Consider the following 456619-nt stretch of genomic DNA (forward strand, 5'->3'; position numbering starts at 1 on the left):
TGCTTGTCAACGAGTTCGGCAGCGAGGGCGTCGATGGCGAGATTCTGAAATCCTGCGCCGATGCGAATTGCCCGGAAGAGAACATCATCGAGCTCGCCAATGGTTGCATCTGCTGCACCGTCGCCGACGATTTCATTCCGACCATGGAGAAGCTGCTGTCGCGGCCGGTGCGGCCCGATCATATCCTGATCGAGACCTCGGGCCTGGCGCTGCCCAAGCCGCTGCTGAAGGCGTTCGACTGGCCGGAGATCCGTTCGCGCATCACGGTCGACGGCGTGATCGCGCTGGCCGACGCCGAAGCTGTCGCCGCCGGCCGTTTTGCGCCCGACCCCGACGCCGTCGAAGCGCAGCGCGCGGCGGACGGCAATCTCGACCATGAGACGCCACTGTCGGAAGTGTTTGAGGACCAGATCGCCTGCGCCGACATCGTGCTGCTGACCAAGGCCGATCTTGCGGGCGCGGCAGGCCTCGGAGCAGCCAAGGCGGCGATCACCGCCGAGATGTCGCGCCGCGTGCCGATGCTGGCGATCACCGACGGCGCGATCGACGCGCGCCTCATCCTCGGCCTCGGTGCTGCCGCCGAAAACGATCTCGCCGCGCGTCCCTCGCATCACGACGGCGAGGAGGATCATGAGCACGACGATTTTGCGTCCGTCGTGATCGATCTTCCTGAGGTCACCGACATCGACGCGCTGGTCGCATCCGTTCAGCGTCTGGCGCGCGAGCAGAATGTGCTGCGCGTCAAGGGTTACATCGCGGTGCAAGGCAAGCCGATGCGCCTCTTGCTGCAAGCGGTCGGCGAGCGCGTGCGCCACCAGTTCGACAAGCCCTGGGGCGCGGGTGCGAGGCAGTCAAAGCTGGTCGTGATCGGCGAGCACGGCGATATCGACGAGGCCGCGATCAAGGCGGGACTCGGTCTTTCAGGATCCGGTATCTGATGCACGTCGTCTTCCGCGAGAGCCGCGGTCTCGAGGAGACCGCGATACCAAGGGACATTGGCCAGGACCCGGCCGATCTCGTGGTGCTCTCGTATTCGGATTCCGATCTTGCCGCGTTCGCTGCCGGCTGGCGCCGTGGCCGCGACAGCCTGCCGTCGCTGCGGCTCGTCAATCTCGCAGAACTTCGTCATCCGCTCTCGGTCGACACCTATGTCGAACGCACGCTTGCGCACGCGCGCGGCATTCTCGTGCGTTTGATCGGCGGGGAATCCTATTGGCCGTATGGGCTCGCGGCCCTGCAGCAGCTGGCGAAGGAGCGCGGCATCGTGCTGGCCGTGCTGCCGGCCGACGGCCGCGACGATACGCGGCTGGACGCGTATTCGACCCTGCCGGTCTCGACGTTGCGGCGGCTCAAGGTGCTCTGCGACACCGGCGGCCCCGTCCCATCGCAAGCCGCGATCGCGCAGCTTGCGCTGGCCTCCGGACTCTATGCGGGGCCAGTTATCGGCGAGATGACCGTGCCCGAGATGGGCTTTTACGACCCCGCGCGCGGCGTCGTCGCCGCGCCGACGTCGGGCGAGGGCAGGCCGCGCGCGCTCGTGACCTTCTATCGCTCCTATCTCACCGCTGCCGACACCGGCCCGGTTGATGCCCTGATCGCCGCATTGCGCGAGAAGGGATTCGACATGTTTGGTGTGTTCGTCACCTCGCTGAAAGCCGCGGGGGTCGCGGATTGGTTGCGGGTGCATCTTGCGCAAAATCCTCCGGCCGCGATCGTCAATGCGACGGCGTTCTCGGCGATGGCCGACGACGGCACGACGCCGTTCGATGCCGCATCCTGCCCCGTGTTCCAGGTCGCGCTCTCCACGGCCCGCCGCGAGGACTGGGCGAGCTCGCTCCGCGGCCTGTCGCCCGGCGACCTCGCGATGCATGTGGTGCTGCCCGAGGTCGACGGCCGCCTGTTCGCGGGCGTGGTGAGCTTCAAGTCTGCCGCGATGCGCGATCCCGATTTGCAATTTTCGCATCTGGCACACAAGCCCGACGAGGAGCGCGTGAAGGCCGTGGCCGCGCGCGTTGCGGCCTGGCGGCGTCTTGCGGAGACGCCGGCCGCTGACAAGCGGATGGCACTCGTGCTCTCCAACTATCCGGGCCGTCCGCATCAGATCGCGCACGCGGTGGGTCTCGATGCGCTGGCGTCGGTCGAGGCCCTGGTGTCCGATCTCGCGGAGGCCGGCTTCGATCTCGATCCGGTCCATGCGCTCGGTGAGACGCTGCTCAAGCAGACCTTGAGCTGGAGCGTCGCCGATTACCGTGCTGCACTGTCGCGCCTTCCGCAAGTGTTGCAGGATGATCTCGCGCAAGCCTGGGGCGCGCTGGAGACCGATCCGGGTTGTCGCGACGGCGCGTTCCATTTCGCTGCGATTCAATGCGGCCGGTCGATCATCGCGGTTCAGCCGGAGCGTGGCGATGCGACCGCGCGCGATGCCGACTATCACGATCTCGCCCGCACGCCGCGCCATGCCTATGTCGCGTTCTATCTCTGGCTCCGCGAGCAGGGCTGTGATGCCGTCGTGCACATGGGCGCGCACGGCACGCTGGAATGGCTGCCCGGAAAATCCGTGGCGCTGTCGCAGGCGTGCTGGCCGGAAGCCCTGATCGGCGATTTGCCCGTCATCTATCCCTTCATCGTCAACGACCCCGGCGAGGCTGCGCAGGCCAAGCGGCGCCTGGGGGCCGTCACCATCGGCCATCTGCCGCCGCAGCTCGCAATATCAGCGGTGCCGGACGGATTGCGCAGGCTTGAACACCTCCTCGACGAGTACTCGACGGCCGATGGTCTCGATCCCGCCCGCCGCCAGCGTCTGATCGCCGCGATCCGCGATGAGGCAGGAGCGGCTGGCCTCGAAGACGATCTTGGCCTCGATGCAGCGGCCGCTCCGGCCGAAGCGATCCCGCGGATCGACCGCTTCGTCTGCGATCTCAAGGAAAGCCAGTTCGGCGACGGCCTGCACGTGTTCGGCCGCGGCGCCTGCGGTGAAGCAGAGCGCGACGCTTTGCGGGCCGCGCTTGCAGGCCGGCGCGTCGCGCCGGGGCCGTCAGGTTCGCCCTATCGCGGCCGCCAGGACGTGCTGCCCACGGGACGCAACCTTTTCGCCGTCGATCCGCGCGCGGTGCCGACGCCGTCGGCGCACGCGCAAGGCATCAAGCTCGCCGAAGAATTGCTACGTCGTCATCTGCAGGATCACGGCGACTGGCCAAAGGGCCTTGTCGTCGATCTCTGGGGCTCGGCGACGATGCGCACCGCCGGCGAAGAGTTCGCCATGGCGCTGCATCTGGCCGGCCTTGCACCGCGCTGGGATCACGCGTCCGGCCGTGTGACCGGCTACGACATCATCGCGCCTGCGGAGCTTGGCCGGCCCCGCATCGACGTCACGCTGCGTGTCTCGGGCCTGTTTCGCGACGTCTTCTCAGGCCTTGCGCAATTGTTCGAGGCGGCAGCCGAGGCGCTGTCGGCCCGCGAGGACGAGGGCGACGAAAATCCCTATCGCCATCGCACATCGCGCGTGTTCGCGCCGCGTCCCGGGCAATACGGCGTGAGCCTCTCGGCAATCCCGGACGCCTTCACGCCCGAGACGCGCGAAGCCGCCGGCGAAGCGTGGCTCTCGGCATCGTCATGGGCGTTCTCGGCCGATGGCGAGATCAAGCTCGATCGTGCCGGTATCGAGAAGCGGCTCGCATCTGCCGATGCTTTCGTGCACGTGCAGGATTTGCCGGAAACCGATCTTCTCCTCGCGGCCGACTATGCCGCGCATGAGGCCGGCATTGCGGCCGCCGCGGCCCATCTCGGCGCGGCAGGGCCATCGCTCTATCATCTCGACGCGACGCGCCCCGAGCAGCCGCATGCGCGTACGCTGACCGAGGAAATCTCCCGTGTCGTCCGCGCGCGCGCGGCCAACCCGGCCTGGATCGGGGGCATGATGCGCCACGGTTTTCGCGGGGCGGCCGAGATCACCGCGACGCTCGAGCACATGGCCGCCTTCGCGCATCTGGCCGGCGCCGTGCCGCCGCATCTGTTCGACCTCTACTACGATGCGACGCTCGGCCATGACGACGTCCGCGCCTTCATGGCCCGCGAAAATCCGGCGGCACTCGCCGCGATGGAAACGTGTTTCACGCGCCTGCATGAAGCCTCGCTCTGGCGAACGCGCCGCAACTCGATTGCGGCTGCGCTGCGGGAGGCCTCATGAGTGCTTCCGTGGTCAAGGGCTGGTGTCCCGGCGCGCTGCGCCCGATGCAATCGGGCGACGGGCTGGTGATCCGCGTGCGTCCGTTCGGCGGACGGCTCGACGCGGCGCAGATCTCCGGACTGGCTCATCTCGCCGAACGCCATGGCAATGGCCTGATCGACGTGACCAGCCGGGCCAATCTCCAGATCAGGGGCGTCAACGAGACCAGCCACAGGCTGCTGCTCGATGGCCTTTCCCAACTGGCGCTGCTCGACCCGGATGCGGAGACCGAATCCCGTCGCAACATCCTCGTGACGCCGTTCTGGCGTAGCGGCGACGCGACCCAATCGCTCGCCGCCGAACTCGAGGAGGCGCTTGCCGACAGCCGGCTCGAACTTCCAACCAAGTTCGGCTTCGCCATCGATGACGGCACCTCACGCGTGCTGGCGGGCGCTTCCGCGGACGTGCGGATCGAGCGCGATCGTTCCGGCGGACTGCTGGTGCGGGCTGATGGCGACAAACTCGGCCGCTCCGTCGCCCGTGGCGAGGCCGTGACCACCGCGCTCGCATTCGCCGGCTGGTTCGTGACCTCAGGCGGCGCGAGAGGCGGGCGAGGGCGGATGGCGGCGCATCTTGCGGCCGGTGCAATCCTGCCGGCGGAATTGCGCGGCGAGGCCGAGCCGGCGCCGATCATGGCCGCGGCGCGTCCCGGCCTCTATGCGCAAGGTGCGATGGTCGGGGTCGCCTTCGGACAGATGGCGCATGCAACGCTCAACCAGTTCGCCGGTTGCGGACATGCGCTGCGCATGACGCCGTGGCGAATGGTTTTGAGCGAAGGCAAGCGCGTGATGCCGAACGCGACCGGCCTGATCACCGAGGCCTACGACCCTGCGCTGCGCGTCATCGCCTGTAGCGGTGCGCCACGCTGTCGCGAGGCGCATGCCGATACCCATGGCCTTGCCGCGGCCCTGGCGCCGAACATCGGCGCGGCCGCACGGCTACACGTCTCCGGCTGTGCCAAGGGCTGCGCCCATTCTGGTCCCGCCGCCATCACTCTGGTCGCGACCGGCGCAGGCTTCGATCTCGTGCGCGCCGGGTCGACGCGCGATGAGCCCATCCTGCGCGGGCTGAATCGCGACGACATCGTCAAGGATCCCTCCATCCTGATGGGAGGGCACTGATGCCGCACACGTACGAGACCGACGGCGCGGCGATCTACCGGCAGTCCTTTGCCACCATCCGGGCCGAAGCCGATCTTGCGCGCTTCACGCCGGACGAGGAGCAGGTGGTGGTGCGGATGATCCATGCCGCCGGCATGGTGGGCCTCGAAGCGCATATCCGCTTCACATCAGGCATGGCGGTCGCCGCACGCGCGGCCTTGCAGAAGGGCGCACCGATCCTGTGCGACGCGCGCATGGTCTCTGAAGGAATTACGCGGGCGCGGCTTCCCGCCGCCAACGCCGTCATCTGCACGCTGGGCGACGAGACCGTTCCCGCGCTCGCGCAGTCCATGCGCAACACCCGTTCGGCCGCGGCCCTGGAGCTGTGGCGGCCGCATCTCGACGGCGCGATCGTGGCGATCGGCAATGCGCCGACCGCGCTGTTCCATCTCCTCAACATGCTGGAGGACCGGGACTGCCCACGGCCCGCGGCAATCATCGGCTGTCCGGTCGGCTTCGTCGGCGCGGCCGAATCCAAGGCTGCGCTGATGGCCAATCCCCCGGTGCCGGCGCTCACGGTCGAAGGCCGCCTTGGCGGTTCCGCGATCGCGGTCGCCGCCGTGAACGCGCTCGCGAGCCGGAGCGAATAGCGATGGGACGCATCATCTGCTGCGGCCTCGGCCCTGGTGACCCCGACATGATGAGCGTGCGCGCCGATCGCACGGTGCGCGGCGCGAGGCATGTCGCCTATTTCCGCAAGAAGGGCCGGCCCGGCCAGGCGCGCCGCATCGTCGAGGGCATGCTGGCTGCCGACGTCACCGAATATCCGATGGAATATCCTGTTACGACCGAGATCGCCTTCGACACGCCTGAATACGTCCAGCTGTTGGCCGGCTTCTACGACGAATGGGCGGAACGGTTGGCGCGGCTGGCGCGCGCGGTCGACGTCGTTGTGCTCTGCGAGGGCGATCCTTACTTCTACGGCTCCTTCATGCATCTGCACACGCGCCTGCAGGGCCGCGTCGAGATCGAGGTGATCGCCGGCATTCCCGGCATGGTCGGCTGCTGGAATGGCGTGGGACAGCCGATTGCGCTCGGCGACGACGTGACGACGGTGCTCATGGGCACGCTCGCCGAGGACGAACTCGAACGCCGCATGCGCGATTCCGATGCGCTCGTGATCATGAAGACTGGGCGCAATCTCGCGAAAGTGCGCCGCGCGCTCGCTGCCGCCGGACGGCTGGACGATGCGTGGCTGGTCGAGCGCGGCACCATGCCGGGCGAGCGCGTGGTGCGGCTTGCGGAGATCGACGCCGCCGACTGCCCCTATTTTGCGATCGTGCTCGTGCACGGCAAGGGCCGGCATCCGGACGCCGCCGAATGACGGGCACGCTGACCATCGCTGGCCTCGGCCCGGGCAGCGCTGCGCTGGTGACGCCCGAGGTCTCCGCCGCGCTTGCCGCCGCGACCGACATTCTGGGCTACGCGCCCTATGTCGCGCGCGTGCCAGCGCGGGCAGGGCTCACTTTGCATCCTTCCGACAATCGCGAAGAGCTGCAGCGCGCGAGCGAGGCGCTGCGGCTCGCGGCCGAAGGCGGCCAAGTCGTCATCGTGTCCTCCGGCGACCCCGGCGTCTTCGCGATGGCGTCCGCCGTGTTCGAGGCGCTCGAACAGGCGCCGCAATGGCAGGAGCTGCCGATCCGCGTGCTGCCCGGCGTCACTGCGATGCTGGCGGCTGCCGCGCGCGCCGGCGCACCGCTCGGCCATGATTTCTGCGCGATCAATCTCTCCGATAATCTCAAGCCGTGGGCGGTGATCGAGAAGCGCCTGCGGCTCGCCGCGGAAGCCGATTTTGCCATCGCGATGTACAATCCGCGCTCGGCGAGCCGGCCGGAAGGATTTGGCCGTGCGCTCGCGGTGCTGAACGAGGCCGGCTGTGGCGACCGTCTTGTGATTTTCGCGCGCGCGATCAGCGCCGCCGACGAAAAGATCGAGACCGTCAGGCTGAACGAAGCCCGGCCCGAGATGGCCGACATGCGCACGCTGGTGATCGTCGGCAACTCGCAGACACGCCGCGTCGGCCGCTGGGTCTATGCGCCGAGGCAGGCCCGATGACCGAGCCACTGCATGATCTCGGCCACGCTCTCGACCCGCAAGCGTTCCGGCAGTTGCGGTCGCGAGATCATGATCACGGGCAGGCCGAGCCTGCGGGCGGCGTCGATCTTGGCGCGCGCGCCGTCGCCGCCGGAATTGCGGGCGACGATCCGGGTGATGCCTCGCGCGCGCAGCATCTCCAGTTCGCCCTCAAGCGTAAACGGCCCACGCGACACGATGACGTCCGCGGCGAAGGGCAGCGGCGCATCGGGCGGATCGACGAATCTCAGCGTGTAGGCGTGCTGCGGCTTGGTCGCGAACGGCGCGATGTGCTGGCGGCCGATGGCGAGGAACACATTTGCCGGCACTTCAGGCAGTGCGGTGACCGCGGCGTCGACATCAGGTATTTCGATCCAGTTGTCGCCGGGCGCTTTGGTCCACGGCGCTCGCTCGAGAGCGATCAGCGGCGTGCCGGTTTCCGCACATGCCGCGACCGCATTGCGGCTCATCTCGGTGGCAAAGGGATGCGTCGCGTCGATTACATGCGTGATGTGTTCCCGACCAATGTAATCGACAAGTCCGCTTGCGCCGCCAAAACCGCCGATCCGCGTCGGCAACGGCTGACCGGCGGGCGCGCGGGTGCGGCCGCCATAGGAATACACGGCATCGACGCCGGCGCGCGCGATCTCCGCCGCGAGCAGGCTCGCGTCGGCCGTTCCGCCCAGAATGAGGGCGCTCGTCATGGCTGATCCCTGGCTGACCATCATCGGTATCGGCGAAGATGGCCTTGCCGGGCTGTCCGAGGCAAGCCGAAAGGCGCTCGATGATGCCGAAACTGTCTTTGGCGGTGAACGGCATCTTGCACTCGCCGGCATAACCGGGCGCGGCCGTCCATGGCCGGTGCCGTTCGATGCAGAAATCGTGTTGAGCTGCCGTGGTCGCCCGACGGCGGTGCTCGCCTCCGGCGATCCGTTCTGGCACGGGGCCGGCGCGAGCCTCGCCGAGAAGCTCCATGGCGACGAATGGATCGCGTATCCGGCTCCCTCGACATTCTCGCTCGTTGCTGCGCGGCTTGGCTGGCGTCTGGAATCCGTTGCCTGTCTCGGTCTCCACGCCGCGCCATTCGAGCGTCTCGTGCCACACCTGGCGCGAGGGGCACGCATCATTTGTCTCGTGCGCGACGCAAAGGCGGCAGGCGATCTCGCGAAACAGCTGACGGCGCGCGGATGGGGTGCCTCGGCATTCTGGACACTCGCTGCGCTTGGCGGGCCGCGCGAAAGGATCAACGCGCATCGCGCCGACAGCTTCGCAGGCGATCTTGCCGGAAATCTGGTCGCGGTAGCCGTTGAGGCGGCGGGCGCGCAGGGCATCCCCCACAGCTCGGGACTATCGGACGAACTCTTCGTCCATGACGGCCAGATCACCAAGCGTCCGGTCCGTGCGCTCGCGCTTTCGGCGCTGGCGCCGCGTCCCGGTGAACGGCTATGGGACATCGGTGCGGGCTCGGGCTCGATCTCGGTCGAGTGGACGCTGTGCGGGGGCACCGCGATCGCCGTCGAGGCGCGCGAGGATCGCGCAGCGAACATTCGCAGCAATGCGACGGCGTTCGGGTTGGCACATCGGATCACAGTCATCGCGGGAAAAGCGCCTGAAGCCCTTGCTACGCTGGACGGGCCTGACGCCGTGTTCATCGGCGGCGGTCTCGACATCGCGATGTTCGACGCCATCTGGCCGCGGCTCTCGCCCGGTACGCGGCTGGTCGCGCATTCAGTAACGTTGGAGACGGAAGCGTTGCTCGGTGAGCTGCACCAGCGCCACGGCGGCGAATTGATGCGGGTCGAGATTGCGCATGCCGCTTCGCTCGGCCGCTACCGGTCCTGGGAGGCCGTGCGGCCCGTGGTGCAATGGAGCGCGGTCCGATGAAGGTCGCCGGGCTCGGATTCAAGCGGGACGTCACGCTGGCCTCGCTGCGTGAGGCGCTTCTGGCGGCCGGTGGTCCCGAAGGCCTTGCAGCAGTGGCGACGGTCAGCGATAAGGCCGACGAGGAGGTGTTGAAGCAGCTCGCGCGCGAATGCGGCTTGCCGATCAAGGCGGTTGCCGCCGAAATGCTTGTTGGCATCGACACGCCGACGCAGTCAAAGCTCGTCGTGGAAAAGTTCGGGACGGGATCGGTTGCCGAGGCGGCGGCGCTCGCAGCGGCCGGACCTCGCGCGCGATTGATTGCGACGCGGGTGGTCTCGCAGGATCGCACCGCGACCGCGGCGATCGCGGAAGGAGACGGCGCATGACGGTGCATTTCATCGGGGCAGGGCCAGGCGCTCCTGACTTGCTGACGTTGCGCGGCCGCGATCTCATCGCCGCCTGTCCGGTCTGCCTCTATGCTGGCTCACTTGTGCCCGAGGGCGTCTTGGCGCATTGCCCGCCCGGGGCGCGGATCGTCAACACCGCGCCGCTGTCGCTCGATGAGATCGTCGCGGAGATCGCCGCCGCCCATGCCGATGGCAAGGACGTTGCGCGGCTGCATTCCGGTGATCTCTCGATCTGGTCGGCGATGGGCGAACAGCTCCGCCGCCTGCGCACGCTCGACATTCCCTACACGGTCACGCCCGGCGTTCCCTCTTTCTCGGCCGCCGCGGCTGCGCTGGAGGCCGAGCTGACGCTGCCCGGCCTTGCCCAGACCGTGGTGCTGACGCGCACGCCGGGCCGCGCCAGCGCGATGCCCGAAGGCGAGAAGCTTGCCGCCTTCGCCGCCACCGGCGCGGTGCTCGCCATCCATCTGTCGATTCATCTGCTCGACAAGGTCGTCGCTGAGCTGACGCCGCATTATGGCGCGGATTGCCCGGTCGCGATCGTCTGGCGTGCGAGCTGGCCCGAGCAGCGCATCATCCGCGCCACGCTCGCAACACTCGACGCTGCTGTCGGGGGCGAGATGGAGCGCACCGCGTTGATCCTGGTCGGCAAGACGCTGGGCTCGGCGGATTTTTCCGAGAGCCGTCTCTATGCTGCCGACTATGACCGCCGCTATCGGCCGGTCGGCGCCGAGCCGCGCTTTCCGGAGGTGTCGTGATGGCGGCAGGGCTCGTTATCTCCGCGCCGGCCTCCGGCGTCGGCAAGACCACACTGACGCTGGCGCTTGCCCGCGCCTGGCGCAACAGCGGATTGCGGGTGCAGTGCTTCAAGAGCGGCCCCGATTACATCGATCCCGCGTTTCATGCCGCCGCGACGGGACGCGCCTCGGTCAACGTGGACAGCTGGGCGATGGATCGCGGGACAATCTCGCATCTCGTCAGTCGTGGCATTGACGCCGATGTCGTGCTGGCCGAAGGCTCAATGGGCCTGTTCGACGGCGTTGCCGCGCGCGGCGTCTGCGGCACCGGAGCGACCGCCGATATCGCAGAGATGCTGGACTGGCCGGTGCTGCTGGTGATCGATCCCTCGGGCCAGGCACAAACGGCGGCCGCGATTGCGGGGGGCCTTCGCGACTACCGCCCCGGTGTGCGCCTTGCAGGCGTCGTGCTCAATCGCGTTGCCAGCCCGCGCCACGAAGCCCTCGTGCGGCGCGCGCTGCTGGATGCCGGCATCGCCGTGTTCGGCGCGTTGCCGCGCCATGCGGAGATCAGCCTGCCGAAACGGCATCTCGGACTGGTCCAGGCCGAGGAGCAGGCGGAGATCGGCAAGCTGATCGACGAGGCCGCGCGCTTCGTTGCCGAGCATGTCGATCTCGACGCGGTGCTGCGTTCGGCGGCCACCTGGTCGCCGCAACCTGCCGCAAGCGGCGTCAACGTGACGCCGCCCGGCCAGCGCATTGCGCTTGCCCGTGATGCCGCGTTCTCCTTCGTCTATCCGCACATGCTGGAAGCGTGGCGCGCGGCGGGTGCGGAGATCTCGACATTCTCGCCGCTCGCCGATGAAGCCCCTGATCCGGTCGCCGATGTGTGCTGGCTGCCTGGCGGCTATCCCGAGCTGCAGGCCGGCAGGATCGCTGCCAATGCGCGCTTCCGCAGCGGATTGCGCGCCTTCGCCGAGACGCGCCCGGTGCACGGCGAATGCGGGGGCTATATGGTGCTGGGCACCGCTTTGACCGACGCCGATGGCATCAGCCACGAGATGACGGGCCTGCTCGGCCTGGAGACGAGCTTTGCCAAGCGCCGCATGCATCTGGGCTATCGTCTGGCCGAGCTCGCCGCGCCGATGCCGGGTCATCAGGCGGGTGCACGCCTGCGTGGCCATGAATTCCACTATTCGACCATAGTCGCGCAGCCCGACACGGCGCTGGCGGTCGTGCACGACGCGACAGGTGCGGTCATTGCCGAGACCGGCTCGCGGCGGGGACAAGCTACCGGCACGTTCTTCCATCTGATCGCGGAGGACCGGTGAGCGGTTTTGTCTCCTTTGTCTCCGCCGGGCCCGGCGATCCCGAGCTGCTCACGCTCAAGGGTGCAGCGCGGCTGCGCGAGGCCGACGTTGTGCTCTATGACGATCTTGCTTCAGGCGCGATCCTCGATCTGGCCCGGCCCGGCGCCAATCTCGTCGCGGTGGGAAAGCGGGCAGGGCGGGCCTCGACCAAGCAGCACCATGTCAACCGCCTGCTGGTCGACTATGCCGTGACAGGCGCGCGCGTGGTCCGGTTGAAGTCGGGCGATGCCGGCATCTTTGGCCGGCTTGAGGAGGAGCTCGAGACGCTGCGCGAAGCGGGCATCGGCTACGAGATCATTCCCGGCGTCACCTCGGCCTGTGTCGCCGCCGCGCAAGCCGGCATTCCGCTGACCCGGCGTCACACCTCGCGCCGCGTGCAGTTCGTGACCGGGGCGGACGTCACCGGCGAGCTGCCGCCAGATCTCAATTGGGTGGCGCTGGCCGATCCGGAGGCGACAACCGTGGTCTATATGGGCCGGCGGACGTTTCCGGCGTTGGTCGTCAAATTGATCGAGCACGGGCTCGCCCCAACCACGCCGGCGTTGTTTGCCGAATCGCTCGGCCGTCCCGATGAGCGGCTGGTCCGCACCACAATTTCGGAACTTGCAGAGCAGCTTGCGCGGGGCGGAGCGGCCTCCACGGCGGCCGTCATCCTGTTCGGCGCGCTGGCGGGGAATTATCCGTCATGACCGCCTCGTCCGCCCGTCGCCCCTTGACGCCCGGCCGGCGAAAGAGGCACACAGGAGACGCATGGTGCTCGACGCGGCGCAAAGCGCCGGAGCATAATCGGGAATGGGGATGGGCGGACCCTGTTGCGGCGCCCAAAACCCCAGCCGCCCCCGCGACTGTAAGCGGTGAGGGACTTCGATCAGCCACTGGGCCGCGAGGCCCGGGAAGGCCGGAGACTCCCAGTGAACCGCGAGCCAGGAGACCGGCCGTGCATGTTTTGAGGCCAAGGCCGTCGGGTGTGACGGCAAGAAGGATCTGAGCCATGCATATCGAACCCGGACTAGTCTCGGACGCCAAGCTCGTATTGAGTTACGCAACCGGCATCGCTGTCGGCGGTGTTGCCCTGAAGCTCGCGGTTGAGACCGTGCGCGAGCAGGGCATCACGTCGTTCGCGGCGCGGACGCTCGCCACCACGGGGCTTGTGTTTATCTTCTTCGAGATCCTGCCGCACTTCCCGGTCGGCGTCTCCGAAGTGCACTTCATCCTCGGCTCGACCTTGTTCCTGCTGTTTGGCGCGGCGCCTGCGGCCTTCGGCCTCGCGTTTGGCCTGCTGTTCCAGGGCATCTTCTTCGAGCCGCCCGACCTGCCGCAATATGGCATGAACGTCACCACGCTATTGGTGCCGCTGTTCGGAATCCAGGCGATCGCCACGCGGATCATTTCGAGCAACACGGCCTATGTCGATCTGAAGTACCGCCAGGCGCTGGCGCTTTCGACGACCTATCAGGCGGGCGTCATCGCCTGGGTGGCGTTCTGGGCGATTTATGGCTCCGGCTTCGGCGCGACCAACCTCGCCAACATCGCGACCTTCGCGGCGTCCTATGCGCTGGTCATCGTGATTGAGCCGCTCGCCGATCTCGGCGTGCTGGCGCTGGCAAAGTCGCTGCGCCGCGTCACCGCGCCCGGCCTCGTCACGCCGCGTTTGCACAACGCGGCCTAGAGACAAGCGAACGGGCGGCCCCATGTGCGGCCGCCTTTCGCAGGCACGATGCTCACGCTCTCTCTGATAGGCATCGGTTGCGGCGATCCCGAGCAGCTCACGCGTGCCGCGATTACTGCCATCAACGCGGCCGATCTCGTCCTGATCCCCCGCAAGGGGACGGCCAAGTCCGACCTCGCCGATCTCAGGCGGACGATCTGCGCCGATGTGCTCACCAGCGACACGACCCGCATTGCCGAGTTCGATCTGCCCGTGCGGGACGCCGCTGAAGCGGACTATCGCAAGGGCGTGGACGATTGGCATGATGCCGTGGCCGCCGTCTGGTCGCAGACGATCGGGGATCATCTCGAAGGAGAGGGCAAGGTCGCGCTGTTGATCTGGGGCGATCCCTCGCTTTACGATTCCTCGCTGCGTATCGCGCGGCGGCTCGATCCCTTGCCGACAATCGAAGTCGTGCCCGGCATCACCTCGATCCAGACGCTGTGTGCGGCGCATGCGTTGCCGCTCAACGACATCGGCGAGCCCTTTCTAGTTTCGACCGGACGCCGCTTGCGCGATGGCGGCTGGCCGCAAGGTGTCGATACCGTGGTGGTGATGCTCGACGGCGGCACGGCATTCGAGTCGCTTGATCCGGCGGGCCTGCACATCTGGTGGGGGGCCTATCTCGGCATGCCCGATCAGATCGTCATGTCCGGCGCGCTGGCCGAGATCGGCCCGCGCATCGTCGCCGTGCGGCAAGAGGCGCGCGAACGGCACGGCTGGATCATGGACAGTTACATCCTCAAGCGCAGGCTGTGAGGCAAGCGAGGCAGCATGCTCCCCGAATGGGTCACCCAACAATGCCCCGACATCTCCGCAGTCCACCGCGAGGCGGCGGTGGCGCGGCAGGCGCAACTGACGAAACCGACCGGCGCGCTCGGCCGGCTCGAGCAGCTCGCGATCGAGCTTGCGGGCCTGCAAGCAACCGAGCAGCCGCGCGCGGCGCGGGTGCCGATCATCATCTTCGCCGGCGATCACGGCATCGTCGCGCAGGGCGTCTCGGCCTATCCGCAGGAAGTGACGATCGCGATGCTGGCGAACTTCGCCTCCGGCGGTGCCGCAATCTCGGTGCTGGCGCGTGAGCTGGGCTCCAGCCTGGAGGTCGTCGACGCCGGCACGCTGGCGCAGGAGGAGATGGCTGGAATCGTGACCGACAAGCCGCGCAGCGGTACGCGCGATTTCAGCGTCGAAGCTGCGCTCACCCCCACGGAGCTGGCATTTGCGTTCGAAGCCGGCCGACGTGCGGTGACGCGCGCACAGGCCGGGCAGCCCGATCTTCTGATCTTCGGCGAGATGGGCATCGGCAACACCACGACATCGGCGGCGATCGCGGCCGGCTTGCTCGGCGTGAGCGCCGCGGAGATCGCGGGCAGCGGTACCGGCATCGACGCGGCCGGCCGTGCGCACAAGGCGGGGGTGATCGACGCTGCAATCGCACGCCATGACATTGTGGGCGCTGCGCCCGAAAAGATCCTGTGCGCCGTCGGCGGTCTCGAGATCGCCGCCATCTGCGGTGCCGTTATCGCGGCTGCACAGCACCGCATCCCCGTGTTGATCGACGGCTTCATCGTGTCGGTCGCGGCGCTGGCGGCGGTGCGGCTCAACCCTTCGTGCCAGCTGTTCCTGCTGGCCTCGCACCAGTCGGCGGAGCAGGGGCATCGGCTGGTGCTGCGCGCGCTGAACGTGCAGCCGCTGATCAGCCTGGATCTCAGGCTCGGCGAAGGATCGGGCGCGGCCATCGCGCTGCCGCTGGTGCGGTCGGCCTGCGCGCTCCACAACGGCATGGCGACCTTTGCGCAGGCCAATGTGCCTGATCGTCCGGCCTGATCAAATCGTCCGCTGATTGACGGAGACGACGCGCCAGCCGGTCGCGAGCCGGTCAATCCTGGTCAGCGACAGCGGATCGATCATGAAGCGCAGGGCCGCTTGTGGCGTCAGGTCGAGCGCGATGCACAGCGCCGCCCGGATCGTGCCGGAATGCACGACGAGCGTTGCGGCCCCGGTGCCGATCTTCGACAAACCCAGGCGGACCCGCGCGACCTGTTCCTCAAAGCTTTCGCCGCCGGGCGGCCGTCCGCGCGCCAGATCGCTCCAGAACCGTGCATAGGCCTCGCCACCGGTCGCGGCGAGTTCGTCATGCCGACGGCCGGTCCAGTCGCCAAAGTCTTGCTCGCTGAATTCGTCCAGCTGCAGCGGCTCGAGCCCCAGCGCGCGGGCCGTTTCGACGGTGCGCCGCGACGGGCTCGCATAGCTCGCGGCGTCCCGCGGCAGGCGCTGCCGCAGTGCCTCCAGCTGCGCCCGAGCGCCGAGATCGGCCGGTGCGTCGGCCGCATGGATCGTCCCCGCGACGCCATCGACGGGCGCGTGCCGTATCAGCCAGAGGAAGGTCTCGCCTCCCATGCTTATCTCCAAGGAAACTGGTCGTTGTGGCAATAACGCCGCAACTGGCACATTGACTCTGTCTGGATCGTAATCCTAGATGCTCGCGACGGTTTCCCCGAGAGGGGATGAAAAGGGAATGCGGTGCGGGGAGTTTGTCCCCAATGCCGTGGCTGCCCCCGCAACTGTAAGCGGCGAATCTTGCGTCACGAGCCACTGGGTATCTCGGTCCCGGGAAGGCGATGCAAGGTACTGACCCGCGAGCCAGGAGACCTGCCGTCAGCCGTGGTCACACGCGAAGATGTCGGTCGGGGAGTACAGACATTCGGCTTCATCGGAAGGCTGCAAGCCGGACGATGGGACCCTGGTTCGCGGTGACGTGCCACTGACGTCACTCCGAGGTCCAAGACCGTGTATTCCCTTCGTATCGTACGACCACGCCGTTTCCTACTGGCATCCGCCGCTCTCACATCTTTCGTCGCCATCGACATGCCAGCGGCCTTGGCGCAGCAGGCCCGCGAGCCACTGCCGCCCGTCGAGGTGTCGGCGCCACAATCCCGCAGGCAGTCCAGCCCGGCCGGACGGGACGCGCAGAGCTCACGCCGCGCAGCAGCGCGCCGGCCGGGGACTGCATCCGCAGTGCCCAAGCCCGTCGTGCCGACCACGGCGGCACAGACGCCGCTCAACACCAATGCCGTCGCCGAAAGCGCTTCGCGCCTCGGCCTGACCGTGCGAGAAACACCCGCGACCGTGGAGGTGATCTCGGCCGCAACCATGCGCGAGCAGGGCTACCGCACAGTCTCCGACGTCGCGCAGGGAGCGGTGGGCGTCACAGCCGGCGACAATCCGGCCGAGCCTTCGGCTTTCTCCATGCGCGGCTTCACCAACAGCCAGATCAACACGCTCTACAACGGCATCAAGATCGGTCCGCAGAACATGACCTCGCGGATCATGGACACGGCCAATCTGGAGGCTGTCGAATTCCTGAAGGGTCCGGCATCACTGATGTCAGGCGAGGGCGCCGCCGGCGGCGCGATCAACTTCGTCACCAAGCAGCCGCACACCGGTCCGATCCGGAACGAGGCGGATTTCTCCTGGGACTCGCTGAACTCGTTCCGGGCGCATTACGGCTCGGGCGGCAGCACCAATGTGCAGGGGCTGGACTACCGCTTCGACGTCAGCCGTTCCTCGCTCAACGGCTTTGCCGACGACACCAACACCAAGACGCTCGATGTCTCCGGCCAGCTCAACTACCGCATCTCCGACAGCCTCAAGGTCTGGGGCGCGATCGAGTATCGGGAAGATCGCTCGAAAGCCTATTGGGGTGCGCCGCTGGTGCCGATTGCCTTCAGCGGCTCGCATGCGACGACGGGGATCGTTTCCGGCAATTACGTCTCGAACTACAACAAAACCGATCTCGGTGCCGTCACGATCGACGACCGCACCTTCAATACTAACTACAACGTCCTCGACAACAGGAACGTAGCGAAGGAGGTGTGGCTGCGCGGCGGTTTCGAGCTGAATCTGGCGCCCGACCTGACGCTGAAAAGTCAAGCCTATGCTTACGGAGCTGAGCGCACATGGTTCAACAATGAGATCGAGGCGTTCAATTCCGGGACCAACATGGTCGATCGTGAGCGCTTCTATGTCGCGCACAGCCAACGCTTGGTCGGCAACGTCACCGATTTGATCTGGGATGCGAATATCGCCGGCTTTGACAACCGTTTGGTCACGACGCTTTCCTCAAGCTACCTTGATTTCGTGAGGCCGGGCGCCGCAAATTTCCCCGGCGATTCCGTTCCGCTGGTCGATCCGCCTCGCGGCTATTACGGCCTGCTCACCATTCAGCAGCAGACCGCGCGCATCGACAATGAGGCGCTGTCGTTCGAGGACCGGTTGAAGTTGACACGGACCTTTGCGCTGGTCGGCGGCCTGCGCGTCGAGCATATCGGGCTCGACCGCAATTCGACCGACAAGCTCGGTCTGGAGAAGGCGAACTTCCCGTTCTCGCAATCCTGGGTCCCGACCACGGGCCGTATCGGCTACACCTGGGAAGCCGTACCGGGCCTGACCTTTTTCAGCCAATACGCCACCGGCGCAGACATCTCGGCCAACAACATCTTCCTGCTCAATCCGACCGATCCGCTGAACCTGACCACCGCGCGCACCTACGAGACCGGCGTCAAGCACCTGTTCTGGGACAACCGGGCGGAGTGGTCGTTCTCGGCCTACGACATCCTGCGCAAGAACGTCTATGCCGCGGCCGGCGGCATGCAGCTCAACCTTGCCGGACGGCAGGAATCGAAGGGCGTCGAGCTTGCCGCGTCCGTGCGTCCGATCGGTCCCCTGCGTCTCTGGGGCAACATCGCCTATGTCGATGCGCGCTACGCCGACTTTAATTTTGTCGGCGGCTCGTTCTCCGGCAACACGCCGCCGAACGTGCCGCGCGTCGTGGCGAATGCCGGAGCGTCGTATCGGTTCTTCACGCCGTGGCCCGTGGAAGTCGGCGTCACCGGCCGTCACGTCGGCGACCGCTACAACACCGATGCGAATGTCGTGACGATGAAGGCCTACACTGTCGCGGACGTCTATGCCTTCGTCGACATCCCGAAGACGGTGTTCAACGCGGTCGACCAGGCTCGCCTGACTTTCCGGGTGCGCAACATCGCCGACAAGCGCTATGCGATCTGGGGCGATCCGTTCTATCCCGACCAGATCCTCTTGGGTGCACCGCGCACCTATGAACTCTCGGCCGCATTCAAATGGTAGGATGCTGATCGATGATGCGCGCGATCGTCCTGCTGCATCGATGGCTCGGGATCGCGTTCTGCCTGCTGTTCGCGATGTGGTTCGCGACGGGAATCGTGATGCACTTCGTTCCGTTTCCGTCTCTGACGGAAGCGGAACGCTTCGCCGGGCTTGGGCCGCTGGCGAGTGCTGGGACGAGGATTGCAGTCGCCGATGCCGTTGCCGCGAGCGGCATCGCGGATGCGACGCGCGTTCGCCTGATCCAGCGCAGCGACGGCCCGGTCTATGTCGTCTCGGGGCCATCGCGCGCAGGCGCAATCCGCGCCTCCGATGGGGGCGACGCGTCGGTCGCGTCTTCCGACGTCGCATTGGCCATCGCGCGAGATCACGCCCGCAGCCGCGGGCTGGATGCCGGACCAACCGAGATCGTTGCGCGCTCGGACTACGACCAATGGAGCGTGCCGAACGGCTTTGACCGCCATCGGCCCTTGTTTCGGGTTGCCCTCGGTGATGCCGACGGGAGGGAAGTCTATGTCTCCTCGCTCACCGGCGAGATCGTCCTGGATACGACGCGCAACGAGCGGACCTGGAATCTGGTCGGGAGTGTGCTGCACTGGATCTATCCAACGGTCCTGCGAAGCAACTGGTCGCTGTGGGATCGCGTGGTCTGGACCTTGTCGCTGCTGGCCCTGATCGCGGCTTTGCTTGGCTCTGTGCTCGGGCTTGCGCGGATCAAACCTCGCAGCGGTCTGATCGGCTCGCCCTATCGCGGCTGGCATGCGCTGCATCATCTCATCGGCCTCGTTGCGATGGTGTTCGTGCTGAGCTGGATTTTCAGCGGCTGGCTCTCCATGGATCACGGGCGGCTGTTCTCGCGCGGGCAATGGGCCTCCGCTGAATCCAGCGTGATGAACGCTTCACCGAACTGGACGGCGGCCCCATCGCTCGATCGGCAGCCTGTATCGCCATCGACCCGTGAAATCGAATGGTTTGCCTTCAACGGCACTCTCTATCGGCGGGATCGAACGGCCCTTGCCGGTCAGACCTTGATCAAGGCAGGGGACGCGCCCCGCGATGGACCGACGAGATCTCTGGATGTGCACGAGGTCCAGGGGTTGACCGCGCGCCTGGCGGCCGGCTGCGGCGGTCCGTCTGTACTTGCCGAGGACGACAACTATCCCGCGCGGTCCACTGTCCCGGGCGCCCCGGTCTACCGCTCGTATTGCGGTGACCTCTGGTTCGACATCGACGGCGCCGACGGCAATTTGCTGCAAAGGCTGGATCCATCGCGGCGGGCCTATCGCTGGTTCTACGGCGCGCTGCACACGCTGGATTTTCCGGTTCTCGTCGCGCACGCGTTACTGCGCGACGGCTTGGTCGTCGGGCTCTGCTCCCTTGGCTTTCTGTTCTCCATCACGGGCATCATCATCGGCTGGCGCCGCCTGCGTCCGTCCTTCGCGGCCTGAGAGCCGGAGCGGGCAAAACCACCGCTTACTGATCGTACAATAAAGAGAGGCTGAGCCGACTGCCATGCATAGCTCATAAGCAATCGCATGGTCCGTAGGGCCGGTCGATCGCCTGCAAATTAGACAGTGCGTGCGGGGCGCGTGGATTGCGCTGCAGCGGATGTGGTGTTTCGTCCGGAAAAATTCGTGGTGCGCCGCACTTATGTCGCGTCGAACGATCCACACCGACGTGCTCTCCATGCGGGCAGGGCTGCACTAAAATGTGCCTCGCCGCGCCGCGCCGGTCGCGGGCTGGTCCAGTGCATTGCGACAACTCTGGCCCTATCCCGAGGCCATCGCTCTGTCCCACGCTCGCAAGCGGTGGCATGACAGGGGATGATGATGAGCGCTCTCGGTTTGCGATTGAACCTCGCGAAGGACGGGAACCACCCGGCGTCCGGTTCGAATGTCGTCCGCAGCTGACCCACACATGAGCACTGACGAAAATCACTGGGAAGTTGGCACCGATATCGGCGGCACCTTCACCGACATCATCGCGATCCGACACTCCCCCGCGGAGGCACGGATCGCGAAGGTGCCGTCGCGACCTCAAGCTCCGGTTCAGGCGATGCTGGAGGCGATCGAGGCGGTCGGCCTGCGCAAGAGCGAGGTCAAGCGCTTCGTCCACGGCACCACGCGCGTGACCAACGCCATCGTCGAAGGACGGCTGCCGAAAGTGGCACTGGTGGCGACCGAAGGCTTTGCCGACGTGCTGGAGATCGCGCGCTATCGCCGCCGCGATCTCTATCGTCTCGACGTCCCGCCAAAATCGCTGCCGCTGGTGCCGCCGGAACGATGCTTCGGGCTTGCTGAGCGCCTCGATCACGAGGGCCGGGTGCTGAAGGCGCTGGATGACGCGGAGATCGAGCGTCTGGTGGCCTGGCTGAAGGGGACCGGCGTGCAGAGTGTCGCGGTCGCGCTGCTGCATGCCTATGCCAATCCGGTGCACGAGAAGATGCTCGGCGAGCGGCTCAAGGGCGTCGTTGCCCACGTCTCGCTGTCGCACGAGATCAATCCCGAGGCGCGCGAATACGAGCGGACTTCGGCGACCGTGTTCAACGCCGCGGCGATGCCGATTGCGGTGGAATATCTCAGCGAACTGGAGCTGCGGCTGCCGATCGGCCCGGCCTGCAGGTGTTTCATTCGGCCGGCGCCATGGTGCCGATCTCGGCCGTGAAGCGGCGGCCGCTGGTGATGGCGATGTCGGGCCCCGCGGCCGGCGTCTCCGCATCGGTCAGCATCGCGCGCCAGCTCGGCACGTCCCGGATGCTGACGTTCGATATGGGCGGCACCACGACCGACGTGTGCCTGATCGTCGACGGTCAGGCCGAGATGACCGACGGCCGCATGCTCGGCGACAAGCCGCTGCGCCAGCCGATGCTCGCGGTGCACTCGATCGGGGCGGGCGGCGGCTCGATCGTGCGCAACGGCTCCGGTGGCCTGACGGTCGGACCGGAAAGCGCCGGCTCCGAGCCTGGACCGGCCTGCTACGGCCGCGGCGGTACCGAGCCGACCATCACCGATGCCAACGCCGTGCTCGGCTATCTCATCCGGACGCCAAACTCGGCGACCGGATCGGAATTGACATCAAGGCAGCCAGTGATGTCATCGCGCCGATCGCGCGCACTCTGGGGCTGAGCCTGACCGAAACCGTGCTCGGCATCATCAAGGTCGCGAACGCGACAATGGCGCGCGCGCTCCGCCGCGTCACCTTCGAGCGCGGCATCGACGGGCGCGACTGCACGCTGCTCGCCTTTGGCGGTGGTGGCCCGATGCATGCCGCGGGCCTTGCAGATCTCTACGGGATTGCCGAGGTCGTCGTTCCCAGCGCGTCGAGTGCGTTTTCGGCACTGGGCTGTCTCACTGCCGATTTCAGCTTCCTCCAGCAGCAAACTCTGCGCGCTGCGCTCGATGGCATCGACCTCGCCCGTGTGTCGGAGCGGATCGGGGTGCTGATCGACGATGCCTCGGCGCCGCTGATCGCCAACGGGGTTGCCGCGACCGAGATTCAGATCGAGCTGGTGGCCTTGATGCGCTACGCGGCGCAGAACGACGCCATTCCGGTGCCGTTCGCGCGACCGCTCGACGTCATCACGCTGAAGAAGGATTTTCTGGCCCGGCACCACGAGCTGTTCGGCTATGCGACGGGCGAGAGCTGCGTCATCGAGTCCGTGCGGGTGCAGGCGCGCCGTCCATCGACGACCGTCGTGAGCCGGCCGGCCATCGCGGTCAGAACGGTCTCCAAAGGCGAGCGCATCTGCTCGTTCGATGGCTTTCACGACATCGCCACAAGCATCATCAACCGTGCCTCGCTGACCGAAATCGTCAGCGGCCCGGCCATCATTGAAGACGCATGGTCGACCGTGGTGGTCCCGCCCGGCTGGCAGGCGAGGCCTGATGTTTCAGGCAATCTGTTCCTGACGCGGGGGGCCGCATGAAGCTCGATCCGTTCGTCGTCGAAGTCATCCGGCACGGGCTTTCGGCCGCCGCCGAGGAAATGAGCCTGGTGATGACGCGCTCGGCGCGCTCGCCGCTGCTGCGCGAGGCCGGCGACCTGTCGTCGGCGATCACGGACGCCCGCGGCGACCTGGTCGGGCAGGGCCGCGACATCCCGATCCATCTCGGCGCGATGGCCTACACGGTCCTCGAATTGCTGAAAGTGGTGCCGCGCGACAGCCTGAACGACGGCGACGCATTGATCTACAATGTCGGCCCGCTCGGCGGCAATCATCTCAACGACGTCAAGGTCGTGCGGCCCGTCTTCGTCGATGGCGAGATCGTCGCGTTCGCGGTCAGCCTCGCACACTGGCCCGATATCGGCGGCACCTGGCCCGGCAGCTATTTTGCGAAAGCCATCGACACCTTCCAGGAGGCGATGCGCATTCCGCCGGTTCTGATCGCCACGGCAAGCGGCGTCAATACGTCGATCGTGCAGCTGCTCAAGGCCAATGTTCGCGATCCCGAATCCTGCGAGGGCGATCTTCTCGCACAGATCGCCGCAACGAAAGCCGGCGAGAAGCGCATCGTCGAGCTCTGCCGCGAGCACGGCAAGGCGGTCTTCACGGCGGCGCAGTCGCGCCTGCACGATCTCTCCGAAATCGAGATGCGCGAGGCGTTGCGCGATCTGCCTGATGGCGTCTACGAGGGTGAGGACTATCTGGACGACGGCGGCGTCGACGACGCGCCCGCGCTCATTCATGTCAAGATCACCATCGCCGGCGACGAAGCGACCTTCGATCTTTCAGGAAGCTGCGACCGCGTCTCGAATTTCTGCAACACGACGCCGTTCATGGCGCGCTCGGCGGTGGCCTATGCCGCGCGCATCATGAGCGGGCGCGACATGAACCAGAACGCGGGCGCGTTGCGGCCGCTGACCATCATCACGCGCCCTGGCTCGATCCTGGAGCCGGGCTGGAATGCCTCGGTTGCTGCCGGCAATCATGAGACCTCGATGCGCATCGTCGATGCGATTTTTCGGGCAATGCAGGACACTATTCCGGAGCGCCTGTCTGCGGGCGGGGCGACCACGGCGGGCGTCCTCTTCTTCGCCGAACCGCGGCAGAACGGTTCGTGGAAGATGCTTTACGAGGTGCACGGCGGTGGCGAGGGCGCGCGGCATGATCGCGACGGCATCTCGGCGACGCGGGTGCATCTGTCCAACACCTCAAACACGCCGGTCGAGGTGATCGAGGCGAATTACGCGATCCAAATCGAGCAGCAGGCCATTCGCTGGCAGTCCGGCGGCGCGGGCGCCCATCGCGGCGGGGACGGCGTCATTCGTAGCTATCGCATCCTGGCACCCTCAATGCATCTGACCACCTGCATCGAGCGCATGGTGATGGCGCCGTTCGGCATGCAGGGCGGTAAGCCCGGCAAGGCCTGCCGCATCTCGCTGATCCGGCAGGGCGCGAACGTCGCGATCGACGGCAAGTCGAACCTGGTGCTGCAGCAAGGCGATCTCGTCACGATCGAGACCTGTGGTGGCGGTGGCTACGGCGCCGAGGCTGCGGAATGAGGGGATTGCAATGAGCAGATTGTTGCGAACCGGGCTGAATGCCGGCGACAGCGCGCCCATGGACGTGGTCGGCGGCGAGGGCGTCTATTTTCATCTCTCGGATGGTCGCAAGCTCATCGACGGCAGCAACACCGGCGGCGGTCTCGGACATCGTCATCCCGCGATGGTGGAGGCGATCCGCCGCGCCGCGGATACGCCCGTCGTGAACGAGGGCTGGACCTGGGTCGGCCGCGAGCAGGCGGCTGACGACTTGATGGCCACCGCGTTCAAGGGCGAAGACGATTGGGTCGGTGCGGTGCGCTTCTGCATCAGCGGCAGCGAGGCCAATGACATGGCGCTGTCGCTCTGTCAGGCCCTGACGCAGCGGTCCGCGCTGGCGACGCGCGAACGCGCCTATCACGGCATTACGGGCCTGTCGCGCAGCATGACCGTGCAGCCGCAATGGCATGGCGGCCTCGCGGTGCACTCAGGCGGCTCGAAGCTGCCGGCGCCGATGGCGCCGGTGCGGATATTGCCGGCGCCGCAGGGCGCGATCTACGGCGCGCCGGCCAACAATGTTCCCCCCAGCGAATATCTGGCCGATGCCACGCGCCTGCTTTCGGATACGGCAGCGACGATCATCGACTACACGCAAGGCGGCATCTACTACGATGGCGCCTATCAGGACGAGGTGGCGCGGTGCGCGCGGCAGGCCGGCTCCTACTGGATCGCCGACGAAGTGGTGACTGGTGCGGGCCGTGCCGGGCGCTGGTTCGCGTTCCAGGGAGCCGAAAGTCGTCCCGATATCGTGACGCTCGGAAAATCGCTCGGCGGTGGCGCGGCGGCGGTTGCCGCGGTCGTGGTGTCGAAAGACATCGTCGAGCGGCTCAAGGGCACGAGCTGGCAGAATTACGGCACGTTGCGCGGGCATCCCATCAGCATGGCTGCCGTCAGCGCCTATCTGAAAGTCATCAGCGATGACGAGATTTTGGAGCACGTCAGGGGTCTCGAAAAGCTGTTCACCCGCCGCCTTCTGGCCATCGCGCAGAAACATCCAAGCGTGCAGCGCCTGGCGGGGCAGGGGCTGCACTGGACCGTGGAGTTGCACGGGCCGGACTGGCGCTCCTGGCATGCCGACACCACCGAGGTGCCGATTGCCTCGCGCGTCGCGGAGCGGGCGCTGGAGGCGGACGCCGTGATCGGGACCAGCGGCGAGCAGACTTCCCTGTTCCTCGCGCCGCCACTCGTGATTTCCGAGCATGAGGCCGGGCAGCTTCTGGACGCGCTGGACCACGGTCTCGATATTGCGGATGAGGAGCAGACATGAGGATGGAGCGTGCAGCGCACACGATGCCGATGTGCAGGCGCCGGCTGGCAAGTCCGGGCGATGCTGCGTTATGCTGCGCGCGCCGGCACGTGCTTGAAACTGTAGCTTAGCTCAAAGACATCACCAGGAAATCGCTGATGCGTATCGTCAATGTTGCCGCCGCCCAGATGGGCCCGATCCAGAAAGCGGACAGCCGCGAGGCCGTGGTCAAGCGCATGATCGCGCTGATGGATGAGGCCAAGAGCAAGGGCGCCGACCTAATCGTCTATCCGGAACTGGCGCTCACGACCTTCTTTCCGCGTTGGTACGTGGAGGACCGGGCCGAGTTCGACAATTGGTTCGAGCGCGAGATGCCGAACGCGGCGACGAAACCGTTGTTCGAGCGCGCGGCGCAGCACCAGATGGCGATGAATTTCGGCTATGCGGAGCTGACGCCGGACGGGCATCATTTCAACACTGCTGTTCTCACCGACAAATCCGGCAAGATCGTCGGAAAATATCGCAAGATCCATCTGCCGGGCCATGTGGAATACGACACCAAGCGCTCGCACCAGCATCTGGAGAAGCGCTATTTCGAGCCGGGCGATCTCGGCTTCAATGTCTGGCGCGAGCTGGGCGGCATCATCGGCATGGCCATCTGCAACGACCGGCGCTGGCCCGAGACCTATCGCGTGATGGGCCTGCAGGGCGTCGAGATGGTGCTGATCGGCTACAACACGCCGTCGGTGAATGCGGAGAGGAGCGATGAAGGCGTCGAGAAACGGTTGTTCCATAACCGCCTCTCGGCGCAGGCCGGCGCCTATCAGAACGCGACCTGGGTTGTCGCGGTGGCCAAGGCCGGTAACGAGGACGGACACCCGCTGTTCGGCGGCAGCCTGATCGTCGATCCCAACGGCGAGATCGTCGCCGAAGCGAAGACGGAGGAGGACGAACTGCTGGTCCATCCTTGCGACCTCGATGCCACCACCTTCGGCAAGACCACGATCTTCAATTTCGCGCAGCACCGCCGCATCGAGCATTACGGCCTGATCACCAGCCGTACCGGCGCGGTGCCGCCGCCGGAGACGTGACGTCGATGACTGGCCAGAGCACATCCGGCATATCCTTGCGCGAGCTCGATCCGCGCGACCGCTACAAGCTGCTCTGCGGCGTGGTGGTGCCGCGGCCGATTGCGCTGGTGACGACGCTCGATGCCAACGGGGCGGTCAACGCCGCGCCGTTCAGCTTCTTCAACGTGTTTTCGGAGACTCCGGCGCTGATCGTGCTGGGGCTTCAGCACAAGCCGGATCACAGCCCGAAGGACACCACCCGCAACATCCATCGCGACGGCGAGTTCGTCGTTCACATGGTTGATGAGGCGCTCTCCGCGGCGATGAATGACTGCGCGGTCGATTTCCCGTCCGGTGACAGCGAGGTCGCCGCGGCAGGGCTGGCGACGCTTCCCTCTGTAGACGTGAAGGTGCCGCGCCTCGCCGCGGCACCCTTTGCGCTCGAATGCCGGCGCCATGTCGCCCTAAATTTTTCGCCCGATCGCGAACTGCTGGTCGGCGAGGTGCTCCGGGTTCACGCCCGCGAGGGCCTCGTCGACGAGGCCAACATGTATGTCGATCTCGACGCCTACCGGCCGATCGGCCGCATGTTCGGCAATCTCTACACGACGCAGCGGGATACGTTCGCGCTTGTCCGGGAGAGCCACGCGCAATGGCTCGCGCGGCAGGACGCCAAAGAGCTGAAGGACGCCTAGTGGTTCGAGAACTGCACCGTACCCAGCGCCATGGTGACGGCCGCCTGTGTCGGGTCGATCACGGCAATGCCGAGCGCCTCTTCCAGCGGGCGGCGGTGCCGTGCCATGCCGGCGCAGCCCATCACGATGGCACGGGCGCCGTCCTCGTCGCGCAGCGCGCGGCCGATTTCGATCATTTTGGCCAGCGTGCCTTCGCCCGAGGCGGTTTCCGCGACGCTCATGTTGAGCGGCCGCTCGCCGGCAAGACGTTCGGTCAGTCCCATCTGCCTGAGATAGCGCATGTGACGCGGGATCGAGCGCTGGGCGATCGCGATGACGCCAAAGGTCTCGGCGCGGGCCATCGCGGTCAGCACGCCGCACTCGGCGATGCCGAACACGGGGCGGTCGGTGCCTTCGCGACAGACCTGAAGCCCGGGATCGCTGTAACAGGCGATGACAAAGGCCGCCGAGCTGTTGTCGCCCTCGACCAGCCGGCGCAGCGGCATGGCGACGCCATCGACATCGGCCTGGCTTTCGATGCCGAAGGGACCCTCGGCCAGCGTCTGGCAGACCAGTTCCGGCCCGCCCTCGAAACCGAGCGGCTTCAGCGCGTCCTCCAGCCCTCGCGTGACCGCAGGGTTGGAATTTGGATTGATGACGAGAATGCGCGGTCGGGACATGCTGGTCTTCCTGCAAAATTTCGATCACTTGGCTTGAGCCTATCATGGAGTGCCTCATGACTGAACCCGCTTACGACCTGATCATTCGCGGTGGGCGCGTCGCGACGACGACCGACGTCTTTGAAGCCGATGTCGCCATCTCCGGTGAGACCATCGCCGCTATCGGCCGCGGGCTTCCGGCTGCGCAGCGCGAGATCGACGCGCGCGGGAAACTCGTTCTACCCGGCGGCGTCGACAGCCACGCCCATATCGAGCAATTGTCCGCTGCCGGCATCATGAACGCCGACACCTTCGAGAGCGCGACCGTCTCGGCGGCCTTCGGCGGCACGACCACGGTGATCCCGTTTGCGGCCCAGCATGTCGGCATGAAGCTGCCGCAGGTGGTGGAGGATTACCACGCGCTGGCGAAGAAGGGCGCCGTGATTGACTACGCCTTTCACATGATCATTGCGGATGCGACCAAGGAAACGGTCGAGGAGCATATTCCGGCGCTGGTGAAGCAGGGCCACGCCTCGATCAAGATTTTCATGACGTACGACCGGCTCAAGGTCGACGACGAGCCGCTGCTGGACATCCTTCTTGCCGCACGCCAGTCCGGCGCGATGTTGTGCGCCCACGCCGAAAATCACGGCATCATCGCCTGGATGGTGAAGCGCCTGCTCGCGCGCGGCTACACGATGCCGAAATACCACGCCGTCAGCCACGCCCGCGTGTCGGAGGCGGAAGCCTTCACCCGGCTGATCGGCATGGCAGCGCTGATCGACCAGCCCATCATGATCTTCCATGTCTCGACCGCCGAGGGCGCCAAGGTGATCCGCGATTCGCGCGGGCAGGGGTTGAAGGTGTTTGCCGAGACCTGTCCGCAATACCTGTTCCTCACCGCAGCCGATCTCGACAAGCCCGGGGTGGAAGGGGCCAAGTGGATGTGCAGCCCGCCGCCGCGGACGCATTCAGACCAGGAGGCGCTGTGGCAGGCGCTGTCGCTCGGCGATCTCCAGACCATCTCGTCGGATCACGCGCCGTATCGCTATGACGAGACCGGCAAGCTGCGCGCCGGCTCCAATCCGAACTTCAAGCAGGTCGCGAATGGCCTGCCGGGATTGGAGCTGCGCCTGCCGCTGCTGTTCGACGCGATGGTGTCGAACGGGCGGCTGGGCCTGGAAAAGTTCGTCGAACTGACGTCGACGGCGCCGGCCAAGATTTACAATCTGCATCCGCGCAAGGGCTCGATCGCGGTCGGCGCCGATGCCGATATTGCAATCTGGGACCCCGATCGCGAGACCGTGATCGCCGACGAGATGATGCACGACCTTGCCGGCTACACGCCGTTTGCAGGCCGCAAGCTGAAGGGCTGGCCGGTGTCGGTGCTGTCGCGTGGTCGGGTGATCATCGACGGAAACAAGTGCCTCGCGAGCGCCGGCAGCGGCCAGTTCCTGGCACGCAGCGGCGGCGAGGCGGCCATGCCCACCGGCCGGCTCGTGGCCGACATGGATCCCGAGCGCAATTTCGGAGCGAAGCTACTGTGACGGTGGATCGCGCGCGATGAAGATCGTCATCTTCGGCGGCACGGGGTTTGTCGGCCTCAATGTTGCGGAGGCGCTGCTCGCGCGCGGGCATGACGTCACGCTGTATGACCGTGCAGAGTTGCCGCCAGCCGCGCGGCGGTCTCTTGCCAAATACGGCGCACGGCTCCAAGCCGTACAGGGCGATATCACCGACGCAGAGGCCATCGATGCCCTCATCGCCGAAGGCGTTGATGCGATCATGCTCGGCGCGGCCATCACCGCCGGTGATGAACTGGAGAGGGCATCGACCGCGCGCGTTCTCGAAATTAATGTGATGGCGCAGATCCCGATCCTGCTCTCCGCGATCCGGCATGGCGTGCGCCGGGTCGTCAATCTCTCCTCGGCATCGGCCTATGGCGCCGCGGGCGCGCGGGTCGAGATTCTGGACGAGGACACGCCTTGCGATCCGGTCTCGTTCTACGCGATCAGCAAGTTCACATCGGAGCGATCGGTTGCGCGTCACGCCGAGCTCTTCGGCGGTGATTTCCTAAATGTGCGGCTGAGCGCGCTATTCGGACCGTGGGAGCGACCGAGTTCCGTGCGCGACACGCCAAGCCTCCAGTTCCAGATCTTGGCCGCGTTCGCGCGCGGCGAGCCGGCGATCATGCCTGAAGCGGGCATGCGGGATTGGATCTACGCGCCGGATGCGGCCGAGGCCGTCGCACTGCTGATCGAAGCCGAGCGGCCGCGCCACCGGCTCTACAACATCTCCCGCGGAGAACTTTGGCCTGCGCTGCAATGGGGCGAGGCCTTTGCGGCGTTGCATCCCGGCCTGGAGTGCCGGGTCGCGGCGCCCGGCGAGAAAACCGTCATCAAGCTGCATGGGCCCTATCGCGCGCCGCTGTCGGTGAACCGGATGGCGGATGAATTCGGCTGGCGCGCGCAGTTCGGCTGCGCCGAGTCGGGGGCCGCGATGAGTGCCTGGTTGACGCAGCACAAGGAGTGGATCTGACATGCGGCTGCAGGGGCGCACGGCCATCATCACGGGCGCAGGCTCCGGCATCGGCCGCGCCAGTGCAAAGCTGTTCGCGGAAGAGGGCGCACGTCTTGCTCTGGTCGATCGCGATCCAGCCGGACTTCAGGAAACGTTGAGCTTGGTCGGCGAGGCAACGACGCATATTGGCGACGTCGGCGATGCCGATTTCGCCGAGGCGGTGGCAAATGATGTGGTAGCACGGCACGGCCAGCTCGATATCCTGATGACTGCCGCTGGCTTCTCCTGTGGCGGCACCGTGTTGACAACGGACCCCGCCGATTGGGATGCGGTGTTCCGCACCAATGTCGGCGGCACCTGGCTGTGGGCGAGGGCAGCCGTGCCGCAGATGCAGCGGCAGAACAGCGGTTCGATCATCACGCTGACGTCGCAGCTTGCGATTGCCGGCGGCAAGGGCAACAGTGCCTATATCGCCGCCAAGGGCGCGATTGTCAGCCTGACCCGGACGATGGCGGTGGATTTCGCGGCGGACGGCATTCGCGTCAACGCGATCGCGCCCGGTGCGATCGACACGCCGATGCTTCGCCGCAGCTTTGCGCGCCACGCCAATGCGGACGAGGTGCGCGAAGCCTCCCGCGACCGCCATGCCATGAAGCGGTTCGGCCAGGCCGATGAGATCGCGCAGGCCGCGCTCCACCTCGCAAGCGATGCCTCCTCGTTTACGACCGGGACCGTGATGGTGGTCGACGGAGGCTGGCTCGCGGCATGAGTGATGCGCTGACAGAGCTGGAAGCGAACGTTCGCGCCGATCTCGCGCGGATCGCGCATCCCGGTGCCGCCTGGCTCGAACCGAAGACGGGACCGGATGGCAAGCCGGCGCTGGATGTGCTCGTGATCGGCGCCGGCCAATCCGGCATCGCCATCGGCTTCGGCCTGCTGCGCTCCCGCGTCAGCAACATCCTGCTGCTGGACAAGGCCGAGGAGGGGAAGGAGGGGCCATGGCTCACCTATGCCCGCATGCCGACGCTGCGCAGCCCGAAGGACTATACGGGACCTGACCTCGACATCCCCAGCCTGACCTATCAATCCTGGCATGAGGCCCGCTTCGGCACGGAGAGCTGGCAGACACTCGACCTGATCCCGCGCGGCCACTGGGCTGAGTATCTGCTCTGGCTGCGGCGCACAGTCGGCTTGCCGGTGCGCAACGGGAGCGAGCTTCTGGAAATCCGGCCGGCGCGGGATGGTTTGCTGGCCGCACGCGTGAAACGTGGCGATGGCGTCGAGACACTCCATGCGCGCAAGATCGTGCTTGCGACGGGGCAGGAGGGGATGGGGAACTGGATGATCCCCGAGCCGCTGAGCCATCTGCCCATGAGCTCGGTCGCAACCGTCGCCGACGACATCGACTTCGAAAACCTTCGCGGCAAGCGCGTCGCCGTGATCGGTGCCGGCGCATCTGCCTTCGACAACGCAGCAACCGCGCTGGAAGCGGGCGCGGCGGAGGTGCACCTGCTGTGTCGTCGTGCGCAGATCCAGCTGATCCAGCCCTATCGCTGGCTGACTTTCCGCGGCTTCCTCCGCCATCTCAGCGATCTCGACGACGCCTGGCGGTGGCGCTTCATGCGCACCATCCTCGACATGCGCGAAGGCTTTCCGCAGGCAACTTACGATCGCTGCGCAAATCACGCCAATTTCACATTGCACGAGGGCGCCCCGATCGAGGCGGCCCGCGAGACCGATCGTGGTGTGGAATTGCAGACGCCGCGCGGCGCCATACCTGCGGATTTCGTCATCTGCGGCACCGGCATCGACATGGATTTTTCCGGCCGTGGCGAGTTGCGCGCATTTGCCGGCAATATCGCAACCTGGGCCGACCGCTACCAGCCCCCGGAGAGCGAGCGCAGCGCGCGGCTCGGTCGCTTTCCCTATCTCGCCGACGATTATGCCTTCACCGAGCGTGTCGCGGGCGATACGCCGTGGATCTCGAATATCCATCTCTTCGCCATCGCCTCCACCATGAGTTTCGGTCCGTCGGGATCGTCGATCAACGCGATGACGACCGCGGCGCCGAAGCTGGTGAATGGCCTGACGCGCGGCCTGTTTCGTGCCGATGTCGAACGGCATTGGGCCTCGCTTCGCGCCTATGACGTGCCGCAGGCCGTGGTGACGCGGCCAGCGCGAAACTTGGAGGAATCGCGATGATCGTCCATGCGCCGCCGCGACAAAGCGTCCACAAGAGCGCATCAAGAGACTGGCGCGCAACTTGCTTCTTTCTTAACCTGTCCTGTCGGCGTTCTTGTCGAAAATTTTGGGGAAAACGAATGCGTTTTGTGTCTTTCAGGATGGCATCCTCCGTGCTCGCCACCACTGCGCTTCTGCTTGTCGCCGCTGCGCCTGCGCAAGCGCAAACCAGGGCGGAGACGCTGCGCTATGTCACCGGTGCATCGGTCAACACGCTCGATCCCAACATCCCGGGCTCGACGCGGGAATCCTTCGCACTGAGCATGAGCACTTACGACCGCCTTGTGGCGTTCGGCCGCAAGCAGCTCAACGGCAAATGGGTGTTCGATCTCGACAAGATCACCGGCGAGCTCGCCGAATCCTATGACGTCAGTCCGGACGGACTGAAGCTGACGTTCCGTCTGCGCAAGGATGCCAAGTTCCAGGACGGCTCGCCCGTGACCGCCGAGGACGTCAAATGGTCGCTGGATCGCTGCGTCACCGCGCCGATCCTCGGCAAGGCACAATTGCTGACGGGATCATTGACGTCGGCTGACCAGTTCAAGGTGATTGACCCCCTCACGATCGAAGTGACGCTGCCGAAACCCGACAAGCTCGCACTGCCCAATCTCGCCACGGTCTACCCGCTGATCATCAACTCGAAGGTCGCCAAGGAGCATGCGACCCCGGAAGACCCCTGGGCCACGGCGTGGCTGAAGGAGCACACCGCCGGCAGCGGTGCCTATGTCATCGAGAGCTTCAAGCCCGGCGAGCAAGTGATCATCAAGCGCAACGAGGATTGGAACCGCGGCTCGCCCGACAAGCCGGCGTTCTTCAAGCGCGTAATCGTGCAGTCCGTGCCGGAGCCCGCGACCCGCGCCAATCTTGTCGAGCGTGGCGATGCCGATCTCGTCGTTGATCTCCAGGCCAGCGACGTGCAATCGCTCGAAGCCAAGGGCAAGCTCAAGGTGATCTCGACGCCGCAATACAATTCGATCACCTTCGTCTCGATGAACAACCAGATCCCGCCTTTCGACAACGTCAACGTCCGCCGCGCCGTCGCCTTCGCGCTGCCCTATGAGGACATGTTCAAGGCTGCCCTGTTCGGTCGCGGAGCCCCGCTGTTCGGTGCGACTTGGCCGGATGGCAAGCCGTTGAACGGCATCTATCCGTTCCAGGCGCCGGTGAAGACCGATCTCGACAAGGCGAGGGAGTATCTGAAAGCTGCTGGACTCCCGGAGGGTTTTTCGACCACCTTCAGCTTCAACGTCGGCCAGGCCTCGACCGCCGAGCCGATGGCGGCCCTCGTGAAGGAATCGCTTGCCAAGATCGGGATCAAGGTCGACATCCAGAAGCTGCCGGACGCGCAGATGTCGACGCAGATCAACGAGAAGAAGCTGCCCTTGTTCACGGAAGGCATCGTCGCCTGGCTGCCCTCGACCGATTACTTCTACCGCAACTTCTACACGGGCAATCAGCGCTGGAATTACAGCTCGATCAACAATCCGGAGCTGGCGACGATCGCGCAGGAAGCGCGCTTCGAGCCCGACAAGGCCAAGTACGAGGAGGATGGCCGCAAGCTCAACGCGATCCATTTCAGCGAGATGCCGCAGATCCCGCTGTGGCAGCCGAACCAGGACGCCGTGATGGCCTCGTCGATCGAGGGCTATACCTACGAGTTCCATCGCCAAGTGGATTATCGGGACGTCAGCCGCAAGTGATCTCGACATGCAAGGGCTCTGAATGGTGATGACAGGTCTTGGTGCGACGGTGGCGCGGGCGGGGAGGCGGCTTCTGTCGTCGCTGCCGGCGTTGTTCGGCGTGCTGGTCTTCACCTTTCTACTGATGCGGGTCCTCCCCGGAGATCCCGCGGTGTTCTTCGCCTCGGGGCCCAATGCCGGCAAGGAAGAGATCGAGCAGATCCGCAAGCAGATGGGGCTCGACAAGTCGGTGCCGGAGCAGCTCGTGTTCTATCTGTCCGATATCGGGCACGGCAATCTCGGCCGCTCCATGATGACCGGCCAGCCGGTCCTGAAGGACCTTCGCGAACGGCTGCCGGCCTCGCTGGAGCTCACCTTCACGGCGCTGCTGATCGCGCTGATCGCGGCGGTCCCGCTCGGCGTGGTCGCAGCCTTGAAACCGGGATCGCTGGTCGATCACGGCGTGCGGCTGTTCTGTGCGCTCGGCGTCTGCGTGCCGACCTTCGTCTCGGGCCTGCTGCTGATCTATGTGTTCTACTATCTGCTCGGTCTTGCGCCTGATCCGACCGGGCGGATCGACGTCTTCACCTCACTGCCGCCGCAGCGCACTGGGTTCCTGTCGATCGATTTCCTGCTCGCGGGGGACATCGAAGGCTGGTGGGCGGCCTGCAAGCAGTTGATCCTGCCGGCGCTGAGCATGGCCCTGTTCGTCATCGCGCCGCTGGCGCGGATCACACGTGCCTCGATGCTGGTCTCACTCGGTAGCGATTTCGTGCGCACCGCGCGCTCCGTCGGATTGTCCTGGCAGAAAGTCGTCGTCACCTATGCGCTGCGCAATGCGATCCTTCCCGTCATCACCATTGCAGGCATCGTGTTCTCGACCATGCTTGGCGCGAATGTCCTGGTGGAGAAGGTGTTCTCCTGGCCGGGCGTCGCCTCCTACGCGCTCGATGCGCTGCTGTCGTCCGACTATGCGCCGGTGCAGGGTTTTGTGCTGCTGATGGCTGGCATCTTCGTGCTGGTCAATCTGGTCGTCGATATCTGCTACGGCATCGCCGATCCCAGGGTGTCGATCGGATGACCAGCGCAACCTTCCGCCATTCGGTCTGGATTTTGCGCGGCAACCCGCTGACCGGCGTCGCCGCGGCCGGTGTCCTGCTGTTCGTCCTGGTCGCGATCTTCGGACCGTGGCTCGTGCCCTATGATCCCATCGTCTCCAATGTCTCGGAGGCCTTGCAGCCGCCGAGCGCGGCGCACCTTGCCGGCACCGACCAGCTCGGGCGCGACGTGTTCAGCCGCCTCGTCGTTGCGGCACGGCTCGACCTCGCCATCGCGGTCTCGGCGGTCGGCATCTCCTTCGTGATCGGCGCCGTCGTGGGCTCGTTCTGCGGCTATGCCGGCGGCAGGCTCGACCGCTCGGTCGGCCGCTTCGTCGATGTCATGATGGCCTTTCCGCTGTTTGTGCTGGCGATGGCGATGGTTGCGGCGCTCGGCAACCGGATCGAGAACATCGTGATTGCGACCGCGATCATCAATCTGCCCTTCTACATCCGCTTCGCCCGTGCCGAGGTCAACGTCCGGCGCAATGTCGGCTGGGTGGAGGCGGCGCGTTCCTCCGGCGAGAGCCATTTCTCGGTGGTGCTGCGCTTCCTGTTGCCGAACATCCTGCCGGCGATGGCGGTGCAAATCTCACTCAACCTCGGCTGGGCGATCCTGAACGCCGCCGGTCTTTCCTTCATCGGCCTTGGCGTCAAGCCGCCGACCCCGGAATGGGGCATCATGGTCGCGGAGGGGGCGCGCTTCATCTCGACGGGGCGGTGGTGGCTGGTGGCCTTTCCGGGCCTCGCGTTGATGATGGCCGTGCTGTGCTTCAACCTCCTCGGTGACGGGATGCGGGACATTCTCGATCCGCGCATGCGCACATGAGCGAGGAATTGCTCAGGATCGACGACCTCCACGTCGAATTCTCGACGCGACGAGGGATGGTCGAGGCTGTGCGCGGTGTGACGCTCACGGTCGAAGCCGGCGAGATGCTTGGCCTCGTCGGAGAAAGCGGCTCTGGCAAGTCGGTCACCGGTTTTGCCACGACGCGGCTGCTCGATGCGGCCGGCCGCGTCACCGCAGGCAAGATACTGTTTCGCGGGCAGGACGTCACAAAACTCAGGGGTGACGATCTCCGGCAGCTCCAGGGCGCCGCGATGTCGATGATCTTCCAGAACCCGCGGGCGGCGCTCAATCCGATCCGCGCGATCGGTTTGCAGATCGCGGACGCGATCCTCACGCACAAGCGGATATCGAAGGATGCCGCCCGCGCCGAAGCGCTGGAGCTGTTGCGCGCCGTCCAGATCCGCGACCCCGAGACGCGGATGAACGCCTATCCGCACGAACTCTCGGGCGGCATGTGCCAGCGTGTCATGATCGCGATCGCGATTTCCTGCAATCCCGCGCTGTTGATCGCCGATGAGCCGACGACCGGACTCGATGTCACCACGCAGAAAGTGGTGATGGACCTCCTGGCGGAGATTGCCGCCGCGCGCGGCATGGCGACGATCCTGATCACGCACGATCTCGGGTTAGCGGCGCGATATTGCCGCCGTATCGCGGTGATGGAACGCGGCCGCATCGTCGAAGAGGCAAGCCCCAGGACGCTCTTCGGCGCGCCGCAGCACGCCTATACCAGGCGTCTGGTGGCGGCGTCGCCAACCGCGACCTCCCGGATTGAGGATCTCGTGACGGAAGAGGAGCGGGAAGGCTACGCGGCTGTCATCGGCAGGCCCAGACGGGAGCCCGTCCACGGGACTCCGCCGCTGCTGGAAGTGCGCAAGCTCGCAAAACGCTTCGACGAGGGCGCTGCGGCGGTGGCGGACTTCTCGATGACGATGGCCGGCGGCGAGAGCGTCGGCCTCGTCGGTGAATCCGGCTCCGGCAAGAGCACGACGTCGCGCATGATCTGCCGCCTGATCGACCCGAGCGAGGGCGAGATCGTGTTCGACGGCCAGGCGATCGGCCATGTGGCGTCGCGCGACTTTCACCGCTCGCAGTTCCGCAAAGATATCCAGATGGTGTTCCAGGACCCGAACGAGAGCCTCAATCCGCGCTTCACCGCCTTCGACTGCATCGCCCATCCCCTGATGCGGCTCGATCGTATGCGTGGGGGCGATGCGCTGCGCAAGCGGGTGGAAGACTGCGCCGATCGCGTGGGGCTGCCGCTGGATCTGTTGCCGCGCTTTCCGCATCAGCTCTCCGGCGGCCAGAAGGCGCGCGTCGGCATCGCCCGCGCCATCGCCTGCCGGCCGCGCCTTCTGGTGCTGGACGAGCCGACCGCTGCGCTCGACGTCTCCGTTCAGGCCGTGGTGCTGCAACTGCTCGACCGCCTGCGGCGCGAGAACGACATCGCGCTGCTGTTCGTCAGCCACGATCTCAACGTGGTGCGGATGCTCTGCGACCGCACCATCGTGCTGCGCAATGGCGGCATCGTGGAGCAGGGCGAGAGCCGGGCGTTGTTCGACAATCCCAAGACCGACTACACGCGCAAGCTGGTCGAGGCGATCCCGCATATCGAGACCGGCCCGGTGCTGGCGGCCGCGCTTTGAGGTCTCGACTGGCCCAGCTAGTGCGGATATCGCGCTGGCGAAGGTCTGGTTAGTGGCATACCATTTGCACGCCAATGAGCTCTGGTTTCACCTGTTCTTGGCCAACGATGGCCGGCATCACGGCACTATTGGGAGGATTTCATGGATCGCAGGACCGTATTGAAGGGACTGGCCGGCGCGGGCGGTCTGGCATTGAGCGGCCTCTCGGCCCCTGCGATCGCACAAGGCGCCTCCGCGCGCACCCTGCGCTTCGTGCCGCAAGCAAATCTCGCCAATTTCGACCCGATCTGGGGCACGCAATATGTCGTGCGCAATGCCGCCGCGCTGGTCTGGGATACGCTCTACGGCGTCGATTCCGCGCTGCAGCCGCAGCGGCAGATGGTCGAGTCCGAGGAAGTGACCGACGACGGCACCACCTGGACGTTCAAATTGCGGCCGGGGCTCAAATTCCACGACGGCGAGCCGGTGCTGAGCAAGGACGTCGTTGCGAGTCTCACTCGCTGGGCGGCACGCGATCCGATGGGGCTGATGCTCAAGGCGCTGCAGCAGGAACTCACCGCTGTCGACGACCGCACCTTCAAATGGGTGCTGAAGCAGCCGTTCCCGAAGATGCTCTACGCGCTTGGCAAGAACAATTCGCCTTGCGCCTTCATCATGCCGGAGCGCATTGCGCAGACCGACCCGTTCAAGCAGATCGGCGATTATGTCGGCTCGGGGCCGATGAAGTTCGCCAAGGCTGAGTGGGTCCCGGGCGCCAAAGCCGTGTTCGAAAAATTCGCCGACTATGTGCCGCGGCAGGAGAAGGCATCGTGGCTCGCCGGCGGCAAGCAGATGCTGCTCGACCGCGTCGAATGGATCGTGATGCCGGATCCGGCGACCGCCGCGGCCGCGTTGCAAAACGGCGAGATCGACTGGTGGGAGAACCCCATCGCGGACCTCGTCCCGGTCCTGAAGAAGAACAAGAACATCAGCGTCGACATCGGCGATCCCCTCGGCAATGTCGGCTCGTTCCGCATGAACTTCCTGTATCCGCCCTTCAACGACGTGCGGGCGCGGCGCGCAGTGCTGATGGCGATGAGCCAGGAAGACTATATGCGTGCGCTCGTCGGCGACGACAATTCGCTGTGGAAGTCGCTGCCGGGCTTCTTCACGCCCGATACGCCGCTCTACACCGAGGCGGGCGGCGAAGTCTTGAAGGGCAAGCGCGATCTCGACGCCGCCAAGAAGCTGCTCGCGGAGAGCGGCTATTCCGGCCAACCGGTGACGTGCCTGGTGGCGCAGGATCAGCCGATCACCAAGGCGTTCGGCGATGTGACCGCCGATCTCCTGAAGAAGCTCGGCATGAATGTCGACTTCGTCGCGACCGATTGGGGCACCGTCGGCTCCCGCCGCGCGCAGAAGACACCGCCCGGGCAGGGCGGCTGGAACATGTTCCACACCTGGCATGCAGGTTCGGACTGCATCAATCCGGCGCCCTACTCCGCCATTCGCGCCAACGGCGACAAGGCGTGGTTCGGCTGGCCGAGCAGCCCCGGCACCGAGAAGGAGGTCACGTCCTGGTTCGAGGCCAAGAACCTCGACGAGGAGAAGGCCGCGGTCGCTCGCCTCAACAAGGTCGCGCTCGAGGACGTCGTCTACGCGCCGACCGGCTTCTTCCTCAGCTACACGGCCTGGCGCAAGAACGTCTCCGGCATCACGAAAGGGCCGCTGCCGTTCTTCTGGGGCGTGTCGAAATCCGCATGACCCTGCGCTGAAGCCAGATGCTCTCCTACATCCTCCGGCGTATCGCCTCGACCTTGCCCGTGATGGCGATCGTCGCGCTGTTCGTGTTCAGCCTGCTCTACATCGCGCCGGGGGATCCCGCCGTGGTGATCGCGGGCGATCAGGCAAGTCCGGAGGATGTGGAGCGCATCCGTCAGAGCCTCGGCCTCGATCGGCCCTTCCTGATCCAGTTCGGCAGCTGGGTCTGGCGCATTCTGCACGGCGATCTCGGCACCTCGATCTTCACCAATCTGCCGGTCTCGACCATGATCGGCCAGCGTCTCGGGCCGACGCTGTCGCTGATGATGGTCACGCTCCTGCTCACGATCGTGGTCGCGGTGCCGCTCGGCGTGCTGGCGGCCTGGAAGGCGGGAAGCCTGATCGACCGGGCCATCATGGCCTTTGCCGTGTTCGGCTTCTCCCTGCCGGTCTTCGTCGTCGGCTATGTCCTCGCCTACGTCTTTGCGCTGGAGCTCGAATGGCTTCCCGTGCAGGGCTATACGCCGCTCGCCCAGGGCCTCTGGCCCTGGCTGCAAAACCTGATCCTGCCGTCGATCGCACTCGGCTGTGTCTACATCGCGCTGATCGCGCGTATCACGCGCGCCACCATGCTCGAAGTGCTGCAACAGGATTATATCCGCACCGCGCGCGCCAAGGGCCTCGGGCAGGGCGGCATCCTGTTCGTCCACGCGCTGAAGAACGCGGCAGTGCCGATCGTCACGGTGATCGGGATCGGCATTGCGCTTCTGATCGGCGGCGCGGTCGTCACGGAAAGCGTGTTCGCGATTCCCGGCCTCGGCCGGCTCACGATCGACGCGATCCTGCGCCGCGATTATCCCGTCATCCAGGGCATCGTGCTGCTGTTCAGCTTCGTCTACGTCCTCGTCAATCTGATGATCGACGTCGTTTATACGCTCGTTGACCCGAGGATCCGCTATTGACCGACACGACCGTCAATCCGCAAGCGCTGCCGGCGGGCTTCGTCCTCGCGCCGCAACTGCCGGAGATTCTTCGGCCCGTCGTGATCCGGCGCGGCTTCATCGGCCTGCTGCGGGGCCATCCCACCGTCGCCATCGGTGGCACGTTGCTGCTGATACTCGTCCTGATCGCGATTTTTGCGCCTTATCTTGGCACGGTGGATCCGACCGCACTTGCGCCGGCCAAGCGCACCCGCGCGCCGTCGGCGCTTTACTGGTTTGGCTCCGACGTGCTCGGTCGCGACATCTATTCACGCGTGCTGTTCGGCGCGCGCGTCTCGCTCACGGTCGGCTTGTCCGTTGCGATCTTCGCCTCCGCGGCCGGTCTCGCCATCGGCATCGTCTCCGGCTTCATCCGCTGGGCCGACGGCATCTTGATGCGCTTCATGGACGGCCTGATGTCGATCCCGCCGATCCTGCTGGCGATCGCGCTGATGGCGCTGACACGCGGCAGCGTCGGCAACGTCATTCTGGCGATTACGGTTGCCGAAATCCCGCGGGTTTCCCGTCTTGTCCGTAGTGTGGTGCTGTCGCTGCGCGAGCAGCCTTACGTGGATGCAGCGGTAGCCTGCGGCACGCGCACACCGATGATCATCCTGCGCCACATCCTGCCGAACACGCTGGCGCCGATGCTGATCCAGGCGACTTACATTTGCGCCAGTGCGATGATCACGGAAGCGATCCTGTCCTTCATCGGCGCGGGAACGCCGCCGACCATTCCGTCCTGGGGCAACATCATGGCCGAGGGGCGGGCGCTGTGGCAGGTCAAGCCCTACATCGTGTTCTTTCCGGCGGCGTTCCTGTCGGTCACCGTGCTCGCCGTCAATCTGCTCGGCGATGGCCTTCGCGATGCGCTCGATCCGCGCATGGCCAAGAGCCTCTGATGGCGAGGGGCTGATCGCGATGGCACTGCTTGAAGTCGAAAACCTCCAGACCCACTTCCGCACGCCCAGCGGCATCAACCGCGCGGTGGAAGGCGTGTCGTTCCATGTCAACGAGGGCGAGACGCTCGCCATCGTCGGTGAGTCCGGTTGCGGCAAGTCGGTGACCTCGATGTCGCTGATGCGGCTGATCCCGGAACCGTCCGGCAGGATCGCCGGCAGCATCCGCTTCGCGGGCAAGGACCTGCTGCAAATGTCGGATCGCGAGATGCGCGCGATCCGCGGCAACGACATCTCGATGATCTTCCAGGAACCGATGACCAGCCTCAACCCGGTCCTGACCGTCGGCCGTCAGATCCGCGAAACGCTGATGATTCACCAGGGGCTGGACAAGCAGGCCGCCGAGGCACACGCGATCGAGATGCTGATTCTGGTCGGCATTCCCGAGCCGAAGCGGCGCGTGCGGGAATATCCGCATCAGCTCTCCGGCGGCATGCGCCAGCGCGTCATGATCGCCATTGCACTCGCCTGCAATCCAAAGCTTCTCATTGCCGACGAGCCGACCACAGCCCTCGACGTGACGATCCAGGCGCAGATCCTGAAATTGATGCTGGATCTCAAGCACCGGGTCGGCGCAGCGATCATCCTGATCACCCACGATCTCGGCGTGGTCGCCGACATCGCCGAGCGCGTCATGGTCATGTATGCCGGGCGCAAGGTCGAGGAGGCGCCGGTGGCGGAACTGTTCCGTTCGCCGCGTCATCCGTATACGCAAGGCCTGCTCGGCGCAGTGCCGCGGCTCGGCTCGTCGCTGACCGGCACGGCGAGACGGCTGGCGGAGATCCCCGGGCAGGTGCCTGATCTGCGCAAGCCCATCGTCGGCTGCGTCTTCGCCGGACGTTGCGCGCTCGCGACCGATCTCTGCCGGCAGTATGCGCCGGGGCTCGAAGAGAAGGGCCCACGTCACGTCGCGGCCTGCCATTATGCGGCCAAGGGAGCGGTCGCGGCATGAGTCCTCCGCTGCTCCAGGTCAACGACCTCAAGAAGCACTTCCCGGTCAAAAAAGGCCTGTTCAGCCGCAAGTCCGAATGGGTCTATGCGGTGGACGGTGTGTCGTTCGAGATCGCGCGCGGCGAGACGCTCTCGCTGGTCGGCGAGTCCGGCTGCGGCAAATCGACGGTCGGCCGTGCGATCCTGCGCCTGTTCGACATCACGGCAGGGCAGGTCATCCTCGACGGCCAGCGTATCGACGACGCTCATCCGAGCACGATGCGTCAGATGCGCCGCCGCGTGCAGGTGGTGTTCCAGGACCCGTTCTCGAGCCTCAATCCGCGCATGCGCGTGCGCGACATCCTGGCCGAGCCGATCCGCAATTTCGGCCTCGCCAAATCCGCGATCGATCTCGAGACACGCGTGGCGGCGCTGATGGACACCGTGCGCCTGCCGCGCGAGGCGCTGAACCGCAGGCCGCACGAATTCTCCGGGGGCCAGCGCCAGCGCATCGGCATCGCGCGTGCGCTCGCCGCCGAGCCCGATCTGATCGTCTGCGACGAGGCGGTGTCGGCGCTCGACGTCTCGGTAAAGGCCCAGATCGTCAATCTGCTGCAGGATCTGCAGCGCGAGTTCGGCCTGGCGCTGCTGTTCATCAGCCATGACCTCGCGATCGTCGAGCACATGACCCATCGCGTCGCGGTGATGTATCTCGGCAAGATCGTCGAGGTGGCGCCGCGCTACGAGATCTTCGCCGCGCCAAAGCATCCTTACACCAAGGCGCTGCTCTCGGCGGTGCCGCTGCCCGAGCCTGGCGCTCAGCGCAATCCCATCATCCTCAAGGGAGACGTGCCGAGTCCGATCAACCCGCCAAGCGGGTGCCGCTTCCACACCCGTTGCCCGCTCGTATTCGATCGCTGCCGGACCGAGGAGCCGACATTGCGCGCGGCTGGACCCGAGCAGTGGGTGGCCTGTCATCTCGAAGAAGGTGCGACGGTGACGAGCGGCTAGCCGTCTGGGCGGTCGCAAAGCTCTGGATCGAGGCGCAGGGGCGTCAATCGGGCGAGGATGACACTCTGCTCCTGTTTTGCCCGACGAGTCAAAAACGTTTGCGACGAAAATTCATGTGTAAAAACAACCTCATTCTACTGTGCATGGGGTTGTTTTCGCGTTTTTTGTTTTAGCCGCCTTCAACCCTGGCGGCGCAGGAAGCCCGTGATCGTGACCTTTTCCCAGATGTCGGCCGCGGCAAACGGATCGGCTTGGTTGAAAGCCTCGACCTCGCTGCGGCCGGGCGCCTCGATCAGGAACAGGCTGCCAATCATCCTCTCGCCGTCGTCGGAGACCAGCGGCCCTGACATCACGATCTTGACGCCGAAGCGCGAGGTGTCGCTCAGGAAAGCCTTGTGGGCGTCGTAATTGGCGAGCCGGATCGGCTGCGCGCCGGCGCGGTCGAGGGCGTGAATGGCGAACAGCATGATGGTCTCCGTTTATATCGCGTTTTCTTGGGACGGCCGCGGCTGCGGCCGTCCGGGCTTGTCGTGATGGCGGCGGTTGGTTACTTGCCGCCGAGCTTGCTGGCTTCTTCGAAAGTCGGGCAGCTCCGTTGCTCCAGCGGCACGTCGAACGGCTGGTAATTGTCCTTGGTGATCACGGTCGGCTTCAGCACGATCTCAGCAATGACGGGCTGGTTGCGCAAAGAGCGGATCGCCATCATGGTGCCGAGGCAGCCTTGAAAGAATCCGTTGTAATCGCCGCTCGCGAGCAGCTTGCCGGACTTGATCGCGTCGATCGCTTCCTTGGTGCCGTTGATGCCGATCACCTGCGCCTTGCGGTTGGCGCCGTCGAGGGCCTCGATCGCGCCGACCGCCATGGCGTCGTTGGCGGCGAGCACGCCGTCGATCTGCGCGTTCGACTGCATCAGATTCTCCATCACCTGGAGCGCCTGGAGCCGCTGGTAATTGCCGGGCTGCGAGGCCAGCAGTTTCGCACCGGCGTTTTCCTTCAGCGCGTAGTTGAAGCCGCGGACGCGGTCGACATTGGTCAGCGAGCCCTTGACGCCCTCGATGATGACGATGTTGCCCTTACCGCCGAGCGTCTTGAGCAGGAAGCGCGCGGTCTCGAGCCCGAGGCTGTAATCGTCGGCGCCGACGAAGGACAGGAACTTGCCGCCGGCCGAGCGATCGGTGATGTTGACGACGGGGATCTTGGCCTCGTTGATCTTCTCCACGCCCGGCACCATCGCCTTGTAGTCGACCGGCGTGAAGACGATGGCGCTAGGCTTCTTCACCACGACGTCCTCGATCTGGCTGAGCTGCTCGGGAATGCTGTCGGGCTTGGTCGGGATGTATTGCAGCGTCTTCGCGTTCAGCGTCTTCGCCATGTTGTCCGCGCCGACCCGCACCGTCTGGAAGAACGGATTGGTCTGGTTCTTGGTAAAGACGGCGATGGTCTCGCCATCGGCTCGCGCTTGCGTGGTGAGCGCGGCCGCCATCAGCAGCGGCAGCGCCAAATAACCCAGTGTCTGTTTCATGTTGCCTCCATCCCTCATTTTGCTTGTTGGTCGTTCAAGAGCTCATTGCGCGCGGCGGCGGGTCTTCATGTCGAGCCAGACCGCGAGAATGACGATGATGCCTGTCACCAGCGGCTGCCAGTTGGCGCTGACCGACAAGAGGTTCATGCCGTTCAGCACCAGCGTCAGGATCAGCGCACCGATGAAAGTGCCGAACACGGTGCCGACGCCGCCGAACAGGGAGGTGCCGCCGATCAGCACCGCGGCGATCGCGGGCAGCGTCAGGCTTTCGCCGATGTCGGCCTCGGCCGAATTGAGCCGCGACAGGAAGATGATCGAGGCGAGCCCCGCCATGGTGCCGGAGACGGCGTAGACCAGCAGCAGGCGTCGGGCGACCGGAATGCCGGAGAGCCGCGCCGCGACCGGATTGGCGCCGATCGCGTAGATCTCCTGGCCCCAGATCGTTCGCTGCGCAAACAGCGTTCCGATCCCGAGGAACACCAGCAGCAGATAGACCGGGATCGGCAGGCCGAATAGATAGCCGCTGCCGATCTGGCGGAACCCGGCCGGGAAGCCGTGAAGGGTTTCACCCGCCATGTACCAATAGGTGAGGCCGTTCAGCACCCAGAGCATGCCGTAAGTGGCGATGAAGGAGGGGATGCGCAGCGCGGTGACCATGACGCCGTTGAGGAGCCCAACGATGCCGCCGCAGGCAAGTCCGGTGAGGATGCCGAGCGCCGGCGAGCCGGTCTTGTGGATCACGGTCCCGGCGATGCAGGCGGACAGCGCGACATTGGCGCCGACGGAGAGATCGAGGCCCGCGGTCAGCACCACCAGGGTCAGGCCGGAGGCGATGAAGAAGGTCAGGCTCGCCTGCCTGAGCACATTGAGAATGTTGCCGAGGCTCAGGAAGGAATCGCTGAGCACGGCGAGCACCGCACAAATCAGCAGCGCCGCAAGCAGGCGATAGAACATTTGGATCGCGTCCTGCGACAGGAACGAGCGGGGCGGCGCGATGGCGTCTTTGCTGATGTCGGTCATGCGCGGCTCCGCAGGCCGTCAAGGAAGAGGGCAACGATGACGAGGACGCCGACGCTTGCGACCTGCACCGAGGACGGCAGCGAGATCAGGTTCAGCCCGTTGCGCAGCACGCCGACCGAGAGCACCCCGAGCAGCGTGCCGAGCAGCCAGCCATTGCCGCGCTCGAACGACGTGCCGCCGACGGCGACGGCCGCGATCGCATCGAATTCGAGACCGAGGCCCGCGGTTGGATGCCCGGAATTCATCCGCGCAGTCATCAAGAGGCCGGCGATGCCGGCCATGGCGCCGCCGATCGCATAGACCGCGATCAGCAGCTTGTTCGGTGAGAGGCCGGCGTAGCGCAGCGCCTCGCGGTTGCCGCCGAGCGCGAAGATGTAGGTGCCGAAGCGGGTGTGATAGAGCAGGCCGTGGAAGACCGCGTAGGTCACGAGTGCCATCACGATCGGCACGGGAATTCCCAAAAGCGTCGCCGAATAGATGTCGCGCACGCTGTGGGGGATGCCGACCACGCTCTGGCCGTCGCTGACGATCAGCGATAGGCCCTGCGCCATGCCGAGCGTGCCCAAGGTCGCAACGAAGGGCGGGATGCCCACGATGGCGACCAGCCAGCCATTGGCGAAGCCGAAGGCCGCGCCGACGAGGAGCCCGGCACCGAGGCCGAGCAACATCGAGTGGGTGGTGAGCGAGACGATGGCGACGCAGAGCGAGGTCAGCGTCAGCACCGCGCCCATCGACAGGTCCAGCCCCTCGGTCATGATGATCAAGGTCATCGGCAGCGCGAGCATGGTCAGGATCGTCGACTGCACCAGCACGTTGGAGAGGTTGGCGACCGACAGGAAGCCGGGCGCGATCGTGCTGAACAGCGCGATCAGCAGCACCAGCACGATGGCAACGCCGGGAACCCGTTGCAGCGGATTCGGTTGAGAGACGACCGCGGCCTCACGCATGATGCATCCCCAGTCGCACGATGTTCTCCTCGGTCAGCTCGCTACGCGCGAGATGCCCGGCGATGCGCCCTTCGCGCATCACATAGGCGCGGTCGCAGACGTGGCAGATCTCGACCTGTTCGGACGAGATCATCAGCGCGGCCGCGCCTTCCGCGACAAGGCGGTCGATCAGGGCGAAGATTTCGGCCTTGGCGCCGATGTCGATGCCCCGGGTCGGCTCGTCGAAGATGAAAAGTTTCGAGCCGGCGGCGAGCCACTTGCCGATCACGACCTTCTGCTGATTGCCGCCTGAAAGCAGGCCGACGGTCTGCCGTGCGCTAGGCGTCGCAATGCGTAGCTGACGGATCAGGCCGTCGGCAGTGCGCTGCGCACTGCGCTGGTCGAACAACCCGCTCGGGAACAGTTTTCGCAGCGCCGACACTACCAGATTGTCGCTCACCGATCGCAGCAGCGCGAGACCTTCGCTCTTGCGGCTCTCCGGGATCAGCGCAATGCCGCGGCGGGCGGCGAGGTCGGGCTCACCGGAAATGACTTTGCCGTCGAACACGATCTCGCCTGATGTCACGGGATCGGCACCGAAGATCGCGCGCGCGACTTCGCTGCGACCGGAGCCGACCAGGCCACACAGGCCGACAATCTCACCGCGGCGCACCTCGATGTTGATGTCGGCGATCCCCGTCGATGAACTCAAGGCCTTGACCTCGAGCAGCAGCTCGCCGGGCTTGTCGGCAAAATTGCGCGGGTAGGTCATGTCGACGTTGCGACCGACCATCATGCGGACGAGCTGGTCCGGCGTGACGTCAGCAGGTTTGACGCCGTCGATGCGGCGGCCGTCACGCAGCACGGTGATGCGGTCGCCGAGCGCGAACACCTCCGCCATGCGGTGCGAGATGTAGACGATCGAGACGCCGTCGGCCTTCAGCCGCGCGATCAGCGCGAACAGCAGCTCGGTCTCGCGATCGGATAGCGCCGCAGTCGGCTCGTCCATCACCAGGATGCGGGCGTTCTGGCTGATCGCCTTCGCGATCTCGACCATCTGCTGCTGCGCCACCCCCAGCTTGTCAACGATGGTGGAGGGATCGATGTCAAAGCCGATCGTGCCGAGCACGCGCGCCGCGTCGGCCAAAATCTTGCGGCGATCGATCGTGCCGGGGATGCGGCCCTTCGGCTCGCGGCCGAGAAAAATGTTCTGGGCGATATCGAGATGGGGGACGAGGGAGAATTCCTGGAAGATCACGGCAATGCCGAGCTTCTGCGCGTCCGCGGCCGAGTGGATCGCGACCGGCTCGCCTCTGTAGTAGAACTCGCCGGCATCGGCGCGATAGGCGCCGCACAGCACCTTCATCAGGCTCGACTTGCCGGCGCCGTTCTCGCCCAGCAGCATGTGGACTTCGCCGGGGAAGACGGCAAAGGAGACGTCGTCCAGCGCCTTGACGCCGGGAAACTCCTTACTGATGTCGCGCAGCTCAAGGAGCGGGACAGGTGAGGCGGGCTCGACGGCTAATGCGGCGGTGCTCATGCCTGCGCTCCGCCTGCAAAGATCTTTCCGGGGTTCATCAGTCCGTCAGGGTCGAGCGCGGTCTTGATCGACCGCATCGCATCGACGGCCTCGCCGAGCTCGTCGGTGAGATAATCGATCTTGCCGAGCCCAATGCCGTGCTCGCCGGTGCAGGTGCCGTCCATGGCAATCGCGCGGGCGACCATGCGGGCCTGCAGCGCCTTGGCGCCTTCGGCTTCCTCGGGCCTGGCCGGATCGATCAGAATCAGCATGTGGAAATTGCCGTCGCCGACATGCCCGACGATCGGCGCCGTAAAACCGTGCTCGTCCGCGTCGCGCCGGGTATCCGTGAGGCATTCCGCCAGTCGCGAGATCGGCACGCAGACGTCGGTGATCACGGCACGCGCGCCGGGGCGCAGGCCCAGGCCCGCATAGAGCGTGTTGTCGCGGGCGTGCCAGAGCCGGCTGCGATCCTCCGGTGCCTTGGACCAGGCAAAGCCGTGGCCGCCATGGTCGGCGGCGATGGCCTGTGCGGCCTCGGCCTGCTCGGCGACGGAAGTCTCGGAACCATGGAATTCAAAGAACAGCGTCGGGGCTTCGCGATAGCCGAGCTTCGCGTAGGCGTTGATGCCGCGCATCATGACGTCGTCGAGCAACTCGATACGCGCGATGGGGATCGCGGACTGGATCACGGAGATCGCGGTGTCCACGGCGTTGTGCAGGGTGTCGAAGCTGCAAACCGCGGCCGAGATCGCCTGCGGCACGGGATGCACCTTCAGCGTGATTTCGGTGATGAGTCCGAGCGTGCCCTCGGCGCCGACGAACATGCGCGTCAGGTCGTAACCGGCGGCTGACTTGCGCGCGCGTCTGGCGGTCCGGATCACGCGGCCGTCGGCCAGAACCACCTCCAGCGCCATGACGTTGTCCTTCATGGTGCCGTAGCGCACCGCCATCGTGCCGGAAGCTCGCGTGGACGTCATGCCGCCGATCGAGGCGTCGGCGCCGGGATCGATCGGAAAGAAAAGCCCAGTGCCGCGCAGCTCCGCATTGAGCTGCTTTCGGGTGATGCCGGGCTGCACGACGACGTCCATGTCGCTATCGTGCACCGTCAGCACCTTGTTCATGCGTGCGAAGTCGAAGCAGACGCCGCCCGCGACCGCGGCCGCATTGCCTTCGAGCGAGGTCCCGGCGCCGAACGGTACGATGGGCATATTCGCGCCAGCGCACAGCTTGACGATCTCCGCGACTTCCTGCGTGGTTTCAGGGAAGACGACGATGTCGGGCGGCAGGTTGCGATAATGCGACTCGCTCTGCCCATGCTGATCGAGCACGCCACGCGCGACGCTCGCGCGCGGGCCGATCATGCCTGTGAGGCGATCGGCCAATATGCTCGTGCTGACTCGCGGTCCCATTCTTACTCCCTGTCTGGCCCTGTTGTCGGACTCTTGTCTGGTCCGCCGTCGTTCAGCTTAAGCGGCTCTTGCGCTGCTAGCGACCTGCTTCAGGCCGAAATCATAGTTGAGGTGAAAATACTCGATGTCTACCATGCGACCATCGGGCGCACGGCCGGGCGGGCACTGCACAAATTCGCGGATCAGGCTGTCCTTGACGCCGAACACCACGTCGCTGTCGAGATACTGGTCGCCGGCCACGAACACATGGGTCACGAGTTGCTCGAAGCCGGGCGCCGAGATCATGAAATGCACGTGCGCCGGGCGCCAGGGATGGCGGCCCTGGACCGCCAGCATGTCCCCAACTGTGCCGTCATGTGGGATCGGATAGGCAGCCGGCTTGATCGACCAGAAATTGAAGCGGCCGTTCTGGTCGGTGTGGAAGCGCGCCCGCATCGCAAGATCGCCGATCTTGTCGAGCTGCTGCACGTCGTAATAGCCATCATCGTCGGAATGCCAGACATCCACGACGGCGCCGGCAAGCGGCCGTCCGTCGACGGTCGACACCGAGCCGGTGACGAGCATCGGATCGCCTTCCATCGGGCCGGAGATGTCAGCGCCGTTGTCTTTCTCGGGCGACGCCTGCACGAAGAACGGACCGAGCACCGTGGTTTCGGTGGCGCCTTCCGGCACGGGATGATTGATCGCGTCGACCAGCATGGAGACGCCGAGCGCGTCCGACAGCAGGATGAACTCCTGGCGCTTGTCGTCGCACATGTGGCCGGTGCGGGTCAGGAACTCGATGCCGTATTCCCATTCCTTCTGGGTCGGTCGCACCTCGCGGACGAAGGCATGAAGGTGGCGCACCAGCGCTTCGCTGACCTGCTTGATCCGCGGATCGGTCGCGCCTGCGATCCGATCCAGCACCGCGTCCGTGATCGTGTTCTCGTTGAAATTTCGCATAGGTGCCTCCGTGAATCAGAGTTTGGGCTCGCCAAGGCCGGACAGCCGCTCGAGGTGCTTGACGGTCGCGATGAAGTCGGCGTCGCCGTCGCCCTGCGCGACCAGCGAGCCATAGGTCTCGCGCACCTGGGCCGCGAGCTGAAGCGGCACGCCGACGGCGTGGCCGGCACCGAGGATCAGATCGAGATCCTTGGCCATCTGCCTGCAGGAGAAAGTCGAGTCGAAATCGCGGCTGCGCAGCGGCGCGGTCTTGTATTTCACCATCGGCGAGGCGACCGCGCTGTCGTCGAGGACTTTCAGAATGTCCTGCCAGCCGATGCCGCCCTTGCGCGCCAGCGCCAGACTCTCCGCCATCATCGCGGCCGACACCGCGATCATCAGATTGACCGCAAGCTTCGCATATCGCGCTTCCTCGCCGGGCCCAAGATAGGTCTGGGCGCGGGTGAAGGCGGCAAGCAGCGGCTTTGCGTTTTCGTAGGCGTCCTCCGGGCCCGAGACGAAGCAGCTCAGCGCGCCGGTGTGGACGATACTGGCATTGCCCGAGACCGGCGCCCGCAGGTAGAAGACACCGCGCGCCTGGGCGGCGGCGTCGACCTCTGCGGACGCCTCGACGCTCACGGTGCTGGTCTCGATCACAACAGATCCAGCCGCCATCGCGGCGATGAGGCCGGTTGGGCCGAGCAATGCGCCGCGCAAGGCAGCGTCATCGGGCAAGGACGTGACGATCGCGGCCTTGCCGTCCACGGCCTCGGCCGGTGAAGCGGCAATCGAAATGCCTTGCGTGCGAGCCTCCGCGAGCCGTGCGGCGCTCCGGTCGAACGCGGTCACCGCATAACCGGCCTTGGCGACGAGCACCGACATCGGCAAGCCCATCTTGCCGATCCCGATGAAAGCGATGTGTTTCGAAGCGTCCGTCATTGTTGTTGTCCTTGACGCCCTCAGGCGGCGTGTCCCTGTCGTTCGATGTCGTGCACCAGTCGCCGGCCGGATTGCACGAGCAGTTCCTTCTTCGCCCCCAGGCCCTCGGCCAGCAGCCGACCATTCCGCTTCTTCCACACGCCGCCGATCATCACGGCCTCGATATTGGCAAGGCTCGTCTGCATCACCACGGTGGAAACGGGATCGTGCACCGGGACGAGGTTGAGATCGGAGCAATTGATGATGACGAGGTCGGCGAGCTTGCCCGGTGTCAGCGAGCCGATCTGGTCCTCGCGGCCGAGCATGCGGGCGCCTTCCGTCGTGATCCAGCGCAGCGCCTCGCGGACGGGGATCGTGGTCGTCGCCGGAATGGTGCCGCTGGCCTTGCGCGACTCGGCGTTGTCGAGCGCCCGCTGCATCGAGAGCGCAACGCGCGCGGCGGAGAAGAGGTCGCCCGCCAGTACGGATTCCAGATCGATGCCGATGGTCGGCCGCACGCCGCGCTTGAGCAGCCGTCCGGTGATCGGAAAGCCGTGGCCCTGGATCATTTCGTTCTCCGGCGTCACCGAGAAGGAGACGCCGAGATCGACCATCCGGTCCAGCAGTTCGTCAGGCAGGTCATTGCCATGGACGATGTTGATGCCGGGGCCGACTAGACCCGCCCCGATCAGCTTCTCCCAGCCACCGGGCGTCTTCGCGGGACCACCGCCCTGATGCATGGATGCGATCAGCTTGAGCTCGTGCGCCATGCGGAAATCGTGCATGGCGACGTCGAGCGTCGAGTAATGTGGCCCCAGGATCGCAAGGCCGAGCGTGACGAGGCCGTCGCGGTCGGCGAGGGGCCCCGCCAGCAGTCGTTCGACCTCATTGCGTGGATGCGGCACTTCCGAGAAGTGCGGCTCGCCCGGTTTCGGTTCGGGCTTGGGCGAGCCGTGGAAGAAGGCCGCACGGATACCGCTCTCGATCAGGCCGCGCACGGCGGCGTCGGTATGATCGGGCGTCGGATTGTTGTGGCACCAGTCGGCCAGCGTGGTGGTGCCCTGGTTCATCTGGTTCAGCGCGCCCACCAAGGTCGCGATATAAATGTCCTCGGGCCTGAAGACCGTAGCGAGACCCGCATGCATGCGGCGGAAATATTCCAGCAGCGTCCAGTTGGCGGCATAGCCGCGTAAGCCCGTCTGCCAGGTGTGCATATGGGCGTTGATCAGGCCGGGGATGACGATGCGCCCGGTGCCGTCGACGATCTCGATCTCGGCCGCGCCGCCGACGTCGATCGATGGACGCACGTCAACGATGCGGCTGCCCTCGATCAGCACGTCGCCGCGAGGTAAATCGCCGATCGTGTCATCCATGCTGATGATGACAGCGGATTTGATGAGCGTGCGCCGCATCGAATCAAACTGCCGTTTTGATGGCGCCGGGCGGCTCGCCGGCCCAGGCGCGCGCGATCAGGTCGCGAATGGCGTTGCGATCAAGCGGGCGCGGGTTCCAGTAGGCGTTGGTGACGGCGAGATCCGCAGCCTTGTCGATGCCGCCTTCGGGCATGCCGATGTCGCGCAATGCGACCTTCGCACCCAGCCGCTTCGCGAGCTCGAAAAGTCCTTGCGGTGCATCGGCGGCGCCGATTGCGCGTGAGATCCGCGCCATCGCATCGGGCACGGCCGGCGCGTTATAGGCCAGCGCGTGCGGCAGCACGATGGTATGGGTCTCGGCATGCGGCAGGTCGAAGGTGCCGCCGAGCGTGTGGCAGAGCTTGTGATGCAGCGCCATGCCGACGGTACCAAGGCAGACGCCGCACAGCCAAGCGCCATAGAGCGCCTCGCTGCGAGCCTCGCGATCGTCGCCCTTGGCGGCGATGGCGAGCAGGGCACATGCCAACGCGCGAATGCCCTCTTCTGCCATCAGCGACGTGACAGGATTGGTGTCGCGCGCGTAGAGCGCTTCGGCCGCATGCGCGATCGCATTGATGCCCGATGTCGCGGCCAGGCTCGCCGGCAGCGTCAGGGTCAAATCGACATCGTAGATCACCGTTTCCGGCAGGATGGCGGCGTCGCGTACCGTGGTCTTCAACCCGTTCTCGGTCTGTCCAACGATCGGCGTCATCTCCGAGCCGGCATAGGTGGTGGGAATGCAGAGCTGGTTGACGCCTGTACGCAAGGCGAGCGCTTTGCCGAGCCCGGTCGTGGATCCGCCACCAAGGGAAATGACGCAGTCGGCCTCGCACGCCTTCATCGCCGCGAGCGCCCGCTCCGTGACCTCGACCGGCGTGTGCATGGTCGCGCCCGGAAAGATGCCGGCGTAGAGCGGACCGAGCGCCGCGCCCAGGCTTTTGCCTTGCGCCTCCTGCTGCGGCGTCGTCAGCACCAGCGCGCGCTTGCCACCGAGCCGCTCGACCTCGGCCTTGGCTTCAGCCAGTGTTCCGCTGCCGAACACGACGCGGCAGGGCAGGTTTTCAAAGGTGAACGTACCGATCATGCGCCGGTCTCTTTGATGGGATAATCGACCTGGAAGCGTCCGATCCGCAAGTCGCCCAGCGCCTCGCGCACGCGCAAATGTTCCGGGTGGGTGGCGTAGGCCTGGAGCGCAGCGTGGTCGGTGAATTCGGAGAACAGAACGACGTCGCAAGCGTAGTCGACATCGCTGACATCGAGTCCGACTTCGATGTGGGTGAGGCCGTCGATCCGGCCGCGTAGCCCCTCGAACAGGGTCTTGACCTTGACCCGGGCGGCGGAACGCTCCGCTGGCGTCTCGCCGCGCAGCCGCCACATCACGATGTGCCTGATCGGGCCCGACATTTCCCTGTTTCCTCGCCTGCTATCTTACTTGTGTTTGGGCCATTTTGACTTGCGGGATACGGAAATAAAGCTCAATAATCGTAAGTCTCTTTTCCTGTTTGCGAAAAAATGGACCGCCTGCTCCAGTTGGAAGTATTCGCCAAGACGGCCGAGCTCGGCAGCATGTCCAAAGCTGCCGAAGCCCTACGGATGTCGAATGCTGCCGCGAGCCGCCATCTCAGCGCTCTCGAGGAGCGCCTTGCAGTCCGGCTGATCGAGCGCAACACCCGTCGGCTGTGGTTGACTGAGGCGGGGCAGGAGCTGCTGGAGCGCTCGAGCCGGGTTTTGAGCGAGTTGGCCGAGGCCGAGGACATCGTCAGCGATCGGGCGCTGTCGCCGCAAGGCATGCTACGGGTCACGAGCTCGCTGTCCTTTGCGGTGATCTATCTGGCGCCGATGCTGCCAGCCTTCCGCGCCCGCTATCCGAAGCTCAACATGCAGATCACCACCGCCAACCGGTACTCCGATTTCATCGAGGCCGGCATCGACGTGGCGATCAGGACGCGCGAGCAGGAGCCGGATTCCAACATCATCGTCCGCCGCATCGGCCAGATGCGGCGGGTGCTCGCTGCTGCGCCGTCCTACCTCGCAAGCTGCGGCGAGCCGGAGCAGCCCGCCGATCTCGCGCGCCACAACATGCTGATCTACAATCTCGCCAACGATCCCTATTCGCTGCGCCTGCGCAAGGGCAATGGCGCGCAGACTGTTCGCATCACGTCGACGCTCGACAGCAATGACGGCCAGGTCATCCGCGGCGCCGCGCTGGCGGGGCTCGGCATCCTCATCCAGCCGCTCTATATCGTGCAAAGCGACATCGCGGCGGGCCGCCTCGTCCCCGTTCTGATGGACTGGGAGCTGCCGCTGCTGACGATGAACATCGCCTACCAGAACCGTGCCGGACTGCCTGCCAAGATCAGGGTCTTTTCCGACTTCCTGGTCACCCACATCCGCGAGCATTCGCAGCCGGGGATCTGGATCGACGCGGCGAAGTGAGCGACATTTTCGAATTCAGGCGGCTTTGTAGAAGGCACATCCATTGAAAGCCAGGACATCCGGCACCGCATGGCGGCATGCCAACATCGGTCGGCTGCTCAACAACGCGGTGCGGCGCTTCGAAGGTCGTGTGCTCGAACTGATGAGCGAGAAGGGGCATGGCGAAACGAGGATCGCGCATGTCGGCCTCACACGTAATCTCGACGTGGAGGGGACCAGACTGACGGAGCTCGCCCGCCGCGCCTCCATGAGCAAGCAGGCGATGGGCGAGCTGGTCGATCAATGCGCCGAGCTCGGCCTGGTCGATCGGATCGCCGATCCGACCGATCGGCGCGCGCGCATCGTCATGTTCACGCCGGCCGGGCGCAAATGGCTCGATGCGTTCCGCGACGCCGTCGACGTTGCCGAGCAGGAGATGCGCGCCGAGCTCGGCAAGGCCACGATGGACGCGATCCTGAAGGGACTGGCGGTCTATGGCGCGACGTTCGATACGCTCGATACGCTCGACGACGCCAAGTAGTCAGGCTACTTGACGATATCGTCAGGCGACCTTACCATGCGGAATAATGCTGGTAGGGAGAAGCGCCTTGGAAACATGTCTGACGGCCTCGGTGCTCATCGTGGGTGGGGGGCCCTGCGGCCTGATGCTCGCCAACGAGCTCGGCCGGCGCGGCGTGTCCGCGATCCTGGTCGATGAAAAGCCGGGCACAGCATTCAATCCGCAAGCCAATGCGACGCAAGCGCGCTCGATGGAGCACTATCGGCGGCTGGGTTTTGCCGACGAGATCCGACGCGAAGGTCTGCCTGCGGATTACCCGACCGACGTTGCGTATTTCACGCGCTACACCGGTTACGAGCTGGCCCGATTTCAGTTGCCGTCATCGTCACGCGCGGGCGAGCTCGTCAAGGGCATGTCGGGCTCCTGGAGCGCCGCCGAGCTGCCGCATCGGGTCTCGCAAAAATACGTCGAGGCGGTGCTGCGCCGCCACGCCGAACGGCTTCCCGGAATACGGCTCAGCTACGGTCATCGTCTGATCAGCTACGTCGAGAGCGATGACGGCGTTATCGCCGAGATCGAATGTCTCGATGACAACAGCCGTTTCAGGTCCGGGCCGACTTCCTGGTCGGAGCCGACGGGCCGCGCTCGATGGTCCGGCAATCGCTCGGGATCGTCTACGGCGGCGAAACCGGAACGCAGCGCGATTTCATGGGCGGCCGCATGCTGGCGGTCTATCTCCGTTCGCCTGGCTTCTACGCGAGCATCCCGCATGCCAAGGCGTGGATGTACAATTGCTTCAACGGCGACCGCCGCGCCTTCATGGCATCGGTGAATGGGCGCGACGAATTTGCGTTTCACACGCAGCTTCGGCCCGGCGAAGACGAGAGTGCGATCACAATCAACGAGGCCAAAGCAGCGTTCCAGCGTAAGCGGGGCTGCGAGGCCCACCAGATTGTTTGTGCGTAGACCTGTGAGCGCCGTTAGAAGAGTCATCTTCTGCAAGGGTGCTCACAATGGACGACCATTCGGACGACATAAGACGACCGTTGTCACCGCGCATAGAAGTGTACGCCGGCGGCGGCCGGAAACAGTGGCCAGATGATTTGAAGGCGCAGATTGTCGCGGACAGTCTCGAGCCGGGCGCGATCGTAACAGATGTCGCACGTCGCCATGGCTGCCGGCCCCAGCAGGTGCATGACTGGCGGCGCCGGGCGCGTTTGGGTCAACTGGTGCTGCCAGCTGCGGCGGGTGCACTGTCGTTTGTGCCGTTAGTGTCGGAATCGTCGCCATCGGCGGCTGCAGCTCCCTCCGGGGCGCCGGAAGCAGCCGTTGTGACGGTTGAGCTCCATGGGGCACGAGTTGAGGTGCGAGGGACGCCTGGACTTGCCGTGCTGAGTGATGTGTTTGTTGCGTTGCGCCGGACACGTTCATGCTGACGGCTCCCGCTAACCTCATGATTTACGTTGCGAGCCGACCTGTAGACTTCAGGAAGGGCGCGGATGGTCTGGCGCTGTTGGCGAAGGAGACGCTGGGCCACGATCCGATGAAGGGCGTGGCGGTGGTCTTCCGTGCGAAGCGCGCTGATCGGGTGAAGATCGTGGTCTGGGATGGTAGTGGCCTCGTGCTGTATTGGAAGCGGCTTGAGGGCAGCGCCTTCAAGTGGCCGCCGGTCGTTGACGGCGTCATGCGAATGAACGCCGCGCAGTTGTCCGCGCTTCTGGCCGGCATGGATTGGACACGCATGCATGCGCCTCGAATCCCGCAGCCGAAAGCGCTTGCGTAGGACATAAAATCTTCGCTGCATCGGGGCGCGAAGCATGGCAGACTCGGGCCAATGAGTGATTTGCCTGATGAACTGCCGAGCGATCCAGCCGAGTTGCGTGCCTTTGCCGCGGCTCTGCTGGATCGCTGCGCCAGGCTCGAGCGGTTGCTCAAGCTTGCAAAAGACGCGCAGTTCGGTCGATCGTCGGAAAAGCTTGACGCTGATCAGCTCCAGCTTATTCTGGAGGATATTGATCAGGCTGTCGCGGCTCTCGAAGCAGCCGAGGACCGCGCCAATCCCAAAACACGCGAGAAGAGAGCTGCCGAGCGCAGGGCCAATCGTGGCAAGCTGCCGGAGCATTTGCCGCGCATCATCGAGACCCTGATGCCCGCTGCAACCTGCTGCCCATGCTGCGCAGGCGACCTTTTTGAGATCGGTCACGATGAGAGCCAGAGGCTGGACGTCGTACCGGCGCAGTATCGCGTTATCGTCACCCGCCGCCCCAAACTGGCCTGCCGCGCCTGTCACGGCGTCGTCCTCCAGCATGCTGCTCCCGAGCGATTGATCAGGGGAGGACTGCCGACCGAGCGGCTCGTCGCGCATGTGATCGATGCCAAGTATCATTGGCATTTGCCGCTTTACCGCCAGACGCAGATGCTGGCGACGCACGGTATTGCCATCGACCGTTCCACGCTCGCCTTCTGGGTCGGCTATGCGGCCCAGGAATTGAAGCCCTTGTGGCATCGTCTGCGCCAGCTTCTGCTCGCCTCTCCGAAGCTCTGTGTCGATGAGACCCCGGCGCCGGTGCTGGATCCCGGGCGCGGCAGGACCAAAACCGGCTACTTCTGGGCGCTGTCGCGCGATGACAGGCCTTGGGCCGGGCCTGATCCGCCCGGCGTGGTCTATGCCTATGCACCAGGCCGCGGCGCCGTTCATGGCTTGCGACTGCTCGAAGGCTATCGCGGCATCATCCACTGCGACGGCTATCAGGCTTACAAGACCATGATGCGAGAGACGCGTGCGGACGCCTTGTCCGGGACGCTCGCATTCTGCTGGTCGCATCTCCGGCGCCAGTTTGTGAAGATCGAGCGCGAGGCTTCGCCGGCGCCGGCGCCGGTTGCCCGCGAGGCCCTCGAGCGCATCGCCCAGCTCTACGCGGTCGAGAAAGTCCTCCGTGGCCGATCTGACGCCGAGCGCCGCGCGGGCCGGCAGGCGCATGCCCGGCCGTTGGCTGCAGCCTTGAAGCAGTGGTTTGAGGCGAAGCTTGGTCACCTCGCGCAGAAGAGTGAGACGGCGAAAGCTTTACGCTATGCACTGCGTCATTGGGACGGCTTGACGCTCTACCTTGATGACGGGCGCATCGAAATGGACACCAACGCAGTCGAGCGTGCGATGCGGCCGATCAAGCTCAATGCCAAGAACGCCCTGTTCGCCGGGTGTGACGAGGGTGCTGAGAATTGGGCATTGCTGGCGTCGCTCATTGAGACCTGTAAGCTCAACGGCGTCAGCGCCGAGTATTGGCTTGCCGACGTTCTCGCAAAGCTCGTCAATGGCTGGCCGGCGGCACGGCTGGACGAACTGCTTCCCTGGGCATCCACCTATACGATGCATGCACAAGATCCGAGGCTTGCGGCATGAGCCTCAGCACGACCGCGGTCCGGATCAAGGTGACTCTCAAGGACGTGAAACCGGAGGTGATGCGATGCCTTGTCGTGCCGCTCACGCTGCGCCTTGATCGGCTGCATCTGACGCTTCAGGCGGCGTTTGGCTGGACGAATAGCCATCTCTTCGAGTTCTTCGCTGGTGAGGCACATTGGGGGATTCCCGACCCCGACAATGATTACGGCCACCAGCCCATGGATGCCCGTAAAGCGCGGCTTTGCGATATCGTTCGAGAGACTGGCGCCAAGACGATCCACTATCTCTATGACTTCGGCGACAGCTGGGACCATGTGATCAAGCTCGAAAAATGGTTCGACAACACCACGACGGAGGGCATGCCCTTCCTGCTCGAGGCCGCCGGTCGTTGTCCTCCGGAAGACGTCGGCGGTGCGCCAGGCTATGCCGAATACCTCGACGCCATCAGCGACCCTGCTCATCCGGAGCACGAACATATGCGCCGCTGGGGCCCAGAGCGGTTCGATCCCAACGTAATCGACCGGAAGGCCCTCGAGGCCGCCGTCGACGCGTTGTCCGACACATGGAAACCGCGGCGACGCGCCACGCGAACAAAATAGACGTCAAGCGCCATTCAAAAGGGCCGCAGAGCTACGCTTACGTTCCAGCGTGCTTGCGGCGCGCCGATCGACTGCGAAGTGCTGTCATTCGTGACCTGGACCGCCGGCCACGCGCTGGTCGCAAACGGAATGCAGCGGGGCAGAGTGTTCCTCGGCGGCGACGCGGCGCATCTGTTCACGCCGACCGGAGGCCTTGGCTACAACACCGCGATCGAGGATGCGGTCAACCTCGGCTGGAAGCTCGCAAGCGTCATCAATGGTGTGAGCCCGGCGGAGCTGCTCGACAGCTACGAGGTCGAGCGGCGTCCGGTGGCGCTGCGCAACACCGATTATGCGCGTCGCTTTGCCGACTCGCTCGGTCTGTTCGCGCCTGCGCCTGACATCGAGGACGCCACCGAGGCCGGCGACGAGGCGCGGCGGACGGCGGGCGTCTATCTCGAACAGCACGCCCGCGCGGAATTCAACATTCCCGGCGTCACCTTCGGTGGGCGCTACGACGGCTCGCCGATCATCGTCTCCGACGGCAGCCAGCCGCCGCCCGATGCCGCGAACGTCTACGTTCCGAGCGCCTGTCCCGGCGGCCGCGCCCCGCATACGTGGTTGGAGGACGGCGTCTCGCTGTACGACCTGTTCGGGTTCGAGTGGACGCTGCTCCAGTTCGGCGAGGTCATGACCTCTCATGCGTCAGTCGTCGAGACCATCCGTGCGATCGGGGTCGATGTGAAACTCGTCACGCTGCCGAAATCCCTGCGCGATCTCTATGAGGCGGATGTGGCTTTGATACGCCCCGACCAGATCGTGGCTTGGCGCGGCAGCGCGTCACAGGCTGGTACGATCGGGCGCGTCCTTGCCCGAGCACTCGGACACAACGCGAGCGACGGCGCACGGCTGGCAAGCTGATCGACTCTCGCCGTTGCATCCGACCAGCGGCTGCGGCGGCCAATAACAACAAGACAACAAAACGACAAATGACACCGGAGGAGGAAACCGTGACGACAAGAGCATTGGAGCACTACGACGACCATGCCGCCGCCGGCGCCACTGCCGAGCAGACGGCGAGCAGCCGCCGGCGTATCCTGATCGCCGGCACCATCGGCACCGCGATCGAATGGTACGACTTCTTCATCTACGGCCTGATCGCGCCGCTGGTGTTCGATCAATTGTTCTTTCCGAAGTTCGACCAGCTCACGGCGACGATTGCGGTGTTCGCGACGTTTGCCGTCGGATTTTTGGCGCGTCCGCTCGGCGGGCTTGTATTCGGCCATTTCGGTGACCGTCTCGGCCGAAAGTCCGTCTTGCTGTGTACGCTGCTCATGATGGGACTTGCGACCATGTCGATCGGGCTGTTGCCGACCTACGCCAGTGCAGGCGTGGCTGCGACCGTCGCGCTCGTGGCGTTGCGCTTCGTTCAGGGGTTTGCGCTCGGCGGCGAGTCGACCGCGGCGATCCTTATGGCGATCGAGACGGCGCCCGGGCACCGGCGCGGCTTCTCGGCCGCGGTGATCCAGGCCGCAGGACCCGTCGGTGTCGTGCTCGCCTCGTTTGCGGCGCTCACGATCGCGCGGCTGCCGGAAGCGGACCTGCTGTCATGGGGCTGGCGCGTGCCGTTCCTGATCAGCGCGGTTCTGGTCGCGCTCGGCGTCTATATGCGCCTGCGCATCGAGGAGAGCGCGACATTCCGAAAGGCGAAGGTGACGGAAGCAGCGCCTGTGGTCGAAGCGCTGCGGGAACATTGGCGGCCGATCCTCATCGTATTCTTCGCCGAGATGGCGCAGACGTCCTATTTCTATCTGACAGCCATCTTCACCATCTCCTTCGCGACCCGTCAGCTCGGCGTCCAGAAAGACGTCATCACGCAGGCCGTGCTGTTCGCCAATCTCGTCGGGCTCGTTGCGATGCCACTCATCGGAGCCTGGTCCGACCGTATCGGACGAAAGCGTCTGTTCTTGGCCGGCGTGGTGCTTGCAGCCATCTCGATGTTTGCATTCTACGGTGTGGTCGCGAGCCGCGACACGGTGCTGGTGACGGGCGCGGTGATCCTCGCCGCGGGGGTGATCCATCCGCTGATGTTCGGCAGCGAAGGAAGCTATTTTCCGGAATTGTTTCCGACCCGCATTCGCTTCACCGGCGTGTCGATCGGAAAGCAGCTCGGGACGGTGCTCGGCGGCGGCATTGCGCCGCTGGTCGCCACCAGCCTGTTTGCGCAGACGGGCTCCACCTACGCGATCACAGGATACTACGTTGCGCTCGCGCTCGCGGCGATGATTGCGCTCGGCTTTGCGCGTGAAACCGGAAAATCGCGGCTGCTCGGCTAGAGCGAGCGCCATTATCAACCCCAGGGAGGTTTTTCATGGACGTCAGTCTTCTCATCAACGGGCAGGATCAGGCCGCTTCCAGCGGCAAGGTGTTCGAGCGGCGCAATCCGCTGTCGCAGGAGGTCGCAAGCCGCGCGGCCGCCGCGACCGCTTCCGATGCCGACGCCGCGGTGGCGGCGGCCTCCGCCGCGTTTGCCGCATGGTCGGCGCTCGGCCCGAATGCGAGGCGAGCCCTGTTGCTGAAGGCCGCAGATGCGCTTGAGGCCAAGCGCCACGCCTTCGTCCGGATCATGATGGCCGAGATCGGCACGACGGAGATCTGGTCGGCCTTCAACGTCAAGCTCGCGACCGGCATGCTGCGCGAAGCGGCGTCGCTCACCACGCAGATCGCCGGCGAGGTGATCCCGTCGGACAAGCCGGGATGCCTCGCGATGTCCATTCGACAGCCCGCCGGCGTGTGCCTCGGCATCGCCCCGTGGAATGCGCCGATCATTCTCGGCGTTCGCGCCGTGGCGACGGCGCTCGCCTGCGGCAATTCCGTCGTGCTCAAGGCCTCCGAGATATGCCCGGGGACGCACCGGTTGATCGGCGAGGTCTTCAAGGACGCAGGCTTTCCGCCCGGTGTCGTAAATGTTCTGACCAACGCACCGGCCGATGCGCCCGCTCTGGTCGAGCGCCTGATCGCCAATCCGGCCGTGCGGCGGATCAATTTCACCGGCTCGACCCGCGTCGGGCGCGTCATCGCCGAGCTCGCCGGGCGCCACCTCAAACCGGTGCTGCTCGAGCTTGGCGGCAAGGCGCCTCTTGTCGTGCTCGACGATGCCGACCTCGATGCCGCCGTCGCGGCGGTCGCATTCGGCGCCTTCATCAATCAGGGCCAGGTCTGCATGTCGACCGAGCGGGTGATCGTCGACGAGGCGGTAGCGGCGTCCTTTGTCGACAAGCTCGCGAAGAAGACAGCTGCGCTTCCGGCCGGCGACCCGCGCTCCGGTCCGGTCGTCATCGGCTCGATGATCGACGAAGCGCCGGCCAAGCATGTCGTTGCACTGATCGACGACGCGATCGCCAAAGGCGCCGTCAAGCTCGCGGGCGGCGACCGGGTTGGCACGGTCGTTCCGGCCACCGTGCTCGACCGCGTGGTGCCCGGCATGCGCATCTATACCGAGGAGAGCTTTGGTCCCGTCGTCTCGGTGATCCGGGCAAGTGGCGTGGATGACGCGGTGCGGCTCGCCAACGATACCGAGTACGGCCTCTCGGCCGCCGTGTTCGGCCGCGACGTCGCGCGCGCGCTGACGGTGGCGCAGCGGATCGAAAGCGGCATCTGCCACGTCAACGGCCCGACCGTGCATGACGAGGCGCAGATGCCGTTCGGCGGCATGAAGGGATCGGGCTACGGCCGCTTCGGAGGTCAGGCCGGGATCGCCGAGTTCACCGATCTGCGCTGGATCACCATCGAGACCCAGCCGCAGCACTATCCCTTCTGACCGCGCAACAAGCGAAGCCCATCAGGACGCTATTCATGAATTCGAAAGTTCTCACGGTTCGGGAAGCGACCCTCGGTGTGCTTCGCTCCTTTGGCGTCGATCGCGTTTTCGGCAACCCCGGCTCGACCGAGCTTGCCTTCCTTGGCGACTGGCCCGACGACATCGACTACGTGCTCGGATTGCAGGAAGCCTGCGTCGTCGGTATGGCAGACGGCTATGCGCAGGCCACGGGACGAGCGGCGTTCGTCAATCTGCACTCGGCGGCCGGGCTCGGTCATGCCCTCGGCAATCTCTTCACCGCATTCCGCAACAAGACACCGATGGTCGTGACAGCCGGGCAGCAGGCGCGCAGCCTATTGCGGATGCGACCCTATCTCTTCTCCGAGGACGCCGCACAGTTTCCAAAGCCCTATGTGAAATGGAGCGCCGAACCGGCGCGCGCCGAAGATGTTCCAGCGGCGATCGCGCAGGCCTTCCTCACCGCCATGCAGCATCCCCGCGGTCCGACATTCGTGTCGGTCCCGTCGGATGATTGGGCGCGGCCCGCAACCGCTCCACCGGTCCGCTGCATCGCGACGGAGTTTGCGCCCGATCCGGCGGCGATCGTTCGGCTCGGCGCGGCGATCCGAGCCGCCAAAAAACCTATCTTCGTTGTCGGACCCGAGATCGATCGCAGCGGCTGCGTCGACGCGATGGTCGCTGTGGCCGAGCAGGCGAGCGCGGCCGTTTGGGCAAGCCCGATGTCGAGCCGTTCGAGCTTTCCGGAATTGCATCCGCTGTTCGCCGGCTTCCTTCCGGCAGCACCGGGAGGGCTCGCCCGCGCATTGCGCGGCGCCGATCTGATCGTCGTGGTCGGCGCGCCGGTGTTTACTTTCCATGTCGAAGGACAATGTGAATTGCTCGACGACGGAACGCCGGTCTGGCAGATCACGGATGATCCGACGGAAGCCGCATCCGCTTCTGTCGGTGACACCATCATCAGCACGCTCCCAAAGGCGCTGGCTGGGCTGCTGTCGGCGATGCCAGGGATCGCGGAGCGCGAGGTGCCGGCCGCGCGGATGCGGCCTGCCGTTCCTGCCGCGCAAAATCCGCTTCCGCCCGCTTATGCGCTCGCCCGGCTCTCCGCGTTGATGCCGGCCGATGCGATCGTGGTCGAGGAGGCGCCGTCGCATCGTCCCGCCATCCAACAATTCCTACCACGGCCTGGCGCGGACAGCTTCTACACGATGGCGAGCGGCGGACTTGGTTATAGCCTGCCGGCCTCGGTCGGCGTGGCGCTGGCGCGGCCAGGCCGCCGCATCGTCGCCCTGATCGGTGACGGATCGGCGATGTATTGCATCCAGGCAATCTGGACCGCGGTGCAACGCCGCCTGCCGATCACTTTCGTGATCATGAACAATTCAGGCTCTGGCGCGATGCGCGCCTTCAGCCAGCTGATGCAGGCGCATCGCCCGCCCGGGATCGACCTGCCCGGGCTCGACTTCGTGGCGCTCGCAAGGGGAATGGGTTGTGCGGGGCAGCGCGTGACCGATGTCGGCGACGTCGACGCCATCTTGACCGAAGCGTTGGCATCAAGCGGTCCCGCGCTGGTCGATATCGCCGTCGACGACGCCACGACGGACCTGTTCAGCCATCCGCGCTAGCTGGCGGCAGAGGGGCTGGTCCGCGGCGACAAGACAGCCGATGGAAATTTGCCTCCGAAGGCACGGGTCTTGGGTTGGACACGCGACCCGTCGATCACCTCGAGTTGTCCGCAGCGATTCAAGGTATGCAACTTCCTGCCGGGCCATGCTGGCCCTGGCCGCAGAGAGTGGCGGATAATCTGCTTGAACGTCGTCGGCGACAGTTCGACGATTTCCGCCAGGGCGAGCGCTGCCCCATATCCGCCGGCACAATCCTGGACCGGGCGCCACAATTTGTCATTGATGGTGACGAAATTCCCCGCAGGCCGCGTGCTCGCGCGGTCGATCAGGACCGGGTTGCTGGCATGCGGCAACCACGGGCCCATGAGGTGCTCGGCGTGATAGATCGCCAACGAATCCGAATACCCGCCAGTGCCATCGCGCCAGGCTCCGAACAGATAGTGCAGGCCGTTGTGCCGCGTGATCGTCACATCGGCGAGTTCAAGTCCTGAAAGCAGCGTCGCGTGGCGCTCCCATTTGTCCGGGAACCGAACGCATTTATAGATGGCGACGTCCCCATTGGTCGAGCTCTCCGGGATCATCCACAATGCGCCATCGTCCTCGATCAGGAACGGATAGGAGAGGTGCCAGGGCTCGTCCAATACGGGCACGACCGCTCCGACCGGGCCCTTATCGTCGAACTCGATCGCGGAAATGATTCCTTTTCCAATCCGGTGATCGAGATCCTCAAAGAAGACGAATGTTCTTCCCTGCCATGTGATGGGGAAAGGATCGGCGTAGAAGTGGTTTCCGGGATCGGCAAGGACGTTCCAGCGAGGCCCTGACAGGTCTCCGGTCTGCCAGACGCCTGCGCCCTTGTTGATGCGCCATCCGACATGCCAATGCGGGGCATAGCAGCAGAGGCGATAGATCTCCTTGGCGATCGATATGGTGAGGCCGCGCGCGACATAAGCCGTTGGCGGGCGGCCGTTGTCCGCTCGGGCCGGTCGTGCCAGCTGCGGCACGATGCGCGGTCGTCCCGACAGGATGGCGGCCACCATGGTCAGGGTTCGCGCCATGACCGTTTCCAGGCCCCCGCTCAGACCGGCCGCGATTTCGGCGGAGGGATGGCCACGATCGAGGACTGCACCGTCGACCTCGTCGACGATTTCGATCACCGGCAGATCGCCGGCGAGAATGGCGGCAAGAGCTGCGTTTTCGCCTGCCACTCCATTGAACAGCGGGCGGAGATACTGCCGGGCGGAGCAGTTCGGATCCCGCGCGCCACCGGTGAAATCGACGATGACGTCTGCCGTGCCGGCGCGAGCCTGCATCCGGTCCGGACTGATCTTCAGCCTTTCGGTGCCGCTGTGTTTGCCCTTGTGCAACACCAAACGTTCGAGTTCGAACAGCATGTCGAGACCCGCCGGCCGCGGCTCCGCCGTTGCCGTCCACGCGATCTGGACCGGTACATCCCGCCCGTCGATCGACAGCGTCTCGCGGCCCATCCACCGCCGCGCATTCTCAATTTCACAGCGAAACTCGATGGTCATGTCGAGCCGATCCGTTTCCATGCGCCCCGATCAAATGACCTGGCCGAGAATTCGAACGTATTCCTCCACCATGGCGTCCACTGAATAGCGCAGCTTCAGGCCTTTGGCGTTTTGCCGCAGTTCGTCGCTCAGTTTTTGGTCCGTCAGGAGCCTGGAGACGGCGGCCGACAGCTTGGTATGATCGGAGGCATCGACGAACAGCGCTGTCGGCTTCCCTTCGACGGACAACACTTCGCGCAAGACCGGAAGATCGGTGACGACCGAGGGAACGCCGGCGTTTGCAGCCTCCACAGCGGCGAGGCCGAAGGTCTCCGCCTGCGTCGGAAATACGAACACGTCGAGAGCGGCGAGAAACTCCGCCATCTGGCGTGGGGTGATTTCGCCGAGCAGATGCAGCCTGTCCGATACTTTCAAGTCATCCGCCAACTGCCGCAGCCGGGCCTCGTCGGCTCCCTGCCCGGCCAGTGCGAGGTGCCAGGAGGGTTGATCCGGCAACAGACATATCGCCGCGTCGAGCCGCTTGTGCGGGTGTAATCTTGCTGCGCAGCCGAGCAGGGGGCTATCCGGCGGGAGATTGAACTTCTGTCGCGCAGCTTGCTTCGACAGGGTGAGCGCCTTGTCGTCGAAGCCGTGCGGGACATGCACCATGCGCGCGCGATAAGCCCTGGGGTAGCGCGAATACTCGCGCTGCATGTCCAGCGAGTTGAGCGTGATGCGGTCGAAGAAGCCGAGGCTGCCCATGACGATGTCGGCCGTACGGACCGGCCAGCTCATCGACAGCGCGGATGAAACCTGATTGGCGATGACAGGTGCGCGGCAGATCAGGCGCGCCACACCGGCGCCGATGACATTGCCGAAGTGCTGAAAGGTCAGAACGGCGTCAGGCCTGGTGGCCCTGATATGGCGGCCGAGCGTCCACAGCATTTGCAGCAGCGCCAGCGGATTTCCCGGCCGGCTCGACGCGCAATAGACCGTGTGGGGCGGCTCATCGAACGAATCCGACTTGCGGAAGAAGAAAAGATTGGTGACGCGATAGCCGCGGGCGGTCAGCCCGGCGCCAAGCAGGCGCGAGATCTCCTGCGCACCGGCGTTCTCAGCCTGGGTCTGTACGAGCAGCACGTGCGGCTTGCGTCCGCCACCGTTGGGCGACGGGAGTGCTGTCGCAGTCGTCTCGCCCAACGCCTTGTTTGGCTGGTAATGCAGCACGGATCCCGACCCATTAGAGAAGCGAATTTTTCACCTTCTTAACTCCGTATCTACCATGCGGGCATCGCGCGGACACCGACTAGCAATAAACGGAGTTAATGCGCCCTGCCAAGGGCATGAGGGAATTCCGCTGGTTCCCGACGAAGTGCAGAGGACGCGGGCAACCGCCGATTAACCATCGATATTTGGGTTGGAGCGGGCCCACTAAAGCATATGAAAACGACGCACATTCCGCCGGTGCGCCGACGGCTGCTGGTGCGCTCTCCTTCATGCGGGACACGCGCGACATATGCTGACGCTCTATTCGCCGGAGTCCGCGCCACGGACCGCGTAGGCGCTGGGCTTCGATGCGGAGAAGCGCAGAAGCCCTAGAATCGAAGGATCGACGCCGGTTCGCCGGCGACAGAGGATGTTGAGGACGATGGTCGCTAACGCGAGCGACACAGTGGCCGAGATCGCTGCGCCAAGAACGCCGAGCCAGGGAATGAGGACGAGAAATCCAACCAGCCGTAGCGCTACGTTCCCGGCAATCACGGGGACATACTCGCGCTCATGGCCGGTCAGTTGCAATATCGCCGCAGACGGACCGCCCGCCGCCTGGACCGCCGTTCCGATCGCGAGCACGATCAGGACCCAGTGCTGCGCAGCGAAATGTGGCCCGAACAAGTTGAGTAGATGGGGACCTCCAACCCAGATCAGGAGGAGTCCGCTGACCACGCACACCGCGGTCACTTCCGCCATGAGCCGCAACGTTCGCTCGAATTCCTGATGGTTCTTGCTGAAGTACAGCGAGGGGAGCCGACGTGCGCCAAAGCTGTACAATGCGGCCGACAGCATGGCGAAGATGTTGGCCAGGCGCGAAGCGGCAAAATAAATTCCGGCGGTTGCCGGGTCCAGCATCCAGTAGACCAGAATGACGTCGAAATACTGGTTCGCGGCTTCGAGAATGGATGCGACCCAGAAATGAAGCGCGCTCGATCTCCAGCGCGACGGCTCGGAACGCACCGCCGTGCCGCGGAAATCCGGTAGAACTCGCGCAATCGCGATGATCTGTGCGACCAGTCCGACCGACATGGCAATCGTCATCACGGCGATCAATTCGGCGGGATCAAGCTGCCGATGGCCGAACATGATTGCGAGCAGAAACAGCACCACGCTGACTCGCCAGAAGAACTCCCTGTTTCCTTCCCCCATGAGAATGCTGACCAGCGAGCGTGCGATCTGGCTGCCAAGCATCAGTCCGGCATTCACGGCTGTGTAGGCCGACACCGCGACAACCAGCAGCCACGAGGCGCCTTTGATGTTCGCGCCGATCGCGATTGCGCCGATCGCAATCAGCATCGCGACGGAGGAAATCTTGAAGCTCGATAGCAGCACGCCCTTGGTGAGATCAGGCTGATTTCCCACCCGATACTCGTTCAGAAATCGCACCAGCAGCGATTCCTGGCCCACCAGACCGACGACCGCTGCCATCTGGGCGACCGAAAGCCAGGTCGCAAAGATGCCAAACCCATCGGGCGACATCGTTCGTGCCGCAAGCGAGAACAACGCGAACGCAAGCGCGCCGCTACCAACCTTGAGAAGGATGGTTCCGGCAACACCGCGCGTCACGTCGCGCCGCATGAATTGGACGATGGATTCGATCATGGAGATTTAAGGGGCAACTTCCCCTGAAGAGACATTTTCCGATTACCTGCGACAGCCTAGCATGCCGAAAAACCGCGAGTGTTAATGGACGGCCTCCATGATCCCGCCCTCCGCGGCGACGTCGCGGCCATGCCTGTTGCTTCACTATGGAACATCGCTGACCCCATTGTCCCAGATAGAGCAAAGTGCGGCCCGGTCGCGTGGCGGCAGAGCGCCGCATCGACGGCCGATGAGGCGAGATGAGCCATTGGAATGCGGACCGGCTCAACGGGAATGGCCATCCCGAGCAAGGCGCGTGCCGGATCTCATCGGGCCGGGCAGGTCTCCGCTGCGTTAACCGAGATATCGAGAAATGATCGCGTTTGGTCCTACGATGCGACATCAGGCGAGAGAATTGCACGGGCAACCATCGTTGACCGTGGGAGCCTGAACCATGACGGCGGATAGCAACGTGACCGAGCCGAGCGCTGGATCTCCGACCGCGGCGATCGTCGTCGACATCGCGATCGTCGGCGGCGGCCTTGCGGGCTCGCTCGCGGCGGCCGTGCTCGCGCGGGCAGGGCATCGTGTCGCTCTCGTCGACAAGCGCGCGGTCCATCCGGACGAGTTTCGGGTCGAAAAAATAGGCGGCCGTCAGCTGGAGATGTTGCGCAAGCTGGGCTTCCTCGATGCGCTCGACAACGTGGCCTGTCGATATGATCAGGTGCTCAACATCAGGGAAGGCAAGGTGGTCGATGTCAGCGTCGGCCGGGCTTACGGGCTTCCATATGCCGATCTCGTCGCCATGGCGCGCAGCCAGCTGCCTGATCCGTCCAGCCTCATTGTCGATGAGGTCACTGCGGTCAATTGTCGCGACGATCTCCAACATGTCGAGCTCGCGTCAGGGGGGCGCATAACTGCGCGCCTCGTCGTGCTGGCCACGGGCATGGCGGGCGTGCTCGGCTACAAGCTCGCCATCAAGCGGCGCGTGCTGGCCGAGCGCCATTCGGTTTCGTTCGGCTTCACGATCGCCCGCCGCGACCACGCGCCGTTCGATTTCGAGGCGTTGACCTGTTATGGGGAGCGCACAGCGGACGGCATCGATTATCTCAGCCTGTTTCCCGTGCGTGCCGGCATGCGGGCAAATCTCTTCATGTTCCGAGACCCGACCGATCCGATCATGCGCGAGCTGCGCCGTGAACCGGAGGCGACGGTCTTGCGCCTGCTTCCGGGATTGCGGCCCTACCTTGGCGATTTCCACGTGATCGACCGGGTGCAGAATTGGGTGATGGACCTGTCCGTCGTGGAAGGACATCTCCAGCCCGGAGTCGTGCTCATCGGTGATGCGTTCCAAACGAATTGTCCGGCCGCCGGCACGGGCGTCGCCCGTCTGCTGGTCGACGTCGAGCGCCTCTGCACCGAATATGCGCCGCGTTGGCTCGGGACCGAGGGCATGGGCCGGGAGAAGATTTCTGAATTCTATTCCGATCCCGACAAGGTCGCGGCGGACCAGCAGTCACTGAAGATGGCGCGCTTCCGGCAGGCCCTGACGTCCCGCAACGATATTGGCTGGGACGTGCGGCGGCGGCTGCACTTCCTGCGACGCAGTATCACCCACCGGCTCGATCAGATGCGGCCCGGCTGGCTCGCCCAGGTTCGAAGCGCGCTACGCGCCTGAGAGCGGCACCCGGTCGGCCCCTCGCACCGGTCAGCGCGTCGGCGTTGAGGTCCGGGTCGGCAGGAACCTGAACTCCGACATCCGCTTGGCGGCCAGCTTGAGCCAAGGCGCCTGTTTCAGTGCGAACAAGGAGATGGCGCCCGTGGTGCTGCCCGCCTGCGTGACCGTCCACATCGGTGAAGGCTGAGCGCCGAACTGCTTCTTGTAGGGCTCGTCGCCGATGGTGAAATCGAGCATCTGATCCCCGCGCTCGATGCAATCCTTCGCCACCTGCTCGAACATCAGCGCGCCCAAGGACTGGCTTTTGTATCCGGCAATGTCGAAGGCGCCCATGATCACGAGGAAGCTGCCGTGATGGCTGAGTCCGAGCACGGCTGCGATGACCTCGCCGTTCATCTTCATCGCATAGAGCCGGACAAAGGAGCCGAGGCCGCGCTGCGCCACGTCGGAATAGAAGCCGTAATATTCGGGGCGCTGGAGCAGATCTCCGTCGCCGTGTGCCTGAAAGCGCGGCCCGCGAAATTTCTTCATCACGTCCAGCACCTCCAAGACAGCGGCACTGTCGCGGCAGCATGAAAAACTCAAGTCCCCCTTCTTCTGGAGCTGCCGGGCTTTCTTTGCGAGCTCCTTCTGGTAGGAACGGTCCAGCGCACTGGCGCGCCATTGCTCGAACGGCGCGACCAGAACGGTCGCATAGGCATTGGTGTCCATCGCTATGCGGCGGGGCGCAGCCAGCAGGTTCTCGATCGGAAGCCGTCCATCCGGCAGCTTGGTCATCCGGAGCAGATCGAACGGGCGGACGAGGCACCGGATTTCTGCGCAGGCACTCTCGTCCTTGAGCAGCTCGGAAAATACCTGCGGGCTGCATACGGGCGCGAGGTAGTCGGAAACGCGGAGGTCGGCGAATTCGACGGTCCGTATCGGGCCGCGCCGGATCCGCAGCAAGGGCAACACCATCGCAAGGGCGCCCGTCGCGCGGTGGCGGACCACGACAACCAGAGGAGTTGCGCCCACATGAGACGCGAGCCTGGTGTAGAGGGTGTCGAGCCAGAGCGGATGCTGGAACGCGGTGGCGGCCGAGTTGTCGAACAGCTCCGCGTAGTCCGGCGACAGGAAGTCGAATCCCTGCTCGATGGCGATGTCGAATGTGTTGCTAGGTCTGTTCATACGCAACCAAGAAAGCAGATGGCTCGGGACGAATTGATGGAGCCGGATCTACGCTCTATAGCAGGGTCGTTACGGGGGAGACACCGGCGGCGTATGATTTGCATTAATCCTTCGAGCGAGGCGCGTATGGTTACCAAACCGTTAATTCCTCATCGAGCGGCCTCGCAGCCGAAACAGCCACGACCGCGTCAACCCCCCTCGTCAAATATATTCCGCTTTACCGAAATTCGGAAACGGCGTATGTGTCGTCCATCCCGGCTCATCCTTGAGGGGCGATCTTGTGGTCGTCATGTTCGCGAGCCGGGCTTGCGGTGGACGCGGCAGCGTTCGGGTGCGAGAGGCCAAGGGCAGGGCGGATTGCTCTCCGTGAGAAGGCTGCGTTCCGACGAGCGGCGCTGCTAGGCTTCGTCTCGTCTGTAAGTTTCCGGCTCCGTCGACAGGGCTGGAAAAACTGCGGCGAAATGGCGAGCCGTGCGTACGGCAAAACCGTGTGGTCCTGGCCGTCGTTGCTACGGTCAAGCCCTGGCGAATGCGGCATCCGCGTCAACCGGCGCGGTGCCGGTGACTTTCGCAGGGGTGAGGGAGGCCAGCAGGAACTCGGCTCCCGGGAGAGCACGGCATAAGCCGTCCAACCATCGCGCAGGGAAGGCCGAGTGATTGGCTACACCTGTATGCTGCTGTGCGGTTCTCTCTGCGTGTGCTTTTCGCGCAGCGGACCGCGGGTGCCAGCCGGCACCCGGCCTTCCCTGCGCCCTCTTGGACAAGAGGGTGGAGCGATCAAGCAAAGCTCGGGCGAAATCAGCCGCGAGAACGCGACGGCGTGTCGGCCTACCTCGAGATTCCGGTTCGAGCACCGATGTCTTGTCCCTAACGCTAGGGACAGACACGTTGCCGCGATCCGCTTAGCATGATCCGCCCGCTTGCTCGGGACCGCAGGAGGGAACGCGTATGTCGGACGACATGCCTTCTGGGCAGCGTCGGTGCGTCCCGGAGAGCAGTGCAAGCTCGAGCCGGGGCGCCCGATGCAGCCGGCGGAGTCATCAAAGCGGACAGGGAGGATCGGGACATGAAGATCGGTTTCGCGCGAGCCTCGCTTCTTGTGGCATGCGTCCTTTTTGGAAATGCTGCTCACGCGGACATCAAAATTGGAATTGTGATTTCGGCAAGCGGCCCGGGATCCGCTCTGGGACAGCCGCAGCTCAAGACGGTTGCAGCTCTTCCGAAAGAGATCGGTGGAGAGAAGGTGACCTATATCGTCCTGGACGACGAGTCGGATTCGACCAAAGGGGTCCAGAACGCACGCCGGCTGGTGATCCAGGATAAGGTCGACGTGCTGGTCGGCTCCTCTCTGACCCCGGTGACCATGCCGATGCTGGATGTTGCACTCGAATCGAAGACGCCGCTGCTGTCGCTCGCTGCCGCTACCGCCATCGTTCAACCGATGGATGAGAAGCGCGTCTGGGCTTTCAAGGTCGTTCCCAATGACGACCTCATGGCGGCCGCCATCCTCAAGCATATCGCGACATCAGGCGTGAAGACGCTCGGCTATATCGGCGTTTCGGATGGCTACGGCGAGGGCTACTACAAGGAGGTGAGCCGCCTCGCGCCTGCGTTGGGGCTGACCGTAACCACACATGAGGTCTACGCGCGCGCCGACACCAGCGTCACCGGTCAGGCGCTGAAGGTGATGTCGACCAATCCCGATGCCGTCTTCATCGCGTCCGCAGGAACTCCGGCCGTCCTGCCGCAGCAGGCGCTCCGCGAGCGCGGATACGCCGGGAAGATATTTCAGACACACGGCGTGGCCAGTGAGGAGTTCATCAAGCTCGGCGGCGCGAACGTCGAAGGTGCGGTATTCGCGGGCGAAGCTTTTACCATTGCCGCCGATCTTCCCGCAGGAGATCCGTTCCGTCGTTCGACGGAGGAGTTCGTGACCGCGTATGAAGCGGCGAACGGACAAAAGCCCAACATGTTCGCTGCTCACCTCTGGGATGTCGTGGCACTGATCGGAAAAGCTGCACCGGATGCGCTGAAGACGGCAAAGCCTGGCACAATCGAATTTCGCGCGGCGCTGCGGGACGCACTCGAGCGTGGGCAGAACATCTATCTCAACAATGGGCTGTCGAACATGAGCAAGGCCGATCACAACGGCTATGATGAGCGCTCGGCCTTTCTCATCAAGGTCGAAGGCGGGAAGTTCCGCCTGGCAAAGTAGCGGCGCGCCGATGCACGATCTGGTCTGGTCCGCCTCAGACCCAGCCGCCATCGACGATGTAGTGCTGGGCTGTGCAGGCAGAAGCCTCGTCGGAAGCGAGGAAGATGGTGAACTTCGCGACCTCGTCGGGCATGAGCTTGCGCTTCAGGCATTGTCGTTGCATGAGCTCGACCTCGCCCTGGGGTGTCATCCATTTATCGAGCTGGCGCTCAGTCATGATCCATCCAGGCGCTATCGCGTTCACGCGGATATTGTAGGCGCCGTAATCGCGCGCCAGAGAGCGTGTGAGACCGATCACACCCGATTTGCTGGCGGTGTAGGCGGCCATGCCGCCTTGTCCGGCGATCCACGATACCGAGCCGAAATTGATGATAGCGCCGGCGTTCGCCGCCTTCATGTCCGGCAACACGGCCTGCGCAGCAAAGAACTGGTGCTTCAAGTTGACCCCGATGCGGTCGTCCCAATATTCCGGTGTCATTTCCTCGGTGCTGTGCCGCTCGTCATGCGCGGCATTGTTGACGAGGATGTTGATCGCGCCGCGCACATTGCGCGCCTCCGCGACACCGGCACGTAACGCGGCAATATCGGTCAAGTCGACACGCATGAAACGCGCGCTAAGACCTTGATCCGAGAGCTCGCGTGCCAGCGATTGGCCCGCGTCGACATTGATGTCGAAGAACGCGACATTGGATTTCTGCTGTGCGAAGCGCCGCACGATCGCAGCGCCAATTCCCGATGCGCCTCCGGTGACGAGAACGACCTTGCCGGCGAGGTCGGAATAAACGGCAGCCATGGATATCCCTCGATTTGCGTTGGGGGCAGCGCGACGCGGCCCGACTCTCCCGCTCACCTTAGCGACCTCCCTCGTGAGGTGCATAGGTCAGAATTTCAGTTGCGTACCTCAAAAATCGAAGGCAGGATTGCATCAAAGAATAAGAGCCCTTGGGAGGAATGTGATGAGACTGCTCGGGAAACTGGGACTAGCCGTTGTCGCATGCCTGTTCGGAGCGAAACTCGCTGCGGCCGAAACGACGGTCAAGTGGCTGCACATCGAGGCCAACCCGGCCCAGGTCAAAATCTGGGAGGAGGTTGCGCGCGCCTATGAGGGGTCGCATCCCGGCGTCAAGGTCGAGATGCAGTTCCTCGAGAACGAGGCCTACAAGGCCAAGCTGCCGACCATCCTGCAATCCAAAGACCGGCCCAACATCATCTACAGCTGGGCCGGCGGTGTCCTGAAGACGCAGATCGAGGCCGGTGTGCTCGACGACATCACCGATTCTGTGAAGGGCTACAGCGACAGTCTCACACCGGCGGCGCTCGCCGCCTTCACCAGCAACGGCCGTGTTTATGGTCTGCCCACGGCGCTCTCGCAGGTCGGCTTCCTCTGCAACAAGGAGCTGATGGCCAAGGCGAAGGTCGACCCTGCCGGGATCAAGAGCTGGGACGATCTGCTTGCTGCCGTGAAGACGTTGAAATCCGCCGGCGTGACCCCGATCGTGGTCGGCGGCGCCGATAAGTGGCCACTGCACTTCTACTGGACGCATCTTGCTGTGCGCATCGGCGGCAAGGCGGCGTTCGATGCGGCGCTGCGTGGCGAGAACGGCGGCTTTGCCGGGGAAACCTTCCAGAAATCCGGCGAGCTGTTCAAGCAACTCGTGGATCTCCAACCGTTCCAGAATGGCTTCCTGGGTTTCAAGAACCCGCAGGCGGTCGGCTATTTCGGCGACGGCAAGGCGGCGATGACGCTCGCGATCAGCACGGTCTATCATCTGCAGCGCGCTCTCGCCGCCGACAAGATCGGATTGACCGAGGACAAGATGTGCTGGTTCGACTTCCCGGTCGTGACCGGCGGTAAGGGCGCGCCGACCGATACGCTCGGGGGCATCACCGGTTGGCTGATTACGAAAGGCTCGCCGAAGGAGGCTGTCGATTTCCTGAAGTACTTCGTCTCCAAAGAGGTGCAGACGCGGCTTGCCGCCGGCAACTTCATCATCCCGGTGGTGCAGGGCGCGGATGTCGGCCTCAACAACGGCTTCATGAAGCTGATCGCCGCCAATCTGGCGAAGTCGAACTACCACCAGAACTTCTATGACCAGAGCCTGGGTCCGTCCGTCGGCCGCGTCGTCAACGACGTCACGGCCGAGATCGCCGGCGGCAGCATGAGCCCGCAAGAGGCTGCCAAGGCGATTGAGGCGGCGTGGAAACAGGGCAACTGACGGTGACGCGGCGGACCGCGAGCGTGTCGGCGATCGGCGCTGCTGGCGAGATGGTCCCGCAGGTCACGGTCCGTGGCCCGAGTTGGGACGGCAGGCTGACGGTGCTCATCCTGTTCCTGCCGCCGGCGCTGCTGTTGTTCACGTTGTTCGTTGTGCTGCCGATCGGCGAAGCAGCTTGGTACTCGGGCTTCAATTGGAACGGATTCGGCAGGCCGACCAACTGGATTGGCCTGGACAATTACCGCTTTGTGCTGGAGACCCGCGCCTTCTGGCTCGCTCTGCGCAACAACGGCCTGATCATCGCTGTTTCGCTCGCCATCCAGCTGCCGCTTGCGCTCACCCTGGCCTTGATGCTCGCCGAACGCTTTCGAGGGGCGGTGGCGCTGCGCATGCTGTTCTTCATGCCCTATATCCTGGCGGAGATCGCGACCGGGCTGATCTTCAGCTTCGTCTATGATGGCGACTACGGCCTTGTGGCCTCGATCTGGCGCAGCTTCGGCGCCGAGCCGCCGCATCTGCTTGCATCGACGGATACGGCCATGCTGGCGGTGCTGATCGTGGTCGTCTGGAAGTACTTTGGCTTCCACATGATGCTATTCATCGCAGCGCTCCAGGGCCTCGACAAGAGCCTGGTCGAGGCGGCGCGTATCGACGGCGCGACCCGATCGCAAGCCTTGCGACATGTGGTCATCCCCTTGCTCTATCCGACGATAAGGCTCTCCGTGTTCTTCGCCATCGTCGGCTCGCTGCAGCTGTTCGACCTCGTCATGCCGCTGACGCGCGGGGGGCCAGCGGACTCCTCGAACACGATGGTGAGCTTTCTCTACAACAACGGCATCTCGCGCATGCGGGTCGGCTACGGCAGTGCCATCGGCGTCATTTTGTTTGCGATCTGCGTGACCTTTGCCTTCACGTACAAGCGATGGTTCATGCGCGATGAGTAACGCCAGGACCATCCGCGCGCCGTTCGATCCCTCAGTATTGTTCAAGCTGGTGTTCCTCGCCGTCGTTGCCATCATCGTAGTGGTGCCGCTGCTCGCGACCTTGTTCGGTGGCTTCAAATCGCTCGGCGAACTGCGCGTCAATCCGTTCGGCCTGCCACGCCACTGGGAGTGGCAGAACTATGCCGACATCCTGTTCTCGGCACGCTACTGGCAGCTCTTGCGCAACTCGCTGATCATCTCGACCCTCACGGTGGCCCTGACCCTGATCGTCGCCTCGATGGCGGCGTTCACCTTCGCCCATATCAGGTTCTATGGCAGCTCGATGCTGCTGAGCTACCTGACGCTGGGCCTGCTGTTTCCGGCCGCGACGGCGGTGCTGCCGCTCTTCATCAAGGTCCGCGATCTCGGGCTGCTCGATACATATTTTGGCGTTGCCCTGCCGCAGACGGCCTTCAGTCTTGCGATGAGCGTGTTGCTGCTGCGGCGCTTCTTCAAGGACATCCCGTACGAATTGCTGGAGGCCGCGCTGGTCGACGGGTGCAGCTATATCAAATTCTTCCGCTATGTGACGTTGCCGTTATCGCGGCCGATCCTGGCGACCGTCGGTACCATCACCTTCGTCAACAGCTGGAACGCCTATCTGCTGCCGCTGGTGATGCTCAACACCGACGCGCTCTATCCCTGGCCGCTCGGTATCATGATTTATCAGGGCGAGTATTCGTCCGAGTGGCATCTGATCCTGGCCTTCATCACGTTGACCATCCTGCCGACGATCATTCTCTTCCTCCTGGCGCAGAAGCACATCGTCGCAGGCCTCACCGCCGGCGCGGTCAAGGGATGAACGGTACCTCACGGAGATCACAATGAGAAAAGTCGGCATCGGCATCATCGGCTGCGGCAATATCAGCACCGCTTATCTGAAGGCGGCCCAGCGCTTCGCGGTCATGGAAATCAAGGCGCTCGCCGATATGCGCAGCGATGCGGCAGAGCGGCAGGGCGCCGCCTTCGGGTTGCCGGCGATGCGGGTTGATCAGCTGCTCAAGCGAGACGACGTCGAGATCGTCATCAATCTCACCGTGCCACTCGCCCACACCGACGTCAGTCTCGCAGTGCTGAACGCCGGCAAGCACGTTCATTCCGAGAAGCCGCTCGGCATCAACGTCACGGAAGCGCGCAAGGTGATGGAGCTCGCTGCGCAGAAGAGTCTTCGCGTCGGTTGCGCACCCGATACGTTCCTTGGCGGTGGGCACCAGACCGCGCGCAAGCTGATCGACGATGGCGCGATCGGCACGCCCGTGGCCGGCAGCGCCTTCTTCGGCTGCCCCGGCCACGAGCGCTGGCATCCGGCGCCGGGTTTCTATTATTTGCGCGGCGGCGGGCCTATGCTTGACATGGGCCCGTACTACATCACCGATCTCGTGCAGCTGCTCGGCCCCGTGGCGAGCGTGATGGGTTCGACCGCGCGCCCGAAATCCGAACGGCTGGTCACCAGCCAGCCGATGAACGGAACGCTGATCCCGGTCGAAGTTGCGACCCATGTCGCCGGCACGCTCGAATTCGAGAGCGGGGCGATCGTCTCGATCGCGATGAGCTTTGACGTGCCCAAGCACCGGCACGCGCCAATCGAGATTTATGGCGACAAGGGCAGCATGCTGGTGCCGGACCCGAACCGCTTCGGCGGCGAGGTGCAGGTCGCCAAGGCTGGCGGCGACTGGGAGCCGGTCCCGCTGACCCACGGTCATGTCGATGGCGAGTTCCGTTCCATTGGCGCCGCCGATATGGCCTCCGCGATACTGAACAACCGGCCGCATCGTGCGAGCGGCGCGCTCGCTTTCCACGTGCTGGAGGTGATGGAGGCGTTCCAGATCTCTGCCGACGAAGGCCGGCGCGTCAAGATCGAGAGCCGCGTCGAGCGGCCGGCGATGCTGCCGGCCGGGCGCGAAACCGGACAGATCGACTGAGGGAATGACCATGCGCAAGGCATTAATTGTATGGGGCGGCTGGCCGGGACACGATCCCGATCTCTGCGCTTCGATGATCCGCGGCTGGCTGAAGGCTGAAGGCTTCGAGGTGCGGATCGAAACCACCACCGCCGCGTTCGCCGATCCCGCGATTCACGACCTGTCACTGATCATCCCGATCTACACCATGTCGAAGATCGAGAAGGCGGAAGTGCTCAATCTCTGCGCTGCGGTCCGAAGCGGCGTCGGGCTCGCCGGCCATCATGGCGGCATGGGCGACGCGTTCCGCGATTCCGTCGACTACCAGTTCCTGTGCGGCGGGCAGTGGGTTGCGCATCCCGGCAACATCATCGACTACAAGGTCGACTTGACGAAACCGGATGATCCCATCATGAAGGGCGTGAAGAGTTTCGAGCATCGTTCCGAGCAGTACTACATGCATGTCGACCCCGCCAACGAGGTGTTGGCGACGACGACCTTCACCGGCGAGCACGCGCCCTGGATCGAGGGCGTGGTAATGCCCGTGGTCTGGAAGAAGCGATACGGCGCGGGCAGGGTGTTCTATTCCTCGCTCGGCCACCGCGCTTACGAACTCGACGTACCGGAAATCCGAACGTTGATGACCCGCGGCATGCTGTGGGCGGCGCGCGAATGAATGCTGGTGCGAGCCAGCCGGTGATTCGTGCCACGCTTGAGGACGTTGCGCGCACGGCGGGTGTTTCGCTCGCCACGGTCGACCGCGTCGTCAACCGGCGCGAGGGCGTGCGCGCCAAGACCGTCGCGCGGGTCGAGGCCGCGGTGGCAAAACTCGGCTATCGAGCCGACGTCGCGGCCGCGCGGCTTGCCCGCGGGCAGACGTTCCGCTTTGCCTTTGTGCTGCCGACGGGCAGCAACAGCTTCATGACCAACCTGACCGAGCAGGTCCAGCGCACCGCAGACTGGCTCGCCGGCCAGCGCGGCTTCATTGATATCCTGCGTGTCGACGTGTTCGATCCGGACGTACTCGCCGCCGCGCTGGAAAATCTCTCGCCTGCCTATCAGGGCGTCGCCGTGATCGCGCTCGACCATCCCAGGGTGCGCGCCGCGATCGACGAACTCACTGCGCGCGGGGTCGCTGTGGTGACCCTCGTGTCGGACGCGCCGAGCTCGCGCCGGCTGCACTATGTCGGCATCGACAACCCGGCGGCAGGCCGCACCGCTGCAACGCTGATGGGACGGTTCCTCACTGGTCGCAAGGGGACGGTGGCCGTCATCGCGGGATCGTTGTCGCTGCGCGATCACACCGAGCGGCAGTTCGGCTTCCACCAGATCCTGTCCAGCGAGTATCCGAACCTGCACGCGCTGCCCGTGATCGAGGGCCGCGACGACAGCGAGCGCACCCGGGAGCTCACTGCGGCACTGCTCGCGCGCCAGCCCGATCTGCGCGGCATATACTGCTGCGGCGCCGGGAACCGTGGCATCGCCGACGCGCTCGAGGCCTCGGGACGGGCGCGCGAGGTGGTCTGGATTGCCCATGAGCTGACCCAATACACGCGGCGTTTCCTGGTCCGCGGCACGCTCGATGCCATCATCAACCAGGATCCCGGCCACGAGGCACGGTCTGCGGCGCGAGTCCTGCTCGCGCATTGTTCGGGTGAGCCGATCAGCCCCGACCAGGAGCGCATCCGCATCGACATTTTTCTGCGGGACAATCTGCCGTAGCCTCGACTGACCTGCGGGGCGCATCAGAAGCTCTCGGCCATTGCGGCCAGGCGTCGATGGGCTCGTTCGCGAGCCACCTCAATGGGCTGTTGCGGTCCGGTGGTTGGTCCGATCGGAATGAAACGGACATTGTTGATACCGACAAAACGCAAAATTTCGCGCAGGTAAGGCGCTGCCATGTCGATGCGCCCGCGATTCATTCCGGTGGCGAAATCGCTGCCACTGGCAATGATGACGATGGTCGGCCGGTCCTTCAGCAAAGGGATATACCCCAGCGACGGATCGAACCGAAAGGTGAGCCCGGGCTGGACGATGATGTCGAACCATTGCTTGAGCTTATAGGGAATGCCGAAGTTCCACATCGGCGTCGAAATCAGCACCCGCTCGGCGAGCGCTAAGCGCACCGCCATCCGCTCGGCTTCCGCGAAGCTGTCCCGCTGCGCGTCGTTGAAGGCCTGCGCCTTCATCCGTGCATATTTGGCTTCGACAATGGGGCCTGAAAATTCCGGCAAGCGCTCGCGCCAGAGATCCATAACGTCCACGTCCCAGTCGGGCCGAGCTCGGCGAAAGCCGTCGAGGAAAACGCGTGCGCCGGCGCCTGACCAGGAGTCGCCGCGGGGCGAGCAAGACAGGTGCAGGAGCTTCGCCACCGCTCATCCCAGCGCTTTGATGACCGCATCGGCCTTGGTCACGACGGCGACGTTCTGCATGGCGAAATCGATCGACGCGGCGTGCCAATCGGCGTTCATGGTCGAGCAGCAATCCTCGGGAACGATCATGAAGTAGCCCTTGTCGGCACCGGTCCGCGCCGTGTGCTCGACCGACATGTTGGTCCAGGCGCCGGTGTTGATGATCATGTCGCGGCCGGTGGCTTTCAGGATCGTTTCGAGCCTCGTGCCTTCCCAGGCGCTCATTCGTACCTTCTCGACCACGAAATCGCCGGGCCGTGGTTCGAGACCTGACACCGGTGCCGCCCCCCAGCTTCCGCGCACCATCGCCTTGCTGTCGACGAGACCCTCGAACAGCGGCGCATTCAGCGTCACGCCGGGCGCGCCGGGCTCGACGACGAACCAGACATGAATGATGGCGACGCCGCGCACCCGTGCCGTTTCGGCCAGGCGGCGGACATTCTCGACGACGCGCTGCTGCTTCGCGTGACCTGGCGCGCCGGAATCGGCAAAGGCGCCGCCGTCCATGATGACGTCGTTCTGGAGATCCTGGATGATCATGGCGCAGCGTCGCGGGTCGAGCTGCATTTCGCCGTCGGCAAGGATGGGGGCAGCGGAAGCAGAGCCCGCGGCCGCCGTGCCGCTGCCTCGCTTGCCGCTCATATAGGGCTCGTGGCGCGGTCCGACCCTGGTGGGAATGGCATAGACCGAGTGCGTCGAAGTCAGATACAGCGTGCGGAAATCCGGCCCGCCCCAGGTAAGGTTGGCGACGAGTTCGGGCAAGCGGAGCTTGCCGAGCAGCTCGCTCCGCGGCGAATAGACCCAGACCCCGCCGGGTGCCGTAACCCAGATGTTGCCGTGCTGGTCGCACTTCATGCCGTCGGGCAAGCCGGGCTCGAGCTCGGAGCGGATACCGCTCGCGAACACACGCGCACTCGACAGCGAGCCGTCACCGTTGACGTCGAATACATGGATGAGTGCCTGCACGGTGTCGTTGACATAGAGCAATTGCTCGTCGGGCGAGAAGCACAGCCCATTCGGCTGGTCGAACAGATTGCGATCCACGACCAGCTTCGGCTCGGCGCCGGGCACGACGCGATAGACGCCCTGGAAACCGAGCTGCCTCGGCCGCTCGACGCCATAGACCGGCATGCGGCCATACCAGGGGTCCGAGAAATAGATCGCGCCGGAGGAGTGCACGCAGACGTCGTTGGGGCTGTTGAGCTCCTGTCCCCCAAAGTGCGAGGCCAGCACCTCGCGCCGCCCGTCCGGCCGCTCGCGGATCAACGACGATGTCGCGTGCTCGCAAACGACCAAATTAAGTTCGGCGTCATAGGTCATGCCGTTGCATTTGTTCGACGGGCGTTTGACCTCGGCAATGCCGTGCCGCGAATCCCAGCGCCGGCGCACGTCGCCCGGCATGTCTGAGAACAGCAGATAATGATCGACCGGATGCCAGATCGGTCCCTCCGTGAAGTCAAAACCGGTGCCGATTTGCGCGACTGGTGCGTAGGGATCGATCAGGGTCTCGAATTCGGAGCGCAAGGTGACGTGGGTCATCGGTCGATCCTCTGGCGTCTAGGCCGGAAACCAGTTGCGCTGGGGCAGAGACTGCACGACCGGCCCAGGCACCTGGTCGTGCAGCCGGCCGACGACGTTGCCGCCTTCGATCTTGGCGGGGCGGTCGTGGACCGGCAGCAGATAGCGCGAATTGCTGAGCAGCTTTTTGATGGCGGCCTTCTCGGCCCGCTTGGTGGTGCCGTGGTTGCCAGTGGTGCGCGGCTCCCAGTCGTGGATCTCGTTGAAGGGCGTCACGATCTGGTCGTTGAAATCATAGATGACGTCGCCGCAGATGGTGGCGATGCCGTCGGCCGTTTCGACGATGATATTCATCGATCCCTCGGTATGCGCATTCGCGGCGTCGCAGTAGACACCCGGCATCAACTCGATGGGACCTGTGATCTCGAGGTCGAGAAAGCGCAGCGCACTCTTGGTGTGCAGACGGTCGATCAGATGCTTGATATCCGGCGCCGGATATTGCGGATGCATCAGGCCGGACACAGAATATTCAAGCTCCCGACGGTTGAGGACGACGGTCGTGTTCATCGGAAACAGATCGTCCTTGCCGGCGTGGTCGATGTGCAGATGGGTGTGGCAGACGAAACGCACATCGCCCATCCGCACGCCGTGCCGCGCAAGCTGGTTCTCGATCATGTGCTCGTGATACTGCAGGCCGCGCATCCCCAGCGTTTCCATGATCTGGTTGGAACGGTAACCGGTGTCTACCACGACCGGATACTTGCCGCCGAGGATCAGGAAACCGAGGGTGAGGACGCGGCGGGTGCGGCCGCAATCGCGGCCGAGAACCAAAAAGCTCGATTCCAGCTCAATATCGCCATAGTCCAAAATCTTGATCTCCAGCGGCATTCCGTCCCTCCCTGTGTCCGTTCTCGTTGTTTCCTCGGCGCTCAGAGCCGATAGACGCGCATAGCGGTGGTCTTGAAAATGGCTTCGCGCTGATCATCGCGTAGCGGCGCCGCGGCGGCACGGAATGCATCGATCAACGCGCGATAGCTGGTCCACAATTTCTCGATCGGAAAATTCGAGCCGAACAGGCAGCGTTCGGCGCCGAAGATTGCAATCGTATCGGTCAGGACGGATGCGATATGCGCGGGGTCGTTGCGGTGGATGAAGGTTCCGAGCCCCGATAGTTTCGACACGACGTTCGGGCATGCGGCGAGGCGGGCCATCCCGGCGCGCCACGCGGCGCGGCCTGCCGGTGAAAGGTCCTCCAGCATGCCGGCGTGCTGGAGGATAAAGATCACCTTAGGGCAGGATTCCGCAAGGCGCGCAGCGTCAGGCATCTGTGGCGTGAACACCTGAAGCTCAAAGCTCCAGCCATAATCCGCAAGGCGGGCGATATTGCGCTGGATCACGGGATCGGTGCAAAGGTCCGGCCGCGCGGCAAAGCGATAAAGCGGGTTCTCGTGCCAATGCAGTTGCATGCGAACGCCGCGTACGAGGGCATAGCGCTTCAGGCGGTCGAGCTGTGGACGCACGTCGTCCACCGAAAAGTCGGCGTAAGCTACGATGGCATGCGGCCAGCCGTGCTCCTCGGCGGTCTGCTGCACCCAAGCGGCCTCGTCCTCGAAGCGGTCATTGGCCCAGTTGGTCTGGACATAGACCGAGCGGGTAACGCCGCTGCCCTCGATGTCGCCGAGATATTCCTCGATCGGGTAATCGCGCCGGATCGGCTCGTATGGACCGAAGATGCGCGGCCGCATCGGACCCACCAGCCAGGGCAGGTCGGTCTGGCGCCAGATATGATGGTGTCCATCGACGACGTCGGTCACGCAACTCTCCTTTGTCCCAGCGCCAGCACATGCGCGACGATCGACGCGCTCGAGCCACCATCGACGAGGTCGTCGACGAAGCGTTCGATCGCGACCAGCGCTTCGGTCTGCGGGCGAAAGTCGGGACCAGCCGCGAGCGGTGTCAGCCAGCTCACGCGCCACGCGCGGCGCGATAGTTTCGCGACCGCATCGCGCAGTGCATCGGGTTCGCCCCGTTCCAGGCCGTCGGAAACGATGATCACGGCAGCGCCCCGCGCGTATCCGCCGAAGCGGGGCACGGCGAGAAAGGCCTGAAGGGCGTCGCCGATTCGGGTGCCGCCGTCCCAGTCGCTGACCGCATGGGCCGCCGCCCTGAGCGCCTGCTCTCGGCGTTTGAGTCGCAACGGGCGGGTGATGCGGGTCAGCCGCGTGCCGAAGGTGAAGACCTCGACGTTGGGTGCCGCCTGCACCAGCGTGTGCGCGAACTTCATATTCTCTTCGGTGCGGGTCTTCATCGAGCCGGAGACGTCAATCAGAAGCAACACCTTGCGCGGGCGTTGCCGCCGCTTCAAACGTCCCAGCCGGAGGATTTCGCCATCGCTGCGAACGGAGTCGCGCAGGGTGCGGCGCAAATCCGCGTAGGGTCCGCTGCGAGCCCGCATGCGGCGATGGCCGCGCCGCTTCGGCAGGCGCCTCGGCGCCTCGCGGGACAGCCGGCGCAGCGCATCGGTGGTCGAGAGCTGCGCAAAGCGGCGCTCGACCAGGGCTCCGGCGCGCGCAGCTGCGAGACCGGACTCGTTGGCCTCGTCCGACAACAGCGGCTCGTCGTTTCCACGGCCCTCCTCTTGCAGCCGAACAGTCTCGTCGTCCTCACCGTCATTGACGCGGTCGATTGCCTCGTTCCCGCGAAAATGCAGATCGAACAGCCGGTCGAACGTTGCGCGACGCTCCGGTGGAGGAGCCAGTGTTGCGAGGGCTGCCTGCCGAATGTCCTCCAGGCTGCGGGGACCGAGCAACTGGATTGCGGCCAGGAACGACGTCGTCTGTTCCGGTGCGACGGCAAATCCGTTCGTTCGCAACAAGCCGACGAACGAGATGAATACACGCGCAGCGCGCGGCAGTTCGGGTTCGGCGCTCATGCAGAGGCCTCCGCCAGCAGGGCATCGAGGCGCGGCGAAATGAAGTGCAGATCCTCCTCGTCTTTCAAGGCAACGCCGATCGAGCGCCTGAAGGCATCAGGCCACCGTGCGCCGCCCTTGTGCAGCAGCGTGGCGGCCTCGGCCCAGTCGACGGCCTCGGCGATCCCGGGCGCCTTGCTGAGTGGTTCGCGTCGCAGCTTCTCGACGGCGGCGACGACGGCCCGCGCGGTCCCCTCGGCGACGCTGGAGGCCCGCATCATCACGATGCGCGCTTCGCGCTCGGCGGAGGGATAGTCAATCCAGTGATAGACGCATCGCCTCCGCAACGCTTCATGAAGATCCCGCGTGCGGTTCGAGGTCAGGACGACAACCGGGCGCTCAGAGGCGCGAACCGTACCGCGCTCCGGAATCGAGATCTGGAAGTCGGACAGGAACTCGAGCAGGAAGGCTTCGAATTCTTGGTCGGCGCGGTCGATTTCGTCGATCAGCAGCACAGTTGAGTCAGGTGCGCGCAGCGTCGCCAGCATCGGTCGCTCGATTAAAAACGTTTCGCCGTAGATGTCGACGCTCTCATCGCCGGCCTGGCGGATTGCGAGCATCTGGCGCGGATAGTTCCATTCGTAGAGTGCGGCAGATGCGTCGATGCCTTCGTAGCATTGCAGGCGGATCAGGCGGCGGCCGAGGACCGCGGCAATGGCTTTGGCGGCCTCGGTCTTGCCGACGCCCGGCGCGCCCTCGAGCAGCAATGGCTTGCCGAGTGCCAGCCCGAGATAGGCTGCGGTCGCCAGCCCCTCGTCGGCAAGGTAATAGGCTGCCCGAAGCGCTTTCTCCAGTGCCTCTGGGCTGTCGATGCCGACGATGTTGCTGCGGACGGCCATCGAGACCTCAGCGCCGCGCCTGAGGGCGCGCGCCGCCCTCGGCCTTGATCGCGCGCAGCACCTTCTCCGGCGTAATCGGCAGATCGTCGATGCGCACGCCGACGGCGTTGAAGATGGCGTTCGCAACGGCCGGCAATACGGGATTCGCGCACATTTCGCCGGGCCCCTTGGCGCCGAAGGGGCCATCGGGAGCGGGGCGTTCCAATACGGCGATGTCGTGCGGGCAGATATCGCCAGGACCGGGCATGACATATTCGACGAAGTCGCGAGGGCCGTGGACCGGGTCGGGATAATAGGGTTCTGGCGTCTCGTAGAGCGCGTGACTGACGCCCATCCAGGCGCCGCCGACGAGCTGTTGCTCGACCAGGCGCGGGTTGAGCGCACGGCCGAGCTCATAGGCAGAATCCATGCGGATCATCGTGACCTCGCCGGTCTCGTCGTCAACCTCGACCTCGGCGACGAGACAGGCATGGGCGTAACAGGTCGCCGGCGACATCTCGCCGGTTTCCGGATCGACATTGGACAGAGGAACCAGGAAGATGCCGCGGCCGGCGATGGTCTTGCCCTGCTTGAACTGCGCGGCGACGGCGACGTCCTTGGTGGAGATCGAGCGGTGCGGCGCGCCCTTGACGTGGATGTTGCCACGTCCGTCGGTTTCGAGATCGGCGGCGTTGACCTCGAGTTCTTCTGCGGCCGCCTCCATCATCACGCCGCGCGCCTCGCGCGCCGCCGCCATCACTGCATTGCCGACGCGATGGGTGCCGCGCGAGGCGAACGAGCCCATGCAATGCGGGCCAGTATCGGAATCGGCGGTATCGACATAGACGTCCTCGACGGGTACGCCGAGCGTCTCTGCGCAAATCTGCCGCGTGACCGACTTCATGCCTTGGCCGAGGTCGATCGAGGACAGCGCTACGGTGAACTTGCCGCTTGGATTGGAATGAACCAGGGCTTGGCTGGGATCGCCGCCGAGGTTCATGCCGATGGGATAGTTGACCGACGCGATGCCGCGTCCGCGATGTCGCGTCATCTCAACGCCTCCTGGTGCCGAACACGGATGAGAATCGGCCCGCCCCATGCGAGGGCGATGTTGGTCGCGGTGGCGACGGCGATGGCGGTGGCGGCGCGGGCGGTGGGGGCTCGCGCGGGGGTTCGCGCGACGCGGCCGTTGGCAGGCGATCATAGCTCGTGCGCTGCTGCGCCGGCGCGGTCGTCCGTGCGTGGATGTCGGCAGGCGTCCGCGGGATGGCAGCGCGGCTGCCGCCTCCGTCTTTGCGGGAGGAGGCGCGCTTGAACTCGTCGCGGATCGGCCATTTGGCTTTCTCGGCCGCGACCTGGACGCACTCGATCAGCGCCGTGTTCTTGGCCTCGCGCCGATGCGCCTTCATGTCGCCGTCGCGATAGGCATTGAGGATGCGGAACTCCATCGGATCCATGCCGACGAGGTTCGCGAGCTTGTCCATCTGGCATTCGATCGCAAAGTCCATGGCGGTGACGCCGAAGCCGCGCATCGCGGTTGCAGGCGTACGGTTGGTGAAGACGCAGTAGACGTCGCCATAGACGTTCGGGATGGTGTAGGGTCCTGGCAGATGGGCTGCGCATTTCACCGCTGCATAACTGGAGAGCCGCGTATATGCGCCGCTGTCGAAATATGCGCGGATCTTTCTCGCGACGACGCGGCCATCGCGCATCACGCCGTCCTTGATGTAGATGCGCTCGGCGCCGCGCGGCGGGCCGTATTGCATCTCTTCTTCGCGTCCGAACACGTAGCGCACGGGACGTCCCGTCAGCATCGCACCCAGGATGCATAACGGTTCGGTCAGCGTGTCGACCTTGCCGCCAAAGCCGCCGCCGACGGTGCCGCCAATGAAATGGAAGGTGTTGGAAGGGACGTCGAGGATCTTGGCGCAGGTGTCGACCGAGAAGAACAGCGCCTGCGTCGACGTATAGACGACATAGCGCCCGTTGGTGTCGGGCGCCGCGATCGACCCGTTGGTTTCAGTCGGCGCGTGCTCGATTGGTGACATCTGGTAGCGTTGTTCGAGCACGTGATCGGCAGTCGCGAGTGCGGCATCGGCATCGCCGAAGCGGAGCTTTTGGTGGTCGTATCTGTCGTGATAAATGAAGGCATTCTTCGGATAGGTATCGTTGACGACGGGCGCGCCCGCCTTCAGCGCATCTTCCACGTCGAACACGGCCGGCAGCGGCTCATAGTCGATCCGTACCTTCGCAATGGCCTCAAAAGCCTCGCGCTCGCTGTCGGCGACGATGGCTAGGATCGGCTCACCCTTGTAGCGGACCTTGTCGACGGCCAGCGACGGCTCGTCGTCCTTGCCGAAATTGATCAGGCTCAAAAGTGTGTTGAGGTTGCGGGGCACGTCCGAGCCGCGGATGATCCGGCGCACGCCGGCTGAGCGTTCAGCGTCGGTTGTGTCGATCCGCCGGATCCTTGCGTGCGAATGGGTCGAGCGAACGACTTTCAGGTGCAGCATGCCCTGGAGCTTGTGGTCGTTGAAATAGCTCGATGTGCCCGTGACATGGCCGAGCATGTCCTGGCGCTGTGTGCCCTTGCCGATCTCCTTGAGATCGTCGTCGCGCTCGTCGGCGAAAATGTCTTTGCGCAGTTCCAGCATGATCTGGTCCTTCAGGCGCTCACCCGGCCGCCGGAGGCAGCGAGGATGGCGTTGATGATCGGCTCGTAGCCGGTGCACCGGCAGATGTTGCCGGAGATCGCCTCGACGACTTCAGCGCGGCTCGGGGAGGGATTGCGATCGAGCAATGCCTTGGCAGCCATCAGCATGCCCGGCGTGCAATATCCGCACTGGGCAGCAAAATTCTCGGCAAAGGCGCGTTGCAGCGGATGGAGGTTCGGTCCCTGCTTCAGGCTATCCAGCGTCTCGACGGAGCGGCCCGCGACCGTCTCGGCCAGCGTCAGACAGGAGAGATGAAGCTCGCCATCGATCAGAACGCTGCACGTGCCGCAGCCGCCCTGGCCGCAACCGAATTTCGGCGTCATGTCGCCGATCAATTCGCGGAGCGCGACGAGCAGGTTGGTGCCGCCATCGACGAAAATGGCGACCTCGCTGCCGTTGTGACGAAATTGCAGGGCAGTCTTGGCCATACGATCTATTCCTGACCCAAGAGAAGACGACGCAGATGTACGCCGACGATCTCGCGGCGATACCAGGCGCTGCCGAGCGCGTTGTCGGATGGCGATGTTCCTTCCGCGGCTGCGGAGGCTGCGGCCGCAACGGTCGCGGCATCGAGCGATCGGCCTTCCAAAGCGCGTTCGGCCGCCCGCGCACGTATTTGCGTCGGCGCCATCGATCCCAATGCAATTCGTGCCCCGGCGATCCGTCCGCCACTGATTGGTAGATGTGCGGCGAGCGTGATGACCGAGCCGCCTTTGGGCTTGATCCGCGCGATCTTGCGGTAGCGGAAAGCCTCCGGGCTTGTCGGTCGCGTGCAGGACACCGACAGCACGAGCATGCCCGCCTGCCTTTCACGCGACTGCAAAAACTCCTCAATTGGAATGTCGCGCGATCCAAAGCCGCCTTGCAGGGCCACCGTGGCATCGAGCGCAAGCAGGGCGACGGTGAAATCGCCATAGGGATTAGGCGCAAACAGATTGCCGCCCACCGTACCCATGTTGCGCACCGCCGGGCCGCCAATCGAGCGGGCAGGGGCGTGCAGGAAAGCGAGGTCACGCTCGCCCAGAATCCGGGCGAAAGTTACGCCAGCACCCAAGGTGATCCGCGGACCAGATGGGTCGATGCGCGTCAAGGCTTGGTCATTGGCGCGCACGATGGTCGAGAGCGAGATATCGCCTTCGTTCAGAGCGCGCATCACGAGCGTGCCGCCACCGAGATAGCGAGCGGTGCGATCGGACGACAGCGCGGCGGCGGCCTCGCTCGAGCTTGTGAAGGTCTTCACCGTCACAGTCATGTTGACACAGCCTCCTTGAGGTGTCGGCGGATCGCTACGAATCCCGCTTGGTAGATATCTTCCGCGACCATGTGGGTGATACGATCCTTGTCCTCCGGCCGCGTCGAGAAGCGCGATTCCCAGTGCCAGAAGGTACGGTCGCCGTCCGTCACGGGCAGCAGGCGGACGTGGGCTACGTAGTTGAACATCGGGACCGGCGTATCGAGCAGGCAGTAGCTGAAGGTCTGCTCCAGATCCGACAGCGTCAGCAATTGCTCGCGCAGCTCCGAGCCGTCCTGCAGCTTGAACCGCCTGACGCAGCCGATCTTGTCCGAGGCCTGCGCCCGCTCGATGGTGGAGGCCGCGACCGCCGGATGCCAGCGATCGTGCCCGTTGAAATCGCGCAGCACCGCCCACACGGACCCGGTCGGCGCATCCAGGATCGTGCTCTTGACGATATGCGGCACTGCGCTCAGCCTCCGAACTGGCGTTTGAGGGCGTCGAAGCCGCCCTGGAACACGCCGCCGCCGATATTCGCGACAAGCTCCGCCTCCCGCTCGGGTGCGCATTCGAACTCAGCGGTCCATTCCATGAAGGTCTGGTCGCCATCCGTGACCGGCGTCAGCCGAAGCGTCGCGACGTAGTCCTCGACCCCCATCGGGGATTCGAGGATCGAGTAGGTGCAGAACATGTCGTAATCGGACAGGCCAAGCAGCTTTTCCCGGATGCGATCGCCGTTGCGGAGGCGAAAATCCCTGACGCAGCCGATCTTGTCGGAGGGCTCGCCACCCTCGATGCGGCTTTCCGCAATCGCGGGATGCCAGTTCGGCAGACCGTTGAAGTCGCGCACTCGCGCCCAGACGCGATCGTTGCGCGCCTTGACGACGGTCGAGACGTAGACGCGGGCCATGGTGCGACCTCAGCTCTTCTTTCGGGGGCTGCGCTCGGCGGGCGGCTCGCCGTCGGCTGCAGGCGAGGGTGCAGCGGCTGGCTTCTCGCCACCGCCGCCCTTGCGCGCGGAGTCCTTGATGCCCTGCATGTCGCGAGCCTCCCGGATCAGGCCCGGCATCCTGGCGAGGTTGCCGCCTTCGACGCCGATGTCCGCCAGAAGCGAGTCGATCAGCGGCGCCTGGACGCGGTAGCGCAGTGCCGAGTCGATCACCTCGTCGGTGGCACTGCGGCTGCCATTGCCGCCATGGCCGTTACCATTGAGGCCATCGACCTGAAGGATGCGGATGCCCTCGATCTTCTCCATCGGTTTGACGCTCTCACGGACAATGCCCTCGATGCGGTCGAGCAGCTTTCTACGGAACAGCGAGTAGCGCGCCTGGTCGGTCAGCACGTTCTCGGCCTCGTTGAGCATACGCTGCGCCTCGGCCTCGACTGCAGCGCGGATCCGTTCGGCTTCCGCAGCAATTCGCGTCTCCTCGGCCTGCTTCTCCGCGATCAGGATCTCCACCGTCTTCCGGCGCTTCGCGATCTCGCTCTCGCGCGCGGTAATGACGCGCTCGGTGGCCTCAGTGGCATGCACCCGCGCTTCCTCGGCTGAGGCCTTGGCCGCGGATTCCTCCAACGACTTCAGATGGATGGCAATCGCCTTCTCCATCAGAACGGTCTCGACTTCCTTCTCGCGATTGATTTCAAGCTTGCGCAGCTCGCGCTCGCGGCCGATGCGCGCCTCGTCGAGGCCGCGGTCGGAGGCAATGCGGGCGCGGTCGACCTCTTCGCGCGCGGCAATCTCGGCTTCCTGGAGCGACTGGACGCGGGCGACTTCGAGTTGTTCGACCGAGCGGCGTCGTTCGATCCGCGCCGCCTCCAGCGCTTGCTCGCGCGAGACGTCCGTGGTCTCGACCTCCTTGCGCGCGACAATCTCGGCCTGCTTTACCAGGCGGTCGGCGTCGATGCGCTCGGACTTCTTTGTCGAGAGCGCAATGACGCGGTCCTCATCCGCGATTTCGATCGCCTTCTTGTGCTCGATGTTGAGTACTTCGCGCTTCCTGGAGGAAGTGATGCGCTCCGATTCGAGCGCGAGATCGACGCCGATGCGCTGGCGTTCGATGGTGTCGCGCCGGTTCAACTCGGCGGCCTCGATCACGGCAGTACGCTCGATCTCGAGCGCGCGCGTGTCACGCTCGGCCTGGATACGCTCGGCTGCAACGGACTTCTCCTGCGCGATCCGGGCGGCTTCGATGGCTTCGCGTGAGGCAATGTCGGCTTCCTCGACAGCCCGGTTGCGGGCGATTTCCAGCGACCGCACGCGCTCTTGCTGGGTGATGCGGGCAGCTTCGGTGGCTTCGCGCGCCGCGACCTCTGCGACTTCCAGCGTCTGATTTCGCTCGATTTCCAACTGCCGGGTATTCTGCTCGACCGCGATGCGCTCGACGGCGAGCCTGTGCTCCCGGTCGATGCGCGCCGCCTCGACCGCGCGCTGCGCCTCAATCTCGGCTTCCTGGATGTTACGCACCTGCTGGATCTCCAGCGCACGGGTGCGCTCATCGGATGCGATGCGCTCGACATTGACAATCATGGTCTGGGCGATGCGGGCCTTTTCGGTCGTCTCGCGGGCAGCAATCTCGGCTTCGTCCACGGCGCGGGTCCGGTCGATCTCGCGGCGCCGGGTCTCCTCTTCGTTAGCGATGCGGGCGTCGGTCACGACGCGGTCCTGCTGGATACGCGCTTTCTCGATCGCTTCGCGGGCGGTGATCTCGGCTTCCTCGACGGTCCGCATCCGCTCGATTTCGCGCTGGCGCACCTCGCGCTCGGAAGCGATGCGGCTGGTATCGATCGAGCGCTGGTTGGCGATCCGGGCTTTTTCGATTTCCTCCCGTGCGAGCAGTTCCTTCTCCTCGATGGTGCGGGTGCGCTCGATCTCCCGCTGGCGGGTCTCACGCTCCGAGGCGATACGGGCTTCGGCGATCGCCTGGTCGTTGGCGATTCGCGCCTTCTCGATGGTTTCACGGGCGGAAATCTGCGCCTGCTCAGCTTCGGTCTCGCGCAGGGCCCGTTCGCGTGCGACCTCGGTGCGTTGCAGGGCGCGGCGCATATCGATGTCACGCTCCTGTTCGAGGCGCGCCGTCTCGCTTTCGCGTTCGATCTCGAGAGCCTGCCGCTCGGCCTCCAGGTTGCGGGAGCGGATCTTGATCATCGAATCCTGCTCGATGTCGTTGCGCAGTTTGCGCTTGGCCTCGATGTCCTCCATCAGGCGGGTCAGACCTTCGGCGTCGAAGCGGTTCGAGGGGTTGAAGAATTCGAGATCGGTCTGGTCGAGATCGGTGATCGCGACTGATTCCAGCTCGAGCCCGTTCTGGGCGAGGGCCTCTGCGGCGTTCGCCTTGAGGCGGGCGACGTACTCACCGCGCTGCTCGTGCATTTGCTCGAGGGTCATCTCCGAGGCAACGGAACGAATGGCCGAGATGAATTTGCCGGCGAGGAGGGCGTGGAGCTGTTCGGGCTCCATGGTGCGGCGGCCGAGTGTGGCGGCCGCGATAGACACGGCTTCGCGGGTCGCCTGCACGCGGACATAGAAATCGGCCTCGATGTCGACGCGCATGCGGTCACGGGTGATCACGGCGTCCTGGCGGGAGCGCACGATGCCCATCGGCTGCACGTTCATGTTGACGGGCGTGTAGTCGTGGATGAACGGCAGCACGAAGGCGCCGCCGTTGATCACAACGCGCTCGCCGAGCAGGCCGGTCCGGACGAATGAGGTCTCCTTGGACGAGCGGTGATAGAGCCAGTTCACGATGTAGACGCCGACCACGATCACCACGACGGCGACGATCAGCCAGAGGATCAATTCACCGACCAGAGTCCCTGACATGTTTCTCTCCCTCGACCTTTCGGCGTTATCGCGCGCCGATCGCCTTGAATTTGCGAACCTGATCCGTCAGCGCCCGCTCGACCGGCAGCCGTTCCATTGAGGAGGCGCCGTAGAAGCCGTGGCAGTTGCGTGTGTTCCTCATGATGAAATCGGCATCGTCCGGATCGGAGATTGGTCCGCCGTGAGCGAGCACCAGAATGTCCGGATTGACGCCGAGCGCGGCGGAGGCCCAGGTATCGATGTGCGCTGGGCAATCCGTCAGCTTGAGTGCGGTCTGCGCGCCGATGCTGCCCCCGGTCGTCAGGCCCAGATGACAGACGATGATATCCGCGCCTGCGATCGCCATCGCGGCAGCTTCCTTCTCGCTAAAGACGTAGGGCGTCGTCAGCAGGTCCTTCTCGCGCGCCTTTGCGATCATGTCGATCTCGAGGGCATAGGACATACCGGTCTCTTCGAGATTGGCGCGGAACACGCCGTCGATAAGGCCGACGGTCGGAAAGTTTTGTACGCCAGCGAATCCGAGCGCTTTCAATTGGTCCAGGAAAAGATCCATGTCGCGGAACGGATCCGTGCCATTGACGCCGGCGAGCACTGGCGTCCTGGTCACCACGGGCAGCACTTCGCCGGCCATCTCCAGCACGATGGCGTTGGCGTCGCCGTAAGCCATCAATCCCGCGAGCGAGCCTCGGCCGGCCATGCGGTAGCGGCCGGAATTGTAGACGACGATGAGGTCGACACCGCCGGCCTCCTCGCACTTGGCCGACAGGCCGGTGCCGGCGCCGCCGCCGACGATGGGCTCGCCGCGCCTTGCCATCTCGCGGAAGCGATTCAACAGTGCAGCGCGTTCAAACCGGGCCATCGGTCACCTCGCTAGTCTCCGGCGCGCCCCAATGCGGCCGAACAATGTTCGGAACGCGCTGACGATGGTGGAGGCGAACTCGGGGTCATTGATATTCTTGGGAATGCGGATGAGCTGACGGTTGGCGGTCTGCCGCACGTTGCGCTCCAGCGTGCGGAACAGCGCCGCATCGGCGTCCGGATCCCAGAATGGCTGTCCTCGCGCGTCGAGCGCGGAGACACCGCCCTCAGGCAGGAAGAAGCGCACCGGGCCGTCCATCCGGTTGAGCCGGTCGGCGATCCAGTGCCCCATGCGCTCGTTCTCCTCTGCAGTGGTGCGCATCAGCGTGACCTGCGGGTTGTGGACGTGGAATTTCCTGCCGCGGTAGCGCTCCGGGATGGTCTCGGGGGCGCCGAAATTCACCATGTCCAGAGCGCCCACCGAGCCGACATAAGGCACTCGGCTGCGGATGATGGCGCCAAAGCGGTCGTCGATGGCCGGGAACACGCCGCCCATCAGGAGATCGCCGACCTCCGTGGTCGTGAGGTCGATGACGCCTGCGAGCTGTCCGGAATCGACGAGCTTCTCCATTGAGCGTCCTCCGACGCCGGTGGCGTGGAAGACCAGGCACTCGAAATCCTCGCGCAAGTCGGCCGCGATCTTCTGCCCCGCCGGCGTGGTGACACCAAACATGGTGATGCCGACCGACGGCAATCCGCTGTCGCCGCGATCCTTCCGCGCATGCTGATCAAGGCGCGCTTTGACCATGCCGGCCAGCGCGTTGGCGCCGTTGGCCAGCACGGCGCGCGAGATCGAGTTGAGGCCCTGAACGTCGGTAACCGAATGCATCATGGTGATGTCGGTGGGGCCGACATAGGGCCCGACGTCGCCAGAGGCCACGGACGAGACGATGAGCTTCGGCACCCCGACAGGAAGCATCCGCATACCGGGCGCGACCAGCGACGCTGCGCCCGAGCCGCCCGCCGAAATCACGCCGGCAACATTGCTCTGGCGCCGCAGCCAGCTGGCGAAGGCCTCGGCCATCGCAGTGACGGCGGCGCCGCGGTCGGGTCCGAACACAGCCGATCCGCCGCGACCATGATTCAAGGCGATCTCCTGGGCGGAGACGTCGCTGGCCGCCTGCCTGCCGCTGGTGGAGACATCGACCAATCGGGTTCGCAGGCCTGTCCCGGCGATGATGTCGCGGATGAAACGGAGCTCCGTGCCCTTGGTGTCGAGCGTACCGACGACGAGCACGACCGGGGAGCCCTGCGTTTGCGCCGCGACTGGTTCGTGCCGGCGTCGTGCCGTCTCGTCGAGACGCATCACCTGTGTCGAGAGCGTGCGAGCCGCGGCCTCGATGCGGGCGATCGGCACCGGTTGCGACCAGCGTGTCGGCGGCGTCGGATTGGACATGTAGATGCGGATCGCGCCGCCTGGCCGCGTTTGCGGCGGAGAAGGCTTCGCTTCCGTATCCACCGGCGGCACGTCGAGGTCGAGCTCGAGTCCGGCGTGCATTCCGACACCGAGCAGGCGCTGCTGCAGTTCGCGATCGGCGGCAAGCCGCACCGAATCGATGATGCGGTTGACGCGGCCGTTGACCATGATCGCGACATTGGGCGACACGGCGGTCGCCACGCCGATATTCTGCTCGATCACGAGCACGGACATGTCGCCGTCCTCGCCAAGTCGTAGCAGCATCTCCTCGACCTGGGCCACGATGACGGGCGCGAGCCCCTCAGTGGGCTCGTCCATGATCAGGAGCCGCGGGTTGGTGAGCAACGCGCGCGAGATCGCAAGCATCTGTTGCTCGCCGCCGGAGAGCTGGCCGCCGCCGTGATCCTTGCGCTCGGCCAACCGCGGAAACGTCTTGTAGATGCGCTCGACCGTCCAGGCGCCGCGGCGCAAGCCGGCGGCAAGCCGCAGATGCTCATCGACGCTGAGTGAACGCCACAGCCGCCGTCCCTGCGGAACGTAGCCGACGCCGAGTCGGGCTATGTGGGCAGGCGGCTGTCGGGTGATCTCATCCCCGCGGATGCGGATCGAGCCGCCGCTGACCGGCACCAGCCCCATGATGGCCTTGCATAGCGTGGTCTTGCCCATGCCGTTGCGGCCAACGACCGAGAACACGCCGGCCTCGAGCGTCAGATCCACGCCCTGCAGCGCATGCGAATGGCCGTAATAGACGTCCAGGCCGCGGACTTCGAGCGCGGCGGCGGTACGGCGGACCTCATTCATGGCCGCCTCCGAGGTAAAGCTCCTGCACTTCGGGATCGGACTCGATCTCCTGCGGACGGCCTTCCTTGAAGATCCGCCCGTTGTGCATCATCGTGACGCTCTCGACGACGCGCAGGGCGACGTCCATGTCGTGCTCGATGATGATGTAGCCGATATGCGCGGGCAGGGAGATCAATATCTCGATCAGCTCGGCACGCTCGGTCGGCGACAGCCCCGCGGCGGGTTCATCGAACAGGACGAATCGCGGCGCGCCGGCAAGCGCAAGTGCGATCTCGAGCTGGCGCTGCTGGCCATGCGCGAGCTCGGCAACGCGCTGATCCTTCACGCCCGAGAGATGGACGGCCTGCACGAGATTTTCGGCCGCGTGCATCAACGCATCGTTCTGACCGGGGCGGAGAAACGAGAAGCGTCCCCGTGAGACGCCACGGCAGGCGAGGTAGACATTGTCCTGGACGGTAAGGCCCGGAAACAGCGCGGAGATCTGGTAAGTCCGGCGCAGGCCACGGCGGATGCGCTCATAGGGCGGGAAGTGCGTGACGTCCTCGCCGAAGAAGCGGATGGTGCCGGAAGAAGGTGGGAAGTCGCCGGTGATGCAGTTGAACAGCGTGGTCTTGCCGGCGCCGTTAGAGCCAAGCACGGCGCGCCGTTCGCCGGGGCGGACGGTAATGGTGATGTCGGTGAGTGCCGCCAGCGCGCCGAACAGACGTGTCACGCCGCGCAGCTCCAGCGCCGCGCCGGCGCCCACGACAGAGAGGCGTTGCGCGACGCTATCCATGGTGGGATCCTTGGCTGGATCCTTGGTCAGATTCTCGGCCACGTCGTCCGCTTGAACTTGCCGCGCCGGAGCGTTGGCGGCGCCGCCAGCTCTGCCAGAGTCCGATGACGCCGTCCGAGGACCAGAACACGATAGCGAGGAAGCCGAGGCCGATCAGGAGCCGAAAGCGGTTGCCGTCGAGCCCCAGCTTGACCAGGAAGTCGAGTGCGAAGGTCCGCAGCAGTACGAAGATCAGCGCGCCGATAAAGGGTCCGATGGGACGCGTGATGCCGCCGACGACTGCGATGATGAGGATATCGATGCAGGCCCCAACGCTCACGGATCCCGGCGAAATCTGCCGGTAATTCCAGACCTGGAGTACCCCTGCCAGCGCCGCGACGAAGGACGCGAAGACGTAGGCCGCGACGCGATGCGCATTGACGTTGAAGCCGAGTGCCGCCATGCGGCGGGGATTGTCGCGGACACCTTGCAACGCGAGGCCGAACGGTGCGCGGGAGATGTAGTCGACGGCGAAGTAGCACAGCGCGGCTACTGCGAGGACGATATAGTAGAATGGAATGTCGGCGCGCCAGTTGACGCCCCAGAAATGCGGTGTGGCAACGGTATTGATGCCGGTATGACCGTTGAAGATCGCCCAGTTCTGGTTAGTGAAATAATAGAACGCCGCGCCGATCGCGAGCGTGATCATGATGGTGTAGATGCCCTCGGTGCGCACCGCCAGCGCGCCGCCGAGCGTGCCGAATATGGTCGCGAGCGCGAGCGCCATTGGGACCGCAAGCCACCACGGCCAGCCCAGGCTGATATTGGCGTTGCCGCTGACGCCAAACACCGCGACCATATAGGCGGAGAAACCCGCGATGGTGAGCTGCATCAGGCTGACCATGCCGCCATAGCCGGCAAGAAACATCAGACTCAGCGCCATGGTTCCGAGGATCAGCGTGGTCGCAAAGATCTCGATCAGGAAGAAGCCGTTGGCGATCAGGGGCATGATTAGGAGAATGGCCGCGACGGCCCAGGCCGCCGGATTGTCGATCTCCGGCCATCCGCGCAATTTCGAGCGCTGCACCGCAGTGGCGGGACGAACCGGGACGCGGGCGTCGTGGGCGAGGGACATGTCAGCGCCTCGCCAACAGGCCCTGCGGCCGAATTGCCAACACCAAAACCATGATCAGGAAGGTCACGACGATGGCGTAGGTCGGGATGTAGACCGAGCCGAGCTGTTCGGCGAGGCCGATGATGAGCGCGCCCAGCGCAGCCCCTGGGATCGAGCCCATGCCACCGACGATCACAACGACGAGGGAGGCGAGCAGGAAGCGGATATCCTCGCCGGGTGAGAGCGACTGGAACGTTCCGCCGACAACGCCCGCAACGCCAGCGAGGCCGGCGCCGAGCGCAAACACCACCACGAAAACGAGTTGGATCCGTACTCCGGTCGCAGCCAGGATGTCGCGATCGTCGACCCCGGCGCGGATGATCATGCCGATGCGCGTGCGGTTGAGCGCCAGCCACATCGCCACGCCGATCACGACGGAGGCGACGAAGATCACGAGTCGGACCAGGGGATAGCGGAGATAGACCGGCTCACCTGAGGACTTGACCGCAGTGACCAGCGGCAGCTCCACAGGTCCGATCAGCCAGTTCGGGGTCTGGATCTGATAGAAATCGCCACCGCATGCCCACAGCATCAAATCGGCGAACACGATCGAGAGTCCGATCGTCACCATGGTCTGGCGCAGGTCCTGGCCTTCCATGCGGCGGAAGACGAGGACCTGGAGCAGGACGCCGACCAGTGCCGTCAGGATGAAAGCGACGATGAAGCTGAGGACCCATGAACCGGTCGCGACGCTGATGGCGTAGCCGACATAGCCGCCGAACAAATAGAGCGAGCCGTGCGCGAGGTTGACGTTACGCATTAAGCCGAAGATCAGCGTAAAGCCGCTGGCGACAAGGAAATAGAGACCGCCGAGCGTGATGCCGTTGAAGAGCGCGTTGAGGAAGACCCGCTTGCGGCCGAACGCATCTTCGACGCTCTGCGGCCACACTGCGAAAATCAGCCAGAGTGCTACCGCGATTGCGATGATGACAATCAGTGCCCAGGCGGGATGGCGTTCGACAAAGCGGGTCATTATCGCCGCTCCGTCTTCGCGTCACCCCATCTCTCACCCCGCAAGCGGGGCGGAGGGGCACGCAGACCGTCGCCGGCCGCAAGCCCTGCCATGAACGTGCGCTCCCTATCGCGCGCGATCCTCGTTTCGGGATCGCGTTTGTCGCATCCTAATGCGGCTGTAACGGAGGCGCTTGATCGTGAGTATCTTTTCGCGTGACCTCAGGCGCGCAAAACCTTGGCCGCGCGGCGATAATCGGTCGGCGCCATGCCGACATTGGCAGCGAAGAAGCGGGTGAATCCGCTCTGCGACGAGAAGCCGAGATCGAAGCCGATATCGGCGATCGGCGCTTCGCTCGCCACCAGCGCCTCCAGCGCCTGCTCCATCATCAGCGTGTTGAGATAGAGGTGTGGCGTGACGCCGGTCTGGGTGCGGAAGAGCCGGTAGAAATGCGGCCGGGAAAGGCCAGATTCGCGCGCGATGGTATCGAGCTCGATCTCGGCGCCAGGACTCTCCGACATCATCTTGATGCACTTGCGCACGCGAAAATCCGTGACGGAACCGTTTGCGCGCGGATCGCGCGCGGTCGCCGCCTGTTGCCAGCTTTCGTCATAACAGATGTCGATCAGGCTTCTCAGCTCGCCATCGAGGCTGTTGAGCGAGGGAGCGCCGCACACGAGGGCGGCTGCGTGCCTGATGTGCTTGTCCAGCGCAACGGACCGCGTGAACTGGGTGCGGCCGAAGCGCAGGCGGTCGGCGCCGGGCGCGTCGGGCGCAAACCACTCCGCATTGACGTAGAGCACGAAGAAAACGGCGCCGCCTTCGAGATCGGACGGCAGGAAATTATGCGGCTCCCACGGATTGACCGCGACGACGGAACCTTCGGTGAGCTCGTAACGTCCGTCACTGACATCGATGCATGCGGAACGCCCGCCGACATGGAAGATCAAATGACCTTCGCGATGTGCGTGGATGTTGAAAGGGCGGTTCAACTGATAGACCGTCGCCCGACCAAAGCGGCCGTGGAAGACGGCGAGCGCCCGGCTCATGCCTCTCCTCCCAAAAGCTCTTGGTATTTTTTGGTAGCGTTCAACAACCGAGGAGAGAATGCAAGGGCGCACGTGTCGCGCTTCTGGCAAATCTCTCCCCGGCCGGTCATCGCTCGCGAATGAGACTAGGTCAGTATTTCTTACATTCCGGTACTGTGCGGCTCGGCAAACCGATCTTGGCGAACACCGCGGGATCGTAGCCCAGCGTTTGGTTGACGTCCGGGATCACCTTCACGACCTTTGAGAACAGCGCGCCCTTGCCGTCGTCGACGACCTCGGTGACAAAGTTGGTGCCGATCGCCTGGCGGTTGGAGTCCAGCTTGATCTTGCCGTTGGGTGCGTCGATCTCGATCTTGGCAAGGGCCTCCTTGTACTTGGCCTGATTGTTGGAGAGATCGCCATTGACTTGGCGGAGCGCCTGGATCAGCGCCATGGTCGAGCCGTAATAGTTGGTGGCGAGCAGCGATGGGCTCGGGAAGCGCTTGTTGGGCGGGAAGGCGTCCTGATAGTCCTTCACGAACTTCTGCCAACTTGGGTTCTCCCAAGTGTCGGCCTGGCCGCTCGCGGCCAGCGTGCCGATCAGGGCATTCTTGGCGTTTCCCTTGGACGACAGGATGGTCTGGTCGATCATGATCGAGCCGCCCATCAGATGCGCCTTGCCGCCGGCCTGCTGGTACTGATTCAGGAAGTTGACGGCGTCGGCGCCGCCGAGGCCGAGATAGATTGCGTCGACGTCGTCGGGCAGTGCGGCGATGACCGAGGCAAAGTCCTTGGTGCCGAGCGGCACCCATTGCCGGTTGGTGACCTGTCCGCCGGCACCGCAGAACTCGAGCACGAGGCCGAACACCTGCGTATAGATGAAGGAGTAGTCTTCGCCGACGGTCGCGATCTTGCGATACTTCTTTTCGTCATAAGCATATTTGCCGAGGCCCACCTGCCACTGCGCACCGTCCATGTTGTAGCGGAAAAAGTTCGGAGCCGGATCGACATAGGTCGTTTCCTGGGCCCCGGAGGCGGCGTTGATGAAGGTCAGTTCGGGATGGGTCTTTGCAAAATTTTTGACCGCGATGCCTTCGTCACCAGAGAGCGGCGACAGCAGGATCTGTACCTTGTCCTGCTCGATCAGCTTGCGCACGGCTCGTACGGCGGAGTCCGGCGTCGCGTCGGTCGAGGCGATGACAAATTCGAGTTCCTTGTCGCCGACCTTCTTGCCGAGGACGTTGAGGGCCGTCTGGAAGCCGCGGATGCCGTCCTCGCCGAGTACGGTGTAGGTGCCTTCGAGCGTCGCGGTGACGCCGACCTTGATCTTCTCCTGTGCGAAGGCGGTGCCCGAAAGTAACAGGCTGCTCAACGCGATCAGTCCTAGACTGCCTTTCAACATTGCTCTCCTCCCTGGGCGTTCTTGTCACTGTTTTTCACCGCGCCTTGACGCGCCCGCCGCGCGGTGCGGCGTTCGGACAAGGCTAACGGTTCTTGAAACGGAGGCTAACCGAACTCCGATGCAGCGCACGTGCTGGAGCCGTGCGCGGCTTAACGGGCAGTCTCATTTTGAATGTTGCGTCGCGATTAACATCGCGGTGCAACAGGCGTCAGGCTTCCCGATTTGCACCCGCCAGCCGCATGGCGGCCGCGGACTGCCGCCGCTTGAATTGGATCGCTCGAATAGAGGAGAAATCAATCGTAGGCGTTGCGTCATTTCGCGGCGCGCGGCACTCGCTGGTTATACGTTGTGGCAGGCGATCGTCCGACCGTCCGCACCGACAGATCGAAGTTGTGGCACATCGACGAGACAGCGATCGCTGGCCATAGGGCAGCGGGGCGCATATGCACAGCCGTGCGGTCGCGTGAAGAGGCTTGGCGGTTCACCCATTTCGATCGCGCCCTGGATCCGTTTCGATGGATCGGGCTTCGGAATTGCCGCCACCAACGCGCGCGTATAGGGATGGAGCGGATGATCCAGGACCGTCCGCGTCCCGGCCTGCTCCACGATGCGGCCCATATACATGACAGCAACGCGGCTGCTGATCTGCCCGATCACGCCAAAGTCGTGCGAGATGAAGAGCATCGACAGTCTCAATTGGTCACGCAGATCCATCATCAGATTGAGCACTTGGGCCTGCACGGACACGTCGAGGGCCGAGACCGGCTCGTCGGCGACGATGATGCACGGCGTGGGAAGAATGGCGCGTGCGATTCCGACCCGTTGCCGTTGCCCGCCACTCAGTTCGTAGGGGTAGCGAGCGGCGAAAGACGGGTTCAACCCGACGGCCGTCAAGGTGGCAGCTATGGCCGCGCTGCGCTCGGCGCGGTTCTTGAAGAAGCCGCTGATGTCGGCCGCCTCCGCCACCGAATCTCCAATTGCGCGCCGCGGGTTGAGCGATGCATTGGGGTCCTGGAAAACCATCCGGACGCTCAGACGCATCTCGCGGAGGCCGGAGCCGCGGGCTCCGATCATTTCGGTTCCCTTCAAATTGAAGTTGCCGCTGTCGGGCTGGACCAGCCCGACGAGGGCTCGGCCCAGCGTGGTCTTGCCGCAGCCGGACTCGCCCACGATCCCGAGGACCTCGCCTTCGGCCAGCGACAGCGATACACCATCCACCGCCTGCACCCGGTATTTCCGACCGGCCCGCCTGGCACTGAACGAGACCATCATGTCCCGGACCTCGAGGATTACATTGCCGCTCATGGCAGCTCTCCGCCGGCCAGCGGAAACGCGCAGAGCACCTCGTGCCCTTGGGAAGCCTCCAGGCGGGGCGGGGTCGCCACGCGGCACTCATCGCGCACCGCTGCGCAACGCAAGGCAAACACGCAGCCAGCGGCGACCGAACCTGGCAGCGGCGGCTGACCAGAAATGGTCGGCAGCCGGCGCGCGCCGGAATTTCGCGACGGCATGCAATCCATCAGTCCGCGGGTGTAATGATGACGGGGTGCGCCGAACAGCGCATCGACTGAAGCGGTTTCCACGATCTGGCCGGCGTACATGACAGCGACACGATCGGCGAGCTGCGCAATGACTCCCATGTCGTGAGTGATGAACAATATCGCCATATCGAGCCGATTGCAGAGCTCGCGCAAGAGCCCGAGAATCTGAACCTGTATGGTGACATCCAGCGCAGTGGTCGGTTCGTCGGCGACCAGCACCTGTGGCCTGCAGGCCAGCGCAATCGCGATCATGACCCGCTGGCGTTGGCCTCCGGACAACTGATGCGGATACGCGGACAGCTGCATCTTGGGGTCGGGCATACGTACCAGTTCGAGCAGTTCGCGCGCACGGACCAGCGCCGCTGCGCCCGAAATTCCCTCATGCACGCGTACGGCTTCGGCGATCTGATCGCCGATCCGACGAACAGGGTTCAGTGAGGTCATCGGCTCCTGAAAGATCATTGCCATGCGGCCGTGGCCCGCTTCGACACGTTGCCAGGGCTGCAGCTGCGTTACGTCGCAGCCCTCCAACAGGACGCGCCCGGCCCGGACTCGGGGACCGGGCTGCGGCAGCAATCCCATGACCGCAAGCGAGGTCATGCTCTTTCCGCAGCCGGACTCGCCGACGAGGCCGAGGATTTCGCCCTTGGCCAAGCCGAAGGACACGCCCGCGACGATGTCGACCGGCGCGGTTTCCGGCCCCACTGACACCGTAAGGTCGCAAACTGTCAGCACGGCCTAACCCTTCTCACCAAAGACTTGACGGAACCGCGGATCGAGTCGATCGCGCAATGCATCGCCGACCAGGTTCAGAGAAAATGCCGTCGCCACGATCATCATGCCCGGGAAGAAGAGCAGCCACGGCGCGCGGGTGATGAAGGTCCGTGACTCCGCCAGCATATTGCCCCAGCTCGGAATGTCCGGAGGGGCGCCGAGGCCCAGGAAATCGAGTGAAGCCGCGCCGAGCTGCGCGAACGCGAAGACGAAGCTGGCCTGCACGAGAAGTGGCGAGACCAGGTTCGGCAAGATGTGCCGACTGATGAGCCATGCCGCTCCGGCGCCCATGCTGCGGGACGCCTCGACATAGGTTTCCGCGCGCAAGCGCAGCGTCAGTCCGTAGACGATGCGGGTCGTCGTCGTCATGTAGCCGATCCCAATGGCCAGAATGACGGTGGCCACACTCGGGCTCAAGATGACAATCAGGCCAAGTGCGAGAAGCAGAGTCGGGAAGGCCATCAGCACGTCGACCATGCGCATCAGCAGGTGACCCAGCCGCGGGAACAGTGCGGAAAGTACGCCGGCCGGAACGCCTGTCGCGAGAGCGAAGACGACCACGCCCGAGCCGATCAAAAGTGCCATGCGTGCTGAATGAATGGTGCGCGACAGGGTATCCCGGCCGAATTGGTCGGTGCCGAACCAGTGGGTCATGTTCGGGGGCGTCAGGCGGATCAGGGGATCGATGGCATACGGATCGTAAGGCGACAGCCAGGGTGCGAAGACCGCGGCGAGCACAGTCGCCAGAAGGACGCCGAGCCCGGCCAGCGCGATCGGGCGGGCGATGAACGGCTTGAGCCACAATGTCACGCTGTTGCTGCTCATTGAAGTTCAACCCGCGGATCGAGCAGACGATAGCTCAGATCGACGATCAGATTGATCAGGAGATAAACCACCACGATGACCAGGATGACGCCCTGGATCACAGGGTAGTCTCGGCGAAGGATCGACTGAACGACGAGGCGGCCGATGCCGGGCAGGGCAAACACGGTTTCGGTCACCACCGCCTCGGACAGCAGCGCGGCGAAGGTGAAGCCGAAGGCCGAGACGACCGCCAGGAGTGCATTGCGCCAGATGTGGCGGCGCACGACCTGCCACGGCCGGATTCCCTTTGCCCGCGCCGTGCGCACGTAGTCCTCCCGGGAGACGTCGAGCATGCTGGCGCGCGTCAGCCGCAGGATCAAAGCAGCATTCGGAGCCGCAAGCGCCAGGCTGGGGAGGACGAGATAGCGGAGATTGACGACACCGCCTTCGAAGATCGACGGATAGCCGGAGCTCGGAAACCAGCCGAGCCACGCGGCGAAGATCAGGATCAGATAGAGCCCGACCCAGAACGTGGGTATCGAGGCCATCAGCATCGCCCCACCGGACAATCCCTGATCGAGCCACGTGCCGTGCCGGACCGCCGCAATCATTCCGATCGGCACGCCGATGACGGCAACCCAGATCATCGTCATGGTGGCGAGCAAGGTGCTGGTCTCGGCGCCATCGGCAATCACCGACAGCACGGGCGCCTGGAAGAAGATCGACCGCCCGAGGTCGCCCTCGAGCACATGGCCGGCCCAAGTGAGATATTGCAGGATGATCGGCTGGTCGAGACCGAGCTGGTGTCGCAAGGCGTCGATCTGGTCGGGAGTCGCGGTATCACCGAGCAAAACATAGATCGGGTCACCCGGCACGATATGGATGAACGCGAAGATGATGATGGACGCTGCCAGCAGCGTCACCGCCGTCGTTCCTGCGCGCTTGAATGCGTAAGACCACATGTAATTGGGCGCCTGTCAGCGGCAACGATGCGCGCCGGCGCCGGCGCTCGACAGTCCTCGCGGCCTCATTGCCCGTCCTTATTTCGTGGACACATTCCAGAACACCGGACCGTTTGGGTTGAGCCCCTTGAGCTTGGGAGAAGCAATGTCGTAGGTGTAGGCATCGCCTACTTTCATCACCGGTACCTGCTCATAGATCAGCGACTGGATCTTGTCCCATGTCGACTTGCGCGCGGCTGGATCGGTCGTGTTGATCAACTCGGCCCGAAGCGAGCCGATCTCGGGGCTGTCCCACCAGCCGGGATAGCTCGCATTCAGGAACGTGAGCAGCAGCGGGTCCGGCGCGAAGGAATGGTGCGTGACGAAGATGTCCCACTGTTCCGGCTGGCCGCGCATCTTCAGAAGGGTCGCCCAATCGACGACCATCATCTGAACATTGATTCCGGCGTCGGCCAGCTGACGGGTGAAGACGGAGGCTTCGTCATAGTGTGCCTGATAGTTCGTCGAGACCAGCAGGCGGATCGGCGTCCCCGTGTAGTCCGCCTCCTTTGCGAGCTCCTTGGCCTTCTTCGGATCGTGCGCACTATAATTTGAGGCGCCTTCCGTCGAGTACCAGGGGGTGCCATTGGGAAAGATCGATCCTTCGGCATTCCACAGGTCTTTGGGACCGAAGGCGACGCGCAGCGCCTGCGACTTGTCCAGCGCGGTCTGGATGGCGCGGCGGAGCTTGTAATTGTCCTTCAGGATTCCCTGCTTCGAGTTCATGAAGAAAAGGCCGAAGATCGGCGCGTTGGTACGCTGCACCTGGACCGATGGATCTTTGCTCAGGGACTCGTACAGATCGCCGGAGATCATTTCCGCATAGTCGTAGTCACCCGCCTGCACGCCGCTCACGCGCGTGCCGACGTCAGGCACCGGAATGAACCGGATCTTGTCGAAGCTCGCAACGCGGGCGCCGGCGAAGCCGTCACCCTTTTCCTTCACCGGCTTGTAGCCCTCGAACCTCTCCACCTCGACATAGCGGTTCGGCCGCCACTCCACGAACTTGTAGGGCCCGGTGCCGATATAGTCCTTCTGCTCGATCGGCCGGTTCCCCGCTTTGGCGGCTATGTCTTCCGGATAGATCGCAAGACCGCCATTGACGTCCGCAATGAGAGCCTTCCAGGCGCCGTTCGGCGCGGACAATTTCAGCGTGACTTCATACTTTCCGGTCGCCTCGACCGACGTAGCCGCCGCCATCAGGAGCTTGCCGCGTGCACCGAAACTGCCCCATCGCGTCATCGAGGCGACTACGTCCTTGGCGGTCATCTCCTTGCCGTTGTGGAAGAGGACTCCTTCGCGGAGCTTGATGACGATGGTCCGACCGCCGTCTTCCGTGCGATCGCTCTCGGCCAGCATCGGACGCGGCGTATAGGTCGAGTCTAGCGCATACAGGGTCTCGAAGATGTGGCGGCCGATGACCGATGCGACGTCGGCGGTCGTCAGCATGACATCGAGCGGCGGCGGTTCTCCGATGGTGGCTTCGCGTAGCAGGGTGGCGGCATTGGCCTGCGCAATCAAAAATGACGCGGTGGCCAGCCCCACGACGCCACGCATCAAGACACTTGGACCGTATCTCATGATCGCCCTCCCGCCTTGTTGAGCCGCCTGCTTCCCGGTGCAGGGATGTGCCTTTCAGCTGTTGGGCTGACGGCACGCTATTGCTTGTTTGAAAGTTACATACACAATTTGGCAATTATCAAGCAGAAAATGCTGTTATTGATGTGGCATGCCGATATACGTTTGGTCGATGCTGAAGGTTTCTTACGGCAGCTTCTTGCCAAGGGCGCAGGTTGATCTGACCTGGGAAAGGGCGGGCAATGGCGCGTGCAAAGCGAAATCACCCGGCGAGAGCCGTTGGTGCAGCAATCTCGAAGCCGCCCGGCGACGACAATGTCGTGGCCGGCGACATCATCTCCCTCATCAGGCAGAGCGCTCTAAGCCTCAGCCCGTCCGAGCAACGCGTTGCCACGGTGCTGCTGGCCGATATGGAGTTTGCCGTTCACGCCAGCAATTCCGAGTTGGCCCGTCGGGCGCGCGTCAGCGAGCCGACGGTAACCCGGTTCAGCCGCTCCGTCGGCTGCCGGGGCGTCCGCGACCTCAAGGTGAGGCTGGCTCAAGCAATGGCGGTCGGGCGGATTTACGTTGAGCTTCCCCCGCATGTCGGGACCGATCTGGCGCGCCCCGCGCTCTGGCGGTCGGTGTTTCAGGAAATTCGCCGTGCAATTGCCGCTGCCGAGGAGGGACTTCGCAAGGAGGACATCGAGCGGGCTGCCGAAGCTATCTCCCGCTGTTCGAAGCTTGCAGCGTTCGGGGTGGGGGGCGGTTCCACTCTTGCGGCGGCGGAGGTTCAGAACCGGTTCTTTCGTCTTGGGATTGCCGTCTCGCATGCCTCCGATCCGAGCTTGATGCGCATGATTGCCGCGACCTTCGGACGGGATGATGTCGTCGTTGCCATCTCGACCACCGGTGCAGCCAACGAGGTGATCGAGGCAGCCAGTATCGCCAAGCAATACGGCGCCTTGGTCATCGCAATTACCAAGCCGCAAAGCAGGCTGGCCTCGATCGCCGATATTGCGCTTGGCGTACACGTGCCCGAGGCGCCCGACGCGCTCAAGCCGACGGCGTCGCGCTATGCATTTCTCGCCACCATCGATCTGCTTGCGGCGTCAACTGCCTATTGCAAACCGCTCGAAGCCCAGGCGCGCATGCGGCGGATCAAATACGAGTTGCTGAAGGGGAGCGACGGGGACGCCAAAGGGCCGCTGGGAGACTGAGCGGGCAATTAGCCCACCGCCCGCCTCTCGGGATTATGTTCGCAATATGGCCTCGATCTCTTGCGCTGCTTCAAGCAGCGTGCGGTCTTGTCCGCGCGCGGCGATGACCTGAAGGCCGAATGGAAGTTCGCACCGATCCGTTCCGCACGGCAGCGAAATCGCCGGCAGACGAGCATGATTGACAAAGGGCGTTAACGCCGCGTGCGCGCGCGGGCTCGCCGCGCGGCCACCGATCATGTCGGGTCCGAGCTGGGTGAATGGCCAGGCGACACAGGGAACGGTTGGCGCCAGCAGCAGATCAACCTCGGTGAAGAATGCCGCGAAAGCATTGGCGATTGCGGCGCTTGCCAGCAGCGCACCGGCAACGTCGGCGCCCGACCACGACAGCCCTCGCTCGATCTGTCTGGCGATGTCAGGATCGAACACGGTCGGATCCTCGCGGAAGGCATCTCGATAGAGTGCGGCGAGGCCGGCCTGCTGAAGCGGCATGATAGCCTCTTCCGTCGCGCCCGCTGGCCAGACGGGATCGCGCTGCGCGATGCTGAGGCCAGCGGCGGAGAGACGCGCGATGGCGAAAGCGAGCCCTTCAGCGACAACATCGTCGACGGCGACGTCGAGCCCAAGGCGCGGCGAGAACGCGATGCGCAGACCGGCGATGTTTTTGGCCTCTTGAGCGATGCCGGCTGAATCCGGATCGCGCGGATCGACGCCGGCCATGGCCTCGAACGCCAGCGCGATATCGGCAACGTCAGTGGCGATCGGCGCGATGACGGAGAGGCCGAAAAACGGTTCGGCGAAGCCTGGCCCATAGGGGATCGCGCCATAGGACGGTTTGAACCCCGCGACGCCGACATGGGCCGGCGGCCTGCGGCTCGAGCCGCCCGCATCGGTGCCGATCGCTAGCGGCACGAGGCCGGCCGCAACCGCCGTGGCAGGGCCGCCCGACGAGCCGCCGGGCGTCAACGTGGGATCCAGCGGATGCCGCGTTGGCCCATACAGCGGCGAGGTGGTCACGCCCTTGCAGGCGAATTCCGACGTTGCGCCGATGCCGACGACGACGGCGCCGGCCTTGCGCAGCTGCTCGATCGCAATCGCATCCTGCGGCGCGACGAATTCGGCGAACAGGCGCGAGCCCTGTGTCACACGCCAGTCACGGACCCAGATGTTGTCCTTGACGACGACGGGGACACCGGCGAGCGGCATCGTCTCGCCGGCACGCAGGCGATCATCGACCGCTGCGGCGTCGGCAAGCGTACGCGCAGGAGCGGTCGTCACCACTGCGTTCAGCGCCTTGGCGGCCTCGATGCGCTCAAGCGCGGCCTTGGCGGTCTCGACCGCACTCGTTCGTCCGGCGGAGACGTCGGCCGCAATCTCGCACGCGCTACTTCTTCCCTTTGTCATGGCCTCCCCAGACCAGTGCCAATGTGCCGCAGAGGGCGAGGCAAGCCAAGGCGAAGAAGGCGGCACCGAGACTGGCTGCGCTGTCCAGGAAGGACACCAGCGCCGGTGCTGCCAAGAGGCCGGCGTAGGATGCGGTCAGCACCGCGCCGGTGGTTTCGCCAATCCTGTCCTGCGGGGCGAGGCGTGCGATCTCGGCGACGAAGACACCGTTCCACCCGGAGGCCGTCAGGCCGAACAGAGTTGCAATCGCGAACTGGCCGGTCCGCCCGAGCGATACGCCATCGAGACCCAGCAGCGCGGCGCAGAACGTCATACCGAGGCCGATGACGACGAGAACTCCGCGCGAGGCATTGAGGCGCGTTGCGACGAAGCCCCAGCCGAGCCGGCCGATCAGGCCGCCGGCCTGGGCGCAGGCAAGCGCCATGCCGGCCTCGACATGGCTGAGGCCGAGCTCGCGGTGCCGAGCGTGACGAAGACCGTATTGAGCGACACCTGCATCGCGCTGAAGGGCATCGAGGCCAGCGCCAGCATTGCGATGCGCCGGTCCGCGATCACCAGTGCCAGCCGCGTGCGAAGGCTAAGCTCCGGCAGTGGCACGACCTTGACGGCGTAGGCGGGCCGCAGGCGCTCGAACCACGCTATCGCCAGCAGCGCACAGGCGCCCACGGCGGCATAGCACCAGGCGGGCCCGAGCGAGATTGCGATCGCGGGCAGAACCAGCGAGCCGCAGACGGCGCCGATCTGGTTTCCGGTCTGGCGAACCGAGAACACGAACGCGCGCCGCTCGGCCGTCACGAGCCGCGCCAGCAGCACCGCGCTTGCGGGCGTCTCCGGTCCGAAGGCGAGGCCAAGACAGAGGCCGGCTGCGAGCAGGGCCGCCGTCGAGCCGAGCGAAGCCAGCGCCATGCTGGCGATGATCGCCGCCGCGCAGAGGCTCGCGATCCGCATCGAGCCCAGGCGGGCGATGAAGCCGCCGCCCCAGAACGAGCGGGAATGCCGACCGCGAACACGGCGCAGGAGAACATCGAGAGCTGCCAGACCTCGATATGGGCGCGCGGTGCCACCATGCCCGGCGCGAACAGAGCCAGAGCCACCAGCGCCTGCAATGAGGTCATGGCGCCAAGCGCGGGCAGCAATGCGGGCGCTGGTCGAACGGCCGTGTTTGCGTCTACCATGGTGCAGCGCTCTCGGGGGGAACATTGTGGCAGGTGGCATTTCCATTCACGCGGTCGATGTGGCGAGCGGACGCCCGGCGCAGGGTCTGCGCGTCGAGATCTGGCGGATCGATCCGGACTCGCTGCGCGTCGCCGACGGACGGCTTGGTGTCAACGGCGTGCTCGATCATCCCGTTGCGCAGGGGGCGGGCGTGACGGCGGGCGAGTATGAGGTCCTGTTTCATCTCGGCGAGTTCTTTGGCGAGCGCGACGGGTTTCTCACGGTGACGCCGTTCCGCTTTCGCATCAAGAATGTTGACGAGCATTTTCACCTGCCGCTGAAATTCACGCGCTGGGGCTATTCGCTGTTCCGCGGCGCCTGATCAGTTGGTCAGCCGCCGCGATAACCCCGTGACGCGCTCCATAATCGCGACCAACGCGACGGTTGCAATGATCAGCACGCCCGACAGCGCGGCGATGGTGACGTCGAGCTTGCCCTCGAGGTCCTGCCACATCCGGATCGGCAGCATGTCGGTGGCGGCATCACGCAGGAACAGCGACACCGGCACGTTGTCGAAGGACGACATGAAGGCGATGAAGGCGCCCGCGATGATGCCCGGCCGGATCAGCGGCAGCACGATGCGCCGGAACGTGTAGATGCGGCCGGCGCCCAGCACGGCCGAGCTCTCCAGCAGGGTCGGCTCCAGCTGGGCAAGCGCCGCAATCGTATTGCGCACGACATAGGGCACGCAGACCACGGTGTGGCCGATTACCAGCGTCAACGGCGACACCGGCAGGCCGACCAGCGAGAACAGCATCAACGCGGCAAGGCCAAAGGCCAGCGCCGGCAGAACCAGCGGCGACATGAAGAGGGAATCGAGCAGCCGCGCCGACAGCGTCGGTGAGCGCGAGATCGCGAGCGCGGCGGCAACGCCGAGCACCACGGACAGGCCCGTCGCCCACAGTGCCACGATGAGGCTGTTCTTGGCTGCGAAGTGCAGCTGCCAGGCGTTCCACAATTCGGCGTACCAGCGCAGCGAATAGCCCGGCGGCGGAAAACGCAGCGAGAAGCCGCTGGTGAACGAGACGATCAGCACCACCAGCGACGGCGCGATGATGATGATCAGCGCAATCGCGGCGATCAGGCTCATGACCAGCTCGAAACCGAACGCCTCCAGGGTGCGCTTGCGCCCGCTCATCACGCACCTCCATAGCCGCGCGACAGGCGGCCGAGCGTGGTGAAGACGGAGACGACCGCGAGCACCGCGAGCAAAAAGATGATCGAGATTGCGGAGGCAAACGGCCAGTTCTGCAGGGTCGAAGCCTGCTGGTAAAGATACATCGGCATGAACAGCATCTGTCCGCCGCCGATCAGCGACTGGGTGATGAAGGCCGTGATCGCGGCGGCATAGGTCAGCGTGCAGCCGGCGATCACGCCGGGCAGCGACAGCGGCAGCACGATCCGGAAGAACGTGCGCCAGCTTCCAGCGCCGAGCGAGCAGGAGGCGTCGTCGAGATTGGAATCGATCCGGCCGAGCGCGGTGATCAGCGGCAGCGTCATCAGCGGCATCTGCACCTGCGTCAGCGCGAGGACGACGCCGAACTGGGTGTAGAGCAGTTTCAGGGGCGTCTCGATGATGCCGAGCGATTGCAGCGTCGCGTTGATGATGCCCTGGCGGCCCAGGATGACGATCCAGGCGAAGGTACGGACCACGACGCTGGTCAAAAGCGGCAGCAGCACGATCAGGATGATGATGGTCTGAAGCCGCGGCCCGACCCGCTGGTAAAGCCAGGCGATGGGAAAGCCGAGCACGAGGCAGACGGCCGTCACCTCGGCCCCAAGCAGCAGCGTCGAGCCGAGCACGCTGAGGCTGAAGGGATCGGTGAGGAAGTGCAGATACTGGCCGAGTCCCCAATGGAGCGCGGCCGTGTCGTTGTGCAACGAGAGCCACAGTAATTGCAGCAGCGGCGCCACGAAGAACACTAGGAAGAACAGCGCCAGCGGCGCTGCCAATCCCATCCCGTAGGACGTGACGTCTCGTGATGCCGGTGCTGTGCCCATCATGAGTCCTTGAAGCTCTAGATCTTGATCTCGCGGTTGAAACGCTCGATCCAGGCCGAGCGCTGCTCGTTGATCTTCTTCCAGTCCTGGAACACGAATTTCTGCTTCAGCTCGGCCGTGTCCTTGGCGAGCACGCGCGCGATCTCGCCGCCCATCGCCACCTTGGAATTGGTCGGCACGATCAGGTAGGGCGGGTTCATCAGCGTGGTCTGCACTTCCGGGGTCAACGACGCCTCGATCAGCTTGAAGGCGAGCTCGCGGTTGGGCGAGTTCTTGACGATGTGGATCGTGGTCTTGAAGGCGATGGCACCTTCCTTCGGGGCCACGAACTCGACCGGCACGCCGCGCGCTTTCAGGATCTGGATGGCGTTGAAATTGCCGGGCGAGATATCGATCTGGCCCTGCTGGAAAAGGGTGGCGAGCGCGCCGGGATTGGCGGCGACCGCGGCGAGGTTGGGCTTCAGCTCCTCGATCGCCTTGAAGCCGGGATCGACATTGGCTTCCGAACCGCCGCGCATCTTGGCGATCTCGACCAGCCAGCCGGTGCCGAGCGTCGAGTTAAGGTTGGTGATGCCAACGCGGCCCTTGAACTCGGGCTTCCACAGATCGGCCCAGGAGGTCGGCGGCGTCTTGACGGCTTCCGGATTGTAGGTGAGGCCGACGACCTGAAAGAAGGGGGCAGGGCCCATCGGCTCCTGGGCCTCGGCGATCAGGTCCTTGTAATAGGCGCTCTTCTCGACGGGGTATGGCTCGACCAGATCCTGGCCGATTGCGACCAGGGCCGGGCCGGGATCGTGCAGCATGACGTCAATCGGCGGATTGGCCTTGGCGGCGTTCACCTTGGCGATCTGGTCGACCGAGAGCATGGGGTCGAGCACCATCGCGGCATCGGCGTTCGCCTTGCGAAAGGCCGGCACCAGCACGGCCTTGTGCGCCTCCTCCCAGCTTCCGGTGAAGGTCGCAAACACCAGCGGGCGGGCCTGGGCGTAGCTCAGTCCGGGAAACGCCTTCATGGCGCCGAGTGTGAGTGCGGTCGTCATCAGGCTTCGGCGGTTCATGATCATGGTCGAACTCCCTCTGGACAAAAACTGAATTCAAAGCGTTGCAGGAAAAGCGTTTGCGAGCGACGGGGCGAGCGGCGCGAGGCGCACCGCGGCGCCGCTCTCCAGGGTGCGCGTCTCGCCGATGCGCGCCTGGGAGATCTTGACGCCGGAGCCGTCCGCGGTGGTGACCTCGTGGACGACGGTGGCTCCTAACGGCAGCGACATGCCGACCACGCCGGCAAAGCCGGTCTCGTCGCCAACGAATTGCAGATGCTCGGGGCGTATGCACACGGTGACGCGGCCGCCCTCGGTGAGAGCGCCGCCGGCGGGACGCGCAATGATTTCCGCGCCGGCATCGAGGCGGACTTTTGCGGCCGTGCGGTCTGCCGAGACGACCACGCCGGGCATGCGGTTGCTGGCGCCGACGAACGTGTTGACGAACAGGGTCTGCGGCCGGTCGTAGACGTCCGACGGCGACCCGAACTGCTCGAGCTTGCCGTGGCTCAGGACGGCGACGCGGTCGGCCATCGACAGCGCTTCTTCCTGGTCGTGGGTCACGATCAGCGTGGTGATGCCGGAGACGCGCTGGAGCCGCTTGACCTCGATCTGCATGTCGAGCCGCAGATTCTTGTCGAGCGCGGCAAAGGGCTCGTCGAGCAACAGGATTGACGGCTTGATCGCGAGCGCGCGGGCCAGCGCGACGCGCTGCTGCTGGCCGCCGGAGAGCTGCCGTGGCAACCGTTCCGACATGGTCGGCAGCTGCACCAGATCCAGCAAGCGCTGTGCTTCGCGCTGGCGGGTCGCCTTGTCGATCCCGCGCGCGGCAAGCCCATAAGCGACGTTCTCGCTGATGCTGAGATGGGGGAATAGTGCGTAGTTCTGGAACACGATGCCGACCGCGCGGCGGTTCGGCGGTAGCGCGTCGACGATGTCGTCGCCGATGATGATCCGCCCCTGCGTCTGCGCGATGAAGCCGGCGATGATGCGCAGCAGGGTAGTCTTGCCGCAGCCGGAGGGGCCGAGCAGGGCGATGATCTCGCCCCCTTTGATGTTGAGATTGATGTTCTCGACCGCGAGCGCGCCGCTCGGATAGCGGTGGGTGACGGCGTCGACCACGAGCGATCGGCCGCCTTGCGCTTCAGCCATGGTGTTGCCTCCCGTTGCCCCGGAGTAGAAAGCAAGTCTCATGCCCGCACCGGTCGCTTTTCGCCGCGAGGTTTGGCATGGTGGGGTGATGACGTCGGATCGATCGGTTTGCGACCTCACTGCCACGGCCCTCGCACGCGCCCTCGCGAAGGGCGAACTCTCCTCGCGCGACGCGGTCGAGGCGCATCTGGCGCGGATCGCGAGTCTTGATAGCCAATTGGCGGCCTTCGTGACTGTCGATGCGGAGGGGGCCCGCCGTGCCGCTGATATCTGCGACGCCGCGCCAACGCGGGTCGGCCCGCTGCATGGGGTGCCCATAGGGATCAAGGACCTCACCGACACTGCGGGGGTTGCGACCACGTACGGATCGGCTCTGTTCCGCGATCATATTCCGGCCGAAGACGATCTCGTGGTCGCGCGATTGCGGCGCGCTGGCGCGATCATTCTGGGAAAGACCAACACACCCGAATTCGGCTTCGGCGCGGTCTGTACCAACAAATTGTGCGGGCCGACGCGCAATCCGTTCGATCCGGTACTGACTTCGGGTGGATCCTCCGGTGGCTCCGCGGTTGCGGTCGCGGCCGGCATGGTGCCGTTGGCCCATGGCACCGATTTCGGTGGCTCCGTGCGCACGCCCGCAAGTTTTTGCGACGTCGCCTCGATCCGGCCGACGCCCGGTCGCATCCCGGCGCCGCATCGCCCCCTCGGCTGGGACATGCTCGCCACCCACGGTTTTCTCGCCCGCGGCGTCGACGATCTCGAGCTTGCGCTGTCGATCTGTGGGGGAGGCGATGTGCACGACCCACTCTCGATCGGTGTCGTCAATGAGGATCGGCCGGTTGCAGTGCGTCCCCGGATCGCAGCGACGCCCGATTTCGGGATCGCGGCCGTCGCGCGCGATGTCCGTGCACGTTTCGCCGCGGCCTGCGAGGCGCTCGGAGCCGTGGCCGATGTGGTGCCGTCCGCGCCCGATTGCGGCGGTGCGATCGAGGCATTTCGGACGCTGCGCGCCGCGCACATCGCCAACGGCTATGGCGAGCTGCTGAAGTCGCGCCGCGCCGAGCTGACGCCCACCGTGATCTGGAATATCGAGGCGGGCGCAAAGCTCTCCGCGGAGGACTATCTCAATGCCGAGCGTCGCCGCACTGCGATCTATCGCAGCTTTCGCGAGCTGTTCAGCCGCGCCGATTCCCTCGTGGCGCCGGCGGCGTCCGTTTTGCCCTGGCCGAATGAGATCAGCGACGTCACCACGATGGATGGCGCGGCGCTGGAGACGCCGATCGATTATCTCGCCGTCACCTTAATCGTGTCGCTGGTCGGTTTCCCGGTGCTGACCCTGCCGGCCCCCCGAGCCGAGAACGAGCTGCCGTTCGGTATCCAGATCATTGCACCTCCGGGATGCGAATCCCGCCTGTTTGCCTTCGGCCGTGCGATTGAGAACAAGCTTGGTTTTTCGCATCGCTGGCCGCAGCTCCCCTAGTTATCGCGATGCTCGAGCCGGGCGGCGAGCGCATCGGCAAGACCAAGGGTGGGTTTGGCGGCGGGCCGGCGGTACGTGCCTGCGGTTGCCTTGCGCAGGCGAAGCGCGACCAGGGCTTCGGCCTGCTTCACCGACGCGATGACTTGATCGACGACTGGGACGGGGATCCGGTCGGCCACGCGCTCGGCGAGGCCCGAGAGCGGCGCACCTGCAAAAATCAAGATGTCCGCGTCGTCCTCCACGATCGCGCGCCGGGCGAGATCGACCAGCACATCCTCCTTCTCGGTGCCGACCTCGGAGATCGCCTGGAACGGCGTATCGAGCATGCGGATGCTGGCGCAGCGCTCCCACAGCCCGTGGGCGCGGACGCATTCCTCGTACCAGGGGCCGAGCGCCTGGGCGAAGGTGACGATGGCGAAACGCCGTCCGGCCATGCAGGCGGTCAGCATCGCCGCTTCCGCCATGCCGACCACGGGAATGTCGAAGGTTTCGCGCGCGGCGAACAGGCCGGGGTCGCCGAAGGCGGCGATGATCGCGGCGTCGACCTTGCGATGCTGCCCGGCCAGCATCTCCAGCGCAATGGCACCGCCGATCTGTGCCTCGGTGCGTGTCGAGATATAGGGCACGCCGCGGGTCGCGGTGCAGGGGATCAGCTCGGTCCCGGGCGCAGCCGCGCGCTGCCCGACATCCGTCATCAACTGGGTGACTGCGGTGCTGGTGTTCGGGTTGAGCAGCAGCAGCTTCATGATTGCGCCGCCGTCTGCTTGGCTTGAGAGGCCGCGATGACTTCGAGCAGCGCCGTGCCGGTGCGCCGAACATGGGCGCCGAGCAGGCGTCCTGCGGTTTCGCTATCGCGCGCCTCGAGCGCGGCAAGGACGCCGGCGTGCTCGTCGACCGAATTGCTCCAGCACCGGTCGGCGCCGAGCGCGAGGTAACGCGCGCGCTCGGCGCGGGAGATCAGCGTCACGTGCGCCTCGCGCAGCGGCGTGTTGCGCGCCATGCGGACGATGGTGTCGTGGATCTCGCCGTTGATGGCGAAGTACTCGTCGAGCTTGCCGTTGCGATGATGACCTTCCATGCGGGTCTGAAGCGTGCGCAGGCGGGCGAGATCGCGCTCGGTGGCGCGCTCGGCGGCGAGCTCGGCGGCGAGCCGCTCGATGCCGGCCAGCGCCTCGAACAATTCCGAGATGCCGTCGACGGCGAGGTCGGCGATGCGCGGGCTGCGGTTGGGGCGGAGCTCAATCAATCCCTCGGCCGCGAGCACTTTCATCGCCTCGCGCAGCGGAGTGCGCGATACGCCCAGCTCCTTCGACAGCCTGGTTTCCTGGGTCTGCGATCCCGGCGGCAGCTCGCCGCGAATGATCATCGTCCGCATCCGCGCGGCGGCGCGCTCATGGAGGCCCATCCGTTTGAGTTTGGGCGACTTTCGGCCCGGGTTCGGTTCGGATTTTTGCGGCACGCCGGCCTTCCTGCTGACGTGCGATCGTAGCTAATTTCCTTCACGTGAGGTGCCCAAATAGAAGACGTATGTGGCTCAAAACACGTGCATATCGAATAAATTGTATGCAGCATGCAGATTGCGGGTTGCGTGGACCGATGCGGACGCGGATGATCCTTTTGAGGAAGCGGAGGAGCGCTTTCGCCGCAACGGAGCGACTGCGATCGATGTCAATTGTGCGCAAACGCCTCGGCATGATCACGCCGTCCTCCAATTCGGTGCTGGAGCCCGTCACCAGTGCGATGCTCGCCGGCGTGGCCGATGTCACCGCGCATTTCTCGCGTTTCCGCGTCACCGAGATCGCACTCGACGCCGCCGCGCTGAACCAGTTCGACGCCTCGGTGATGCTGCCTGCGGCGGACCTGCTGGCCGATGCGAAGGTCGATGCCATCGCCTGGAACGGTACGTCCGCAAGCTGGCTCGGCATCGGCAGAGACCGGAGCCTTTGCGAGGCAATCACGGTGCGCACCGGCGTGCCGGCGACGACCTCCACGCTCGCCTGCATCGATGCCGCTCGCGCGCTCGGCGCCAAACGTGTCGGCCTGGTCTCGCCCTATACCGACGACGTGCAGCGGCGGATCGGTCACGTCTGGGCCGAGGAGGGGATCGCCCCGCACGCGGAGCGGCACCTCGGACTGCGCGACAATTTCTCTTTCGGCGAGGTCGCGCCTGCGACGATTGCTGGCATGATCCGCGCTGTGGCGGCTGACGGCGCCGATGCTGTCGTCATCCTCTGCACCAACCTCGACGGCGCCGCGCTGGCGGCTTCGCTCGAACGGGAATTGAATGTCGCGGTGGTCGATTCGGTAGCGGTCACGCTGTGGCGAACCCTGGAGCTCGCCGGCGGCGATGCCGGGGCTCTTGCCGACTGGGGGCGGATCTTCCAGACATCGACGGTCATCAAGTCATGGAGACTCCTGTGACGCAGCTCGATCTTGCTATTCGCGGCAGTACCATCGTGACGGCCAGCGACGAGTTCCGCGCCGATATCGGCATTCGCGACGGCCGCATCGTCAGCATTGCCGATCATCTCGAAGGCGCAGCGCGCGAGATCGACGCGACCGGGCAGCTGGCCCTGCCGGGCGGGATCGACAGCCATGTCCACATCTCGCAGGCCTCCGGCCCCGACGTGGTGATGGCCGACGACTTCGCCTCAGCGACCCGTTCGGCAGCCGCCGGCGGCAACACCATGGTGCTGCCGTTCGCACTGCAGGAGAAGGGCACGTCGCTGCGGACCTGCGTCGAGAACTACCGCAAGCTTGCCGAAGGCGAGTGCTATATCGACACGGCGTTCCATCTCATCATCTCCGATCGGACCGCGGTCGTGCTCGGGCAGGAGCTGCCGGCTCTGGTCAAGGACGGCTACACCTCGTTCAAGGTGTTCATGACCTATGACGACCTCGTGCTCAGTGACAAGCAGCTGCTCGAGGTCTTCGAGGGTTACGACGCCATCCGTTTCTTGACCTCCAAGCTGGAACGCGAGGGCCATATCGCGCCCTATTATCACGGCGTGTCGCGGCCACAGGCGGTCGAGCGCGAAGCCACGCATCGCGCCATCAGTCATGCCGAGGTGATCGGCGTTCCCATCATGATCGTGCACGTCTCCGGGCGCGAGGCGATGGAGCAGGTGCGCTGGGCTCAGCAGCGCGGATTGCCTGTTCATGCCGAGACCTGCCCGCAATACATTACGCTGACGGCTGACGACATGAAGGGTCTGAACATGGACATGTCAGGCGCGAAATATGTCTGCTCGCCGCCGCCGCGCGACGCGGAAAGCCAGCAGGCGATCTGGGAAGGCATCACCACGGGCGTGTTCCAGACTTTCTCGTCCGATCACTGCCCGTTCCGTTACGACGATCCCAGGGGCAAGCTGACGCCGAACGGCCGCACCTCGTTCCGCTGGGTGCCGAACGGCATTCCAGGTGTCGAGACCCGGCTGCCGATTCTGTTCTCCGAAGGCGTGTCGAAGGGACGGATCAGCCTGCAAAAATTCGTCGAGCTGACCGCGACCAACCATGCGCGCATCTACGGCCTCTATCCGCGCAAGGGCTCGATCGGCGTCGGCTTCGATGCGGATATCGTGCTCTGGGATCCCAAATTGAAGAAGCCTATTCGGCAGGCCGATCTGCATCACGGTTCGGACTACACGCCATGGGAAGGGTTCGACGTCACCGGATGGCCGGTAACGACGATCGCCCGTGGCCGGGTGGTGTACGAACACGGCAGGATCGTCGGCGACAAAGGCGCAGGCGACATTCTCAGCCGCGGCAGGTCGAGCCTGATCTGATCGGACTCAACGCGTTGCTGCTCAACTATGGCGCCCGTGCGCGCGGCGCGACGGCCGTCTCAAGTCCACAGATCATGCCGGTCATATGTTCGTATCCAGCCTTCGCATGCGGCAAAACGAATCTAATCAATTCGGACAAGGTTGTCAGGCCGTCCCCCATAAGGCGACGTCCTTGACACGATTCTCGAAGCTGCCTGGTGGCGTCGTCCGACCTGTGCCGGGCGCTCAGCCGCGCGGAATGAAGCCGTTCAACGAAGCGTCATGGCGCAGATGTTCGACCAGCCCGGCGGCATCGCGGCCGCCATTGCGCTTGGGATCCTTCATTTGCGCGCAGATCTCGGCGCCGCTTTTTCCGAACCGGATGAAGTCAACGGGAGCGAGTTGCCAGTCGATGCCGGCGCGGGGCGGAGCGGGAGCCGGTTCGTTTACTTGCGTCCAAGTCATGTGACAGGTTGAGCAAGGGATCGCCTCCTTGTCTTTACGGCTTTCTCCGCCTGGATGTTCATGCCAGCGGGCAGCATCCGCGCTCTCCTGCATGAACAGTTGATAGACGGTTGCCGGCGCGTCGCCGGCCCTACTTGCCGGCGTGGGCGCGGAGCTGATGTCATGGCTGGATTCTCCCGCACGTCAATTTGGGCAAGTATCAGTTCATTCGGATTTGGCTAGGCGGCCATTCGCAACAGATCGACGATGTCGGCTTCGCTTTTAAAAGGCCGCGGATTGGCCTGCACGAAGCGATGATTGATCGCAATCTTGCTGATCTGCTCGAACTTGTCTTCGCCGATCCCGACGTCGGCAAGGCGACCGGGTAGTCCAAGTCTCCTGGTGAATTCTGCGAAGGCGGCTGCCGCTTCCATGCCCGGCTCGCCAAGAGCCGCTGCTAAGCGCGTTTGCGCATCCTCTGTGAACGCCTTGTTGTAGCGAAGTAGGCTCGGCATGATGACCGGTGTGCAATAATAGTGTGGTACGCCGAAGGTCCCGCCAAGCACGTGGCCGATGCCGTGACTGGCTCCCATCGGGACCCGCGCCTGGAGGCCGAAAGCGGCGAGCCACGCGCCATATTGAGACAGTCGACGCGCCTCCAGATCATCGGGTTGCTGCAAGGTCCGTTGCATTCCCTCCCGAAGCGTGCGGATGCCGGCCAGGACCACCTCGTCGCTAAGCGGCGTGCCGGCGGGTGAGCACAATGCTTCGATGCCGTGGTCCATCGAGCGCGTTCCCGATCCCATCCAGAGCTTCGAGGGCGTATGGACGGTAAGGGCAGGGTCGAGAATGATCGCCACCGGCATCATCAGAGAATGGAAGAAGATCTGCTTCAGCCTGCTGCGTTCATCGGTGACGAGCGCTGCTGCATTGTATTCGCCGCCGTTCAGCGTGGATGGCACCGCGATCTGTCGAACCTTTGGCGATCGGAACGGAGAGACGGTGACGCCCGGGCCCATGGGAAATGGATCGAAACCCGCTTCGTCACGGATGTCATGTTCCATCGCCATGATGACGATCTTGGCGAGATCGATCGCCGAGCCTCCCCCGACGGCGACCACCAGGTCGGCTCCGGCGTCTTTGGCTTGACGGGCAACCTCGGCAGCTTGCTTGCGCGTGGTGTGCTCTGCAATTCCATCGAAGGTCGCGACATGTCTTTCGCCGAGCGCACGCCGGATCTTCTCGATCTCGTCGGTCTTGGTATTCAAGGTGCGGCTGACGATCAGGAAGACGCGCTTGGCATCCAGCCGCACCGCTTCATCGTTCAAGGCCTCAGACGCAGCTTTGCCGTAAACGACACGGTCGATCGCCGGAAAATTGTGTATCCCTGCTTTGCGCATTTGCGTTCTCCCTGTGAGTTATCAAGCACCGATCTTCAAGCGGCGACAGTGTCGCGAATCTGTCGCGACGCCGTTTCCAGAAAGGCCTGAGCGAGATCGGGATCGTTGACGACGCGTGAGAGTGTCAACGCTCCGACCATCGTCGAAAGAATGGCCATGGCTTTGCTCCTGGATTCCTCGTCGCTCGTTTCGGCAATCAGGCGGCTGAGGATTTCGATATGCGCTTTGATCCCGCCTTCGAACGACGCTTTCACCTCGCTGCTCTGTCTGGCCACATCCGAGCCGAGCGCCACGATCGGGCAACCGTCCATCTTTTCGTCGCGATGATCCGTGCTGAGATAGAACCCCATCACCGCCCCGAGGGGATCCTCAGGGGCCGCGGCGATGGCGGTCGACCATCGCAGCGTGGCGCTCTCCAGCGCGCGCGTCGACGCCTGCGCGGCCAGGTCCTCCTTTGACTCAAACTGCTTGTAGAATGCGCCTTGGGTCAGCCCGGCAGCTTCCATCAGGTCCTTGAGGCCGATGCCGTCAAATCCCCGCGACCGAAACAGGCGGCTTGCGACATTGATGACGTTTTGCCGGTTTTCCTCAGCCTGAATGCGACTCACTCGCATCATTGGTCTCCCCATTTTAGATTGCGTTCGACATCTATTATCCGGTATAGAGCTCGAACGCAATCTATCTGGCATGAGGCCACGTTATGAAAAAGCGACAGATGATCGTGCTGGGGAGCGTCCTGGTCGCGGGATGCGCGGTGGCCGCATTCGTTACGCTTCGCGCGCCGGCGGCCTCGGCCGTGAGCGATCCGAGGCAAGAAGCCCCGATCGTCAGGATCGCGGCCGCGGCGCGGGTGACCGGATCGGAGCGTGGCTTCACCGGCATCATCGGGGCGCGGGTGCAGAGCAGCCTCGGTTTTCGCGTTCCCGGCAAGATCGTGGAGCGGCTTGTGAATACCGGTGAGCAGGTCAAAGCCGGTCAGCCGCTGATGCGGATCGACGAAACCGACCTTCGTCTTGCGGTCACGGCGAAGCGCAACGCCGTTGCTGCCGCGCGCGCGTCCGTCGTGCAGACCGAAGCGGACGAACCGCGATACGCCAAGTTGGTGAGCAACGGCTGGGCTTCCCGACAGCGCTACGAGCAAGCCAAGGCCGCGCTGGATACGGCCGAGGCGCAGCTTGCGAGCGCTGAAGCCGATGCACGGGTTGCCGAGAACGAGGCGACGTACTCGATCCTGGTCGCGGACGCGGACGGAACGGTGGTCGAAACGCTTGGCGAGCCCGGGCAGGTCGTTTCGGCCGGCCAGACGGTTGTTCGGATTGCCAAGGCCGGTCCTCGCGAGGCGGTGGTCGCGCTCCCTGAAACGATCCGGCCGGCAATCGACTCCGTGGCCGAGGCCAGCGTGTACGGAGCAGCCGAAGGGTGGCGCTATACGGCGCGTTTGCGGCAATTGTCCGACGCCGCCGATGCCCAGACCCGAACCTATGAAGCCCGGTATGTCCTGGACGGTGAAGCCGCGGCCGCACCACTTGGCGCGACGGTGACCATTCGGCTACCGAGCCAAACGAGCGAGCCGCAAGTTCAGGTGCCGCTCCGAGCAGTGCTCGATGATGGCCGCAAGACCGGAGTTTGGATCCTCGACAGCGCCACCTCAACCGTACGCTTTCGGCCGATCAAGCTTGTTCGGGTGACCGACGAAACCCCCGTGATCTCCGGCTTGAATTCTGGTGATCCAATTGTTTCGCTCGGCGCTCACCTCCTGCAGGAGGGCGCTCGTGTCAGGACCGCCGCTGAAAGCCGGAGCAACTGAAGAGTCTCAATCGTTCCGCCCCAGCCGCTGGAGAAGCACATGTACAGCTACATCGTCGAGCAGGAAATCCGAAAGACCTTCGACCATGTCAACAACCATCGCTGGGATGAAGCGGTGAAGGCGGTCGCGCCGCACATCCATCACCGTGTTTCCGGCCATCACGCGTTGGGCGGGGAGCGCCACGACAAAGCGGCCCTGCGCCGCTGGTTCGAGCGGCTCGGACGCGTCCTGCCCACGCTCCATATCAGGGTCAACAACGTCTGGGTGAAGGGCTGGCCCTGGAACACCACCGTGTTTGTCGAATGGGACGGCACCGCAACGCTGCTCGATGGCGACGGCTCGTACGTCAACCGCGGTCTCCACGTGTTCACCCTGCGGTGGGGCAGAGTCCATGCCCTCGAGGAATTTCAAGATTCACAGGAAGCCGCGCGCGGGCTTGCCGCCCAAGCGGCAGCTGGCCTCAAGGAAGCTGCCGCCCAGCCAATTGTAAGTTAGCAGATGAACCTTAATCTTTCCGCGATCGCCGTTCGCGAACGGGCCGTTACCCTGTCTTCATCATCCTGCGTTCGGGTTCAACGCCATTCTTGGCCTGATCGGACTGGCAGGCATCCTGATGCGCAATACCCTGATCCTGACCGAACAGATCAAGGAGAATCGTGCTGCCGGCCTCGATGACTATCACGCCGTCATCGAAGCCACCGTGCAACGCACCAGGCCGGTGATCCTGACCGCACTTGCCGCCGTGCTGGCCTTCATTCCTCTGACGCATTCCGTGTTCTGGGGATCGATGGCCTATACGCTGATTGGCGGCACGGCAGTTGGCAAGGTCCTGATCCTGCTGTTCCTTCCTGCGCTTTATGTGGCCTGGTTTCGCATCAAGCCAGCCCCGGACGAGCTCTATGAGCGTTCGGCGAAGGATGCAGAATTGCGAACAGCAATCGCCGCCGAGTAGGGCTCGGCGAAATCTATCCCTGCTGCGCCGTGGGTGCCTGGCTAGATAAGCCAGGCACTGCGTGGTCTCGCGGCGGCCTTATAGTTCAAAAAAAGAATGTGTGCAGCAGCATGGAAATGCGCCAGCGATCCTGTCCTAGAACAGCCGAAAACGCGGCCTTATACGCAGGATTTAGACCAAATTATTTCCAAGTACGAGGACGGGGCCTGTCGTCCAAGTCACGGCACGTGAGCATCTAATCGCTTGACGAGTTCAAAAAAAGAACTGTAGGCTGCGCACGAGATGGCCGAACGCAACGGCCGCGACGTGCCGGATTTACGGCTGGACCTGTTCTGCGCGATGCCTCTTCGCAAAGGGCGCGACGAGCCGCCACCGGCGCAACAAAACAAAGCCGCACACTCGAGAAGGGGTGCAAGTTTGGGAGGACGCAATGCTGGTGAGATGGAAGATCGTCGCGGCTCTGGCTCTATTCCTGAGTGGTCCCGCATTCGCCGCCGACGAGCCGGGAATCTCTGCTACCGAAATCAAGATTGGCGGGGTTTTTCCCTTCAGCGGACCGGCATCATCGATCGGTCTCGTGGGCAAGGCGCTCATGGCCTACGTTCAGGCGTTGAACGACCGCGGCGGCGTCAAAGGACGCAAGATCAACTACATCGCCTATGACGACGGATATAGTCCTCCCAAAGCGGTGGAGCACGTCCGCAAGCTCGTTGAGAGCGACGAAGTGTCGTTCATGTTCGGCCAGCTCGGAACCCCCGGCATCTCAGCCACTGCAAAATACCTGAGGGCCAAAGGGGTACCGAGTGTCGCCATCGTCAGCGGCTCGTCCAAGTTCACGGACGTCGCCAATTATCCGCTGATCACCACGGGTCTTGTCAGCTACGACACCGAAGGAAAAATCTACGCCAAATACCTGACGAGAACGCTACCGAACGCCAAGTATGCCATCCTCTATCAGAACGACGATCTCGGCAAAGATTACCTCGCTGCCTTCAAGGCGTTTCTCGGCAAGGATTTCGACCGCAAGGTCGTCAGTGCTTCCTACGAGGTCACTGAACCGACGATTGATTCGCAGATTACCAATCTGAAGAGCTCGGGTGCCGAGGCCTTGGTGATCGCCGGGACGCCGAAGTTCGCGGCGCAGGCCATCCGGCAAGCTTCGGTGATCGGCTGGAAGGCGACCGTGATCATCAATTTCCCGTCCGGATCGGTCGGAGGCACGCTTGCACCGGCCGGGCTCGACAAATCGGTCGGCGTGATGGTCGGCACGACCAACAAGGATGTCCTGGACGAGACATGGAAGGACGATCCGGGCATGCGGGCTTACCGGGCATTTTTCGACAAGTATCTGCAGGGCGCCGATATCACCAACGGCAGCTATCTGACCGGCTATCAGCAAGGCGTCCTGCTCGAGCAAATCCTCAAGCAATGCGGTGATGATCTGTCGCGGAAGAATATCCTGGCGCAGGCGAAGAACCTGAAAGACGTCGTCGTTCCGACTGTGCTGCCCGGGATCAAAGTCAACACCAGCGAGACCGAGAACATGATCTGGACGCAGATGCGGCTGCAGCGCTGGACCGGCACGACGTGGCAAGCGTTCGGAGACGTCCTGGACGCCAGGTCCGAGTGACGCTTGGCGCAGCCCGTTCTATCCATCCGCGGCAATTCAGGAGATCGTTTTCGATGTCGACGAAGCCATTGACGTTTGCGCCAAGGGAGCTCTCCGTCGAGCGCCGGACCGACGGCACGCTCATATTGAGGTCGCCGCTCGAATTGGGGCCATGTGACTGGCGCGTCACCGATTTTCTGCCGCGCTGGGCAGCCGCGGCTCCGCAGCGAATATTCCTCGCACAGCGCAATGCCAAAGGGGGATGGGACGAGATCACCTATGGCGAAGCATGGTCGCAGGTCCAGGCGGTCGGCCAGAGTCTGATGGACATGGGCGCAAAGCCGGCTGACAGGCTGGCCGTGCTTTCGGGCAACTCCATCGAGAACGCGGTGATCTCCTTTGCGGCGATGTCGATAGGTGTCATTCTGGCGCCTATATCGCCGAACTACACGCTGATGCCCGGCGGCCTTGCGCGCCTCAAGGACATCGCGCAGGTGCTGCGTCCGAACTTCGTTTTCGTTCAGAGTGGACGCGACTTTTCCGCGGCCCGTTCCATTCCCGAATTGGCAGACTCGACCTGGATCAGCGTCGATGGCGCGCCGGAGACGACGCCCTTCCGGGTCCTGACGGATCGAACGGACCGTGAAGGATTCACGCGTGCGTCGGGTGCAATTCCCAGCGACGCCGTTGCAAAAATTCTCTTCACCTCCGGTTCGACCGGCCTGCCAAAGGGCGTGCTGAACACGCATCGCATGATGGCGAGCTCGCTGCAAATGGGGAGCCTGCTGGTGTCGCCTCCGGAGGCGCCGGTTCAGGTCGAATGGCTGCCGTGGCACCATACGATGGGCAGCAACGTCATTCTTCACGGCATTCTCAGGAACGGCGGGACGCTCTACATCGATGACGGTCGGCCGCTGCCTCAGCTCTTTCACAAATCGGTGGCGAACCTCAAGGAGATCTCGCCGACGGCGATGTTCAACGTTCCCGCCGGCTATAACCTGTTGTGCGATGCCATCGAGAACGACTTCGCCCTCGGCGCCAGCATCTGCAAACGGCTGGATCGATTGAGCTACGCGGGGGCTGCCATTTCGCAAGGAACGCTCGAAAAACTCTATCGGCTGACTTCATCGGTCACGGGCCGGCGGATTCCGGTGATGTCGGGGTACGGGACGACCGAAACGGCGCCGACAATCAGCACGACGCATTGGGCAACGGATCGGCCGGGCGAGATTGGCCTTCCCGCGCCGGGCGTGCAGCTGAAACTGATCCCTGTTTCCGACACGTACGAGGCCAGGGTCAAGGGCCCCAACGTCACCCCCGGTTATCTCGGCAGAGCCGATCTGACGGAGAAGGCTTTCGACGAGGAGGGGTTCTACCGCATCGGCGACACCGTGTCGTTTATCGATCCCGAGAAGCCGGAGTTCGGTCTGCGTTTCACCGGCAGAATTTCGGAGAACTTCAAGCTCGCGAACGGCACCTGGGTTGCGATCGGCAATATGCGTGCCGCCATCCTGGCCGCAACGCGCGGCGTCCTACTGGACATTGTCGTTGCCGGAGAAAACCGTGATGCCTGCGCGCTGCTATGCTGGCTGAATCCAACCGAGGCGGCGCGGATTTCGAACGCGCCGGCTGCGGATTTGACCTGCGACCCCAAGGTGATCGAATTCCTGAGACATCGTTTGCAGGAATACAATGAGGCCGTCGGAAGCAGCGAAAAAATCTGCACGTTCACCCTGCTGAAGGATCCGCCCTCATTGGCCGCGGGAGAAATCACCGACAAGGCCTATGTCAATCAACGTGCTGTGCTCAAGCACCGGGCTGAACAAGCGGACCGTCTCCACTGCAACGAACCCGACGCAGCCGTGATTCGAGTCTGATTCAGTGCCTGACGCCGGTGGCCGGCTCAAGCGGCGCTGCGGCGCGCCTTTGCCTTCGGCTTGTCAGGTGCGGCTGTCGTCAGCGGGCTTTGGGCGCCGGGGCCTGGATGGGTATGAACCTCCTTGGCCGAGAGCGGCTCGCCGCATTCAGAGCACACCATGACCGGGTCGAAGTCCTTTCCGCACTTGCGGTGCTGGTGCAGCAGCGGCCGGCCGCGCTCGTCGACCATGTGAGTGTCGCCCCAGTGCACGAGCGCCATCATGATCGGATAAAGATCGAGACCCTTCTGGGTCAGGATATATTCGTGCCGCTTTGGCGCCTCCTGGTAGGGAATGCGGCGCAGAATGCCCTGCCGGACCAGCTTCTTCAGCCGTTCGGCGAGGAGATGACGTGTAATTCCGAGCGCCGACTGGAATCCTTCGAAGCGCCGCGTGCGCAAAAAACATTCGCGCAGGATCAGAAGGGTCCAGCGGTCACCGATCACGCCGATGGTTCGGGCCATCGAACACGGCTCTTCCTCCAGTTCTTTCCACTTCATCCGTATTCTCCAGTCATCCCAGCGAGACCCGCTCGAATCGCTGCCGAGGCCGCCATGTTTGCCTTGCATTCTAGATAGGTACTGAATTCCAAACAATACCCGATGAAACGGTCAAACCAGCATAAATCTAGCCGAATTTGACAGTTCGTTTTTAGAACTGTAGAAGTGAGAACAGGCAAGCCATGCGATTGGATCGCCGGTCCCTGACCATCCAATACGCTCTGCGGGAGAAAGCGGTCATGACCCTCAAGGTTGAATTCCAGTTCGATTTCGGCAGCCCAAACGCGTATCTGGCGGAGGTCGCCATCCCCGGGATCGAGCTGCGGACCGGGGTAAAATTCGAGTACGTCCCGGTCCTGCTCGGCGGGATCTACAAGGCGACCGGCAACATGTCCCCGTTCGACTCGCTTCGCGGGATCAAGAACAAGCCGGAATACCAGGCGCTCGAGACCCAGCGGTTTATCCGCCGCCACAACATCACGAAATTTCGTCAGAATACCTTCTTTCCAGTCAACACTTTGATGCTGATGCGCGGCGCCGTCGCGGCCCAGTTCGAAGGCGTATTCGAACCCTATTTCCGCGCCGCCTATCATCACATGTGGGAGGAGCCCAAGAAGATGGATGATCCCGAAGTGTTCCGGACCGCATTTGCCTCCTCGGGGATCGACATCGACAGGCTGGTTACGCGCGCGCAGCAGGATGACGTCAAAAAGAAGCTGATTGACCTGACCAATGACGCGGTCGCCCGCGGTGCCTTCGGCTCGCCGACATTCTTCGTCGGTAAGGAGATGTTTTTCGGCAAGGATCAACTCCGGGACGTCGAGGAATCGATCGTCGAACAGACCCGGCAGCCCGTTTCCAAGACCGGCTAGTTACCGACTTGCGGTCCGTGCGGGTTGAGGCGAAGGGCTGACGGTAAGCCGGAGTTTATCCTCAGCCCGTCGGCAGAAAAACAATCCAGGAGAGTGAAATGGCTGGTCCGCTTAGCGGCGTTCGTGTCCTCGATCTGACCGGCGTGGTGTCGGGCCCGTTTGCGACCATGTTTCTGGCGGACCAGGGCGCCGACGTGCTCAAGATCGAGCCGATCGGTGGCGATATCACCCGTCGCAGCCGGGCCACCATCGACAAGGACGGCGAGTTCTCCGCGCTGTTCATCTCGTCCAACCGCGGCAAGCGTTCGCTCTCGATCGACGTCAAGAGCCCCGCCGGGCACGAGGTGCTGGCCAAGCTGGTCGCGCAGGCCGATGTTCTGGTGCAGAACTTCCGGCCCGGCACCATGGAGCGCCTCGGCCTCGGCGTCGAAGAACTGCGCCAGCGTCATCCGCGCTTGATCTATGTCTCGATCAGCGGCGTCGGCGACACCGGGCCCTATGTGAAGAAGCGCGTCTACGATCCAATCATTCAGGGCCTGTCGGGCTTTGCCGATATCCAGTCGCAGCCGGTCACCAATCGCCCGCAGATGATCCGCACCATCGTGTGCGACAAGACCACCGCCGTGTTCACCGCGCAGGCGGTGGCGGCGGCGCTCTACGCGCGTGAGAAGACGGGGCAGGGGGATCATATCCAGGTCGCGATGCTGGACGCGATGATTTCCTACCTCTGGCCGGAAGGCATGATGCAGTACACGGTGGTCGGAGCCGAGGCCGCTGCCGCCGATCCCAACGACCGCCCGGATCTCGTGTTCAAGACCAGCGATGGTTACATCACGGCCGGCACCATCTCAGATTCCGAATGGCAGGGCTTCTGCCGCGCGTCCGGCGATCCCGAGCTCGCCAACGATGCCCGGTTTGCGACCCCGTCCGCGCGTTCGGTGAACGCCACGGCGCGCATCAACAAGATGGCGGAGTATATCGGCCGGCACACGACCGCCGAATGGCTGGAGCGGTTGGACGCTGCGGATGTCCCTTGCGCGCCGATCCTGCGGCGCGGCGAGATCATCCACAATGAGCAGGTCGTGGCGCGAGGAATCATCGCGGAGTTCGACCAACCGAAGGTCGGTCGTGTGCGCCAGCCCAAACCCGCGGCCCGCTTCGAGGTCAACCAGGCTGCCATCGGCGGACCGGCCCCGCGCGTCGGGGAGCACTCGCGCGAGGTGCTGCGCGAACTGGGCTACGATGATGGCGCGATCGACGATATGGTCGCTGCACGGAGGCTACGCGTGGCCATGTAGGTCGAAGCGCTTCGCGCGTCCGGCGAACGGTTCTCAGGCCTTGGCAGGCGTCGGTTTAATTGGTGCGCGCGGAGCATTCGCGGCAACCGCTCGCTGGTAAGCCTCCCGGCTTCGCATGCGCTCGAGATAGGGCCGCGCATTGTCGCAGATGCCTACCCCGTAGGCGACCGCCCAGTCCAGGCACGTCGTCAGCAGGATGTCGGCGCTGCTGAATCGCTCGCCCATGATAAAATGTCGGCCGTCGGCCAGCGCGACCTCGACATGGCGCAGCTGCGCCCGAAAGTATTCTGCGGCTTGAGCTACGACCTCCGGCGCGACGCCGTAAATTGGGCCGAGCGCATCGGCGCTGTGACGGCGCATCACATACAGGCTAGTCGAGTCGAGCTCGGTGACGATAAAGAAGCACCATTCCAGCCACGCGGCATAGTCGCGGGTGGATTCAGGGATCAATGCACGCTCCGGCGTTGAGTACATCCGCGACAGATAAGCGACGATCGCGGCGCTCTCGCCGATGCGGAAATCACCGTCCTGCAGCAGCGGAATCTTCTGGCGCGGATTGAGCCTGGTATATTCGGCGGTCTTGGTCTCGCCGGTCCGTGGGCCGATCGGTTTGATCTCGTAGGCCAGCCCCAGCTCGTGCATCGCCCAGTGCGGCCGAACGGTGCGGCTTGTCCCGACGCCCCACAAAGTGAGGTCTGGATTGTCGCTCATGTCACCATTTCTCTACGGCGGGGCGAAGATCGAGTTCATGGGTCCAGCCGTCGCGGCTTTGCTGATGGGCAAACCAATACGCTTCGGCAATTGAGGAGGTCTTGGTCAGGCTGTCGGGCGGGATCTCACTGGCCTCGATCCCCCTGGCCGCTTTCATGCGCTGATGAATAGCCTCGCTATCGACGCCAGCGTCGATGATGAGATGGACGACGTGAATGTTCTTGGGCCCGAGCTCGCGCGCCATCGCCTGGGCCAGCGCGCGAAGGCCGAATTTTGCCGACGAGAACGCGACAAATCCCTTGCTGCCCCGGATGCTTGCGGTCGCACCGGTAAAAAGAATGGTGCCGCATCGGCGCGGCAGCATGACGCGCGCGGCTTCGCGTCCGACCAGGAAGCCGGCGTAACAGGCCAGCTCCCAGGCCTTGAAGAAGAGCTTTTCGGTAGTCTCCAGCAGGGGCTTGTTGACGTTCGAACCGGCATTGAACAGGCAGATCTCGATCGGACCGATGTCGCGCTCGACGCCCGCGAATAGCTTCTGGACTTCTGCTTCCTGACGGGCGTCGACGCTGAAGGCGTGGATGTTGTGGCCTTTCGCCCTGAGCTCGTCGACAAGCGCCTGAGATTTGGTCGGATCGCGTCTGCAGATGCAAATAGTGTAGCCGCCGCTGGCAAACCGCCGCGCAACGGCAGCGCCGATGGCATCACCCGCGCCGACCAGCATCGCGACCCCGCGACTTTCTCCCATGCTGCCTCTCCCATAAGTTCTTATTTGATACGCTAGGGGTATCGGTTGGAAGTCCGGTTGTAAACGGTGTTCTCAAGAGCGCTGGAACAGGGCAGTAAGCTTGCCGTTTTCTGATCCGATCGTGACAACAAAATAGCGATTGACGAGTTCTAAAAAAGAACGCATGTTTCGCTTCGAGGCGCAATGCTGAAAAAGGCGCCGATGTTTTTCAGTCGGGAGGCGGTTAGTCGTGGCGAAGCTGTCGCAAGCACTCGGTCTCGATCAAACCGCTTTTCGGTTTGCTGGCCGCATCGACCAATCGACAGATCGCCATCTTGCCAAAGCGGTGGACCAGATCGGGCCGATCGAGGACTGCGCCACGACCATGGTAGCCTCGATCGGCGCGATGGCGAATCCCGATCGTTCTGGTCTCGCTCAAAAAATGTGGTCCACCAGGGCCGATAGAACTGCTTCGCACACAGCGCGCCTAACCTAACTGGGAGAAGTTCCTTGAAAAAGAGAAATGCAACCGTCGCCGTGATCGGCGCGGGCGATTTCATCGGCGGCGAGATCGCCAAGAAATTTGCCTCCGAGGGCTTTACTGTCTTCGCGGGTCGCCGCAACGGCGACAAGCTGGCGCCGCTGGTCAAGGAGATCGAGGCTGCCGGCGGCGAGATCCACGCACGTTCGCTCGACGCGCGCAAGGAGGAGGAGATCGTCTCCTTTCTGAGCGACGCCGACAAGCACGCACCATTGGATGTCTGCATCTTCAATATCGGTGCCAACGTCAACTTCCCGATCCTCGAGACGACCGAGCGCGTGTTCCGCAAGGTCTGGGAGATGGCCTGCTACTCCGGCTTCCTCGCCGGGCGCGAGGCGGCCCGGCTGATGCTGCCGCGCGGCCAGGGCAACATCTTCTTCACCGGTGCGACCGCTTCATTGCGCGGTGGCAGCGGCTATGCCGCCTTTGCCAGCGCCAAATTCGGACTGCGCGCTGTGGCGCAGGCAATGGCGCGCGAACTCGGCCCGAAGAATATCCACGTCGCGCACCTCGTTATCGATTCCGGCGTCGACACCGAATGGGTCCGCCAGCGGCGCCTGGAAGCGCTCGGGCCTAATGCGCTCGACGATCCGGATCTGCTGATGCCGCCGGCCTCGGTCGCGGCGTCCTATTGGCAGCTGTATCAGCAGCCGAAGAGCGCCTGGACCTTTGAGCTGGAAATCCGCCCCTTCGGTGAGAAGTGGTAGGAAGCGCAGATGGAACTCGCACTGTCTCCCGAAGATGCGGCCTTCCGTGATGAGGTGCGCGCTTTCATCGCCGAAAACTATCCGAAGGAAATGCGGGTCCCTAATCCGGAGACCGACCTGACCAAAGAGCAATCGTTGCTCTGGCACCAAATTCTCTACGAGAAGGGCTGGATCGCGCCGCTTTGGCCCAAGGAATTTGGCGGCCCCGGCTGGTCGATCACCCGGCGTTTCATCTTCGAGCAGGAGACCAGCCGGGCCGGGACGCTGCCGCCGTTGGCGTTCAGCGTCACCATGGTTGGTCCGGTCATTTACACCTTCGGCAATGATGCCCAGAAGCAGAAGTTCTTGCCGCGGATACTGTCGGGTGAAGACTGGTGGTGCCAAGGCTATTCCGAGCCGGGCTCAGGCTCAGACCTCGCCACCGTCCGGACCAAGGCTGTGCGCGACGGCGACCATTACATCGTCAACGGTCACAAGACCTGGACAACGTTGGCGCAGCACGCCGACTGGATCTTCTGCCTGGTGCGTACTGATTCGAGCGCCAAGCCTCAGGCGGGCATCTCGTTCCTCCTGATCGACATGAAGTCGCCAGGCGTGACCGTGCGTCCGATCATCACGATCGACGGTTCGCACGAGGTCAATGACGTCTTCCTCGAGGATGTCCGCGTTCCCGTCGAGAACCTGATCGGCGAGGAGAACAAGGGCTGGACCTACGCAAAATTCCTGCTGGGCAACGAGCGCACCAGCATGGCCGGGATCGGCCGGTCGACGCGCTACCTCGACCGGTTGAAGAAGATCGTGAAAGCGGAGATCGCAGCGGACGATCCGGCGCATCTCGAATTTCGCAAGGAGATCGGCCGGCTCGAGCTCGATGTGCTCGCGCTCGAGGCCACCGAGCTGCGGGTCGTTGCCCAGATGGCGCGCGGCATCGATCCGGGGCCCGCGGCCTCGCTGTTCAAGATCCGCGGCACCGAGATCTTCCAGGGCATTACCGAGCTCACACATCGTGCCATCGGCAACTATGGCCTGGCGCTTCGCGAGCAACCGTCGGGCGCAAACCAGTTCATGCCGGGTGCCGATTACGGCCACACAGCGTCGGAGAAATACCTGAACGCGCGCAAGCTCAGCATCTACGGTGGATCAAACGAGATCCAGCGCAACATCATCGCCAAAGCGGTGCTCGGTCTCTAGCAACAGCGCAACAAGAGGATCGGATGGATATCCAGTTCACGGAAGAGCAGGAACTGTTGCGCTCCAGCGTACAGCGTATGCTACGCGACCAATACAGCTTCGAGGCGCGCCGCAAGATCGTGGCCAGCGAAGAGGGCTGGAGCCGCAAGCAGTGGGGCGCTTTTGCGGAGCTCGGCCTGCTCGCCGCGCCATTCTCCGAGGAGAGCGGCGGACTTGGTGGCGGCCCGCTCTCTACTATGATCGTTGCCCAGGAGTTCGGCCGCCACCTTGTCGTGGAGCCGTACGTGGAGACGGTCGTGCTGGTCGGCGGCTTGATCGAGCAGGCAGGGACGAAAGAGCAGAAGCAGGCCTTCATTCCCGATATCATCGCCGGACACAAGATCTGGGCGCTGGCCTGGACCGAAAAAAACTCGCGCTTCGATCTCGCGAATGTCGCGGCCACGGCGCGGCGAGAGGGAAAGGACTACACGCTTAGTGGTGAGAAGACCGCCGTCATAGCGGCGCCTTGGGCCGATTATCTCATCGTCTCCGCCCGGACTGCCGGCAAGCGCGACGATTGTGGCGGCGTCAGCCTGTTCGTCGTCGACGCCCGGGCGGCGAATCTCGAATTGCGGAGCTTCAAGACCATCGACGGCCGCCGTGCCGCGGAGATCACTTTCCGCGATGTGCGCGGCGAGTTGCTCGGCAGCGAGGGCGAAGGCGTCGCCCTGCTGGAAGGCTGCCGCGACAGGGCCATCGGCGCGCTCTGCGCCGAGGCGGTCGGCGCGATGGCCGAACTGAACTCTGCGACGCTGGAATACGCCAAGGCCCGAAAGCAGTTCGGCGTCACCATCGGCAGCTTCCAGGTGTTGCAGCACCGGATGGTCGACATGTTCATCGCGCATCAGGAGGCGCTTTCCCTGATGCAGCATCTCAGTCTCAGCCTCGGTGCCGGCGAAAGTGGCATCTCGCGCCTCGCCTCCGGCGCCAAGTCGAGGGTCGGCTATGCCGGCAAGTTCATCGCCGACCAGGCGGTGCAGCTCCACGGCGGCATGGGCATGACCGACGAATTGAACGTCGGTCACTACTTTAAGCGAATCTCCTCGATCAATATCCAGTTCGGCGATCCCGCTCACCACTTGCTGCGTTATGTGCAGCTCGACGCGGCAGCGTAACCAAAGAGGCAGCCATGACGACAGAGGCAGTTATCGTTTCCACCGCCCGCACCGGCGTCGGCAAGGCCTATCGCGGTGCGCTGAACAACACCGAGGGGCCGACCATGGCTGGCCATGTGATGGCCGAAGCGGTGAGGCGCGCGGGCGTTGAGCCGGACGAGGTCGAAGACGTGGTGATGGGTTGCGCGATGCAGCAGGGCACCATGGTGATGAACGTCGCACGCAAGGGGGCGGTTCGTGCCGGCCTGCCGGTCACCGTCGCCGGCACCACGATCGATCGGCAGTGCGCCTCCGGCCTGCAGGCGATCGCGGTCGCGGCCCGCTCGATCATGCTGGATGGCGTCGAGATCGCGATCGGAGGCGGCATCGAATCGATCAGCCTGGTGCAGAACGACCACATGAACAGGTTCCACGCCGTCGACGACGAGCTGATGGCGATGAAGCCCGAGATGTACATGTCGATGCTCGACACTGCCGAGATTGTCGCCGAGCGCTACAAGATCGGTCGCGACCGGCAGGACGAATACAGCCTCGAATGTCAGCGCCGCATTGGTGCCGCGATGCAGGCCGGTCGCTTCAATGACGAGATCGTCCCGATCACAACGACGATGGCCGTCGTCAACAAGGACACCAGGGAGGTCTCCTATCAGCAGGTGACGCTGTCGAAGGACGAAGGGCCGCGCCCCGAGACCACGGCGGAAGGACTGGCGAAGATCAAGCCGGTATTCGAAGGCAAGACCATCACGGCCGGCAATGCCAGCCAGCTCTCCGACGGAGCATCGGCCTGCGTGCTCATGAGCGACAAGACCGCCACCAAGAAGGGCCTTAAGCCGCTCGGCATCTTCCGCGGCTTCGTCGCCGCCGGAGTCGAGCCGGACGAAATGGGCATCGGTCCGGTCGCGGCGATCCCGCGCCTTCTCAAGCGCCACGGCCTGAGGATCGATGACATCGATCTTTGGGAGCTGAACGAAGCCTATGCTGTCCAGGTGATCTACTGCCGCGACAAGCTCGGCATCGATCCGGACAAGCTGAACGTCAATGGCGGCTCGATCGCGATCGGCCATCCCTACGGCATGACGGGCAGCCGGCTTGCGGGCCATATCCTGATCGAGGGGCGGCGGCGCAAGGCGAAGTACGGCGTGGTGACCATGTGCATCGGCGGCGGCATGGGCGCGGCCGGCCTATTTGAACTCGTCAACTGATCGGAAAGCGGAGAAAGCGCACGTGAAGACAGCAATCACTGAACTGTTCGGCATCCAGCATCCGATCATCCAGGGCGGCATGCATTATGTCGGCTTTGCCGAGCTTGCCGCCGCGGTCTCGAATGCCGGCGGTCTCGGCATCATCACCGGCCTGACCCAGCGGACGCCGGAGCTGCTGGCGAAGGAAATCGCGCGCTGTCGCGACATGACCGACAAGCCGTTCGGTGTGAACCTGACCTTCCTGCCGAGCTTCACTGCACCGCCTTATCCGGAATATATCGCCGCCATCAAGGAAGGTGGCGTCAAGGCGGTGGAGACCGCCGGCCGCAGCCCGGAAGCGTACATGCCCGCGCTGAAGGCTGCCGGCATTAAGGTGATCCACAAATGCACTTCGGTGCGGCATTCGCTGAAAGCCGAGAAGATCGGATGCGACGCCGTCAGCGTCGACGGCTTCGAATGCGGCGGCCATCCCGGCGAGGACGATATCCCGAACATGATCCTGCTGCCGCGCGCGGCGGATGAACTGAAGATTCCGTTCGTGGCCTCGGGTGGCATGGCGGATGCGCGCAGCCTCGTTGCTGCGCTGTCGATGGGCGCCGCCGGCATGAACATGGGTACCCGCTTCGTCGCAACCAGGGAAGCTCCCGTCCACGCCAACGTCAAGCAGGCCCTCGTCAAAGCCACCGAACTCGATACCGTGCTGGTCATGCGCGCGCTGCGTAACACCGAGCGCGTGCTGAAGAACAAGGGTGTCGATCAATTGCTCGAGGTCGAGCGCGAGAAGGGGGCGAGCCTCAAGATCGAGGACATCCATGAGCAGGTCGCGGGTGTCTACCCCAGGGTGATGGTCGATGGTGACATGGATGCCGGTGCTTGGAGCTGCGGCATGGTGGTCGGACTGATCCACGATATCCCGACGGTGAAGGAGCTGATCGACCGCATCATGAGGGAAGCCGAGCAGATCATCCGGCAGCGGCTGACTGGATTTCTTAACGGTACTGTCGCCGATCTGGCCACGCGCGCCGTTGCTTGACAAAGGTTTGCATGCGAGCGCTTCAGTGCCGAGATCAATGCTCGCTGATCGCATTGAGCAGCGGATCGGCGTGACCGATTGATCTCTCAAGTCGGGGGGGGCGGGCTAGGCTGACAAGCAAGCTGAAATGTCGTTTTCACCGAGGAGCGGCCAATGAAGTACTATCTCTGCAAGTACATTCCGCCCCGGGCGGATTTCCTGGCGACCATGAGCGCCGCTGAGAAACAATGGATGAAGCAGCACGGTGCGTTCCTGGATGATCTGCTCGCAAAGGGGCAGATCGTCGCGCACGGTCCCGTCACGGACCCGCGTGGCGGTTATGGCGTGTCGCTCTATCAGATCCCGGACGATCTCGACATCGAGGCGGTCACCTCGGAAGATCCTGTCGTGAAGAACGGCGCCGGCCACTATGAGCATTACCCGATGATGCATTTGAAGGCGCGCGGCTGAGATCCTCCCCTGGACCAATTTGGCAGCGTGGGTGGCATGACCTTTGATCTGTGCCAGCACGGGTAGGCCATTGCGATCGGCGAGACAGCGTTTTGCAAGGATGGGAGCTGCGGCGCCGTCGGCATTGGCGGGGAGGCGGCCGGCGTAATAGTGCCGTTGGTGCGGAACGCTGCCTTCAATCCGGGAACTTGGCCGGACGGCGTGCTGCACGTCAAAAAAGTATCAGTTCACATCTGAAATGGTGGTGGCGTGCCTAGGTACTGGTCGCTACTCTGCCAGCGAGAGGAAGCGCTGAACCAATCAGCCGATAAGGGAGCGGAGGCGGATCATTACAAGCCGCACCGGCCTGAAGGGAGGGGACATGGAACCGGACCTGGAAGTTGTCCAGATACGGCGCGGCGAGTCATTCAAGGCGTGGTCGCACGGCTACCCATTCCACACCGTCCGCTGGCATTTCCATCCCGAGTACGAGCTCCATCAGGTCGTGGCCACCAGCGGACGCTATTTCGTCGGTGACTTCATCGGCGACTTCGAACCAGGTAATCTCGTGCTCACCGGCCCCAATTTGCCGCACAATTGGGTGAGCGATCTGCCGGCAGAGTGCGCCATCCCGCTACGCGGACGCATCCTTCAATTCAGCGAAGAATTCATCGGCGACCTGATCAAGGTCATGCCTGAGCTTTCGGGCCTTGCCGCACTGCTGGATTTTTCCCGGCGTGGTGCGCTGTTCACCCGCAGCACGAGCGATGCGCTCGTCCCACTCATGGAGGAGATCGTCACGGCGAACGGCGTGCGCCGGATCGAGCTGTTCTTGATGATCTTGGGGATACTCTGTCGCGCCGCCCGACAGGCGCGTCCGCTGTCCAGCCCAAACTATCTGCCCGATCCGTCCGGCTACATGTCGGCGGGAATGAACAAGGCACTCGCATTCATCCGGAAGAATCTGACGCAACCTTTCGGCGAAGCGGAGCTCGCTGCGATCGCCGGTCAATCGCAAAGTGCATTTTCGCGCTCGTTCCGCCGGCACACGGGCATGTCATTGGTGCAATATGTCAAGCGGCTGCGTATCAATCTCGCGTGTCAGATATTGATGAGCGACGAGCAGGCTTCCATCACCGACATCTGCTTCGAGGTCGGCTTCAACAATCTCTCCAATTTTAACCGGCAGTTTCTGGCCGAGAAAGGCATGCCCCCTTCGCGCTTCAGACGATTGTTGGCGCACAACATCGATGCGGCGCACGCGGCCTAGCCGCATAGGAGCAAAGAAGGAGGATCGTTACGGAAGAATGACGCGGACACGCCGACGGCGGTCCGCGACAGCGATCGTTCGACCAGAATTCTGCGCGGCTCCGAGCACCGGCGCTCATCGTGCCGTCGGAAACGGAAGCAGCGGGGCCTGACTTCGAAGGATCAACGACGACACCCTGACACCCAGTCCGGAAAGGAAGTCTGAAATGAGAAAGTTCTCTGCTAAATATGCGGGCACAATTGGCATAGCCCTCTCGCTGCTCGGCACAACAGCCATTTCTTCGCGGGCCGCAGAGGTGAAGAACGCGACCGTCGCCTTCCTGATGCCGGACCAGGCCTCCACCCGCTATGAACAACATGATTATCCGGGCTTCGTCGCAGAGATGAAGAAGCTGTGCGACAGTTGCAAGGTGATCTACCAGAACGCCAGCGCGGATGCCGCGCGGCAGCAACAGCAATTCAACTCGGTGATTTCGCAGGGCGCCAAGGTAATCGTGCTCGACCCCGTCGACTCCACTGCCGCGGCATCCCTGGTCAAGATGGCACAATCGCAAGGCAGCAAGGTCATTGCCTATGACCGGCCGGTCCCCGACGCCAAGGTCGATTTTTACGTGTCCTTCGACAATCAAGCCATCGGCAAGGCTATCTCCGAATCGCTCGTCAAGCATCTTAAGGCCGCCAACGCGACGGCGAAGGAGGGCGAAGGCGTACTCGAAATCAATGGATCGCCGACCGATGCCGCTGCGGGACTCATCAAGAAGGGGATCCACGAGGGGCTTGATAAGAGCGGCTATCCAATTCTGGCCGAATACGACACGCCGGACTGGGCGCCGCCGAAGGCGCAGCAATGGGCGAGTGGCCAGATCACCCGCTTCGGCAAGAAGATCCTCGGCGTCGTGGCTGCCAATGACGGCACGGGCGGTGGCGCAATTGCCGCCTTCAAGGCCGCAGGTATCGAGCCGGTGCCGCCGGTGACGGGCAACGATGCGACGATTGCCGCGCTTCAGCTCGTCATCGCCGGCGATCAGTACAACACGATCTCCAAACCCAGTGAGATCGTGGCAGCTGCGGCGGCGCAAGCGGCAGTGAAATTCCTCTCCGGAGAGATGCCCAAGGCGGAAGCTACGCTATTCAATGCGCCATCGAAGTTGTTCGTGCCGGCCGTCGTCACTCAGGAGAACCTGAAGGCGGAGATTATCGATAAGAAGATCCAGACGGCCGATCAGCTCTGCACGGGCCGATATGCCGCGGGTTGCAAGAAGCTTGGCATCACGCAGTGACGACGCCGGTCCCGGCCGCTTCCGGCGGTCGGGACGAACGATGAGAGGGCGAATTGGGACATGGCCACGATCTCGGACGTCGATGACGCGCAGGGCGGACCGCGCGAGCCGGTCTTGAGTCTTCGCGGAATTTCCAAGCATTTCGGCGCCGTGTCCGCCCTGACCGATGTTGATCTCGATGTGCATGCCGGCGAAGTCGTGGCACTTGTGGGTGATAACGGTGCAGGAAAATCCACGCTGGTGAAGATCCTTGCCGGCGTGCACCAACCCACCTCCGGAACGATCACGTTCGGCGGTGAACATGTTGTCCTGTCCGACCCATCCATGGCACTCGGCCTCGGCATCGCCACCGTTTTCCAGGATTTGGCCCTCTGCGAGAATCTCGACGTGGTCGCAAACATCTTCCTCGGCCGCGAGCTCAACCCGCTGCGGCTCGACGAGGTCTCCATGGAGCTTCGCGCCTGGACCTTGCTCAACGAGCTGTCAGCGCGGATCCCGAGCGTGCGAGAGCCCGTGGCGTCGCTCTCCGGCGGACAGCGCCAGACCGTGGCGATCGCGCGCTCGCTGCTGACTGAGCCGAAACTCATTCTGCTCGACGAGCCGACTGCGGCGCTCGGCGTTGCCCAAACCGCTGAGGTGCTAGACCTCGTCGAACGCGTTCGCGCACGCGGTCTCGGCGTCATCATGATCAGTCACAACATGGAGGACGTCCGCGCGGTTGCCGATCGGATCGTGGTGCTGCGCCTCGGTCGCAACAACGGCGAGTTCGATCCCGACGTGTCCAATCAGGATCTCGTTACGGCGATTACCGGAGCGGACGAAAATTCTGTCTCGCGCCGCGCCAGGCGGCGCCGCGCCCCTCAGTCGCCGGAGCTTGGGCGATGACCGACGACACGCAACCGGTTTCGACGGCGCGGTTGCTCGACCGCAGTGACGAACGAGTCAAGCACGCGGACACGCTTGGAAACATGATCGGCGCCTTTGTGGACCGTGTGCGGTCGGGTGATCTCGGAGCGCTGCCGGTGGTCGTCGGGCTCATCGTCATCTGCGCGGCGTTCGAGACTCTCAACCCTGTTTTTCTCGCGCCGAACAATCTGGTCAATTTGCTTTTCGATTGCGCGACAGTGGGTGTGATCTCGCTGGGCATCGTCTGTATCCTGATGGTCGGCGAGATCGATCTGTCGGTCGGATCGGTGAGCGGGTTCTCTTCGGCGCTCGTCGGCGTGCTTTGGGTCGCTCAGGATTGGCCGGTCGCCGTGGCGATCGTCACGGCGTTGGTGCTGGGCGCTGCCATCGGCGCGCTCTATGCATTTTTGTTCAATCGTCTGGGTATGCCGAGCTTCGTCTCGACGCTGGCCGGCCTGCTGACGTGGCTCGGCCTGCAGCTGTATCTGCTCGGCTCCTCCGGCTCGATCAACCTTCCGTATGGATCGACGCTGGTCAATTTCGGACAGATGCTCGTCATGCCGTCGATCGTATCCTACGTGCTGGCGGCGGTCGCGAGCGTGGTTATGTTCGTGACCGGCTACCGAACGGCCGCGCGCCGGCGGGCGGCGGGGCTATCGGCCAGTTCGCTTGGCCGCATGGTGCTGAAGGCGCTGCTGGTCACCATCGTGCTCGAATTCGTTGTCTATTATCTCAATCTCGGGCGCGGCATTCCCTGGATGTTTGGTCTGTTCGTCGGCTTGTGCGTGATCATGAATTACGCATTGACGAGAACCAAATGGGGCCGCTCGATGTCTGCCGTCGGCGGCAATCGCGAGGCGGCCCGTCGGGCTGGCATCAACGTTCGCCGGGTCTATTCGACCGCATTCATGTTGTGCTCCACGCTGGCCGCTGCCGGCGGCATTCTGGCCGCAGCGCGGCTGGCATCTTCCAGCCAGCAGGCCGGGACCGGGGATGTGAACCTCAACGCGATCGCCGCCGCGGTCATCGGTGGCACGAGCCTGTTTGGCGGCCGCGGGAGCGCCTATTCCGCGCTCCTCGGCGTCATCGTCATCCAGTCCATCGCGAGCGGCCTCACGCTGCTCGATCTCTCCTCGTCGCTGCGGTACATGATTACGGGCGCAGTCCTTGCCATTGCAGTCATCGTCGATTCGCTGGCACGGCGCTCGCGCCTTTCCCACGGCCGAGCTTGAACAACTCTCATAGGAAAAGGACAAGCCTTGGCCCAGGAACTTGCAGAAAAAGTCGCGGCGATCACCGGCGCCGCATCGGGCATCGGTCTCGAATGCGCTAGAACATTGATCGGGGCCGGCGCGCGGGTAGTGCTGATCGATCGGGCGGAGGAGGCGCTGAGCAGCGCCTGCGTTGCGCTGGGCGATCAGGCGATTCCTTTACGTATCGACCTCACCGATCCCCTGAGCATGGAAGAGATGATGCCGCAGGTGCTGGAGAAAGCGGGTCAACTGGACATCTTCCATGCGAATGCTGGTGCCTATGTCGGCGGCGAGGTGCTTGGCGGCGATCCCGACGCGTGGGACCGCATGCTCAATTTGAACGTCAATGCGCTGTTCCGGTCGATCCATGCGGTGCTGCCGCACATGGTTGAGCGCAAGAGCGGCGACATCATCGTCACCAGTTCGATCGCAGGTCTCGTGCCTGTCGTCTGGGAACCGATCTATACCGCGTCCAAGCACGCCGTGCAGGCTTTTGTGCATACTCTGCGCCGGCAGGTCGCGAAACACGGTTTGCGCGTCGGCGCCGTTGCGCCCGGTCCAGTCGTGACCGCGCTCATCAAGGATTGGCCCAAAGAGAAGATCGAGGAGGAAATGGCGGCCGGTGGCTTGATGCAGCCCGTGGAAGTCGCGCAGGCAGTGCTCTTCATGTTGACGCGCCCGAGAAACGTCACCATCCGCGACCTCGTCATTCTGCCGCAGAGCAACGATCTGTAACATCTTCCGATCGGCGATCCTGAGATGAACAAGCAACCCGATAACCGCCATTTCCTTGGCATCGATGTCGGCACCGGCAGCGCACGGGCCGGACTCTTCGACCGCTCCGGCAGGCTCCTGGCGAGTGACAGCGCCCCTGTTGCACTTTGGCGGGAGCCTGGCGACGTGGTCGAGCAGTCGAGCGAGGATATCTGGCGTGCCGTATGCCGCAGCGTGCGTAGCGCGGTGGTGCAGGCGGGTATCGCGGCGGACAGTATCGCTGGCATCGGCTTTGACGCGACCTGCTCGCTGGTGGTGCTTGGCGAGGCGGGTGTGCCGCTGCCCGTCGGGCCGTCCGGCGATCCTGCTCGCAACGTCGTTGTATGGATGGATCACCGCGCTGCGGATCAGGCGCGCCGTATCAACCAGTCGGGCGAGAAAGTTCTCGACTATGTCGGCGGAACGATCTCTCCCGAGATGGAGACGCCGAAACTGTTGTGGCTCGCCGAAAACATGCCCGAGACGTTCTCCCATGCGTGGCAGTTTATGGACTTGACTGATTTTCTCACTTGGCGTGCAACAGGGAGTTTGTCCCGCTCCATTTGTACCGTGACGTGCAAGTGGACCTATCTGGGCCACGAAGACCGCTGGGACGATCAATTCTTCCGCAGGATTGGCCTCGGCGTGCTGCCGGATGAGCAGTTCCGCAGGATCGGCACCGAGATCGTGCCCGGCGGGACCAGGCTGGCAGCGGGCCTGACGGCGAAGGCCGCGGCCGATCTCGGACTCGCGACGGGTACGCCGGTCGCCGCCGGCCTCATCGATGCACATGCCGGCGGGGTTGGTACGGTGGGGGCGCGCGGAGCGGCGGGTACGGTGCTCACGCGCATGGCCTATGTATTCGGAACGTCCGCCTGCACCATGTCGACCACACCGGACCCATCCTTCGTCCCTGGCGTTTGGGGACCTTATTTCTCCGCCATGGTGCCTGGGCTTTGGCTCAATGAAGGCGGACAGTCGGCCGCCCGCGCTGCGATCGAGCATCTGTTGCAGATGCATCCGAATTCCGCGCAAGCGACACAGGCTGCGGGCCAGAAGCAGCAGACGCTTGCCGATTGGCTTGCCTCGGAAATCGAATCACGCGGCGGTGCCGAAATGCTCCCGGATTTGGTCGGCCAGCTTCATGTCGTCCCCGAATTCCTCGGCAATCGAGCGCCGTTCGCCGATCCCGGCGCGCGCGCACTGATTGCGGGCCTTGATATGCGCTCGGATCTGGAGAGTCTGCTCGCGCTTTATCTTGCAGGGCTTTGCGGCCTCGGCTGCGGGGCCCGGCAGATCGTTCGCGCTCAGCAAGACAAGGGCATTGCGGTCGATACGATCGTGGTCAGCGGCGGTGCCGCAAAGAGCCGCCTCGTGCGGCAGGTCCTCGCCGATATGACGGGTTTGACGGTCGCTGCGCCAGCCTCTCCGGAGGCCGTCCTGCTCGGCTCCGCGATGCTTGGATCAGTTGCCTCGGGCGACCATTCCGACCTCAGTGAGGCGATGCAGGCGATGTCGGTCTTGGGAGACATCCATCAACCCCAGGCCGCTTTGGCAGGCTGGGTTGATCAGCGCATGGGAGCCTTCGAGGCTCTGCAGAAGGTCGGCCGGGCAATTAGAAGAGCTTCTTAGCTCTTGCCAACTGGACCCGGCACCAAGCACGGCATCTGACCCGGGCCGAGCCGCGATCCTAGACTATCCGCGGTTCGGAGAGCCCATGGGGCAAGTTCGTGAACGGTGACCGCCAATGAGGCAGGACCGCTACATCCCGGCACGACGCATCTGGTCGCGGACCTGACGGAGAAGTTCGACGACATCAACTCGCTCGTCGCGGCCAAAGGCGGGTCGCCAGCGTCAGGGGGCGGCTGAAGGGATCCTGTGGGCGGGGAGGAACCCGGGTCTCGCCCCGCTGTAGGCGGGGCGAGATGCCTGCTTTTCTCAGATGAGGAAGTCGGTCGGGTGCAGGCTCGCGGCGTGGACACCGTCGAGTGTAATGGTGTCGCTCGCCGATACATGAATCACGGCATCGCCGTCGGCATTGTCGCTGATCAGCTTCGACAGCGCCGTCCAGTCCGTAAAGCCGTAATCGTGCAGGTTGATCAGATCGTGCTCGGTCACGGTGCTGCAGGCCGCCTTGTTTCCTTGATCGAAGTCGGTGATGAGGTCGTTGCCGGACCCGGTGTTGAAGACGAAGGTGTCGCTGTTTCCGCCGCCCGAAAGCTGGTCATTTCCGGCGCCCCCGTTGAGCATATCCTTGCCGCCGGTGATCGAGCCCGGTGTTGCGGGATCATAGACCTTCGCATCGCCATACAGAAAGTCGGTGGCCGCTCCGCCGGTGAGGATATCGTTGCCGCCATGGGCATTGCCGGACATGGTCGGAGCGTCGCCGAACAGCAGATCGCGCGCATCGTCGGTGTACTCGGTGCTGATCTTGACCTTGAGGATGTCGTCGCCACCCTGTGCGTTGTCGGTCAGGGACGTGGAGGAATCTCCCGACAGCGACGCACCGGCCCAGACGTTTTCGCCGCTCATGGTCAAGATGATGTTGTCGTTGCCGCCATGCGCATCGCCGCTGATGGAGCCGATGGCATCGCCGCTGGCTCTCGCTGAACCCTCCCGGGTGTTCAAGCTGATGTCGAGCGTGTCGTTGCCGCCCTGCGCCGTGCCGCTCATGGAGCCACCGGCATCGCCGGCGTACACATTGTCGAAGCCTCGCCAGCCCACAGCGCCCGTGATGGTGTCACTGCCGCCGTGCGAATTGCCGGACATGTCGCCGGCGACATCGCCGAAAGCATGCACGTTGGTGTACATCGAGTGGTCTTGGGTATCGATCGTGTCGTTGCCGCCCCTGGCGTCGTCGGTCATCGCCTGGGCATCGCCGACCACGAGGGCGGCGTTCCAGCCGTAATTGACGTTGACCGTGAGCGTGTCGTTGCCGCCGTGGGACTGGCCATGCAGCGTCGTGTTGTCGTCGCTCTGCTTCGGGCTGAGTGATGGTTGCGGTCACGGTGTCGTTGCCGCCCCAGGCGTCCGTGGTGGTCGGAAAGTTCGGATCTCCGATGACGGTTTCGATTTGGCCAAATTGGTCGAGCAGGATGTCGATGGTGTCGTTCGGCAGATGCTGCATGGCGTAACTCCCATTTCATTGTCGGAGGCGGGCCTGACATCGGCAAAACTCTTGCGCGACGTGCTGTGACCACGCTTCACGGAGACGAATCTAGTTTTGGTCGATGGCGGAGATTTGCTGGAATTCGGGACGGAGTTTGTTCGCGACAGGTTTCGCTGCGCCGTGCGGCGAAACTGGTCGTTGCGCACTCGCGATTGCGATGTCGCCCCGCGCGTCGGGGTACGACATCGCCGCTTTGATTTATTCCCTCAGATGATGAAGTCGGTCGGATGCAGGTTGGCCGCGTGAATCCCGTCCAGCGTGATCGAGTCGTTGCCGGAGAGATGAATCACGGCATCGCCGGAAGCATTGTCGCTGATCAGACTCGACAGCGCCGCCCAGTCCGCGAAGCCGTAATCCTGCACATCGATCAGATCGTGTTCCGCTGCGGTGCTGCCGACGGCCTTGTTGCCCTGATCGAAGTCGGCGATCGTGTCGTTGCCGGAGCCGGTGCTGAAGGCGAAGAAGTCGCTGTTTCCTCCGCCCCACATCCAGTCGTCGCCCGCTCCGCCGTTCAGCGTGTCGCTGCCGCCGGTGATCGAGCCTGGCGTCGCCGGTTCATAGATTCCTGCATCGCCATATATGAAATCCCGGCCGACGCCGCCATTGAGGATATCGTTGCCACCATGAGAATGACCGGCCATGATCGGCGCGTCGCCGTACACTGACGAGACCGCATCCGCGTACTGGCCTTCCATCTTGACGGTCAGGACATCGTCGCCGCCCTCGGTAAGATCCATCAGGGACGTCGACGAGTCCCCCGACAAGGTCGCGCCGGCTATGGCGCTGTCGCCGTTCAAGGTGACCGTCATATTGTCATTGCCGCCTTGCGCAAGGCCGCGCAGGGCGCCGATGGCGTCGCCACTGACGGTCGCCACGCCGTCCGTGGTGAGCACGCTGACATCGAGCGTGTCGTTGCCGCCGTGCGAGGTGTCATCATGGAACCGCCGGCATCGCCGGCGAACAGGTTGGCGCCACCGCGCCACGCGATCGAGCCGGTTATCTCGTCATGGCCGCCCTGCGCGTTGCCCGACATGTCCCCCGCGACGTCGCCGAAGGCCGAGACAGTGGTATAGACCGTGCCATGGGCATCCGCGACGATGGTGTCATTGCCGCCCTTGGCGTCGTCGATCATCGATTTGGCATCGCCCACCACGAGAGCGGTGTTCCAGCCGCCGCCGATATCGGCGAACAATGTGTCGTTTCCGCCTTGCGAGTGACCAAGCAGCATCGACTGGTCATCGCCGAAGATCGTGAGCCTCGTATTGAGCTCGGTGACGTTGCCGTCACGGTGTCGTTGCCGCCCGAGACGTCCTTGGCTGCGGGAAATCCGAGATTTCCGTACCCAAACTGGTCAAGGATGACGTCGAAGGTATCGTTCGGCAGATGCTGCATGGCGTAACTCCCATTTCATGTCGGTAGCGGGCCGGACGTGTGCACCAGTCTTGCGACACGCTTGATCGACACGGTTCACCGGAAGCAAATCTGCCCTTGGTAAATGGCAGAGATTTGCAAGAATTCAGGAGAGAGTTTGATTGCTCGCATCGATCTGCGGTCGCGGCCGCGAGAAAGAGAATGTTGATGGAACTGTCGGCGAGGATCTACCGCCGATTGGCGCGTTCGAGTGCGAGCTTACTTCTCCTCTGGTTGGGATGAAGTGCCGCTTTCGCCGTCGTCATTTCCTCGATCAAGTCGGCGATACCGTCTCTCGCGATCTTGTCAGTGACAAGAGACAACAACCGACTATGGCGCGCGATCTTGTTGTCGATCTCATCGCATTTGCCGCACGTGAGCATACCCTGCGCTATTGCAGGCGGAGCGAACGAGGCAACTGAGACTAAAAAATGTTCATTGCCGAGCTTCGTTCCTGCCGCCATGGACGGTTGGGACGCTGGCTTGCTGTGCGAGCCAGTGACGGCGGCGGTTTTTACTTGTGCGTCGGTGGGACCTCATTGAGGAGCTTCGAGACCGCAGTGACAAGCTGGGCCGGTGCAAACGGCTTCTGCAACAGGATGCTATTTGGGACGCCCTGCGAACCCCAATCGTTCGCTGCAGCGCCCGTCATGTAGACCACGGGAAACGTCGGCTCTCGTTGTCTGAGCTGTCTGGCCAATTCCCAGCCGCTGAGCGTGCCCTTGAGGAGGTTCACATCCGCGACGACCGCCCGGTACTCCTTCATTCCGCTTCTGAAGAGAGTCAGGGCTTCCTCGGCAGACGAGAGGATGTCAGTCGCGAAGCCTGCCTCCAGCAGGGCTTCCTCGACACCGCCTGCAATGGGTATTCATCCTCCACCACCAAGATGAGAGGCGACGGCGCTGTCATGTTCACTCCGTCTCGGAACGCTGAACCTACTATGTTGCGGCGCTTTGTTCCCTGAAAATGTGTCCAAAAGTGAACATAGGCCGATCCGAGGGCCCCAGGGAGCTGGCCGGCTGCATGGCGGATATCAAGGCCGACGAGACGGAGCATGGGCGCACTCTCAATCTTCCGTGGTGGAGGACGTAGCGCCGATCCGCATGATGGTCTGCGACATGCTGGAGGAGTTGGGCGACAAGGTCATCGCCGAAGCAGGCACCCTGAAGGAAGCGATCGAAGTCGCGCGGGTGGCTGACTTCGATCTGGCCATTCTCGACCTGAGGCTTGCCGATGAAACAACTGAACTGGTGGCGGAGATCACTCGTGGTCGCGGGTTGCAATTTTTCTCCTGACCGGCCACACATCCGATGGATTGCCGGGCGGCTTCCGCAATGCTCCCCGATTGGAGAAGCCCGTCCTCTGCTCCGCGCTCGCGGAGATGATCGAAAACTGCGCCAGGTCTTGACCAGCGAACAGGCCGCTCGCGGGGAGTTTCACGCTGCCAACTTGCCCTTCGCCAAGCTTTCAAGATGTTTCCACGCCAAAGCGGCCCTCAACCACTTCAAACGCTCGGCAGCACAGGTCGCGGCGACCGCTTTGCGCATTGCGGCGATGGCCTCTGCTTGATGGTCAAGGTCTCCGGTCATCGCAGCGATCATTCGCTCGAATTATTAAAGCCGACGAAAATTTGCGGCCCGGAAAACTACCGGCTTGCCCCGCCGTGGAGCCTCCATCCAAGCCCTGTGCTCGCTCAGTCCGGCGCCATCCGCTCGCCTCGTCCTGCGAGATAGGCATCATATGTTAAAGCGCGACTCAGCAATTGCAGCCCGATAACCTGGCAACAGGCTGGGGACGCGGGACGATGGCACAGTCACGCTATCCGTTGATCCGGAGGTGGACACCGGAAGAGCATCAACAGCTGCTGGTGATGGCGGCGGCTGGGCGCCGACCCGACGAGATCGCCCAGGCGCTCGGCAGGACAGAGCCGGCCGTGCGAGGCCGCGCCAACCTGCATAACATCCCGCTGCGACTGGTGATGCAAAAGCGAAACGGCCCATGATCAAGGGCGCGTTTGGACCAATGCCGATGGACTATTTCGTGTGGCTGGCGAGGGGAGGCGGCCGCATCTTCGTCATCGACACCGGGTTCAATGCCGAGGTCGCGAAGCAGCGCAGGCGAAATTACCTGCGCTGCCCGGTAGAGACGCTTGCCGCGTTCGATATCGACGCTGCCCACGTCAAGGACGTGATTCTCACGCATCTGCACTACGACCACGCCGGCAATTTCGACCGATTTGCGCATGCGCGGTTTCACCTTCAGGAGCGCGAGCTTGCCTGTGCGACCGGGCGCTACATGCTTTATCCTCGGCTGTCGCATTCGTTCGAAGTCGAGGATGCCGGGAAGCGTAGCTGTGCACGTTACATCGGTGCGGTCGCTGCTCGCCGACGAGACCTCGACCAAATGGCTCGATGCTGCCGTGAATACCAGGCTGCCTTGGGCCGCAGGGTACCGGACCCGCTGCCGGGCGCCAGGGCGCCGCCATTCGTGCCGGTGCTGCCGATGATGCCTGTACCGCCGAGTATACCGCACCGTCTGGCTGCTGGCTGCGAGGGCCAATGAAAGGATCGGGTAGGTCCGACGACCTTTCGCACTGCCCGGTCGCTCCCTTCGGAAGGCGGCGCCAAATGTCGGTTCGTAGACGAGGACCGAGGTTTGCAACGCAGCGCCAAGCCGACGCGACTGGCTCATCCTCAATGGAAGTTGGCGCTCGGTCGGCGTGTTTGCTCACGGAGGCCGATGACCGAGGAACTCCAGAACTCTATTTGGCGTGCCACAAGATCCTTTATTGCCAATCAGCCCGGCGCTAGTCTCGAGCCCATTGATGAGGCGCCTTAAACTTATTCCAGCCGCGAGTTGAGGGGCGTTCGATTGCATCGGAAGGAAGATGGATGAGGGCAGTGATCGTCGGTGCGGGAATGGGCGGGTTGATGACGGCCTTGGCGCTGCGTTAGTCGGGAGTGTTCGCATCGGTCGATGTCTACGAGCAAACGAAGGTGCCTAGCACCGCAGGCGCCGGGTTGAACATCCCGCCCAACGGGGCGCGAATATGTCGTTGGCTAGGCGTCGACCTGGATGGGGGAGATTCCAAAGGCCCCGACGGGGTCATTGACGGCGGCCGCGCGGCAATCCTGGAGTCGACACGACAGTTCAACGCAGATGGGAGCGTGACAAAGAGGCCATTCGATCATGTCACCGCCGCAGGCGACGGCGCCGGCTTTCATCACATGCACAGGCTGGACCTTTTGATGTGCCTGTACAAGCGAGTGTCCGACTTCGGTATCGACAGCGGCGCGCCATGCCCGATCGCGGTGCACATGGACTGCAGACTGACGCAGCTGCGTCAGACCGCAGGCGAGGTAATAGCGACCTTTTCGAATGGTCGAACCGCCACGGGAGAGCTTCTCGTAGGTGCGGACGGGATCAACTCTGCGACGTTACAGCTGGCGTGGCCGAATTCGCGTCCCAAGCGTTGGACGGAGGTAACCTGCTTTCGAGGACTCATTCCGCGGACGGGGGTTGCGTCCCTCCGCAAAGCGAACGGTAACCCGCTGGACCACAATCCCATCAACTCCTTCAGCATGGACCGCCATCGGGCGGATAGGAGCGGCGCGACCACGTACTGGGTACGCGGCGGCGAGTTGTTGAACGTGTGGATCGCGCATTATGAGCCTGAGTCCGCCGCGTTCGAGCAGGAGGAGGGCGACTGGTTTCCCGTCAGTCAGCAGGAGATCGTTCGCGAGGTCGGCGAGGCATTCGCGGGCCATCCCAGCAGAGACGACCTCATCGCTCTGTCGGGGGCGATCGTTCGTCCTACCAAGTGGGGTCTCTACGATCGCGATGCGCTCGAAACCTGGGTGCAGGGCCGCATCTGCCTGCTCGGTGACGCGGCGCACCCGATGCTTCCCACATTCGGTCAAGGAGCTGCTCAGTCCTTCGAAGACGCCGCCGCCCTTGCCAGCGCCTTTGCGCTTCAGCAGCGCGATGTGCCTACAGCCTTGTTGCACTACGAACGCGTGCGGCATTACCGCGCTACCCGCTTTCAATTGGGATCCAAATTCGCCTTCGACCATTTGCGAGCGAAGGACACCGCTGAGCAGAAGGCGCTACTGGAGAGACTCGATGAGCGTGTGAGTCCTGCCTTTGCCCACGATAAGCGCGGCGGCGAGGACGATTCCTGGATCTACGCCTACGACGCCCGCAAGATCGGCAGCGAGTTGCCTGCCAAGAGGCTAGGTCCGTGGGACTTCCGCCGAACCGCCAAGGTAAGGTACGGTGGGATCAAGCTCTGGATGCCCGCCAATCCGGCGAAGGGTACGCGCCGCGTCACGCGCGAAGAGGTCGCTCTGCACAACACACAGAACGACTGCTGGATCATCATCTCGGGAAAAGTTTATGACATCACCGAGTGGGCCCCTCATCACCCTGGCGGCGCTGGAATCGCACGAATGTACGCTGGCAAGGAGGCCACTGCCGAATTCGGTGACTATCACAGCACCGAGGCCGTCGCGCACATGGCAAATTTTTGCGTGGGCGCTCTCGTCGAGAATTGAACCACCTCGTCGTAGCCGGGCACCTGGCGGCACTGCCGTAGGCCGCATCCGAGCCGCGCCGTCGACCCGCCTCGCACATCGCGAAGAGCATTCCGACAACCGGTAGACTTCCAAATAACGGCTCGCGACGGCTGATGCGCACGACATTCGCGGGCCAACGCACTTACCGTCACGCGAGACGACCGCATCGGTCGCCGAGGCGAGTAATGCCATTCGAGTTCTGGTCGTGGAGGATGAAGCTCGGATCTGCAGCTTGATCGAGGACGCCTTTTCGACGGCGGTTTCGAGGTCCTACTTGATCAATTCGGGGGACGGTCGCGCGGACGACGAACCGGCCGCGCGAGTAGCCGGGGGAAACCGAGGCTCGCAATCCTCGACCTGCGCCTCGAGGAAGCCGTTCGCGACAATGAGCGCCTTGACCGCCTCCCGGGTGTCTCGACCGCAGGCAGCGATGGCCTGGTCGGCGGCAGCCTCCAATTCGAACGGTGCCGGTCGGGATGGCTCCCGATCCCGATTCACTAACCCACGTCTACCTAAGTATGGTCACTTCATACCTGCGCGCGATGGCGCCGACCGAGGGCTAATGTTACTGATACATCCAGACTGAAAAGTAACGGAACCGGCCCTGCGAGCCGGCAGTTGCGGGACGAGACCGGCGGCGTAGCGCCCGCCGGCCCTTCTCCCGATCTAGCGGCGCTTCGCCGCTCAACTGACGCTTACGGCCGTAGTTTGTGCAGAGAGTCCGCCATGAGAAACATCGCCGACCTCCTGATGTGGTTCAGACGGGGAAGCCAACGCGTGTCCAATACTCAGGTTGCAGCTATGGCTGAAGATCGATCCAGCATGGCTGATTTTGTCCGGATCCTGCAGGCCTGCGATCAAGCCCAGTAAGACAGGGGTTTGGTGCGAGCGCGTCAGTCCGTGATGCGGACGTCCGAGCAAACCAAAGCCAAGACCTCACACCACGCCGCGTCCAGCTGTTTATGCCTAGCACGTCCGTTCAGGGTCAAACGGCGACAAGAGCAGAGGACTCTGATTTGCAGCTTCGGGCAAACTGCGGAAGTCACTCGGCTCCAGCCTTGGTTCAGTTCGGCGCTGATGTCAGTCAGCCCCAACGGTTCGCGCGCCGCATACAATGAAGCTAGCGCGGGATTCTGCTAGGTCCGGGCCGGGCCCAGCAACTGCCTGCTGAGACCTCCAATGACTTCGCACTGTTGCATTGGCCCCCGCGCCACGCTGCCAGCAGCATGAACCGCCTGCATGTCCCGTTCCTGCAGGGCACCCGCCGCATTGACAACGACATCAACGCCGGCAAGAGCGTCCTTCCATTTCGAAGCGTCGGTGGTCCGACCATATCGAGGGTGATGTGGTGCGTATCAGGTGCGGTGGGTGGCGCGACACCAATACGCATTCGGGCCCTTCGGCGGACAGTCTGGCCTGGATTGCCGATCGAACAAGCCCCGTGCCACCAACGAGACGGATGCGCATTGACTGGTCCTTCGATCGGCGGCGGCTTTCGCAAACTGCTGATCGAACAATTAAAGGTGCGGACGGTTAAAGCACGGCTGATGCAATCGTTCCTCGCGGCGGAACAGGTGAGTTGGCCGCAAGCAGCGCCTTACCGTTGGCAAGCATCGCTTTTCGAGCGCACGACGATCGCCACCGACGTTGCGGCGTCATCGATATCGACGGCAGGTCATTCAAAGGGCCAGATCCGGCATTACGGCTTCCACTTCGTGCCGCTTAGTCGAAGATCTCTTGAATCGGTGACATGTCGGCTTTCGGCGGCCAACCTCAAGTAAGTTCAGCCTAGCATCTACCGCTGCTGTTGACTCCAAGCAGATGAAGCCTTGGGATGGGTATACGACTGCCGAACCCGTCGAACTGGGCCAGGGACTTGCGGGAGCACAACCACATTCTTGGTGAGCTCTTAGCCAGTGTTTCTGACCGCCTCTGCCAGCATGGAGTAGAGCTGCTGCTTGCTGAATTCCTTGGGCGGCTGCCTCTGCACTGCGTTCCGCGACACCTTCCGTGCGACTGGACGGGCGCAGGCAGCCGACGAGGTCGGCCTCAGCTTCGGGCGCGGCCTTATCTTGGGCGTTGCTGTGGGCGGCTTGTGGCCGCGCTTCAAGCCCAGACGGGTCAGCATGCCGCAGACCGCGTTACGACTGCACCCGAGACGACGCGCAATCTGCGCCGCGCTCTGTCCTGCGGACCAGAGCCTGTTGAGGAGCGCTATGTCTTTCGCATCCCAGCCCATGAGAGATATTATAGCGCCGGCTGCCGAACACGCCAGTCTAGTCTTCGTCCGGCTCGCGCACGACCGGCGGTTCGTCGGCGTCATCTTCCTCTTCGTCGTCCTCGTCGTCTTCATCGGGATCTCTTGGCGGCATCGCGGTGCCCATAAGCACAAGCGGTGTCCAGTAGATCGCGGCGGTGGAAAATGCTTCGAAGGTATGTTGCTTCATGTGGCTGCTACTCCTCGAGAATACGCGTAGTCGCATATTCATGGCGGACGGCACGCGCGTCCAGGGCGCGATCGGTGCAAACGAGATGGAAACATCAAGTCGACGACATGAGCAAAGGAGGGCAACCGGCACGCAAATGGCGGCGTTTTCAGCTACTTTATGCCCGAGAACTCATTCGGCTCTATGTTCACCAAAACCTCGCCGGTGGTGATTTCGGGAACTCCAAGATCGAGGTCATGTAGACTTGCTTGAACAAACGCGAGTATCTTGTCGTTCGCTGCATTGGCGCTTTCGCGATCGTCAAATATCATCACGGCGATACCAACGCCGTCGCCCGCATCCAGAACTTGGTAAGATCTGAAGCCGTGCGATTGCCTTAGGATCTGGCCGACGCCGCTCTTGGCGCGGCGAGCGGCGTCCGCTACCGAACGAACCTTGGTGTACTTGCGAATGACCATGTACATGAGGCCACCATGCACCACACGCCTCGACGCATCAAAGCATATCGGTCCCGGTCGGACTAGGGCCAACTTCCGAGACCGGGCCACAGTGTCCGGCTAGGCGAACCGGGCAACGCGCCTTTTCCAATGAGTCCTCCTCGCCCTGCGCATGGGGCGAGGTGCTGAGGCTCAGGAGCCCTCGAACTTGAAACGATACGTTGAGCTTGGCGCGATAGGCCTCGACCTTTCCCTTGTCATCGAGCTGCATATCCAGCTTGACGACCTCTGCAATGCGAAGATCTCGGAGAGATTTTGCAGCTTGCTCGACCGCATTTGCGGCGGCCTTCTCCCACGAGTCGTCGCTGGTACCGACCAGTTCAATGACCTTGTAGACGCTATCAGGCGTGTCGTCCTCCTGTCCGGGATGACGAAGGAAATCTAGCATCAGGATCTCGACCCCGATACGGGGATGCCGTCCGGAGCCGGAAAGGGACAAAATTGCATTTGGCGGGGGCAGCTTTTGGCCGGAGCCAATCTGCCGGGCCAGCGCCATCATGTCCGCTCCTAGCGAGCAGACGGAAAAACGTCCGATTGCCTGTCACTTTCCTGTTTGACCCGGTGCCGACCATTTCAGTCTCGGGTCACTCGATCGCGGCTGCTAAGACTAACCAAAAATACGGACCGGCTAAGCCGTCCAAGCCCCTGGCTCCGGCGCTTGCTACGAGGCAGGATTCGCATCCGCGCAGGCTTGCCCTTGTCCACCTGCTTTAGCGACGGTCTGTAGATAGCTATCGGTCAGATCTCATGACTTGCCGCGGAAGCACGAGCACTACATTGATCTGGCGATCGAGGATCGTCGTGGCGATGATCGTCGTCTTCGACCTCATCGTGGCGGAGCATTTAACTTAGTGCTAGAGACAACCCTCGCTCAGGCCCGCAGACCGGCATCATATCCACAATCTTGCCTCCCGACCGGTTGCGCTTTCACATTGCCATGCCAGCGTGGAGACCGGCCCAAATCTTACCGCAGCGTCGCCCATCAACCGGGTGGTTGCGTCGCGGACCGGGGACAGGATCGTCGCCCGGCGATACGTGGACGGCTCGATTAATTGAGCGCGCTGCCGCGTATTGCCGCCAAAGTGAGCTTATGAATCCGGAGGCCAGGCCCGCAATTAATCCATCACGCTGCCAGATTTAAGCCGCATGGGGCCCATATCGCCGCGAAGGCTTTGCCGGTGGGGACGCATTGGCGCGAATATCGGTGTTCGCAGTGCAATAGATCTTGCTCGCTGTCCATTCGGTCTTGAACGAGGAGCAGAAGCCCTCCGTGGCCGCGTCGTTCCTTCTTGCTTGCGATTTGCGTTCGACCTTTATGGATCACTCGGCCTCGAGCTTCATGCCTTTCGGCTCGGCCAGAGATCAAAGAGCGTCAAGATGTTCTGCCGATCCCCGCCGCCCTGGAGCAGGACAACGCTAAGGCGCGCAAAACGCACAACCTGTTTTGCCCAGTCGCCTCGTGATCCCTCAACCGTTCTCCGACAGCTTGGTGATTTAATCCCCGCCGCGGCGGCCGGGATCGGCAGGGCTGTGATCGACTTGATCTTCTCGATCGCAAAGCGCGAGGTGCGTGCTCGAAGTTGGAACCAGCAATCCGGCCATAATCAAGAAGCGTCGGCAGGGTGGGCCGGTACGGTGAAGTGAAAAATTGCGCCGTGGGGCTGGTTGCGCGTCACCCACAAGCGTCCGGCATGCGCTTCGATAATCGAACGACAGATCGACAGTCCCACCCCCAAACCGCTGGGCTTCGTCGTGTAGAAGGGGGCGAAGGCGTGCTCGAAGGTTTCAGAGCTCATCCCCGGTCCCGAGTCCTTCACCTCGACGAGAACACCGTTCGGTGCACCCTGCGCGGTGGTGATCAGCACTTTGTTGGCTCCATTCGCGACCGTGCCGATTGCCTGGACAGCGTTGATAATCAGGTTGAGAACCACTTGTTGCAATTGGACGCGGTCGCCCTCGACAAGCGGTAAGCTGTCTGCAAATTCCGTCTGCACCGAGATGCCGTTCTTCATCGCTTCGCCGCGGGTAAGCTCAATAACGTCCCTGATCGCCTCATTGATGTCCAAGCGATCCTTCCGGGGCGGTGCTTTTTTGATGAGATCGCGAATTCGTTGGATGATGTCGCTGGCCCGAGCGGTATCGTTCATAAGCCAGTCCAGTGATTCCCTGACCCTCTCAAGATCCGGCGGATTTCTGTCCAGGAATCGCGCGGCCGCACCAGCATTCATGGATGCCGCGGCAATCGGCTGGCTCACTTCATGCGCGATCGAGGCCGTGAGTTCGCCCATGGTGGCGAGGCGGTTAGCGTGCGCAAGCTCCTTCTGTATCTCGCGCAGCGCCTCTGCGGCCCGCTTCTGTTCGGTGATGTGCCGTCCAACGCCGCGATAACCGATGAAGTGCCCGGACTTGTCGAGCACCGGTAGCCCGGAGACGGACACGTAGCGCTTGCCGCCATCGGGCGTAGGGCGCGCGAGCTCGAAATCGCGGAACGGCAGGTGGGCATCGAGCGTCTCCCGATGCTTGCGCCAAGCCTCCTCGTCGGGCTCCAAGTAGGGCACTTCCCAGCGCGTCTTACCAAGTTCAGAGCCCGACGCGGGTGCGTCGACCATGCCTTCGGCGAATTCCTGGCGAATGAAACGATGCCGCGCATCGGATTCCCAGTACACGTCGAAAGAGAACTGTACGAGAGTCCGGAAACGCTCCTCGCTCTCCTGCAGAGCCACTTCCGATCGTTTGCGCTCCGTCAGGTCAACGACAAAGGAGACACCCTGGTCTCGTTGTTCGTCGAACGCAGCCATGCCGATCAACACCGACACGCGGCTTCCGTCCTTGCGGAAATACTCTTTCTCGAACGGCTGCACGCTACCCATCTTTTTTAGTTCCGGGATCCACCATCGCTCGTGGCGGTCGAGCCATTCAGGCGGCGTCAGGTCAGTCCAGCGCAGGCGGCCCGAGACGAGATCCTCACGGTCGTATCCCACGATGCTGAGAAACGCATCGTTGGCCTCCAGAATCGAACCTTCAAGCTCCCAGATGATGATTCCGATGATGTTGGCATCGACAAGGCGTCGGATTCTCGCTTCCCGTTCTCCGAGATCGCGGTACAAAGCCGCATTTTCCAGCGCGATTGCTGCCTGTGAGGCGAGCAGCTTCAGCACCGCAATTCGCGCCGGTGCAACAACGTAGGGCGTCAGTGTATTCTCGAGGTAAAGCACGCCGATAACTTTCGCACGGTTGATCAGGGGCATGCAGAGAATGGAACGAGCGTTGCGCTGATTAACGTAGGGGTCCGTGGCAAAGGGAGGCTCGACCGTGGCATCCTCGAGAACCGCGCACTCTCTAGTTCGCAGTACGTAATGGAGAACGGATTCGGGAAGGAGATCCGCGGTCACCGCTGTATTGCGCATTTCAACAGTAACTTTATCGCCGGTTGTGGTGGCTTCCGCTTCGATGCGCGGCTCGGTGTCGTGCGACAGGATCAGCAGACCGCGTTCAGCCCCTGCTTGTTCGATGGCAGTGCGCATGAGCGTCTCGATAAGCGTCTCCAGAACCATCTCACCTGACACCGCTTCCGACACCTTGATGACAGTGGCGAGGTCGAGATGCTCGACCGGCGCTCCAATCGTGCTCATCGGGCCTGGCTCTGATCTCGCCTCCCTGAGGTGCGGATGCATATCCTCAAGTTGCCGCACTTTGCCGTCTGCCCCCCAACGAACATAGCAGTCGCGCGCTCTCCGCAAATAGATGCCAGAAAATTCTTCGAAACCACGCTCGCCGTAAAACCGCGCGGCCAATTCATAAGCGAGCGCCTCGTGGTGGACGAAGCCGTTGTCGCGAGCGGAGCGGATGGCTTGTTCATAGAGACGCTCCGCGTCCAGTTCTCTGCCTTGGAGACGGGCGATCTCGGCGCCGGTTAGAATAGCGCGGTCCGCGAAATTCTCCGGGCAATTCTGTGCCCACAAATCGAGCTGCGTGTGGTGCCCAGTCAGGGCCTCAAGGTGCCCTTGACGTTGTTCGGGGTGTGCCGAATTCCAGCATGCAGCGTGCGATAGCGCTGCATAGAACTCGTATTCCACCGTCTCGAGTAGCTGCGGTGGTGACCACGGCAGTCTCCGTGCCTTCGATGCGGCGTCGACGGCCAGCGAATAGTCGCCGGCAAAGAAGCACGCTTGCAGCTTGCGGATCCAATACCAGCTCTCGGGCAGCGCGAATGCCGGATCGGCGGCCAAACGCCGTTCGAACCGAAGCTCGTCGGACGGGTCGTCGTGCAGAGCGCCGAAACGCCGCGTCAGGCCGCGCAGCATACGGATTAGCGCAACCTGCGGCATTATGATGTCGGCCACCAACGCAAACTTCGCCTTCTTGCTCAACTGCAACCCGTGCTCGGCTTCGCGCTGCGCTTCTGCAAGCGCATCGCCCGCCGCAAGGAAATTCGTATTCAAGCTGGCGCAACTGAAGGCCGCGAACGTGACATCGCCACTGCTGCTCGCGGCCTCAAATGCCCGCTGAAAGGCGTCTCGGGCATGCTGGAGGTGCTTGGTCCATGAAAGGACAAGGTTGCCATAGTTCAGGTAGGTCCTGGCGTGCACGCGCGAAAATCCGCACCGCTCGACCAGCTCAGTGCCGATACGGCTGAATCGAAGGCCCGCCTGATAATCGCCGAAGCGCGCGCCGGCAATGGCGCCGAACATGACGTAAGGAACGCATGAAGCATCGTTGTTCCCCCACTCGAGGCTGATCTCCACCGCTTTTAGGGCCACCAGTGAGCGAAGGTTCGCATCAGTGAAAAACGCCGGCGGCATGAGCGCCGTCAAAAGATCTATGGTCGCTAGTGCGAGTGCATCACTCATTAGCGGCAGATCCAATAGCTCCTCGACCGACCGATTCCCGAGCCGAGATCGGACGTGCTCGTATTCGCGTCGGACGTGATCATCGCTTGGGTGGACTACCCATCGAATCCCGAGTTGTTCCAGATAGCTGAGACCGGCGCTAACCGCGCGGTCCGGCTCACTGAGCGCCGTATACAGATCCACCCGACGGCGCGCGACGACAGCAAGGTCGGCAGCGGTCGCGGTTCGCGTCGTCAGCTCCTGTAAGCGCTGTTCTGCCTCCAGGACCGAGCCAGTCACGAACTCGCATTCGGCGCGATGCAACTCGAACGCAAAGGCAAGCTGCTGGCGTTGTTCCCAGCAGTCGTCTGGTAACAATGCGGCACCGGCAGCGGCATAGTTGAGCGATGCCGCGTAGGCCGCCGCCTCCCACGCGCGCAGGCTGGCTGTCAGATTAAGCTCTGCGAGTTGCTCGCGTTCGTCTCGCGAGGTGATCAAGGACTCGCCACGGTTGAGCTGGTTGACGATCTCGAAAATAGCCTTCTCCCACTTCTCCCGGGGGGTCTGCGCCAGTAGCTCCCGACCGATTCGCAAATGCAGCGCCGCGCGTTGATCATCAGCAATCAGCGAGTAGGCGGCTTCGTGCACTCGATCGTGGACAAACCGATACACTCCTGGCTGGTGCTCGACCAATTCCTGGCGAATGGCCTCCCACAGATCCGCGTGTACCCGCTGCTCGGAGCGACCGAGGACGATCGAAATTGTCCTCGTGTCGGCGACGTTGCCGAGACAGGCCAGCCGCTGCAGCGTGATCTGCGTCTCGGCAGGCAGGCGGGTCAGCTTTGCGATCATCAGATCCACGACATTGTCGGTGTGGCCCTTGACGCGAATGCGAGCGAGATCCCAGCACCAGAACCGTGCGTCATGATCGAAGCGGACCAATCCCTCTTCGGCAAGCGCCTGAAGGAATTGAATCACAAAGAATGGGTTGCCGGCCGTCTTATCGTGAATCAACTTCGCGAGTGGCGCGGCACGCTTCGAATCGCAGCGAAGAGCATCGGAAATCAAACGCGAAATGTGTGAGCTGGCAAGCGGCGCTAAAATGATCTGCTGCACGTTAGCGCCAGCACTCTTTATGGCCTCAAGCCTGTACCACAATGGATGAGCGAAAGTGACCTCGTTGTCGCGAAAGGCGCCGATGAGCATCAGGTATTGCAGATCGGAGCGGGTTAAAAGGTCCTCAACCAGATCGAGCGTAGCGGCATCGACCCACTGGAGATCGTCGAGGAACAACGCCAATGGATGCTCGGACTGTGCGAACACCCCTATGAAGCGCCGGAGCACGAGACGGAAGCGGTTCTGTGCTTGCTGCGGGGGGAGCTCAGGGACGGGTGGCTGCTCTCCCACGATCAGCCGCAATTCAGGGATCAGGTCGGTAACGAGTCGTCCATTGGCGCCCAGCGCACCATGAAGCGCTTGGCGCCAGTGCGTCAGCTCGGCTTCGTTCTTGCTCAGAAGGAACCGCACGAGGCTCTGAAAAGCCTCCACTACCGTTGAATAGGGAATATCGCGTTTGTATTGGTCGAACTTGCCTGATGCGAACAGCCCGTGGGACGGAACAAGGCGACGATGGAGCTCATTGACTACCGAGGATTTACCAACGCCGGAATAGCCGGTAACCAGCATCAATTCCGGCGCGCCGCTCTTGATCATCCGGTCAAAGGCGGCCAGCATGGCTTCAATCTCGCGGTCCCGTCCGTAGAGCTTCTCAGGGATCCGCAGTCGGTCGGGCGTGTCGTATTGTGCGAGCGCAAACTCTTCGATGCGGCCTCCGGTTTCCCATTCGATCAGGCAGCGGCGTAGATCATGTTCGAGGCCTGAAGCGCTCTGGTAGCGTTGCTCGGCGGATTTGGCGAGCAGCTTGAGGACTATGGTCGAGATTGCAGCCGGTACAGTGCTTACCCGCTCGCCGGGCGCCACTGGCTTTCGCGCAATGTGGCAATGCACCCACTCCATGGAATGTGCCGCTGAGAACGGCAACGAGCCGGTCAGCATCTGATAGAGCGTAACGCCAAGTGAATAGAGGTCACTGCGGAAATCGATCGAGCGGTTCATCCATCCGGTCTGTTCGGGCGCCATGTAGGGCAGCGTGCCCACGATGAATTCCGGCGGCCCAGGGGCGCGTCGCTCGCGGGCGAGGCGCGAGGCGATACCGAACCCGGTGAACCGGACCCGTTCGTCCTCGCAGTTCACCATAATGTGCGCCGGCTTCACGTCCTTGTGGACGAGGCCGCGTTGGTGCACCTTGTTCAGGGCTGCGGTGATGCCGATCGCGAGCTGCAAAAAGCGTCCGATGTCCATGGGCGCACCAAGCAACTGTTCGAGCGGCTGGCCACCAGGATCCTCAAGCAGCAGCACTGGACGGTCACCATCGCACTTCAGCCCGAGCGGCCGCATTGCCCAGGTCTCATCTAATTGGTCTTTCAGCGCAAACTCGTGATCAAGACGATCGAGGAGGCCGGACGAAGCGTGTTTCGCCTTGGGAAGTACCGCCAATACAGTTCTGCATGCGCCATCGGAAGCCGGGCGCAATGGCCGACAAAAGATGCGGTCATCGTCCTCCCATAGCACTTGGAACCTGCTGTCCATGCGCATCAACCCAAAACACTGGGTTTAACCCCGAAGCCTCCGCGTGACCAATGTCAGGTGAGGAGGTACTGTGTTGCGCTCTGTGGCCACATCGACACTGCCATAAAAGCGGGGTTCTGCCCAGCGTAAGCTGCGGCGCCAGGCAGATGACGGCGAGAAAGCCGAAGCGGCGCTAGCCGGACATCAACCGTGATCGCGCGGCGCGAGCCGGCGGGCGAATTCAGCGGTGTATCGAACTCGAAATATGCTGCCCGATTCGTCGCCACAACTTCTGCTGGCCGTCCGGACCGGCTCGAATGCGAACGGCTTCTGCGGCTCAGGTGTGGTCTGGGCACCGGATTGCTGTGCGGTGCGGCCCACGAGCTGATTGGCTCATAAAGCGGACGCGCACCGCCTTTGATTCCGGTCGCCGACCTTCATCCTACTCAGTGGTAACAATCCGTGGTTAATGTCACCATCATTCAGAATTCAGAGCTATCGGATGTAGGCGCGCCAGCCGCTGACAGCGCCCTTTACATCTCGCGGGCTCGATTGGCTTCGGCGCTGGCGTTTCGGTTCTCATGTTGTGCGCGGATCGGCCGATCCGTCGACCGTGCAGGCCACAGCCTCAAATAGCAGTTTGAGATAGTTGCAGGTCCTGATTTGCACTTATGCGGCTGTGTCGTTGGTTCGTTGGTTCGAACGTTTGTGAGATAGTACGACGTCCGAGGACACTTCCTGAAAGTAGCTCAAACTTGCCCAGATGGACTGGAGCGAGAGAGGATGATCGTACCGGTGGTCATCCGCGCAGAGGGTTGAATTGCTGGTCGGCATCGTGAGGTCCTCCCCAGGCGGCGCGGGAGAGGTTTGTGCCCGTTAACAGCGGCGCCGGCCGGCGTGTCGCGCCCTTGGGTTCCTGAGATGATCAGAGCGGCCTGTCCCGTTACGCAATGCAGCTTACATGGGGACGTCAATTGTCGCACATCTGTGTCGACGAGCCTGGATTTGTACGGGGTTCGCCAGCATAGGCGGGCCGGTGCTCACGAAGCTGGGGCATGAAAGCAACAGTCCACAACACGTTGCACCAGCGCACCACTGTTAATTTGCGCGATCGGGACGATTCAGGCCTGCTCTCTGCAACGAACCTAGTAGCTGCGGGGGATGACAATGACTGTCACGCGTGCGATTGGCGCTGCTGCCTTGTTTCTGATGACGCTTAGCTCTGAAGCCTATGCTGCGCGCCAGCACAGACCGGGAGAGCGGATTTCTTGCTCAGAGGTCAAATACTACGTTGCTAAGTATTCGGCGGCCCTGGCTGAGATGTATGCCCGTAATCACGGGGCCACCGGCGCCCAGATCGAGCGGGCGCGGCGTTGCTTGGCCTCGAATGAGGCTGCCGAAACAGGGCAACGCAGGTCCTATAGCGAATGAGCATGACGCAGCCTTCGTAATAAAGCGCGCTGGCCGGGGATATCCTGCAAGGTCAGGGCTGTACGCCTACCCGCGGTCGCAGCTGACGATCGAAGTTAGCTGATTGCCTTGCACGCGCAGATAGGCCTTCCGACTAGTGGCCAGGCGAGCGCGCGATTGCACACTCGCACGGAGGCCGCTCCGCAGTCATGTCCTCCTCCGCTCATCGCATGCTGATTCCCAATCATCGGTGTCGGGCCATATCCTCTTATCGCTCCAATTTGGTGCCAAAGGCTGTCGCAGCAATTGCACGCTCGACCTCGGAAGCCAACACGCTCAGATGATCGGCAAGCCTCGCGAACAACTCTCGCTTTTGCAGGTCGGTGGCCAGATCGCTGATCGATTTGCAGTCGGCTGCGTCTTTGAGGAGGTTCTCCAGCTGCTCTTGCATGTCTCTCATCGTCTGTGTGCCCCAAAGGCACCCTCGGCTTCATTCAGTTGAACTGATTGAGGCGTACTTGAGCTCCCGTCGATCCATTTCCGAACGGAGCGATTCAGCATAGGTGCGCAGATTGTCGCCAACAACGCGGGAGCGTCCGCCATTTGCGCGATCAGCCAACACCTGTCGCCGCACGCTTTCCCAAAGAGACAATAAGGTCTGATCTTTCGTTTGAAAAGGTCATCCACAGGCCTCCAGTACATGGCGCGCCGATAGTACGCGTACCTCATGAGCGGGATTGTTCGGTTGCGGACATTGCCGTGGAGAAGCTAGGCGCCCGTTGCACATTGGCCACATCGTCCATGTTCGGGATAACGGGCTATCACGCCGAAAGGCGCGATGGTTTGCGGCATCCCCCCGTTTCAGTTACTACGTCGGCAGAACCAAAGCGCGAGACCGGGCTGCATTCATAGAGAAGATCCCCTCGATTTCGAGACGCATGGTATCGTGGCATTCGCACGCCACCGCTGCGAGCCGCAATGGGTCAATCTCGATTTCTCCTCGCCGTTCAGATCTGATCGCTCCGGAAGCGCGCAGGTTGCGCATCAGGAGCGTCACTGTCGTTCGTCGCACACCCAGTATTTGCGAAAGCGCCTCTTGGGTGAGTGCGAGGACGTCGTGGTCGGCGCGGTCGCGAAGATGGAGCAGCCAGCGTGCCATGCGGGCTTGGGCCGGATGCAGAGCATTGCAGGCGCCGCCGATTTGTAGCTGTATCAGCATCGCTTTGAAATGAATCTGGACTGCGTGGCGGATCGCGGCGCTTCGGCTAAAAGCGGCGTGGAATCGCGATGCGGGGATCCGCGAGGCGATGCCCGCGGCACGAACGACGGCGGTAACGGCCGAAGGGGACGGCCCCAGCACGGAAAGAGTGCCTACTGCTCCCTCGCGCCCTATTGCGGCGCTGGCGACCGTCTGTCCGTTGGCCATGTCGATCATCACAGAAATGGCGCCACTATGAGGAAAGAGGACGTGCTCGGTCTGGTCACCCGCCTGCGAGACGACCGCATCCCGATCGAGCGCTACCATCTCTAGCTCGGGCGCCAGCAGTTCGAGGTCCGCCGCCGGCAGTGTTGCCAGAAGTCGGTTGCCAATTTCGGCGGGAAGCGTCACTGCGGCCTACCTCGAACGATCCGCCGCATCGCATTTCGAGCGTCATAGGGCGGCCAACTCGAACTTTGTTTGAATCCGCCTACGCCTCGCGCCCCGAAGTCCAATTCAGCTGCGGAAGCTCTCAATCTCAAAAACTCCAACCACACGCGTCTCGGAGGCGAATTGTTGTCTCTCAGGATGATTTAGGAGTTAGGTCCCAGCGCGCCGCTGCACAATTGCGAAATGCGCATGGGTAACACCATAGGGAGTTCCGCTTTCCGGGACGCGGCAAGCGCTGCGGCGATCTCGGAAGTGTGGGGCTCGGCTTGACCTAGAAGCTCAACAGCTACGTGATGAAGCCGGGTCATTTCCGCCAGGACAAACGAGACAGTCTGCTTAGGAAGGCCCGGCAGAACGAATTCACGTCTCAGATAACCGAGTGGCTGACCTTGTCAGTAACCGAGTGGCTGACCTTGCCAAGATGGCAGCCACCGAAATAGGGCGCCTCCGTTGGCGGCATGAGTGGCGGCTCAAACGAGCATCCACATCGTAAACGCGGCGCAGAGGCAGATCGTGCCCACGACAGTCATCCGGCAAAGAAGCGCTCTGTCCGGTCCATGTCGATCATCTTCGAGATCGATCCACGCCCATAAACGTTTAAAGCTGCACGCTGGCTCCTGCTTGCGCGCGTCGCAATCTGTCAGAGCTTACGTCCCATTAGACGGTGTGAGCGCAGTCGTGCGACGAACGAAGACGACGCCGATCCACGAGTTGGAGCGTTACATGCGGTGCAAGGATTGTTCGGACGTGCGGGGCTATTGCAGCGGGCAAAACGGACGATCTGTTCTGTCTGTCGCAGAAAGATACCGTTGATGCAGAACCAAAACCAGAATGTTCGGGTCGGGATTCGAGTCGTATCGCCACCAACATGGCAACGACTTTGTACGCTAAAGTACGATCTTCTACGATGTTGTACTCTGACGGCAGCGGTTCGAGCGCTCGTACGGATTGTCTCAGCCGCGAAAGCGCGGCGAACCTTCTGAAAGTCAGGTCGATGCCACAAGCGGGCGTTGCGGGACAGCGGGCTCGAAGAAGGGGCGGCCGAGTTCGACCGGCTCGGACGCAGGGGAACGCTTCCTCCTTCTACTGAGGCTGGTCCGGTCCCTTCAGCTTTCGCGTGGGCTGCGATCGAGGTTCACCGAGAAATAGTCGACCACTTCCGTAGCCTCGGCGTCTTGCCTGAAACCCCGCTGTTCTTCGAAATCGACGGAAGGACCATATGGATGAACTGCTGGCGGCGTACAATGACATCACCGCTTCCGGATTGGGCCCCTCCCAACCGCAATGCGATGCGGCGAAGGCGGAGCAGCGTTCGCTGGCGGAGCCATGCGCAAAGTTCCGTTGTCACGCCGATCTAGCCGGCTTGACCTCTTCCGCATCAGCCACGCGTTCGCTGAGAGGGCGGCTTAAACTCCACGACCTCGTGCTGGTCGCACGGATTAGCTCGCTCATTTTTCTTGACGATTAGCTCAAGCTCGAGAGCCTCGAAGGCGAGTTCATCCGCCAAGCGCTTAAACAGCTCGCGCTTTTCTATGTCCGTCGCTTGCTGGCTCATCAGCATAAACTCTCTGGCGTCAGCGCGGACCTTTTCCAAACGTCGTCGGAGGTCCTTCATGGGTGCCGGCTTAGCTTTTAAACTTATCCTTGGCCCGAACAAATCAGTTTGCTGGTTCGGATCCACCCGGAGTCAACTGCCGAAACTCGATACTGGTTCTATGCGGACCGCCAAATTCGCCGCTCTTCGTGCTGCGATATTTGGGCCACGCTCCATGACCCCGCCCCTGTTCAGGGATTGCGGGCTGAGGACAGCCGTCTTGGCCGATGAGCCATCCTGTCCGGCTCTCGCCGGATGATGCATAGAACTAGCATACCTGAAGGGGCATGAATGTTCGAAAGCGCACAGACGCGAGTGTTGCGCCGGACTAGGCTGCGAGCGATCCTGGACGCTCGCAAAGCGCTCGGGGCCCAACGGCCTCGGGGAGATGCGAAAATGTGCCGGCTGCGCTGAAGCGGCTCCGTCCGCGAACGCAGTGTTGCCGGTTGCGTGCCGGGTATGAGGCAGGAGTAAGCTCGGCAGATTTAGATCAACGATGGTCGTTCTCGTGCGTACTTTTCTTCTCATTGTGGGAATATGGCTACTGGTGAACGTTCTGTTTGTTGTAGTTGTCCTGCCCTCGCGCAGACCGGCACCTACTCGGCGAGCAGGAATTCCATCTCCGGTGACGATTAACACGACGGCCGGTCGCTTGGACGATCACGACCCACCACTCCTGCAGCGCGCAATGAGGCCGGTTGCAATCAGGGTTCTTTTCATCGTGCTCATCCTTCCAGTCCTTCGAGCGTGGAATGCGGTTAGGCGGCACTTCAGCGGGCACGACAACTAGACATGGCCATCGCGTGCTTGAGATTCTCGTCGATGTCCTCACTGCGCCGCGGGCCCCCCGAGCGATTCAGCGAGACCATCAGCCCAGCGCTCTCGCTATGGCCATGCCTCGAAGCATGGTTATGACCCGCGCTTCAACGATGATGTGAGGAGCTCAGAGCCCAGGGGGGAACAGCCGGCGCCAGCATTTCCATCCCAAAATGCCGCAACGCGCGCTCAACTTGTCTGCCGCTTTTCGGCTGAAGCCCGATCGATTAGGAAATCGTCCAATTTTCGGCCGCCTCGAAGCTGCGGCCGCAGCCATCGAGGCAGCCTGCCGCGACCCGACCATGTCTCCGCCGGGTTCTTCGGATTGCGATATTTGGGACGAACGGGCGGGTATGGACGGCGCTCGCGATTGAACCGCGTGGCCTCGTTGGCCAGTCCAATCCTGTGGAGCCGTTCCTCCAAATGTGCTTTTTGCACCAACATTTTCTGAGTGAGTTTGGCGGCGACCTCTTGGTGAAATATCCAGAGCTCGTCAACGGAGAGCGAATTGAAATGCGCGGTGTTCATGGCTCCATCCCTAATCTTGGGCAGAAGGCCCAGGCAGACAAGTCGGGAATCCGGGAGCAGACAAGCCCTCAGTGAAATATTGATCATGCAATCCACATTTAATACGAGAGGTAGCAGGGAGAAAGGCGCGACAGTGGTAATATCGTGGCGGAGTATTTAATTCTCCGCGAATGGGTTGCCACGTCTCGTGACCTCCACAAACCCACCCTCGGCCAGTTGCGCTTTCGTGCTCGGGGACGAGCGCAAAGATGGCGATCGACCGGACGGCGGCGCGGACGGCTCGATGAATCGCGCTGCCTCGTGACCGGCATATTAATCAGGTAGCCAAGAGTACAATTAATTAATTCATCGCGCCGCCCGATTTAAGCCGCATGGGAGCCGTTGTCGCCGCTAAGGTTCGAGCGGGGGTGGGGCGCACCCGGGAGTTTTCGATGTCCGGTCATTTGCGATTATACTTCGCCAGTTTGGTGCTTGTCGGAGGTTTATCGGCGGCGCCTGCGTCTTCCAACCCTCTTGCCGACTTCTTCAATACTGCTACGCCCCAACCCACGGTAACCTCTCCGCCGCAAGCCGAATGCGTCCCGCGTCCCGGTACCTCGACCACTGGTGGACAGCATTGGGTCTACCGAATGGACGGTCGCCGCAAATGCTGGTTCCTGGCCGAGGGCATCGCGACGGTGAAGAAGCCGATTCGGGCTCGCATGGCCAAAGACCGCAGCGCCAGTTTGGACGAGAACGGGACGAGGTGGAGCGCGGTCGTTGATGCGCGCGCGGAGGTGCTGCGCTCCGCACCGCCCGAGCAATCTCAGCCGCCTGTACCCGAAATGAAGGTAGCTGATGCCGCTTCCAATCTCGGCACGGGGTCGGCGGCCCCCATTGTCGATCTTCCCAACCAGATCACCTCCGAACACTCCGCACCGGGCCAAGTCGACGTTGGGCAGCTTCTCGCCGACGCACCTCAAGATATGCCGCTGGGCGCGCGCACTGCAGAGGCGCACGGCGAAGCGCGCAGCTGGACGGCCTGGTTCGGTGTACTGCTGATGACGCTTGGTGGCCTCTCGCTCTTGAGCTCGAGCCGCACGCTTCGGCATGCGTGGAGATTACGTTAGCTTAGATGCGAGGTACATCCGCCGCGCAATCAATGGATTCCACGAGCCGGTATAGCCGAACTGCCACACGTACAAAGATTCCGTGCGCCACGCCTAGTTTGGCACCGGCTTAGACGGACATTCGAGTACGATGACGGTCGCCTTTGGGATCGGACTGCATTATGCGGTACAAGGTGTTCGTGGTGGACGGCAGCCGGCAACTGATCTGCGCTGCAAAGCTCGACTGCATTGATGAGCAGACGGCGAGACGCCGAGCCGAGCAAATGCATGACGAGCACGACGTTGAGCTTTGGCAAGGCGATCGACTCGTTGCTGTGTTCCGAAGTGCAACGTCGAATGAAGGTCGGAGCTAACGCGCGATCCTGAATCGACGGCCGGTCTCGCCGCCGAGTTAGTTCGAGCATTGTGAGGCACCCCGGCCTGGCTGGTTGCCGACATGTCGCAGCGACGTCGTCACCGAGGCTCGCTACTGCGGGATGAAGGCGCCAGTCCGCTTTCAGAATAGTGGCAGATGCGAGGAACGCGGGCAATCCGTCCATCGAATCGCCCGAGTGAGCCAACGCGGGTCAACCTTCGGACCGGCGCGTCTCTAAACGGCTCTTGCTCCGCCGCTCGCTTTGGTACGCTTTCTTCTTGTTCTTGCTTCTACATGTCGGAGTTTACTTCGAAGCTTCTCCACCTCTCTAAGCTCCTCCAGAAGCTCCTGGTGCCGTTCATTCAGAACAGCACTAGAAAAAATCTGACGCGTACTCGACATCACATGCCTCAGAAAATGATTTGAAGTAAGAAGTCGACGAAAAGCGAAAGATAAAGAATACTCCACCGAAGCTCAATGAGCTGAAGCCGCAGCCGCCAGATGCTCCCAGTACTCTGCCTCTGCAAGCAGTTTCCAGCTTCTCTCAGGTTGGAGTGCGGCAGTCTGTCGGCACAGCAGCGCCATTGCACGCAGGCGGCGGGCAGCTTCCATTTCAACCTCCCATGTTTTCCCCCAACATATTTTTCGTTTTTGCGATGGAGTCATCATGATTATATGACATAATCAAATTTCTCATTTAATGGTGGTCAATTTGGTTCCATTTGTAAGCCGACCGGGAACTGCTTTCGGTTTAAGCTCACATCGATTTCGAATGCTTGGTCGCGGGGCGCTGTTGCGCGCTCAAGTGAACGAGAAACGTGCGCGGGGCAGCTACACGAGAAGCGAAGCTTCGTGCGCGAGCATCGGAACGTCAGAAATCCTAGCCGAGGACTCTTCTCGCCGCCCTCCAGGGCACGTGCGACGGCTACCGAGACAGTTATCTTTCTTTGGCTTTCAAGGTGATGGCAACCAAGACAGCATCAACAGGGTCAGAAGCAATAGATGTCGCGTGCCTGCTGGGCTTCGCTCCGACAGTTCTCATCATGGCGTATGTGGGCGGCCTAAGCGAAGGAGCCAACGGGTTGCGCAAGACTTTGCAGCAAACACGGTTGGGAGGATCAAGAAAGAGTATCAGGAGCGGGATTGGGTCGTGCTTCGGAACCTCTCCAGTGGGCTGCTCCTGCGTGATCTCGTGGAGAAAGAGAAATTGCAGTTCGTGCGCCATACGTGTCGTTCTCCGAAGTGAGTTCATAGGCATGGAGCCGGGGATTTATCGAGGGGTCAGTAACCTAAAACAAACGAGCCTGGATGCAGAAACCGCCCCATTAAGTCCCGAGGCCGTTTTGCTTGACTAGAAGCGAGGAAGCAATTTCTCGTCCTCGTGCTGAAAGCGCAATTGAGCCTGGTCCAGGTCGCGGCCCGCTTCAGTAGGGTTGGGCGGGGTCAGGCATCGGCAGATTCGGTGCCTTCGGGAGTATCTTCGACGGGTCGAACTGCGCGAGGATCTGCTTGCCCATAGCCACCGGATCTTTGAAAAAATCCAACGGAGACGGGAAATTGAAGCTGCCTGGCAGAGAGTGCAGGGCGTTGAAATCGGAAACGTCATCGACGCCAAGCACTACCTCCTCACCCTCGACGACGAAGTGCTTCTGGCGGTTCTTCAGAGCGGCCGCGGCAATCCATGGGTAACGCTCGATCCAATCCGTGCCATGCGCGATAGCGGCCGGCACGCGTTTGTCCGCGGATACGTCCTGCTCTCTTGCGAGGCAGCAAAGGATGGGGAACGACGGATGCGCTCGCTCTAAGGCAAGCTGGGCGATTTTAAAGCACAGGGCCATTTTTAAATAAATAAATAATATAATGCCAATTTGAATGTTGACCGATATTTAAAATAGAATTAATTTGAGAGTGCCTGGCGCCGGACGAACGCGTCTGGCCACCGAGAAACGGCTCCCGCATCCCGCCCCTGCTTACGCCATGAGATGTGAGGGGCCGTTTCTTGGCCGATGGTGAGGCGGATCATCCTCCGCATGGCTACGTTTTTATCGTCCCCACCATGACAGCAGCGGTGTTACTGGTTGAAATCGCAATTATTATTGTTCTCGTCACGATTTGACTGACGCGAGAAACTAACAGCTGATGAGAAGCGGCGCGCGATCACGCATGATCGTCTCAGTCAACTCGCCGCATCGTGCGGTCGATTTATCTTGTCAAAGTGGAAAAATGACCCGCCGGTCACACCGGTCGTTTTAGTCGTTGCTCTCACGAGCTTAGACCGCATGCCGGCCAGTATCATGTAAGTAAGGCGCCGCCAGATCAGGTTCATAACGGCTATGAGTGCATTTAGCCGCTCGAGGCGGACTTCAGCGCGGGCGCAAAGCGTTCGGAGAATGTTGCGGCCTTGGCTCCGGGGCTGCAGAAAGAGCGGCCGAGATAATCGTTGAACACTCCACGAATGCGATCGCGAGTAAGGCCGCACCGAAAAATAGTTTCCTCATCTTACTCTCCTCGAGAGGACGTCAATGCCGTTCAGTCTTGGAGGGCGTTGTTTCGCGTCATTGCGTGTGAGGCTCGAAACGGTTTCCTGCACGCGGTCGTGACTCAAGCTGGGGTTATGGCGGTAGGACCTGCGTTGTGCGCCGCGCAACAACATATGCTCCGAAAAGACCGATGGCGGAGAGGCGGCCCCGGCTTCAGGGTTGGCTTTTGAGGTACGCCGGAGCCGCTCCGCTAGCTTGGGCAAGCTAGCGAGACAGCAACGGCGCAGTGGAGGACACGGGTTCCTCGCCGCGCAGGTCAGGCGAGGTTTAATTGGCACAATGTAATCCGCCGCGCTTTATCTTCGTTTCTACCCTGCGGCAAGCCACAATGCCTCTGACACTGCGGATGATAGGCCTGGATGATTACACGGTTCACGAGGACCGGCAGCTAGTCGGGCGCATCCGCTATGCCAACGAATGCTCCCCGGGGTTCTGGTTGTGGACGTGCATCGTGACGCTTCCCGGTCCGCCGTTCGGGAAAGCTGGCTCACTCGATGAAGCGAAGGGGCGGTTCATGATCGCATGGGAGAATTTCAAGGCGAAGCATACGGCGGAAGAGTTGGGGAAGGCCTTCGCTGAGATGAATCGCGCCAACCGACCAGACCATTATCTGCGCTCAGTGCGTTAGCGCGTCGCATTTGATTGCGACAAAAATTCGCCGGTTCACACTGCGGGCCATTTCCAAGCCGACGAGTTCGTCCCGGCTGTGTAGGCGCCAGCAGTGAGATTGCTTTTGGGTAGCCGCGGCCGCTCAGTTAGCTCGCGAGGAGCCGGCAAGATTCTCAAGCTCCCTATCGAGGTGTTCGTTCCCTGCTGGTCCACCGTGGGAAATTGACGGGAGGGCGCCGGTTCACGTTGGCTGCCTTCCTCATGTGGGCAACATGACGCCTGTCCCAGTACGGGCGGTCATTCATCCAACTCGCATTTTGAACTAAATCCTAAGTTGGTGGGCTTTTCGTTTTTATCAGCTTCTGTCATGTGGCGACGGTCATTTAGGAGAGACGTGCGTGGCGACAGGTATTGTGAAGTGGCTCAACCAAAGGCTATGGCTTCATTCAGCCCGACGACGGCGGGAAGGACGTCTTTGTCCACATTTCAGCGGTGGAGAAGGCTGGCTTCAGTGGTTTGGCAGAAGGTGCAAAGGTGAGCTACGAGATCGTGAGCGATCGGGGCGAGCAGTCCGCAGGTAATCTGAGACGGTAGGCGTGGCTGGGACAGGGCCCGCCGGTTCGCACAGGCGGGCCGGGCGCTTTGACCACGTATCGAATTTAGTACTCGCTTTGGCAGCAATCTTCGGCGCTTTCACCGCTCCAGTTCCTTGATGGCGTCCTTTAGCAGCTCGAGAAGCCGGATTTCACATGCCCCCATGACGAACTGATCGGCGTCGTCAGGCACGACAATCTGCCCCTGCACGTGTCCATCATGGGATTGGATGATGAAGTCTCGGGCCTTGCACGCTTCGTTGCGGACGTTCGTTATCGCCTCAAGCGGACCCCATTCAATTCTGACGGCCATTGCTAACCCTCGCTCTTGGCGGAACGCGCGCGAGCTACTGCGGGTCATGCGAGTTGAGGAGCGGTAAAGCCGGCACATCGATCGGCTCGCCTGGCGGTCGATCAACCCGGTTCGCTTTCTTTCCGCTGACGAGGACACCAATATAGCCGTCACCCCGCCCTGCGATCATCAGCCAGTGCGGGAATGCCAAGGACATGGTCGCTGGCCTCAAAATACCGCGCTCACGGGCGCCGTAGGACAAACCTATTCAATCATTTCGCGATTGAACAAGTCAAACATTTAATATATTTAATAGATGCATTGTCTATTTAATTGCGAGATATCAAGAGCGCGGGGTGCACTTATGCCCTCGATAGAGTCTATGCACTTCGGCAGCACAGCGCCTTCCGACCAGCACCCCTATGATCGCGAGCCGGGTGCGCCTCCTGCGTGGCGTCCTTCGGCAGGTGGACCAATCGACGCCGAGCCGGAGGCCGCGAATGACACCGCGGGCGAATGGCCTCCGCTCCCGTTTCCTGATGGCTGGTACGCCACCTGCTGAGTTGTGACGCGGCGTCTGCCTACATGGTGCTGGCAACCGGCAAAGCCGGCACTTGAAAGCGTCTGCGGGCCGGCGGGGTTGCCGGTTAGCACAGTGGGCGAGGAGTCACCCAATCAGGATGATATGTAAGATACTCGACAGGCAGTGTCGGAAGAGGCGATACTCTTGAGGCGGGGTGATGGGCCTAGTCGCGTCATTTTGCATGTCTGAAGATGTACTTCGCTTCTACCAGTTAGCTGACGTGTGCAGGGAACGGACGGCGCAAGCCCGTCAGTCCCGTCGACGCGGAGCCGTGGCTAAAGCTTGCTGAGGACTGGCTCGAATTCGCACGAGCCGACCAGCAACGGCGCGCTTACGAGCCGCGCTGCATCCGATGAACAGCGACCAGAAGATCTGGCCGCTCGAGCACCTCCACCAGCTTGTCCAAGATGATGCGCTCGTTATTCCGGGGCCTCGGTTCTAAGTATTTTTCCAAAATGCGCTGGGCGTCACTCACAGCCTGAAGAGCTAGCTGTTCATCCGTCATCTGTTAGCCTCCAGTGGCCAATCAGAACGGAAGAACCTACGTGTAAGATAGTTCCAGATCCTTTATTGCCGGTTGATGATGCGGTGCTCACGATAGGTGGGGAGCCCCGTCAATGGAAGCCATGCTACTGCTTCCGAGGCGAGGCCATTAGTCTTCAGGGGCATCCCATCCGCGTCCCAGTCTGGAATTTTAGGAGGCAATGGTGAAATCGGCTGCCCTGCCGGTGGACTGGCGCGAGGCTGCCAGGCCGAAGCATAGGGTCAGCGTCAACGCAGTCACCACTAGCAGCGCGGACATGAACTAGCTCACGCGCACCTCTCTCACGCCCGAGAGCGCGCATAGCCGAAGGCTTTGGCCGGAGCCATGCACCGCTGAAAAACACCGACAGAATGACGATCCAGGTTCAGCCCTTCCTTCCGCACCTGCAATTCAAGCCAGTCGATGCCGGACTCGGCCTGAGCCACCTTCCGGGCGCGGTAGTGCTTCACAATGGTCTGCGCGCTTCGGTATGAATGCCCAGTGATGTCGCAGGTCATCAGCAAGTCGCAGCCAGCCCGATCGAGCAGCATGACGCAGGTATCACGTAAGTCCTGGTCGTGCTTTTGTCGAGTTCGCTGGCGCCATTGACGAACATCAGCGTGGGGCAAGGCTTCAGAACGCCATGCTGTCTCATCGCCATTGCTGTCGCGTGCGGCCTGCGCCAATCCGCCAATACACGCTTGCGCTGGTCGACCGCTCGAGCGCGCTGCGCCCTATTTCCCTCATCGAGAGGAAGAGGGGCAAACAGCCGATCGATATTTTCAATCAGTTCGGCGGCCAGTCGCTCTGCGCGGATAATTGACTGGCGCGTGTTGTCGCGCGAGAAAGCCGAAGATAAATGCGGAATGCGAAGCCCCTTGCTCAAGCCTCACCACGCGAGGATCGTGAAGTTCACTCCCTTCAGGGCAGTCGAGCTGCACAGCCTCTACGCTCGTTCGCTAACGCAGGATAAATCGGGTTCCAGTCACTCCTCGGGGGTCCGCTCCCCCGCGGCTCGCCGTCGCTGCGATTGAGTGCTCGGAGGCGACTGCAATGCAGGTACAGCCGAGGCGCGTCGCTCCGCCTCTTGGACTTTAAGCCGCAGATCTTCCAGCTCTGACAGTTGACAAACGAGGTCGTTCAACCGTTGGACAAGAAGGATCGAGCTATAACCCTGCATCAACGCCCTCCTGAGTCTGCAGCTATCCAGACAGCAAAAGGACCCCAGCCTCAGGGCGGTGAAGCTGGGGCTATCGAGCCGCCTTGGTGAAGGCAGCTGCCCCTTGGGGAGGCACGGGAAAACTTGGCAATCAGTAAGTCGTTCCAAGCCGAACAAAATGAGCCTTGCCTTGGGGCAATGGGGAAAGCTGGGGCCCGACTGCATCGCCCACTTGGGGAGAGGAATCGGGCAAACGCGGTAATTGGCGAGCCCGTACCAACCGCCGTGCCTCCGAAAAACGTTAGCGGCCCCTGTCGTCCTTGCCGTCGGGACAGCCATCGCCGCCGCCGTTACCCCACGGCTCGCTCTTTGCTCGCCTCCAAAAGCGCGTGTGCCGGCGAGTGGGTCGCTCGATAGGCAGTGTCGACCGATCGAAAGCGCAGCCGGACGGCTGTAAATTAGATTGAAATTCCATATTTAATATAGTTTAATATAGAAATTAAATGACGATTTTCAGAGTTTTGGGATCATGCCTCATTCTCCGTCCATCGTGCCTCATCCATATCCACGTGACGTCTATCTTGTGCTCGAGGATTATGGAGGTGGGCTCGGCCGTGCCTGGAGCGAAACCTCCGAAGACGACACTGGTCGAGCGACGCTGATGCGCCAAATAATGGAAGGTCAATACAAGCACCCTGCTCGGATCGTGGTCTTCAACACGGTTGAGGGATGGTCGCGTGATGTAACCGTAGAGATCGCAGATGAACTGCGCCGCTGCTTTGTCGAGTTCGATGACATTGCGCCAGCCGCGTTGGAATTCATCGAGAGAATCGGAAGGAACTGACTGTGGTGCGCAGTCGTGCCTTGCTTTGGTTTGCGCTAATCTCACAAACTTATCCGAGATGAGGACGATGAGCGGCAGCACGAACAAACAAGCGACGACGTGGGTGTGAGATAACCGCCTGGTGCGGCATAAGACCAACCCTTCTTGTGTTTGGAGTTGCCATGTCGGTGGGTTATGGTCGCGCTGTTGAATGGGACGGAAAGATCCTGACAGGCTCGGTGGTCGTAAATGGCGTGACGACCAAAGTGACTGCGGACCGAGCGATCATCCATGCGTATGCCGCGGGATTCAGCGATGCGCTCAGTTGGGAGATTGATCGCTTTCGGATAGAAATCTTTGAGAAGCTGATGCCATTCCTCCTTCGTCAGAATAGTTGACGGTAAGCTATGACCTCGCCGCGTGTCGGGGATTTTTCGGCAACGATGCTGATGAACTTCCGCTGCCGTGCACCTTACCTGACTTCCGGCAAGCAGATATCGTCATGGGATTAAAAGAGGCGGAGCATCAATCGATGGTCGAACGCCGCTTTCCTGGCCATCGCGGACCGGGTCCAGAATTGGCACGTGGACGATCTCGATGCCGCAGAGCCCTGTGATGCCCTGCCGCACCTGGAGCTGGCGGTCGCGAACCTGATCGCTATGTTGCGAACGGACGACCTGCGGTCCTAAAGGCCCGTCGGCGAGCCCGAGGCAGGAACGGTAGGAGACGCGGGGCAGCCTCCGCTCGATGGCGAGTCGTCAAGGTCCACGTTCATAGTCGCCAGGATGTAGCCGAAGGGTGAGCGCAAGGCATTCAGTTCCTCGACCTCGATCTCCATCCGTATTCCCCATGCGGAATCGTTGCGGTGATCTCGACGTCATTGCCGGCCGACACGCGCCAGGCTGCCACCCCGAAGCACAAGGTCAGCGTCAGGGCGAGGGCAAGCAGAAGCATAGAGACGAAATGGCTCACGCGCGTGTACCCGCAAATCTGAAACCAGTTGAGAGCGTGCACAGAGGCGCGATTCGGAAAATGCAGACGATCTGACGCATCGGCCGTTTTCCCCATCCTTACACGGGGCCAAAAGCGCTCACGATCCCGATCGTGATCGGCACGAGCGCGACCATCACCCACAAAGCGGGCGAGCTGGAGGACAGGCCAACGACCAGTATCAAAACACCGATACCTACGAGGGCCGCTGAGATTGCGTAGGCGACTGCCTTTTCCATCTATCGATCCACGACAACAAGGGATCGGTCGCACAAGGACTCGAGGCAAATCGAAACGTTCCTTTCTTTTCTTGATTTAACTCGGCCATAAAATCCTATTTAATGCTAGTTTTGCAACTTAATTTCGCCAAATTAAAAGGCGCTTTCTGCGCGTCGGGGCAGGGCTATTAACCCGGAGTCCTGCATGTTCACTCGAGTAGTCGTAGCTTTATTGCTCGCTTTTGCGACATCCATTTCATCTGAAGCGCGCCCCTTGCGCGCCGCTTTGCCACCTGAATGCAACGTGATTATGCCATGCGACTTTTCATCTTCGCTGGTGCAGGCGCAGAGATACACGAGACCGGCACCGCGCCTGCAGCGAGGTGCCGTTGCTAGCCTACGGATGTCTGTGGCCAGCTCAGGGGCCTTAAGTAGTGAGATCGTTAGCGGTCGTCCGGCCGGTTGCCCTCGATCGTTCTGCGGATGTGGTGCGGCGATCCGAGTGTTTGGTCGGGTAGTACCGGAACTGAACCTCGCAGCCAATTGGCTGCGCTTTCCCCGCACCTCGCCAGCACCGGGAATGGTTGCCGCGCGACGTGGACACGTCTTCGTCCTTGAACAGCCCATCGCTGGTGACATCTGGAAGGCGTACGATGCCAACTCAGGTGGGCACGCAACGCGAATTCACCCGCGCTCCCTGCGAGGGTACACCATCGTCAACCCTCATGCGGCTTAAAGCCATCGCGCAGCGTTCCCGTTAGAGTTTTCTCGCCACGTTCCGGAGCATCCGGTTCGCGGCTTCCGCTCAAAAACAGGGCCGCAGCAGTTTTCGCTGCGGCCCTGAAGTTGCAACTTGATTCTGCGCCGGCTTGTTCTCGCAGTTTGTCCCGAACACGGTCCGCCATCATGGGAAGCTTCAATGCAGCCAGGGCGTTCCATGACGATCATTGGTGTTCACATCAGAACGATAGAATTCGACGATGCGGTGCTTCATTGAGACCCGGACACGATAACCAGCGGATATCCACGCTCTCGCTTGAGGACCTGCTCTCTTCAGTGTGCTCCACCACGCAGTGAAGGTGTAGGCCGATCTCGGCAGAGGCTTCCCCAAGATCGCTTCAATTTCTGAAAAGGTGAGGCGGAGACTTTGACCGTTCTCCGTTCGCAGCCTTTCATGCAATGGCTGGTAAATCGACCTCGGCATGCGAGCACCATATCGACAAAATGGGCCGGCTGCCCGGCATTGGAATAGCAGACTGGTGCATATAGAGCGCGGAGGCAAAAGGCATTATCATTCAGGTCTGCAAGACCTCGCGGAGCCTGACGCAGCGACGTCTCTTCAGTGTTCCCTTAGCTCTAGGTCTCTCAGCAGCACGTGGAGAAAGTCGCTGGCGTGGTCATAGCGTTTACGACCATTCACGATCTCGCGGGTGCGCGGCTCCAGTGTGCTGGCGATGGCTTCAGCGCCGGGTAGATCAGCCTGGTGCGACCACTGCTGTAGCAGCCGATCAGGAATGCCTTGAGCGGATCCAGGCAGCTTCAACACACAATAATCGCCATTGTGCTTGTGATCAGCTTTCGCATAAAGAGCGAATAACGCTCGAAAGGCATTACGGGAAACGGCAGGTTTTGCCATTTAACATCCCCAACGTAAAATCGACTCGCTTTAAGTTTAGAAATCTGACGTGTTAACAAAATAAAATCCAGTGTAATTTAATCGCTTGCCCTCGAAAAAGAGGTCATCAGAACTGACGTAAATCGAAGCACTGTGCGTCACAGCTCGCGCCGCCCTGCATCTCCGATACCCTATGCTGCTACGGGACAATCGACCTTAGCAGGCGGCCGAGTAGGATGGGCGGGGCAGGGGCTGCCCCGCAAAATTGCTACCAGACCTCGCAAGTGACTGAGACGAACCGATGTTCGCTCAACCCGCTCCCGAAGTCGCTCTCGTGCGCATGATCAGACAGTCGGTCTGGCGCTGCCCGGTCAATAGCGCGCGATAGATCTGTCCCGATCGAGGCCAGTCAATTTGCATCGGCTGCGGCGACCCACTCGATCGGGGTGTCGCGACCGCAGGCCGGCACCTAGCCGCTCGATAGGCATTGTCTGGTCGCCATTTCATGGCTTGACGTAGGTCCATCCCTGCTCCTGCAACTGCATCACCCTAACGACGCCCGACCTCACCACTTGGGCTTGGGCAACGATCGGAATGTCTTTATTTTCGGCCTTTTGCATTTTCTCTTGCGTGTTTCCACAGGCTTTGAATGATACTTCCGGCGTGCTCAGAGCCATTTCCTCAATTCGCGCTTTCACCGGCGATGTGTCATCGCGGAGCATATGGAGGCCGGGGCCGAAGGTAATCACCTCCACTTTCACTCCTTCACCAACCTCCTTGTAGTATTGCGCGACGTTGAGTGCATTGTTCAATGCAAGATTCATTGACGCGGAGTCGCTTGTGTTGACCTGAAGGATTAAGCGGTGCTCTTTCTTGGCAGCAGACGATGGCGCGATGCGCGCCAGCTCAAATTGTTTTGGCGTCGCGGCCCGCGCCGATGAATTCGCGTGCGTTCTTGCCGCGCCATGTGTTGAGGCTGCAGGCAAACTGGGCTGTGCCGAGAGCAGGCGAGTCTCCTGTGCCGCGGAACTAGACAGCCCGACCGGGAGCGAGATGATTGTCGCGATCATCGCTGTGATAATCTTCGGAAATTTGTGCATTTTGTTGTTTCTCCAAGCAAGCTGAGGTTCATGATCAATTGTTGGGCTTCGCGATCGCGCGTGGCCATTTGCATGTTGCCGCAAATTTTGCACGTACGCTCTCGATACCATCGAGAGCGAACACTGCACCGGCGCTGGTCCCCGTTCGGCGTGACACATGCACGGAAAGTTTGGTGTGGCCGGGGATCGATTGCAACAGGCGAACGACATCGCCTTCAAGCGCGACACCGCGCACCGACGTAATTGTTGAGACCTGAAAAGGTGGATCATCATTGATGCGCAGGGAAAGGGTGTAATCCTCGCGGCGGCCCGACAGGCCGGCTCCATCAAGCAACACTTCGGTCAGGCCGCCGCGACAGCGTATCGACAGGCTCATTGCTGCGTCGGAACTGCCCCATTGAGATGGTAGTGTAGCCTTGATGATCGATGAATAATCGACTGGCGAGGTGGTCTCGCTGACGATCCACGCCCCGGCTCCATTTGCGGGCCGATCAGAGACGCGAACCGGCGCCATAGGGTCTTCGGCGCCTCGGGCCGAAGCGAGGTCATTTGCGATCCCGAGGGTCACGACGAGAGCGATCAGGGTGAACGTCATTGTGCCGCCTGGCTCGAACGCGGCAGACGATCGAGCCAGGCCTGCGCCGCGGGGAAGCGCGTCAGGCCAGGGACCGTCGCCGCCAAGTTGATCGACTTCCATTTCGGATCGAAACCGGGCTCCTGCAGCTTGTCGATCCGCGAGAACAGGCGGTCAACAAAGCGCGCCACACGATGAAAGCGATTGGATTTGATCGGCCAATTGAAAGCGACCAGTACGGTTGGAACGGCAATAGTTGTCACGCGTTCCCCCTGCCTGATCAAGTTCGGGTAATCAGCTGCGTCCAGCCAAGATGGCAGATAATAATCTTCGAGTTTGCTCTCGTAGGGGACCGGCAAGAACTTGAAGCCGGCATCCCAACGACCACGTATGAATGCATCCACCGGCTTCGATGTTATGAAAACGACGGCGGCCAGCTCACCCCTGCGCATTTGTTCCATCGCAATCTGATGGGGGATGAATGCCTTATCGACCTCGATACCCAGCCGGCTGAAGATCAGCGGGCCCGAATAAGCTGCGGCGGTACCTTGGGTGTTGAAATTGACCTTCTTTCCGACCAGATCACTCAAGCTCTGAATTTCGGGCCTGACGAATACGTGCAGTTCAGATGGAAACAGGTTGAGCACATAGGTGATCCGTCGCTGGATGTCCGGCACTTGGCTCTTGTACTCGTCAAGTGCGTCGGAATTGATGATTGCTGCATCAATGCCCCGCAAATACAGCAGCGAATTGACGTTTTCGGTTGCGCCACGGGTCACGATGGGCAGCACGTGGAGGTCCGTTCCATCATCGGCCACTCGCGCCATTTCCGCGGCAAGCCGAATGGGAGCTCCTTCCAGCAGACCTCCGGCAATTCCAACAGTCCAATCGTTCATGGCCGCGATTTCGGCCCTTGCATGATCCGCACGCGCCCGCGGAGTCTGCTGGGCCATTGCTGCGCAACAGCCCAGGATCAGAAGCGGAGCGGCTATCACGATGAGGAGAAACCAAGAGCGTATTCCAACCAGCTGCTTCATCGATCCGGCTCCCCTAGGAACGTCTATTCTGTTTTGTTCGCTGCGCTCTTCACTTCGACACGTAAGTTTAAGTTCGATCTGACTAGTCGATACAGCGCACGACCATTTGTCTGCACCGATGCTGCTAACGACCAAGTGCGTCGAATCGCTCCCTTGCCTCCTTGACCCCTCCGGCTGCTGCTCTGGCGTAAAGCTCTCGCGCCTTGGACGTGTCGCCGCGCGTTCCGCTCGCGCCCCATTTTGCAAGCAGGCTCGGATCATACGTTTCGGCGAGGGCGAAACTTGCCGGTGCGCTGCCTAATTCAGCAGCACGCTCCAGGACAACTCGTGCCGCGCCAATATCGCCTTGTCGAAGCAATCCGGTTGCGCGAGCGATCAATCGCACGAGTTCGGCGGCGTTTTCGTTCCCGGGAACCGGGGATGGTGCCTTCGGCTCAGCTGCTGTGACCACGAGCTCTCGCGCGAATTGCGCGGGCGGCGCCTGCGGCGATCCCAGCAGCAGTGTTCGGAGCAGTTCCCTTGTTGGCGAATTGCCGGCTCCGCCTTCACCCGACACGCCGGCGGGTAGCCACGGTCCGACACTCGGGCGCGCTGCGGCAAGTTCTTGCTCATCTCGGCCGGATTGGTTGCATTCTCGCCGGAGCTGCTTTTTCAACTGTTCGGCTCGATCATCGTTTGCCGCGGCTTGAGCTTCATAGGCGAACAGCTTGGAATGCGCCAACGAGAGCTCTTGCGCCAGCGCATCTGCTCTTTGGTGCTCCTCCTTTAATGAGAGCTTCAGTTTAGCCGAGATATTCTCCGCTGTTCGTTTGGTCTGCACCGCTTCTTCGGTTGCCTTCGCGATCTGCTGGGATCGGTTGTCGAGCTCGATTCGCGTCGTCGCGAGCGTCTCCTCCAGCTGTTTGGTACGATCGTGCTCCTGTCGGAGGCTTGCCTGGACCTGAGCCTCCGCTGCCTCTTTTGCACTGATCTCTGCGGCTTGTCTGGTTACCTCTGCGGACTGGGTCTCCAGGTCGTGATGAGCGGCTGTCAGATTCTGCTCCAGCCGGTTTGCCCGATCTTTCTCCCGCTCGACAGCTTGTTGCAGCTCTCTCGGATCACTCTGTGCCCGGCGTTCGGGTTCGCGACCCTCGGTGCCGATTTCGGGGCTTAGCCGTGCCTGCACTTCGAAATCGTTGCGCGCCTTGACAAGTTCCCGTTCCAGACGCTGCGTGTTCAAGCGCTCCTCCCGGAGCGATTTCTGCAGCTCATCGGTTTCATTCTCGGTGGCCTCCGCAATGCTGGTCCATTGCTCGCGTGCATGCTGCAACAGCCCCAGCACGGTATCCTGCTCCCGTCGGCATGTTCGAAGGTCAGCAGCAAGGGCCCGTATCCTCTCCTGTTCTGTGGCGAGCACTTGCCGCGATCGCTCGGTATTGCTGATTGTGGCTTGTGCGAGCTTCAGGGGTGTCGTGTCGGCAGATGGTTTCAGCCGCGCCGCGCGCCACCCTCCCGAGCCGGTCGTGCCGCGCAAGTGCGTCGCCATGACATGGGCGTCGCTCGCCGGCCAATTAGGCTGCTGCGCGAGAACGGGTATGGTCAAAACCGATATTACCGTCAGGACAGTCGGTGCAACCCACGCCGACCTTGTTGCGCAGGTGCGCGCACAGCTACGAACACAATCCGAGGCAATCCACACGTCTGCGCCGCGAACGGGCGATCCAAGGCCCGACCCTGCCTGCATCGGCGCTTGTGCCCTTATCCGCGACATTAATGCGTCATCCGTTTCTCAATTTCAATTTATCCATAGGCAAAAATAAACTATATTGTATTTTATTCAATCATTTATTGCCAATTAAATGTTCGGCCAATGCGGCCGGTCGCTTGAGAAGGAGATCGTCCAATGCTCCACCGACTCCCTTCGCTGATCATTGCGATTATCACGAGCGTAGCTGTGCTGGCCCTGGCCCAAGCAGGCGGCGCAGTGGCGGGCTCCGCGGGTGCCGGCACTGGGACGGGCACGGGCAGCGAAGGCGCCGGCAGGGCTTGGTTCTCCATGGGGCGCCTTGAAGAGGACTGACGCCCGGCACACGGCCGAGTGGGATTTGGGCTAGGCGAGAGCATTCACGCGGTTATGCGAGCGCTCGATTCCGCGGCATTCGGATCACGTCCGATCGGTCGGAGCGAGGAGCCAGCCGTGCATTGTTCGAAATGCTCGCGAAGCATGTCATTAGCCAAGTGCTCCCAGAACTCAGCTTCGGCGAGAAGCTTCCAGCTTCGATCTGGATGATGCGCAGAAGTCTGTCGGCACAGCGACGCCATCGCGCGCAAGCGGCGTACGGTCTCCATCCACTCCTCCCATTATTTTTCCCCACCTTATTTTCTGTTTTGCGTCATATTAATTATGATTATACCGGATAATCAAATTTGCCTTCCGTGGCGCGACTACCGAAACGATTTGACGCGAACGACTTTCGGCTTTGCTTTCAAATTGTCTTTCAGATGAAGCGCTGCTTCATAAGACTAAGAACAGATAAAAAGTCAGGCTTAAACCAACTCAGGTGCGGGACATGATCCGCAGCATGCCGCTCGTGGATGATCTCGGTCAGAGCCGGAAAGGGACGCCGGATCCAAGTGCAGCACTTTTCCCGACACAGAGCCTTCACTCGCATCGGCCTGCCTTGAAACCCCGCTGTGCGCACGCCTCATTGGGGAGCGATCGGGCGGCTTGGAGCTGTGCAAGGGTTATCGGAGGCTTCAAGGTCGATCCGTGAAACGATCGTCTTCGAGTTCGCTGAAATTACGCGCGCCGCTCGCCATCATTGAATCCGCGTGCGGCAACTCGTCCCAAACCGGGGCCTACGCATCCGTGACGCCGGCCCTAGTCTCGCTCTTTCTCCGAGGCTTCGCCCTTCCGCCCTTCGCACTTGCTCTCGTAGCCTGTGCAATTGGGCAAGCAGACTAACGAGCTCCATCGCCGTTTGACGCAGAACAGCCAAGCGGCTGCAAACCCCACTACTCACTACAATACCCCCAAACAGGCCCTTGCAGGATCAGCGATCGGAATCGTTAGTTTGCGCCGACCTGCCGGTGTGACGCTTAACTTACGGTTCATGAGGGCGTCAGTTCGCTTTACGACGATAGACCAAAATATTTCGTATCCCTCAAGTAAGCCCTGGCAGAAATAGCCGCCGAGACAGGAATCTGGATGAACGCTGCGCGATGATTGAGCGCATCCAGTCCGTACCAAGACTAGTTCCCAACCGGTGCGGCAGCCATGCCGCAAAAGATCAACTCCGCACACGCGGCGTCAAATGAGGCGGTCGGGCCCAAATTCGTGTAATGCTAGTCAGTTCGGCTCCGCGTCTGTACCGAAGCCCGCGACGCATCAACACAGCGGCGCTTCCTCGAATATCTCCCCTGGCCGCACGACCGGCTCATCGACCCAGGCCTCGCGAGCGAACCAGTTGTGATTGGCGCGACAGAACGGGCAACGAGTATTGCCATAAAACACAACGCTCCGCAGGAAAGCCTCACGGCCCGACCTAATACCAGTAGGAATCGCGCGACCGGTTTGCGGACATTTGACCATGATCATTCCCATGCGAGGCCTCCCTAGGAAATTATTATTCGTTGTCAAACGAAAGAGAACCCGGCCGGCTGGAGTGCGTCGTCATCTCAGTGTGGGTTACTTGGGGGGCATCGCACACTGGGAGTGCTTGTTCGAGCAGGGCGGGTTGCTCGTGACGGCGTTTTTCCAACCGGCCGGATCGCTGCTTGAGCGATTCCTTGGACGCCGCCGCTCTTTGGCTCGGCAGCGCGGGCGTTGATTATGCGTCTCTCGAAAGCTCCTTAGGCGCCACTGAAAATGGGCCAATCTGAGCGGGTGGGAGTTTTGCGCGTGCTATGCCGCTCGCGACGAAGACGATCATATCGCCCGTGATGGGCAAATTGGCTAATTCGATCACCGGTTTCACTCCACTCTCGTCAGCGAAATATTTTTCGTTAGGATTTAATCCTGCAAATTAAGCCTTGCGCTGTCGGTCTGGTTTGCGACTCTCGTCGAGTTTTATTTTTCGCTGTCCCGCACGCAGGAGGTCAAGATCATCGCGGCGATTTCTGCGACGCTGTTTCTCGGTCGGCTGTTATTTCGACGCAGGGCCCGCTTCTTGGTATTTGAATGGTTGCATCCGGTTCAAACATGAAATAAATATTGATTATATTGTTATCATATAAATCTCGTTGTTAATTGTTGTCAATGACGTAAGCTGTTTTCGTCAATTTTTTTGGTCGGAGGAGACGATGCGGGAATCAGTCCAGAAGAAGCGCAACTCCACCTCGGCTGCGAAGCAGTTGGCTCAAATGCGCGAGAAGCTAGCGAGCATCAGCGAGAGGGAGCGCGTTCTAGGAGAGCGGAGTGCTGCTCGCGAAGTTTACCGCTATCTGCTGGACTCTCACCGGTTGACCGCGCCGGCGACCTTTCTCGGAGGAGTGTTGAATATTTCTCTATCTGGGGTGAACGAGGGTGGTCAGCTGGCGGCGTGACCGGGGCCGTATGGTCATTCGAAATGAATCCCAGTCAGGCGATGTGCATCCGCACTGAGGTGGACTTGCGCCGTTGTAGCACGGCGATCAAGCCGAATTTCCTCGGCAACTGCAGCTCGTTTGAACGCGCCGTGGACAGGACATTGCCGGATGTTGTCGCCACCGCGTCGACACGGCGGCGAAACAGATATCGTTGCTATCGGGAATAGCCATGCTGGAAAAAACATCGGCAGAGATGGTGTTGAGACCCGCCGCGGGTGCAATCTTCGCGCTGGTGGACGGTCGATCAGTGCTTTTCAGCGAGACAAGGCAGAAGCTCTATGAGTTGGACCAGCTAGGGGCATTCATTTGGTGCAAGTTGGCACAAGGTGCTTCTTTGGAAGACGTCCATCAGGAGCTCGGGCAGCTAGGCATTGGCGAGCGCGCAGCGCGCGAGTTCACGTGGCAGGCGATGAACGTCTGGATCGATCGAGGGGTGCTCGATCTCGACTGGCGAATGTCGGCCGATTGTGCCTTCTCAACGGTTCTTGGTCAGCGCAGGATCAGCGTCCGGGCTGCAAATCGGGAGCTCTCGCAACAGTTGATTTCGCTATTTTGTGTTACGGACGACAGCGGCGAGGAGGAGGATATTGCGATCGAGACAATGATGCTCGGCGATCGGGTATTCTTCCGCGGGAATGACGGGAGCATCCATAGATGTGAAGCCGCAGCTCTGGCCCCTACAATCAAAGCTCACATCACCGAGCGACTTATCCGAAGCAATCAGTGGGCTTTCGCGCTCCACGCCGCTTCTCTTGCAAAGTGCGGCATGGGCTTACTGCTGTGCGGCCAACCGGGAGCCGGCAAGTCGACTCTTGCACTAGAATTGGTAGACGCTGGATTTCAGTATGCCGGCGATGACGTTGCGCTGATTGGGGCTGACGGAACGATCTGCGGCATCCCATTTGCCCTCACCCTCAAGCAGGGATCGTGGCGGTTGCTATCCCGACTGTATGGCGATTGGAACGACGTGACGCACCGCCGGTCCGATGGCGCCGAAGTGCGGTATTTGCCGATTCCGGATGCGCACAATGGGAGCCTCTCTGCCAAGTGGATCATCTTTCTGAACCGGGTCGCAAGCGGCCCCGTCGAGCTGACCCCCCTGGATCAGCTTGATTCGATCAAGCGGCTCATTGAGGGCGCTTTTGCCGCAGACGGGAAGCTGTCGCAGTCCGGCTTTTTCGCTTTGAAGCGGATTGTTGCGGGCGCACGATCTTTCCAACTCATCTATTCGGAATCGGCGCAGGCTCGACAGCTGCTGATGGACTTGTGCGATGACAAGGCATAGTGCGGCACTGACAAGCCTATGCAACTGCTTGCGAGGCTTGCCGCCCGTCGACGTGGAGTGGACCTCCGTCATCGGGCTCGCAAACCAGACGTTGACGACGCCTGCGCTCATTGACTTCGTTGATCAATTTGCATCGGTGTTGCCAGAGGACGTGTGCACCTATATCCGCCAGATCCATCGCCGAAACGTGCTGCGCAACGATCGGTTGGCCGGTCAACTGGAAGAGGCCGTCATTGCGATGAACGGCCAGGGAGTTACGCCGGTGTTGCTCAAGGGTGCGGCAACGCTAGCCACAGCACCTGTCGAGCGGCGAGGAGTTCGGCTGATGTGTGATCTGGATATTATGGTCGTGCCGGACGAAGCTGAAAGGGCGGTCGCCGCTCTGGGCGCAATTGGCTATGAAATTCATGATCAAGCGCGCCCCGAAAGCCGGAGATGGTATGTCGAGCTAAGTCGACCGCGGGATGTCGGAACCATCGATCTGCAACGGGCCGCTCCAGGCCCCGCGTACCTCTATGCTGGCCCCGGACATGCCCTGAACCATTGCGTCCCCGCGCTGCTGGGGCGGGGACGCGTGTACGTCCCGACGCCCACTTATCGAGCGCTGATGTTGATCATCCACGATCAGTTTCAAGACTACGGCTACTGGCTTGGCGAACTCGATCTGCGGCATCTGGTTGAGTTGCGCGACTTGAATGATTCCGAAGGGCTGGACTGGCAGGAACTTGCCTCTCATTTCTCGGGCGAACTGATGAAAAACGCGGTCGAAACCCAACTGCTCGCCCTTGCTGCGCTGCTTGGGGTCGAGGTCCCGCGCTCAATGCGCACCCGGCTGATTCCTCGTCTGCAGTTCATGCGACAATTAATGCAAGCGCGCTTTCCGGCCACACGGGTGCCGTTCCTCGCAATGACGGTCCTGGACCTCAGAAACTACCGGCGGGAGGCGACCTCTGGGTACTCGCAAACCGACATGCGCCGGCCTGGATTGTGGTCTGTACCAAGAACGGACACATTAAAGCTTCTGTTGAGGGCGGCCACCGCGGTTCGTGTGGGAAAGGTTTAGAGCTAGCAACGCTCGCACGCCTTCAAGGCCAAACGGTTTCAGCAACCGACATGTCTGCAGTTGCGCGGAGCTAATGCCCTTGACCGCCGGCGTTCCGATCGGACGATTCGCCGTTCTCGCGAATCCTGAACTCTTCGAGCGTGTGCCCGGATTGGAGCGCGGCAACTAGCCAGCGCGGCTGTTTACCACGTCCGGACCAGGTCTCTGTCGGGTGGAGTGGATTGAAGTATTTTGGCACGACTTTTGGGTATTTGCGGCGCGGCGGCTCGCTCGTTCCGGCGCTGGCGGCCCGGCTTTCAGCGTCACCGAATTGATCCGGCTGGTTGAGTTGCGCAAGACGTTTTTCGAGCTCCCGCTTCTCGACTGTGATTTTTTCGGCAAGTATCTTTGTCAGCTCTTCGTGAAGGAGCCAAAGTTCCTCAAAGTCCATGGCTTCGAGATCTTGCCGTCGCAGCATTCTCGTCACCGTTCGATCGACGCCTGATGCATCTGTCATCCTCAGCTTTCGAGGCATCGTTGCCCGAGCAGCGGATCAACGATAGGGCAAAGTCAGTGCTTCAAATTCACACTACAATAAATAAATAATATATTATTTAATAGTTATTGCGAGGGTTATTTCATTAAATGGGACGGGCAGATCCAGTGATTTGCCGCAGGGCAAAACAGAGAGGAAACCACAATCGAGTTCCTCTTGGGCATTTTCAAGTTTTCAAAGATACATTCGGAGCGTTCTTCCCGCGGCTGCACGGTCGGACATTAGAGGGGACCTGAAGGCTCAAATCGAGCCCAGGCGACTAGGTGGTGGGCTCATAAGCTCTGAGCCAAGGTCTAGTTGATGCCGGCAGAACAGCGGTGAGGAAGTTTCTAGCGAGTTTGTCGAAGCGCGTAGCAACGCGGCGGAAGTGTTTGATTTTGCAGAAGAAGCGCTCGATCATGTTGCGCTGGCGATAAAGGCCAGGGTCGACCGAGCGCTGAACGCTACCGTCCCGCTGGGTCGGGATGTGCGCCTCGCCGCCATGCTCGCGACAATGGCCTGGGAGCCGCGATGGGCAATGAGAGCGCGGGCGGGCGGCAGTCCTTCAAGCAGGGCTGCCACGGCGGTCTTGTCGGATGCCTGGCCGGCGGAGAGCACGATCCGCAATGGAAGGCCATTCTCGTCCACGACGGCATTGATCTTGGTGCTCAGTCTTCCACGAGAACGGCCAATGGCGTGATCCGGGCCCCCTTTTTCCACCGGCTGCATGCTGGTGAGCGCGAATGATCGAGGCATCTATGAGGTGCAGGGATCCGGGTGATTGCGCCGCAAGTGAAAAATCCGTAGCCAGACGCCAGCTTTTGACCAGCGATTGTAGCGATTATAGCAGTCGAGGCCCTTAACGACTGGGTAGATCGCGCCAGAGCGAGCCCGTCCTCAAAACATAAAAGATCGCATTGATGATCCGTCGGTCCATCCACCCGTGCCACGCCCCGCGGTTTGTTGGGCAGCAGCGATGCGATCAAACGCCACTCGGTGTCCGAAACATCGTACCGGGCCATGATCAAGGTTCCTCCTAAGACGCGCTTGAATCACGACAAACGCAAACGCTCAATGGTTATAGGTACAGAACCTAGCGCTGAGGAATATTGAGTTTTATCCGCGTCGAGTTATGCATCTCCGAAGCCCTGCATACGAGACTGCCCAGAACGAACGAAGGACAGCCTACGCCCAGCCATATTCATGGAGAATACTGCGTTGCAGATTCCCGTGCGGCCACTTGATGTGGTTCGTCACGTCGGGTCTCGCTTGAATGGTTGCATGGCTGCACGCAGGGCGTGTGAATTTACCCCGTCCGCGATTAAATTATGCGGATAGTCCATTTTTTCGGCTTGATTGACTGTTGCGACGCAGTTATCTGGAACTGCGGATTTCAGTTCGGTTCCATGTATTTTCTTGGGTAAATCGAGTTCACCATCTTGATTAATGTCGATCTGGGGCATATTAAGTTTGGCGCAACTACAGGGTGCGAGCATGCCAGCTAGGAAACTCGAGTTAGAATCAATGTCCCTTGACGACCTCTGGTCGCTTCATGAGGAAATTAGCGGGATCTTATCGGACCGAATTAAGGCAGAAAAGCACGAACTGGAGAAGCGCTTGGCGGTTCTCGGGGGCGGGGTGGCTGTTTTGGCGGACTCAAGCGGACCGGGCGTGTCTCCGACTGCCAAGGCGAGACGCAAATATCCGCGTGTGCTGCCGAAATACCGGAACCCCCAGACCTCCGAGACCTGGTCGGGGCGCGGCAAGCGGCCGCGGTGGTTGGTTGCTGCCATGAAGTCTGGCCGGAGAATTGAGGACTTTCGCATAGGGGATGCAAGTCCGAAGCTTCGTCAGCGCGCGTAACCTGATCTGCACTGTTCGACGAGGTGGTTGGGGTTTAATGGCCGCCGCAGTGCCCGTGATCCTGTGGGCCTAATAGGCGTTGCGTCCCCGCAGCACTTCGATGGGAGTTCGCAGCAGGATTACGAGATCAAGCCGAAGGCTCCAGTTGTCGATGTACCAGAGATCGTATTGTACGCGTGTTTCGATCGCAACGGCTGTGGGGGTTGGACCGCGGCAGCCATGGACTTGGGCCCATCCGGTCAATCCTGGCCTGACCCTGCAGCGAAGGGCGTAGTTCCGCACGAGCTTGTCAAATTCTCCGTCGTGAGCCAAGGCATGAGGACGCGGACCCACCAGCGACATGCTGCCGTCGAGAACATTCAACAGCTGTGGCAGTTCATCGAAGCTTGTTCGACGCAGCCATTTGCCGACGCGGGTGACGCGTCGGTCGACGGGATGGGCCTGACGGATCGCGGGCCCGTCCTCGAGCACATGCATCGTGCGGAATTTGCGAATCAGGAAGATCCGACCATTGAAGCCACAGCGCTTTTGCCGAAAGAATATGGGGCCGGGCGAATCCAGCTTGATCGCAAGTGCGGCCAGCACAAGCAGCGGGGCAAATATCGTCAAGGCGAGCCCCGCGACGAAAAGATCAATCATTCGCTTGGTCGCAGAGTCCAGCGGCGTAAGAGGACCACGCTGGAGTTCAACACAAACGGCACTTCCAAGACTTCGCGTAGGATGTCGAAGCAGTTCGGATGTCGTACCGACCGGCACGAACACGACCGGTAGCGGCAAGACTCGCAAGTCGGCAACGAAGGCCCGAAGTTCGGGCCATCGTTCCGGGTTCGCTTCCACCACCACCTGGTCGAGCTCGGAACTGCGAATGTACTCAATCACGCGAGCAGTGAGCCGCCTTCGACAGGCAGGACCGAAGCCGACTGGGGGCAAGCTGAACCGGCCTCGGACACAATAACCGTGCATCGCCAGCGTTTCAGACAGTCCGGCGTTTTTCGCTGGCGGCTGGTCGCTGACCAGAACAATATTTGTGCTGGCAAATTTTCTGCCGCTCAGGCCCCGTCCGAGAAGCACTCTCACTCCCCACCGCTCGGCCATAAGCAAGCCGAGGCCCAGGACGGCGAAAAGTGTGCCTGCTTGCTGAGAAGAGCCCGGACCGATTGCAAAGCCGTACACGGCCCATATCAAGAGCAACAACGACGTCCATGCCATCCAGACGGCGCGCATCTGACTTCGGAGGACGAGAAGCTCAGCTGGCCGATAAAGACCGTGGGTCTTCAAGAGGCAAACGAGACATGCCGCGCTGACTAGCGCCAGGCCAAGTGCGTTGCTTAAGTCGCCTGCAGCCCACCCATTCTGAGCTTGGCACAGCCACGTCGAAACGACGCTCGCAAAAACAACGGTCGCAATATCCGCACAGAGCGCCACGTATTCGATCGAGTCGTAACGGAGAGGCCATTTGGGCTGGCGGGATACTATCGGCCCGGGACTGACACGATCCGTAACTTCCCGATCGGGGAAATGTCGGTTCACGAAATTCATTGTCGGGACACCCGCGAGTTAATATTTAATATATTATTAATTAATCCGATTTCAAGAGAAAAATTCTGGTTTCCGCCATTTAAATATGTCGCACTGCTCAGAGGATCCTATCGAGATCCCTGCCGGGAATTCCGCGCGCGCATGTTGTCGAGGTAGGTCGGATCGAGCTCCGAAATTAAGTTCTCGAGATAGATCTTCCCCTCGGCCGAGGCTGACCGGTACGCGGCCACAAGCGCTGGTCTGATAGCAGGTCGACGCGTAACGACGAGGCTGACGTCCCGCTTGATCAAGTCCCGAAATTCAAGCTCGCGTACCACAGCATCTGTAGCGAGCGCGACGGACAGCCTTAACGGAAGCAGATCCAGATCGTTCGGCGCAGTATAGTACGACATCTTGAGCATGGCTGCCGTCCGGATCGAATTCTGTTTCGGCGCCGCCGCGAGCATGAGCCAAATGTCGCCGCGGAGCGGCGACGAGCGCAGCGCGCGGGCAAACGCGTTCGACGCTGCCGGAAGTTCCGTTTTTTGCTCGTCCGCGGCGAGAGCCGGATCTCCACGGGATCGTGATTCCCCTCGGATCCAAAGGTCTTCATGCGCTGCCGCAGCCGAAACTGGTTTCGAGATCCCGTTTCGCCATGCTGCTGCGGCCGAAACGGCTGGCGACAAAGAAGACTGATCTCCGAGATACCGGCCAGGGAGGACCATCCATATCGTCTGTATGATCAGCGCTATTCCAAGCACCGCCAGAGCAGCGCGCGGCCATGGGATGGCAAACGCTGGCGCTAGCCTTGGACGAGACGCCGGAGCTGGACCGGCCATCCAGTCCGAAGCCTCTTTCGATTCCAAGGATATGGCCTCTCTGCCCGTACCGGAGACGCTTTGACCGAACGCCAGCCCAAAAAGCGCAGCGACCAAAAGCGATGCGCCCAAACCCAGAATTCCATGGTCGGCAAAGGCCAGTATCGTCAGTGCAATCGAAGCACCGCCGCCCAAGGCGGGGTACACGTAGTCGTAAGCTCGTGACAGAGAACGCCTGATCAGAATACAAGCGCCGAGCATCGCTATTACTACAAGGCCGCAAAGGAACGCCCAGCCCATGTCTATAACCATTGCGGCGGCAGCCGTTGGCCTTTCTCGCGGGGCGCCGATTCCAATGTCCCGATAAAGCGGCAAAAGGACCGTCGAAGCGCCGGCACCGGATCCCGCCGGCCTGACCTCCTGTAGCATCCGTTCTGTCGCGATCTGACTGCTCGTTGACAAGGCGATCGTCACATCGGTGTTCGTCCTAAACGGAATAACCGTTACGCTGGCAATAAAGAATATTGCGGCGGTTGCGAAAACGCCAGCGGTGCCCCACAAGCCCAAGAACCACCTGCGAATAACGAAAACCGAGAGCAAGATTGCTGATCCGAGGAGGGCGGCGACGACGGCGGTGGAGTTGGTCCGAATGAGCAGCGCGGCCAAGCAGACAATCATTGCGATGGTCGCGGCGGACAGAGCAAGGAACGGAACTGGCGCAACTGTTCCTGGCCGACTGTGCCGGGCTATTTGATCGGCCGCGCGTATTGCCGTGGCGCAGGAGAGCAAGACGCCGAGCACTGCGACGGTTGAGCCATCGGGCCCGGCGACACCGGCAGTTTCCTTGCCGAACCACATGGCCGTGGCAATCGTGGCTATCGACAGTAGTATATGCAGGACTTGCGCTGCGCGATATCGGTCAAGCGTGATGACCGCAGTGACGAGGGCCGCGGCGAGCACAGCGCAATACTGCGCCAGCGAGAGCATAGTCGCCCCCATATCGAGTGTGATTTTTTCGGCGAGCGGCTCGCTTAAAGCCGCCGAAGCAGTTGCCCAGATGGGATTTCCGAGCGTGTCCATAGGCATCGGCACCACCTGTAACGCCATCCAGAGGGCCGGAGCCGCGAGCACAACGACGGGACCAGTCCGGAGCAGCTTGGTGAGCCCGAGGGAGGCGGGCGATGGAAAGATCGCTACAACGAGCGCGGCTGTTGCTAGTATGAATGATGCCAATCCCAAGCTTTGCAGGCTTTCCGGCATTGCGAGCGCCGCGGTGATCGCCACAAACTCGGCTAACAGGACAAGCCAGATAATCATGTAAACACCATGGTGTGGTGCGGCCACTCCGGTGGCCGGAGAACGTGCAGGCCGCTACGAGACAGCATCAAGAGCCGGAAAGGCCATAACGGATATAGTGGCTGTCATGATAGTAATAGCTCCGATGGCCGTCATATCGAGCCATTGCCTTGGTATCCGTCTTGCTGAGAACTGCCCCAATCAGCGATTCATGAATGTTGGGTGCCGTGTGCAGTGCGTGCTGCACGACATCTATTTTGGTGCGGCCCCACTCAACAATTAGAATATAGCCGTCTATTAGAGATGAAGTGACTCGGACATCAACTAACGGGGTCAGGGGAGGAAGGTCGACGATGACGTAGTCATAGTCAGCTCGCAGGCGGTCGAACAGCTTGCTTATTGCGTCGGCGCACAGAATCTCGCTGGTGTGAAGCAGAGATCCCCGCCGCACGGCGGGTAGAAATGCAAGGTTCGTCGTGGGATCTCGCCAAATCGTGTCCGCCAGGGATCGGCTGCCGTTTGCAACTTCGATGATTCCGTTGACAGCCCTGGGCGCAAAGATCGCAGAAAGTGAGGGATTCCTGAGGTCGCAATCGACGATGATCGCTTTCTTGCCGGTGTGCCCGATCAATTGCGCGAGCGAGGCTGCAATCGTAGTCTTCCCCTCATTCGGCAGGGCCGAGGTAATGCCGATGACCTGGGAGGAGATTTTGGCCGGATTGTGGTCGATGGCTAGCTTGATGGAACGAATGGCCTCGGTATATCGAGATAGCGGCATTCCGACCACGGTCCGATGAATTGCCATTGGAGACGGAACTATCCGTTGTTGAACGTCATCATCGGTTGGCTGGGAGCGAACTGGTAGCTTCGCGGATTTGCGGGCCGGTAACAATGGGACTAAAGACAGGCAAGGCAATTCCAGCACAGTTTCCACCTGTGAAGAGGTACGAAAGACGCGGTCCATGATGTCTCTGAGGAGCGCCAAGCCGACGCCCATCGCGAGACCGCCCAAGATGCCGAACGCCAGCACCAACATTGTCTTTGGCTTGCTCTTGCTCGGCGGCGGCGATGCGGGGAAAAGTACCCGCGTTTCCGAGACGGGAAATGTCTCCTGCTGCGCGGAGCCCATGTAACGCTGCAGAAAGGTCTCGTACAAGCTACGCAAACCCTTTGCCCGGCTTTCCAACTCCTTGATGGTCAGCTCGGCAGAATTGACTGAACGGGACTGCGAAACGGCCTTGGACAGTTGCTTTTCGATTTCTTGTTGCCGCTGTTTGGCGAATTCGAACTCGCTTCGGCTGACTTCGGCAAGTCTTTTGACTTCGTCGAAAATGGAGACGCGAAATTCCCGCGCGCGGTTCCGGATATTGACGACTGCTAGGTGGTCGCGACCTACCCTGGCCGACAACTCGGCCTCACGCCTCATGAGTTCCAGATACTGCTGACGCAGCCCGTTGATGATCTGACTGTTTGTCGAATCGGCTCCGATTGCATCCAGATTGTTCATCGAGGACGGCTTTGTCGGATCGGAGGCAAGGAGGGTTTCGTAGCGAGCCAACTTGGCCGTGGCTTCAGAGGTCTGGGCGCGAGCGGCAGCCAATCGGTTGTTGATTTCTGTGACCTGCTGGTCGTCGATGGGCTTTCCGTCCAAAGAAACGATATTGTTCTGGGTCTTGTAGACGTCGACGGCACGTTGTGCAGCGAGGGCTTGGTCGCCGAGATCGCGCAGCCTCTCCTGCAGCCAGCTTGTTGCCCTGCGATTGGCATCGAATTTCCCATTGAGCTGGTCCGCAACATAGGTGTTGGCTACGGCGTTGACGATCTCCGCGGCCCGGAGTGCGGTGCTCGAATTAAAGCTGATCTCGATGACGTTGCTGTACCCGACACGCCCTGCCGAAAGCCGATTGAGAAACGCGTCTACGATAGTGTCTAATGGTTCGCCATGGGTATCGGATGGGCCATCGTTCTTCGATCCAATCGACGCCCATGACCGAATTCGCTGCCAGAGCGACTGTAGAGATAGCCCTGTCGCACTAAAGTCCGGATCGTCCGACAGTTTCAACTGGTCGATGACCGCCACCGCAGTGGCCTTTGATCTCAGGAGCTGAAGCTGGGTCTCGATTTGATTGAGATCGAAGGCCGGCTCGGCGAGGAGCGATTGCTGCTGGACAAATTGGGGCCTTGGAGTAGCCAACAGGATCTGAACCTGCGCCGTATAGGTTGGAGACGCCAACCGGAGATAAAGCAGGCTGGCTGCAGTTACGAGCCCGGCAGTGACAAGGATCATGAGATATTGGCGTCGTAGAAGCCCGATGCCGAAATTGATGACGTCGCTGATTCCTCCGCTGTCCGTTTGAACGGGTTGGGCCAGCCCGGTCACAGGCAGCCGTACGCTATCCGTGTGTCGAAGATTGTTCTGGAGCATCACGTACCTGTCCGACGGTGGGTCACGTTGGGGCCGCTCGCCCGCAGACCAAGGGGCGCGCACGCGGTGGGGGATTATATGCATATAAAAATCTGCTTGCCAAATTAAATAAATCATATATTAATGTAAGCGAAATTGAAAATGACGGCGGCTTTGCCGTTTTCGGTCGGGCGTTAGCAAAATAGAGGATATTCTAGGAGTTACGGTCTGGCCGGTATTTGCATCGAGAATAATGTGATTGTTTCGAGGCGGGTCGGCGGGCGGATAATTAAATTCCGTCGGATATTTATGGTCCGCCGCAACTAACCCCGATGGGGAAATATTGAGGGCCGGCAGGAGGTGCCCAATGCTGGAACTGCGATCCTTGGCGATCCCCGATGTCAAAGTAATTCGAACAGATCGGTTTTCCGATGCCCGCGGGTACTTCTGTGAGACCTTTCAGCGATCGGCTTTTGCTGAGAAGGGAATCCTCCATGACTTCGTTCAGGATAATCAATCCAGCTCAGATCGGATCGGCACGGTGCGCGGCTTGCATTTCCAGCGACCGCCTTTCGCCCAGGCCAAGCTCATACGGGTGTTGAATGGGGCCATTCTCGATATTGCCGTTGATCTCCGACGTTCATCGCCCAATTTTGGCAAGCACGTCGCCATCCAGTTGGATAGCGAAAGCAGCGAGCAGCTGTTCATTCCGAAGGGATTCGCGCATGGGTTCTGTACCCTGCAGCCTAAGACCGTCGTCTTGTACAAGGTCGACCAAATCTACGCGCCGAGCCATGACAGCGGCGTCTATTGGGCTGATCCCGCATTAGCGATCAAGTGGCCCGTCACACCGTCAGAGGCTCAGATATCGCCAAAGGACCAGACCCTTCCTGCGCTCAACCAGCTTGCTTGCGTTTTCGAATAGTGGAGATGAAATAGTGGAGATGGGTGGAATGCGTATCCTGGTGACCGGCGGAGCGGGCTTTATCGGTTCTGCTGTGTGTCGCCGTTTGGTGCTGCAGACCAGTGCCGCGGTGGTCAACATCGACAAGTTGACATACGCAGCCGACCTGACTTCGCTGGCGAGCATCGAGAGGCTGGGGTCTTATACATTCCTGCAGTCCGACATCTGCGATCGAGAGGCTATGGATCTCGCGTTCGCCGACTACGAGCCGGATGCGATCATACACCTGGCCGCCGAAAGCCACGTCGACCGTTCGATCACCGGACCCGAGGCCTTCGTCAGCACCAATATAGTTGGTACCTACACTCTGTTGGAGGCGGCCAGGACCTACTACGAACGTCTGCCGCTTCCGCGGCGGAAGCAGTTCCGCTTCATCCACGTATCGACAGACGAAGTCTACGGGTCGTTGGGGCCGGAGGGCTTGTTTCGCGAGGACACGCCCTACAGGCCGAGTTCGCCGTATTCGGCGAGCAAGGCGGCCTCGGACCACCTCGCACTCGCGTGGTTTCGAACCTACGGTCTGCCGGTCATCGTATCGAATTGTTCGAACAATTACGGGCCGTACCAGTTCCCGGAAAAGCTCATCCCGCTGACGATCCTCAATGCGCTCGACCGGAAGCCGCTACCGGTCTATGGCGACGGCAGAAATATTCGCGACTGGCTTCATGTCGATGATCATGCCGCTGGCTTGATAAGGCTTCTGTACGAAGGAAGACCGGGCGAGAAGTACAATTTCGGCGGAGATGGCCAGCGATCCAACCTGGAGGTGGTCACCCGGATTTGTGACGTGGTGGATCGGTTATCCCTGGGCGCGGGAACGAGACGATCTCTCATTACGTTCGTGCCGGATCGTCCGGGACATGATGCGCGCTATGCAATCGACGCGACGAAGGCGCATCGCGAACTTGGCTGGGAACCGACGAGAACCTTCGAACAGGGCTTGGCCGAAACGGTCGGATGGTACCTCAACAATCGTGCATGGTGGCAGCGTGCTCGCTGCGGTGTCTATGACGGCTCGCGCCTGGGTCTCCTCGTTGCCCAACATTGAGGTGAAGATGATAGATCGACCGATCCTCATTGCCGGGCGGAATGGTCAGTTGGCAAAGTGTCTTCGTGATCTCGCTGCAATGCGCGGTCTGCCTGCGGTGGCTCTCGGGCACCGAGAACTCGATCTCGAGGACCGCGAAGGGATCGACAAGATCATCGCGTCGATCGCGCCGTCTGCAATGATCAATACAGCCGCTTATACGGCGGTTGATCAGGCCGAATCTGAAGCAGCGAAGGTGTTCAGCATCAACCGCGATGGCGCGGCGACGCTCGCAAATGTCGCTTGGCGGATGAACATTCCACTCATCCATCTCTCGACCGATTATGTATTCGACGGCGCGAAACCGGATGCGTACGACGAAAGCGACATTCCCGCGCCGTTGAACGTCTACGGCGCGTCGAAGCTTGCCGGCGAAGCTGCTGTATTGGCCGCGCATCCGCTCGCGACCGTGATCAGATGCTCGTGGCTTTACAGCCCCTATGGCAGCAACTTCGTTCGAACGATGCTGCGGTTGTGCGAGACGCAGCCCATCGTAAGGGTTGTTCGGGACCAGCACGGAAATCCGACCTACGCATACGACCTCGCGGGGGCCGTCCTTCAGATCGCAGAACGGTCAGTAACAGTCGATCGCCGGCCCGCGGCCGGCATCTTTCATCTCGCCGGTCAAGGCGAGGCAAGCTGGCACGACTTTGCGCAGGCAATCTTCGACGAGCTTTCCCGTCGCGGAGCGCGGATTCCGGTGCTCGAGGCGATCACGACTGAAGGGTTTCCGACCGCTGCGCCTCGGCCACGGAACTCGCGCCTCGACTCATCCAAGGCCGAACGCGTGTTCGGGATTCGCCTGGCGTCTTGGCGCCATTCACTTCAAGCTTGTCTGGACCAGCTGGTCGGAGAAGGAGAAACCGATGCTGAAGGGAATCGTGCTGGCTGGCGGCAGCGGAACGCGCCTCTATCCGATCACCCGCGTGATCAGCAAGCAGTTGCTCCCGATCTATGACAAACCGATGATCTATTATCCCCTGTCGACGCTGATGTTGGCGGGTATCCGTGACATTCTAATTATTACCACGCCTTCAGACCGGTGTCAGTTCGAACGATTGCTGGGGGACGGCAGCCAATGGGGCATTCGGCTCAGCTACGCGGAACAAACCCGTCCCGCCGGTCTCGCGGACGCCTTCATTGTCGGCGCGGATTTCATCGGAAGCGATCGCGTGGCGATGGTCCTTGGAGACAATATTTTCTTCGGCGACGGCCTGGGCGAACTGCTTGCCAGGGCGGCAGGACGTGAAGAGGGCGCAACGGTTTTTGCTTATCACGTGCGTGACCCAGAACGATATGGCGTGGTCGCGTTTGATGAGGCGGACCGCCCGATATCGATCGAGGAGAAGCCCATACGGCCAGCTTCGAACTGGGCGGTCACCGGTCTGTATTTCTTCGACAATCGCGTTGTGCGGTTGGCGCGCCGCGTTGAACCATCGGCCCGCGGAGAGCTCGAGATCACCGATCTGCAGATGCGCTACCTTTCAACTGGCGCTCTCCATGTTGAGCGGATGGGGAGGGGGTTTGCTTGGCTCGATACCGGCACGGTCGAATCGCTAATTGATGCAGGAATGTTCGTGCAAACGCTTGAAAAGCGCCAAGGCATGAAGGTTGCGTGCCTTGAGGAGGTTGCCTTCCGGCTGGGCTTCATAGATCGCGATCAGGTCCTCGCGCTGGCCCAGCCACTGGAGAAGAGCGGATATGGCAAATACCTGGGTGAAATTTCGCGGCTTCCGCGCCTATCCTTCGCCGCCAAAGCGAGTTCCGATTTAAATTAAACGATAATTAATATCGCATTGAATTGACATGAAAAGATGTTTAAATTAAATTGATTTTCTGCGAGAATTTACGGAGGGTGGCCATGCCAGGGGCGAGCGCTTCTCGAAAAGCAAGGCTTCTCTCTTCGGAAGAAAACCTTGAAAAAAGTGATCTCGGCTGGCCGGATATCGACTCGCCGCGCATGGCAATCCTGAATGCGATCAACGGCAGCTACGGTCTACCCGCATGGGAGGGGTCTTGGACCCGACCGCGCGCGGCGCCCGTCGGCGGGTCAGAAGACCTGTCCAATGTGATGGCGGGCACGGGCCAGCAGGCGTCTCAGGCAAGATTGGCGGATTTGTTGTCCACGGCCGGGATGTTGAGCAGGCAGGTCTCGTTCAACAGGCAGGTCCCGTTCCTGCCGTCAGCCGCCGACGCCGCACTGCCTCTCGGGGTACATGGCGGGCCGGCCGTCAATTCACTCACAGCTGGTTCGCTCTCGGTCACAACTGACCATGCCGACTATGCGCCTGGCAGTACTGCAACGTTTACTGCCAACGGTATGCGCTTTGGCGCGCCGATTACATTTCAGATCGCGGACCTACCGAGTGCACCGGGAATCGACGGAAATCCCGACACTTATGCGCCGTTCACGATCACGGACGGCGGTAGCGGCGACGTAGATGGTCTCCTCAACGGCACGGTGGTCGCGCGGTGGCAGGTCCCAGCCGATGGTCGGGCCACCGGTGCCACTATGAAGCTCACTGCAACCTCCGGGAGCCAGACAGCAACCACAACGTTCACAGACGCCAACAACAAAATCGTCACTGAGAATCAGAATGCGGGTACGCCCGAGAGCGTATGGGCGATCCACGGCTCCTTCGATAACCAAGGCGACTCGCAGATCGAAGGCTTCACGACACAGATCAGCACTAATGCGGGACAGACAGTCTCCTTCAAGGTCGATACCGCCTTGAGCGGCTATACTCTCGATGTTTATCGGCTCGGCTACTATGGCGGCAACGGCGCGCGCCTCGTCACCAGCATGCACCATACGGGATCGGCCAACCAACCGGCACCGCTCTTTAATGATCCAACCAACACCGTTGATGCGGGGAATTGGTCTATAACAGATTCATGGACAATTCCTGCCAATGCTGTTTCCGGGGTCTATTTTGCAAAGCTGACGACGGACACTGGCAATTTCCAGAACATGATTCCGTTTATCGTTCGCAATGATGGCTCCGCCTCGGACATTCTGTTCCAAACCAGCGACATGACCTGGGAGGCGTACAATCCATGGGGTGGATATAATCTGTATCAAGGTCCCAGCGGAACTAATAACGATCGTGCGTATGCCGTAAGCTACAATCGTCCGCTCGCGATCAACTCCAACTCCAACCTGGCCGGGCCGCAGGATTTCCTGTTTGGCGAGGAGTACGCCGCAATTTACTGGCTGGAGCGAAACGGCTACGACGTCAGCTACATTTCGGGCATCGATAGCGCAACCACTGCAGGATTGCTGCTGAACACGAACGCCTACATGGACGCTGGCCATGACGAATATTGGTCGCAATCGCAATTCGCCAATGTCACCGCCGCGCGCGACGCGGGGGTCGATCTGGCTTTCTTGAGCGGCAACGAAATCTATTGGGATGTCGAACTCGCAGCGAGCCTCGATGCTAGCCATTCGGCAAACCGGACGATCGTCGAGTACAAGGACATCTGGAGCGGCACGCAACTCGACCCGAATGGCACGGCCAACGGCGGCGCGGGCCTGTTTCGTGATCCGCTTTATGGACCTGGTACTCCGGAAAACTCTCTCTCCGGTACGATCTTCACCGTGGATGATATCGGCTCGCTCGACAACATCACCGTCCCGGCCAGCATGTCGCAGCTGCGCTTTTGGCGAAACACCAGCATTGCCAGCGGCACCGGAGGAACGCTGACCAACCTGCTTGGCTACGAGTGGGATAGCGATCTTGACAACGGTTCCCGGCCCGCCGGGTTGATCGACATGTCGTCGACGACGCGCAACGTCAATACGCTGCTGTTGGACAATGGGGCGACGACCGGCTCTGGGACGGCCACGCACAGCCTCACGCTCTACCGTGATCCGGAGAGTGGTGCTCTGGTTTTCGGTGCCGGCACGGTCATGTGGTCGTGGGGATTGTCAGACCAATATGTTTCGTACAGGGGCCTCACCGCGCCAGTCAGCACTGCCGTGCAGCAGTCGATGGTGAATCTCCTTGCCGACATGGGAGTGACTCCGCAAACGTTGCAGGCGGGCGTTGTGAGCGCCCAGCCGACCACCGACCACACAGCACCATCGGCTGTCATCAGCTCTCCGGCAGGTGGGGCCAACATCAGCCAGGGCCAGTCGGTCACGATTGCCGGCACAGCCTCCGACGACGGCGGACGTGTGGCCGGTATCGAAGTTTCGACTGATGGCGGCACGACGTGGCACCCGGCGAGCGGCACGACGAACTGGAACTATACGTGGGTTGCTTCGGGCTCTGGTACGCGAGTCATCGAAGCGCGCGCGACCGATGACAGTATCAACATGCAAACCACTCCCGCCACCGTCAGTGTCAATATCACGGGAGGGGGTGGGAATGGCGGGGCAAGCCTCTTCACTGCTTCCAACGTACCGGCCCAAACCAGTTTGAACGATGGCACGCCGCTTGAAGTAGGCGTGAAGTTTACCTCCTCCACGGCGGGACAAATCACCGCGCTGAAATTCTATCGCAGCCCGAGCGACACGAACTCCGACCTCCTCGACCTCTGGACCTCGGCCGGTACCAAGCTTGCCAGCGCGACCTTTACCATTACGTCAGCAAGCGGCTGGCAAACGGTCAATCTGGCAACCCCGGTCACAATCGCTGCCAATACAACTTACATTGCTTCGTATCATACCAACGGCGCCTACGTGGCCACGAATAGTTTCTTCGTCAACGCGTTCACGAGCGGCAATTTGACCGCGCCTTCCTCCGCCACATCGGGCGGCAATGGCGTCTATTCCTACGGTGGTACCAGCACGGCCGGAATTTTCCCGACCAATACGTTTTCTTCTTCGAACTACTGGGCGGACGTGGTGTTTGTACCCAGCAATGGCAACAACACGCCACCGACCGCCGTCGCGGACACGGCGAACGCCACGGAGAAGGGCGGTATCAACAACGGCACGGCCGGCTCGCCCGGCACAGGCAATGTGCTGACCAACGATACCGATCCCGACGCTGGCGATACCAAGACGGTTACCGCGGTTAGTTTCGGCTCGACCTCCGGTACACTCGGTGCGGCCCTCAATGGCGCGCACGGCAACCTGGTCCTCAATGCCGCCGGTGCGTTCACGTATACCGTTAATGAAACCGATGCGGCTGTGCAGGCTTTGCGGCTTTCGACCACTACGCTGACCGATGCCTTCAACTACACGATGAACGACGCCGCCGGTGCGACATCGTCGAGCACGCTAACCGTCACCATTCATGGCGCCAACGACGCGCCAGTGCTGGCGAGCCAGACCGCCAACCAGACCGCGACGGTCGGCACGGCGTTCTCCCTGACGCTGCCTGCAGGCACCTTCACCGACGTCGATTCCGGGGATTCGCTCGCTTACTCAGCGACCGGACTGCCCTCCTGGCTGAGCTTCAATGCCTCGACCCGCACCTTCAGCGGTACACCGACATCCGCAAACGTGGGGACGGTCAGTATCAACACCACGGCGAGCGACCTCGGCAGTCTCGCTGCGAGCGAGACGTTCAATATTACCGTGACGACCACTGCAAACACGCCACCGACCGCCGTCGCGGACACGGCGAACGCCACGGAGAAGGGCGGTATCAACAACGGCACGGCCGGCTCGCCCGGCACAGGCAATGTGCTGACCAACGATACCGATCCCGACGCTGGCGATACCAAGACGGTTACCGCGGTTAGTTTCGGCTCGACCTCCGGTACACTCGGTGCGGCCCTCAATGGCGCGCACGGCAACCTGGTCCTCAATGCCGCCGGTGCGTTCACGTATACCGTTAATGAAACCGATGCGGCTGTGCAGGCTTTGCGGCTTTCGACCACTACGCTGACCGATGCCTTCAACTACACGATGAACGACGCCGCCGGTGCGACATCGTCGAGCACGCTAACCGTCACCATTCATGGCGCCAACGACGCGCCAGTGCTGGCGAGCCAGACCGCCAACCAGACCGCGACGGTCGGCACGGCGTTCTCCCTGACGCTGCCTGCAGGCACCTTCACCGACGTCGATTCCGGGGATTCGCTCGCTTACTCAGCGACCGGACTGCCCTCCTGGCTGAGCTTCAATGCCTCGACCCGCACCTTCAGCGGTACACCGACATCCGCAAACGTGGGGACGGTCAGTATCAACACCACGGCGAGCGACCTCGGCAGTCTCGCTGCGAGCGAGACGTTCAACATTACCGTGACGACCACTGCATCAACCGTCAGCTTGTTCTCGAGCTCGGATACGCCGTCAGTGCTGTCGAGTTCCGACACGTCACAGGTCAACCTTGGTGTGAAATTCACCTCGTCCGTTACAGGTACTATTACTGGGGTCAAGTACTACAAGGGTGCCAGTGATACGGGTACGCACTCCGGCTCATTGTGGAGCAGCACGGGTACGCTGCTGGCGACAGCCACGTTCAGTAACGAGACCAGCAGCGGCTGGCAAACCGTCACGTTCAGCAGTCCCGTGTCGATCACGGCCGGTACCACCTACGTCGCTAGTTTCCATAGCAACGGTCGCTACACCGCCACGCCCAGCTACTTCACCACTGCGCACAGCAATGGGCCGCTGACGGCTCCAGCGAGCGGCAATGGCGCTTACACGTATGGTAACGGAAATCTGTTTCCGACCAGCACCTTCAACGCCACGAACTACTGGGTCGACGTCGTGTTCAACGGCTCTGGCGGTGGTGCCAACCAATCGCCAGTCGCAAACAATGACAGCGGCTTCAATGCCAGCCAAAACACCCCACTTTCCATTGCAGGGACTGCATTGCTCGCCAACGACACAGATCCAAACGGCGACATCCTGACGATTACGGGCGTCAGCGGAGGCGTCAACGGCGCCGCCGGCTTCAACGTACAAAACAACACGGTGACGTTCACCCCGACCAACGGTTATACCGGACCGGCTTCATTCAACTACGCTATCTCGGATGGCCGTGGCGGTACGGCCAGCGCAATGGTAGGCGTCACGGTTCAGGCGGCATCGTCCAGCACCGTGAGCTTGTTCAGCTCGAATCCAACGCCGAGCATTGTCTCCGTCAATGATCCAAACTCGGTGGAACTTGGCATGAAATTCGTGGCTTCCACGGCAGGCGACATTGTCGGGTTGCGCTTCTACAAAGGATCGAACAATACAGGCACGCACGTCGCCGATCTCTGGAGCAGCGCTGGCACCTTACTGGCCACTGCTACCTTTACCAACGAGACAGCGAGCGGCTGGCAGCAGGTCAACTTCAGTGCGCCCGTGACGATAGCGGCGGGAACGACCTACATTGCTTCCTACCACACTGCGGGAAGCTACTCCGCAGATCCAAATCTCTTTGCTGGTTCGGTCACCAACGGGCCGTTGACCGCACCGTCGTCCGCGTCCAGCGGTGGCAATGGCGTGTACGCTTACGGGACCGGCAGCCTGTTCCCGACCAATACCTTCAATTCCACCAGCTATGCGGTCGACGTCATCTTCAGGCCGCAGCTCGCAGCATAGGAGCCATAGATGCACGCCGAGATTTATACCGATGGAGTGGACGAGATCACAATCGGTGGGTCGATCGTACGCGTCGATCTGATGAGTTTCTCGCCCACGGAGCGAGACGCCAATCACGCGCCCAAGAAGGCCTTCTGCCAGAGGCTGATCTTTTCGGTGGAGTCCTTCGCGAACTCGGTTGAAGTAATGCAGAACGCGCTGCAGGGCCTGATCGATGCTGGGGCGGTGCGGCGCGGCCAGCCGAGCACATCGGCGGAGCCTCCGCACAACATTGCGCCCGTGGAGCGCGGTCCCTCCGTGATGAACAGCGCACGGTCGCCGAATGTCTCAAGTAATTTCAGCTGAAAGCCCCGCCCCGGAGGCGGCGGTGGCGACTTCTTCCGAAGCGCCGCAGTCGGCTGCCTGGACCGCGCTGGAATGCCTTGCCAAAGTCGCTGCTCATCACGGCATCGACCTGCCCGTGGATCGCCTGCGCCACACCTATGCCGTTGACGGCAAGTGCTTTTCGACAGACCTGCTGCTGCGCATGGCACGCGAGGCTGGACTCCGGGTGAAAACTGCGCATCTCGATTGGGGTGCGCTGTGTCGTCTGGGAGAGGCATATCCGGCCATTGCTCGGCTTACAAATGAGAACTGGATTGTTATCCTTGGCGCCGGAGCGGAGGGTGCCGGTGCCGAGACCGTCGCGACGCTCGATCCACTTGCCGACCGTAAGAACGAGCCTCTGATCGTTGCGAAAGACCGCTTCTGCGCGTGCTGGACGGGAGAGGTCATCCTGTTGAAACGCGAACGTCTATCGTCAGACACAGGGAGGACGTTCGGACTGCGGTGGTTCGTACCGGAACTTCTCCGGCAATCGCGGCTATTCGGCAACGTGGCGGTTGCCGCGATCGTTCTCTACGCGCTCGGCCTCGTGCTTCCGATTTTCTTTCAGTTGGTCATAGACAAGGTTCTTGTGCACGAGAGCTTCACGACGCTCTACGTGCTCACGGCCGGCGCGGCCGCCGCGCTCGCGTTTGACGCAATATTTGGATTTCTGCGGCGTTACCTTTTGATTTACGCAACAAACAGGGTGGATATCCGGGTTGCGACCAAGACATTCGGTCATCTTCTCCGATTGCCCGTGACCTTCTTCGAACACATCTCTGCGGGCGTCCTGGTGAAACATATGCAGCAGGCTGCGCGAATCCGCGAATTTCTGACCGGGCGACTGTTCCTCACCACGCTGGATGCGCTGTCGCTATTCGTCTTCATCCCTGTTCTGGCGCTCTACAGTGCCAAACTGACCTGTGTGGTTCTGGCCTTCACCGTGGTTAGCGCGATCGTCGTCGCAGTGCTGATGGGGCCATTCCGACGGCGCCTCTATGATCTCTATCAAGCGGAAGGCGCACGGCAGGCGCTCCTAGTTGAAACTGTTCATGGCATGCGCACGGTGAAATCGCTGGCGATGGAGCCGCTGCAGAGCAGGGTGTGGGACGACCGCTGCGCGCAGTCGGTCACAATGCGATTCGGAGTCGAGAAAATTTCAGCGGGCGCCCAGGCGGTCACCGGATTTCTCGAGAAGATGATGACGATCGGGATCATCGCCCTGGGCGCACTTGACGTATTCGGAAGGGAAATGACGATCGGCGCGCTTGTCGCTTTCAATATGTTGGCGGGGCGGGTCTCGGGACCGCTGGTCCAGCTCGTGACTATGGTGCACGAATATCAGGAGGTCGCCCTCGCAGTTAAAATGCTTGGTGAGGTGATGAACCAGAAAGCCGAGCGTGACGGCAAGAGAGACGGCTTGCGCCCCGACTTCGCCGGAAAGATAGAGTTCGAAAGTGTCTCGTTCCGTTATGGATCCGAAGGCGCTCCGGCGCTCGATCAAGTCTCCTTCTCCATTGCGCCTGGCTCCATCTTCGGGATCGTCGGCCGGAGCGGCTCCGGCAAGACGACGCTCACGAGACTGATCTCGGGAATGTATCCCGTGCAGCAGGGACTGGTCCGCATCGACGGATATGATGCCCGGGAGCTGGATCTAACCCATCTGCGCCGGAATCTTGGAGTGGTCCTGCAGGATACTTTCCTGTTTCGCGGAACCGTCCGCGAAAATATCGCCTGCGTAAAGCGGGATGCGACTTTCGAGGAGGTTGTGAGGGCAGCGCAGCTCGCGGGTGCGGACGAGTTTATCGAACGGCTACCCCGGGGGTTCGACACCATGCTCGAAGAGGAGGCGTCGAACCTCTCTGGAGGACAAAAGCAGCGGCTTGCCATCGCGAGGGCTCTCATTGCCAATCCGCGCATTCTGATTCTCGACGAAGCGACGAGCGCACTCGATCCCGAGAGCGAGATGATCATTAGGCGCAACCTGCGCCGCCTCGCTGCGGGACGGACCGTTATCATCGTTTCGCACCGCCTCTCCATGTTGGCCGAAGCGGACCAGATCCTTTTGATCGACCGCGGTCGTATTGTCGACGTGGATCACCACGACCGGCTGCTTTCCAAATCCACTATCTACCGCCATCTCTGGAATCAGCAGACGAAGCAGTTCGCATGAGCAAGGTAGAACAACTGCGTGAGACATCGAGAGCGAATACGGTCCCGCGCAGGCGTCGAACCATGTTTCGCCCGGCCCCGCGGCGACCGCGCGTCGTTACAGAATTTCAGCCTGATGCAATCGAGGTTGAGCAGCGAATTCCGCCACGGCTAGCTCATGTGACGCTCTACCTTGTCGTTGCGCTGATCGCCGTCGCGGTTGCGTGGGCATCGGTATCGCAAGTGGACATGATCGTTACCGCACAGGGGAAGTTGATCACGACGCGTCCAAACCTTGTGGTGCAACCGCTGGAAACGTCGGTGATCCGCGAAATTCACGTCAAGCCTGGCGATCGAGTGAAGCGCGGCGACTTGCTGGCTACGCTCGATCCGACCTTTTCGCAAGCTGACGTCGACCAGTTGCGCATCCGAGTCGCCGCCTTCGAGGCGGCTATTGGCCGGCTCCGCGCCGAATTGGATCGAACCGAGTTCGTCGTCAGCAACGCCAGCAATAACGACGAGCAGCTCCAGCATAAGTTGTTTCTACAGAGAAGGACCGCCTACGACGCCCAGATCCGGAACTGCGAAGCGCAGATCGCTTCAGCTCAAGCCAACCTGAAAACAGCGCGTGACGAAGAAGCGGTCTTGGTTCAGCGACTGGAGACCATGCAGTCGATCGAGACGATGCGAAGCGCGTTGATGGCTAACCAAGTCGGTTCAAAACTGAACCTCTTGTTGTCGCGTGACGCGCGGCTGGAGGTTGAGAGCAATCTCGCGCGCGTCCGGGGCAATATCGAAGACAACCGGCATCGTCTGGATAAGGCCCTGGCTGATGAAAACGTGTTCGCTGAGGACTTTCGTCGTACCGTTTATCAAGATTTGGTCGAGGTCACCGGCAAGCGCGACGGTGCCCTTGAAGAACTGAAGAAGGCCGAGCTTCGCCGGCAACTGATCGTGCTGCAGGCTCCCGCAGATGCAGTTGTGCTCGAGATTGCCAACCGCACCGTTGGCTCCGTGGTCCGCGAGGCTGAAACGTTATTCGTGCTTGTTCGCCGGGACGGGCAGCTCCAGGCCGAAGTCAACGTGGAGGGGAGGGACATCGGCCAGGTCGCGGTAGGGCAGCCGGTGCGGGTAAAGTTCGAGGCATTTCCATTCCAGAAGTACGGGACAGCCGTGGGTGAGGTTCGGGTCATCAGTGAGGACTCGTTCTCACCGGACCCCAAGGCCGAAGGTGTGCGCCGCACGACAGCTCCCTATTATCGCGTACTGGTCGACTTGCAGGACGTGCACCTTCGGCTGCAGCTGGAACGCGTTCAGTTGATTCCCGGCATGGCGGTTACCGCCGAAATGCAGGTCGGGCAGCGCACTATCATCTCTTATTTCCTCTATCCCCTGCTTCGCGGGCTGGACGAAAGCATCCGCGAATACTGACTCGGCTTGGAATGTTTCATGAAGCTCAGTCCGGATCTTGATGTAGAGATGGACGCGCAATGTTCTCCGAATGTACTACCAATCGTGACCTATGCTCTCGGCTGACGGGAGCGGTGCTGGCTGCCGACACACGGCCGCTGGCGCATATCCGGCATCTGGACTGGCGCGCCCAGCCAAATGATTCTTACCGCGCAGGGATGCGTTTCATACGCTCAATATCGTGCTCGGGATGTCGATCTCGCGGCAGCCCGACGGCCTCGATCTCCTGGAGAGGTCTCATCCTAAAGGTACGAAATTGTGCCGTTGGCTTGGCACGCTGGGGCCGATTAGTCGGAACTCGCCCACCATCGGGCTTTTGCAATCAGTTGTTGCAGGACTGAACATTCGGCCCCTCCCAGCGGGCTCGGGGCGATCATGCGAGCGGCCGCGCGAACGACGTCGTGGCGCAATGGGGTCGGACAGCAACATAGGTTTCTAATGTATCCAAAAATGCTATCATTTCAATTCTTTCAGACGCCAGAATTGGCGCCCATAAGCTGAAGGTAGTAAAGGTATGCGAGATGTAACTGAACGTCCGCTTCGAATTCTTGCTACGGTGACTTTTCATTTCCGGGAGTCACGGCTCCAGTATCTTTTTCAGGTCGTTCGAGCGCTTTGTGAATATCCTGTGGAAGTCCTGGATATTGTCATCACCACCAATGTCGACCGGGATGATGCGTTCAAACAGATTAGAGACGTTTGTGCACCGCTTTTCAGACCGTTTCCCGCGCGTCCAAACTCAAGCAAGAACCTTTCGATTGAAAGCTTTCCAACTCTTTCCGATCCCTGGCTCCTGCCTTGGGGCCACAAGCATCTTATCGCGGAGCAGTTTCTTAGAGCGAAAGTGAATTACACTCATTTCATATACGTCGAAGATGATGTGTTACTGTCCTTCGACAATCTCTGCTATTTCATCCATTATCGGGAAATACTCAACGAGAGAAGGTTGATACCCTCCTTTCAGCGCATCGAATACAATGACGCTGACAATCACCTGTATCTGGTCGATCAGGTCGGTGTGACTGATCTGAGCTCAAAAACCCGGGTGGATCTAGATGGGTATGCGTTCGTCAATCTGGATTATCCATTCAACGCGATGTTCATCTTGGACAGAGAGCTCGCGCTGGAGTACGTGGAAACACCCTCGTTTGACCGCCAGCGGAGCAAGCTTGTGCGACCAGAGTGGGATGTTGCTTGTCGCGCAGCAATGGGCTTGTGTTTCGAGAACCCGCCAGCAGGTTTCACTGCACGTTACGTATCGCCCATCGACCTAAGCACGCTGACGACACCATCTTGGTCCTGGGTCTACCACTTGCCTAACAACTACGCGAAGGACAGCAGTAAGCCTTTTGCCAAAACGCGAACAGATCAGCAATTCAGCTCGGAGGCAAACGTTGGCAGTTGGCGTCCGACTTCGAGGGTTGTTTCCAAGACTATTGAGTATCTTGCGCTGATGCTGGGCAAAAAGCGTTACAACGGACCCGATTCATCATTGTGATCGGTAGTATCGGTAGCACTGACGCTTTGCTTCCCGTCAGCCCGCGATTTTCCACCGAACCTTCTGCTGTTTGAAATCGCCGTCGTTCAACTCACCGAGCAGGATATATTGCCGAGCCAGATAGTGCTGCAATAGGCCGAGGCTGAAAAAATTGAACGTTCTGGCCCTTCGTTCCATTCCGGAGATAAGGGCCTCTGAAACATTTAGGTTTGCATCGTTGAGGAGCTTGATGGCAGTGTTCTCTACGAAAAATTTAAGGTGAGTCCGATCCAAAATGCCCGCCTCCCGGTAATCGAAGCGGCGCTGGACCAGGAGCGGTATAGAAACACTAAAATGAGAAATATTGGGAACTGAAACGATCACCCGGCCTTTGGGATTCAGCAGCTTTGTTAGGTTTCGTAGGGTCTCGTCTGGATCGGGAAGATGTTCGAGAACATCAAGCAAAAGAATTAGGTCATAGGTTTTGAGCCGTATAATGATTTGGTCGACGGGACCAATAATGGCCAAATCAGCATTCACCTTCAATTCTTCTAGCATGGCTGGGTTTATCTCGACCGCAGTCGTTTCAGCCGTGGGATAGAGGCTTTTTAGCCATTTTAACGTGGCGCCGGCCCCGGCTCCCACTTCGAGTATACGGGTACATTGATCGGGCAGGAGCGGCTCGATTTCAAGTCGGGTCCAGTGGTGATAGTTCATTGTTTTGGTCACTCATTTCGAGACCGGCATTGGTGGAGTTCAATGATACTACAGGAGCATCGTCGTCACCGACGTTCGGAAAAAGCACCCTAGCATTGGTCCTCGAAGACGGCATACCCGTCCCGGAGAGCAGGGTTCTCATCTATCACACGATGCCGCCCATCGTTCTTCAGGCGCCTATATACTTCATGGATACGAACATTACTAACATCGTCGAGTAGCACGTACTTTGCCTTTCGTAGCAATTCGTGTAATGTCTCGTAAACACTCTCTCCCTGAGAGCGCACGGTGCCGTTAATCAGCAAGATATCAAATTGTACAATATTGTTGTCCTCCCTGATCCTCGTTATCGCTTTCTGAAACTGATCTCGCAGGTCGCCGGAATCAAGCGGTAATGGCCCATACCATTTTACAAGATCCTCTTCGGGTGCCTGGCCGTTAGCAGTAGCCTCATGGCGTCCACGCATTTTCAAGCATATCACGCGTGATTGTTCTTCTCGCTCACGGAACCCGGCTATAAGTGCTTGAGTTCCGCGCCATCGCTGATCCGCGCCGATAACCAGCGCCGTTGCGACTTTCTCCCCGCGGGCCAAGTCATAGATCTGCTTGTAAAATTCATCGTTTCTGCTGCTCGAAAGGTGATGCGGCATGAAGTATCCGTACTTTTCCTCAATCCTATAGATCCCGCGTTTTACCAGCTGCCTGAAGCTCGCCCGTAATTTGTCGGAGCGAAGCTTCCTCTTAAAGTGCCTTGTCGACCGTTGAGGTGTTGCTGGATGAGCGCCCCTGGCAAGTTCACTATTACTCTCGTTCTCATGGCGCACAGGGACTTGGCAGAGGTTCAGATTATTCGACATGCCAGCGTCGCGATACAAATTGTTTCTCAGCCGCTCGGCCAGTTCAGTTCGATTGCATGCTGCAAGCATGTCACACAGGTTCATGAACCACGCGTGCTCACTGCATTGAGGCAGTTGATGAATACTTCGTCGTTGTTTTGGCAGCCGGCTGTCTTCGCGAGGAAGTGAAGGGTCCCGATTAGCGAGAATCATCGTTGCGCGTCGTGCTCGATTCAATTCGTCGTGACTGAGCCAAGGAAATTGGCTGGCGGCTTCGATTGCCTCGCCTAAATCTCCGGTGCAGATGGTTGCGATGATAAAGTAAGCCCATTCAACGGGATCGGGATCTACCGCTTTGTACTCGGAAAGAGTGAATTGGATCGGCTCAGAAATCCAAGAGAGCGCCGCCTTCGCATTGCCCTTGCGTAGGTTGCATAGCGTAAGCCTCAACTTCGGCTCAGGCATCCATGGAATGTATTGTGCGCACCTCATATAAAGGCGTTCCGCGCCCTCGTAGTCGTGGTCGCGGAGTAGTGCGTCACCCTGTTGCAAGAGCTGCAGATGTAAACCACCGCACACAAAACCAGAAGCGTTGCCGCTAGACTGTGCATTCACAAGGCGAAGCGGCCCGAACGGGCCGGCCTGGACAATCTTCTGGTGGGATTGAACTACTTTGTTGAGTTCGTACCATTGAAGGATCTGGTCGCGTTGCCTTATCGTATGGAAGCGGTGGACAAACTCGAATCCTGCTTGAACGATGGCCTCAAGTGCATCCTGGTTGTCGAACAGAAAGGATAGTTTGTCCAACACGTCATGTTCGTCGGCCAATACGCAATTGACCATGTCTTTGAAGCCCGCAGCTTCGAGTGCCGAGGACGGCTCTGCTACCAAGCAGGAGTTACATGCGGGAATCTCAAAGTGCTTCCTCACGACTTCCTTTGCTAATGTTCCGCAAGATGGCACAAACAAAGATGCATTCAACATCCGAGCATAGGGCTCGCCGACCCTTATGGGCTGCTGCGTGTTCTTGGGCGCATAGCCGGGATGATTGCAGATCAAGGAGGGGTAGTGTTTCGAGAGTAGGCGGGTCATCCGCCGGCGCCAGGGATACAGCGCTGTGCTGTTGCCCGCAAAGAGGACGGGGATGCTCTTCCATTGACCATAGTCGTGGTAGATATCGGGATCGACGAAGTTGGGCCAAGTAAATAACGAATCCAAAATCGCCGGGGTGTTTTCGGCTGCTGCGGTCGCTATCGCAAAATAAGTCGAAATTCCCAATTGATCCATGTCGGACAAAAAGCCGGCGCGACCACAGCAGAACGCATCTGAGTTGAGAAGGCCGAGCTTCGGGATATGGGGATACGCGTGCGCGTGACTTATTCGTGGTTTATGGCAGGTAGGAAACGGAACACCGCTCTCAAAGAGGGTTAGATCGGGTTGATGAATATCGCAGGTCTGTTCGTAATCACAATCGTGATCGACGACCACGACGTTGAAGAACTGCGATAAGCACTTGACGTGTTCTCGTTTGTGCGCGAGCAGAAAAGCAGGCAGCCTGTCGTCATATTTGTGCTGAAAGAAGATCAGTGTAGGCTTTACACCAAACGTATCCATCTTGTCCTCAGTTTGGTCGTCTGTAGATGGTTGTTAGCTTCGCGTTTGTTAGCAGAGGAGAGGGCGGCTCTATCTTCAGACGGATCATTGCGAACTCAGTGCGTCGACTAGTGCGCGCTAGCGGCGGCGCTGAATCGCCAGGCCTCACGAAGTCGGCACGCATGTTGCCAAAACGCACAGATTGAGCGGAGTTCGATAACAACCCGCGGCCGGATACTAGGAATGGGCAGCGGGCATCGGCTTAACCACCCTTCTGAGAGCGTTCGCTACGTAGACAAGAGTCTCCTCGGTCATTTGCGCATAGAGTGGAAGCAGAATCGAATGATCCTGCGCCAGCTCCGACTGGGGCAACTTGTGATGCCGTTTTTCGAGGGCATAAGGGGCTTCGCGGTGTGCGCACATAATTCCACGGCGTGTCGCAATGCCGTGGTCAAGAAGGGTCTGCATTACCTCTCTTTGGTCCAGCCTGTCCGACAGACGCACACAGTAGCTCTGCCAGTTGGATCTGGCCCACTCGGCTTCCAGCGGCAGATGCAGCCCCTCAAGTGTCCCAAGTAACTCGTTGTATCCGACAGCGACCGCTCGACGTCGCGCCACGAGGTCCGGAAGCCGCTCGAGCTGCTTGCGCCCGATTGCGGCCTGCATATCCGTCATTCGGTAATTGTAGCCGAGAACGACGTACTCCTCGAAGATCACGGACGAGGAGTTGTGACGTACCGTGTCCGGAACGCTCATACCGTGCTGGCGTAGCAGCCTAAACTTGCGATCAAGCTCGGCGTCAGCGGTGGTGAGCATTCCACCCTCGCCTGTCGTGATTACCTTTCGCGGATGAAAGGAAAAGCAGGCAATGTCTCCATGCGGCTTGCCGATCGGCTCCCATTCGCCGTTCATCCGGATCTGCGATCCGGCGGCACAGGCCGCGTCCTCAATCACCGCGATGCCGTGGCGTCGCGCCACCGCGATGAGCGCTGCCATATCACACGGCATGCCCATCTGATGGACCGCGATGATCGCACGCGTGCGCTCGGTGATGGCTTCGGCCAGCCGAGCGCAATCCAAATTGTAGGTCTCCGGGTCGATATCGACGAAAACCGGAGTGGCGCCCTGGTATCGGATGACGTTCGCCGTCGCAATGAAGGAGTGGCTAACCGTGATCACCTCGTCGCCGGTGCCGATACCCAACGCTGCCAAAGCAAGCTGAAGTGCGGTCGTACAATTGGCGACGGCACAGGCGTGCGGCGCGCCAACAAGTGCGGCGAACTCACCCTCAAACGCGGCCACCTCCGGGCCTTGCGACACCCAGCCCGACAGCACGACCGCGCGCGCAGCATCGGCTTCTTCATCCGCAAGCAGCGGCGCCGCGATCGGAATCACGATGCCGCCGCCTGCCGCTGGGAGCCGGAAGCAAGTTCGCGTTCGGATCGCCACCATTTCACGAGCTCGGCGAGCCCTTGTTCCAGCGAAACCGTGGTGCGGAACCCCAGCAAACGCTCTGCTTTGCCGGTTGATGCCAGCCGTCGAGGCACCGGATTAACGGAGCGTTCCGGCGCGAATTCGGGTGCCAGGCCGCGGCGTCCCATCACGGAGGCAAGCACCGTAGCCAGCCCCGTCAGGCTGGTTTCCGTGCCGCTCCCGACGTTGAACACCTCATCAGTGATCTTTGCCCTGGCCGCAAGGATATTGGCACGCGCGATGTCGCGGACGTGGACGAAATCCATGGTTTGATGACCGTCACCAAAAATGATCGGAGGTAATCCGGCTTCCAGCCGCTCCATCCAGCGGATCAAGACCTCAGTATACCGGCCGTGGATGTCCATCCGCCCGCCGTAGACGTTGAAATATCGAAGTGCGACGTAGTCGATCCCGTACGCATCGTTGAAGGTACGCAGCAAAGCCTCATTAAAGGCCTTAGCGGCTCCATAGAGAGTTCGGTTGTTGTACGCATTCTGGCGCTCGGTGGTGGGAAATTCCTCTGCCATGCCGTATACGGATGCCGACGACGCCGCGATGATCTTCTCAACATCGTGCTTGATGCACAACTCCAGCAGGTCGTAGGTGGCGTCCACCATGACCTCCTTGGCAAGGCGTGGTTCGGCCGCACAATGAGTGATTCGGAGCGCCGCCTGGTGAAATACAATATCAGCAGCCTTGAGCAACGCTTCCATCAGCTTGCGATCGCGTATGTCGCCATGAACCACTCTCACCGGGCCACGTCCGAGCGCGCGCCCGAGATTTTCCGGCCGGCCTCTTATCATGTTGTCGATGGCAACGATCTCGATGCAGCCCTCATCGCAGAGCAGATCAATAATGTGGGAGCCGATGAAACCTGCGCCGCCGGTGACCAGAACGCGTTTTCCCTTGAGATCAATCAAGACGCTCTCCTGTTGTGGGACCTTGTCACGAGACTCTCTGGATGCTCTGCTCGGTCGCTTGTCACTTCGCTGGGCCGCAGTGCCGCGTTCCTGAGTGTGGAGGCAACCTCGACCACCTGTTCCGGCAGCAACTCTGGATAAATGGGAAGAGAGAGGAAATCGTTCGCCAACATCTCGGTGACGGGAAGATCACCGGCACGATAACCGAGTTCTGCATAGGCAGTCTGCAGATGCACCGGAACGGGATAGTGGATCCCGGCGCCGATACCGGCTTCACGCAATAGCGTCAGCGCTTCGTCGCGCCACGGCAACCTGACCGCATAGACGTGATACACGTGACGGGCGTACGGGGGCGGCTGGGGACGCGGGCATAAAAGATCAGACAGCAGTGCATTGTATCGCTCAGCGAGCGAACGACGAGCTTCCGTCCAGCGCTCAATGTAGTTCAGCTTGACGTTCAGTATCGCGCTCTGAATTTCGTCCATGCGATAGTTGTATCCGGGAATGACGTGATTGTATTTCGTCTCCTGTCCCCAATCCCGCAGCAATGACACGCGGCGTGCCAATTCAGCCCGATCGGTTACGACGGCCCCGCCCTCGCCAAAGGCTCCAAGATTCTTGCCGGGGTAAAAGCTGAAGCATCCCAGATCGCCAATCGAGCCCGCGCGACGTCCGCGGTATTCCGCGCCATGCGCCTGCGCGGCGTCCTCGATGACTACCAGACCGTGACGACGCGCGATCTCCATAATGGAGTCCATGTCGGCCATCTGCCCGTGGAGATGAACCGGCAGGATCGCCTTCGTTCGCGGTGTTATCGCAGCCTCGATCGAACCGGGATGCATCGTCCATGTTACCGGGTCAACGTCGACAAACACCGGCCTGGCTCCGCTGTAGAGGATCGCTGCGGTTGTCGCGACGAAGGTCATGGACACCGTGATGACTTCGTCACCGGTTCCGACGCCCGCCGCCAGCAAGGCAAGATGAAGTGCCGAGGTTCCGCTGTTCACCGCGCGGCAATGGGCGGTCCGGCAATATTCCGCGAAGCGACCCTCAAAGGCAGTGACCTCTGGGCCGAGCACAAAGTGCCCGCTGCCGACGACTCTCGCGACCGCGGCGTCGATTTCCGGCTTGATCTGGCTATATTGGGCTTTCAGATCCAGGAAGGGTATCAAGATTCAAGTCCTCTATTGGACCAACATTATAATACATTTAACCCGCATTATTGTATTTAATCAATCATTAAATCTTACCGTTTATGTGGGAATTTAAAATGGTTTACGAAGCGCCTCTGCTGAGCCGCGATCGCCCAAGACCGCCGTTTCAGCCGCAGACAATACCCGAGCGGGCACTCCCGCGACGACAGCCCCAGGCGGAACGTCTCTCGTCACCACCGCACCCGCACCTATGGAGGCCCCCTCTCCAATCGTCACTCCGCACAGAATCGTGGAGTTCGAGCCGATCGAAGCTCCCCTACCGACGCGAGTGCGCTGCAGCGTCCAGTCCGACGCTTGCTGAGGACGACCATCCGCCGTCGTTGCCTTCGGGTGTTTGTCGTTCGTGAACATTACGCCATGACCGACGAACACTTCATCCTCGATCGTGACTCCCTCGCAGATGAAGCTGTGCGACGATATCTTGCAACGTGCACCTATCTTTGCCCCCGCCTGGATCTCCACGAAGGTTCCTATCTTGCTCTCGTCACCGACGACGCAACCATACAGGTTGACTAGATCAGGATGAAAGATCGTGACGTCTTTGCCGAGCTTTACGTCGCTTCTGATGGGCATCTCCGCCTCCAAAAATCGCCAGAATGCCTTATAGGGCCGAACGTGACGGCCTCAGTTTGGGTGCAACACGGGCGAGACCAGCTGCGGCGATATGGAGATGATGCAGTAGCGGGTGGCCGGTCATCAGCAGCCCTAGCCACCAGCAAAGCGCCGCAACGCCCAAGCCCGAGGCCAAACCTCCGAGCGATGTCAACATTCCCGCTTCCGTCAGCGCCGCGCAGCCGGATGTGCCGAAAGCGGTTACCACCGTGACGATACCGCTCTTCATCAACGTGCGAGTAATATCTGTTGGCTTGAGGCCTAGATGCCGCCCGATAAAATAGATCGCCACGGCCGCCTGGAAGGGCAACGTCAAAACCGCGGAGGCGGCGACAGCCTGCACACCGAAGAAGGATGCGGCAAAAATTACAAGCAGCGACGGAGGTAGCGAGATGAAAGAAGAGACCAAAGCGTCCCGCACGCTTCCAACCGCTACAAGCATGGGATAACTCAAGCATGCTGCAAAAAGCGCCGTGTTGGCGATGCAGAGCAGGCGCACGAGAGGCACGACCTCTAGCCACGTCTCGCCGAGCCAGATCGCGATGATCGGTCGGGCCATAATGGCCACGAATATCAGGAACGGCCAATGCGCGGCGGAAAGTAGCTCGATTGCGTCAAGATAAACGGCCTTCAGGTCGTCCCCCGCTTGGCGCCTGGCGACAATCACCGGCATGATTACAGGGTTCAATACCTGCGTAACGAGCTTGTCGAACGTTTGCGTCAGGTTGATCGCTCGGCTGTACAGTCCGACGGACATAAAGTCCATAATTCTTGCAAGGAACAGCTGGGGCGCCAGATTGTAGAATACGTTGATGACGCTGACCCCGCTCGAATAGAGGCCAAAGCTGACGATGTCGCGGCATTCGTGGAGCGAGGGACGCAGTGCGCCGAAGTCTCGATGACTGGCGAGCAGCGCCAGAGTCAGACTCACGCTTCCCGCCAGGGCCCCCCATACTGGGGCCATATAGCTAAATCCCGCGATCGCAAGTCCGATTGAGACCAGAGCAACCGCCACACTTGCTGCGAAGTTGCAAAGGGCCAACGTACCGAATTGCATGTCTCGACGCAGCAAGGCAGAAATTGTCCCGGAAAATGGTGCCAGAAGAAAATTCAGCGCTGAAACCTCGATGCCCCTCTTGAGGCTTTCCTCGGCAAAAAGATCTGAGAGCGCACGCGCAAGAACAAAAAGAAGAAGCGCAATCGCAATCGAGATTCCAAGCGCGACGGTGAAAGCCGAGCGAACATTGGCGGGAGACAATTCACGCTTCTGAATCAGGTAGTTTCCGCCCCCGAACTCCTGAAAGGATGCGCCAATCACCGCGGTAACGGCATTGACGACCGCATAGACACCGAATTCCGCCGGCGATAGCAGTCGAGAGAGGACCGCTGTCGCAACCATGAAAAGCACTAGGCTGCCATAGCGGTCGATTGCCGAAAACAAGATCGAACGTTGTATCGAGTTCATAGCGAGACCGTCGCGCTGTTCGCGCATTGCATGTCGCCCGCCATTGATTCAGGCCGTCGCGCGTTCCGGGACCCTGCGCTGCTCCCGTTTCAGGAGGACCGGTTTGCCCTGCTCGGCAATCGAGCGGGACGCGGCCTCCAGGACCTCGATCACCCGCAGTCCCGACATACCGCTCGAAATCGGTCGCGTGCCGCTACGCACGCAATCAATGAAGTGCTCGACCTCGACTTGGAGCGCTTCCTTGGGGGAGACGTGGGGCGCCCACATATCGCCAGCCCGGTAACCGATCCGGAATTGGTGGGCTTTGTCGGAAGGGCTATCCAGGGTGATACCCTTGTCATATATCTTGATCTTTTCGGTCGGTTCAAGATCGTCATAGACGATCATCTTCTTGCTGCCGCCAATGAAGGTCTGGCGGACCTTGATTGGCGAGAGCCAGTTGACGCTGATATGGGCCACGCATGCGCTATCGAAAAACAATGTGATGTGGGCCATGTTTTCCGGCGAGCCGGCCACATGACATGACCCTGTCGCCGAAACTGCAACAGGCTCTTCAGCCAAGATGTAGTGGATGATCGAGATGTCGTGCACCGCCAAGTCCCAGATCACATTGACATCGCTTTGGAACAGGCCAAGGCTCGAGCGTGTGCTGTCGTAGTAATAGACGTTGCCAAGCTCCTTCTTGAGTAAGAGCTCGCGGATCTTCTGCACGGCCGGAGTGTAGAGAAAGGTGTGATCGACCATCAGCGTCAGACCGCGACGGGCCGCCTCGTCTATCAGGCCCCGGGCCTGATCCGAACTTTGCGCAAACGGCTTCTCCACCAGGATGTGCTTGCCTGCCTTGAGGGCCGAAAGGGCAAGTTCATAGTGAGTATGCACCGGCGTTGCGATTGCGACTGCATCGACAGATGGGTTCTCGAGTAGATCGTGATAAGAGGATGTCGTTGCGATTCCTGGATAAAGGCGATTGCTGGCCGCGAGCTTCTTCGGGTCGAGGTCACTCACGCCAACCAGGCGTACGGAGGGGTGAGCGGCGAAGTTGCGTACGAGGTTTGGTCCCCAGTAACCATATCCAATAACGCCAACGCCGACGGATCTATCTGACATCTTTAGCACCATTTCTCTCTATGCTGGCAACGTCTCATCGAGCCCGGCCGAAGTCAGGGATCGAACTTGATGATTATGAGACGGCGAATGGGGGAGGGTCGCTTGTCGCGTTGGACCGAACTCGCCGACCGCAGCTTTGCATGCGCGCGCGGCTGGGTCGCTCAGAGGAACGACGATCGGTCGTCCGCCTATTGATAGAGCATCCAAATCGCAAAAAGTGCAGGTATCCATAGGCACTTCCTGTAGCTCGTCAAAAATCGACATCATTTAATTGTACTGCGACCCAAGTACGAATGCTACATTTAAATGATTTTATTTTTTGAGCGATATAATGCCGTTTTGGTTAATCCTCCGTCTATTTCACGTTATGCCAAGCGGCAGGCTTTCAGGGATTTCGTCGGTTAACCCGAATCTCGTGGACGTGATTGCCGTAAGGCTGCCGGAGTCTTGCGTCCCGGGCTCCAGGACCGCGACCGGCTAAGGGTGACTATTAACATGTGCGCGTATGGCCATTTTTATGATTGATTTAAAGCCGCGGTCGATTTAAATAATACCAGTTGGCGGCTGCACGTGCACTCATGGAGTTATCCCGTCGCGCCGGTTCTCAGAGCCGAGCGAGGGGAAGGCGCCATGGGTTAGCTGAACCTATCGCAGCCTCGAAAAGTCCGAGACCTGATCCATTCCGACCGGGCCATCAATGATTTCGATTGTCGTCCCTGCCCACAACGAGAGTTCTGTAATTGCACGGACGTTGAGCCAATGGGTCAGCACCCCGGCTTCGGACGAGATCGGCGTCGTCGTTGTTTGTAACGGGTGTACAGACGACACTGCGAATGTCGCTCGGTGCTTCGGGTCGACTGTCCATGTTATCGAAACGGATATCGCAGGGAAAACGGACGCCCTAAACGTCGGCGATCAAATCTCGGCCGCGTTTCCGCGGATTTATGCTGATGCCGATATCGTTATTACAGCCGACGCCATTCGAGCTTTGGCAAAGCGCCTTGAGAAGGGCGATGTTTTGGCGGTAGCACCCACGGCCGATATCAACCTGGCGGGCTGTTCCTTGTTGGTCCGCAAATACTACGCAATTCGATTGCTGCTGCCTTCCTCGCGCGAGGGAATCGGCGGTTCCGGCGTCTACGCCTTATCTGAGGCGGGGCGCAGGCGGTTCGGCCAGTTTCCAGACGTCATTGCTGATGACATCTATGTTCGCCTTCATTTTAAAGCGGAAGAACGCGAGACGCTCACTTCCGTCAAAGCGATGGTGTTTCCCGCGCGCACAATCCCGAAGCTTATCTCTGTCAGAAGTCGCGCCTATGCGGGGATTTTTGAAATCGCTCGTCGCTTTCCCGACCTTTCCGTGAACAGGAGCGAAACCAACGGTAGAACGGTCATGCAATTATTTAGGGACTTTCGCCTGTGGCCGGGATTATTGATCTATTGCTATGTCAATATTCTTGCTCGATTTAGAGCGGTAATTCTTTCTGGTGTCAAAGGTGCCGTGTGGCAACGAGATGACACTTCACGTCGGACGTTACCCGCCGGTTCGCACTCATGACTCCTGTGCTTAAATCGATGCGGTGAGGCATCCTTCCGACAGGGGCCACCTTGTCGCTCTTTGTACATCAGTCGATTGCTGTGTCCGTAAGGGAATAAAATGACTCAGAGCCACGTCGCCGGCAACCAGGTAGCGCGGCGGATTGCTTTCGCCACGATCGGCGATTCGCGCGACGTTAAGTTTTGGTCCGGCACTCCGTTTCACATGTCGAAATCGCTAGCAGATGAAGGTCATGAGGTGGTCCATATCGGTCCCCTAAACGCACCGATTCTGCCTCTATACAAGGCGTATTCCAGAGTTCGCCGTGTTTTTCGCAGTCGCGGCCTTTCTCCATTCCATGCGGGGTCAGTAGTCGCTCAGTATGCAGCTGACTCAGAGCGCAAGATCCGCGCGGCCGCGCCCGATGTCGTCTTCGCGCCCGCCGGATCCACTTTTGCTTGGAGCGTGCCCGAGGGCATTCCGCTCGTCTATGCTTCCGACGCGACCTTTCGGCTCGTTGAGAACTACCATCCGAACTATCGAAACTTGTCGCGCGCTGCCAGGGACATCGCTGAACGCTTGGAACGCAACACGATCGCGCGCGCTAATCTGCTCCTCTACCCGTCGGAATGGGCAGCCCAATCCGCCATTAGGGATTACGGTGCCGACCGTGCCCGTGTGCATGTCATTCCGTGGGGGGCCAACCTTGATGAAACGCCGTATCGCGCCTCCGTGCTTGCAGGCCGCAAACCTGGTCCCTGTCGGCTCCTCTTCATAGGTGCCAACTGGGTGGAGAAGGGCGCGGACATCGCGGTCCGAACCCTCGCTGAGTTGAGAAACAGGGGCGTAGAGGCGGAACTCGTGATTTGCGGATGTACTCCGCGTAAACCGCTCACTCGAGATGGTTTGACGATCATCCCCTATCTCGACAAGAATGATCGCGAACAGCGCAAACGACTGGATCAACTCTATCGCGACGCGGATTTCTTTCTGCTGCCAACCCGGGCAGATTGCTACGGCATCGTGTTCTGTGAAGCTGCAGCCCATGCGGTACCGAGCATTGCGCCGGCCACTGGTGGCGTCCCCTGCGCTATCCGCGACGGCGAGACCGGCATCTTGTTGCCGCCGAATGCCACGAAGACGGACTATGCGACGGTCATCTTCGAGATTTTTGCGAACCCGGACCGGCTGGCGCGCCTGAGACGATCGAGCCGTGACGCCTTCGAGGCTCGACTGAACTGGCAGACCTGGGGACGGCGAGTCTCAGATCTGATGCGAACTCTATGATTGTTCTGAACTATCACGAATTGGTGGAAGCCTCGCCTTCGAATGCGTGGTGCCTGACCCAAGACGCATTCGACGCGCATCTTGCACTTTGCGGGGACAGACTGATCTCGCCTCAGAGTTTTCTGGAGCATTGCACCGGTCCCAAAGCCAGCGCCACCGGCGCGGTCCTCCTCACTTTCGACGATGGATTTCTTTCGGACTACACACTTGCCTATGCTCGCTACTTGAAGACCGGTCGAATTCCGGGCTTCGTGTCCTTTATTCCAGTGGATTTTGTAGGGACACGGGGGCGTATGAGCTGGGAGATGATTCAGGAGCTTGGCAGGGCTGGTATCGCGATTGGCTCACATGGCATGGGGCACGTCGATTTGACCATTGTTTCGGATGTCGAACTCGAGCGCGAGCTTGTGGTTTCGAAGTCAATGCTGGAGGATCGCCTCGGGCAAGAGGTCACTCTTTTTGCGTTTCCATACGGGCGCTTTTCCCGACGGGTTTGGGAGGCGGCTTTGGGGGCTGGCTATACGCACCTCTTTACAATCCAGCTTGGGTATCATCGCGGATTCGAATCCTTTCTCTATTCCCGCCTTTGTCTGACGAACAACATGGATGCGGAGTACATGCGACGGCACTTGCTTGATCCGGCTGCGATGCGTGGCATTGCCTGGAGGGTCAGCACAAAGCTGGGAATCTATCGCCGATTGATGCGCTGGCGCTATCGATAGCGTGATACTGGTAGACACTTGATAGACGAGTGTTCTCAGTGTCGGTACCAGTCAAAATGTCGTCACGGTGTAATCCGAACGTGGGACCCGCGGCAGCAGATGTTGACGTTGCCGGTTGGAGGCTCGGAAGCTCCTTGCTATCTTTTGACATTTTGGCGGGGAAGCCGATCGTTTTCAAACCTGAAACCGCGGGACCATTAGCTTGGCGAGAATCGGGACGCGGAATCGTGATCGTTTCGCGCCGGAGAGGCTCTGTTGAAAACAGCGTCGTAGGCCGCCATCAAGTTTGGTTCTTCATGCTCCCAGGACAGCTCGTCGCGTACACGATTGCGTCCGTACAAGCCCATATCGCGCCGCCGCAATGGGTCATTGATGAGTTCGAGGATCTTGTCACCGAAATCAGTCGTGTCGGTGTTGCGCGCGTAGAGAGAAGCGGACAGTGCGGATACCCGTCCCTCGGCTAGGTCGAACTGCACGATCGGCTTGCCGAGCGCCATGTACTCCATGACCTTGTTCATGGTCGACATGTCGTTCATCGCGTTGGGGCGATCTGGATTGACGCAGACATCTGCAGTCGAGAGTACCTTGAAAAGCGTCGTGTCGTCGATCCTGCCGGTGAAGGTGACAAATTCCGAAAGTTGCATCCGCGCACAGGTCTCTTTGAGCTTGTCCAGGCTTGGTCCCGCGCCCATGATGACGAACTGGATATCGTTGCGTCGGCATGCGGATGTGATGTGCCGAACCGCCTCTAGCAGGAGGTCAATGCCTTCCTGCTCTCCGATCACACCGACATAGGCGACCAGATGCGACCGGCCATTGCGCCACGTGTTGTCAGGAGCGAGCTCACGCACGCGCGCGAGGTTTGGCCCGGAGCGGACAACAAATACGCGATCGGGCTTCATCCCTCCGCGCTGGATGGCGACGTCGGCGTAAGACTTGTTGGTGGCGATTGATACGTCAGCCACGCTGAAAGTCATTCGCTCGAGAAGGACAAGCGCCTTCCAGACCAGTCCGCGATGTCCAAATTTCGCCTCGAATAGCTCGGGATTCAAATCGTGATGATCAAACACGAACTTCTTGCCGAATACGTACTTGTAGAACGCCCCAACCAGAAAAATGAGATCCGGCGGATTGCAGGCGTGAATCACGTCAAAACCTCGCCGCCAAAACACCTTGAGCGAATAGGCGAATTCCCACCATAGCGCGCTGCTGTATTCGGCGATGTAGCCAAGCTTGCCATTGGCTTCGATTGGCTGCGGATGGCGATAAACTTCGATGCCGTCAATCGATTCGAACGGAGCTTCTGCGAACGGACCGCGGGGACAGATCACCGTCACTTCGTATCCGGCTCTCTGCAATGATTGCGCCTCCGCCCAGACTCGGCGATCGAACGGAACGGGGAGATTTTCAACAATGATCAAGATTTTTCGGGGGCGCATGCTGCGCGTGGCGTCAACTACCGATGTCAACGTCATGATCGCCATCCCCGCGACTTACCAACATATACCGCGATAGTCGCTTCCCGTCTGCCTTTCCGGCGCGATGCGTACGAGATCGATGATAATTTTATCATGCCCCTTCAAAATAGATGAGTTCTTTAGAAACTCCTTGCGGTTTCCCACAACGAGGACCTCGGCAAAGGAGGCGAGATCGCTCATTTTTTCTCGAAGCAAACAGGCAATGTGCGGCAGGCGACTCGTCAGGTGATCCCTGTTGACCCCCGTGAGTCGGGATAGGCGAACGTTCGAATCATAGATCGCGAGCTGATAACCGCGACCAATCAATCTTTCGGCAATCTCGAGCATCGGACTGTAGCGCAGATCGTCGGTGTCCGGCTTGAAGCTCAGTCCGATGAGTCCAACACGCCGCTTCCCGGTCGCAGTAATAAGTCGGAAGGCGCTTTGAATTTGGTTCTCATTCGCCTGCAACACGGCATCTAGCAATGGCGTGTCGATATCGGCATTTCTTCCGGCGTAGCGCAAAGCGCTGATGTCCTTTGGCAAGCAGGACCCGCCAAATGCAAACCCTGGTTTGAGGTATGCCGGGGAGATATTCAGCTTCTTGTCAGCGACCAGGACGTTCATGACTTGGTGGCTGTCGACTCCCATGGCCTTGCAAAGCAATCCCATTTCATTCGCGAAGCTGATTTTCGTCGCATGCCAGGCGTTGTTTGCATATTTGACGGCCTCTGCACCGCGAATTGAAAGGATGCAAGGCTTTGCCGAAAAGTGTGCGTGAAGTTTCAGGAGCCGCCGTAGCGTTAAAGGATCGTTGTCTACGCCGATTACAATAGTTCCTGGATCATCGTGGTCGGCGATAGCCGTTCCTTCTCGCAGGAATTCGGGAAGATAGGCGACCCCGAAATCTTGACAGGCTCTTTTGCCAGACGTCCGCTCCAGAATAGGTATGACGATATTCTCCATCGTGCCTGGCAGCATCGTTGAGCGCATTACAACGGAATGAAAGTTAGTAGTATTGCGGATACTTTCTCCGATCTCCTGCGCTACCCGGCTCACGAATGATGTTTCCAGGGAGCCGTTATCCTGCGAGGGTGTTCCGACACAGACCAATGAAATGTCCGTCGACGAGACGGCGGCCAAAGAATCGGTGGTTGCCTTCAGGCGACCGGCGCGGACTACAGAGCGGATACGTTCGGCGAGCTTCGGCTCGACGATAGGCGGCAGCCCGCGGTTCAGAAGATTGACCTTGTCTTGATTGACATCGACCGCCACCACGTCGTGTCCGTCTCGTGCGAGACAGGCGGCAGAAACTATGCCGACATAACCTATCCCGAAGACACTAATCCTGAACTTGCCAGCGGCGTCCAGGCGAGCCTCTCCCTTCTTTGCTAAAGTGGGGTTGTTCCACGCCTCGCGGGAGTCAACGTACGTGTCCATGGATGATCTCTCGAAATTTAAATGCGAGACGTTGGATTAATTGATGGTTATTATATTTGACATAATTAGAATATCAATAGTAATTGAATGATGAATTTAAATGCGGGTGGCTTCCTGGGCAGCTAGAAGCCCGGTGTCGGCCTTTGGCGATGGCTCCGGGGCGCTTGACCCCGGGCTTCGCTGGAACTGGCAGTTCTGCGGTTGGCTCCCAAAATTTGTTTTAATCAGTGCGTCAGGGTCGATTATGGTTATTTAAAACACATGGGCGGGTAGGGCTCTTGTCTCCCGGGGTGTTCCCTATTAATAATAAAATTAAATGTGGCGATGCTCTGGGCGTCACATCTTTACCTTGCGGTATCGCGCCTCCTGCCTAGCGGATGGATCGGATGGAACGCCTTGCAACGAGTGAGTCGCGTGATGTTATGGACTCGCTGGCTTTCGCGGGCGGGCAAGCCGCGGCGGCGCGGCCGAGGCGGATCCCCAAGATCTCCCCACTCATTCCTATCTTCGTTTTCGCCTTGGCTATGCCGATGCATTTCTATCTCGGCCCGACACGCTTGTCGCCCTACCGGCTGGTGCTGGTACTGACCTTCATTCCGTGTTTGATGGCGTGGTTATCTGGTTCGGTCGGGCGCATACGGCTGCCGGATATCTGGATGCTTTTGGCGGCGATATGGGGTGCGGTTATATTGGTGAGCGTGCACGGCATTGACCAAGGTCTGCAATCTGGAGGGATATTCGTCATAGAGACATTAGGAACATTCCTTTTTGCAAGGCGATTCATTCGGGATGTCTTCGCGTTCCAGCGCATGGTGGGTTCTTTGGTGCTTATGGTTCTTATTCTTCTGCCATTCGCCCTCTATGAGAATGTCACCGGCTCGCCGATCTTGATTGAATTGTTCGGCAAGGTGTTTTCCGTTTACGGTATCGCTGGCAGTGAACCAAGGTTCGGGCTTAGACGAGCTCAGGGCCCGTTCGAACACTTCATTTTATTTGGTGTCGTTTGCTCAAGTGTATTCGCCTTGAGCTTTTATGTATTTGGCCTCGCGCGCCGGGGAGGACGATTAGCAACGGGTTTGGTGGCAATAGCGGTATTCTCCTCCCTTTCCGCCGGTGCTCTCCTATCCGTTGCCGTTCAGGCCATCTTGATCGTTTGGGACAAGATCACAGCTAGCGTGGCGCGACGTTGGGGAATATTGGGCACGCTTGTAATTGCTGCCTATTTTGTCGTGGATTTGAACTCGAATCGCAGCCCTTTCACTATCTTTATTTCGTACCTGACCTTTAACGCGGACAATTCCTACATGCGTGTGCATATCTGGAACTACGCGACGCGATCAGTGATGGAGCACCCGATCTTTGGAATTGGCTTCGGTGATTGGGAACGTCCCGAGTGGCTGGGCGGCAGCATAGATAATTTCTGGTTGGTCACTGCCGTGCGCTACGGTATCCCCGGCCTTTTGTTCCTCGCTGGCGGATTTCTTTCGGTTTGCTTTGGACTGGGACGGATCAGAAATCTGTCATTCCAGGCGGCGCAATGCCGAAAGGGTCTCATTATCGCCCTTTGTGGACTAGCCCTCGCCAGTTGCACCGTCCACTTGTGGGATGCTCCTTATGTCCTGCTCATTTTCCTGCTCGGTAGCGGCATGTGGATGTTTGAGCAGGGTAACTGGGACCCTCCCGCCCAGTCCGCCGCTCACAACGCTCACTCACTTTCATCGCACGGCTTGTGGCGAGGATCGGAAGCGCCTCGCAATGAACCGCACGGTCCGGCCGGCTGGCGTGGTTGCGTGACTACGAATCGACGTCGCTCATAAGGAACACTTGACGGGCGTTTTCGCCACCGTAGCCGTTCCGACCTATGTGGCGATGTGAAAAATCGATTTGACGAACCTCGTAGAGTAATTGCGAAGCAGGGCCCTTGCCTCACGGGGTGAATCCAGCGGAAGCTCGTTCTGGCCTACCCGCAGCCGAGCAGAAAGCCATGGGCCATCTCCGAGGGGCCTCGCGGGGCTCTGCACAATGGGTCGGTTTCAACGTTTCAACACAGATAGTTTAAAGTACACTGCAGGCCTGTCAGGGGTTTGCGGGCAGGCGGGGCATTGCAGGCGGCCGCGGTATGAGCTCTCCAAGGACGAGTTTGTCGCCATGCCATCCCGCCCAGCGGACGTTCTCCCATTGCACGATGTTGATGCGCCGCCCTTTGACCACGTCGAACAGGAACGCGCCATAGCGGAAGGAGCCATGCACGAAATAGACATTCTTCAGGCTCACCGAGGAGCCGCCGTCTGCCGGGATACGGAGGCCATGATTGCCACCCTCGAACAGCACGTTCTCGAAGACGTGTGAGCCTCGCCAGTTATCGGCCGACCAGTAACCCGCCGTCGAGGCTCCAGCCAGCTTGAACGTCGAGTTCTTGACTGTGACGGTGCCCGTGGAGTCTGGCGCATAGCACTGCAAGCCATCCGCGTGATCGTCGCCGACTCCCGTTGCCGCGATATAGACCCAAGTCAGATTAATATTGCCGCTGATGCACCGAACCCCTTCTCGTGACTGAATGCGAACCCGCGTGAGGCTACAGGAGCCGCCGCAGGTGATCGTCGGCTCCCCCGAGTTCTCAACGATTGACAAGTCGGTTAGGGACGATTCCGGCGACAATGCGATACGACTCGTGCCGCTCGTAACGTTTGCATAGACGGGATCATTGAAGCTCAACGGAACGCCGGCCGAGTTCTCCGGATTAGGCGTGGGATCGGGCATCGCGGCAGGAACGACCGTCACACGACCCGTTGCTGTGGTGCGATAGCTGCCGGGGTGAATCTCGAACTCTTTGCCTGGCGTCGCTAAGGCGCCGCTTCTGCAGGTCTCCCGCACGCCATTAGCATGGGGGGCGCTCGAGAGTAATGCGCCCCCGGGATCAAGGCACGTCAATTTCGCAGTTTCGACTCGCGTCGAGGAAACGGTCGGCTGGACAATAACGGCCCCTACCAGCAACAGGGTCAAGGTTATGAGGTAGCGCATGGAAGCTCTCCTAAAGCGAACTTCTGCCGAATCTCTGCCCATCCGAACCAGCGCAACGCTTCGGGAAGATTCTCCGTTGGTTTGAGGAACGCCGCATGCAGGCTGCTTGCGGGGGCATGCCGCGCGCTATCACAAAATAGCTCATAAACGCCGCTATCGAGAGCCTGATCTCGGTATCATGGAGGTGCGTCAAACTCCGACGTTCGGGGAGCGAGTTGATCTTGGGCCCGAGCGGTACTCAAGGAGTCGCCGGTTGCGGCGACCCAGTTCTCTTTTGCAATGATCGGCTAGTTCGCCGATGAGACTTTGAACATCAGCGTGATGCGCAAGAGCGGGCACAGGCGCGAGATGCCTCGCGCCACGTGCGGGATAGAACCGGGAAATCTCACAAGTCGATTCGCCTTGGGGTATACTGCGCACAGCAGATCATCCCCATTTTCATTGAAGAACAGCGTCTCGCCCGCCCAGTCCGGGTTCCAATGCGGATGTGGGTAATACAGCAGCGTATAGTGCTCGGCCGACATCGAATCCTTGTGCACGCCGCCTTCGGCACCGAATGGATAACCGTTGGCATAGCAGCGCACCAGCCGCGACGACCCGCGCACTTTCTGCCACATTGCCTCAACCAGTGGATATTGGCTCAGTTCCTGCTCGGTCTGCGCATGTCGCTCAAGCCCCGCAGTCGGCACTTTCCAGAACCCGGCAAAGTGCTTGAACCAGTAACGGCTAGCGTCGTTGCCCATATGTGAACGCGCGCCGTAAACCCAGCCCGGGCTCTGCAAGAACTCATATATCTGCTCTTGCTCGGACTTGTTCAGATAGTCGTCTATCACTTCCACATCTGCGGCGCCGTACTGGCGCGCTTGGGACTGGAGTCCTGTTGAGTTTCCTGACATCGTTCCACTGGATGACATTGCGCGTACTCAGTCCGATGAACGCTAGTAGACGACATTGTTAGGTGAAGCGGCGCGCGCCCCTGTCAGAACTAGAATTCGCTGTAACAAGTGTGCTGTTCGAGAATTGCGGTTCTCCATGGCCGAAACAAGATGATTATGTGGCCAATTACTAGGCACGCAGCCTTCGATCGAACCAGAGCAGAAGCTGCGATTCATTGATGCTCACGCCCAAGAATAATCTGGAAGCTGGCTGTTGTTCTAGGCTGTTCCCATTTGACGTGTGTGCATAACTGCACCAATCTTGAATTAGTCGTACTCTCGCATTTTCTGATCGAAAATCAAAGCATGAATAATGACTCTGTCAAACTCGTCGGTGCGATACTTTTCTCTTTCACTGCATCCATTGCCGGGGCGCCGGCGCCTCTTTGCCGGAGCGTCGGGCCGATGTCCTTGGTTGTGATCCGCAGGAGTCCTGCGTCTCAGGGCTGGTGGCGATCAACGACAGGCAGGCGCGTGAGCAGATCGCTTTTCTTTCTGCAAAGGGGTCCATTCTCTTGCCCGGTTGCACGTTGTGGATCTCAGCATCTCCTCTGGGACGGGCTTTTGTTCGGAAGCAGCGTTCGAGCATGTGCAAGCTGCCAAGTGGGCAATGGTCGTCCGTCAGCATCGACAGAAAATGAAAAGGCGGTTTGAGCCATGTCGACCATCAGCTCCAAGATTGCCATCATAATTGTCTCATACTGCAATGTCGCCGATGTCGATCGTTGCTTGAAGTCGCTTGCTCGTTCGGATTGGGATCATTTTGAGGTCTTCATTTGCGAAAATGGCGGGGAGGCAGCCTACCGGAGATTGCTGGCGGCGCTCGTGGGACCGGACCGAACATTGCAAGGAGCATCGGATGCGCCGGATACTCTTGACCAGCCACGGAAGCGATTGGCCGCAGTGGCAAAATGCCGATTTCAGGATCGCACGAATGCTGTCCGAGTTGGGCTCGCAATTGAGAACCTCGGTTACGGGGGCGGCGTAAACGCGTGGCTTGAGCCGTTGCGCGGTGTCCCCGGTTGGAGTTCAGTGCTAATCCTGAACCCCGATACCGAAGTGGATAGCCGCGGTCTGTCCGAATTGATTGCCAAGTCTGCTGAGGGATTTGGCATGGTGGGCGGAAGCCTGGTCTTTCACGATGCCCCCGACAAGATCATCAACTACGGACTGCATTGGTCTCGAACGACAGGCCGCGTTGTTGCCGTAGGAAGGAATGCGCCAATTGGTAGTGCCCCCTCCGTCGAAGATCTTGGTCGGATCGATGCGGTAAGCGGAGCGTGTGTTCTGGCAACGCGAGCGTTCGTCGAAGACGTCGGTCTCATGGCTGAGGACTATTTCCTTTATATGGAAGATCTGGATTGGGGGCGGCGGCGCGGAAAGCACCGCATCGGCTTCGCGAGCAAAGCGATCATTCGCCACATTGGCGGAACGACCATCGGATCTGCCGTTGCTCCCGAGAAACGCTCGCATCTCTCGATTTATCTGTCTGCCCGTAACGGAATTCTCTATGCGCGGCGCTTTGCAGGATGGCGCTGGATCTGCCATTTCGGAGTCGGAGTGTTGTTCGCAGCACGATATATGGTCAAAGGCTCCGTGCCGGCCGCAAGAGTTGCTTTCGTGGGTTTGCTGGACGGCGCAAAAGGCAAGACAGGGCGGCCGGATGCGGTGCCCGGCGCGCAAGAGCTCGGTTGATCGGGGCGCCGATCCCGCCGAGGTCCCAACGCACGCAGCAGATTTTTGCCCTACCGGCGGTGGGGTCCGGCGAGTCGACTACTCGGCAATATTGAAAATTGCGTTTGGTTCATCGATTATATTTTGGTTGGTTCGATGGGATTGTCGTCCCAATATTATTAATTTGTTTTCGGGACCCGTTGACCTCCAATAGGGTTTTGTCGAACGGCAGATCGTCGGTCCAGTATTCCTAGGTATAGGTTGATGTTATTGGCGTAGCTGTTGAACGCCGACTTGATGCTTGAGTTAATTAAAGAATCTCGGATGTATTGAATTCGTGGGCGGTGCGATTTTGGCTGGGTTAGCTGGGAATTACCTTGGGTGGGCCGTCGTGTCGTCGCAAAAAAGCCTCCACCCATCGTGAAGACGAACCGAACGGCGCTGCGCTAGCAGAGTCGCACTTGGGGTATCGCCGCTCGGAAAAAGTTAAATTGGGCGCGTGCCACGGACAACCATTCGAAGCTATCAACAACCAATCGAAGCTATCAGGAGAAAATTGAATGGCAGCCATTCCTCTGAGCTGGAATGACCCGATGTTTAGCAGCAATACGACTTCACAGGCAGTCACTCTGCAAAATGGCGGAACGCTTTCGAACACGAGCATTACCGACACCGGCTCTGTTGCGTCCGTCATGGGCAGCGGCTCGTTCACCCTCGACGAGGTTCGAATTAATTCAAGAGAAGGTGTGCGCATTGCGGGGGGCGGGGATATAAAAATCAACAATTCGTACATTGAAACTACGGGAATATCGGGCGATCACGCCGACGGTATTCAGGCCTATTCCCCCGGCGCCACCGGAAGTTTGACGATCACAAATTCGACGATCGTCTCACACGACAGTAACGCAACCGCTGGGGTGTGGGTTGCAGACGGTTACAGCGGAACGTTCACTTTCAATAATGTCGTGTTCGAGGGTGGCCCGTTTGGCCTGCGTATTGCGGCGGATGCAGACGATTGCTACGTGGCCCTCAAGGACGTGTATTTTGTAGGCCCATTTAGCGGCGACGACTTTCTCTTTCAGCAGGTCAATGCGAAGATCCACATCACGGAGTGGGACAATGTACGCTCCGCAACTATCGTGAATGGTCAACTCGTCCCGGGTGGTCTCATCGCCCCCCCTCTACCGGTGGAAGGGTCGACTGCGCCCACCGCACCGGCGACGCCGACCGCGCCGGGTGCGCCCACTATCGCGTCGTTCTCGACCGACAGCGGCACCGCAGGCGACAAGATCACCAACGACAATACCATCGAGCTCAAGGGTGCCGCTGCTGCCGGGAGCACTGTCAAGATCTACGACGGTACGACCCAGATCGGTTCGACGACTGCGAACTCGAGCGGCAATTGGGACTATATCACAAAGGTCCTGACTGACGCCAAGCATACGCTCACCGCAACGGCAACCAATTCGTCGGGGGAGACCAGCGCGGCATCGTCTGCGCTGGCAGTCACCGTCGACACTAAAGCGCCGACGGCGCCGACAATTGTCAGCCATACGGTGAACAGCGCCAATCAGGCGGTGATGTCGGGCAATGCCGAAGCGAGCAGCGTCGTAAAGGTGTTCGACGGCACGACCCAGATCGGGACCGCGACGACCAACAGCAGCGGCGTTTGGGCCTATACCACCGCCGCTCTTGCGGCCGGTTCGCACAGCCTCACCTCAAAGGCAATGGACGTGGCGGGTAATACCAGTGTGGCGTCCGCCGTGGTTACGGCCAGCATCGGTACCTCGACTTCCCCCACCACACCGACGTCCCCCACCACGCCGACGTCGCCAACTGCTGGCACGGTGATCGAGTCGGCCGGTGCGACACGTCTCGTGGAGAGTGGTGACAAATACTACCTCAACACCAGCACCGGGACGGGCCCGTCCCTGAAGTCTCACGGTGTGGATTTTGTCGACGGGTCAGATGGCACCTGGGCGCCGATTGGTGCGGAGAAGACGACCACGGGCTATGAGGTTGTCTGGAAAGAGGCGAGCACGGGTCAGTACACGGCGTGGAACACCGACAGCAATGGCAACTACGTCTCCCATGTCAGCAGCCTGACCGGCTCCACGTCGGGCGGCTCGGTGTCCGGTACGAACTCGGGCCTTAAGTCGCTCGAGACGACCTTCCATCAGGATCTGAACGGTGACGGGCAGATCGGTGCTACCAGTTCGACCACACCGACCACACCGACCACACCGACGTCGCCACCGCCAACTGCTGGCACGGTAATCGAGTCGGCTGGTGCAACACGTCTCGTTGAGAGCAGCGACAAATACTACCTCAACAGCAGCACCGGGACGGGCCCGTCGCTGAAGTATCACGGCGTGGAGTTTGTCGACGGGTCAGACGGCAACTGGGCGCCGATTGGTGCGGAGAAGACTGCGACGGGCTATCAGGTCGTCTGGAAAGAGACGAGCACGGGTCAGTACACGGCGTGGAACACCGATAGCAACGGCAACTACGTTTCTCATGTCAGCAGCCTGACCGGCTCCACGTCCGGCGGCTCCGTGTCGGGTACGAACTCCGGACTTAAATCGCTCGAGACGAGCTTTCACCAGGATCTCAATGGTGACGGGCAGATCGGTGCTTCCAGCGTAGCTACGTCCTCCACGAGCAACAGTCAGGTCGTTGCTACTTCGAGCTCGACAGGCAGCAACACACAGACGAGCACATCAGGCAATGATCTCTTCGTTGGCACCAGCAAGGCCGACACTTTCTCGTTTGCCGCGAATTTCGGCAACGACGTCATCAAGGGCTTCGTTGCCGGCGGACCTGCACACGACACGGTCGAGTTCAGCAAGACCGTGTTCGACAGTTTCGCGAGCGTTCTCTCCCATGCGGCCCAGTCAGGCGGCGACGTCGTGATCGCGACGGGGAGCGACACGCTCACGCTGAAGAACACCAAGCTGGATGGTTTGACCAGCCACGACTTCCACTTCGCGTAGGGACTGCGTAACCACACAGAAAGTACTCAACAACGGCCTCGAGGGATCTCTTGGGGGATCCCCGACAAGGCATGACTCAAGGGCGGCTGCCATGATGGACTTTAGACGGCGGGGGGTGATCCCCCCGCCTGCGAATCTTTTTCGCATTCCACTTCTGCACATATCAGGACTATGGGCTGGCGGAGGACAGTCGGCGGATGACGCCGAACTGCGGACGCCGCGACTGATCGGCTGGGCAAAGCGCTCGGTCGAAGTCCTGCGGCAACGGATATTCGCTGATCGATCCCGGTCGGCGAAGGATTATGACGAGCCGCAGTCAGAGATGTCCGCTTTCCTGCGGTCTTGCCGCCGGATTTTCTGGGCTCTCGCGGCCTTCAGCGGGATGAGCAATCTTCTCATGCTCACCGGCTCGTTCTTCATGCTGCAAGTCTATGATCGGGTTCTGCCCGGGCGCAGCATACCGACGCTGATGGCCTTGATGGTTCTGGCCACCGTTCTTTACCTGTTCCAGGGTGGGCTCGACCTCGTCAGGAGCAGGATCAGCGCCCGGGTCGGCCGGTATTTCGATGAAAGGCTCAGCGTTCGCATATTCGACGCGCTTGTTCGCCTGCCTTTGAAGACCAGAGCCGACGGCGATGGCTTGCAGCCGGTGCGGGACCTTGATCAAATCCGCAGCTTCCTGTCGAGCGGAGGGCCGACGGCGCTCTTCGATCTGCCCTGGATGCCGATCTATCTCGGCGTCTGCTTTCTCTTTCACTTCTGGATTGGCGTCACTGCGCTGGCCGGCGCACTGGTCCTAGTCGTCATTACGATGCTCACGGAAACGCGCACCCGAGGGCCGGCAAAGGCGACCTCGCGTCTCGCAGTTTCGCGGACCGCACTGGCGCTCGAGGGGCGACGAAATGCCGAAGTCCTGCACGCCATGGGCATGCGGCAACAGGCGGCCTTGCGCTGGCGGGATGTTAACGCGAAATACCTCGCAGCCCATGAGCGGGCCAGCGATGTCGCGAACGGACTCGGTGGCGCCTCCAAGATTTTTCGGGCGATCTTGCAATCGCTGGTCCTCGCCGTTGGCGCCGTTCTCGTCATCAACCAGGAATCGACGGCCGGCATCATCATTGCCGGATCGATCCTCACCGCGCGGGCCCTGGCGCCCGTTGAATTGGCCATTGCGAACTGGAAAGGGTTCGTCGCCGCGCGGCAATCGGGGCAGCGAGTCGATCGCCTGCTGAAGCTTCTGCCTGAGGAGGAGGAGCGGTTGGCATTGCCTGCGCCTGTTGAAACCCTCACCGTCGAGCAGCTCTATATCGGCGCGCCAAACTCGGAGAGGCCCACCGTCAGTGAAGTGTCGTTCCAGCTGCGGAGGGGGCAGGCGGTCGGAATCATTGGTCCGAGCGGATCCGGCAAATCGACGTTGGCACGTGCGCTGGTCGGGGTCTGGCCGTGCATTCGAGGCAGGATCCGGCTCGACAAGGCTTCGCTCGATCACTGGTCTTCGGACGCCCTCGGCAAGCACATCGGTTATCTGCCTCAGGACGTCGAATTGTTCGACGGCAGCATTGCAATGAACATTGCACGGTTCGATCCGCAGGCAACGGCCGCCGCAGTTCTGGAAGCTTCGCATGCCGCGGGCGCACACGATCTCATCCTCTCCCTTCCGGACGGCTACAGCACGAAGATCGGCGAGGGAGGGGTAGCGCTGTCGGCGGGGCAGCGGCAGCGTATCGGGCTCGCGCGGGCCTTTTACGGCAAGCCTTTTCTGGTCGTGCTTGATGAGCCCTCTTCCAATCTTGACGCCGAGGGTGAGGAAGCCTTGACCGAGGCGATCCTGAACGTGCGCCGCCGGGGTGGGATTGTTGCGGTTATCGCGCATCGTCCGAAGGCGCTGGAGGCCGTGGACCATGTCCTGTGCCTCGGGGAAGGCAAGGTTCAGTCCTTCGGCAACAGAGAGGAGGTTCTCAACAGAGTGTTGCGAAATCCCGTTGCGCTCAAGGTCGTGGCGGAAGCTCAAGGAGGCAGCCGATGAACGGCCAGGTGGCTCCGGCAATGCAATCCATCCAGCGTTACATGATCGTCGGTATGATCATGTTCGGTCTGGTCACCTTTGGGATCGGCGGTTGGGCGACAACGACCCAATTGTCGGGCGCGGTGATCGCCCAAGGAGTGGTCGTGGTGGATTCAAGCGTCAAGAAAGTTCAGCATTCCACCGGTGGGATCGTGGGAGAGCTGCGCGTGCGGCAGGGCGACCGGGTCAACGCAGGGGATATTTTGATCCGCCTCGACGAGACCCAGACGCTCGCGAATGCGACGATCGTCACCAACAGCCTCGATGAGCTGTTCGCGCGGCAGGCTCGTCTCGAGACCGAGCGCGATGGTGCCGAGCACGTCATGTTTCCCAAGGTGCTGCTCGACCGGGCCAAGGAGAGCAACTCCGAGGCGAGCCGTGCAATCATCGCGGAGCGAAAGCTGTTCGACCTGCGTCGTCAGGCGAGGAGCGGCCAAAAAGCCCAGTTGCAGGAAAAAAGCGCGCAGCTGGAAAACGAGATCAAAGGCCTTACGGGGCAGACCGAGGCCAAGCAGAAGGAAGTCGAATTTATCCGGCAGGAGCTGGAGGGCGTGCGCAGTCTCTGGCAAAAAAATCTGGTGCCGATCACGCGGCTCAATTCCCTCGAGCGTGATTCCGCCCGCCTCGAAGGCGAGCGCAGTCAGCTGGCAGGAATGATCGCTCAGTCGAAGGGCAAGATCGCCGAAATCGGACTCCAGATCATTCAGATCGACCAGGACCTGCGGACGGAAGTCGGCAAGGATCTGATCGAAACGCGTTCGAAACTCTCCGAGCTGGGCGAGCGCAAAACTGCGGCGGTCGATCAACTGAACCGGGTCGATATCCGGGCGCCGCAATCCGGCCGCGTCCACGAGCTGAGCGTCCACACGGTTGGAGGTGTGATCTCTCCCGGCGAGCAGATCATGCTGATCGTGCCCGATGCGGACTCGCTTGCGGTTGAGGTCAAGATCGCACCGCGCGATATCGACCAGGTCTATGTGGGGCAGACCGCGACAATGCGTTTCGCGGCGTTCAACCAGAAGACCACGCCGGAAATCGACGCAGAGGTCAGCATGGTCTCGGCAGACATCACCCAGGATCAGCGTGCCGGCACGAGTTACTACACGGGGCGCGTTCTGCTGAAGCCGGAAGAGCTGGCGAAACTCGGGTCGGCCAAGCTGTTGCCCGGCATGCCCGTCGAGGTCTTCATCAAGACGGGAGGTCGGACCGCGTTGTCCTACCTGCTCAAGCCGCTGCAGGATCAGGCGGAGCGCGCATTCAAGGAGCGCTGACTCTTCGCGGGAAGATAGTACGGCTCGACTGCGCGAATTCGGGCTGGCGCCCTATCCGTGGGCGCCAGCGTTGCGATTAGCCTCTGAAGGAAGGCACGGCTGGGCGGCTGGAAGCATCCGCAGCGGGCGTGGCTAGCCGACGAGTGCGCGTCACAAGCCAGGACGGAGCCTGCGGTCTGGTTTGAAGGCTCGACCGCGGCGTTCTGGTAATGTCTGGTCGTCGCAAGAGATTTGGTGGGGCGAGCGCGGTGAGATCGACCCACCTCCTGATCAACTGCAATAGATCGCGCGGCTTTGGACGGATCGACCGCAGCGGATGCCTGTTGTCCGTGGACAAGGCTACGGACCGCTCGAACGACCGTCCGCTCAGACGTCCATTCGCCTGACGTACAGGGTCATCGCCGCGACGAAGACAAGTATTGAAGCCTCAGCCCCCAGGGATGACGAGTAGCTCACCTGGCATATGAAGTAGCTCACCTGGCATATGACACTGTCCTGCTCGAGGAAGCACCGTTTGACGACCTCGGTGGATGATTAAATCAACAAATCATGGTGGCGCGCTAAATTGTTGCCTGACCCTTGGATGCGCGAAGCACGTTCCGTGCGGCGCTTGACGGACCTCTCCACCGGGACACCCGCGCCGATCAACCTCCCGCTCCGTTCATTCTTCCCGTCTCTCCCTCGGCAGGGCCGCTGGCGCGACGACTCCTTGCAAGCGACTTTTGCATCAATTTAATTGTTATTTATTCTTGCAGGTCGAATTAAATCTAAATAGTATTAAATATTATAATATGAGAGATAATCGTCCCCGCGGCCGGGGCCGCCGCGCTGGGCGGTGAATCCGGGCCTCAGCTTGGCGTTCGCAGGGGATCGGCAGATGCAACGAACCTCCGGGCCAGTCGTCGCGGCAGCCATAGCTGTCATGATAGGAGGCGCTCCGTGCGGGCGAGCGGCGTTGTTGACCATGCCGACGGCTCCGCAGGCGGCTCTTGCACATATCGAGCTGGGGCGCCCGACGCTTCCGCCCTTCAGCTACACGGTGTTTTGCCAGCGCTATGAGACCGAGTGTCGCCCGCGGCGCTTCTTCCGCGGCGGGCCGGTGCGGTTGATTGAGAAGCGATGGGCGGACCTGAGGGAAATCAATCGCACGGTCAATTCGGCGATAGCGCCGGTTCGCAACGAGCTCGGACTCGCTGGCGAGACCTGGATCATCAACCCCGCTGGCGGCGATTGCAATGATTACGCAGTCAGCAAGCGCCACGAGCTGCTTCAGCGGGGCTGGCCGGCGCGGGTCCTGTTATTGAGCGAAGTCGTGGTCGGCTCCGGAGAGCACCATTTGGTGCTTCTCGTGCGTACCAGGAGCGGCGATGTGGTTCTCGACAATCTCACCCCGCAGATCAAGCCTTGGTGGCGGACGCCCTATCGCTGGGTTCGGGTCCAGAGCCCCGGCAGGGACGGGCTGTGGGCCGTGGTTGGGCGGCTAGGGGCATGAGCTCGAAATCAATGAATTTAGATTGCGGCGCGGCACGCTTGTACGAGTTAAAGCGTTAGGGAGAATCAAATGGAGTTCCGGGGATCCACGGAGGTGGAGACTGAGGGATTGCGAAGGGTGTGGCTGATTCCACCGTCGGAAAAGGATGTGGGTCCACACTTCGACTTTCTCAATCAAACGCGATCCAAAGGAAAACCTCATCGGCGCGGACAATGGCACTATCCGGTGGTGTGGTATGCCATGTGTGTCGTGCTGCTTTTGCTATTTCCAGTACTGACCTACGGGATGGCATTTTGGCAGCTTCCTCCTGCCCAGTCGCTTCCATTTGGCTGTCTTATGGCGTCTTTCGTCCTAAGCGCCGCATGTACTCTCTTGATTAGGCCCTCATCACCGGGGCGGGGATTGGGTGGGACAATCGCGTCCACAATGGCGATTTTTGGTGTGGTCTTCTTGGGGTTTGTCCTCACCAGAACCGATTATTCCCGCGCCATCACCCTCGGGATTTTCACATCTGCCCTGGTGCTCGTCCCCGCCCCGTACTTCGTAGGAACTGCGGCGCTGCACCAAGCTCTGGCGCTTGGCGGGCTGCTGGCAGCGGCGGCCGCGGGGTCGTTCGCATTGCGGGTTACACCCCAGGTAGCAGTGCACAGTAATACCTTGATCAAGACTGAGTTCTACAATTTGGACGTTCATACTTATTCGAACGCGTTTCCAAGATCTGCGGTGCGCGGCGGAGCACTGGCCCGGATCGGCGATCGTTATCTTCTCGTGAGCGGAGACGGCCATCTCCATGTCTTCTCCTGGGAAGCGGTCGACCACATGACCGTCCACACGCTGCCGTATCTGGTACCGATCAACGGCGAGGCGTTTTCCGCGGCTGCAGGCCGTCCATGGGCAGACCGCTCCGACTGGGTGCCTCAAGAGACCCAGAGCAGAGAGGCCGGACACGAGGTTCTTAATCCTGAGTGGTTCCGAACGTATGACCTGCTGGTTCAGGAGGTCAGCGCCAGTACACGCATTTTCGTCTCGCACGCTTACTGGCATGTTGGTCAGGAATGTTGGACCGAACGCATCTCCGTCCTCGAGGCGAACCGCGCGGCATTACTTCGCGGGGAATCTGTCTCCGGATGGAGAACCCTATATGAGACCTCACCTTGCCTGCCAACGCGCGGCGAACACCGCCGCCGCGGGATTCCTTTTGTCGGTTATTTTGGTGGGGGCCGGATGGCTCTCTTAAATCCGGAAACGCTGCTGTTGACCGTCGGTGATTTTGGCTTCGACGGGGCTGCCTCGGTTCACGCCTATGCACAGGACCCGGCAGCCTCGTACGGCAAAACACTGGCCATTAACATTACGGATGGAAACACTCAAATTTTTACGATTGGTCACCGAAATGCGGAAGGCCTCTATATCGATCGGTCTGGAACGATTTGGTCGACCGAGCATGGCCCGCAGGGCGGCGACGAACTCAATCAGCTGGTCCGGGGCGCCAATTATGGTTGGCCATTTGCGACCTATGGAACAGACTATGGTTCGTTCTCGTGGCCGCTGAATAAACCTGTTGCGGAGCAGAAGGGCTATGAAGCTCCAGTGTTCGCTTGGGTCCCCTCGATCGCAGTTTCTAATTTAGTCGGGGTGGAGCGTGGATTGTTTGCGCAGTGGCAAGGTGATCTCCTGATCGCCACACTCAAGGCGGCGACGCTGTTTCGCGCGCGTGTGCGGGACGGTCAGGTCAAATACCTCGAGCCGATCGCGATCGGGAGTCGCATCCGCGACCTCATCGAGGGCAATGATGGCAGTCTCTTGCTATGGACGGATGAACAGAAATTGATCTCCCTTCGTCCCAAGGAAGGTGCCACGGGTGAAACTCTTTTCGCGGAGAAGTGTAGCGGCTGCCATCAGCCGAACTTGATGATTGGCAATCGGATCGGACCAGATTTAGTCGGCATTGTTGGTCGTCAAGTCGCGTCGGTCACGAGCTATCCGGATTATTCATCGAGTTTGCGCCGGGTAGGGGGCACATGGACCGAAGAGCGCCTTAACGAGTTCCTCAAAGCACCAAGCGTCTTCTGTCCTGGAACGAGAATGGATTTCCCCGGTGATGTCAGCGCGACAGAACGCCGAGCCATCCTCAGTTATCTACGTACGCTTTGACGGAGTACGTCGTGCCGGCTTTGTAATTTTGCCATGCCTGTGAGCTGTGTCCGATATTCGCCCCAACGTTAGTCTTTAACGAGAAGATCTTTGGTCCAGAACAAATCCGCCTGTGCCATCGTGGACTCTAACGCAAGATGTGTGGATGTGTGCGCGGGTGGACACAGAAAATCGGCCGTACGTTGCGGCAAGATGGATTGTCTTGATCGTGTGACGGCCTATTCGATGGCCACAAGCCGGAGCTAATTGTGCCCGACTTCAAGCGCTCCGTGAGCGGCATGGCGACGCCCCTCGACGCATGGGCCCGCTTACGAGTTTCCGGATCTCGTGGAGCAGCAACATGCGCTTTTGTCTGCGCGGCATTGAGTAAGCCGTCGAACAGGACCAAGAGCTCGCGCGCCTGCGCGTAGACTTCCGTGTTGATGGCGTCGCATCGAATCCATAGGACGCAAGACGCGCGTTGATCTCGAACGTAGCGATTGGATCGATCCGCCAGCTCAGCGCGTTTTGCAGCGTGTAGTACACGGCCTTGTCTTCGAACTCCGAGGCGATCACTACCATGCCGATGCGGCGGAGCGTGGCCTCAATCGCCTTTTGGCTATAAGTCTCAAGAAGCTTGTGGCGCAGTACGCGGTAGCGCTGAATCTCCCAGGAGAGTTCGGCGACTGAACTCCGCCGGCAGCGCGGGCGCGCCGTTTGGAAGGCGCCGTTCATAGCGGCGAGGCCTCCTCCCCGGTGCGTGAGGGCACGGCCGCGCTCAGGACGGCGGCACTGGACGGGCTGTGGACTGGGCTCGCCACCCACAAGTCCTGCGCCACCGGCAGCGGCGCGATCTGCATATTGGCCCACCAGGCCCGTTCGTTGCCATGCCGGTGCAGCTCCTGGTGATGGGTGCGACACAGGGGGACGGTGAACTCGTCACTGACCTTGCGGCCGAGCGCCCTAGGTTGGGCGAATTTCAGATGGTGGGCATCGCACGGGGCTCGCTGGCAGACGAGGCAGGGCTGCTTGCGGACGAACAGCAGGTGGGCCTTGCTGCGCTTGCGGGGAGGCTCTTTGGGATGAGCGAGCCCCGTTTCGGGCGCCGCTGGCAGGGCCGGCTGCGGCGTGGTCTCGGTGCCCGCAACTGCTGCCGGCAGCGGTTCTTCTGCCAGGCTTGGCTCGCGATCTAACGCGTGCGCTTGTTCGACCCTGCTGGCTGCGGGAGGGATGGCGTCCTCGAGCTTGCTCTGATAGGCGGCCTCGACCAAGCGGGCGTCAGCCTCCAGCAGGCTGTTCTTGAGAGGAAGGCTGGCCTTGGCCCAGGCAAGCAGGTCAGTGCTGCCAGACAGCTCTGCGAGCTGGCGCAACAGCTGCTCGCGGAGCTCGGCGGACCTTGGCGGCCCCAGCACCGGCGCGCGGTTGAGCACGCCCTTGGCGGGCTTGGCTATCGCGCCAACGGCTGGTTGCGACGCCGCAGCGGGCGGGCCGGCTAACGCATCGGGGGCGTCCAGATCGTCTTCGCCGGCAATGCCGACCAGCGTGAACAGCGCATAGCGCCGCGCATAGGTCAGCGCCGCGCCCATTCGGTGCGGTGCGGCGGTGTCGGCGACCGGGCATACCGGCCAATCAGAGGCAATCCATTCGCCCGAGGTGTGGAGCAGGGTGGTCGAGAGCCTGATCAGCCCGGTGTCGGCATCGATCGCGGTGGCCTGCACGGTCGCGATCTCGTATCTGGTGAGGCACTTGCGCACGATCTCAAGCCCGCTGGCAAGCGAGGCATAGCGGAAGGTGCGGTTTTCCTCGCGCGGGAACAGCGACACGATGGTCGCGGTTAATAACTTTTCCGGGTTTTCCAGTTCGGCCTGCGCCTTGGCCAGCGCGCCGGCGATCTGGCTGATGGTCCCGCTGCAGCGCTGCATGGCTATCTCCACTGCTTGAGGGTTATCTGTCATTCAGGAGGTCGAGCTGGGTGGCCAGCATGAGTCCGGCGATGACCAGCTGGTTCTCCAGGTGACGGATCACGGCGAGAAGGACGTAGTCTTGGGCGGAACTCGCCTCAAAGCCGCGCAGTTTAGCCGACAGTTCAGCGAACAATTCGAATGCCGCTTGGTACGAATGCGGCGGATCACAGGAGGGATCGAGGTGGATGAAGTCAAAGGGCGGCAGCATCGGCAGAGGCTCCGAAGCGGGTGGCTCGAGCTGGGACAAGCGGCAGCCGGGGCTGAGCTTGGCGGACGGATTATGCGGCGTCGACCATGTCGAAGCTGATCGCGCCCGCCTTCGAGCGCTTGGCGCGCAAGCCGTGGCCGCTGGCCTCCTTTGCGTCTTCCGGCACCAGCGCCTTGAGCTCTGTTTTCGCCCGCTCATGCTCGCGCGCTGCGGCGTTGGATTTGCGATAGAGCGCCGCAAATTCAGCCCAGGCGTTCGATCCTGTCATATCGACCACACGCACCGCCGCCAGCCGCGGCCGGGGCGGTTCGACTCCAAACAGCTGCGGCGCCTCGCCATTTTGCACACCGCGCCAGAATTTCTTCTCGGCGGTGAGCAGCAGGTGTTGATAAAGCGGATCGGCATGGATCTTGATTTCGACCCACCGGCCACCACCGGTGATGATCGACAGCACCGCGGTGCCTGCGGCGACAACCCACATGTTGTGCTGCAGCTGGGCCATGTGCTTGTCGGCCGCCGCCTCCTCGGAAAAATTCCAGGGCAGCATGAACTTGGCCTCAAACACCGCGGCAGTTTGGTGTACCCGCCCATCGAGAGTCGCGGCCATCCACTTGTGCACGGGGTGGAAAACCCGCCGTTGAATGTGCTCGATCGCATGGCCGGTTTGGCGCTCGTACCAGGCGCGGTTGAGGTGCTCCGTCGCGGTGCCGAGCTGGACGATCATATCGCCCGACAGGTCCGCAGGCTCGACCTCGCCACGTTTTTCCTGCCAGAGCCGGAGGAGCGCCCCCGCGTCGCTGCCCATGATTATGCGGGCATCCGACCCGCCGATGAACGAGCGGCGAGTCACTGAATCAGGTATTCGTTTTGGCGGAAAATCCATCTGAAAAGTCAAGGGCGTGCATGGGACTTTCTAGTGCTCAGCTCCGCGCTGCTCGTGCCCTACTGAGGTGGAGTGCGCTCGACTTGGCTAAGGCCTCAAAGGTCGGCGTAGCGACTATCCGCCGGGTAGAGGTCATTGACGGAGAGATCCCGGTCACCGCTGCGAACGAGCAGGCCCTTCGACAAGCTCTCGAGTCCGCCGGCGTCGAGTTCATCGACGAGAATGGCGGAGGTCCCGGAGCCCGCCTCCGGAAAGGAGCCAGCGAAAGACCACGCTCATAGCTCAGACATTCGAATGGGCCTTCGCTGTCAACTAGCGCGTGCGGATAAGCATCTCGGCCTCGAGCCCGAAGCATGGGGTCGCTGCATAGCTCGCGCAGCGAGAATCGAAGAACTCGTTAGGCCTGTTTTAACCCCCGGCCTGTCAGCCTTGTGGTGACGCGAACTTCCACGATTCGGATTAGCGTTTTCCCAGTGGCGGTGTTTTTCCGGGAAGCAGCTCGTCAGACATCAAGGTCGGACGAATGCAATCTCTTATGCGAGAGGCAGGGAAAATGACCGCGCGATCAAACTTTAGTTGTCTTCAGCTGCTTTCTGCACGGCCGGTGCTCACCAGTGAATCGCAGGAGGAGTTCGACGCGCTCGCGATCGCTATGATCGAGTACATCAAGCCTGATGACCCGATCCGAGAAAGTTGGGTCATGGACGTGATCCAGGCGACATGGGAGATCGTTCGGTACCAGCGCACTCGAACAGCTTTGATCCAGTCTCAGTACCGCAACGCGCTTTCGAATCTGCTGCAGCACGTTGCGGATGTTGATGAGCTAATCGCTCTGCATCTTGCCGATGGGTGGTTCGGCACCAGGGCAGGCAAGCAGGAAGTAGCCAAGCGGCTCGAGCCGTTTAGCCTTAACGAGACCGCCATTGAGGCCGAAGCGATCAGAATGGTTTTTCCGGATCTCGAAGTGTTGGACAGTCTGCTGACATCGGCGCTGAAGCGACGCAACAAAGCGTTGCGTCTCCTCTCGGAAAGTGAAGCGCCGCTCGCGAGGAGGGCGAGGGAAGTCTCAAACCGAATCATTGCCGAAAACGAAGCGGAGGGCCGCCGTTCTGAAAGGGCTGAATAGAAGATGGCGAGCGCAGGGCAAATCGCCGCCAACCGCCTCAACGCCCGCAAGAGCACCGGGCCGCGGAGTGCTGCAGGCACATGGCGGACGCGAAAAAACGCCAGCCGGCATGGCCTGGCCGCGGTATTCAGTTGCGACGCGCTAGCGGAGATCAACGAGCTCGCGCGGCAATTCGCCAACGAAGCCGCCGATCCGATGCTGCTCCAGCATGCGCTTGACGCCGCGCATGCTGAATTTATCTTGGTGCGGGTCAAGCTATGGCGCATTGCCTGGCTCGAGCGTACTTACGCGACGGGATCGCCGCAGGATGTTTCCGACGTCGTTTTTATGCGTGAGATGAGAGTATGGCTCGGCAGCTGCGGTGAAAAGCCGCTGAATCTGCCCTCCGAGACAATGCCGCCGCCAGGGCGGGATCGATGCACGGAAGCCATCCGTCGTGCCCTACCCGAGCTTGCCAAGCTCGACCGATACGAGTCGCGTGCGCTGGCGCGCCGCGACCGGGCCTTTCGCGCGTTGCTCCGTCCAGGCAAGACAAGGTAGCGCGAATTTCTGCAGAACGAAGCCAATTTTGTTGAGGAGAATCAAAGCAGGTTTCCAAATTCATGGCGTCCTCTATCCTTTCATCTTCCGAATGCGCGCCCCCTGCGTGGGGTGTCGCTTCGAAACGCTCGCGGGAGGCAGGGCCACCCCACAAAGAGGGCCATCCATTTGCCGCTACGGCACGGTCTCCATCAATCGAGTGGGCGTGCCGGCCAGGGAAAAGCCGGTCCCGGGGTTGCGGAGCTGTTCAACTGGGTGAGGGCGATACCGGCCGGCTGCGCCAAGGAGCGTTCCCCAAGCACCATTGCCGCCACTTTACACTTGTATCGGAGGCTTTGTTGTCCTCTAGTTGGTCATTGCTGTTATGAGCCAATTATGCATTCACAGCACGATCCCAGAATGTCCGATGACCGCCTGGATCAATGGCTCGCATTTGCGCGCGAGTTCTTGGGGGCTCTCGCAATTCGCAAGAGGGAGCAGTTCGACCGGAGGGTCCCGATCGGAGACCTTCTCACCGAACGCGACGAAAACGCCGCAGCATATGGCTTCGGCGAGGGGACCACGATGTACGACAACGTGCTCGTGCTGGGATCTGTCAATGTCGGACGAAATACCTGGATTGGACCAGGATGTATCCTGGATGGCTCGGGGGGAGATTTGCAGATAGGGGACTGGTGCTCCATCTCCGCTGGCGTCCAGATCTACACACATAACACCGTAAATCGTTCTATTTCGCTCGGCAGGGACCCGATCGATTACGCACCCACCTGGATCGGCAATGGAGTATATGTGGGCCCTAATTCCGTGATCCAAATGGGTGTAACGATCGGCGACCGCGCGATCGTAGGTGCAAATTCACTGGTCAACAGGGATATTCCTACAGGTGCGAAGGCGTTTGGCTGTCCTGCGCGCCTTCAGCGGCCCTCAACGTCGAAATAAATGCAATCCGCGGCCGGCCCAAGTTTCCATTTTCGCCGCAACTCCGGTCTCCACCGATCTAATGGCAAATATCAACGGGCAAGCTGAGGAATAAATTACTGCATTAACAAATTTAAGTTGCTCTTCCGCTAGTTTGACGTACCATTTAATTGAGGGCTGGCTGTTGCAGGATGATCCCATGACCCATCTCGATACCGACGGCGAAGATCGTCGTGAGTTCTTGAAGAGCTGCGGAAAATTTGCCGCCGTCACCCCTCCTGCCATGACGCTGTTGCTGTCCACCTCTCTTACGTCAACCGCGATAGCCAGTTCAGGCGGTCATATTGTTCATGGCAACAATGGCTACGGCAACGGCGGCGGTGACGGCAGTCCGAACAATAAAGAGGATCGCGATCGCTAGATGTTGCTGTGGACAGCCGCGCCATAGCAGTGTCTACGGCGTCGCGACCGTCGCGGGGCTCAACCGGTGCGGCGGCGCTTGTGGCTAGATGAACGGTTGATCAACAAATCGTTCAGCTTCTTGCCGGCTCGGAGCTGCGCCTTCAGCCAGCGGGGTTGCTTGCCACGACCGGACCAGGTCTCGGACGGGTTTTTCGGATTTTGATACTTCGGCAGCACGGGCGGGTAGGGGCGGCGCGCACGTTCCCCGTTGGGGGCCCCGGAAGTTCCCTCGATCCTGCGAAGCCGCTCTTCGAGCTTGGCTTTTTCCGCAATCATTCTCCGACTAAGAACAGTCGTCACTTCATCGTAAAGCCGCCACAGCTCAGCTGTGGTCGCGGATGCCCACTCTTCGTTCCCCATGGAAGCCGTCCCCACTACTTCCGATTTGAAATAGGAGGGGGGCTTATCAGGTCGAAGCCCCGTCGGGCAAGCCTGATCGGCCCGCGCACAGAACTCTAGTGTGCAGTGCGGTACTTCTTGGCGCTACCAGCCGGGCCTGTGCCTTCGACCGGCCGGTCGCCTCCCAGCCGGTCTCCGCCGGCGGACCCTTCGCATCGGGCCGAGCAAGCGCTGCTCGGCCATCGACACGCGACTACGTAAATTCTGCAATTCGGTGAATTGAACGATCAGAGATTCATGCGTTTGCCGCAAAACAGCCGAAGAATACATATGACCACCTACTCATTACCAGCGATGTCCCGTGACCGCAGATTGAAGTTTGCCGGGTTAGCGAAAATGTCGCCCGAACTTTGCTGACCAGGTTTTCATCGGTGCTACTGCCGAAGCAGAGCCGTTATCGTTCGCGACGTCTGATTAATGGTTGGAAAATTTCCACTCCTCATATTGATGTTGGATGAATAGTATTACTTTTTGAGCCTCCTCTTCGTGTTATGGGGCGAGGCTTTCAGCTGCCTCGCTCCGGTCAAGTTTGTCGAATGTTAGATTTGAATCGTGAATGTGACTATATATCGTTCGTAATAAGTGGTCGGTGATGAGCTTGATGGCGGTTAACCAATCCTGACAGGCAGCCACATACTGGACCGCCAGATCTGCGGGAGAGTTTTGCAGATCATAGCCAGGAGAGAAGGCGCTGTTTTGTAGATGAATCGACTGCTTCGGATTTTCCATGGAGGACCGCAATCCTACGGTGCTGCACGCATTCTCAAAGCGAGTTACAGTGGTGTGGCCATCATGCGTTGCCGATCGCCGTGACGAATTGACAGTGCGGCATTTTGGCAGAACGGATTGTTGTGCTTCCCGCGCGTCTTGAGGTGAATGCAGGAATAAAAACTGCCGCGCGGGGTATCAGGAATAGGCAGGGGAAGCATGCGCCGCATCAGAGTCGTCATCGCGGATCGGCACCCGATCGTCTTGCAGGGGATCAGCAGCGTCCTTGCGGCGCAGCGCGATTTCGCGATCGTGGCCGCCTGCGGCGATACTGCAAGCTGCATTGGGGCCATCCGACTTTTGGTGCCCGACATTGCACTGGTCGATATTGCAATGCCCAGTATCAGTCGACCTGACATTCTGGCTATCGCAAACACCGCTGGCCAAGGTACCCGGGTCATTTTCTTCGCTGAAAAGGCCGGCGATCAAAGGTCGCAGACGCTGGCCGCGGGCCGCGCCTGCCTCGTCCTCACGAGGGATGCTGAGCCGGAGATGCTGGTCGCGACCCTGAGGAAGGTTGCGGAACGCCAGGGGCCGGCATCGCGGTCGCCGTGCACAGGTGGCGAGGTCCGTGGGGAGTCTCACATCGGTGAGGAAAAGGCTCCGACGCAGCTGACCGACCGGGAACGGCAGATCATGAGACTTGTATCGGAGGGGCTGTCGAACAAGGAGATTGGGCGTTTCCTGAACATTACCGATGGTACGATCAAAGTCCACCTTCACCACATCTTCCAGAAGCTCGATATCAGCAATCGAACAGTTCTCGCGGCATTTGCAATTTCGCAAAACGGGCAACATGCGGCCGCACGTGAACTCGCCCCTTCCGGCCTACTACAGCAGGATTCGTCGGTTCGAAACGACGAGGACGTCAAGCGTAGCAATGTCCTTCCGGAACGTACGCGTTAGCTGGACATCGCATCATGCTGGGCGGTGAGCATCGGTTGCGGCGCGCAGATGCTCGGCCATGTTGCGGCAGGCTCCTTCGGCCTCAGCCAATGTTCGGAAGGGCGACCCGCTGATCTTGATCGCGCCGTTGTTCTCGTAGAGTGGTCGCCAACTCGCCAGGTACCCGAAGCGTCCGTGAAAGCCTGGACCGGTAGGGCTCTCCAGGCTGATCACAAACGAGAAGCCATCGCCGCTCGCGCTCCAGATCTCCATGTTTTCGATTGGCCGGTGAAATTGCAGTGGCATGGCAATCATCCGTCGTGCGCTGCTCTTGACCCAGCTAATCAGATATATGCATATTAAATATTAATTTGATACTCTCGATTGGGGCTCCGGCAACGGGCTAGCAAGCCCGAAAGGCCATGGAAATGCTGGCAGTCTGCCGGCGGCGCACGCCTCGCAATCTCCATTTTTCAAACAAAATTTTGGTTGAAAGTCTATTTAATATATAATACCAATAAAGTAAATTTAAATCAAGGGGAGCGCATCGTGAGCCAAAGTGGCAATGAAGATGACGACCGGCGGGCGTTCCTGAAAACCTGCGGAAGATTCGCGGCCGTGACACCCCCCGTCATGACGCTGCTGCTGTCGACCTCGCTGACCTCGACAGCCATCGCACGTTCAGGCGGACAGAACGGAGCAACGCAAGGCGATGACAGGGACCAGTCATTCTTCGACAACGATCGTCCGTCCTCTGGGGCCTCGGGGTCCTCTGGCGGCGGGTCACCTGGAGGTAGTGGCGGACCTGGGGGGCGCCGTGGTGGCTCATCTGCTGCTGGAAAGCCATCCGGCGGGGGCGGCAGATCGGGCGGAGCGACCGGTGGCGAAGGACCTTTCGCGACGGGAGGGAACTCCGGAAATCCGGCCGCATATGGAGGGGTCGATTGTGCAGATGAAGAAGACGACGAGCGGAGGCACAAGCCCGAGTGCGAGCGAGCCGCCACTCGACTTTCGAGCGCAACCCGCTCCGAGCCTTAACAACGGTTCGATCCGCTGTTGTTGCAAGCTGAGCAGCCAGACCCAATGGAGCGTGCCGCGCGCCGGGGCACATGAGTACTTTTTTAACGCGCCGCCGCATCGTCATCGGCAACGCAGCATGCCGAATTAGTCGCGTTTTCCTTTGATTGCATATTTTTTTTGCCCACGTCAAAGCTGGCGGAATTCTCGCGGACATATTGCTAGGAGAACTCACATGAAAATCTGCGCTCGAGTGGACAACCCTGCCGCTGTTCTTCGCCAGCGTCTCGAAGCCCTTGCCTCTCAACTCGCAGAACTTGAGAGTCTCAGGGACCGGGTGGATCGAGAAGAGAACCATCAGCGCGAGCGGCGCCAGTCCGGCTATCTCAGACGACGAGCAAGCTCAGAGTGCAACCGAGCGGTCGCTGCAACGTCGCAGATCTAAAGCTCCGCCTGGTCGCAACCCATCAAATTATTTCAGCGAGAGTCCGAAAGCGAACGGATGTTTCGAATTTAATCGATCATATTTGGCTTCGGCAGGGGGCGAGCGGTTCATCCGCAGCAGCCTCCGGTCACGCCGAGAACAGGGGCGCTGGTTTTCTGGCGCAGTACGTGCCGGGAGCGGGGAGTCTTCAATCCATTAACTAGTTTCGCTTGAAAGGATGAAAGCTCGTGAATGATGCCAATGTGAAAGTCGAAGCGCAGGCCGATCCGGTGAATGAGAATACGAATGGTGCAAAACCAAGGATCGATTTGCCGCTTTTGAATTTCCAGGAACTCTTCCGTGGATTCGCCGAGCAGGGCGCCGCACAGACCAAGAAAAATATCGCGAGCATGAAAGCGACTTCCGAGGAGATCAGCGACATTCTCCGTGAAGCCTGCTCAATGAACGCCAGAGGGGCCGTCGATTACGGTGCCAAGGTCATCGAGATTTCCAAAGACAATACCAGGGCCACCCTGGAGTTTTTATCCCGGCTCGCTGAGACCAGGTCGCTGCTGGATATCGTGCATCTTTCGACCGCCCGAAGCCGCGAGGCTTTCGAAGTCGTCTCCGCACAGAATCGGGAGCTCTGGGAGCTCGCGCAGAAAGTTGCGATCGAGACGACCGAGCCCATCAAGACCAGCTTCAATAGGGTGTTTCACAAGACCGTCTGAACCGAGGCTACCGGCCGCGCGGTTCGACTGGACGGACATCTCCGCGACGAGGGGACGCTCGGTCCAGTCGATGGCGGGGCAGCGTGCCCTGACCGCGCAACAGGTTGCAGGAGATCAAGATGGGTGTGGTGATGATCAAATGCCCGGAAACGGGCGACGCCATTTCGACGGGTATCGAAACCGATCGCGAAAGGTTTCGTTGCAGCGCGGTATTCTTTCGCGCACCTATTGCCGGGTCTGCGCGGCTACACACGAGTGGTTCGCGCGAGAGCCCTGGGTCTACGAGCCTGCCCTGGATAGTCGGTTTCCGGGCGGCTGGCAGGCGTCTCGCGCCGGCGCGGCGTGAATAAGTCCTGCTGCGCCACGCGAAACGATCCGATCGATTCTGCGGCTCATCACCTTGTAGCACTCGCATGACACGGCTTCGAGCCGCGGCCGGTCAATCTCGAGCTGACCGCGGCGGTTGGATTTCAAGGCTCGAGACGCGCGCAATGCCCTCACAACATGCGTGACCGTGGTGCGCCGGACCCCCAGTAGCTCCGACATAGTCTCCTGTGTCAAAGGGAGGGGATTGCTGCTATTCGCCCGGTCGTGAATTTGAAGCAGCCAGCAGGCCATCCGGGCTTCGACGGAATGCAGTGCATTGCAAGCCGCGACGTGCTGAACCTGCGTCAGCAGCGATCTCGTGAAAATCTGCGCCATGGATGCGATGGCGGGGCTGCGCCCCAGAGCTGACAAAAATTGCGCCGCCGGAATCTGCAGCACGGGCCCTGGTACGCGGACGACTACCGTCACAGATGAGTGGGATGTGCCAAGCGCCAACGTTAGACCGATCGCACCTTCACGACCGATCACCGCTGTGGCGGCAGTCTGCCCGTTCGGCAAGTCCACGATGAAGGCAATCGCGCCGCCACAGGGGAAGAGAAGGTGCTCGATCCGATCTCCCGATCGGACCAGTACGGCGTCGCGCTCGAGCACGACTTTCCGCAGGTGAGGCGCAAGCAAAGCGAAATCGGCCGGCGGCAAGGCTGCTAACAATCGATTACCAACTCTGGTCGCGTGGTCCATCATGGGATTCGTCCCCACCGATGTCCGGCGCTAGGTCTCGTGCCGGCTGGTGCCAGCTGGTCTGCACTACTCAACAGCGATCCAATCGGTCACCGGAGATATGGTTCCAATTGGGAGTCGTGCGTGTGCGACGGCACCGCCACGCACGATCCCGCGAGATCCTGCGATTGGCGCCAACTGGAGACCGGCAGGCTCGCGGGCATTGCAGTTGATGTCGGCCGAGCCTATCGCTCGTCCGCCTTCTCGGGAACCGGAAGAGTGTCCTCGGAGCGGACGCTCTATGCCTGTGGGACGGATGCCAATTTTCGGCCGAATATGCTCAGGCGGCGACTGCCTAATCATTGAACGTTCTTAACTCGTGGCTAAACTCTTAATCAGGCGGGTCCCAGGTTTGGGCCCCGCCCACCGCACCTCGCAAAGCCTTAGGCCGATCCACGGTTTGAAGACCGAATTAAAACGGCTTTTCACGTCGAGACCGGCAACGATAGCTGGCGGTTCAAAAGCCGAGACGACGATCACGCGACCCGCGCTCGTCTCGCCTCCGCTATCCCGGCCAGCTCCGACGAGACGAGCGCTACCAGCAAACCCCGCCGCGCAAAGGGGTCAAAATTGGGGTCTGACTCATTTCCGATGAAGTTTGCCGGGCGACTGTGGTTCTCAAACGGAGAATCAGCGCCATGCGGACGGGCTTTCAAATCTCATCGCTAGTACCGAGTGGTTTGGTGTTTGATGGTGTAAGTGACTCAATGGATTCGGTTATTCTGGCTGTTCGGTCAGAGGCTGCGGAGGCCCAATGCCCTTTGTGCGCGACAGCGTCGCGCCGAATCCATAGCCGATACATCCGGCACGTGGCTGATTTGCCGTCAGCGGGCAGAAGGGTGCGCCTCCGATTGCTCACGCGGCGCTTCACATGTGAGGTGCCGCATTGCCGCCGGCGGATCTTCGCGGAGCGGTTTGGAGAAGACATCGTCCCGCTTCGACGGCGCCGGACGGCACGGTTGGAATACATCGTCCATCACTTGGGGTTGGCGCTCGGCGGCCGGCCGGCGGCAAGCTTCGCCAAGCGGCTCATGCTGCCCGTCAGCAACGATACCTTGCTGCGGGTGGTCCGCCGGCGGACGGCGATGCCGACAGATCCATTGCTTGTTGTGGGCATCGATGACTGGGCGTTCCGGAGAAATCATCGATACGGGACGATCGTGTGCGATTTGGAGCGCCGGCGGATCGTTACCCTGCTGCCCGACCGGGAAACGGCGACCGTTCGGGCGTGGCTATCGAAGCACCCAGCGATCAACATTGTGTCGCGAGATCGCGGTGGTGGATACGGCGAGGCAGCAGCCAAGGCGCTGCCGAACGCCATCCAAGTCGCCGACCGCTGGCATCTGATGGAAAATGCGAGCGCGGCCTTCCTTGATGCGGTGCGCCGCTCCATGAACAGAATCCGAACCGCAATTGGAGCGACGACGATCAACCCGGAATTGCTGACCTGTGCGGAAAAGCTGCGCTATCAGGGCTATTTGCGGCGGCAGGACAGCCATGCCGTAATTACGGCTCTCGTCAGCGACGGTGTGTCGCTCAAGGAGATCGTCCGCCGCACAGGACATAGTCGCAATCTGGTTCGCCAAATTAGCCGCGGCGGCGGTACGGATATGTTCCGCACCCGTCAAAGCACCCTGGACGGGCATCTGCCGTTCCTGGACGCGCAGTGGTCAGGCGGCTGTCGCAACGGTGCCGAGCTCTGGCGCCGCTTGAAGGGACAAGGCTTCAAGGGATCGCTGCGCGTCGTGGCGGAATGGGCGACGCGACGGCGACGTGCCGAGACCATCAGCCATCAACAATTGCAGAAGGTCCCCGCCGCCAGGACGATAGCGCAGCTGATGACGACGAAGCGCGACCACCTAACCAAAGCCGAGACCGTCACGCTTGCGGTCATCGAACAAAACGTTCCTATGCTGGCCGATGCCCAAGCTCTCGTTGGCCGCTTCCACGCGATGATCCGAAAGAAGGCCGAGATGGAGCTCGAACCTTGGATTGATGACTCCAAGCGGAGCCTCATTGCCTCGTTCGCGAATGGCATTGCCAACGATAAGGGCGCGGTGCACGCGGCTATCACGCAACCATGGTCCAATGGCCAAGTGGAAGCTCAGATCACCAAGCTCAAGCTGGTCAAACGGCAAATGTACGGGCGCGCTAAGCTCGATCTCCTTCAGGCTAGGCTGATTGGCGCGCCATAAAAACAATCACGATCATCGAATATGCGTCAGAGCCAAAATTGGACGCCGATGAGGGGGCAAAATTTGCAAACGATGACGTAATTGCGGTCGGCGCTCGTGGCATGCAAGCCGCATTATCGTCGAGCCCTCGCAATCACCTGATTCGAAGGAGCTCCCATGAAGCAGTACGTCGGGCTGGACGTCTCACAGAGAGAAACCGCCGTATGCGTTGTCAACGAGACTGGCCAAGTAATCTTCGAAGGAAAAGCCAAGTCTAATCCTGGTGCCTTGACCGACCTGCTTCGCAACATGCGCCTCAAGCCGAGCGTATCGGCTTCGAGACGGGTGCGATGGCGAGTTGGCTATGGCATGAACTCCGCAGGGTTGAGCTTCCGGTGGTCTGCATCGACGCTCGGCATGCGCACGCAGCTTTGTCGGTCCGTATGAACAAGAGCGGTCAGAATGATGCGCGAGGCCTTGCAGAACTGGTGCGAGTGGGATGGTATCGAGAGGTCAAGGTCAAAAGTGAGGAAAGCCAAAAGATCCGAGCGATCCTTGTCGCTAGATCTCGGCTAGTATCGATGCGCCGAGACATTGAGAACCAGATTCGTGGCTTGATCAAGGAATCTGGATTACTATTCCCTCGCGCGATCGGCCAACAGTTCCGCAACCAGGTCAGCGAATTCTTAGGCGCTGATCATTTACTCCTCAACGTGATATCGCCGCTGCTCTCGATCCATGAGAACATCTGTCGAGAACAGGAAAAGTTCGACAACGAGGTCCGCCAGTTGGCGAAGCTGGACGAGACGACGCGGCGACTGATGACGGTCCCGGGTGTCGGCGTCGTCACGGCCCTAACGTTCCGCCACACGATCGATGATCCCTCGCGCTTCCGATCGGCGTCGACAGTCGGCGCTTACCTCGGCCTTACGCCGCGACGTAGCCAATCCGGCGAAACCGACACCAACGGAAAGATATCTCGACGGGGCGACCGGCTTCTCCGAACTTACTTGTTCGAGGCCGCCACTGTCCTTCTTTCTCGAACCAAAAAGTGGTCTTCTCTAAAGGCCTGAGGCATGAAGCTCGCCAACCGGATCGGCATGAAGAAGGCAAAGGTCGCAATTGCCCGAAAGATCGCCGTGATTCTCCACTGCATCTGGGTCGATGGCACATCGTTCGACTGGGTCCAGCCGAAGCCAATCTAATATTTGCTCGCAAGTTCCTGGTCCGGTCCGCCGGACTGGCGATGTCCCGCTGGGACGGTGGTTGTGGTGACCTCGGTCAATCGGCTGGTGGCGGTTCGCCCGCACTCCGCTGCAGACGTTGAGGCGCCCGATCCGGACATCATCATGAGGCGCTCGCGACCTCGGAAAGGACCATGACCCCATCTACGACATCAACCCAACTCGCTGAAGCCGCCAACGATGTCGATTGCCAATCCCGCTAGGCAATCGTCTCGCCATCCGCGATCGCTCCGTCTCCGCAACCTGACCAGCTCCGACGGAGCAATCGCTACGGGCGTGTCACTGGAGAGAGGAAGAATGGTAACTTGACAACAAACCGCAATTAAAGGGCCGATCTCCTCCAGAAGAATGTTCAAGGCGCTCGGGCCTTCTAAGCACGCGATCGGCCATACCGGAAGGGCGGCAAAAGCACTGGGTGAAGAGGTCAAGAACCGGATCATCCCGCAGTACACCGGGAGCTTTGATCGGGCGAGCCTTTGCGGCGCTCGGGTTTCGGAGGACTCTCTCGAACGCGAGGCAATCTGCACGTCTTTGCGCCCGATGATCCGAGCTGGACGCCATCGACCTTCCAACGTCAAAACCCGCGTGAAAAAGTCCGGAATGCCGAATGGGCTGCTCACGTTGAGAGACGCCCCCCGTTTTAGAGACGTTGCGGACTAGGCACGGTACTGCATTTGGCCCCGAATTCGATCAATCCGGGCTAGAACCTTCTCTCGTGACGATAGCTGTCGATTTCAAATATATGATTTAATTCGTTTAAAAATGTGATTTAATCATAACAACGAAACGTTGTAAGTCATTTGGACGCATCTCCGCGGCAACCTGCGGACCACGAGGGAGGTTCACATGGCTGTTCTCTTTGGCGACACAAGTGGATCACTCACGGGCCGACAGCATGGCGCAGCGCAAACACTGGTTGGTTCCGATCCGACAAACACACTGTTCGGGGATGCTGGCGTGGACTTGCTCGGCCGCGCGATCGGCGGCAACGACACGTTGCTGACGTCCGGCTCTGGAAGCCTATATGGTGATGCGGGCGGAAACATTTCTGATCATGCCCGGGGCGGCAGCGACACGTTGTCCGCTCAAGTATCGGCGCCCGCTATCATTCCCGGCGAGACCTTCAGCCTGGATATGTACGGTGATGCTGGAGGCAACATTTCGGACTGGGCCATTGCGGGCAATGACATGTTCAATGTCGAATTGCCCCTGGCCTTTACGCCCGGAGTGAGGGTGAATGCCTATGGCGACGCTGGCGAAACATTGTCTGGTCAGTCCCAGGGTGGTGACGACAACTTCGGCGTCACTGCTGGCGGACATCAAACAATTATCGTGTATGGAGATGCGGGTGGAAACCTGATCAATTGCGCGGTCGGCGGTAATGACACATTCGTTGGTCACATCGGACCGGATGGGAGTTTTGTGTTCTATGGCGACGCTGGCGGAGGCTTGCTCGGGCATACCCGGGGCGGCAATGACAGCTTCACTGCGAGCGGATCCGAGTACAACACCTATCTCTATGGTGACGCCGGCGGCGACATGGCCGGTCATGCGGCCGGCGGCAATGATAGTTTCGCTGTGAGCGGGATTAATCCGTTCAATTTTGTCTTCGGCGATGCCGGTGCAAATATGTCCGCTTCCGCCGCCGGGGGAAACGACACGTTCGACGACTCTAGCGACGCAACACTCGCTGACCGAAATGTCTTTTCCGGCGATGCTGGCGGGAACATGTCCGGCTCTGCCCACGGAGGGGACGACACGTTCAACAAGACCGGCTTAGGAGGAAGTACGTTCTATGGCGAAGTCGCGGGCGACATGTCTGGTCGTGCCCAGGGCGGCAATGACACATTCCAGGCCTCGGGCACGCAAAACCAAAATCTCTTCTACGGCGATGCCGGCGGCAATATGGGCGATCAGGCCGTTGGCGGCGACGACACCTATTTCGGTGGCAACGTATTTTCCCAGCTCATCAATCAAGCATATGGCGATGCTTCGACTATGTCGGGCCGCGCGCATGGCGGCAATGACACCCTGGTCGGCGGCAATGATCCGAATCCGCATGCCGTGGGCAGCTACGAGACCATTCTCGTCGGCGATGCCCAATCCATGTCCGACTACGCGCGCGGCGGCAACGACAGGCTGGTTAGCGGCACGGGAAACGATGACATATGGGGCGATGCCCAGATGATGCTCGGCTTTGCCCAAGGAGGGAACGACACGTTCGTGTTCGATTTCGATAACGGGCACGATAAAGTCGAAGACTTCGGACAGGGACTCTCGAATCAGGGCGCCGATCACATCGACGTCTCTGCGCTCGGTATCGAGAACTTCAGCGATCTGAGCTTCTCACCGTTCGATCCTGTCACGCACGAGAGCACGGTCACGTTCAGTCCAGGCAACGACGTGGTGGTGCATAGCCAGCAAGCACTCAGACCTCAGGATTTTATCTTCGCGCCACATCAAGACGGTTTGTTGGCCTGAGCCGTCGCTCAAGACCGCCCGCACGCTCGACATACATTCAGCCTCGTGCCTACTTCAGGGCGCGACGAGGTTATCGGGTTATGGTCGGTCCCAGACAGCGTTCGGTCCCATCCCGTCGTGCTGCATTGTTTTCCGTGTGGACACGCGAAGCTGAAAGTTGCTGCGGTGCAGGTCCGGTTGTGGACCCAAAGCGGACTCCAGCGCATCGCGCTGCCCCTGAGGGAGTAGCGAAGCCTCGAATAGCCTTGGAGCAACTTATGGGCGCACTTTCGTGACCGAGCCCGTTAACATAGTTAAATTGATTTGCTGGTTTTTCCCGATAGTTTTTTGCGCAGGGGAGAACATTCATGCGAAGCTCTCGCGCAATCCTTTATGCCCAACGACTTAGCGAACTCACCTCTCAGCTCTCAGAATTGGAATATATTCGAGGTCTAGTCGAAGAAGCAGAGCGAAGCGCCCGCAGTGTGCCTCCATTACGCTTGACACATCCTGCTTCGCGCCGCCTTCGAACTCGTGAACCAGGCGCCCTGTCTGTCCGCTTCCGTCGCCGCGCGCCACCAAGCTGGAATGCAGGCGCTATCAGCCCCTGACAACGACAACCAAGTCAATCGGACTTTGCTGGAGCCATTCCCCGACGGATGGTGGGCTTCCTCCTAAAACCTCTCCAAGCGCTGGCTTACCGCGCCTTGGACGAGAGCCAGGGAACCGCCAGCAATGTGAGGCGGCTCCGCACGTTGATACGCATCGCCGGCCGAGGGTCTAACCGTAGGCGCCGGTGGCTGAGAGACAATTCCGCGCTCCCGCCTGCATGTTAGGAGCGCAAAATGGCCGAAGAATTCAGCGCCGAGACACGCCGCCGGCTCGAGCGAGCCAACGAAACCATCGCTCAAAGTCGTCAGTTAGCCACGGAACATCGCGCACTCGTCGCTGAGTGCGAACTAAATCTCCGACACAGGCTGCTCAACATTGCCACCCTGCCTACTGATGACCTGGAGCGCCGGGTCCGCGCACCTGAGGGGAGTGGACTGCACCCCCTTGTGGCCCATCAAGTTGCGCCTCGTTCGGAGGAGGTCCGCTCATCGCGCCACAGCAGACCAGGTTGTTCAACTTGAGTTCTTCGCATTTTGACCCATTGCAAAAGCTTCGAGCGTTCGTCTTTACGAACACGTGCTGGGGACCCACTCCATGCCACAGCACGGGATAAACGTTGTGCTCGACATCGCCAGGAATGTCCTCCCTTTAGCCATGAGTTGCTTCGGGGTGATTGCGGTGACCCACAGCAGTCGTCAAGCTACTGGCTAGTTTTCTTGATGCAAACTGGCTCACTGTTGGGGACGCTCTTGCAATCCCAATCTGGGCCGAAGCCAGATGCCTGATGAACGGACGGATATCGAACAAGAACGACAGCACAGACACATATCAGAACAACGGCAAAGAGGACGACGAAGACGTCACTGCGTGCGAGCTGCCACCTGAGCCATCTCATCGTTCGTTCCCGGGTTAACTACCATTCTCGCAATTAGCCTCGCCTCGCTAGAGATTCATTCGACCAATTCGGAGAAATTGAGCAATTGGCGCGAGGCCAGCTTTTGGCCCATCGCTTCCTTACGCGGTGTCGCTGCATGTCGGCTCACAAGGGCAGACCGGAAGTTTGCAGCCAGGGGCCAGGTCGGCGGCTTGTGACCCGTTGCTAACGTGAGCTAGTGAGCGTTCATTGCGCGCAATAGAAAACGAAGGCCCGGGCGTTCGTCATGCTTAAGACAGCGGATCTGTTTGGGGGTCGGTTATTTCGGACTACGCAGCGTGGAGCGCTGCTCATTCCACGCCGCCAGCAGAGGTTTCAGCAGCTCGTCAAGCTGAAGCGTGCTGGGTTGGCGGCCGGACGGGACGGCATTGAAGGATCCATCGGGATTGGACTGCCGTGACGATGAAGATGCCCTGGCCAAAGGCAGGACGTAAGCGGGGCTGCGAGGCCCACCAGATTGTTTGTGCGTAGACCTGTGAGCGCCGTTAGAAGAGTCATCTTCTGCAAGGGTGCTCACAATGGACGACCATTCGGACGACATAAGACGACCGTTGTCACCGCGCATAGAAGTGTACGCCGGCGGCGGCCGGAAACAGTGGCCAGATGATTTGAAGGCGCAGATTGTCGCGGACAGTCTCGAGCCGGGCGCGATCGTAACAGATGTCGCACGTCGCCATGGCTGCCGGCCCCAGCAGGTGCATGACTGGCGGCGCCGGGCGCGTTTGGGTCAACTGGTGCTGCCAGCTGCGGCGGGTGCACTGTCGTTTGTGCCGTTAGTGTCGGAATCGTCGCCATCGGCGGCTGCAGCTCCCTCCGGGGCGCCGGAAGCAGCCGTTGTGACGGTTGAGCTCCATGGGGCACGAGTTGAGGTGCGAGGGACGCCTGGACTTGCCGTGCTGAGTGATGTGTTTGTTGCGTTGCGCCGGACACGTTCATGCTGACGGCTCCCGCTAACCTCATGATTTACGTTGCGAGCCGACCTGTAGACTTCAGGAAGGGCGCGGATGGTCTGGCGCTGTTGGCGAAGGAGACGCTGGGCCACGATCCGATGAAGGGCGTGGCGGTGGTCTTCCGTGCGAAGCGCGCTGATCGGGTGAAGATCGTGGTCTGGGATGGTAGTGGCCTCGTGCTGTATTGGAAGCGGCTTGAGGGCAGCGCCTTCAAGTGGCCGCCGGTCGTTGACGGCGTCATGCGAATGAACGCCGCGCAGTTGTCCGCGCTTCTGGCCGGCATGGATTGGACACGCATGCATGCGCCTCGAATCCCGCAGCCGAAAGCGCTTGCGTAGGACATAAAATCTTCGCTGCATCGGGGCGCGAAGCATGGCAGACTCGGGCCAATGAGTGATTTGCCTGATGAACTGCCGAGCGATCCAGCCGAGTTGCGTGCCTTTGCCGCGGCTCTGCTGGATCGCTGCGCCAGGCTCGAGCGGTTGCTCAAGCTTGCAAAAGACGCGCAGTTCGGTCGATCGTCGGAAAAGCTTGACGCTGATCAGCTCCAGCTTATTCTGGAGGATATTGATCAGGCTGTCGCGGCTCTCGAAGCAGCCGAGGACCGCGCCAATCCCAAAACACGCGAGAAGAGAGCTGCCGAGCGCAGGGCCAATCGTGGCAAGCTGCCGGAGCATTTGCCGCGCATCATCGAGACCCTGATGCCCGCTGCAACCTGCTGCCCATGCTGCGCAGGCGACCTTTTTGAGATCGGTCACGATGAGAGCCAGAGGCTGGACGTCGTACCGGCGCAGTATCGCGTTATCGTCACCCGCCGCCCCAAACTGGCCTGCCGCGCCTGTCACGGCGTCGTCCTCCAGCATGCTGCTCCCGAGCGATTGATCAGGGGAGGACTGCCGACCGAGCGGCTCGTCGCGCATGTGATCGATGCCAAGTATCATTGGCATTTGCCGCTTTACCGCCAGACGCAGATGCTGGCGACGCACGGTATTGCCATCGACCGTTCCACGCTCGCCTTCTGGGTCGGCTATGCGGCCCAGGAATTGAAGCCCTTGTGGCATCGTCTGCGCCAGCTTCTGCTCGCCTCTCCGGTCGCGCGATGACAGGCCTTGGGCCGGGCCTGATCCGCCCGGCGTGGTCTATGCCTATGCACCAGGCCGCGGCGCCGTTCATGGCTTGCGACTGCTCGAAGGCTATCGCGGCATCATCCACTGCGACGGCTATCAGGCTTACAAGACCATGATGCGAGAGACGCGTGCGGACGCCTTGTCCGGGACGCTCGCATTCTGCTGGTCGCATCTCCGGCGCCAGTTTGTGAAGATCGAGCGCGAGGCTTCGCCGGCGCCGGCGCCGGTTGCCCGCGAGGCCCTCGAGCGCATCGCCCAGCTCTACGCGGTCGAGAAAGTCCTCCGTGGCCGATCTGACGCCGAGCGCCGCGCGGGCCGGCAGGCGCATGCCCGGCCGTTGGCTGCAGCCTTGAAGCAGTGGTTTGAGGCGAAGCTTGGTCACCTCGCGCAGAAGAGTGAGACGGCGAAAGCTTTACGCTATGCACTGCGTCATTGGGACGGCTTGACGCTCTACCTTGATGACGGGCGCATCGAAATGGACACCAACGCAGTCGAGCGTGCGATGCGGCCGATCAAGCTCAATGCCAAGAACGCCCTGTTCGCCGGGTGTGACGAGGGTGCTGAGAATTGGGCATTGCTGGCGTCGCTCATTGAGACCTGTAAGCTCAACGGCGTCAGCGCCGAGTATTGGCTTGCCGACGTTCTCGCAAAGCTCGTCAATGGCTGGCCGGCGGCACGGCTGGACGAACTGCTTCCCTGGGCATCCACCTATACGATGCATGCACAAGATCCGAGGCTTGCGGCATGAGCCTCAGCACGACCGCGGTCCGGATCAAGGTGACTCTCAAGGACGTGAAACCGGAGGTGATGCGATGCCTTGTCGTGCCGCTCACGCTGCGCCTTGATCGGCTGCATCTGACGCTTCAGGCGGCGTTTGGCTGGACGAATAGCCATCTCTTCGAGTTCTTCGCTGGTGAGGCACATTGGGGGATTCCCGACCCCGACAATGATTACGGCCACCAGCCCATGGATGCCCGTAAAGCGCGGCTTTGCGATATCGTTCGAGAGACTGGCGCCAAGACGATCCACTATCTCTATGACTTCGGCGACAGCTGGGACCATGTGATCAAGCTCGAAAAATGGTTCGACAACACCACGACGGAGGGCATGCCCTTCCTGCTCGAGGCCGCCGGTCGTTGTCCTCCGGAAGACGTCGGCGGTGCGCCAGGCTATGCCGAATACCTCGACGCCATCAGCGACCCTGCTCATCCGGAGCACGAACATATGCGCCGCTGGGGCCCAGAGCGGTTCGATCCCAACGTAATCGACCGGAAGGCCCTCGAGGCCGCCGTCGACGCGTTGTCCGACACATGGAAACCGCGGCGACGCGCCACGCGAACAAAATAGACGTCAAGCGCCATTCAAAAGGGCCGCAGAGCTACGCTTACGGCAGGACCACCGCCAGCGAGATTGCGTCTGCCCCCCGCGTGCACGACCCGCGCCGCATCGCAATTGAGGACGAGGCCAGCCGGCAAGTTACCATCATTCCAGTGATCAATCACCACACCAACATAGGAGGATGACTCCGTGGCTGCCGACAAACCGGTCGGCGACAACGCGCAAAGGCGCGGTGAAGAAGCGGTCGCAGACCAAGACCAGGATGGGCGGCGCGACGACCTGGACCAAGCGTGACAGGTCGAGCAGCGAGTTCATGGCCTTGAAGTAGACCAGCAAAAAAGTGATCTCGTTCAGGCTTACCGGAAAACGAGTCCGGCTGCGAGAAAAGCCTTCGGCGACATAGAATGGGCCCCTCCGCCCGACATGGACCCATTCCACAGGAAAAACACGGGGCGATCTTAGCGGCCAGGACATGCCCCGCGTAGTTTCCGGATTACGAACGCGCGTTGTAGTCAGTGGATGCCACGAAAGTTCGGTAATCGCTGTCGAGCTGCTGGGCGCGTTTCGAGATATGCGCATAACCAAACGCGATCCCAAGCTTGTCATCGGGACGTTTTGTCGCTGATGAACTCCAGGCCGGCGTCGGCATAAAGGTCGATCAGGTTGCGGTCGGCAGGGGCGCCGGAAACTCTGCCGAATATGTCGATGCGCGGTCGTCGCTGCCTCATATTTCTTGAGGACGGTGGAGTCGTGCGACTACAGTTCTCGCGAAAGCTGCTCAAAGCTGCTAACGTTTCTTCAAACGTAGACGCTGGTTTATGATTTACGGTAACCTCTTTCGCTCATCGCCATTGCTCTCTCCGGAGATCCAGGTGGCCTGCTGTGCTTTGAGTCCAAAGCCCGTTGCTCTTGCTTGGGTGTAGAATCGGTGGTGGGCGGCCTCACTCTTCCGCCACTCTCAGCTTGAAAGCACCCTAGCCAACGTCCGTTGACACCTTTGCGACTGTTGCAACATTCGCGTGGGCCGGTGCTGACCGAACTCGGTGGCAGCTGTCCGTGAAATCCACCATCAATGTGCTGTCCGTTTCGAGTCCAGTAAGGCGCGCGGAACATCGCCGACATCGTCAAGGTCAGGCGCCTGGCCGTATCCCATGCGTTTCATCTGCTCATGTACCTGCGCCATTTCAGCGTCGCTGAGGCGCGGCGGCTCGCCGATAGCCAACGCATGGACATACATCTTCGCCAGCGTCTCCACCTCCAAGGCGAGCCAAAGCGCCTTTTCAAAGGTCTGGGCCGTCACGATCAAGCCATGATGGCCAAGGAGGCAAGCGTCGCGATCTTCGAGGGCCTTGAGGGCGTAGTCCGATAGTGCCTGCGTGCCGAAACAAGCATATGGCGTACACCGGACATCGTTGCCACCCGCAACTGCGACCATATAGTGGAAGCAGGGAATATCACGTTCGTGAACGGCGAGAATAGTGCTGAAGGTGGAATGCGTATGCAGCACGACGTTGACGTCTTCGCGTGCTCGCAGAATATCGCGATGAAAGCGCCATTCGGATGAAGGCCGATGGTTGCCCTGGTAGTTCGCGGCAAAATCCATCGCGACAATGTCCTCTGGCTGCATCCGATCATAGGGCAGACTGGTAGGCGTGATTAGCATGCCGTTTGGAATCCGGTGCGAAAGATTGCCGGATGTGCCCTGATTGAGACCGTTTCGATTCATCTCCCTGCAGGTATCGACAATGCCTTGGCGGAGATCGGCATGATTACGGTCTGTCATGAAGCGGGCTCCGAGAAAGCGATCCAGGACTGGTAAGCGGTGGAAAGGTCGCGCGGTTCGAACCTATCGTTGCTGAGTGATGTGACGGCTTCAAGGATCACGCTTGAAACCGGCAGCGTACGCGAGAATCGCCGCCACAGCAGCGCAGCGCCAAGCGCCGTTCCGTCGGGAGATCGACTCACCCAGACACTCTGCGAGGATCGCAAAGTCGCAAGACAACGGGCGAAGGGCAGGTTTGCGGCAAAGCCACCATCGATGACTATGCGTTTTGAGCTCTCGAGCGCATCAAGGCAGCGGTTTGCGCTGAACGCTGCGTAGAGCACCGCCAATGCCTGCCATTCGGCAGGCGTTTCGGGGGGCGGCCCGATGACCCGTCCGCGGCGAGCAGCGCCCGGAAACAATCCATCATCGCCGACGAATGAGGGGAGCGCCAGGGTTCCTCTCGACAGCAGGGTGGGCAATGCGGCAAGGACGGCTGCATCAGAAGTAAAATGTTCCCCGCGGATGAGGTCGTATTCGCGGCCGGCCGCGATCAACGTCGAAGGTGCATTCTCCCCATCGACATCGATATTGAGAACCATCGCGCGCGCGCAATCGAGTTTGTCCAGGGGGAGGCCGCGCTGAAAGCCGATCATCCAAGTACCGGTCGATAGGATCGAGGCATCGGCCATGCCGGCGGCCTTGTAGCGAAACAGGTTGGCGTTGGAATCATGCACGCCGCAGAGGATCTCGGTCGATTGCGCCAGGCCAGTGCGCCTGGTTACAGATTCCGAAACCGTCCCTAGCACCTCACCGGCGGGTACGCATTCGGGCAACAGATGGCTCCAACCGCGCTTACGCATAAGAGAAGAAGGCTGACGGTGGATGAGGTCCCAGATATGGCTCTGAGCCGCGAGCTGCGAGATTTCGCTGGCCGCACGTCCACCAAGCCGCAGGGCGAAAAACTGCGCGGTGGTCAGATAAGCTTTTGCGCGAGCGAATTCGACGGGATACGCGCTTTCCTGCCAAAGCAGCTGTTTTCCGAGCCGCATCGCCCCTCCGATTCCGCAAAACACCTCATCGTAACCAGGCGCGATCCGGGCATATGCTTCATCGATTGCGGGCGGAGAGACGGCATCATAGTCCATCATCGGCAGCACTGGCGTATCACCGTCGACGAGAACCGCGCCGCATCCATGCGCAGCCACGATCACGGCGCCAATGGCATGGCGTTGAGACAAGTCGGCAAGGGTATCGAGAAACCACTCTTCTAACCCGGCAAGGTCATAGGCGAGGTACGAGCCCTGAGTCATAGGCACATTTGGAAGCCCGTGTGTTTCGAGCGGCCAGCCGTCGTCGCTCGCCACGACCAGTTTGAGATTGGTCTTGCCGATGTCGAGAACTGCAATAGGGTTCGAGACGATCGAGCGCATCATCGCCGGCTACCGCGGCGCTTTGCCGGCGACATGAGGAACCGCCGCGACGGCAATCAAGATTCCACCCCAGATCGCTAGCGTGAGGAATTGGCTGAGGTTCAGAAGGTTGAATGCCGAGGAGATCACCTGAAGGATGATCAACGCAAGCAATAGCCCGCCGACTTTGCCGAAGCCGCCAAACGGATCGATGCCGCCGAGCACGGCCGCGAGAATGGTGACCAGCAGATAGCTCTCGCCGTATGCCGCGTTGGCCGAATTGAAACGTGCCAACATGACGACCGCCGCCACGCCCGCGAGCAAGCTGGAAAATACATAGAGTTTGAGGAGGACGGCGCGGGTATTGACGCCGGAGTAACGGGTCGCCTTCTCGTTCGAGCCGATCATGTAAACCTTTGCACCGAACGGCGTCGCGTTCAGCATGAGCGCGACGGGCAAGGCGCAGAACGCAAGTACGATCAGAGCAAAGGGTACCCCGAAAACCGTTCCGTTGCCGATAAACACAATCGGCTCCGGGAATCCGGAGATGACGTTACCGCGCGACAGGCCGATCGCGAGACCCTTGCAGAGCGTCATCGTGCCGAGCGTGGCCAGGATCGGCGAAACGCCGAGATAGGCGATGACAAAACCATTGAGGAGGCCGACCAATGCAGCCACTGCAAATCCTGCAGCGATCGCAAAGACCTGAATGCCGACCCAGGCAAGGCCCTGGCTCCCCGGGATGTAGCGCGTCAGCAGGAAGGCGATGGTCAGTCCGGACAGATTGGCGGTTGCGATGATGGAAAGGTTGAGTCCACCAGATAGCAGGGCCAGCATCATCGCCAGTGAGAGGATGCCAAGTTCGGGCATCTGGAAAGCCATGGATTGCAGCGTGTTGACCGAGAAGAACCGATCGCCGATCGTGATCGCGAACACGACCCAGAGTGCGAACAACAGCAGGATGAGGGTGGCGACTGTGCCGCTGCTGGCGAGACCGACCATGCGCCGGCGAAGCGAGAGGGCAGGGGCGTTGCTCATCGGGGCGCGCTCCGGGTTCGCCGCTCGCGCTGCGACCAGGCGGTCGCAGAGACCGAAATGAGAATAACCAAGCCGACGAAGAACGGCGACCAGTAGGACGAAACGCCCAGCAAAATGATTCCATTTTGGAGTACCGCGAGCAGTGTCAGGCCCAAAAACGTGCCGAAGACCGTGCCGACGCCGCCCATCAGGCTGGCGCCGCCGAGCACGACGGCAGCGACCACATCGAGTTCCTTGCCCACCAGCACCGTCGGGGCAACGGACTGCGCGAGTTGTGCCTGAATCAGGGAGGCGATTCCGGCCATGACACCCATGTAGCAATAGACCAGTATATTGAGGTCGAAAATGTGGAAGCCGAGCCGCTGTGCGGCGTCGGTATTGCCTCCCATGGCATAGATTTGCCGGCCGATATTGGTTCGGTTAAGCATGAGCCAGGTGACGAGAAATGCCAGCACGAGCGCGAGGATCTGCAGATTGACACCGTACGAGCTATCCTTGCCCCATTCGAACTCGAACCAGAATATTCCGGTCGCAAACCAGTCGGGCAACGAATAGATGTATTTGCCGCCGGTGAAGAAGATCAGAAGCCCATAGAAGATGTTCAGCGTCGCGACCGAAACGATGATCGATGGTATTCGAAGTTTCTGGATGAAAATCGCGTTGAGGGCACCGAGCGCACCGCCAATTCCAATCGCGATGGCGAAGACGCCGATCCAGTTCGCCCCGTAAGCATTGGCAAGCGAAAGTGTGACATATTGCGCCACCGACGCGGTCGCGGTGAATGAGATGTCGATTCCGCCGGCGATCAGGACGACCAGCAGCCCGAGCGCTAGGATGCCGACAAATGCATAGGAGGTCAGCAGATCAAACAGATTCTGCATGGTCAGGAATTGGGCGTTCGCGAAGCCCAAGCTGGCGCAGAGCCCAAGGATGACTATCAGCAGCCAGAACTCATGGCTGCGACGAAACCTGCCGAATGATGCCATGTGCGATTCAGGCATTGACGGCCTGCCGAAGCGCATCTTCGGAAGTGGCTGCGGCAGGCACGTCGGTTGTCAAACGACCATCCCGCATCACCAGGACGCGATGACTATGATAAAGGACCTCGGGGATTTCGTCCGATATCATCAAGACCGCGACGCCGTCGCGGGCCAACCGCCGGATGATTTCGTAAATGCCGTCCTTGGCGCTGATGTCGACGCCCACCGTGGGGCTATCGAGGATAAGCACCCGCGGATTGGTCGCCATCCATTTGGCGAGCACGACCCGCTGCTGGTTGCCCCCGGAGAGCGTCTTCACCGGGTTGGCGGGATTGGAGACCTTGATCCCGAGTTCAGCAACCCACCGAGCGACATGGGTCTGTCGCGCGCGTGCGGCAATCAGGCCGAACGCGCCAGCCAGACGATCCAGCACCGTAAGCGTGACGTTCGCCGTGACGGACTGATTCAGGATGAGACCAAGCGTAAGCCTATCTTCGGATACGTAGGCGATCCCTCGATCGATCGCCTCTGCATTCGTACGGAGGGCGATGGGCCGCCCGTCAAGTGCGATAGTGCCGCGATCGGGCGGCTTCATGCCGAACAGGGATAGCGCCAATTCGGTTCGCCCTGAGCCGAGCAGACCGGTGAGACCCACTACTTCGCCCGCGCGCAACTGCAAGCTTACATCCTCATACTCGCCCTCGCGGCCCAGGCCCTTAACTTCCAGCACAACCGGGCCAGCGGCAAGCTCAGGCGCCTGTATCTGATACTCGAAGGACTTGCCAGTCATCAGCTGGCTGAGTTTCCGCCCATCGATTGTGTCTGCGGCAAAAGTACCGACTTTGGCGCCATCCCGCAGCACCGTTACGCGCTGGGCGATTTCAAGCACCTCATCGAGACGGTGGCTGACGAAAACGACGCAGATGCCGGCACGCTTCAGCTCGCTTACGAGCGCGATCAGGGCGTTCACCTCGTGGCGGGTCAACGATGCCGTCGGCTCATCCATAATCAGGAGTTTGGCATCCGCAGCCAAGGCGCGGCAGATCGCGACCAGCTGGCGTCCGGCAATGCTGAGCTCTGACACTTTCGCGTCCGGGTCGAACGCAACGCCGATCTTTGCCATTGTGGCCTTCGCGGTGGCGCGCATTGAGGCCCAGTTCACCGAATGGAGGCCGCCAAGATGGTGCGCCATCGCGATATTCTCGGCGACGGTGAGGTTGGGGAATAGCGAAAGATCCTGGTAGATGACCTGAATGCCGCAATGCGTGGAGTAGACCGGGTTCAGTTTAGGATATTCCTTGCCAGAAATTGCGATACGGCCGCCAGGCTCCGCTGCCTCGACGCCCGAAATGATCTTGATCAGGGTGGACTTGCCGGAGCCGTTTTCACCGACCAGGCAATGCACCTCGCCGACTTCCAGAGTGAGATCGACGTCGCGGAGCGCGTGCACGCCGCCGAAGCGCTTCGATATGCCGGACATTTCCAGGAAAGTCACCAAAGGTTCGCCTGCAATGGAGTCGTGCGATCACTCGAGTGGTCCCGCATTCCCGACCGGAAGGGCCGGGAATGCAGCGCGACGAGGCGACTAAACCGGTCCGGCCTAGAGCCCTCCGGCGATCAGACCGTCGATGGTTTCCTTGTTGATGCGCATGATCTTGTCCACCTTGATCTGCTTTCCTGCAACGTCGACGGCTGCCTTGCCAAGGCCGGGTACATCGACGCCATCCGTGATCGGCTTGCCATCGAGCACGAGTTTGGCCACCGCGACCATCGCGTAACCCGCATCGGTGGGATTCCACAGAAAACCCTCGCGGATCGTATCATCCGCGATAAGCGACTTCGCCTGGCTTGGCAGCACGGTGCCGACAACGGCGATCTTCTTGCCAAGACGTTGCTGACGCACAGCATTTCCGGCCCCGATTGGTCCGTTCGAACCGAAGCCGAGAATACCACGCAGGTTGGGATAGGCCTTGATCACGTCAAGCGTCGTGCGCTGGCTGGTGTCGATCTCGTCGGCGCCAGGGAAGCGGTCGGCGACGAGCTTCATTTTTGGAAAATTTTTCTGCTGGTAGGCAATCGCGGCATCGGCCCATTTGTTGTGAAGTGGCGTCGTAAGAGTCCCGACATAAACCACATAATCACCTTCGCCGCCCATATCCTTGGCGAGACGTTCCATCTGCACCTCGCCGAACCGAACGGAGTCGATCAATTCCACATTCCAGTCACGGCCTTCCTGTTCCGGACCCTCATGCGTGATGACCTTGATTCCGGCGGCCTGGGCGCGCTTCAGTACGGGCTCGCAGACTTTTACATCAAGCGGCACCAAGCCGATCACGTTGACCTTCTTGGCAATCAGATCCTCAAGCAGCTTTACTTGCTGTGCCGGATCGACGTTCGCCGGGCCAACCATAGTGGCATTAATGCTGAAATCCTTCGCACCCTTCTGGATTCCCTTTTCAAGTGCGTTGAACCACGGAATTCCCGCGATCTTCACGACCGTGACCATTTCCTTTTGGGCTTGCGCAAAGGCAAAGCCTGGAAAACCGGCACCGGCCAACGCGGCCGTACCACCGATCAGCTTGAGCGTCTGGCGTCTGTCCATTGTTCCCTCCCAGGAAACGATCTTGGATTCCGCACCCTTGACCTGACAGTCGCTGGGTGGGGCAGTCGAGCCTGTTCTTGCTTGGGGGCAGAAAGTGTTGCCTCTCCAACCGCAGGACCTTGAAGGACATTAGAGACCGGCGCTTCAGAACGTGTCAAGCAAGTGACATGTTCGCCAGCCACCGTCGCGGTGCGATACCTGATCTCGCCGTCGAGCTGCTGAGTGAGGAGCTGCGAGCGACCGGCGTTGCTACAGCCATTATCTTAGCGGAGGAGCGCCAGGCCGCCGGACGAAAGCAAGTAGTCCCAGCCTCTGGTTTTCAAAACCCGGCTTCAGCAAGCGGGCTTCGTTCGGCTTCGCGTAGCGATTCACACTTTTCCCTGAGTGTCATTTTTTTCTTCACGCGCGTGGATGCCACCATGAAAGCCCGGCCATCGCCAGCTTCGCCGTTGCACAATCCCTTGCCGCCCACGAACATCCGACTGTCATTGTTACGTTTTCTGCTTCCACAATTGCCGTCGGTTTGGCCGTGCGTTCAGATCGTGTCTCGCGCCGGAGCGTCCGCCCTCGGCTTGTCAGCATCGCAAGTTGCGTGCCATCCTAGCCCGACACGCGCATGGGAAGGTGAATTCCCGGCATGGCTACGCGCCGCGTTAGGGTGGAACACAAACGCTCAGGGAGACACGACATGGTGTGGACGCTTCGTCTGGCGGGGCTGGCTTGCTGTTGTCATCGGTGAGTGCTCTGGCAGGTCCAAAGGTCGTCTCCGGTCCCGGCGCCGACCCCGCCTGCTTCAAGCCGTGGTCGTCCGAGACCAAATTCTTTCAGTGGCCCAAGAAGGCGGGCCCCTACAGAATCGCGCTGGTCAACGGTTTTGTCGGCAACACCTGGCGCATCCAGATGGTGAAGACTGCCAAGGCTTTCGCCGATCAGCCGGGTATCAAGGAGAACATCAAGGAGTTCAAGGTTGTTTCCACCGGGACCGATGTCGCGGCGCAACTTGGCGCGATGGAGGATTTCATCAACCAAGGCTTCGACGCAATCGTTACCATTGCGGTAGCTCCCGACGGTTTTGATCGCATCATCCGTCTTGCCGACAAGAACAACGTCGTGGTGGTGCCGTTCGACAACGTCCTCGACACCGACAAGGTGATGATGGTCAACGAGGACCAGAAGGAAATGGGCCGCATGTCGGCCAAATGGCTGATCGACGAGAGCGGCAAGAAATCCGGCGACATCCTCGAAGTCCGTGGCCTCCCGGGAAACTCCGTTGACCGCGACCGTCATCTCGGTTTCCGCGAGGTAATAGAATCGCCCGGCAACAGCTTCAAAATCACCGAGGTGGTTGGTAATTGGGACACCGGCACCTCGCAGAAGGTGACTGCAGATGCGTTAGCTGTGCATGGTCATTTCGACGGAGTATTCACCCAAGGCGGATCCGACGGCACCGTGCAGGCACTGATGGCTGCCAAGCATCCCTTTGTGCCGATGTCGGGCGAGGGCGAAAACGAGTACCGCAAACAGATTGCCGATCACGCCAAGGACGGACTAAAGGGAATGTCCTACGGCCAGTCGCCGGCGCTGGTGGCGATCGCGACCAAGGCGGCGATTTCGGCGCTGCAGGGCAACATTATGCCGCAGCTGATCTCGATCCCGATTCCAGTGGCGACCTACAAGGATCTCAAGCCGGGCACGAATTACTGGCCCGAGCTCAATGCCAACTTCTTTGCGCCGAACCAGTTCACACCGTGCGGCGTGAACTTCACTGCCCCGGAGATCATGTCGCAGAGCGAGAAGAACACCCAGTGACGGCTCCAGCGATGTCTCTGTCACGGCCCGGCATTCGCCGGGCCGTCGTTGCGTGAAGGCCCGGCCATGCCGGCTGCCGATCCGACGCAATCCGCCTTCCTGGAGCTTGCCGGCATCTCCAAGCGCTATGCCGGCGTTCGCGCGCTTGAAGGCGTCGACTTCGCCTGCGAACGCGGCAAGATTCATGCCGTGCTGGGCGAGAACGGCGCCGGCAAGTCGACCCTGATCAAGATCATTGCCGGTGTGGTGCAGCCCGACAGCGGTCGCATGCGCCTCGCGGGGAGCGAGGTCAGCTTCGCCACGCCGTCGGCGGCGAATGCGGCCGGTGTCGTCTGCATCTTTCAGGAACTATCGCTGATGCCCGACCTCTCGGTCGCGGACAACATCTCCATTGCATCCCCGCCGCGGCGGTTCGGCCTGATCGATGCGAAGGCGCAGCGCCGCCGCGCCGAAGAGCTTTTGTCCGAGATCGGCTGTGAGGACGTCAACCCCCTGAGGCGCGTGCGCGATCTGCCCCTATCGAGGCGCCAGGTGGTCGAGATCGCGAAGGCGCTCGGCAAGCGGCCGCAGTTGCTGATCCTCGACGAGGCCACATCGGCACTGACGAGCGCCGATGTGGAGAAGGTTTATGCGATGCTGGCGCGGCTCAAGGCCGAGGGCGTCGCAATCCTGTACATCTCGCACCGCATGCACGAGGTCGAGGCGCTCGCCGACCGGGCCTCGGTTGTTTCGCAACGGCCGCCATATCGAGACCTTCGACAAGGGGAGGCGTTCGACCGCCGATATCATCCAGCTCATGATTGGGCGTGACATCGCGGCCCAGTATCCGCCCAAGCCGGCGCGAAATGCCGCGAAGCCGGTGCTGGCGCTCGAGAACCTGTGCTGGGAGAGGCAGCTCGATCGCATTTCACTGAGCATCGGCGCCGGCGAGATCGTCGGGCTCGGCGGTCTCGACGGGCAGGGCCAGAAATCCCTGTTGCTTGCGCTGTTCGGTGTTTTGCGCGGTGTCACTGGTCGCCTCACGGTGGCAGATCGCGAGGTACGTCCCGGCTCCCCGGCGGCGGCAAAATCGGTCGGCATCGCACTCGTGCCTGAGGACCGCAAGACCGAAGGACTGATGCTGCCGATGTCGATCGCAGACAATCTTGCGATCGCATCGCTCGACGCGCTTTCGACTGGCCCATTCATCGATACCGGGAAGGAACGCACCGCGATCCAGCGAGCCATCGCGAGGCTGCAGATCAAGTTGGACGCCGCGAGTGATGCGGTCTCGACGCTGTCGGGCGGAAACCAGCAGAAGGTCGTGCTCGCCAAATGGCTGATGACCGATCCGCGCATCATCCTGCTCAACGATCCCACGCGCGGAATCGACGTAGGCACCAAGCAGGAGCTCTACCGGCTGATGCGCGAACTCGCCGACCAGGGCGCCGCAATCCTGTTCTACTCAACCGACTATGACGAGCTGATCGGCTGCTGCGACCGCGTCGTCATCATGTATGACGGCCGCATCGTGCGCGAGCTCGAGGGCGACGACCTCACCGAGACCAACATTGTCGCAAGCTCCCTGAATGTCGACACCGATACCGCAGCGAGGGCGGCGCATGCTTGACGATCTCGCGATCAGGATCCGCCAGAACATTGGTCTGGTCACCGCCATCCTGTTGTTCTGTGCTCTCTACATTTTCTACAACGCCGCGCATCCCCGCGGCTTCTCCTCCGCCGTGCTGGTGCAGAATGGCGACGAAATCTTTGCGCTCGCCATGCTGGCGATGGCGCAGACAGTGCCGGTCTTAATGTCGGGCCTTGATCTCTCCGTCGGAGCGGTCATGACCATGGTCGGCTGCTTTGCAAGCTACCTCCTGACCGGCGCGGCAGGTGGTGCGCCGCTGCATCTCGACCTGTTCGGCGTGCATCTCGGCCTCGGCACCTTTCCGGGCGGCGTGAGCGGCATTCTGCTCGGGATCGCCGTGTGCCTTGTGATCGGCGCGGCTGCCGGCTTTATCAATGGTTGCGTCGTCGTCTATGGGCGCATCCAGCCGATCATCGCGACGCTTGCGACCGGCGCGGTCTACATCGGCATCGCGCTTTTCCTGCGTCCGACCCCGGGCGGCAAGATCGATGTTGATCTGAACTGGGCGCTGACTAACTCGCTCGGCGATTTCGCCTCGACCGTGCACATCTTCGACGATGGCGCGGCTGCCTGGTTTGCGCCGTTCGCCTGGATCCCGGTCCCCTTCGTGCTTCTCGTTCTCATTCCGCTGCTGGTATGGGTGCCGTTCCGCCGCTCCGTTCTCGGCCGCGCCGTCTATGCGATCGGCTCGGCCGAGGGCGCAGCTTATATGTCCGGCCTTCCGATCGAGCGCGCCAAGATCGCCGCCTTCACGCTCGCGGGCTTCTTCGCCGGCTGCGGCGGTCTCTTCCTTGCTATCCAGACTTCGTCTGGGAATGCGGACATTCCGCAGGCCGGCGCCTATACGCTCAACTCGATCGCCTCCGTGGTGATCGGCGGCACTTCGCTGCTTGGCGGAACCGGCAGTGCGATCGGGTCGATCTTCGGCGCTATGGTCTTGCGCGTGATTTCCTTCTTCTTCCGCATCTTCGACATTGCCCCTCTTCTGCAGCCGCTGTTCGAGGGCGTGATCCTGCTCGCTGCCGTCAGCATCGGCGCGTTGGGTATGCTGCGCGTCAAGAACACGTTGGAGCTGTTTCGATGACGGCGGCCTCATTCAGCCTCTCGCGCGACGATCGCCCGATCCTGATTGCGGCGGTGTTCATCGTCGTCATTCTCGTCGCGGGTACGGTTTACACATTCGCCCGTTTCGGCAGCGCTCCCCTGTTGTCTCCGGCCTATCTTCTGCAGCAATTGCAGATCGGTGCGTTCCTCGGGATCGTCTCGGCCGGCATGATGATCGTGATCCTGATAGCGCAGATTGATCTGTCGGTGCCCTGGACGCTCGCGGCCGCGGCCATGATGGCGACCTCGGTCGGCGGTCCTCTCGCAATTCCGGTCGGGCTCGGGGTCGGCGTTCTGGTCGGGCTCGTCAACGGCGTCGGGGTCGCGTATCTGCGGGTCCCCTCGATGATCTTTACGCTGGGCGTGAATGCCGTGATGCGCGGCCTGATGGTCGCGCATACTGGCGGCTACGCACCTCAGACCGGGGCGACCGACCTGATGCGGATGCTGGCGGGCGATCGTACGCTCGGCATTCCCAACGCGCTGTTCGTCTGGGCCGGGGTGTCCGTGCTGGTGGTCGTGATCCTGCAGCGCATGTCGCTCGGCCGCTACATCTACGCCATCGGCAACAAGGAGGCGGCGGCCTATCTCGCCGGCGTCAACACGCGCCGCGTCACGGTGGTCTGCTTCGTCCTCTGCGGCCTTGCTGCCGCGCTCGCGGGCGTGCTGCTCGCCGGCTATTCCACCAAGGCCTACCAAGGCATGGGAGACGCCTATCTGCTGCCCTCGATCGCCGCCGTCGTGATTGGAGGCACCAACATCCTCGGCGGCCGCGGCCGCTATCTCGGCACGCTGATCGGCGTCGTCCTGATCGTGCTCCTGAACAGTGTATTGTCGATCATGGAGATGCCGGAGGCGGGCCGCCAAGTGATCTATGGTCTCGTTATCATCTTCATGCTGCTCGTCTACGGGCGGGGCGAACGCGTCACGAGCTAGATGGCCAGCCTAAGGTGGCCCGCCTTCTTTACAAATTGGAAATCATCGTAAATCAAAATTTTAGCGAAACGAACTGCCTTGCTCGACACAGTATCCGCGAGCTCAGAGACCGGCAAGTTCGGATCGCGCGCTATCGAGGAACTTGAATCCGATCTGCAGGGCGACGAGGGCACCGACGGCCGGCGAAAGCGCGGTCAGAACGGCTGAGGATGGCGCCGCACGCCGCCCCGCGCCGCCTTTTCCCTTACACGGCCGCGCGCGTATTGAGGAAGATCGAATACAGCGATGTCTGTCCGCAAATGTAGAGACGGTTGCGCTGCGGACCGCCGAAACAGACATTCGCCACGATCTCGCCGATGGGAATGGTGCCGATATGTGTCCCGTCGGCTGCGTAGCAGAACACGCTCCGTCCCGCCGAGGTCCAAACGTTGCCATGGATGTCGCAGCGAAATCCGTCGTAGAGGCCGTCGGGGCAGGTGGAAAACAGCGAGGGCTCAGCGACCTTGTTTCCCTGGACCTTGTAGGACCAGATCGTCGCGGGCAGCCCGTCGACGTGGGTCGCGCCGGTATCGGCGACATAAAGCAGCTTCTCGTCTGGCGAGAACGCCAGCCCGTTCGGCTGCACGCGGTCAGAGACGACGAGGCTGATCTCGCCGCCCGCTGGATCGATCCGATACACGTGGGAGGCGCCAATCTCGGATTTGGTCTGCTGGCCCTCGTAATCGCTGTCGATGCCGTATGTCGGATCCGAAAACCAGATCGAGCCGTCCGATTTCACCACGACATCGTTGGGCGAGTTCAGCCGACGCCCTTCGAACTGCTCGGCAAGCACCGTGATGGAGCCGTCATGCTCGGTCCGGGTGACGCGGCGCATGAAGTGCTCGCAAGTGACGAGCCGCCCCTCGTGATCGGTCGTGTTGCCGTTCGAGTTGAAGCTCGGCGAGCGGAACACCGACACCGATGAATCCGTCTCGTCGAAGCGCATCATCCGGTTGTTCGGAATGTCGGACCAGATCAAATAGCGGGCGGCCGGAAAGTAAGCGGGTCCTTCGGCCCAGCGGCAGCCGCTGGTGAGTTTTTCGAGATTGGCGTGACCAAAGACCAGGCGAGCAAAGCGTGCGTCGTGCGTAACATAGGGGAGCATCGTTCCTCCTCGTTGCCGCAGGCCGTGAAGTGCCCGCGTGCCGGTTCCGCTTTTCTTAGCAACCCGAATGTATGAGCGGAATAGTCTTGTACGAGACCCGTAATCCTCGCGTTGACACCTGACGGCAAATACATACGCTGCGCGTCGCTGCAATGAGACTAGCGCGGATCGAGGCGCGGAGAAGGAAGAGCAATCCACCATGGTTTCGCAATCGGCTTTGCCGCGCCGCACACTTGGCCGGACCGGTCTCGAAGTTTCCATCCTCGGGTTCGGAACCGCACCGCTCGGCGATCTCTTTCTCGAGCTCGACGACCACACTGCAATTGCCGCAGCGAGCCGTGCCTTCGAGCTCGGCATCAATCTGCTCGATACATCGCCGCACTACGGCAACGGCCTGTCGGAGCATCGCTGCGGAACGGCGCTCCGGCGCGTGCCGCGCAAGGATGTGGTGCTTTGCACAAAAACTGGTCGCTGGATGGATCCGTTTCACCAGCCGGAGACTCGGTCCGGATTTATTGGTGGACAGCCGCACCGAGCCGTCGTCGACTATTCCTATGATGGCACCATGCGCTCGGTCGAGCAGTCGCTGTTGCGGCTTGGCACCGACCGGATCGACCTGTTGCTGATCCATGATGTCGATGTGTGGACCCACGGTAAGGACGCGATCGAGGATCGGTTTCGCGAAGCGATGTCCGGGGCCTATGTAGCGCTGGACAAACTTCGTTCCGAAGGTGTGGTCGCGGGCATCGGGATCGGCGTCAACGAGGCGGAGATGTGCGTGCGCTTTGCGCAGGCCGGGTCCTTCGAGGTGATGCTGCTCGCCGGGCGTTATTCGCTGCTGGAGCAGCCAGCACTCGAGGAGTTCATGCCGCTGGCGCTGAAGCAGGGCATCGCGGTGCTGCTTGGCGGCGTGTTCAATTCGGGGATTCTGGCGACGGGCGCCATCAAGGGCGCCAAGTACAATTATCAAGACGCGCCGCCGCAGATCCTTTCGAAGGTTGCTGAGATCCAGCGTATCTGCGCAGCTCATGACGTAGCGCTGCCGACGGCCGCTCTACATTTTGCGCTGGGTCATCCCGCGGTCGCGAGCGTGGTTCTCGGGGCGCATAATGCGCAGGAGGTCGAGCGCAATGTGGCAGCGCTGACCACCACAGTGCCGGGCGCGCTCTGGAGCGATCTCAAGGCCGCGTCCCTGCTGGAATCGGAAGCGCCTGTTCCGAGGTAGACCGGATGAACACGCTTGAATTGGTTCAAGCCGAGGGCTCGGATCACCGGGAAAACAGCTCCCCACCGCTCGAGCTCGCCCCCGTAGGTGCGCGGCACGTGGGACTGGCTCAGTGCCGATTGCGGCGCGGATTGTCGGCCGTGCGTTGAAGTCCGCGATCGATCTGAGCAAGGGAGTCTATGTTGTCCGCTAGGTATGGCCAAGGCGTTCGAAATCTGCGCGGGCGTCGCGGGCCGTGTGGATCAGACCGCCATACCTGTCCGCGATTGGCTTAAACGATCCAGGCAATCGATCATCGATGACGAGATGGTGGCAGTCGTCGAGATGGCCGCCCCGGACCGTCGCATTGCGACCGAACTTGGTGATGTCGGCCACTAGCACGGACGTTCGCGAATTGGCCACAATGGATTGACGCGCCTTGACTTCATCGGCATGGAAATCGAGCAGCGTGCCGTCCTCATCAATCCCCCCGACACCGAATATACCAAAGTCGGCGCGGAAACCCGCGAAGAAGCGCGCAGCCGACTCGCCAATGATATCGCGATCGAGTTGCCGCAGCGTGCCGCCCGCGATGCTGATCTCCACGTCCGGATTGTGCGCGAATGCTGCGGCCACGTTCAGGCTGTTGGTGATCACCCGCAGATCCCGACGGCGGGAGAGCGCCTGCGCGACGTATTCGGGCGTCGTGCCAAGTCCGATCATCAGTGACGTCCCGTCAGGGATGAGGTTGGCGGTTGCGTGCGCGATCCGCCGTTTCGCGCTGGCGTTCAACCTGTGCCTGCTGCCATAGGCGAGGTTCTGGTTCTGGACCGGGAGGCCGACCCCGCCATGCACCCGCCGGAGCAGGCCCTGGTCGCAGAGTGCATTCACGAGGCGGCGAATGGTCTGCTGAGTGACATCGAAACGCACCGCGAGCTGCTCGATGGAGGCGAAGCCTTGCTCGCGCACGATCTCTAGTATGTGGGTCTGACGGGTCGTGGCGGTCCTGAGCATAGGCCCTCCGTTCTCAACGAAAGTATCATTTGAACTCCAAGGACGCAATTTTCTGGTTTCATATGGCGTTACGCTATGTTCAAATGAACATCGTGGTGGCTACGCCGACGAATGCGCGTGGCACGAGGGAGGGCGCATGGACCGGTCTGTCTGCGGTGAGCGGCCTTGCATGGGTCCGTTGCAGCGAGCCGTCGCCAGCGGCGTAGCCGCATCACGGTGAGAGCGAACAGGCCATGTCAGCGATCACGCTGAGTCATGTCTCCAAGTTCTGGGGCGCGATGCGCGCCGTCGATGACGTCAGTCTGACAGCGAACGAGGGCTCGCTACTTGTGCTGCTGGGACCGTCCGGCTGCGGTAAGTCGACCACGCTGCGGCTGATCGCCGGGCTTGAGGATGCTGATGCCGGTACGATCGCCATCGGCGGCGTCGACGTGACCCATCTGACCCCGGCGCAGCGGAATATCTCCATGGTCTTCCAGTCCTATGCGCTGTTTCCGCATTTGAGCGTAGCCGAGAACATCGTCTTCGGACTGCGTGTGCGTCGCGTGTCGCGCGCGGAACGAGACGAGCGGCTCCGGCGTGTGGCCGAGATTGTTGGCCTTGCGCATCTGCTTGAACGCAAGCCGTCGCAGCTATCTGGCGGCCAGCGCCAGCGGGTTGCACTGGGACGAGCCATCATTGCGGAAGCGCGGGTCTGCCTCATGGACGAGCCGCTTTCAAATCTGGACGCCAAGCTGCGGCATGAGATGCGGACGGAGATCCGCGCCCTGCAACAGCGGCTCGGAATGACGATGGTCTACGTGACCCACGATCAGACCGAAGCCATGACGATGGCGGATCGCGTCGTGCTGATGCGCGATGGTCGTATCGAGCAGAATGGCACACCAGAGGAGCTATATAACCGGCCGGCGACGGCATTCACGGCGCGGTTCATCGGCACGCCGCCGATGAACCTGTTGCGCCAGGGTGATCATCTCATCGGCATCCGGCCGGAGCATATCCGCATCGTGTCGGGCGGGGACCGTTTTGCGCGCGTCAGGGCGATCGAGCATCTTGGGGCCGACAGCATCGTTCTGTGCGAGGTCGATGGTCAGCCCATCTCGGTGCGGCTCGAAGGTTTCAGCAAGGTTCGGCCAGGCGAGGATGTCCGGATCGCGTGGGAACCCGGGCTCGAGCATCGGTTCGATTCAAGTTTGGAAACTCGCTTGGAGACCATCGTCACAGAGGGCCAGCGGGCGATATCCGGTCGATAGCAGCGGCTGTTTCAAACGCAGTAACGAAGGAGATTGTCCCATGTTTGCGCGACGAACGATGTTGATGGCAGCGGCGTTTGCCGTACTCTCGATGGCTGCACGCCCGGCTGCCGCGGTGGATCTGACCATGTACTATCCGGTCGCGGTCGGCGGTCCCGTCACCAAGATCATCGACGACATGGTCTCGCGCTTCGAGAAGGACAATCCTGACATCAAGATGACGGCGGTCTATGCCGGCAACTACACGGATACGATGACCAAGGCGATGACCGCCATGAAGGGCGGGCAGCCGCCGCAACTGTCGGTGTTGCTGTCGACCGACGTGTTCACGCTGATGGACGAGAACGCGATCGTGCCGTTTGACGATCTCGTCGGCGACAAGGCCTGGTTCAAGGAGTTCTATCCGGCGTTCATGGCGAACGGGCAGATCGACGGCAAGACCTGGAGCGTGCCGTTCCAGCGTTCGACCATCGTGCTGTACTGGAACAAGGACGCCTTCAAGGAGGCGGGCCTTGATCCCGAGAAGGCGCCGGCGTCCTGGGACGAAATGGTCGAGATGTCGAAGAAGCTGGTCAAGAAGGATGGCGGCAACACGACGCGCTGGGGCATCGAAATTCCCTCGACCGGATATGCCTACTGGATGCTGCAGGCGCTGGCGATCGAGAACGGGCAGAAGATGATGAACGAGCCCGGCAACGAGGTCTATCTGACCGCTCCGAAGACGGTCGCTGCCCTCGAGTACTGGGTCGACCTGTCGCGCAAGCACAACGTCGCCCCGGCCGGCAGCATCGATTGGGCGACGCTGCGCAACGATTTCCTCGAAGGCAAGACGGCGATGATGTGGCACACCACTGGCAATCTGACGGCGGTCAAGGACGCCGCGAAATTCCAGTTCGGTGTGGCCATGCTGCCGGCCAGGGAGCGGCGCGGATCACCGACCGGCGGCGGCAATTTCTACATCTTCAAGAGTGCGTCTCCCGAACAGCAGAAGGCGGCCGTCAAGTTCATTCAATGGATCACGGCTCCGGATCGCGCGGCCGAATGGAGCATGAAGACCGGCTACGTGGCAGTGTCGCCGGCCGCCTACAAGACGCCGACGATGGAGGCCTACGCAAAGGCCTTCCCGCAGGCCACAGTTGCGCGCGATCAGCTGGAGCATGCGGTGCCGGAGCTCTCCGTTCATGAGAACGGCCGCATCTACAAGTTCGTCGGAGATGCCGTGCAGGCCGCGATCACGGGCGCGCAGAAGCCGCAGGAGGCGCTGGCCGCCGCGCAACAGCAGTCCGACCGCGTCTTGCGCGCCTACAAATAGGGACGTGGCGGGATGGCGCGCCACCGCCATCCCGCCGGCTCACAGATGTCCGACTCCATGGTCTCATCGCCAATAGCCCCGCGCCGTGCCCGATCGCAAGCGTGGTGGAACACCGTGAATGCCTGGCTGCTGCTGCTGCCGGCGGCCGTCCTGCTACTCGCATTCACGCACTTTCCGATTCTGGCGACGATCCGGCATTCGCTGTTCGTCACGCGCCGCAATGGCACGGAGGCCTTCGTCGGGCTTGACAGCTATCGGTCCATGGCGGCCGATCCGATCTTCTGGAAGGCGCTGGTCAATAATTTCTGGTTCGCGCTCGGCACGATCCCGACCTCGATTGCCCTGGCCCTGGTGATGGCGATCTGGGTCAATCGCAACATACGCGGCCGCGGCTTTCTGCGACTGGCCTATTTCACGCCGACCGTGCTGCCGATGATCGCCGTCGCCAATATCTGGCTGTTCTTCTACACGCCGGATTACGGGTTGCTGGATCAGTTGCGCGGCCTTTTCGGTCTCGGTGGCTGGAACTGGCTGGGCGATCCCTCGACGGTGATGAGCTGTCTGATCGTGATGGTGATCTGGAAGGAGGCCGGCTTCTTCATGATCTTCTACCTGGCGGCGCTGCAGCAGCTCTCGCCGGACCTCGAAGAGGCCGCGTCCATCGAAGGCGCGAGCCGGTGGTACACGTTCCGCCGAATCACGTTCCCATTGCTGATGCCGACCACGTTGTTCGTGGCGATCAACGCAGTCATCAACTCCTTCAAGTTGGTGGACCATCTGGTCATCATGACCAAGGGCGGTCCGAACAACGCCAGCACGCTGCTGCTCTACTACATTTATGAGGTTGCCTTCACCTTCCAAGATTCCTCTTACGCGGCAACGCTGACGGTTGTGCTTCTGATGCTGCTGAGCTCGGTTGCGCTGATCAAGTTCGGTTATCTCGATCGCAGGATCCACTATCAATGAGAGGCCGGACACGCCCCATTGAGGCCGTCGCAGCATGGCTCCTGGCTTTGATCTGGCTTGCCCCATTGGCCTATGCCTTTTGGAGCGCGCTGCATCCGGCCGCTTACGCCACGTCGTTCAGCCTGTCCGCGCCCTGGACGCTGGAGAATTTTGCCCGGGCCTGGAACCAGGCGCCGTTCGCTCGGTACTATCTCAACACGGTGGTGCTGGTGACGCTGATCCTGGTTGGTCAGCTCATCCTGTCGACGCTGGCCGCCTATGCCTTTGCGCGCTTCAGGTTCAGGGGCAGCGGCATCGCTTTCGCCCTCGTTCTGCTCCAGCTGATGATCATGCCCGACGTCCTGATCGTCGAGAACTACCGCGCGATCGCCAAGCTGGGATTGCTCGATACGATCCCTGCGATCGCGCTGCCCTATCTCGCGAGCGCCTTCGGCATCTTCCTGCTGCGGCAGACCTTCAAGGGGGTGCCCCAGGAGTTGGTCGAAGCCGCGCGGGTCGAGGGAGCGGGTCCGCTCGGAATCCTGTGGCGGGTCTATGTCCCGCTGGCTCGCCCGACCTATGTCGCCTTTGGCCTCGTCTCCGTCAGCTATCACTGGAACAATTTCCTGTGGCCGTTGATCGTCACGAATTCGGTGGAAGCGCGGCCGCTCACCGTGGGGCTTGCCGTGTTCGGCGCGCCTGAGACCGGCGTGGATTGGTCAGTGATCACGGCGGCAACCGTGATGACGATGGCGCCGCTGCTGATCGCGTTTCTGCTGTTCCAGCGTCAGTTCGTCCAGTCATTCATGCGTGCAGGCATCCGTTAATGAGACTTCTCACCTGGAACATACAGTGCGGAAAGGGCTGCGACGGCGTGACCGATCTGGCAAGGATCGTTGCCGTCGCTCGACAGACGCTCGATGCGGACGTGTTCTGCTTCCAGGAGGTGAGCGCGAACTTCTCGAGATTTGGTGATGGAGCGGATCAGAGCGAACAGCTGGCAGCCCTTTTGCCCGGCTACTCCGCAATATTCCGGCCCGCGATCGAAACTGTCGATCCTGATGGCAACCTCCATCGCTTCGGTAACATGACGCTGTCGAGGTTGCCGGTGCTGCAGATTGCAAACCATCTGCTGCCATGGCCCGCCGCAGCCGCGGTGCGGAGCATGCGCCGTCACGCCCTGGAGGTGACGGTTCAGGCCTCGTTTGGCGTGGTCCGCGTCGTCAACACGCATCTCGAGTTCCATTCGGCCGGCCAGCGCGAGGCACAGATCGCTCGCCTGCTGGATTTGCAGGAGGACGCGTCAATGAGTCCGAAGCAGGCCGGCTCCCGGCACGATGAGCCGTATGAAAGTCAGACCGTCGCGGCGTCGAGCCTGCTGTGTGGTGATTTCAATTTTGATGTTGCCGACCCTCAGCACGCATTGATTGCCCGATCTGGCCGGCCTCGTCTGGCGTATCGGGATGCATGGACCGCCGATCGTCCCGGCCGCGCGCGTGCGCCGACTTGCGGAATCTACGACCGCGCGCAGTGGGCCGAGGGGCCCGACTGCCGCGACTTCATTTTCGTGACGGAAGATTTGACCGGCTACGTTCGCAGCATCGAGGTCAACGAAGCGACGGATGCATCCGATCACCAACCCATTGCAATCGAAGTTTCGGAATAGAGGAATAGAGGAGCTACTAAAAAGTTGTCGTTGCAAGGGGGGCTTCCTCGGTCTACATCGCGATACGTCTGAACTCGGTCAAACACGCCACGATGAACGCGACGGCGGCTGACCCCAAAGCCGCGCCTGAATTTATGCACTCTGGCAGGTGGGCCAACACGTGATTGATTCAGAAGGCGTCCAATGCCCTTTTACGTTTGGCCGAAAGCGCGAAGGCGGCAAGCAAGCCGACAATAACAAGCACGCCGGCCAGCTTCTGTTCGCCTTCGACAGCTTCCGGCACCTGCCGAGGCGTGCGCGCAAGCATCGAGGAGGACGCGGGCGTCCGGAGACTGGTACGCGAGGCTAGGCGGGCGCCTTCAGAGAATTGAGACGCTTGCGGAGAAATGCCAGCACCACGATCTCGTCGGGAGTGAGCTTGGCGTACTGGCGCTTGAACTTCTGCGCGATCTTGGCATCAATCATCTTCACGAGGTCACCAGACATGTAGGCGTTCAGGACTTCCGGGTGCACGTAGCACTTGCGGCAGATCGCCGGTGTGTTGCCGAGCTGCTTCGAGACGCTTTCGATCGCGGCGACGACGTTGCGCTTGGCCTCGGCCTGGCTGTCGTACTTCTTGAATTCGGCAAGCGCCAACGCCGCCAGAACCGTCCCCGCCCAAGTTCGAAAATCCTTGGCGCTGAAGTCCTCGCCCGTGATGTCCTTGATGTAGGCGTTGACGTCGCCGGAATCGACGGTGCGGGGCTGTCCGTCCTCGTCCAGGTACTTGAAGAGCTCATGTCCCGGGATCTCCGCGCAGCGCTTCACGATCGCGACTATCCGCTTGTCCTCGACGCGAAGCTTCCACTGTTTGCCCGACTTGCCCGTGAAGTCGAACCGAAGGACGCCGCGCCCGACCGCGACGTGCTTGCGGCGCATGGTGGTGAGCCCGTAGGACTTGTTTTGCTCGGCATACTCGGCATTGCCCACCCGGATCAACGTCTTCTCCAGAAGACTGACGATCGTGGCCAGCACCTTCTCGCGGGGCAGTCCGTCCCGCTTCATGTCGGCGGCGACCCGCTCCCGCAGCGCTGGCAGCGCGGTCGCGAACTGGATGATGTGCTCGTACTTGTTCTGGTCGCGCAACTCGCGCCATTTTGCGTGGTAGCGGTACTGCTTGCGGCCCCGCGCATCGAGCCCGGTTGCCTGGATGTGGCCGTTCGAAGACGGGCAGATCCACACGGATTCGTAGGCCGGCGGGATGCCGATTGCTTTGATGCGTCGGATGACGGCGGCATCGGTGATTCGCTTGCCGTCCTTGTCGTAGTAGCTGAAAGTGGTTCCAGTCCGCTTGCGCGTGTACCCCGGCGCGGAGTCGCTGACATACCGGAGGCCTTCTTCCGCGATGGTGGCCGCGACCTCGGCGGTGCGGTCCAGAACCTCTTCTTCGTTGCTGGTTTGTCGGAGCATGGGCCGGTCCCTCGGAAGCACCCTGGGATCGAGGCTCCACTCTTTCTAAAGGGATGAAGACACCGGTTGGTTCCGCTCGGAGGTCGGTGGACGCGAGGTGTGGATCAGTGGCCCTCCAGAATAGCGGGACCTCAGATGGAGAGCCGGTCCGGTTCTTTCGACAAGGCGCTGCCAGTCGTTGAGCGGCGTAGCTTAACTTCAGACAATCGCCACAAATTTCACCGACACCACCCCACAGTCAATTCACGATGGCCGCTATGTCCCAGTATTCACTAAACGTATTGCGTCAGCGCTATGTCGTTGAGAAAAGACCACTCGAGGCCAGCGTCGAGCAGATATTGCGGGCCGACACCCGCGCGGGAGCCGGTGCCATCCTGGCTTCAATCGATAAACGGCGCTCCGAAAATAGGTCCGAGGGGCAGCGCCTGCGAAAGATGCTCCGCTTCGAGACCTCTCTCTGGGAAAGCGGCCATCATGCCGTGGCAGGCGTGGACGAGGCGGGAATGAGCCCTCTCGCCGGGCCAGTCTCTGCTGGCGCCGTGATCCTGAAGCCCGGCACGCGGATAATCGGAATCGACGACTCGAAAAAACTCGATGCCGCCGCTCGCGAAGAACTCGCGAGGGAAATCAAGGAGAAGGCAGAGAGTTGGTGTGTAGCATTCGTCGAGGTCGAGGAGATCGACGCGATCAACATCTATTGGGCAGGCATCCAGGCGATGCAGCGTGCGGTCCGGGGCCTAGGGTTGGCGCCGCAGCACTTGCTGATCGACGCGAAGCGGTTGAAGGAAATCGAGATCCCTCAGCAGTCCATCATTAAAGGTGACGCCAAGTCCGCCAGCATTGCGGCCGCCTCCATCCTCGCGAAAGTCGAGCGCGATATGGTCATGCGGACGCTCGACGTGCGTCACCCCGGCTACGGGTTCGCGGATCACAAGGGCTACCCGGTGCCGGCTCATTATGAGGCGCTCGCCAGGCTTGGTGCATGCGCAGCTCACCGGAGGTCGTTCGGACCTGTACGCAAGGCCCTCGGACTGCCGCCCCTGCCGCCGTGGCCTTCGGCATCCGAGCGCACCGCTGGTTGAACTCCTGGGGTCCACGTTTCGTCTCGGCGTACTATTTTCGCGGCCATTTCTTTTCGCGAACGACGTCCTCGGCCAATTTGTCCGACCTCAGGCCGAGATAGACCGGCTGGCGCAGCTCGCCCTTGCTGGTCCACTCCGCTAATTTCACTTCCGCGACCTACGAAGGATGCACCCAGGTCGTGACCCGCTCATCCTTTACTTTGGCTGCGGTGCTTGCTGAACGCGATCAGCTTGTGGCGCGGCAGGAGGGCCTTGAGCCGGTGCTTGCGCTATAGTTCGGCCGACATCTCTGCCCGCAGGTCCGTCAGGGCGACATTTAGGCGTGCACCTATAATCGTCAGCAGGCCAAAGGTCAGCGCGGGCGAGAACAATGAAGGCAGGGGCGATGAATGCGCAGCTGCAACATTCGTTTGCGGCTGCGCCTGTTCGAAACGTTCAGACGTCACGTTTTCGGACTTGGCTGAGGCATAGGTCCGGCTTGAGGAGTTTGAGGAGGTGTCGGAGTGCTCTGCTGCTGAAGCGCCGCGGGGTCGCCACCCGCATGAGGGACGCACGTACCGATGTTGCTGAGCAGGCGTTTGGCCTGGAGGTCGCGGACCTTTGAGTATTCGCGTCGTCGCTCGATATTGGCCGCGGCCCATCGGTCCCAGGCCTCGAAAGCGTCCGTATAGTGCTTTCGCATCTGCTCCTCGGCGGCAAGGCAATCGGCGAACTTGTCGAAAACCAGGTCGGTGTTGACCGGGGTCATGCCTCCTACCAGGACAACGAGCATCCATTTCATCTTGCCGATCGCCTTTCACACCGGGCGAATTCTCCGCTTACGCGCAGAATTCCGTTCACTGTGGTTAGATCGCCCGACGGCTGCGACCGGCTACAAAACCGTAGACGAAAAGCACGATGATGGCGCCTACCACTGCCCCCACTAGTCCTGCGCCTTCTCCTGGCCGGTACCAGCCGAGAGATTGGCCAAGATAGGTCGCTACGAACGCGCCCACTATTCCCAGGATGGTGGTCAGGATGAAACCCGAGGGCTCGTTGTCGCCGGGCATGATGAACTTCGCGATGACGCCTGCGATGAAACCGATGATGATCGTCCAGATGATGCTCATGTCTCTCCCTCGATCGCTGTGGTGTTATCCCGCCGATGAAGCCGGAAGACGTCCATCAGGCGTGTATTTGTCCACGGCAGTCGGAAGCTCTCGGGACAAACGGTCGAGAATCTCCTGCTGCGACAAGCCGGTCTGCTGCTCCAGTTTTTGAAGGACGTCTGGACCGATAGCCTGCTGGAGTTCGGGCGGGGTGACTTCGCGGTTCGGCCCCTGATTGATCCAGGATTGAGCCACATCGCCTTGCCCGTTCTGCCTGAAGTGCTCGAGCAATTCGCCGATCCCGCCGTTCAGCAGCGAACCCACGCCTCCGGTGCCCGCTAGGCCGCCAAGGCTGCCGAGCATGCCGCTCAGGGAATCCTTGGCACCCGCCGGCTGGCCGGAGGTCGCATTGCGAAACATGTCCGCCAGCTTGTCCCGATTTTGATACCCCGCGATTGCGAGCATACCCAAGAGGGCGGTCATCGATGGCATTCCGCGGCTCATTTTCGGCTCCTGAGTTCAACGATCGGCAACCAACCTACGCTGGGCTGAGAAGTTCCAGTTTTCCCGAGCCGTGGGTTTTGGAAAGGAGGATCTAGAGAAGCATCTGCAAGAAAACGGGAGCGGGCTCCGGGCGAAAGTCCGGAGCAAACCAGCTCGCGCGACGTGCGCCAAATGGCCGCTTTGCTCATGCGGCGCGACGAAGCCTTCGTGCAGGCGGTCGAGGAACTGAAAATGGAAAAGCCCACCAAGTTGGAGCCGCGATGCTGCGTCGCTCGCGTTCGTTCGGCCTCGCGCTCGCAACAGCTTCTTTGAAGGAACTCGCGATTCCTTGAAGCGTCGCACCGCGATGAGTTTCGCGGGCGGAGGAGCAGATGGCAGCGAAGAAGAAGACCGCACGGGGACGCAAACAAGATCGCGCCCGCGTGGCTAACGGCCAGGACTACGAAGTGCGATACGATTCCTCCTGACTTGAACGCGCCAGCTGCCCGACTTGAGCTTCTTAAAGGTCGGCACCGCGTGTGCGCTCCACCCGGATTTCATGTGCGCTAGTGTGCACCGGGAGATCAAACGCGGTACAAACGTGTGCAATTTTGGCTAGTTTGGAGTGCACACGTGTGCACTTGTTCCTGCTCTAGTCCATTGTAAGGATAGGATAACTACTTGGAATATCAAGAATATCGCTTTTCCGTGGCGCCCATGATGGATTGGACCGACCGGCATTGCCGGGTGTTCCACCGTCACCTGACGAGGCGGGCGCTGCTCTATACGGAGATGCTGACCACTGGCGCCATCATTCATGGTGACCGGAAGCGGCTGCTTGGGTTCGACCTGGTCGAGCACCCGGTCGCGCTTCAGCTCGGCGGGTCGGATCCACGCGAGCTGGCGCTGGTGGCGCGGATCGGCGAGGAGTTGGGTTATGACGAAATCAACCTCAACGTCGGCTGCCCCTCCGACCGCGTGAAGGACGGCCGTTTCGGCGCTTGCCTGATGGCAGAGCCTGATCTCGTGGCGAGGTGCGTCGAGGCGATGAAGGGTGCGGTGGCCGTGCCCGTGACCGTGAAGTGCCGCATCGGGATCGACGACCAGGATCCCGAAGTCGCGCTCGACAACCTTGCGCACGCAGTCGTTGACTCCGGCTGCGATGCGCTGATCGTACATGCCCGGAAAGCATGGCTCAGCGGTTTGTCACCGAAGGAGAATCGCGACATCCCGCCGCTCGACTATGATCGCGTCTATCGCCTCAAGCGCGCGATGCCGGATGTGCCTGTCATCATCAACGGCGGCATCCCCGGTGTCGACGAGGCAAGGGCACATCTCGATCACGTTGACGGCGCGATGCTTGGACGAGCCGCCTATCAGGAGCCGTGGCGGCTGCTCTCGGTCGATACCGACATTTTCGGCGAGGCGGCGCCGCATGCCTCGATGCAGGATGCGCTCGAAGGGATGGTGCCCTACATCGAACAGCAACTCGCGCGCGGCACGAGGCTGCACTCTATGACGCGGCATTTCGTCGGCGCATTCCACGCCGTCCCCGGCGCGCGCGCCTTCCGCCGGCATCTTGCCGAGCAGGGGGTGAAGCCGGGCGCTGGCCTCGAGGTGCTACGCGAAGCGATTGCGCGTGTCGGTGCGCACGTACCGGCGGAGGCGGCGGCCTAGCCGTAATCGCATGACGAGCCGGATTGCAAGAGTCTAGTCGACTGCCAGGCGCGAGCGGCGGCGACTGGTCTGGAGCTCCGGATAACCCGTGAGCATCAGCCTGTCGGCGCGCACGCCCCAGCTCTCCAGGCGATCGAGGAAGCTCATGCCGAGCAGATTGGTCTTCATCTGCCCGCGCTGCACGACGAGGGCTGGCACCGATTTCTCGACGAGGTGACCGACGGAGAGGCGGTCGATCGTGAGGCGGGCCGCCTTGGTGTGACCGCCCGCGGTTTCGAGATCGACGTCGTATTCGAGCATCTCGAGCGGCAGCCCGATCGCCTTCGCGGTTTCCCAGGTCAGCACCACCGAGGTCGCGCCGGTGTCAATGACCATCGGTGCGGCCACGCCGTTGATCTTCGCGCGCAGCGCGAATTCGCCGCCCTGGCCGCGCGGAATCTGCACGGCGGGCGCGGGCGCTGCGGTCTGCGTGCGAAAGATATGCGAGACCTTGCTGCTCGCGCGCGCGATCTGGTCGGAATCGCCATAGGCGACGACGGCACCGGCCGTGCAGGCGAGCATGATGAGAACGAGCAGGGACCGGATCATTGCGCATCTCCAGATGCGCGCCGACCGATCAGGTGTGTTTCGGCGATCCCGCGATGGGCGGAAGTCCAGCCTGATTCATGCGCGCCGGCAACAGCGCCATGACCGTGAGGCGTTCCGCGCTCTCCATGGCGTGCCAGCGCGCGATCTCCGGCAATGTGCGTCCGCAGCCGAAGCACAGCCTGGTCTTGGGATCGATCATGCAGACGGCCACGCAAGGCGTTTCTTTGCTCATTGGGGCATAGTGGCGGATGGTCGGGCATGTCTGCAAGCACCTCGTTACGAGCCCGTACCTGCGCTCATGATCGGCTTGCGGCGGGGCCGGCGCTTCTCGTCCGCTACCGCGGAACTCTCGGGTTGGAGCGGCGGAGAATCATCCGACATCGGCGCCAGCGCGCTCATCACGCGCTCGGGCGGGAAGGTGACGATCACTTCGGTGCCGATGCGCAGCTTCGATTTCAGCGTGAACGTACCGCCATGCAGGTCGACCAGATTCTTGGCGATCGGCAGGCCGAGACCGGCGCCCTGTTCGGCCGACTTGATCGAATTGGAACCTTGGCCGAACGATGCGAGCACGACCGGGATCTCGTCCTCGGGAATCCCGGAGCCGGTGTCCTTCACCGAGAGATATTGTCCGCCTGAGGCCGTCCAGCCGGCCTTGAGCCAGATCTCGCCGCCCTGCGGAGTGAACTTGATCGAGTTGGAGAGCAGATTGAGCACGACCTGGCGGATCGCGCGCTCGTCGGCCCACAGCCGCGGCATCGCCTGCTCGAACACCTCGTGGATGGTGATGCCACGGCTCGAGGCGCGCAGCTTCATCAAATGATGGCAGTCGGCGACGATGCCGACCAGCGAGACCGCTTCCTCGTTGAGCTCGTAGCGGCCAGCCTCGATCCGCGACAGATCGAGGATCTCGTTGATGAGGTTGAGCAGGTGGACGCCGGAATTGTGGATGTCGGCCGAGTACTCCTTGTAGACCGGCACGGCATGCGCGCCGAAAATCTCGCTCTTCATCACTTCCGAGAAGCCGAGGATTGCATTGAGCGGCGTCCGCAGTTCGTGGCTCATCTGCGCCAGAAAGCGCGACTTGGCCACATTGGCGGATTCGGCGCGGTGGCGCGCTTCGTCCGAGATCGCCTTGGCTTGTTCGAGCTCGCCGATCAGCGCGTCCTTCTCGGCCCGCGCCTCGAGCGTGGCGAAGGTCGAAGAGTGCAGGCGGTGAGCCAGCAACACGAAATAGCCTTCGGCGGCGACGGCGAGCGCGGCCAGGATGTAATTATCCAGCGAGCCAGTCATCACGAAGCTCAGCGCCATCGCGACCGCGACCGGTGCGGTGGCGGCGAGGGCGGCGATCGGCAGATTGGCGGCCAGCATGCTTGATACTGCGATCACCAGCAGCATCAGGAACATCATCAGCGTTTCCGTGATCATGTCGAGCACGGGATGGATCAGGATCGCCATCCAGCAAAGGCCATAGAGCAGGTCGAGCACGACGAAACGCGTCTGCCATGCGCGCGTTGCCGCGGGCGAGGCGGGCTCGGCCAGGAAGCGGTGGCAGCTGCGGATCATTGCGGCATGAATGCAAAGCATGCCGGCGGTCCAGGCCGCGGCCGGGATCGGCTGCATCCACAGCCCAAACAGCACGCCTGTCGCGACCACAAGCAGCATCACGACATAGGAGGCCGACAGCCGCGTCTGGGCGTACTGGCGCAGCATTTCGGCATCGAAAGCCGGCCGGGTTCCACTGGTCGACGTTAACTTATCGCGCGCCTCGCGCACCCGCTGTGCCGCAGCCCGGCGATGGCTCGCCGACGGCACGCTCACCGGCTCGGCCGGAAGCTGCACAACCTCGGGCTTTTCAGCGGGTTTACTCATCGCACAACAACAATTCCTGCCCGCGCGGGACGGGCCTTCTGCATTGTCTATCTCTGGCAAGAAATCCTTAAGAGGTGACTTAAGGAGCTAAAGAATTACGTTAACCCGGCGTTAATTTTGGATCCGGCGTGAGCCGCTCAATGCAGCGCCGCGTGCTGCGCGATGTACACCACGGCGCCCGCCAGATAGCCGGCGAGCGCGGGAACGGCGATGCGGCGGGCGTACCAGAGGAACTCGATGCGCTCGAGCCCCATGGCGGCGACGCCTGCGGCCGAGCCGATGATCAGGATCGAGCCGCCGGTTCCGGCGCAATAGGCGATGAACTCCCAGATGAAGCTGTCGGGTGGATAATGCGCGAGGTCGTACATGCCCATCGTCGCGGCGACCAGCGGCACGTTGTCGATGACAGCACTGAGCAGGCCGAGCACGATCACGATCATGTCCTGTCGGCCGATCGCGGTGTCCAGCCATTTGGCCACCATGGAGAGCAGGCCGGCATGTTCGAGGCAGGCGACCGCGAGCAAGATGCCGAGGAAGAATACGATCGAGCCCATGTCGATCCGCGTCAGCGCATTCGCAAGCGTGAGGGGACCGCGGACATGCTCATCCTTTTTGCGATGAACGATCTCGCCGACCAACCACACGATGCCAAGCCCGAGCAGGACGCCCATGAAGGGCGGCAGGTGCGTGACCGTCTTGAAGGCGGGCACCGCGATCAGTACGCCGAGTCCGAGATAGAACATCACGTTCCGCTCGAACGGATCGACGCCCTGCAATCCGTCCTCTTTCGGCGGTGGTGCGATGGTCTTGCCCTTGAGTGAAAAGCTGATGAATGCGAGCGGCACCAGCAGGTTGAGCAAGGAGGGCAGGAACACCGCGCTCATGATTTTCAGGGGCGAAATCTGTCCGCCGATCCACAGCATGGTCGTGGTGACGTCGCCGATCACGGTCCATGCGCCGCCGGCATTTGCGGCGATGACGATGAGGGAGGCGAACAGCAAGCGGTCGTCGCGCTTGGCGATCAGCCGCTGGATCAGCGAGACCATGACGATGGTGGTGGTCAGATTGTCGAGGATTGCACTGAGGAAGAAGGTAACGAAGCCAATCAGCCATATCAGACGGACCTGGCTGGTCGTGCTGATGCGGGAGGTGATGACCTCGAAACCGTCATGGGCGTCGATGACCTCGACGATGGTCATCGCGCCAACCAGGAAGAACACGATCTGCGCGGTGGCAGCGACGGACTCGTCAAGCTGACGGCCGACCAGCGTGTGGTCGCCGGTCGCGAGCGCGTAGATTGTCCAGAGCACGCCCGCGCCGAGTAGCGCAGACGCGCTCTTATTCACCCCGATAGGATGCTCGAGCGCGATCGCCGCATAGGCGAGGATGAAGATTGCGGCGAGTGCGGTCAGCAAGGCAGGATCACTTCGTGAGGTGTCAGCGATTCAGGCGCGCGAGCAGGCTCGATGTATCCCAGCGCTTGCCGCCCATCTTCTCGACCTCGGCGTAGAACTGGTCGACGAGCGCGGTCACCGGCAGATTGGCGCCATTGCGACGGGCTTCGGCCAGCGAGATCGAGAGATCCTTGCGCATCCATTCGACCGCGAAGCCGAAATCGTATTTGTCCTCGTTCATGGTCTTGTAGCGGTTCTCCATCTGCCAGGACTGCGCGGCGCCCTTGGAGATGGTTTCGATCACGGCGGCGACGTCAAGGCCACTTTTCTTGGCGAAGTGAATACCCTCGGAGAGGCCCTGGACGAGGCCGGCGATGCAGATCTGGTTGACCATTTTGGTCAGCTGGCCGGAGCCGGCGGGCCCCAGCAATTTGCACATCCGCGCATAGGCGCCTGTGATGATCGGCTCGGCGCCGGCATAGGCGTCCTGCGCGCCGCCGCACATCACCGTCAGCACGCCGTTCTCGGCGCCGGCCTGGCCGCCGGACACGGGTGCGTCGATGAACTTGAAGCCGGCCTTGGTCGCGGCCGCATCGAGCTCACGCGCGACCTCGGCGGAAGCGGTGGTGTGGTCGACGAAGGTTGCACCCTTCTTCATGCCGGCAAACGCGCCGTCGGCACCGATCGTGACCGCGCGCAGATCGTTATCGTTGCCGACGCAGCACATCACGAAATCCTGGCCCTCGGCCGCGGCCTTCGGGGTCGCCGCGGTCTTGCCGCCGAACTTGTCCGCCCACTCCTTCGCCTTGGCCGCGGTGCGGTTATAGACGGTGACCTCATGGCCCCCTTTTTTCACGAGGTGTCCGGCCATGGGGAAGCCCATCACGCCGAGACCGAGGAAAGCGACTTTAGTCATCTGTAGTACCTTGTCCGTAGTTTGGGTTTTACGGTTCTTGCCGGGCGAGGGCCGTCCGGTTCCGCCATTGCGGCAGATCGGGCGCACCATAAACCCTTGAGGCCGGAGGGCAACGGGTTCGTTTGGCCCCCGCCTGTGTTAGGATGGTGGACCTAAGGACTTCAAAAAAAGGGAGCGAAGGCATGGGCGGCGTAAGCGTGGGCGTGCTCGATCATTTCAATGTCCGGACCCGGAATCTGGCCGAAACCGTCCGCTTCTACGAGGACGTGCTGGGCCTGGAAAAAGGCGCCCGGCCGAATTTCGCCTTCCCCGGCGCCTGGATGTACAGCGAGGGAAAGCCGGTGGTGCACCTCGTCGATATTTCTCCGACTGCCGAGCCACAAAAGCCGGATTCCGGCGTTGTCCACCACGTCGCCTTCGCCAGCCGCGGGTTTGACGGCATGAAGCAGCGGCTGGCCTCAAAGGGGATGAAGTTCGACTCCCGCCAAGTGCCCGGCGGTGAGCTCTGGCAGATCTTCGTCCACGACCCCAACGGGGTCATGATCGAGCTCAACTACGAGGCGGCCCTGGAGCAGGGGGCCGCGCCCGCCGAGATGGCTGACGATATCGGCAGGCAGTAGCCTTTTGGGCGTTTCCGCTCTAATGGGGCATCTTGAATTCTAGGAGATGCGCTTTGAGCGTGACGCAGCAACAGGTTCTCGACAGCCTCGCCAGGATCAAGTCGCCCCGCGGGGTCGCGCTCACCAATGCCAATGTGCTGAGCGCGATCAGCGCGGCCGACGGCAAGGTGTTCTTCTCGATCAATGTCGATGCCGCCGAAGCGCGAGCCTGGGAATCCGTCCGGGCCGAGGCCGAGGCCGCGGTGCGCGCCATTCCCGGCGTCACCACCGTCATGGTGGCGCTGACCGCCGAGCGGAAGGCCGGCGCGGCGCCGCCACCGCCGCCAACTCCCAGCCGCGGCACGCCGGGCGTGCAGCCCGTCCACGCCCACAAGCCGCCGCCGCAGGGCGGCGCCCAATCGCCGATGGCGCGGCAGTCCGAGATTCCGGGCGTCGCGGCCGTGATCGCGGTCGCCTCGGGCAAGGGCGGTGTCGGCAAATCCACCACCGCGCTCAACCTGGCACTCGGTCTGCGCGATCTCGGCCTCAAGGTCGGGCTGCTCGATGCCGACATCTACGGCCCATCGGTGCCGCGGCTGACGGGCCTGCATGAGAAGCCGGAGCTGAACGACGAGCGCAAGATGATTCCGCTCAAGCGCTTTGGCCTGGCCATCATGTCGATCGGCTTCCTGGTGGAGGAAGAGACCGCGATGATCTGGCGCGGGCCGATGGTGATGTCGGCAGTGACGCAGATGCTGCGCGACGTCGTATGGGGCCAGCTCGATGTGCTCGTCGTCGACATGCCGCCAGGCACCGGCGATGCCCAGCTCACGCTGGCGCAGAACGTCCCTTTGAAGGGCGCCGTGATCGTCTCGACCCCGCAGGACTTGTCGCTGATCGACGCAAGGCGGGGGCTTGCGATGTTCAAGAAGGTCAACGTGCCCGTGCTCGGCATCGTCGAGAACATGAGCTATTTCCAGTGCCCGCAATGCGGCACGAAATCCGACATTTTCGGCCATGGCGGCGCGCGCCACGAGGCCGAGAAGCTCGGGGTACCATTCCTGGGCGAGATCCCCCTGCACATGGCGATTCGCGCCACCTCGGATGCGGGCACGCCCGTGGTGGACAGCGAGCCGGATGGTCCCCATGCGGCGATCTACCGCGCCATTGCGGGACAGGTGCGGGACCAGCTCAAGGGCGTCATCGCCGCGGCCTAAGCGGATCCAAGCCGATCCCTTGAAACCAATACCTTGGGGACATGCGACTTTCGTAGAGCCCTGTCATGCCAATGTCGCGTTTCGAAAGCGGGGCTTCCGTGTTAAAGGCCCACGGCAGTCAAGCCCCTTCGGTTCGACGCGGCCCAAGAACGCGTCGCCGGAATGAGCGGCAGCAAAGAGGAAGTTAGGGGAAACGCCCCAACAAGGAGAGACTGAAGATGAAGCGTCGTGATTTCCTGAAAGTGTCGGCAGCCGGCGCGGCGGCGACCGCCGCGGTGGCCTCGCCGGCGATCGCGCAGTCCTCGCCCGAGATCAAGTGGCGCCTGACGTCGAGCTTCCCGAAGTCGCTCGACACCATCTATGGCGGTGCCGAGCAGATGGCGAAGTACGTCGCCGAGATGACCGACAACAAGTTTCAGATTCAGGTCTTCCAGGCGGGTGAAATCGTCCCGGGCCTGCAGGCGCTGGATGCGACCCAGAAGGGCACCGTCGAGATGTGCCACACGGTGTCGTATTATTACGTCGGCAAAGACCCGACCTTCGCGATTTTCGCGTCGGTGCCTTTCGGGCTGAATGCACGCCAGCAGAATTCCTGGCTGTACCAAGGCGGCGGCAACGAGCTCGCCAACGAGTTCTTCAAGAAGACGAACGTGGTGGGCTTCCCCTGCGGCAACACCGGCACCCAGATGGGCGGCTGGTTCCGCAAGGAGATCAAGACCGTTGCCGACCTGTCGGGCCTGAAGATGCGCATCGGCGGCATTGCCGGCCAGGTGCTTCAGAAGGTCGGCGTGGTGCCGCAGCAGCTCGCCGGCGGCGACATCTATCCGTCGCTCGAGAAGGGCACCATCGACGCGGCCGAATGGGTCGGTCCCTACGATGACGAGAAGCTCGGCTTCGCCAAGGTCGCCAAGTACTACTACTACCCGGGCTTCTGGGAAGGCGGTCCGACCGTTCACGCCTTCGCCAACATCGACAAGTGGAACGAGCTGCCGAAGAACTATCAGGCGATCCTCACCAACGCGACCGTCAACACCAACACCTGGATGGCCGCGCGCTACGACATGGTGAACCCCGGCGCGCTGAAGCGTCTGGTCGCCGGCGGAACGCAGCTTCGCCCGTTCACCAATGAGGTTCTGGAAGCCTGTCTCAAGGCGACCAACGAATTGTGGGGCGAGATCTCGGCCAAGAATCCCGACTTCAAGAAGTCGATCGACGCCATGCAGGCCTACCGCTCCGACGAATATCTGTGGTGGCAGGTCGCCGAATACACCTACGACAGCTTCATGATCCGCTCGCGCACCCGCGGCTGATCTTCGAGCAAGTCGCAAGACGACACGCCCGGTCTCGTTCGCGAGGCCGGGCTTTTTCTTTGGGGCGACGCTGCGGAGCGGCGGTGTCGCCGCGGTATGGGCGGGGCGTCCAACAAAAAATCTGAAAAACAACCCCATGCACAGTAGACGAGCGGTGAGCGGACAAGGCGCTGCGAGTGCAGCCAAGAGCTTGATGCGATGGAGTTAATTGGCAGGCAGGCCCGAGCATCGCGCGGTCGAGGGCAACTTCGTATTTTTGCAGCCAAAGCGGGCAGGCGCGAGTACTTCAGCGCGCCCGTTTGACTCGTCGGGCAAAACAGTGGCATAAAGGCATTATCGCATAATCCGAAATTTCCGCCTCGGTGGTCTGGGGTTGATGATGAGCTTCGATCCCGATGAGGTTCAAAGCGCGCTGCGCAAGGCCTGGTCGTTGGCAACCGCCAGTCAATGGACGGCGAGCAATCCGGCGGCAGGGCAATGCAACGTCACCTCGCTGCTGATTCACGAGCTCTTCGGCGGCGAGTTGCTGAGGACGCCGCTGCCGGCCGGCGACCATTTTTACAATCGCATCGGTGGTCGGCGGTACGACTTTACGGCCAGCCAGTTCGATCAGCCGATTGCTTACAGGGATTTACCTGCAAGCCGTGCCGATGTGGAATTGGGAGCGACAAGCGATGAACTGGCCGAACTCAGAGAGGCTTTTCAGGAGCGTCGTACGAAGTAAAGCCAAGGGCCAATCGCAGACGGGTGACAGGAGTGGGCGCGGGAAATCAGCTCAACATCAATTCGCAAGACGGTCTTTGCTCATGCGCAGGATGACCACCACACCCTCTTCCGACCAGTCAAAAGTTATAGTCCCGCCAAGCTGGGCGGCCATACTTCGGTGCACCAACTGGCTTCCAAAGCCTTCGAGCTTTGTTGGAGCGACAACGGGGGGACCACCCCGCTCCGTCCACTTGACCACGACCTCGTCCTCGTGAGCGTTGCACGATACGTCCAGGGTGCCACTTGAAAGGGACAGCGCACCGTATTTCGCAGAGTTGGTTGCCAGTTCATGCATCACCAAGGCGAGTGCTGTGCTGGAAGCCTCTCCCACGTTCATCTTGGGGACCGAGACACGAATACGAACGCTGGCTCCTTCCTCATCGTACGGCGCAAGCAGAACAGAGATGAGGTCTCCGAGAAGCGTCCCTTCTCTATTTCGTCCCGGTATCGGGCGCACAAGGTCCTGAGCACGTCCAAGAGCCATCAGGCGACTGGTCAGCTCCTGGGCCATATCCTCTTTTGATGCTGCCGAGCGTGAGCTCATTTGCGTCAGCGCCGTTGCGACGGTGAGAAGGTTTTTCAGCCGGTGGCTCATCTCGCCCGCCAGGAGCTCGTTGGCTTCCTCGGCTTGCTTGCGTTGGGTGACGTCCAGGAAAATACCGAACATCGTTCGATCCGCGATGTCGGCATCGTCGCCCTGGCCCCGCGCGGAAATCCAACGGATATCGCTGCCGGTCAGAATACGAAAATCTATCTCGTAAGAGCCTACGACTGCGCGAGTAGCGGCAAATGCCGATCTCACCCTCTCAAGATCGGCAGGGTGGATGTTCTTGGACAGTATCTCGAACGTAATTTTCTGCTCGCCCTTGGGCACCTCCCAAAGGTCGTACGCGGGTTCATCCATGGTGATGGCGTCGGTATCAACGTTCCAGGACCATAGAGCGACACCGGCGGCGCGAGTGGCAGCCCGGAGGTGCTTTTCGTGCCACAAGGGCATCGTCACCTGGCTAGGAACCATTGTGCTTCGTTTTCCCGCTTTATCTGACCAATCGGCACCTCGGCCAACGGGCGATCGACAGATACCATACCCGGTCGAAAAGGTCTCCGTTCGACCGAGAGGGCGGGTTGAAGTGTGGTCCCGCGCCCGAGTTGGCTCAGAAGCGATCCTCCGCAAACGAGCCGTGAGGTTCGCCGACGGCGATCAGCGGCGTTGTTCGTGAGCGATTACGCGTTGCTTCGCGAAACGCCTGGGCCTTCCCGTCCATGGGTCAACACGGCCTCGGCAGCAGCTTCGTCGATGGCCGCCATCACATCAGCGGTTGCGGAATGATGAATCATGTGTCCCGCTCCGTCGATCCGGTGCAATTTGCTCTGCTTGACCTCGCCATGCAGCCTGACCGACTGCTTGATATCGATCAGACGATCGTTCTGGCCCGCGATAATGATCGTCGGCATCTTGAGTTCTGCATAAGTCTTCGAACCTGAGAATGCGGCGGAGATCAACATGGTCGCTTCGGCCGCTGTGGCCCGCATCTGTGATGGGCGCAACGCCATTTCTTTCGGAAAGCCGGCGAACTTGTTCGGGACCGGCCGGGGGCCAAACAGCTTGCGCAACATCGCGGGCCACATCATCCGACCGGCTAGCGGCGAAATCGTGGAGCTGATGACGTCCCCGACCACCGGTAGGGCGGACAGCACCGACGCCGCGCTGTCCGCGCGGGGAGTCGGGAAATAATAGCCCGAGGCCAATACGAGAGCCTGCACGAACGAAGGATGTCTTGTCGCCAGCGCAACCGCAACCGACGCTCCCCATGAATGGCCAAGGACAATCGCTTGAGAGACGCCCAACTGATCGAGGGCCTTCTTGAACAGGTCCGCCTGGGCATCCGGAGTCCAGACGACGCGCCTTGGCCGCGAGCTATGCCCAAAACCGGGACGATCGAACACCATGACCCTGTAGTTCTCGGCTGCGAGATCGATCAATCCACTCGAGACGAAATCCTGGACCATGCTGCCATTGCCGTGAAACAAGACCAGCGGCTTGCCTCTGCCGCGTTCCAAATAGTGCAGGCGAACCCCCTCTACGTCGATGAACCGACCCTGCGGAGGATTATCGCGTTTCGCTTTGTTCGCGAGCCGCCGGTTTATGATTGCGGTAGCCGCAACGAGGGTACCTGCGGCAGCAAACGCGGCGGCGCCTGGATGTCGCGTGATGGCGCTCAAGCAATCGGATAGAAGGGAGCTGGAACGTGTTCGTCGTGCAAGGCGCATCCGCATTACCTTAGGTGGTCTGCACGACGCCCCATCAAATGAGAAATGTTGCAGCTGAGTTGAACGGTTCGCGGGGGTGTTCGTTCCTCGGCAGGGCCGACGGCGGCGGGGCCCAAGGAGGTAAATTCCCGGGCCATCCGCGACCTCATCCGCTCGTGCCCGGACTGGCTTACAGGAACCTGACGGAAGGGAGCGGCCGGCCCGCCGGGTGCTTTTTCGCTGGCCGAGATGCCCCGGATGATGGAAGACAGCGAAGATGCGGCGGAAGCCGTGCGGTGACACCGGAACATCCCGCGGGAAAATGCGATGCGCCTTCTGATCGTCGAGGACAATGCCGAGCTGTCGCGGCTCGTTGCCGGCGGGCTGTCGGCGGCCGGCTATGAGAGCGACATCGTCGGCAGCGCTGCCGAAGCGCGCGAGGCGGTCAGCAGCGTCAGCTATGCCGCGATGATCCTCGACCTCGGACTACCCGACGGCGATGGCCTGTCGGTGCTGCGTGAGCTTCGCCGGCAGATGGAGCCGTTGCCGGTGCTGGTGCTGACCGCGCGCGGCGGCTTGCAAGATCGTGTCAGCGGCCTGCGCAGCGGCGCCGACGACTATCTCGCAAAACCGTTCGCGATGGAGGAGCTGGTGGCGCGACTGGAGGCGATCCTGCGCCGTCCGGGCCAGTTGCTTGGCCGCTCGCTGCGCCTCGCCAACCTCGTCTATGACACCGAGAGCCGCCAGATCTTCGTCGACGACCAGCCGCGCATCATCTCCGCGCGCGAGACCTCGGTGCTCGAGATCCTGCTGCGCCGGCAGGGGCGGGTGGTACCGAAGAAGAACGTCGAGGACCACATCTTCGGCCTCGATGGCGAGGTCGCCTCTAACGCGGTCGAGGTCTACGTCTCGCGGCTGCGCAAGCAGCTCGCCGAGCATGGCGCCAAGGTCGTGATCCACACCATCCGTGGCGTCGGCTATCTCATGGCCGAGGAGAAATAGCGTGGCCCGGATCGGATCTCACGCCGGATTCCGCGCCGGGATCCATGGGAGGTCGCCGACGTTCAAATCGCTGATCTGGCGCATCGTGTTCCTGCACATCGTGGCGGTCGCGGTGGTCGCGATCTTCCTGCCGCTGGTGCTGTTCTGGCTGCTCAATTCAGAGATCGACCAGCTGCATCGCGATGCCATGCGCGCGCAGGCCGAGGTGTTGGCCGAGCGCATCGTCGCCCAGCCCGACGGGCTGCTGACGTTCAACCTGCCGGACAGTCTCAAGGGCCTTTATTCAGAAGCCTATGGCCGCTACCAGTACGACATTCGCGATGCCGGGGGGAATCTGCTGTTTTCGTCGCGGCGCAAGATCGGCACTGCGGCGGCCGCGCCACCGCCGCTCTCCGAAACGATTTCCGGGGCCGGAGTCACCCGCACCATCGACGGCAAGGTGATACGCATTCGCGTCGCGGAGGACCTCGCGCACCGCGACGTCATCATCGACGACATCGTATCGAACTTCTTCCGGCGGGTCGGATGGATCACCATTCCGATCCTGCTGGTCCTGCTCGGCATCGACATCATCATCTTTCGCCGCGCTGTTGCGCCGCTATGGAAGGCCTCCGAGGAGGCGAGCAATATCGGCCCAGCGCGCACGGACATCCGCCTGCCGACGGAGCAGATTCCGCGCGAGATCATGCCGCTCGTCACCGCCGTCAATCAGGCGCTCGACCGCCTCGAGGACGGCTTTCGGGTGCAGCGGCAGTTCACCGCCGACGCCGCGCATCAATTGCGCACGCCGCTCGCGATCCTGCGCACGCGGATCGAGACGCTCGGCGATGGCGCCGCACGGCATGCGCTGCATGCGGACATCGAGGGCATGAGCCGCATCGTCGCGCAGCTACTGGAGATCGCCGAGCTCGACACGCTGGTGCTCGATCCCGGCGAGACCGCGGATTTGCGCGCGGTCTGCGCCGAGGTGGTCGGTTCGATCGCGCCGCTCGCGATCGCACAGCACAAGGATATCGCGCTGAGGGGCACCGAGGCGCCGGTGCTGATCCACGGCAATTCGGTGATGCTCCAGCGCGCGATCTTCAATCTCGCCGAAAACGCCATCAAGTTCACGGCAATGGACACGTCGGTCGATGTCGATGTGAGCGAGGATGGCGCGGTGCGCGTGCGCGATTGCGGGCCGGGAATCGCGGAAGCCGAGCGCGAATTGATCTTCCACCGCTTCTGGCGCGCCGACCGCCAGCGCAGCGACGGCGCCGGCCTCGGGCTGTCGATCGTGCGCGCCGTCGCGGATGATCACGCGGCGACGGTTGCGGTGGACAATCTTCCCGGCGGCGGCGCGCAGTTCACGCTGCGGTTCAGGCTGGCGGAGAAGTCGGACGACCTTAATTTGAACGCAGTGCGGTACTGACGCGCCACCTTCTCCCGCATCCGCCTTCGCCAAGGCTTCGGCGGACATGAGGGGAGAAGGAAGATCGGGCTATTTCAGCTTGCCGGTGGACAGATCCATGATCATGCGTGTGGTCAGATAAAGCCGCGGCACGATGCTGTTGAGCTGCACATATTCGGCATCGTTGGAATGCGCGCCGAACCCCGACAGGCCCATGCCTTCCACCACGGCTCCGCTGGTCTTGAGTGCGGCAAACGCCGCATCCGTGCCGCCGCCGGTCGCCTTCTCGTCGACCTTGAGGGGCAGTCCGATCTCCCCATAGATCGTCTTGCCGTGGGCCGCGACTCGACGTGAGGCGTCGTTGGCTTCCAGCGGCGGACGGCGCACCTCGAATTTCAGCTCGACCTTGGACTCGGGCAGCAGGTGATTCTTGATCTTCTCCTGCAGTGTCTTCTCGAGCTCGTCGAAATCGGTGACCTTAAGTGCACGTGCGTCGGCCTGGGCCGTGGCCTCCGCGGGGATCACGTTGCGGTTGGTGCCGGCCTTGGAGACCGTCCAGTTCAGTTTCAGGCCCTGCTCTGGTTTGGACAGGTCCTTCATCTGCAGCAGCTGGTGGGAGAGTTCGTACAGCGCGTTGACGCCGCCCTCGGGCCGTGAGCCTGCATGTGACGACTTGCCCTGCACCGTGAGATAGGCCGAGCCGATGCCGCTGGTGGCCAGCCGCAGCGTGCCGTCGGTACCGCCGCCTTCAAAGGAGAACACCACATCCTGATCCGCAGCGAACCTGGTGATGGTGCTGCGCCAGCCCGGTGAGGAGATCTCCTCGTCGCCATTGGTGAGCACCGTGAGCGTGCCGTAGTCCCGGAAGCTCAGCTTCTGCAGCAACGCCACGGTATGAAGAATGAGCGCGACGCCCTGCTTGTCGTCGGCAATGCCGAGGCCGTAGGCCTTGTCGCCGTCGATGCGGAACGGTTGATCCTTCAGCATGCCCTTCAGGTACACGGTGTCCATGTGGGCGATCAGCATGATCTTCTTGCTGCCGGTGCCCTTGAATACGGCGTGTACGGCCGGGCCGATCTTCTCGGGTGTGTCGTCGAGGCGATAGACGTCGGTGGGTTCGAGGATCTCCACCGTGCCGCCCAGCTGCTTGAGCTGGCCGGCAACGCGCTCGGCGATCTGGTTAAGGCCTTCGACATCCTTGCTGCCGGATTCGATGCTGACGAGATCGCGCAGCGTGTCGAGCAGCGGCTGCTGCTCTTTTTGTGCCAACGCATGGACGTCGGCCATGACATTCGCGCTCAGCTCAGCATGCGCCGGCATTGCCGCACATCCCAGCCAGAGCGACGCGATCAACGAACCAACGAGCGATGGAGCAGGGTAGGATCGCGACATGCGTGGCGGCCTTAGGTTGGGGGAATGGCGCGGTATGCCCGTGTTTCCGGCGCTTGTCACGTGCCCGGCGCGCCCGTCATGCCCGGCCGAGGCGGGCGTGATGGGAACGGCCAGGGCCGCGGGCCGTCTAAGCCTAAAGTCGTAGGACCGGATGGCGCGGGAGCTGGGCATTTTCGTGCCTCACATCGTGAGGGATGGAAATCGGACGACACATGTTCCATGCTGGCCTCCAAGCCTCGGCAAGAAGGCCCACCGTCACAATCCATCAGGGTAGGACATCATGAAAAGACGAGATTTCATCAAGGTCACCGGGCTTGGTGCGGCGGGTGTCGCCACGCTCGCCGCTCCAGCGATCGCGCAGACGACGCCCGAGATCAAATGGCGCATGCCGACGAGCTGGCCGAAATCGCTCGACACGCTCTATGGCGGCGCCGAGATGATGGCCAAGATGGTCGCGGAAGCGACCGACAACAAATTCCAGATTCAGACATTTGCCGGCGGCGAGATCGTGCCGGGCCTTCAGGTGCTCGATGCCGTGCAGAACGGCACCTGCGAAATCGGCCACACCGCGTCTTATTATTATTTCGGCAAGGACCCGACCTTCACCTTCGGCTCGGCCGTGCCGTTCGGACCGAACATGCGCATCAACCAGGCCTGGTACATGCTGGGCGGCGGCAGGGAGATTCTCAACGAGTTCTACAAGAAGTACAACGTCGTCTCGCTGCTTGCTGGCAACACCGGCTGTCAGATGGGTGGCTGGTTCCGCAAGGAGGTCAAGACGCCCCAGGACTTCAGCGGGTTGAAATTCCGCATCGGCGGCTTCGCCGGAAAAGTGATGGCCAAACTCGGCGCGGTGCCGCAGCAGATCGCCGGTGGCGACATCTATCCGGCGCTGGAGAAGGGCACCATCGACGCAGCGGAATGGGTCGGGCCCTATGACGACGAGAAGCTCGGCTTCGTGAAAGTCGCGCCGCATTATTACTTCCCGGGCTGGTGGGAAGGCGGGCCCATGCTTCTCGCCTTCGTCAACCAGGACAAGTGGAATGCGCTGCCGAAGCACTACCAGAGCATCCTCGAGCAGGCGGGGCACTACGCCAACAACTGGATGATGGCGAAGTACGACCAGTCCAATCCGCCGGCGTTGCGGCGCCTGCTCGCGGCCGGTGCCAAGCTGCATCCGTTCTCGCCCGAGGTCATGCAGGCCTGCTTCAAGGCGTCAAAGGAGCTGCACACCGAAGTCTCGGCCACCAACCCGGATTTCAAGAAGGTCTACGAATCGCTGACCGCGTTCTCGAACAACGGATATCAGTGGTTCCAGGTCGCCGAAGTCGGCTATGACAACTTCATGGCGCGCAACTCGCAGAGCTGATCGCAGAGCGCACGATCGGCCCAAACGAAAAAACCCGGAGCTTTCGCTCCGGGTTTCTTTTTGTAGGCGGGCCGGGCGCTATTGTTTCGGCTGGCCGAAGTCGAGCGGCGGCAGATCGATCTGGGGAATGTCGATCTTGATGCTGTTGGGATCGACGGTGGACTGCACACCCTTGTAGTGCATCACCATCGACGGGAACATGATCACGAGCAGCACCATGACGAGCTGGATGACGACGAACGGCACCGCACCCCAATAGATCTGTCCCGTCGTGACCGGCTCCATGCGTTTGCCGGTGACGCGGTCGGTATAGCGCTCCTTCGGCGCGACCGAGCGCAAATAGAACAGCGCAAATCCGAACGGCGGATGCATGAATGACGTTTGCATGTTGACGCCGAGGATGACACCGAACCAGATCAGGTCGATGCCGAGATGCTCGGCAGCCGGCCCGAGCAGCGGGATCACGATGAAGGCAAGCTCGAAGAAGTCGAGGAAGAACGCCAGCACGAACACGAAGGCGTTGACGAAGATCAGGAAGCCGATCTGGCCGCCGGGCAGGGATGTCAGCAGGTGCTCGACCCAGACATGGCCGCTGACGCCGTAGAAGGTGAGCGAGAACACGCGTGCCCCGACCAGGATGAAGACGACGAACGCGGACAGCTTCGCCGTCGATTCGGTAGCCTGACGGATCAGGTCCCAGGTCAGCCGCCGCTTCGCGGCTCCGAGAATGAGGGCGCCGGCTGCACCCATCGCACCGCCTTCGGTGGGCGTCGCGACGCCGATGAAGATCGTGCCCAGCACCAGGAAGATCAGGAATAGCGGGGGCACCATGACGAAGGTGGTCTGTTGCGCCATCTTCGAGAGGAAGCGGTAGCCCGTCAGCTTGTCGAGGACCCAGTTCGCGATGGCGACGAAGAACGCGAAGAGAATGCCGAAGAACATGCTGAGCACGACGAAGTCGGCGCCGTGTGTCTCCGAATTCCGCATCATGAACCAGCCGAAGACGCAGCTCGCCAGGAACAGCACGCCGAGCGACTTGAGGCCGCGGTCGCCGCTCTCCTCGCGGAAGCCGATCGCCTCCTTGGGAAGACCCGGCGCCGCCTTCGGGAAAATCATGGTCACGAGGAACGCGTAACCTGCATAGAGGCCGGCGAGCACCAGGCCCGGAATGAATGCGCCCTCGTACATGTCGCCGACCGACTTGCCGAGCTGGTCGGCCATCACGATCAGGACGAGTGAGGGCGGAATGATCTGCGCCAGCGTGCCGGAGGCCGCGATGATGCCGGTCGCCACGCGGCGGTCGTAGCCGTAACGCAGCATGATCGGCAGCGAGATCAGGCCCATCGAGATCACCGAGGCCGCCACGACGCCGGTCGTCGCCGCAAGCAGGGCGCCGACGAAAACCACCGCGTAGGCGAGGCCGCCACGGATGGTGCCGAACAACTGGCCGATGGTGTCGAGCAGATCCTCGGCCATGCCGGAGCGCTCGAGCACCAGTCCCATGAAGGTGAAGAAGGGAATGGCGAGCAGCGTGTCGTTGTTCATCACGCCGTAGACGCGCTCCGGCAGGGCCTGGAGAAAGTCCGGGTGAAATTGTCCGAGCTGAACGCCGATGATGGCGAAGAACAGGCCTACTGCGCCGAGCGAAAATGCCGCCGGATAGCCGAGCAGCAGCACGACGACGAGCGTCGCGAACATGATGGGCGCCAGATTGGCGATAATAAACGCGGTCATGACTTCCCCCTAAACCGTCGCCAACGGCTACTTCTTTTCGATCGCTTCGACGAGGTGCTCGACCTCGGCCTCCAGTGCGGACACCTGCGACTCGTGTGGGTCCGGGATCATGCCGCGCATGATCGCGATTCGCTTGATCAGCTCGGAGATGCCTTGAACGAGCAGGAGGGCGAAGCCGATCATGATCAGCGCTTTTGCCGGCCATTGTGGCAGGCCGCCCGCATTGCCGGATTGCTCGTTGATCTGGAGCGAGCGCAGGAAGAACGGTATTCCGGTCACGATCATGACAACGGTCAGCGGGATCAGGAAGAAGATGTGCCCGATGATGTCGATGATGTTGCGAGCCCGTTTCGGCATCATGCTATTGAAGATGTCGATCCGGATGTGCTCGTTGTCGAGCAGCGTCCAGGACGCGCATAGCAGGAACACGATGCTGAAAAGCACCCATTGCAGCTCGAGCCACGAGTTGGAGGACGTGTCCAATGTCTTTCGGATGATCGCATTCAGCGCCGAGATGACGACGGCGAGCAGGATCAGCCAAGCCAGACGCTTGCCCGTCCAACGTGTGAACGCGTCAATTCCATTGCTCAGCTTCAGGAGCGCTTGCAAGATTGGTCCTCCCCGATTTGCCCCGGCCGTCTTGACTGCGCCGAGTGGGCGCGTTGGCTTGTCTCGCCGCGCAGGCATGAGGCTGCCGCACCAAACCAGCGAGCGTGCCGCCAGTCAATCGGAAGTTTGTTGATAGTTAAGGGGAATAAGCCGCGGCCGGCCAGCCGATGTTAGCCGCCGGTGACGCTCATGTGCCTGGAGACGCTGGGGCGGTCGTGGCGGCGGTCGATAATGAAATCGTGGCCCTTGGGCTTCAGCCCAATGGCGCGGTCGATCGCATCCGCAAGCAGCGAATCGTCGTCCGATGCACGCAGAGGTTTGCGCAAATCGGAGGCATCCTCGTGGCCGAGGCAGGTGTGCAACGTTCCCGTGCAAGTGACGCGCACGCGATTGCAGGATTCGCAGAAATTATGGGTCATCGGGGTGATGAAGCCGAGCTTGCCGCCGGTCTCGGCGACGCTGACATAGCGCGCCGGCCCCCCGGTGCTCTCGGCCAGATCGGTCAGCGTGAACTGCTGGGCAAGGCGCGCGCGCACCAGCGACAGCGGCAGATATTGGTCGATTCGTCCCGATCCGATCTCGCCCATCGGCATGACCTCGATCAGCGTCAGCCCCATGCCCTTGCCGTGGGCCCAGCGCATCAGGTCGGGAAGTTCGTCCTCGTTGAGGTTCTTCAGCGCAACGGCGTTGATCTTGACTGCGAGGCCCGCGGCGCGTGCGGCCTCGATGCCTTCCAGCACCTTGTCGATCTCGCCCCAGCGGGTGATCTCGCGAAACTTCTGCGGATCGAGCGTGTCGAGCGAAACGTTGATGCGGCGGACGCCGCAATCGGCGAGTTCGCTGGCATGTTTCGCAAGCTGGGTGCCGTTGGTGGTCAGCGTCAGCTCGCTCAGCGCGCCGCTCTTGAGGTGCCGCGACAGCGAGCGCACCAGCGTCATCACGTTACGGCGGACCAGCGGTTCGCCGCCGGTGAGCCGCAGCTTCTTCACACCCTTGGCAATGAAGGCCGAGCAGAGCCGATCGAGTTCCTCCAGCGTCAGCAGGTCCGCCTTGGGCAGGAACGTCATGTCTTCCGACATGCAGTAGAAGCAGCGCAGGTCGCAGCGGTCGGTGACGGAGACGCGCAAATACGAGATGGTCCGTCCGAACGGATCGGTCATCGTGCTCGACAGGGGGCTCGCGGAAAGTCCGTTCATACCAAATGCCTTGTCACTTGCGGCAACGCGAGCAGTTTTGCTTCAGCGGTGTCCTGGAAGCAATCTAAGCATCGAATGCGTCAGAGACAAATGGGGGATGACGGAGGTCAGCGCTTGCCCGCGTTCGGATCGGGGAAAGGCGAGCCCGCAGCCGGTGCGGCAGCAGCCGGGGCGACCGCGGCCGCCGCCGGTTTCGGTTTCTTCGGGCGGTGCGGCTTGCGGACCGGTCTTGGCGGAACGGCCGGCTGGAGCTCCGCGAAAATCGGGTTGGGGTCGGTGGTGATCGAGGCGGGCGTGGTGAGGTCGCCGGGATTCTTGATGACATTCACCGGTACGCTCACCGGCTGGTATTTTGGGAGCGCGAAAGCGGGAACCGCGACGGAGCAGGGCGTCTTGCAGCCGGCACCCAGTGAGGTCGTGGCGTCAGCACCCGGGGGATTGGATTCGAGCCGGACCTGCACGGTCGGCGGGGCCGATTTGAACATGTCCCAGGACGTCGAAGACATCGAGGAGCAGCCGGCAAGGGTCGCTGCTCCCAAGAGACTGACCCCAGCTAGCGCAATCGCAATGACACGACGCATGACCATCCACTTCTACTGCGACGAACCGCCACATCCCCGGACAAACTTAGGAGTGTCGTTCCGAACGAGCAACCGGCCGGCCGCACATCGTTAGTAGATGGTTAAAGCGGGATTCCGTGGAATAACTAAGCTATCTCAGCTACTTGAGACCTGCCTGCGCGGTCATCAGGCTGCTGGCGGCTGCCGGCAGGTCGCGCATGTGATGGATCAGCCGGTCCGGCTTCAACTCGGCAATCGGGACGTCCGTATAGCCGAAGCTGACCCCGATCACGGGAACTCCGGCGCGCCGGGCCACGCCGACATCGGGTCCGGCGTCGCCGACCATGATGCTGGCTTTCACCTCGCCGCCGGCCCGCGCCACCGTTTCGCGGAAAATGGTCGGATCGGGCTTCTGCACGCCAAAAGTGTCGGCGCCGCAAATCGCAGCGAAGCGCCGGCTCAGGTCGAGCTGGTCCAGCAGGCGCTTCGACAGCCATTCCAGCTTGTTGGTGCAGACCGCGAGGCGATGGCCCTGGGCTGCAAAATGGTCGAGCGCGGCCTCCAGCCCCTCGAACGGCCGGGATTCGACGGCGATATTGTCGGCGTAATAGCCGATGAAATCGGCCGTCATCCGGTCCATGTCGGCCACCGTGACGCTGCGGCCCTCGGCCTCCAGCCCCCGCTCGATCAGCTTGCGGGCGCCGGCGCCGATCATGTTGCGGGCCGAGGCCATCGGCACGGGCGGCAGCCCTTCGCGGTCGAGCACGTAATTGAGCGCGGTGATCAGGTCGGGCGCGGTATCCACAAGCGTGCCGTCGAGATCGAAGACGATGGTGTGGGAGGGGGTCATGGTCCAGCGCTACCGGCCCGGCCCCGCCCGCGCAAGGGCCGAAGCCATAAGATCACCTTATAAGCTGGGCCGGAGGCCTGTTCCCCCAGACCCTGTTCTCCGAGGGAAAACGAGGCTACACAGGCCGCCGCAAGCCTAACACTCGTAATTCAGGGACGGCGCAAACGTGAACATGGACCAGTTGAAGCGGCAGGCTGCGGCGCGCGCCCTCGAGGACGTCCGTGACGGCATGCAGCTCGGGCTCGGTACCGGCTCGACTGCAAAACATTTCGTCGAGCTGCTCGGCGAGCGGGTCCGCGCCGGACTGAAAGTGATCGGCGTGCCGACCTCCGAGGCGACGCGTCTCGATGCAATCCGCTGCGGCGTGCCGCTGACCACGCTGGATGAGATCGATCATCTCGACATCACCGTCGACGGCGCCGACGAGATCGATCCCGAACTCAATCTGATCAAGGGCGGCGGCGGCGCGCTGTTGCGCGAGAAAATCGTGGCGGCCGCCTCGGATCGCATGATCGTGATTGCCGACGACACCAAATGGGTGCCGACACTCGGCGGCTTTCCGCTGCCGGTCGAAGTCATCCCGTTCGGGCTCGGCGCAACGCGTCGCGCGATCGAGAAGGCGTTTGCGGAATGCGGCGTTTCCGGGCAGATGGCGGTCCGCAACGGCAAGGACGGCCACGTTTTCGTCACCGATGGCGGCCACTGGATCCTCGATGCCCAGCTCGAAAAGATTGAGGATCCCGCCCGCCTCGCCACGGCGTTGAGCGCGATCCCCGGCGTCGTCGAGCATGGTTTGTTCATCGGCTTGGCCAGCTCGGCTGTCTTGGCGGGTGGCGAGGGAATTCGCGTGATTGAACGGCGAAAGCCGAAAGGAGACTAGGAATGAAGAGCGTTTTGAAATTGTTGCCGGTCGCGACCCTCGCTGTGGGACTGGCCCTCTCGGTCACCCCGGCCGGGGCCCAGCAGGCGGCTCCGCCGAAATCGTCGCCGACGGCCATCGCGGCCGCCAAGGAGATCCTCGCGATCAAGAACGCCAGTGCGATGTATGCCAACGCCGTGCCCGGCCTGGTCGATAAGACCAGGATCGCGCTGATCCAGCAGAACCTCAACTATCAGAAGGATCTCACCGAGGTCGCCGGGGTCGTCAACCAGCAGCTGGCAGGCCGCGAAAAGGAGATCGGAGAAGGCATGGCGCAGGTCTATGCCAGCGAGTTCACCGAGCAGGAGCTGAAGGATCTCGTCACCTTCTACAAGTCGCCGCTGGGCAAGAAGCTGATCGAAGCCGAGCCGCGCGCGATCGGGCTGAGCATGGCCTTCATGAACTCCTGGGCTCAGAACTTCTCCGAGACCGTGATGGGTGCCTTCCGCGCCGAGATGCGCAAGCGTGGCAAGGAGATCTGACAGTCCCTATCTGATCGGAATCCGGATCATGTTCTGAAAGAGGTCGGAGTGGACAATGGCTGAATTCGACGTCGACCTCTTTGTCATCGGTGGCGGTTCGGGCGGCGTGCGCGCCGCCCGCATCGCGGCCGGCTACGGCGCCCGCGTCATGATCGCGGAAGAGTACCGCATGGGCGGGACCTGCGTGATCCGCGGCTGTGTGCCGAAGAAGCTGTTCGTCATCGGCTCGCATTTCCGCCACGAGATCGAGGACGCCGCCGGCTTTGGCTGGACCGTTCCGTCTGCGACCTTCGACTGGCCGACGCTGATCGCCAACAAGGACAAGGAGATCGCGCGTCTGGAGGCGGCTTACACCGCCAATGTCGAGAAGTCGGGCGCGCAAATCGTCAAGAGCCGCGCGGTGATCGAGGACAAGCACACCGTCCGCCTGCTCGAGAACGACCGGAAGATCACTGCAAAATACATTTTGATCGCCACCGGCGGCGCGCCCAATCACGGCGCTCCGATTCCCGGCATCGAGCACGTGATCTCCTCCAACGAGGCGTTTCACCTGGCCAAGCTGCCGAAGCGGATCGTGATCCAGGGCGGCGGCTATATCGCGCTGGAGTTCGCCGGCATCTTCGCCGGCTTCGGCTCCGACGTCACAGTCATCTATCGCGGCGACAACATTCTTCGCGGCTTCGACGAGGATGTTCGCGCCCATGTCCGCGCCGAGATGGAGAAGCAGGGCATCACCATCCTGACCGGCTGCACGGTGACGAAGGTCGATCGGCACGGCGAGGAATTCACCACGCATCTGTCGAACGGATCGAGCCTTGCCTCCGACCAGGTGATGTTCGCGATCGGCCGCCATCCCGCGGTCGCCAATCTCGGCCTGGAGAAGGCCGGCGTCGCCATCAACCCGCGGAACGGCGGCATCGCGGTCGACCATTTCTCCAAGAGCTCGGTCGACAGCATCTACGCGATCGGCGACGTCACCCATCGCTTCAACCTGACGCCGGTCGCGATCCGCGAGGGCCATGCGTTCGCCGACAGCGTGTTCGGCAAGCGCGAGGTGCAGGTCGATCACGCCAACATCCCGACCGCCGTGTTCTCGCAGCCGGAGGTCGGCACCATCGGCCTGACCGAGACGGAAGCCCGCGCGCAATTCAGCCATATCGACATTTACAAGACCACGTTCCGGCCCATCAAGGCGACGATGTCGGGCCGCGATACCCGCGTGCTGATGAAGCTCGTCGTCGATGGTTCAACCGACCGTGTGCTCGGCTGTCACATCGTCGGCGATGCCGCAGCCGAGATCACGCAGGCAGTCGCGATTGCGGTGAAGATGAAGGCGACCAAGGCCGATTTCGACGCGACGATCGCGCTGCATCCGACCGCGTCCGAAGAGCTCGTCACCATGCGCACCCCGACCGCCCGCCACGTCCGCCAAGCGGCGGAGTAACTCCGCTCAGCCGTACAGGTATCCGACCGGCTTGCCCTCGGTGCGCAGCGGACGGATGTCCTTCTGCGTGATGATCTGACCGGCGAGGCCGTCGATCTCGTCGCGTTGCGTCGGCGTCCAGCTGCGGAGGTCGTTCATGCCCTTGAGAAGGCCGAGCCGAAGGACCTGCGTGTTCTCACCAACACCGACGAGGCTTGTGGCGTTCTTGCCCGCCGTCACCACATCGCCGGCCGCGAGCTCAAAGGTCTCGCCAGTCTTGTTCCTGAATTCGGCCGTGCCGCGGATCACGCGGTAGATCACGACCTCGCCCTTGGCGAAACATGTGGTGTCCGCCGCTGACGACGTGCTCTTGGACAAGAGCGATTGGCCGCGCGGATCGGTTGCGATGATGTGGCCGGCGACGAGGTGACCGCTCGGAGCCTCGATCCCGATATCGCGCACGTAAACCGGCATGGCCGATTTGATCGGGCTGTCGGTGAGCGGCTTGAACAGCGCATCCAGCGCCAAGGGGTCCTGGAGCCAGAAGCCTGCATCGACCGGGCGATCATGCAGAGAGTGGCTCCATGCCACCCGCGGCGTCTCGGCTTCGTTGATCTGGTCCGGACCGACGATGGTCGGGTTTGGAAACGTCGTCGGGTCAGTGATGAAGGCTTCGAGGAATTTGCCCGAATAGCCCATCGAGATTGGATCCGGCACCACCGTCTGCGGCGTCTTCAGATTCTCTTCGGTCGACAGTCCCGACCAGGTGTAGAACAGCTGTCGGTGCACGATCGCGCTTTGCAGCATCACCGCGCCGGGGCCGACATTATAGAAGCGCCCGTCATAGTCGAACGTGAACGCGCCCGACGTGACCAGCACGAGCTGAAAGCCGCCCGGCGGCAGATGAAGATGGAAGTCGGTAGGGCCGGTGTCGGGCAGATAGATCGGCAGATTGGTCGCGACCTCGTGCAGCAGGAAGGTTTCGTTGTTGGCGTGGAAACCCTCGTTGGCGCGATTGTAGAGGGCCTGCGGCCGGTACGTTGCCTCGAACTTCGCATTCCGGTCGCGATCGATCGCCACGAACTCCTGATCGTTGAGGCGAAGGGGCGCGCCGTCCGGGCGGGTGAGGCCGGTGAATTTGAGATCGCCGGTGGCATGCACGTTCATGGCATTCTCCGATCTGGCCCGCTCACCCTGTCTCGGCGCACGCATCTTGCTGAGAGCAGGGGATCAGGCCTGATGCTGCCTTGCGAATTTTAGGCCAGTCGAGGCGGTGCGCGGCACGCAAGGCTTTGCGACTCGCCGCCACGCGATGAAAAATCGAGGTTGCACTTGAGGTTAGATGACACGCTTGACCAGCCTGCATGGCCATGTTCGCCCAGTCTGCAATCCTGGTGACGAGACGTGTCTTGTCTAATTTGGCGGCATTCTGGCGCGGATGCGCAGCTGCGCCGATCAGGAGAAGTCGGCGGCCGGGTGTCTGAAGCCGTTCATTCGAAAGCTCGACGGACGGTCCGCTCGGGCTTGCCGTACGGGCTGTCAGCCCACTTCGCCATGTCCACTGCACGCGCCTCGATGAGCTCGCACCAGAGGCAGCTGAGCTCCGCGCGCCCTTTGGCCGAGAGCATCGGAATGAGGCCATGGCCACAGCCAGCGCAACATTTGACGTGATTCATCGTTCTCTCCGCGACCTTACGCATTCAGGACCGACATTGTTGCTCGCGAAGCTTGCGCGGGCGCTATGAAGGCGCGGGAACGCCTGCGGCGGGGGTGCTCGTGCCCGAGATCGTCGCGTCTGCGATCCAGCGCGACACGGCGGCGATGTCTTCCGCATTGTCGCGGAAGGCGCGAAGCTGGAATTCGGCCGAGCTGCCGCGTTCGACGATGGTGCGACAGTGTTCGACCTCGGCCATGCAGTTCAGCGCGGCGGCGTCTTCGGCGATGTCCTCGATCACACGGGAGAGCAGCTCGGAGATCTCGACCGGCCCGTCCTTGGAGGCAAAGATGCAATCGGTGCCGTAGCGCTGGGCGCGCCATTTGTTTTCCACCGCAATTGCGCGTTCGACCGCGGTGACCTCTTTCGAGAGATGAGGTCGCAGGTAGAGATAGCGGGTCAGGCAGCGATAGAGCGAGGCAATGGCAACGGCGTCGTCGACGAAGGTGCAGGTATCGGGCGCACGCAGCTCGAGGGTCGGGTGCTTCATCGAGGGGCGCATGGCCCACCAGATGTGACTTTCTTCGGGGATCACGCCCGAGCGCTGCAACGCGCCGACATATTCGTCGTAATCCTGCCGGCTCTCGAATAATTCGGGCAGGCCAGTGCGCGGCAGCTCGGAATAGGCGGCGAGTCGATAGCCCTTCAGTCCGGTCTTGTGTGAATTCCAGAACGGGGAGGAGGCCGACAGGGCGATGAACAAGGGCAGATGCGGCAGCATCGCTCGCATCACCGCCATGCGCTTTTCGGGATCGGGCAACTGGACGTGCACGTGCATGCCGCACATCAGGTTGCGGTGGCCGATGCTGCGCAGATCCTCAATCATCTCCTCGTAGCGTGGCTTCGGGCTCGGCTGCGACATGCGCCAGACCGCGGTCGGGTGCGTGCCGCAGGCCATGATCACGAAGCCGTATTGTGCCGCGACGTTTGCGACTTCGCGACGCAGGAAGCGAAGCTCTTCGCGCGCGTCGGCGACGTCGACATGCACGTTGGTGGCGACCTCGAGCTGCGACTGTAACATCTCCCGCATCGCCTGGCCGCCTGTCGACCAATTCGCAGATTCGAATAGCTCATTGGGGGTCTGGATCGCGACCTCCAGGCTGCGGCGATCGGCGAGGAAGTATTCCTCCTCGATACCGAACGAATATTCCGCAGCCTTGCCGCGTCCGCCGGCCGAGCGAATGACGAGGTGCTGCCTGTCCTCGGAGGAATCAAGCCGCAGCAGTTTCAAGACGTCTGACGCCAATGTCATCGTGCCACCCGGCCAAGGTATTTACCCGCGGGCGATAATCCTTCTGGCAGGAGCGGGTTCCGCGTCGACCTCACTGGAAATTGCAAGATCGAACGGAACAATTTTCGCGCTCTCGGACGCACGTGCGACCAGCGCGTGATTCGCGGGCACTTCCGTCCAGTCTGTTTCCTTGTCGAACGGCTCGGAGACGACGATGACTTGGCCGCCAGCCTCGCGGAAATAGAGCGTGTTGGCGGCATCGTTGACCGCAACCCGGAAGGCATAGAGATCCCGGCCGTTGGCGATGGCGCTGGTGAAGCGTAGCCGCTCACGAAGCTCGCCTTCGTTGACGAGGCCGACGAGGGCTCGCAGCACGCGATGCGTTGCGCCGAGCGGATCGGCGTCGAGACCCGCGCCCATCATGGCGAGAAACACGGCTTCCGAATCGGTCGTGCCTGTCCGCGAGGGGTAGTAGGCATCGGGGATCAGCGCCTCGACCTTGCGCCGTAGGCGATTCCAGCTGCCGACGAAACCATTGTGCATGAACATCCACTGGCCGCAGGCAAAGGGATGGCAGTTCTGCCGCGTCACTGCCGTGCCGGTGGCGGCGCGCACATGGGCGAAGAACAGATGCGAGCGCAAATGGCGGCAGAGGTAGCGGAGATTTTCGTCCGACCAAGCGGGGCGTGTTTCACGATAAAGACCAGGCTCCGGATGCTCACCGTACCAGCCGAGACCAAAGCCGTCGCCATTCGAGCCCGCCGTCGACTGGAGCGAGCGGATGCTTTGCGCGATGAGCGAATGCTCGGGCTCGGTGACATAGGGCTCGAAGGACGTGGTCTCGCCCCGGTATGCGATCCAGCGGCACATAGGAATTCCGACAGGAGATGCTTGCTGAAATGTATCAACGAACCTGACAGGACGATGGTTCCCGACAGCGAGTGTCGGGAACCAAGTGGCTACTAAACCGGAACCGGAATCAATGGCGCAACCTCGCGATCACCAGCGTTCTCGCTCGCTGCGAGACCTTGCGCGACGCCGACACGGTCAGCCTCGGGACGGTTCTGGCTCATCTTGCGCTTGCCTTCGAACCGCACGACGGGAATCCGCACGCCGACGATTCGGCGCAGCTGAGTTGCGATGAAATCTTCGGGGGCATCGGTAACGGCCCACGGCTTTGCACGCGATCCTTCATGCCTATTCGTGAGCCGCGTCACGGCGTCGAGCAGGCGCTCGGGCTCCTGGAAGAATTCGACCGGGCCGTAGGCATGCACCGCGACGTAGTTCCAGGTCGGCACGACCTTTTCGGTTTCCTGCTTGGTCGCGTACCAGGACGGCGTCACATAGGCGTCGGGACCGCTGAAGATCGCCAGCGCATCTCCGATCGGCGGCAGTTTCCATTGCGGGTTGGCTTTCGCCACATGTCCGTACAGCACGCCATGTTCGCCTTCGCTCTCGTCGAGAAGCAGCGGCAGCGGCGTGGCGACGGGGCCTTCGCTGGTGGCCGTGACCAGGCTGGCGAGGCGGGCGCCGCGAATGGTCGCTCGGATGCTCTCGATGTCGTCCTTGAAGGCGGGAGGGATGTACATGTCTATCTCCGGTGTTGCTCTGGAGATAGCCGGAATCTGGCCTGTAAGAAACTGCCAGTTATCGTCTATTTGATCAGTCCAGTTTGGCGACGGCTTGTGCGAGAAGCCTGCAGCCGCGCTCGATCTGTGCCACCTCCAATGCCGAATAGCCCATGACGAGGCCGACCGTCTTCCGCGGTCGGCGAGGTCCGACGAACAGCGCAGAGACGGAATAGATGCCGACGCCCTTTGCATGGGCCGCCTTGATCAACGCGTCCTCTCGCTTCTGCGGCAGGTCGTCGAACCACGCCACGATGTGCAGGCCGGCGGCCGTGCCCTCGATCCGGACGCGGTCCCCGAACCTGCGGCGAAGCGCGTCGAGCAGCGCCCGCTGGCGTTCGGCGTTGCGCCGGCGCACGCGCCTGATGTGGCCGTCATCGGCGCCGCTTTCCAGCATCGACGCGAGAGCGTCCTGTTCGATCAGCGGCGTGTGCCGGTCCATGATCTGCTTGGCGGCGGCGATCAGGGATCGCAGGGCGGAGGGCACCACCAGAAAGCCGATCCGCAAGGTCGGCGAGAGCGTCTTGGAGACGGTGCCGAGATAGATCACATTGCCGCCGCCTTCCAGCGCGTGCAGCGGCGGGATCGGCTTGGTATCGTAGCGATACTCGCTGTCGTAATCGTCCTCGATCACGTAGGCGTCGTTTGCCCTGGCCCAGGCGAGCAATTGGTGCCGGCGGCCGATCGGCATGACGCCGCCGAGCGGATATTGGTGCGACGGCGTGACATAGGCGAGGCGGGCTTCGACGCCATCGAGCCGCGCTGTCTCCAGTCCGTCCACGTCGACGGGAATCGGGATCGCCTCGGCGCCCGTTGCTGCGAAAGTATGCCGGGCCATCTGGTAGCCGGGATCCTCCATCACGAAGCGGTCGCCGGCATCGAGCAGCAGGCGCGCGCAGATGTCGAGGCCCTGCTGCGAGCCGTTCACGACCACGATCTGATCGACCTCGCAGCGGACGCTACGCGACCGCCACAGATAGCCTTGAAGCGCGGTCCGCAGCCGCAGCGCTCCGCAGGGATCGTCATAGGCCAGCCGTTCGGGCTTGCGCGCCATCGCAGCGGTCAGGGCCTTTTTCCATGCCAGTACCGGGAAATCCGACGGCGCGAGCTCGCCATAGCGGAAGTTCGCGACGAGCCCGCGCGGCGGCTCAGACCAGCGCGGCGGGTCTTGAAGCAACCGGCTCCCGAAGGCCGACAGCCGCACCTTCCGCGCCGACGGCCGCGACACTACGCGCGTGCGTCCTCGCTCGACGACGGCGCGAGCCACACGCGGTCGCGCGCCATGGCGTGTCTCGATGAAGCCTTCGGCGGCGAGCTGTTCGTAGGCGATCGTGACGGTCGAGCGCGCCACGCCCATCTCACCGGCCAGCGTGCGGGAGGACGGCAGCACCCCGTCGATCCCATACACCCTCGCCAGGATCTGATCTCTCAAAGCCTCGTAGATCTGGCGCGCGCCCATGCGGTCGGGATTGGTCTTCATCTGGATCATCCACATTCCGAACCGGCATTCGCCCGGGCGGACGATGTCGGAATGTGGTTCTAATCCCGTTCGCCGAGAGTTTCGACGTAAGCCTTGCCGTAGGGATGAAAATGCTCCCTGCGGCCCTGGTCCCACAGTGCCCTGAGGCCGGGCGCCGCGATGTCCCAATCCGGCCGGCACTTCATGCCGACTGCCCTGAGGTCCTGGCGGAGCTCTTCGACGGTTGGACGGCCGAAGAACCAGTAGCCGTTGTAGATCTTGTGAATGACGAGGCCGGGCTCGAGCACGATCACGTGCGGAATCATCGGATTATGGACGGGGTCGGTGTATTCGGCGATGTCGAGATCCTTCTGAACGAGGCGCCGCGAATCCGAGAGAAAGGGCCAGTGCGCTCCGACGCCGCTGCGATATTCGCTGGTCTGGGTGATGTTGTCGGTCGTGATCGTGACCATCCGGCAATAGCCCACCTCCATCTCGCGATGGAGTTGCAGCAAGCCTTCGGCCTGGCGACGATCCTTGGGACAAAATCCGCCGCGGCCGAGCACGAGCACCATTGGATCGCCCGCCTGCAGTTCGGAGAGCTTCCGGTGCTTGCCGGTGTGGTCGCTGAGTTCGTAATCCGGGAAGGTTACTCCCGGCATCATGTCAGGTCGCATTGCGCTCTCCCACTTTTACAGATCAACCACGACGTCGTTTCGGGGTCGTGAGCAGCAGATCAGGACATTGCCGTCCGCCGGCGGATCGAGCGGATCCGGCGCATAGTCAACCGTCCCCGCGATCAACCCGCTCTCGCAATTGTGGCAGACGCCGGTCCGGCACGACCAGCGCACGGGGACGTCGCACGCCTCGGCCAATTCCAGCAGGCTGGCATAGGATGGTCCCCAGCGGACATTGAGGCCACTCCGGGCGAACGAAACCATCGGGCCGGGGCCGGGGGCACCGATCGGCGGGTGCGCCCGCTTCTGCGGGGAGGACGCTATGCCGGGCGTCAAGGACGGTCCGGCGCCGAACAATTCGGTGTGGATGCGATCCGGTGCGACGCCCAACGTGGTGAGGCCAGCTTTCAGATCGTTCATGAAACCTGCCGGTCCGCACAGATAGAAATCGCCGTCACGCGGCACGCTCAGGGTCTGGAGCAGGCGTGCGTCGAGATGTCCGGCTGTGTCGAACGCCACATTGAGACGATCGTCCGGGTCAGGCGCGCTGTAGCAGACGTGGGTATGGTGACGAGAGAGCCCACCTAGCAATTCGCGCGCCTCGGCGGCGAACGCATGCTCGCGGCCATTGCGAGCGCCGTGCAGCCACCACACGTCCCGCGTCGTCGCTTCGGCGGCGAGCGCGTGAAGCATTGCGAGCAAAGGGGTGACGCCGATGCCGGCGCTCAACAGGATGACGGGGAGTGCATCTTGCCGGAGCGTGAAACTGCCGCGTGGCGCACCTAGTTGCACGGCAGCGCCGGCCAGCAGCTCGTCGGCAATGTAACGGCTGGCGGCGCCGTGAACTTCGCGCTTGATGCTGACGCGATAGGACGCGGCATCGGCGCCGCCCGACAGCGAATAGCTGCGTGTCATCGCCTGCGCACCGGAGGGCTCGAGCTTGATGACGACGAATTGACCGGGCAGGGCGGCCGCCACGGGATGTCCGTCGGCGGGTTCGAGGATCAGCGACGTCACGTTGCCGCTTTCGGCGATCTTTCGCGCCACGCGAAAGGAGCGGAATCCGCGCCAGGCCGGAGCTGGGCTCGCCGCCGGCCCAAGCCCGGCGTTTCCCGCGGTCTTGTTGTCCTTCTGCTGCTCGAGCAGCGCCTCGAAAGAACGGCGCCAGCCGCGGCTCAGCGCGGGAATCCGCAGCGCGCGCTCCAGGCGTTCGCGCGGATGAGGCGGCAGGTAAAGCAGCGCATTGATCTCGAACACGCTCATGCGCTCGGGTCCCACAGCGATCTGTGTGATCTCGTCACCGGCTTCGACGTCGCCTTCCTCGATCACACGGAAATAGAATCCGGGCCGCCCGTGCCTGACGAGCAGCGCGGCCATGTCCGGCTCGTCCATGCGAATGCCGAGACGGTAGCAGGTGACGCGCGGCTGCGTCACTTCGAACACCGCGGAGCCGATCCTGTAGCGGTCTCCGATGCACACGTTGGTGTCGGCGAGGCCCTCGACCGTAAAGTTCTCGCCGAACTGGCCATGAACGAGGTTCGATCGACCCAGATGCTCCTGCCAGTACCGATAGGATTCATCCTGATAGACGAATACGGCACGATGTTCGCCGCCATGACCGGCCGTATCGCCCTGGCCGTCGCCATCGATGTTGAGCCGGCGCACCCTGCGCGGGCCTGTGACCTGTGCCTTCCAGATGCCGGTGTGGACGGTCCGACCCTGCCAAGCGACGTCGCGCGGCAGGCCGACATTGACCGAAAGCAGACGTGCCATTGCGTGTTCCCGATCTGGCTGCGCGGTTCTGCCGTCATCATTGCATCGGATGGGGTTTTTGGCTCGTTAGTCGTTGTTAGACGTTGCGAGCAAGCCTTGCCACCGGCGGCCCTGAGGCCAATTTGAAATGCGTAACGTAAACGCAGTCGGTACAACGGGAGATCACGATGGATGATCAGGGCAAGCTGGCCGCGCTCCAGCGCCATTGGGATGCTTCGGATGCGAACGATTTCGAGGCCGAGCACGACATCTATCGCGAGGACGCGGTGCTCGACTATCCGCAGTCCGGCGAGCGCATCCGCGGTCGCAGGAAGATTCAAGAGAGCCGGTTCGTGCAGCCGAACAAGAAGCGCTTCACGGTTCGGCGGATCGTCGGCAGTAACGATCTCTGGGTGAGCGAATTCGTGCTGACCTATGACGGGGTGCCGTCTTACGTCGTGAGTATCATGGAATTCCGCGACGACCTCGTGGCGCACGAGACGCAATATTTCGGCGACAGGTTCGAGCCGTCGCCCTCGCGGGCGCATCTTGTCGAGCAGGTGGGGTAGGCTGAGTGCTCCGCACTCCGCTGTCATCGCCCGCGCAGGCGGGGAATCCAGTACGCTGCGGCTTCTCGACAAACTACGGACGTCTCGGAGTACTGGATCGCCCGCCTGCGCGGGCGATGACAGTAAAAGACATGATCGCAGGTGCGGAGCGCGCAGAACTGCTTAGCCAATGTGGAAACACGGAACCCGATGCGGCGGCTGGTCGCAGTCGCGTCGTCTTGATTCCGACAGCCCCATCTTTATGTGTGAAACGAACAAGAATCCGGGCCCCTCTGGCGAGGAAGTCGACGCTGTCGGCAAAACCTCGTGATGTCGGATGACCTGTCCCGCGCGAATGCGATGGATCGGCCGATCGTCGGGCCTTCTTGAGAGTCTCTCCGACCGAATCGTCCCCATCGCAGCTCCGTGCGGTCTTTCGCAAGATAAGGGAGCAACGATGTCCGACGCCAAGCATTCAAATCCGATCGAAATCGAGATCACCGAGCCATCCAGCCTGAACGAGCAGGCTGCGGTGGCACTGGTGATCGTCGGCGCGCTGGTTGCCGTCGCCGACCGGCAAGTTTCGCCGGTCGAACGCGACGAGGTCGTCCGGTTCATCCGGGATCGCAAGCTGGCGCCGCATATCTCGGACGACCGGCTCTACGCGATGTTCGACGAGCTTGCTGAACGACTCGAGGAGCCGGATTTCGCCAATGTGGTGATCGAGAATTTGCGTCCGGTTTCAGACCTGCCGCTGTCGGCTCATTTGATGGAACTGTCGGAGCGCGTCGCGGCCGCGGACGAGGACGTGCATCCCCACGAAGTGCAGGCGATCAAGCTGTTGCGCCTGCTGACGCTGGTGCTGCCGCGCGCAAAGCAGGTGACGCCGGGTGCAGTGCGCGCCGAACACCGCATCGCCGCCGAGGAGTAAGCATGAGCGTAGTTTCGGACGAGGATAAGACAGGGACTGCGGGCGCTAGCGGCCAGATGGCTGGCGGCGACCCGCGCCTCGACAAGCTTGTCCGTCGCCTGCCGCCGCGCATGGGCGACACCGTCACCTATCTGCTCAAGCCATCCAGCCGCTGGGTGAGAATCCCTTCGGGTGCGCTGCTGATTGTCGGCGGCGTGCTCTCCTTCCTGCCGGTGCTCGGCGTCTGGATGCTACCGCTCGGCCTCGCTTTGCTCGCGGAAGACGTGCCCGCGCTGCGCTCCGGGCGCGCCAAGGTTCTGGATTGGGTCGAGCGGAAGAAGCCGCACTGGCTCGATCCGTCCGCACCGAAAAATGACCAATCATGACTGAATTCATCACCACCGAAGCGCTGACCGCGCTGCTTCAGGTCGTCCTGATCGACCTCGTGCTCGCCGGCGACAACGCCGTCGTCATCGGCCTTGCCGCAGCCGGCCTCCCGGCCGATCAGCGCCGGCGCGCCATCGTCGTCGGCATCATCGCCGCCACCGCCCTGCGCATCGTCTTTGCCGGCGTCGCGACCCAGCTTCTGCAAGTGATCGGGCTATTGCTCGCCGGCGGCGTGCTGCTGCTCTGGGTGTGCTGGAAGATGTGGCGGGAGCTGCGCGAGCAGTCCGCGCATGCGAACGAGCTCGCGTTCAGCCATGGCGGCAGCAGCGCTGCGCCTGCGTCCCGAAAGACCTTCAGGCAGGCGGCGGTGCAGATCGTCGCCGCCGACGTCTCGATGTCGCTCGACAACGTGCTCGCGGTCGCGGGCGCTGCGCGCGAGCATCCCTACATCCTCGCTTTCGGCCTGCTATTGTCGGTCGCGTTGATGGGCGTCGCCGCCGATTTGCTCGGCCGCGTGCTCCAGAAGCAGCGCTGGATCGGCTATGTCGGCCTCGCCATCATCGTTTACGTCGCCTTCGAGATGATCTATCGCGGATCGCTCGAGCTCGCGCCTGTGATCGCGAGTCTCTGAGGCAACGCGCCTGTCCATCATCCGGAGTGATCAATGACGTCCGAACCCAAAGCACCTTCGGCGGATTCCGTGCCGGCGCCGCAAATCGGCCCGTTTGCCCAACTCATCTTTGGCTCGCGCTGGCTGCAGGTCCCGCTTTATGTCGGCCTCATCGTCGCGCAGGCCGTCTATGTGCTGCTGTTCCTGAAGGAGCTCTGGCACCTGGTCGTGCACTCGTTCGACGCCAGCGAGCAGCAGATTATGCTGGTCGTGCTCGGGCTGATCGACGTCGTGATGATCTCGAACCTGCTGGTGATGGTGATCGTCGGCGGTTACGAGACCTTCGTCTCGCGCCTGAACCTCAGCGGTCATCCGGACGAGCCGGAATGGCTCAGCCACGTCAATGCCAGCGTGCTCAAGATCAAGCTTGCGATGGCGATCATCGGCATCTCCTCGATCTCGCTGCTCAGGACCTTCATCGAGGCGGGCAATCTCGGCACGACGCGGAGCAATTTCACCGAGAGCGGCGTGATGTGGCAGGTGCTGATCCACCTGACCTTCATCATCTCCGCGATCGGCATCGCCTGGGTCGACCGCCTCGGCGATAGCGGCCAGCGCAAGGGAGCCGGCCACGGCTGAGCGTCAGACGTCGGCGTTTGATCAGGCGATCTGCGGATGCGCCGCGTTTTCCCGCCGCTCGCGCTCGCCCAATTCGCGCACCAGCTCCTGGAGGAAGGATTCCGTGTGGGCGGGCAGGGTGCGCTCGGCGCGAACGTAGATGCCGAGATCTGACCACACCGGACTGCCGGCGTTGTCGAGCGGCAGGAAGACGAGCCGGCTGTCGCGCGATAGTCGGTCGATGCCGAGCTGGGTCTGGAAGGCGACGCCGACGCCGCGCGCGGCGAGTTCGCGCATCAGGTCGATCGAGTTGGCCTGGATGGCCGGCTCCGGCGTCTCGGACAGCTGCGCGATCAGCGGCTGCAGCAGATGGTAGATCGACAGCTCCGGCAGCGCATGGATGACGGGAAAGGCGAGACATTGGGTTAGCGTGACCGTCTTGCCGCGCGCCAGTGGATGATCGCACGCCACGACCGCGCCGAGGCGAAACCGTTTCAAGGACCTGGCGCAGGTCCGGCGGATGCCGCAGCGCCATGGCGATGCCGATGTCGGCCTCGCCGCGGCTCAGGGCCTCCAGCACGTCCGACGATCCCTTCACCTCGGTGGTGAAGCTGACGCGCCGGGCGCGGCCGCGATGGGAGGCTATCAGGTCGGGCAGCACCGACTCCGTGAGCGACTCGATGCAGGCAATGCTGACGGTGCCGTGCCAAGTCCCCGCCAGGGATGCGACGTCCGAGCGGAAGCGGTCGAGGTCCTGGAGCACGTTCATGACGTGCCGGGCCAACATCTCGCCGACCGTCGTCAGCGTCAGGCCGCGCGCATTGCGCTCGAACAGGGTGACCCAACCTCCTGTTCAAGCTTGAGAATCTGGCGGCTTACGGCCGACGAGGCAACGTTCAGCATGCGCGCAGCGGCCCGGATCGAGCCGGTGCGGCGGACGGCGTGGAAGTACTGGATGGCCGGTGAGTGAAATCGCATGGGACCCCCGGCCGGACTATAGCCGTTGCCGAAACGGCATCAACGTGTACGAAATTCTGTGCTTTTCGAGTGCGCTCCTCCCACCTAGGTTCGCCGCCGGCTTGGCCGGTCCTGTCGGGCCGTCATGCCATGCGCAACGAGGCGCCAGGGGATCCCGGGTGGACGAGAACATTGTTTGCGAGGTCGCGCCGGACACGCGTCTGGTCGATCGCCGTCGCGCGGCGGCCTATGTCGGCGTGACCGCCGGACGCTTCGAGCAGCTGGTGCGCGACAGCGTCGTGCCACCGCCGGTCATGGTGGACAACAAGCGGCGCTGGCCGCTCGCGTTGCTCGACGTTGCGAAGGACGCGGTTGTCGCCAGCAGCATGCCGTGCCTGCCGCAGGTGATGGTCGAGATTGCGCAGGACGCGCGTCCCTGCGAACGGGCCCCCGCACCAGCCTCGCACGAACTGCCGGATAAAAACTGGTTCGAGCAGCGCGCGCGGTTCGTTCAGCGCGTGCGCCGGTCGCTGCTGTCGGGCAACGAGATACGGCTCTTGCGCGAGTTCAAGCTGCTCAGGCAGAACCAGATCAGCATGTTCGGCTATTACGGCAGTTTCGAAGCCCTGATGGTGCGCGGCTACATCGTCGAGCTCGCGCGAAAGCCGCCGTCGAGCCGTCCGCTGGTGACGTACCGGCTGACCGCGCAGGGCGAGCGGGTCATGTCGGCGCTCAAGGCCGAGCCGGCGATCTGACCGGCGCGGACAAGGCGATGGCATCCTCCGGCATCATCGCACGGCGTGCATCTCCAGAAATGCCTTCACGCCGGTGACGGTGCCCGTATCCGACGGCACATAACCGGGCAGGGTGGCGATGGCTGCGCGAAAATCGGCGCTGCGGATGATCTCCAGGATGCGCTGCATCGGCCCGGTGTCCAGGAACGCGCGCTTGCAGACGAAGAAATAATCCTCGGTCAGGAGCCGGATGAAATCGAGGCCGAAATGCCGGGCGGCGGCTTCGACGCCGAAGCTCGCATCAGCCATGCCGCTCGCGACATAGGCTGCGACCGCGGCGTGGGTGAATTCGATCTGCTGCGCGCCCTTGATCCTGCTCTCGTCGATGCCGTTTGCCGCAAGCAGTTGGTCGAACAGAAGCCGCGTGCCGGAATCGTGGTCGCGGTTGACGAAGCGGACTTTTGGTCCGGTGAGATCATCGAGCGAAGCGATGCGCAGCGGATTGCCGCGCGCGACCATCAATCCCATTTCGCGTGTGACGAAGCTGATGATGCGATCCTCGCGCGGATCGAGCCATTCGCGCGCAGCCTTGATGCCCTGAGCCCGTAGCGCGCCGTGCGGCAGATGCAGGCCGGAGAGATCGCAGGCGCCCTGCGCCAGCGAGACCAGCGAATGCTGGTTGCTGACATAGCGCAGATCGACGCCGATGCCGGGCTCGCGGTCGAGGAATTCGCGCAGTTTTGCGACCGCAAAACCGTGGCTGGCATGCACGCGGATCACCGACGGGCGCTGCTCGAGGAATGGCTTGATCTCGCTCGCCAGCTCCTGCGCGAGGTTTTCAAGCTGAGGTCCGAGCCGGGCCTGCATACGCTCGCCCGCCCATACCAGCCGCTCGCCGAACGGCGTGAGTTTCGAGCCCTTGCCGCGCTGGGTTTCCACCAGCGGCGTGCCGAAGAACTCCGACCATTGCTCGATCAGATTCCAGACATGGCGATAGGAGAGGTGCGCATCCTTGGCCGCGCTGGTGATCTTCCCGGTTCTCCTGATCTCGTTGAGGACGCCAAGCATGATGACGGCGGTGCGTGGATTGCCCTCGCGGCGAAACCGCCAGACGGCCTCGATCTCGATCTGAAGCATCAGTTATCCTTATGAACTACACTTCATATGACGATGGTCCATTTGCAATCCATATCATATTTACTCCTGCCCTTAGGCGCCTAGTCTGGTATACCAGAACTGGAGGAAATATGATGTCGGTTGCATATGATTTTGCGCATTCGCCTGCGAGCGAGTTCATGTCCCGCCCACAGCATCTGCTGATCGACGGTCGCCGCGTCCCCGCAAGCTCCGGGCGCACCTTCAAGTCGCTTAATCCGGCCACCGGGCAGGTCATCGCCGTCGTCGCCGAAGGCAACGAGGCCGATGTGGAGGATGCGGTCGCCGCCGCGCGCCGGGCCTTCGAAGGCCCCTGGCGCACGATGCGGGCGTCCGAGCGCGGCCAGATCCTGCTGCGCTGGGCGGACCTGCTCAAGGCTCACGCCGAGGAGATCATCGAGCTCGAGTCGATCGATGCGGGCAAGCCGATCGCCGCGACATCGCGGCAGGATTTTCCGGCCGCCGTCGACACGCTGATCTACTACGCCGGTTGGGCCGACAAGATCAGCGGCGACGTCGTGCCCGTGCGCGATGATGCCCTGACCTACACCGTGCGCGAGCCGGTCGGCGTGGTCGCGGCGATCGTGCCCTGGAATTTCCCGCTGATGATCGGGATGTGGAAGCTCGCGCCGGCGCTGGCCTGCGGGTGCACCATCGTGATGAAGCCGGCCGAGCTCACCTCGCTGTCGGCGCTACGCATCGCCGAGCTCGCGCTTGAAGCCGGCCTGCCGGCGGGCGTCTTCAACGTCGTCACTGGCCCCGGCCGGGTCGTCGGCGACGCGCTGGTCAATCACCCTGACGTCGACAAGGTCACCTTCACCGGCTCTCCCGGTGTGGGGCGGGGAATCATGAAGGGCGCCGCAAGCAACTTCAAGCGCGTCTCGCTCGAGCTGGGCGGCAAGTCGGCCAACGTCATTTTCGACGATGCCGATCTCGAAGCCGCATCGAAAACTGCGGCTTCCGGCATCTTCTTCAATGCGGGCCAGGTCTGCTCGGCCGGCTCGCGCGTGCTCGTGCAGGAGAAGGCCTATGACGAGCTCGTCGAGCGACTGGCGGCGCGCGCGAAGTCGCTCAGGATCGGCGACCCGCTCGACCGCAAGACGACGCTCGGCCCGGTCATATCCGAGAAGCAGATGAAGGCGGTCCTCGATTATGTGGAGATCGGCCGGAAGGAGGGCGCTACCCTCGTCACCGGTGGTGAGAAGGTCGGCGATCGTGGTTACTTCATCAGTCCCGCGGTGTTCGCCGACGTCGCGCACGAGATGCGGATCTCGCAGGAGGAGATCTTTGGCCCCGTCGTCAGCGTCATCAAGTTCAAGGATGAGGCCGACGCTTTGCGCATTGCCAACGGCACGGCTTACAGCCTCGCCGCCGGCGTCTGGAGCCGCGACATCGGCAAGCTGCAGCGCTTCGCCAAGCGGGCGCGCGCGGGCACGGTCTGGATGAACACCTATGGCTATACCGACGTGCGGCTGCCCTGGGGCGGCGAGCGCGACTCCGGCCTCGGCCGCGAGCACGGCACCGCCGCGCTCGACAATTTCACGGAGCCCAAGGCTGTCTGGATGAATCTGGCCGTTTGATACCTCCCGAGCGGCCAACCCTGGAGCCCGCCTGACCACCCGTGCAGGCGGGCTCTTTTTTCGGGATCGATAAGATTGTCTGCTTTCTGCTCAGCGGCGGCAAACCCTGCGGACAAGAACCATGCGGCCTTAAACCCCGGCTTTGGAACCGGCGTGCATCCTGCCTGCAACAGGGTGGGGCATCAGCATGTCAGTTCTCAGGGAGGTCGTCGTCGCAATCGCGGGAGTCTACGCACTTCTGTTCGCGTGCGACGCAATGTTCGGGGTCGGCGAGGCGCGCTTCGACGACGCCTATTACAGCGCCAGTTTTTACGCGCCGCGGCCTAAGGAGTTTCGTTTTGCGGGCGATACGCCGCCGGCCGTCCGCGTCAGCCAGGCCTTTGCGCAATTCGCGCCGGGAGAAGCCAAGCCGAACAAGCGCTACTCGTCGCTGACGACGATCCTCCGGTAAGCGCCGTCTACTCTCCCTGGATCCATTCCGCGACGCCACGCCACAACGTTGTCGCGGTGGTCGGGGCGGAAGAAGCCGAAATGGCCGATCTCCTTGGCGCCGACGTCGGACGGCTTCACGTTGAGCACCTCAGGCTTGATCGCGGTGAATCCGCTCGCAAGCAGCTCGACCGCGGGCCGCGTCGCCCAGGGATCGTCGGAGAAGCAGAGGGTGCGCAGCTCGCCCTTGAACTTGGCGAAATTTTCCAGCGCCGGCAGCTTTGAATCGAAGAGATAGCGGGGGCTCGAGACCCACTCGGCCCATTGCAGGAAGACGCCCTTGGGCAAATCCTCGCCGATGCCGGCCCAGCCCGGCGCGTAACCGAGCGCGTGCACGAGCGGCACGCCGACAAAATTCATGAAGGCGAAGACGCGGTATTTTTCCGGCGACGTCATCAGCCGCCAGGTCGCCGCCTGCGAGGCCACCAACGCGGCGCGCGAAATGTCCGTGTTGTTCGCGAGCAGCCCGAGCGCCTGGCCGCCGAAGGAATGCCCGACATAGGTCAAGGGCAGGGTATTGTAGCGCTCGCGCATCCAGTGCACTGCGGCGGTGACGTCGAGCGCGGCCCAGTCCGACATCGAGGCCTTGAAGCCGACCAGCGATTTCGGCCGGTTGTAGCCGACCATCGCCGGCAGCCGGGAGTCGCCGATGCCGCGATAGTCGTAGGTCAGGACCGCGCAGCCGCGATGGGCGAGATAGGAGGCAAAGCCACGATAGATTTTTCGCGGGACGGCGGTGGCGGAGTTGATCAAGACGGCATGGCGCTTGGTCCCGCGCGGCAGGAATAGGGTGCCGGTCAGCGCATACCCGTCAGTCGCCGGGAAGCTGATCTCGTCGATGAAAACGTCGTCTAGTGCCACGTCCATGGGCCGAAGGTATCTTGCCAGTTTCCAAGCAGTTCCCAGCAAATGCGAATTTGGCTTTCCCCGCAAGGCTTTGCAGTGCCAGACGGATTTACAACTGGCGGCCGGTGGCCACCCTGTGTATAAGGCGACCCTCGCAACCCACAGATCAGGTTGTGCTTTTTGCTTCACGGAGAGATTGCGATGTCCGAGCGGTGGACGCCCGAGTCCTGGCGCAGCAAGCCGGTGCTACAGGTGCCCGATTATCCCGACGCCAAGGCCCTGGCCGACGTCGAGGCGCAGCTTGCGACCTTTCCGCCGCTGGTGTTCGCGGGCGAGGCGCGCAATCTGAAGAAGGCGCTGGCGCGGGTCGCAGCCGGTGAGGCCTTCCTGCTGCAGGGCGGCGACTGCGCCGAGAGCTTCGCCGAGCACGGTGCCAACAACATCCGCGACTTCTTTCGCGTGCTGCTCCAGATGGCGGTGGTACTGACCTATGCCGGCGCCGTCCCGGTGGTGAAGGTCGGGCGCGTCGCCGGCCAGTTCGCAAAGCCGCGCTCCTCGCCGATGGAGAAGATCGACGGGGTCGAGCTGCCGAGCTATCGCGGCGACATCGTCAACGACATCGCCTTCACCAAGCAAGCGCGCATCCCTGATCCGCAGCGCCAGCTGATGGCCTATCGCCAGTCGGCCGCGACGCTGAACCTGCTGCGTGCGTTCGCGACCGGCGGTTACGCCAATCTCGGCAGCGTGCATCAGTGGATGCTCGGCTTCCTCAAGGACAGTCCGCAGTCCCGTCGCTACAAGGAATTGGCCGACCGCATCTCCGATGCGCTCAACTTCATGCGCGCCTGCGGCCTCGATCTCGAGGCCCATCCCGAGCTGCGCGCCACTGATTTCTACACCAGCCACGAGGCCCTGCTGCTCGGCTACGAGCAGGCCATGACCCGGGTCGATTCCACCACCGGCGACTGGTACGCGACCTCGGGCCACATGATCTGGATCGGCGACCGCACCCGCCAGCTCGACCACGGCCATATCGAATATTTCCGCGGCATCAAGAATCCGATCGGGCTCAAATGCGGCCCGTCGCTCAAGCCCGACGAACTGCTGAAGCTGATCGACGTGCTCAATCCCGACAACGAACCGGGCCGGCTGACGCTGATCGGCCGCTTCGGCTCCGACAAGATCGGCGAGCACCTGCCGAACATGATCCGCGCCGTGAAGCGGGAGGGCAAAGTGGTGGTGTGGTCGTGCGATCCCATGCACGGCAACACCATCACCTCGACATCAGGTTACAAGACACGGCCCTTCGACCGCATCCTGTCCGAGGTGAAGTCGTTCTTCGCGATCCACGCCGCTGAAGGCACCCATGCCGGCGGCGTGCATCTGGAGATGACCGGCCAGGACGTCACCGAGTGCCTCGGCGGCGCCCGCGCGATCACTGACGAGGATCTCAACGACCGCTATCACACGGTCTGTGATCCCCGGCTCAACGCCGAGCAATCCATCGATATGGCTTTCCTGGTCGCAGAACTGCTCAAGCAGGAACGCGCCGGCAAGGTCAGGCCGATGCCGGTCGCAGCGGGGCTCTGAGACCTTGCTGCGAATCTGGAAGGCCACGATCAATTCCCGTAACGGTCTGGCCTTTGCGTTCCGCTCGGAGCAGGCCGTCCGCGAGGAAATCGTTGCGCTCCTCTTGTCGCTGCCGCTCGCGTGGTTCGTCGGCGCGACCGCGATGCGGGCGGTCGAGCTGATCTGCGCGGTCGCGTTCGTGCTGGTGGTCGAGCTGCTCAATACGGCGATCGAGAAGCTTGCCGACCGGCTGACCATGGATCACGACAAGCAGATCGGACGGGTCAAGGACATGGGCTCGGCCGCGGTCGGTGTCGCGCTGCTGATGGCCGGCGCGTTCTGGATCATCGCCATCATCGAGCGATTGGGATTTCTTTAAAGCGCGTATCGCGCTTTAAACTGTTTTTTCAGCATGATCTTTTCGGAAAACCGCTTCACTCTTTTCCGGATCATGCTCTGATCGGAGCGCCATGACCGAACGTCTCAACGCATTCGCGGTCACGCTCGCCCAGCTCAATCCGACCATGGGCGACATCGAGGGCAATGCCGCGAAAGCGCGCGCGGCGCGCGTGCAGGCAGCCGCCGACGGTGCCGATCTCGTGCTGTTTCCGGAATTGTTCATCGCCGGCTACCCGCCGGAAGATCTCGTGCAGAAGCCTTCCTTTCAGGCCGCCTGCCGCGCTGCGATCGAAGCGCTGGCGCGCGAGACCGCCGATGGCGGGCCGGCGATGCTGATCGGCACGCCCTGGGTCGAGGAGGGCAGGCTCTATAATGCCTGCGCGCTGCTCGATGGCGGCCGTATCGCTGGCCTGCGCTTCAAATGCAATCTACCGAATTACGGCGTGTTCGACGAGAAGCGGCTGTTTTCGCGCGGGCCTGCCGCCGGCCCCGTCACCGTGCGCGGCGTGCGCGTCGGTGTGCCGATCTGCGAGGACATCTGGCTTGAGGAGTCCGAGGACTACGAGAACGTGGTCGAGACGCTGGCCGAGACCGGCGCCGAGATCATCCTCGTGCCGAACGGCTCGCCTTACGCCCGCGACAAGGCCGACGTGCGCTTGTCGGTCGCGGTCGCGCGCGTCACCGAGAGCGGTCTGCCGCTGGTCTATCTCAACCAGGTTTGCGGCCAGGACGAGTTGGTGTTCGACGGCGCCTCCTTTGCGCTCAACGGCGACCTTTCGCTCGCAGCGCAATTGCCGGCGTTCGCGGAGAGCATCACCACACTGCACTTCACGAGAAGCGGCGACGATTGGCGTTGCACCGGGCCGATCGCCGCGCAGCCCGAGGCAGACTACGCCGACTACGCGGCCTGCGTGCTGGGCTTGCGCGACTACGTCGCCAAGAATGGCTTTCCCGGCGTGCTGCTCGGCATTTCCGGCGGCATCGACTCCGCGCTGTGCGCGGCGATCGCGGTCGATGCACTCGGTTCCGATCAGGTGCACGGCGTGATGCTGCCTTATCGCTACACCGCGGCAAGCTCGATTGCGGACGCCGGCGAGCTCGCCGGCCATCTCGGCATCCGCTACGAGGTGCTGCCGATCGCCGAAGCGGTGACCGGGTTCGAGACCATCCTGTCCGGCGTCTTCAAGAATCTGCCGCCCGATGTCACCGAGGAGAATCTCCAGGCCCGCACCCGCGGCACGCTGCTGATGGCGATCTCGAACAAGACCGGCCTGATGGTGGTGACCACAGGCAACAAGTCGGAGATGTCGGTCGGCTACGCCACGCTCTATGGCGACATGAACGGCGGCTTCAATCCGATCAAGGACATCTACAAGACGCAGGTGTTTCGGCTGGCAAGCTTGCGTAATTCGTGGAAGCCCGAGGGGGCGCTGGGGCCGGCCGGTGAGGTGATCCCGCCCGACATCATCACGCGTCCGCCGACCGCGGAGCTGCGCGAGAACCAGACCGACCAGGATTCGTTGCCGGCTTACGACGCGCTTGATGCCATCCTGGAGCGTCTCATCGAGCGCGAAGAGCCGCTCGATATAATCATCGCCGCGGGCTTTGACCGCGAGACGGTCACCCGCATCGACCATCTCCTCAACGTCGCCGAATACAAGCGCCGCCAGGCCGCGCCCGGCGTCAAGGTCACAGCCAGGAATTTCGGCCGCGACCGCCGCTATCCCATCACCAACCGCTTTCGCGACAAAGGCGAGCAGCTCGCCGCTCCGGATGAGACGCTGGTCTCGCGTGTGAGCAAAGCCTCGATCGACGCGTTTGAGGGGTAGGGGCTGCCAGTTCGGGTAGCTTGGAGATTGCATTCCGCTGTCGTCATCCAATGAGGTGATCCATATCTTCTGGCATCCTGCTTGGGCGATCGAATTCGACCATAGAGCATTCATAGGTGTGCTCCGGAGCTGGTGGTGGGCGAAAGCATGGCAGACGAAATCTCCCTTGACATGGATGATCTCCGAGAGGTTGCAGCCTATGCGGCGGCAAATGCCGCGGACGTGCTGGAAATATTCGAGCGGGCGCATCCAGTGGATTTCCGGCCGCGTGACGCAGTCGAAGCAGCGCGGACCTTCGCGAAGGGAGGCAAGCGGGTAAAGACCCTGCGCGATGCAGCCTGGGCAGCGCTGAAGGCAGCAAACGAATCCAAAGGTGCGGCAGCCAGCCTAGCCGCACGCGCGGCGATGAGTGCCTCATCCGCGGCGTATCTTCATCCCCTGGCTCGATCGACCCAGGTCAGGCACATTCTTGGCGCGGCGGCCCACGCCGCACGGGCCCTCGAACTCGAAACGGCTGCGAATCCCGGTGTCGGTGTAGACTATATTGAGCACGCCGCCCGGCGCGCGACGCCTAGATTTGTTCGTGTCTTGGGGCGCTACCCGACAGCGCCGCTTGGCGGCGGCCGGGTCGGGGAACTCTTGCGCGCAATTGATTGGATGATTCGCGAGGCAAACGGTCTCGCCACCCATTTCGCTGTTATCAGCCGCGAAAGCAGATGATCCAGTACGCTGCGCCGGTCGTCGTGAAAACCAGCTGATGCCAGCGTACAGGATGGCCCCCGCTTTCGCGGGGCCATGACAGCGGAGGACGTGACCTACTTCTGCTGCTGCGGCAAGAAGCTTGGTCCGACCGAACGGATCGGCTTGTTCTCGGACGAGGTCGTAGCGGTGCCGGTATCGGCAGGCGGAGTCGCGACAGGTGCAGCCGCCGTGGTCGGCGTCGCACCCTTCTTGCCATTGGCGGCAGGCGTGCCCTTGTTGAGCTGCCGCTGCTGCATTTTCTTGGCGCTCTCCTCGGTGACGATGATGTCACCTTGCTGTTCGGCCGACGCCTTGTCGTCGGCGGATTTGAGCGCGTCGGCCCAGGTCTGGCCCGCCGCCTTGCAGGAGCAGGACGGGTTGAACTCGCTGCGGAATTTGAACGCGGTCGGCAGCGCCGTGTAGGGCTGGCCGCTGGTGGAGACCGCGGAGTTCATGTCTTCACCGGGATTGCGATGGGTGTAGAGCACGGCCTCGGCGGCCGGGCACAGCGCCTTGCAGGTCTTCTCGTCGTCGGGGAAGCGCGCCGGCACGGTCGCAAACGAGACCGGGAAGTAGGCGCCGTCGCAGGTGCGCACGCACACAGTGCGATAGGTGCCTGATTGCGGGCCGAGATCGGACGGCGGCACGCCTTGCGGATTATTGGGGTTGTTGCCGCCGAACAGATTGCTCAGGAAATTGCCGCCGCCTTGCGACTGCGCCGCATTGGCATATTGCGGGCCGCAATTGTTCTGCGCCAGCGCTGCCAGCACCGAGCGGCGCTGGTTGTCACGCTCGGGGCTAAAGCCGCCGGGGCCGCCGCCGCGCAGGCGTTCGAGATTGCCGGTGATCTGGTCCAGATTGGCGCGCATCTGCTGGATCTGGGTGTTGACCGGACCGCATTGCGCCGACTGGCCGCTGAACAGCGAGAAGAAGCCGGAGGAATCGCAACCCATGCGCTTGGCCTGCATGGTGACACGATCGAGCTCGGCCTGCTGCTTGGTCTGAGATTCCTGATAGCGGCGGATCTGGTCTTCGCGCGCGGGATCACCGCCGCCGCCACGATCGAGACCGGCGAGCTGACCTTCCAGGCGCGCGCACATCGGGTTGGGTCCGAGCCCGTTCTGGCCGGGCTGAGGCGGCGGTCCCGGCGGGCCGGCCTGTGCGAACGCGTTATTGGCGAGCGCAACCGTGCTGAAGAGCACGGCACAGGCAAGGATCGAGCGAGCACGGGAGAGAGACAAAAATTCAGGCATATCCGCCATTCTAGCGAGGTCACGGCCACGCGTGATGTGGGGAGGCCGGAGCGCGCCCTCCCATAGCCGCTTCCTGCGGCATCGTCACGTCGTTTCAGAGGCCAGCGATTGGGCCTAAGGTACGCCAGTTCCGAGCGAATTCAGCGCTGGCAGGTGATTGCGACATATTCGTCGCAATGGCCATGGGAGCAGTTTGCGCCGGATTTGGGGACAGAGCCGGTAATTTCGTCGGGATCGACCCGGCGATAGGCCGAAGCCTGGGCAAAATCGCGTGACTGGCAGTAGGTGCGGGCGACCTGCGCGCCGCATTTGTCGCTCTTGGCCAGGCACTGATCGACGCCGTAGCCGTCCGCCTGGTTTGGGATGATGAAGACGCGGGTCTCCGCGAGAGCGCTGGACGCCGCAAGGATGGAGGCGCAGGACATGAGCGCAAGCAATGATCGCATGAAAACACCGGGGCAAAAAATGTGAACTGCCAGTTCCAGAATGGGCTCAAATGGTTAAGGAGATGAACCATCTGCGCGCGGCGGCTGCGCATTGCGGAGATAAGACGGCGTTTTCGCGGCTCTCTTGACGCGGGGCCGCCTCATAGCCCATATGTTCCGTCATGAACGGTCTCCTCGTCATTTGCGCCATTTGCCGCGAGATTACGAGCTAGCGATTCGCTGGCTGGAGCCGTCTTTTCTCAAAACCATTGAGAGCACTGGACGCCCGGCCAACAGCCGACGGGTATCCTTATGGAATTGCGCCTTTACGATACGCTGAGCCGGGAAAAGCGCACCTTCGTGCCGCTCGATGCCAAGAACGTCCGCATGTATGTCTGCGGACCGACGGTCTATGACTTCGCCCATATCGGCAATGCCCGGCCGGTGATCGTGTTCGACGTGCTGTTTCGGCTGCTGCGCCATCTCTACGGTGAGGCGCACGTCAAATATGTCCGCAACATCACCGACGTGGACGACAAGATCAACGACCGCGCCGCGCGGGATTTCCCCGGCCTGCCGCTGAACGAGGCGATCCGGAAAGTCACCGAGCAAACCGGCAAACAGTTTCACGCTGACGTCGACGCGCTCGGCGCGCTGCGGCCGAGCGTCGAGCCGCGCGCCACCGAGCATATCGGCGAGATGCGCGAGATCATCGAACGGCTGGTTGCCGGCGGCTTTGCCTATGTTGCCGAGGATCACGTGCTGTTCTCGCCGCAGGCGATGAACGCGGCCGATGCCGGGTTGCCGCGCTATGGCGCGCTGTCCAATCGTTCGCTGGACGAGATGGTTGCCGGCGCCCGCGTCGATGTCGCGCCCTACAAGAAAGGCAACACCGACTTCGTGCTGTGGAAGCCGTCCAAGCCCGGCGAGCCGTCATGGCCGTCACCCGCCGGCGTCGCCGCGCAGGGGCGCCCGGGCTGGCATGTCGAGTGCTCGGCCATGGCCTGGAAGCATCTCGGCGAGCACTTCGACATCCATGGCGGCGGCATCGATCTCGTGTTTCCGCATCACGAGAACGAGGTCGCGCAGACCTGCTGCGCCTTCCACCGGGAGCGCATGGCGAACTACTGGATGCACAACGGCTTCCTGCAGGTCGAGAGCGAGAAGATGTCGAAATCGCTAGGCAACTTCGTCACGATTCACGAGCTGCTCGCGGACTGGCCGGGCGAAGTGCTGCGCCTGAATATGCTCAAGACGCATTACCGCTCGCCGATCGACTGGACGATGAAGTCGCTGGAGGAGAGCGCCAGGACGCTCGACGATTGGTATCGGGGTGCGGCTGACGTCGCATCCGGCAAGCCCCCCCCCTCAGTGGTCGAGCCGCTGCTCGACGACCTCAACACGCCGCTGGCGATCGCGGCGCTGCATGGGCTGCGCGGCAGCGATGTTGGTGCCCTCGCGGGTTCGTTGCGTCTGCTCGGCTTTCTCTCCGAGAGTGCCGCGCAGTGGGAAGGACGCAAGCAGCAGGCGAGCGGCGTCGATGCCAAGGAAGTCGAGCGCCTGATCTCGGAGCGGACGGCGGCGCGTGCGCGCAAGGACTTTGCGGAGTCCGATCGTATCCGCGATCTGCTTGCCGCGATGGGCGTTGCGATCAAGGATTCCAAGGAAGGGACGACGTGGGAGGTCGCACGATGAAGCGACCCGATACGCCTTTTCCGCGGCACTGGTTCTATTACATCGCGCTGAAAATCCTGCTGCTCGGCGCTGCCGTGGCGCTGGCGCTGAAACTCTATGGGATGTGGTGAAGACGATGGCACAAGCACTCCCAAAGCCTGGCTTGCGGCCCTTTCTGCCGGAGGACGTGCCGGTTCTCGCCGCGATCTTCACCGCCAGCATCGAAGAGCTGACCGGCGAGGACTATAGCGAGGCCCAACAACAGGCCTGGATGGCGTCGGCGGAAGACGAAGAGTTCGGCAAGGGGCTCGCCTCCGACCTGACGCTGATCGCAACGCTGGAGGGGTCACCGGTGGGTTTTGCCTCGCTGCAGGGCAAGGATCATATCCGCATGCTCTATGTGCATCCGGCCGTGGCCGGGCAGGGCCTCGCGACCATGCTCGTCGATGCGCTGGAAAAGCTTGCGGGCGGCCGCGGCGCCGACAAGCTGACGGTCGATGCCAGCGACAACGCGCAGGGCTTTTTCGCCAAGCGCGGCTATGTCGCCATGCAGCGCAACAGCATCACTGTCAACGACGAATGGCTGGCCAACACCACCATGCAGAAGACGCTCGGCAGTGGACCCGCGTCGGGAGCGCTGCAATGAGCAAGGAGCGCCTCTATCTGTTCGACACCACGCTGCGCGACGGCGCGCAGACCAACGGCGTCGATTTCACGCTGACCGACAAGCAAATCATCGCCCAGATGCTCGATGAACTCGGCATCGACTATGTCGAGGGCGGCTATCCCGGCGCCAATCCGACCGACACCGAGTTCTTCGGCACCAAGCCGAAGTTTTCGCATGCGCGCTTCACCGCCTTCGGCATGACGCGGCGAGCGGGGCGCTCGGTTTCCAACGATCCCGGTGTGGCCGGGCTGCTGGAGGCCAAGGCCGACGTGATCTGCTTCGTGGCGAAGTCGTCGGCCTATCAGGTGCGCGTTGCCCTGGAGACGACGAAGGAGGAGAACCTCGCCTCGATCCGCGACAGCGTCGCAGCGGCGAAGGCTGCCGGCCGCGAGGTGATGCTCGACTGCGAACACTTCTTCGACGGTTACAAGGAGGATTCCGGTTTCGCGCTCGCCTGCGCGAAAGCTGCTTATGAAGCCGGCGCGCGCTGGGTGGTGCTGTGCGACACCAACGGCGGCACCATGCCCAACGAGGTCGAAGCGATCGTCGCCGAGGTGGCGAAGCACATCCCCGGCGATCATCTCGGCATTCACGCCCATAACGACACCGAGCAGGCGGTGGCGAATTCGCTCGCCGCGGTGCGCGCCGGCGCGCGGCAGATCCAGGGCACGCTGAACGGCCTCGGCGAGCGCTGCGGCAACGCCAATCTCTGCTCGCTGATTCCGACCTTGAAGCTGAAGGCCGAGTTTGCCGACGCCTTCGAGATCGGCGTCACGGCGGAGAAGCTCGCGACCCTGGTCAAGGTGTCGCGCACGCTCGACGACATGCTCAATCGCGTGCCCAACCGGCATGCGGCCTATGTCGGCGAGAGCGCGTTCGTCACCAAGACCGGCATCCATGCCTCCGCCGTGCTGAAGGATCCGCAGACCTACGAGCACGTGTTGCCGGAGCTGGTCGGCAATCATCGCAAGGTGCTGGTGTCCGATCAGGCCGGCCGCTCCAATGTCATTGCCGAGCTCGACCGCGCCGGTATCGCCTACGAGAAGAGCGATCCGAAACTGTCGCGGCTGGTCGAGGAGTTGAAGGAGCGCGAGGCGCAAGGCTACGCCTATGAATCCGCCAACGCCTCGTTCGAGCTGCTGGCGCGGCGCACGCTCGGCAAGGTGCCGCATTATTTCGAGGTCGAGCAGTTCGACGTCAATGTCGAGCAGCGTTACAATTCGCATGGCGAACGCGTCACCGTGGCGCTGGCGGTGGTCAAGGTCGACGTCGCCGGCGAGCATCTGATCTCGGCGGCCGAAGGCAACGGTCCCGTCAACGCGCTCGACGTCGCGCTGCGTAAGGACCTCGGCAAGTACCAGAAATATATCGAAGGCCTGACGCTGATCGACTATCGCGTGCGTATCCTCAACGGCGGCACCGGCGCGGTCACGCGCGTCCTGATCGAGAGCGAGGACGAGAACGGCGACAGCTGGACCACGGTCGGGGTGTCCCCCAACATCATCGACGCCTCGTTCCAGGCGCTGATGGATTCGGTGATCTACAAGCTGGTGAAGTCGGGCGCGCCGGCGTAGGGCGGCGGTGCCACAAACGGGATGACGAGCAGGAGAGGGGGCGCGACCCATGATCGATCACATCTCTGTCGGCGTCAGCGATCTCCAGCGCTCGGCGACATTTTACGAGGCAACACTCGCCGCGCTCGGTCTCGCTCGCCTCGTCACGCGGCCGCGGACGATCGGCTTCGGCAAGGCCTATCCCGAATTCTGGATCAATCTGCGCGAGGGCATGCCGCACGTGCCGCCGGAGAGCGGCGTCCATATCTGCCTGCGGGCAAAGACGACCGTCGAGGTCGATGCATTTCACGCCGCAGCGCTGTCGGCCGGCGGCGCATCCGACGGCGCGCCGGGTATCCGCCCGCACGATCGCGTGCGTTATTACGCAGCCTTCGTTGTCGACCCCGATGGTAACCGGATCGAGGCGGTGACGTTTCCTGCGGACTAGAGCTTGCGCGCCATTTCCGGTGCGAGCTGCTTTTCCGCATCTTCGATCTGCGCTGCAGCCGATTTCAGCTTCGGCAAAATCTCTTCGATCCGATCGGCCTTGAGGATGTCGACCGAAAGGCCGGCGCGGATGAACTCGGTCTGGCGCATGTGCGACAGCAGCGAGAACAGCGGCTCCCAGAAATTATCGATGTTGGCCAGCAGCACCGGCTTGGCGTGACGTCCGAGCTGCTTCCAGGTCAATTGCTCGACCAACTCCTCCAGCGTGCCGACGCCGCCCGGCAGCGCCACGAAGGCGTCGGAGCGTTCGAACATCAGTCGCTTGCGCTCGTGCATGTCGGGGGTGACGATCATCTCCTGCACGCGCGTCAGCGCGTTTTCCCGCATCCGCAGGAAATCGGGGATGATGCCGGTGACAGTGCCGCCGTGATCGAGGACGGAGGTCGCCACCGAGCCCATCAGGCCGAGCGAGCCGCCGCCATAGACGAGGCGGATGTTGTTCTCGGCGAGCGCCTTGCCGAATGCCTTGGCGCCTTCGGTGAAACGGGGATTGGTTCCTGGGCCGGAGCCGCAATAGACACAGACGGTTTTGATCGTGCTCATTGGTGCCATGATGCATTGCAGCGAAGGGGCGTCAAGCCCAATCGGTGATTCGGGGCTTCCGGAAATCTACCGGTAAACCACGACGAACAATCCAAGATTCGCCATCTGGCGGGGTGCATGGGCATCGGTAAGGCTCTATATGACAAACGAAAATCCTTAATGGCAACGCAGCCCGCATCGACGGGCTTTTCAGGCTTCTTGATGGACCAAGCTCAATCGCCCGCCGGCGCCAACGTTCCTGATCCCGCCGGGGGGCCGCTGGAGCGGGCCACGCTGATGGGCACGCTGGCGCATCTGTGGCCCTATATCTGGCCGGGCGACCGTTTCGACCTGAAGATGCGCGTGGTCTGGTCGATGGTGCTGCTGCTCGCCGCCAAGCTGATCACGCTGACGGTTCCTTTCAGCTTCAAATGGGCGACCGACGCGCTGACCGGCGCCAACAGTGCGCCAGTTCAGGCCGACAATTGGCACCTCTGGGTGATCGCCTCGCCGCTGCTGCTGACCGCCAGCTACGGCGTGATGCGCATCGTGATGGCGGTGCTGACGCAATGGCGCGACGGCATTTTCGCGCGCGTTGCCATGCACGCGGTGCGCAAGCTCGCCACCATCACTTTCATCCACATGCACGAGTTGTCACTGCGCTTCCACCTGGAGCGCAAGACCGGCGGCCTGACGCGCGTGCTCGAGCGCGGCCGCGAGGGCATCGAGGTCATCGTGCGCATGGTGATCCTGCAGCTGATCCCGACCATCGTCGAGGTCTCGCTGCTGATGGCCGTGCTGCTGTGGCAGTTCGATTGGCGCTACGTGCTTGCGACCCTCGTCACTGTCGCGGTCTACATGTACTACACCTACATCGCGACCGAGTGGCGGATCGGCATCCGCCGCAAGATGAACGATGCCGACACCGAGGCGAACACCAAGGCGATCGACTCGCTGCTCAACTACGAGACCGTCAAATATTTCAGCGCCGAGGCCCGTGAGTCACAGCGCTACGACCGGTCGGTCGCGCGTTACGAGGAGTCGAGCGTCCAGGCCTATACTTCGCTGGCCGTGCTCAACACCGGGCAGGCCGTGATCTTCACGCTGGGGCTGACCGCGACCATGCTGATGTGCGCGATCGGCGTGCGCAACGGCACCAACACGGTCGGCGATTTCGTGCTGGTCAACGCGATGATGATCCAGCTCTACCAGCCCTTGAACTTCATGGGCATGGTCTATCGCGAGATCAAGCAGGCGATCATCGACATCGAGAAGATGTTCAACGTGCTGGGGCGCGAGGCTGAGATCAAGGATGCGGCGGGCGCGAAGCCACTGGTGGTCTCCGCGGGCAATGTGCGTTTCGAGGATGTGCGCTTTGCCTATGAGCCGTCCCGTCCGATCCTCAAGGGCATCAGCTTCGAGGTGCCGGCCGGCAAGACGGTCGCGATCGTCGGCCCGTCAGGTGCGGGCAAGTCGACCATCTCGCGGCTTCTGTTTCGCCTCTACGACATCTCGGGCGGCAAGATCCTGATCGACGGCCAGGACATTCGCGAAGTCACGCAGGCGAGCTTGCGCGCGTCCATCGGCATGGTGCCGCAGGACACCGTGCTGTTCAACGACACCATCCGCTACAACATCCGCTACGGGCGTTGGGACGCCAGCGATGCCGAGGTCGAGCAGGCAGCGCAGCTGGCGCAGATCGATCATTTCATCCGCATGGCGCCGAAAGGCTACGAGACCCAGGTCGGCGAGCGCGGCCTGAAACTGTCCGGCGGCGAAAAACAACGGGTTGCGATCGCGCGCACCGTGTTGAAGGCGCCGCCGATCCTGGTGCTGGACGAGGCGACCTCCGCGCTTGACACCCACACTGAGCACGAAATCCAGGGTGCGCTCGAGCGCGTGGCGAAGAACCGCACTTCGCTGGTGATCGCCCATCGGCTCTCGACCATCGTCGGCGCCGACGAGATCATCGTGCTGGACCAGGGCCGCATCGCCGAGCGCGGCACCCACGCGAAACTGCTTGGGGAGGGGGGACTTTACGCCAGCATGTGGAACAGGCAGCGCGAGGCCGAGGCGGCGCGCGAGAAACTGGCGAGGATGGCCGATTCCGGCGAGGCGCCCAACCGGGAGCCACCGCCGGTCGCCGATGTCCTGACGGCGCCTGCGGCGGCGGAGTGACCTTGTCTCCGGTCCCAACTCTGGCCTAAACAACACCACCGCGCGGGACGACCTGCGCCATCAACCCTGAGCGGCAGATAGCGATGTCCATTCTCGATTCGATCCAGCGTCAGATCCCGCCGATCCACAAGGAGGGATATCCCTTCATCGGGGGCTTTGCGCTGGCAAGCCTCCTCCTGTTCTGGCTGTGGTCGCCTTTGGGGTGGATCGGCACCATCCTGACCGTGTGGTGCGCGCTGTTCTTCCGCGACCCCGTGCGCGTGACCCCAGTGCGCGAGGGGCTCGTGGTGTCGCCCGCCGACGGCCGCGTCTCCATGATCACTATGGCGCTGCCGCCGGCCGAGCTCGGGCTCGGCGATCGGCCGCTGCCGCGCGTCTCGGTGTTCATGAGTGTGTTCAACTGCCATGTGAACCGCAGCCCGATCGCGGGCCGGGTGGACCGTATCGCCTACCGGCCCGGCCTGTTCATCAATGCCGAGCTGGACAAGGCGAGCGAGGACAATGAGCGCAACTCGCTGGTGATCACGACGCCGACGGCGCGGATCGGCGTGATCCAGATCGCGGGTCTGGTCGCCAAGCGCATCGTCTGCTTCGTCAAAGAGGGGCAGGCAATCGGCGCCGGTGAGCGCTTCGGTCTGATCCGATTCGGCTCGCGGCTCGACGTCTATCTGCCGCTGGGCACGAAGGCGCTGGTCTCGGAAGGCCAGACCGCGATCGCCGGCGAGACGATTCTGGCGGATCTTGCCGGAGACGACCCGAGCCGCGCCTACCGTGCCAATTAACCAATAAGTCGGTCCTGAGGGGCCTTCCGCCGCAATGGCGGAGGGGAACGCGGCTTGCTATATCTCGCCCCAAGGTGAGGACGAGCCATGACGCCTTATGACTTCAAAGATCCTGATGTGCGCCGCCGGCGGTTCCGCCCGATCCCGGTGCGCATGCTGGTGCCCAACGTCATCACGCTGCTGGCGATCTGCGCCGGCCTGACCTCGATCCGGCTCTCGATCGAGGGGCGGATGTCGCTCGCGGTCTACGCCATCGTGTTCGCGGCGGCACTCGACGGCATCGACGGCCGCATCGCGCGCATGATCAAGGGGCAGTCCAAGTTCGGCGCCGAGCTCGACAGCCTCGCCGACTTCGTCAATTTCGGCGTGGCGCCCGGCCTGATGCTGTATTTCTGGCAGCTGCACGAGCTCGGCAATGCCGGCTGGATCGCCGCCATGGTGTTTGCGATCTCCGGTGGCCTCCGCCTGGCGCGCTTTAATGCCACCATGGACGATCCCAACAAGCCGGCCTTTGCCGCCAACTTCTTCACCGGCGTGCCGGCGCCGGCCGGCGCGATCACGGTGCTGCTGCCGATCTATGTCGCGTTCCTCGATCTCGGCCGGCTGCCTGCGGCGGTGACGGCTGCGTATACGCTGCTGATCGCCTTCCTGATGGTGTCGCGCCTGCCGGTGTTCTCCGGCAAGACCAAGCGCATGCGCGTGCCGCCCGAGCTGGTGCTGCCGGCGTTCGTCGCGGTGGTCGTGTTCATCGCGATCCTGATCGCCTATCCCTGGCACGTGCTGTCCATCGGAACGGTGCTGTATCTGCTCGCTTTGCCGCTCGGCTACAAATCCTATCGCGACCAGGCGCGCGCGATGGAAGCCACCGCGCCGGCTGGAGGCGAGGTCTCCTCGCCGCCTTCGGCGCCGACGCTGGCAAACCTGTCGGAGCCGCCGCGCGAAGACGACCGGCCCGACCGGCTGCACTGAACGGCAAGCGCCAAGCAGCCAAGGCACTGAACAGCGAGACTTGGATATCTGCCATGAGGCGCCCTGAGTTGGGTTGAGGCCCGATCTCGGCTATATCGCCCGGTGCAGGCGGCACCGCACCAACAGCGGCCGCCAATCTGGGAGAGAACGCTGTGACGAATACTGCGACCGGGCCGCTGCCCGCTTCCGTCCTCGAAGCGCTGGGCCGCTATGACACGCCGACGATCTGCAATGCCATGGAGATCGTGGCGCCCGAGCGCCGGCTGATCGGCTACACCACCAAACCACTGGTCTGCCCATTTCCCGATCTGCCCCCGATCGTCGGCTATGCCCGCACGGTCGCGATCCGCTCGGTGCTGAAAAATTCACTACCGCCGGAAGAGCAGTCCAAGCGCCGCATCGCATATTACGAATATGTCGGTACCGGCCACGGTCCGCGCATCTCGGTGATCCAGGACATCGACGGTCCCGACGTCGGCTACGGTGCGTTTTGGGGCGAGGTGCAGAGCAACGTGCACAAGGCGCTCGGCTGCCTCGGCGTCATCACCGACGGTTCGATCCGCGACATTCCGCAATGGGCGCCGGGCTTCCAGGCGCTGGCCGGCTCGATCGGCCCGTCGCATGCCTGGGTGCACGCCGAGAGCTTTGGCGGCGAAGTGCGCGTCGCCGGCATGACCGTGAAGTCGGACGATCTGATCCATGCCGACCAGCACGGCGCTGTCGTAATTCCGCACGATATTGCCGCAAAGCTGCCCGAGGCCGCCGAACTCTGTGGCCGCCGCGAGACGCCGATCCTCGAGATCGCCCGCAGCCCCGACTTCTCGTTGGAGAAGTTGAAGGCTGCGCTGAAGCGCTCGGCGGAGATTCACTAACGGCGGGACCGCGATGATCTACGGTTGCGACGCCGCTCGCAGGCTGCCCTGTTCCGTCAGGAACAAGGCGGCCTGATCCGGCTCGCCGAGCACCGCGGCAGCGCATCCGATCAAGGTGAAGCCGCCGGCAAAATCCCACAGGGTGATATCTTCCGCATTGTCCGGCATGTGGATCAGGTGCGCTGCGATCCCGGCGAGGGCCGCCTCGGCAAAGAGCAGCACGCTGAACGCCGGCAGGACGAGCCCGGGTTCGAGCATGTGGAGCGCCAGCACTGCGGGAAGCGCGGTGAGAAGACTGAACAGCGTCACCATTGCGATGCCTTCCGCCATGAGGTGCCGGCCGGGTCCAGAATACCAATTGATCGGTCGCCCCCGATGTGGCGCAGGGCCGCAGCCGAAGGGATCGCGTGCACGGGTGACGGGTGCGCGCGACACCGTATGGTTAGCAAAATGTTGAGATCCGTGTCGGCAGTCGGCAAAAGCCGGCGCCTTTCAGCGCGCTGCGGCCGCCAGGCGCGCCGGCTCAACTTAACCTTTACGCGTCTTTAATCGCGGCTCACTAGGGTTTCCGATGCGGTTCGGGGTTGGGCCGCGCCATCGGCCAGGACGGCCGTTGTTGCGTTCGCGTTGGAGTCTCCCATGGATATCATGACGAGCATCGGGCTCGTGGCGGGCATTGTCGTCATCGCGACGATGATGCTGCTGGGCGGCGATCTCCACATGTTCGTTTCCGAGCATGCGATGATCATCATCTTCGGCGGCTCGACGGCCGCGACCATGATCCGCTTTCCGCTCTCGACGCTGATCCACGGCCTACCGCTCGGCGCCAAGTTTGCCTTCACTATGAGCCGTCTGTCGGCGCACGATCTGGTCGACGAACTCGCCCGCATCGCCGAGATCGCCCGCAAGCAAGGGCCCGTGGGTTTGGAAAAGGTCGAGACCGACGAGCCGTTCCTCGCCAAGGGCATCCGCTACGTCGCCGACGGCTACGACCTGGACTTCATTCGCGACAATCTCGAGCGCGACCGCGATAATTTTTTGATGCATCTGGATGAAGGCAGCAAGATCTACCGCGCCATCGGCGACTGCGCCCCGGCCTTCGGCATGGTCGGCACGCTGATCGGCATGGTGCAGATGTTCGCCAACATGACCGACCCGTCAAAGCTCGGCCCGTTCATGGCGACCGCGCTGCTCGCGACTCTCTACGGCGCGCTGGTCGCCAACCTGTTTTGTACCCCGATCGCCGACAAGCTGCATGGAAAGCTCCTGGACGAAGAGACTAACCGCACGCTGATCATCGACGGCATCCTGATGATCCGCGACTCCAAGAGCCCCACGCTGGTCCGCGAAATGCTGCTGGCCTATCTGCCCGAGAAGCACCGCCACGCTGAAGGCGAGCCGGTGCCGGCCTGAGGCCGCGCGCCGGGATTTGAGATATGGCCAAGAAGAAGCGCGGCGATTCACACGGAGGCGGTCACGGCTGGTTCGTGACCTTCGCCGATCTGATGGGCCTGATGATGAGCTTCTTCGTGATGCTCGTCGCGTTCTCGACCCAGGATGCCAACAAGCTGAAGGTCGTCGCAGGCTCCATGCGCGACGCCTTCGGTGTCCAGACCGAAGCGCGCTATTCCGGCATCGTCGAGTCCGACGGGCTGCCGACCCGCCCTCGGCTGAAGAACGTCGATCACATTCAGCCCGAGGACTCCTCCAACACGCCGACGCCGGACCAGGAGGATCGTGACCGCACGTCGGGCGCCAAGATCAAGGTCGACCGCAATTTTGCGCTGGCGGCGGCCTCGCTGCGCCAAGCGTTGCAGGACATGCCGGAATTGACCGAGATGTCGAAGCACATCATGTTCGAGGAGACCAAGCAGGGCCTCAACCTCGAGATCGTGGACCAGGACGGTCGCTCGATGTTCGCCGACGGCTCCAAAGTCCCCTATGACCGCACCCGCCGCCTGATCGAGAAGCTCGCTGTCCCGCTCAAGGCGACGCCGCTGCGCGTCTCCATCGCCGGCCACACCGCGGCTGGATTCGTGCCGACCCGCAGCGACTACGGCGCCTTCGATCTGTCGGCCGACCGCGCCAATGCCGTGCGTCAGATCCTCGAACGCGAGGGCCTGCCGGCCGCCCATGTCTTCGCCGTCGCCGGCAAGGCGGATACCCAGCCGCTGTTTCCGGACGATCCCTCGCTCGCGGCCAACCGGCGGGTGACCATCACCCTGATGCGCGAAGATCCGCCGCTGCCGCCGAATCTGAAGCCGTAGGGCGCATTCGAGCGAAGTGGACCCTGTTTCGCGCGAAGAAGCGCGACAAAACAAGGATGTAGAGCCAATTCCCCTTCAATCGGGGACTGAAAGGCTCAGGGCTCTTGTGCCACCATCTTACCTGAGGCATGTCGTCGCGTGGGCAACGACCGTTGCTGCGCCGTCACAGCATCTGGCCCGGTGCCTGCTATGGTGATGTGCCGATTGACAGGGGCACCGGAACCGTCAAAAGGCGCCGGATCAATTCTCGGGCAGAAGCGTTCCAGTTTCATATGACGGCGAGCATCACATCGACCGAAGCTCCGGACGGGCCGGTCACCTCGGGTTTCTGGGGCCTGACGCTCGGGAGCATCGGCGTCGTCTTCGGCGACATCGGCACGTCGCCGCTCTACGCATTCCACGAGGCCGTCAGGGGCGCGGCCCATGGCCAGCCGGTCTCGCGGGTCATGGTGCTCGGCGTGCTCTCGCTGATCCTTTGGGCGCTGCTGATCGTCGTCACCGCCAAATACGTGCTGCTGCTGCTGCGCGCCGACAACAACGGGGAGGGCGGCACGCTTTCCCTCATGGCGCTCGGCCAGCGCGCGCTCGGGCGGCGGAGCTGGTTCCTGATGGCGCTCGGCGTCGTCGGCGCCTCCATGTTCATCGGCGATTCCATGATCACGCCGGCGATCTCGGTGTTGTCGGCGGTCGAGGGTCTGAAGCTCGCAACGCCCGCCTTCGAGCACTATGTCGTTCCCCTGACCGTTCTCATCCTGACGCTGCTGTTCGCGGTCCAGAGCAAGGGGACGGCACTGGTCGCCTCAGCCTTCGGGCCGGTGATGGTCGTCTGGTTCACCGTTCTTGCCGTGCTGGGTGCCGTTCACATCGCCGACGATCCGTCGGTGCTGGCAGCGATCAATCCCTATTACGCCCTGCAATTCCTGCTGTCGCACGGCACGATCGGCCTGGTGACACTGGGCGCGGTGTTCCTCGCGGTGACCGGCGGCGAGGCGCTCTACGCAGACCTCGGCCATTTCGGCCGCAAGCCGATCCAGTCGGCCTGGATGTTCTTCGTGCTGCCTGCGCTCCTGATCAACTATTTCGGGCAGGGCGCACTGGTGCTGTCGGATCCCAGCGCGATCGAACACTCCTTCTATCGCATGGTGCCCGAGCATTTCGTGCTGCCGCTGGTCGGACTTGCGACCGCGGCGACCGTGATCGCGAGCCAGGCGGTAATCACGGGGGCCTATTCCCTGGTCTATCAGGCAGTGCAGCTCGGCCTCCTGCCGCGCTTCGAGGTGCGCTTCACCTCGGAAACTCATGCCGGCCAGATCTATCTGCCGCGTGTAAACCGGCTGCTGCTGATCGGTGTGATGCTGCTGGTGCTGTTGTTCCACACCCCCAGCAATCTGGCTTCGGCCTACGGTATTGCGGTCTCCACCACCATGGTTGCTGACGGCATCATGGGCTTCATCGTGATCTGGAAATTGTGGAACTGGCGCGCGGCGACGGCCGCAGCGGTGATCCTGCCCTTCGTCGTGGTCGACATCAGCTTCTTCAGCGCGAATCTTCTGAAGCTGCTCGAAGGCGCCTGGGTGCCGCTGCTGTTCGGCGTGATCATGGCCGGGACAATCTGGACCTGGCGGCGAGGGTCCGGGATCCTGATCCAGAAAACGCGCCGCATCGAGGTGCCGCTGGACGATCTGATCCGGAGCTTGGAGAAGCGGCCGCCGCACATCGTCAAGGGCACCGCGGTGTTCCTGACCAGCGATCCCTCCTTCGTGCCGACCGCGCTGCTGCACAATCTCAAGCACAACAAGGTGCTGCACGAGCACAACGTGGTCCTGACCATCGAGACCGCGCACACGCCGCGGGTCGATCTGTCGGAGCGTTTCCGGATGGAGAAGATCAGCGACAAGTTCTTCAAGGTCCGCCTGCGCTTCGGTTACATGGAGCAGCCGAACGTGCCCAAGGCGCTCGCGATCGCGCGCAAGCAGGGCTGGCAATTCGACATCATGTCGACCTCATTCTTCGTGTCGCGGCGCTCGCTGAAGGCGTCGGCGCAGTCCGGCATGCCGCTTTGGCAGGACCATTTGTTCATCGCGCTGAGCCGGTCCGCCAACGACGCCACCGACTATTTCCAGATTCCCACCGGACGCGTGGTTGAAGTCGGAACCCAGGTCACCATCTAAATGGCGGCCGGCGAAGCCATGCAAATGTGCATGGCCAAGGCCCGAAATCTGGCTAGGCTATGCCGGCAGCGCAGGCCTATAAGCCCCGCGCCCTTCTGCCGTTGTGCAGTGAAGCATTTTTAGAGGCCACCAGGCTCTCCCATGACAAGTGATATCGCGATTTCCGCCCCGGAAACGGCGGCGGCCAATGGGCATGGCGATGCCCACACCACTGCCGGCTTCGGTGCGCTGACACTCGGCAGCATCGGCGTCGTCTACGGTGACATCGGCACCAGCCCGCTCTACGCGTTCCGCGAGGCGGTCATGGCGGCTTCCGGCGCGGAGGGGGTGCCGACGCCGGCGGCCGTGCTCGGCGTGCTCTCCCTGATCCTGTGGGCGCTCATCGTCGTTGTGACGCTCAAATACGTCGTGATCCTGCTCCGTGCCGACAACAACGGCGAGGGCGGCACGTTGGCGCTGATGGCGCTGGCCCAGCGCGCAGTCGGCACCCGCGGAACAACCATCGTCCTGCTCGGCATCATTTCCGGAGCCCTGTTCTACGGCGACGCCGTGATCACGCCGGCGCTCTCGGTGCTGTCGGCGCTCGAAGGCATGAAGGACGTCACCCTGCACTTCGAGTCCTACATCGTGCCGCTGACCGTGATCATCCTGGTCGGTCTGTTTGCCGTGCAGTCCCGTGGCACCGCTCGCGTCGCCGCCTTCTTCGGCCCGATTATGTGCGTCTGGTTCGCGGTGATCGCGATCGCGGCGATCCACCCGATCATCCAGCAGCCGCAGGTGCTGTTCGCGCTGAACCCGCTCTACGCCGTGTCCTTCATGATCCACCACGGCATCATCGGCTTCGTGACGCTCGGCGCGGTGTTCCTGGCGGTCACCGGTGCCGAGGCGCTCTATGCCGACCTCGGCCATTTCGGCAAGCGGCCGATCCAGACCGCCTGGCTGTTCATCGTGGTGCCGTCGCTAGCATTGAACTATCTGGGGCAGGGCGCCCTCGTGCTCGGCGACCCCGGCGCGATCGTGAGCCCGTTCTTCCAGCTCTTTCCGCAAGGTTTTTTCCGCGGCTGCATGGTGGTGCTGGCCACCGCCGCAACGGTTATCGCGAGCCAGGCGGTCATCACCGGTGCCTATTCGCTGACGCGTCAGGCGATCCAGCTCGGTCTGTTGCCGCGGTTTGAAATTCGCCATACGTCCGAAGCCCATTCCGGCCAGATCTTCATCCCGCGCATCAACCAGCTCCTGCTCGTCGCAGTGGTCCTGCTGGTGCTCTTATTCCGCTCCTCCAGCGCGCTGGCCTCGGCCTACGGCATCTCCGTCACCGGGACCATGGTGGTTACGGCGATGATGGGCTTCGTGGTGATCTGGAAGGTATGGCGGTGGTCGCCGTTCACGGCTGCCGCCCTGATCGCGCCGTTCCTGTTTCTCGACCTCACCTTCCTGGCCGCCAATCTGCTCAAGGTGTTCGAGGGCGGCTGGGTGCCGCTGGCGCTCGGCGCGCTCATGATCATCCTGATGTACACGTGGCGGCGCGGCAGCCGGCTGCTGTTCGAGAAGTCGCGCAAGCTCGAATTCCCGCTCGCCGACCTGGTGGCCATGCTGGAGAAGCGGCCGCCGCAGCGCGTGCCCGGCACCGCCGTGTTCCTGACCAGCGACCCCCTGAGCGCGCCGACCGCGCTGATGCATAGTCTGAAGCACTACAAGGTGCTGCACGAGAAGAACGTCATTCTCACCATCGAGACCGCGCAGACCCCGCGCATCGATCCGGCCGAGCGGGTGAAGCTGGAACAGATCTCGCCGACCTTCTCCAAGGTGACGCTGAAGTTCGGCTTCATGGAATCGCCCAACGTGCCGAAGGCGCTGGCGATCGCCCGCAAGCTCGGCTGGCAGTTCGACATCATGTCGACCTCGTTCTTCCTGTCGCGGAGGGCGCTCAAGCCGGCCGCCCATTCCGGCATGCCGCGCTGGCAGGACCGGCTGTTCATCTCGCTCAGCCGTTCCGCCAACGACGCCACCGATTATTTCCAGATCCCCTCCGGCCGCGTCGTCGAGGTCGGCACCCAGGTGACGATCTAGCTCCGCAGTTGTCATCGCCCGGCTGGACCGGGCGATCCAGTACCCAGAAACAGTGCGTGGATACGGGCAGGCCGCGGCGTACCGGATTCCCCGCTTTCGCGGGGAATGACACTGAGCTAGCGGTGAGGTGTGAAGCAGGAGCTTCAGGCATCGTGAAGGTCGCGCTTCAAGTCGCTGCGATTTAGCTTTAACTTGCGCAAGGCAGCTCAAGCCTTTGTAGCGCTTGATTTTCGCGGGCCGAGAGGCGAGGTTGCCGGCCGCCGGGATCGCCCCGGCAGCGGCCCGCGACGTTGGAGGATGATGTGGCAAATCAAGTACAGGATCTGACCCCGGACGAGGTCTCCAAGGGTGTCGCGGAAGGGCGCTATCTCCTCGTCGACGTGCGCGAGCCGAACGAGGTCGAGGCCGAGGCTTATCCCTACGGCGTGGTCGTGCCGCTCTCGACCTTCGATCCCAAGGCGATCCCCGATCCCGCCGGCAAGGAGGTCGTGTTCGCCTGCCGCTCGGGCAAGCGTTCGGTGACGGCCTCACTGGCGGCGCAGGCCGCGGGCCTGCCTTACGACAAACATCTGGCCGGCGGCATGCTGGGCTGGAAGGCGGCGGGTCTTCCCAGCAAGATCGGCGGCTGACCCCGCCGATGTCCAAGAGCTCGTCCCTCAACAAGGTCTTCGCGGACCTTCCCGTCACCATCTTCGAGGCGATGTCGCAGGCCGCGCGCGACAATGCCGCCATCAATCTCGGCCAGGGCTTTCCCGACGACCCGGGCCCCGAAGACATCCGCCGCGCCGCGGCCGAGGCCTCGCTGAACGGCTACAACCAGTACCCGTCGATGATGGGCCTGCCGGAGCTGCGCCAGGCGATCGCGACCCATTACGGCCACTGGCACGGGCTCGAGCTCGATCCGATGAGCGAGGTGATGGTGACCTCCGGCGGCACCGAGGCCCTGACCTCGGCCATCCTCGCCGTCGTCCAGCCCGGTGACGAGGTGGTGTGCTTCCAGCCAGTGTACGATTCCTATCTGCCGATCATCCGCCAGGCCGGTGGCATTCCGCGCCTGGTCCGGCTCGAGCCGCCGCATTGGCGGCTGAATGAGGACATGCTGAAAAGCGTCTTCAATTCAAAGACCAAGGCGGTGCTCTTCAACAATCCCCTGAATCCGTCCGCGGTGGTGTTTCCGCGCGAGGATCTCGAGCTTTTGGCGCGCTACTGCCAGGAGTTCGACGTCATCGCGATCTGCGACGAGGTCTGGGAGCACGTCACCTTCGACGAGCACAAGCACATTCCGCTGATCACCATCCCCGGCATGCGGGATCGCACCATCAAGGTCGGCTCGGCCGGCAAGATCTTCTCGTTGACGGGCTGGAAGATCGGCTTCGTCTGCGCCGCGCCGCCGCTGCTGCGCGTTGCCGCCAAGGCGCACCAGTTCCTGACCTTCACCACCGCGCCGAACCTCCAGGCCGCCGTCGCCTACGGCCTCGGCAAGCCCGACGAGTATTTCCTGTCGATGCGCAAGGACCTGACGCGGAGCAGGGACCGCCTCGCCAAGGGCCTGGAGAGCCTCGGCTTCCCCGTGCTGAAGTCGCAGGGCACCTACTTCCTCACCGTCGACCTGTCCCCGCTCGGGCTGAACGAGAGCGACACCGAGTTCTGCTGGCGGATCGTGAAGGACTACAAGGTCGCGGCTATCCCGGTCTCGGCCTTCTACGAGCAGGACCCTGTGACCTCGGTGGTGCGCTTCTGCTTTGCCAAGAAGGACGAGACGCTCGACACCGCACTGGAGCGACTGTCGGACGCGGTGCGCGGGCGCAAGAGGTAGGGAGATGACCAACGTCAGCCGCTGTGGTTTTGGCCTTGCGATCGCCGCCGCGCTGACGTTGCTCTCCGCTCCTGCCGGGGCCGAGGAGCGGGTCGTCAACTTCTACAATTGGTCGAACTACGTGGCGCCCGACGTTCTCGAGGCCTTCACCAGGGAGACGGGCATCAGGGTGGTCTACGACACGTTTGACGCCAACGAGACGCTGGAGACGCGCCTGATGGCCGGCAAATCCGGCTATGACGTCGTGGTGCCCACCGCCTATTTCCTCCAGCGCCAGATCAAGGCCAACATCTTCCAGAAGCTCGACAAGTCGAAGCTGCCGAACCTGGCCAATGACTGGCCGGTGGTGACCGAACGTCTCGCGATCTACGACCCCGGCAACGTCTACGCCGTCAATTACATGTGGGGCACGACCGGCATCGGCTACAACGTCGCCAAGTTGAAGCAGATTCTCGGAGCGGATGCCAAGATTGACAGCTGGGACATCGTGTTCAAGCCGGAGAACCTCGCGAAATTCAAAGACTGCGGCGTCCACATGCTGGATTCCGCCGACGACATCTTTCCGGCGGCGTTGAACTATCTCGGGCTTGATCCGAACTCGACCAAGCAGGCCGACCTCGAAAAGGCCGCCGATGTCGTCACCAAGGTGCGGCCCTCCGTGCGCAAGTTTCATTCGTCCGAATATCTGAGCGCGCTCGCCACCGGCGAGATCTGCTTCGTGGTCGGCTGGTCCGGCGACATCATGCAGGCCCGCGCCCGCGCTGCCGAAGCCAAAAGCGGCATCGAGATCGGCTACGCCATCCCGAAGGAGGGCGCGCAGATGTTCTTCGATAATCTCGCGATCCCCGCGGATGCCAGGAACGTCAGCGAAGCCTACGAGCTGATCAACTATCTCTACCGTCCGGACGTGGCCGCCAGGAATACGGACTTCCTGTCCTACGCCAATGGCAACCTCGCCAGCCAGAAACTGGTCGATCCGAAAATCTTGAGCGACAAGAACATCTATCCGGACGAGGCGACGCTCGCAAAGCTGTTCGTCATCACGGCGCGTGAGCCCGCGACCCAGCGGGTCATCAATAGGCTTTGGACCAGGGTGAAGACGGGGCGGTAAGCACTACTGTCCGCTACCGCCACCTTCGGTGCAGCCACAGCCACTGCTCCGGATGCTCGCGGACCCAGCCTTCCACCACGCTCGTGATCGCCTGCGTGGTGCCCTGGATGTCGATCTTGCCGTCGGCGTCGCGCACCGGGTGGACCTCTTCGGTGATCTCGGCGGTGAAGCGGCCGCCGGGCAGGCGGATGACGCGGACGCCGTGGATCGGGCATTCGACCTGTCGTAACAGGCGCGCCAGCATCGGATTGGCGCGGGTCTTGCGGCCGAAGAAGGTGACCTCGACTCCGCCGGTCAGATACTGGTCGATCAGCATCGCGACGTGCTTGCCGTCCTTGAGCGCCTGGGCAAGCCGCAGCGGCGCGTCGCGCCCCGCCGGGATCAGCGTGCCCATGTTGACCTGTCGCATCTCCTGGATGATGCGGTCGGCGGAGGCGATATTCGGGCGGCGGTAGAGGATCGCTGCATCGAGCCCGTGTGCGACCGCGGCGAGCGCCGGTAATTCCCAATTGGCCAAATGCGCGGCGAAGATCAACGCCGGCTTGCCGTCGTCGCGGATTTGATCGAACAGCTCGATGCTGCGGCTGGGCAGTTCGATCCGACTGTTTTCTGGATGATCGCGGTCGTAATCCCAGACCTGGTCCATATGGGCGAATTCGGCGCCGACGCGACCGAGATTGTCCCAGACGCCCATCAGGATGGCTTCGATTTCCTCGGGCGACTTGTCCGGAAACGCCGCGGTGAGATTGGCGCGGCCGATGCGGTGCTCGCGCAGGCGCGGGCCGATCAGTTTGGTGACGCGTGCGAAAAAGTCCGAGGTCTTGGCTGGATCGAAATAACGCGTGGTGCGCAACATGCCGACGGTGGCAGCGCCGATCAGCCCTCCACCGATCGACTTTGCCGTCTGCCGCGCGCGGGCCTTCGTCCTCGCCGGAAGCAGCGCCATGCGTCCGGTCAGGCCGGTTCGCGGGTCAGGATCAGCGAGGCGTTCTGGCCGCCGAAGCCGAACGAGTTCGACATCACCGCGGTGACGCGGGCATCGCGTGCCTTGTTGCCGACGACGTCGAACAGGATCGTGGGATCCGGATTGTCGTAGTTGATCGTCGGCGGGATACGCTGATGCTCCAGCGTCAGCAGCGAGAAGATCGCCTCGACCGCGCCCGCGGCCGAGATGGTGTGGCCGACCATCGACTTGTTGGAGGTGACCGGAATCTTCGAGACGAGCTCGCCGAACACGGCCGATGTCGTATTGTACTCCATCTTGTCGTTCTCGGGCGTCGCGGTGCCGTGCGCGTTGATGTGGTCGATCTGGTCGGGCGTCATGCCGGCATCGGCCAGCGTCTTGTTCATGCAGCCGATGATCGGCTTGCCGTCGGGCGAGGAGCGGGTGCGATGGAAGGAATCGGTGAGCTCGCCGCAGCCGGCGATTACGCCGAGTATTTTTGCGCCGCGCGCGGTGGCGGCTTCATAGCTTTCGAGCACCAGCGCACCGGCGCCTTCGGCCATGACAAAACCGTCGCGGTTCTTGGAGAAGGGACGGGAGGCCGCCTGCGGCGGGTCGTTCTGGGTCGAAAGCGCCGAGAGCAGCGAGAAGCGCACCAGCGCCTCCGGATTCACGGTGCCGTCGGTCGCCACGCACAGCGCGGCATCGGTCTCGCCGCGGCGGATCGCCTCGACGCCGAGCTGAATCGAGGTCGCGCCCGAAGCGCAGGCCGTCGACAACGAGATCGGCGAGCCCTTGGTGCCGAAGGTCTCGGCGAGGTAGGCCGCGACCGAACCGAACATGAAGCGGTGGTGATAGGCGCTGTACTTGCCGCCACCGGAGATGCGCAGCAGATCGTCGTAATTGAAGTCGGGTTTGCCGACGGCGCGGCCGAGTTCGCGGCGCTGCGGCCATTCGACTTCGACCGGTGCGACCGCAAGAAAGAGAGGACCCGGGAAATCGGCCTTGGTGCCGATCCCGGCCTGGTCCAGCGCTTCCTGCGTCACCAGTTCGGCCATCCGTTCGGACAGGCCGGTGGAGGAGAACGGATCGACGCTGACGAAATCCACCGTGCCGGCCATCGTGGTTTTGAGGCCGTCGACCGGAAAGCGCGTGATGGTGCGGATGCCGGATTCGCCGGCGACGAGCTTCGCCCAATTGTCGGTCTTGCCGTTGCCGAGCGAGGTCATGATGCCCATGCCGGTGACGACGACGACGGGACGCCCGAGTTTGTCGCGTGGTGCAGTCATGTCGATCCCCGCTTGAGCTGGAGCATGATCCGAAAAAGCGTGACGCGGTTTTCCGAGAAGATCATACCCAAACAATAACCTGCCAAAGCGTAACGCGCTTTAGCTTACTGCCTCGACCAGCGCCATGCCTTCGCCGCGCCAGTGTCCGGCCCCCACCACCACAATCTGGGTGGGCGCTCCCTGCATTTCAATCTCGGTGCCCGTGGAATCGTTCGGCGGAAACAGCGCGCCGCGAGAGATCGACAGCGCGGCGAGCGCGATGCCGAGCGGGAATTGCGTCTCCATGGTGTGGCCGAACATCGTGCCGGTCGAGCGCACCGGGAACTCGGCGTGGCCCTTCAGGAAGGCGCGCTCTTCTGATGTCGCAGGCTCCGCGCCGGTCGCGCCGGATATGATCGCGCCCTTGCCGTCGCGCTTCGGCAACTTTGCCCAAAGCTTCTCCAGCGTCGCGGCCATGTCGCCGGGGGTCTTACGACGGGCAAGGTCGGCAACGACGCTCGACAGCTTTGCGAATGGTTTTGCGCCGCGCGCTTCCGCATGGGCCTTCGATTCCAGCACCAGGAACGCGCCAGCCGAGCCGAGCGCGAAGCCGGCGTGGTCCTTGCGCGCCCACACGGGGGCGAACTTGTCCTTCAGATTGAAGTCGCCGAATTCGTAGAGGACCATCAGGTCCTTGCGCTCGCCATTGTGCGAGCCGCCGATCAGCGCGATGTCGCTCTCGCCGGAGGCGATGCGCGACAATGCAATGCGGGCGGCATCGGCGCCGGCAACCTCTTCACCCATGAAGGTGCGCGAGGTGCCGCCAATGCCGTGCACGATGGCGATGTTGCCGGCGAGCAGGTTGGAGAGCTGGGCCAGGAACAGCGTCGGCCTGAGATCGCTCATCAGCCGCTCATTGAGGAAGCCGGGCGCGTTGGCGCCCTTGGCCTCGGCCGTGAGCACGCCGGTGTCGACGTTGAGATCGCGTTCACCGCCGCCGGCGGCGACCACCATGTCGATCTTCGACAGGATGTCCTTGTTGCCCTTGATCCCGGCGGAGTCGAGCGCAAGCCCGGCCGCATAGGTGCCGATGCGCTGCCAGGCTTCCATCTGGCGCTGGTCGCCCTTCTTGGGGATCTGGCTGTCGAAGGTGACAGGCATCAGGGGGTGCACGATGTAGGGTGCAAAGCCCTTCTCGTCGACATTGATGCGCTTCTCCTGAAGCGCGGCCCAGTTGGCGTCCAGGCCCTCGCCGAGCGAGGTGGCCAGGCCAATGCCGGTGATCCAGACTTCCGTCTGGGCAGGCTTCGAAGCAGTCTCGGTCATGGCAATACGGCCTGTTGCGGAAAGCCGACGCGTTTGGCGACCGCGTCCATGTGGGCGCGCATATCCGCATGGGGAAAGGGAATCTGCGTGAAGGTCAGCGTCGAATTCGCGCGCAGCTTGCCGCCGACCTTGATCTTGGCTTCGGTCACGGCGTAGCCTGAGCCCTGATGGGCCAGGCTCGCCTCGATGCTCATGAGATCGCCGGGGAAGACCGAGCCGCGGACCTTGGCCTCCTTGACGGCAGCCAGGATCGGCATACGCTCGAATTTGAGCACGCCAAGCTGAAGCCAGCCCGAGGCCTGCGCCATCGATTCGATCAGGAGCACGCCGGGCATCAGGGGATAGCCCGGGAAGTGCCCTTCGAAGATGGTGCTCTCCATCGGGACCTGAGCCTCGACAACAATCGTCTTCGCGTCGACGTTGAGGTCGACGACGCGATCTATCATGTGGAAGTATTCGAGTTGCATGACCGCGCGCTTAGGCGCTCGCGCCCTTGGCCGCAACCAGTTCGTCGATGCGGGCGCACAGGTTTTTCAGCACGAAATACTGCTCGGTGGTCGCTTTGCCGTCGTTAACCTCCTGAGTCCACTTTTCCAGCGGCAGCTTGATACCGAACTGCTTGTCGATCGCGAACGCGATGTCCAGGAAATCGAGGCTGTCGATGCCGAGGTCATCGATGGCATGGCTATCCGGCGTGATCGTGTCGCGCGGGATGTCGCAGGTTTCAGCGATGATCGTAGCGACCTGATCGAATGTGGAGGACATCACTAAGCCTTTGATATATTGCAGATGTTTGTCAGATTTTCCAGAGTGGAACGATGGGTGAGCATCGCGCCCCGATGACGCCCTCAACCCCCCTCTGGCCGGGTCGAAAGCCCGTATATCGGAGCGCCGCCCTGAGTTCAATGGAGCCGGACGGGTGTGGGGACCGGGCTGGGGACGCCCCGGCTGAGCCGTTTCGGCCGAAGGAGCGCCAGCGGGCCTACCAGACGTCTTGCTTACCAGATGTCCTGCCTAGATGTGCGGCGTCGTGATCTTGACGCAGTCGCGGCGGCCCATCAGCACGCAATCCTGGGTCCGGCGCAGGTCGGCGATGCTCACCGCGAGCCAGATCCCGATCGCGGTCAGTGCGATGGTGAAGGCCAGCGCCGCGATATTGGCGAGCATGCGACGGCGGAAATCGTCCGGTTCGGTGCGGGGCTCCTCGTAGCGCGACAGGTCGAGCCGCTCGGGCGCGACGCGCAATTGCTGCACGCTAGCGTTTCCGCGGTGGGCCGTCGGGGAAGGCGAGGTGCGCGGCCTGAACTGGAGCACCCGGTGCTCGTCATCCGAGCTTATGGGCCGCTGGGTTGTCATGGTGCAGGGATCACTCCGAAGCAGCGATTTTTAGATAGCATACGTAGTGAACGCGTTGCAGAAAATTTTCTCAACGCGCACGTGCATTGCGCGTTCGCACTATCCTGCAGGACTGCGAACGAAGGACCGTGGAACCGTGGTCGTTCCGGGCCTGCAGAGGGTGCGATGCAATAATATCCACCGAGCCGAATGCATTTGCCGGCGCGGTGCCCATGACATAGTCCAGGGAACCTGACCACGCAGCTGCAACCATGTTAGGGGCCTTTCGACCATGACCAATACGCGCGAACCGAGAGTGCATCCGGTGTCGATCCTGTCGCTGCGGCCGACGCAGATGACGGTCGGGATGCGCGAGGTCAAGGAGAAGCGCAAGCGCTGGCGCGAGCACGACAAGAAGAAGCAGGCCGATCTGCTCGGCAAGCATATGATCCCCGTCGTGCACGGCCCCGACGAGCGCTATTACGTGATCGACCATCATCATCTCGGTCGCGCGCTGCACGACGAGGGCGTCAAGGAGGTGCTGGTCACCATTGTCGGCGACCTCAGGATGGTGGAGCGCGAAGCGTTCTGGGGCGTGATGGACAACAAGCGCTGGGTTTACCCCTACGACGCCAAGGGCGAACGGCGACCATTCCGCGATTTGCCCAAATCCGTCGTCGACCTCAAGGACGATCCCTTCCGGAGCCTTGCCGGCGAGCTGCGCCGCATGGGCGGCTTCGCCAAGGACACCACGCCGTTCTCCGAATTCCTGTGGGCCGACTATCTGCGTCGAAAGCTGTCGCGCAAGACTGTGGATGCCAATTTCGACAAGGCGCTCGAGAAGGCGATGTCCTCAGCCAAGAGCAAGGATGCGATCTATCTGCCCGGCTGGTGTGGGCCAGCGGAGGATGATTAGGCGCAACGCTCGCAGCAGCAGGCATGCGGCTCCGCAAACTGGATCTGATCACAGCCTCTTGAGTGAAACCATCTCCCGTCCGCGCGAAGCAGTGCTGAAACAAAGCCGTGCCACTTGTTGGAATTGTCGAGCTCACACAGGAGGCCGAAATGCGCTGTCTGGTTTTCGCCGTTGCCCTGCTCGTGGTCGCTTCAGCCGGGATCTCGGCGTCGTTTGCCGCAGTTCACCATGCCAAGACGTTGACTTTTTCCGAGCGCTTTGCCCCGGCGCTCGAGTTGATGGCGCAGCGCTAGGACAGGTTCACGCCAGTTCAACCAGCAGCGTCGCGATCGATTTTGCGCAACCGCACAAAGGCGGCCCAGGCCCGCGGATAATCCTTGTCCGCGGGATCAATTGTAAGTAGCGCGCGGCATGCTTCCTTGATCTCCTCGGGCGAAGGACGCTTGGCCGGAACCCCGGATGATTTGGCCTCCTCCCAGCGAGCCTCGATGCCTTTCGCAAACGCCAGGGCCTCGGCGCTCGTCCGCTTCTGCGCCGATTTCGCCAGCGGATGGTCCGAGGAGAAGTTCGGCCATGCAGCCGGCGGCTGATTGACACGCCACGTCAGTTCATCTGCTTGTCGCGCCTCCACGCCCGAACCTGAATGCTGTGCTGCTGGCGCCCATCCTGCCCCTGCCGAGGCTGGCGAACCCGATGAGCCGGCTGATCTCCGCGGGACCGCCGAACCTGGCGCGACCGCCGCTGTCTGTCCGGCCAGCTGGCCAAGCTGTTGTTCCATCGTTCCGCCGCTGGACTTGGGGATGACTTTTTCGATGGTCTTGATCATCGACAGCGCGCCTGGCGATATCAGCGTGTTCTGGTCGGCAATTTTGTCGTCGGCCGCGCCTGGGCAGGGCTTGTAAGCAGAGCGCTGCGACGTCATCCGGCCGTCGTCGTCGATACGGGCAAAATCGATCGAGACGGTGTAAACGAACGCGGCCTCGACATACTGCCTCTCCTTGTCCATCGCTTTTACGGAGCCGCATACGTATCTTGCCTGGTCTGCATCGATCGTTCGCAGGCCGTTGAAGTGAGCTGAATTCGGCGCAACGAGGACGCGTAAGACGGCAGCCCGCGCCTTGCCGTGCTCCGATTCGAACATGCTCCATATCTCGTTCGCGTTGATGATCTCCGGCTGATAGTTCCATGCGTATCCGGCCGCGAAGAATGTCGTGCCAATACAGGTCGCGATAACAAATGCCCGCACGTTCATGAGAAGCCCCCCCCAACAGGCACGGCTCATCCGCGTCTCCGGGGACGGAAACTGCGCAAGTTGTGCCAAGGCGTTTGTGCTAGTTGAGGGTGAGATTCTTAATTAAACGTGTGCGATTGCGAAAACACAGAGTTCCCGTCAAGCGGGAACTCATCCGCTGCATTGTGGCGATGCGTTCCTTCCGCGCTCGCGGCGGTCGGTCATTTCTTCGGCAGCCGTCCCATCAGATAGAATTCGTCGTTCGGCCGCATGCCGGTGAAATTCGCCAGCCGGTTCGACAGTGCGAAGAAGGCGGAGATTGCGGCGATGTCCCAGATGTCGTCGTCGCTGAAGCCATGCGGCGCGAGCGCAGTGAAATCGTCCTCGGAAATCCGCTGCGCATCGGCCGAGACCTTCATCGCGAAGTCGAGCATCGCCTTTTGCCGCGGCGTGATGTCGGCCTTGCGGTAGTTCGTGGCGATCTGGTCGGCGATCAGCGGGTTCTTGGCACGGATACGCAGGATCGCGCCATGCGCGATCACGCAATACTGGCACTGATTGGCTGCCGAGGTCGCGACCACGATCATCTCGCGTTCGGCTTTGCTGAGGCCGCCGTCCTTCTCCATCAGTGCGTCGTGGTAGGCGAAGAAGGCGCGGAACTCGTCCGGGCGGTAGGCCAGCGTCAAAAACACGTTCGGCACGAAGCCGCTCTTCTCCTGGACGGCGAGGAGACGCGTGCGGATGTCGTCAGGGAGCGCATCGAGGGCGGGAGCGGCGAAGCGTTGCACAGGCTTTGTCATGGGCATGGATTCCGGCTTGGGGCCGGCAACCTTAGTCGATGCGGGTGCCATGCTCAACGTGACGCCAGGCTCGCAATGCCGGCGCTGGAAAACAAGCGTCGCTTTACCGCAGCGGCTTCTTCAGCAGCGAGAAGCGGTCCGGATCCAACCCCATCGACGGTTGCAGCATCGGGGCTTCGATGCTGGAGAGCGTCTTCGCGGGCGGCGCCGAGAACACCGGATCGTTCGGCACGTCGCGCTGCGAGGTGGCACCGCGCCAGCGCTCGAGCACGGCGCCGACGAAATGCATGTCGTGACCGGAGGTGACGGAGGGCACGCTGCTGATGGTGGCTTCGCCGCGCGGCAATTGATGCGGCGGCACCTCCTTGAAGCGCAGCCGCGTCGGCAGCGCGACACCTTCGCCGAATGCCAGCACTTCTCGGGTGCCGAGCGAGGGCACGAACGAAAGCAGGTTCGCGGCCGCATCCGACACCGCGGCGCGCAGCAGCGCCTGGTCGCGCTCGTTGGCAAGGCGCATCGTGAACAGCGTGTTGCACTGGGAGATGATGGTGGCGTCGAGCTCGGCCGGACGCTGGGTGATGAGGCCGAGATAGACGCCGTATTTGCGGCCTTCCTTGGCGATGCGCGACACCGCCTTGCGGGTCGGCCCGAAGCCGACATTGCGATCGGCCGAGGCGTAGCGGTGAGCCTCCTCACAGACGAACAGCATCGGCGAAACGCCATCGCTCCACAAGCCGAAGTCGAAGGCCATGCGGCAGAGCACCGAGACGACGGAATCGATGACCTCGGCCGGGAAGCCGGCGAGCTGCATCACCGTCATCGGTTTGCCGTTGGCCGGCAGGCGGAACAGATGACTGATCACCTCGGCCATGGTGTCACCGCCGACATTGGCGTTGTCGAACATGAAGGCGTAGCGCGGGTCGTTGCGGACCGCCTCGATGCGGGAGATCAGCTTGTGATAGATGATGCGCGAGGAGCGGTTCTCGAGCTTGCCCATGCGCTCGTCGATCAGCGACATCAGATCGACCAGGCGATAGGGCACCGGAGTATCGACGGTGTAGCCGATCTGCTTGGGATCGATGCGCTTCAAGCCGATGCGATCGGCGTTCTGGTACTGGGTATAGACGCCCTTGGCGAGCGGGATGACCTCGGCGAGGACGTCGAGCTCCTCAGGCACGCCAGCGCGGCCGCCGAACAGCACGTCGACGATTTCCTCGAAATTGAACAGCCAGAACGGCAGTTTCAGATTGCGCGGGTTGAGCACCAGCGCGCGGTCGCCGAAGCAGCGGCCATATTCGTTGTGCACATCGAGCAGGAAGATGCGCAGGTTCGGGCGTGCCTTGAGGATCTCGTTGAGCAACAGCGACACACCGGTCGATTTGCCGACGCCGGTCGATCCCAGCACTGCAAAGTGCTTGGAGAGCATTTCCTCGATGTCGACATAGGCGACGACGGAGCTGTCCTGCTGAAGGAAGCCGACATTGATCTGGTCGGAACCGGTGGGCGCGTAGATCGTGCGCAGCTCCTGGCTCGTGATCAGGTCGACCGAATCGCCGATGGTCGGATAGTTGGTGACGCCGCGCTGGAATTTGGCCTTGCCGGTCGCGTTGAGGATTTCGCCCAGCAGGTCGACCGAGGCAATGGCGATCAAATTGTCGTTGCTCGAGAGGTTCTCGCAGGACACCTCGGTGATCATGGCGACGATGACCGAGCTGGCGCAGCGGATACTGACGAAGCGGCCGACGGTGGCCCGAACTTCCGAGACCGGCATCCGGCTTTCAGCCAGCAGCCCGACCCGGGCGAGCGATCCGCGAACCGAAATCACGCGTCCAAATGATGTCACAATGAATGAACCTGGCAAGAGCAACGGGTTGTCCGGACTATGCACGGCCGTCGCTGGACAAACGGTTAAGCGGCAGGCGCCGGCGCTTCGTTAAATCCGCGACAATTCAGGTGCGAGGATTGTTCCCAATACATACTCCCTGGCAGTAGCGGCGGAAAATGCTGCTTTTTCTCGGCCGACGGGTCCGAGAGTGCTTAAGAGAGATTTTACCATTCGGGCAGTCGGTCCGCGGTTCCGGGACGGGTTGGTCATCCTGGATGGTCCGTCATCCGTTCCGGGCGGCGATGTTTGATTTGTTGACGGGACCTAATCATTTGTACATTAGTACAAATAAACCGGCGGCCTTGTGCCGCCCACCGGCGCGTGAGTGGATTGCAGCCTGTGCCAGATCGCGGGATCCGGTCCAGCGGATCGCAAGCCACGTCTTGGAGGACACCATGCAGCCCGAACCGATCCTCGATCTCGCTCATCTCGGCCACATGGAGCTGTTGACACCCAAGCCGGACGAGAGCCTGAAATTCTTCGTCGACGTGATGGGCATGACCGTCAGCGGACAAAAGGGCGAGTCGGTCTATTTGCGCGGCTGGGACGATTACGAGCGCTATTCGCTCAAACTGACGGCGTCGAAGACATCGGGCATGGAGCACATGGCGTTACGTGCGCGCAGCCAGCAGGCGCTGGAGCGTCGCGTCGCGGCGCTGAAAGGGTCCGGCTTCGACATCGGCTGGATCGACGGCGACATGGGGCAGGGGCCGACCTTCCGCTGCCGCGATCCCGATGGACACATCGTCGAGCTCTACTACGAGACCGAATGGTATCAGGCGCCGCCCGAGCTGAAGCCCGCACTGAAGAACCAGGCGCAGCGCTTTCCCGCGCGCGGCGTCAATGTCCGCCGCCTCGATCACCTCAATTGCCTCGCCGTGGACATCAAGGCCAACCGGGAGTTCTTCGAGAATTATCTCGGCTGCCGCCTCACCGAGCAGATCGTGCTGAACGACGGCCGCGAAGCGGCGATGTGGCTGACGATGTCGAACAAGAGCTACGATTTCGCCTATTCGCTCGACCATTCCGGCACGGCCGGCCGCTTCCACCATGTCACTTACGCGCTCGACAGCCGCGAAGAGATTCTGCGCGCTGCTGACATCTTCCTGGAGAACGGCATCCACATCGAGACCGGCCCGCACAAGCACGCGATCCAGCAGACCTTCTTCCTCTATGTCTACGAGCCCGGCGGCAACCGCGTCGAAGTCGCCAATGCCGGCGCGCGCCTCATCCTCGCGCCCGACTGGAAGCCGATCGTGTGGACGGAAGACGAACGCAAGAAGGGGCAGGCGTGGGGCCTCAAGACGATCGAGTCGTTTCACACGCACGGCACGCCGCCGGTGCAGCACAAGAAGTAGCGCTCAGTTCGCGGCGGCTCTCACACGCGCAATCGTCTCCTTCACACCGATCCATGCTGGCCTGTCGGGTGCGAACTGCTTGCGCAGGAAGGTGACCAGCTCCTCGACCTGCGCATCGCTCATGCTGTTCTTGAAGGCCGGCATATAGCCGAGATTGCTCGACACCGGCTCGGCGATGCCGTGCAGGATGATTTGCACGAGATTGTCCGATGTGGCGCTGTGCAGGTTGCTGTTGAGGGCGAGCGAGGGGCGGCTGCCGAACAGCGCCAGGCCGCCGACCTCGTGGCAGACGGCGCAGGCGCCCTGATAGAGGCGCGCGCCGGTTGAGGACGCCATCGTGACTTGCGTTGAAGCTTCTAGCTTCAGAGCGATCGCATCCTGCGCTTTCCTATCGGTCGCGGTGTCATTGAACGAGTTGAGATAGACGGCCATGGCGCGGATGTCCTGGTCGGGCAGGGCCGCCAGATCCCTGACGATCGGCGCCATCGGCCCAGCGGCGACGCCATGATATCGCGAGTGGCCCGTGCGCAAATAGGCGAAAAGCTCGTCTTCGTTCCACGGGATCGGCGCTTGCGACAGCGACGTCAGCGGCGGCGCCTCCCAGCCCTCGGCAAAACCGCCGGCGAGATAGGCGTCACGCTGCTCGGCGCCGAGCGTGTTGCGCGGCGAATGGCAGGCGCTGCAATGGCCGAGACCTTCGACGAGATAAGCGCCGCGATTCCAGACCTTGGATTTCGCGGGATCAGGCTTGAACTCTCGCGTCTGGTGGAACAGCGCATTCCATCCGGCAAGTAGCGGGCGGAGATTGAACGGAAAGGCGAGCGTATTCGCAGGCTGCGTCGCGCGCACCGCAGGCTGTGCCATTAGATAGGCATAAAGCGCCTGCATGTCGGCATCGCCAGTCTTCGAAAAGTGCGTGTAGGGGAAGGCGGGATAGAGTTGCCGTCCGTCGCGATGCAGCCCGTCGCGCATCGCGCGCTCGAATGCGGGATAGGACCAGGCGCCGATGCCGGTCTCGACGTCGGGCGTGATGTTGGTCGCGTAGATCGTGCCGAACGGCGTCTCCAGCGCGCGGCCACCGGCGTTGAGCGCACCGCCGATCATGGTGTGGCACTCCGCGCAATTGCCGAGTGCGGCCAGTTGTTGCCCGCGCGCGATCGTCGCTGCGGAATAGACCGATGGGTCTGGCCGCGCGATCGGTGCGATGGCGCGGCCGGGCAAAACAGCCGCACCGATGCCAATCGCCGCGGTGCAGACGGCCGCGACCGTCGCGAAGATGCCGGCGCGTTTGGCGAATGGATTCTCCCAGATACGGGATGGTTGTGGCGCAGCGGGAGCGGGCAGCGCCTGCCGCGTGGCCGGCCCGCCGCTGTGCAATCCATTCAGGATGCGCTCGGGCGTGAACGGCGGCTCGCGAAATCGCACGCCGGTGGCATCGAAAATCGCGTTCGCAATCGCAGCCACACTCGGGACCGAGGCGGATTCGCCGACGCCGAGCGGCGGCTGGTCCGGCCGCGGCAGCAACAACACGTCGATCTTGGGCACGTCAGGGAAGGGGATGATCGGATAGGCGCCCCATTCCCGCGCCGCGACTGCGCCGCGCTCGAACGAGACCTCCTCCATCAGTGCGCGGCTGGTTGACTGGATGACGTTGCCATGGATCTGGTGGCGCACACCGTCCGGGTTGATCATCAATCCGGAGTCCTGCCCAGCAACCACGCGCGTCACGCTGACCTCGCCGGTCGACTTGTTCACGGCAACGTCGGTGACCCAGGCCGACCAAGCCGCGCCATAGCCGGGGAATTTGCTGTGGACGTAGAGCGCATAGGCAAAGCCGCGCCCATGCACGATCTCGCCGTCTTTCTCTTCGCGCACCGGCCGCGGCGTCCAGCCCGCGCGCTCGGCGACAGCATGGACGAGATCGACGGCGCGCTGGTCCTTCAGGTAACGCAGACGATATTCGACCGGGTCAACCCCGGCCTCGGTCGCGGCCTCGTCGATATAGGATTCATGCGCAAAGGTGTTGGGCAGGGCCGAGACGCCGCGAAACCAGGACGCGCGCACGATCGGCGCCATGTCGTGGGCGACGACGCGCATGTGGCCGTAATCGTAAGGCGGGATCGCGGTGCGGTCGCCCATCTGGAGGACGTCCGGCCTCGGCGATATCCGTCCCGTCAGCAACAGCGCCAACGTCGGCGCGGCATTCGACGGATAGCGCGTAGCGAGATCGTAGGCAGCGACGTCGCCCGCCGCATCCAGGCCGCCATTGACGTCGATGAGCTGCGCGGCGCCTTTGGGCTCCCAGGCGTGTTCCTGCTCGCGCGTCAGCTGTACGCGCACGGGCCGGCCGACCGCGCGCGAGAGCAACAAAGCGTCCGCGGTGACATCGTCGGCGCAGTTGCGGCCGTAGCATCCGGCGGCCTCCAACCTGATGACCTCGATCTCGCTCTCGGGACGCTCGATCAGCAGTGACAGGTCTGCGCGCAGCACGTGCGGGTTCTGCGTGCCCGACCAGACACGGATGTTGCCGTCCTGGAAGTCGGCGACCGCGCAGGACGGGCCGATCGAGGCATGCATCTGATATGGCCAGACGTAAGTGCGCCGCATCGGTTTGGCCGCGCCGGCAATGGCAGCATCGACATCGCCCTTGTCGATCAGCGTGCGCGGCGTGGACGGGTTGGCACGAAGCGCCGTCTCGACGTCGGCGAGATCGGTCAGTTCAGGCGTCGGTCGCCAGCTCACCGCAAGCTGCTCCGCCGCGCGGATCGCGTTCTCCTCGCGCTCCGCGACGATTCCGACGAAATCGCCGATGCGTACGACGGCCATGATGCCGGGAATGTCGCGCACCGAGGATTCATCGACCGAAATCAGGCTGGTGCCGACGAACGGGCCGGCGTCGACGCCGGCATAGGGCGGGCGCACCACGCGGCCGTGCAGCATGCCCGGCATACGGATGTCATGCACGAACGTCAGCTCGCCCGTGGCCTTGGCGGGCAGGTCGACGCGTGGCATCGATTGGCCGACAATGGCGTAATCGCCGACCGGCTTGACGGCGACGTCGTCGGCAAGCTCGAGACGAATGGTCTCTCCGCCGATCAACTCGCCATAGCTGACGCTGCGATTGTCGTGCCCGCGCACGAGGCCGTCTTCGATCCTGAGATCGGCTGCCGGCAGCTCCAGGCGCTCGGCCGCACGTGCGATCAGGAAGTGACGCGCCTGCGCGGCGGCTTTGCGCAGGGGAACGGCAGTGATCTGAATGGTCTCGCTTGCGATCGTGGCGCCCTGGTTCGGCACCGTTGCGGTGTCGCCGAGCACCACGACGAGGCGGGCAAAGGAGACGTCGAGCTCTTCAGCCACGATCTGGCCAAGCGCCGTGCGGATGCCGGTGCCGAGATCGACATGACCATTGTAGGCTGTGACCGAACCGTCCGCGGTGATGCGGACGAAGGTCTCGGATGTGCACTCGTCCACCGTGCGGACGACGACGAGCGAGCCGGATTGCAGCTCAGCTCCGTTCGGATGCGGGGAGGCCATCAATCACCGGCCTCGGCAAGCTGACCAGACGCACGCATCACGGCGCGAAGGATTTCGATATGCGTGCCGCAGCGACAGAGATTGTAGCGCAGCGCCGCCAGCGCCTCCTGTTCGGTGGGCTGAGGGTTGATCGCAAGCAGCGCTTTGGTGGTCATGATCATGCCGTTGAGACAATAGCCGCATTGCGCGGCCTGCTCGTCGATGAAGGCCTGCTGCACCACATCCGGCTTGTCGCGGGTACCGAGCCCCTCGAGCGTCACGATGTCGCGGCCGGCGCAGCCACTGATCGGAATGACGCAGGAGCGCGCCGCCGCGCCATCGATCAGGACAGTGCAGGTGCCGCATTCACCGAGGCCGCATCCGTATTTCGCACCGTTGAGCGCGAGATCGTTGCGCAGCACGTAGAGCAGCGGCGTGTCTCGCGCCGCAGTGATCTCGTGGATTCTGCCGTTCACGGTGATGCGGATCGGTGTCTGCGTCATCCTCGTTCCCAAGTCGAGTCGTTGAGCGCCGCGGCCAAGGCTTCGCGAATTCCAAGTCCGCGCAAAATCTACGTTGCGACGATACCGTTTGTACACAAACGTGCAAGCCAGACATGCCGCAGTGCAGCGCGAGTGCCTTCTTTGTGGACAGGGCGGATAGGCAAATGAGGTTTTATGCGGCAGGCGTATGTTTTGCGCCGCACCGCCGCTTGACAGTCATCGGGAGGGCGCGCAACATCGTTCGTGTACAAATGATAACTGCACTGTCGGCTGGCTTTGACATGGTGACTGAACCTACGAGCGCCGCCATCGACAAGATCCGCTGCGATGCGTGTCCGGTGATGTGCTACATCAAGCCGGGCGCGGCGGGCGCCTGCGACCGCTATGCCAATCACGAGGGCAAGCTCGTCCGCGTCGATCCGCATGTGATCCTGGAGCGCACCGTGTCGCATGGCGGCAAGCTCGTTCCGTTCAGCCGCACCGAAGATTGGGACGGCAAGATCGTCCACGAGCCTTCCACCTTTGTAACGGCGATCGGCGCGGGGACGACCTATCCCGACTACAAGCCGGCGCCGTTCATCGTCTCGGCGGAGGTCGACGGCGTCGACATGGTGACTGTCGTCACCGAGGGCATCTTCTCGTACTGCGGCATCAAGGTGAAGATCGACACCGACCGTTATCTCGGGCCGGAGACGGCGACCGTCCGTGCACAAGGCGAGGCGGTCGGTCATGTCACCACCAGCGAATACGGTTCGCAGATGCTGTCGCTCGGCGGCGTGCACCATCTGACCGGCGGCTCCAAGAAGGAAGGCCGCGTCACCTGCGACACGCTGATGGACCTCGCAAATTGCAAGGCGGTCGAACTCACCATCGACGGCGGCGCGAGCGTGGTGGTGCAGGCCGGCCAGCCGCCGATCGTCAACGGCATGAAAGAAGAGCGCATGCGCGTCGGCTGCGGCTCGGCGACGATCGGCATGTTCGCCAAGCAATGGCACGGCAAGGTCGACGAGGTCGTCGTGGTCGACGACCATATCACCGGCGTGCTCTCGGAGCACCAGGCCGGCAAGCTGCTCGACATCGCCGACACAGGCATCAAGATGAAGGGGCGCCGCTCGACGCCCGGCCGCTATTTCCAGGTCGCCGATCCCGGCACGGGTTGGGGCGGCACCAATATCTCCGATCCGCTCGCAATCCTGGGACCGTTCGACGCGAAGGAGGCCAGGCCTGGCCTCTCGATGCTGATGGTCTCCACGACCGGCGAGCATTCGTCCTATTACGTGCTCGACGAAGCCTTGAAGCCGGTCGAGACCGAGATGCCGGATGACCTCAAGTTTTCGGTCGAGCGCATTCAGGAGAATTGCGAACCGGCGCTGTGTACGGTGCTGTTCATGGCGGGCGCCGGTGGTTCCTTGCGGGCGGGCGTGACCGACAATCCGGTGCGGCTGACGCGCTCGGTGAAGGACGCGCTGACGCGCGTCACCAGTGGCGGCGCGCCGGTCTATGTTTGGCCGGGCGGCGGCATCACCTACATGGTCGACGTGACGCAGATGCCAGCGGGGGCATTCGGTTACGTGCCGACGCCCGCGCTGGTGGCGCCGATCGAATTCACGATGAAGCTGTCGGACTATGCGGCGCTCGGCGGGCACATGGATTATGTGAAGCCGCTCGCCGAAGTTCAGGGCGGCGACGATGTCCGCCAATTGCCCTGGCAGAACCCGATCCCGGGACCCCGGGCATGACAAGGCTCCCGCAAATCGCGTTGCTGTCTGACGGCCGGCGGCTGCATTTGCAGGATGGACCGATTGACCTGATCGTCGAGGCGAGGGGGGCGGCCGACGCAGTGCGCGAGGCCTATAAGGCTGCGGCCGAACGGTTCACCGGGCTTCTCGACGAGCTCTGCGCGGAACTGCCGGAACTGCGGACCGTTGTCGAGGAGCGGACCTCGTTGAGAGGCGTTGTGGCGCATCGCATGCACGCCGCGGTGGCGCCCTATGCCGGTGATGGCTTCATCACGCCGATGGCCGCTGTGGCAGGCAGCGTGGCGGAGGAGGTGTTGGGCGCAATGCTGAACGCTGCGGCGCTCGATCGGGCCTATGTCAACAATGGCGGAGACATTGCCCTGCATCTCGGCGAGGGCGAGCATTTTTCGGTCGGCCTGATGGACCGGCCCGATCGCGACGGCGTGATGCGGACAATCAGGGTGGACGCCGATGATCCCGTGCGTGGCATTGCGACCAGCGGACGGCACGGCCGCAGCTTTTCCCTCGGGATTGCCGATGCGGTGACCGTGCTGGCCGGAACGGCGTCGCAAGCCGACGCGGCCGCGACGATCGTTGGGAACGCCGTCGATCTGCCGGGGCATCCCGCCATCATCCGAAAACCTGCGAACGAACTTCAGCCCGACAGCGATCTTGGCGCGCGGCTCGTGACCCGCAACGTTGGTGGATTGTCGCAGAACGAGATCACCACCGCGCTCGAATCTGGCGCGGAATGTGCACGGCAATTATTCGATCGCGGATTGATCGAGGGTGCCGTGTTGCAGCTTTGTGGTGATATGATTGTCATCGGGACCAAGGATATTGAACGGCAACGATCGCGCCCGCTTGTACAAGAGAACGCGGTCCATGCCTGAACTGGGAAGCGGTTTGAGGAAACAATCATGAGCGCGATCATCCGCAAGATCGTCACCGTCGTCGAAGAGACGCAGATGGAGATGGGCCGCCAGGTCTCACCGCCGACGCGGCGTGCGGCGGCGATCGCCGTGATCGAGAATCCGTTTGCTGGAAAGTATGTCGAGGATCTCTCGCCGCTGATCGCGATTGGCGAGGAGCTCGGCGAGCTGCTCTCGAAGCGCGCGGTGGCGGCGCTCGGCATCGACGGGTCCAAGGCGCAGAGCTATGGCAAGGCCGCGGCCGTCGGCGAGAATGGCGAGCTGGAGCATGCAGCCGCCATCCTTCACCCGAAAATGGGCGCGCCGGTGCGTAAAGTGCTGGGCAAAGGCGCTGCGCTGATCCCGTCGTCGAAGAAGCGCAGTGGACCCGGCACGACGCTGGACGTTCCGCTGGGCCACAAGGATGCAGCCTTCGTGCGCAGTCATTTCGATGGCATGGAAGTGCAGATCAACGACGCGCCGCGCGCCAACGAGATCATGGTCGCGGTCGCCGTCACCGACAGTGGCCGTCCTTTGCCGCGCGTCGGCGGGCTGACCGTTGCGGAGATCAAGGGCGAAGACGGACTGCGTTAATCTTTTCAGAAAGTGGAGGTTGGGATGCGAGCAAAGAACTATTTTGTCGGGGCGGCGTTCGCGCTGTTGGCAAGCGGCATGGCTCATTCGGCCCTTGCGCAGGACATCAAGATCGGCGAGATCAACAGCTACTCGCTGCTGCCGGCGTTCACTGAGCCCTATCGCAAGGGCTGGCAGCTCGCGGTCGAAGAGATCAATGCGGCCGGCGGCATCAACGGCAAGAAGCTCATCGTCGTCTCCAAGGACGATGGTGGCAAGCCGGCAGATGCGCAGACCGCGGCCAACGAGCTGGTGTCGAGCGAGGGCGTGGCGATGCTGACGGGTACGTTCCTGTCGAACATCGGTCTTGCGGTCAGCGACTTCGCCAACCAGAAGAAGGTGTTCTTCCTGGCGGCCGAGCCTCTGACGGACGCCATCACCTGGTCGAAAGGCAACAAGTACACGTTCCGACTGCGTCCTTCGAACTACATGCAGGCCGCGATGCTGGTGGAAGCGGCCAGCAAGCTGCCGGCAAAGCGCTGGGCGACGATCGCGCCGAACTATGAATACGGCCAGTCCGCGGTCGCGGTGTTCAAGAAGCTGATGTCGGAGAAGCGGCCCGACATCCAGTGGGTCGATGAGCAGTGGCCGCCGCAGGGCAAGATCGACGCCGGTCCGGTGGTGCAGGCGGTTGCCGCGGCCAATCCCGAAGCGATCCTCAACGTCACCTTCGGCGCCGATCTCGTCAAGCTCGTGCGCGAAGGCAACACCCGCGGCCTGTTCAAGGGACGCGAGGTCGTCTCCTTCCTCACCGGTGAGCCGGAATATCTCGATCCACTCAAGGAGGAGACACCCGAGGGTTGGATCGTCACCGGCTATCCCTGGTACTCGATCAAGACGCCCGAGCACGACGCGTTCCTGAAGGCCTATCAGGCCAAGTACAACGACTATCCGCGCCTCGGCTCGATCGTTGGCTACCAGACCATCAAGTCGGCGGCGGCGATCCTGGCGAAGGCCAATTCGAGCGATCCGGAGAAGCTGATCACTGCGGCGGAAGGACTTTCGATGCCGTCGCCGCTGGGCGAGATCACCTTCCGCAAGATCGATCACCAGTCGACGCTCGGTGCCTATGTCGGCAAGACCGCGCTGAAGGACGGTAAGGGCATGATGGTGGACTCGTCTTACAAGAAGGGCGCGGACTATCTACCAAGCGATGCCGAAGTCGAGAAGCTGCGTCCGAAGGATTGATCCAAAGTGAGACCGGGGCCTCGTGGTTCGAGACGCGCGGCGCAGCCGCGCTCCTCACCATGAGGGTCCCGGACCTCATCCTGAGGAGGCGCGTAGCGCCGTCTCGAAGGATGAAGCCTAATATTGCGACTTACGCTTAACCCGGACCGCAGATGGCCTTTTACGTCGTACAGTTTCTGACCGGTCTCGCCAGCGCAGCGTCGCTTTTCCTGGTGGCGTCGGGCCTGTCGATCATCTTTGGCGTGACGCGGATCGTGAATTTTGCGCATGGCGCCTTTTACATGATCGGCGCCTATGTCGCCTTCACGCTGACGGAGCGCCTGTCAGGTGCATTCGGCTTCTGGGGCGGCATCGTGGTGGCGGCGTTCGCGGTGGCGCTGATCGGCGTCATCGTCGAGATGGTGCTGCTCCGGCGCATCTATCACGCGCCCGAGCTGTTCCAGCTGCTTGCGACCTTCGGCCTGACCTTGATGGTCGAGGACCTCGTCGTCCTGATCTGGGGCCCAGACGATCTCGTGGGGCGCCGTGCGCCCGGCTTCAAGGGGGCGATCGACTTCTTCGGCCAGAACATTCCGAGCTATGATCTGTTTCTGATCGTGCTCGGACCGGTCGTGCTCGGCATTCTCTGGCTCTTGTTCCAGCGCACGCGCTGGGGCGTTCTGGTGCGCGCAGCGACGCAGGACCGCGACATGGTCGCGGCGCTGGGCGTCAATCAGAAATGGTTGTTCACGAGCGTGTTTGCGGTCGGCGTTTTCCTCGCCGCTCTCGGCGGTGCGCTCCAGATCCCACGCGATGCCGTGCATCATGCGATGGATTTGCGCATCATCGTCGAGGTCTTCGTCGTCGTGGTGATCGGAGGCCTCGGTAGCATCATCGGCGCTTTCGTCGCGGCTGTGCTGGTCTCCGAGCTCAACGCCTTCGGCATCCTGATCTTTCCAAAAATCTCTATCATCCTGGTCTTCCTGGTGATGGCGGTGGTGCTGATCGTGCGGCCCTGGGGCTTGTTCGGCAGGCCCGAGGCGCCGGCCCGCAAGACGCCCGGTCTCACCGTCAATCCCTGGCGACCGCTGACGTCGAATGAGCGGTTGGCTGCGTTTGCAGCGCTCGTCGTCGCGGCGACACTACCGCTGTTCGCCGGCAATTATGCACTGACCGTCGGCTCGGAGATCGCGATCTCAGTGATCTTCGCCGTCAGCCTGCACTTCCTGATGTCGGTCGGCGGGCTCGCGTCCTTTGGTCACGCCGCCTATTTCGGCCTCGGCGCTTACGGCGTCGCTTTCCTCGCCAAGATGGCCGGACTGCCGATGATCGTCTGCCTGTTGCTCGGTCCGCTGCTCGGCTGCATGGGTTCTGCCGTGTTCGGCTTCTTCGCGGTGCAGCTCTCCGGCGTCTATTTTGCGATGCTGACGCTCGCCTTCGCGCAGATCGTCTGGTCGATCGCGTTCCAGTGGGTGAGCGTCACCGGCGGCGACAACGGCATCCTGGGCGTCTGGCCCTCGAGCTGGGCGGCGAGCCCATCGCATTTCTATTGGCTGTCGCTCGGTGTTGCGGCGCTCGTGACGATCGCTTTGCGGGCCATGGTGTTCTCGCCGTTCGGCTATGCGCTGAGGGCGACGCGCGACTCGCTGCTGCGCAGCGAAGCGGTCGGCATCAACACCAAGCGTATCCAGTGGACCGCCTTCGTGATCGCGGGCACGACCGCGGGCATTGGCGGCGCGCTGTTCGCCTACCTCAAGGGCAGCGTCTTTCCGGACAATCTCGGCATCTCGCTCTCGGTCGACGCCCTTGTCATGGTGCTGCTCGGCGGCGTCGAGACGGTGTCGGGCGCGGTGATCGGCGCCATCGTCTACAAGGCCTTGAACATCTGGCTGGTCAGTCAGACCGACCTGTCAAAACTCGTGCTCGGCGGTTTCATCGTTCTGATCGTCGTCGTCTTCCCCAAGGGCATCGTCGGCATGCTGGAGATGCTAGCGCAGCGCCGCAGGAAGACGTCGCCGCCGGGGTCACCCTTGCTTGCCAAGCCGATCGAGTCCGCCGAATGAGCGTCGCGCCCCCACTTCTCGCGGTCGAAGGACTGACCAAATCCTATGGCGGCGTCCATGCCGTGCGCGGCGTCTCGTTCTCGCTGCGCGCCGGTGAAATCCTGGCGCTGATCGGACCGAACGGCGCGGGCAAGAGCACCTGTTTCGACATGCTCAATGGCCAGAACAAGCCTGATACCGGCCACGTCCGCCTGCTCGGCGAGGACACAACCGGCAGGAAGCCGCGCGAGATCTGGCGGATGGGCGTGGGTCGCACCTTCCAGATCACCGCGACCTTCGCGACCATGACGGTGCGCGAGAACGTGCAAGTCGCGCTGATCTCGCATGGCAAGCAATTGTACAATCTTTGGGGCTCGGCGCCGAACTTCGACCGCGGCGAAGCCGGGCGACTGCTCGAGCTGGTCGGCATGGGCGGTTACGCCGATCGCCCCTGCGGCGAGCTTGCCTATGGCGATCTCAAGCGGCTCGAGCTCGCCGTCGCGCTCGCCAACCAGCCAAAGCTGCTGCTGATGGACGAGCCGACCGCCGGCATGGCGCCGCGCGAGCGCGTCGATTTGATGCGGCTGACCGCGCAGATCGCCCGGGAAAAATCGATTGGCGTCCTCTTCACCGAGCACGACATGGACGTGGTGTTCGAGCACGCCGATCGCATCATCGTGCTCAACCGCGGCACGCTGATCGCCGAGGGCTCGCCCGCCCAGGTCCGCGGCAATCCGCAAGTGCAGGCGGTCTACCTCGGCGAGGGCCTCCTTTACGAGGCCGGGCATCGCGAGGGAGCATCGGCATGAAGCTCACAGTACAGGATCTCAACAGTCATTACGGCCCGGCGCATATCCTGTTCGACATCGGGTTCGAGGTCGGCCAGGGGGAAGTCGTGGCGTTGCTCGGCCGCAATGGCGCCGGCAAGTCGACGACGTTCCGCTCGATCGTCGGGCTCGTCACGCAGCGGTCGGGGCGGATCATGTTCGAAGGCAAGGATGTATCGGCACGTCCCACGCATGAGATCGTGCGGGATGGGCTTGGTTACGTGCCGGAGGAGCGGCGTATCTTCACTGATCTGACGGTGGAAGAGAATCTCGAAGTCGGCCGCCAGCCGAAGCGCCCGAACGCGCCGCACTGGACCCGCGACAAGCTGTTTTCGCTGTTCCCTAACCTCGGCGAGATGAAAAATCGCCCGGGCGGCCGCATGAGCGGCGGCGAGCAGCAGATGCTCACCATCGCACGCACGCTGATGGGCAATCCATCGCTGGTGCTGCTGGACGAGCCCTCGGAAGGCCTGTCGCCGAAAATCGTGGAGCAGATGGTCGAGGCCATCCTGACCATGAAGAAGGAGGGCGTCAGCATCGTCGTCTCCGAGCAGAATCTGCATTTTGCGCGGCTGATCTCCGATCGCGCCTATATTATCGAGCGCGGCCGCATCTGCTTCGGCGGCACCATGGCCGAGCTCGACGCGCGTCCGGATATCCGCGACGCGCATCTGTCGTTGTGAAGGCAAAGGGCAAGGGCATCGAGCGGATGGCGAGAAGCGTCGCGGCGAAGAAAAGCGTCAAACCGGCAAAGCCGCCTTATGTGCTCGACGAGCAGGTCGGCTTCATCCTTCGCCAGGTCTGGCAGCGCCACAGCGCGATCTTCTCTCGCGAGATCGGCACCAACATTACGCCGACGCAATGGGCGGCGCTGTCGAAGCTCGCCGAGGCCGGGCCATGCTCGCAGAACCAGCTCGGGCGCCTGACGGCGATGGACGTGGCGACCATCAAGGGCGTGATCGATCGGTTGACGGCGCGCGGCCTCACCGAGACCAGCCAGGATCCGGAGGATGGACGGCGGCTTCTGGTCAGCCTGACGCGCGCGGGCCAGCAATTGGCGGAAAAGGTCGCGCCGAATGCGCTTGCGATCACACGAGAGACGCTGGCGCCGCTCGAGGCAAAGGAGCGCGAGATGCTGATGGCGCTGTTGAACAAGCTGCGGTGAGGCGCGACTAACCTCGGTGAAGGTCTTGTCGAGGTTTTTGACATGAGAGCGGCGACCCGGTTTGCTATGGCTCTGAGCATGAGCGTGATGCTGGCGGGCCAGTCTGCTCCCGCCCTGGCGGCGCAAGCCTATGAGGGGTTCTGGGCGTCAACCAAAAAGGATTGCCGCGACGAGGACAGCGCCAACCGCATGAGCATCGAGGGCGGCAACCGTCTCTATTGGTACGAGACCCGGTGCCGCGCCAGCGAGATCACTGCCGACGGGAAGCTCGCCTGGAAAATGAAGCTCGCCTGCGAAGGCGAGGGTGAGAAGTATCGCTCCAGTCCCCGGGTTTCCATTGCCGCGGACGGCAAGCTGGTGATGGACAACAGCCCGGTCGGGCCGGGCAAGCGCCAGACCTATGTGCGTTGTGAGATAGCGAAACCGCGGTGATCCTGCTACGTCTTCCCCGGCCATTTTGCGCGATAGCGGATTTCGCTGCCATCGGCCAGCCGCCGCCACGTTCCGAACTCCGGCGTATGCGGAGCCGAGGCCGTCAATCCGATCGGGTAGATTCGGCTGGGCTGTCCCTGGATGTTGACGGCGAGTTGCCGGTGCGAGGTTCGGAACGCCAGTTCGACTTCGCCTGCGATGACGGGCTGATCGCCGTCACTATGGAAGCCAGCTGCGTTCAATCGCCCGGCATGGTGTTGAGGTCCGTCTGCAATTCGATGGTGATATCTTGCGGTGATTTCGGCACGGTTGCGCCGGCCGGAAGGCGAACCTCGAAGACGAGCAGAGGAGTGGCGCCGTTTCGGTTGAGCCAGGGCGTGGCCGTCATGTACGCGACGCCCAGGTAGGTGGCGGCGGCGGCCACGCAAAGCAGGACCACGACACCAAGCGATTTCAGGCTGTTGCGCGCGAGACCGCTATTGCCTGCATCCGTGCCGGAACGCGTCACCAGCCAGCTGGCAAGCACCACGCCAGCGATCGCTCCGATGGGTGAGTAGACGAACAGTGCCAACAGGCCAGACGTGATCGGGTCCGCCCGGTTGCCCAGATCGAGCACTGAAAACAGCACAAAGGTCGCGACATAACCTCCGACCGCACCGGCAACACCGGCGGCAATCCGCGACGAATTCTTCATGTCTCCCTCGGCGTTCCAGCAATGAACTGCCTGCGTTAGACGCAGCAGGCCGACGACTTGTTCAATGCTGTCAAGGGAGCGAGCCGCTCCGGCTGCGTCACTTCGCCACCACCTCGGGCACCCTGCCGGCCGGCGGGGTGTTGCGGCTGCGCTGGGTGCGCACGATACCGTCAATGATGGTCATGCCGATGCCGGGGAGGTCGCCGAGTTGGACGCTGTCCAAAATGTTCTTGCCGGCCGAGTGCTGCGCCTTGTCCATGATGACGAAATCGGCCGAGCGGCCCACTTCGATCAGGCCGCAATCCAATTCGCGCATCCGCGCCGTGTTGCCGGTGGCCAGGCAAAACGCGACCTCGGCCGGGAGGTCGCCAAGCGAGGACAGCATCGACACCATGCGGAGAATGCCGAGCGGCTGCACGCCGGAGCCGGCCGGCGCATCGGTGCCGAGGATGACGCGGTGCAGATCGCCCATCTCGCGCGCAATGCGCAACGTGAACAGCGCCGAGCGCTCGTTGCCATTGTGAACGAGCTCGAGGCCGCGCTTGCAGCCCTCGCAGATGCAGCGGATCTGGTCGTCGGGAAGCGCGGTGTGACCGCCATTGATGTGGCCAACCACGTCGGTGTCTGCCTCAAGCACCACATCCTTGTCGATCAATCCGGAGCCGGGGATCGAAGGACCGCCGGTGTGGATCGTGCTCTGGATGCCATATTTGCGGGCCCAGCCGACCATTTTTCGCGCCGTGGGGCCGTCCTTGACGCCGCCCAGGCCGACTTCGCCGAGCAGCTTGACGCCGGCTGCGGCCAACTCCTTGAAGTCCTCCTCCACCATCTCGCACTCGATCACAGGCGCGCCGGCGTGAACCTTCACGCCGCCAGGCCGCAGATTCCAGAATGCACGCTGCGCGAAGATGGCCATCGCCTTCAACCCCACGACGTCGCGCGGGCGGCCGGGCATATGCACCTCGCCGGCGGAAATCATCGTGGTGACGCCGCCATGCAAATTGCTGTCGATCCAGCCGATCTGGTTCTGGCGCGGCGTCCAGTCGCCCGCAACAGGATGGACATGGCTGTCGATCAGGCCGGGCGCCACCGTGGTGCCGTTGGCCTCGACGATGGTGGTCGCGCCTTCGGTGTTGAGGTCCTTGAAGCGGCCGATCGCGGTGATCTTGCCGTTCTCGGCGACGATGGTGTCGCCGTCCAGGATCGGCTTTTCCAGCGCGCCGGACAGGATCAGGCCGATATTGCGGATCACGAGCTTCGAGGGTCCGGTGGCCTGGGGTGCGTCATGCGCCATGGAATGGGTCCTTGTCCTTAACTGCAACGCTTCCGATCTTGGGCAGCCTTGACCGCGGGATCAAGCCGGATTATTCATTAGTATACAAATGATCGTATACAAACGACGCATAGCTGCCGCCTTGAAAACCGCCACGACGCGCCACGGAAGGGTGAGATGAGCAATTTCAATCAGGAAGCCGTTTTGAGCGTCCACCACTGGACCGACACGCTGTTCTCCTTCAAGACCACCCGCAGCCCGACCTTCCGCTTCCGCAACGGCGAATTCACCATGATCGGGCTCAAGGTCGGCGAGAAGCCGCTGCTGCGGGCCTACAGCGTCGCCAGCGCCAATTACGAGGACACGCTGGAGTTCTTCTCGATCAAGGTCGCGGACGGCCCGCTCACCTCACGGCTCCAGCATCTAAAGGAAGGCGACGAGATCATCGTCAGCCGCAAGGCCACCGGCACGCTGGTGATCGACAATCTGGAGGACGGCCGCAACCTCTACCTCATCGGCACCGGTACGGGTCTTGCGCCGTTCCTGAGCGTGATCAAGGACCCCGAAACCTACGAGCGGTTCGAGAAGGTCGTGCTGCTGCACGGTTGCCGACACGTGAAGGAGCTCGCCTATGGCGAGATGATCACCGAGATGCTGCCCAAGGACGAGCTGATCGGCGAGTACATCCGCAACCAGCTGATCTACTATCCGACCGTGACGCGCGATCCCTTCCGCAATCGCGGGCGCATCACCGATCTCATCACGTCGGGCAAGCTGTTTTCCGACATCGGCCTGCCGGCACTGGAAGCGGCCCACGATCGCGTCATGATCTGCGGCAGCCCGGCGCTGGTGGCGGATACCCGCGTGCTCCTCGGCGAGCGGGGTCTTGTCGAGGGCAATCAAGGCGAGCCGGCCCAATTCGTGGTCGAAAAGGCCTTCGCCGAGCGCTGAGCCCGGAACCCCCGCGCAAGAAGACCGTATTTTCGCCGCCGCGCGCCCGTTGCGGCGTCGATTCGGCACGCGATACACTGTGGGAACGAATCAGCGGAGTTCCCACATGGTTGCGGACAGCGACAGCAATATCGCCTGGCACCGGGTTCAGTTGAAGAAGAACCGCGCCGAGTTGAAGGCGCTCGAAACCGCGCGCTTCACGATGGGCGAGATCGCGTCTTCGAAGCGGAACGGCCAGACCCAGAAGGCGCTCGGGGAACTCAAGCGCAAGATCGTGCAATCCGAGCGCGTGATCGCCGATCACGACAAGCGCACGCGCCGTCCGCTCACCACCGACCTGCGAAGCCTCAGCAACGGCAGCTGGAGCAATTGGGACGCCTACACCAACCAGCAGCAGCGCAAGATCGGCCCGCGTTCGCCGGGGCGGGGGTAGACTCGACTCTCACGCCTGCACCGAAGCCGAAGCGGAGGTTCCGGGTTCCCTTGCGCGGGCGGCGTCGTGCACCGTCTTGGTGAGACCCCGTCAACCGCTTCGGTGATCACATGGCACCGCGCCTCGATTTCACCAGCGAGGCCTTCTTTCGCGATCTGCCCAAGGCGATCGCAACGTTGCGCATGTCCGGTCCTGTGGTCGCGGCGCGATTTCCTCTCGTCGGCGATGTTTGGATCACCACGACCCATGAGGCCACCGCGCAGGTCCTGAAGGACGGCACCGATTTCACGCTGCGCAAGGAGGATGGGGACGTCGCGGGTTTACGCTGGTGGATGCCGAACTACGTCAGAACCATCGCCAACAACATGCTGACAATGGACGAGCCTGACCACACAAGGCTGCGCAGCATTGTTGACGAGGCCTTCCGCCGCCGCGCGATCGTCGCGATGGAGCCGCGCATCCGCGCCATCGCGGACGGGCTCGCCGACGAGCTGTTCCTGGCAGGAAGCCCGGCCGATCTCGTCCAGCGCTATGCGCGCATCCTGCCGCTCGCGGTGATCTCCGAGCTGCTCGGATTGCCGTTGGCCGATCGCCCCCGCTTCATCGCCTGGGCCAATACGATGTCCTCACTTACGAACGTCGCCAGCTTCTTCCGCATGCTGTTCGCGTTCCGCAAGATGCGAGCCTACCTCGAACGGCAGCTGCAGATTGCCCGCGTGCGGGGCGGCGAAGGCCTGATCGCGGAGCTGGTTCAGGTCGAGCGCGAGGGCGGCCAGATCACGCCGGACGAAATGGTGTCGATGGTGTTCCTACTGCTCGCGGCGGGCTCCGAGACCACCACGCATCTCATCAGCGCTTCTGTCTACGAGCTCCTCAGAAATCCCGGCGTCCGCGACTGGCTGGCACAGGACTGGAGCCGCGTCGGGCTTGCGGTGGAGGAATTCCTGCGCTTCGTGTCGCCGGTGCAGTTCTCCAAGCCCCGCTATGTGAGGCGGGATATCGAGCTCGCGGGCGTGCGTCTCAAGAAGGGCGATCGCGTCATGGTGATGCTCGCCGCCGCGAACATGGACCCGGCGATGCATGAGCGCCCCGAGAGCCTCGATCCCGCGCGCAAGCCGAACCGTCACATGTCCTTCGGAACGGGCATCCATTTCTGCCTCGGCCATCAACTCGCGCGCATCGAGGCAGCGTGTGCCCTGGAAGCGTTGTTTGTGCGATGGCCGCGGCTTGGCTTTGCTGTGGACGTGTCTCAGATCCACTGGCGCAAGCGACCGGGCATGCGAGCGATCGCGAACCTCCCTGTCGTGCCCGACGGCCACGCAGCACAGGCGACAGCATCAGCTGGATCGATGTTGGTTCGTTCCCAGCCAGTGGCCTGCTGAGACTTACACCTTGCGGAAAATTTCTCTGCACTCGTCGGTAGGAACGGCATGCCGTTGCTCTAGTTGTTTTTGCGACATCGAAAGCCGCGACGAGTTCCTCCGGTCGATGTCGCAGATCAACAACAGGAGACAGCATCATGACCGGCAAGAAGCCACCTGTTCCCGCCGAGAATCAAAGTCCGAAGGGAACCGGCGACAGCAAGCAAGTGTCCTCGACTGCCCCGCGCGGCCAGCAGCGTGCGCAAAATCCGGACCAGCAAGGGCAGCAGGGCAACATGAAGCAGAACACCACCAACCAAGGCTATCAGCAAGATCGCTGAGGAGCGGACCCTCATGTCGACATCCACCAAGACACCGAACAGCATCCGTCAGGGCGGACCAGGCGCATCGCATGAGAATGCGAAGGCACCGCTCGAAGTGAAGAAGCCCGCGGCGGACGACCCGCAGCGCAACCACAGCCGCGTCTCCGGCGGAGGTGGCGAGCACGATTCACACCACAGGCATGACGAGGCCGGAAAAGGCGGAGGCAGGTGAGGCATGACCAACAAGCAACCCAAACTCTACGCACCGACGGAAAAGGATATGCAAAATAACCCCATGATCGGCGGATCGAAGGGCGCAACGATGGCCGGTATCTCGCCTGAGGACCTCGAGGACGCCTTGGGCGAGAACACGATCGAAGGCGACGTCGAGAACGACGTGAACGCCGCTGGCGGCATCGACAAGGACATCGCACGCAGTGGCACGCACCGAAGAGGCCGATAGCTCCGGAGGACGAGCATGCAAGGCAAGAAGACCCACGAGCAACAGGTTCGCATCCTCGAGCGCAAGCCGGATGTTCCAGACGCGCGAGAGCTTGAGCGCGCCCTCGGCCACAATCCGGAGAATACGGCCGTTCACTGGGCGCGACCTGAGGCGCGACAGAGTGAATTCCCGGTGAGCCGAGGCGGCCTCAACCAGGAAAGCGATCACAACAAGCACAATGATTCCGGCCAAAGCGGACACAAGCCGCCGAAACCGACGCCGGCACAGCAGAAGCATTGAGCTGCACGCGCGATCAAAGCAAGAGGAGAAAAAGATGCCAGGTGGTCGTGGCAGCAAGACGCATTTCAGATCGGGCATGCACGGCAAGGGCGACGGCAGCGGCGCAATGACGGACGTGCCCAAGGAGAAGATCGGCGACAACATGGTGCTGTCAAACCGCGACAAGGCGCAGCACTCGGACATTCGCGGCATGGACGGCAAGGCGATCCAGACCGAACAATATCAGGACCACTCGGCCAACCGGCTCGACGAGGAGCCGGGCACCGACGAGACCTGAGAGCGGCGTTCCTTCCCGCTGAACTCGCGGACCGGCTTTCAGCCGGTCTGCTTTTTTGTCGGCCCGAGATCACGCTCCCAGCCGAACACGGAACGGCCATCGAGATCGGGCGAGGCCGCACGCTCTCCGGCGATATAGGATTCGACGGATGGCCCATGCGCGGTGCGCTCCAGTCGCCGCGCCTGGTCGTCGAGGCGCTTGATGGCTTGCATCTCTTCCTCGCGCCCGAGCTTTGCGTTCTGAATCGCCCCCTTCAGCACGCGAATGGTTTCGTCATAGACCTTGATTGGAACAGGGTAGGGATGCCGGTCCTTGCCGCCGTGAGCAAGCGAGAAGCGCGCGGGATCGTTGAAGCGGTAGGGCGCGCCGTGCACGACTTCGGCGACCATCGCCAGCGAACGAACGGTGCGAGCGCCAACGCCGGGAGTCAGCAGCAGCTCCGGAAAGTCGACCGGGCCGCGCTCGGCCGCAGCAGCGAGTGTGCCGTGCAGGCGGCGCGCAAACACGTCCTTCGGCCGCACGTCGTGATGCCCGGGCATGATCAGGTGCGGCAGCGTCGCCTGTGCGGGCGCGGGCGCAGTTCCGGTGAGCCGCTCGAATTCGGAAAGGATACGATCCGGGCCGAGATCGCTCAGAAGCTCGAGCTGCGCGGTGCGCGAGATCTCGGCGCGATGGTCGGTGAGGTTGACGATCTCGCCTTGCCGCGGCCCGTCGATCGCGCTGTGCGGTGCGTCGACAAAACTCTTCAGCGCCTCGGAATGCCAGTGATAGCGGCGGGCCTGCCGCTTGTCGCCGTTCATGCCTTGCTGCACCACGGTCCATTTGGCGTCGGCGGTGACGAAGAAGCCGTGCAGGTAAAGGTCAAAGCCGTCCTGGACCGCGGCGCTGTCAACCTTCGCCACGAGGCGACTCGCACGCGTGAGCTTTGCGCCGTCGAAGCCGATTCGGTCGCCGAGCTGCATCAGCTCGTCCGGGGTCTTGCGCGAGTGCTGGCCACGCCCGCCGCAGACGTAGATTCCGAGCTCGCCCTGGAGCGGTCCCAGCCCGCGCTTCAGCGCGCCAATCACCGACGTCGTGATGCCGGAGGAGTGCCAATCCATCCCCATGACGGCGCCGAACGACTGGAACCAGAACGGGTGCGAGAGCCGCTGGAGGAATGCATCGCGTCCGTAGTGATGCACGATCGCCTGTGTGACGATCGCGCCGAGCGACGACATGCGGGTCGCCAGCCAGGGTGGAACCCGGCCGGTGTGAAGGGGAAGATCGGCGCTGCCGGTCCGTCGAGTCATGATTGACCACAAATAGCGCAGTTCGGCGATGATTGCACCAGAGGGATGCTGCATTGCACCGAGCGGGGGAGCGAACGACGCTGCAACGCGTTGAACGCAAGCGCGGATGCAATGCGGGGACATTAATGGATTGGCAGACCCTTTTGGCCGACATCGACAGGATGTTCGGGTGGATCCCGTCGTGGTTCGTCGGCCTCACTCTAGTCTTGGGCGCGATCCTGATCGCCCTGTCGATCTATCGCCTCTCGGTTTGGCTGTTCAACCGCGCCTTCGGAACCCGCCTCCCGCTCGTGAGCGTGTTCATCGCCCGCACCGCGGGCCCAACTCAGCTGGCCCTCAGTCTTGCCGCCGTAGCGTTGGTGCTGCCGCTCGCGCCGCTGGACGACGCCTTCCGCACGCCGCTGACGCGCCTGTTCGTCGTCGCCTTCATTGCGCTGATCGGCTGGATCTCGATCCGGATCGTGGATATGAGCGCGGCACGGTATCTCCAGAACTTTCGCGACGTCACCGAGAATTTTGTCGCGCGCAAGCACGTCACCCAGGTCCGCGTCTTCAAGCGCGTCACCGATATCATCATCGTCATCATCACGGTGTCGACCGCGCTGATGACATTCGACTCGGTCAGGCAATACGGCGTCAGCCTGTTCGCCTCCGCCGGTGCCGCCGGTATCATCGTTGGTCTTGCCGCCCGGCCGCTGCTGAGCAATCTGATCGCGGGCATGCAGATCGCAATCACCCAGCCGATCCGCATCGAGGATGCCGTCATCATCGAGAACGAGTGGGGCTGGGTCGAGGACATCGCCGCGACCTATGTGGTGATCCGGCTGTGGGACTGGCGCCGCATGGTGGTGCCGCTGTCTTATTTCATCGAAAAGCCATTCCAGAACTGGACCCGCGACACTGCGTCCCTGATCGGCGTGATTGCGTTTCATGTCGATTATCGTGCCGACGTGCCGCGGATCCGGCGCTGGCTGGAAGAAGCAGTGAAGGAGTCCAAGCTCTGGGACGGCGAGGTGGTCAATCTCCAGGTCGTTGACGCGGATGCTCGCACCATCGAGCTCCGCGCCCTCGTCAGCGCCAGGAACGCGCCGCAGTCCTGGGACCTGCGCTGCGAGATGAGGGAGAAGCTCATCGCCTTCATCCGGGACGAGATGCCGGAAGCGCTGCCGCGCGAGCGCGCGATCCTGATCCCGTCGGGAGGAGGCGACGATGACGCCGATTTCGTGCGGCGTCCCGCGCCGCCGGAGAAGATGCGGGCGAGCGCACGCAATTGACCTACTTGCGCCGTCGGCCTTCGTGGCGCCGCGCAAGCCTGCCTGGCGCTGGATCGTGTCCAGCGCGCTGGTCCTCATGCGAAGCACCTCACTGCGCGCGGATGTCGGCGGCCTTCAGCACCGGCTCCCATTTGGTCGCCTCGGCATGCATGTAGGCGCCGAAATCCCTCGACGATGAGCCGACCGGGGCCGCGCCGATCTTGCCGAGCGTCGACAGTACGTTTGGGTCCTGCAGCGCCGCCTTCAGATCGCTTTCGAGCTTCGTGACGATCTCCGGCGGCATTTTTGCGGGACCAAGAACGCCCCACCAGACGGAGACGTCGTAACCCGGCACGCCCGACTCGGCGACAGTCGGAACATTGGGCAGCGCCTTGGAGCGTTCGGCCGAGGTCACCGCGAGCGCGCGCACCGCGCCGCCTTCGATCTGGCTGATGGCTTCCGCAAGTGGATTGATGCTGAGCGGAATGTCGCCGGCGATCACGGCGGTCAGCGCGGGGGCGCCGCCCTTGTAGGGGATCGCGACGATCTTGGTGCCGGACATGTATTTCAACAGCTCACCCGCGAGGTGCGCCGAGGTGCCGTTGCCGGACATGCCGTAGGAGAGCTTATCCGGCTCCTTTTTCGCCGCGATGAGGAGATCACTGAGCGTCTTATAGGGGCTGTCCTTGGCCACGACGATCGCGAGCGGGGAGGAGGCGACTTCGCTGATCGCGGTGAAATCCTTGAACGTGTCATAGGGCACCCTCGGATAGATGAACTGGTTGAGTGGATGGCCGCTCGCGACGAGGATCAGCGTGTAGCCGTCGGGCGCGGCCTGCGTCAGCGCTTGGGACGCGACGATTCCGCCGGCGCCGGGACGATTGTCGATCACCGGCTGCTGGCCCCAAGTCCCGGCCAGCGCCTGAGCCAAGGTGCGCGCGAGCACGTCGACGGCGCCGCCGGCCGCATAAGGCACCAGGATGTGGACCGGCTTGCTCGGATATTTGTCGGCCTGTGCGGCGGTCCCCGCGAGCAGCAGACCGGCGCCCACCATCAGACCGCTGATGGTCTTGTTGAAACCCAGCATTTCCCAGCACTCCTTTGCACCCAGCGGCGGTCTCTCGGCCTTTCCGGGTGTCATCCATGGTTTTTGTTGACGAGACCTGATCTTTTGTACGATAGTACAAATCACATGATCCGCAACCCCGCCAGCAAGGAAACGGCCCGCAAGCCGAACATGCGCGAGGCGATCCTCGCCGCGGCCGAGGAGCTGTTCGCCACCAACGGCTTCAACGCCGTGTCGGTGCGCGATATCGCACAGGCCGCCGGCGCCAATCCCGGCAGCGTCACCTATCATTTCAAGACCAAGGACGGCCTGCTGCTGGAGATCTACCGGCGCCATTGCGGGCCAATGAATTTGCGCCGTTCCGAGCTGCTCGCGGCCGCCAAGCGCGTGCGCGATCTCCAGGACCGGCTCGAAGCGGTGGTGCGGGCCTATGTCGTGCCGGCCTTCACCTCGGGCAGTGATCTTGCCGGGGGCGGGGCGCGGTTCACGCGGCTGCGCGCGGTGATGTCCGCGGAGGGCAATGAAGTCGCGCGAAAGATCATCGCACAGACTTTTGACGACACCAGCCACGCCTTCATCGATGCTGTTCACGAAAGCCTGCCGCACGTTCCGCGCACCGATATCGTCTGGCGCAGCCACTTCCTGCTTGGCGCACTCTATTATTCGCTGGTGACGCCGGATCGCGTCTCGCGCCTGTCGCGCGGCGAGGCCGACGGCAGCGATGCCGCAAGTGCCATCGAGCAATTGGTGCAAGCCACCGTGGCCGCGTTCCAGGCGCCGGCGCTGGATCAGGCGCCAGCACGGCGACGGCCGGTCGTCAGCAGCAAGACTTGAAGACACGATCTGGTTCGGCGGTTTATCTGATGGCAATGATGTACACGCCGACCATTCCGCCGCCCGATCCGGACACGCGCACGCCGAAGTTCAGACTGCCGAACCTGTCTTGCGATGCGCATTGCCACATCTTCGGGCCCGGCGCGAAATACCCTTACGCGCCGGAGCGTTCCTACACGCCGCCGGATGCGCCGCTCGAGGATTTCCGCGCGCTGCATGCCAAGCTCGGCGTTGGACGTGCCGTCATCGTCAATGCGAGTGTGCATGGCACCGACAACACGGTGGTGCTTGACGCCATCGCGCAGAGCAACGGGGCCTATCGCGCGGTTGCCAATATCGACGACACCATCACCGAGCGCGAGCTTCGCGTGCTGCATGAGGGCGGCTTCCGCGGCTGCCGCTTCAATTTCGTCCGCCATCTCGGCGGGGTCCCGGACAAGCAGGTGTTCGACCGCATCGTCGCGCTGGTCGCACCGCTCGGCTGGCATATTGATCTGCATTTCGATGCGATCGACCTGCCTGAACATGCCGACACGCTGATAAGGCTGCCGCTGAGCTACACCATCGACCATATGGGACGGGTGAAGGCGTCCGAAGGGCTCGACCAGCTGCCGTTCAAGATCCTGGTCGAGCTGATGCAGCGCGACGAGAAATGCTGGGTCAAGATCTGCGGCTCGGAGCGGGTGTCATCGGCCGGTCCGCCGTTCACCGACGCCGTGCCGTTCGCGCGAAAAATTGTCGAGACGGCGCCCGACCGCGTCATCTGGGGCACCGATTGGCCGCATCCCAATGTCAAGGCGATGCCGAACGACGGCGATCTCGTCGACCTAATCCCGCTGTTCGCGCCGGAGCCGGAGTATCAGCAGAAGATCCTCGTCGATAATCCAGCGCGGCTGTTCGAGTTCGGCCAATGACGGCGCTCGCGATCGACAAGCCGCGCGGCCGCGCCTGGTGGAAGGAGCTCTGGATCCAGGTGCTGATCGCCATGGCGGCCGGAATCGCGCTTGGGATCGTCAATCCCGAGGGGGGCGCCAGGATGCAGCCGCTTGGCGACGCCTTCATCAAGGCGATCCGGATGCTGATCGCGCCGATCATCTTCTGCACGGTCGTCCATGGCATCGCGCATATGGCCGATATGGCCCGTGTCGGGCGCGTCGCCGTCAAGGCGATCGTCTATTTCGAGATCATGACCACGATCGCGCTGATCATCGGTCTCATTGCGGTGAACTTGCTCAAGCCCGGCGTCGGCATGAACATCGATCCCGCCAGTCTCAATGCCAGCGCGATCGAGCCCTATGTCAAGCAGACGGGCGTGATCGGCTTTGTGCCGTTCCTGATGAACATCGTGCCCGCGACGTTCATCGGCGCCTTTGCCGAGGGCAACATCCTCCAGGTGCTCTTCATCGCCATACTGTGCGGATTTGCGCTGGTGCAGCTCGGCGAGCGCGCCGCGCCGCTGGTCCATCTCATCGACATCGCCGCCAAGATGGTATTCACCATCGTCGGATTCGTGATGTGGGCTGCGCCGATCGGCGCCTTCGGCGCCATCGCCTTCACGGTCGGCAAGTTCGGCGTCGGCTCGCTGGCCTCGCTGGGCAAGCTCCTCGGCGGCTTTTATCTCACCTGCGTGATCTTCATCATCGTGGCGCTCGGCCCGGTCGCGCGTCTGTGTGGCTTCTCGCTGCTCAAGCTGATCCGCTACATCTGGGAAGAGCTCTTGATCTGCATCGCCACGACATCGTCCGAGACGGTGCTGCCGCGGATGCTAACCAAGCTGGAGCAGGCCGGCTGCGAGCGCAGCGTCGTTGGGCTGGTGATCCCGACCGGCTATTCCTTCAATCTCGACGGCACCTGCCTCTACCTTGCCGCCGCCTCGGTGTTCCTGGCACAGGCGACCAACACGCCGTTTGGGCTCGCCGAGCAGATCGAGCTGCTTCTGATCCTGCTCGTGACCTCCAAGGGCGCGGCGGGAATCGCGGGCGCCGCCTTCGTCGTGCTGGCGGCAACGTTGTCCGCCACCGGCAGCATTCCGGTGACGAGCGTGGCGCTCGTGCTCGGCATCCACCGCCTGATGTCGCAGGGGCTGACGCCAACCAATCTGATCGGGAACGCGGTCGCGACGATCGCGATTGCCAAATGGGAAGGCGCACTCGATGCCGACCGCCTGAGGCGCGTGCTCGACGGCGAGGAATCCGCTGTCGCGACTCGATGAACCGATGACGTTGACGAACGATAGAGGGGAGTTTGTCCCATGAAAACAGGTCTCGTGATCACGGCCCATCCGGGCGATTTCGTCTGGCGCGCCGGCGGCGCCATCGCGCTGCATGCGAAGAAGGGCTACCGCATGAAGATCGTCTGCTTGTCTTTCGGCGAGCGCGGCGAGAGCCAGTTCGCCTGGAAGGAGAAGGGTGCGACGCTGGAATCGGTCAAGGCCGGCCGCAAGGACGAGGCGGAGCGGGCGGCCAAGCTGCTCGGCGCCGAGATCGAGTTCTTCGATTGCGGCGACTATCCGCTGAAGCTCGCCGAGGCCCATTTCGACCGCATGGTCGACATCTACCGCGAGCTCAATCCGCGCTTCGTGCTGACGCACGCGCTGGAGGATCCCTATAATTTCGACCATCCGAACGCGGCGCATTTCGCGCAGGAAACCCGCGTGGTCGCGCAGGCGATGGGCCACAAGCCCGGCGCGCAGTACAAATATTCGGCCCCGCCGGTGTTTTTGTTCGAGCCGCACCAGCCGGAGCAATGCAACTACAAGCCGGACCTGCTCCTCAAGATCGACGAGGTCTGGAAGGAGAAGTACGAGGCGTTCCAGATCCTCGCCGCGCAGAAGCACCTGTGGGGATATTACGAGCGCGTCGCGCTCAACCGCGGCATCCAGGGCAGCCGCAACACCGGCGTGTCCATGACCTATGGCGAGGCCTATCAGCGGCTGTTTCCGACGGTTGCGGAGGAGCTGGCATGAAGCCGGTCGTCGTTCGCAACATCAAGCGTGCCGATCCCGCTGGGATGGCGGAGTACGGCGTCTCGACCGTGCACGAGGCCTATGATCGGCTCGGACTGATGAAGCCGTATCTGCGGCCGGTCTGGGCCGGCGCGGCGATCGCCGGCCCCGCCGTCACCGTGCTGGCGCAGCCCGGCGACAACTGGATGATTCATGTCGCGGTCGAGCAGTGCACGAAGGGCGACATCCTCGTCGTGGGCTGCACCACCGACAACACCGACGGCATGTTCGGCGAGCTGCTCGCAACCTCGCTGCAGGCGCGCGGCGTGCAGGGATTGATCATCGATGCCGGCTGCCGCGACATCAGGGCACTGCACGAGATGAACTTTCCGGTGTGGTCGCGCGCGGTCTCGGCCAAGGGCACGGTGAAGGCGACGCTCGGCTCGGTCAATGTCCCCGTGGTCTGCGCCGGCGTCAACGTCGATCCCGGCGACATCATCGTGGCCGATGACGACGGCGTCGTGGCGGTGCCGAAGCGCTACGCGGCCGAGGTCGCCGAGAAGGCGAGGAAGCGCAACGCGGACGAAGGCGGCAAACGCAAGCGGCTGGCTTCGGGCGAGCTGGGCCTCGACATGTACAGCATGCGCGAGGCCTTGGCGAAGGCCGGGCTCGTCTATGTCGACAATCCCGAGGACGTCTAAAACAATCAGCGGAGTGGGCCGATGGATCGTCTCAAGCTGAAGGCCGTGCTCGGCAGTCACCCCCATGTCCAGGCGGTGAAGAGCGGCGAGCTCCGCTCCAACCGCTTCGACCTCGACTTCATCGAATACACGCCGACCAACACTGCGTTCAAACCGATGGTGCGCGAGCAAGCGTTCGACGTCTGCGAGATGGCGATCGTCACCTATCTGATGGCAAAGGCGCAAGGCAAGCCCTTGGTGCTGCTGCCTGCCACAATGCTCGGCCGCTTCCAGCATTCCTACGCGCTCTATAGTCCTGCGCAGGGAACCCTCGGGCCGTCCGATCTCGAAGGCAAGCGCGTCGGCATCCGTTCGTTCACGACTACGACCGGCGCCTGGATCAGGGGCATCCTCGCCAACGACTACGGCGTCAACCTCGACAAGATCCGCTGGGTCACGTTCGAAGACCCGCATGTCGCCGAATATGTCGACACCACCGAGCGCGCGCCGAAGCACAAGAAGATACTTCAGATGCTGCTCGACGGCGAGCTCGACGTCGTCCTTGGTGAGGCCTCGAACGATCCCAAGCTGAGGCCGCTGTTCCCCGATCCGGCCGCGGAAGCCGCCATATGGTACGCGCGCCGCGGCGTCGTGCCGGTCAACCATCTCGTGGTCGTGACCGAGCAGCTAGCGAAATCGCGTCCTGACGTAGTTTCGGGCATTTATGATCTCCTCAAGCAAAATAAGGCGCAGGCGGGGCCTGCGGCAACGCCGGACCTGGTTCCGTTCGGAATCGAAGCGAACAGAAGGTCGCTGGAGTTGATCGTCGACTACGCGTTCCAGCAGGCGCTGATCCCGCGCCGCTATGCGGTTGAGGACCTGTTCGACGCAACAACGCGAGGACTGAACTGATGGCGGGCGATCCCAAGCGATGGCAGGTCGGGCTGGTCGGTTATGGCGAGGTCGGCAGGATTCTGGCCGAGGATTTGCGCCAGCAGGACATCAAGGTCACAGCCTTTGACATCAAGCTCGCGGGCGAGCAGGGTGGTTCGCTGCACGAGCATGCTGAAAAATTCGGTGTGGGGCGCGCAGCCTCGCACGCCGAGCTGACCGCCAAGTCCGATTTCATCATCTCCGCGGTCACCGCGAGCCAGGCCGTGCCGGTGGCAAAGGCCTGCGCGGCCGCGATCAATCAGGGCACCTGGTTCCTGGATTTCAATTCGGCGTCTCCCGCCGCCAAGCAGCGCGCTGCCGCGCTGATTGATGGCGCCGCCGGACGTTATGTCGAGGGCGCGGTTATGACGTCGGTGCCGCCTTATCGCATCAAGGTGCCGCTGCTGCTCGGCGGTCCCGGGGCCAGGGAGCTGGAGCCGCTTTTGAACGCGATGGGTTTTGCGGCCAGGGTTGCGAGCGACAAGCTCGGTGTTTCATCGGCGGTGAAGATGTGTCGCAGCATCATGATCAAGGGGCTGGAGGCCATGGTCATCGAAAGCTTCACCACCGCGCGCGCCCATGGCGTCGAGGATGCGGTGCTGGCTTCACTGGCGGAAACCTTTCCCACGATCGATTGGGAGAAGCAGGGTGCTTATTGCTTCCAGCGTGTGATCGAGCATGGCCGCCGCCGCGCCGAGGAAGTACGCGAGGTCGCCGAGACCGTGCGTGAAGCCGGGCTGACGCCGTGGTCCGCGCAGGGCACCGCCGAGCGGCAGGCCTGGGTGGCGGACCTCGCCGACGAGGGCCTGTTCGGAACGAAGGGTACCAAGGAGTTCGCCCGCAACGCTGACTGGCGCACCGAGGCGGACCGAATCCTGGCGAAGATCAATCGCGAGAAATAGGGCGGCTCTTGCTCAGGATTTTACGGTGCAACAGCCCGTGAGCTCGTCGCGGACGTGTTCGATCAACGCCATCAGGTCTTCGGACTTCCGGGCCAGCCGATCGTTCGCGACTTGGGTCCGGTATTCCGCGCGGATCACCCGAATGCACTTGTCGGCGGTGTCGAGCGTCAGGAGCATGCGCGTCAAGTCATCTTGGGTCCGGATGCTCGCCAGATCGAGGTTTGACAGGACATGCCCGATGCCGTCGAGCCGTATTATAGCGGCATCGCCGGGCGTTCTCGCTCGAATGGCGCGATGGTCGATGCTGCTGAATGCGCTGAACATGTCGATGCTTCCCCGTTGAATGCAGACTTCAGTGCAGGTTCTGCTTTGAACGGCACCGCGGGACTGGCAATACGCTCAGCTATCGGCAATCAGCGCGGATCGACTATCCGGTATTCTACCGGATTCGGAATATGAGAGCGATCGACGGTAACATCTAACGGAAATAACGCGGCAATTCGCCCCGCTTCAATGCAGATATGCGTCCAGAGCGGCTCAGGAGCCGGGGCGGAACACAGTGGGCCGTTGCCGCGCAAAAGTCTGCCGGCCGCTCTTGAAGCCCATTACGACATCCGGCAGCTCGGCGACGGCGAAGCGGCTGTCTTGCGTATCGAGCACGATGAGATCGGCGGGGTTTCCGACCTTGATGCCGTAATCCCCAAGGTTCATCAGCCGCGCCGGCAGCTCGGTCACGAGATCAAGGCAGGTATCGAAGTCGTTCACCGAGGCATGCGCGACGTTGGCGTAGAAATTCGCCATTCGCAGCAGTGAGGCATCGCCGAACGGCGTGAAGGGATTGAGCACGTTGTTGGTCGCGATCGAGCACAGCACGCCGTCGGCGGCGAGCTTGTGGGCGAGCGTCAGCCCGCGTGGCGCGTTGTGGGTCGCTTCCCGCCCCATCAGGTACAGATCGGTTGCCGGCAGCACGGTGACGGCAACGCCAGCCTTGGCCAGCTGCGCGGTGGCGGCCCTCAGCCGCTCCGGTGGCAGTGCGGAGAGTTTCGTGGCGTGGCCGATTGCCACGCGCCCCCCATAGTTGCGCCGCTCGGTCTGCCGGCAGACCTCGTCGAGGTGCCACCAGGAGGGATCGAGATCGAAATCGAGATGGAGATCGACGTCCAGGTCGAACGCCTCGGCGAGGTCGAAGATGCGTGCGAGATGGGCGTTCGGGTCGGTGTCCGTGTAGGGGCAGCCGCCGATCACCTCCCCACCATCGCGCAGCGCCTGGATCAGAAGCTCCTCGCTGCCGGGATCGTTGGTGAGGCCTTCCTGCGGAAAGACACAGAGCGACAGGTCGATCGCCCAGGCATAGTCACGCTTCAGCGCCTTCACCGCCTCGAAGCCGCGCAATCCGATGCGGGGATCGATCTCGACGTGGGTTCGCATGCGCGTGGTGCCGTGGACGATGGCACGTTCGAGTACCCGGGCGCCGCGCGCGTAGACGTCCTCGACCGAGAAACCCTTCTTCATCTCGGAGAGGGCGCGGATCGCTTCGGAGACGCTGCCGTGATCATGCCCGCAGCGGCCGAGCAGGCAGGCCTTGTCGAGATGGATGTGGCTGTCGACGAAGCCGGGCAGGGCGAGGCGTCCGCCGACATCGACTTCGGCGGCCTCGCAAGCGAGCGTCGGTTCGATGGCGGTGATCCGGCCGCGCGTGACGCCGATGTCCATCGGGTCGGCGGCACCACGCAGCAAGGCGTTGCGAAAGATGAGGTCAAAGGCGGATTGGGCGGTCATGGCTCTTGCGGAAGGAATTTAGTGCATTCGGCCGCGTTTGGCGGCTCCAGATTGTCGGCAGTGTAGCGACGGAAATGTTCAAAATATATGCACGTATTCCCCGAGAGCGGCGCTAGTATTCGCAAGCCCTGGAGAATGAGCCATGTCCGCTGCCGCAAAAGCCGAAGCCGGCCCGTCGTCCGACGCCGAGATCGTGGAAGCCTATCTCACGGCGTCGATGATCCCCGATCCGGACGCCGCGGCTGCCTATATGGCGCCGGGCACGGTGATCACCTTTACCGGTGGGCGCGAGTTCGATCATCCGCGCGGCCCGACCGCTTTCAACGCCAAGCGCTACCGCTGGGTCAAGAAGAAGATGGACCGTTTCGACGTCTGCCCCGGCGACGGCGAGACCGTGGTCTATAGCGTCGGCACGCTCTACGGCGAATGGATGGATGGGTCCGCGTTCGAGGGCAACCGCTATGTCGACCGCTTCGTGGTGCGGAATGGCCAGATCACCAAGATGGACGTCTGGAACGACAGCGCCGAGCGGATCCTGGTCCAGCGCGGCATCGACGCGTAAGCGCCATCCTGGCGCTTGAGCGCCCCGACTCCAGGGGGACAAAAGGCCGGTCCACCCTATCGCAAGCCGCGATAGCTGATAGGTGCAAGCTCGTCTGGCGGCTGCCGCGCGCCTGCGCTATCAACGGCGCGATTGCTGCGCCCGGCATGGGGGCGCAAGCCTCCTCAAGGAGTTCCCGATGCGTTTACCCACCGTTGTCCTGGCCCTCACATGCCTTGCAACTGCCGCCTCCGCCGAAGACCTGTCGGGTACGCTTCAGAAGGTCAAAGAGACCAAGAAAATCACGCTGGGCTACCAGGAGGCCTCGGTCCCGTTCAGTTATCTCGACGGCAACCAGAAGCCGGTCGGCTTTGCCATGGATATCTGCCTCAGGATCGTGGATGCCGTGAAGAAGCAGCTCGGTATACCCGACATCGCCGTCGACACCCTCGCCGTGACATCGTCGAACCGGATTCCGCTGATGGTCAACGGGACGCTCGACCTGCATTGCTCGGCGACCACCAACAATGCCGATCGCCAGAAGCAGGTCGCCTTCACCAACACGCACTTCCTCAGCGCCACGCGATCTGCGGCCAAGAAAGCCGCAAAGATCAACACCATCGACGATCTCAAGGGCAAAGCGGTGACGGCGGTGGCCGGCTCGGTCAACCTGACGCAGCTCGCCAAGGTTAACACCGAGCGCAATCTCGGCATCAATGTGATGCCGGCCAAGGACCAGGCCGAAGCTTTCCTGCTGCTGGAAACCGATCGCGCCCAAGCCTACGCGCTCGACGACGTGCAGCTCGCGGTCGCGATCGCGCGCTCGAAAGAACCACAGCTCTTCATGATTAGCGAGGAGACCTTCTCGAAGCCGGAGCCTTACGGGATCATGCTACGGCGGGAGGACGCGCCGTTCAAGGCGCTCGCCGACCGCGCGACTGCAGAGCTGTACGCGAGCCCGGAGATCGAGGCCCTCTACAAGAAGTGGCTGGAATCGCCGACGCCGCCGAACGGCCTCAATTACAACGTCCCGATGTCGGGCGCCTTGCGCAACGCCTTCAAGAAGCCGAGCTCAAGCTTCGATCCCGATGTGTACGTGGTGAATTGAGTGAGGGCGCCACGGCGCTGTTGTAATCGGGCTGCGTGTCATCCTGCCCTCGCTCCTTGCGGGAGAGGGCAGCTCCGCTGGTTGATGCAGCTCACTGGGGTGAGGGGTTTGTCTCCGCGGAAGCAGACCCCTCATCCGGCGCTTCGCGCCACCTTCTGCCGCAAGGGGAGAAGGAAAGAGAGCGAGCCGCACGGGCGGAATGCTTGCGACGCTAGGCGTTCGAATATTTCTTCAGCTCGAACCGCGCGATCTGGTTCCTGTGGACTTCGTCCGGGCCGTCGGCGAGACGCAGCAAACGCGCGGTCGCATAGGCCTGGGTCAATCCAAAGTCGTTCGACGTGCCGCCGCCGCCATGGGCCTGGATCGCCCAGTCGATGATCTGGCAGGCCATGTTGGGCACGGCGACCTTGATCATCGCGATCTCCGCTGTCGCCACCTTGTTGCCGACGGTGTCCATCGCGTATGCGGCGTTGAGCGTCAGCAGCCGGGCCTGCTCGATCATGATGCGGGCCTCTGCGATGCGCTCCTGCGTCACCGTCTGCTCGGAAACCGGCTTGCCAAAGGCGACGCGGCTGCGCACCCTCCGGCACATCTTCTCCAGCGTGCGTTCGGAAAGCCCGATCAGCCGCATGCAATGGTGGATGCGGCCGGGGCCGAGGCGGCCCTGCGCGATCTCGAAACCGCGGCCTTCGCCCAGCAGCATGTTCTCCGTGGGGACACGCACGTTGGTGAAGACGACCTCGGAGGCACGGTCGGGCACGCCGTAGAAGCCGAACACGGGCAGGGCACGCTTGACCTCGACGCCCGCTGTGTCCATCGGCACCAGGATCATGGATTGCTGCTTGTGGCGGTCCGCATTGTCGGGATCGGTCTTGCCCATGAAGATGCAGATCTTGCAGCGCGGGTCGGTCGCGTTGGTGGTATACCATTTGCGGCCGTTGATGACGTAATGGTCGCCCTCGCGAACGATCGAGCTTTCGATGTTGGTCGCATCGGATGAGGCGACGGCAGGCTCGGTCATGGCGAAGCAGGAGCGGATTTCGCCTGCGAGCAGCGGCTTCAGCCAGCGCTCCTTGTCCTCCTTCGTGCCATAGCGCTCCAGCACCTCCATGTTGCCCGTGTCGGGCGCCGAACAGTTGAAGACTTCGGGTGCGAGATGCGAGCGGCCCATGACCTCGCAGAGCGGGGCATATTCGAGATTGGTCAGGCCGGCACCGTGGCCGGAGTCCGGCAGGAACAGATTCCAGAGGCCTTCGGCGCGCGCCAGCGGCTTCAGCTCCTCGACGACCGGATAGACTTTCCAGGGACCCAGCTCCTCCGCCTCGCGATAAAAGCGCTCCTCATTAGGATAGATGTGCCGATCCATGAAACTGTCGAGCTTGCGCTTGAGCTCGACGACTTTGGGGGACATCGGGTAGAGCATCTTTGGCCTCCTCGATCGATGGGCGGGGCGATGCGCGGTCGGCTCAAGCGACGCGATACTCTCTGAATTTCTCGCGCAGGGCCGATTTGAGCACCTTGCCGGTGCCGGTCATCGGGAATTCGTCCAGAAATTCGACGGCGTCAGGCATCCACCAGCTCGCGATTTTCGGACGCATGTGGTCGAGCAACGTCTTGCCGTCGACGGTCGCGCCCTTTTTGCGGACGACGAGGAGCAGCGGCCGCTCCTGCCATTTCTCATGGTTGATCGCGACCACGGCGGCTTGCAGCACATCGGGGTGAGACAAGGCCACGTCCTCGAGTTGGATCGAGGAGATCCATTCGCCGCCGGACTTGATCACGTCCTTGGAGCGGTCGGTCAGCGTGACGTGGCCCTGGGGGTCGATTACGGCCATGTCGCCGGTGATCAGCCAGCCGTCGCGGTCGAGGCCTTCGTCGAGTTTCATGTAGCCGGACGCAACCCACGGTCCCCGCGCGCGCAGATGGCCGACGCTCTTGCCGTCACGCGGCAGCTCGTTGCCGCCGTCGTCGACGATGCGCAAGGCGGTGCCGAAACAGGCGCGGCCGGACACCTGGCGGCGCTCGAACTTCTCCTTGTCGTCGAGATGCTCGGAGCCTGGCCGCAAGCCCGGCATCGAGCAGCCCAAGGCTTCAGTCATGCCCCAGGCCTGGACGTAGTCGATGTCATATTCGCGCTTGAGCTTCTCGACCATAGCGCGCGGCGGCGCCGAGCCCGACGACAATGTTGCACGAAGTGTCGAGAACCTGTTGCCGGTGCGCCCGAGCCAGTCGAGCAGGATCAGCCAGAAGCTCGGTACGCCCGCCGACAGCGTCACCTTCTCGCCTTCGAGCAGTTCATAAAGCTTGTCGGGCTCGTAATTGCGACCGGGCAGCACCAGCTTCGAGCCGGTATAGGGCGCGGTGAACGGCATGTTCCAGCCGTTACCGTGGAACAGCGGCGCCATCGGCATCATCACCTCGCGCACGCCTTCCAGGTGCCCGGGCAGGAAGTCGAAATTGCAGGAGACCATGGTCTGCAGGATCGCGGCGCGGTGCGAATAGATCACGCCCTTCGGATTGCCCGTCGTGCCGGAGGTGTAGCAGATGGTGGACGCCGATTTTTCGTCGAACTCCGGCCAGGCGAAGCCGGCGTCGTTCTCGTTCTCCAGCAGCTCCTCGTAGCAATGCACGTTGGCAAGCTTGGTCTGCGGCATCCGCTCGCGCGAGCACATCACGACATAGGCTTCGATCGATGTGAGCTGCGGCGCGATCGCCTCCACGATCGGCAGCGTGGCACGGTCGATGAACAGCAGCCGGTCCTCGGCATGATTGACGATGTAGACGAGTTGTTCGGGAAACAGCCGCGGGTTGATGGTGTGCAGCACATATCCCATGCCCGGCGCGGCGTAGAACATCTCGAAATGCCGGTGCGTATTCCAGGCCAGCGTGCCGACGCGGTCACCGGACATCATGCCGAGCCTCTTGAGCGCCAACGCCATGCGCTTGATGCGCGGATGTGCGTCGGCATAGGTATAGCGATGGATGTCGCCTTCGATCTCGCGAGCGACGACCTCAGCCTCGCCGTGATAGTCGGCGGCATACTGGATCAGGCCGCTGATCAGGAGCGGCATATCCATCATCAATCCCTGCATCGTCTCCTCCGGACCGCCATGTCGCTGCATGACGTACGCTTGTGATGTGCGCTTGAGGTTAGCGGAACGCCACGCGACGTTCACGCAAAAAGCGAGAGACGCGATTGCATGCGTCACTTTTTCAGGGCTAACTGATGCGAGCTGCCGGCGAAGCAGTGTCCGCCGGGGGAGGAAACGGATGTCAGCGCAAAGACACAAGACCGGCGCAGCCGGCGAATCTACAATCGACATTGCCGCACTCCGAGCGCGCTATCGCGACGAGCGCGATCGCCGTCTGCGCGCCGAAGGCAAGGCGCAATATGTCGAAGTGACCGGCGAGTTCGGGCGCTATCTCGACGATCCCTGGGCCAATTCCGGATTTGCCCGCGAGGCCGTCAGCGAACAGACCGAGGTGCTGATCGTGGGCGGCGGCTTCGGCGGCCTTCTGTGCGGCGCGCGACTGCGCGAAGCTGGCATCGATGATTTCCGGGTCGTGGAAAAGGCCGCCGATTTCGGCGGCACCTGGTACTGGAATCGCTACCCCGGTGCGGCCTGCGATACCGAGAGCTACATCTACCTGCCGTTGCTGGAAGAGACTGGCTACATGCCGGTGCGCAAATATGCGCGAGCCCCCGAGATCTACGAGCATTCGCGCCGCATCGGCCGTCATTTCGGCCTCTATGAGCGCGCGCTGTTTCAGACCGTCATCACCCACATGGAATGGCGGGAGCAGGAGGCACGCTGGCTGGTCGAGACAGATCGCGGTGATTGCATCCGCGCGCGCTTCGTCATCCTTGCTGGCGGCCCGCTGAGCCGTCCGAAGCTGCCGGGCATTCCCGGTATCGAAAGCTTCAAGGGACACAGCTTCCACACCAGCCGCTGGGATTACGCCTACACCGGCGGCACGGCCGAAGGTGATCTTAGTGGTCTTGGCGACAAACGCGTCGGTATCATCGGCACCGGGGCCACCGCCGTGCAATGTGTGCCGCATCTCGGCCGCTCGGCCAAGGAGCTCTACGTCTTCCAGCGTACGCCGTCGGCGATCGGCGTGCGCGACGACCGCCCGACGGATCAGAGCTGGGCGCAGGGGCTCAGGCCCGGCTGGCAGCGCGAACGCATGGACAATTTCACCGCCGTGATCTCGGGCGAGCCATTCGAACAGGATCTGGTGCAGGACGGCTGGACCGGCCTGCTCGGCGAGATCCTGCTGGCGCCGCGCCGCCAGCCGCAGCCGGTGACTTCGATCGAGGAGGCGCTCAAGGTCATCGAGCAGGCCGATTATCGCAAGATGGAAGAGATCCGAGCGCGCGTCGATGCGATCGTCAAGGATGAGGCGACGGCTTCGGCGTTGAAACCCTGGTACAAGGCATTCTGCAAACGGCCGTGTTTCCACGACGAATATCTCGACACCTTCAATCGTCCCAACGTGCATCTCGTCGACACCAGGGGACAGGGCGTCGAGCGCATCACCGAGAACGCGGTCGTGGTCGACGGCAGGGCTTATGAGCTCGACTGCCTGATCTATGCCAGCGGCTTCGAGGTCGGCACCGACTACGCCCGCCGCATGGGCTTTGAGGTCTACGGCCGTGACGGCGTGAGCCTGTCGGCGCGCTGGCGCGATGGCGTCAAGACGCTGCACGGCTTCTACAGTCGCGGCTTCCCGAATTGCTTCCTGATCGTCATGGTGCAGGCCGGCCAGAGCGCCAACTTCCCGCACATCATCGACGAGCAGTCGCAGCACATCGCCTATGTGATAGCCGAGGCGCGCAAGCGCAAAGCCCGGACGCTGGAGCCGACGCTCGATGCCGAGAACGCCTGGGTCGAGGAGGTGGTCAAAGCTGCGCTCGGCCGCCAGACCTATCTCGCCGAATGCACGCCCGGCTATTACAACAATGAAGGCGTGTTCGATCCGATCGCGGCGAGAAACAGCCAGTATTGGCGCGGGCCGGTGGCATTCCTGCGGCTGCTGGACAAGTGGCGCCAGGAGGGCAATTTGGATGGACTGGAACTGTCGTATGATCACGCCATGGAGTCGGCGCCTTCGTCCGGGTAAGCTCGGGCATTGGATCACCCAGGGAGAGGACGTCGGACATGATCAGGGGCAGAACTGTAGCTGCGGCGGTTTTTGGGGCGATGACGCTGCTCGGCTGCCTGGCGCCCGCCGCCCACGCCGCGCAATGCGGCAGTTCGTCGGCCGGCTTCGAGGCCTGGAAGAGCGAGTTCAGCGCGGAGGCGCAGGGCAAGGGCGTCGGCCAGACTGCGCTCTCGGCGCTGATGCAGACCAATTACGCCAGTGCCACCATCGCGGCCGACCGTGGCCAGCGCAGCTTCTCGCTGACGCTCGACCAGTTCCTCGCCAAGCGCGGCGCCACCACCATCGTTGCCAAGGGTCGCCAGCTCAAGCAGTCGCAAGCCGCCTTGTTCACCTCGATCCAGCAGCGCTATGGCGTCCCGCCGGGGCCGCTGATCGCGATCTGGGGCATGGAGACCGGGTTCGGCAGCCAGCGCGGCAACCAGAACATGCTCTCTTCGATCGCGACGCTCGCCTATGACTGCCGCCGTCCCGAATTCTTCACTGAGCAGCTCTATGCGGCGCTGAAGCTGATCGATCGGGGCACGCTGTCGGGGGCAACCCGCGGCTCGATGCACGGCGAAGTCGGTCAGACCCAGTTCATGCCCAAGAACATCCTGGCCTACGGCACCGGCAATCTCGAAGTTGCCGCCAATGCGCTGAACTCGACGGCGAATTTCCTCAAGGCCCATGGCTGGCGTGCAGGAGCGGGTTACCAGCCGGGCGAGCCGAATTTCGCTGCCATCGAAGCCTGGAATGCCGCCGGCGTTTATCAGAAAGCGATCGCCCTGATGGGACGGCAGATCGACGAGGGCGGAGGTACGGCCGCCTCGCGCTGACCAGAGCCGCGTTTCGAAGGGGCTCAAGCTTCTTGGTTTTGGCGCGTTTGCTTTATGCGAACCGGCATCCACTTCGCTTGAGAACGCTCCTGCTCAGCAAGGCGTGATGCGCCGGCAAGAGAAAGTTGTTGCCAACTGGAACCGACGGCACGAGGTTTGCTTTGATCGAACAGGGCTGGGCATGAGGAGACTCAACATGGCAACCCAGATCGTGATGGACCAGACTGGCGACACGCGCCACGAGTTTGATCCTGGCAATGCCGAAGCGCTGGCGCGAGCCGAGCGGCGCTTTCGGGAGCTGACCGGAGCGGGCTTCACCGCCGCGCTGCGAACCGGACCTGGCGAAGTCACCCGGATCCGATCGTTTCACCCGACCGCGCAGGAAACGCTGTTCTATCCCCGCCTGGTTGGCGGTTGATCTGAGCTGCTCATGATCGCGGCAGTTTGGCTCCGTGGGCCGGCGCGTGCGCGTCTGCATGCGCTCCGCGAACTCTATCGGCGCTTCTTCGGCGAGAACACGCCGGATGCTCGCGGTCGCCGGCTCCTGGCCGAATGGCTGTCACCGGCGCAGCGCGCCCAATTCGAGCAGCACCGGTATTTCGATGTCGTCGGCGGCGATACCGGCAAGACCTATCGCATCCATTATGGCACCGCCGCCAACGTCCATGAGATCGACGAGGCCGGAAATGCGACGATGGGGTGGTGCTTCGTCCCGTCAGGCTTTCTCGTTCCCGGCGACGTGATGCTCGCACAGAAGATCGCGCTCGAAACCGACGAAAGGGGAGCTCTCGCGCTCGCCAACAGGTTTCCGCCAGCGACGCATTCGGAGCACTTCTACCGCCGGCCGTTCTAGGGCGTGGCTATCAGTAATGGGTGGAGCGATAGGCATCCACCGCGTGCGCTGCAAAAACGCCGACGCTGCAAAGCGCGAGCAAGGCTGAGATCAGCTCGATCATAACTCGTCCTCCTGCGGCGGCAGGGAGACGAGGTGCTGACAGCAGGAATAATCCCAGATCAGGTTGAGGAAGAATTGCATGGTGGCCGTCCCTGTATGCTTTTGACAACGAGATAACCGACCATCTGTTTCAGGCGTGTTTCGTCGCATCTGGAAACGGGTTTCTTGGGGAACCCCGGGCTGGTTTGTGCGCTGCGGAGCCGCTACATCCCGCTCTTGCTCAATCCCATTAGCCGCGAGGCGGCGCATCACGTTGCGAGGCGAAATCATGGCGCAGGTCGAGTGGTTCGACGATCTCACCATTGGAATGCAGTTCAAATCCCCCGAAGTTCACGTCACCGAGGCCGACATCAAGCGGTTCGCGGCCGAGTTCGATCCGCAGCCGATGCATCTCGACCACGAAGCCGCCAAGCAGACCCTGTTCAGGGGTCTCGCTGCCTCGGGATGGCACACCGCCGCGATTGCCATGAGCCTCGCGATCCAGACCCGCCCGTTCGGCCCGCATCCGTTGATCGGCGCCGGCGTCGACGGGCTGCGCTGGACCATCCCGGTACGGCCCGATGACCGCCTGCATCTGGTCGGGGAGGTCATGAGCCTGACGCCGTCGAAGTCGAAGCCGCAGGGTATCGCACTGGTGAAATGGACCATGTTCAACCAGAACGGCGAGGAGGTTTACACCTTCACCCCGATCGCGATCGTGCCCCGGCGGGAGTAGGGCAGGGTCGGCGCCCTACGCAACCGCCTGAAGCCCTTGCGGGTCACCGGCAGAGGTGGTCATCTCGGTCCGGGGAACACGCTGGAGGCTGACATGAAACGACCTCTTCTCGCCGCCGGGCTGCTGGCCGGCGCCTTGAGTGCCGTCGCTTTGACCGCAAGACCGGTGCAGGCGCAACAATCCAAGGTCGGCGACTGGACCATCGAAAAGCGTACGCAGGACGCGCATTGCAATGCGAGCCGCGGCTACAAGGACAAGGAAGACGAGAACCGGGACTACGTCATCGTCGTCACCTATTCCGAGAAAGCTATCGTCATCGTCATGATCTATGACGGCTGGGAGTGGGACAAGGTGGGCGAGATCCTCCGGGCCGATGTCGGCACCGATGACGCCGATATCATGAAGAAGGCCAAGTGGGAGGTCATGGACAAGACCACCGTTCGCGGCATCTTCGAATACGATCAGTCCATGATGGACCGGCTGTCCAGGGCCAAGCGTCTCTCGCTCGATTTCGAGGACGATGACGACGACAGCATCGAGATGCAGGTGCCGCGTGCCGGTGAAGCGCTGGCGGCATTGAAATTCTGCGAGGAGAATCGCAAGTAAATTGCCGGAGCCGAATGCGAGGCCGGCGGGATCGGTGGCGACAGGGTTCTGCGGTGCGCGCGCTGCCTGACGCATCGCACGCGTGACTCATCGCATACAGTCCGCGCGCTGTTCGCATTTATCCTAGTCTTTGGCGAAAACGTCCAAGCCGCATCCTGCGGTTGACGTTACGCAAGGACGATGTTCGATATTCCAGCATTTCTTTGCAACGTTTTCTCCCCGTCGAAGGCGGCCATTGAACGGCCCGTCTCCTTCGCCAGTCCCCGGATCGCGATCTTTCTCGCGCGCCCGAGCCATACGCAGATTGCGTCGTCCGGCCGATGACAATCCTCCACGCAAATCGATTCTCGTCCCTTGTCGGCGAGATCTACGACGCCGCGGTCGATCCCGCGCTGCGCAGCGGGGTGCTGGAACAGGTTTCGCATTTCGTCGGCGGATGTGCCGCGACCATCCTGTCCAGGGACAGAGCCAGGCTCTCGATCGAGATCCACGAGCATTTTGGCACCGAATCCCGCTTCCGCCAGCTTTATCGCGACCGATATGTGGAGCTGGACCCTCTGCTCGATCGCCATTTTACGCTCGTGGCGGAGCAGACGATCGGCGTAGCCGACATCATGCCTCAGGCGGATTTCCTGGCAACGAGCTTCTATCGCGAGTGGGTGGAACCGCAAGGAGCGATAGACCTTGCAACCGTTGCACTCGAGAAGTCGGACACGCGCACCACAATCCTGCAGGTGTTGCGCCACCGGTCGCGCGGAATGGTTGACGAGCCGATGCGTGAGCGCATGCGGCTGCTGGCGCCGCACCTTCAGCGCTCCAGGATCATGGGCCGACAGATCAGGGCACGCTCGCATACCGTGGACGACCTTGCCGAGGTCTTGGATGGGCTGAGCACGGCGATCTGCCTGCTCGACGCAGATGGTCGGGTCGTCCATGCCAACGCAGCATGCCGCGGGCTGTTCGCCGATGCCAGCCTGCTCGCAATGGTCGGCGACCGGATCGTGGCCCGCAACACCCAGACCGACAAAATATTCCGCGGCCTGAGCGAAATCGATGCAGGCAACGAAACTCGTTCCGCCGCCCGCCGTCAGATCGAGCTTGCGACATCAGTCGATGGACAGCATTATCTGCTCCACGCCTTTCCCTTGAAGCGCTATCGCACTCCATCGCGAGATGCTGCAGCCACGGTGCTGTTCGTTCAGAAGGCATCGGCGGCGACATGGCTCGCGGCTGATGCGATTGCGGCGGCCTTCAGGCTGACACCGTCCGAACTGCGTGTTTTAATGGCCATTATCGAGATTGGCGGTGTCCCCGACATTGCGGCAAAGCTCGGCATCGCCGAGACGACGGTGAAGACGCATCTCGGGCGCCTGTTCGAGAAGACCGGCGCCGGCAGGCAGGCCGACCTAGTCAAGATCGCCACCGGCTTTGCCGTTCCATTCGCGCATCGAACGAATGGCGGTGACGACGCCGTGTGATCCATTTCACAAGGCTCGCCGATACGTGCCGCGATCTCAATGCATTGTGATGAGCCGAGCTCCCGTGTCCTCCGAATGCAGGACGCGAGTCATTTGATACTTTCGTATATCGCGATCCAGAAAAGTGAAGAGCAGCAAGCGCCACGAAGAGATGCGACGACGGCGTCAAACGCGAGTGTGAGGAAACGACAGCGCACGGCCGGACCTGCTCGTCGGTTGGAGGATTGCAGTGAGCCAGTTTGATTTTTCCATTATTAATGTTTCGACGAACGAAATTCCCGAAAACGAGCGTATCCCGCTGCTTCGCGATTTCTACTGCCGCGGGGTGTTGAAGGCGGAGGTCGAGGCGAGAGAAGGAAAGCCGGCTACGGCGAGCTTCACGTCCCACGTCTTGCCGGAAGCCCAATTGCTGATCGGAGGATTGTGCGGAGCGCGCGTCAGTCGCACCAAACACCTGGTTGCCGATGGCGACGACAGCCTGGCCCTGATCGTGAATCGATCTGGCGTACTTGGAATATCCGAGCGGGGACACGATCTGAGCCTTCGTGCAGGGGAGGCGGTCCTGACCAGCGCGGAGGACGTCACGACGTTCGAGCGATTGTCGCTGGGTAGCTGCTTCTCCCTACGCGTGCCGAGACGCGTGCTGGCGCCGATGATCGTGGATGTCGATGACGCCGTAATGCGTGTCATGCCGGAGAGCTCGACAGGACTTCGATTGCTGGTCAACTATGCGGAGACACTGGTGCGGGAGAAGGCGTTCGCGACGCCAAATTTGCGCCAGCTCGGGGTCGGGCATCTGCACGATCTTCTGGCAATCGTTCTCGGTGCCACCAACGAGCCCCGGGAGCTGGCCGGGCGGCGCGGCGTGAAGGCGGCACGGCTGCAGAAGGCCAAAGTCTCCATCGCCAACAATTGCTGGCGGCAGGACCTGTCGGTGGCCACAGTCGCCCAGGAGCTCGGCGTGACGCCGCGTTATCTCCAGCGCCTGTTCGAGGCCGACGGCAAGACGTTCTCGTCCTTCGTGATCGAACAACGCGTCAAGCGCGCCCATCGCATGTTGCGGGAACCCGGATACGCCGAGCGGACGGTCAGCTCGATCGCCTACGATGTCGGCTTCGGCGATCTCTCCTATTTTAACCGCTGCTTCCGTCGAACTTATGGCGCCACGCCCAGTGACGTCAGGAGCGGCGAAATGTCGTGACCGCGCACGACTGAGTTTCAAGTCAAATGCCGCTTGGAGACGGCAGGGGCGGGCGTGCGCCGCCCCCAGTTGGAGTGTTGCATGCGCCGTTTTTTCTTTGATCTTATGATCGGCAATATCGTGAAGATCGATCCGGGCGGCATGGTGTTCGAATGTCCCGAAGCGACATTCGTGGTGGCCAACGAGATGGCAAGCCACCTGTTCGTCTGGCGCGACGATTTGCGCGACCGCGATGCCTGCATCCGGGTCAGAAACGCCGACGGGCGCGAGATCTATCGCGCCGCGGTCTGGTCGGAGAATCTGGAGAAGGTCGGCTGGGACGAGATGTGAGCATCCCGGTGCGGTATCGCGACTCTGCATCAGTAGCACCCGAAACGAATATCCGCTCGTTACCGGCCGACGCCTCATCCGATCGGAGGATGCCGCATGCTGTGGTTGTGGTATGCTTGGTGATATTGATCACCCAGGCCATTTATAGCCATGCACGGACCACGGAAACTGCCCGACCTGGTCGAGGCCATCTACGATGCCGGGCTCGATCCCTCGCTGTGGAATAACGTCGTCACCGGCATCCGCGACTTCGTCGGCGGCCAGGCCTGCGGGCTGTTTTCCAAGGACTCGATCAGCAAATTCGGCGTCACGCACTATTATTGCGGGGCGGACCCGCACTACATCCGGCTCTATTCCGAGACGCATTCGAAGTTCGATCCGCTGACGGTCCTGCCGCCGCATGGCCAGATCGTCAGCATCCCGGATCTCGTCAATTTCGATGAATATCGGCGAGCACGCTTTTACCAGGAATGGATGCGGCCGCAGGGTTGCAGCGATGCGGCTAACGTCGTGCTCGAGAATTCGAATGCGAGCTGCCCCGTGATGATGACGGTGCTGTCGGGCCGCCGGATGGTGGATCCGGTGATGAAGCAGCGCCTCTCGCTGATCTTGCCGCACGCCAGCCGAGCGTTGCTGATCAACCGCGCCATGACCTCGCAACTGACGCTGGCGACGGCGTTGGCGGAGGTCCTGGACAATTTGGCCTGTGGCATCTTCCTGCTCGATGGCTTCTGCCGGGTGGTGCACGCGAATTCCGCAGGGCACGCCTTGCTTGCGGCCGACGATCTGGTTCGGTCCGTTGCCGGGCAATTGGTGACCAGCAGTGCGGAGGCCAATCAGACACTGTGGGAAGCGTTCGCGACCCGCCATGAAATTGCGCTGCTTGCCGCAAAGGGGCATGCGTTTTCGCTGCTTTCGCCTTCGGGCGAGCGCTACGTCGCGCACATCCTGCCGCTGTCGTCCGTCCTGCGGGACGGCAGCGAGCGGGTGGTCGATGCCGTCGGTGCGCTGCTGCTGCGTAAGGTATCGCTCGGCGGACAGTCCTATGGCGAATTGATCGCGCGGACATTCGACCTTACGCCGGCCGAGCTGCGCGTGTTCCTGTCGATCGTCGAGGTTGGCGGCGTCCCGGAGACGGCGGTCGCGCTTGGTATCGCGGAAACGACGGCGAAGACGCATCTGCATCGCGTGTTCGCCAAGACGGGCGTTTCGCGTCAGGCCGATCTCGTTAAGCTCGCGGCAGGATTCTCCAATCCGCTTGTGAATTAGACTGTTGAATTTTGCCTTCACGATTGAACCTTTCGCTCCCGCGAAAGACTCACGGAAGCCGCCAGGCATGAAGAACATTTCGCCATCTCCATGTGTCACCATTGGCTCTTCCGATGCCCCGACCTCCAAAACCGTCCGAGTTGATCGAGACTATCTATGACGCGGGTCTCCACCCGGAGTTGTGGAGCGAGGTCGTTGTCAAACTCAATGCCTTCATTGGCAGCCAAGCCTGTGGTCTGATTTCGAAGGACCCGGTCAGCAAATCAGGCGCGACGCATTATTATTGCGGGGTCGATCCGTACTACATTCAGCTCTATGCGGAGACCTACTCCCGATACGACCCGCTTGCTCGGCTTCCGCGCTATGGCGAGGTGCGCAATATCCCTGATCTCGTGGATTTCGACGAATACCGCCGCGGCCGCTTCTACCAGGAATGGCTGCGCCCCCAGGGCTGCGTCGACGTCGCCAACGTGGTGCTGGAGCAGTCGAAGTCGCCGTGTCCGATGCTAATGACCGTGATCCCGGGCAGGGAGATGCTCGGCGCGGAACAGCGGGCGCGAATGCAGTTCCTGGCTCCGCATGCGAGCCGGGCGCTGTTGATCAACCGGGCGATCGAGCGGAAGCAGCAGCGCGCGGTCGCGCTTGCCGACGTCGTGGACCGACTGAATGCCGGTGTCATCCTGCTCGATTCGACCTGTCATATCATCCACAGCAATCCGGCCGCGGCGACGATCCTAGACGTCGACGATGTCCTGCGGTCTGTCTCGGGCAGGTTGGTGGCAAGATCTTCCGCTGCTAATTCAGCCTTGCGCGATATTTTCCGTGACACCAGCGAGGTCGCGTTGGCGGCATCTTCGGGACGGAAAATTCCGTTGATGTCGCATGACGGTTCCTACTACGTCGCGCAAATCATCGCGCTGCCATCATTGCTGCGCGACGGGGTGGCCGAGTGCAGTTCGGCAGTGGGAGCCCTGTTCATCTGGAAAGCGGAACTCGACGGCCGCTCGTGTGCCGGGCTCATTGACCGCACCTTCGAGCTCACGCCTGCCGAACTGAGGGTCTTGCAGTCAATCGTCGATGTCGGCGGCGTGCCGGAGACGGCGGTTGCGCTCGGTATCGCCGAGACGACGGTGAAGACGCATCTGCATCGCGTGTTCGCCAAGACCGGCGTTTCTCGTCAGGCCGATCTCGTCAGGCTCGCAGCTGGATTTTCCAATCCGCTCGTGCACTGAGACGCGTTCAAAAACGCAGGCGAGTCGCCGTAGCTCGCAATAGGTTCAATCACAAGCATCATTAGAAAGTTATCGCACGTCGTTCGATCGAATGACGCGATTTTCCGCGTTGTCTTCTACTAGACGTCACACGATCTGTTGTTCGACCTACCAGACATTGTTGTGAAGCAACTCACTGCGAGCGGAAACGAATTCCGTCAATCTCTCGTGCAGGTTGAGAGGAGATTGTCATGCGGACGGCGTCACCAGTTTCTGACAGGAAGATTCCGCGATATCGTCGCCCGCATGGGCGCGGTACTCCGCGCGCAGCGGGAAATCGACGCGGAGCGCGTGTTGCGGCGCTATCGCCACCTGCTGGACCAGCCGCACGAAGCGCCGTGTTTGAATGAAATTATTCCCGTTTCCCGTGAAGAGGATATCTTTGAAAATGCCAACGGAGTTGATCCGCGCGAGCGCACGAGCGACCACCCCAAATTCGAACGTGCGTAACGCCAGCATCGTCGCAATCGCGCTGACGGCAGCGCTCGTCGCTCTCGAACTGGTCGGCCTCGCGATGCTGGAGCGATCTCATGCTTACGCGCAGCCGTCGGTTCCACTCGTGCCGACCGTTTGCACCGAGAGCACCGATGTCCCCGTCTCGCAAATTCCCTACGATTGATCGGAGGGCAAATTGTGCCTGATGTCACGACTCTGATGCTGCTCAGCGTTGCCGTGTTCGCCGGCGCCTTTGTCTCCGGACTCTCGGGATTTGCCTTTTCCGCGGTAGCGGGCGCCATCCTGCTCCGGGTGTTTCAGCCGCTCGAAGCCGTACCGCTGATGATGGCGTGCAGCATCGGCGTGCAGGCCACCAATCTGTGGTCGCTTCGGCGCAATATCCGCTGGGAAGGCAGTCTGCTGCTGATCGTCGGCGGCTTGATCGGCGTTCCCATCGCGGTGTCGCTGCTCCAGAGCACCGATACGCATCTGCTCCGGCGCGGCTTCGGCATTATCGTTGCGCTCTATGCGGCCTACATGCTGCTGCGGCCGACGCTGGTGACGGCCGGCGAGGCGGTCGGGCGGCACTGGGTCGCGTTGATCGGGTTCGGTGGAGGACTGGTCGGCGGACTGACCGCGATGCCGGGCGCGATCCCGACGATCTGGTGCGACATGCGCGGCATGCCCAAGAGCGAGCAGCGCGGCCTGGTGCAGCCGTTCATCGCCGCGATGCAGCTGTTCGCGATCGCGCTGCTGTTCGGACATCAGGATCTGTCGTCAAAGGTCTTCGTCGATCTCGCGGTTAGCCTGCCGGCGCTGTTCGCAGGCTCCGCGCTGGGCGTGATCGCGTTCCACAGGGTCAACGAGACGGTCTTTCGCAAGACCGTGCTCGTTTTGTTGTTGCTGTCGGGGATTTCCCTGATCTAGTGCCCGACGGGTTGCACCGGCGCCGCGCTGGTGTCGCTGCCGTGATGCGTCAGCGGCTTCATGCCAGTGACGGTCCGCAGCAGCACATAGAACACCGGCGTCAGGAACAGGCCGAATACGGTGACGCCGATCATGCCGGAGAACACGGCGACGCCCATGGCGCGCCGCATCTCCGAGCCGGCCCCGGTCGAGAGCACCAGCGGCAGCACGCCCATGATGAACGCCATCGACGTCATCAGGATCGGGCGCAACCGCAGCCGGCTCGCCTCGATTGCGGCCCGGATCGGGGTGCGGCCTGCGAATTCGAGCTCGCGCGCGAATTCGACGATCAGGATCGCGTTCTTGGCCGAGAGTCCCACCAGCACGATCAAGCCGATCTGGGTGAAGACGTTGTTGTCGCCCTTGGAGATCCAGACACCGAACATAGCAGCCAGCAGACCCATCGGCACGATCATGATGATCGAGAGCGGCAAGGTCAGGCTCTCATAGAGCGCGGCCAGCACCAGGAACACCAGGAGGATCGCCAGCGGAAACACCCACAGTCCGGAATTGCCGGCGATGAACTCCTGATAGGTCAGGTCGGTCCATTCGAAGGCAAAGCCGGGCGGCAGCGTCTCCGCCGCGATCCGCGTCGCGACCTCCTGCGCCTGTCCGGAGGAGAAGCCGGGAGCAGCCGCCGCGTTGATATCGGAGGACAGGAAGCCGTTGTAGCGGATCGCCCGCTCGGGTCCCGCGCTCTGGCGAACGCTCAAGAGCGCCGAGAGCGGCACCATGTCGCCCGAGGACGAGCGCACCTTCAACTGCCGGATGTCGTCGGCGCGGGCGCGGAACGGCGCGTCGGCCTGCACCCGGACCGAATAGGTGCGGCCAAACTTGTTGAAGTCGTTGACGTAGTAGGAGCCCAGGTAAATCTGCAGCGTGTTGAACACCTCCGTCACGGGCACGCCCAATTGGAGCGCCTTGGTGCGATCGATGTCGGCGAACAGCTGGGGCACGTTGACCTGGAAGCTCGAGAACACGCCGGCGATCTCCGGCGCCTTCTGCATCGCCGCCATGAACGCCTTGGTCGCCTCGTTCAGCGCCTCATAACCGAGACCGGCACGGTCCTCGATCTGCAGCTTGAAGCCGCCGATGGTGCCAAGGCCGTTGACCGGCGGCGGCGGGAACATGGCGATGAAGGCTTCCTGGATGCCGGCATATTTCTTGTTCAGCTCGGCCGCCAGCGCGGGGCCGCTGAGAGAAGGATCCTTGCGCTCGTCGAACGGCTTGAGCGTGGAGAACACGATGCCGGCATTGGAGGAGTTGGTGAAGCCGGCGATCGACAGGCCCGGAAAGGCGACCGAACTCTCGACACCTGGCTGGGTCAGCGCGATGTCGCTCATCTTGCGGATCACCTCTTCAGTGCGATCGAGCGCTGCGCCGTCGGGCAGCCGCGAGAAGCCGACCAGATACTGTTTGTCCTGGCCCGGCACGAAGCCGCTCGGCACCTGCTGGAACAGAAGCGCGGTCACGCCGATCAACACCACATACAGTCCCATCACTGCGGCCTTGCCTGATATCACCTTGGTGACGGTGCCGCTGTAATTCTCCGACGAGCGTGTGAACACCTTGTTGAAGCCACGGAAGAACCAGCCAAGGCCCTTTTCCATGATGATCGTCAGCCGGTCCTTCGGCTCATTGTGTCCCTTGAGCAGCAGCGCCGACAACGCAGGCGACAGCGTCAGCGAATTGATGGCGGAGATCACGGTCGAGATCGCGATCGTCAGCGCGAACTGCTTGTAGAACTGCCCGGTGAGGCCGGAGATGAAGGCGAGCGGCACGAACACCGCGATCAGCACCATCGCAATCGCGATGATCGGCCCCGACACTTCGCGCATCGCCTGGTAGGTGGCGTCGCGCGGCGACAGCCCTCCCTCGATGTTGCGTTCGACGTTCTCGACTACGACGATGGCGTCGTCGACGACGATGCCGATTGCGAGCACGAGCCCGAACAGGCTGAGCGCGTTGATCGAGAAGCCGAACACGTGCATGACCGCGAATGTGCCGACGATCGACACGGGCACCGCCAGCAGCGGAATGATCGAGGCGCGCCAGGTCTGCAGGAACAGGATCACCACCAGCACCACCAGCGCGATCGCCTCCAGCAGCGTGTGAATGACGGCCTCGATCGAGGAGCGCACGAACTGGGTGGGATCGTAAACGATCTGGTAGGACACGCCTTCCGGCATATTCTTCTTGATCTCGGCCATGGTGGCACGGACATGATCGGAGATCTCCAGCGCGTTGGAGCCGGGCGCCTGGAAGATCGGAATCGCCACTGCCTGCTTGTTGTCGAGTAGCGAGCGCAGGCCGTATTCGGACGCGCCGAGCTCGATGCGGGCGACGTCGCGCAAGCGCACGACTTCGCCACGCGTACCGGTCTTGACCACGATGTCGCCGAATTGCTCTTCGTTCGCAAGCCGCCCTTCCGCGTTGACGGACAGCTGCAGGTCGATGCCCTTGACATTCGGGGAGGAGCCGACCACGCCGGCAGCGGCCTCGACGTTCTGCGCCTGGATCGCCTTGACGATGTCGCTTGCGGTGAGCCCGTGTTCGGCAGCCTTCTGCGGATCGACCCAGACCCGCATCGAATAGTCGCCGGCGCCATAGAGCTGGACGTCGCCGACGCCGTCGATCCGTGCAAGACGGTCCTTGACATTGAGCACGGCGTAATTGCGCAAATACGTCATGTCGTAGCGGCCGGTGGGCGACAACAGATGCACGACCATGGTGAGGTCGGGCGACGACTTCTTGGTGATGATGCCGAGCTGCCGCACGACGGCGGGCAGGCGCGGCTCGGCCTGCTGCACACGGTTCTGCACCAGCTGCGTCGCCTTGTCAGGATCGGTGCCGAGCCGGAATGTCACCGTCAGCGTCATCGCGCCATCGGTGGTCGCCTGGCTTGACATGTACAGCATGCCTTCGACGCCGTTGATCTGCTCTTCGATGAAGGTCGCCACCGTCTCGGCGATCACCTTGGGATTGGCCCCGGGATAGGTCGCGCGCACGAGGACGGAGGGCGGCACGACATCGGGATATTCCGAGATCGGCATCGCGAACAGCGAGATCAGGCCGGCGAGGAAGATCAGGACCGAGAGCACACCGGCAAAAATCGGACGATCGATGAAGAACTTCGAGAGATTCATGGCTTTGCCCCTGCGCGAGAGACGACCCTCCCGCCGTTCCCGGGCGCGGGAAAAGCCCGCAAATCCGGAAATCCAGAAGTGATGTCTTGGTAGTTCAACAAATTCGACATTCCGGCTCGCGCTGCCCGCGCGCTCCGGAAGCGGAGAATGCTAGCGTTGCACCACGTCCTGTTTGCTGTGGTTGGAGGCCTGCTGCGGCCCGCGCGCGCCCATCGACGCGATCTCCGTCTTGAGCAGGGCGCCGGGACGCACGCGCTGGAGGCCGTTGACGATAATGCGATCGCCGGTCTTCAGTCCCGTCGTCACGATACGCAACCCGTCGACCGAGCCGCCGAGGGTGATCGGCCGGTAGACCGCGCGGCTGTCGTCGCCGACCGCCATCACGAACTTCTTGTCCTGGTCGGTACCGATCGCGCGCTCGTCGATCATGACCAGCGATTGCTGCTTGGGCTGGCCCATGCGCACGCGGGCGAACTGGCCGGGGATGAGACGCCCGTCCTCGTTTCTGAACACCGCGCGGACACGGATGGTGCCGCTCTGGCCGTTGACCTGGTTGTCGATGAGCTGGATGTGGCCCTTGGCCGAGAGGCCGCCTGAGGTCGTCATCTCCACCGGGATCTGGTCCAAATTGCCGCGCTTGCCGGAGACATCTGCGATCGAGTTCAGCGCCCGCAGCACCACCTCCTCATCCGCATCGAACGACGCGTAGATCGGATTGACCGAGACCAGCGAGGTCAGCACGGGGGAGGCGGTGCCGGCGGCGACGAGATTGCCGACGGTGATTTCGATCTTGCCGACGCGGCCGTCCACGGGTGCACGTACCTCGGTGTAGTCGAGATTAAGCTTTGCGGTCTGGAGCGTCGCCTCGGCTGCCTTCACGTTGGCGATGGCCTCGCGGTTGGCGTTGTCGCGCTGGTCGTAGTCGCGCCGCGTCACCACGGCGTTGCCGACCAGCTGCGCGCCGCGCTCAAGTTCATTCTGCGTGAACACGACGCGCGCTTTCGCAGCTTCGAGCTGGGCCGCGGCCTTGTCGACCTCGGCTGCGTAGGGCGCCGGGTCGATCTTGAACAGGATGTCACCAGCCTTCACCAGCGCGCCTTCGATGAAGTTGGCCGACAGGATCGCGCCGGCCACGCGCGGGCGAAGCTCGACGCGTTGAATGGCCTCGAGCCGACCGGAGAAATCGTCCCACAGCACGGTCTGCTTTGGTTCGATCAGCGCGACCGTGACAGGGACGGCTTGCTCGGCCGCGGCGGTCGCGGTCGCCTGCGCGGAACGAAAGTAATGGCCGGTCGCGATCGAGCCGGCTACGGCGAGAGCGCCCACGATGGCGACGCCGCCCAGAAGGCGGCGGACATGGCCGGGGCGAGAGGTCTTTTGGGAGGGGGGCATTTGCGCTCCAGATATGTAGTGTTCACTACAGATGTGGAGCTGGATACCGCAGCGCAAGATACTTATGTACCATTCGCTAAGAAAATTGTAGCGGTTTACCGCAAGAATTGGCAAGTGGAAGAGAAAATAAAGCGAGAACAAAGAGATAGGATCCGGCGTTAGGGTCAGGGACGACGCCGATTTCGAGGAGAACAGGCACATGGGCATGGGACGCCCCCGCGAATTCGACGCCGAAACGGCGTTGGACCAGGCGATGGAAGTGTTTTGGCGCCATGGCTATGAGGGTGCCACGATCGCTCAGTTGACCGAAGCCATGGGGATCAATCCGCCCAGCCTCTATGCCTGTTTCGGCAACAAGGAAGGGCTGCTGAAGGCCGCGCTCGACCGCTATACCAAACTGCGCACCGTCTGGATGGACGAGGTCGTGGCAGCGCCGACTGCCCGCGACGTCGCCGAACGGATGCTGATGGGCATCGCCGACAAGCAGACCGATCCCGCCAACCCGCCCGGTTGCCTGCTCGTGCAGGGCGGCATTGCATGCGGCACCGGATCAGAAAGCGTCCCCTTCGAACTCGCCGCTCGGCGCGCCCAGAACGAGGACCAGCTTCGCGATCGTTTTGTTCGCGCCAAGGCCGAAGGCGATCTCAAGCCGACCTCGGATCCCGCGGCACTCGCGCGCTACGTTTCGGCCGTCTCCGTCGGCATGGGCGTGATGGCGTCCTCAGGCTCCGACCGCGAGGCATTGCAGCAGGTCGCGAGCGTGGCGGTGCAGGCGGTCGAGGCGCAGTCGACTGCAAGAACCTGACGATCGTTGGGGGTCTTCGCCTCTCATCTCTCCGATTGCGTGGCAGACAGCGACGGCGGCGGGACGAAGCCGCCGAACGCGCGTTCGATCAGTCCAGCGAGCGCAATCGGTGTGCGGTCCTCGAGATAAGGCCCGATGATCTGGACGCCGATCGGCAGGCCCGATGGCGTGCGCTCGATCGGAACGGCCGTTGCAGGCAGTCCGCAGGTCGAAGCGGGGTCTGCCCAGATGAAGCACGCATCGGCATAGGGATAGAGCTGTCCATCGATATCGAGTTGCCGCGCGTCGAACGGCTCGGACTGGTCCTGGGGAAAGGCCGGTACGGCTGCGGCCGGGTAGATTACTGCGTCGAACTCGCGGAACAGCTCCTGCCATCGTTGTTGCAGCCGCAGGCGCGCCGCGTCGGTCGCCAGCCATTCGCGATGGACCATCGCCCAGCCGCGCGCGCGCTCGGCCTGCAGGCTGCGGTCGTCGGGCGAGAGTTCTGCGGCAACTCCTTGCGCCTCTGCGAGGGCGGCCGGTGTCAGGCGTGGACTTCGCGCTGCGTTCAACAGCTTCATATAAAGGCGGGCGGATTCGGCGAGATCAGGCAGAGACGCACTCGAGCGCGCGACGCGTGCGCCTGATCGTTCGAGCCGTTCCGACAACCGCCCGATGGCGGAACGCACGGCATCGCCTGTCGGCATCAACGGATGCGTATCGATCACGAGAATCCTGAAACCCCTGAACTGGTCGTGTCGTGAGGCCGGCAACGCAAGACGATAGCCGATCCCGTCGCGCGTCTCGTCGGGGCCGGCGATCACGTCGAGCGCGAGTGCGAGATCCGAGGCAGTGCGCGTCATTGGTCCAACGACGGCGAGATCACCCTGGCCGGCAACGGGCGGTGCCGGCGGAAGGCTGTATCCGCGTAGCGGGACGAGGCCGAGGCTCGGCTTGTGTCCGAACACACCGCAGAAATGCGCGGGCACCCGGATCGAGCCGCCAATATCCGAGCCGATCGACAGCGGTCCGAATCCCGCAGCCAGCGCCGCTCCTGATCCGCCTGAAGAGCCGCCGGGCGATCGGCCGAGATCCCACGGATTGTTCGTCGTACCGTAGATGTCATTGTAGCTCTGGAAATCTCTGAGGCCGATCGGGATATTGGTCTTGCCGATGATGACAGCACCCGCCGCCTTCAACCGCGAGACGACAAGGGCGTCCTCCGCGGGTTGGAAATCTTTGAAATGCGGAAAGCCCCACGTCGTCGGCAGGCCAGCGACGTTGAACGGTTCTTTCAACGTCACGGGGATGCCGAGCAATGGCTGCCGCTCGCCGCGACCAAGTGCGGTATCGGCGGCGCGCGCGGCGTCTCGTGCGCGATCGAAATCGCGAACGATGACGGCATTGATCTGCCCGTCCAGCGCCTCGATGCGCGCGATCGTATGCTCGATCAACTCGGACGCAGAAAGCTTGCGCGCGTGCAGGGCGCTCAGCAATGTGCTGATCGAGCCGTAGTCCCAGTCAGTGGCGGTCAATCCGGGCGGCATCACGATCTCCATTGTCTTGCATCGCCGCGTCGATGTCGCTCGGCTGCAAATCGATCCGAGTATCGAGCATGCAATTTGGCGGATGGTATGAGGAGGCCACGCAACGGGAACCAGATCTGTCCGCGGGTCGGGGGCCGGAGGCGGCGCCTGGCCATCAGATCGCGGGATACCCACTGCTTGCCGCGGTCTATGCGCGATCGAGGGCTCTGTACGGGCTGCTGCTCACGTGGCATTGGGGGCGGCGAAGCCTGGATACTGACGACCATGTTCGCCCTGACATTCCTTGGGACCTCCGCCAGCGTTCCGTCGGCGGAGCGCAACCATCCGGCTCTCCTGGTGGAGGCCACGGGCAAGCGCGTCCTCATCGATTGCGGCGAGGGCACGCAGCGCCAGTTGCTGCGCAGCGGCGCGGGCTTTCGACGGCTTGACCGCATTCTGCTGACGCATGCCCATCTCGATCACGTGCTCGGTATCCCCGGTCTCTTCTCGACGCTGGGGTTGCGTCAGCAATCGGACGCGATGACCGTCTATGGAGGCCAGGGCACGCTCGACATCGTCATCCGCATGCTTGCCGGCCTGTGGGGCGCGGGCAGGGCGCCGATCCCGGTGGAGTTCGCACCGCTGACCGAAGGACAGGTTATCGACGCCGGCGACTTCACCATCGATTGCTTTCCGGTTCGTCACCGCGACACCGACAGCTTTGGTTTTTGCTTCCAGAGTCCGGCACGCCGCCATCTTGAGCGGGAGCGCCTCGCCGAGCTCGGTGTTCCCGATGGGCCGCTGCGCGGAGAACTGGCCGCGGCACGACCAGTCGTGATCGCCGGCCGCACGATCTATCCCGAAGACGTCATGGGGCCGCCGAGCGGCGGCAGGAAGATTGTGGTCATCGGCGACACCGAAACCACTGACGGGCTGTCCAGGCATGTCGCCGACGCCGATCTGCTGGTGATCGAGGCGACCTTCCTCGATCGCGACGCCGCGACCGCCCGGGACTATGGTCATCTCACCGCGCGCGAGGCGGCTTCATTTGCCGCCGCGAACAACGTCAGGCAACTCGTGCTGAATCACATGTCGGGGCGTTATCGCGACGAAGAGATTCTGGCCGAAGCGACAGCGATTTTTCCAAACACGCGGATCGCCGCCGACTTCGATCGCGTCGTGATTTAGCGGCACCGCTCAAAGAGAGCGCAATCTCTGACGGTCTGTTTGTGAGCTGCTTAACCTGCGGTGGCTGGGGAACTAGGATTCGAACCTAGACAAACAGAGTCAGAGTCTGTTGTGCTACCGTTACACCATTCCCCAACGGAATAGCCGAACAAATTCAATGACTTGTTGATTTGTCCGGCTGTGGCCGATGGCACTTATCGCGCAAATCACGGCTCAAGCGTGGAGGGTTTCTACCCGCTCGGCTGTGGGCTGGCAAGCGCTGCGACGCAGGGATGTTTTGCGGTCCACATGGGACGTGCGGGCCGCGGCATCATGGGCTCCGGCGGAGCGCCGCGGCGGTGCGCGACCGTTTGCCTCATCCGAAAATCACGTTTCCTGGTCGGATCGTCACGCACCGCATCGTCCTTCGGACACACAACCCAAGGAGATCCGTGATGCCCTATGTCGATGGTTTCGTGCTGGCCGTGCCGAAGGACAACATCGAGGCTTACAAGGCGCTGGCGAAAACGGCCTGCGCGATCTGGATGGAGCACGGTGCGCTCGATTATGTCGAATGCATCGGCGACGACGTGCCCTACGGCGAGCTGACTTCGTTTCCGCGCGCGGTGATGGCGAAGGAGGACGAGATCGTGGTGTTCGCCTGGATCGTCTATCGCGACCGGGAGACTCGCGACACCGTCAACAAGAAGGTGATGGCGGACCCGCGGCTGAAGTTGGATGGTATGCCGTTCGACGGCAAGCGCATGATCTACGGCGGCTTCACGACGCTGCTGCGGGCGAGCGACGTGATGGGGTAAGGGCGCTGACCCGGCCCACACGTCGGTGCTTGTCCATGCAGCGTCGTGGCAAGCCGTTTTACTTGCCGGTACGGGGCCAGCATGCCATCCTCTCATCGCCAGGCATAAACAACCGGAAGCGGGCGCTTAGCCGAGCTTCCAAAAAAACTGGTTGGGGAAACCCTTGGGAGGTTTGATTTCATGAGATTGAAGCACGTCACCGGGCTGCTTTGCGCGGCCGCGATGTCCCTTGCGCTCGCTTCAGCCGCGCAGGCCCAGGACAAGGTCGTCAAGATCGGCGCGATCCTGCCGATGTCCGGCGGCACCGCCTCGATCGGGGCGCACGCCAAGGCGGCGCTCGAGGTCGCAATGGACATCATCAACAACGCTCATCCCGAGCTCGGCACTCTGCCGCTGGCCAAGAACGCAGGCCTTGCGGGCCTCGGCGGCGCCAAGATCGAGATCGTGTTCGCCGACAACCAGGGCAACCCGGCGACAGGCCAGAACCAGGCGCTGCGCCTGATCACGGAAGACAAGGTAGCCGCCGTGTTCGGCTCGTATCAGTCCGGCGTCACGCTGACCTCGAGCGCCATCGCCGAAAAATACGGCATTCCCTTTCTGAACTCCGAGTCGGTCGCCGCCAATCTCACCGAGCGCGGCTTCAAATGGTTCTTCCGCACCACGCCGATCGCCACCGACTTCGCCAAGGCCTATGTCGATTTCCTCGCCGACATCAAGGCGCAGGGCGCCAAGACCGATGCAATCGCGCTGGTTCACGACAACACCGAATACGGCACCTCGGTCGCCAACACGATCAGCGCCGCCTTCAAGGAGAAGGGCCAAGTCATCGCAGTTGACGTCGCCTATCCCGTCAATGCGACTGACGTTCAGGGCCAGGTGCTCCAGCTCAAGGAGAAGAAGCCCGACGTGATCATCATGATCAGCTACACGTCGGATGCGATCCTGTTCGCCAAGAGTATGCAGTCGCTTGACTACAAGCCGGCGGTTCTTTTGGCCGATGACGCCGGCTATTCCGATCCCTCCTTCATCAAGGCGGTCGGCAAGATATCGCAAGGCGTCTTCAACCGTTCGTCATGGTCGGTGGGGCCGGCCGGCTCACCATCGGCCATCATCGCCGACATGTACAAGAAGAAGAGCGGCGAGGAGATGGACGACACCGTCGGCCGTCAGATGCAGGGCTTCTTCGTGCTGGCCGACGCGATCGACCGCGCCGGCTCGACCGACCCGGCAAAGATCCAGGCCGCGTTGAAGACGACCGATCTGAAGCCCGAGCAATTGATGATGGGTTACAAGGGCGTGAAGTTTGACGACAAGGGCCAGAATATCCTCGCCTCCGGGCTCATCATCCAGCTCCAGGATGGCGAGAACTACACCGCGGTATGGCCGAAGGCCAACGCCGCGAAGGCGCCGGTGCTGCCCTACAAGGGCTGGTGAGATTGAAGGCGGGGCTGCGCGCCCCGCCATTTCCGAAATGATTTGATCAGAGCAACGCTGGCTCATGTCCTTTGTACTCGTGCAGGTGATCGTCGGCGGACTTCTGCTTGGCGCTGTCTATGCCCTGTTTTCCTCAGGCCTCACGCTGGTGTGGGGCATGATGAACATCGTCAATTTCGCGCATGGCGATTTCGTCATGCTCGGCATGTACGTCGCCTATGTCGTCTACACGCTGTTGGGAGGAGGGCCGATCCTCGGCGCGCCGCTGGCAACCCTGGTGCTCGCGACAGTCGGCGTCGTGGTCTATTTCGCCCTGATCCGCGATATCATGAAGGGACCGATGCTGGCGCAGATCCTCGGCACTTTCGGGCTTGCGCTATTGCTGCGTTATTCCGTGTTCTGGTGGTTCGGGGCCAACTTCCTGTCGATGCCTCCGGACATCGTGGGCGGCACTTATGCGTTCGCGGGCCTGCGCATCGAGGCCTCGCGGCTGCTTGCCGGCGTGGTCGCGCTGCTGGTCACGCTCGGGCTGCATCTGCTGCTCACGCGGACCTCGCTCGGCTCGAAAATGCTGGCGGTGGCGGAGGATCAAACAGCGGCCCAGCTCATGGGCATCCGTCCCGATACCATGCAGGCGATCGCCTGGGCGATTGCGGCCGGTGCCACCGGGCTTGCCGGCGCGCTGATTGCGAACTTCTTCTACATCGTGCCGACCGTCGGCGAGACGCTTGGCATCGTCGCCTTCGTCACGGTGTCGCTCGGCGGTTTTGGCAGTGTGCCGGGCGCCCTTGTCGCAGGCCTGCTGATCGGCATGATCGAATCGCTGTCGGGCTATCTGATCGGCGCGATCTACAAGGACATCGTCGTCTATGTCCTGTTCCTGCTCTTCCTCTGGTTCCGGCCGCAAGGCCTGATGGGCAAGACCTGATGGGAAGGCTGTGATGCGGCGCTTGATCTGGCTCTCGGTCGTCGCAGCGTTCGCGATCTGCTATCCGCTGCTGCTGTCCTCGCCGTTCCAGCAGCGTCTGGGCGCGCTGGTGCTGCTTTATGCGATTGCAGCGTCCGCGTGGAATATCGTCGGCGGCTATGCCGGCCAGGTCTCGGTCGGCCACGTCGTCTTTTTCGGCTGCGGTGCTTATGCCGCGATGGGATCCTACGCAAAGTTCGGCCTGTCGCCCCTGTTCGGCATCCCCGGCGGGATCGTGCTCGCCGTGGGCTTGGCCGCGATCATCGGCGTGCCGACGCTGCGTCTGTCGGGCCATTATTTCAGTATGGCGACCATCGCGGTCGCCGAGACGATGCGGCTGATCGTGACCAACACCGACTGGCTCGGTGCGGCCGTCGGGCTCTCAGGGCCGACCGTGCCGCGCAACATCTTCGATCTCTCGTTCCTGTCGTCGCTGCCGTATTACTATCTCTTCCTCGCAATCCTCGTGATCACGCTGTTAATCACCTGGTGGATGACCAACAGCCGCATGGGATTTTACCTGCGCGCGATCAAGGACTCCGAGCGCGCGGCGCGCTCGCTCGGCGCACCCGCCAGTCGCACCAAGCTCTACGCCTACATGCTGAGCGCGGCGCTGACGAGCGTCGCCGGCGCGCTCTATGCCATGATGTTCGGCTTCGTCGACCCCGAGTCCGGGTTCGGGATCCTGATTTCGGTGAAAATCCTGATCATGGCGGCGCTGGGCGGGGCAGGGCTGTTGTTCGGGCCCCTGGTCGGTGCCGCGATCCTGGTGCCGCTGGAGGAGATCTCGAACAGCTGGCTCGGCGGCAAGGGCGCCGGGCTCACCTTCGTGCTCTATGGCGCGATCATCGTGGTGATCGCGCGCTTCCAGCCCGGCGGTCTGCTCAGCCTGTTCACTCGGCGCAGCAAGCCGACGAAGGACACGGGAGCTGGCCATGCTCCTTGAGGCACGCGAAATTACGAAGGCGTTCGGAAGCTTCAAGGCGGTGGACGATGCCTCCGTGACCTTGGAGCAAGGCGACATCCTCGGCCTGATCGGCCCGAATGGCGCGGGCAAGTCCACCTTCTTCAATTGCCTGACTGGCGATCTCAAGACCACTTCGGGCTGCGTCCTGTTCGAGGGCCGTGACATCACGGACTTCGCGCCGGAGCTGCGCGCCGGGCTTGGGCTCGCTCGTACCTTCCAGGTGCCGCAGACATTTGAGGGCATGACGGTGCTGGAGAACGTCATGATCGGCGCGTTCCTGCGCACCTCGCATCGCAAGGACGCCGAGACCAGGGCGCGCGCGGTGCTCGAGCGCGTCGGCATGATCAGGCTTGCGGATGCGCCGGCGCGCTCGCTCGGCACCCCCGGTCGCAAGCGGCTGGAGATCGCGCGGGCGCTGGCAACCGAACCGAAGGTGCTTCTGCTCGACGAAGCCATGGCCGGCCTCAACGCCCATGAGGTGAGGCTCGCCATCGACCTCGTGCGCGACATCCATCGTTCCGGCATCACCCTTGTGATCGTCGAGCACATCATGGAAGTGATCATGTCACTCGCCAGCCGCGTGATGGTGTTCCACCAGGGCAAGGAGATCGCCCGCGGATCGCCGCGCGAGGTCACATCCAACCCGGCGGTGATCGAGGCCTATCTCGGCAAGCGTGCAGCCAAGGCAGCGGCCGGCCACACGCCGGTCGAACTGATGGGCGGGCCCGACCTATGAGCGGGCCGTTGCTGCGGATCGAGCACCTCGAGGTGCGCTACGGCGATCTCATCGGCGTGTCCGACGTCTCGCTGGAGGTTCCTGAAGGCAGCGTCGTGGCGCTACTCGGCTCCAATGGCGGCGGCAAGACCACGACGCTGAACGCGATCGCCGGCCTTATTCCCGTGCATTCCGGATCGATCCGCTTTCGCGGCGAGGATATCGCCGGCGAAAGAGCCTTTGCGATCGTGCGCAAGGGGCTGGCGCTGTCGCCAGAAGGCTGGCGGCTGTTCGTGCAGCAGAGCGTCGAGAACAATTTGATGCTTGGCGCAACGCCGCTGCGCGACAAGTCGCGCCAGGCCACGCTGCTCGAACGTGTCTACGAGATCTTTCCGCGCCTCAAGGAACGCCGCAACCAGCGTGCCGGCACCATGTCCGGTGGCGAACGGCAGATGCTCGCGGTCGGGCGCGCGCTGATGAGCGAGCCGAAGCTGTTGATGCTGGATGAACCTTCGCTCGGTCTCGCGCCGGCGGTGGTCGAGTCCATGTACGAGACCTTCGGCCGCCTGCATCGCGAGGGCCTGACCATTCTGCTCGCCGAGCAGTCGATCGAGCTCGCACTGGAGGTCTCGGATTTCGCCACGGTGCTCCAGGTCGGCAAGAGCGTGCTATCAGGCACGGCGGCGGCGCTCGCGGAGGATCCGCAGGTGCAGAAGGCTTATCTGGGCGTGGACTGACCGATTTCCGCCTGGAGGCGCCCGGTATCGGGGGCGTTGGGCTGCAATATGGATATGCAACAGTAACGGCGAGGCGTCGCTACTTGATCTTGTCGTAGGCCGCCGCGAAATCGCCGAGCGGCATCGGGATCGCGATCGTTTCCTTCGCCATGTTCTGGAAGGAGACCTTGAGCTGCTTGCCCGACCGCAAAGTCGCAAGCAGGTCCGGCGCGATCGGCGAGGAGGCGTAGCAGCCGCGGTTCTCGCAGGTCTGGATCTGGAGATCGACCGTCTTGCCCTCGTCAACCTGGAGCTTGGCGCCGATGGGAAGGTTGAGGCCAAGCGGCAATTGCAGCAGCGCCACCGGTGTGCGGGTGTCGGGCGCGATGCGGATGTTGATCAGAACGATGGTCTGGCCGGTCTTGGTCAGCACCGCGTTCTGCTCCATCGCGCATTCGAGCGGTGCGTCGCGGCTGACGCTGGTGCAGCGCACGACCCAGCCGGGCTGCTGCGCCGCAGCGCCGTCAGCCTGCGGCTGCGTCGGAGCCGGTGCGGGCTGTGCCGCCGGGGCAGACGGAGCTGCGTTCTTCTTGGCGCCTTGCTGGGCATGCGCGGCACCCGCCGACACCAGGAGAGCGGCTGCTAAGGCGACAAGTCTGGATTGCAAGGGCATGGCAAGACCGCGTTGACGTGAACCGAAGGCCTCGCTGTAACGTCGTGAGGCGCGCGGTGCAAGCTGCTACTCGGCAGCTTCCTTAACGGTGCCGTGCTCGACCGTCTCGTCGCCTTCGCCGCCACCCTTGCGGCCCCAGCCCGAGAACCAGTTGTTGAGCTCGTCGAGATAGAGATAGACGACCGGGGTGGTGAACAGCGTCAGCGCCTGGCTGACGATCAGACCGCCGACCATGGCGTAGCCGAGCGGCTGGCGAATCTCGGCGCCGGTGCCGTGGCCGAGCATCAGCGGCACGCCGCCGAGCAGGGCAGCCATCGTCGTCATCATGATCGGACGGAAGCGCAACAGCGCTGCCTGCCGGATCGATTCCGCCGGCGTCTTGTGCTCGTCGCGCTCCGCGGCGATGGCGAAGTCCACCATCATGATGCCGTTCTTCTTCACGATGCCGATCAGCAGAATGACTCCAATCAAAGCAATGAGGCTGAACTCGAAGCCCGCCGCCATCAGGATCGCGAGCGCGCCGACGCCGGCCGAGGGCAGAGTCGACAGAATCGTGATCGGATGGATGTAGCTCTCGTAGAGGATGCCGAGGATCAGATAGACCACGACCAGCGCGGCGAGGATGAGGAGCGGCACGGTGCCGAGCGACTGCTGGAACGCCTGTGCCGTGCCCTGGAAGCTCGAATTGAGCGTCGGCGGCGCGCCGAGGTCCGCCATCGCCTTCTGCACGGCCTCCGTAGCCTGGCCGAGCGCGACGCCCTGGGCGAGGTTGAAGCTGATCGTGATCGCCGGGAACTGGCCCTGGTGGCTGATCGAGAGCGGGCGAACCGGATCGGTGCTCCAGGTCGCGAAGGTCGACAGCGGCACCTGGTCGCCGGTTAGCGGAGACTTCAGGTAGAGCTTGTTCAGGCTCTCGAGGCTGCCCTGCATCTCCGGCAGGATCTCGAGAATCACCTTGTAGGTGTTGAGCTGGGTGAAATACTGCGTGACTTGGCGCTGTCCGAAGGCGTCGTACAGCGTGTCGTCGATCAGCTGCGGCTGGATGCCGTAACGCGCAGCCGTATCGCGGTTGATCTTGAGCTGAACCGTGGTGCCCTGGGTCTGCTGGTCGGTCGCGACGTCGCGCAGTTGCGGCAAGGTCTGCATCTTGGCGAGAATCTTCGGCGCCCAGTCATTGAGCTCGGCGAGATCGGCGTCCTGCAGGGTGAACTCGAACTGCGTACGGGTCGGCCGGCCGCCGAGCCGGACGTCCTGGGCCGCCTGCATGTAGAGGCGGGCGCCGGACACCTTCTCGAGCTTGGGACGCAGCCGCGCGATGATCTGCTGCGCCGAGGCATTGCGGACGCTGAGCGGCTTCAGCGTGATGAACATGTTGCCGTTGTTGCCGGCGCGGCCACTGCCGCCGATGTTCATCGCGATCGTTGCGACGTCGGGGTCGTCCATTACGATTTTGCCGAGCTCGACCTGGCGGCGCTGCATCTCCGCGAACGAGATGTCCTGGGAGGCTTCCGAGGTCGCCGTGATCAGGCCGACGTCCTGTTGCGGGAAGAAGCCTTTCGGGATCAGCACGAACAGATAGACCGACAGGGCAAGGGTCGCGAAGAAGATCGTGAGCGTGGTGCGGCGCCAGGCCAGGGCATGGTCGAGCACCCATTCGTAGCCGCGCAACATTGCATCGAAGCCGCGCTCGCTCCATTGGTAGAACTTGCCGTGGGTGACCTCGCCATGGGCGCGCAGGAAGCGCGAGGCCATCATCGGCGTCAGGGTCAGCGACACGAACATCGAGACGAAGATCGTCATCGCCAGCACGACGGCGAATTCACGGAACAGGCGTCCGATGATGCCGCCCATCAGCAGCAGTGGAATCAGCACTGCGACCAGCGAGATGCTGATCGACACGATGGTGAAGCCGATTTCCTTGGAGCCCTTGAAGGCCGCCGCCATCGGCGATTCGCCTTCTTCGATGTAGCGCGTAATGTTCTCGAGCATCACGATAGCGTCGTCGACGACGAATCCGACCGCGATGGTGAGCGCCATCAGCGATAGATTGTCGAGCGAATAGCCGACGACCCACATCAAGGCGCACGCGCCCAGCAGCGCCAGCGGCACCGTGATTGTGGGAATGACAGTCGCCCAGAAACTGCGCAGGAAAATGAAGATGACCATGACCACCAGCGCTATGGTCAGCAGCAGCGTGAACTGGACGTCCTCGACCGCGGCGCGGATCGTCGTGGTGCGGTCGCTGATGAGCTCGATCTTGATCGCGGGCGGGATCGCGGCGACGAGGCGAGGCAGGGTGGCCTTGATCCGGTCGACAGTCTCGATAACGTTGGCGCCCGGCTGCTTGAAGATCACCAGGAACACGCCGCGCTTGCCGTTGGCCCAGGCCGCCTGCTTGGCGTCCTCGGCGCCGCTGACCGCTTGGCCGACATCGCGGATTCGCAAGGGACCGCCATTGCGATAAGCGATGATGACGTCGTTCCAGTCCTTGGCCTGCGTGAGCTGGTCGTTGGCGTAGATCGTGTAGGCGCGCTTCGGGCCGTCGATGTTGCCCTTGGGGCTGTCGACCGTGGTGATCGCGATCTGGCTGCGCACGTCCTCCATCGACAGGCCCTTGGCGACGAGTTTGGCCGGGTCGATCTGGATGCGGATGGACGGTTTCTGCTGGCCCCCGATGAAGACCTGCGCGACGCCGGAGAGCTGGCTGATCTGCTGGGCGAGCTGGGCGTCGACCGCGTCGCTGACGCTGGTCAGCGGCAATGTGTCTGAGGTTGCCGACAGCAGCAGGATCGGCGCGTCGGCCGGGTTGACCTTGCGGTAGGTCGGCGGCGAGGGCAGGTTCTTCGGCAGCTGACCGCTCGCGGCGTTGATGGCGCCCTGCACGTCGTTGGCGGCGCCGTCGATGCTGCGGTTGAGGTCGAACTGGATGGTGATCGACGCGGTGCCCAGATAGCTCGTCGAGGTCATCTGGGCGATGCCCGGGATCTGGGCGAATTGCCGTTCGAGCGGCTGGGCCACCGACGAAGCCATGGTCTCTGGGCTGCCGCCCGGCAGATTGGCTGTGATCTGGATGGTCGGGAAGTCTACCTGCGGCAGTGGCGCGACCGGCAGCAGGGGATAGGCGACGAGACCGACGAAGAGAATGCCGGCCATCAGCAGCGAGGTGCCGATGGGATAACGGATGAAAGGTGCCGAAATCCCGCCCGCGTTCATTCCTGTCGGACCTTGTTCTGGGCCGGATCCGTACTCGCCACGGCCGTGGAGACGAGGCTCCCGGGCTGGACCTTGAATTGGCCGCCGGTGATCACTTGCTGCCCGGGCGTCAGCCCTTCGTCGACGACGGAACGTCCGTCGATGCTGTAGCTGACCTTGATCTTGTGCACCTCGGCCTTGTTGTCCTGATTGACAGAATAGGCGTAGAGGCCGTTGGTGGAGTGCTGGACCGCATCATCCGGGACAACGGTCGCATCCTTGAGGGTGCGCACCAGCAGGCGTGTCGACACCGATTGACCGGGCCAAAGCGCGTGGTCCTTGTTCTCGAACACCGCCTTGAGCCGGATCGTGCCGCTGCTGGTGTCGACCTGGTTGTTGATGACCGCGAGTTTGCCCTCGGCCAGCGTCTTCTTGCCGTCGGTGGTGAAGGCGATCACCCTGAGCGCGCCGGCCTTCTGGCCCTCGCTGATATAGGGCAGCTGATCCTCTGGCGCGGTGAAGATCACCGAGATCGGCTCGACCTGCGAGATCGTGACGATGCCGGTCTGCGTCGAGGCGTTGACGATGTTGCCGATGTCGACCTGGCGCAGGCCCGCGACGCCGGTGATCGGCGCCTTGACCTGGGTGTAGTCGAGCTGGGTCTGCGCGTTGGAGATCGCAGCATCATCGGCGGCGATCTGTGCGGTGAGCTGGGCGACCGTGGAGCGCTGGGTGTCGACCCGCTGGGCGGTGGCGAATTCGCCGAGCTTCATGGCGCGCTGGAGCTCGAGATTGGCGTTGGCCAGATTTGCCTCGTCCTGGGCCTTCTTGGCCTTGGCCTGGTCGAGCGTGGCTTGATAGGGACGGGGATCGATCGAGGCGAGAAGCTGGCCCTCCTTGACGATCTGGCCTTCGGTGAAGGCGATCTTGTCGATCTGGCCATCCACCCTGGTCCGGACTTGGACGGTGTTGAAGCCCGCAACCGTGCCCAGACCGGTCAGGTAAACCGGAAAGTCCACCTTCTGAACTGGCGAAACGCTCACGGGGACGGCGGACGGGCGCTGCGGCCCCTTTTGTGCGGTCTGGGTTTTTCCGGCGTCGGGCGAGCCGAATTTCTGCCAACCATAGTAACCTGCGGAGGCCACGGCCGCGATGATCAGAATCCAGAGGATCGGCCGGGACTTTTTCATATCGTCTCGTGTCGGCTCTTATGCCCTAAGCTACGAATTATGAGGCAATCATAGGGTTCCAGGAGGCTTGTATAATACACGCCAAGTTCCAGTGTAAACAGCACTATCGGTTGAGAATCCTAAACAATTGGAAAGCTTTGCACGGGTTAGGCAGCTCCGTGTCACTACGGTGTGCCGTGCTGCATTCCCCCCTCAGGAACGATCAGCGTGCAAAGTTTGTGCAATGCTCGAAAGCGGTGTGCTCTGGACTGAGCGGCGCCGCGCCTAGGCCGCAAGGCGACGGCTGGCAGGAACGGTTCTAATCGTGCAGTTTCGGTTGTCAGGGAAATCGGCATCGGTCATATCGACGCGCCACAACGGGAGCGCAGCATGGACGAACTGAACGGCAAGCTGATCGCGTGTCAGATCCTGATCACGGGACTGATCGCACGCGTCGCCAACGAGCAGCGTGATCCCTTGCGCTTTCTCACCGAGTTCCGCGACGAGATCAGAGCCGTCGTCAACGGCGTCAACATCGCAGGCATGGACAACAGCGACCGCGTGCGCGCGGTGGCGCGGAAGACCGTCGATGAATTGTTCTCGTTGATGAAGCCGCCAAGCAGCGATTGACCATGCGCCCGCGACCGCCGATTTAGCAGCATTTTCACGCGCTCTTTAGAACGACTCCAATCTCGATTTAGAACGATTTCAAACGGCAGTTTAGAATCGCTTTGATCTGGACTTATTCAAGCGTTCTCGCGGCTTACTCGCATTGACCCGCAATTTTGCGGCCGATACCAACACTCCAATCGCTCATCGAAGGGGCGAACTGGAATATGGGGCGTGTTTGGTAATGGGGCAGGTGGTCGCACCGAAGTCGTTGCGTTCGGTCGCAGCATTCGATGAAAAGTTCACGAGCGTTTCCGGCAAGAAGGTCTCCGCTGTCGCGGGCCTGATCGCAGCAGCATCGGTGTCGAGCGGCGCGGAGGCGCAGCAGTCGAACCTGCCGCCGGTGACGGTCGATGCGCCGGTCGCGCGTCCGCGCCCGGTGGCTTCGAAGCCGACGGCGGATCAGGTCCGCGCGCGCAATGCGCTTCGCCGCGCCGCGCAGCGGCAGCAGGCGGCGCAGCAGACCGCTCCCACCACGCCGTCCGGCGAGGTTGACCGCAATCCGTATTCGGATCCGGCGGCGCCATACAAGGTCGACCACGTCCAGGCCTCCGGCAAGTTTCCCGAGCCGATGCTGAACACGCCGAAGACCATCACCGTGCTCAGCAAGGAAGTTCTCGAGGACAAGAACGCCACGACGCTGAAGGAGATCGGGCGGTCGACCGCCGGCGTGACGCTGGGTTCGGGGGAGGGGGGCAACGCGTTCGGCGACCGCTTCTTCATCCGCGGCTTCGATGCGCGCAACGACGTCTTCATCGACGGTATCCGCGATCCCGCGGTCTCAATCCGCGAAAACTTCTTCACCGAGCAGATCGAGATCCTGCGGGGCCCCGCCTCGTCCTACGCCGGCCGCGGCACCGCTGGCGGTGCCATCAACATCGTCACCAAGCAGGCGGGCGACGTCAATTTCAAGCGGATGGATACCGAGTTCGGCACCGACAGAACCAAGCGCGTCACGCTCGACGTCAACCAGGTCGTCGATCCGACCTTCTCCGTGCGCGTGGGCGGCCTGTTCCAGGACGCCAACGTCGCCGGCCGCAACTATATCACCGACGATCGCTGGGGTTCTTTCATCTCGACCAAGTACACCCCGACCAACGACATCAAGATCACGACGAACTATGTCCACACCGATCTCAGCGGCTACCCGGATTTCGGCGTGCCCTTCTACAGGCAGGGCAATGTCCCCGTGACGTCGGCGGGCATTCCGCGCGGAAACTGGTACGGCTTTCTCAACCGCGACTTCCAGACGGCGCGGCAGGATTTCGGCACCGGCACGATCGAGTACAAGGTCAACGATGCCATCACGCTGACCAGCAAGGTGCGCGGCGAGCACTCGCTGCTGAATTATATCGGCACGCTGCCGCAGAACCCGATCACGACCAGCCCCAATCCGCTGCTCTGGACCACGACGGCCAGTGCGCAGAGCCGCTACCAGAACGTGGATGTATGGGCCAACCAGAACGAGGCCACATTCAAGCTCAACACCGGCGGGGTCAAGCACACCGCAGTGTTCGGCGTCGAATATGCCAACGAAAACATCTCGATCGACCGTTACACCGGCCTCTCGTCCGAACTGTTCGGCGGCGGCTCGACCAGCAACGGAGCGGTCACGGGGGTCAATCTCTACTCGCCGCAGTACACCTACATTCCCTTCAGCAACACGCCGTCGCTGGTTGGAAATCCGACGCGCTACGGTGTCAACACCAGCAGCGTCTACGTCATGGACACCGCGAACTGGCAGGACACCATCATTGTGAACGGCGGCGTGCGCTACGACGGCTACAGCCAGAGTTCGTCGACCAACGCGGCCTATTTGAAGCAGAATGCCGATCTCGTGAATTACAACGTCGGCGCGGTCTACAAGCCGATGTCGATCGGCAGCCTGTATGCAGCCTATGCGACCTCGGCCAATCCGTTCGGGTCGGAACTTGATGCGACCGCGACCGATTACGGTGGTGTTCCGCCCAACACGGCCGTTTTGCTCGGACCCGAGCGTAACAAGGCGATCGAACTCGGCACCAAATGGGAGCTCGCCGACCGTCACCTGTTGGTAACCGGTGCGCTGTTCCAGACGACCAAGGACAACGCGCGCGAGACCGTCAACAATCTGCTGACCTCGGGCGCTGCCTACAGGATCCAAGGCATCGACATCGAGGCCGAGGGCAAGCTCACCGACCGCTGGAGCATTTTTGGTGGTCTGGTGCTGATGCAGTCGAAGGTCACGCAGAGCGGCGTTGCCTCCAACATCGGTCTGCAGCTCGCCAACATTGCCCACCAGTCGTTCAGCATGCTGACCAAGTACAAGTTCGACGGCGGCTGGGAACTCGGCGGCCAGGCGGTGTACCGCTCGAAGGTCTATGGCGGCACGTTCGCGGCCAACACCAACGAGTTGCCGAGCTACTGGCGTTTCGACGCATTCCTCGAGAAGAAGATCGACCAGAACTGGACCATGAAGTTCTACGCCCAGAACCTGACGAACAAGCTCTATTACGACTCGTTCTATCGCAGTGCCGTGCCCTTCGTGGCGGTCGCGCCAGGGCGGGCATTCTACCTCGTGACGACAGCGAAGTTCTGATCATGCTGACGTGCCTTCCTGGCGTTCTGAGCAAGGATGATGTGGCGGATTTCCGCCGCATCATGGACGTCAGCGAATGGGAGGACGGGCGCTCCACCGCCGGCTCGCAGTCGGCGATGGTCAAGCGCAACGAGCAATTGGCGCCGGACAGCGAGGTCGCGCGCAAGCTCGGCAACCGCATCATTTCGGCGCTGACGTCGAACCCGCGCTTTATCGCGGCCGCGATCCCCCTCCAGATATTCCCGCCGCTGTTCAACCGCTATGCGGCCAGCAGCGGCCACCATTTCGGCCTGCACGTCGACAATGCGATCCGCGGCGACCGCCTGACCGGCCTTCGCATCCGCACAGACCTCTCGGTCACGCTGTTCCTGGCCGAGCCGGAGGAGTACGACGGTGGCGAACTTGTGATCGAGGACAGCTACGGCTCGCACGAAGTCAAGTTGCAAGCCGGGGACTGCGTGCTCTATCCCTCGACCAGCCTCCATCTCGTGACGCCGGTGACCAGGGGAACGCGGGTTGCGTCTTTCTTCTGGCTTCAGAGCATGATACGGGACGATCAAGCCCGGAGCATGATCTTTGACCTCGACACCGCGATACAGGCGCTGGTGGAACGGCTCGGGCGTGACGATCCCGAAACGGTCAAATTGACGGGTATCTATCACAACCTCATTCGCTACTGGGCCGAAGTATGAAGATCATGTCCTTCCAAGCAAGCCTTGCCGCAGCTCTGGTGCTGGCGGCCGCCTGGCTTGCATCCCCCGTTTCTGCCCAGACACAGGCCGCCCCCGCGGCACCCGTCCAGTCGACGGCTCAGCCGTCCGCGGTCAGTCCAGCCCCGGTTGTTGCTCCGCCTATGACGCCCCAAGCTGCCGCGCCCGCGGCTGCAAAGTCCGATACGGCAGCCGGCATCGCGCCCGCCATGAAGGAACTGTCGCCCTGGGTGATGTTCATGTCGGCGGACATCATCGTGAAGGCGGTGATGATCGGGCTCGCCTTTGCATCGCTGATGACCTGGACGGTGCTGATCGCCAAGTCGATCGAATTGTCGATCGCCGCGACCAAGCTTCGCTCGGCGCTGAAGAAGATCGCAGAGGCGCGCTCGCTCGCGGAAGCGCAGATGGCGCTCGGGGCCAAGGAGGGCATCCTGCCGTCCTTCCTGGCGGCGGCGCTGCGGGAGGCGCGGATGTCGGCCGGCCTCTCCAGCGACACCGGCATCAAGGAGCGGGCGGCTTCGAGCTTCTCCGAGATCATGCGTGCGGAGGCGCGGCGCATCCGCGTCGGCATGGGCGTGCTCGCGACCATCGGCTCGACCTCGCCCTTCGTCGGCCTGTTCGGCACGGTGTGGGGCATCATGAACAGCTTCATCGGCATCTCGAAGTCGCAAACCACGAACCTCGCCGTCGTCGCGCCCGGCATCGCCGAGGCGCTGCTCGCCACCGCGATCGGCCTGGTCGCCGCCATTCCCGCGGTCATCATCTACAACTACTTCTCGCGCGTGACGAAGAGCTATCTCGAACTCGTCAGCCGTGCCTCGGGCGCTGCGGGGCGGTTACTCTCGCGCGATCTCGACCGCAGCCACGGCAGCGTGCATTCGCGCGCGGCGGAGTGACCCATGGGCGTCTCGCTCGCAGACAATGATGACGATGACGATTTCGGCGAAACGCATGAAATCAACGTCACGCCGTTCATCGACGTCATCCTGGTGCTGCTGATCATCTTCATGGTGGCAGCGCCGCTGTCGACCGTCGACCTGCCGATCGATCTGCCGACGTCGAGCGCGACACCGCAGAAGAAGCCGGACAAGCCGACCTATCTCAGCATCCAGCCCGATTTGACGCTTGCCATCGGAGAGAACCCGGTCCACCGCGCCGAGTTGATCGGCACCCTCGACGGGCTGTCCGACATGAGCAAGGACAAGTACGTGTTCCTGCGCGCCGATCGCTCGGTGCCGTATGGCGAGTTGATGGGCGTCATGGAGCTGTTGCGCTCAGGCGGCTATTCGCGGGTGAAGCTGGTTGCGCTGGAAGGCGCTCCGGGGGCGCCCGCGGCAGGCGCCGCTCAGCCTTAGAGGCCCGCTATGTCGGACGAGTCCAGACCAGCCCGGACGCTTTGGATTTTGGCAGCGATGGCGGCGCTCGCGCTCCATCTGGGCGGGGCCGCGCTCGCGTTGGCGCACCTGCGGGCCGATGACGCCGATGACGGCCTCGGCGCGGCCGGCGCGGAGTTCGCTGTCGAGATGGCCTCGCCGAAGGCGCCTGACACCGACCTTCCGCCGGGACCGGATAGTGAAGCGATGCAGGAGCAGCAGGCGCTTCCCGAGCAAAAGGCCGAGACCAAGGAAACCGAGCTTCCAAAGGATCAGTCGCAACAGGTCGACGATCCCGATCGGGTCGTCACCGAGAACATTTCGAAGAAGCCGCAGGACGAGGATCCGAAGATTGCGGCGGTCGAAACGCCCGCTGCGGAGGCCTCGCCGAAGTCCGTTGCGACGGCGCGGCAGACGCTCGACGAGGACGCGCGCGAGGCCGAGAAGGCACTGGCGCCCGTGCTGGGCATCGGCAAGGACATTCTAAAGCTCACGGCAGACTGGAATCGCAAGATTAGCGCGCACCTTACGGCCCACAAGGTCAATCCGGAAGGCAAGGAGCCCAACAATCAGAAAGTCAAGGTCAGCTTCGCGATCAACCGACGGGGCAACGTGCTTTCAGTCGACGTTGTCGAGTCGTCCGGGGATGCAGCTTACGATGCGGCCGCGATCTCGATTGTCCGCAAATCCGATCCCATCCCGCAGCCGCCTGCCAGCCTGACCGACGACCGGTTCGAGCGCACCGTCGACATCATCTTCACGCCGCCGGACGCAAGGAAAAAGAAGAAGACGGCTCAGCGCCAGTAGAGCCTGATCCCGACATAGACCACGACCAGGCAGGCGAAGATCAGGGCCACCGGGAGCGGCCGCTTCTGGGTTGCGCCCGCGGTCGCTGCCCGGAAGAAACTGGCCTTCTTCGGCTTCGGTTCGGGGCGGCGGAAAGCGGTAACATTGTCCGCCGCCGGTTCAGCCGCCCGGGGGCGGACGTCAGGTGGAGTTCCCGCGCCGCCCATCTCGGCATAGTAGGCCTTGTAGATGGCGCCGATGGTGGCCTCGGTAGCCTCACCCTCGTTCATCTGCGCCCGCAGGTTCTTGTAGCTCAGGAGGAACTCCTGCGCCTCCGGAGGCAGCGCGGACGACCCGTTGAGCTTGGCCATCATCTTCCAGGTGGCAAAATCGGCGCGAGCGCGGGTATCAGCGCGTCGCGCGATCAGCATATCGGCAGCTTTGACCAAGTCGGCCTCGAGCCCTTCGGCTTGTGTTCGGGTGTGCTGTTCAACTACGTATTGCCGGTCAGAATGAGAACAGCCTGAATCACATAACCGGTCAACGTTCGCAGTATTGCTGAAATAACATCAAGATTTAGACCGAACTGCGAGCCTGCCAGCGGTAGCAGGATCAGCAAGCCGATCAGAATCAGCATCCCGAACGGCTCGAGCCGCGCCAGCGGGAGGGCGAGCGGCCGGGGCAGCAGCCCTACCGCGACGCGCCCGCCGTCGAGCGGCGGGATCGGCATCATGTTGAACACCGCCAGCACCGCGTTGATCAGCAGTGCGTTCTTGAGATTGTCAAAGATCCATTGCGCCGAGTTCGCTGGGGCCCAGGGCAGGGCGTGCAGGGCAAGAGCTGCGGACAGCGCCAGCAGGATGTTGGTGGCGGGCCCGGCCAGCGCCACCCAGACCATGCCGAGTCTGGGGTCGTTGAGCTTGCGGAAATTCACCGGCACAGGCTTGGCATAGCCGAACAGGAATGGCGAATGCGCGAACAGCAGCATCGCCGGCAATATCAGCGTGCCGAACGGGTCGATGTGGCGGAGCGGGTTGAAGCTGACACGGCCGAGCTGCCATGCGGTATCATCACCGAGACGATGTGCGACGAAGGCGTGGGCAGCCTCGTGGAAGGTGATGGCGAGCACCAGCGGCAGCACCCACACCGAGAGGTCATACAAGGAAATGTTCACGGCTCGTCCGTCCCGGTTTGCCTGCGGTCTTGCAGCCGACCCAGCCAACCGGTGGTGCAGCAACGCGTCACCCCAACATAGGGTGGGCGGTCCCGAAATGCCACGCCGCAAATGATCGGCGAGACCAGCGGCCGTGACGTGGAGCCTTGGCGCCGGATGAGCTACGTCGGGATCGTCCCGTCATATCGGATCATGCCGTCCTCGATCGTCACCCAGCCCATCTTTTCGCTGACCCAGATGTGCTCGGTGGGCACAAACGCGTTGCGATCGTCGAAGGTCGCCAGCGCAACGCCAGCCAGCGTGCCGTTGCGCCGCCAGGCGAACAGGCGCGTGCCGCAGCGCTTACAGAACACGCGGTCGATGTTCTCGGACGACGCATAGCGCTCGGTGTCGCCCTCGACAGTCAGTGCGCGCTGGTCGAATTGCGCGCGGGCGAAGTAGGGCGAGCCCATCGCCTTCTGACAGATGCGACAATGGCAGATGCGGACGTTGAGCGGCTCGCCCTCCGCCTTGAACCGCACCGCGCCGCACAGACATCCGCCTTCTCGGATCATGGCTGCCTCAATAGGTTGCCCGCCCACCCGAGATGTCGAACACGGCGCCGGTCGAGAACGCGCAGTCCTCGGATGCGAGCCAGCTCACCATCGCGGCTAGCTCTTCCACCAGCACAAAGCGCGCTTTCGGGATTTTCGACAGCATGAAGTCGATATGCTGCTGCGTCATCTGGTCGAAGATCGCCGTCTTCGCAGCCGCGGGAGTCACCGCATTGACGAGAATGTCGTGTGCGGCCAATTCCTTGCCGAGCGACTTGGTCAGCGCGATCAGGCCGGCCTTGGACGCCGAATAATGCGAGGCGTTGGGATTGCCTTCCTTGCCGGCGATCGAGGCGATGTTGACGATGCGCCCGTACTTCTGCTTGAGCATCCAAGGCACGATCGCCTTGCAGACGATGAAAGGGCCGTCGAGGTTGATGCGCAGAACTTTCCGCCATTCCTCGAGATCGGTCTCCCAGACCGGCTTGTTGACGCCGGCGATGCCGGCATTGTTGACGAGGATGTCGATCTTGCCGAAGGCGGCCAGCGTCGCGTCGCGGGCCTGCTCGACGGCCGCGGTATCGGTGACGTCGACCTTGAAGACGCAGGTGTTATCGCCGATTTCCTTTGCCGTCTTCTCGGCCAGGGCTGCATCAAAATCCCAGATCGCGACCTTGGCGCCGGAGGCGACGAAGCGCTGAACAATGGCGCGGCCAAAGCCCTGCGCGCCGCCGGTGACGATGGCGACACGGCCGTTGAGATCGATCTTGTTCATGCCGGGCCTCTGGCGTCAGAGCATGTAGCCGCCGTCGACCACGAGGTCGACACCGGTGGTGAAGGCGCTCTCGTCGCTGCCGAGATAGACCGCCATGGATGCGATCTCGTCGGCGGTGCCGAGCCGGCCCATCTTCTGGCGGGAGACGAACATCTCCTTGCCCTGCGGCCCTTGCGCTGCGGCACGGTCGAGCATCGAAGGCGTCTCGACGGTGCCCGGGCAGATGCTGTTGCAGCGGATGCCCTTGGTGATGAAGTCGAGCGCGACCGCGCGCGTCAGCAGCGACACCGCTGCCTTCGAAGCGCTGTAGACGTAACGGTTGGCCGGCGGCCGCAGCGCCGCGCAGGAGGAGATGTTGACGATGCTGCCGCCGCCGCCCGCGAGCATGTCCGGCAGGAAGGCCCTGATGGTCCGGTGCATCGACTTGACGTTGAGGTCGAACGAGAAATCAAAATCCTCTTCCGAACACTCCAGGATGGTGCCGTGGTGCACGAAGCCCGCCGCGTTGAGCAGGATGTCGACCTTGCCGACGCGCTTGGCGAAGGCGTTAACGTCGGCGGTGCTGCGCACGTCGAGCTTCGCAGTCTCGGCAATACCTTCCTTAGCCAGGCTCGCGATGCCGCTCTCATTGATGTCGGTGGCGATGACGGTTGCGCCTTCACGCGCGAATGCAATGGCGCATGCGCGCCCGATGCCTGCCGCTGCGGCCGTGATGACGGCGCGCTTTCCCTTGAGGCGGTCTGCCATTTGTATTCTCCTCGATTTTCTCAGTGCCGTAGCCCGGATGAGCGCGCGAGCGCGATATCCGGGAGCGGATGTCCCGGGTGTCGCTCCGCTCACCCGGGCTACGTGTTCCTAACTCAGTGATTATCCCGCGCTACGCCAAATGTGCCGGCGACGTTCTGATAGCGCGTAGCGAGCTCCATGCAGGCACCGGTCGACTGCTGGCCGACGGTGTTGCGATAAAGCTCCTGCCACGGCGTCTGGTTCGGCGGATGCTTGAAGCCGCCATTCGCCGCCAGCTCGGCGTGGCGCTTCTTCACCTCGTCGTCGGAGATGAGAATGTTGGCACTGCCCTTGTTCAGATCGACGCGTACCTTGTCGCCGTTTCTGAGGATCGCGAGCCCGCCATTGGCGGCGGCTTCCGGCGAAGCATTGAGGATCGAAGGGGAGCCCGAGGTGCCCGACTGGCGGCCGTCGCCGATGCAGGGCAGGGACATGATGCCGCGCTTGATCAGCGCCGCAGGGGGCTGCATGTTCACGACCTCGGCGCCGCCGGGATAGCCGATCGGGCCGGTGCCGCGGATGAACAGCACGCAGCGCTCGTCGATCTCGAGTGAGGGATCGTCGATCCGCTCGTGATAGTCCTCGGGACCCTCGAACACGATGGCGCGGCCCTCGAATGCATTGAGATCGGTCGGGTTGCTGAGGTAGCGATCGCGGAACTCCTTGGAGATCACGCTGGTCTTCATGATCGCGGAATCGAACAGATTGCCCTTCAGCACCAGGAAGCCGGCGTCCTTCACCAGCGGCTTGTCGTAAGACCAGATCACGTCGTTGTCGGGTTTTGGCGCATTGGCGCAGTTCTCGCCGATGCCGCGGCCGTTGACCGTGACCGCGTCCTCGTGGATGCGCTTGTGCTTCATCAGTTCGCGCACCACGGCCGGCACGCCGCCGGCGCGGTGGAATTCCTCGCCGAGATAGAAGCCGGCCGGCTGCATGTTCACCAGCAGCGGCACGTCGTGGCCGACCTTCTGCCAGTCGTCGATGGAGAGCTCGACGCCGATGTGGCGCGCCAGCGCGTTAATGTGGATCGGTGCGTTGGTCGAGCCGCCGATCGCCGAATTGATCACGATGCAGTTCTCGAACGCCTTGCGGGTCAGGATGTCCGAAGGCTTGAGGTCTTCCCAGACCATGTCGACGATGCGTTTTCCCGTCTCGTAGGCGATCTGGCCGCGCTCGCGATAGGGGGCGGGGATCGCCGCACAGCCCGGCAGCGAGAAGCCGAGCGCTTCCGCGAGCCCGTTCATGGTCGAAGCGGTGCCCATGGTGTTGCAATGGCCGACCGAGGGCGCCGATGACGCCACGATCTCCATGAATTCTTCATAGTCAATCTCGCCGGCGGCGAGGCGCTCGCGCGATTTCCAGACGATGGTGCCGGAGCCGGTGCGCTCGCCATTGTGCCAGCCGTTCAGCATCGGCCCGCCCGACAGCACGATCGCGGGCAGGTTGACGGTCGCCGCCGCCATCATGCAGGCCGGCGTGGTCTTGTCGCAGCCCGTGGTCAGCACCACGCCGTCGAGCGGATAGCCGTAGAGGATTTCGACGAGGCCGAGATAAGCGAGGTTGCGGTCGAGCGCCGCGGTCGGGCGCTTGCCGGTCTCCTGGATCGGATGGGTCGGGAATTCCATCGCAATGCCGCCGGCCTCGCGGATGCCTTCGCGGACGCGATGGGCAAGCTCGATATGGTGGCGGTTGCAGGGGGAGAGGTCGTTGCCGGTCTGCGCGATGCCGATGATCGGTTTGCCGGACTGGAGCTCGGCGCGGGTGAGACCGTAGTTCAAATAGCGCTCCATATAGAGCGCGGTCATGCCCGGATTATGCGGATTGTTGAACCATTCCTGCGAGCGGAGGTGGCGGCGAGCGCCCTTGCCGGCGGGGGCATGCCCATTGGTTGGTTTTTTTGTCATTGGTTTCTCCTGCAATGCAAACGCACTGGCGTCCGTTTTATGGTATCGGCTTGTGCGATGCCCAACGGCGCGAGCGACGATTTGCCTGCCGCTGGCGGGTCGTTTCCTCACAAATCCGATACTAGTCATGGCCACTTGGTAACGCTACCATTTTGTTCGCGACGCCCCCGCCTGAAACGGCTGGCCGGTTGTCGGAACGCCGGGCCGACGAGCTTTGCCGCTCGATCACCTTGAAGCCGAGATCGAGCACCGGGTGCTCCGGGCGCCGTCCGTCGATCGCCTCGATCAACATGCTGGCGGCCGTGTTGCCCATCTCGTAGCGGTTGGTGCGCACGCTCGTCAAAGTCGGGACGGCGGAGGCCATGAATTCGAGATCGTTGAAGCCTACGATCGCGATCTGTTCGGGGATCGCGATCTCGCGGCGCCTGCATTCGAACAGCACACCCAGCGCGAGGTCGTCATTGGCGCAGAACACCGCGTCCATGCCGGGCTCCCGCGCCAGGAGATCGGTGAACAGGGCGCCTCCGAGCGTTACCGAGGTCGGAGTCGCCGTGGTGACGACGAGGCGTTGGTCGAACAGTCCGGCGTCTTTCATGGCCGAGACGTATCCGTCGAGCCGGCGCTGCACCCGCGGATCCATCCGTGCGCCGACGAAACCGATCTTGCGGTGACCTTGCGCGAACAGATGCGCAACCGCCGCACGGGCTGCGTCATAGTGCGAAAAGCCGATCATCATGTCGATCGGATTGGGTCCGATCTCCATGATCTGCACGATCGGGCAGTCGGCGGCATCGAGCATTGCGCGCGATTCCGTGGTCTGGTCGATGCCGGTGACGATCAGCCCGGCCGGCTTCTGCGCAAGAAACAGCCGCAGCAGCTTCTCCTCCTGGAGAATACTGTAGCGTGTGTTGGACAACTGGATCGAGTAGCGGCTGTTTTCGGAGGCGTCGTAGATGCCGCGTAGCACGTCGGAGAACACGTTATTGGTCAGCGACGGAATCAAGACACCGATCACCTCGGTGCGCTGCGAGGCCAACGCGCGCGCCGCCAGGTTCGGCACATAGCCGAGCTCCCTGGCTGCGCTCTCGACCCGGGTCCGTTTGGCGAGCGACAGCGCCTCGGGATTGCGGAAGAAGCGGGACGCTGTGATCGGGCTGACGCCGGCGAGCTCGGCGACTTCCGCCAGCCGGATTTTGCCTGACTTGGTGCGGTTTCGACCCATTTGCTGCTCTTAACACACTCAATGTCGCAAACAAAGGAACGTTGACAGCGCTACCAGCACGGACTAACCAAAGACAAATTGCCAAAACCGCACAAACTGCCGACAATGTCGCCCGCTAAGGTTGGGCTTCGCTCGGTGAAGTCTGAAAAACAAGACGGTCGCGGCGCGAGATGCGTCGTGGACTTTCGAGGAGGGAGCTAGATGTCGTCTGTGCAAATCCGCGACGTGCGGAAATCGTTCGGCAATTTTGAAGTCCTGCACGGCGTTTCGATTCCGATCGAGGACGGCCAGTTCGTTGTCCTGGTTGGCCCCTCCGGCTGCGGCAAGTCGACGCTTCTGCGCATGCTCGCCGGTCTCGAGAACATCACCTCAGGCACGATCTCGATCGGCGACCGCGTCGTCAACAATGTCCAGCCCAAGGAGCGGGACATTGCGATGGTGTTCCAGAACTACGCGCTCTATCCGCACATGACGGTCGGCGAGAACATGGGCTTCTCGATGAAGCTGCGGGGCGAGAGCACCGAAGAGATCAACAAGCGCGTCAAGCGCGCCGCCGAGATCCTGGCACTGTCGCCGCTGCTCGAACGCTATCCGCGCCAGCTCTCCGGCGGCCAGCGCCAGCGCGTCGCCATGGGCCGCGCCATCGTGCGCGATCCGCAGGTGTTCCTGTTCGACGAGCCCTTGTCGAACCTCGACGCCAAGCTGCGCGTCGCGATGCGCACCGAGATCAAGGAGCTGCACCAGCGGCTGAAGACCACGACGGTCTACGTCACCCACGATCAGATCGAGGCCATGACCATGGCCGATAAAATCGTGGTCATGCATGACGGCATCGTCGAGCAGATGGGTACGCCGCTCGAGCTCTACGACAAGCCCGAGAACCAGTTCGTCGCCGGCTTTATCGGCTCGCCGTCCATGAACTTCCTGAAGGGTCATGTGCGGGTCAACGGCGTTGCGACCTTCGAGGGGCCGAATGGCGTCAAGCTGCCGCTCAGGAACGCGCCGGCGGCGTCCGACGGGCGTCCTGTCGTTTACGGCGTGCGTCCCGAGCATTTCACCATCGCTGACGACGGCGCCGATGCCGAGATCGTCGTGGTCGAGCCGACCGGCTCGGAAACGCAGGTGTTTGCGAAGCTCGGTGGTGAGCAGGTCGTCGCGGTCTTCCGCGAACGTCACCAGTTCAACCCGGGTGACAAGGTCAAGCTGAAGCCCGATCCCTCCGTGATTCATCTGTTCGACGAGGCGACGGGCAAACGCGTATAGCGACGCCAAAGAACTGCCAAGCAGAACTGCCCCAATACAAGACGACCCAATACAAATATAAAATTTAGGGAGAGAACGATGAGCGATTTCGACAGGCGAAGTGTGCTTAAAGTCGGTCTGGGCGGCGCGGCGCTGCTGGCCGGCCCGGGCATTGTCCCGGTACGCGCGGCGGAGTGGACCAACACGCCCGAGCCGAACGCTTCCATCCGCGTCTTGCGCTGGAAGCAGTTCATTCAGGCCGAGTTCGACAAATTCGCCGAGCAGACCAAGGCGTTCTCCGAGAAGACCGGCGTCAAGATCAAACTCGAGGCCGAGAGCTGGGAGGACATCCGCCCCAAAGCCGCGGTCGCCGCCAATGTCGGCGCCGGTCCCGACCTGATCATCGGAACGCTCGATGATCCCCACAAAT

Annotated in this window: 413 protein-coding genes, 1 tRNA gene, 19 pseudogenes and 2 riboswitches (2 of these 435 only partly in view); of the genes and pseudogenes, 241 read left to right on the forward strand and 192 right to left on the reverse strand. The window is 62.3% G+C overall.

The window, feature by feature from the left end:
- The 6 genes in view from cobW to cobJ are tightly spaced (at most 2 nt apart) and all read left to right on the forward strand, a layout consistent with a single transcriptional unit that may run on beyond the window.
- Positions 1-938 carry the 3' portion of a cobalamin biosynthesis protein CobW gene (cobW, locus tag IVB19_RS12900; RefSeq protein WP_247370805.1) on the forward strand. Its footprint begins 112 nt before the window's first position, so only the last 938 of its 1050 coding nucleotides appear in the window; its start codon lies beyond the left edge, outside the window; its stop codon occupies positions 936-938.
- A complete protein-coding gene (gene cobN / locus IVB19_RS12905) occupies positions 938-4186 on the forward strand; it encodes a cobaltochelatase subunit CobN (protein ID WP_247821444.1) in 3249 nt (1082 codons plus the stop codon). Before cobW ends, cobN begins: the two co-directional genes overlap by 1 nt.
- Positions 4183-5346 carry a precorrin-3B synthase gene (gene cobG, locus IVB19_RS12910; protein WP_247404381.1) on the forward strand — a complete coding sequence of 388 codons (1164 nt, stop codon included), beginning with the start codon at positions 4183-4185 and terminating at the stop codon, positions 5344-5346. Before cobN ends, cobG begins: the two co-directional genes overlap by 4 nt.
- Positions 5346-5975: a precorrin-8X methylmutase gene (locus IVB19_RS12915; RefSeq protein ID WP_247404378.1), complete on the forward strand. Its 630-nt coding sequence runs from the start codon at positions 5346-5348 to the stop codon at positions 5973-5975. Before cobG ends, IVB19_RS12915 begins: the two co-directional genes overlap by 1 nt.
- Positions 5976-5977: 2 nt before the next feature.
- On the forward strand, positions 5978-6709 hold the full coding sequence (locus IVB19_RS12920) for a precorrin-2 C(20)-methyltransferase (protein WP_247404376.1): 732 nt from the start codon (positions 5978-5980) through the stop codon (positions 6707-6709).
- Positions 6706-7440: a precorrin-3B C(17)-methyltransferase gene (cobJ, locus tag IVB19_RS12925; protein WP_018458664.1), complete on the forward strand. Its 735-nt coding sequence runs from the start codon at positions 6706-6708 to the stop codon at positions 7438-7440. The genes IVB19_RS12920 and cobJ overlap by 4 nt, the downstream gene beginning before the upstream one ends.
- Here cobJ and IVB19_RS12930 read toward each other — a convergent pair.
- Positions 7416-8162: a cobalt-precorrin-6A reductase gene (locus tag IVB19_RS12930; RefSeq protein ID WP_247404374.1), complete on the reverse strand. Its 747-nt coding sequence runs from the start codon at positions 8160-8162 to the stop codon at positions 7416-7418. The genes cobJ and IVB19_RS12930 overlap by 25 nt on opposite strands.
- Here IVB19_RS12930 and cbiE point away from each other — a divergent pair.
- The 8 genes from cbiE to cobT all read left to right on the forward strand — a co-directional run bounded on the left by cbiE (position 8161) and on the right by cobT (position 15370).
- The gene (gene cbiE / locus IVB19_RS12935) at positions 8161-9342 is read left to right on the forward strand and encodes a precorrin-6y C5,15-methyltransferase (decarboxylating) subunit CbiE (protein WP_247821445.1); all 1182 of its coding nucleotides are present in this window, start codon (positions 8161-8163) and stop codon (positions 9340-9342) included. The genes IVB19_RS12930 and cbiE overlap by 2 nt on opposite strands.
- Complete coding sequence (locus IVB19_RS12940) at positions 9339-9707, forward strand: cobalamin biosynthesis protein (protein WP_018458667.1); 369 nt, start codon at positions 9339-9341, stop codon at positions 9705-9707. The genes cbiE and IVB19_RS12940 overlap by 4 nt, the downstream gene beginning before the upstream one ends.
- The gene (cobM, locus tag IVB19_RS12945; protein WP_018458668.1) at positions 9704-10486 is read left to right on the forward strand and encodes a precorrin-4 C(11)-methyltransferase; all 783 of its coding nucleotides are present in this window, start codon (positions 9704-9706) and stop codon (positions 10484-10486) included. Before IVB19_RS12940 ends, cobM begins: the two co-directional genes overlap by 4 nt.
- A complete protein-coding gene (locus IVB19_RS12950; protein ID WP_247393806.1) occupies positions 10486-11796 on the forward strand; it encodes a cobyrinic acid a,c-diamide synthase CobB in 1311 nt (436 codons plus the stop codon). The genes cobM and IVB19_RS12950 overlap by 1 nt, the downstream gene beginning before the upstream one ends.
- Complete coding sequence (gene cobA / locus IVB19_RS12955) at positions 11793-12524, forward strand: uroporphyrinogen-III C-methyltransferase (protein ID WP_247404370.1); 732 nt, start codon at positions 11793-11795, stop codon at positions 12522-12524. The genes IVB19_RS12950 and cobA overlap by 4 nt, the downstream gene beginning before the upstream one ends.
- A gap of 45 nt (positions 12525-12569) precedes the next feature.
- Positions 12570-12789, forward strand: a riboswitch (cobalamin riboswitch).
- Between the two features lie 37 nt (positions 12790-12826).
- Entirely contained in the window at positions 12827-13504 is a 678-nt protein-coding gene (locus IVB19_RS12960; RefSeq protein WP_247821446.1) for an energy-coupling factor ABC transporter permease, read from the forward strand.
- A 48-nt stretch (positions 13505-13552) separates the two neighbouring features.
- Positions 13553-14302 (forward strand): precorrin-6A synthase (deacetylating), encoded by a 750-nt coding sequence (cobF, locus tag IVB19_RS12965; protein ID WP_247404365.1) that lies wholly within the window; start codon positions 13553-13555, stop codon positions 14300-14302.
- 15 nt (positions 14303-14317) lie between these two features.
- Positions 14318-15370 (forward strand): nicotinate-nucleotide--dimethylbenzimidazole phosphoribosyltransferase, encoded by a 1053-nt coding sequence (gene cobT, locus IVB19_RS12970; RefSeq protein ID WP_247404362.1) that lies wholly within the window; start codon positions 14318-14320, stop codon positions 15368-15370.
- On the opposite strand, the gene IVB19_RS12975 is transcribed toward cobT, so the two are convergent.
- The gene (locus IVB19_RS12975; RefSeq protein WP_247393796.1) at positions 15371-15943 is read right to left on the reverse strand and encodes a histidine phosphatase family protein; all 573 of its coding nucleotides are present in this window, start codon (positions 15941-15943) and stop codon (positions 15371-15373) included.
- A gap of 72 nt (positions 15944-16015) precedes the next feature.
- Positions 16016-16217, forward strand: a riboswitch (cobalamin riboswitch).
- A gap of 116 nt (positions 16218-16333) precedes the next feature.
- Here IVB19_RS12975 and IVB19_RS12980 point away from each other — a divergent pair.
- The 7 genes and pseudogenes from IVB19_RS12980 (at position 16334) to IVB19_RS13015 (ending at position 27240) form a co-directional block, all read left to right on the forward strand.
- A complete protein-coding gene (locus IVB19_RS12980) occupies positions 16334-18691 on the forward strand; it encodes a TonB-dependent receptor (protein ID WP_247821447.1) in 2358 nt (785 codons plus the stop codon).
- An 11-nt stretch (positions 18692-18702) separates the two neighbouring features.
- Positions 18703-20136: a PepSY domain-containing protein gene (locus IVB19_RS12985; RefSeq protein WP_247821448.1), complete on the forward strand. Its 1434-nt coding sequence runs from the start codon at positions 18703-18705 to the stop codon at positions 20134-20136.
- A 469-nt stretch (positions 20137-20605) separates the two neighbouring features.
- Positions 20606-22613: pseudogene (locus IVB19_RS40405) on the forward strand (hydantoinase/oxoprolinase family protein).
- Positions 22610-24190, forward strand: a complete 1581-nt coding sequence (locus tag IVB19_RS13000) for a hydantoinase B/oxoprolinase family protein (RefSeq protein ID WP_247821450.1) — start codon at positions 22610-22612, stop codon at positions 24188-24190. The pseudogene IVB19_RS40405 and the gene IVB19_RS13000 overlap by 4 nt, the downstream one beginning before the upstream one ends.
- A 10-nt stretch (positions 24191-24200) precedes the next feature.
- Positions 24201-25496, forward strand: coding sequence for an aminotransferase class III-fold pyridoxal phosphate-dependent enzyme (locus tag IVB19_RS13005; protein ID WP_247821451.1), 1296 nt, complete (start codon positions 24201-24203; stop codon positions 25494-25496).
- A gap of 137 nt (positions 25497-25633) precedes the next feature.
- Positions 25634-26566, forward strand: coding sequence for an N-carbamoyl-D-amino-acid hydrolase (locus IVB19_RS13010; protein WP_018458680.1), 933 nt, complete (start codon positions 25634-25636; stop codon positions 26564-26566).
- Positions 26567-26571: 5 nt separating this feature from the next.
- Positions 26572-27240, forward strand: a complete 669-nt coding sequence (locus tag IVB19_RS13015) for a flavin reductase family protein (RefSeq protein ID WP_026233636.1) — start codon at positions 26572-26574, stop codon at positions 27238-27240.
- On the opposite strand, the gene IVB19_RS13020 is transcribed toward IVB19_RS13015, so the two are convergent.
- Positions 27237-27899 (reverse strand): aspartate/glutamate racemase family protein, encoded by a 663-nt coding sequence (locus tag IVB19_RS13020; RefSeq protein ID WP_094183570.1) that lies wholly within the window; start codon positions 27897-27899, stop codon positions 27237-27239. The genes IVB19_RS13015 and IVB19_RS13020 overlap by 4 nt on opposite strands.
- 56 nt (positions 27900-27955) lie before the next feature.
- On the opposite strand from IVB19_RS13020, the gene hydA (IVB19_RS13025) reads away from it, so the two are divergent.
- The 13 genes from hydA (IVB19_RS13025) (at position 27956) to IVB19_RS13085 (ending at position 43531) form a co-directional block, all read left to right on the forward strand.
- Positions 27956-29425: a dihydropyrimidinase gene (hydA, locus tag IVB19_RS13025; protein ID WP_247821452.1), complete on the forward strand. Its 1470-nt coding sequence runs from the start codon at positions 27956-27958 to the stop codon at positions 29423-29425.
- Between the two features lie 16 nt (positions 29426-29441).
- Complete coding sequence (locus IVB19_RS13030) at positions 29442-30416, forward strand: NAD-dependent epimerase/dehydratase family protein (protein WP_247393777.1); 975 nt, start codon at positions 29442-29444, stop codon at positions 30414-30416.
- Position 30417: 1 nt separating this feature from the next.
- A complete protein-coding gene (locus IVB19_RS13035; RefSeq protein ID WP_247404347.1) occupies positions 30418-31167 on the forward strand; it encodes an SDR family oxidoreductase in 750 nt (249 codons plus the stop codon).
- Positions 31164-32600 carry an NAD(P)-binding domain-containing protein gene (locus IVB19_RS13040; RefSeq protein WP_247490172.1) on the forward strand — a complete coding sequence of 479 codons (1437 nt, stop codon included), beginning with the start codon at positions 31164-31166 and terminating at the stop codon, positions 32598-32600. The genes IVB19_RS13035 and IVB19_RS13040 overlap by 4 nt, the downstream gene beginning before the upstream one ends.
- 119 nt (positions 32601-32719) lie before the next feature.
- Positions 32720-34339, forward strand: a complete 1620-nt coding sequence (locus IVB19_RS13045) for an ABC transporter substrate-binding protein (protein ID WP_085352389.1) — start codon at positions 32720-32722, stop codon at positions 34337-34339.
- Positions 34340-34364: 25 nt separating this feature from the next.
- Positions 34365-35399 (forward strand): ABC transporter permease, encoded by a 1035-nt coding sequence (locus tag IVB19_RS13050; RefSeq protein WP_502917289.1) that lies wholly within the window; start codon positions 34365-34367, stop codon positions 35397-35399.
- Positions 35396-36244, forward strand: coding sequence for an ABC transporter permease (locus IVB19_RS13055; RefSeq protein ID WP_247370757.1), 849 nt, complete (start codon positions 35396-35398; stop codon positions 36242-36244). The genes IVB19_RS13050 and IVB19_RS13055 overlap by 4 nt, the downstream gene beginning before the upstream one ends.
- Positions 36241-37911, forward strand: a complete 1671-nt coding sequence (gene nikE, locus IVB19_RS13060; RefSeq protein WP_085352390.1) for a nickel ABC transporter ATP-binding protein NikE — start codon at positions 36241-36243, stop codon at positions 37909-37911. Before IVB19_RS13055 ends, nikE begins: the two co-directional genes overlap by 4 nt.
- Positions 37912-38052: 141 nt before the next feature.
- Complete coding sequence (locus IVB19_RS13065) at positions 38053-39654, forward strand: ABC transporter substrate-binding protein (protein WP_247821453.1); 1602 nt, start codon at positions 38053-38055, stop codon at positions 39652-39654.
- Between the two features lie 17 nt (positions 39655-39671).
- Positions 39672-40613, forward strand: coding sequence for an ABC transporter permease (locus IVB19_RS13070; protein ID WP_085352392.1), 942 nt, complete (start codon positions 39672-39674; stop codon positions 40611-40613).
- Entirely contained in the window at positions 40610-41533 is a 924-nt protein-coding gene (locus IVB19_RS13075; protein ID WP_018458693.1) for an ABC transporter permease, read from the forward strand. Before IVB19_RS13070 ends, IVB19_RS13075 begins: the two co-directional genes overlap by 4 nt.
- Before the next feature lie 19 nt (positions 41534-41552).
- Positions 41553-42542 carry an ABC transporter ATP-binding protein gene (locus IVB19_RS13080; protein WP_247404336.1) on the forward strand — a complete coding sequence of 330 codons (990 nt, stop codon included), beginning with the start codon at positions 41553-41555 and terminating at the stop codon, positions 42540-42542.
- Positions 42539-43531 (forward strand): ABC transporter ATP-binding protein, encoded by a 993-nt coding sequence (locus IVB19_RS13085; RefSeq protein WP_247404333.1) that lies wholly within the window; start codon positions 42539-42541, stop codon positions 43529-43531. The genes IVB19_RS13080 and IVB19_RS13085 overlap by 4 nt, the downstream gene beginning before the upstream one ends.
- Before the next feature lie 179 nt (positions 43532-43710).
- On the opposite strand, the gene IVB19_RS13090 is transcribed toward IVB19_RS13085, so the two are convergent.
- The 11 genes from IVB19_RS13090 to IVB19_RS13140 all read right to left on the reverse strand — a co-directional run bounded on the left by IVB19_RS13090 (position 43711) and on the right by IVB19_RS13140 (position 54585).
- Positions 43711-43998 (reverse strand): YciI family protein, encoded by a 288-nt coding sequence (locus IVB19_RS13090; protein WP_247370743.1) that lies wholly within the window; start codon positions 43996-43998, stop codon positions 43711-43713.
- A gap of 80 nt (positions 43999-44078) precedes the next feature.
- Positions 44079-45053 (reverse strand): sugar ABC transporter substrate-binding protein, encoded by a 975-nt coding sequence (locus tag IVB19_RS13095; protein WP_247370740.1) that lies wholly within the window; start codon positions 45051-45053, stop codon positions 44079-44081.
- Between the two features lie 42 nt (positions 45054-45095).
- The gene (locus IVB19_RS13100; protein WP_204510789.1) at positions 45096-46073 is read right to left on the reverse strand and encodes an ABC transporter permease; all 978 of its coding nucleotides are present in this window, start codon (positions 46071-46073) and stop codon (positions 45096-45098) included.
- Positions 46070-47020, reverse strand: a complete 951-nt coding sequence (locus IVB19_RS13105) for an ABC transporter permease (protein WP_247370737.1) — start codon at positions 47018-47020, stop codon at positions 46070-46072. Before IVB19_RS13105 ends, IVB19_RS13100 begins: the two co-directional genes overlap by 4 nt.
- Positions 47013-48539, reverse strand: coding sequence for a sugar ABC transporter ATP-binding protein (locus tag IVB19_RS13110; protein WP_085352395.1), 1527 nt, complete (start codon positions 48537-48539; stop codon positions 47013-47015). The genes IVB19_RS13105 and IVB19_RS13110 overlap by 8 nt, the downstream gene beginning before the upstream one ends.
- Complete coding sequence (locus tag IVB19_RS13115) at positions 48536-49930, reverse strand: FAD-linked oxidase C-terminal domain-containing protein (protein WP_247821454.1); 1395 nt, start codon at positions 49928-49930, stop codon at positions 48536-48538. The genes IVB19_RS13110 and IVB19_RS13115 overlap by 4 nt, the downstream gene beginning before the upstream one ends.
- Before the next feature lie 57 nt (positions 49931-49987).
- Positions 49988-50872 (reverse strand): intradiol ring-cleavage dioxygenase, encoded by an 885-nt coding sequence (locus tag IVB19_RS13120; protein ID WP_085352397.1) that lies wholly within the window; start codon positions 50870-50872, stop codon positions 49988-49990.
- A 15-nt stretch (positions 50873-50887) separates the two neighbouring features.
- Complete coding sequence (locus IVB19_RS13125) at positions 50888-51790, reverse strand: NAD(P)-dependent oxidoreductase (RefSeq protein WP_247370734.1); 903 nt, start codon at positions 51788-51790, stop codon at positions 50888-50890.
- 20 nt (positions 51791-51810) lie between these two features.
- Positions 51811-53181, reverse strand: a complete 1371-nt coding sequence (locus tag IVB19_RS13130; RefSeq protein WP_085352399.1) for an amidohydrolase family protein — start codon at positions 53179-53181, stop codon at positions 51811-51813.
- Positions 53182-53185: 4 nt separating this feature from the next.
- Positions 53186-54265 (reverse strand): maleylacetate reductase, encoded by a 1080-nt coding sequence (locus tag IVB19_RS13135; protein WP_247370732.1) that lies wholly within the window; start codon positions 54263-54265, stop codon positions 53186-53188.
- Positions 54262-54585, reverse strand: coding sequence for a Dabb family protein (locus IVB19_RS13140; RefSeq protein WP_085352401.1), 324 nt, complete (start codon positions 54583-54585; stop codon positions 54262-54264). The genes IVB19_RS13135 and IVB19_RS13140 overlap by 4 nt, the downstream gene beginning before the upstream one ends.
- A 108-nt stretch (positions 54586-54693) precedes the next feature.
- On the opposite strand from IVB19_RS13140, the gene IVB19_RS13145 reads away from it, so the two are divergent.
- The 11 genes and pseudogenes from IVB19_RS13145 (at position 54694) to mdlC (ending at position 65557) form a co-directional block, all read left to right on the forward strand.
- Positions 54694-55617, forward strand: a complete 924-nt coding sequence (locus IVB19_RS13145; protein ID WP_018458707.1) for a LysR family transcriptional regulator — start codon at positions 54694-54696, stop codon at positions 55615-55617.
- A gap of 43 nt (positions 55618-55660) precedes the next feature.
- Positions 55661-56137 (forward strand): MarR family winged helix-turn-helix transcriptional regulator, encoded by a 477-nt coding sequence (locus IVB19_RS13150; protein ID WP_085352402.1) that lies wholly within the window; start codon positions 55661-55663, stop codon positions 56135-56137.
- Positions 56138-56183: 46 nt separating this feature from the next.
- A pseudogene (locus IVB19_RS13155) lies at positions 56184-57052 on the forward strand (FAD-dependent oxidoreductase); the annotation flags it as partial.
- A gap of 77 nt (positions 57053-57129) precedes the next feature.
- Entirely contained in the window at positions 57130-57552 is a 423-nt protein-coding gene (gene tnpA / locus IVB19_RS13160) for an IS66-like element accessory protein TnpA (RefSeq protein WP_247282116.1), read from the forward strand.
- Positions 57546-57899, forward strand: coding sequence for an IS66 family insertion sequence element accessory protein TnpB (gene tnpB, locus IVB19_RS13165; RefSeq protein ID WP_247282115.1), 354 nt, complete (start codon positions 57546-57548; stop codon positions 57897-57899). The genes tnpA (IVB19_RS13160) and tnpB (IVB19_RS13165) overlap by 7 nt, the downstream gene beginning before the upstream one ends.
- A 51-nt stretch (positions 57900-57950) precedes the next feature.
- Positions 57951-59516, forward strand: a complete 1566-nt coding sequence (gene tnpC, locus IVB19_RS13170; RefSeq protein ID WP_247478075.1) for an IS66 family transposase — start codon at positions 57951-57953, stop codon at positions 59514-59516.
- Positions 59513-60115 (forward strand): plasmid pRiA4b ORF-3 family protein, encoded by a 603-nt coding sequence (locus IVB19_RS13175; protein ID WP_247365006.1) that lies wholly within the window; start codon positions 59513-59515, stop codon positions 60113-60115. The genes tnpC (IVB19_RS13170) and IVB19_RS13175 overlap by 4 nt, the downstream gene beginning before the upstream one ends.
- 30 nt (positions 60116-60145) lie before the next feature.
- Positions 60146-61015: pseudogene (locus tag IVB19_RS13180) on the forward strand (FAD-dependent oxidoreductase); the annotation flags it as partial.
- Positions 61016-61104: 89 nt separating this feature from the next.
- Positions 61105-62430, forward strand: a complete 1326-nt coding sequence (locus IVB19_RS13185) for an MFS transporter (protein ID WP_085352450.1) — start codon at positions 61105-61107, stop codon at positions 62428-62430.
- 35 nt (positions 62431-62465) lie between these two features.
- Positions 62466-63914, forward strand: coding sequence for an aldehyde dehydrogenase (locus IVB19_RS13190; RefSeq protein WP_247821455.1), 1449 nt, complete (start codon positions 62466-62468; stop codon positions 63912-63914).
- A gap of 35 nt (positions 63915-63949) precedes the next feature.
- Positions 63950-65557 carry a benzoylformate decarboxylase gene (gene mdlC, locus IVB19_RS13195; RefSeq protein WP_247821456.1) on the forward strand — a complete coding sequence of 536 codons (1608 nt, stop codon included), beginning with the start codon at positions 63950-63952 and terminating at the stop codon, positions 65555-65557.
- Here mdlC and IVB19_RS13200 read toward each other — a convergent pair.
- The 3 genes from IVB19_RS13200 to IVB19_RS13210 form a co-directional block, all read right to left on the reverse strand.
- Entirely contained in the window at positions 65554-67089 is a 1536-nt protein-coding gene (locus tag IVB19_RS13200; protein WP_085395552.1) for a glucosamine inositolphosphorylceramide transferase family protein, read from the reverse strand. The two genes, mdlC and IVB19_RS13200, sit on opposite strands and share 4 nt — an antisense overlap.
- A 30-nt stretch (positions 67090-67119) precedes the next feature.
- Positions 67120-68295, reverse strand: coding sequence for a glycosyltransferase family 4 protein (locus tag IVB19_RS13205; RefSeq protein WP_247412964.1), 1176 nt, complete (start codon positions 68293-68295; stop codon positions 67120-67122).
- 300 nt (positions 68296-68595) lie between these two features.
- Complete coding sequence (locus IVB19_RS13210; RefSeq protein WP_018458715.1) at positions 68596-69942, reverse strand: lipopolysaccharide biosynthesis protein; 1347 nt, start codon at positions 69940-69942, stop codon at positions 68596-68598.
- Between the two features lie 433 nt (positions 69943-70375).
- Between IVB19_RS13210 and IVB19_RS13215 the strand changes: the two genes are divergently transcribed.
- Positions 70376-71599 carry an FAD-dependent oxidoreductase gene (locus IVB19_RS13215; RefSeq protein ID WP_247821457.1) on the forward strand — a complete coding sequence of 408 codons (1224 nt, stop codon included), beginning with the start codon at positions 70376-70378 and terminating at the stop codon, positions 71597-71599.
- A gap of 30 nt (positions 71600-71629) precedes the next feature.
- Here the strand turns inward: IVB19_RS13215 and IVB19_RS13220 are convergent, their stop codons facing one another.
- A complete protein-coding gene (locus tag IVB19_RS13220; RefSeq protein ID WP_204510800.1) occupies positions 71630-72766 on the reverse strand; it encodes a GNAT family N-acetyltransferase in 1137 nt (378 codons plus the stop codon).
- 1066 nt (positions 72767-73832) lie between these two features.
- On the opposite strand from IVB19_RS13220, the gene IVB19_RS13225 reads away from it, so the two are divergent.
- Positions 73833-74981 carry an ABC transporter substrate-binding protein gene (locus tag IVB19_RS13225; RefSeq protein ID WP_247821458.1) on the forward strand — a complete coding sequence of 383 codons (1149 nt, stop codon included), beginning with the start codon at positions 73833-73835 and terminating at the stop codon, positions 74979-74981.
- 34 nt (positions 74982-75015) lie between these two features.
- Here IVB19_RS13225 and IVB19_RS13230 read toward each other — a convergent pair whose 3' ends face one another.
- Positions 75016-75774 carry an SDR family NAD(P)-dependent oxidoreductase gene (locus IVB19_RS13230; protein WP_247821459.1) on the reverse strand — a complete coding sequence of 253 codons (759 nt, stop codon included), beginning with the start codon at positions 75772-75774 and terminating at the stop codon, positions 75016-75018.
- Between the two features lie 163 nt (positions 75775-75937).
- Between IVB19_RS13230 and IVB19_RS13235 the strand changes: the two genes are divergently transcribed.
- From IVB19_RS13235 to IVB19_RS13260, 6 genes are read left to right on the forward strand one after another with little or no spacing between them, the layout of a single operon-like run.
- On the forward strand, positions 75938-77197 hold the full coding sequence (locus tag IVB19_RS13235; RefSeq protein ID WP_247455619.1) for an extracellular solute-binding protein: 1260 nt from the start codon (positions 75938-75940) through the stop codon (positions 77195-77197).
- A gap of 2 nt (positions 77198-77199) precedes the next feature.
- Positions 77200-78141: a carbohydrate ABC transporter permease gene (locus IVB19_RS13240; protein WP_410706524.1), complete on the forward strand. Its 942-nt coding sequence runs from the start codon at positions 77200-77202 to the stop codon at positions 78139-78141.
- The gene (locus IVB19_RS13245; protein ID WP_085352423.1) at positions 78134-78982 is read left to right on the forward strand and encodes a carbohydrate ABC transporter permease; all 849 of its coding nucleotides are present in this window, start codon (positions 78134-78136) and stop codon (positions 78980-78982) included. Before IVB19_RS13240 ends, IVB19_RS13245 begins: the two co-directional genes overlap by 8 nt.
- A 22-nt stretch (positions 78983-79004) precedes the next feature.
- Positions 79005-80102: a Gfo/Idh/MocA family protein gene (locus tag IVB19_RS13250; RefSeq protein ID WP_247299704.1), complete on the forward strand. Its 1098-nt coding sequence runs from the start codon at positions 79005-79007 to the stop codon at positions 80100-80102.
- A gap of 10 nt (positions 80103-80112) precedes the next feature.
- Positions 80113-80757 carry a ThuA domain-containing protein gene (locus IVB19_RS13255; RefSeq protein ID WP_247455620.1) on the forward strand — a complete coding sequence of 215 codons (645 nt, stop codon included), beginning with the start codon at positions 80113-80115 and terminating at the stop codon, positions 80755-80757.
- Positions 80754-81803, forward strand: a complete 1050-nt coding sequence (locus tag IVB19_RS13260) for a LacI family DNA-binding transcriptional regulator (protein ID WP_085352453.1) — start codon at positions 80754-80756, stop codon at positions 81801-81803. Before IVB19_RS13255 ends, IVB19_RS13260 begins: the two co-directional genes overlap by 4 nt.
- A 23-nt stretch (positions 81804-81826) precedes the next feature.
- Here the strand turns inward: IVB19_RS13260 and IVB19_RS13265 are convergent, their stop codons facing one another.
- The 25 genes from IVB19_RS13265 to IVB19_RS13385 all read right to left on the reverse strand — a co-directional run bounded on the left by IVB19_RS13265 (position 81827) and on the right by IVB19_RS13385 (position 109651).
- Positions 81827-82453, reverse strand: coding sequence for an FMN-dependent NADH-azoreductase (locus IVB19_RS13265; protein ID WP_247821460.1), 627 nt, complete (start codon positions 82451-82453; stop codon positions 81827-81829).
- 3 nt (positions 82454-82456) lie between these two features.
- Positions 82457-84031 (reverse strand): isochorismatase family protein, encoded by a 1575-nt coding sequence (locus tag IVB19_RS13270; RefSeq protein WP_247455623.1) that lies wholly within the window; start codon positions 84029-84031, stop codon positions 82457-82459.
- An 18-nt stretch (positions 84032-84049) separates the two neighbouring features.
- Positions 84050-84898: an MBL fold metallo-hydrolase gene (locus IVB19_RS13275; RefSeq protein ID WP_007593031.1), complete on the reverse strand. Its 849-nt coding sequence runs from the start codon at positions 84896-84898 to the stop codon at positions 84050-84052.
- A 41-nt stretch (positions 84899-84939) separates the two neighbouring features.
- Positions 84940-85824: an amidohydrolase family protein gene (locus tag IVB19_RS13280; protein WP_247821461.1), complete on the reverse strand. Its 885-nt coding sequence runs from the start codon at positions 85822-85824 to the stop codon at positions 84940-84942.
- On the reverse strand, positions 85821-86942 hold the full coding sequence (locus tag IVB19_RS13285; protein WP_247821462.1) for a vWA domain-containing protein: 1122 nt from the start codon (positions 86940-86942) through the stop codon (positions 85821-85823). The genes IVB19_RS13280 and IVB19_RS13285 overlap by 4 nt, the downstream gene beginning before the upstream one ends.
- A complete protein-coding gene (locus IVB19_RS13290) occupies positions 86939-87820 on the reverse strand; it encodes an AAA family ATPase (protein WP_018458729.1) in 882 nt (293 codons plus the stop codon). The genes IVB19_RS13285 and IVB19_RS13290 overlap by 4 nt, the downstream gene beginning before the upstream one ends.
- A gap of 7 nt (positions 87821-87827) precedes the next feature.
- Complete coding sequence (locus IVB19_RS13295) at positions 87828-88850, reverse strand: xanthine dehydrogenase family protein molybdopterin-binding subunit (protein ID WP_085394197.1); 1023 nt, start codon at positions 88848-88850, stop codon at positions 87828-87830.
- A 1-nt stretch (position 88851) separates the two neighbouring features.
- Positions 88852-90453, reverse strand: a complete 1602-nt coding sequence (locus IVB19_RS13300) for a xanthine dehydrogenase family protein molybdopterin-binding subunit (protein ID WP_247821463.1) — start codon at positions 90451-90453, stop codon at positions 88852-88854.
- A gap of 11 nt (positions 90454-90464) precedes the next feature.
- Positions 90465-90941 carry a (2Fe-2S)-binding protein gene (locus IVB19_RS13305; protein WP_247821464.1) on the reverse strand — a complete coding sequence of 159 codons (477 nt, stop codon included), beginning with the start codon at positions 90939-90941 and terminating at the stop codon, positions 90465-90467.
- A gap of 5 nt (positions 90942-90946) precedes the next feature.
- A complete protein-coding gene (locus IVB19_RS13310) occupies positions 90947-91765 on the reverse strand; it encodes an FAD binding domain-containing protein (protein WP_085350839.1) in 819 nt (272 codons plus the stop codon).
- Complete coding sequence (locus IVB19_RS13315) at positions 91762-92211, reverse strand: SRPBCC family protein (protein ID WP_018458733.1); 450 nt, start codon at positions 92209-92211, stop codon at positions 91762-91764. Before IVB19_RS13315 ends, IVB19_RS13310 begins: the two co-directional genes overlap by 4 nt.
- A 5-nt stretch (positions 92212-92216) precedes the next feature.
- Positions 92217-92654 carry an SRPBCC family protein gene (locus IVB19_RS13320; RefSeq protein ID WP_018458734.1) on the reverse strand — a complete coding sequence of 146 codons (438 nt, stop codon included), beginning with the start codon at positions 92652-92654 and terminating at the stop codon, positions 92217-92219.
- A 9-nt stretch (positions 92655-92663) separates the two neighbouring features.
- Complete coding sequence (locus tag IVB19_RS13325; RefSeq protein WP_247821465.1) at positions 92664-95564, reverse strand: flotillin family protein; 2901 nt, start codon at positions 95562-95564, stop codon at positions 92664-92666.
- A 25-nt stretch (positions 95565-95589) separates the two neighbouring features.
- Positions 95590-96423, reverse strand: a complete 834-nt coding sequence (locus tag IVB19_RS13330) for a phosphoenolpyruvate hydrolase family protein (RefSeq protein ID WP_018458736.1) — start codon at positions 96421-96423, stop codon at positions 95590-95592.
- A 3-nt stretch (positions 96424-96426) separates the two neighbouring features.
- Positions 96427-98640 carry an ABC transporter permease gene (locus tag IVB19_RS13335; RefSeq protein WP_247821466.1) on the reverse strand — a complete coding sequence of 738 codons (2214 nt, stop codon included), beginning with the start codon at positions 98638-98640 and terminating at the stop codon, positions 96427-96429.
- The gene (locus tag IVB19_RS13340; protein ID WP_027569318.1) at positions 98633-99415 is read right to left on the reverse strand and encodes an ABC transporter ATP-binding protein; all 783 of its coding nucleotides are present in this window, start codon (positions 99413-99415) and stop codon (positions 98633-98635) included. Before IVB19_RS13340 ends, IVB19_RS13335 begins: the two co-directional genes overlap by 8 nt.
- On the reverse strand, positions 99408-100529 hold the full coding sequence (locus IVB19_RS13345; protein ID WP_018458739.1) for a branched-chain amino acid ABC transporter permease: 1122 nt from the start codon (positions 100527-100529) through the stop codon (positions 99408-99410). Before IVB19_RS13345 ends, IVB19_RS13340 begins: the two co-directional genes overlap by 8 nt.
- A gap of 1 nt (position 100530) precedes the next feature.
- A complete protein-coding gene (locus tag IVB19_RS13350) occupies positions 100531-101541 on the reverse strand; it encodes a branched-chain amino acid ABC transporter permease (RefSeq protein WP_085350842.1) in 1011 nt (336 codons plus the stop codon).
- A gap of 200 nt (positions 101542-101741) precedes the next feature.
- Positions 101742-102569, reverse strand: coding sequence for an AraC family transcriptional regulator (locus IVB19_RS13355; RefSeq protein WP_027569321.1), 828 nt, complete (start codon positions 102567-102569; stop codon positions 101742-101744).
- A 130-nt stretch (positions 102570-102699) separates the two neighbouring features.
- Complete coding sequence (locus IVB19_RS13360) at positions 102700-103950, reverse strand: ABC transporter substrate-binding protein (protein WP_026233649.1); 1251 nt, start codon at positions 103948-103950, stop codon at positions 102700-102702.
- Positions 103951-104289: 339 nt separating this feature from the next.
- Positions 104290-105222, reverse strand: a complete 933-nt coding sequence (locus tag IVB19_RS13365; RefSeq protein WP_247337529.1) for an ABC transporter ATP-binding protein — start codon at positions 105220-105222, stop codon at positions 104290-104292.
- A 29-nt stretch (positions 105223-105251) separates the two neighbouring features.
- The gene (locus tag IVB19_RS13370) at positions 105252-106226 is read right to left on the reverse strand and encodes an ABC transporter ATP-binding protein (RefSeq protein WP_026233650.1); all 975 of its coding nucleotides are present in this window, start codon (positions 106224-106226) and stop codon (positions 105252-105254) included.
- A gap of 3 nt (positions 106227-106229) precedes the next feature.
- Positions 106230-107075: an ABC transporter permease gene (locus IVB19_RS13375; RefSeq protein WP_240543193.1), complete on the reverse strand. Its 846-nt coding sequence runs from the start codon at positions 107073-107075 to the stop codon at positions 106230-106232.
- A gap of 11 nt (positions 107076-107086) precedes the next feature.
- Complete coding sequence (locus tag IVB19_RS13380) at positions 107087-108031, reverse strand: ABC transporter permease (protein ID WP_007608695.1); 945 nt, start codon at positions 108029-108031, stop codon at positions 107087-107089.
- Positions 108032-108109: 78 nt separating this feature from the next.
- Positions 108110-109651, reverse strand: a complete 1542-nt coding sequence (locus IVB19_RS13385) for an ABC transporter substrate-binding protein (protein WP_026233651.1) — start codon at positions 109649-109651, stop codon at positions 108110-108112.
- 15 nt (positions 109652-109666) lie between these two features.
- Here IVB19_RS13385 and IVB19_RS13390 point away from each other — a divergent pair, with 15 nt between their 5' ends.
- Both IVB19_RS13390 and IVB19_RS13395 read left to right on the forward strand, forming a co-directional pair.
- Entirely contained in the window at positions 109667-109867 is a 201-nt protein-coding gene (locus tag IVB19_RS13390) for a hypothetical protein (protein ID WP_157643066.1), read from the forward strand.
- Positions 109868-109968: 101 nt separating this feature from the next.
- Entirely contained in the window at positions 109969-110847 is an 879-nt protein-coding gene (locus IVB19_RS13395; RefSeq protein WP_247299698.1) for a MurR/RpiR family transcriptional regulator, read from the forward strand.
- 33 nt (positions 110848-110880) lie between these two features.
- On the opposite strand, the gene IVB19_RS13400 is transcribed toward IVB19_RS13395, so the two are convergent.
- Positions 110881-112248, reverse strand: a complete 1368-nt coding sequence (locus IVB19_RS13400) for an amidase (protein WP_247821467.1) — start codon at positions 112246-112248, stop codon at positions 110881-110883.
- Positions 112229-113423, reverse strand: a pseudogene (locus IVB19_RS13405) (MFS transporter). The gene IVB19_RS13400 and the pseudogene IVB19_RS13405 overlap by 20 nt, the downstream one beginning before the upstream one ends.
- A 26-nt stretch (positions 113424-113449) precedes the next feature.
- On the opposite strand from IVB19_RS13405, the gene IVB19_RS13410 reads away from it, so the two are divergent.
- A complete protein-coding gene (locus IVB19_RS13410; RefSeq protein WP_026233653.1) occupies positions 113450-113785 on the forward strand; it encodes a hydroxyisourate hydrolase in 336 nt (111 codons plus the stop codon).
- Here IVB19_RS13410 and IVB19_RS13415 read toward each other — a convergent pair whose 3' ends face one another.
- The 4 genes from IVB19_RS13415 to IVB19_RS13430 are packed head-to-tail and all read right to left on the reverse strand — an operon-like array spanning position 113786 to position 117653.
- Positions 113786-114601, reverse strand: coding sequence for an ABC transporter permease (locus tag IVB19_RS13415; protein WP_247547261.1), 816 nt, complete (start codon positions 114599-114601; stop codon positions 113786-113788).
- A complete protein-coding gene (locus IVB19_RS13420) occupies positions 114601-115464 on the reverse strand; it encodes an ABC transporter permease (RefSeq protein WP_247821679.1) in 864 nt (287 codons plus the stop codon). The genes IVB19_RS13415 and IVB19_RS13420 overlap by 1 nt, the downstream gene beginning before the upstream one ends.
- A gap of 17 nt (positions 115465-115481) precedes the next feature.
- Positions 115482-116528: an ABC transporter substrate-binding protein gene (locus IVB19_RS13425; protein WP_007608710.1), complete on the reverse strand. Its 1047-nt coding sequence runs from the start codon at positions 116526-116528 to the stop codon at positions 115482-115484.
- Between the two features lie 30 nt (positions 116529-116558).
- On the reverse strand, positions 116559-117653 hold the full coding sequence (locus IVB19_RS13430; RefSeq protein ID WP_018458754.1) for an ABC transporter ATP-binding protein: 1095 nt from the start codon (positions 117651-117653) through the stop codon (positions 116559-116561).
- Between the two features lie 88 nt (positions 117654-117741).
- Here IVB19_RS13430 and IVB19_RS13435 point away from each other — a divergent pair, with 88 nt between their 5' ends.
- Positions 117742-119133 carry an amidase gene (locus IVB19_RS13435; RefSeq protein WP_247821468.1) on the forward strand — a complete coding sequence of 464 codons (1392 nt, stop codon included), beginning with the start codon at positions 117742-117744 and terminating at the stop codon, positions 119131-119133.
- Here IVB19_RS13435 and IVB19_RS13440 read toward each other — a convergent pair.
- Together IVB19_RS13440 and IVB19_RS13445 are read right to left on the reverse strand one after the other, a co-directional pair.
- Positions 119130-119879, reverse strand: a complete 750-nt coding sequence (locus IVB19_RS13440; protein ID WP_247412976.1) for an aspartate/glutamate racemase family protein — start codon at positions 119877-119879, stop codon at positions 119130-119132. The two genes, IVB19_RS13435 and IVB19_RS13440, sit on opposite strands and share 4 nt — an antisense overlap.
- A complete protein-coding gene (locus IVB19_RS13445; RefSeq protein ID WP_247474397.1) occupies positions 119876-120592 on the reverse strand; it encodes a GntR family transcriptional regulator in 717 nt (238 codons plus the stop codon). The genes IVB19_RS13440 and IVB19_RS13445 overlap by 4 nt, the downstream gene beginning before the upstream one ends.
- Positions 120593-120798: 206 nt before the next feature.
- On the opposite strand from IVB19_RS13445, the gene IVB19_RS13450 reads away from it, so the two are divergent.
- Both IVB19_RS13450 and hydA (IVB19_RS13455) read left to right on the forward strand, forming a co-directional pair.
- Positions 120799-121554, forward strand: coding sequence for a maleate cis-trans isomerase family protein (locus IVB19_RS13450; RefSeq protein ID WP_085394736.1), 756 nt, complete (start codon positions 120799-120801; stop codon positions 121552-121554).
- A complete protein-coding gene (gene hydA, locus IVB19_RS13455; protein ID WP_247821469.1) occupies positions 121539-122918 on the forward strand; it encodes a dihydropyrimidinase in 1380 nt (459 codons plus the stop codon). The genes IVB19_RS13450 and hydA (IVB19_RS13455) overlap by 16 nt, the downstream gene beginning before the upstream one ends.
- Positions 122919-123143: 225 nt before the next feature.
- Here the strand turns inward: hydA (IVB19_RS13455) and IVB19_RS13460 are convergent, their stop codons facing one another.
- From IVB19_RS13460 to IVB19_RS13470, 3 genes are all read right to left on the reverse strand, one after another.
- Complete coding sequence (locus tag IVB19_RS13460) at positions 123144-123455, reverse strand: hypothetical protein (RefSeq protein ID WP_247821470.1); 312 nt, start codon at positions 123453-123455, stop codon at positions 123144-123146.
- Positions 123456-123580: 125 nt separating this feature from the next.
- Positions 123581-124741, reverse strand: coding sequence for an iron-containing alcohol dehydrogenase (locus tag IVB19_RS13465; RefSeq protein WP_204510818.1), 1161 nt, complete (start codon positions 124739-124741; stop codon positions 123581-123583).
- A 35-nt stretch (positions 124742-124776) separates the two neighbouring features.
- Entirely contained in the window at positions 124777-125355 is a 579-nt protein-coding gene (locus tag IVB19_RS13470) for a TetR/AcrR family transcriptional regulator (RefSeq protein WP_026233656.1), read from the reverse strand.
- 86 nt (positions 125356-125441) lie between these two features.
- Between IVB19_RS13470 and IVB19_RS13475 the strand changes: the two genes are divergently transcribed.
- From IVB19_RS13475 to IVB19_RS13495, 5 genes and pseudogenes are all read left to right on the forward strand, one after another.
- Positions 125442-126548, forward strand: a complete 1107-nt coding sequence (locus IVB19_RS13475; RefSeq protein WP_247412985.1) for an efflux RND transporter periplasmic adaptor subunit — start codon at positions 125442-125444, stop codon at positions 126546-126548.
- Between the two features lie 39 nt (positions 126549-126587).
- Positions 126588-127043 carry a nuclear transport factor 2 family protein gene (locus IVB19_RS13480; protein WP_018458764.1) on the forward strand — a complete coding sequence of 152 codons (456 nt, stop codon included), beginning with the start codon at positions 126588-126590 and terminating at the stop codon, positions 127041-127043.
- A 64-nt stretch (positions 127044-127107) separates the two neighbouring features.
- A pseudogene (locus IVB19_RS13485) lies at positions 127108-127500 on the forward strand (efflux RND transporter permease subunit); the annotation flags it as partial.
- A gap of 430 nt (positions 127501-127930) precedes the next feature.
- Positions 127931-129130: an ABC transporter substrate-binding protein gene (locus tag IVB19_RS13490; RefSeq protein ID WP_247821471.1), complete on the forward strand. Its 1200-nt coding sequence runs from the start codon at positions 127931-127933 to the stop codon at positions 129128-129130.
- Positions 129131-129183: 53 nt separating this feature from the next.
- Positions 129184-130986: an AMP-binding protein gene (locus IVB19_RS13495; protein WP_247821472.1), complete on the forward strand. Its 1803-nt coding sequence runs from the start codon at positions 129184-129186 to the stop codon at positions 130984-130986.
- 26 nt (positions 130987-131012) lie between these two features.
- On the opposite strand, the gene IVB19_RS13500 is transcribed toward IVB19_RS13495, so the two are convergent.
- Complete coding sequence (locus IVB19_RS13500) at positions 131013-131525, reverse strand: winged helix-turn-helix transcriptional regulator (RefSeq protein WP_018458768.1); 513 nt, start codon at positions 131523-131525, stop codon at positions 131013-131015.
- A gap of 239 nt (positions 131526-131764) precedes the next feature.
- Between IVB19_RS13500 and IVB19_RS13505 the strand changes: the two genes are divergently transcribed.
- Entirely contained in the window at positions 131765-132397 is a 633-nt protein-coding gene (locus IVB19_RS13505; RefSeq protein ID WP_247821473.1) for a 2-hydroxychromene-2-carboxylate isomerase, read from the forward strand.
- A 98-nt stretch (positions 132398-132495) separates the two neighbouring features.
- Positions 132496-133695, forward strand: coding sequence for a CaiB/BaiF CoA transferase family protein (locus tag IVB19_RS13510; protein ID WP_247821474.1), 1200 nt, complete (start codon positions 132496-132498; stop codon positions 133693-133695).
- 33 nt (positions 133696-133728) lie between these two features.
- Here the strand turns inward: IVB19_RS13510 and IVB19_RS13515 are convergent, their stop codons facing one another.
- The gene (locus IVB19_RS13515; RefSeq protein WP_247455632.1) at positions 133729-134406 is read right to left on the reverse strand and encodes a glutathione S-transferase family protein; all 678 of its coding nucleotides are present in this window, start codon (positions 134404-134406) and stop codon (positions 133729-133731) included.
- 1 nt (position 134407) lies between these two features.
- Positions 134408-135151, reverse strand: coding sequence for an SDR family NAD(P)-dependent oxidoreductase (locus IVB19_RS13520; protein ID WP_026233658.1), 744 nt, complete (start codon positions 135149-135151; stop codon positions 134408-134410).
- Between the two features lie 229 nt (positions 135152-135380).
- Here IVB19_RS13520 and IVB19_RS13525 point away from each other — a divergent pair, with 229 nt between their 5' ends.
- The 7 genes from IVB19_RS13525 to IVB19_RS13555 all read left to right on the forward strand — a co-directional run bounded on the left by IVB19_RS13525 (position 135381) and on the right by IVB19_RS13555 (position 141408).
- Positions 135381-135626 carry a hypothetical protein gene (locus IVB19_RS13525; RefSeq protein WP_157643067.1) on the forward strand — a complete coding sequence of 82 codons (246 nt, stop codon included), beginning with the start codon at positions 135381-135383 and terminating at the stop codon, positions 135624-135626.
- A gap of 14 nt (positions 135627-135640) precedes the next feature.
- Positions 135641-136378 (forward strand): SDR family oxidoreductase, encoded by a 738-nt coding sequence (locus tag IVB19_RS13530; protein ID WP_018458774.1) that lies wholly within the window; start codon positions 135641-135643, stop codon positions 136376-136378.
- 9 nt (positions 136379-136387) lie between these two features.
- Entirely contained in the window at positions 136388-137569 is a 1182-nt protein-coding gene (locus IVB19_RS13535; RefSeq protein ID WP_018458775.1) for an acyl-CoA dehydrogenase family protein, read from the forward strand.
- A gap of 23 nt (positions 137570-137592) precedes the next feature.
- A complete protein-coding gene (locus IVB19_RS13540; RefSeq protein WP_018458776.1) occupies positions 137593-138723 on the forward strand; it encodes an acyl-CoA dehydrogenase family protein in 1131 nt (376 codons plus the stop codon).
- Positions 138724-138737: 14 nt separating this feature from the next.
- Positions 138738-139925, forward strand: coding sequence for an acetyl-CoA C-acyltransferase (locus IVB19_RS13545; RefSeq protein ID WP_018458777.1), 1188 nt, complete (start codon positions 138738-138740; stop codon positions 139923-139925).
- A gap of 22 nt (positions 139926-139947) precedes the next feature.
- Positions 139948-140958, forward strand: coding sequence for an NAD(P)H-dependent flavin oxidoreductase (locus tag IVB19_RS13550; protein ID WP_247821476.1), 1011 nt, complete (start codon positions 139948-139950; stop codon positions 140956-140958).
- A 153-nt stretch (positions 140959-141111) separates the two neighbouring features.
- Positions 141112-141408, forward strand: coding sequence for a YciI family protein (locus tag IVB19_RS13555; protein ID WP_085350863.1), 297 nt, complete (start codon positions 141112-141114; stop codon positions 141406-141408).
- Between the two features lie 24 nt (positions 141409-141432).
- Here IVB19_RS13555 and IVB19_RS13560 read toward each other — a convergent pair.
- Positions 141433-141599, reverse strand: a pseudogene (locus IVB19_RS13560) (acetyl-CoA C-acetyltransferase); the annotation flags it as partial.
- Between the two features lie 170 nt (positions 141600-141769).
- On the opposite strand from IVB19_RS13560, the gene IVB19_RS13565 reads away from it, so the two are divergent.
- The 6 genes from IVB19_RS13565 (at position 141770) to IVB19_RS13590 (ending at position 148480) form a co-directional block, all read left to right on the forward strand.
- Complete coding sequence (locus IVB19_RS13565) at positions 141770-142657, forward strand: AraC family transcriptional regulator (RefSeq protein ID WP_247821477.1); 888 nt, start codon at positions 141770-141772, stop codon at positions 142655-142657.
- A gap of 205 nt (positions 142658-142862) precedes the next feature.
- Positions 142863-143936 carry an ABC transporter substrate-binding protein gene (locus IVB19_RS13570; RefSeq protein ID WP_247821478.1) on the forward strand — a complete coding sequence of 358 codons (1074 nt, stop codon included), beginning with the start codon at positions 142863-142865 and terminating at the stop codon, positions 143934-143936.
- Between the two features lie 60 nt (positions 143937-143996).
- Positions 143997-144821 carry an ATP-binding cassette domain-containing protein gene (locus tag IVB19_RS13575; protein WP_247821479.1) on the forward strand — a complete coding sequence of 275 codons (825 nt, stop codon included), beginning with the start codon at positions 143997-143999 and terminating at the stop codon, positions 144819-144821.
- Positions 144818-146074 carry a sugar ABC transporter permease gene (locus IVB19_RS13580; protein ID WP_247299691.1) on the forward strand — a complete coding sequence of 419 codons (1257 nt, stop codon included), beginning with the start codon at positions 144818-144820 and terminating at the stop codon, positions 146072-146074. The genes IVB19_RS13575 and IVB19_RS13580 overlap by 4 nt, the downstream gene beginning before the upstream one ends.
- 27 nt (positions 146075-146101) lie before the next feature.
- A complete protein-coding gene (locus IVB19_RS13585) occupies positions 146102-146830 on the forward strand; it encodes an SDR family oxidoreductase (protein WP_085350868.1) in 729 nt (242 codons plus the stop codon).
- Positions 146831-146854: 24 nt separating this feature from the next.
- On the forward strand, positions 146855-148480 hold the full coding sequence (locus tag IVB19_RS13590) for an FGGY-family carbohydrate kinase (protein ID WP_247821480.1): 1626 nt from the start codon (positions 146855-146857) through the stop codon (positions 148478-148480).
- Positions 148481-148786: 306 nt separating this feature from the next.
- On the opposite strand, the gene IVB19_RS13595 is transcribed toward IVB19_RS13590, so the two are convergent.
- Entirely contained in the window at positions 148787-149734 is a 948-nt protein-coding gene (locus IVB19_RS13595) for a calcium-binding protein (protein WP_247366752.1), read from the reverse strand.
- Positions 149735-149768: 34 nt separating this feature from the next.
- On the opposite strand from IVB19_RS13595, the gene IVB19_RS13600 reads away from it, so the two are divergent.
- Entirely contained in the window at positions 149769-150044 is a 276-nt protein-coding gene (locus tag IVB19_RS13600; protein ID WP_247386022.1) for a hypothetical protein, read from the forward strand.
- A 179-nt stretch (positions 150045-150223) separates the two neighbouring features.
- Here IVB19_RS13600 and IVB19_RS13605 read toward each other — a convergent pair whose 3' ends face one another.
- Positions 150224-150910, reverse strand: a complete 687-nt coding sequence (locus IVB19_RS13605; protein ID WP_247366738.1) for a calcium-binding protein — start codon at positions 150908-150910, stop codon at positions 150224-150226.
- A complete protein-coding gene (locus IVB19_RS13610; RefSeq protein ID WP_247366735.1) occupies positions 150823-151245 on the reverse strand; it encodes a hypothetical protein in 423 nt (140 codons plus the stop codon). The genes IVB19_RS13605 and IVB19_RS13610 overlap by 88 nt, the downstream gene beginning before the upstream one ends.
- A 304-nt stretch (positions 151246-151549) precedes the next feature.
- On the opposite strand from IVB19_RS13610, the gene IVB19_RS13615 reads away from it, so the two are divergent.
- A complete protein-coding gene (locus tag IVB19_RS13615; protein ID WP_143273925.1) occupies positions 151550-151849 on the forward strand; it encodes a hypothetical protein in 300 nt (99 codons plus the stop codon).
- A gap of 92 nt (positions 151850-151941) precedes the next feature.
- Here IVB19_RS13615 and IVB19_RS13620 read toward each other — a convergent pair whose 3' ends face one another.
- A complete protein-coding gene (locus IVB19_RS13620; protein WP_346283663.1) occupies positions 151942-152295 on the reverse strand; it encodes a response regulator transcription factor in 354 nt (117 codons plus the stop codon).
- Between the two features lie 208 nt (positions 152296-152503).
- On the opposite strand from IVB19_RS13620, the gene IVB19_RS13625 reads away from it, so the two are divergent.
- Positions 152504-152722 (forward strand): response regulator, encoded by a 219-nt coding sequence (locus IVB19_RS13625; protein ID WP_018458793.1) that lies wholly within the window; start codon positions 152504-152506, stop codon positions 152720-152722.
- Positions 152723-152863: 141 nt separating this feature from the next.
- Here IVB19_RS13625 and IVB19_RS13630 read toward each other — a convergent pair whose 3' ends face one another.
- Positions 152864-153028 carry a hypothetical protein gene (locus IVB19_RS13630; RefSeq protein ID WP_247821481.1) on the reverse strand — a complete coding sequence of 55 codons (165 nt, stop codon included), beginning with the start codon at positions 153026-153028 and terminating at the stop codon, positions 152864-152866.
- A 203-nt stretch (positions 153029-153231) separates the two neighbouring features.
- On the opposite strand from IVB19_RS13630, the gene IVB19_RS13635 reads away from it, so the two are divergent.
- From IVB19_RS13635 to IVB19_RS13660, 5 genes and pseudogenes are all read left to right on the forward strand, one after another.
- Positions 153232-153429 carry an SANT/Myb-like DNA-binding domain-containing protein gene (locus tag IVB19_RS13635; protein WP_051113050.1) on the forward strand — a complete coding sequence of 66 codons (198 nt, stop codon included), beginning with the start codon at positions 153232-153234 and terminating at the stop codon, positions 153427-153429.
- Positions 153430-153455: 26 nt separating this feature from the next.
- Positions 153456-153761 (forward strand): annotated as a pseudogene (locus IVB19_RS13640) (MBL fold metallo-hydrolase); the annotation flags it as partial.
- Between the two features lie 626 nt (positions 153762-154387).
- Positions 154388-155980, forward strand: coding sequence for a cytochrome b5 domain-containing protein (locus IVB19_RS13645; protein WP_247821482.1), 1593 nt, complete (start codon positions 154388-154390; stop codon positions 155978-155980).
- 747 nt (positions 155981-156727) lie between these two features.
- Positions 156728-156871, forward strand: a complete 144-nt coding sequence (locus tag IVB19_RS13655; protein WP_018458798.1) for a hypothetical protein — start codon at positions 156728-156730, stop codon at positions 156869-156871.
- Between the two features lie 356 nt (positions 156872-157227).
- Entirely contained in the window at positions 157228-157782 is a 555-nt protein-coding gene (locus tag IVB19_RS13660; protein WP_143275384.1) for a hypothetical protein, read from the forward strand.
- Positions 157783-157910: 128 nt separating this feature from the next.
- Here the strand turns inward: IVB19_RS13660 and IVB19_RS13665 are convergent, their stop codons facing one another.
- From IVB19_RS13665 to IVB19_RS13710, 9 genes are all read right to left on the reverse strand, one after another.
- Positions 157911-158354: a GcrA family cell cycle regulator gene (locus tag IVB19_RS13665; protein WP_338014023.1), complete on the reverse strand. Its 444-nt coding sequence runs from the start codon at positions 158352-158354 to the stop codon at positions 157911-157913.
- Positions 158278-158448 carry a hypothetical protein gene (locus IVB19_RS13670; protein WP_166517563.1) on the reverse strand — a complete coding sequence of 57 codons (171 nt, stop codon included), beginning with the start codon at positions 158446-158448 and terminating at the stop codon, positions 158278-158280. Before IVB19_RS13670 ends, IVB19_RS13665 begins: the two co-directional genes overlap by 77 nt.
- Before the next feature lie 152 nt (positions 158449-158600).
- On the reverse strand, positions 158601-158912 hold the full coding sequence (locus tag IVB19_RS13675; RefSeq protein ID WP_085350876.1) for a hypothetical protein: 312 nt from the start codon (positions 158910-158912) through the stop codon (positions 158601-158603).
- A 31-nt stretch (positions 158913-158943) separates the two neighbouring features.
- Entirely contained in the window at positions 158944-159444 is a 501-nt protein-coding gene (locus tag IVB19_RS40315; RefSeq protein WP_274535507.1) for a dodecin family protein, read from the reverse strand.
- 1105 nt (positions 159445-160549) lie between these two features.
- Positions 160550-166429 carry an AAA family ATPase gene (locus IVB19_RS13685; protein WP_247821483.1) on the reverse strand — a complete coding sequence of 1960 codons (5880 nt, stop codon included), beginning with the start codon at positions 166427-166429 and terminating at the stop codon, positions 160550-160552.
- A 1651-nt stretch (positions 166430-168080) separates the two neighbouring features.
- Entirely contained in the window at positions 168081-168263 is a 183-nt protein-coding gene (locus tag IVB19_RS13695; protein WP_018458807.1) for a hypothetical protein, read from the reverse strand.
- Positions 168264-168680: 417 nt separating this feature from the next.
- Positions 168681-169421 (reverse strand): Crp/Fnr family transcriptional regulator, encoded by a 741-nt coding sequence (locus IVB19_RS13700; RefSeq protein ID WP_085386237.1) that lies wholly within the window; start codon positions 169419-169421, stop codon positions 168681-168683.
- Positions 169422-170838: 1417 nt separating this feature from the next.
- Positions 170839-171021, reverse strand: coding sequence for a hypothetical protein (locus IVB19_RS13705; RefSeq protein WP_245333112.1), 183 nt, complete (start codon positions 171019-171021; stop codon positions 170839-170841).
- A 1038-nt stretch (positions 171022-172059) separates the two neighbouring features.
- Positions 172060-172398 (reverse strand): H-NS histone family protein, encoded by a 339-nt coding sequence (locus IVB19_RS13710; RefSeq protein ID WP_085357172.1) that lies wholly within the window; start codon positions 172396-172398, stop codon positions 172060-172062.
- A gap of 629 nt (positions 172399-173027) precedes the next feature.
- Between IVB19_RS13710 and IVB19_RS13715 the strand changes: the two genes are divergently transcribed.
- Entirely contained in the window at positions 173028-173507 is a 480-nt protein-coding gene (locus IVB19_RS13715) for a hypothetical protein (protein WP_231188667.1), read from the forward strand.
- A 1779-nt stretch (positions 173508-175286) separates the two neighbouring features.
- Here IVB19_RS13715 and IVB19_RS40410 read toward each other — a convergent pair.
- On the reverse strand, positions 175287-175592 hold the full coding sequence (locus tag IVB19_RS40410) for a DNA ligase-like domain-containing protein (RefSeq protein WP_346283654.1): 306 nt from the start codon (positions 175590-175592) through the stop codon (positions 175287-175289).
- 1138 nt (positions 175593-176730) lie between these two features.
- Here IVB19_RS40410 and IVB19_RS13725 point away from each other — a divergent pair.
- Complete coding sequence (locus tag IVB19_RS13725; protein ID WP_026233247.1) at positions 176731-177030, forward strand: hypothetical protein; 300 nt, start codon at positions 176731-176733, stop codon at positions 177028-177030.
- A 379-nt stretch (positions 177031-177409) separates the two neighbouring features.
- A pseudogene (locus IVB19_RS13730) lies at positions 177410-177605 on the forward strand (cold-shock protein).
- 99 nt (positions 177606-177704) lie between these two features.
- Here the strand turns inward: IVB19_RS13730 and IVB19_RS13735 are convergent.
- The 5 genes from IVB19_RS13735 to IVB19_RS13755 all read right to left on the reverse strand — a co-directional run bounded on the left by IVB19_RS13735 (position 177705) and on the right by IVB19_RS13755 (position 181086).
- Positions 177705-177917 carry a hypothetical protein gene (locus IVB19_RS13735; RefSeq protein WP_018456774.1) on the reverse strand — a complete coding sequence of 71 codons (213 nt, stop codon included), beginning with the start codon at positions 177915-177917 and terminating at the stop codon, positions 177705-177707.
- Between the two features lie 893 nt (positions 177918-178810).
- Positions 178811-178984: a hypothetical protein gene (locus tag IVB19_RS13740; RefSeq protein WP_162847236.1), complete on the reverse strand. Its 174-nt coding sequence runs from the start codon at positions 178982-178984 to the stop codon at positions 178811-178813.
- 320 nt (positions 178985-179304) lie between these two features.
- Positions 179305-179520 (reverse strand): hypothetical protein, encoded by a 216-nt coding sequence (locus IVB19_RS13745; RefSeq protein WP_247821484.1) that lies wholly within the window; start codon positions 179518-179520, stop codon positions 179305-179307.
- The gene (locus IVB19_RS13750; protein ID WP_143274148.1) at positions 179520-179888 is read right to left on the reverse strand and encodes a hypothetical protein; all 369 of its coding nucleotides are present in this window, start codon (positions 179886-179888) and stop codon (positions 179520-179522) included. Before IVB19_RS13750 ends, IVB19_RS13745 begins: the two co-directional genes overlap by 1 nt.
- A 772-nt stretch (positions 179889-180660) precedes the next feature.
- On the reverse strand, positions 180661-181086 hold the full coding sequence (locus IVB19_RS13755) for a hypothetical protein (RefSeq protein ID WP_157642985.1): 426 nt from the start codon (positions 181084-181086) through the stop codon (positions 180661-180663).
- A gap of 80 nt (positions 181087-181166) precedes the next feature.
- On the opposite strand from IVB19_RS13755, the gene IVB19_RS13760 reads away from it, so the two are divergent.
- Positions 181167-181382, forward strand: coding sequence for a hypothetical protein (locus IVB19_RS13760; RefSeq protein WP_018456770.1), 216 nt, complete (start codon positions 181167-181169; stop codon positions 181380-181382).
- 672 nt (positions 181383-182054) lie between these two features.
- On the opposite strand, the gene IVB19_RS13765 is transcribed toward IVB19_RS13760, so the two are convergent.
- Positions 182055-182213 carry a hypothetical protein gene (locus tag IVB19_RS13765; RefSeq protein WP_018456767.1) on the reverse strand — a complete coding sequence of 53 codons (159 nt, stop codon included), beginning with the start codon at positions 182211-182213 and terminating at the stop codon, positions 182055-182057.
- A gap of 421 nt (positions 182214-182634) precedes the next feature.
- Between IVB19_RS13765 and IVB19_RS40650 the strand changes: the two are divergent.
- A pseudogene (locus IVB19_RS40650) lies at positions 182635-182928 on the forward strand (hypothetical protein); the annotation flags it as partial.
- Positions 182929-183108: 180 nt separating this feature from the next.
- Here IVB19_RS40650 and IVB19_RS40655 read toward each other — a convergent pair.
- The 7 genes from IVB19_RS40655 to IVB19_RS13800 form a co-directional block, all read right to left on the reverse strand.
- Positions 183109-183396, reverse strand: coding sequence for a DUF7662 domain-containing protein (locus IVB19_RS40655; RefSeq protein ID WP_433994716.1), 288 nt, complete (start codon positions 183394-183396; stop codon positions 183109-183111).
- Between the two features lie 135 nt (positions 183397-183531).
- Positions 183532-183828, reverse strand: a complete 297-nt coding sequence (locus tag IVB19_RS13775; RefSeq protein WP_085349058.1) for a hypothetical protein — start codon at positions 183826-183828, stop codon at positions 183532-183534.
- 482 nt (positions 183829-184310) lie between these two features.
- A complete protein-coding gene (locus tag IVB19_RS13780) occupies positions 184311-184907 on the reverse strand; it encodes a DsrE family protein (protein WP_085349057.1) in 597 nt (198 codons plus the stop codon).
- 34 nt (positions 184908-184941) lie between these two features.
- Positions 184942-185502, reverse strand: coding sequence for a hypothetical protein (locus tag IVB19_RS13785; protein ID WP_247821486.1), 561 nt, complete (start codon positions 185500-185502; stop codon positions 184942-184944).
- Positions 185499-186518 (reverse strand): TAXI family TRAP transporter solute-binding subunit, encoded by a 1020-nt coding sequence (locus IVB19_RS13790; protein ID WP_247821487.1) that lies wholly within the window; start codon positions 186516-186518, stop codon positions 185499-185501. Before IVB19_RS13790 ends, IVB19_RS13785 begins: the two co-directional genes overlap by 4 nt.
- 124 nt (positions 186519-186642) lie before the next feature.
- Positions 186643-188031: a coiled-coil domain-containing protein gene (locus IVB19_RS13795; RefSeq protein WP_247821488.1), complete on the reverse strand. Its 1389-nt coding sequence runs from the start codon at positions 188029-188031 to the stop codon at positions 186643-186645.
- Between the two features lie 1854 nt (positions 188032-189885).
- Entirely contained in the window at positions 189886-190101 is a 216-nt protein-coding gene (locus IVB19_RS13800; RefSeq protein ID WP_247821489.1) for a hypothetical protein, read from the reverse strand.
- A gap of 698 nt (positions 190102-190799) precedes the next feature.
- On the opposite strand from IVB19_RS13800, the gene IVB19_RS13805 reads away from it, so the two are divergent.
- The 3 genes from IVB19_RS13805 (at position 190800) to IVB19_RS13815 (ending at position 193432) form a co-directional block, all read left to right on the forward strand.
- Positions 190800-191042 carry a hypothetical protein gene (locus IVB19_RS13805; protein WP_247821490.1) on the forward strand — a complete coding sequence of 81 codons (243 nt, stop codon included), beginning with the start codon at positions 190800-190802 and terminating at the stop codon, positions 191040-191042.
- A 211-nt stretch (positions 191043-191253) separates the two neighbouring features.
- Entirely contained in the window at positions 191254-192369 is a 1116-nt protein-coding gene (locus IVB19_RS13810; protein ID WP_247410995.1) for a serine/threonine protein kinase, read from the forward strand.
- Positions 192370-192406: 37 nt separating this feature from the next.
- Positions 192407-193432 carry a nucleotidyltransferase family protein gene (locus tag IVB19_RS13815; RefSeq protein WP_247821491.1) on the forward strand — a complete coding sequence of 342 codons (1026 nt, stop codon included), beginning with the start codon at positions 192407-192409 and terminating at the stop codon, positions 193430-193432.
- A gap of 70 nt (positions 193433-193502) precedes the next feature.
- Here IVB19_RS13815 and IVB19_RS13820 read toward each other — a convergent pair whose 3' ends face one another.
- From IVB19_RS13820 to IVB19_RS13830, 3 genes and pseudogenes are all read right to left on the reverse strand, one after another.
- Positions 193503-193862: an H-NS histone family protein gene (locus IVB19_RS13820; protein ID WP_446482807.1), complete on the reverse strand. Its 360-nt coding sequence runs from the start codon at positions 193860-193862 to the stop codon at positions 193503-193505.
- A gap of 364 nt (positions 193863-194226) precedes the next feature.
- Positions 194227-194968 (reverse strand): annotated as a pseudogene (locus tag IVB19_RS13825) (IS5 family transposase).
- Between the two features lie 231 nt (positions 194969-195199).
- Positions 195200-195409, reverse strand: a complete 210-nt coding sequence (locus IVB19_RS13830; RefSeq protein ID WP_247821492.1) for a hypothetical protein — start codon at positions 195407-195409, stop codon at positions 195200-195202.
- A 31-nt stretch (positions 195410-195440) separates the two neighbouring features.
- Here IVB19_RS13830 and IVB19_RS13835 point away from each other — a divergent pair, with 31 nt between their 5' ends.
- Complete coding sequence (locus tag IVB19_RS13835) at positions 195441-195809, forward strand: H-NS histone family protein (RefSeq protein WP_247399314.1); 369 nt, start codon at positions 195441-195443, stop codon at positions 195807-195809.
- A gap of 69 nt (positions 195810-195878) precedes the next feature.
- Here the strand turns inward: IVB19_RS13835 and IVB19_RS13840 are convergent, their stop codons facing one another.
- The 3 genes from IVB19_RS13840 to IVB19_RS13850 all read right to left on the reverse strand — a co-directional run bounded on the left by IVB19_RS13840 (position 195879) and on the right by IVB19_RS13850 (position 201866).
- Entirely contained in the window at positions 195879-197348 is a 1470-nt protein-coding gene (locus tag IVB19_RS13840; RefSeq protein WP_446482803.1) for an exopolysaccharide biosynthesis polyprenyl glycosylphosphotransferase, read from the reverse strand.
- A 107-nt stretch (positions 197349-197455) separates the two neighbouring features.
- Positions 197456-199462, reverse strand: a complete 2007-nt coding sequence (locus IVB19_RS13845; protein WP_247821493.1) for a hypothetical protein — start codon at positions 199460-199462, stop codon at positions 197456-197458.
- Positions 199463-199529: 67 nt separating this feature from the next.
- Positions 199530-201866 (reverse strand): AAA family ATPase, encoded by a 2337-nt coding sequence (locus IVB19_RS13850; RefSeq protein WP_247821682.1) that lies wholly within the window; start codon positions 201864-201866, stop codon positions 199530-199532.
- A gap of 346 nt (positions 201867-202212) precedes the next feature.
- Between IVB19_RS13850 and rfbC the strand changes: the two genes are divergently transcribed.
- From rfbC to IVB19_RS13895, 9 genes are all read left to right on the forward strand, one after another.
- On the forward strand, positions 202213-202770 hold the full coding sequence (gene rfbC, locus IVB19_RS13855; protein WP_247821494.1) for a dTDP-4-dehydrorhamnose 3,5-epimerase: 558 nt from the start codon (positions 202213-202215) through the stop codon (positions 202768-202770).
- A gap of 28 nt (positions 202771-202798) precedes the next feature.
- A complete protein-coding gene (rfbB, locus tag IVB19_RS13860; protein WP_247821495.1) occupies positions 202799-203857 on the forward strand; it encodes a dTDP-glucose 4,6-dehydratase in 1059 nt (352 codons plus the stop codon).
- On the forward strand, positions 203844-204854 hold the full coding sequence (rfbD, locus tag IVB19_RS13865; protein WP_247821496.1) for a dTDP-4-dehydrorhamnose reductase: 1011 nt from the start codon (positions 203844-203846) through the stop codon (positions 204852-204854). Before rfbB ends, rfbD begins: the two co-directional genes overlap by 14 nt.
- On the forward strand, positions 204763-205674 hold the full coding sequence (rfbA, locus tag IVB19_RS13870; protein WP_247821497.1) for a glucose-1-phosphate thymidylyltransferase RfbA: 912 nt from the start codon (positions 204763-204765) through the stop codon (positions 205672-205674). The genes rfbD and rfbA overlap by 92 nt, the downstream gene beginning before the upstream one ends.
- 83 nt (positions 205675-205757) lie before the next feature.
- Positions 205758-211388: a DUF4082 domain-containing protein gene (locus IVB19_RS13875; protein ID WP_247821498.1), complete on the forward strand. Its 5631-nt coding sequence runs from the start codon at positions 205758-205760 to the stop codon at positions 211386-211388.
- 9 nt (positions 211389-211397) lie between these two features.
- Positions 211398-211733, forward strand: coding sequence for a hypothetical protein (locus IVB19_RS13880; RefSeq protein WP_247821499.1), 336 nt, complete (start codon positions 211398-211400; stop codon positions 211731-211733).
- Positions 211711-213927, forward strand: coding sequence for a peptidase domain-containing ABC transporter (locus IVB19_RS13885; protein WP_247821500.1), 2217 nt, complete (start codon positions 211711-211713; stop codon positions 213925-213927). Before IVB19_RS13880 ends, IVB19_RS13885 begins: the two co-directional genes overlap by 23 nt.
- A gap of 158 nt (positions 213928-214085) precedes the next feature.
- A complete protein-coding gene (locus IVB19_RS13890) occupies positions 214086-215336 on the forward strand; it encodes an HlyD family type I secretion periplasmic adaptor subunit (RefSeq protein ID WP_247821501.1) in 1251 nt (416 codons plus the stop codon).
- A 667-nt stretch (positions 215337-216003) separates the two neighbouring features.
- On the forward strand, positions 216004-216873 hold the full coding sequence (locus tag IVB19_RS13895; RefSeq protein ID WP_247821502.1) for a hypothetical protein: 870 nt from the start codon (positions 216004-216006) through the stop codon (positions 216871-216873).
- A gap of 36 nt (positions 216874-216909) precedes the next feature.
- Here IVB19_RS13895 and IVB19_RS13900 read toward each other — a convergent pair whose 3' ends face one another.
- From IVB19_RS13900 to IVB19_RS13935, 8 genes are all read right to left on the reverse strand, one after another.
- Entirely contained in the window at positions 216910-217569 is a 660-nt protein-coding gene (locus IVB19_RS13900) for a class I SAM-dependent methyltransferase (RefSeq protein WP_247821503.1), read from the reverse strand.
- A gap of 89 nt (positions 217570-217658) precedes the next feature.
- The gene (locus IVB19_RS13905; protein WP_247821504.1) at positions 217659-220019 is read right to left on the reverse strand and encodes a glycosyltransferase family protein; all 2361 of its coding nucleotides are present in this window, start codon (positions 220017-220019) and stop codon (positions 217659-217661) included.
- A gap of 216 nt (positions 220020-220235) precedes the next feature.
- Positions 220236-221450 (reverse strand): DegT/DnrJ/EryC1/StrS family aminotransferase, encoded by a 1215-nt coding sequence (locus tag IVB19_RS13910; RefSeq protein WP_247821505.1) that lies wholly within the window; start codon positions 221448-221450, stop codon positions 220236-220238.
- A complete protein-coding gene (locus IVB19_RS13915; protein ID WP_247411034.1) occupies positions 221390-222391 on the reverse strand; it encodes an NAD-dependent epimerase/dehydratase family protein in 1002 nt (333 codons plus the stop codon). Before IVB19_RS13915 ends, IVB19_RS13910 begins: the two co-directional genes overlap by 61 nt.
- Positions 222388-223563 (reverse strand): DegT/DnrJ/EryC1/StrS family aminotransferase, encoded by a 1176-nt coding sequence (locus IVB19_RS13920; protein WP_247411031.1) that lies wholly within the window; start codon positions 223561-223563, stop codon positions 222388-222390. Before IVB19_RS13920 ends, IVB19_RS13915 begins: the two co-directional genes overlap by 4 nt.
- A 93-nt stretch (positions 223564-223656) precedes the next feature.
- Positions 223657-224178: an acyltransferase gene (locus IVB19_RS13925; RefSeq protein ID WP_247821506.1), complete on the reverse strand. Its 522-nt coding sequence runs from the start codon at positions 224176-224178 to the stop codon at positions 223657-223659.
- Between the two features lie 28 nt (positions 224179-224206).
- The gene (locus tag IVB19_RS13930) at positions 224207-225709 is read right to left on the reverse strand and encodes an oligosaccharide flippase family protein (protein ID WP_247821507.1); all 1503 of its coding nucleotides are present in this window, start codon (positions 225707-225709) and stop codon (positions 224207-224209) included.
- 21 nt (positions 225710-225730) lie between these two features.
- The gene (locus IVB19_RS13935) at positions 225731-226789 is read right to left on the reverse strand and encodes a Gfo/Idh/MocA family protein (protein WP_247821508.1); all 1059 of its coding nucleotides are present in this window, start codon (positions 226787-226789) and stop codon (positions 225731-225733) included.
- 697 nt (positions 226790-227486) lie between these two features.
- On the opposite strand from IVB19_RS13935, the gene IVB19_RS13940 reads away from it, so the two are divergent.
- From IVB19_RS13940 to IVB19_RS13950, 3 genes are all read left to right on the forward strand, one after another.
- On the forward strand, positions 227487-228347 hold the full coding sequence (locus IVB19_RS13940) for a glycosyltransferase family 2 protein (protein WP_247821509.1): 861 nt from the start codon (positions 227487-227489) through the stop codon (positions 228345-228347).
- A gap of 99 nt (positions 228348-228446) precedes the next feature.
- Positions 228447-229613 carry a glycosyltransferase family 4 protein gene (locus IVB19_RS13945; RefSeq protein ID WP_247821510.1) on the forward strand — a complete coding sequence of 389 codons (1167 nt, stop codon included), beginning with the start codon at positions 228447-228449 and terminating at the stop codon, positions 229611-229613.
- Entirely contained in the window at positions 229610-230335 is a 726-nt protein-coding gene (locus tag IVB19_RS13950; protein ID WP_247821511.1) for a polysaccharide deacetylase family protein, read from the forward strand. The genes IVB19_RS13945 and IVB19_RS13950 overlap by 4 nt, the downstream gene beginning before the upstream one ends.
- A 197-nt stretch (positions 230336-230532) precedes the next feature.
- Here IVB19_RS13950 and IVB19_RS13955 read toward each other — a convergent pair whose 3' ends face one another.
- Positions 230533-231810, reverse strand: a complete 1278-nt coding sequence (locus IVB19_RS13955; RefSeq protein WP_247821512.1) for a glycosyltransferase family 4 protein — start codon at positions 231808-231810, stop codon at positions 230533-230535.
- Positions 231811-231828: 18 nt separating this feature from the next.
- Positions 231829-233232, reverse strand: a complete 1404-nt coding sequence (locus IVB19_RS13960) for a nucleotide sugar dehydrogenase (RefSeq protein ID WP_247821513.1) — start codon at positions 233230-233232, stop codon at positions 231829-231831.
- A 386-nt stretch (positions 233233-233618) separates the two neighbouring features.
- Between IVB19_RS13960 and IVB19_RS13965 the strand changes: the two genes are divergently transcribed.
- Positions 233619-235049, forward strand: coding sequence for an O-antigen ligase family protein (locus IVB19_RS13965; RefSeq protein ID WP_247821514.1), 1431 nt, complete (start codon positions 233619-233621; stop codon positions 235047-235049).
- A 259-nt stretch (positions 235050-235308) separates the two neighbouring features.
- Here the strand turns inward: IVB19_RS13965 and IVB19_RS13970 are convergent, their stop codons facing one another.
- Positions 235309-236253 carry a hypothetical protein gene (locus IVB19_RS13970; protein WP_247821515.1) on the reverse strand — a complete coding sequence of 315 codons (945 nt, stop codon included), beginning with the start codon at positions 236251-236253 and terminating at the stop codon, positions 235309-235311.
- A 287-nt stretch (positions 236254-236540) separates the two neighbouring features.
- Positions 236541-237167 carry a 2OG-Fe(II) oxygenase gene (locus IVB19_RS13975; protein WP_247821516.1) on the reverse strand — a complete coding sequence of 209 codons (627 nt, stop codon included), beginning with the start codon at positions 237165-237167 and terminating at the stop codon, positions 236541-236543.
- A 678-nt stretch (positions 237168-237845) separates the two neighbouring features.
- Between IVB19_RS13975 and IVB19_RS13980 the strand changes: the two genes are divergently transcribed.
- The 6 genes from IVB19_RS13980 (at position 237846) to IVB19_RS14005 (ending at position 248837) form a co-directional block, all read left to right on the forward strand.
- Positions 237846-238883, forward strand: coding sequence for a glycosyltransferase family protein (locus tag IVB19_RS13980; protein ID WP_247821517.1), 1038 nt, complete (start codon positions 237846-237848; stop codon positions 238881-238883).
- A gap of 539 nt (positions 238884-239422) precedes the next feature.
- Complete coding sequence (locus IVB19_RS13985) at positions 239423-241855, forward strand: Ig-like domain-containing protein (RefSeq protein ID WP_247821518.1); 2433 nt, start codon at positions 239423-239425, stop codon at positions 241853-241855.
- Between the two features lie 322 nt (positions 241856-242177).
- Entirely contained in the window at positions 242178-243881 is a 1704-nt protein-coding gene (locus IVB19_RS13990; RefSeq protein ID WP_247821519.1) for a type I secretion system permease/ATPase, read from the forward strand.
- Complete coding sequence (locus IVB19_RS13995) at positions 243878-245191, forward strand: HlyD family type I secretion periplasmic adaptor subunit (RefSeq protein ID WP_247821520.1); 1314 nt, start codon at positions 243878-243880, stop codon at positions 245189-245191. Before IVB19_RS13990 ends, IVB19_RS13995 begins: the two co-directional genes overlap by 4 nt.
- 877 nt (positions 245192-246068) lie before the next feature.
- Positions 246069-246683 (forward strand): transglutaminase-like cysteine peptidase, encoded by a 615-nt coding sequence (locus IVB19_RS14000; RefSeq protein WP_247821521.1) that lies wholly within the window; start codon positions 246069-246071, stop codon positions 246681-246683.
- A gap of 426 nt (positions 246684-247109) precedes the next feature.
- On the forward strand, positions 247110-248837 hold the full coding sequence (locus tag IVB19_RS14005; RefSeq protein ID WP_247821522.1) for a PQQ-dependent sugar dehydrogenase: 1728 nt from the start codon (positions 247110-247112) through the stop codon (positions 248835-248837).
- Between the two features lie 258 nt (positions 248838-249095).
- On the opposite strand, the gene IVB19_RS14010 is transcribed toward IVB19_RS14005, so the two are convergent.
- The 4 genes from IVB19_RS14010 to IVB19_RS14025 form a co-directional block, all read right to left on the reverse strand.
- Positions 249096-249551, reverse strand: a complete 456-nt coding sequence (locus IVB19_RS14010) for a hypothetical protein (RefSeq protein ID WP_247821523.1) — start codon at positions 249549-249551, stop codon at positions 249096-249098.
- Complete coding sequence (locus IVB19_RS14015) at positions 249548-250738, reverse strand: ERF family protein (protein WP_247821524.1); 1191 nt, start codon at positions 250736-250738, stop codon at positions 249548-249550. The genes IVB19_RS14010 and IVB19_RS14015 overlap by 4 nt, the downstream gene beginning before the upstream one ends.
- Positions 250739-250760: 22 nt before the next feature.
- The gene (locus tag IVB19_RS14020) at positions 250761-250988 is read right to left on the reverse strand and encodes a hypothetical protein (RefSeq protein ID WP_247821525.1); all 228 of its coding nucleotides are present in this window, start codon (positions 250986-250988) and stop codon (positions 250761-250763) included.
- Positions 250989-251058: 70 nt separating this feature from the next.
- Positions 251059-251871: a YqaJ viral recombinase family protein gene (locus IVB19_RS14025; RefSeq protein WP_085358720.1), complete on the reverse strand. Its 813-nt coding sequence runs from the start codon at positions 251869-251871 to the stop codon at positions 251059-251061.
- 553 nt (positions 251872-252424) lie between these two features.
- Between IVB19_RS14025 and IVB19_RS14035 the strand changes: the two genes are divergently transcribed.
- The 4 genes from IVB19_RS14035 (at position 252425) to IVB19_RS14050 (ending at position 254876) form a co-directional block, all read left to right on the forward strand.
- Positions 252425-252997 carry a hypothetical protein gene (locus IVB19_RS14035; protein WP_143274089.1) on the forward strand — a complete coding sequence of 191 codons (573 nt, stop codon included), beginning with the start codon at positions 252425-252427 and terminating at the stop codon, positions 252995-252997.
- A gap of 3 nt (positions 252998-253000) precedes the next feature.
- Positions 253001-253537: a hypothetical protein gene (locus IVB19_RS14040; RefSeq protein ID WP_247821526.1), complete on the forward strand. Its 537-nt coding sequence runs from the start codon at positions 253001-253003 to the stop codon at positions 253535-253537.
- Positions 253538-253936: 399 nt separating this feature from the next.
- On the forward strand, positions 253937-254476 hold the full coding sequence (locus IVB19_RS14045) for an acyltransferase (RefSeq protein WP_247821527.1): 540 nt from the start codon (positions 253937-253939) through the stop codon (positions 254474-254476).
- A 178-nt stretch (positions 254477-254654) separates the two neighbouring features.
- Positions 254655-254876, forward strand: coding sequence for a hypothetical protein (locus IVB19_RS14050; RefSeq protein WP_085358728.1), 222 nt, complete (start codon positions 254655-254657; stop codon positions 254874-254876).
- A 59-nt stretch (positions 254877-254935) separates the two neighbouring features.
- On the opposite strand, the gene IVB19_RS14055 is transcribed toward IVB19_RS14050, so the two are convergent.
- Complete coding sequence (locus IVB19_RS14055) at positions 254936-255277, reverse strand: H-NS histone family protein (protein ID WP_085358730.1); 342 nt, start codon at positions 255275-255277, stop codon at positions 254936-254938.
- A 528-nt stretch (positions 255278-255805) separates the two neighbouring features.
- Positions 255806-256045, reverse strand: coding sequence for a hypothetical protein (locus IVB19_RS14060; RefSeq protein ID WP_085358732.1), 240 nt, complete (start codon positions 256043-256045; stop codon positions 255806-255808).
- A 198-nt stretch (positions 256046-256243) separates the two neighbouring features.
- Between IVB19_RS14060 and IVB19_RS14065 the strand changes: the two genes are divergently transcribed.
- Positions 256244-256990, forward strand: a complete 747-nt coding sequence (locus IVB19_RS14065; RefSeq protein WP_085358734.1) for a response regulator transcription factor — start codon at positions 256244-256246, stop codon at positions 256988-256990.
- A gap of 12 nt (positions 256991-257002) precedes the next feature.
- On the opposite strand, the gene IVB19_RS14070 is transcribed toward IVB19_RS14065, so the two are convergent.
- A complete protein-coding gene (locus IVB19_RS14070) occupies positions 257003-257275 on the reverse strand; it encodes a hypothetical protein (protein ID WP_162847239.1) in 273 nt (90 codons plus the stop codon).
- 240 nt (positions 257276-257515) lie between these two features.
- Between IVB19_RS14070 and IVB19_RS40660 the strand changes: the two are divergent.
- Positions 257516-257854 (forward strand): annotated as a pseudogene (locus IVB19_RS40660) (hypothetical protein); the annotation flags it as partial.
- Positions 257855-258658: 804 nt separating this feature from the next.
- Complete coding sequence (locus IVB19_RS14075; RefSeq protein ID WP_247821528.1) at positions 258659-259141, forward strand: phasin family protein; 483 nt, start codon at positions 258659-258661, stop codon at positions 259139-259141.
- A 279-nt stretch (positions 259142-259420) separates the two neighbouring features.
- Here the strand turns inward: IVB19_RS14075 and IVB19_RS14085 are convergent, their stop codons facing one another.
- Positions 259421-260212 carry a Crp/Fnr family transcriptional regulator gene (locus IVB19_RS14085; protein WP_247821529.1) on the reverse strand — a complete coding sequence of 264 codons (792 nt, stop codon included), beginning with the start codon at positions 260210-260212 and terminating at the stop codon, positions 259421-259423.
- A gap of 465 nt (positions 260213-260677) precedes the next feature.
- Between IVB19_RS14085 and IVB19_RS40415 the strand changes: the two are divergent.
- The 8 genes and pseudogenes from IVB19_RS40415 to IVB19_RS14125 form a co-directional block, all read left to right on the forward strand.
- Positions 260678-260830 (forward strand): annotated as a pseudogene (locus IVB19_RS40415) (IS21-like element helper ATPase IstB); the annotation flags it as partial.
- A 56-nt stretch (positions 260831-260886) separates the two neighbouring features.
- Entirely contained in the window at positions 260887-262443 is a 1557-nt protein-coding gene (locus IVB19_RS14090) for an ISL3 family transposase (protein WP_247356678.1), read from the forward strand.
- A gap of 156 nt (positions 262444-262599) precedes the next feature.
- Positions 262600-263627 (forward strand): annotated as a pseudogene (locus tag IVB19_RS14095) (IS110 family RNA-guided transposase).
- Between the two features lie 885 nt (positions 263628-264512).
- On the forward strand, positions 264513-266147 hold the full coding sequence (locus IVB19_RS14100) for an autotransporter outer membrane beta-barrel domain-containing protein (RefSeq protein WP_247456647.1): 1635 nt from the start codon (positions 264513-264515) through the stop codon (positions 266145-266147).
- Between the two features lie 2043 nt (positions 266148-268190).
- Positions 268191-268613 carry an IS66-like element accessory protein TnpA gene (gene tnpA, locus IVB19_RS14105; protein WP_247282116.1) on the forward strand — a complete coding sequence of 141 codons (423 nt, stop codon included), beginning with the start codon at positions 268191-268193 and terminating at the stop codon, positions 268611-268613.
- On the forward strand, positions 268607-268960 hold the full coding sequence (tnpB, locus tag IVB19_RS14110) for an IS66 family insertion sequence element accessory protein TnpB (RefSeq protein WP_247282115.1): 354 nt from the start codon (positions 268607-268609) through the stop codon (positions 268958-268960). Before tnpA (IVB19_RS14105) ends, tnpB (IVB19_RS14110) begins: the two co-directional genes overlap by 7 nt.
- A 51-nt stretch (positions 268961-269011) precedes the next feature.
- Positions 269012-270497 (forward strand): annotated as a pseudogene (gene tnpC, locus IVB19_RS14115) (IS66 family transposase).
- A complete protein-coding gene (locus tag IVB19_RS14125) occupies positions 270494-271096 on the forward strand; it encodes a plasmid pRiA4b ORF-3 family protein (protein ID WP_247365006.1) in 603 nt (200 codons plus the stop codon). The pseudogene tnpC (IVB19_RS14115) and the gene IVB19_RS14125 overlap by 4 nt, the downstream one beginning before the upstream one ends.
- A gap of 147 nt (positions 271097-271243) precedes the next feature.
- On the opposite strand, the gene IVB19_RS14130 is transcribed toward IVB19_RS14125, so the two are convergent.
- The 9 genes from IVB19_RS14130 to IVB19_RS14170 all read right to left on the reverse strand — a co-directional run bounded on the left by IVB19_RS14130 (position 271244) and on the right by IVB19_RS14170 (position 279359).
- On the reverse strand, positions 271244-271423 hold the full coding sequence (locus IVB19_RS14130; RefSeq protein ID WP_143275436.1) for a hypothetical protein: 180 nt from the start codon (positions 271421-271423) through the stop codon (positions 271244-271246).
- Between the two features lie 157 nt (positions 271424-271580).
- On the reverse strand, positions 271581-271736 hold the full coding sequence (locus tag IVB19_RS14135) for a carbohydrate porin (protein WP_247369116.1): 156 nt from the start codon (positions 271734-271736) through the stop codon (positions 271581-271583).
- A 420-nt stretch (positions 271737-272156) separates the two neighbouring features.
- Positions 272157-272870 carry a class II aldolase/adducin family protein gene (locus IVB19_RS14140; RefSeq protein WP_026233824.1) on the reverse strand — a complete coding sequence of 238 codons (714 nt, stop codon included), beginning with the start codon at positions 272868-272870 and terminating at the stop codon, positions 272157-272159.
- A complete protein-coding gene (locus IVB19_RS14145; RefSeq protein WP_247455821.1) occupies positions 272867-274285 on the reverse strand; it encodes an FGGY-family carbohydrate kinase in 1419 nt (472 codons plus the stop codon). Before IVB19_RS14145 ends, IVB19_RS14140 begins: the two co-directional genes overlap by 4 nt.
- Before the next feature lie 6 nt (positions 274286-274291).
- Entirely contained in the window at positions 274292-275299 is a 1008-nt protein-coding gene (locus IVB19_RS14150) for an ABC transporter permease (protein WP_018459498.1), read from the reverse strand.
- Positions 275296-276300 carry an ABC transporter permease gene (locus IVB19_RS14155; RefSeq protein WP_247821530.1) on the reverse strand — a complete coding sequence of 335 codons (1005 nt, stop codon included), beginning with the start codon at positions 276298-276300 and terminating at the stop codon, positions 275296-275298. Before IVB19_RS14155 ends, IVB19_RS14150 begins: the two co-directional genes overlap by 4 nt.
- The gene (locus tag IVB19_RS14160; protein WP_247454434.1) at positions 276293-277777 is read right to left on the reverse strand and encodes a sugar ABC transporter ATP-binding protein; all 1485 of its coding nucleotides are present in this window, start codon (positions 277775-277777) and stop codon (positions 276293-276295) included. Before IVB19_RS14160 ends, IVB19_RS14155 begins: the two co-directional genes overlap by 8 nt.
- 102 nt (positions 277778-277879) lie before the next feature.
- Positions 277880-278881 (reverse strand): autoinducer 2 ABC transporter substrate-binding protein, encoded by a 1002-nt coding sequence (locus tag IVB19_RS14165; RefSeq protein WP_007608730.1) that lies wholly within the window; start codon positions 278879-278881, stop codon positions 277880-277882.
- Between the two features lie 319 nt (positions 278882-279200).
- Positions 279201-279359, reverse strand: coding sequence for a hypothetical protein (locus IVB19_RS14170; RefSeq protein ID WP_247454436.1), 159 nt, complete (start codon positions 279357-279359; stop codon positions 279201-279203).
- A gap of 215 nt (positions 279360-279574) precedes the next feature.
- Between IVB19_RS14170 and IVB19_RS14175 the strand changes: the two genes are divergently transcribed.
- The 4 genes and pseudogenes from IVB19_RS14175 to IVB19_RS14190 all read left to right on the forward strand — a co-directional run bounded on the left by IVB19_RS14175 (position 279575) and on the right by IVB19_RS14190 (position 284360).
- On the forward strand, positions 279575-280690 hold the full coding sequence (locus IVB19_RS14175) for a sugar ABC transporter substrate-binding protein (RefSeq protein WP_247821531.1): 1116 nt from the start codon (positions 279575-279577) through the stop codon (positions 280688-280690).
- Between the two features lie 66 nt (positions 280691-280756).
- Positions 280757-282299 (forward strand): annotated as a pseudogene (locus IVB19_RS14180) (sugar ABC transporter ATP-binding protein).
- The gene (locus IVB19_RS14185; protein ID WP_018459504.1) at positions 282292-283404 is read left to right on the forward strand and encodes an ABC transporter permease; all 1113 of its coding nucleotides are present in this window, start codon (positions 282292-282294) and stop codon (positions 283402-283404) included. The pseudogene IVB19_RS14180 and the gene IVB19_RS14185 overlap by 8 nt, the downstream one beginning before the upstream one ends.
- The gene (locus IVB19_RS14190; RefSeq protein ID WP_018459505.1) at positions 283401-284360 is read left to right on the forward strand and encodes an ABC transporter permease; all 960 of its coding nucleotides are present in this window, start codon (positions 283401-283403) and stop codon (positions 284358-284360) included. The genes IVB19_RS14185 and IVB19_RS14190 overlap by 4 nt, the downstream gene beginning before the upstream one ends.
- 244 nt (positions 284361-284604) lie before the next feature.
- Here IVB19_RS14190 and IVB19_RS14195 read toward each other — a convergent pair whose 3' ends face one another.
- The gene (locus IVB19_RS14195; protein ID WP_247395880.1) at positions 284605-285504 is read right to left on the reverse strand and encodes an SMP-30/gluconolactonase/LRE family protein; all 900 of its coding nucleotides are present in this window, start codon (positions 285502-285504) and stop codon (positions 284605-284607) included.
- Between the two features lie 199 nt (positions 285505-285703).
- On the opposite strand from IVB19_RS14195, the gene IVB19_RS14200 reads away from it, so the two are divergent.
- Positions 285704-286729, forward strand: coding sequence for an aldo/keto reductase (locus IVB19_RS14200; RefSeq protein WP_018459411.1), 1026 nt, complete (start codon positions 285704-285706; stop codon positions 286727-286729).
- Between the two features lie 189 nt (positions 286730-286918).
- Here the strand turns inward: IVB19_RS14200 and IVB19_RS14205 are convergent, their stop codons facing one another.
- Entirely contained in the window at positions 286919-287722 is an 804-nt protein-coding gene (locus tag IVB19_RS14205; RefSeq protein ID WP_204510883.1) for a DeoR/GlpR family DNA-binding transcription regulator, read from the reverse strand.
- Positions 287723-287955: 233 nt separating this feature from the next.
- Between IVB19_RS14205 and IVB19_RS14210 the strand changes: the two genes are divergently transcribed.
- Genes IVB19_RS14210 through IVB19_RS14230 form a run of 5 tightly spaced genes read left to right on the forward strand, consistent with a single transcriptional unit; the run spans position 287956 to position 292898 of the window.
- Positions 287956-288975, forward strand: a complete 1020-nt coding sequence (locus tag IVB19_RS14210) for an ABC transporter ATP-binding protein (RefSeq protein ID WP_018459409.1) — start codon at positions 287956-287958, stop codon at positions 288973-288975.
- 58 nt (positions 288976-289033) lie between these two features.
- A complete protein-coding gene (locus IVB19_RS14215) occupies positions 289034-290287 on the forward strand; it encodes an ABC transporter substrate-binding protein (RefSeq protein WP_085395994.1) in 1254 nt (417 codons plus the stop codon).
- Positions 290288-290344: 57 nt separating this feature from the next.
- Positions 290345-291253: a carbohydrate ABC transporter permease gene (locus IVB19_RS14220; protein ID WP_094183382.1), complete on the forward strand. Its 909-nt coding sequence runs from the start codon at positions 290345-290347 to the stop codon at positions 291251-291253.
- Positions 291250-292059: a carbohydrate ABC transporter permease gene (locus IVB19_RS14225; RefSeq protein ID WP_085352716.1), complete on the forward strand. Its 810-nt coding sequence runs from the start codon at positions 291250-291252 to the stop codon at positions 292057-292059. Before IVB19_RS14220 ends, IVB19_RS14225 begins: the two co-directional genes overlap by 4 nt.
- Entirely contained in the window at positions 292059-292898 is an 840-nt protein-coding gene (locus IVB19_RS14230) for an endonuclease/exonuclease/phosphatase family protein (protein WP_085395840.1), read from the forward strand. The genes IVB19_RS14225 and IVB19_RS14230 overlap by 1 nt, the downstream gene beginning before the upstream one ends.
- Positions 292899-293067: 169 nt before the next feature.
- Here the strand turns inward: IVB19_RS14230 and IVB19_RS14235 are convergent, their stop codons facing one another.
- Positions 293068-293205, reverse strand: a complete 138-nt coding sequence (locus IVB19_RS14235) for a hypothetical protein (RefSeq protein WP_018459404.1) — start codon at positions 293203-293205, stop codon at positions 293068-293070.
- 38 nt (positions 293206-293243) lie between these two features.
- On the reverse strand, positions 293244-294347 hold the full coding sequence (locus IVB19_RS14240) for a DNA topoisomerase IB (RefSeq protein WP_085395841.1): 1104 nt from the start codon (positions 294345-294347) through the stop codon (positions 293244-293246).
- Between the two features lie 257 nt (positions 294348-294604).
- Between IVB19_RS14240 and rnhB the strand changes: the two genes are divergently transcribed.
- Positions 294605-295429, forward strand: a complete 825-nt coding sequence (gene rnhB, locus IVB19_RS14245) for a ribonuclease HII (RefSeq protein WP_247821532.1) — start codon at positions 294605-294607, stop codon at positions 295427-295429.
- A 31-nt stretch (positions 295430-295460) separates the two neighbouring features.
- Here the strand turns inward: rnhB and IVB19_RS14250 are convergent.
- The 4 genes and pseudogenes from IVB19_RS14250 to IVB19_RS14265 all read right to left on the reverse strand — a co-directional run.
- A pseudogene (locus tag IVB19_RS14250) lies at positions 295461-295634 on the reverse strand (ATP dependent DNA ligase); the annotation flags it as partial.
- A 237-nt stretch (positions 295635-295871) separates the two neighbouring features.
- Positions 295872-296210, reverse strand: a complete 339-nt coding sequence (locus IVB19_RS14255; protein ID WP_085395844.1) for a hypothetical protein — start codon at positions 296208-296210, stop codon at positions 295872-295874.
- 64 nt (positions 296211-296274) lie between these two features.
- Complete coding sequence (locus IVB19_RS14260; RefSeq protein ID WP_018459399.1) at positions 296275-296538, reverse strand: GlsB/YeaQ/YmgE family stress response membrane protein; 264 nt, start codon at positions 296536-296538, stop codon at positions 296275-296277.
- A gap of 24 nt (positions 296539-296562) precedes the next feature.
- The gene (locus IVB19_RS14265; protein ID WP_026233798.1) at positions 296563-297021 is read right to left on the reverse strand and encodes a YidB family protein; all 459 of its coding nucleotides are present in this window, start codon (positions 297019-297021) and stop codon (positions 296563-296565) included.
- Positions 297022-297192: 171 nt separating this feature from the next.
- On the opposite strand from IVB19_RS14265, the gene IVB19_RS14270 reads away from it, so the two are divergent.
- The 3 genes and pseudogenes from IVB19_RS14270 (at position 297193) to dusA (ending at position 298677) form a co-directional block, all read left to right on the forward strand.
- The gene (locus IVB19_RS14270; protein WP_018459397.1) at positions 297193-297333 is read left to right on the forward strand and encodes a hypothetical protein; all 141 of its coding nucleotides are present in this window, start codon (positions 297193-297195) and stop codon (positions 297331-297333) included.
- Between the two features lie 59 nt (positions 297334-297392).
- Positions 297393-297482: pseudogene (locus IVB19_RS14275) on the forward strand (DUF3606 domain-containing protein); the annotation flags it as partial.
- Positions 297483-297681: 199 nt separating this feature from the next.
- Positions 297682-298677 carry a tRNA dihydrouridine(20/20a) synthase DusA gene (gene dusA, locus IVB19_RS14280; protein ID WP_204510886.1) on the forward strand — a complete coding sequence of 332 codons (996 nt, stop codon included), beginning with the start codon at positions 297682-297684 and terminating at the stop codon, positions 298675-298677.
- A gap of 33 nt (positions 298678-298710) precedes the next feature.
- Here dusA and IVB19_RS14285 read toward each other — a convergent pair whose 3' ends face one another.
- The 5 genes from IVB19_RS14285 to IVB19_RS14305 all read right to left on the reverse strand — a co-directional run bounded on the left by IVB19_RS14285 (position 298711) and on the right by IVB19_RS14305 (position 303447).
- Positions 298711-299265 (reverse strand): TIGR02281 family clan AA aspartic protease, encoded by a 555-nt coding sequence (locus tag IVB19_RS14285; protein ID WP_085385588.1) that lies wholly within the window; start codon positions 299263-299265, stop codon positions 298711-298713.
- Positions 299266-299293: 28 nt separating this feature from the next.
- Positions 299294-299497, reverse strand: a complete 204-nt coding sequence (locus tag IVB19_RS14290) for a DUF1289 domain-containing protein (protein ID WP_085385590.1) — start codon at positions 299495-299497, stop codon at positions 299294-299296.
- 44 nt (positions 299498-299541) lie between these two features.
- On the reverse strand, positions 299542-301137 hold the full coding sequence (locus IVB19_RS14295; protein WP_018459393.1) for a sensor histidine kinase: 1596 nt from the start codon (positions 301135-301137) through the stop codon (positions 299542-299544).
- Between the two features lie 137 nt (positions 301138-301274).
- Positions 301275-302552 (reverse strand): sodium:proton antiporter NhaD, encoded by a 1278-nt coding sequence (gene nhaD / locus IVB19_RS14300; protein ID WP_247821533.1) that lies wholly within the window; start codon positions 302550-302552, stop codon positions 301275-301277.
- 22 nt (positions 302553-302574) lie between these two features.
- A complete protein-coding gene (locus IVB19_RS14305) occupies positions 302575-303447 on the reverse strand; it encodes an NAD(P)-dependent oxidoreductase (protein ID WP_247370874.1) in 873 nt (290 codons plus the stop codon).
- Between the two features lie 182 nt (positions 303448-303629).
- On the opposite strand from IVB19_RS14305, the gene IVB19_RS14310 reads away from it, so the two are divergent.
- The 4 genes from IVB19_RS14310 (at position 303630) to IVB19_RS14325 (ending at position 307297) form a co-directional block, all read left to right on the forward strand.
- Positions 303630-304067 (forward strand): VOC family protein, encoded by a 438-nt coding sequence (locus IVB19_RS14310; protein WP_018459390.1) that lies wholly within the window; start codon positions 303630-303632, stop codon positions 304065-304067.
- A gap of 53 nt (positions 304068-304120) precedes the next feature.
- A complete protein-coding gene (locus IVB19_RS14315) occupies positions 304121-305263 on the forward strand; it encodes an Mrp/NBP35 family ATP-binding protein (protein WP_247370871.1) in 1143 nt (380 codons plus the stop codon).
- A 218-nt stretch (positions 305264-305481) separates the two neighbouring features.
- Positions 305482-306573: a TRAP transporter substrate-binding protein gene (locus tag IVB19_RS14320; RefSeq protein WP_018459388.1), complete on the forward strand. Its 1092-nt coding sequence runs from the start codon at positions 305482-305484 to the stop codon at positions 306571-306573.
- A gap of 379 nt (positions 306574-306952) precedes the next feature.
- Positions 306953-307297, forward strand: a complete 345-nt coding sequence (locus IVB19_RS14325) for a YunG family protein (RefSeq protein ID WP_085353024.1) — start codon at positions 306953-306955, stop codon at positions 307295-307297.
- Positions 307298-307354: 57 nt separating this feature from the next.
- Here IVB19_RS14325 and IVB19_RS14330 read toward each other — a convergent pair whose 3' ends face one another.
- A complete protein-coding gene (locus IVB19_RS14330; protein WP_247338108.1) occupies positions 307355-308356 on the reverse strand; it encodes a sensor histidine kinase in 1002 nt (333 codons plus the stop codon).
- Positions 308357-308562: 206 nt separating this feature from the next.
- Positions 308563-309609: an alpha/beta fold hydrolase gene (locus IVB19_RS14335; protein ID WP_247338107.1), complete on the reverse strand. Its 1047-nt coding sequence runs from the start codon at positions 309607-309609 to the stop codon at positions 308563-308565.
- A gap of 306 nt (positions 309610-309915) precedes the next feature.
- On the opposite strand from IVB19_RS14335, the gene IVB19_RS14340 reads away from it, so the two are divergent.
- Positions 309916-310590 carry a response regulator transcription factor gene (locus tag IVB19_RS14340; protein ID WP_007592584.1) on the forward strand — a complete coding sequence of 225 codons (675 nt, stop codon included), beginning with the start codon at positions 309916-309918 and terminating at the stop codon, positions 310588-310590.
- Between the two features lies 1 nt (position 310591).
- Positions 310592-312001 carry a sensor histidine kinase gene (locus IVB19_RS14345; RefSeq protein WP_247455826.1) on the forward strand — a complete coding sequence of 470 codons (1410 nt, stop codon included), beginning with the start codon at positions 310592-310594 and terminating at the stop codon, positions 311999-312001.
- 69 nt (positions 312002-312070) lie between these two features.
- Here IVB19_RS14345 and IVB19_RS14350 read toward each other — a convergent pair whose 3' ends face one another.
- The gene (locus tag IVB19_RS14350) at positions 312071-313372 is read right to left on the reverse strand and encodes a M20/M25/M40 family metallo-hydrolase (protein ID WP_247821534.1); all 1302 of its coding nucleotides are present in this window, start codon (positions 313370-313372) and stop codon (positions 312071-312073) included.
- 280 nt (positions 313373-313652) lie between these two features.
- On the opposite strand from IVB19_RS14350, the gene IVB19_RS14355 reads away from it, so the two are divergent.
- A complete protein-coding gene (locus IVB19_RS14355) occupies positions 313653-314741 on the forward strand; it encodes a TRAP transporter substrate-binding protein (protein WP_247821535.1) in 1089 nt (362 codons plus the stop codon).
- Between the two features lie 78 nt (positions 314742-314819).
- On the opposite strand, the gene IVB19_RS14360 is transcribed toward IVB19_RS14355, so the two are convergent.
- The 5 genes from IVB19_RS14360 to IVB19_RS14380 all read right to left on the reverse strand — a co-directional run bounded on the left by IVB19_RS14360 (position 314820) and on the right by IVB19_RS14380 (position 319690).
- On the reverse strand, positions 314820-316475 hold the full coding sequence (locus IVB19_RS14360) for a TRAP transporter large permease (RefSeq protein WP_018459381.1): 1656 nt from the start codon (positions 316473-316475) through the stop codon (positions 314820-314822).
- A 27-nt stretch (positions 316476-316502) separates the two neighbouring features.
- Complete coding sequence (locus tag IVB19_RS14365) at positions 316503-317084, reverse strand: TRAP transporter small permease subunit (RefSeq protein ID WP_018459380.1); 582 nt, start codon at positions 317082-317084, stop codon at positions 316503-316505.
- 170 nt (positions 317085-317254) lie between these two features.
- Complete coding sequence (moaA, locus tag IVB19_RS14370; RefSeq protein WP_018459379.1) at positions 317255-318280, reverse strand: GTP 3',8-cyclase MoaA; 1026 nt, start codon at positions 318278-318280, stop codon at positions 317255-317257.
- Between the two features lie 107 nt (positions 318281-318387).
- Entirely contained in the window at positions 318388-318861 is a 474-nt protein-coding gene (locus IVB19_RS14375) for a hypothetical protein (protein WP_247821536.1), read from the reverse strand.
- Positions 318862-319000: 139 nt separating this feature from the next.
- Positions 319001-319690: an HAD-IA family hydrolase gene (locus tag IVB19_RS14380; protein ID WP_018459377.1), complete on the reverse strand. Its 690-nt coding sequence runs from the start codon at positions 319688-319690 to the stop codon at positions 319001-319003.
- A gap of 166 nt (positions 319691-319856) precedes the next feature.
- Here IVB19_RS14380 and rpiA point away from each other — a divergent pair, with 166 nt between their 5' ends.
- Genes rpiA through gor form a run of 3 tightly spaced genes read left to right on the forward strand, consistent with a single transcriptional unit; the run spans position 319857 to position 322535 of the window.
- The gene (gene rpiA, locus IVB19_RS14385; RefSeq protein ID WP_085352729.1) at positions 319857-320570 is read left to right on the forward strand and encodes a ribose-5-phosphate isomerase RpiA; all 714 of its coding nucleotides are present in this window, start codon (positions 319857-319859) and stop codon (positions 320568-320570) included.
- Positions 320571-320572: 2 nt separating this feature from the next.
- Complete coding sequence (locus tag IVB19_RS14390; protein ID WP_247821537.1) at positions 320573-321091, forward strand: DUF2059 domain-containing protein; 519 nt, start codon at positions 320573-320575, stop codon at positions 321089-321091.
- 55 nt (positions 321092-321146) lie between these two features.
- Entirely contained in the window at positions 321147-322535 is a 1389-nt protein-coding gene (gor, locus tag IVB19_RS14395; protein WP_247821538.1) for a glutathione-disulfide reductase, read from the forward strand.
- A gap of 6 nt (positions 322536-322541) precedes the next feature.
- Here gor and IVB19_RS14400 read toward each other — a convergent pair whose 3' ends face one another.
- The 7 genes from IVB19_RS14400 to IVB19_RS14430 all read right to left on the reverse strand — a co-directional run bounded on the left by IVB19_RS14400 (position 322542) and on the right by IVB19_RS14430 (position 330996).
- Positions 322542-323681 carry a hypothetical protein gene (locus IVB19_RS14400; protein WP_018459373.1) on the reverse strand — a complete coding sequence of 380 codons (1140 nt, stop codon included), beginning with the start codon at positions 323679-323681 and terminating at the stop codon, positions 322542-322544.
- Positions 323682-324253: 572 nt separating this feature from the next.
- Positions 324254-325480 (reverse strand): carboxylate-amine ligase, encoded by a 1227-nt coding sequence (locus tag IVB19_RS14405; RefSeq protein WP_247821539.1) that lies wholly within the window; start codon positions 325478-325480, stop codon positions 324254-324256.
- A gap of 21 nt (positions 325481-325501) precedes the next feature.
- Positions 325502-326329 carry a class II glutamine amidotransferase gene (locus IVB19_RS14410; protein WP_018459370.1) on the reverse strand — a complete coding sequence of 276 codons (828 nt, stop codon included), beginning with the start codon at positions 326327-326329 and terminating at the stop codon, positions 325502-325504.
- Positions 326330-326421: 92 nt separating this feature from the next.
- Complete coding sequence (locus IVB19_RS14415; RefSeq protein ID WP_247821540.1) at positions 326422-327048, reverse strand: FMN-binding negative transcriptional regulator; 627 nt, start codon at positions 327046-327048, stop codon at positions 326422-326424.
- Positions 327049-327121: 73 nt separating this feature from the next.
- On the reverse strand, positions 327122-328576 hold the full coding sequence (gene pdxR, locus IVB19_RS14420; RefSeq protein ID WP_247821541.1) for a MocR-like pyridoxine biosynthesis transcription factor PdxR: 1455 nt from the start codon (positions 328574-328576) through the stop codon (positions 327122-327124).
- A gap of 50 nt (positions 328577-328626) precedes the next feature.
- On the reverse strand, positions 328627-329223 hold the full coding sequence (locus tag IVB19_RS14425; protein WP_026233787.1) for a redoxin domain-containing protein: 597 nt from the start codon (positions 329221-329223) through the stop codon (positions 328627-328629).
- 15 nt (positions 329224-329238) lie between these two features.
- A complete protein-coding gene (locus IVB19_RS14430) occupies positions 329239-330996 on the reverse strand; it encodes an MOSC and FAD-binding oxidoreductase domain-containing protein (RefSeq protein WP_247821542.1) in 1758 nt (585 codons plus the stop codon).
- A 167-nt stretch (positions 330997-331163) separates the two neighbouring features.
- On the opposite strand from IVB19_RS14430, the gene IVB19_RS14435 reads away from it, so the two are divergent.
- The 5 genes from IVB19_RS14435 to IVB19_RS14455 all read left to right on the forward strand — a co-directional run bounded on the left by IVB19_RS14435 (position 331164) and on the right by IVB19_RS14455 (position 334069).
- On the forward strand, positions 331164-331544 hold the full coding sequence (locus IVB19_RS14435) for a nuclear transport factor 2 family protein (RefSeq protein WP_204510894.1): 381 nt from the start codon (positions 331164-331166) through the stop codon (positions 331542-331544).
- A 436-nt stretch (positions 331545-331980) separates the two neighbouring features.
- Positions 331981-332454, forward strand: coding sequence for a tellurite resistance TerB family protein (locus IVB19_RS14440; protein ID WP_085352736.1), 474 nt, complete (start codon positions 331981-331983; stop codon positions 332452-332454).
- Between the two features lie 2 nt (positions 332455-332456).
- Complete coding sequence (locus IVB19_RS14445) at positions 332457-332819, forward strand: hypothetical protein (protein WP_026233786.1); 363 nt, start codon at positions 332457-332459, stop codon at positions 332817-332819.
- Complete coding sequence (locus tag IVB19_RS14450; protein ID WP_018459362.1) at positions 332816-333451, forward strand: TerC family protein; 636 nt, start codon at positions 332816-332818, stop codon at positions 333449-333451. The genes IVB19_RS14445 and IVB19_RS14450 overlap by 4 nt, the downstream gene beginning before the upstream one ends.
- Positions 333452-333484: 33 nt before the next feature.
- Positions 333485-334069, forward strand: a complete 585-nt coding sequence (locus IVB19_RS14455; RefSeq protein ID WP_018459361.1) for a TIGR00645 family protein — start codon at positions 333485-333487, stop codon at positions 334067-334069.
- A 21-nt stretch (positions 334070-334090) separates the two neighbouring features.
- Here IVB19_RS14455 and IVB19_RS40420 read toward each other — a convergent pair.
- Together IVB19_RS40420 and IVB19_RS40665 are read right to left on the reverse strand one after the other, a co-directional pair.
- Positions 334091-334835, reverse strand: a pseudogene (locus tag IVB19_RS40420) (LysR substrate-binding domain-containing protein).
- Positions 334836-334855: 20 nt separating this feature from the next.
- Positions 334856-335026 (reverse strand): LysR family transcriptional regulator, encoded by a 171-nt coding sequence (locus tag IVB19_RS40665; protein WP_524536754.1) that lies wholly within the window; start codon positions 335024-335026, stop codon positions 334856-334858.
- 158 nt (positions 335027-335184) lie between these two features.
- Between IVB19_RS40665 and IVB19_RS14470 the strand changes: the two genes are divergently transcribed.
- Positions 335185-335760 (forward strand): hypothetical protein, encoded by a 576-nt coding sequence (locus tag IVB19_RS14470; RefSeq protein WP_247479363.1) that lies wholly within the window; start codon positions 335185-335187, stop codon positions 335758-335760.
- 33 nt (positions 335761-335793) lie between these two features.
- Here the strand turns inward: IVB19_RS14470 and IVB19_RS14475 are convergent, their stop codons facing one another.
- Positions 335794-336876: a substrate-binding domain-containing protein gene (locus IVB19_RS14475; RefSeq protein ID WP_247479360.1), complete on the reverse strand. Its 1083-nt coding sequence runs from the start codon at positions 336874-336876 to the stop codon at positions 335794-335796.
- 113 nt (positions 336877-336989) lie between these two features.
- Between IVB19_RS14475 and IVB19_RS14480 the strand changes: the two genes are divergently transcribed.
- Both IVB19_RS14480 and IVB19_RS14485 read left to right on the forward strand, forming a co-directional pair.
- Positions 336990-338474: an aldehyde dehydrogenase family protein gene (locus tag IVB19_RS14480; protein WP_247821684.1), complete on the forward strand. Its 1485-nt coding sequence runs from the start codon at positions 336990-336992 to the stop codon at positions 338472-338474.
- 187 nt (positions 338475-338661) lie between these two features.
- Positions 338662-338925 carry a hypothetical protein gene (locus tag IVB19_RS14485; protein WP_018459357.1) on the forward strand — a complete coding sequence of 88 codons (264 nt, stop codon included), beginning with the start codon at positions 338662-338664 and terminating at the stop codon, positions 338923-338925.
- A gap of 7 nt (positions 338926-338932) precedes the next feature.
- Here IVB19_RS14485 and IVB19_RS14490 read toward each other — a convergent pair.
- Positions 338933-339830, reverse strand: a pseudogene (locus IVB19_RS14490) (alpha/beta hydrolase family protein).
- Positions 339831-340010: 180 nt separating this feature from the next.
- Here IVB19_RS14490 and IVB19_RS14495 point away from each other — a divergent pair.
- The 4 genes from IVB19_RS14495 (at position 340011) to IVB19_RS14510 (ending at position 344326) form a co-directional block, all read left to right on the forward strand.
- Positions 340011-341399, forward strand: coding sequence for a class II 3-deoxy-7-phosphoheptulonate synthase (locus tag IVB19_RS14495; protein ID WP_247297630.1), 1389 nt, complete (start codon positions 340011-340013; stop codon positions 341397-341399).
- Between the two features lie 4 nt (positions 341400-341403).
- Complete coding sequence (locus IVB19_RS14500; RefSeq protein WP_018459355.1) at positions 341404-341757, forward strand: diacylglycerol kinase; 354 nt, start codon at positions 341404-341406, stop codon at positions 341755-341757.
- A gap of 91 nt (positions 341758-341848) precedes the next feature.
- Positions 341849-343606 (forward strand): NAD+ synthase, encoded by a 1758-nt coding sequence (locus IVB19_RS14505; RefSeq protein ID WP_247297628.1) that lies wholly within the window; start codon positions 341849-341851, stop codon positions 343604-343606.
- A gap of 147 nt (positions 343607-343753) precedes the next feature.
- Positions 343754-344326 carry a putative immunity protein gene (locus IVB19_RS14510; RefSeq protein WP_247297626.1) on the forward strand — a complete coding sequence of 191 codons (573 nt, stop codon included), beginning with the start codon at positions 343754-343756 and terminating at the stop codon, positions 344324-344326.
- A 95-nt stretch (positions 344327-344421) separates the two neighbouring features.
- Here IVB19_RS14510 and IVB19_RS14515 read toward each other — a convergent pair whose 3' ends face one another.
- Positions 344422-345609: a DUF2865 domain-containing protein gene (locus IVB19_RS14515; protein ID WP_247297624.1), complete on the reverse strand. Its 1188-nt coding sequence runs from the start codon at positions 345607-345609 to the stop codon at positions 344422-344424.
- 131 nt (positions 345610-345740) lie between these two features.
- Positions 345741-346046 carry a hypothetical protein gene (locus IVB19_RS14520; protein ID WP_026233782.1) on the reverse strand — a complete coding sequence of 102 codons (306 nt, stop codon included), beginning with the start codon at positions 346044-346046 and terminating at the stop codon, positions 345741-345743.
- Between the two features lie 291 nt (positions 346047-346337).
- Between IVB19_RS14520 and cysS the strand changes: the two genes are divergently transcribed.
- The 4 genes from cysS (at position 346338) to IVB19_RS14540 (ending at position 350367) form a co-directional block, all read left to right on the forward strand.
- The gene (cysS, locus tag IVB19_RS14525) at positions 346338-347720 is read left to right on the forward strand and encodes a cysteine--tRNA ligase (RefSeq protein WP_247821544.1); all 1383 of its coding nucleotides are present in this window, start codon (positions 346338-346340) and stop codon (positions 347718-347720) included.
- Between the two features lie 115 nt (positions 347721-347835).
- The gene (locus tag IVB19_RS14530; protein WP_085385796.1) at positions 347836-348345 is read left to right on the forward strand and encodes a GNAT family N-acetyltransferase; all 510 of its coding nucleotides are present in this window, start codon (positions 347836-347838) and stop codon (positions 348343-348345) included.
- Positions 348342-349940 carry a citramalate synthase gene (gene cimA / locus IVB19_RS14535; RefSeq protein ID WP_085395863.1) on the forward strand — a complete coding sequence of 533 codons (1599 nt, stop codon included), beginning with the start codon at positions 348342-348344 and terminating at the stop codon, positions 349938-349940. The genes IVB19_RS14530 and cimA overlap by 4 nt, the downstream gene beginning before the upstream one ends.
- A gap of 49 nt (positions 349941-349989) precedes the next feature.
- On the forward strand, positions 349990-350367 hold the full coding sequence (locus tag IVB19_RS14540; RefSeq protein ID WP_018459348.1) for a VOC family protein: 378 nt from the start codon (positions 349990-349992) through the stop codon (positions 350365-350367).
- Here IVB19_RS14540 and IVB19_RS14545 read toward each other — a convergent pair.
- Positions 350364-350969 carry an LOG family protein gene (locus IVB19_RS14545; protein WP_018459347.1) on the reverse strand — a complete coding sequence of 202 codons (606 nt, stop codon included), beginning with the start codon at positions 350967-350969 and terminating at the stop codon, positions 350364-350366. The two genes, IVB19_RS14540 and IVB19_RS14545, sit on opposite strands and share 4 nt — an antisense overlap.
- 201 nt (positions 350970-351170) lie before the next feature.
- Here IVB19_RS14545 and IVB19_RS14550 point away from each other — a divergent pair, with 201 nt between their 5' ends.
- The 4 genes from IVB19_RS14550 to IVB19_RS14565 all read left to right on the forward strand — a co-directional run bounded on the left by IVB19_RS14550 (position 351171) and on the right by IVB19_RS14565 (position 355749).
- The gene (locus IVB19_RS14550) at positions 351171-353126 is read left to right on the forward strand and encodes an ABCB family ABC transporter ATP-binding protein/permease (RefSeq protein ID WP_247821545.1); all 1956 of its coding nucleotides are present in this window, start codon (positions 351171-351173) and stop codon (positions 353124-353126) included.
- Between the two features lie 77 nt (positions 353127-353203).
- Entirely contained in the window at positions 353204-353908 is a 705-nt protein-coding gene (locus tag IVB19_RS14555; protein WP_256374445.1) for a phosphatidylserine decarboxylase, read from the forward strand.
- 87 nt (positions 353909-353995) lie between these two features.
- Complete coding sequence (locus tag IVB19_RS14560) at positions 353996-354877, forward strand: CDP-alcohol phosphatidyltransferase family protein (protein ID WP_018459344.1); 882 nt, start codon at positions 353996-353998, stop codon at positions 354875-354877.
- A gap of 152 nt (positions 354878-355029) precedes the next feature.
- A complete protein-coding gene (locus IVB19_RS14565) occupies positions 355030-355749 on the forward strand; it encodes an RraA family protein (protein WP_018459343.1) in 720 nt (239 codons plus the stop codon).
- A gap of 18 nt (positions 355750-355767) precedes the next feature.
- On the opposite strand, the gene IVB19_RS14570 is transcribed toward IVB19_RS14565, so the two are convergent.
- Entirely contained in the window at positions 355768-356061 is a 294-nt protein-coding gene (locus IVB19_RS14570; protein ID WP_085353034.1) for a hypothetical protein, read from the reverse strand.
- A 327-nt stretch (positions 356062-356388) separates the two neighbouring features.
- Here IVB19_RS14570 and IVB19_RS14575 point away from each other — a divergent pair, with 327 nt between their 5' ends.
- The 7 genes from IVB19_RS14575 (at position 356389) to IVB19_RS14605 (ending at position 365184) form a co-directional block, all read left to right on the forward strand.
- On the forward strand, positions 356389-357162 hold the full coding sequence (locus IVB19_RS14575; RefSeq protein WP_018459340.1) for a motility protein A: 774 nt from the start codon (positions 356389-356391) through the stop codon (positions 357160-357162).
- A gap of 23 nt (positions 357163-357185) precedes the next feature.
- Positions 357186-358016 (forward strand): OmpA/MotB family protein, encoded by an 831-nt coding sequence (locus IVB19_RS14580; protein WP_007592497.1) that lies wholly within the window; start codon positions 357186-357188, stop codon positions 358014-358016.
- 272 nt (positions 358017-358288) lie between these two features.
- Positions 358289-360187, forward strand: coding sequence for a potassium transporter Kup (locus tag IVB19_RS14585; RefSeq protein WP_018459339.1), 1899 nt, complete (start codon positions 358289-358291; stop codon positions 360185-360187).
- Between the two features lie 141 nt (positions 360188-360328).
- Positions 360329-362257, forward strand: coding sequence for a potassium transporter Kup (locus IVB19_RS14590; RefSeq protein ID WP_018459338.1), 1929 nt, complete (start codon positions 360329-360331; stop codon positions 362255-362257).
- 302 nt (positions 362258-362559) lie between these two features.
- A complete protein-coding gene (locus IVB19_RS14595) occupies positions 362560-362886 on the forward strand; it encodes a rhodanese-like domain-containing protein (RefSeq protein ID WP_026233780.1) in 327 nt (108 codons plus the stop codon).
- Between the two features lie 8 nt (positions 362887-362894).
- Positions 362895-364073 carry an aminotransferase gene (locus IVB19_RS14600; protein WP_247821546.1) on the forward strand — a complete coding sequence of 393 codons (1179 nt, stop codon included), beginning with the start codon at positions 362895-362897 and terminating at the stop codon, positions 364071-364073.
- Positions 364074-364077: 4 nt separating this feature from the next.
- Positions 364078-365184 (forward strand): polyamine ABC transporter substrate-binding protein, encoded by a 1107-nt coding sequence (locus tag IVB19_RS14605; RefSeq protein WP_247821547.1) that lies wholly within the window; start codon positions 364078-364080, stop codon positions 365182-365184.
- 13 nt (positions 365185-365197) lie between these two features.
- On the opposite strand, the gene IVB19_RS14610 is transcribed toward IVB19_RS14605, so the two are convergent.
- The 6 genes from IVB19_RS14610 to IVB19_RS14635 all read right to left on the reverse strand — a co-directional run bounded on the left by IVB19_RS14610 (position 365198) and on the right by IVB19_RS14635 (position 370077).
- Complete coding sequence (locus tag IVB19_RS14610; protein WP_018459334.1) at positions 365198-366130, reverse strand: lipid A biosynthesis lauroyl acyltransferase; 933 nt, start codon at positions 366128-366130, stop codon at positions 365198-365200.
- Between the two features lie 8 nt (positions 366131-366138).
- Positions 366139-367416, reverse strand: coding sequence for a beta-ketoacyl-ACP synthase (locus IVB19_RS14615; RefSeq protein WP_018459333.1), 1278 nt, complete (start codon positions 367414-367416; stop codon positions 366139-366141).
- 99 nt (positions 367417-367515) lie between these two features.
- A complete protein-coding gene (locus IVB19_RS14620; protein ID WP_018459332.1) occupies positions 367516-368721 on the reverse strand; it encodes a beta-ketoacyl-ACP synthase in 1206 nt (401 codons plus the stop codon).
- Positions 368718-369188, reverse strand: coding sequence for a 3-hydroxyacyl-ACP dehydratase FabZ family protein (locus IVB19_RS14625; protein ID WP_085352753.1), 471 nt, complete (start codon positions 369186-369188; stop codon positions 368718-368720). The genes IVB19_RS14620 and IVB19_RS14625 overlap by 4 nt, the downstream gene beginning before the upstream one ends.
- Positions 369189-369198: 10 nt before the next feature.
- On the reverse strand, positions 369199-369486 hold the full coding sequence (locus IVB19_RS14630) for an acyl carrier protein (protein ID WP_007592476.1): 288 nt from the start codon (positions 369484-369486) through the stop codon (positions 369199-369201).
- Positions 369487-369735: 249 nt separating this feature from the next.
- Positions 369736-370077: a hypothetical protein gene (locus IVB19_RS14635; RefSeq protein WP_085352754.1), complete on the reverse strand. Its 342-nt coding sequence runs from the start codon at positions 370075-370077 to the stop codon at positions 369736-369738.
- A 271-nt stretch (positions 370078-370348) separates the two neighbouring features.
- Between IVB19_RS14635 and IVB19_RS14640 the strand changes: the two genes are divergently transcribed.
- Together IVB19_RS14640 and IVB19_RS14645 are read left to right on the forward strand one after the other, a co-directional pair.
- Positions 370349-370972 (forward strand): ParB-like protein, encoded by a 624-nt coding sequence (locus tag IVB19_RS14640; protein WP_018459329.1) that lies wholly within the window; start codon positions 370349-370351, stop codon positions 370970-370972.
- Between the two features lie 149 nt (positions 370973-371121).
- The gene (locus IVB19_RS14645; RefSeq protein WP_247398308.1) at positions 371122-371265 is read left to right on the forward strand and encodes a hypothetical protein; all 144 of its coding nucleotides are present in this window, start codon (positions 371122-371124) and stop codon (positions 371263-371265) included.
- Between the two features lie 17 nt (positions 371266-371282).
- Here IVB19_RS14645 and IVB19_RS14650 read toward each other — a convergent pair whose 3' ends face one another.
- From IVB19_RS14650 to IVB19_RS14660, 3 genes are all read right to left on the reverse strand, one after another.
- Positions 371283-372224, reverse strand: coding sequence for a hypothetical protein (locus tag IVB19_RS14650; protein WP_247821548.1), 942 nt, complete (start codon positions 372222-372224; stop codon positions 371283-371285).
- A gap of 200 nt (positions 372225-372424) precedes the next feature.
- Positions 372425-373003, reverse strand: coding sequence for a peroxidase-related enzyme (locus IVB19_RS14655; RefSeq protein WP_026233779.1), 579 nt, complete (start codon positions 373001-373003; stop codon positions 372425-372427).
- 103 nt (positions 373004-373106) lie between these two features.
- Complete coding sequence (locus tag IVB19_RS14660) at positions 373107-374846, reverse strand: ATP-binding protein (RefSeq protein ID WP_204510911.1); 1740 nt, start codon at positions 374844-374846, stop codon at positions 373107-373109.
- A 437-nt stretch (positions 374847-375283) separates the two neighbouring features.
- Between IVB19_RS14660 and IVB19_RS14665 the strand changes: the two genes are divergently transcribed.
- The gene (locus IVB19_RS14665; RefSeq protein ID WP_085353038.1) at positions 375284-376246 is read left to right on the forward strand and encodes a catechol 2,3-dioxygenase; all 963 of its coding nucleotides are present in this window, start codon (positions 375284-375286) and stop codon (positions 376244-376246) included.
- 3 nt (positions 376247-376249) lie between these two features.
- Here the strand turns inward: IVB19_RS14665 and IVB19_RS14670 are convergent, their stop codons facing one another.
- Positions 376250-379780 carry a molybdopterin cofactor-binding domain-containing protein gene (locus IVB19_RS14670; protein WP_247821549.1) on the reverse strand — a complete coding sequence of 1177 codons (3531 nt, stop codon included), beginning with the start codon at positions 379778-379780 and terminating at the stop codon, positions 376250-376252.
- Positions 379780-380262 (reverse strand): (2Fe-2S)-binding protein, encoded by a 483-nt coding sequence (locus IVB19_RS14675; RefSeq protein ID WP_247398296.1) that lies wholly within the window; start codon positions 380260-380262, stop codon positions 379780-379782. Before IVB19_RS14675 ends, IVB19_RS14670 begins: the two co-directional genes overlap by 1 nt.
- Positions 380263-380543: 281 nt before the next feature.
- On the opposite strand from IVB19_RS14675, the gene IVB19_RS14680 reads away from it, so the two are divergent.
- From IVB19_RS14680 to IVB19_RS14720, 9 genes are all read left to right on the forward strand, one after another.
- Positions 380544-382001 (forward strand): 6-hydroxynicotinate reductase, encoded by a 1458-nt coding sequence (locus IVB19_RS14680; protein ID WP_247391233.1) that lies wholly within the window; start codon positions 380544-380546, stop codon positions 381999-382001.
- Positions 381998-382894, forward strand: a complete 897-nt coding sequence (locus IVB19_RS14685) for a UPF0280 family protein (protein ID WP_247406525.1) — start codon at positions 381998-382000, stop codon at positions 382892-382894. The genes IVB19_RS14680 and IVB19_RS14685 overlap by 4 nt, the downstream gene beginning before the upstream one ends.
- Before the next feature lie 27 nt (positions 382895-382921).
- Positions 382922-383506, forward strand: coding sequence for an amino acid synthesis family protein (locus IVB19_RS14690; RefSeq protein ID WP_085352760.1), 585 nt, complete (start codon positions 382922-382924; stop codon positions 383504-383506).
- Between the two features lie 24 nt (positions 383507-383530).
- Positions 383531-384733, forward strand: a complete 1203-nt coding sequence (locus tag IVB19_RS14695) for an ABC transporter substrate-binding protein (RefSeq protein WP_247406522.1) — start codon at positions 383531-383533, stop codon at positions 384731-384733.
- A gap of 152 nt (positions 384734-384885) precedes the next feature.
- On the forward strand, positions 384886-386775 hold the full coding sequence (locus IVB19_RS14700) for an ABC transporter permease (RefSeq protein WP_247821550.1): 1890 nt from the start codon (positions 384886-384888) through the stop codon (positions 386773-386775).
- Positions 386772-387563, forward strand: coding sequence for an ABC transporter ATP-binding protein (locus IVB19_RS14705; RefSeq protein ID WP_018459316.1), 792 nt, complete (start codon positions 386772-386774; stop codon positions 387561-387563). Before IVB19_RS14700 ends, IVB19_RS14705 begins: the two co-directional genes overlap by 4 nt.
- Positions 387560-388264, forward strand: coding sequence for an ABC transporter ATP-binding protein (locus tag IVB19_RS14710; protein WP_247821551.1), 705 nt, complete (start codon positions 387560-387562; stop codon positions 388262-388264). The genes IVB19_RS14705 and IVB19_RS14710 overlap by 4 nt, the downstream gene beginning before the upstream one ends.
- A 26-nt stretch (positions 388265-388290) precedes the next feature.
- On the forward strand, positions 388291-388746 hold the full coding sequence (locus IVB19_RS14715; RefSeq protein ID WP_007592445.1) for a MarR family winged helix-turn-helix transcriptional regulator: 456 nt from the start codon (positions 388291-388293) through the stop codon (positions 388744-388746).
- A 42-nt stretch (positions 388747-388788) separates the two neighbouring features.
- Positions 388789-389178 (forward strand): hypothetical protein, encoded by a 390-nt coding sequence (locus tag IVB19_RS14720; protein WP_018459313.1) that lies wholly within the window; start codon positions 388789-388791, stop codon positions 389176-389178.
- 5 nt (positions 389179-389183) lie between these two features.
- Here the strand turns inward: IVB19_RS14720 and IVB19_RS14725 are convergent, their stop codons facing one another.
- From IVB19_RS14725 to IVB19_RS14735, 3 genes are all read right to left on the reverse strand, one after another.
- Positions 389184-389420 carry a hypothetical protein gene (locus IVB19_RS14725; RefSeq protein WP_247406516.1) on the reverse strand — a complete coding sequence of 79 codons (237 nt, stop codon included), beginning with the start codon at positions 389418-389420 and terminating at the stop codon, positions 389184-389186.
- Entirely contained in the window at positions 389417-389872 is a 456-nt protein-coding gene (locus IVB19_RS14730) for a hypothetical protein (protein WP_247406513.1), read from the reverse strand. The genes IVB19_RS14725 and IVB19_RS14730 overlap by 4 nt, the downstream gene beginning before the upstream one ends.
- 97 nt (positions 389873-389969) lie before the next feature.
- Positions 389970-391166 (reverse strand): amidohydrolase family protein, encoded by a 1197-nt coding sequence (locus IVB19_RS14735; RefSeq protein WP_018459312.1) that lies wholly within the window; start codon positions 391164-391166, stop codon positions 389970-389972.
- Between the two features lie 156 nt (positions 391167-391322).
- On the opposite strand from IVB19_RS14735, the gene IVB19_RS14740 reads away from it, so the two are divergent.
- The 8 genes from IVB19_RS14740 to IVB19_RS14775 all read left to right on the forward strand — a co-directional run bounded on the left by IVB19_RS14740 (position 391323) and on the right by IVB19_RS14775 (position 395232).
- Positions 391323-392096, forward strand: a complete 774-nt coding sequence (locus IVB19_RS14740) for a ferredoxin--NADP reductase (protein ID WP_247821552.1) — start codon at positions 391323-391325, stop codon at positions 392094-392096.
- Between the two features lie 106 nt (positions 392097-392202).
- Complete coding sequence (locus tag IVB19_RS14745) at positions 392203-392529, forward strand: hypothetical protein (protein WP_018459310.1); 327 nt, start codon at positions 392203-392205, stop codon at positions 392527-392529.
- Positions 392530-392639: 110 nt separating this feature from the next.
- Positions 392640-393911 carry a cytochrome P450 gene (locus IVB19_RS14750; RefSeq protein WP_247406507.1) on the forward strand — a complete coding sequence of 424 codons (1272 nt, stop codon included), beginning with the start codon at positions 392640-392642 and terminating at the stop codon, positions 393909-393911.
- 137 nt (positions 393912-394048) lie between these two features.
- Positions 394049-394231, forward strand: a complete 183-nt coding sequence (locus IVB19_RS14755) for a hypothetical protein (protein WP_247406504.1) — start codon at positions 394049-394051, stop codon at positions 394229-394231.
- Between the two features lie 13 nt (positions 394232-394244).
- Complete coding sequence (locus IVB19_RS14760) at positions 394245-394445, forward strand: hypothetical protein (RefSeq protein WP_204510917.1); 201 nt, start codon at positions 394245-394247, stop codon at positions 394443-394445.
- Positions 394446-394448: 3 nt separating this feature from the next.
- On the forward strand, positions 394449-394676 hold the full coding sequence (locus tag IVB19_RS14765) for a hypothetical protein (protein WP_018459306.1): 228 nt from the start codon (positions 394449-394451) through the stop codon (positions 394674-394676).
- 15 nt (positions 394677-394691) lie between these two features.
- A complete protein-coding gene (locus IVB19_RS14770; protein ID WP_247821553.1) occupies positions 394692-394955 on the forward strand; it encodes a hypothetical protein in 264 nt (87 codons plus the stop codon).
- Between the two features lie 34 nt (positions 394956-394989).
- Positions 394990-395232, forward strand: coding sequence for a hypothetical protein (locus IVB19_RS14775; RefSeq protein WP_026233777.1), 243 nt, complete (start codon positions 394990-394992; stop codon positions 395230-395232).
- Between the two features lie 38 nt (positions 395233-395270).
- Here IVB19_RS14775 and IVB19_RS14780 read toward each other — a convergent pair whose 3' ends face one another.
- Positions 395271-396521: a DUF763 domain-containing protein gene (locus IVB19_RS14780; protein WP_247406501.1), complete on the reverse strand. Its 1251-nt coding sequence runs from the start codon at positions 396519-396521 to the stop codon at positions 395271-395273.
- A gap of 125 nt (positions 396522-396646) precedes the next feature.
- On the opposite strand from IVB19_RS14780, the gene IVB19_RS14785 reads away from it, so the two are divergent.
- Positions 396647-397795: a mechanosensitive ion channel family protein gene (locus IVB19_RS14785; RefSeq protein WP_018459302.1), complete on the forward strand. Its 1149-nt coding sequence runs from the start codon at positions 396647-396649 to the stop codon at positions 397793-397795.
- Between the two features lie 88 nt (positions 397796-397883).
- On the opposite strand, the gene IVB19_RS14790 is transcribed toward IVB19_RS14785, so the two are convergent.
- The gene (locus IVB19_RS14790; protein ID WP_085353040.1) at positions 397884-398861 is read right to left on the reverse strand and encodes a tripartite tricarboxylate transporter substrate binding protein; all 978 of its coding nucleotides are present in this window, start codon (positions 398859-398861) and stop codon (positions 397884-397886) included.
- Positions 398862-398966: 105 nt separating this feature from the next.
- On the opposite strand from IVB19_RS14790, the gene IVB19_RS14795 reads away from it, so the two are divergent.
- The 7 genes from IVB19_RS14795 to IVB19_RS14825 are packed head-to-tail and all read left to right on the forward strand — an operon-like array spanning position 398967 to position 405133.
- Positions 398967-399674, forward strand: coding sequence for a TetR/AcrR family transcriptional regulator (locus IVB19_RS14795; protein WP_085385611.1), 708 nt, complete (start codon positions 398967-398969; stop codon positions 399672-399674).
- A gap of 29 nt (positions 399675-399703) precedes the next feature.
- A complete protein-coding gene (locus IVB19_RS14800; protein WP_247821685.1) occupies positions 399704-400588 on the forward strand; it encodes an amidohydrolase family protein in 885 nt (294 codons plus the stop codon).
- Positions 400585-401886 (forward strand): C4-dicarboxylate transporter DctA, encoded by a 1302-nt coding sequence (locus IVB19_RS14805; protein WP_085395880.1) that lies wholly within the window; start codon positions 400585-400587, stop codon positions 401884-401886. Before IVB19_RS14800 ends, IVB19_RS14805 begins: the two co-directional genes overlap by 4 nt.
- 39 nt (positions 401887-401925) lie before the next feature.
- Entirely contained in the window at positions 401926-402639 is a 714-nt protein-coding gene (locus IVB19_RS14810) for a PIG-L deacetylase family protein (RefSeq protein WP_018459297.1), read from the forward strand.
- Positions 402636-403319, forward strand: a complete 684-nt coding sequence (locus IVB19_RS14815; protein WP_085352765.1) for a 4-carboxy-4-hydroxy-2-oxoadipate aldolase/oxaloacetate decarboxylase — start codon at positions 402636-402638, stop codon at positions 403317-403319. The genes IVB19_RS14810 and IVB19_RS14815 overlap by 4 nt, the downstream gene beginning before the upstream one ends.
- A gap of 21 nt (positions 403320-403340) precedes the next feature.
- Positions 403341-404210, forward strand: coding sequence for an ABC transporter substrate-binding protein (locus IVB19_RS14820; RefSeq protein ID WP_018459295.1), 870 nt, complete (start codon positions 403341-403343; stop codon positions 404208-404210).
- Positions 404210-405133, forward strand: a complete 924-nt coding sequence (locus IVB19_RS14825) for an NAD(P)-dependent oxidoreductase (RefSeq protein ID WP_018459294.1) — start codon at positions 404210-404212, stop codon at positions 405131-405133. The genes IVB19_RS14820 and IVB19_RS14825 overlap by 1 nt, the downstream gene beginning before the upstream one ends.
- A 12-nt stretch (positions 405134-405145) precedes the next feature.
- Here the strand turns inward: IVB19_RS14825 and IVB19_RS14830 are convergent, their stop codons facing one another.
- Positions 405146-405457 carry a hypothetical protein gene (locus IVB19_RS14830; RefSeq protein ID WP_018459293.1) on the reverse strand — a complete coding sequence of 104 codons (312 nt, stop codon included), beginning with the start codon at positions 405455-405457 and terminating at the stop codon, positions 405146-405148.
- Positions 405458-405670: 213 nt separating this feature from the next.
- Complete coding sequence (locus tag IVB19_RS14835) at positions 405671-406912, reverse strand: amidohydrolase family protein (protein ID WP_018459292.1); 1242 nt, start codon at positions 406910-406912, stop codon at positions 405671-405673.
- 142 nt (positions 406913-407054) lie between these two features.
- On the opposite strand from IVB19_RS14835, the gene IVB19_RS14840 reads away from it, so the two are divergent.
- Both IVB19_RS14840 and IVB19_RS14845 read left to right on the forward strand, forming a co-directional pair.
- Positions 407055-407474, forward strand: a complete 420-nt coding sequence (locus IVB19_RS14840; RefSeq protein ID WP_018459291.1) for a nuclear transport factor 2 family protein — start codon at positions 407055-407057, stop codon at positions 407472-407474.
- A gap of 178 nt (positions 407475-407652) precedes the next feature.
- Positions 407653-408561 (forward strand): amino acid ABC transporter substrate-binding protein, encoded by a 909-nt coding sequence (locus IVB19_RS14845; protein WP_018459290.1) that lies wholly within the window; start codon positions 407653-407655, stop codon positions 408559-408561.
- 211 nt (positions 408562-408772) lie between these two features.
- On the opposite strand, the gene IVB19_RS14850 is transcribed toward IVB19_RS14845, so the two are convergent.
- Together IVB19_RS14850 and IVB19_RS14855 are read right to left on the reverse strand one after the other, a co-directional pair.
- A complete protein-coding gene (locus IVB19_RS14850) occupies positions 408773-409984 on the reverse strand; it encodes an acyl-CoA dehydrogenase family protein (protein WP_247821554.1) in 1212 nt (403 codons plus the stop codon).
- A 43-nt stretch (positions 409985-410027) separates the two neighbouring features.
- Positions 410028-411653: a long-chain fatty acid--CoA ligase gene (locus IVB19_RS14855; RefSeq protein WP_026233773.1), complete on the reverse strand. Its 1626-nt coding sequence runs from the start codon at positions 411651-411653 to the stop codon at positions 410028-410030.
- A gap of 178 nt (positions 411654-411831) precedes the next feature.
- On the opposite strand from IVB19_RS14855, the gene IVB19_RS14860 reads away from it, so the two are divergent.
- The 14 genes from IVB19_RS14860 (at position 411832) to IVB19_RS14925 (ending at position 423729) form a co-directional block, all read left to right on the forward strand.
- A complete protein-coding gene (locus IVB19_RS14860) occupies positions 411832-413685 on the forward strand; it encodes a flavin-containing monooxygenase (RefSeq protein WP_018459287.1) in 1854 nt (617 codons plus the stop codon).
- Between the two features lie 38 nt (positions 413686-413723).
- The gene (locus IVB19_RS14865; protein WP_026233772.1) at positions 413724-414542 is read left to right on the forward strand and encodes a lytic murein transglycosylase; all 819 of its coding nucleotides are present in this window, start codon (positions 413724-413726) and stop codon (positions 414540-414542) included.
- A 196-nt stretch (positions 414543-414738) separates the two neighbouring features.
- Complete coding sequence (locus IVB19_RS14870; protein WP_247821555.1) at positions 414739-414960, forward strand: hypothetical protein; 222 nt, start codon at positions 414739-414741, stop codon at positions 414958-414960.
- Positions 414961-414972: 12 nt separating this feature from the next.
- On the forward strand, positions 414973-415395 hold the full coding sequence (locus tag IVB19_RS14875) for a hypothetical protein (protein ID WP_018459285.1): 423 nt from the start codon (positions 414973-414975) through the stop codon (positions 415393-415395).
- A gap of 370 nt (positions 415396-415765) precedes the next feature.
- Positions 415766-416212, forward strand: a complete 447-nt coding sequence (locus IVB19_RS14880; RefSeq protein ID WP_247297582.1) for a MaoC family dehydratase — start codon at positions 415766-415768, stop codon at positions 416210-416212.
- Between the two features lie 93 nt (positions 416213-416305).
- Positions 416306-416818, forward strand: a complete 513-nt coding sequence (locus tag IVB19_RS14885) for a hypothetical protein (protein ID WP_247297580.1) — start codon at positions 416306-416308, stop codon at positions 416816-416818.
- A 320-nt stretch (positions 416819-417138) separates the two neighbouring features.
- Positions 417139-418296: a helix-turn-helix transcriptional regulator gene (locus tag IVB19_RS14890; RefSeq protein WP_247297578.1), complete on the forward strand. Its 1158-nt coding sequence runs from the start codon at positions 417139-417141 to the stop codon at positions 418294-418296.
- A gap of 229 nt (positions 418297-418525) precedes the next feature.
- Positions 418526-419497, forward strand: coding sequence for a helix-turn-helix transcriptional regulator (locus IVB19_RS14895; RefSeq protein ID WP_018459279.1), 972 nt, complete (start codon positions 418526-418528; stop codon positions 419495-419497).
- An 81-nt stretch (positions 419498-419578) separates the two neighbouring features.
- Positions 419579-419827 (forward strand): DUF6894 family protein, encoded by a 249-nt coding sequence (locus IVB19_RS14900; RefSeq protein WP_204510928.1) that lies wholly within the window; start codon positions 419579-419581, stop codon positions 419825-419827.
- Positions 419828-419977: 150 nt separating this feature from the next.
- A complete protein-coding gene (locus IVB19_RS14905) occupies positions 419978-421096 on the forward strand; it encodes a helix-turn-helix transcriptional regulator (RefSeq protein WP_247821556.1) in 1119 nt (372 codons plus the stop codon).
- A 113-nt stretch (positions 421097-421209) separates the two neighbouring features.
- On the forward strand, positions 421210-422328 hold the full coding sequence (locus IVB19_RS14910) for a helix-turn-helix transcriptional regulator (RefSeq protein ID WP_247821557.1): 1119 nt from the start codon (positions 421210-421212) through the stop codon (positions 422326-422328).
- A gap of 162 nt (positions 422329-422490) precedes the next feature.
- Entirely contained in the window at positions 422491-422817 is a 327-nt protein-coding gene (locus IVB19_RS14915; protein WP_247821558.1) for a hypothetical protein, read from the forward strand.
- Positions 422810-422986, forward strand: coding sequence for a hypothetical protein (locus IVB19_RS14920; RefSeq protein WP_231188607.1), 177 nt, complete (start codon positions 422810-422812; stop codon positions 422984-422986). Before IVB19_RS14915 ends, IVB19_RS14920 begins: the two co-directional genes overlap by 8 nt.
- 14 nt (positions 422987-423000) lie before the next feature.
- The gene (locus IVB19_RS14925) at positions 423001-423729 is read left to right on the forward strand and encodes a sulfite exporter TauE/SafE family protein (protein WP_085352782.1); all 729 of its coding nucleotides are present in this window, start codon (positions 423001-423003) and stop codon (positions 423727-423729) included.
- Here IVB19_RS14925 and IVB19_RS14930 read toward each other — a convergent pair.
- Both IVB19_RS14930 and IVB19_RS14935 read right to left on the reverse strand, forming a co-directional pair.
- Complete coding sequence (locus IVB19_RS14930) at positions 423726-426914, reverse strand: efflux RND transporter permease subunit (RefSeq protein ID WP_247821559.1); 3189 nt, start codon at positions 426912-426914, stop codon at positions 423726-423728. The genes IVB19_RS14925 and IVB19_RS14930 overlap by 4 nt on opposite strands.
- 150 nt (positions 426915-427064) lie before the next feature.
- A complete protein-coding gene (locus IVB19_RS14935) occupies positions 427065-428306 on the reverse strand; it encodes an efflux RND transporter periplasmic adaptor subunit (RefSeq protein ID WP_247297576.1) in 1242 nt (413 codons plus the stop codon).
- Positions 428307-428505: 199 nt separating this feature from the next.
- On the opposite strand from IVB19_RS14935, the gene IVB19_RS14940 reads away from it, so the two are divergent.
- Positions 428506-429111 (forward strand): TetR/AcrR family transcriptional regulator, encoded by a 606-nt coding sequence (locus IVB19_RS14940; RefSeq protein ID WP_018459270.1) that lies wholly within the window; start codon positions 428506-428508, stop codon positions 429109-429111.
- A gap of 23 nt (positions 429112-429134) precedes the next feature.
- On the opposite strand, the gene IVB19_RS14945 is transcribed toward IVB19_RS14940, so the two are convergent.
- Positions 429135-430637: an amidase gene (locus IVB19_RS14945; protein ID WP_247369201.1), complete on the reverse strand. Its 1503-nt coding sequence runs from the start codon at positions 430635-430637 to the stop codon at positions 429135-429137.
- A 264-nt stretch (positions 430638-430901) separates the two neighbouring features.
- On the opposite strand from IVB19_RS14945, the gene rnz reads away from it, so the two are divergent.
- Positions 430902-431804, forward strand: coding sequence for a ribonuclease Z (gene rnz / locus IVB19_RS14950; RefSeq protein ID WP_085352786.1), 903 nt, complete (start codon positions 430902-430904; stop codon positions 431802-431804).
- 61 nt (positions 431805-431865) lie between these two features.
- Here the strand turns inward: rnz and IVB19_RS14955 are convergent.
- Positions 431866-431939, reverse strand: a tRNA-Gln gene (locus tag IVB19_RS14955).
- Positions 431940-432238: 299 nt separating this feature from the next.
- On the opposite strand from IVB19_RS14955, the gene IVB19_RS14960 reads away from it, so the two are divergent.
- The 6 genes from IVB19_RS14960 (at position 432239) to IVB19_RS14985 (ending at position 437421) form a co-directional block, all read left to right on the forward strand.
- A complete protein-coding gene (locus tag IVB19_RS14960; RefSeq protein WP_085385621.1) occupies positions 432239-432601 on the forward strand; it encodes a DUF1428 domain-containing protein in 363 nt (120 codons plus the stop codon).
- 180 nt (positions 432602-432781) lie between these two features.
- Positions 432782-434035 carry an ABC transporter substrate-binding protein gene (locus tag IVB19_RS14965; RefSeq protein WP_247821560.1) on the forward strand — a complete coding sequence of 418 codons (1254 nt, stop codon included), beginning with the start codon at positions 432782-432784 and terminating at the stop codon, positions 434033-434035.
- Positions 434036-434099: 64 nt separating this feature from the next.
- Entirely contained in the window at positions 434100-434963 is an 864-nt protein-coding gene (locus IVB19_RS14970; protein ID WP_018459265.1) for a branched-chain amino acid ABC transporter permease, read from the forward strand.
- Between the two features lie 13 nt (positions 434964-434976).
- The gene (locus IVB19_RS14975) at positions 434977-435948 is read left to right on the forward strand and encodes a branched-chain amino acid ABC transporter permease (protein ID WP_204510934.1); all 972 of its coding nucleotides are present in this window, start codon (positions 434977-434979) and stop codon (positions 435946-435948) included.
- Positions 435938-436705, forward strand: a complete 768-nt coding sequence (locus IVB19_RS14980) for an ABC transporter ATP-binding protein (protein WP_018459263.1) — start codon at positions 435938-435940, stop codon at positions 436703-436705. Before IVB19_RS14975 ends, IVB19_RS14980 begins: the two co-directional genes overlap by 11 nt.
- Positions 436702-437421 (forward strand): ABC transporter ATP-binding protein, encoded by a 720-nt coding sequence (locus tag IVB19_RS14985; RefSeq protein ID WP_018459262.1) that lies wholly within the window; start codon positions 436702-436704, stop codon positions 437419-437421. Before IVB19_RS14980 ends, IVB19_RS14985 begins: the two co-directional genes overlap by 4 nt.
- Positions 437422-437500: 79 nt before the next feature.
- On the opposite strand, the gene IVB19_RS14990 is transcribed toward IVB19_RS14985, so the two are convergent.
- The 3 genes from IVB19_RS14990 to IVB19_RS15000 all read right to left on the reverse strand — a co-directional run bounded on the left by IVB19_RS14990 (position 437501) and on the right by IVB19_RS15000 (position 442455).
- Positions 437501-438073 (reverse strand): invasion associated locus B family protein, encoded by a 573-nt coding sequence (locus tag IVB19_RS14990; protein WP_085385622.1) that lies wholly within the window; start codon positions 438071-438073, stop codon positions 437501-437503.
- A 66-nt stretch (positions 438074-438139) separates the two neighbouring features.
- Positions 438140-441286, reverse strand: a complete 3147-nt coding sequence (locus IVB19_RS14995) for an efflux RND transporter permease subunit (protein ID WP_247821561.1) — start codon at positions 441284-441286, stop codon at positions 438140-438142.
- Entirely contained in the window at positions 441283-442455 is a 1173-nt protein-coding gene (locus IVB19_RS15000) for an efflux RND transporter periplasmic adaptor subunit (protein ID WP_204510936.1), read from the reverse strand. The genes IVB19_RS14995 and IVB19_RS15000 overlap by 4 nt, the downstream gene beginning before the upstream one ends.
- Positions 442456-442824: 369 nt before the next feature.
- On the opposite strand from IVB19_RS15000, the gene IVB19_RS15005 reads away from it, so the two are divergent.
- From IVB19_RS15005 to IVB19_RS15030, 6 genes are all read left to right on the forward strand, one after another.
- A complete protein-coding gene (locus IVB19_RS15005) occupies positions 442825-443064 on the forward strand; it encodes a hypothetical protein (RefSeq protein WP_085352792.1) in 240 nt (79 codons plus the stop codon).
- Positions 443065-443287: 223 nt separating this feature from the next.
- Positions 443288-445681, forward strand: coding sequence for a TonB-dependent receptor (locus IVB19_RS15010; RefSeq protein ID WP_085362163.1), 2394 nt, complete (start codon positions 443288-443290; stop codon positions 445679-445681).
- Between the two features lie 2 nt (positions 445682-445683).
- Positions 445684-446373, forward strand: a complete 690-nt coding sequence (locus IVB19_RS15015; RefSeq protein WP_085352794.1) for a Fe2+-dependent dioxygenase — start codon at positions 445684-445686, stop codon at positions 446371-446373.
- The gene (gene exbB, locus IVB19_RS15020; RefSeq protein WP_085352795.1) at positions 446370-447290 is read left to right on the forward strand and encodes a tonB-system energizer ExbB; all 921 of its coding nucleotides are present in this window, start codon (positions 446370-446372) and stop codon (positions 447288-447290) included. Before IVB19_RS15015 ends, exbB begins: the two co-directional genes overlap by 4 nt.
- Before the next feature lie 3 nt (positions 447291-447293).
- Positions 447294-447749: a TonB system transport protein ExbD gene (exbD, locus tag IVB19_RS15025; RefSeq protein ID WP_247455837.1), complete on the forward strand. Its 456-nt coding sequence runs from the start codon at positions 447294-447296 to the stop codon at positions 447747-447749.
- Between the two features lie 9 nt (positions 447750-447758).
- On the forward strand, positions 447759-448574 hold the full coding sequence (locus IVB19_RS15030) for an energy transducer TonB (protein WP_085352796.1): 816 nt from the start codon (positions 447759-447761) through the stop codon (positions 448572-448574).
- Here the strand turns inward: IVB19_RS15030 and IVB19_RS15035 are convergent.
- The 7 genes from IVB19_RS15035 to gntR all read right to left on the reverse strand — a co-directional run bounded on the left by IVB19_RS15035 (position 448562) and on the right by gntR (position 454947).
- Positions 448562-448984, reverse strand: a complete 423-nt coding sequence (locus IVB19_RS15035; protein ID WP_085352797.1) for a hypothetical protein — start codon at positions 448982-448984, stop codon at positions 448562-448564. The genes IVB19_RS15030 and IVB19_RS15035 overlap by 13 nt on opposite strands.
- Before the next feature lie 62 nt (positions 448985-449046).
- A complete protein-coding gene (locus IVB19_RS15040) occupies positions 449047-449727 on the reverse strand; it encodes a site-2 protease family protein (RefSeq protein WP_026233763.1) in 681 nt (226 codons plus the stop codon).
- Between the two features lie 161 nt (positions 449728-449888).
- The gene (locus tag IVB19_RS15045) at positions 449889-450281 is read right to left on the reverse strand and encodes a GFA family protein (RefSeq protein WP_085362164.1); all 393 of its coding nucleotides are present in this window, start codon (positions 450279-450281) and stop codon (positions 449889-449891) included.
- Between the two features lie 7 nt (positions 450282-450288).
- A complete protein-coding gene (locus IVB19_RS15050) occupies positions 450289-451035 on the reverse strand; it encodes an SDR family NAD(P)-dependent oxidoreductase (protein WP_018459249.1) in 747 nt (248 codons plus the stop codon).
- A gap of 15 nt (positions 451036-451050) precedes the next feature.
- A complete protein-coding gene (locus IVB19_RS15055; protein ID WP_018459248.1) occupies positions 451051-451782 on the reverse strand; it encodes an SDR family oxidoreductase in 732 nt (243 codons plus the stop codon).
- A gap of 113 nt (positions 451783-451895) precedes the next feature.
- Entirely contained in the window at positions 451896-453725 is a 1830-nt protein-coding gene (locus tag IVB19_RS15060) for an IlvD/Edd family dehydratase (RefSeq protein WP_247369212.1), read from the reverse strand.
- Between the two features lie 121 nt (positions 453726-453846).
- Positions 453847-454947 (reverse strand): HTH-type transcriptional regulator GntR, encoded by a 1101-nt coding sequence (gntR, locus tag IVB19_RS15065; RefSeq protein ID WP_247406406.1) that lies wholly within the window; start codon positions 454945-454947, stop codon positions 453847-453849.
- Between the two features lie 201 nt (positions 454948-455148).
- Here gntR and IVB19_RS15070 point away from each other — a divergent pair, with 201 nt between their 5' ends.
- Both IVB19_RS15070 and IVB19_RS15075 read left to right on the forward strand, forming a co-directional pair.
- Positions 455149-456210 carry an ABC transporter ATP-binding protein gene (locus IVB19_RS15070; RefSeq protein WP_007592328.1) on the forward strand — a complete coding sequence of 354 codons (1062 nt, stop codon included), beginning with the start codon at positions 455149-455151 and terminating at the stop codon, positions 456208-456210.
- 78 nt (positions 456211-456288) lie between these two features.
- Positions 456289-456619 carry the beginning of an ABC transporter substrate-binding protein gene (locus IVB19_RS15075; protein ID WP_018459245.1) on the forward strand. The gene runs 983 nt beyond the window's last position, so the window shows 331 of its 1314 coding nt (coding positions 1-331); it begins with the start codon at positions 456289-456291; its stop codon lies beyond the right edge, outside the window.

Source organism: Bradyrhizobium sp. 187 (assembly GCF_023101005.1).
Classification (GTDB): Bacteria; Pseudomonadota; Alphaproteobacteria; order Rhizobiales; family Xanthobacteraceae; genus Bradyrhizobium; species Bradyrhizobium canariense_D.

What these genes read in the sequence shown, in the direction of transcription:
- cobM (WP_018458668.1), top strand. Translation starts at nt 9,704, where the DNA reads ATGACGGTGCATTTCATCGGGGCAGGGCCAGGCGCTCCTGACTTGCTG.
- IVB19_RS14980 (WP_018459263.1), top strand. Translation starts at nt 435,938, where the DNA reads ATGCTCCTTGAGGCACGCGAAATTACGAAGGCGTTCGGAAGCTTCAAG.
- IVB19_RS13875 (WP_247821498.1), top strand. Translation starts at nt 205,758, where the DNA reads ATGCCAGGGGCGAGCGCTTCTCGAAAAGCAAGGCTTCTCTCTTCGGAA.
- IVB19_RS14785 (WP_018459302.1), top strand. Translation starts at nt 396,647, where the DNA reads ATGGATTGGCAGACCCTTTTGGCCGACATCGACAGGATGTTCGGGTGG.
- IVB19_RS13355 (WP_027569321.1), bottom strand. Translation starts at nt 102,569, where the DNA reads ATGAGCCGGGCGCTCGCCGTCTTCCACGGCCGCTTTGGTCGGGCGACG.
- IVB19_RS13065 (WP_247821453.1), top strand. Translation starts at nt 38,053, where the DNA reads ATGGATCGCAGGACCGTATTGAAGGGACTGGCCGGCGCGGGCGGTCTG.
- IVB19_RS14325 (WP_085353024.1), top strand. Translation starts at nt 306,953, where the DNA reads ATGAGCTTCGATCCCGATGAGGTTCAAAGCGCGCTGCGCAAGGCCTGG.
- IVB19_RS13145 (WP_018458707.1), top strand. Translation starts at nt 54,694, where the DNA reads ATGGACCGCCTGCTCCAGTTGGAAGTATTCGCCAAGACGGCCGAGCTC.
- IVB19_RS14805 (WP_085395880.1), top strand. Translation starts at nt 400,585, where the DNA reads ATGACGGCGCTCGCGATCGACAAGCCGCGCGGCCGCGCCTGGTGGAAG.
- IVB19_RS14150 (WP_018459498.1), bottom strand. Translation starts at nt 275,299, where the DNA reads ATGAGCAACGCCCCTGCCCTCTCGCTTCGCCGGCGCATGGTCGGTCTC.
- IVB19_RS13335 (WP_247821466.1), bottom strand. Translation starts at nt 98,640, where the DNA reads ATGAATGAGGTCCGCCGTACCGCCGCCGCGCTCGAAGTCCGCGGCCTG.
- IVB19_RS14855 (WP_026233773.1), bottom strand. Translation starts at nt 411,653, where the DNA reads ATGCAGGGATTGATGATGGATATGCCGCTCCTGATCAGCGGCCTGATC.
- IVB19_RS14390 (WP_247821537.1), top strand. Translation starts at nt 320,573, where the DNA reads ATGAAGAGCGTTTTGAAATTGTTGCCGGTCGCGACCCTCGCTGTGGGA.
- IVB19_RS13400 (WP_247821467.1), bottom strand. Translation starts at nt 112,248, where the DNA reads ATGACAAAGGGAAGAAGTAGCGCGTGCGAGATTGCGGCCGACGTCTCC.
- IVB19_RS15070 (WP_007592328.1), top strand. Translation starts at nt 455,149, where the DNA reads ATGTCGTCTGTGCAAATCCGCGACGTGCGGAAATCGTTCGGCAATTTT.
- IVB19_RS13070 (WP_085352392.1), top strand. Translation starts at nt 39,672, where the DNA reads ATGCTCTCCTACATCCTCCGGCGTATCGCCTCGACCTTGCCCGTGATG.
- IVB19_RS13675 (WP_085350876.1), bottom strand. Translation starts at nt 158,912, where the DNA reads ATGTACATGGTCATTCGCAAGTACACCAAGGTTCGTTCGGTAGCGGAC.
- IVB19_RS14045 (WP_247821527.1), top strand. Translation starts at nt 253,937, where the DNA reads ATGTCCGATGACCGCCTGGATCAATGGCTCGCATTTGCGCGCGAGTTC.
- IVB19_RS13055 (WP_247370757.1), top strand. Translation starts at nt 35,396, where the DNA reads ATGACCAGCGCAACCTTCCGCCATTCGGTCTGGATTTTGCGCGGCAAC.
- IVB19_RS14900 (WP_204510928.1), top strand. Translation starts at nt 419,579, where the DNA reads ATGCGCCGTTTTTTCTTTGATCTTATGATCGGCAATATCGTGAAGATC.
- IVB19_RS13200 (WP_085395552.1), bottom strand. Translation starts at nt 67,089, where the DNA reads ATGACCATCGAGTTTCGCTGTGAAATTGAGAATGCGCGGCGGTGGATG.
- IVB19_RS14005 (WP_247821522.1), top strand. Translation starts at nt 247,110, where the DNA reads ATGGCGATTTTTGGTGTGGTCTTCTTGGGGTTTGTCCTCACCAGAACC.
- IVB19_RS14070 (WP_162847239.1), bottom strand. Translation starts at nt 257,275, where the DNA reads ATGCCACTGCAATTTCACCGGCCAATCGAAAACATGGAGATCTGGAGC.
- IVB19_RS13175 (WP_247365006.1), top strand. Translation starts at nt 59,513, where the DNA reads ATGAGCCTCAGCACGACCGCGGTCCGGATCAAGGTGACTCTCAAGGAC.
- IVB19_RS13925 (WP_247821506.1), bottom strand. Translation starts at nt 224,178, where the DNA reads ATGCCCATCAGAAGCGACGTAAAGCTCGGCAAAGACGTCACGATCTTT.
- IVB19_RS14560 (WP_018459344.1), top strand. Translation starts at nt 353,996, where the DNA reads ATGACGCCTTATGACTTCAAAGATCCTGATGTGCGCCGCCGGCGGTTC.
- IVB19_RS14670 (WP_247821549.1), bottom strand. Translation starts at nt 379,780, where the DNA reads ATGGCCTCCCCGCATCCGAACGGAGCTGAGCTGCAATCCGGCTCGCTC.
- IVB19_RS14055 (WP_085358730.1), bottom strand. Translation starts at nt 255,277, where the DNA reads ATGGGGAACGAAGAGTGGGCATCCGCGACCACAGCTGAGCTGTGGCGG.
- IVB19_RS13415 (WP_247547261.1), bottom strand. Translation starts at nt 114,601, where the DNA reads ATGAGCGGGCGCAAGCGCACCCTGGAGGCGTTCGGTTTCGAGCTGGTC.
- IVB19_RS14165 (WP_007608730.1), bottom strand. Translation starts at nt 278,881, where the DNA reads ATGGACAGACGCCAGACGCTCAAGCTGATCGGTGGTACGGCCGCGTTG.
- IVB19_RS13515 (WP_247455632.1), bottom strand. Translation starts at nt 134,406, where the DNA reads ATGAGCGACAATCCAGACCTCACTTTGTGGGGCGTCGGGACAAGCCGC.
- IVB19_RS14135 (WP_247369116.1), bottom strand. Translation starts at nt 271,736, where the DNA reads ATGCCGACGCCGGCCTGGAGTTCATCAGCGACAAAACGTCCCGATGAC.
- IVB19_RS14970 (WP_018459265.1), top strand. Translation starts at nt 434,100, where the DNA reads ATGTCCTTTGTACTCGTGCAGGTGATCGTCGGCGGACTTCTGCTTGGC.
- IVB19_RS13580 (WP_247299691.1), top strand. Translation starts at nt 144,818, where the DNA reads ATGACCGACGACACGCAACCGGTTTCGACGGCGCGGTTGCTCGACCGC.
- IVB19_RS13115 (WP_247821454.1), bottom strand. Translation starts at nt 49,930, where the DNA reads ATGGGACCGCGAGTCAGCACGAGCATATTGGCCGATCGCCTCACAGGC.
- IVB19_RS14755 (WP_247406504.1), top strand. Translation starts at nt 394,049, where the DNA reads ATGACCGGCAAGAAGCCACCTGTTCCCGCCGAGAATCAAAGTCCGAAG.
- IVB19_RS14965 (WP_247821560.1), top strand. Translation starts at nt 432,782, where the DNA reads ATGAGATTGAAGCACGTCACCGGGCTGCTTTGCGCGGCCGCGATGTCC.
- IVB19_RS12985 (WP_247821448.1), top strand. Translation starts at nt 18,703, where the DNA reads ATGATGCGCGCGATCGTCCTGCTGCATCGATGGCTCGGGATCGCGTTC.
- IVB19_RS13125 (WP_247370734.1), bottom strand. Translation starts at nt 51,790, where the DNA reads ATGACGGACGCTTCGAAACACATCGCTTTCATCGGGATCGGCAAGATG.
- IVB19_RS13740 (WP_162847236.1), bottom strand. Translation starts at nt 178,984, where the DNA reads ATGACGGATGAACAGCTAGCTCTTCAGGCTGTGAGTGACGCCCAGCGC.
- IVB19_RS14190 (WP_018459505.1), top strand. Translation starts at nt 283,401, where the DNA reads ATGACGGCGGCCTCATTCAGCCTCTCGCGCGACGATCGCCCGATCCTG.
- IVB19_RS14270 (WP_018459397.1), top strand. Translation starts at nt 297,193, where the DNA reads ATGGCCGCTTTGCTCATGCGGCGCGACGAAGCCTTCGTGCAGGCGGTC.
- IVB19_RS13500 (WP_018458768.1), bottom strand. Translation starts at nt 131,525, where the DNA reads ATGAAGTGGAAAGAACTGGAGGAAGAGCCGTGTTCGATGGCCCGAACC.
- IVB19_RS13780 (WP_085349057.1), bottom strand. Translation starts at nt 184,907, where the DNA reads ATGCACAAATTTCCGAAGATTATCACAGCGATGATCGCGACAATCATC.
- IVB19_RS14435 (WP_204510894.1), top strand. Translation starts at nt 331,164, where the DNA reads ATGGATGATCAGGGCAAGCTGGCCGCGCTCCAGCGCCATTGGGATGCT.
- IVB19_RS14775 (WP_026233777.1), top strand. Translation starts at nt 394,990, where the DNA reads ATGCCAGGTGGTCGTGGCAGCAAGACGCATTTCAGATCGGGCATGCAC.
- IVB19_RS14875 (WP_018459285.1), top strand. Translation starts at nt 414,973, where the DNA reads ATGATCGCGGCAGTTTGGCTCCGTGGGCCGGCGCGTGCGCGTCTGCAT.
- IVB19_RS13985 (WP_247821518.1), top strand. Translation starts at nt 239,423, where the DNA reads ATGGCAGCCATTCCTCTGAGCTGGAATGACCCGATGTTTAGCAGCAAT.
- IVB19_RS14155 (WP_247821530.1), bottom strand. Translation starts at nt 276,300, where the DNA reads ATGCCTGAATCGCACATGGCATCATTCGGCAGGTTTCGTCGCAGCCAT.
- IVB19_RS14885 (WP_247297580.1), top strand. Translation starts at nt 416,306, where the DNA reads ATGAAACGACCTCTTCTCGCCGCCGGGCTGCTGGCCGGCGCCTTGAGT.
- IVB19_RS13100 (WP_204510789.1), bottom strand. Translation starts at nt 46,073, where the DNA reads ATGACCGACATCAGCAAAGACGCCATCGCGCCGCCCCGCTCGTTCCTG.
- IVB19_RS14835 (WP_018459292.1), bottom strand. Translation starts at nt 406,912, where the DNA reads ATGACCGCCCAATCCGCCTTTGACCTCATCTTTCGCAACGCCTTGCTG.
- IVB19_RS14440 (WP_085352736.1), top strand. Translation starts at nt 331,981, where the DNA reads ATGTCCGACGCCAAGCATTCAAATCCGATCGAAATCGAGATCACCGAG.
- cbiE (WP_247821445.1), top strand. Translation starts at nt 8,161, where the DNA reads ATGGCTGATCCCTGGCTGACCATCATCGGTATCGGCGAAGATGGCCTT.
- IVB19_RS13845 (WP_247821493.1), bottom strand. Translation starts at nt 199,462, where the DNA reads ATGATTATCTGGCTTGTCCTGTTAGCCGAGTTTGTGGCGATCACCGCG.
- IVB19_RS13635 (WP_051113050.1), top strand. Translation starts at nt 153,232, where the DNA reads ATGGCACAGTCACGCTATCCGTTGATCCGGAGGTGGACACCGGAAGAG.
- IVB19_RS14205 (WP_204510883.1), bottom strand. Translation starts at nt 287,722, where the DNA reads ATGCTCAGGACCGCCACGACCCGTCAGACCCACATACTAGAGATCGTG.
- IVB19_RS14445 (WP_026233786.1), top strand. Translation starts at nt 332,457, where the DNA reads ATGAGCGTAGTTTCGGACGAGGATAAGACAGGGACTGCGGGCGCTAGC.
- IVB19_RS13225 (WP_247821458.1), top strand. Translation starts at nt 73,833, where the DNA reads ATGAAGATCGGTTTCGCGCGAGCCTCGCTTCTTGTGGCATGCGTCCTT.
- IVB19_RS13040 (WP_247490172.1), top strand. Translation starts at nt 31,164, where the DNA reads ATGAGTGATGCGCTGACAGAGCTGGAAGCGAACGTTCGCGCCGATCTC.
- IVB19_RS14740 (WP_247821552.1), top strand. Translation starts at nt 391,323, where the DNA reads ATGAGCAATTTCAATCAGGAAGCCGTTTTGAGCGTCCACCACTGGACC.
- IVB19_RS14635 (WP_085352754.1), bottom strand. Translation starts at nt 370,077, where the DNA reads ATGACAACCCAGCGGCCCATAAGCTCGGATGACGAGCACCGGGTGCTC.
- IVB19_RS14140 (WP_026233824.1), bottom strand. Translation starts at nt 272,870, where the DNA reads ATGACAGACCGTAATCATGCCGATCTCCGCCAAGGCATTGTCGATACC.
- IVB19_RS14475 (WP_247479360.1), bottom strand. Translation starts at nt 336,876, where the DNA reads ATGCTTCAGATCGAGATCGAGGCCGTCTGGCGGTTTCGCCGCGAGGGC.
- IVB19_RS14020 (WP_247821525.1), bottom strand. Translation starts at nt 250,988, where the DNA reads ATGCTGCCGCCCTTTGACTTCATCCACCTCGATCCCTCCTGTGATCCG.
- IVB19_RS13660 (WP_143275384.1), top strand. Translation starts at nt 157,228, where the DNA reads ATGAACCGCCTGCATGTCCCGTTCCTGCAGGGCACCCGCCGCATTGAC.
- IVB19_RS13495 (WP_247821472.1), top strand. Translation starts at nt 129,184, where the DNA reads ATGTCGACGAAGCCATTGACGTTTGCGCCAAGGGAGCTCTCCGTCGAG.
- IVB19_RS14125 (WP_247365006.1), top strand. Translation starts at nt 270,494, where the DNA reads ATGAGCCTCAGCACGACCGCGGTCCGGATCAAGGTGACTCTCAAGGAC.
- IVB19_RS12915 (WP_247404378.1), top strand. Translation starts at nt 5,346, where the DNA reads ATGCCGCACACGTACGAGACCGACGGCGCGGCGATCTACCGGCAGTCC.
- IVB19_RS13215 (WP_247821457.1), top strand. Translation starts at nt 70,376, where the DNA reads ATGACGGCGGATAGCAACGTGACCGAGCCGAGCGCTGGATCTCCGACC.
- IVB19_RS13450 (WP_085394736.1), top strand. Translation starts at nt 120,799, where the DNA reads ATGTCAATTGTGCGCAAACGCCTCGGCATGATCACGCCGTCCTCCAAT.
- IVB19_RS14060 (WP_085358732.1), bottom strand. Translation starts at nt 256,045, where the DNA reads ATGGAAAATCCGAAGCAGTCGATTCATCTACAAAACAGCGCCTTCTCT.
- IVB19_RS13590 (WP_247821480.1), top strand. Translation starts at nt 146,855, where the DNA reads ATGAACAAGCAACCCGATAACCGCCATTTCCTTGGCATCGATGTCGGC.
- IVB19_RS13670 (WP_166517563.1), bottom strand. Translation starts at nt 158,448, where the DNA reads ATGAAGCAACATACCTTCGAAGCATTTTCCACCGCCGCGATCTACTGG.
- IVB19_RS14010 (WP_247821523.1), bottom strand. Translation starts at nt 249,551, where the DNA reads ATGAACGGCGCCTTCCAAACGGCGCGCCCGCGCTGCCGGCGGAGTTCA.
- IVB19_RS13930 (WP_247821507.1), bottom strand. Translation starts at nt 225,709, where the DNA reads ATGCGCGAACAGCGCGACGGTCTCGCTATGAACTCGATACAACGTTCG.
- tnpA (WP_247282116.1), top strand. Translation starts at nt 57,130, where the DNA reads ATGGACGACCATTCGGACGACATAAGACGACCGTTGTCACCGCGCATA.
- IVB19_RS13110 (WP_085352395.1), bottom strand. Translation starts at nt 48,539, where the DNA reads ATGAGCACCGCCGCATTAGCCGTCGAGCCCGCCTCACCTGTCCCGCTC.
- IVB19_RS14705 (WP_018459316.1), top strand. Translation starts at nt 386,772, where the DNA reads ATGAGCGTCGCGCCCCCACTTCTCGCGGTCGAAGGACTGACCAAATCC.
- IVB19_RS13190 (WP_247821455.1), top strand. Translation starts at nt 62,466, where the DNA reads ATGGACGTCAGTCTTCTCATCAACGGGCAGGATCAGGCCGCTTCCAGC.
- IVB19_RS14990 (WP_085385622.1), bottom strand. Translation starts at nt 438,073, where the DNA reads ATGCCCTTGCAATCCAGACTTGTCGCCTTAGCAGCCGCTCTCCTGGTG.
- IVB19_RS15035 (WP_085352797.1), bottom strand. Translation starts at nt 448,984, where the DNA reads ATGCTGATCGCGCGACGCGCTGATACCCGCGCTCGCGCCGATTTTGCC.
- IVB19_RS13705 (WP_245333112.1), bottom strand. Translation starts at nt 171,021, where the DNA reads ATGCTGATGAGCCAGCAAGCGACGGACATAGAAAAGCGCGAGCTGTTT.
- cobT (WP_247404362.1), top strand. Translation starts at nt 14,318, where the DNA reads ATGCTCCCCGAATGGGTCACCCAACAATGCCCCGACATCTCCGCAGTC.
- IVB19_RS13695 (WP_018458807.1), bottom strand. Translation starts at nt 168,263, where the DNA reads ATGCAAGAGCAGCTGGAGAACCTCCTCAAAGACGCAGCCGACTGCAAA.
- IVB19_RS14985 (WP_018459262.1), top strand. Translation starts at nt 436,702, where the DNA reads ATGAGCGGGCCGTTGCTGCGGATCGAGCACCTCGAGGTGCGCTACGGC.
- cobF (WP_247404365.1), top strand. Translation starts at nt 13,553, where the DNA reads ATGCTCACGCTCTCTCTGATAGGCATCGGTTGCGGCGATCCCGAGCAG.
- IVB19_RS13665 (WP_338014023.1), bottom strand. Translation starts at nt 158,354, where the DNA reads ATGAAGACGACGAGGACGACGAAGAGGAAGATGACGCCGACGAACCGC.
- IVB19_RS15030 (WP_085352796.1), top strand. Translation starts at nt 447,759, where the DNA reads ATGTCGGACGAGTCCAGACCAGCCCGGACGCTTTGGATTTTGGCAGCG.
- IVB19_RS13935 (WP_247821508.1), bottom strand. Translation starts at nt 226,789, where the DNA reads ATGTCAGATAGATCCGTCGGCGTTGGCGTTATTGGATATGGTTACTGG.
- IVB19_RS13505 (WP_247821473.1), top strand. Translation starts at nt 131,765, where the DNA reads ATGACCCTCAAGGTTGAATTCCAGTTCGATTTCGGCAGCCCAAACGCG.
- IVB19_RS13905 (WP_247821504.1), bottom strand. Translation starts at nt 220,019, where the DNA reads ATGGATACGTTTGGTGTAAAGCCTACACTGATCTTCTTTCAGCACAAA.
- IVB19_RS14700 (WP_247821550.1), top strand. Translation starts at nt 384,886, where the DNA reads ATGGCCTTTTACGTCGTACAGTTTCTGACCGGTCTCGCCAGCGCAGCG.
- IVB19_RS14210 (WP_018459409.1), top strand. Translation starts at nt 287,956, where the DNA reads ATGTCAGCGATCACGCTGAGTCATGTCTCCAAGTTCTGGGGCGCGATG.
- IVB19_RS14545 (WP_018459347.1), bottom strand. Translation starts at nt 350,969, where the DNA reads ATGAGCACGATCAAAACCGTCTGTGTCTATTGCGGCTCCGGCCCAGGA.
- IVB19_RS14145 (WP_247455821.1), bottom strand. Translation starts at nt 274,285, where the DNA reads ATGATGCGCTCGATCGTCTCGAACCCTATTGCAGTTCTCGACATCGGC.
- IVB19_RS14840 (WP_018459291.1), top strand. Translation starts at nt 407,055, where the DNA reads ATGTCCGCTGCCGCAAAAGCCGAAGCCGGCCCGTCGTCCGACGCCGAG.
- IVB19_RS14240 (WP_085395841.1), bottom strand. Translation starts at nt 294,347, where the DNA reads ATGCTCCGACAAACCAGCAACGAAGAAGAGGTTCTGGACCGCACCGCC.
- IVB19_RS13020 (WP_094183570.1), bottom strand. Translation starts at nt 27,899, where the DNA reads ATGTCCCGACCGCGCATTCTCGTCATCAATCCAAATTCCAACCCTGCG.
- IVB19_RS13130 (WP_085352399.1), bottom strand. Translation starts at nt 53,181, where the DNA reads ATGCGGCGCACGCTCATCAAATCCGCTGTCATCATCAGCATGGATGAC.
- IVB19_RS14485 (WP_018459357.1), top strand. Translation starts at nt 338,662, where the DNA reads ATGTCAGTTCTCAGGGAGGTCGTCGTCGCAATCGCGGGAGTCTACGCA.
- mdlC (WP_247821456.1), top strand. Translation starts at nt 63,950, where the DNA reads ATGAATTCGAAAGTTCTCACGGTTCGGGAAGCGACCCTCGGTGTGCTT.
- IVB19_RS13085 (WP_247404333.1), top strand. Translation starts at nt 42,539, where the DNA reads ATGAGTCCTCCGCTGCTCCAGGTCAACGACCTCAAGAAGCACTTCCCG.
- IVB19_RS14850 (WP_247821554.1), bottom strand. Translation starts at nt 409,984, where the DNA reads ATGCTCTACCCGATGTCCCCCAAAGTCGTCGAGCTCAAGCGCAAGCTC.
- IVB19_RS14825 (WP_018459294.1), top strand. Translation starts at nt 404,210, where the DNA reads ATGGCGGGCGATCCCAAGCGATGGCAGGTCGGGCTGGTCGGTTATGGC.
- IVB19_RS14715 (WP_007592445.1), top strand. Translation starts at nt 388,291, where the DNA reads ATGGCGAGAAGCGTCGCGGCGAAGAAAAGCGTCAAACCGGCAAAGCCG.
- IVB19_RS14620 (WP_018459332.1), bottom strand. Translation starts at nt 368,721, where the DNA reads ATGACCGAGACTGCTTCGAAGCCTGCCCAGACGGAAGTCTGGATCACC.
- IVB19_RS14605 (WP_247821547.1), top strand. Translation starts at nt 364,078, where the DNA reads ATGACCAACGTCAGCCGCTGTGGTTTTGGCCTTGCGATCGCCGCCGCG.
- IVB19_RS14265 (WP_026233798.1), bottom strand. Translation starts at nt 297,021, where the DNA reads ATGAGCCGCGGAATGCCATCGATGACCGCCCTCTTGGGTATGCTCGCA.
- IVB19_RS14340 (WP_007592584.1), top strand. Translation starts at nt 309,916, where the DNA reads ATGCGCCTTCTGATCGTCGAGGACAATGCCGAGCTGTCGCGGCTCGTT.
- IVB19_RS14320 (WP_018459388.1), top strand. Translation starts at nt 305,482, where the DNA reads ATGAAGCGTCGTGATTTCCTGAAAGTGTCGGCAGCCGGCGCGGCGGCG.
- IVB19_RS12930 (WP_247404374.1), bottom strand. Translation starts at nt 8,162, where the DNA reads ATGACGAGCGCCCTCATTCTGGGCGGAACGGCCGACGCGAGCCTGCTC.
- IVB19_RS13420 (WP_247821679.1), bottom strand. Translation starts at nt 115,464, where the DNA reads ATGGGCACAGCACCGGCATCACGAGACGTCACGTCCTACGGGATGGGA.
- IVB19_RS15060 (WP_247369212.1), bottom strand. Translation starts at nt 453,725, where the DNA reads ATGACAAAAAAACCAACCAATGGGCATGCCCCCGCCGGCAAGGGCGCT.
- IVB19_RS14625 (WP_085352753.1), bottom strand. Translation starts at nt 369,188, where the DNA reads ATGCAACTCGAATACTTCCACATGATAGATCGCGTCGTCGACCTCAAC.
- IVB19_RS13080 (WP_247404336.1), top strand. Translation starts at nt 41,553, where the DNA reads ATGGCACTGCTTGAAGTCGAAAACCTCCAGACCCACTTCCGCACGCCC.
- hydA (WP_247821452.1), top strand. Translation starts at nt 27,956, where the DNA reads ATGACTGAACCCGCTTACGACCTGATCATTCGCGGTGGGCGCGTCGCG.
- IVB19_RS14780 (WP_247406501.1), bottom strand. Translation starts at nt 396,521, where the DNA reads ATGACTCGACGGACCGGCAGCGCCGATCTTCCCCTTCACACCGGCCGG.
- IVB19_RS13290 (WP_018458729.1), bottom strand. Translation starts at nt 87,820, where the DNA reads ATGGCCGTCCGCAGCAACATCGTCGGCATCGACAGCCCAGAGGCACTG.
- IVB19_RS15000 (WP_204510936.1), bottom strand. Translation starts at nt 442,455, where the DNA reads ATGAAAAAGTCCCGGCCGATCCTCTGGATTCTGATCATCGCGGCCGTG.
- IVB19_RS14585 (WP_018459339.1), top strand. Translation starts at nt 358,289, where the DNA reads ATGACGGCGAGCATCACATCGACCGAAGCTCCGGACGGGCCGGTCACC.
- IVB19_RS13785 (WP_247821486.1), bottom strand. Translation starts at nt 185,502, where the DNA reads ATGACGTTCACCCTGATCGCTCTCGTCGTGACCCTCGGGATCGCAAAT.
- IVB19_RS13840 (WP_446482803.1), bottom strand. Translation starts at nt 197,348, where the DNA reads ATGAATTTCGTGAACCGACATTTCCCCGATCGGGAAGTTACGGATCGT.
- IVB19_RS14510 (WP_247297626.1), top strand. Translation starts at nt 343,754, where the DNA reads ATGGCAGACGAAATCTCCCTTGACATGGATGATCTCCGAGAGGTTGCA.
- IVB19_RS14335 (WP_247338107.1), bottom strand. Translation starts at nt 309,609, where the DNA reads ATGCGCCTTGCACGACGAACACGTTCCAGCTCCCTTCTATCCGATTGC.
- IVB19_RS13005 (WP_247821451.1), top strand. Translation starts at nt 24,201, where the DNA reads ATGAGCAGATTGTTGCGAACCGGGCTGAATGCCGGCGACAGCGCGCCC.
- IVB19_RS13540 (WP_018458776.1), top strand. Translation starts at nt 137,593, where the DNA reads ATGGATATCCAGTTCACGGAAGAGCAGGAACTGTTGCGCTCCAGCGTA.
- IVB19_RS13790 (WP_247821487.1), bottom strand. Translation starts at nt 186,518, where the DNA reads ATGAAGCAGCTGGTTGGAATACGCTCTTGGTTTCTCCTCATCGTGATA.
- IVB19_RS14305 (WP_247370874.1), bottom strand. Translation starts at nt 303,447, where the DNA reads ATGACTAAAGTCGCTTTCCTCGGTCTCGGCGTGATGGGCTTCCCCATG.
- IVB19_RS14860 (WP_018459287.1), top strand. Translation starts at nt 411,832, where the DNA reads ATGTCAGCGCAAAGACACAAGACCGGCGCAGCCGGCGAATCTACAATC.
- IVB19_RS14295 (WP_018459393.1), bottom strand. Translation starts at nt 301,137, where the DNA reads ATGAGTAAACCCGCTGAAAAGCCCGAGGTTGTGCAGCTTCCGGCCGAG.
- IVB19_RS14310 (WP_018459390.1), top strand. Translation starts at nt 303,630, where the DNA reads ATGGGCGGCGTAAGCGTGGGCGTGCTCGATCATTTCAATGTCCGGACC.
- IVB19_RS13735 (WP_018456774.1), bottom strand. Translation starts at nt 177,917, where the DNA reads ATGGCCGTCAGAATTGAATGGGGTCCGCTTGAGGCGATAACGAACGTC.
- cysS (WP_247821544.1), top strand. Translation starts at nt 346,338, where the DNA reads ATGGAATTGCGCCTTTACGATACGCTGAGCCGGGAAAAGCGCACCTTC.
- IVB19_RS14695 (WP_247406522.1), top strand. Translation starts at nt 383,531, where the DNA reads ATGCGAGCAAAGAACTATTTTGTCGGGGCGGCGTTCGCGCTGTTGGCA.
- IVB19_RS14720 (WP_018459313.1), top strand. Translation starts at nt 388,789, where the DNA reads ATGAGAGCGGCGACCCGGTTTGCTATGGCTCTGAGCATGAGCGTGATG.
- IVB19_RS13545 (WP_018458777.1), top strand. Translation starts at nt 138,738, where the DNA reads ATGACGACAGAGGCAGTTATCGTTTCCACCGCCCGCACCGGCGTCGGC.
- IVB19_RS13830 (WP_247821492.1), bottom strand. Translation starts at nt 195,409, where the DNA reads ATGCCCCAGATCGACATTAATCAAGATGGTGAACTCGATTTACCCAAG.
- cobN (WP_247821444.1), top strand. Translation starts at nt 938, where the DNA reads ATGCACGTCGTCTTCCGCGAGAGCCGCGGTCTCGAGGAGACCGCGATA.
- IVB19_RS14580 (WP_007592497.1), top strand. Translation starts at nt 357,186, where the DNA reads ATGGCCAAGAAGAAGCGCGGCGATTCACACGGAGGCGGTCACGGCTGG.
- IVB19_RS14290 (WP_085385590.1), bottom strand. Translation starts at nt 299,497, where the DNA reads ATGAGCAAAGAAACGCCTTGCGTGGCCGTCTGCATGATCGATCCCAAG.
- IVB19_RS13950 (WP_247821511.1), top strand. Translation starts at nt 229,610, where the DNA reads ATGATTGTTCTGAACTATCACGAATTGGTGGAAGCCTCGCCTTCGAAT.
- IVB19_RS14810 (WP_018459297.1), top strand. Translation starts at nt 401,926, where the DNA reads ATGAAAACAGGTCTCGTGATCACGGCCCATCCGGGCGATTTCGTCTGG.
- IVB19_RS13440 (WP_247412976.1), bottom strand. Translation starts at nt 119,879, where the DNA reads ATGAAGCTGCTGCTGCTCAACCCGAACACCAGCACCGCAGTCACCCAG.
- IVB19_RS13820 (WP_446482807.1), bottom strand. Translation starts at nt 193,862, where the DNA reads ATGGACTTTGAGGAACTTTGGCTCCTTCACGAAGAGCTGACAAAGATA.
- IVB19_RS14480 (WP_247821684.1), top strand. Translation starts at nt 336,990, where the DNA reads ATGTCGGTTGCATATGATTTTGCGCATTCGCCTGCGAGCGAGTTCATG.
- IVB19_RS14170 (WP_247454436.1), bottom strand. Translation starts at nt 279,359, where the DNA reads ATGTTCGTGGGCGGCAAGGGATTGTGCAACGGCGAAGCTGGCGATGGC.
- IVB19_RS13565 (WP_247821477.1), top strand. Translation starts at nt 141,770, where the DNA reads ATGGAACCGGACCTGGAAGTTGTCCAGATACGGCGCGGCGAGTCATTC.
- IVB19_RS14650 (WP_247821548.1), bottom strand. Translation starts at nt 372,224, where the DNA reads ATGAACGTGCGGGCATTTGTTATCGCGACCTGTATTGGCACGACATTC.
- IVB19_RS13965 (WP_247821514.1), top strand. Translation starts at nt 233,619, where the DNA reads ATGGAACGCCTTGCAACGAGTGAGTCGCGTGATGTTATGGACTCGCTG.
- IVB19_RS14220 (WP_094183382.1), top strand. Translation starts at nt 290,345, where the DNA reads ATGGTCTCATCGCCAATAGCCCCGCGCCGTGCCCGATCGCAAGCGTGG.
- tnpA (WP_247282116.1), top strand. Translation starts at nt 268,191, where the DNA reads ATGGACGACCATTCGGACGACATAAGACGACCGTTGTCACCGCGCATA.
- IVB19_RS14415 (WP_247821540.1), bottom strand. Translation starts at nt 327,048, where the DNA reads ATGTACATCCCTCCCGCCTTCAAGGACGACATCGAGAGCATCCGAGCG.
- IVB19_RS14430 (WP_247821542.1), bottom strand. Translation starts at nt 330,996, where the DNA reads ATGGCACGTCTGCTTTCGGTCAATGTCGGCCTGCCGCGCGACGTCGCT.
- IVB19_RS14760 (WP_204510917.1), top strand. Translation starts at nt 394,245, where the DNA reads ATGTCGACATCCACCAAGACACCGAACAGCATCCGTCAGGGCGGACCA.
- IVB19_RS14830 (WP_018459293.1), bottom strand. Translation starts at nt 405,457, where the DNA reads ATGTTCAGCGCATTCAGCAGCATCGACCATCGCGCCATTCGAGCGAGA.
- exbB (WP_085352795.1), top strand. Translation starts at nt 446,370, where the DNA reads ATGAAGATCATGTCCTTCCAAGCAAGCCTTGCCGCAGCTCTGGTGCTG.
- IVB19_RS14550 (WP_247821545.1), top strand. Translation starts at nt 351,171, where the DNA reads ATGGACCAAGCTCAATCGCCCGCCGGCGCCAACGTTCCTGATCCCGCC.
- IVB19_RS15045 (WP_085362164.1), bottom strand. Translation starts at nt 450,281, where the DNA reads ATGATCCGAGAAGGCGGATGTCTGTGCGGCGCGGTGCGGTTCAAGGCG.
- IVB19_RS13385 (WP_026233651.1), bottom strand. Translation starts at nt 109,651, where the DNA reads ATGAGATACGGTCCAAGTGTCTTGATGCGTGGCGTCGTGGGGCTGGCC.
- IVB19_RS13035 (WP_247404347.1), top strand. Translation starts at nt 30,418, where the DNA reads ATGCGGCTGCAGGGGCGCACGGCCATCATCACGGGCGCAGGCTCCGGC.
- IVB19_RS12940 (WP_018458667.1), top strand. Translation starts at nt 9,339, where the DNA reads ATGAAGGTCGCCGGGCTCGGATTCAAGCGGGACGTCACGCTGGCCTCG.
- IVB19_RS12950 (WP_247393806.1), top strand. Translation starts at nt 10,486, where the DNA reads ATGGCGGCAGGGCTCGTTATCTCCGCGCCGGCCTCCGGCGTCGGCAAG.
- IVB19_RS14380 (WP_018459377.1), bottom strand. Translation starts at nt 319,690, where the DNA reads ATGACCCCCTCCCACACCATCGTCTTCGATCTCGACGGCACGCTTGTG.
- rfbC (WP_247821494.1), top strand. Translation starts at nt 202,213, where the DNA reads ATGCTGGAACTGCGATCCTTGGCGATCCCCGATGTCAAAGTAATTCGA.
- IVB19_RS14505 (WP_247297628.1), top strand. Translation starts at nt 341,849, where the DNA reads ATGACCGAACGTCTCAACGCATTCGCGGTCACGCTCGCCCAGCTCAAT.
- IVB19_RS14845 (WP_018459290.1), top strand. Translation starts at nt 407,653, where the DNA reads ATGCGTTTACCCACCGTTGTCCTGGCCCTCACATGCCTTGCAACTGCC.
- IVB19_RS14330 (WP_247338108.1), bottom strand. Translation starts at nt 308,356, where the DNA reads ATGGTTCCTAGCCAGGTGACGATGCCCTTGTGGCACGAAAAGCACCTC.
- pdxR (WP_247821541.1), bottom strand. Translation starts at nt 328,576, where the DNA reads ATGATCCAGATGAAGACCAATCCCGACCGCATGGGCGCGCGCCAGATC.
- hydA (WP_247821469.1), top strand. Translation starts at nt 121,539, where the DNA reads ATGGAGACTCCTGTGACGCAGCTCGATCTTGCTATTCGCGGCAGTACC.
- IVB19_RS13880 (WP_247821499.1), top strand. Translation starts at nt 211,398, where the DNA reads ATGCACGCCGAGATTTATACCGATGGAGTGGACGAGATCACAATCGGT.
- IVB19_RS13430 (WP_018458754.1), bottom strand. Translation starts at nt 117,653, where the DNA reads ATGGCTGAAGCGCAAGGCGGCCGATCGCTCGTGGTCGACGCCGTCACC.
- IVB19_RS13990 (WP_247821519.1), top strand. Translation starts at nt 242,178, where the DNA reads ATGTCCGCTTTCCTGCGGTCTTGCCGCCGGATTTTCTGGGCTCTCGCG.
- IVB19_RS14880 (WP_247297582.1), top strand. Translation starts at nt 415,766, where the DNA reads ATGGCGCAGGTCGAGTGGTTCGACGATCTCACCATTGGAATGCAGTTC.
- IVB19_RS14035 (WP_143274089.1), top strand. Translation starts at nt 252,425, where the DNA reads ATGACCGCGCGATCAAACTTTAGTTGTCTTCAGCTGCTTTCTGCACGG.
- IVB19_RS14090 (WP_247356678.1), top strand. Translation starts at nt 260,887, where the DNA reads ATGCGGACGGGCTTTCAAATCTCATCGCTAGTACCGAGTGGTTTGGTG.
- IVB19_RS14815 (WP_085352765.1), top strand. Translation starts at nt 402,636, where the DNA reads ATGAAGCCGGTCGTCGTTCGCAACATCAAGCGTGCCGATCCCGCTGGG.
- IVB19_RS13220 (WP_204510800.1), bottom strand. Translation starts at nt 72,766, where the DNA reads ATGAACAGACCTAGCAACACATTCGACATCGCCATCGAGCAGGGATTC.
- IVB19_RS13320 (WP_018458734.1), bottom strand. Translation starts at nt 92,654, where the DNA reads ATGGCCCGCGTCTACGTCTCGACCGTCGTCAAGGCGCGCAACGATCGC.
- IVB19_RS13460 (WP_247821470.1), bottom strand. Translation starts at nt 123,455, where the DNA reads ATGCAGGAGAGCGCGGATGCTGCCCGCTGGCATGAACATCCAGGCGGA.
- IVB19_RS14230 (WP_085395840.1), top strand. Translation starts at nt 292,059, where the DNA reads ATGAGACTTCTCACCTGGAACATACAGTGCGGAAAGGGCTGCGACGGC.
- IVB19_RS13555 (WP_085350863.1), top strand. Translation starts at nt 141,112, where the DNA reads ATGAAGTACTATCTCTGCAAGTACATTCCGCCCCGGGCGGATTTCCTG.
- IVB19_RS13570 (WP_247821478.1), top strand. Translation starts at nt 142,863, where the DNA reads ATGAGAAAGTTCTCTGCTAAATATGCGGGCACAATTGGCATAGCCCTC.
- IVB19_RS14255 (WP_085395844.1), bottom strand. Translation starts at nt 296,210, where the DNA reads ATGAAATGGATGCTCGTTGTCCTGGTAGGAGGCATGACCCCGGTCAAC.
- IVB19_RS13305 (WP_247821464.1), bottom strand. Translation starts at nt 90,941, where the DNA reads ATGGCCAAGACTGCCCTGCAATTTCGTCACAACGGCAGCGAGGTCGCC.
- IVB19_RS14800 (WP_247821685.1), top strand. Translation starts at nt 399,704, where the DNA reads ATGGCAATGATGTACACGCCGACCATTCCGCCGCCCGATCCGGACACG.
- IVB19_RS14910 (WP_247821557.1), top strand. Translation starts at nt 421,210, where the DNA reads ATGCCCCGACCTCCAAAACCGTCCGAGTTGATCGAGACTATCTATGAC.
- IVB19_RS13710 (WP_085357172.1), bottom strand. Translation starts at nt 172,398, where the DNA reads ATGAACACCGCGCATTTCAATTCGCTCTCCGTTGACGAGCTCTGGATA.
- nikE (WP_085352390.1), top strand. Translation starts at nt 36,241, where the DNA reads ATGAGCGAGGAATTGCTCAGGATCGACGACCTCCACGTCGAATTCTCG.
- IVB19_RS13885 (WP_247821500.1), top strand. Translation starts at nt 211,711, where the DNA reads ATGTCTCAAGTAATTTCAGCTGAAAGCCCCGCCCCGGAGGCGGCGGTG.
- IVB19_RS13270 (WP_247455623.1), bottom strand. Translation starts at nt 84,031, where the DNA reads ATGACCCACGTCACCTTGCGCTCCGAATTCGAGACCCTGATCGATCCC.
- IVB19_RS13365 (WP_247337529.1), bottom strand. Translation starts at nt 105,222, where the DNA reads ATGATGGTCTCGTTCAGTGCCAGGCGGGCCGGTCGGAAATACCGGGTG.
- IVB19_RS13655 (WP_018458798.1), top strand. Translation starts at nt 156,728, where the DNA reads ATGAGAAACATCGCCGACCTCCTGATGTGGTTCAGACGGGGAAGCCAA.
- IVB19_RS14425 (WP_026233787.1), bottom strand. Translation starts at nt 329,223, where the DNA reads ATGCGACCTGACATGATGCCGGGAGTAACCTTCCCGGATTACGAACTC.
- IVB19_RS13975 (WP_247821516.1), bottom strand. Translation starts at nt 237,167, where the DNA reads ATGTCATCCAGTGGAACGATGTCAGGAAACTCAACAGGACTCCAGTCC.
- IVB19_RS14235 (WP_018459404.1), bottom strand. Translation starts at nt 293,205, where the DNA reads ATGCTTGCGCGCACGCCTCGGCAGGTGCCGGAAGCTGTCGAAGGCGAA.
- IVB19_RS13105 (WP_247370737.1), bottom strand. Translation starts at nt 47,020, where the DNA reads ATGCGTGAGGCCGCGGTCGTCTCTCAACCGAATCCGCTGCAACGGGTT.
- IVB19_RS14495 (WP_247297630.1), top strand. Translation starts at nt 340,011, where the DNA reads ATGTCCGAGCGGTGGACGCCCGAGTCCTGGCGCAGCAAGCCGGTGCTA.
- IVB19_RS13360 (WP_026233649.1), bottom strand. Translation starts at nt 103,950, where the DNA reads ATGTTGAAAGGCAGTCTAGGACTGATCGCGTTGAGCAGCCTGTTACTT.
- IVB19_RS13510 (WP_247821474.1), top strand. Translation starts at nt 132,496, where the DNA reads ATGGCTGGTCCGCTTAGCGGCGTTCGTGTCCTCGATCTGACCGGCGTG.
- IVB19_RS14200 (WP_018459411.1), top strand. Translation starts at nt 285,704, where the DNA reads ATGGTTTCGCAATCGGCTTTGCCGCGCCGCACACTTGGCCGGACCGGT.
- IVB19_RS14820 (WP_018459295.1), top strand. Translation starts at nt 403,341, where the DNA reads ATGGATCGTCTCAAGCTGAAGGCCGTGCTCGGCAGTCACCCCCATGTC.
- IVB19_RS13295 (WP_085394197.1), bottom strand. Translation starts at nt 88,850, where the DNA reads ATGACGCGACATCGCGGACGCGGCATCGCGTCGGTCAACTATCCCATC.
- IVB19_RS15010 (WP_085362163.1), top strand. Translation starts at nt 443,288, where the DNA reads ATGGGGCAGGTGGTCGCACCGAAGTCGTTGCGTTCGGTCGCAGCATTC.
- IVB19_RS14360 (WP_018459381.1), bottom strand. Translation starts at nt 316,475, where the DNA reads ATGACCGCGTTTATTATCGCCAATCTGGCGCCCATCATGTTCGCGACG.
- IVB19_RS13230 (WP_247821459.1), bottom strand. Translation starts at nt 75,774, where the DNA reads ATGGCTGCCGTTTATTCCGACCTCGCCGGCAAGGTCGTTCTCGTCACC.
- IVB19_RS14675 (WP_247398296.1), bottom strand. Translation starts at nt 380,262, where the DNA reads ATGACGCAGACACCGATCCGCATCACCGTGAACGGCAGAATCCACGAG.
- IVB19_RS40655 (WP_433994716.1), bottom strand. Translation starts at nt 183,396, where the DNA reads ATGCCGAGGTCGATTTACCAGCCATTGCATGAAAGGCTGCGAACGGAG.
- IVB19_RS14600 (WP_247821546.1), top strand. Translation starts at nt 362,895, where the DNA reads ATGTCCAAGAGCTCGTCCCTCAACAAGGTCTTCGCGGACCTTCCCGTC.
- IVB19_RS13090 (WP_247370743.1), bottom strand. Translation starts at nt 43,998, where the DNA reads ATGCTGTTCGCCATTCACGCCCTCGACCGCGCCGGCGCGCAGCCGATC.
- IVB19_RS14905 (WP_247821556.1), top strand. Translation starts at nt 419,978, where the DNA reads ATGCACGGACCACGGAAACTGCCCGACCTGGTCGAGGCCATCTACGAT.
- IVB19_RS13810 (WP_247410995.1), top strand. Translation starts at nt 191,254, where the DNA reads ATGCTGGAAAAAACATCGGCAGAGATGGTGTTGAGACCCGCCGCGGGT.
- IVB19_RS14745 (WP_018459310.1), top strand. Translation starts at nt 392,203, where the DNA reads ATGGTTGCGGACAGCGACAGCAATATCGCCTGGCACCGGGTTCAGTTG.
- IVB19_RS13805 (WP_247821490.1), top strand. Translation starts at nt 190,800, where the DNA reads ATGCGGGAATCAGTCCAGAAGAAGCGCAACTCCACCTCGGCTGCGAAG.
- IVB19_RS13765 (WP_018456767.1), bottom strand. Translation starts at nt 182,213, where the DNA reads ATGGAAAAGGCAGTCGCCTACGCAATCTCAGCGGCCCTCGTAGGTATC.
- IVB19_RS14750 (WP_247406507.1), top strand. Translation starts at nt 392,640, where the DNA reads ATGGCACCGCGCCTCGATTTCACCAGCGAGGCCTTCTTTCGCGATCTG.
- IVB19_RS13235 (WP_247455619.1), top strand. Translation starts at nt 75,938, where the DNA reads ATGAGACTGCTCGGGAAACTGGGACTAGCCGTTGTCGCATGCCTGTTC.
- IVB19_RS14520 (WP_026233782.1), bottom strand. Translation starts at nt 346,046, where the DNA reads ATGCGATCATTGCTTGCGCTCATGTCCTGCGCCTCCATCCTTGCGGCG.
- IVB19_RS14890 (WP_247297578.1), top strand. Translation starts at nt 417,139, where the DNA reads ATGACAATCCTCCACGCAAATCGATTCTCGTCCCTTGTCGGCGAGATC.
- IVB19_RS14610 (WP_018459334.1), bottom strand. Translation starts at nt 366,130, where the DNA reads ATGGCGCTGCTTCCGGCGAGGACGAAGGCCCGCGCGCGGCAGACGGCA.
- IVB19_RS14665 (WP_085353038.1), top strand. Translation starts at nt 375,284, where the DNA reads ATGCAGCCCGAACCGATCCTCGATCTCGCTCATCTCGGCCACATGGAG.
- IVB19_RS13575 (WP_247821479.1), top strand. Translation starts at nt 143,997, where the DNA reads ATGGCCACGATCTCGGACGTCGATGACGCGCAGGGCGGACCGCGCGAG.
- IVB19_RS14590 (WP_018459338.1), top strand. Translation starts at nt 360,329, where the DNA reads ATGACAAGTGATATCGCGATTTCCGCCCCGGAAACGGCGGCGGCCAAT.
- IVB19_RS14260 (WP_018459399.1), bottom strand. Translation starts at nt 296,538, where the DNA reads ATGAGCATCATCTGGACGATCATCATCGGTTTCATCGCAGGCGTCATC.
- IVB19_RS15005 (WP_085352792.1), top strand. Translation starts at nt 442,825, where the DNA reads ATGGACGAACTGAACGGCAAGCTGATCGCGTGTCAGATCCTGATCACG.
- IVB19_RS14765 (WP_018459306.1), top strand. Translation starts at nt 394,449, where the DNA reads ATGACCAACAAGCAACCCAAACTCTACGCACCGACGGAAAAGGATATG.
- gor (WP_247821538.1), top strand. Translation starts at nt 321,147, where the DNA reads ATGGCTGAATTCGACGTCGACCTCTTTGTCATCGGTGGCGGTTCGGGC.
- IVB19_RS13010 (WP_018458680.1), top strand. Translation starts at nt 25,634, where the DNA reads ATGCGTATCGTCAATGTTGCCGCCGCCCAGATGGGCCCGATCCAGAAA.
- IVB19_RS13470 (WP_026233656.1), bottom strand. Translation starts at nt 125,355, where the DNA reads ATGCGAGTGAGTCGCATTCAGGCTGAGGAAAACCGGCAAAACGTCATC.
- IVB19_RS14515 (WP_247297624.1), bottom strand. Translation starts at nt 345,609, where the DNA reads ATGGCGGATATGCCTGAATTTTTGTCTCTCTCCCGTGCTCGCTCGATC.
- IVB19_RS13120 (WP_085352397.1), bottom strand. Translation starts at nt 50,872, where the DNA reads ATGCGAAATTTCAACGAGAACACGATCACGGACGCGGTGCTGGATCGG.
- IVB19_RS13940 (WP_247821509.1), top strand. Translation starts at nt 227,487, where the DNA reads ATGATTTCGATTGTCGTCCCTGCCCACAACGAGAGTTCTGTAATTGCA.
- IVB19_RS12920 (WP_247404376.1), top strand. Translation starts at nt 5,978, where the DNA reads ATGGGACGCATCATCTGCTGCGGCCTCGGCCCTGGTGACCCCGACATG.
- IVB19_RS13255 (WP_247455620.1), top strand. Translation starts at nt 80,113, where the DNA reads ATGCGCAAGGCATTAATTGTATGGGGCGGCTGGCCGGGACACGATCCC.
- IVB19_RS14185 (WP_018459504.1), top strand. Translation starts at nt 282,292, where the DNA reads ATGCTTGACGATCTCGCGATCAGGATCCGCCAGAACATTGGTCTGGTC.
- IVB19_RS13330 (WP_018458736.1), bottom strand. Translation starts at nt 96,423, where the DNA reads ATGGCCCGGTTTGAACGCGCTGCACTGTTGAATCGCTTCCGCGAGATG.
- IVB19_RS14065 (WP_085358734.1), top strand. Translation starts at nt 256,244, where the DNA reads ATGCGCCGCATCAGAGTCGTCATCGCGGATCGGCACCCGATCGTCTTG.
- IVB19_RS14375 (WP_247821536.1), bottom strand. Translation starts at nt 318,861, where the DNA reads ATGCGTCGTGTCATTGCGATTGCGCTAGCTGGGGTCAGTCTCTTGGGA.
- IVB19_RS14790 (WP_085353040.1), bottom strand. Translation starts at nt 398,861, where the DNA reads ATGCTGGGTTTCAACAAGACCATCAGCGGTCTGATGGTGGGCGCCGGT.
- IVB19_RS14215 (WP_085395994.1), top strand. Translation starts at nt 289,034, where the DNA reads ATGTTGATGGCAGCGGCGTTTGCCGTACTCTCGATGGCTGCACGCCCG.
- IVB19_RS40315 (WP_274535507.1), bottom strand. Translation starts at nt 159,444, where the DNA reads ATGATGGCGCTGGCCCGGCAGATTGGCTCCGGCCAAAAGCTGCCCCCG.
- IVB19_RS14400 (WP_018459373.1), bottom strand. Translation starts at nt 323,681, where the DNA reads ATGAACGTGCATGCCACCGGCGATCTCAAATTCACCGGCCTCACCCGC.
- IVB19_RS13345 (WP_018458739.1), bottom strand. Translation starts at nt 100,529, where the DNA reads ATGTCCCTCGCCCACGACGCCCGCGTCCCGGTTCGTCCCGCCACTGCG.
- rfbB (WP_247821495.1), top strand. Translation starts at nt 202,799, where the DNA reads ATGCGTATCCTGGTGACCGGCGGAGCGGGCTTTATCGGTTCTGCTGTG.
- IVB19_RS14685 (WP_247406525.1), top strand. Translation starts at nt 381,998, where the DNA reads ATGACAAGGCTCCCGCAAATCGCGTTGCTGTCTGACGGCCGGCGGCTG.
- exbD (WP_247455837.1), top strand. Translation starts at nt 447,294, where the DNA reads ATGGGCGTCTCGCTCGCAGACAATGATGACGATGACGATTTCGGCGAA.
- IVB19_RS14015 (WP_247821524.1), bottom strand. Translation starts at nt 250,738, where the DNA reads ATGCAGCGCTGCAGCGGGACCATCAGCCAGATCGCCGGCGCGCTGGCC.
- rnhB (WP_247821532.1), top strand. Translation starts at nt 294,605, where the DNA reads ATGTCCCAGTATTCACTAAACGTATTGCGTCAGCGCTATGTCGTTGAG.
- IVB19_RS13760 (WP_018456770.1), top strand. Translation starts at nt 181,167, where the DNA reads ATGTCGGTGGGTTATGGTCGCGCTGTTGAATGGGACGGAAAGATCCTG.
- IVB19_RS13775 (WP_085349058.1), bottom strand. Translation starts at nt 183,828, where the DNA reads ATGGCAAAACCTGCCGTTTCCCGTAATGCCTTTCGAGCGTTATTCGCT.
- IVB19_RS14195 (WP_247395880.1), bottom strand. Translation starts at nt 285,504, where the DNA reads ATGCTCCCCTATGTTACGCACGACGCACGCTTTGCTCGCCTGGTCTTT.
- IVB19_RS14405 (WP_247821539.1), bottom strand. Translation starts at nt 325,480, where the DNA reads ATGACATTGGCGTCAGACGTCTTGAAACTGCTGCGGCTTGATTCCTCC.
- IVB19_RS13800 (WP_247821489.1), bottom strand. Translation starts at nt 190,101, where the DNA reads ATGGGAATGATCATGGTCAAATGTCCGCAAACCGGTCGCGCGATTCCT.
- IVB19_RS14450 (WP_018459362.1), top strand. Translation starts at nt 332,816, where the DNA reads ATGACTGAATTCATCACCACCGAAGCGCTGACCGCGCTGCTTCAGGTC.
- IVB19_RS13310 (WP_085350839.1), bottom strand. Translation starts at nt 91,765, where the DNA reads ATGACTGTGACGGTGAAGACCTTCACAAGCTCGAGCGAGGCCGCCGCC.
- IVB19_RS14975 (WP_204510934.1), top strand. Translation starts at nt 434,977, where the DNA reads ATGCGGCGCTTGATCTGGCTCTCGGTCGTCGCAGCGTTCGCGATCTGC.
- IVB19_RS13285 (WP_247821462.1), bottom strand. Translation starts at nt 86,942, where the DNA reads ATGAGCGCCGAACCCGAACTGCCGCGCGCTGCGCGTGTATTCATCTCG.
- tnpC (WP_247478075.1), top strand. Translation starts at nt 57,951, where the DNA reads ATGAGTGATTTGCCTGATGAACTGCCGAGCGATCCAGCCGAGTTGCGT.
- IVB19_RS14615 (WP_018459333.1), bottom strand. Translation starts at nt 367,416, where the DNA reads ATGACTGCACCACGCGACAAACTCGGGCGTCCCGTCGTCGTCGTCACC.
- IVB19_RS13260 (WP_085352453.1), top strand. Translation starts at nt 80,754, where the DNA reads ATGAATGCTGGTGCGAGCCAGCCGGTGATTCGTGCCACGCTTGAGGAC.
- IVB19_RS13725 (WP_026233247.1), top strand. Translation starts at nt 176,731, where the DNA reads ATGCCTCTGACACTGCGGATGATAGGCCTGGATGATTACACGGTTCAC.
- IVB19_RS13135 (WP_247370732.1), bottom strand. Translation starts at nt 54,265, where the DNA reads ATGATCGGTACGTTCACCTTTGAAAACCTGCCCTGCCGCGTCGTGTTC.
- IVB19_RS14960 (WP_085385621.1), top strand. Translation starts at nt 432,239, where the DNA reads ATGCCCTATGTCGATGGTTTCGTGCTGGCCGTGCCGAAGGACAACATC.
- IVB19_RS14690 (WP_085352760.1), top strand. Translation starts at nt 382,922, where the DNA reads ATGAGCGCGATCATCCGCAAGATCGTCACCGTCGTCGAAGAGACGCAG.
- rfbA (WP_247821497.1), top strand. Translation starts at nt 204,763, where the DNA reads ATGCTGAAGGGAATCGTGCTGGCTGGCGGCAGCGGAACGCGCCTCTAT.
- cobJ (WP_018458664.1), top strand. Translation starts at nt 6,706, where the DNA reads ATGACGGGCACGCTGACCATCGCTGGCCTCGGCCCGGGCAGCGCTGCG.
- IVB19_RS14735 (WP_018459312.1), bottom strand. Translation starts at nt 391,166, where the DNA reads ATGGCGCATGACGCACCCCAGGCCACCGGACCCTCGAAGCTCGTGATC.
- IVB19_RS13245 (WP_085352423.1), top strand. Translation starts at nt 78,134, where the DNA reads ATGAGTAACGCCAGGACCATCCGCGCGCCGTTCGATCCCTCAGTATTG.
- IVB19_RS13045 (WP_085352389.1), top strand. Translation starts at nt 32,720, where the DNA reads ATGCGTTTTGTGTCTTTCAGGATGGCATCCTCCGTGCTCGCCACCACT.
- IVB19_RS14935 (WP_247297576.1), bottom strand. Translation starts at nt 428,306, where the DNA reads ATGCCCCCCTCCCAAAAGACCTCTCGCCCCGGCCATGTCCGCCGCCTT.
- IVB19_RS13850 (WP_247821682.1), bottom strand. Translation starts at nt 201,866, where the DNA reads ATGCTCCAGAACAATCTTCGACACACGGATAGCGTACGGCTGCCTGTG.
- IVB19_RS13095 (WP_247370740.1), bottom strand. Translation starts at nt 45,053, where the DNA reads ATGAAACAGACACTGGGTTATTTGGCGCTGCCGCTGCTGATGGCGGCC.
- IVB19_RS14940 (WP_018459270.1), top strand. Translation starts at nt 428,506, where the DNA reads ATGGGCATGGGACGCCCCCGCGAATTCGACGCCGAAACGGCGTTGGAC.
- IVB19_RS13340 (WP_027569318.1), bottom strand. Translation starts at nt 99,415, where the DNA reads ATGGATAGCGTCGCGCAACGCCTCTCTGTCGTGGGCGCCGGCGCGGCG.
- IVB19_RS13980 (WP_247821517.1), top strand. Translation starts at nt 237,846, where the DNA reads ATGTCGACCATCAGCTCCAAGATTGCCATCATAATTGTCTCATACTGC.
- IVB19_RS14050 (WP_085358728.1), top strand. Translation starts at nt 254,655, where the DNA reads ATGACCCATCTCGATACCGACGGCGAAGATCGTCGTGAGTTCTTGAAG.
- IVB19_RS14025 (WP_085358720.1), bottom strand. Translation starts at nt 251,871, where the DNA reads ATGGATTTTCCGCCAAAACGAATACCTGATTCAGTGACTCGCCGCTCG.
- IVB19_RS13955 (WP_247821512.1), bottom strand. Translation starts at nt 231,810, where the DNA reads ATGACGTTGACATCGGTAGTTGACGCCACGCGCAGCATGCGCCCCCGA.
- IVB19_RS13745 (WP_247821484.1), bottom strand. Translation starts at nt 179,520, where the DNA reads ATGACCTGCGACATCACTGGGCATTCATACCGAAGCGCGCAGACCATT.
- IVB19_RS14730 (WP_247406513.1), bottom strand. Translation starts at nt 389,872, where the DNA reads ATGAAGAATTCGTCGCGGATTGCCGCCGGTGTTGCCGGTGCGGTCGGA.
- IVB19_RS13000 (WP_247821450.1), top strand. Translation starts at nt 22,610, where the DNA reads ATGAAGCTCGATCCGTTCGTCGTCGAAGTCATCCGGCACGGGCTTTCG.
- IVB19_RS15050 (WP_018459249.1), bottom strand. Translation starts at nt 451,035, where the DNA reads ATGAACAAGATCGATCTCAACGGCCGTGTCGCCATCGTCACCGGCGGC.
- IVB19_RS12975 (WP_247393796.1), bottom strand. Translation starts at nt 15,943, where the DNA reads ATGGGAGGCGAGACCTTCCTCTGGCTGATACGGCACGCGCCCGTCGAT.
- IVB19_RS13325 (WP_247821465.1), bottom strand. Translation starts at nt 95,564, where the DNA reads ATGTCAGGGACTCTGGTCGGTGAATTGATCCTCTGGCTGATCGTCGCC.
- IVB19_RS13480 (WP_018458764.1), top strand. Translation starts at nt 126,588, where the DNA reads ATGTACAGCTACATCGTCGAGCAGGAAATCCGAAAGACCTTCGACCAT.
- tnpB (WP_247282115.1), top strand. Translation starts at nt 57,546, where the DNA reads ATGCTGACGGCTCCCGCTAACCTCATGATTTACGTTGCGAGCCGACCT.
- IVB19_RS14795 (WP_085385611.1), top strand. Translation starts at nt 398,967, where the DNA reads ATGATCCGCAACCCCGCCAGCAAGGAAACGGCCCGCAAGCCGAACATG.
- tnpB (WP_247282115.1), top strand. Translation starts at nt 268,607, where the DNA reads ATGCTGACGGCTCCCGCTAACCTCATGATTTACGTTGCGAGCCGACCT.
- IVB19_RS14455 (WP_018459361.1), top strand. Translation starts at nt 333,485, where the DNA reads ATGACGTCCGAACCCAAAGCACCTTCGGCGGATTCCGTGCCGGCGCCG.
- IVB19_RS14540 (WP_018459348.1), top strand. Translation starts at nt 349,990, where the DNA reads ATGATCGATCACATCTCTGTCGGCGTCAGCGATCTCCAGCGCTCGGCG.
- IVB19_RS14710 (WP_247821551.1), top strand. Translation starts at nt 387,560, where the DNA reads ATGAAGCTCACAGTACAGGATCTCAACAGTCATTACGGCCCGGCGCAT.
- IVB19_RS14995 (WP_247821561.1), bottom strand. Translation starts at nt 441,286, where the DNA reads ATGAACGCGGGCGGGATTTCGGCACCTTTCATCCGTTATCCCATCGGC.
- IVB19_RS13140 (WP_085352401.1), bottom strand. Translation starts at nt 54,585, where the DNA reads ATGTCGGGCCCGATCAGGCACATCGTGATGTGGCGGCTGCGCGGCGAG.
- IVB19_RS14640 (WP_018459329.1), top strand. Translation starts at nt 370,349, where the DNA reads ATGACCAATACGCGCGAACCGAGAGTGCATCCGGTGTCGATCCTGTCG.
- IVB19_RS14655 (WP_026233779.1), bottom strand. Translation starts at nt 373,003, where the DNA reads ATGACAAAGCCTGTGCAACGCTTCGCCGCTCCCGCCCTCGATGCGCTC.
- IVB19_RS14570 (WP_085353034.1), bottom strand. Translation starts at nt 356,061, where the DNA reads ATGGTGACGCTGTTCAGTCTTCTCACCGCGCTTCCCGCAGTGCTGGCG.
- IVB19_RS13475 (WP_247412985.1), top strand. Translation starts at nt 125,442, where the DNA reads ATGAAAAAGCGACAGATGATCGTGCTGGGGAGCGTCCTGGTCGCGGGA.
- IVB19_RS13425 (WP_007608710.1), bottom strand. Translation starts at nt 116,528, where the DNA reads ATGATCATGAACCGCCGAAGCCTGATGACGACCGCACTCACACTCGGC.
- IVB19_RS13610 (WP_247366735.1), bottom strand. Translation starts at nt 151,245, where the DNA reads ATGCTGCTTGGTCACTCGCAAGGCGGAAACGACACATTGTTCGCCGAT.
- IVB19_RS13835 (WP_247399314.1), top strand. Translation starts at nt 195,441, where the DNA reads ATGCCAGCTAGGAAACTCGAGTTAGAATCAATGTCCCTTGACGACCTC.
- IVB19_RS14040 (WP_247821526.1), top strand. Translation starts at nt 253,001, where the DNA reads ATGGCGAGCGCAGGGCAAATCGCCGCCAACCGCCTCAACGCCCGCAAG.
- gntR (WP_247406406.1), bottom strand. Translation starts at nt 454,947, where the DNA reads ATGGGTCGAAACCGCACCAAGTCAGGCAAAATCCGGCTGGCGGAAGTC.
- IVB19_RS15015 (WP_085352794.1), top strand. Translation starts at nt 445,684, where the DNA reads ATGCTGACGTGCCTTCCTGGCGTTCTGAGCAAGGATGATGTGGCGGAT.
- IVB19_RS14630 (WP_007592476.1), bottom strand. Translation starts at nt 369,486, where the DNA reads ATGTCCTCCACATTCGATCAGGTCGCTACGATCATCGCTGAAACCTGC.
- IVB19_RS13630 (WP_247821481.1), bottom strand. Translation starts at nt 153,028, where the DNA reads ATGATCGCTGCGATGACCGGAGACCTTGACCATCAAGCAGAGGCCATC.
- IVB19_RS14930 (WP_247821559.1), bottom strand. Translation starts at nt 426,914, where the DNA reads ATGAATCTCTCGAAGTTCTTCATCGATCGTCCGATTTTTGCCGGTGTG.
- IVB19_RS14865 (WP_026233772.1), top strand. Translation starts at nt 413,724, where the DNA reads ATGATCAGGGGCAGAACTGTAGCTGCGGCGGTTTTTGGGGCGATGACG.
- IVB19_RS14000 (WP_247821521.1), top strand. Translation starts at nt 246,069, where the DNA reads ATGCAACGAACCTCCGGGCCAGTCGTCGCGGCAGCCATAGCTGTCATG.
- IVB19_RS13250 (WP_247299704.1), top strand. Translation starts at nt 79,005, where the DNA reads ATGAGAAAAGTCGGCATCGGCATCATCGGCTGCGGCAATATCAGCACC.
- IVB19_RS13210 (WP_018458715.1), bottom strand. Translation starts at nt 69,942, where the DNA reads ATGATCGAATCCATCGTCCAATTCATGCGGCGCGACGTGACGCGCGGT.
- IVB19_RS12960 (WP_247821446.1), top strand. Translation starts at nt 12,827, where the DNA reads ATGCATATCGAACCCGGACTAGTCTCGGACGCCAAGCTCGTATTGAGT.
- IVB19_RS13960 (WP_247821513.1), bottom strand. Translation starts at nt 233,232, where the DNA reads ATGGACACGTACGTTGACTCCCGCGAGGCGTGGAACAACCCCACTTTA.
- IVB19_RS13945 (WP_247821510.1), top strand. Translation starts at nt 228,447, where the DNA reads ATGACTCAGAGCCACGTCGCCGGCAACCAGGTAGCGCGGCGGATTGCT.
- IVB19_RS14770 (WP_247821553.1), top strand. Translation starts at nt 394,692, where the DNA reads ATGCAAGGCAAGAAGACCCACGAGCAACAGGTTCGCATCCTCGAGCGC.
- IVB19_RS13350 (WP_085350842.1), bottom strand. Translation starts at nt 101,541, where the DNA reads ATGACCCGCTTTGTCGAACGCCATCCCGCCTGGGCACTGATTGTCATC.
- IVB19_RS14285 (WP_085385588.1), bottom strand. Translation starts at nt 299,265, where the DNA reads ATGATCCGGTCCCTGCTCGTTCTCATCATGCTCGCCTGCACGGCCGGT.
- IVB19_RS15055 (WP_018459248.1), bottom strand. Translation starts at nt 451,782, where the DNA reads ATGGCAGACCGCCTCAAGGGAAAGCGCGCCGTCATCACGGCCGCAGCG.
- rnz (WP_085352786.1), top strand. Translation starts at nt 430,902, where the DNA reads ATGTTCGCCCTGACATTCCTTGGGACCTCCGCCAGCGTTCCGTCGGCG.
- IVB19_RS14100 (WP_247456647.1), top strand. Translation starts at nt 264,513, where the DNA reads ATGGCTGTTCTCTTTGGCGACACAAGTGGATCACTCACGGGCCGACAG.
- IVB19_RS13995 (WP_247821520.1), top strand. Translation starts at nt 243,878, where the DNA reads ATGAACGGCCAGGTGGCTCCGGCAATGCAATCCATCCAGCGTTACATG.
- IVB19_RS13465 (WP_204510818.1), bottom strand. Translation starts at nt 124,741, where the DNA reads ATGCGCAAAGCAGGGATACACAATTTTCCGGCGATCGACCGTGTCGTT.
- IVB19_RS13970 (WP_247821515.1), bottom strand. Translation starts at nt 236,253, where the DNA reads ATGCGCTACCTCATAACCTTGACCCTGTTGCTGGTAGGGGCCGTTATT.
- IVB19_RS14350 (WP_247821534.1), bottom strand. Translation starts at nt 313,372, where the DNA reads ATGTCGCGATCCTACCCTGCTCCATCGCTCGTTGGTTCGTTGATCGCG.
- IVB19_RS13535 (WP_018458775.1), top strand. Translation starts at nt 136,388, where the DNA reads ATGGAACTCGCACTGTCTCCCGAAGATGCGGCCTTCCGTGATGAGGTG.
- IVB19_RS14410 (WP_018459370.1), bottom strand. Translation starts at nt 326,329, where the DNA reads ATGTGCCGCTGGATCGCATACCGGGGCGAGACCACGTCCTTCGAGCCC.
- IVB19_RS13685 (WP_247821483.1), bottom strand. Translation starts at nt 166,429, where the DNA reads ATGCGCATGGACAGCAGGTTCCAAGTGCTATGGGAGGACGATGACCGC.
- IVB19_RS14680 (WP_247391233.1), top strand. Translation starts at nt 380,544, where the DNA reads ATGGTGACTGAACCTACGAGCGCCGCCATCGACAAGATCCGCTGCGAT.
- moaA (WP_018459379.1), bottom strand. Translation starts at nt 318,280, where the DNA reads ATGAACGGACTTTCCGCGAGCCCCCTGTCGAGCACGATGACCGATCCG.
- IVB19_RS13910 (WP_247821505.1), bottom strand. Translation starts at nt 221,450, where the DNA reads ATGGTGGCGATCCGAACGCGAACTTGCTTCCGGCTCCCAGCGGCAGGC.
- IVB19_RS14085 (WP_247821529.1), bottom strand. Translation starts at nt 260,212, where the DNA reads ATGATGGACCACGCGACCAGAGTTGGTAATCGATTGTTAGCAGCCTTG.
- IVB19_RS40665 (WP_524536754.1), bottom strand. Translation starts at nt 335,026, where the DNA reads ATGCGATTTCACTCACCGGCCATCCAGTACTTCCACGCCGTCCGCCGC.
- IVB19_RS14945 (WP_247369201.1), bottom strand. Translation starts at nt 430,637, where the DNA reads ATGCCGCCCGGATTGACCGCCACTGACTGGGACTACGGCTCGATCAGC.
- IVB19_RS14225 (WP_085352716.1), top strand. Translation starts at nt 291,250, where the DNA reads ATGAGAGGCCGGACACGCCCCATTGAGGCCGTCGCAGCATGGCTCCTG.
- IVB19_RS13275 (WP_007593031.1), bottom strand. Translation starts at nt 84,898, where the DNA reads ATGCCGCTGGAGATCAAGATTTTGGACTATGGCGATATTGAGCTGGAA.
- IVB19_RS13380 (WP_007608695.1), bottom strand. Translation starts at nt 108,031, where the DNA reads ATGTGGTCTTACGCATTCAAGCGCGCAGGAACGACGGCGGTGACGCTG.
- cobG (WP_247404381.1), top strand. Translation starts at nt 4,183, where the DNA reads ATGAGTGCTTCCGTGGTCAAGGGCTGGTGTCCCGGCGCGCTGCGCCCG.
- IVB19_RS13030 (WP_247393777.1), top strand. Translation starts at nt 29,442, where the DNA reads ATGAAGATCGTCATCTTCGGCGGCACGGGGTTTGTCGGCCTCAATGTT.
- IVB19_RS13715 (WP_231188667.1), top strand. Translation starts at nt 173,028, where the DNA reads ATGGACGGTCGCCGCAAATGCTGGTTCCTGGCCGAGGGCATCGCGACG.
- IVB19_RS14645 (WP_247398308.1), top strand. Translation starts at nt 371,122, where the DNA reads ATGCGCTGTCTGGTTTTCGCCGTTGCCCTGCTCGTGGTCGCTTCAGCC.
- IVB19_RS14355 (WP_247821535.1), top strand. Translation starts at nt 313,653, where the DNA reads ATGAAAAGACGAGATTTCATCAAGGTCACCGGGCTTGGTGCGGCGGGT.
- IVB19_RS13900 (WP_247821503.1), bottom strand. Translation starts at nt 217,569, where the DNA reads ATGAACTATCACCACTGGACCCGACTTGAAATCGAGCCGCTCCTGCCC.
- IVB19_RS14870 (WP_247821555.1), top strand. Translation starts at nt 414,739, where the DNA reads ATGGCAACCCAGATCGTGATGGACCAGACTGGCGACACGCGCCACGAG.
- IVB19_RS13435 (WP_247821468.1), top strand. Translation starts at nt 117,742, where the DNA reads ATGACGTCGGATCGATCGGTTTGCGACCTCACTGCCACGGCCCTCGCA.
- IVB19_RS13520 (WP_026233658.1), bottom strand. Translation starts at nt 135,151, where the DNA reads ATGGGAGAAAGTCGCGGGGTCGCGATGCTGGTCGGCGCGGGTGATGCC.
- IVB19_RS14530 (WP_085385796.1), top strand. Translation starts at nt 347,836, where the DNA reads ATGGCACAAGCACTCCCAAAGCCTGGCTTGCGGCCCTTTCTGCCGGAG.
- IVB19_RS13015 (WP_026233636.1), top strand. Translation starts at nt 26,572, where the DNA reads ATGACTGGCCAGAGCACATCCGGCATATCCTTGCGCGAGCTCGATCCG.
- cimA (WP_085395863.1), top strand. Translation starts at nt 348,342, where the DNA reads ATGAGCAAGGAGCGCCTCTATCTGTTCGACACCACGCTGCGCGACGGC.
- IVB19_RS13300 (WP_247821463.1), bottom strand. Translation starts at nt 90,453, where the DNA reads ATGCTGGAACTGCGCAAAGACATTTTCGCCGACGAGCGCGACGACGAT.
- IVB19_RS14575 (WP_018459340.1), top strand. Translation starts at nt 356,389, where the DNA reads ATGGATATCATGACGAGCATCGGGCTCGTGGCGGGCATTGTCGTCATC.
- IVB19_RS13490 (WP_247821471.1), top strand. Translation starts at nt 127,931, where the DNA reads ATGCTGGTGAGATGGAAGATCGTCGCGGCTCTGGCTCTATTCCTGAGT.